This window comes from Bifidobacterium dentium JCM 1195 = DSM 20436 (assembly GCF_001042595.1).
In the GTDB taxonomy this organism is placed as follows: Bacteria; Actinomycetota; Actinomycetes; order Actinomycetales; family Bifidobacteriaceae; genus Bifidobacterium; species Bifidobacterium dentium.
The window spans coordinates 1728224-2189596 of sequence record NZ_AP012326.1; the positions used below are offsets into that span (position 1 = coordinate 1728224).

At 57.5% G+C, this 461373-nt stretch carries 347 protein-coding genes, 2 tRNA genes, 4 rRNA genes, 5 pseudogenes, 1 CRISPR repeat array and 1 riboswitch (1 of these 360 running past the window's edge); of the genes and pseudogenes, 110 read left to right on the plus strand and 248 right to left on the minus strand.

Annotated features, from left to right (window positions below):
* The 6 genes from BBDE_RS07440 to mraZ all read right to left on the minus strand — a co-directional run.
* A protein-coding gene (locus BBDE_RS07440) for a UDP-N-acetylmuramoyl-tripeptide--D-alanyl-D-alanine ligase (RefSeq protein WP_003839434.1) crosses the window boundary here: on the minus strand, positions 1-1450 show its 5' portion. The gene continues 32 nt to the left of window position 1, outside the view; 1450 of the gene's 1482 nt are visible here — the first part of the coding sequence; it begins with the start codon at positions 1448-1450; the stop codon falls past the left edge of the window.
* A gap of 61 nt (positions 1451-1511) precedes the next feature.
* Positions 1512-2390: a hypothetical protein gene (locus BBDE_RS07445; protein WP_003839432.1), complete on the minus strand. Its 879-nt coding sequence runs from the start codon at positions 2388-2390 to the stop codon at positions 1512-1514.
* Between the two features lie 34 nt (positions 2391-2424).
* Positions 2425-4170: a peptidoglycan D,D-transpeptidase FtsI family protein gene (locus BBDE_RS07450; protein WP_204311389.1), complete on the minus strand. Its 1746-nt coding sequence runs from the start codon at positions 4168-4170 to the stop codon at positions 2425-2427.
* Between the two features lie 53 nt (positions 4171-4223).
* Entirely contained in the window at positions 4224-4679 is a 456-nt protein-coding gene (locus BBDE_RS07455) for a hypothetical protein (RefSeq protein WP_003839428.1), read from the minus strand.
* 1 nt (position 4680) lies between these two features.
* Positions 4681-5712: a 16S rRNA (cytosine(1402)-N(4))-methyltransferase RsmH gene (gene rsmH, locus BBDE_RS07460; RefSeq protein WP_003839427.1), complete on the minus strand. Its 1032-nt coding sequence runs from the start codon at positions 5710-5712 to the stop codon at positions 4681-4683.
* On the minus strand, positions 5712-6176 hold the full coding sequence (gene mraZ / locus BBDE_RS07465) for a division/cell wall cluster transcriptional repressor MraZ (RefSeq protein WP_370622782.1): 465 nt from the start codon (positions 6174-6176) through the stop codon (positions 5712-5714). Before mraZ ends, rsmH begins: the two co-directional genes overlap by 1 nt.
* A gap of 306 nt (positions 6177-6482) precedes the next feature.
* Here mraZ and BBDE_RS07470 point away from each other — a divergent pair, with 306 nt between their 5' ends.
* Both BBDE_RS07470 and serA read left to right on the plus strand, forming a co-directional pair.
* Positions 6483-8762, plus strand: a complete 2280-nt coding sequence (locus tag BBDE_RS07470; protein WP_003839424.1) for a HelD family protein — start codon at positions 6483-6485, stop codon at positions 8760-8762.
* A gap of 10 nt (positions 8763-8772) precedes the next feature.
* On the plus strand, positions 8773-9972 hold the full coding sequence (gene serA, locus BBDE_RS07475; RefSeq protein ID WP_003839422.1) for a phosphoglycerate dehydrogenase: 1200 nt from the start codon (positions 8773-8775) through the stop codon (positions 9970-9972).
* A gap of 88 nt (positions 9973-10060) precedes the next feature.
* On the opposite strand, the gene nrdR is transcribed toward serA, so the two are convergent.
* A complete protein-coding gene (nrdR, locus tag BBDE_RS07480; RefSeq protein ID WP_033489071.1) occupies positions 10061-10510 on the minus strand; it encodes a transcriptional regulator NrdR in 450 nt (149 codons plus the stop codon).
* Between the two features lie 43 nt (positions 10511-10553).
* Positions 10554-10952: a LysM peptidoglycan-binding domain-containing protein gene (locus BBDE_RS07485; protein WP_003839417.1), complete on the minus strand. Its 399-nt coding sequence runs from the start codon at positions 10950-10952 to the stop codon at positions 10554-10556.
* A gap of 150 nt (positions 10953-11102) precedes the next feature.
* On the opposite strand from BBDE_RS07485, the gene lexA reads away from it, so the two are divergent.
* Positions 11103-11816: a transcriptional repressor LexA gene (gene lexA / locus BBDE_RS07490; RefSeq protein ID WP_033489047.1), complete on the plus strand. Its 714-nt coding sequence runs from the start codon at positions 11103-11105 to the stop codon at positions 11814-11816.
* 49 nt (positions 11817-11865) lie between these two features.
* Here the strand turns inward: lexA and BBDE_RS07495 are convergent, their stop codons facing one another.
* The 3 genes from BBDE_RS07495 to hflX all read right to left on the minus strand — a co-directional run bounded on the left by BBDE_RS07495 (position 11866) and on the right by hflX (position 15686).
* The gene (locus BBDE_RS07495) at positions 11866-12807 is read right to left on the minus strand and encodes a cation diffusion facilitator family transporter (protein ID WP_033489044.1); all 942 of its coding nucleotides are present in this window, start codon (positions 12805-12807) and stop codon (positions 11866-11868) included.
* A 269-nt stretch (positions 12808-13076) separates the two neighbouring features.
* Entirely contained in the window at positions 13077-14039 is a 963-nt protein-coding gene (locus BBDE_RS07500; protein WP_003839412.1) for an L-lactate dehydrogenase, read from the minus strand.
* Between the two features lie 198 nt (positions 14040-14237).
* Positions 14238-15686: a GTPase HflX gene (gene hflX / locus BBDE_RS07505; protein ID WP_012902333.1), complete on the minus strand. Its 1449-nt coding sequence runs from the start codon at positions 15684-15686 to the stop codon at positions 14238-14240.
* 184 nt (positions 15687-15870) lie between these two features.
* Here hflX and BBDE_RS07510 point away from each other — a divergent pair, with 184 nt between their 5' ends.
* Positions 15871-16494, plus strand: a complete 624-nt coding sequence (locus BBDE_RS07510) for a class I SAM-dependent methyltransferase (protein WP_012902334.1) — start codon at positions 15871-15873, stop codon at positions 16492-16494.
* Entirely contained in the window at positions 16491-20594 is a 4104-nt protein-coding gene (locus BBDE_RS07515) for a DUF3418 domain-containing protein (RefSeq protein WP_003839407.1), read from the plus strand. Before BBDE_RS07510 ends, BBDE_RS07515 begins: the two co-directional genes overlap by 4 nt.
* 53 nt (positions 20595-20647) lie before the next feature.
* Here the strand turns inward: BBDE_RS07515 and BBDE_RS07520 are convergent, their stop codons facing one another.
* Positions 20648-21868: an MFS transporter gene (locus BBDE_RS07520; RefSeq protein WP_003839404.1), complete on the minus strand. Its 1221-nt coding sequence runs from the start codon at positions 21866-21868 to the stop codon at positions 20648-20650.
* Between the two features lie 164 nt (positions 21869-22032).
* Here BBDE_RS07520 and BBDE_RS07525 point away from each other — a divergent pair, with 164 nt between their 5' ends.
* Positions 22033-22947, plus strand: coding sequence for a hemagglutinin (locus BBDE_RS07525; RefSeq protein ID WP_228369688.1), 915 nt, complete (start codon positions 22033-22035; stop codon positions 22945-22947).
* Positions 22948-23067: 120 nt separating this feature from the next.
* On the opposite strand, the gene glnA is transcribed toward BBDE_RS07525, so the two are convergent.
* The 12 genes from glnA to BBDE_RS07585 all read right to left on the minus strand — a co-directional run bounded on the left by glnA (position 23068) and on the right by BBDE_RS07585 (position 37442).
* A complete protein-coding gene (glnA, locus tag BBDE_RS07530) occupies positions 23068-24405 on the minus strand; it encodes a type I glutamate--ammonia ligase (protein WP_003839401.1) in 1338 nt (445 codons plus the stop codon).
* Between the two features lie 58 nt (positions 24406-24463).
* Positions 24464-28408: a type VII secretion protein EccC gene (locus BBDE_RS07535; protein WP_003839399.1), complete on the minus strand. Its 3945-nt coding sequence runs from the start codon at positions 28406-28408 to the stop codon at positions 24464-24466.
* A complete protein-coding gene (locus BBDE_RS07540) occupies positions 28398-29387 on the minus strand; it encodes an FHA domain-containing protein (protein ID WP_228369689.1) in 990 nt (329 codons plus the stop codon). The genes BBDE_RS07535 and BBDE_RS07540 overlap by 11 nt, the downstream gene beginning before the upstream one ends.
* A complete protein-coding gene (locus BBDE_RS07545) occupies positions 29387-30592 on the minus strand; it encodes a hypothetical protein (RefSeq protein ID WP_228369690.1) in 1206 nt (401 codons plus the stop codon). The genes BBDE_RS07540 and BBDE_RS07545 overlap by 1 nt, the downstream gene beginning before the upstream one ends.
* Positions 30579-30995: a hypothetical protein gene (locus BBDE_RS07550; protein ID WP_003839393.1), complete on the minus strand. Its 417-nt coding sequence runs from the start codon at positions 30993-30995 to the stop codon at positions 30579-30581. The genes BBDE_RS07545 and BBDE_RS07550 overlap by 14 nt, the downstream gene beginning before the upstream one ends.
* A gap of 59 nt (positions 30996-31054) precedes the next feature.
* A complete protein-coding gene (locus BBDE_RS07555; protein ID WP_003839391.1) occupies positions 31055-31918 on the minus strand; it encodes a hypothetical protein in 864 nt (287 codons plus the stop codon).
* A gap of 17 nt (positions 31919-31935) precedes the next feature.
* Positions 31936-33054, minus strand: a complete 1119-nt coding sequence (locus BBDE_RS07560; protein WP_003839390.1) for a hypothetical protein — start codon at positions 33052-33054, stop codon at positions 31936-31938.
* Positions 33055-33092: 38 nt separating this feature from the next.
* A complete protein-coding gene (locus BBDE_RS07565) occupies positions 33093-34529 on the minus strand; it encodes a hypothetical protein (protein WP_003839388.1) in 1437 nt (478 codons plus the stop codon).
* Positions 34530-34580: 51 nt separating this feature from the next.
* The gene (locus BBDE_RS07570; RefSeq protein ID WP_003839387.1) at positions 34581-36218 is read right to left on the minus strand and encodes a S8/S53 family peptidase; all 1638 of its coding nucleotides are present in this window, start codon (positions 36216-36218) and stop codon (positions 34581-34583) included.
* A gap of 49 nt (positions 36219-36267) precedes the next feature.
* Positions 36268-36699 carry a hypothetical protein gene (locus BBDE_RS07575; RefSeq protein ID WP_003839385.1) on the minus strand — a complete coding sequence of 144 codons (432 nt, stop codon included), beginning with the start codon at positions 36697-36699 and terminating at the stop codon, positions 36268-36270.
* A gap of 104 nt (positions 36700-36803) precedes the next feature.
* Entirely contained in the window at positions 36804-37091 is a 288-nt protein-coding gene (locus BBDE_RS07580; protein ID WP_003839384.1) for a WXG100 family type VII secretion target, read from the minus strand.
* A 39-nt stretch (positions 37092-37130) separates the two neighbouring features.
* Entirely contained in the window at positions 37131-37442 is a 312-nt protein-coding gene (locus BBDE_RS07585) for a WXG100 family type VII secretion target (protein ID WP_003839382.1), read from the minus strand.
* A gap of 523 nt (positions 37443-37965) precedes the next feature.
* Here BBDE_RS07585 and BBDE_RS07590 point away from each other — a divergent pair.
* Positions 37966-39282, plus strand: coding sequence for an EsaB/YukD family protein (locus BBDE_RS07590; RefSeq protein WP_003839380.1), 1317 nt, complete (start codon positions 37966-37968; stop codon positions 39280-39282).
* A 34-nt stretch (positions 39283-39316) separates the two neighbouring features.
* On the plus strand, positions 39317-41854 hold the full coding sequence (gene eccB / locus BBDE_RS07595) for a type VII secretion protein EccB (protein ID WP_003839378.1): 2538 nt from the start codon (positions 39317-39319) through the stop codon (positions 41852-41854).
* A gap of 17 nt (positions 41855-41871) precedes the next feature.
* Here eccB and priA read toward each other — a convergent pair whose 3' ends face one another.
* The 6 genes from priA to hisD form a co-directional block, all read right to left on the minus strand.
* Positions 41872-42597 carry a bifunctional 1-(5-phosphoribosyl)-5-((5-phosphoribosylamino)methylideneamino)imidazole-4-carboxamide isomerase/phosphoribosylanthranilate isomerase PriA gene (priA, locus tag BBDE_RS07600; protein WP_003839376.1) on the minus strand — a complete coding sequence of 242 codons (726 nt, stop codon included), beginning with the start codon at positions 42595-42597 and terminating at the stop codon, positions 41872-41874.
* Positions 42598-42682: 85 nt separating this feature from the next.
* Positions 42683-43330, minus strand: a complete 648-nt coding sequence (hisH, locus tag BBDE_RS07605) for an imidazole glycerol phosphate synthase subunit HisH (RefSeq protein ID WP_003844594.1) — start codon at positions 43328-43330, stop codon at positions 42683-42685.
* A gap of 41 nt (positions 43331-43371) precedes the next feature.
* On the minus strand, positions 43372-44064 hold the full coding sequence (locus BBDE_RS07610) for a hypothetical protein (protein WP_003839373.1): 693 nt from the start codon (positions 44062-44064) through the stop codon (positions 43372-43374).
* On the minus strand, positions 44064-44663 hold the full coding sequence (gene hisB / locus BBDE_RS07615) for an imidazoleglycerol-phosphate dehydratase HisB (protein WP_003839372.1): 600 nt from the start codon (positions 44661-44663) through the stop codon (positions 44064-44066). Before hisB ends, BBDE_RS07610 begins: the two co-directional genes overlap by 1 nt.
* A 26-nt stretch (positions 44664-44689) precedes the next feature.
* On the minus strand, positions 44690-45865 hold the full coding sequence (locus tag BBDE_RS07620) for a histidinol-phosphate transaminase (RefSeq protein ID WP_003839370.1): 1176 nt from the start codon (positions 45863-45865) through the stop codon (positions 44690-44692).
* Positions 45862-47262 (minus strand): histidinol dehydrogenase, encoded by a 1401-nt coding sequence (gene hisD / locus BBDE_RS07625; RefSeq protein ID WP_033489041.1) that lies wholly within the window; start codon positions 47260-47262, stop codon positions 45862-45864. The genes BBDE_RS07620 and hisD overlap by 4 nt, the downstream gene beginning before the upstream one ends.
* A 216-nt stretch (positions 47263-47478) precedes the next feature.
* Between hisD and BBDE_RS07630 the strand changes: the two genes are divergently transcribed.
* Complete coding sequence (locus BBDE_RS07630) at positions 47479-48879, plus strand: MFS transporter (protein WP_003839367.1); 1401 nt, start codon at positions 47479-47481, stop codon at positions 48877-48879.
* 6 nt (positions 48880-48885) lie between these two features.
* Here BBDE_RS07630 and dnaE read toward each other — a convergent pair whose 3' ends face one another.
* Positions 48886-52473 carry a DNA polymerase III subunit alpha gene (dnaE, locus tag BBDE_RS07635; protein ID WP_003839363.1) on the minus strand — a complete coding sequence of 1196 codons (3588 nt, stop codon included), beginning with the start codon at positions 52471-52473 and terminating at the stop codon, positions 48886-48888.
* A 249-nt stretch (positions 52474-52722) separates the two neighbouring features.
* Here dnaE and BBDE_RS07640 point away from each other — a divergent pair, with 249 nt between their 5' ends.
* The gene (locus tag BBDE_RS07640; RefSeq protein ID WP_012902347.1) at positions 52723-52962 is read left to right on the plus strand and encodes a hypothetical protein; all 240 of its coding nucleotides are present in this window, start codon (positions 52723-52725) and stop codon (positions 52960-52962) included.
* Here BBDE_RS07640 and BBDE_RS07645 read toward each other — a convergent pair.
* The 9 genes from BBDE_RS07645 to BBDE_RS07685 all read right to left on the minus strand — a co-directional run bounded on the left by BBDE_RS07645 (position 52932) and on the right by BBDE_RS07685 (position 62102).
* A complete protein-coding gene (locus tag BBDE_RS07645) occupies positions 52932-53870 on the minus strand; it encodes an RluA family pseudouridine synthase (RefSeq protein ID WP_003839361.1) in 939 nt (312 codons plus the stop codon). The two genes, BBDE_RS07640 and BBDE_RS07645, sit on opposite strands and share 31 nt — an antisense overlap.
* A complete protein-coding gene (locus tag BBDE_RS07650; protein WP_003839360.1) occupies positions 53867-54394 on the minus strand; it encodes a signal peptidase II in 528 nt (175 codons plus the stop codon). Before BBDE_RS07650 ends, BBDE_RS07645 begins: the two co-directional genes overlap by 4 nt.
* Before the next feature lie 21 nt (positions 54395-54415).
* Complete coding sequence (locus BBDE_RS07655; protein ID WP_003839359.1) at positions 54416-55882, minus strand: DivIVA domain-containing protein; 1467 nt, start codon at positions 55880-55882, stop codon at positions 54416-54418.
* Between the two features lie 107 nt (positions 55883-55989).
* Positions 55990-56271 (minus strand): YggT family protein, encoded by a 282-nt coding sequence (locus BBDE_RS07660; protein WP_003839357.1) that lies wholly within the window; start codon positions 56269-56271, stop codon positions 55990-55992.
* A gap of 114 nt (positions 56272-56385) precedes the next feature.
* Entirely contained in the window at positions 56386-56871 is a 486-nt protein-coding gene (locus BBDE_RS07665; protein ID WP_003839355.1) for a cell division protein SepF, read from the minus strand.
* 30 nt (positions 56872-56901) lie between these two features.
* On the minus strand, positions 56902-58146 hold the full coding sequence (ftsZ, locus tag BBDE_RS07670) for a cell division protein FtsZ (protein ID WP_012902351.1): 1245 nt from the start codon (positions 58144-58146) through the stop codon (positions 56902-56904).
* Between the two features lie 148 nt (positions 58147-58294).
* Positions 58295-59524: a tRNA dihydrouridine synthase DusB gene (gene dusB, locus BBDE_RS07675; protein ID WP_003839352.1), complete on the minus strand. Its 1230-nt coding sequence runs from the start codon at positions 59522-59524 to the stop codon at positions 58295-58297.
* A 9-nt stretch (positions 59525-59533) separates the two neighbouring features.
* Positions 59534-61009 carry a glycine--tRNA ligase gene (locus tag BBDE_RS07680; RefSeq protein ID WP_033489039.1) on the minus strand — a complete coding sequence of 492 codons (1476 nt, stop codon included), beginning with the start codon at positions 61007-61009 and terminating at the stop codon, positions 59534-59536.
* 232 nt (positions 61010-61241) lie between these two features.
* On the minus strand, positions 61242-62102 hold the full coding sequence (locus BBDE_RS07685; protein WP_012902354.1) for an aldo/keto reductase: 861 nt from the start codon (positions 62100-62102) through the stop codon (positions 61242-61244).
* A gap of 143 nt (positions 62103-62245) precedes the next feature.
* Here BBDE_RS07685 and BBDE_RS07690 point away from each other — a divergent pair, with 143 nt between their 5' ends.
* The 8 genes from BBDE_RS07690 (at position 62246) to BBDE_RS07725 (ending at position 72265) form a co-directional block, all read left to right on the plus strand.
* Entirely contained in the window at positions 62246-62668 is a 423-nt protein-coding gene (locus BBDE_RS07690; RefSeq protein ID WP_003844602.1) for a MerR family transcriptional regulator, read from the plus strand.
* 59 nt (positions 62669-62727) lie between these two features.
* A riboswitch (TPP riboswitch) is annotated at positions 62728-62840 on the plus strand.
* Complete coding sequence (locus BBDE_RS07695) at positions 62832-63743, plus strand: hydroxyethylthiazole kinase (protein WP_003839345.1); 912 nt, start codon at positions 62832-62834, stop codon at positions 63741-63743. Its footprint overlaps the riboswitch before it by 9 nt.
* Positions 63744-63914: 171 nt before the next feature.
* The gene (gene thiC, locus BBDE_RS07700; protein ID WP_003839342.1) at positions 63915-66482 is read left to right on the plus strand and encodes a phosphomethylpyrimidine synthase ThiC; all 2568 of its coding nucleotides are present in this window, start codon (positions 63915-63917) and stop codon (positions 66480-66482) included.
* An 87-nt stretch (positions 66483-66569) separates the two neighbouring features.
* Positions 66570-67412 carry a bifunctional hydroxymethylpyrimidine kinase/phosphomethylpyrimidine kinase gene (gene thiD, locus BBDE_RS07705; protein ID WP_003839340.1) on the plus strand — a complete coding sequence of 281 codons (843 nt, stop codon included), beginning with the start codon at positions 66570-66572 and terminating at the stop codon, positions 67410-67412.
* 66 nt (positions 67413-67478) lie between these two features.
* Entirely contained in the window at positions 67479-67853 is a 375-nt protein-coding gene (locus BBDE_RS07710) for a thiamine-binding protein (protein WP_003844599.1), read from the plus strand.
* 75 nt (positions 67854-67928) lie between these two features.
* Positions 67929-68972, plus strand: a complete 1044-nt coding sequence (locus BBDE_RS07715; protein ID WP_003839336.1) for a LacI family DNA-binding transcriptional regulator — start codon at positions 67929-67931, stop codon at positions 68970-68972.
* 280 nt (positions 68973-69252) lie between these two features.
* Entirely contained in the window at positions 69253-70578 is a 1326-nt protein-coding gene (locus BBDE_RS07720; RefSeq protein ID WP_003841302.1) for an MFS transporter, read from the plus strand.
* Positions 70579-70708: 130 nt separating this feature from the next.
* Complete coding sequence (locus BBDE_RS07725; RefSeq protein ID WP_003839332.1) at positions 70709-72265, plus strand: glycoside hydrolase family 32 protein; 1557 nt, start codon at positions 70709-70711, stop codon at positions 72263-72265.
* A 36-nt stretch (positions 72266-72301) separates the two neighbouring features.
* Here the strand turns inward: BBDE_RS07725 and BBDE_RS07730 are convergent, their stop codons facing one another.
* Both BBDE_RS07730 and BBDE_RS07735 read right to left on the minus strand, forming a co-directional pair.
* Positions 72302-73390, minus strand: coding sequence for a sensor histidine kinase (locus BBDE_RS07730; RefSeq protein ID WP_228369691.1), 1089 nt, complete (start codon positions 73388-73390; stop codon positions 72302-72304).
* A 161-nt stretch (positions 73391-73551) separates the two neighbouring features.
* Positions 73552-74265: a response regulator transcription factor gene (locus BBDE_RS07735; protein WP_003839328.1), complete on the minus strand. Its 714-nt coding sequence runs from the start codon at positions 74263-74265 to the stop codon at positions 73552-73554.
* A 212-nt stretch (positions 74266-74477) separates the two neighbouring features.
* Between BBDE_RS07735 and BBDE_RS07740 the strand changes: the two genes are divergently transcribed.
* The 4 genes from BBDE_RS07740 to BBDE_RS07755 all read left to right on the plus strand — a co-directional run bounded on the left by BBDE_RS07740 (position 74478) and on the right by BBDE_RS07755 (position 79643).
* Complete coding sequence (locus BBDE_RS07740; protein WP_003839325.1) at positions 74478-75803, plus strand: serpin family protein; 1326 nt, start codon at positions 74478-74480, stop codon at positions 75801-75803.
* Positions 75804-76171: 368 nt separating this feature from the next.
* Positions 76172-76945: an ABC transporter permease gene (locus BBDE_RS07745; RefSeq protein ID WP_100070454.1), complete on the plus strand. Its 774-nt coding sequence runs from the start codon at positions 76172-76174 to the stop codon at positions 76943-76945.
* Between the two features lie 243 nt (positions 76946-77188).
* A complete protein-coding gene (locus BBDE_RS07750; protein ID WP_003839321.1) occupies positions 77189-78265 on the plus strand; it encodes an ABC transporter substrate-binding protein in 1077 nt (358 codons plus the stop codon).
* Between the two features lie 109 nt (positions 78266-78374).
* Entirely contained in the window at positions 78375-79643 is a 1269-nt protein-coding gene (locus tag BBDE_RS07755; protein WP_003839319.1) for a nucleoside hydrolase, read from the plus strand.
* A 145-nt stretch (positions 79644-79788) separates the two neighbouring features.
* Here the strand turns inward: BBDE_RS07755 and BBDE_RS07760 are convergent, their stop codons facing one another.
* The 7 genes from BBDE_RS07760 to BBDE_RS07790 all read right to left on the minus strand — a co-directional run bounded on the left by BBDE_RS07760 (position 79789) and on the right by BBDE_RS07790 (position 88230).
* Entirely contained in the window at positions 79789-80736 is a 948-nt protein-coding gene (locus tag BBDE_RS07760) for a type IV toxin-antitoxin system AbiEi family antitoxin domain-containing protein (protein ID WP_230454348.1), read from the minus strand.
* 252 nt (positions 80737-80988) lie between these two features.
* Positions 80989-81780, minus strand: a complete 792-nt coding sequence (locus tag BBDE_RS07765; RefSeq protein ID WP_003839315.1) for an isoprenyl transferase — start codon at positions 81778-81780, stop codon at positions 80989-80991.
* 5 nt (positions 81781-81785) lie between these two features.
* Entirely contained in the window at positions 81786-82514 is a 729-nt protein-coding gene (recO, locus tag BBDE_RS07770) for a DNA repair protein RecO (RefSeq protein WP_003839314.1), read from the minus strand.
* A 61-nt stretch (positions 82515-82575) separates the two neighbouring features.
* A complete protein-coding gene (locus BBDE_RS07775) occupies positions 82576-84279 on the minus strand; it encodes an alpha/beta hydrolase family protein (protein ID WP_012902361.1) in 1704 nt (567 codons plus the stop codon).
* 26 nt (positions 84280-84305) lie between these two features.
* A complete protein-coding gene (ispG, locus tag BBDE_RS07780; protein WP_003839310.1) occupies positions 84306-85493 on the minus strand; it encodes a flavodoxin-dependent (E)-4-hydroxy-3-methylbut-2-enyl-diphosphate synthase in 1188 nt (395 codons plus the stop codon).
* 66 nt (positions 85494-85559) lie between these two features.
* Positions 85560-86738, minus strand: coding sequence for a 1-deoxy-D-xylulose-5-phosphate reductoisomerase (gene dxr / locus BBDE_RS07785; protein ID WP_003839309.1), 1179 nt, complete (start codon positions 86736-86738; stop codon positions 85560-85562).
* 67 nt (positions 86739-86805) lie between these two features.
* Positions 86806-88230: a DivIVA domain-containing protein gene (locus BBDE_RS07790; protein ID WP_003839308.1), complete on the minus strand. Its 1425-nt coding sequence runs from the start codon at positions 88228-88230 to the stop codon at positions 86806-86808.
* Positions 88231-88417: 187 nt separating this feature from the next.
* On the opposite strand from BBDE_RS07790, the gene BBDE_RS07795 reads away from it, so the two are divergent.
* Positions 88418-88491 (plus strand) — tRNA-Val (locus BBDE_RS07795).
* An 81-nt stretch (positions 88492-88572) separates the two neighbouring features.
* Here the strand turns inward: BBDE_RS07795 and BBDE_RS07800 are convergent.
* Positions 88573-88953 carry a winged helix-turn-helix transcriptional regulator gene (locus BBDE_RS07800; protein WP_003839305.1) on the minus strand — a complete coding sequence of 127 codons (381 nt, stop codon included), beginning with the start codon at positions 88951-88953 and terminating at the stop codon, positions 88573-88575.
* A gap of 188 nt (positions 88954-89141) precedes the next feature.
* On the opposite strand from BBDE_RS07800, the gene BBDE_RS07805 reads away from it, so the two are divergent.
* Positions 89142-89432: a hypothetical protein gene (locus BBDE_RS07805; protein ID WP_003839304.1), complete on the plus strand. Its 291-nt coding sequence runs from the start codon at positions 89142-89144 to the stop codon at positions 89430-89432.
* A 236-nt stretch (positions 89433-89668) separates the two neighbouring features.
* Here BBDE_RS07805 and BBDE_RS07810 read toward each other — a convergent pair whose 3' ends face one another.
* Positions 89669-90094, minus strand: coding sequence for a DUF3052 domain-containing protein (locus tag BBDE_RS07810; protein ID WP_003839303.1), 426 nt, complete (start codon positions 90092-90094; stop codon positions 89669-89671).
* A gap of 100 nt (positions 90095-90194) precedes the next feature.
* Entirely contained in the window at positions 90195-91064 is an 870-nt protein-coding gene (locus BBDE_RS07815) for a YlbL family protein (RefSeq protein ID WP_003839302.1), read from the minus strand.
* Between the two features lie 60 nt (positions 91065-91124).
* On the opposite strand from BBDE_RS07815, the gene BBDE_RS07820 reads away from it, so the two are divergent.
* Positions 91125-92627 (plus strand): zinc-dependent metalloprotease, encoded by a 1503-nt coding sequence (locus BBDE_RS07820; RefSeq protein WP_003844597.1) that lies wholly within the window; start codon positions 91125-91127, stop codon positions 92625-92627.
* Positions 92628-92651: 24 nt separating this feature from the next.
* Here the strand turns inward: BBDE_RS07820 and BBDE_RS07825 are convergent, their stop codons facing one another.
* Complete coding sequence (locus BBDE_RS07825) at positions 92652-94160, minus strand: ATP-dependent helicase (RefSeq protein WP_003839300.1); 1509 nt, start codon at positions 94158-94160, stop codon at positions 92652-92654.
* Between the two features lie 70 nt (positions 94161-94230).
* Between BBDE_RS07825 and BBDE_RS07830 the strand changes: the two genes are divergently transcribed.
* Together BBDE_RS07830 and BBDE_RS07835 are read left to right on the plus strand one after the other, a co-directional pair.
* The gene (locus BBDE_RS07830; protein ID WP_074695984.1) at positions 94231-95805 is read left to right on the plus strand and encodes a phosphotransferase; all 1575 of its coding nucleotides are present in this window, start codon (positions 94231-94233) and stop codon (positions 95803-95805) included.
* A gap of 54 nt (positions 95806-95859) precedes the next feature.
* Positions 95860-96084, plus strand: a complete 225-nt coding sequence (locus BBDE_RS07835) for a DUF3107 domain-containing protein (protein ID WP_003839297.1) — start codon at positions 95860-95862, stop codon at positions 96082-96084.
* A 1-nt stretch (position 96085) separates the two neighbouring features.
* Here the strand turns inward: BBDE_RS07835 and BBDE_RS07840 are convergent, their stop codons facing one another.
* The gene (locus BBDE_RS07840; protein ID WP_003839288.1) at positions 96086-97021 is read right to left on the minus strand and encodes a PHP domain-containing protein; all 936 of its coding nucleotides are present in this window, start codon (positions 97019-97021) and stop codon (positions 96086-96088) included.
* An 84-nt stretch (positions 97022-97105) separates the two neighbouring features.
* Here BBDE_RS07840 and BBDE_RS07845 point away from each other — a divergent pair, with 84 nt between their 5' ends.
* Positions 97106-97735, plus strand: a complete 630-nt coding sequence (locus tag BBDE_RS07845) for a vitamin K epoxide reductase family protein (protein WP_003839287.1) — start codon at positions 97106-97108, stop codon at positions 97733-97735.
* A gap of 2 nt (positions 97736-97737) precedes the next feature.
* Here the strand turns inward: BBDE_RS07845 and dapF are convergent, their stop codons facing one another.
* Complete coding sequence (gene dapF / locus BBDE_RS07850) at positions 97738-98637, minus strand: diaminopimelate epimerase (protein ID WP_003839286.1); 900 nt, start codon at positions 98635-98637, stop codon at positions 97738-97740.
* A 63-nt stretch (positions 98638-98700) separates the two neighbouring features.
* Here dapF and murI point away from each other — a divergent pair, with 63 nt between their 5' ends.
* Positions 98701-99477: a glutamate racemase gene (gene murI, locus BBDE_RS07855; RefSeq protein WP_012902369.1), complete on the plus strand. Its 777-nt coding sequence runs from the start codon at positions 98701-98703 to the stop codon at positions 99475-99477.
* A 58-nt stretch (positions 99478-99535) separates the two neighbouring features.
* Positions 99536-100384: a patatin-like phospholipase family protein gene (locus BBDE_RS07860; RefSeq protein WP_003839284.1), complete on the plus strand. Its 849-nt coding sequence runs from the start codon at positions 99536-99538 to the stop codon at positions 100382-100384.
* A 76-nt stretch (positions 100385-100460) separates the two neighbouring features.
* On the opposite strand, the gene BBDE_RS07865 is transcribed toward BBDE_RS07860, so the two are convergent.
* On the minus strand, positions 100461-101111 hold the full coding sequence (locus BBDE_RS07865) for a DNA-3-methyladenine glycosylase (protein ID WP_012902371.1): 651 nt from the start codon (positions 101109-101111) through the stop codon (positions 100461-100463).
* A gap of 217 nt (positions 101112-101328) precedes the next feature.
* Here BBDE_RS07865 and BBDE_RS07870 point away from each other — a divergent pair, with 217 nt between their 5' ends.
* The gene (locus BBDE_RS07870) at positions 101329-101943 is read left to right on the plus strand and encodes an alpha/beta hydrolase (RefSeq protein ID WP_003839281.1); all 615 of its coding nucleotides are present in this window, start codon (positions 101329-101331) and stop codon (positions 101941-101943) included.
* 185 nt (positions 101944-102128) lie between these two features.
* Here BBDE_RS07870 and BBDE_RS07875 read toward each other — a convergent pair whose 3' ends face one another.
* From BBDE_RS07875 to BBDE_RS07930, 13 genes are all read right to left on the minus strand, one after another.
* The gene (locus tag BBDE_RS07875; protein ID WP_003839280.1) at positions 102129-102332 is read right to left on the minus strand and encodes a helix-turn-helix transcriptional regulator; all 204 of its coding nucleotides are present in this window, start codon (positions 102330-102332) and stop codon (positions 102129-102131) included.
* 19 nt (positions 102333-102351) lie between these two features.
* Positions 102352-102726, minus strand: a complete 375-nt coding sequence (locus BBDE_RS07880; protein WP_003839278.1) for a hypothetical protein — start codon at positions 102724-102726, stop codon at positions 102352-102354.
* Positions 102727-102738: 12 nt separating this feature from the next.
* The gene (locus tag BBDE_RS07885; protein WP_228369692.1) at positions 102739-103155 is read right to left on the minus strand and encodes a helix-turn-helix transcriptional regulator; all 417 of its coding nucleotides are present in this window, start codon (positions 103153-103155) and stop codon (positions 102739-102741) included.
* Positions 103156-103236: 81 nt separating this feature from the next.
* Positions 103237-108547: direct repeats of the CRISPR family, unit length 33 nt; unit sequence ATTTCAATCCACGCTCTCCGTGAGGAGAGCGAC.
* 249 nt (positions 108548-108796) lie between these two features.
* On the minus strand, positions 108797-109087 hold the full coding sequence (cas2, locus tag BBDE_RS07890; protein ID WP_003839268.1) for a CRISPR-associated endonuclease Cas2: 291 nt from the start codon (positions 109085-109087) through the stop codon (positions 108797-108799).
* 6 nt (positions 109088-109093) lie between these two features.
* Positions 109094-110125 (minus strand): type I-C CRISPR-associated endonuclease Cas1c, encoded by a 1032-nt coding sequence (cas1c, locus tag BBDE_RS07895; RefSeq protein ID WP_012902377.1) that lies wholly within the window; start codon positions 110123-110125, stop codon positions 109094-109096.
* A gap of 14 nt (positions 110126-110139) precedes the next feature.
* Positions 110140-110817: a CRISPR-associated protein Cas4 gene (cas4, locus tag BBDE_RS11165; protein WP_003839266.1), complete on the minus strand. Its 678-nt coding sequence runs from the start codon at positions 110815-110817 to the stop codon at positions 110140-110142.
* 35 nt (positions 110818-110852) lie between these two features.
* The gene (cas7c, locus tag BBDE_RS07900) at positions 110853-111698 is read right to left on the minus strand and encodes a type I-C CRISPR-associated protein Cas7/Csd2 (RefSeq protein ID WP_003839264.1); all 846 of its coding nucleotides are present in this window, start codon (positions 111696-111698) and stop codon (positions 110853-110855) included.
* A 33-nt stretch (positions 111699-111731) separates the two neighbouring features.
* Positions 111732-113624 carry a type I-C CRISPR-associated protein Cas8c/Csd1 gene (locus tag BBDE_RS07905; protein WP_003839263.1) on the minus strand — a complete coding sequence of 631 codons (1893 nt, stop codon included), beginning with the start codon at positions 113622-113624 and terminating at the stop codon, positions 111732-111734.
* Positions 113621-114331, minus strand: a complete 711-nt coding sequence (gene cas5c / locus BBDE_RS07910; protein ID WP_003839262.1) for a type I-C CRISPR-associated protein Cas5c — start codon at positions 114329-114331, stop codon at positions 113621-113623. Before cas5c ends, BBDE_RS07905 begins: the two co-directional genes overlap by 4 nt.
* A gap of 15 nt (positions 114332-114346) precedes the next feature.
* Positions 114347-116809, minus strand: coding sequence for a CRISPR-associated helicase/endonuclease Cas3 (locus BBDE_RS07915; protein ID WP_003839261.1), 2463 nt, complete (start codon positions 116807-116809; stop codon positions 114347-114349).
* A gap of 259 nt (positions 116810-117068) precedes the next feature.
* Complete coding sequence (locus BBDE_RS07920) at positions 117069-118241, minus strand: ATP-binding protein (RefSeq protein WP_003839260.1); 1173 nt, start codon at positions 118239-118241, stop codon at positions 117069-117071.
* Positions 118242-118793: 552 nt separating this feature from the next.
* Complete coding sequence (gene ileS / locus BBDE_RS07925; RefSeq protein WP_012902381.1) at positions 118794-122120, minus strand: mupirocin-resistant isoleucine--tRNA ligase; 3327 nt, start codon at positions 122118-122120, stop codon at positions 118794-118796.
* A gap of 383 nt (positions 122121-122503) precedes the next feature.
* Positions 122504-123958 carry a glycoside-pentoside-hexuronide (GPH):cation symporter gene (locus BBDE_RS07930; RefSeq protein WP_012902382.1) on the minus strand — a complete coding sequence of 485 codons (1455 nt, stop codon included), beginning with the start codon at positions 123956-123958 and terminating at the stop codon, positions 122504-122506.
* A gap of 321 nt (positions 123959-124279) precedes the next feature.
* On the opposite strand from BBDE_RS07930, the gene BBDE_RS07935 reads away from it, so the two are divergent.
* The gene (locus BBDE_RS07935; RefSeq protein WP_003839253.1) at positions 124280-127390 is read left to right on the plus strand and encodes a glycoside hydrolase family 2 TIM barrel-domain containing protein; all 3111 of its coding nucleotides are present in this window, start codon (positions 124280-124282) and stop codon (positions 127388-127390) included.
* A 23-nt stretch (positions 127391-127413) separates the two neighbouring features.
* Here the strand turns inward: BBDE_RS07935 and BBDE_RS07940 are convergent, their stop codons facing one another.
* Together BBDE_RS07940 and BBDE_RS07945 are read right to left on the minus strand one after the other, a co-directional pair.
* Entirely contained in the window at positions 127414-128427 is a 1014-nt protein-coding gene (locus BBDE_RS07940; RefSeq protein ID WP_003839251.1) for a LacI family DNA-binding transcriptional regulator, read from the minus strand.
* A gap of 48 nt (positions 128428-128475) precedes the next feature.
* Positions 128476-129711 carry an MFS transporter gene (locus tag BBDE_RS07945; RefSeq protein WP_003839249.1) on the minus strand — a complete coding sequence of 412 codons (1236 nt, stop codon included), beginning with the start codon at positions 129709-129711 and terminating at the stop codon, positions 128476-128478.
* 156 nt (positions 129712-129867) lie between these two features.
* Between BBDE_RS07945 and BBDE_RS07950 the strand changes: the two genes are divergently transcribed.
* Complete coding sequence (locus tag BBDE_RS07950; protein ID WP_003839247.1) at positions 129868-130860, plus strand: AraC family transcriptional regulator; 993 nt, start codon at positions 129868-129870, stop codon at positions 130858-130860.
* A 484-nt stretch (positions 130861-131344) separates the two neighbouring features.
* Here the strand turns inward: BBDE_RS07950 and BBDE_RS07955 are convergent.
* From BBDE_RS07955 to BBDE_RS07975, 5 genes and pseudogenes are all read right to left on the minus strand, one after another.
* A pseudogene (locus tag BBDE_RS07955) lies at positions 131345-133311 on the minus strand (ABC transporter ATP-binding protein).
* Between the two features lie 144 nt (positions 133312-133455).
* Positions 133456-135276 carry an ABC transporter ATP-binding protein gene (locus BBDE_RS07960; protein ID WP_003839240.1) on the minus strand — a complete coding sequence of 607 codons (1821 nt, stop codon included), beginning with the start codon at positions 135274-135276 and terminating at the stop codon, positions 133456-133458.
* On the minus strand, positions 135273-135869 hold the full coding sequence (locus tag BBDE_RS07965) for a MarR family winged helix-turn-helix transcriptional regulator (protein ID WP_228369693.1): 597 nt from the start codon (positions 135867-135869) through the stop codon (positions 135273-135275). Before BBDE_RS07965 ends, BBDE_RS07960 begins: the two co-directional genes overlap by 4 nt.
* Before the next feature lie 235 nt (positions 135870-136104).
* Complete coding sequence (locus tag BBDE_RS07970) at positions 136105-136752, minus strand: sugar O-acetyltransferase (protein WP_080513439.1); 648 nt, start codon at positions 136750-136752, stop codon at positions 136105-136107.
* A 172-nt stretch (positions 136753-136924) separates the two neighbouring features.
* Complete coding sequence (locus BBDE_RS07975) at positions 136925-139171, minus strand: exo-alpha-(1->6)-L-arabinopyranosidase (protein ID WP_003839235.1); 2247 nt, start codon at positions 139169-139171, stop codon at positions 136925-136927.
* A 188-nt stretch (positions 139172-139359) separates the two neighbouring features.
* Here BBDE_RS07975 and BBDE_RS07980 point away from each other — a divergent pair, with 188 nt between their 5' ends.
* Positions 139360-139938: a TetR/AcrR family transcriptional regulator gene (locus BBDE_RS07980; RefSeq protein WP_003839232.1), complete on the plus strand. Its 579-nt coding sequence runs from the start codon at positions 139360-139362 to the stop codon at positions 139936-139938.
* Between the two features lie 308 nt (positions 139939-140246).
* On the opposite strand, the gene BBDE_RS07985 is transcribed toward BBDE_RS07980, so the two are convergent.
* The 4 genes from BBDE_RS07985 to BBDE_RS08000 all read right to left on the minus strand — a co-directional run bounded on the left by BBDE_RS07985 (position 140247) and on the right by BBDE_RS08000 (position 143600).
* Positions 140247-141284 (minus strand): Gfo/Idh/MocA family protein, encoded by a 1038-nt coding sequence (locus BBDE_RS07985; RefSeq protein WP_003839231.1) that lies wholly within the window; start codon positions 141282-141284, stop codon positions 140247-140249.
* A gap of 66 nt (positions 141285-141350) precedes the next feature.
* Positions 141351-141809 (minus strand): MFS transporter, encoded by a 459-nt coding sequence (locus BBDE_RS07990; RefSeq protein WP_159430555.1) that lies wholly within the window; start codon positions 141807-141809, stop codon positions 141351-141353.
* 42 nt (positions 141810-141851) lie between these two features.
* Positions 141852-142613 carry an MFS transporter gene (locus BBDE_RS07995; protein ID WP_003839228.1) on the minus strand — a complete coding sequence of 254 codons (762 nt, stop codon included), beginning with the start codon at positions 142611-142613 and terminating at the stop codon, positions 141852-141854.
* A gap of 111 nt (positions 142614-142724) precedes the next feature.
* A complete protein-coding gene (locus tag BBDE_RS08000) occupies positions 142725-143600 on the minus strand; it encodes an SDR family NAD(P)-dependent oxidoreductase (RefSeq protein ID WP_003839226.1) in 876 nt (291 codons plus the stop codon).
* 101 nt (positions 143601-143701) lie between these two features.
* Between BBDE_RS08000 and BBDE_RS08005 the strand changes: the two genes are divergently transcribed.
* Positions 143702-144583, plus strand: a complete 882-nt coding sequence (locus BBDE_RS08005; protein ID WP_003839224.1) for a MerR family transcriptional regulator — start codon at positions 143702-143704, stop codon at positions 144581-144583.
* A 202-nt stretch (positions 144584-144785) separates the two neighbouring features.
* On the opposite strand, the gene BBDE_RS08010 is transcribed toward BBDE_RS08005, so the two are convergent.
* The 6 genes from BBDE_RS08010 to BBDE_RS08035 form a co-directional block, all read right to left on the minus strand.
* On the minus strand, positions 144786-145235 hold the full coding sequence (locus BBDE_RS08010) for a PH domain-containing protein (RefSeq protein WP_003839222.1): 450 nt from the start codon (positions 145233-145235) through the stop codon (positions 144786-144788).
* A 174-nt stretch (positions 145236-145409) separates the two neighbouring features.
* Complete coding sequence (locus tag BBDE_RS08015) at positions 145410-146864, minus strand: DHA2 family efflux MFS transporter permease subunit (protein ID WP_012902391.1); 1455 nt, start codon at positions 146862-146864, stop codon at positions 145410-145412.
* Between the two features lie 71 nt (positions 146865-146935).
* Positions 146936-147514, minus strand: coding sequence for a MarR family winged helix-turn-helix transcriptional regulator (locus BBDE_RS08020; protein ID WP_003839218.1), 579 nt, complete (start codon positions 147512-147514; stop codon positions 146936-146938).
* Positions 147515-147702: 188 nt separating this feature from the next.
* A complete protein-coding gene (locus BBDE_RS08025) occupies positions 147703-149070 on the minus strand; it encodes an MFS transporter (RefSeq protein ID WP_003839216.1) in 1368 nt (455 codons plus the stop codon).
* Positions 149071-149147: 77 nt separating this feature from the next.
* Positions 149148-150737 (minus strand): DUF5605 domain-containing protein, encoded by a 1590-nt coding sequence (locus tag BBDE_RS08030; protein ID WP_012902393.1) that lies wholly within the window; start codon positions 150735-150737, stop codon positions 149148-149150.
* Between the two features lie 264 nt (positions 150738-151001).
* Positions 151002-151706 (minus strand): TetR/AcrR family transcriptional regulator, encoded by a 705-nt coding sequence (locus BBDE_RS08035; protein ID WP_003839213.1) that lies wholly within the window; start codon positions 151704-151706, stop codon positions 151002-151004.
* 231 nt (positions 151707-151937) lie between these two features.
* Here BBDE_RS08035 and BBDE_RS08040 point away from each other — a divergent pair, with 231 nt between their 5' ends.
* Both BBDE_RS08040 and BBDE_RS08045 read left to right on the plus strand, forming a co-directional pair.
* Positions 151938-153212, plus strand: coding sequence for an MFS transporter (locus BBDE_RS08040; protein WP_003839212.1), 1275 nt, complete (start codon positions 151938-151940; stop codon positions 153210-153212).
* A 204-nt stretch (positions 153213-153416) separates the two neighbouring features.
* Complete coding sequence (locus tag BBDE_RS08045; protein ID WP_003839210.1) at positions 153417-155771, plus strand: glycoside hydrolase family 3 N-terminal domain-containing protein; 2355 nt, start codon at positions 153417-153419, stop codon at positions 155769-155771.
* A gap of 255 nt (positions 155772-156026) precedes the next feature.
* Here the strand turns inward: BBDE_RS08045 and BBDE_RS08050 are convergent, their stop codons facing one another.
* From BBDE_RS08050 to BBDE_RS08060, 3 genes are all read right to left on the minus strand, one after another.
* Entirely contained in the window at positions 156027-156662 is a 636-nt protein-coding gene (locus BBDE_RS08050; protein WP_003839208.1) for a TetR/AcrR family transcriptional regulator, read from the minus strand.
* Positions 156663-156804: 142 nt separating this feature from the next.
* Positions 156805-158202 (minus strand): sensor histidine kinase, encoded by a 1398-nt coding sequence (locus BBDE_RS08055; RefSeq protein WP_003839206.1) that lies wholly within the window; start codon positions 158200-158202, stop codon positions 156805-156807.
* Positions 158199-158909, minus strand: coding sequence for a LytR/AlgR family response regulator transcription factor (locus BBDE_RS08060; RefSeq protein ID WP_003839205.1), 711 nt, complete (start codon positions 158907-158909; stop codon positions 158199-158201). Before BBDE_RS08060 ends, BBDE_RS08055 begins: the two co-directional genes overlap by 4 nt.
* 177 nt (positions 158910-159086) lie before the next feature.
* Between BBDE_RS08060 and BBDE_RS08065 the strand changes: the two genes are divergently transcribed.
* A complete protein-coding gene (locus BBDE_RS08065) occupies positions 159087-162011 on the plus strand; it encodes a glycoside hydrolase family 3 protein (protein WP_012902397.1) in 2925 nt (974 codons plus the stop codon).
* A 91-nt stretch (positions 162012-162102) separates the two neighbouring features.
* Here BBDE_RS08065 and BBDE_RS08070 read toward each other — a convergent pair whose 3' ends face one another.
* The 5 genes from BBDE_RS08070 to BBDE_RS08090 form a co-directional block, all read right to left on the minus strand.
* The gene (locus tag BBDE_RS08070; protein WP_003839200.1) at positions 162103-163749 is read right to left on the minus strand and encodes a glycoside hydrolase family 43 protein; all 1647 of its coding nucleotides are present in this window, start codon (positions 163747-163749) and stop codon (positions 162103-162105) included.
* 29 nt (positions 163750-163778) lie between these two features.
* Complete coding sequence (locus BBDE_RS08075; RefSeq protein WP_003839199.1) at positions 163779-164987, minus strand: glycoside hydrolase family 5 protein; 1209 nt, start codon at positions 164985-164987, stop codon at positions 163779-163781.
* Positions 164988-165102: 115 nt separating this feature from the next.
* Entirely contained in the window at positions 165103-166266 is a 1164-nt protein-coding gene (locus tag BBDE_RS08080) for a glycoside hydrolase family 5 protein (RefSeq protein WP_003839197.1), read from the minus strand.
* A gap of 185 nt (positions 166267-166451) precedes the next feature.
* On the minus strand, positions 166452-167798 hold the full coding sequence (locus tag BBDE_RS08085; protein WP_003839193.1) for a glycoside hydrolase family 30 protein: 1347 nt from the start codon (positions 167796-167798) through the stop codon (positions 166452-166454).
* Positions 167799-168067: 269 nt separating this feature from the next.
* A complete protein-coding gene (locus BBDE_RS08090) occupies positions 168068-169393 on the minus strand; it encodes an MFS transporter (protein WP_003839191.1) in 1326 nt (441 codons plus the stop codon).
* A gap of 326 nt (positions 169394-169719) precedes the next feature.
* Here BBDE_RS08090 and BBDE_RS08095 point away from each other — a divergent pair, with 326 nt between their 5' ends.
* Positions 169720-170346 carry a TetR/AcrR family transcriptional regulator gene (locus tag BBDE_RS08095; protein WP_012902398.1) on the plus strand — a complete coding sequence of 209 codons (627 nt, stop codon included), beginning with the start codon at positions 169720-169722 and terminating at the stop codon, positions 170344-170346.
* A gap of 72 nt (positions 170347-170418) precedes the next feature.
* On the opposite strand, the gene BBDE_RS08100 is transcribed toward BBDE_RS08095, so the two are convergent.
* Together BBDE_RS08100 and BBDE_RS08105 are read right to left on the minus strand one after the other, a co-directional pair.
* The gene (locus tag BBDE_RS08100; protein WP_003839187.1) at positions 170419-172545 is read right to left on the minus strand and encodes a beta-galactosidase; all 2127 of its coding nucleotides are present in this window, start codon (positions 172543-172545) and stop codon (positions 170419-170421) included.
* 204 nt (positions 172546-172749) lie between these two features.
* On the minus strand, positions 172750-173379 hold the full coding sequence (locus BBDE_RS08105; protein WP_033489063.1) for a TetR/AcrR family transcriptional regulator: 630 nt from the start codon (positions 173377-173379) through the stop codon (positions 172750-172752).
* 107 nt (positions 173380-173486) lie between these two features.
* Between BBDE_RS08105 and BBDE_RS08110 the strand changes: the two genes are divergently transcribed.
* Together BBDE_RS08110 and BBDE_RS08115 are read left to right on the plus strand one after the other, a co-directional pair.
* Entirely contained in the window at positions 173487-173654 is a 168-nt protein-coding gene (locus BBDE_RS08110; protein WP_012902400.1) for a 2,5-diketo-D-gluconic acid reductase A, read from the plus strand.
* Positions 173651-173815: a hypothetical protein gene (locus tag BBDE_RS08115; RefSeq protein ID WP_003839181.1), complete on the plus strand. Its 165-nt coding sequence runs from the start codon at positions 173651-173653 to the stop codon at positions 173813-173815. Before BBDE_RS08110 ends, BBDE_RS08115 begins: the two co-directional genes overlap by 4 nt.
* Before the next feature lie 10 nt (positions 173816-173825).
* Here BBDE_RS08115 and BBDE_RS08120 read toward each other — a convergent pair whose 3' ends face one another.
* The gene (locus tag BBDE_RS08120; protein WP_012902401.1) at positions 173826-174842 is read right to left on the minus strand and encodes a LacI family DNA-binding transcriptional regulator; all 1017 of its coding nucleotides are present in this window, start codon (positions 174840-174842) and stop codon (positions 173826-173828) included.
* Positions 174843-175090: 248 nt separating this feature from the next.
* Here BBDE_RS08120 and BBDE_RS08125 point away from each other — a divergent pair, with 248 nt between their 5' ends.
* Positions 175091-175864, plus strand: coding sequence for a glucose 1-dehydrogenase (locus BBDE_RS08125; protein ID WP_003839176.1), 774 nt, complete (start codon positions 175091-175093; stop codon positions 175862-175864).
* A 73-nt stretch (positions 175865-175937) separates the two neighbouring features.
* Positions 175938-176690, plus strand: coding sequence for a gluconate:H+ symporter (locus tag BBDE_RS08130; RefSeq protein WP_003839175.1), 753 nt, complete (start codon positions 175938-175940; stop codon positions 176688-176690).
* A gap of 98 nt (positions 176691-176788) precedes the next feature.
* Here the strand turns inward: BBDE_RS08130 and BBDE_RS08135 are convergent, their stop codons facing one another.
* The 5 genes and pseudogenes from BBDE_RS08135 to nrdD form a co-directional block, all read right to left on the minus strand.
* The gene (locus BBDE_RS08135; RefSeq protein WP_012902403.1) at positions 176789-178060 is read right to left on the minus strand and encodes a glutamate-cysteine ligase family protein; all 1272 of its coding nucleotides are present in this window, start codon (positions 178058-178060) and stop codon (positions 176789-176791) included.
* A 231-nt stretch (positions 178061-178291) separates the two neighbouring features.
* Positions 178292-179623: pseudogene (locus BBDE_RS11705) on the minus strand (activase); the annotation flags it as partial.
* 27 nt (positions 179624-179650) lie between these two features.
* A pseudogene (locus tag BBDE_RS08140) lies at positions 179651-183166 on the minus strand (acyl-CoA dehydratase activase-related protein); the annotation flags it as partial.
* Between the two features lie 207 nt (positions 183167-183373).
* Positions 183374-184087, minus strand: coding sequence for an anaerobic ribonucleoside-triphosphate reductase activating protein (gene nrdG / locus BBDE_RS08145; protein ID WP_003839168.1), 714 nt, complete (start codon positions 184085-184087; stop codon positions 183374-183376).
* Positions 184088-184235: 148 nt separating this feature from the next.
* Positions 184236-186635, minus strand: coding sequence for an anaerobic ribonucleoside-triphosphate reductase (gene nrdD, locus BBDE_RS08150; protein ID WP_003839167.1), 2400 nt, complete (start codon positions 186633-186635; stop codon positions 184236-184238).
* Between the two features lie 338 nt (positions 186636-186973).
* Here nrdD and xseA point away from each other — a divergent pair, with 338 nt between their 5' ends.
* On the plus strand, positions 186974-188293 hold the full coding sequence (xseA, locus tag BBDE_RS08155) for an exodeoxyribonuclease VII large subunit (RefSeq protein WP_012902410.1): 1320 nt from the start codon (positions 186974-186976) through the stop codon (positions 188291-188293).
* Positions 188283-188570: an exodeoxyribonuclease VII small subunit gene (locus tag BBDE_RS08160; RefSeq protein WP_003839164.1), complete on the plus strand. Its 288-nt coding sequence runs from the start codon at positions 188283-188285 to the stop codon at positions 188568-188570. Before xseA ends, BBDE_RS08160 begins: the two co-directional genes overlap by 11 nt.
* A gap of 1 nt (position 188571) precedes the next feature.
* Here the strand turns inward: BBDE_RS08160 and BBDE_RS08165 are convergent, their stop codons facing one another.
* Positions 188572-189660, minus strand: coding sequence for an endonuclease/exonuclease/phosphatase family protein (locus BBDE_RS08165; protein ID WP_033489029.1), 1089 nt, complete (start codon positions 189658-189660; stop codon positions 188572-188574).
* Positions 189661-189824: 164 nt separating this feature from the next.
* Between BBDE_RS08165 and BBDE_RS08170 the strand changes: the two genes are divergently transcribed.
* Positions 189825-189897: transfer RNA gene (locus BBDE_RS08170), tRNA-Arg, on the plus strand.
* Positions 189898-189988: 91 nt separating this feature from the next.
* On the opposite strand, the gene BBDE_RS08175 is transcribed toward BBDE_RS08170, so the two are convergent.
* The 6 genes from BBDE_RS08175 to BBDE_RS08200 form a co-directional block, all read right to left on the minus strand.
* Positions 189989-190930, minus strand: a complete 942-nt coding sequence (locus tag BBDE_RS08175; protein ID WP_003839159.1) for an NmrA family NAD(P)-binding protein — start codon at positions 190928-190930, stop codon at positions 189989-189991.
* A 231-nt stretch (positions 190931-191161) separates the two neighbouring features.
* The gene (gene hypBA2, locus BBDE_RS08180) at positions 191162-196918 is read right to left on the minus strand and encodes a beta-L-arabinobiosidase HypBA2 (protein WP_033489027.1); all 5757 of its coding nucleotides are present in this window, start codon (positions 196916-196918) and stop codon (positions 191162-191164) included.
* A gap of 385 nt (positions 196919-197303) precedes the next feature.
* Positions 197304-199274, minus strand: coding sequence for a glycoside hydrolase family 127 protein (locus BBDE_RS08185; protein ID WP_003839155.1), 1971 nt, complete (start codon positions 199272-199274; stop codon positions 197304-197306).
* Between the two features lie 2 nt (positions 199275-199276).
* Positions 199277-200095, minus strand: coding sequence for a carbohydrate ABC transporter permease (locus BBDE_RS08190; RefSeq protein ID WP_003839153.1), 819 nt, complete (start codon positions 200093-200095; stop codon positions 199277-199279).
* An 18-nt stretch (positions 200096-200113) separates the two neighbouring features.
* Entirely contained in the window at positions 200114-201040 is a 927-nt protein-coding gene (locus tag BBDE_RS08195; protein WP_033489025.1) for a carbohydrate ABC transporter permease, read from the minus strand.
* A 182-nt stretch (positions 201041-201222) separates the two neighbouring features.
* Positions 201223-202539, minus strand: a complete 1317-nt coding sequence (locus tag BBDE_RS08200) for an ABC transporter substrate-binding protein (RefSeq protein ID WP_003839150.1) — start codon at positions 202537-202539, stop codon at positions 201223-201225.
* A gap of 428 nt (positions 202540-202967) precedes the next feature.
* Here BBDE_RS08200 and BBDE_RS08205 point away from each other — a divergent pair, with 428 nt between their 5' ends.
* Complete coding sequence (locus BBDE_RS08205; protein WP_012902415.1) at positions 202968-203984, plus strand: LacI family DNA-binding transcriptional regulator; 1017 nt, start codon at positions 202968-202970, stop codon at positions 203982-203984.
* A gap of 1076 nt (positions 203985-205060) precedes the next feature.
* On the opposite strand, the gene rrf (BBDE_RS08220) is transcribed toward BBDE_RS08205, so the two are convergent.
* Positions 205061-205177: ribosomal RNA gene (gene rrf / locus BBDE_RS08220) — 5S ribosomal RNA — on the minus strand.
* 249 nt (positions 205178-205426) lie between these two features.
* Between rrf (BBDE_RS08220) and BBDE_RS08225 the strand changes: the two genes are divergently transcribed.
* From BBDE_RS08225 to BBDE_RS08235, 3 genes are all read left to right on the plus strand, one after another.
* Entirely contained in the window at positions 205427-205816 is a 390-nt protein-coding gene (locus tag BBDE_RS08225) for a VOC family protein (protein WP_003839143.1), read from the plus strand.
* Between the two features lie 289 nt (positions 205817-206105).
* Positions 206106-207557, plus strand: a complete 1452-nt coding sequence (gene fucP, locus BBDE_RS08230) for an L-fucose:H+ symporter permease (RefSeq protein ID WP_012902417.1) — start codon at positions 206106-206108, stop codon at positions 207555-207557.
* Positions 207558-207715: 158 nt separating this feature from the next.
* On the plus strand, positions 207716-208453 hold the full coding sequence (locus BBDE_RS08235; protein ID WP_003839140.1) for a DUF4391 domain-containing protein: 738 nt from the start codon (positions 207716-207718) through the stop codon (positions 208451-208453).
* A gap of 2 nt (positions 208454-208455) precedes the next feature.
* On the opposite strand, the gene BBDE_RS08240 is transcribed toward BBDE_RS08235, so the two are convergent.
* From BBDE_RS08240 to BBDE_RS08250, 3 genes are all read right to left on the minus strand, one after another.
* A complete protein-coding gene (locus BBDE_RS08240; RefSeq protein ID WP_003839139.1) occupies positions 208456-209427 on the minus strand; it encodes a Ppx/GppA phosphatase family protein in 972 nt (323 codons plus the stop codon).
* 160 nt (positions 209428-209587) lie between these two features.
* The gene (locus BBDE_RS08245; protein ID WP_003839136.1) at positions 209588-210832 is read right to left on the minus strand and encodes an aminotransferase class I/II-fold pyridoxal phosphate-dependent enzyme; all 1245 of its coding nucleotides are present in this window, start codon (positions 210830-210832) and stop codon (positions 209588-209590) included.
* A 76-nt stretch (positions 210833-210908) separates the two neighbouring features.
* Complete coding sequence (locus tag BBDE_RS08250) at positions 210909-211373, minus strand: very short patch repair endonuclease (RefSeq protein WP_003839134.1); 465 nt, start codon at positions 211371-211373, stop codon at positions 210909-210911.
* Positions 211374-211518: 145 nt separating this feature from the next.
* Between BBDE_RS08250 and BBDE_RS08255 the strand changes: the two genes are divergently transcribed.
* The 5 genes from BBDE_RS08255 to BBDE_RS08275 all read left to right on the plus strand — a co-directional run bounded on the left by BBDE_RS08255 (position 211519) and on the right by BBDE_RS08275 (position 218998).
* A complete protein-coding gene (locus BBDE_RS08255; RefSeq protein WP_003839133.1) occupies positions 211519-212523 on the plus strand; it encodes a Gfo/Idh/MocA family protein in 1005 nt (334 codons plus the stop codon).
* A gap of 406 nt (positions 212524-212929) precedes the next feature.
* The gene (locus BBDE_RS08260) at positions 212930-213364 is read left to right on the plus strand and encodes a (deoxy)nucleoside triphosphate pyrophosphohydrolase (protein WP_003839129.1); all 435 of its coding nucleotides are present in this window, start codon (positions 212930-212932) and stop codon (positions 213362-213364) included.
* A gap of 9 nt (positions 213365-213373) precedes the next feature.
* Positions 213374-216526 (plus strand): DEAD/DEAH box helicase, encoded by a 3153-nt coding sequence (locus BBDE_RS08265; protein WP_012902421.1) that lies wholly within the window; start codon positions 213374-213376, stop codon positions 216524-216526.
* Positions 216527-217078: 552 nt separating this feature from the next.
* Positions 217079-217501 (plus strand): hypothetical protein, encoded by a 423-nt coding sequence (locus tag BBDE_RS08270; protein WP_003845014.1) that lies wholly within the window; start codon positions 217079-217081, stop codon positions 217499-217501.
* A 180-nt stretch (positions 217502-217681) separates the two neighbouring features.
* The gene (locus BBDE_RS08275) at positions 217682-218998 is read left to right on the plus strand and encodes a DUF6880 family protein (RefSeq protein ID WP_012902422.1); all 1317 of its coding nucleotides are present in this window, start codon (positions 217682-217684) and stop codon (positions 218996-218998) included.
* On the opposite strand, the gene BBDE_RS08280 is transcribed toward BBDE_RS08275, so the two are convergent.
* The 4 genes from BBDE_RS08280 to BBDE_RS08295 all read right to left on the minus strand — a co-directional run bounded on the left by BBDE_RS08280 (position 218992) and on the right by BBDE_RS08295 (position 221254).
* Positions 218992-219303 carry a hypothetical protein gene (locus tag BBDE_RS08280; RefSeq protein WP_003839118.1) on the minus strand — a complete coding sequence of 104 codons (312 nt, stop codon included), beginning with the start codon at positions 219301-219303 and terminating at the stop codon, positions 218992-218994. The genes BBDE_RS08275 and BBDE_RS08280 overlap by 7 nt on opposite strands.
* A 78-nt stretch (positions 219304-219381) precedes the next feature.
* Positions 219382-219633, minus strand: coding sequence for a glycoside hydrolase family 3 N-terminal domain-containing protein (locus tag BBDE_RS08285; protein ID WP_003839116.1), 252 nt, complete (start codon positions 219631-219633; stop codon positions 219382-219384).
* Positions 219630-220523, minus strand: a complete 894-nt coding sequence (locus tag BBDE_RS08290) for a fibronectin type III-like domain-contianing protein (RefSeq protein WP_003839114.1) — start codon at positions 220521-220523, stop codon at positions 219630-219632. Before BBDE_RS08290 ends, BBDE_RS08285 begins: the two co-directional genes overlap by 4 nt.
* Positions 220502-221254 carry a glycoside hydrolase family 3 C-terminal domain-containing protein gene (locus BBDE_RS08295; protein WP_003839112.1) on the minus strand — a complete coding sequence of 251 codons (753 nt, stop codon included), beginning with the start codon at positions 221252-221254 and terminating at the stop codon, positions 220502-220504. The genes BBDE_RS08290 and BBDE_RS08295 overlap by 22 nt, the downstream gene beginning before the upstream one ends.
* A 379-nt stretch (positions 221255-221633) precedes the next feature.
* Here BBDE_RS08295 and BBDE_RS08300 point away from each other — a divergent pair, with 379 nt between their 5' ends.
* Positions 221634-222098 carry a GyrI-like domain-containing protein gene (locus tag BBDE_RS08300; RefSeq protein WP_003839109.1) on the plus strand — a complete coding sequence of 155 codons (465 nt, stop codon included), beginning with the start codon at positions 221634-221636 and terminating at the stop codon, positions 222096-222098.
* Between the two features lie 789 nt (positions 222099-222887).
* Here the strand turns inward: BBDE_RS08300 and BBDE_RS08305 are convergent.
* A complete protein-coding gene (locus tag BBDE_RS08305; RefSeq protein WP_033489019.1) occupies positions 222888-223871 on the minus strand; it encodes a hypothetical protein in 984 nt (327 codons plus the stop codon).
* Between the two features lie 571 nt (positions 223872-224442).
* Here BBDE_RS08305 and BBDE_RS08310 point away from each other — a divergent pair.
* Positions 224443-224670: a hypothetical protein gene (locus BBDE_RS08310; protein WP_003839105.1), complete on the plus strand. Its 228-nt coding sequence runs from the start codon at positions 224443-224445 to the stop codon at positions 224668-224670.
* 41 nt (positions 224671-224711) lie between these two features.
* Here the strand turns inward: BBDE_RS08310 and BBDE_RS11595 are convergent, their stop codons facing one another.
* The 4 genes from BBDE_RS11595 to BBDE_RS08325 are packed head-to-tail and all read right to left on the minus strand — an operon-like array spanning position 224712 to position 228448.
* Positions 224712-225464 (minus strand): hypothetical protein, encoded by a 753-nt coding sequence (locus tag BBDE_RS11595; RefSeq protein WP_231860719.1) that lies wholly within the window; start codon positions 225462-225464, stop codon positions 224712-224714.
* Positions 225413-226072 carry an ImmA/IrrE family metallo-endopeptidase gene (locus BBDE_RS11600; protein ID WP_228369696.1) on the minus strand — a complete coding sequence of 220 codons (660 nt, stop codon included), beginning with the start codon at positions 226070-226072 and terminating at the stop codon, positions 225413-225415. Before BBDE_RS11600 ends, BBDE_RS11595 begins: the two co-directional genes overlap by 52 nt.
* Positions 226062-227009 (minus strand): hypothetical protein, encoded by a 948-nt coding sequence (locus BBDE_RS08320; RefSeq protein WP_003839103.1) that lies wholly within the window; start codon positions 227007-227009, stop codon positions 226062-226064. The genes BBDE_RS11600 and BBDE_RS08320 overlap by 11 nt, the downstream gene beginning before the upstream one ends.
* Positions 227009-228448 carry a hypothetical protein gene (locus tag BBDE_RS08325; protein ID WP_003839101.1) on the minus strand — a complete coding sequence of 480 codons (1440 nt, stop codon included), beginning with the start codon at positions 228446-228448 and terminating at the stop codon, positions 227009-227011. The genes BBDE_RS08320 and BBDE_RS08325 overlap by 1 nt, the downstream gene beginning before the upstream one ends.
* Before the next feature lie 272 nt (positions 228449-228720).
* Here BBDE_RS08325 and BBDE_RS08330 point away from each other — a divergent pair, with 272 nt between their 5' ends.
* The 3 genes from BBDE_RS08330 (at position 228721) to BBDE_RS11370 (ending at position 232404) form a co-directional block, all read left to right on the plus strand.
* Positions 228721-230058, plus strand: coding sequence for a 3'-5' exonuclease (locus BBDE_RS08330; protein ID WP_003839096.1), 1338 nt, complete (start codon positions 228721-228723; stop codon positions 230056-230058).
* A gap of 166 nt (positions 230059-230224) precedes the next feature.
* Positions 230225-230932: a hypothetical protein gene (locus BBDE_RS08335; RefSeq protein WP_003839092.1), complete on the plus strand. Its 708-nt coding sequence runs from the start codon at positions 230225-230227 to the stop codon at positions 230930-230932.
* A 164-nt stretch (positions 230933-231096) separates the two neighbouring features.
* The gene (locus tag BBDE_RS11370) at positions 231097-232404 is read left to right on the plus strand and encodes a DUF4357 domain-containing protein (RefSeq protein WP_003839091.1); all 1308 of its coding nucleotides are present in this window, start codon (positions 231097-231099) and stop codon (positions 232402-232404) included.
* 239 nt (positions 232405-232643) lie between these two features.
* On the opposite strand, the gene BBDE_RS08345 is transcribed toward BBDE_RS11370, so the two are convergent.
* The 9 genes from BBDE_RS08345 to BBDE_RS08385 all read right to left on the minus strand — a co-directional run bounded on the left by BBDE_RS08345 (position 232644) and on the right by BBDE_RS08385 (position 240587).
* On the minus strand, positions 232644-234176 hold the full coding sequence (locus BBDE_RS08345) for a 5-methylcytosine restriction system specificity protein McrC (RefSeq protein ID WP_003839089.1): 1533 nt from the start codon (positions 234174-234176) through the stop codon (positions 232644-232646).
* Between the two features lie 37 nt (positions 234177-234213).
* Positions 234214-234690 carry a hypothetical protein gene (locus tag BBDE_RS08350; RefSeq protein WP_003839088.1) on the minus strand — a complete coding sequence of 159 codons (477 nt, stop codon included), beginning with the start codon at positions 234688-234690 and terminating at the stop codon, positions 234214-234216.
* Positions 234691-234989: 299 nt separating this feature from the next.
* Positions 234990-236423 (minus strand): zeta toxin family protein, encoded by a 1434-nt coding sequence (locus BBDE_RS08355; RefSeq protein WP_012902433.1) that lies wholly within the window; start codon positions 236421-236423, stop codon positions 234990-234992.
* Between the two features lie 10 nt (positions 236424-236433).
* Entirely contained in the window at positions 236434-237129 is a 696-nt protein-coding gene (locus tag BBDE_RS08360) for a hypothetical protein (RefSeq protein WP_003839085.1), read from the minus strand.
* Complete coding sequence (locus tag BBDE_RS08365) at positions 237126-237773, minus strand: 5' nucleotidase, NT5C type (protein ID WP_033489015.1); 648 nt, start codon at positions 237771-237773, stop codon at positions 237126-237128. Before BBDE_RS08365 ends, BBDE_RS08360 begins: the two co-directional genes overlap by 4 nt.
* Positions 237774-237892: 119 nt before the next feature.
* A complete protein-coding gene (locus BBDE_RS08370) occupies positions 237893-238180 on the minus strand; it encodes a hypothetical protein (protein WP_012902435.1) in 288 nt (95 codons plus the stop codon).
* A 139-nt stretch (positions 238181-238319) separates the two neighbouring features.
* Complete coding sequence (locus tag BBDE_RS08375; protein WP_003839080.1) at positions 238320-238730, minus strand: hypothetical protein; 411 nt, start codon at positions 238728-238730, stop codon at positions 238320-238322.
* Entirely contained in the window at positions 238727-239500 is a 774-nt protein-coding gene (locus BBDE_RS08380) for a hypothetical protein (protein ID WP_003839079.1), read from the minus strand. Before BBDE_RS08380 ends, BBDE_RS08375 begins: the two co-directional genes overlap by 4 nt.
* A 202-nt stretch (positions 239501-239702) precedes the next feature.
* Positions 239703-240587, minus strand: coding sequence for a hypothetical protein (locus BBDE_RS08385; RefSeq protein WP_003839076.1), 885 nt, complete (start codon positions 240585-240587; stop codon positions 239703-239705).
* A gap of 133 nt (positions 240588-240720) precedes the next feature.
* On the opposite strand from BBDE_RS08385, the gene BBDE_RS08390 reads away from it, so the two are divergent.
* Positions 240721-241455: a zinc ribbon domain-containing protein gene (locus BBDE_RS08390; RefSeq protein ID WP_012902436.1), complete on the plus strand. Its 735-nt coding sequence runs from the start codon at positions 240721-240723 to the stop codon at positions 241453-241455.
* A gap of 231 nt (positions 241456-241686) precedes the next feature.
* Positions 241687-242988, plus strand: coding sequence for an ABC transporter ATP-binding protein (locus BBDE_RS08395; protein ID WP_228369697.1), 1302 nt, complete (start codon positions 241687-241689; stop codon positions 242986-242988).
* Between the two features lie 177 nt (positions 242989-243165).
* Here the strand turns inward: BBDE_RS08395 and BBDE_RS08400 are convergent, their stop codons facing one another.
* The 5 genes from BBDE_RS08400 to BBDE_RS08420 all read right to left on the minus strand — a co-directional run bounded on the left by BBDE_RS08400 (position 243166) and on the right by BBDE_RS08420 (position 251766).
* Complete coding sequence (locus tag BBDE_RS08400; protein ID WP_003839073.1) at positions 243166-243960, minus strand: hypothetical protein; 795 nt, start codon at positions 243958-243960, stop codon at positions 243166-243168.
* 338 nt (positions 243961-244298) lie between these two features.
* Positions 244299-244415 (minus strand): 5S ribosomal RNA (rrf, locus tag BBDE_RS08405).
* A 217-nt stretch (positions 244416-244632) separates the two neighbouring features.
* Positions 244633-247710 (minus strand): 23S ribosomal RNA (locus BBDE_RS08410).
* Between the two features lie 445 nt (positions 247711-248155).
* Positions 248156-249686 (minus strand): 16S ribosomal RNA (locus BBDE_RS08415).
* The 16S, 23S and 5S rRNA genes sit together here, the layout of an rRNA operon.
* A 490-nt stretch (positions 249687-250176) precedes the next feature.
* A complete protein-coding gene (locus BBDE_RS08420) occupies positions 250177-251766 on the minus strand; it encodes a 3'-5' exonuclease (RefSeq protein WP_033489778.1) in 1590 nt (529 codons plus the stop codon).
* Positions 251767-252015: 249 nt separating this feature from the next.
* Here BBDE_RS08420 and BBDE_RS08425 point away from each other — a divergent pair, with 249 nt between their 5' ends.
* A complete protein-coding gene (locus tag BBDE_RS08425; RefSeq protein ID WP_003839070.1) occupies positions 252016-253446 on the plus strand; it encodes a glutamate decarboxylase in 1431 nt (476 codons plus the stop codon).
* Between the two features lie 166 nt (positions 253447-253612).
* Positions 253613-255220, plus strand: coding sequence for an APC family permease (locus BBDE_RS08430; RefSeq protein WP_228369698.1), 1608 nt, complete (start codon positions 253613-253615; stop codon positions 255218-255220).
* A gap of 93 nt (positions 255221-255313) precedes the next feature.
* Here the strand turns inward: BBDE_RS08430 and BBDE_RS08435 are convergent, their stop codons facing one another.
* The 6 genes from BBDE_RS08435 to BBDE_RS08460 all read right to left on the minus strand — a co-directional run bounded on the left by BBDE_RS08435 (position 255314) and on the right by BBDE_RS08460 (position 264790).
* A complete protein-coding gene (locus BBDE_RS08435) occupies positions 255314-255970 on the minus strand; it encodes a peptide deformylase (RefSeq protein WP_012902440.1) in 657 nt (218 codons plus the stop codon).
* A gap of 117 nt (positions 255971-256087) precedes the next feature.
* A complete protein-coding gene (gene glmM, locus BBDE_RS08440) occupies positions 256088-257470 on the minus strand; it encodes a phosphoglucosamine mutase (protein WP_012902441.1) in 1383 nt (460 codons plus the stop codon).
* A 153-nt stretch (positions 257471-257623) separates the two neighbouring features.
* Entirely contained in the window at positions 257624-260233 is a 2610-nt protein-coding gene (pepN, locus tag BBDE_RS08445) for an aminopeptidase N (protein ID WP_003839063.1), read from the minus strand.
* Between the two features lie 129 nt (positions 260234-260362).
* On the minus strand, positions 260363-262303 hold the full coding sequence (locus BBDE_RS08450) for a ribonuclease J (protein WP_003839060.1): 1941 nt from the start codon (positions 262301-262303) through the stop codon (positions 260363-260365).
* Between the two features lie 119 nt (positions 262304-262422).
* Positions 262423-263328: a 4-hydroxy-tetrahydrodipicolinate synthase gene (gene dapA, locus BBDE_RS08455; protein WP_003841147.1), complete on the minus strand. Its 906-nt coding sequence runs from the start codon at positions 263326-263328 to the stop codon at positions 262423-262425.
* A gap of 205 nt (positions 263329-263533) precedes the next feature.
* On the minus strand, positions 263534-264790 hold the full coding sequence (locus tag BBDE_RS08460; RefSeq protein WP_003839057.1) for an MFS transporter: 1257 nt from the start codon (positions 264788-264790) through the stop codon (positions 263534-263536).
* A 75-nt stretch (positions 264791-264865) separates the two neighbouring features.
* Here BBDE_RS08460 and BBDE_RS11435 point away from each other — a divergent pair, with 75 nt between their 5' ends.
* Positions 264866-265024, plus strand: coding sequence for a hypothetical protein (locus tag BBDE_RS11435; protein WP_167555760.1), 159 nt, complete (start codon positions 264866-264868; stop codon positions 265022-265024).
* A gap of 35 nt (positions 265025-265059) precedes the next feature.
* On the opposite strand, the gene BBDE_RS08465 is transcribed toward BBDE_RS11435, so the two are convergent.
* Positions 265060-267966 carry a heavy metal translocating P-type ATPase gene (locus BBDE_RS08465; RefSeq protein ID WP_003839053.1) on the minus strand — a complete coding sequence of 969 codons (2907 nt, stop codon included), beginning with the start codon at positions 267964-267966 and terminating at the stop codon, positions 265060-265062.
* A gap of 141 nt (positions 267967-268107) precedes the next feature.
* Between BBDE_RS08465 and BBDE_RS08470 the strand changes: the two genes are divergently transcribed.
* The gene (locus tag BBDE_RS08470; RefSeq protein WP_003839052.1) at positions 268108-268401 is read left to right on the plus strand and encodes a metal-sensitive transcriptional regulator; all 294 of its coding nucleotides are present in this window, start codon (positions 268108-268110) and stop codon (positions 268399-268401) included.
* Between the two features lie 213 nt (positions 268402-268614).
* Here the strand turns inward: BBDE_RS08470 and BBDE_RS08475 are convergent, their stop codons facing one another.
* From BBDE_RS08475 to BBDE_RS08515, 9 genes are all read right to left on the minus strand, one after another.
* Positions 268615-269466: a hypothetical protein gene (locus BBDE_RS08475; RefSeq protein ID WP_230454347.1), complete on the minus strand. Its 852-nt coding sequence runs from the start codon at positions 269464-269466 to the stop codon at positions 268615-268617.
* 607 nt (positions 269467-270073) lie between these two features.
* A complete protein-coding gene (gene dapB / locus BBDE_RS08480) occupies positions 270074-270826 on the minus strand; it encodes a 4-hydroxy-tetrahydrodipicolinate reductase (RefSeq protein ID WP_003839046.1) in 753 nt (250 codons plus the stop codon).
* 211 nt (positions 270827-271037) lie between these two features.
* Positions 271038-272387 (minus strand): MFS transporter, encoded by a 1350-nt coding sequence (locus BBDE_RS08485; RefSeq protein WP_003839044.1) that lies wholly within the window; start codon positions 272385-272387, stop codon positions 271038-271040.
* Positions 272384-273091, minus strand: coding sequence for a GNAT family N-acetyltransferase (locus BBDE_RS08490; RefSeq protein ID WP_003839042.1), 708 nt, complete (start codon positions 273089-273091; stop codon positions 272384-272386). Before BBDE_RS08490 ends, BBDE_RS08485 begins: the two co-directional genes overlap by 4 nt.
* Before the next feature lie 157 nt (positions 273092-273248).
* On the minus strand, positions 273249-277289 hold the full coding sequence (locus tag BBDE_RS08495; RefSeq protein WP_003839040.1) for an ATP-dependent DNA helicase: 4041 nt from the start codon (positions 277287-277289) through the stop codon (positions 273249-273251).
* Complete coding sequence (locus BBDE_RS08500) at positions 277286-281350, minus strand: PD-(D/E)XK nuclease family protein (protein ID WP_003839038.1); 4065 nt, start codon at positions 281348-281350, stop codon at positions 277286-277288. Before BBDE_RS08500 ends, BBDE_RS08495 begins: the two co-directional genes overlap by 4 nt.
* A 162-nt stretch (positions 281351-281512) precedes the next feature.
* A complete protein-coding gene (locus BBDE_RS08505) occupies positions 281513-282907 on the minus strand; it encodes an MATE family efflux transporter (RefSeq protein ID WP_003839036.1) in 1395 nt (464 codons plus the stop codon).
* Positions 282908-282942: 35 nt separating this feature from the next.
* The gene (locus tag BBDE_RS08510) at positions 282943-283317 is read right to left on the minus strand and encodes a HepT-like ribonuclease domain-containing protein (RefSeq protein WP_003839035.1); all 375 of its coding nucleotides are present in this window, start codon (positions 283315-283317) and stop codon (positions 282943-282945) included.
* On the minus strand, positions 283314-283808 hold the full coding sequence (locus BBDE_RS08515; protein WP_003839031.1) for a nucleotidyltransferase domain-containing protein: 495 nt from the start codon (positions 283806-283808) through the stop codon (positions 283314-283316). Before BBDE_RS08515 ends, BBDE_RS08510 begins: the two co-directional genes overlap by 4 nt.
* A 485-nt stretch (positions 283809-284293) precedes the next feature.
* Here BBDE_RS08515 and BBDE_RS08520 point away from each other — a divergent pair, with 485 nt between their 5' ends.
* The 7 genes from BBDE_RS08520 to BBDE_RS08550 are packed head-to-tail and all read left to right on the plus strand — an operon-like array spanning position 284294 to position 298431.
* A complete protein-coding gene (locus BBDE_RS08520; RefSeq protein WP_003839029.1) occupies positions 284294-285706 on the plus strand; it encodes a serine/threonine-protein kinase in 1413 nt (470 codons plus the stop codon).
* Between the two features lie 48 nt (positions 285707-285754).
* The gene (locus BBDE_RS08525) at positions 285755-291856 is read left to right on the plus strand and encodes an Ig-like domain-containing protein (protein ID WP_012902448.1); all 6102 of its coding nucleotides are present in this window, start codon (positions 285755-285757) and stop codon (positions 291854-291856) included.
* A gap of 10 nt (positions 291857-291866) precedes the next feature.
* A complete protein-coding gene (locus tag BBDE_RS08530; protein ID WP_003839026.1) occupies positions 291867-293192 on the plus strand; it encodes an AAA family ATPase in 1326 nt (441 codons plus the stop codon).
* A 13-nt stretch (positions 293193-293205) separates the two neighbouring features.
* Positions 293206-294426, plus strand: a complete 1221-nt coding sequence (locus BBDE_RS08535) for a DUF58 domain-containing protein (RefSeq protein WP_033489779.1) — start codon at positions 293206-293208, stop codon at positions 294424-294426.
* Positions 294423-296813, plus strand: a complete 2391-nt coding sequence (locus BBDE_RS08540; RefSeq protein WP_003839023.1) for a DUF3488 and transglutaminase-like domain-containing protein — start codon at positions 294423-294425, stop codon at positions 296811-296813. The genes BBDE_RS08535 and BBDE_RS08540 overlap by 4 nt, the downstream gene beginning before the upstream one ends.
* A complete protein-coding gene (locus tag BBDE_RS08545; RefSeq protein ID WP_003839022.1) occupies positions 296810-297709 on the plus strand; it encodes a PP2C family protein-serine/threonine phosphatase in 900 nt (299 codons plus the stop codon). The genes BBDE_RS08540 and BBDE_RS08545 overlap by 4 nt, the downstream gene beginning before the upstream one ends.
* The gene (locus BBDE_RS08550) at positions 297706-298431 is read left to right on the plus strand and encodes a variant leucine-rich repeat-containing protein (protein ID WP_003839020.1); all 726 of its coding nucleotides are present in this window, start codon (positions 297706-297708) and stop codon (positions 298429-298431) included. The genes BBDE_RS08545 and BBDE_RS08550 overlap by 4 nt, the downstream gene beginning before the upstream one ends.
* 130 nt (positions 298432-298561) lie before the next feature.
* Here the strand turns inward: BBDE_RS08550 and BBDE_RS08555 are convergent, their stop codons facing one another.
* Positions 298562-299152, minus strand: a complete 591-nt coding sequence (locus tag BBDE_RS08555) for an FHA domain-containing protein (protein WP_033489393.1) — start codon at positions 299150-299152, stop codon at positions 298562-298564.
* 215 nt (positions 299153-299367) lie between these two features.
* On the opposite strand from BBDE_RS08555, the gene BBDE_RS08560 reads away from it, so the two are divergent.
* Positions 299368-300480 carry a hypothetical protein gene (locus tag BBDE_RS08560; protein WP_003839012.1) on the plus strand — a complete coding sequence of 371 codons (1113 nt, stop codon included), beginning with the start codon at positions 299368-299370 and terminating at the stop codon, positions 300478-300480.
* A 108-nt stretch (positions 300481-300588) separates the two neighbouring features.
* On the opposite strand, the gene BBDE_RS08565 is transcribed toward BBDE_RS08560, so the two are convergent.
* From BBDE_RS08565 to BBDE_RS08580, 4 genes are all read right to left on the minus strand, one after another.
* Entirely contained in the window at positions 300589-304602 is a 4014-nt protein-coding gene (locus tag BBDE_RS08565; RefSeq protein ID WP_003839011.1) for a DNA-directed RNA polymerase subunit beta', read from the minus strand.
* 99 nt (positions 304603-304701) lie between these two features.
* Positions 304702-308262 carry a DNA-directed RNA polymerase subunit beta gene (gene rpoB / locus BBDE_RS08570; protein ID WP_012902450.1) on the minus strand — a complete coding sequence of 1187 codons (3561 nt, stop codon included), beginning with the start codon at positions 308260-308262 and terminating at the stop codon, positions 304702-304704.
* A gap of 240 nt (positions 308263-308502) precedes the next feature.
* On the minus strand, positions 308503-309156 hold the full coding sequence (locus BBDE_RS08575) for a hypothetical protein (RefSeq protein ID WP_003839008.1): 654 nt from the start codon (positions 309154-309156) through the stop codon (positions 308503-308505).
* A gap of 79 nt (positions 309157-309235) precedes the next feature.
* A complete protein-coding gene (locus BBDE_RS08580; protein WP_390622460.1) occupies positions 309236-310168 on the minus strand; it encodes an HhH-GPD family protein in 933 nt (310 codons plus the stop codon).
* Positions 310169-310227: 59 nt separating this feature from the next.
* Between BBDE_RS08580 and BBDE_RS08585 the strand changes: the two genes are divergently transcribed.
* On the plus strand, positions 310228-310914 hold the full coding sequence (locus BBDE_RS08585) for a tRNA (cytidine(34)-2'-O)-methyltransferase (RefSeq protein WP_003839003.1): 687 nt from the start codon (positions 310228-310230) through the stop codon (positions 310912-310914).
* 70 nt (positions 310915-310984) lie between these two features.
* Here BBDE_RS08585 and BBDE_RS08590 read toward each other — a convergent pair whose 3' ends face one another.
* The 4 genes from BBDE_RS08590 to BBDE_RS08605 all read right to left on the minus strand — a co-directional run bounded on the left by BBDE_RS08590 (position 310985) and on the right by BBDE_RS08605 (position 315718).
* Positions 310985-312349, minus strand: a complete 1365-nt coding sequence (locus BBDE_RS08590; RefSeq protein ID WP_003839002.1) for a PFL family protein — start codon at positions 312347-312349, stop codon at positions 310985-310987.
* A gap of 22 nt (positions 312350-312371) precedes the next feature.
* The gene (locus BBDE_RS08595; RefSeq protein WP_003839000.1) at positions 312372-312644 is read right to left on the minus strand and encodes an ACT domain-containing protein; all 273 of its coding nucleotides are present in this window, start codon (positions 312642-312644) and stop codon (positions 312372-312374) included.
* Positions 312645-312804: 160 nt separating this feature from the next.
* Positions 312805-314247: a DHA2 family efflux MFS transporter permease subunit gene (locus BBDE_RS08600; protein WP_003838998.1), complete on the minus strand. Its 1443-nt coding sequence runs from the start codon at positions 314245-314247 to the stop codon at positions 312805-312807.
* Positions 314248-314476: 229 nt separating this feature from the next.
* Positions 314477-315718, minus strand: coding sequence for an ROK family protein (locus BBDE_RS08605; protein ID WP_012902453.1), 1242 nt, complete (start codon positions 315716-315718; stop codon positions 314477-314479).
* A 199-nt stretch (positions 315719-315917) separates the two neighbouring features.
* Here BBDE_RS08605 and alsE point away from each other — a divergent pair, with 199 nt between their 5' ends.
* The 3 genes from alsE (at position 315918) to BBDE_RS08620 (ending at position 319121) form a co-directional block, all read left to right on the plus strand.
* On the plus strand, positions 315918-316616 hold the full coding sequence (alsE, locus tag BBDE_RS08610; protein ID WP_012902454.1) for a D-allulose 6-phosphate 3-epimerase: 699 nt from the start codon (positions 315918-315920) through the stop codon (positions 316614-316616).
* A 178-nt stretch (positions 316617-316794) separates the two neighbouring features.
* Complete coding sequence (gene alsK / locus BBDE_RS08615) at positions 316795-317793, plus strand: allose kinase (protein WP_003838991.1); 999 nt, start codon at positions 316795-316797, stop codon at positions 317791-317793.
* Positions 317794-317921: 128 nt separating this feature from the next.
* Complete coding sequence (locus BBDE_RS08620; RefSeq protein WP_012902456.1) at positions 317922-319121, plus strand: MFS transporter; 1200 nt, start codon at positions 317922-317924, stop codon at positions 319119-319121.
* A 278-nt stretch (positions 319122-319399) separates the two neighbouring features.
* Here BBDE_RS08620 and galK read toward each other — a convergent pair whose 3' ends face one another.
* The 4 genes from galK to BBDE_RS08640 form a co-directional block, all read right to left on the minus strand.
* Positions 319400-320650, minus strand: coding sequence for a galactokinase (galK, locus tag BBDE_RS08625; RefSeq protein WP_003838987.1), 1251 nt, complete (start codon positions 320648-320650; stop codon positions 319400-319402).
* 31 nt (positions 320651-320681) lie between these two features.
* Entirely contained in the window at positions 320682-321932 is a 1251-nt protein-coding gene (gene galT, locus BBDE_RS08630; RefSeq protein ID WP_003838986.1) for a galactose-1-phosphate uridylyltransferase, read from the minus strand.
* Positions 321933-321937: 5 nt separating this feature from the next.
* Positions 321938-322741, minus strand: coding sequence for a DeoR/GlpR family DNA-binding transcription regulator (locus tag BBDE_RS08635; protein ID WP_003838985.1), 804 nt, complete (start codon positions 322739-322741; stop codon positions 321938-321940).
* A gap of 419 nt (positions 322742-323160) precedes the next feature.
* Positions 323161-323961, minus strand: coding sequence for a polyprenol monophosphomannose synthase (locus BBDE_RS08640; RefSeq protein WP_012902457.1), 801 nt, complete (start codon positions 323959-323961; stop codon positions 323161-323163).
* Between the two features lie 295 nt (positions 323962-324256).
* Between BBDE_RS08640 and BBDE_RS08650 the strand changes: the two genes are divergently transcribed.
* Positions 324257-325405, plus strand: a complete 1149-nt coding sequence (locus BBDE_RS08650; RefSeq protein WP_003838980.1) for a quinone-dependent dihydroorotate dehydrogenase — start codon at positions 324257-324259, stop codon at positions 325403-325405.
* Between the two features lie 231 nt (positions 325406-325636).
* Here BBDE_RS08650 and BBDE_RS08655 read toward each other — a convergent pair whose 3' ends face one another.
* The 13 genes from BBDE_RS08655 to BBDE_RS08715 all read right to left on the minus strand — a co-directional run bounded on the left by BBDE_RS08655 (position 325637) and on the right by BBDE_RS08715 (position 342080).
* Positions 325637-326767 carry an NADH:flavin oxidoreductase/NADH oxidase gene (locus tag BBDE_RS08655; protein ID WP_003838977.1) on the minus strand — a complete coding sequence of 377 codons (1131 nt, stop codon included), beginning with the start codon at positions 326765-326767 and terminating at the stop codon, positions 325637-325639.
* 181 nt (positions 326768-326948) lie between these two features.
* The gene (locus BBDE_RS08660; RefSeq protein WP_003838974.1) at positions 326949-329237 is read right to left on the minus strand and encodes a transglycosylase domain-containing protein; all 2289 of its coding nucleotides are present in this window, start codon (positions 329235-329237) and stop codon (positions 326949-326951) included.
* A gap of 105 nt (positions 329238-329342) precedes the next feature.
* Positions 329343-330062: a Crp/Fnr family transcriptional regulator gene (locus tag BBDE_RS08665; protein ID WP_012902459.1), complete on the minus strand. Its 720-nt coding sequence runs from the start codon at positions 330060-330062 to the stop codon at positions 329343-329345.
* Between the two features lie 41 nt (positions 330063-330103).
* A complete protein-coding gene (locus BBDE_RS08670) occupies positions 330104-331177 on the minus strand; it encodes a lipoate--protein ligase family protein (RefSeq protein ID WP_003838971.1) in 1074 nt (357 codons plus the stop codon).
* Positions 331177-331914, minus strand: coding sequence for a TM2 domain-containing protein (locus BBDE_RS08675; RefSeq protein ID WP_003838970.1), 738 nt, complete (start codon positions 331912-331914; stop codon positions 331177-331179). Before BBDE_RS08675 ends, BBDE_RS08670 begins: the two co-directional genes overlap by 1 nt.
* Positions 331915-332043: 129 nt before the next feature.
* Positions 332044-333084 (minus strand): 3-isopropylmalate dehydrogenase, encoded by a 1041-nt coding sequence (locus BBDE_RS08680; protein WP_003838967.1) that lies wholly within the window; start codon positions 333082-333084, stop codon positions 332044-332046.
* A gap of 163 nt (positions 333085-333247) precedes the next feature.
* Positions 333248-335854, minus strand: a complete 2607-nt coding sequence (locus tag BBDE_RS08685; protein WP_003838965.1) for a S9 family peptidase — start codon at positions 335852-335854, stop codon at positions 333248-333250.
* Between the two features lie 130 nt (positions 335855-335984).
* Complete coding sequence (locus BBDE_RS08690; protein WP_003838964.1) at positions 335985-337220, minus strand: App1 family protein; 1236 nt, start codon at positions 337218-337220, stop codon at positions 335985-335987.
* A 102-nt stretch (positions 337221-337322) separates the two neighbouring features.
* The gene (gene gcvH / locus BBDE_RS08695; RefSeq protein WP_003838961.1) at positions 337323-337727 is read right to left on the minus strand and encodes a glycine cleavage system protein GcvH; all 405 of its coding nucleotides are present in this window, start codon (positions 337725-337727) and stop codon (positions 337323-337325) included.
* Between the two features lie 4 nt (positions 337728-337731).
* Positions 337732-339303 carry a L,D-transpeptidase gene (locus BBDE_RS08700; RefSeq protein ID WP_003838959.1) on the minus strand — a complete coding sequence of 524 codons (1572 nt, stop codon included), beginning with the start codon at positions 339301-339303 and terminating at the stop codon, positions 337732-337734.
* Positions 339304-339383: 80 nt separating this feature from the next.
* Positions 339384-340475, minus strand: a complete 1092-nt coding sequence (gene nudC, locus BBDE_RS08705; protein WP_012902463.1) for an NAD(+) diphosphatase — start codon at positions 340473-340475, stop codon at positions 339384-339386.
* 112 nt (positions 340476-340587) lie between these two features.
* Positions 340588-341436 carry an alpha/beta fold hydrolase gene (locus BBDE_RS08710; RefSeq protein ID WP_012902464.1) on the minus strand — a complete coding sequence of 283 codons (849 nt, stop codon included), beginning with the start codon at positions 341434-341436 and terminating at the stop codon, positions 340588-340590.
* Positions 341437-341459: 23 nt separating this feature from the next.
* The gene (locus BBDE_RS08715) at positions 341460-342080 is read right to left on the minus strand and encodes an NUDIX hydrolase family protein (RefSeq protein WP_033489406.1); all 621 of its coding nucleotides are present in this window, start codon (positions 342078-342080) and stop codon (positions 341460-341462) included.
* A gap of 126 nt (positions 342081-342206) precedes the next feature.
* On the opposite strand from BBDE_RS08715, the gene trxA reads away from it, so the two are divergent.
* The 3 genes from trxA (at position 342207) to BBDE_RS08730 (ending at position 345945) form a co-directional block, all read left to right on the plus strand.
* Positions 342207-342569 (plus strand): thioredoxin, encoded by a 363-nt coding sequence (gene trxA, locus BBDE_RS08720; protein ID WP_003838951.1) that lies wholly within the window; start codon positions 342207-342209, stop codon positions 342567-342569.
* Positions 342570-342786: 217 nt separating this feature from the next.
* Positions 342787-343797 carry an aggregation-promoting factor C-terminal-like domain-containing protein gene (locus tag BBDE_RS08725; RefSeq protein ID WP_012902466.1) on the plus strand — a complete coding sequence of 337 codons (1011 nt, stop codon included), beginning with the start codon at positions 342787-342789 and terminating at the stop codon, positions 343795-343797.
* Positions 343798-343986: 189 nt separating this feature from the next.
* On the plus strand, positions 343987-345945 hold the full coding sequence (locus BBDE_RS08730) for an arsenate reductase/protein-tyrosine-phosphatase family protein (protein ID WP_003838944.1): 1959 nt from the start codon (positions 343987-343989) through the stop codon (positions 345943-345945).
* 88 nt (positions 345946-346033) lie between these two features.
* Here the strand turns inward: BBDE_RS08730 and BBDE_RS08735 are convergent, their stop codons facing one another.
* Both BBDE_RS08735 and BBDE_RS08740 read right to left on the minus strand, forming a co-directional pair.
* A complete protein-coding gene (locus tag BBDE_RS08735) occupies positions 346034-347926 on the minus strand; it encodes a DUF4012 domain-containing protein (protein WP_228369699.1) in 1893 nt (630 codons plus the stop codon).
* 40 nt (positions 347927-347966) lie between these two features.
* Entirely contained in the window at positions 347967-348656 is a 690-nt protein-coding gene (locus tag BBDE_RS08740) for a hypothetical protein (RefSeq protein ID WP_228369700.1), read from the minus strand.
* Between the two features lie 369 nt (positions 348657-349025).
* On the opposite strand from BBDE_RS08740, the gene BBDE_RS08745 reads away from it, so the two are divergent.
* A complete protein-coding gene (locus BBDE_RS08745) occupies positions 349026-350180 on the plus strand; it encodes a glycosyltransferase (RefSeq protein WP_012902467.1) in 1155 nt (384 codons plus the stop codon).
* A 17-nt stretch (positions 350181-350197) separates the two neighbouring features.
* On the opposite strand, the gene BBDE_RS08750 is transcribed toward BBDE_RS08745, so the two are convergent.
* From BBDE_RS08750 to BBDE_RS08765, 4 genes are read right to left on the minus strand one after another with little or no spacing between them, the layout of a single operon-like run.
* Positions 350198-351667, minus strand: coding sequence for a flippase (locus tag BBDE_RS08750; RefSeq protein WP_012902468.1), 1470 nt, complete (start codon positions 351665-351667; stop codon positions 350198-350200).
* 16 nt (positions 351668-351683) lie between these two features.
* Positions 351684-352676 carry a glycosyltransferase family 2 protein gene (locus BBDE_RS08755; protein ID WP_012902469.1) on the minus strand — a complete coding sequence of 331 codons (993 nt, stop codon included), beginning with the start codon at positions 352674-352676 and terminating at the stop codon, positions 351684-351686.
* Positions 352677-352700: 24 nt separating this feature from the next.
* Positions 352701-353792: an EpsG family protein gene (locus BBDE_RS08760; RefSeq protein WP_003838933.1), complete on the minus strand. Its 1092-nt coding sequence runs from the start codon at positions 353790-353792 to the stop codon at positions 352701-352703.
* A gap of 33 nt (positions 353793-353825) precedes the next feature.
* The gene (locus BBDE_RS08765; RefSeq protein WP_003838931.1) at positions 353826-354857 is read right to left on the minus strand and encodes a glycosyltransferase family 2 protein; all 1032 of its coding nucleotides are present in this window, start codon (positions 354855-354857) and stop codon (positions 353826-353828) included.
* A gap of 189 nt (positions 354858-355046) precedes the next feature.
* On the opposite strand from BBDE_RS08765, the pseudogene BBDE_RS11730 reads away from it, so the two are divergent.
* From BBDE_RS11730 to BBDE_RS08805, 9 genes and pseudogenes are all read left to right on the plus strand, one after another.
* Positions 355047-355280: pseudogene (locus BBDE_RS11730) on the plus strand (glycosyltransferase); the annotation flags it as partial.
* Positions 355281-355340: 60 nt separating this feature from the next.
* A pseudogene (locus tag BBDE_RS11735) lies at positions 355341-355523 on the plus strand (glycosyltransferase); the annotation flags it as partial.
* 96 nt (positions 355524-355619) lie between these two features.
* Positions 355620-356189 (plus strand): serine O-acetyltransferase, encoded by a 570-nt coding sequence (locus tag BBDE_RS08775; RefSeq protein WP_012902470.1) that lies wholly within the window; start codon positions 355620-355622, stop codon positions 356187-356189.
* Complete coding sequence (locus BBDE_RS08780; RefSeq protein WP_003838927.1) at positions 356186-357736, plus strand: hypothetical protein; 1551 nt, start codon at positions 356186-356188, stop codon at positions 357734-357736. The genes BBDE_RS08775 and BBDE_RS08780 overlap by 4 nt, the downstream gene beginning before the upstream one ends.
* Positions 357737-357839: 103 nt before the next feature.
* Positions 357840-359294 (plus strand): hypothetical protein, encoded by a 1455-nt coding sequence (locus BBDE_RS08785; RefSeq protein ID WP_003838926.1) that lies wholly within the window; start codon positions 357840-357842, stop codon positions 359292-359294.
* A gap of 88 nt (positions 359295-359382) precedes the next feature.
* Positions 359383-360783 carry a hypothetical protein gene (locus tag BBDE_RS08790; protein ID WP_003838925.1) on the plus strand — a complete coding sequence of 467 codons (1401 nt, stop codon included), beginning with the start codon at positions 359383-359385 and terminating at the stop codon, positions 360781-360783.
* A 19-nt stretch (positions 360784-360802) separates the two neighbouring features.
* Positions 360803-362332 carry a lipopolysaccharide biosynthesis protein gene (locus tag BBDE_RS08795; RefSeq protein WP_003838924.1) on the plus strand — a complete coding sequence of 510 codons (1530 nt, stop codon included), beginning with the start codon at positions 360803-360805 and terminating at the stop codon, positions 362330-362332.
* An 88-nt stretch (positions 362333-362420) separates the two neighbouring features.
* Positions 362421-363491 (plus strand): acyltransferase family protein, encoded by a 1071-nt coding sequence (locus BBDE_RS08800; protein ID WP_003838923.1) that lies wholly within the window; start codon positions 362421-362423, stop codon positions 363489-363491.
* A 238-nt stretch (positions 363492-363729) separates the two neighbouring features.
* Positions 363730-365442, plus strand: coding sequence for a hypothetical protein (locus tag BBDE_RS08805; protein ID WP_230454345.1), 1713 nt, complete (start codon positions 363730-363732; stop codon positions 365440-365442).
* 15 nt (positions 365443-365457) lie between these two features.
* On the opposite strand, the gene BBDE_RS08810 is transcribed toward BBDE_RS08805, so the two are convergent.
* Positions 365458-366351 carry a glycosyltransferase family 2 protein gene (locus BBDE_RS08810; protein ID WP_003838921.1) on the minus strand — a complete coding sequence of 298 codons (894 nt, stop codon included), beginning with the start codon at positions 366349-366351 and terminating at the stop codon, positions 365458-365460.
* 371 nt (positions 366352-366722) lie between these two features.
* On the opposite strand from BBDE_RS08810, the gene BBDE_RS08815 reads away from it, so the two are divergent.
* A complete protein-coding gene (locus BBDE_RS08815) occupies positions 366723-367781 on the plus strand; it encodes an acyltransferase family protein (protein WP_003838920.1) in 1059 nt (352 codons plus the stop codon).
* Positions 367782-367793: 12 nt separating this feature from the next.
* Here the strand turns inward: BBDE_RS08815 and BBDE_RS08820 are convergent, their stop codons facing one another.
* Together BBDE_RS08820 and BBDE_RS08825 are read right to left on the minus strand one after the other, a co-directional pair.
* Positions 367794-369329: a lipopolysaccharide biosynthesis protein gene (locus tag BBDE_RS08820; protein ID WP_012902473.1), complete on the minus strand. Its 1536-nt coding sequence runs from the start codon at positions 369327-369329 to the stop codon at positions 367794-367796.
* Positions 369330-369351: 22 nt separating this feature from the next.
* Positions 369352-370290 (minus strand): glycosyltransferase family 2 protein, encoded by a 939-nt coding sequence (locus BBDE_RS08825; RefSeq protein ID WP_230454344.1) that lies wholly within the window; start codon positions 370288-370290, stop codon positions 369352-369354.
* 349 nt (positions 370291-370639) lie between these two features.
* Here BBDE_RS08825 and BBDE_RS08830 point away from each other — a divergent pair, with 349 nt between their 5' ends.
* Entirely contained in the window at positions 370640-371623 is a 984-nt protein-coding gene (locus BBDE_RS08830; RefSeq protein WP_003838917.1) for a DUF6625 family protein, read from the plus strand.
* Positions 371624-371678: 55 nt separating this feature from the next.
* Here BBDE_RS08830 and BBDE_RS08835 read toward each other — a convergent pair whose 3' ends face one another.
* Genes BBDE_RS08835 through BBDE_RS11605 form a run of 3 tightly spaced genes read right to left on the minus strand, consistent with a single transcriptional unit; the run spans position 371679 to position 374129 of the window.
* Positions 371679-372557, minus strand: coding sequence for a beta-1,6-N-acetylglucosaminyltransferase (locus BBDE_RS08835; protein ID WP_003838916.1), 879 nt, complete (start codon positions 372555-372557; stop codon positions 371679-371681).
* A gap of 13 nt (positions 372558-372570) precedes the next feature.
* Complete coding sequence (locus BBDE_RS08840) at positions 372571-373533, minus strand: glycosyltransferase family 2 protein (RefSeq protein WP_230454343.1); 963 nt, start codon at positions 373531-373533, stop codon at positions 372571-372573.
* Between the two features lie 32 nt (positions 373534-373565).
* Positions 373566-374129, minus strand: coding sequence for a nitroreductase family protein (locus BBDE_RS11605; protein WP_228369704.1), 564 nt, complete (start codon positions 374127-374129; stop codon positions 373566-373568).
* Here BBDE_RS11605 and BBDE_RS11610 point away from each other — a divergent pair.
* Entirely contained in the window at positions 374100-374546 is a 447-nt protein-coding gene (locus BBDE_RS11610; RefSeq protein WP_228369705.1) for a hypothetical protein, read from the plus strand. The two genes, BBDE_RS11605 and BBDE_RS11610, sit on opposite strands and share 30 nt — an antisense overlap.
* A gap of 46 nt (positions 374547-374592) precedes the next feature.
* Here BBDE_RS11610 and BBDE_RS08850 read toward each other — a convergent pair whose 3' ends face one another.
* From BBDE_RS08850 to rfbB, 20 genes are all read right to left on the minus strand, one after another.
* Positions 374593-375720: a polysaccharide pyruvyl transferase family protein gene (locus BBDE_RS08850; protein ID WP_003838913.1), complete on the minus strand. Its 1128-nt coding sequence runs from the start codon at positions 375718-375720 to the stop codon at positions 374593-374595.
* Positions 375717-376730 (minus strand): glycosyltransferase family 2 protein, encoded by a 1014-nt coding sequence (locus tag BBDE_RS08855; protein ID WP_003838912.1) that lies wholly within the window; start codon positions 376728-376730, stop codon positions 375717-375719. The genes BBDE_RS08850 and BBDE_RS08855 overlap by 4 nt, the downstream gene beginning before the upstream one ends.
* A 7-nt stretch (positions 376731-376737) precedes the next feature.
* Positions 376738-377766 carry a glycosyltransferase family 2 protein gene (locus BBDE_RS08860; protein WP_003838910.1) on the minus strand — a complete coding sequence of 343 codons (1029 nt, stop codon included), beginning with the start codon at positions 377764-377766 and terminating at the stop codon, positions 376738-376740.
* A complete protein-coding gene (locus BBDE_RS08865; protein ID WP_003838908.1) occupies positions 377763-378908 on the minus strand; it encodes a glycosyltransferase in 1146 nt (381 codons plus the stop codon). The genes BBDE_RS08860 and BBDE_RS08865 overlap by 4 nt, the downstream gene beginning before the upstream one ends.
* A 3-nt stretch (positions 378909-378911) precedes the next feature.
* The gene (locus BBDE_RS08870; protein ID WP_003838906.1) at positions 378912-379349 is read right to left on the minus strand and encodes a glycosyltransferase; all 438 of its coding nucleotides are present in this window, start codon (positions 379347-379349) and stop codon (positions 378912-378914) included.
* Positions 379350-379389: 40 nt separating this feature from the next.
* A complete protein-coding gene (locus BBDE_RS08875) occupies positions 379390-380103 on the minus strand; it encodes a glycosyltransferase family protein (RefSeq protein WP_003838905.1) in 714 nt (237 codons plus the stop codon).
* Positions 380096-381085, minus strand: coding sequence for a glycosyltransferase (locus BBDE_RS08880; RefSeq protein ID WP_003838904.1), 990 nt, complete (start codon positions 381083-381085; stop codon positions 380096-380098). The genes BBDE_RS08875 and BBDE_RS08880 overlap by 8 nt, the downstream gene beginning before the upstream one ends.
* A complete protein-coding gene (locus BBDE_RS08885) occupies positions 381082-382065 on the minus strand; it encodes a glycosyltransferase family 2 protein (RefSeq protein ID WP_003838902.1) in 984 nt (327 codons plus the stop codon). The genes BBDE_RS08880 and BBDE_RS08885 overlap by 4 nt, the downstream gene beginning before the upstream one ends.
* Positions 382065-383165: a glycosyltransferase family 4 protein gene (locus BBDE_RS08890; protein WP_012902474.1), complete on the minus strand. Its 1101-nt coding sequence runs from the start codon at positions 383163-383165 to the stop codon at positions 382065-382067. Before BBDE_RS08890 ends, BBDE_RS08885 begins: the two co-directional genes overlap by 1 nt.
* Positions 383165-384361, minus strand: coding sequence for a hypothetical protein (locus BBDE_RS08895; protein WP_003838899.1), 1197 nt, complete (start codon positions 384359-384361; stop codon positions 383165-383167). The genes BBDE_RS08890 and BBDE_RS08895 overlap by 1 nt, the downstream gene beginning before the upstream one ends.
* 14 nt (positions 384362-384375) lie before the next feature.
* Positions 384376-385533, minus strand: coding sequence for a glycosyltransferase family 1 protein (locus BBDE_RS08900; RefSeq protein ID WP_003838898.1), 1158 nt, complete (start codon positions 385531-385533; stop codon positions 384376-384378).
* A complete protein-coding gene (locus BBDE_RS08905; protein WP_003841039.1) occupies positions 385526-386017 on the minus strand; it encodes an acyltransferase in 492 nt (163 codons plus the stop codon). The genes BBDE_RS08900 and BBDE_RS08905 overlap by 8 nt, the downstream gene beginning before the upstream one ends.
* Positions 386018-386065: 48 nt before the next feature.
* Positions 386066-387475 (minus strand): polysaccharide biosynthesis tyrosine autokinase, encoded by a 1410-nt coding sequence (locus BBDE_RS08910; RefSeq protein ID WP_012902475.1) that lies wholly within the window; start codon positions 387473-387475, stop codon positions 386066-386068.
* Between the two features lie 452 nt (positions 387476-387927).
* Complete coding sequence (locus BBDE_RS08915; RefSeq protein ID WP_012902477.1) at positions 387928-388338, minus strand: hypothetical protein; 411 nt, start codon at positions 388336-388338, stop codon at positions 387928-387930.
* Between the two features lie 130 nt (positions 388339-388468).
* On the minus strand, positions 388469-390145 hold the full coding sequence (locus BBDE_RS08920) for a sugar transferase (protein ID WP_003838887.1): 1677 nt from the start codon (positions 390143-390145) through the stop codon (positions 388469-388471).
* A 201-nt stretch (positions 390146-390346) separates the two neighbouring features.
* Complete coding sequence (locus BBDE_RS08925) at positions 390347-391699, minus strand: FIVAR domain-containing protein (RefSeq protein ID WP_003838885.1); 1353 nt, start codon at positions 391697-391699, stop codon at positions 390347-390349.
* Positions 391700-391829: 130 nt separating this feature from the next.
* Positions 391830-393320 (minus strand): polysaccharide biosynthesis tyrosine autokinase, encoded by a 1491-nt coding sequence (locus tag BBDE_RS08930; RefSeq protein ID WP_003838883.1) that lies wholly within the window; start codon positions 393318-393320, stop codon positions 391830-391832.
* Positions 393321-393375: 55 nt separating this feature from the next.
* Positions 393376-394284, minus strand: coding sequence for a glucose-1-phosphate thymidylyltransferase RfbA (gene rfbA, locus BBDE_RS08935; protein WP_003838881.1), 909 nt, complete (start codon positions 394282-394284; stop codon positions 393376-393378).
* Between the two features lie 45 nt (positions 394285-394329).
* Positions 394330-395778, minus strand: coding sequence for a sugar nucleotide-binding protein (locus tag BBDE_RS08940; protein WP_033489397.1), 1449 nt, complete (start codon positions 395776-395778; stop codon positions 394330-394332).
* A gap of 93 nt (positions 395779-395871) precedes the next feature.
* Entirely contained in the window at positions 395872-396894 is a 1023-nt protein-coding gene (gene rfbB, locus BBDE_RS08945) for a dTDP-glucose 4,6-dehydratase (RefSeq protein ID WP_003836804.1), read from the minus strand.
* A gap of 397 nt (positions 396895-397291) precedes the next feature.
* Between rfbB and BBDE_RS08950 the strand changes: the two genes are divergently transcribed.
* The 10 genes from BBDE_RS08950 to BBDE_RS08995 all read left to right on the plus strand — a co-directional run bounded on the left by BBDE_RS08950 (position 397292) and on the right by BBDE_RS08995 (position 410170).
* A complete protein-coding gene (locus tag BBDE_RS08950; RefSeq protein WP_003836803.1) occupies positions 397292-398560 on the plus strand; it encodes a hypothetical protein in 1269 nt (422 codons plus the stop codon).
* Between the two features lie 450 nt (positions 398561-399010).
* A complete protein-coding gene (gene cps2T / locus BBDE_RS08955; protein ID WP_003836799.1) occupies positions 399011-400225 on the plus strand; it encodes a beta 1-4 rhamnosyltransferase Cps2T in 1215 nt (404 codons plus the stop codon).
* A gap of 87 nt (positions 400226-400312) precedes the next feature.
* Positions 400313-401254, plus strand: coding sequence for a glycosyltransferase family 2 protein (locus tag BBDE_RS08960; protein ID WP_003836797.1), 942 nt, complete (start codon positions 400313-400315; stop codon positions 401252-401254).
* Positions 401247-402554 (plus strand): hypothetical protein, encoded by a 1308-nt coding sequence (locus BBDE_RS08965; protein ID WP_003838872.1) that lies wholly within the window; start codon positions 401247-401249, stop codon positions 402552-402554. The genes BBDE_RS08960 and BBDE_RS08965 overlap by 8 nt, the downstream gene beginning before the upstream one ends.
* A gap of 38 nt (positions 402555-402592) precedes the next feature.
* Positions 402593-403780 carry a polysaccharide pyruvyl transferase family protein gene (locus BBDE_RS08970; RefSeq protein ID WP_003838870.1) on the plus strand — a complete coding sequence of 396 codons (1188 nt, stop codon included), beginning with the start codon at positions 402593-402595 and terminating at the stop codon, positions 403778-403780.
* Positions 403781-403792: 12 nt separating this feature from the next.
* On the plus strand, positions 403793-404656 hold the full coding sequence (locus BBDE_RS08975; protein WP_003838868.1) for an SDR family NAD(P)-dependent oxidoreductase: 864 nt from the start codon (positions 403793-403795) through the stop codon (positions 404654-404656).
* A 27-nt stretch (positions 404657-404683) separates the two neighbouring features.
* Positions 404684-406429 (plus strand): thiamine pyrophosphate-binding protein, encoded by a 1746-nt coding sequence (locus tag BBDE_RS08980; protein ID WP_012902481.1) that lies wholly within the window; start codon positions 404684-404686, stop codon positions 406427-406429.
* Positions 406430-406576: 147 nt separating this feature from the next.
* Entirely contained in the window at positions 406577-408019 is a 1443-nt protein-coding gene (locus BBDE_RS08985; RefSeq protein WP_003838864.1) for a lipopolysaccharide biosynthesis protein, read from the plus strand.
* 274 nt (positions 408020-408293) lie between these two features.
* Positions 408294-408872, plus strand: coding sequence for a helix-turn-helix domain-containing protein (locus tag BBDE_RS08990; protein WP_003838862.1), 579 nt, complete (start codon positions 408294-408296; stop codon positions 408870-408872).
* Positions 408869-410170, plus strand: coding sequence for a type II toxin-antitoxin system HipA family toxin (locus BBDE_RS08995; protein WP_003838860.1), 1302 nt, complete (start codon positions 408869-408871; stop codon positions 410168-410170). The genes BBDE_RS08990 and BBDE_RS08995 overlap by 4 nt, the downstream gene beginning before the upstream one ends.
* Before the next feature lie 9 nt (positions 410171-410179).
* On the opposite strand, the gene BBDE_RS09000 is transcribed toward BBDE_RS08995, so the two are convergent.
* From BBDE_RS09000 to rpmB, 9 genes are all read right to left on the minus strand, one after another.
* Positions 410180-411541, minus strand: a complete 1362-nt coding sequence (locus BBDE_RS09000; protein WP_003838857.1) for an ATP-binding protein — start codon at positions 411539-411541, stop codon at positions 410180-410182.
* A gap of 206 nt (positions 411542-411747) precedes the next feature.
* A complete protein-coding gene (locus BBDE_RS09005) occupies positions 411748-412623 on the minus strand; it encodes a class C sortase (RefSeq protein WP_228369708.1) in 876 nt (291 codons plus the stop codon).
* Between the two features lie 115 nt (positions 412624-412738).
* Entirely contained in the window at positions 412739-414184 is a 1446-nt protein-coding gene (locus BBDE_RS09010; RefSeq protein WP_012902483.1) for a SpaH/EbpB family LPXTG-anchored major pilin, read from the minus strand.
* 48 nt (positions 414185-414232) lie between these two features.
* Positions 414233-416608, minus strand: a complete 2376-nt coding sequence (locus BBDE_RS09015) for a Spy0128 family protein (protein ID WP_012902484.1) — start codon at positions 416606-416608, stop codon at positions 414233-414235.
* 978 nt (positions 416609-417586) lie between these two features.
* On the minus strand, positions 417587-419266 hold the full coding sequence (locus tag BBDE_RS09020) for a metal ABC transporter solute-binding protein, Zn/Mn family (protein ID WP_003838847.1): 1680 nt from the start codon (positions 419264-419266) through the stop codon (positions 417587-417589).
* Between the two features lie 54 nt (positions 419267-419320).
* Positions 419321-419620: a 50S ribosomal protein L32 gene (gene rpmF / locus BBDE_RS11740; protein ID WP_428855907.1), complete on the minus strand. Its 300-nt coding sequence runs from the start codon at positions 419618-419620 to the stop codon at positions 419321-419323.
* Positions 419621-419702: 82 nt separating this feature from the next.
* Positions 419703-420008: a 30S ribosomal protein S14 gene (gene rpsN, locus BBDE_RS09030; protein ID WP_003838840.1), complete on the minus strand. Its 306-nt coding sequence runs from the start codon at positions 420006-420008 to the stop codon at positions 419703-419705.
* A 1-nt stretch (position 420009) separates the two neighbouring features.
* Complete coding sequence (gene rpmG / locus BBDE_RS09035) at positions 420010-420177, minus strand: 50S ribosomal protein L33 (protein WP_003840992.1); 168 nt, start codon at positions 420175-420177, stop codon at positions 420010-420012.
* A gap of 18 nt (positions 420178-420195) precedes the next feature.
* Positions 420196-420528 (minus strand): 50S ribosomal protein L28, encoded by a 333-nt coding sequence (gene rpmB, locus BBDE_RS09040; protein ID WP_390622426.1) that lies wholly within the window; start codon positions 420526-420528, stop codon positions 420196-420198.
* Between rpmB and BBDE_RS09045 the strand changes: the two genes are divergently transcribed.
* Complete coding sequence (locus tag BBDE_RS09045) at positions 420504-421337, plus strand: hypothetical protein (RefSeq protein ID WP_012902488.1); 834 nt, start codon at positions 420504-420506, stop codon at positions 421335-421337. The genes rpmB and BBDE_RS09045 overlap by 25 nt on opposite strands.
* Before the next feature lie 9 nt (positions 421338-421346).
* On the opposite strand, the gene BBDE_RS09050 is transcribed toward BBDE_RS09045, so the two are convergent.
* From BBDE_RS09050 to BBDE_RS11445, 9 genes are all read right to left on the minus strand, one after another.
* Positions 421347-422120 (minus strand): hypothetical protein, encoded by a 774-nt coding sequence (locus tag BBDE_RS09050; RefSeq protein WP_003838837.1) that lies wholly within the window; start codon positions 422118-422120, stop codon positions 421347-421349.
* A gap of 41 nt (positions 422121-422161) precedes the next feature.
* Entirely contained in the window at positions 422162-422632 is a 471-nt protein-coding gene (locus BBDE_RS09055) for a hypothetical protein (protein WP_003838834.1), read from the minus strand.
* Positions 422633-422644: 12 nt separating this feature from the next.
* Entirely contained in the window at positions 422645-423040 is a 396-nt protein-coding gene (locus tag BBDE_RS09060) for a hypothetical protein (protein ID WP_003838832.1), read from the minus strand.
* A 287-nt stretch (positions 423041-423327) separates the two neighbouring features.
* Positions 423328-423963, minus strand: coding sequence for an ABC transporter ATP-binding protein (locus BBDE_RS09065; RefSeq protein ID WP_003838828.1), 636 nt, complete (start codon positions 423961-423963; stop codon positions 423328-423330).
* An 11-nt stretch (positions 423964-423974) separates the two neighbouring features.
* Positions 423975-425198 carry an ABC transporter permease gene (locus BBDE_RS09070; protein WP_003838826.1) on the minus strand — a complete coding sequence of 408 codons (1224 nt, stop codon included), beginning with the start codon at positions 425196-425198 and terminating at the stop codon, positions 423975-423977.
* Positions 425195-426565, minus strand: coding sequence for an ABC transporter permease (locus tag BBDE_RS09075; RefSeq protein ID WP_003838825.1), 1371 nt, complete (start codon positions 426563-426565; stop codon positions 425195-425197). The genes BBDE_RS09070 and BBDE_RS09075 overlap by 4 nt, the downstream gene beginning before the upstream one ends.
* A gap of 86 nt (positions 426566-426651) precedes the next feature.
* Positions 426652-426906, minus strand: a complete 255-nt coding sequence (locus BBDE_RS09080; protein WP_003838823.1) for a hypothetical protein — start codon at positions 426904-426906, stop codon at positions 426652-426654.
* Between the two features lie 163 nt (positions 426907-427069).
* A complete protein-coding gene (locus BBDE_RS09085; RefSeq protein WP_003838821.1) occupies positions 427070-427348 on the minus strand; it encodes a hypothetical protein in 279 nt (92 codons plus the stop codon).
* Between the two features lie 585 nt (positions 427349-427933).
* Complete coding sequence (locus BBDE_RS11445; RefSeq protein ID WP_003840978.1) at positions 427934-428107, minus strand: hypothetical protein; 174 nt, start codon at positions 428105-428107, stop codon at positions 427934-427936.
* Between BBDE_RS11445 and BBDE_RS09090 the strand changes: the two genes are divergently transcribed.
* The gene (locus tag BBDE_RS09090) at positions 428106-428591 is read left to right on the plus strand and encodes a hypothetical protein (RefSeq protein ID WP_003838814.1); all 486 of its coding nucleotides are present in this window, start codon (positions 428106-428108) and stop codon (positions 428589-428591) included. The genes BBDE_RS11445 and BBDE_RS09090 overlap by 2 nt on opposite strands.
* A 25-nt stretch (positions 428592-428616) precedes the next feature.
* On the opposite strand, the gene BBDE_RS09095 is transcribed toward BBDE_RS09090, so the two are convergent.
* The gene (locus BBDE_RS09095; RefSeq protein WP_003838813.1) at positions 428617-429204 is read right to left on the minus strand and encodes an arsenate reductase/protein-tyrosine-phosphatase family protein; all 588 of its coding nucleotides are present in this window, start codon (positions 429202-429204) and stop codon (positions 428617-428619) included.
* Positions 429205-429487: 283 nt separating this feature from the next.
* On the opposite strand from BBDE_RS09095, the gene BBDE_RS09100 reads away from it, so the two are divergent.
* Positions 429488-429817, plus strand: a complete 330-nt coding sequence (locus tag BBDE_RS09100; RefSeq protein WP_003838811.1) for a hypothetical protein — start codon at positions 429488-429490, stop codon at positions 429815-429817.
* Between the two features lie 81 nt (positions 429818-429898).
* Here BBDE_RS09100 and BBDE_RS09105 read toward each other — a convergent pair whose 3' ends face one another.
* The 14 genes from BBDE_RS09105 to BBDE_RS09170 all read right to left on the minus strand — a co-directional run bounded on the left by BBDE_RS09105 (position 429899) and on the right by BBDE_RS09170 (position 450308).
* Positions 429899-431458 (minus strand): MDR family MFS transporter, encoded by a 1560-nt coding sequence (locus BBDE_RS09105; protein WP_003838809.1) that lies wholly within the window; start codon positions 431456-431458, stop codon positions 429899-429901.
* Positions 431459-431537: 79 nt separating this feature from the next.
* The gene (locus tag BBDE_RS09110; protein WP_003838807.1) at positions 431538-432764 is read right to left on the minus strand and encodes an Nramp family divalent metal transporter; all 1227 of its coding nucleotides are present in this window, start codon (positions 432762-432764) and stop codon (positions 431538-431540) included.
* 78 nt (positions 432765-432842) lie between these two features.
* On the minus strand, positions 432843-433592 hold the full coding sequence (locus BBDE_RS09115; protein WP_003838805.1) for an HNH endonuclease family protein: 750 nt from the start codon (positions 433590-433592) through the stop codon (positions 432843-432845).
* A 145-nt stretch (positions 433593-433737) separates the two neighbouring features.
* Complete coding sequence (locus BBDE_RS09120; RefSeq protein ID WP_003838801.1) at positions 433738-434601, minus strand: aldo/keto reductase; 864 nt, start codon at positions 434599-434601, stop codon at positions 433738-433740.
* 544 nt (positions 434602-435145) lie between these two features.
* Positions 435146-435553 (minus strand): hypothetical protein, encoded by a 408-nt coding sequence (locus tag BBDE_RS09125; RefSeq protein ID WP_228369709.1) that lies wholly within the window; start codon positions 435551-435553, stop codon positions 435146-435148.
* A 189-nt stretch (positions 435554-435742) separates the two neighbouring features.
* Complete coding sequence (locus BBDE_RS09130) at positions 435743-436198, minus strand: hypothetical protein (RefSeq protein WP_228369710.1); 456 nt, start codon at positions 436196-436198, stop codon at positions 435743-435745.
* A gap of 474 nt (positions 436199-436672) precedes the next feature.
* Positions 436673-437734, minus strand: coding sequence for a LacI family DNA-binding transcriptional regulator (locus BBDE_RS09135; protein ID WP_003838792.1), 1062 nt, complete (start codon positions 437732-437734; stop codon positions 436673-436675).
* Positions 437735-437982: 248 nt separating this feature from the next.
* Positions 437983-440085 carry a beta-galactosidase gene (locus BBDE_RS09140; RefSeq protein WP_012902492.1) on the minus strand — a complete coding sequence of 701 codons (2103 nt, stop codon included), beginning with the start codon at positions 440083-440085 and terminating at the stop codon, positions 437983-437985.
* 140 nt (positions 440086-440225) lie between these two features.
* Complete coding sequence (locus BBDE_RS09145; protein ID WP_003836982.1) at positions 440226-441218, minus strand: carbohydrate ABC transporter permease; 993 nt, start codon at positions 441216-441218, stop codon at positions 440226-440228.
* A gap of 49 nt (positions 441219-441267) precedes the next feature.
* Positions 441268-442203, minus strand: coding sequence for a carbohydrate ABC transporter permease (locus BBDE_RS09150; RefSeq protein ID WP_171843666.1), 936 nt, complete (start codon positions 442201-442203; stop codon positions 441268-441270).
* Between the two features lie 187 nt (positions 442204-442390).
* Positions 442391-443743, minus strand: a complete 1353-nt coding sequence (locus BBDE_RS09155; protein WP_012902494.1) for an ABC transporter substrate-binding protein — start codon at positions 443741-443743, stop codon at positions 442391-442393.
* Positions 443744-444373: 630 nt separating this feature from the next.
* Positions 444374-445078, minus strand: coding sequence for a pyridoxal 5'-phosphate synthase glutaminase subunit PdxT (gene pdxT, locus BBDE_RS09160; RefSeq protein WP_012902496.1), 705 nt, complete (start codon positions 445076-445078; stop codon positions 444374-444376).
* Positions 445079-445230: 152 nt separating this feature from the next.
* The gene (gene pdxS, locus BBDE_RS09165) at positions 445231-446106 is read right to left on the minus strand and encodes a pyridoxal 5'-phosphate synthase lyase subunit PdxS (protein WP_003838780.1); all 876 of its coding nucleotides are present in this window, start codon (positions 446104-446106) and stop codon (positions 445231-445233) included.
* Positions 446107-446393: 287 nt separating this feature from the next.
* On the minus strand, positions 446394-450308 hold the full coding sequence (locus tag BBDE_RS09170; RefSeq protein WP_003838779.1) for an ABC transporter ATP-binding protein/permease: 3915 nt from the start codon (positions 450306-450308) through the stop codon (positions 446394-446396).
* Positions 450309-451042: 734 nt separating this feature from the next.
* On the opposite strand from BBDE_RS09170, the gene BBDE_RS09175 reads away from it, so the two are divergent.
* Positions 451043-452866: an AMP-dependent synthetase/ligase gene (locus BBDE_RS09175; protein WP_012902497.1), complete on the plus strand. Its 1824-nt coding sequence runs from the start codon at positions 451043-451045 to the stop codon at positions 452864-452866.
* A gap of 244 nt (positions 452867-453110) precedes the next feature.
* Here the strand turns inward: BBDE_RS09175 and uriT are convergent, their stop codons facing one another.
* Positions 453111-454544 (minus strand): uridine transporter UriT, encoded by a 1434-nt coding sequence (gene uriT / locus BBDE_RS09180; RefSeq protein ID WP_003838772.1) that lies wholly within the window; start codon positions 454542-454544, stop codon positions 453111-453113.
* A gap of 288 nt (positions 454545-454832) precedes the next feature.
* On the minus strand, positions 454833-455843 hold the full coding sequence (locus BBDE_RS09185) for a LacI family DNA-binding transcriptional regulator (protein ID WP_003838770.1): 1011 nt from the start codon (positions 455841-455843) through the stop codon (positions 454833-454835).
* 118 nt (positions 455844-455961) lie between these two features.
* On the opposite strand from BBDE_RS09185, the gene BBDE_RS09190 reads away from it, so the two are divergent.
* The gene (locus BBDE_RS09190) at positions 455962-456897 is read left to right on the plus strand and encodes a nucleoside hydrolase (protein ID WP_012902498.1); all 936 of its coding nucleotides are present in this window, start codon (positions 455962-455964) and stop codon (positions 456895-456897) included.
* A 448-nt stretch (positions 456898-457345) separates the two neighbouring features.
* On the opposite strand, the gene araA is transcribed toward BBDE_RS09190, so the two are convergent.
* From araA to BBDE_RS09205, 3 genes are all read right to left on the minus strand, one after another.
* Positions 457346-458863: an L-arabinose isomerase gene (gene araA, locus BBDE_RS09195; RefSeq protein WP_003838765.1), complete on the minus strand. Its 1518-nt coding sequence runs from the start codon at positions 458861-458863 to the stop codon at positions 457346-457348.
* An 87-nt stretch (positions 458864-458950) separates the two neighbouring features.
* Positions 458951-459643, minus strand: a complete 693-nt coding sequence (locus BBDE_RS09200) for an L-ribulose-5-phosphate 4-epimerase (protein ID WP_003838764.1) — start codon at positions 459641-459643, stop codon at positions 458951-458953.
* Positions 459644-459682: 39 nt separating this feature from the next.
* Complete coding sequence (locus BBDE_RS09205) at positions 459683-461305, minus strand: xylulokinase (protein ID WP_003838763.1); 1623 nt, start codon at positions 461303-461305, stop codon at positions 459683-459685.
* Positions 461306-461373: the final 68 nt, after the last annotated feature.

Sequence of the window (461373 nt, forward strand, 5' to 3'; positions counted from 1 at the left end):
CCAGAGCGCTCAGCCCCGAGGCGTGAGATCCCTTGAGCAACACCACTGTACCCGCATGCTCGGTCGCCAGCCGGGACACCAGTGCGTCCGCCTGATCGATGTCATGGGCCCAATCCACCGCACAACGCACATCACCGACCTGCTTTCCACCCTGCGCCATGGCTTCGGCCAAGGCGTCAAGCGCATCGTCACCACGGCTGCCGACGGCGATCAGCGCGTTGACGCCGCCCTGCACGGCATATGATCCCACCTGCTCGTGCAACGCACGCTCATCGGGACCGAGCTCAAGCATGGCACCCAGCACCGCAATGCGGAACGGCTGTCGCTCATCGTTGGCATGCCAGCGAATCAGACCATCCAAGCCGGCTTTCATGGAATCAGGATTGGCGTTGAAGGAGTCATCGATCAGCGTAAACCTCGCCTCCGGCTTGACAATGGCGGACACGGCCATGCGGTGCGGGCTGATGCGCTTGACATCCGCCAATCCAGCGGCGATCCTGTCCAGAGGCATACCCAGCCTATGCACCACGGTGGCGGCGGCAAGAGCATTCATCACATTATGCATTCCGCAAATCCCCAGATTGACCTTGGCACACTCGCCCTCGGCATCCCTGAGTTCGAAAGACGGGTGATCAAGCTCATCACAACGTACGTTCTCGGCGGCGACCATGCGATCGGGAGTCCGCCGCTGCGGCAGACCGAACCACAGCACCTCACCCGGAGCGATGCCACTCATGGCCGCGACATGCTCGTCATTGGCATTCAAAACGGTCACGCCGCCCGGCACCAAGCCCTTGACGATTTCGGATTTCGCCTGCGCAATGCGCTCCGCCGAGCCGAATTCCCCCAGATGCGCCACGCCGACCTTCAGCACCACGGCAATGTCCGGAGGCACCAGACTCGTAAGATTGGCAATCTCGCCCACGTGGTTGGCACCCATCTCCGCCACGAGAAAACGCGTGCCCGCATTGACCTTCAACGCAGTCAACGGCAAACCGATCTCATTGTTGAACGAACCGACCGGAGCCACCGTCTCACCCATGGCCGACAGCAACGATGCCATCAGATCCTTAGTGGTGGTCTTGCCCACGGAACCGGTGATGCCGATCACGGTAAACGGCGAACCTATCGCACGACGGCGTTCCAGATTATGCTTAGCCAACTCACCCAGCGCGCGAACCGTATCGTCAACCACAATCTGCGGCACGCCCGCATCGGCCACCTCATGATCGACCAACGCTGCAACGGCCCCCTGTGCACCGACCTTCGACACGAAGTCGTGACCGTCCACGCGCTCGCCGGCGATGGCCACGAACACCGAGCCTTCACGGACCTGACGGGAATCGCTGCATGCGCTGGTCGCCATGGCCCCGTTCGACGAGATCCCCTCCGCTGTCACCAGCCGTCCATGGACGGCCTGCTCGATTTCGGCAAGGCCCATCGGCATCATGGTCGGGTTGCTGTTCACTGGTTCGTCTCCTCTTATTCGTTCCGATTTCGTTCGGTTGTGGTCAGTTCAGGTCCCTTGACACGCGTAGCGCGCTCTTGATGTTCGCTTTACGTACGCCGGCCGCCAGAACCATGGCGATCGACAGCGACAACGCCCTGCCATCGACCTGCTCGTATGCCATCGCGGCCTGCGATGCCAGCAGATCGGACTCCTGCGTACGCGCGGCCACATGCGTCTGCTTGCCGATCGCACCACCGAAGCCCGCCACGTCCCGCGACAGTTGCGCTTCGCTGACTCTGGCATCATCGACACCAAGTACGTCGATGCTGACCGACTGCAACGCCTGCTTACGCAACGTCCGCTCGTCCAACGCGAGAATCACTGCGGCGGCACCGTCTTCGGCGCATACCGCCAAGGTACGCTGCACATCCAAGATGGACAACGGATAGTGCAAATCGAGGAATCGTTCCAGGGATTGCGAGTTGGCGGCGCTGATCACGCCCACGGGGTTGCCGAGCATATGCAGGAAATCGGCGAGATCCTTCACATCGGCCTCGACCGACTCCCTATCGCTGCCTATGATGGCGAATACGGCCAGGACATCGGACGGCGCCCCCGCGATATCACAGGCCAGTTTGCCCAATTGCTGAGCCGTCGGTTCGGCGTAGATCAGGGGAATCTGAAGATCTTGGATCTCACCGCGCATCGCATGCGGCACGATTGCGCCGTATGCCCCCAGTTGCTGCGCCTGCACCAGCTGCCGAACGTCAACATCGGCACCCGGCACGAACAACGCGCCGGGACGTATCGAGTCGATATCGTCCGCAAGCGAGGTCACCGTCACTTCGGAGGCGAATGACGGGTCAAGGTCAAAACCGTATTGGCTGGCAAGATGCCCCAAAGTCATTCGCCGGTTCATGGATTCGCTTACCGCGCTCATTGCTGACGTCTCCCTGCCTTTCTTCGGCCGCCAATCACCAATTCACTGCAATAGCATCAGTGCGCGGACTGGAGGCCGGCACCTCATATTTCTGCATAAGGAATTCACCGATTTCCGCGGTCAGCGGGCCGGCGGTCAGGCCGCCGAAGCTTCCCTGCGGGTCCTTGAGCACCACTGTAATCACGTACCGTGGATTATCGGCGGGAATGATCGCGGAATAATCGCTGATGATCGACGACAACCTGCCGTCGGAACCGGCGACTTCGGCCGTACCCGACTTGGCCGCCATACGATATCCGTCGACCTTCACGAACGAGGAGTAGTGATCGGCCGCGGATTCCATGGCGTTCATCATCTGAGACGCCACTTGTTCGTCAAGCACGCGGGTGGCCTCCCCCTTCGCCTGCTTTTCCTGTGTATGCCCTTCGGCATCCGAAACCGACTTGATGATGCGCTGCGGTTTCTTCACTCCCTTGTTTGCGATCACCGCCACGGCATTCGTGATCTGCATGACGTTCACCGTATAGCCTTGGCCGAACAGCACCGTGTTGCGCGTTCGTTGATCCCATTCGTTCGCCGGATGCAGCACGCCGGACGACTCGCCGGGCAAACCCAGACCGGTATCCTGACCGATGCCGAATTTGCTGATGAACTCGTAGCGCTGCTCATTGCTCATCTTGTCACCGGCCATGACCATGCCCACGTTGGATGATTGTTCGAGAATGCCTGCGAGGGTCCAATGCTCGGCGCCATGCGTAGTGGCATCCTTGTAGGTCTGACCGTCCACCGTGTAGTTGTCGGGAACGGTGAACTTATCGGTCATCTGATGCAACCCGAGCTGCAGCATGCCCGACATGGCGAACACCTTGCCGATCGACCCCGGTTCAAAGGTCTCGCTGACGGCCCTCGACACACCGAGCTTGGCCTGATCACCGCCTGCCTGAACCTCATCGCTGTCGGCAAGCGCCAGGATATCGCCGGTCTCGATGTCCTGAACCATGGCGACTCCCCAAGCGGACTGGTATTTCTCCCGGCCCTCCTTGAGCACCTTTTCGACGTACCACTGCACGTCATGGTCGATGGTGAGGGTGATGTCCGAACCATTGACGGCATCCTGGGATTCGGTCATGGTCCCCGGAATCTCGACACCGCTGTTGCCCCGCTGGTAGACCTGGTAGCCATCCTTGCCGGTGAGCGTCTTGTTTTCCATCTGTTCGATGCCGGCCACACCCTCGCCGTCATCGTTGACCCCACCCAGCAACGCGCCCATCAGGGTGCCGTTGGAATAGATGCGCTCGTTGCTCAGTTCGGCATAGACGATACCGCCCAGATTCAGTTTGCTGATCTTACGCTTGACCGCAGGCGTCACGTCCTTTTTCAATACGGCATACTGGCCGGTTCCCGACAATTGGGCTCCGAGTTCGGTCGCGTCCATGCCGAGCACCGGCGCCAGCAGACGTGCCACGGCGGCTGCACCCGTGGCGCCGACCGGTTTGCCATCGATCTGATGGCAGTTGTCACCGGTCTGTTTCGTGCAGGTGGTCGGTATGAAGGCCTGCGCCTCCTCGGGATTTCCGATAATGGTGTAGCGTTCCACGCTCTGCGCCAGAATCGACCCGTTGGTGTCAAGGATCTTGCCACGCCGAGCCTTCAGCGTCACCGTGATGGTGCGGCTTTGCGCGGCGGCCTGTGCCATGTCCTTGCCGTTGACCAATTGCACATTGGTCAGCTGGATCAGGCATGCGCAGGCCAAAACCGCCAATATGACGCCGATGGCCATGGTCTTCGTCAACAGGTTCCTGTGGAATATCGCGTAGACGCGTCTGACGAACTTCACTGAGCGTCGTCCCCGCTCGCCTTGTATCCGTTGAGATCGATGGTCAATGCCCCTTTCTGCGGCACCATGCCCATCTGCTCCGCCTTGTCCGGCAGGGATGCTTCAAGCTCGTCGAGCTTGGCCTGGTCGTCTTCGACGTCTTGGGAGAGGCGCGTGATGTTCGTTTCAATCTGATTGGCTTCAAAGGAGTTCTGCACCATCTGGGTGCGCAATGTCAATGATCCCAGCAGGCATACCACCAGGAACACCACGGCGACGACCAGATGTAGCAACGGGGTTCTGCGCGTGCGCGTCCAGGTGAGGAGTTGTTCGAAACCGCGCCTGACGCGCGATTCATCCGTACGATTCCCCTTGATGACGTGCAATTCGGGACGGGTGGTGCCCGCGATCTCGCTTTTGTTCCTGCGACCTGCAGGCGCTGCATTCGATGAGATGGTACGTGGTGCCTCCATATCAGCCCCTCCTTCCTTGTCTTGTCATGGTGCGGTAATCGTTACCCCGATCGAAGCGTTTGCGCCATCGATCGGGAATCGGTCTGATCAGTTCCACGGCCCTCAATCGGACGGATGCCGAACGCGGATTCATGGCAATCTCCGTTTCGTCGGCCTTGATGGCCCCTCGGGTCAGTTCCTTAAAGAATGGCTGCATATCGGGAGGAATCACCGGCATATCCGCTGGAACATCGGCCTTAAGCCCTTGGGCCATGAAGGTTTTCACCGTCTTGTCCTCCAACGAGTGGTACGACTCCACCACCAAGCGGCCTCCGACCGCAAGATGGTTGGCGATCTGCGGCAGGGTGCCGGCGAGTTTGTCCAGCTCGCCGTTGACTTCGATACGCAACGCTTGGAACACGCGCTTGGCTGGATTGCCGGCAGGTCGATGGGCCTGCGGCACCACTTCGTCGACAAGCCGATTGAGCTGCCCCGAAGTGGTCAACGGTTCCGTCTCACGTCTGCGCACGATCTCCCGTGCGATCTGCTTGGAAAAGCGCTCCTCGCCGTAGGTGCGGAAGATGCGTACCAGATCGGCGAACGAATATTCGGACAGGACCTGCCTGGCGGTCAGTGGTTGCGTCACGTCCATGCGCATGTCGAGCGGCGCGTCATGGGAATAGGAGAATCCGCGTTCCGTCTCGTCGATCTGCAGGCTGGAAAGGCCCAGATCCATGAACACCGCATCCACCACGTCGATGTTTCGATCTTCAAGCACATGCGCGAACTCGTCGAAGGCGGCATGCACCGGAATGAAACGTTCCGCCAGCCCTTCCTGTTCCATGCGCCTGGTGGCGAGTGCCAACGCCTCGACATCCCGGTCGATGCCGATCAGCCGAGCCTCGGGACTCGCCTTGAGGAACGCCGTGGAATGTCCCGCAAGGCCGAGCGTGCAATCCACTGCGACCGCTCCCGGCTTCGCCAATGCCGGTGCGACCAAATCCACGCATTCGCGTAGCAGTACTGGTTGATGAATCGTCGTCACATCTGTCATCAGAATTCCACCGCCGGTAATACGTCATCGGCAATATCGGAATATCCCTGTTCCTTGTCGGCCAGATATTCCTCCCATGCCTGCCTGTTCCAAATCTCCGCTCGGGTTCCCACGCCGATCACCACGATGTCGCTGCCGAGATTCGCGTAATCGCGAAGCATTTGCGGCACCAGAACGCGGCCCTGTTTGTCCGGATCCTGATCGACGGCGCCGGATAGGAACACACGCAGGTACTCACGCGCGGCCTTGTTGCCCATCGAAGTGCGCTGAATCTGCATGGCGATGCGACGGAATTCCATCTGCGGCAGCAGATAGACGCAGCGTTCCTGCCCTCGTGCCATCACCATGCCCGGACCGAGCTGGCTGCGGAATTTCGCAGGTAACGCCATGCGTCCTTTGGCGTCGATCTTGGGAGTGTAGGTCCCCAGCAACAGCGGAGGCAAATCGGCCATCATGTCGTGCATCGATGCGGAGGCATCGTTCGAGGCGGGCTCGGATTCAGCGTCGTGAACCATGGCCACACCTCCTTTTTTCGACATTGGGTACACTCCACCCACAGCTGATTCACCACTTTACCCCACGAATCACCGCAATTCCCCACCAAAACACAAAAACTACACTCACCCGGATGTCTTTTCCCCGCAATTCGATTCATTCGTCCCCGCCCGAATTCATCAGCCATTCATCGTCATTCGTTTCGGTCCCCACGTTTTCGTAGAAGCCTCGGAGTAGATTTGATTGCCTGAGTTTTTGCACGAAGGGATCACCACATGTCGAGTTATTCCGCCCAGCTGCATGAGGAGCAGCAGGCAGTCAGCCGCGCATACGACCGTCTGGACGCGCTTCGGGCACAGGTCCGCGCCCGTCTGGATACGGTGCGCGCAGCCGGTTCGCATGGCTCTCCGACCCAACGCACCGAGCGGGACTCCTTCGCCACCATGTATGAGGATCGCCTCACCCAGTTGCGCGCCGTCGAGGACCGACTGGTGTTCGGCAGATTGGATAACGCCAAGGGCGAACATCGATATATCGGCCGTTTGGGACTGTCCGACGAACGTCACGAGCCGATCCTGACGGATTGGCGCGCCGAAGCGGCCCGCCCGTTTTACGAAGCGACGCCTTCCAGCCATGGCGACATCGTCATGCGTCGTCACATCACCTTGAATTTCCGTGAGGTGGTCGGTGTGGAGGATGAGGTGCTCGACGTGCATTCCGACCAGGTCGGGCAGGCCTCTTCAGCCGGCACATTGACTGGCGAGGGCGCGTTGCTGGCCTCGCTCAACGCCAAACGAACCGGTAAGATGACCGATATCGTGGCCACCATCCAAGCGGAGCAGGACCGCATCATCCGCGCGGATCTCAATCAGGCCGTGGTGGTGCAGGGCGGCCCGGGCACAGGCAAGACCGCGGTGGCCCTGCACCGGGCCGCCTACCTGCTGTACACGCACAGACGCGCATTGGAACGTTCCGGCGTGCTGGTGATCGGCCCGAGTTCGACATTCCTGCATTACATCGATCAGGTACTCCCCTCGCTGGGCGAGACCGGTGTGGTCAGTCGCACCATCGCCGATCTCATTCCGGGAGTCATCGCCACGGGTCATGACGATCCACGAGCCGCCAAGCTCAAAGGCGAACGTCGCATGGCCAAGGCCATCGCCAACGCCGTGGCCGCACGCGAACGCATTCCGTCCGAACTACCGACGATCCGCATCAACGGATTCACCTGTCCCATGTTGCGCGTCGACTTGGAACAGGCCATCACCGACGCCAAAAGAACTCGCCAACCGCATAACAAGGCCCGCGAATCCTTCGTGCACAGCATGCTCATCGCCATGCGAAACCGTTACGTGGAACAACTCGACTACACCCCCGAGCAGGCGGAGCTCAATGATGTGATGCAGCAGCTTCGTATGAACGATGCGCTCCGAAAAACCCTGAACCTTGCCTGGCTGCCCATGACCGGCACCTGGCTGGTGGACCAGCTATTCGCCAAGCCCGATCAACTGCGGCGCTTCGCACCATGGCTCGAGGAACGCGACATCAGGACGCTGACCCGCCCCAAGGGATCGCCCTTCACGATCAGCGACGTGCCTCTGCTCGATGAAGCCATGGAACTGCTCGGCCCAGACCCCAAGGCCGTGGCCAGGCAAAAGGCACTGGACGCCAAACGCGCCGAAGAAGAGCAGTTCGCCCAAGACACGCTCGCCCAAGCCGGCATCGGATCGGGCATCATCACTTCGCAAATGCTGGTCGACAACATCAACGGCATGGATGCGGAACTCACCGCCCAGCGCGCGGGAGCCGACCGTGAATGGACCTACGGGCATGTCGTCGTCGATGAGGCGCAGGAGCTCACCGCCATGGATTGGCGCATGCTGATCCGCCGCTGTCCATCCCGCTCCTTCACCATCGTGGGAGACGTCGCCCAGACTTCGGCCCTGGGCGGTACCCGTTCCTGGCGACGCATGATGGACCCGCTGTTCGGACCGCATAACTGGTCGCTCAACGAGCTGACCATCAACTACCGCAATCCGAAGGAAGTCTCGCAACTGGCCTGCGACTTCGCCTCGGCGGAAGGACTGTACATCTCCACCGTCAACGCCGTACGCGGCGTTGCGGATTCCGTCAGGCGCCTCACGCTCACCGACGAAAGCCTGCTCGCCGACGCAGTGGCGCATCAGGCCATCGATCTGGTGCGCGCCCATGTCGGCGCGGATGGTACCGGCCGTGTGGCCATCATCGCTCCCGATGCCCTGCTTGCCTCCCTTCGGGCCAGGGTCTACGCGGAACTGCGTCAGACCTTGGCTCCCAAGGAGTTCGAGCGCCTGAGCTCGCAGAGTTCCTGGGATGAACAGGTCACGATATGCTCCACACGGACCGTCAAGGGTCTGGAATATGACGCGGTCATGGTGGTGCAACCCGGCCGTATCGAAGAGGATGCCCCTTCACGCATCGTGGCGGCCTCCGATCTGTATGTCGCCATGACCAGGCCCACGCAACGACTGCTTATAGTGCGGACAAACGACGACGAAAAACTACTCACGCTATAAGGTGGTATCCATGCCTAAAGCATTGCTATTGGAAAACATTCATCCCGACGCCGCGCAATCGCTGCGTGAGCACGGTTTCGAAGTGGAGTGCCTCAAGGGCGCGCTGAGCGAGGATGAGCTCATCGAAGCACTTGAAGGAGTGGATCTGCTTGGTGTCCGTTCCAAGACCAACGTGACGCGCAAGGTCATCGACGCCCGTCCGACGTTGACCGCCGTCGGCTGCTTCTGCATCGGCACCAATCAGGTCGACCTCGGATATGCCGGCAAACGCGGCATCGCCGTATTCAATGCGCCATATTCGAACACCCGCTCAGTGGTGGAACTGGTCATCGGGGACATCATCTGCCTGATGCGTCGCATCCCGGCGCATACCCACCATATGAAGCATGGCATGTGGGACAAATCCGCATCCGGCTCACATGAGGTACGCGGCAAGACGTTGGGCATCATCGGTTATGGCAATATCGGCTCCCAGCTTTCCGTCATCGCCGAGGCTCTCGGTATGCGTGTGGTGTTCTACGACATCGAAGAGAAGCTCGCCATGGGCAATGCCCATCGTTGCGGCACGCTCAATGAACTGCTGGAACAGTCCGACGTGGTCACCTTGCATGTCGATGGGCGCAAGTCGAACATCGGCTTTTTCGGTGACGACCAGTTTGCCCACATGAAGCAGGATGCAATTTTCATCAACCTGTCCCGCGGCTTCGTCGCCGACCTTGACTCGCTGAAACGGCATCTTGATTCCGGGCATCTTTCCGGCGCGGCCGTGGACGTATTCCCCGTCGAGCCCAAGAAGACCGGCGATGCGTTCACCACGCCGTTGGCCGATGAGGACAATATGATTCTGACGCCGCATATTGGCGGATCCACGCTGGAGGCCCAGAAATCGATCGGACACTTCGTGGCGCAACGGCTTGAGGATTATTGGTTCAAGGGTTCGACGATGCTGTCCGTCAACATGCCGCAGATCACACTGTCCGACATCCGCAGCACTTGCCGCATCGCACACCTGCATGCCAACCTTCCCGGTGTGCTCGCCCACGTGAATCGTGTTTTGGGCGAAGACAACATCAACATCGCCGCACAGTCGTTGGGCACCGAAGGCGAGCTTGGCTATGTGGTCACCGATGTGGCGCAGCGTCCGGATCAGAACGCATTGGATGCGCTGGCTGCCATCGAGGGTACGATTCGCATGCGCGTCATCAGTTGACGCCCTCCACCTCGCGCAAACGCATGCAAAAGGGGTTCTTCAACCTATGGTTGAAGAACCCCTTTTGCATGTATGACGCCAGTTCCGCCTATTTCATATCGCCCTTGAGTTCGTCAATGGCATGTTGGAAGTCTTCAAGATTCTCAAAATTTTGGTATACGCTTGCGAAACGCATGTAGGCCACCATATCCAGATCACGCAACGGCTTCAAAATGGCCTTGCCCACCTCATCGGACTTGACTTGTGCAAGTCCTCGTGACCGCAGGTCCTCCTCCACGCGTTGTCCGAGCATTTTCAAGTCGTCTTCATTGATCGGACGGCCCTGGCATGCTTTCCGTACGCCGGAAATTACCTTGTTGCGATCGAATTGTTCGACGTTTCCGGAACGCTTGACCACCAGCAGCATGGTGGTTTCCACCGTCGTGAAACGTTTAGCGCATTTCGGGCATTCGCGCCTGCGGCGAATGGAGTGACCGTCCTCGCTGATGCGGGTATCGACCACCTTCGTATCTGGGTTCTGGCAAAACGGGCAATGCATGGTCTCCACAATAGCCTGAACCATTGAATTAGCCCAAACCCCCTCACGAACTCTGACTCGGAACCAGCAACCGTTGCCCCGCCTGCAGAGATACGGAATCAAGATTATTGAGCCGGACAAGCGTATCGACGGTTTCATTCACGTCGTCGCCCGCTGGAGTGATGCTCGAGGCATAGTCCCACAGCGTATCCCCGGGCTGCACCGTGTACACGACCACGGGAGTCGCACCGGTTGCGGATTCCGCCCGGGCCGGACGAATCACCCCATATAGGCACCACATCAGTCCGGCCAGCAACGCCACGGTAACGATACGGTCCGATAGGAATTTCCACCATTCCCGATGTGACTTCGTTCCCTTATGCGACTTCGCATGGAACACTGTCGAACCATTCGCCGCATGCATCGCCCGAGCCGTCGCCGACGCATCCCGCATACCGTTCATCGCAGCCACTCCTTTCGAACACTTGTTCTATCGAACATGTGTTCTACATTATGGCACATACGTTCGAAAAGCGCAACCACACATCGAACAGATGTTTGATTTTCGCGGCGTTTCGCGATATGCTGGTGATTGGATCGAAAGGAGCACACCGTGAGCACCGTCCCATTCACTCCCAAACAAGGTGAATCGCACCCTGATGCCAATGCGCTCACCGAGCGTCAGCGCAAGGTGCTGGACGCCATCAAAACGCATCTTGCCCAGCGTGGTTTCGCCCCTTCGTTTCGAGAGATCGGCGAGGCCGCAGGTCTGAAAAGTCCATCCTCGGTCAAGCACCAACTGCAGGTATTGGAGGAAAAAGGCTTTATCCGCATGAGCGCCAACAAGGGACGCGCCATCGAAGTCGTCGATCTCGAGGGGCCTGCCTCCGGCAACGGGGTCGCCGAAGTCATTCCGTTCCCCACCGGCGTGGATTCCAGCGAGTCCATCATGGCCTCCCACGATGTGCCACTGGTGGGGCGTATCGCCGCAGGCGTGCCGATTACCGCCGAACAACATATCGACGATGTCATGCGTCTGCCCGAACGGCTGACCGGAACCGGAAATCTGTTCATGTTGGAGGTGCATGGCGACTCCATGATCGACGCCGCGATCTGTGACGGCGATTTTGTGGTGGTGCGTGAGCAGCACACTGCGGAAAACGGTGATATCGTCGCCGCCCTGCTTGATGACGAGGCCACGGTCAAGACTTTCCGCAAAGACCATGGCCACGTGTGGCTTATCCCGCACAATCCGGCCTACTCACCCATTGACGGCACACATGCCGAAATCATGGGCAAAGTCGTCACCGTTCTTCGTAAGATCTGAGTCCATCATCCCCGACCATCCTGATACGGCAGTCGACTCACCCGCCGTATCAGGAGTGCATCTGCGGACGACTTGCGGAACTGTATCCTTCCGGTTCAAGCTGGAAGGTGGTATGGGGTATCGAAACAGGGAAATGTTCCCGCAGGCAGTCCTGAAGCTGTGAAAGGATTCGTGCCGAATCCTCCATGGTGAGGCCTTGCTCCACCACTACATGCGCCATGAGGATTGGCATGCCCGTTGACACGGTGCTGGCATGCAAGTCATGTACGGCGACCACATGGGGAACCTGCTCCAGATGCATGCGCACCTCATCGAGATCCAGCCCCTTCGGGGTCTCCTCCAGCAACACACGTGCCGCGTTGCCTAGGAGTTTAAGCGCACGTGGAATCATCATCAACGCGATGATGCCGCCGGCTACGGCGTCGAAGCCCGTCCACCCGGTGCAGATGAGCACAATGGCCGAAACGATTACGGCCACGGAGCCCAAGGCATCGTTCATCACTTCGAGGAACGCGGCCTTCATGTTCATGTTGTCTTCGCTCTGCGAGGCGAGAATGAAGATGGATCCGACATTCGCCGCCAGGCCGAGAACACCCATGAACAGCAGCAGCCGCACATCCGAAATCTCATCGGCGGCGCCGCCGAACAGTCTCATGCCGGCCTCCACCAACGCATATATGCCGACCAGTAGCAGGATCAACGCGCCAACGGCGGCGGTGAGCACTTCAAGTCGAGCCCATCCCCAGGTTCGTTTGCTGTTAGGCTCCCGTTGCATGAGCATCGCGGTGATCGTGGAGGCCACCAACACCGACATGTCGGTGAGCATATGACCGGCATCCACCAGCAGGGCAAGCGATCCGGTGATGACGGCGCTGACGACTTCCGCCAAGAACACCGTTGCGGTGAGCCCTAGCGACAGCATGAGTCGTTTCTGGTGTTCCTCTCCCCCATTTGCCGTCATTTCATGTACATGCGCATGATCATGTGCCATATGGTGTCATTCCCATCGCTCGGTTCCATCGAGAGACGAACTGAAATCGCTTCTCAATACCATTTTCATTCGTGCTCAAACGCGGAAACCCCAGCCCGAAGGCTGGGGTTTCCTTTGTTTTCAAGTTGCACAATACCTATTTCGCAACTTGATGTCAAGACATACAGAACGCGGTACCATGTGTGCCGGTACGACGCCCGGAACGAAGACATACGAAGGTACGTCAAGTTTCGAGCAGCGCAACTGGCACTCCGTTACCGCGTTTGGTATCAGAAGCCGAACTGGGCGGCGGTTTCCTTCAACGTCTCTGCGGAACGCTTGAGGGCTGCGAGCTCGCGATCGGACACCGGGGTGTTGATGGCGGTGTTGACGCCGGAGCGGTTGAGCAGGGTCGGGACGGACATGCAGACATCGGAGATGCCGTGGAAATCCTCGAGCATGGAAGAGACGGGGAGAATGCGGTTGGAGTCGCGCATGACGGCTTCGATGATGTCGACGCCGGACATGCCGATGGCGTAGTTGGTTGCGCCCTTGCCGTTGATGATCTTGTAGGCGGCGTTCTTGACTTCCTGATGGATTTCTTCGCGCTTGTCAGCGTCGAGCGGATCGTGGCCCGGGAGCGGAGTCCAGTCGCACATCGGAACGCCGCCGATGGTGGCGGAAGCCCACAACGGGACTTCGGAATCACCATGTTCGCCGGCGATGTATGCGTGGACGTTCTTGACGTTGACGCCGGTCTGCTGGGCGATCAGGAAACGCAGACGTGCGGAATCGAGGTTGGTGCCGGAACCGAAGACCTGGTTCTTCGGCAGACCGGAAATCTTCTGGGCGACATGGGTGGCGATGTCGACCGGGTTGGTGATGAGCATGAAGATGGCGTTCGGGGCGACCTTCACGAGACCCGGGATGATGGCCTTGAGGATGTTGATGGTGGCACCGACGAGCTCGAGACGGGACTGGCCCGGCTTCTGGCGCGGACCTGCGGTGATGACGATCATGTCCGCGTCACGGCAGATTTCCGGATCGTCGCCGCCTGCGATGGACACGGTCGGATAGAAGCTGGAGCCGTGCTGCATGTCGAGCACTTCGGCCTCGACACGTTCCTTGGCGATGTCTTCGAGCACGATCTCACGGGCGACACCGCGCTGGGCGGCGGCGAAGGCGAGAGTGGAGCCGACTGCGCCGGCACCGATGATAGCGAGCTTTGTGGGCTTGATTGGTGAATCCACCATGTGCTTACCTCTCTTTGGCAACGAATGTCCCGTTGGTGACGGGCTTCATCTTCAATAACACTTTTACTGTATCCACACAGCATGACGTTTCAGGCTTGTGTAGCACGCCCTGACATGGCTGAAACGTGATTTGCGCCACACTTGATGTGAGCGCTCACAAACATGGCGGGCACTCACCCTGGATACATCGAAAGGCATTCAGGCAATGGCCTGTTCAACTATCCGCGCCGCCAGATGGTCATCGACCTCCGCCCGGAGCATCATGCCGTCGTCGCGATATTCGACGGCAAGCACCTTGCCGTATTCGCGGACGCGTGACACCAGCGATCCGGCGGAATATGGCAGCAACGCCTCCACATGCACGTTCGGGGTCGGCAGCATGGATTCGATTCCGGTGCGCAGTTCGTCCACGCCCTCGCCCGAATATGCGGAAACAACGTACGCGTCGGGCATCAGGGCCTCGATGCGTTCACGAACCGCTTCACCCATAAGATCTGATTTGTTGAACGCCACTATGGTCGGAATGGCTCCCACGCCATCGATATCGGCGAGCACGTCGTTCACCGCATCTATCTGCGAGAACGGGTCGGGATGGGAACCGTCGACCACATGCACGATCAGATCGGCTTCGGCGACCTCCTCCAGCGTGGACTTGAACGCTTCGATCAGTTGCGTGGGCAGACGGCGCACGAATCCGACGGTGTCGACGTATGCGTACAGACGACCGTCCTTCGCACGCGCACGACGCACCGCGGTATCAAGCGTGGCGAACAAGGCGTTCTCCACCAGCTCGGCGGAACCGGTCAGGCGGTTGGTCAGCGATGATTTGCCGGCGTTGGTATAGCCGACCACGGCAACCGTCGGCAGTCCGAAACGTCGTCGGGAGCCACGCTTGACCTCACGTGCGGGGGCCATTTCGGCGATCTGACGACGCAGCTTGGCGATGCGACTGCGGATCACACGACGATCCATCTCGATTTTCGTCTCGCCCGGACCTCGCGAGCCGATGCCCGCATCGGCGCCCGCCGCACGGCCTCCGGCCTGACGGGACAACGATCCGCCCCAACCACGCAGTCGCGGCAGCATGTATTCAAGCTGAGCCAGTTCAACCTGCGCCTTGCCCTCACGGGAGGTGGCATGTTGGGCGAAGATGTCGAGAATCACGGCGGTACGGTCGACCACCTTCACCTTGGTGGCGTCTTCGAGGGCTCGACGTTGGCTTGGCGGCAGATCGTCATCCACCACGATGGTGTCGGCATCCTCCTGCGCCACGATACCCGCCAGTTCGCGTGCCTTACCGGAACCGACATAGGTGGCCGCGTCCGGCTTGATACGATGCTGAAGCAACCCGTCGCACACCACGGCGCCCGCAGTCTCGGCGAGTGCGGCCAGCTCTCGCAATGATTCCTCGGCCGCGGCCTGGGTGGTTTCACGGGAAGACCATACGCCGACGAGCACCACGCGCTCGAGTCGTACCTTACGGTATTCGACTTCGGTGACGTCCTGCTTCTCGCCGAGACCCGCCACATGCTTCAGCGCATTGCGGGATTCACGCTCCTGCCATTGTTCATCGTGGGATTCGTGGAAACGCCCCCCGTCGCCGGTGTCGAGCAGCACTTCCGACTGGTCGGCGAGCACGCCGCCCATGGTGGGCTCGTCCGTTTTCTGCTCGATTTCGATCTCCTGGGTCAATGGCACCTCTCACGGTTAAACTATGATGCCTCCTATTATCATCATTGTGTAGAGACATGAACCGACGGCATTCGCGATAGGGCGGACATGGCCTCGGGACCGCATGTAACGGATGGGAAGTGGCATGACGAATACGAATATGGGCGGACATGGCGGCAAGGCGGAGCAGTACTTCGCTGCGGAACCGACGTCGGAGGACGTACGCAGAAGGCTGCACATCATGCTTCGCGACCATACGGCGGATGTGGAGGTCTCCAACGGCGTGTTTTCCGGCAATCGATTGGATCTTGGCACTTCCGTGCTGTTGAAGAGGGTGCCGGAGCCTGCGCAGGAGGGCACATTCCTTGATTTGGGCTGCGGCTGGGGGCCAATCGCATTGACGATGGCGCTCGAATCGCCGAAGGCCGACGTGTGGGCGCTGGACGTGAACGAACGTGCGTTGGAGTTGACGAAGCGCAATGCCGAGATCAATGGCATCGGCACCATTCATGCAGTTACGGCGGACGAGATTCCGCACGACCTCACCTTCGATCTGATCTGGTCGAATCCACCGATCCGCATTGGCAAGGAGGCCTTGCACGAGCTGCTGATGGCGTGGCTTCCGCGATTGAATACGGGCGGTGCCGCATATCTGGTAGTGCAGAAGAATCTGGGCTCCGATTCGTTGATTCCGTGGCTTGCCACGCAACTTGGCGACGGATATGAAGTGAGCAAGTATGCGAGCGCCAAGGGCTTCCGCGTCATCGAGGTCATGAAGGCATGAAATTCGAATATCCTTCCCAACTGCCGGTTTCCGCGGCACGTGGCGATATTGCCGAAGCCGTCACGTCGAGTCAAGTGGTGATCGTCTCCGGTCAGACGGGTTCCGGTAAGACCACGCAGTTGCCGAAGATCCTGTTGGAATTGGGCCGTGGATCCCATGGACGGCAGATCGTGCATACGCAGCCGCGCAGGTTGGCCGCCCGTACCGTGGCCGAGCGCATCGCCTCCGAAATGGGTGTGCGTTTGGGCGACGAAGTCGGCTATCAGGTGCGGTTCACCGACGAGAGTTCGCCGAAGACGCGTCTTCGCGTGGTGACGGACGGCATTCTGCTGGCGCAGATCCAACGTGATCCGAAGCTGATGCAGTACGACACGATCGTGATCGATGAGGCGCATGAGCGCAGTCTCAACATCGACTTTCTGCTCGGCTATCTGACGGCGTTGCTGCCGAAGCGTCGCGATCTGAAGCTCATCATCACGTCGGCGACGATCGATTCGGTGAAGTTCCAGGAGCATTTCGAGCATGCTCTGCATACGAAGGTACCGGTCATTGAGGTGTCGGGCCGTACCTACCCCGTGCAGATCGTGTACGAGCCGCTTGGCACCGCGCCTGCGCTGATGCGCTCCGTGCCGGGTTTCGAAACCGGCGCGATGCCGGGCGACTCCGATTACGAGGCGTTGTCCGCCGCTCCGGACGCAAAGGATTCGGGCCGCGACGTGAATATCGACATGCCGACCGCCGTGGCATGTGCCTGCGCGGAGCTGGTGATCCATTCCAGCCATGACCGCGGGGCCCGAGATATTCTCGTATTCGCCTCCGGAGAGCGCGATATCCATGAGTTCGAGAACGCGCTCCGCCACCATTACGGTCCACGCGCGGCGGATATGCGCAGGCCCGACGCAATCGAGATCGTACCGCTGTTTGCGCGACTTTCCTCCAAGGAGCAGCACAAAGTATTCGAACCGCACGAGCACCAGCGCATCGTAATCGCCACGAATGTGGCCGAAACGTCGTTGACCGTACCGGGCATCCGCTATGTGGTCGACCCGGGTACGGCCCGCATCTCCCGCTATTCGAAGACGGCGAAGGTGCAGCGGCTGCCGATCGAGCCGATCAGCCAGGCGAGCGCGAACCAGCGTTCGGGTCGTTGCGGTCGTATCGCCGACGGTATCGCAATCCGTCTGTATTCGCGTGAGGATTTCGAGACCCGGCCGGAGTTCACGGAGCCGGAAATCCTACGCACGTCGCTGGGCGCGGTCGTGCTGCACATGCTGTCGGTGGGTGTGGCACGTACCGCACAGGATGTGACGGAGTTCGGTTTCATCGATCCGCCGGATATGAAGGCCGTGTCCGATGGTTTCAACGAACTGACCGAGTTGAAGGCCATCGCCCGCAAGCATGGCGAGGTGGTGCTGACGCATACCGGTCGCCAGCTGGCGCGCATTCCGATTGACGTGCGTTTGGGTCGTATGATCATCGAGGCCGCGAAGTCGACCACGCCGAACACACTGGCCGCAGTGCTGGTGGTGGTCGCGTTCCTGAGTTTGCAGGATCCGCGCGAACGTCCGGATGAGAACCGCGAGGAGGCCGACCGCATCCACAACCGCTATGCGGACGCCTCCAGCGACTTTGTGACCGCGTTGAATCTGTGGGACCGCGTGTTCCAGGCGGATGGCGATCCGAGCAATTCCGCGTTGCGTCGTATCTGCAAAGCCGAGTATCTGAGTTTTCTGCGCATGCGCCAGTGGAAGGATCTGGTCACGCAGCTGCGCGAGATGTGCAAGGAGTTCAGGTTCAAGGTCGGCGAGCCGATTCCGGTATCCCGGCCGGACTTGGGGATCCGCCAGTTGCCGATGAACCAGCAGGCGGCGCATGCGCTGTGCTGTTCGTGGGATGCGCAGGGCATCCACACGTCCATGCTTTCCGGCCTGCTGTCCATGATGGGTATGCAGATCGTACGCGAACCGAAGGCCTCCGATTTTGCCGGACTCAAGGGGACTGCGCGCGCTCGTGCCATGAAGCGTGCGCAGAAGATGGCGAAGAACGACTATCAGGGCGCACGTGGCACACGGTTCGCGCTGTTCCCGGCTTCGGCAGTAGCCAAAAGCACCCCGCCATGGGTGATGAGCACCGAACTAGTGGAGACAAGCCGCCTGTGGGCTCGCTATTCCGCCGAAATCGATCCGGCGTGGGCGGAACCTCTGGCCGGATCGCTGACGCGCACCACATACGCCGACCCGCACTGGTCGGGTTCTCGTGGTTCCGCAGTGGCGAGTGCGAAGGTGCTATTGTACGGTCTGCCGATCGTACAGGACCGTACCGTGCAATGGGGCCGCATCAATCCGTTGGAGGCCCGCGATTTCCTGATTCGTCAGGGTTTGGTGGAGGGCGACATCCAGCAGCGCTTCCCCTACGACGATTTCGTCACGAAGAACCGCGACATCCTCGAAGAGGCCGCCGACGACGCGAGCCGCACCCGTCAGATGGCGCAGACGGTCAGTGACGAGGATCTGTTCGATTTCTACAACGCCATCATTCCCAACACCGTCACGAACGTCGCCGATTTGGCGAAATGGTGGAAGACGAAGCATGACGAACGGCCTGACTTGTTGGATTTCGATCCGGAGAAGGTCGAACGTCTCGCCGATGCCGATTCGGTATCGTTGTCCGACTACCCCGACCATTGGCATACGCTCGGTACGGACGGCTCACCCATCGACCTGCGGTTGAGCTACGTGTACGATCCGCATGATCCGAACGACGGCGTAACCGTGCACATTCCATTGAAGGCGCTCTCTCGACTGACGCCGGAACAGTTTTCGTGGAATGTGCCCGGCTTGCTGGACGAGCTCATCGTCGGCATGATCAAATCACTGCCGAAAACGTTGCGCGTGCAATTCGTGCCCGCCCCGGACACGGCACGTAAGATCCGCGCATGGATCGACGAGCGGTATCCGGATCTGCCCGGCTCCGGAAGCCAGCAGAGGCCGAATCTTCCACCGGGTGACGCGGATGGCGTGGCTGTGTGGCCGGATCTGCCTCACGTGTTCACGCAGGCCGCCATCGACATCGTCGGCGCGCAGATCCACCCGGAAGTGCTCACCGGCGAACTATGGAACAAGCTCACGCCATACCTGCGCATGACCTTCGCCGTGGAACAGCAACTGCCGGCCAATCGCAAGCAGCAGCACGGCAGACGCCACGCACGGGGACCGGTCAAGGTACTCGGCACCGGCAAATCGCTGGTTGAACTGCAACGCACATTTGCCGAACAGGCCGAGGCTTCCGCCCGGCAGATGGTCAAAAGGCAGGCGGAAACGGCAGGGAACCAAGGCAAGCTGGTGCAGAAAGCGAACCTGCTGCACAAAGCGGGCGCCACCACCGAAGCACGCGCCACCATGCTCTGGCAAGGCGCGCTTGACGCACTGCGGCTACCCGGAGAACGCATCTCCTCACGCTGGCTCGGCACGGAAGCGCTCATGCTCGCCTCCGCCCCCTACAAGTCCACGAAGGAACTCACCGAAGACCTGCAGCTGGCCGCCGTCAAGCGCCTGTTGCCGAAGGTCGACGAACTGCCTGATGACGAGGCGTTGGCAAACGCGGTGCTCGATGTACGCGAAGTGTACGAAGACACCGTGTACGCGGTGGCACACGACGTGATCGCCATACTGAAACGCTATGCGGAAGTCGACAAAGCCGTGTCCGGCAAGGCCGACCTGCCCCTGCTGAGCGTACTGCAGTCGATCCGCGAGCACATCGCCACGCTCGTCTTCCCCGGCTTCATCGGCAAGACTCCACCAGAAGCATTGCCGTCCATCGAACGATACCTGCACGCCGACCTGTTGCGCCTCGCCAAGGCGAAAAACGACAAGAACCGCGACGTGCGCTGGGCATGGGAAGCCGACGAAGCTAAACAGCTCGTCGACAAAACCATGGCGAAAGCCCAACGCGAACCGGCCGGTCCACGCCATGAAACGCTCATGAAACAGGCCGAAACCGTACGCTGGATGCTCGAGGAATTCTACGTGTCCCTCTGGGCGCAGGAACTCGGCACCCCAAAGCCGATCAGTCTGCAACGCATCAAGAAGGCGCTCAACTGACCGATTGCCCGGTCTTTGACCGAGACGGGAACGTGAGTTCCGCTCACTCGGCGCTATTTGCCACGCGAGTAGAATTCACGTTCACGTGCGACGAACGGGCGCAGCATTGTGGTGATGGTGATGGCGCACAACAGGAACAGCGCGCCGACGGGGCCGAGCCACATCAGACCGACATGGCCGTTGACCACGCCGCCGACAGCGGAGCCGAGAGCGATGCCGATATTGAACGACATGGAGTTGAGCGACGCGGCAAGGTTCAACGATCCCGGATGCGACTGCGAGGCGACATCCATATACAGCACCTGCGATGCAGAGTTCTGCAAGTACATGAACATGCCGAGTACCACGAGCAGCAGCGCGCCGTACACCGGCACCCAATGTGCCGCGATCAGCGACGCCATGAGCACCGCATGCGCGCAATAGATCGGGCGGATATGCGTCAGCGGTTCCACTCCTCTGCCCCGGTCCGCGAGCTTGCCGCCGTATAGGTTGCTCCACAGGCAGGCTGCGCCGAAAATCACCAGTCCGACACTCAAATACCGTTCCGGCACATGCACCTCGTCGCGCATGATCGGCGTCAGGTACGTGTAGAACACGTAGCTCGCGGCCGCACCGAACACCACATCGAGCACGCCGAGCTGGATGCGCCGGTCGAAGAACAGGCGAAACTGCGGCAGGAAGCCGATCTTCACGATATGGCTGTTGCGCGGCAATACGATGACCATCAGCACGATGAGCACGACAGTGAGCACATTGACCAGATGGAACGCCCAACGCCAGCCGAACACGTTCGCCACCCATGTGCCGACCGGTACCCCCACGACGGATGCGATGGAGAAGCCGGAGAACACCCATGCGATGAATTTCGTGCGATATCGTTCCGTCGTCACATCGGGAGCGTACGTCATGGCAATGGCCACAAGCGTACCGGAGACGAGTGCGATGAGGATTCGCGCGATGACGAGCACGCCATAGTTGGGCGCGAACGCGCACAGCACGTTGCCGAGCAGGAAGACGCCGACCAGCGTCAGATGCGTGGCGAAGCGCGGGAAGCGCGCCGACAAGGCCGAGCCGAGCGGCGTGACCGGTGCGTAGACAAGCGCGAATAACGAAACCAGATTACCTACGGTCACTTCGGATACCTTCAGTCCGGCCGCGATATCCGGCAGGATGCCGACCATGATGAACTCGCTCATGCCCAGCATGAAGCTCAAGGCCACGAGAATCGTCACCGGAAGATTGAAAAATCGGTCCTTCTTCACGTTGTGCGTCATACGTCACTCTCTCGTCAATCGTTCTGCATATCACGAAACGATTGCCAACTTTAGACGGGCCCTGCACCCTTTCCACCCTTTCGACGCATCCGAATTCCACATGCTGACTATGTTCATTCAACTTACGAAATCGACCCTAGGCTGGCGCGCTACAATATGGCACAATGACAAGCACAAAACGTCGCAAACGTAACCCTCGGCGCAGACTCCCCCATCTCAGGTCCTTGCGCAACACCTGGAAAAAGGCTGGCCTCAGGAAACGAGTCGGTATGCTCTGCAGGACGCTGCTTGTCATCATCATCGCAATCGCCTTGGTCGTGGGTCTGGTGCGCTTCGTCAGCTGGCGTGTGGAAGTCGGACAGGCCGAGAAGACGCAGAATCAGCTGCAGGCGCAATACGATTTCAATCCCGGCAACATCATCTCCGACGGGCAGTTCTTCAACGGCAACGCTTTGAGCGAAGCACAGGTCCGATCCTTCATCGAGGAGCAGGGAGCGGCATGTTCGGGCGAACGGTGCCTCAAGACCATGACCTTCGATACCGAATCACAGTCGGCCAACGAATACTGCGAGGCATACGAAGGCGGCAGGAACGAAAGCGCCGCGGCGATCATCTACAAATCAGGCAAGGCCTGCGGGGTAAGCCAGAAAGTGCTGCTCACCGTACTGCAGAAGGAGCAGCATCTGCTCACCGCCACCGACCCGAGCGACTTCCAGTACAAGTCTGCGATGGGCCTGAGTTGCCCGGACGATGCGAACTGCGATCCGGAATATGCGGGATTCTTCAAACAGGTGTACGGCGCAGCCAAGCGATACCAGTACTACGTGCAGCATGAAGACGATTACGGCTACCATGCCGGCGCTCTCAACTACATCCAGTACCATCCGAATGCCGAATGCGGCGGCACGAACGTGTATATCGGAAACAAGGCGACCGCACTGCTGTACATCTACACGCCATATCAGCCGAATACGGCCGCATTGGAGGCAGGGGCCGGAGAAGGCGACGCCTGTTCGTCATATGGCAACCGTAATTTCGCCATCATCTATTCGAGCTGGTTCGGCAATCCGCGCGGCTAGGTCTTCCGAACGGGAGGCGGCGCACGAGGACCGCATGCAAAAGGTCCGTCATCCAAGCAGATCGGATGACGGACCTCCTCGATCAAACGCTTACGGTCGTAAACGCGAGCCGCCCGGCAATCACAGCTTCGGCAGATACTTCTTCAGCTCGTACGGCGTGACCTGCTGACGATATTCCTCCCACTCCTGACGCTTGTTGCGCAGGAAATACTCGAAGGCATGCTCGCCGAGCACTCCGGCCACGAAATCGGACTTCTCCATGATCTTCAACGCCTCGTCAAGTGACTCCGGCAACGGCTGAATGCCCATGGCCTGACGTTCGGCATCGGTGAGCTCCCACACGTCGTCGCTGGTCGGCTCGCCCAACTGCATCTGCTTATCGACGCCGTCAAGGCCTGCGGCCAACAGCACGGAATACGCCAGATACGGATTGGCGACCGGATCGAGCGCACGGAACTCCATACGTGCGGAGTTGCCCTTGCCCGGCTTGTATTGCGGGATGCGAAGCAGAGCGGAACGGTTGTTGTGCCCCCAGCAGATGTAGCTCGGCGCCTCGGCGCCGCCCCACAGTCGCTTGTAGGAGTTGACGTATTGGTCGGTGACCGCGCAGATTTCCGCCGCATGGTACAGGATGCCGGCGGCGAACTGGCGGGCGGTCATGGACATGTTGAATTCCTGACCGGCCTCATAGAACGCGTTGGCGTCGCCTTCGAACAGGCTCAGGTGCGTGTGCATGCCGGAGCCCGGAGCGTCGGAGAACGGTTTCGGCATGAAGCTGGCGTGGATGCCGCGCTCCAGCGAAATCTCCTTGACCACGGTACGGAAGGTCATGATGTTGTCGGCCGTGGTGAGCGCATCCGCATACCGCAGATCGATCTCATTCTGACCGGGACCCGCCTCATGATGCGAGTATTCCACCGAAATGCCCATCTGCTCGAGCATGTTCACGGTGGCACGACGGAAGTCCATGCCTGGACTGCGCGGCACGTGATCGAAATATCCGCCTTCGTCGATCGGCGTCGGCGACTTGGACCAATCGTCCTGCTTCTCGAACAGGTAAAACTCGATTTCCGGATGCACGTAGAAGGTAAAGCCCCGCTCCTTGGCCTTGGCCAAGGCCTGCTTGAGGACATGACGCGGATCCCCCAGCGACGGCTCTCCATCAGGGGTGAGCACGTCACAGAACATGCGCGCGGTACCCTGTGGACCGCCGCGCCATGGAAGAATCTGGAAGGTGGACGGGTCAGGCTTGACGATCATATCGTCTTCGGACACGCGCGTCAGACCTTCCACCGCGGAACCGTCGAATCCGAGCCCCTCCTCGAATGCGGCCTCAAGTTCCGCAGGTGCGATGGCAACGGATTTCAATGTTCCCAGCACATCCGTGAACCACAGGCGAATGAAGCGCACGTCGCGTTCCTCGACGGTGCGCAGCGCAAACTCTTGCTGTTTATCCATAATGCATCATCGTTCCATGCGCATGTTACGAACATCGTTAACACGCGCCGTGCCGCTCCTACTCCTTGATGGCAAGCGTGGCGAGCTGCGCCACAAAAAGCCCTTCGTCACGCGTGACGATCTGCGCACGGCCCGGCACGGCCCTCACCGGCTTGACCCTGCCGATCAGCTGGCCTTCGTTCGGATCGCCCGACAACAGGATGCCGGGCATGCCAAGATCCTGGAACGACTGCAATACCGGATCATACATGGCACGGCTCGCGCCGCCGGTACGCCTGGTCACAATGACATGCAGCCCCAGATCGCCGGCCTGCGCCAGAAGCGGCACCAACGCACGCAACGGATTGCTTCGACTGGTCGCGACCAAATCATAGTCATCCACCAGCACATAGACTTCCGAGCCCGTCCACCACGAACGATTGCGCAATTGCTCGGCGGTCATGTCCGGCCCCGGAATGCGGGTCGACAGGAAATCCGCGAGCTCCGCAAGCTGTTCCGTGGCCATCGTGTCGTTGGTCAGGTATGCTCCCATATGCGAGTCCGGAATCTGGGCGAGGTTGGCGCGCCGATAATCCACCATGAAGATCTTCGCCTTGCCATCCGGGTATCCACGCACGATCTCGTTGATCACCAATCGCAGGAACGTGGACTTGCCGGAGCCGGAATCCCCGAACAGGTAGCAGTGCGGCTCCCTATGCAGATCCAACACCACCGGAGCGAGGGCGTTTTCATTGATGCCGATGACCATCCTGCCATGGGTGAGACTTCCGGAGACGTCCTGCCCCGCCACGGCGTCAGCGAGCGCGGCATACGGCAGATTCGTAGGCAGCAGACGCAGTTTCGGGCCCGGCCTACCCTTCCAGGCCGCATGCACCTTGGCGATCAGATCGGCGATGCCGTCGCCCACCGTAGCGGCGTCGTGCCCACCATCGATACGTGGCAACGCGGCAAGCATGTGCAGTTTCGCCATGCTCAGGCCACGGCCCGGAGTCCCCTTGGGCACGGTGGCGGCGATCTTGCGATCGATCTGGGAATCACCTGGATCCCCGAGGCGCAATTCAAGCTTGGTGCCGAGCAGATCGCCGATATTGGCCCGAATCTCCAACCACCGGTTGGCACTCAGCAACACATGCACGCCGAAGGTCAGACCGCGTGCGACAATCTGTTGCACCTTGGCTTCCAACTCTTCATAATCGTTACGGAACACTCCCCAGCCGTCGATGACCAGAAATACATCGCCATACCCGTCATCGACCTGTCCCGCGGCGCGACGCCGACGATAGGTGTCCATGCCGTCGATGCGCCGTTCCTTGAAGAAGCGTTCGCGGGAGTCGATGATGCCGGAGACTTCGGCAAGCGTACGGCGCACTTTCTCCTCTTCGTTGCCGGAAGCCACGCCACTGATGTGTTCCAGGGCTTCCATGGAAGCGAACGTACCGCCGCCGCAGTCGATGACGTAGAATTGCGTCTCCAGCGGGGAATGCGTCAATGCCAGCGATGCGACGATGGAGCGCAGCATCATGCTCTTGCCGCTGAGGGGTCCGCCCACCACGGCCACATGACCTCCCGCACCGGATAGGTCGAGCGCCATGATTTCGCGTTTCTGTTCGCGAGGCCGATCTTCAAGCGCGCATGGGGCGAGCAACGTGCCGCGGGCCCTCCAGCTCGGGCAGATCAAACCATATTGTTCGGTGACGGTCAGGTCGGGCATGAAGTCGTCGAGGGAATTCGGCGTGATCAGCGGCGGTAGCCACACCACGTGGGCCGGCGTGCCTTTGCCGCGCATCTGTTCGACGGCATATTGGAATGTGGTGGTCTCTCCCGGAAGATCCTTTGGTGCGCCGGAAACGTAGGATGCGCGGAATCGTGTGATGGTGCCGTCCGGGGACTTCAGGTAGCCGATGCCCGGTAGGCTCGGCAGTTCGTAGGCGTCCGGAATGCCCAGCACCGCCCGGGATTCGGAGGCAGAGAACGTTTTGAGACCGATGCGATAGGACAGATGCTCGTCCAGACCGCGTAGCTTGCCTTGTTCAAGACGCTGCGAGGCTATCAGCAGGTGTATGCCGAGTGAGCGGCCCACCGCGCCGATGCGTACAAAGGACTGTACGATGTCCGGCTTGGCTTTGAGCAGTTCGGAGAACTCATCCACCACCACCAGCAAGGATGGCAACGGCTTCAGATCGGTACGCCCGCCATTGACTCTGGCATCTTCGTATTCGGTGATGTTCGCCAGATTGCCGGCATCGCGCAGTAGCTCCTGACGGCGGTTGATCTCGCCGTCCAAGGCGTCTTCCATACGGTCGACCAGCGACGCCTCCCTGCCAAGATTGGTGATGATGGACGAGATGTGCGGCATGCCGTCCATTCCCGCAAAGGTCGCACCGCCTTTGAAATCGATGAGCACGAAATTGAGTTGATCGGGCGAATGGCTCAAGGCCAGGGAGAGTACCAGCGTTCGCAGCACCTCGGATTTGCCCGAACCGGTCGCACCGACCAGCACGCCATGCGGGCCCATGCCGCGCTGACCCATCTCCTTGATGTCGAGATACGCGGTGCTGGTGTCATCGAACAGGCCGATCGGTGCGCGGAGCCGTTCCTTGCCCGTCCGATATGCCCACAATGCGTTCAGATTGATGTTGCGGATGTCGCTGATGCCCAGCAGATCCGGCAGTTCGGAGGATTTCTTTCGTGCATTTGCGGATTGCGCGCCGTTGTCGGAGCGTTCCTGCGATGGCGCATCGCCGAGGCGACGCGCGACGGCGAGGGCCTCACCCACCGTCAGTCCGTCCGGTTCGATTCGTATCGGCTTGATGGTGGTTGAGAAAAGCTCCACCATGTCGGCACCGTGGCTTTCGAGCACGTTCAGGCCTTCTTCGATCACGGCCTGCGAAAAGAGGACTCGTAGCACATCGTCCTCTTCGAGTTCGCCCCATTGACTGGGCATGTCGATGACGGTGACGCCTCCGAGTCCATCCGAGGAGAACAGTCGGGTCTCCTTGGCGAGCGTGTCGCGATCGAAACCGTCGTTGATCACGATCACATGCGGGGATATCTCGTCATCACCGGTGTATCGATTGCGGTTGACCACATCATCCCCAACGAGGCCGTCGACCATGTGGGTGTTGGTGGTCACCATGAACCGGCTCAGGTCGGAAGGTGTCGAAGACGCGCCTTTCCACCCTTCATCGAACTCCTCGTTAAGCGTGTGGGAGTGCGGCAGCAGGCGGATCCAATCCCATCGGCCCGCATGTTCGACGGAAGTCAGCACGAGCACACGCAGATGTTCCGGCGAATGCCATACGGCCGCCTGGCAGACCAGCGTGCGGGCGAGCGCCTCCGTATGCTCGATGTCGCCCAGGAGCTCCACACGTTTGAAGGCACGCATATCTATGGTGTAGGGCATGTTGCGCAGGGATTGATGCGCCAGCATGAATCGATGCGCCGCCGAGGCCGAAACGGGATCAAGCTGCGCCAAGGGCGGCAGTTCGGGCGATTCGAGTTTGAGGCAGAGCGGCACCTCCTGGGTGCCGCAGCGCAGGACCATGAAGTCCTCGTCTGCGGGGATGCGTTCCCAGCGACGTTCCGGTTCTTCCGCGAGCGCCGTCAGGGATTGCGGCGATGGCGCGTTCCAGAGCGCCGCGTTACGCTGTTTGCGGCCTGCGGCGCGTACGGTTTTTCGCAGTCCGGTCAGATAGGTGAGGTATTCCCTGCGTGAAGCGGTCAGGTTGGCCATGCGTTGTGAACGCTGGCGAAAACCATTGACCACCACGAATCCCAATGACGAGACCATGAACATGCCGCCGGTGAGTATGCCGGTCAGTCCTGAATTGGTCATCAGCATCATGACCATGGCGCTGATGGCGCCCAGCAACGGCACAAGCGAAGTGAGCAGCGTGTTGACGCCATCGCTGGGCTCGAGTTCCGGCGGAGGTTGCAGCACGACCCTGCCTTTGGGCGTTTTCGGGCCTTCGAGTCTGCTGGCCTGCGTTTCTTCAGCGCTCACGAGCGTGTTTCCTCCTGCTTGTCGACATGATGATGCTGCATCCCATGTCACCTAGGAAAATGCGGTTTCTGGTGTGGATGGGGAATCGTTGCCGCGCCTTCAACCTGGTTTCCTCGCCGTTTTCGTTGACGACTTTCGTTCCGTTGGTACTGCCTAGATCGGTGATCCACAGATGATCCTCGGTGATTTCAAGTCGTGCATGGCTACGCGATACGGTGCCGGTGTGGTCCGGTACCGCGAGCACGGCGTCTTCCGGTTGCTGTGCTGCTGGCCTGCGGCCGAGAACCAGCGTGGAGGGGATGTCGAGCGATTGTTTGGAACCGTCTTCGAAGAAGATGATGATGTGTGGTGCCGGTGCGACGGGTACCGGCATGGCCGGTACCGCCGGCGCTGCCGGAGCCGGCTTGGGGTGAGGGGGCAAAGCGACCGTAGGCAACGAGGATGGTCTTCTTGCCACCGTCCGTGGTATGGATGGGTTCGACTCATCCGCCATGGCGATCCGTTGACGCGGTGCCCTTGCCTGTACGACGATGGGCTGGCGGATATCGACGCTTGCCAGCGAGGCAAGCCTGTTCGCCCATCCCTGGTTGAGATCGTTCCCGGAGAACAGCGGCGAACACATGACTATCGGGAGCCCTACGAATGCAGCCAGCAGTGAGGCGATCAACATGCAGTATTTGATGAGGATGCGTCCCATTCCGGCGGGAAGCACCCCGGCTGTGGCATCATGCATGCCTTCGACCCGGACCGTTCGCAGCCCGAGCATCATATTGCCCGGGGTTATGCCTCGGGAACCTTCACCCACTGCAAGCACCGCCACCGCTTCAAGCGCAATCATGGCCGTCACCGTGATGTCGTGGCTGATCAGGGCGGCGACACCCGCGCACGCCACCACGAATCCCAAATCAATGAAGGAGGCCTCACATTGTCTGGCCGCGTCGGCCGGGCGAAAACGAGTGATCGGTGTCGAGGCGGTCATCATAACCCCCTTATGAATTCCAAGGCGCCGACGGCGAAGAACGTCGCCGGCGGCGTGCACATCATGGAGGCGAAGCACAGTACGTCGCCGATGCGGGACAATGCGAGCGAATGGAATCCGCCATGCTGGGCGAGCATGCCGAATGCCATGGTCAATCCCAACGCGCCAACGGTCAGCATGCACGCCAACGGCAAGGCTTGCCCCCAATCCGGCAGCGCATGCGGCATATGCATGCACCAGATCAGCAGCACGGTGACACCGCCAAGGCGCATCAGGTATCGTTCGAAGGGACGACCGGACTGACGTGGCTTCAGGGTGAGGAACAGGAACAGCGCGGCACTGAGCGTCAGGAAGCCGATGCGATCATACGGCTGGTCGAACGCACAGGAATCGGCCACTATCGCATATGTCAGCAACATCAGCATCATGCATATCGTGAAACCGGTGGAATACCGTGCCAGAAACGTCTGCATGTCGTCATGTACATCGGCCCGTGTAAGTACGCGGGACTTTTCCGGAATACCGCCGCGTACCGTCCAACGACGAGTCATGTAGGTGCGCCATTCCACCAGATAGCGGTCCGGCACATGCATCACGATATTGGGCAGCATCTGCAGGCAGCAGACCGCCACGGTCAGCACGAAACCGGCCAGCAACCGCACATGCAGCGTATGGATCAGTGCGACGGCGCATATCAGCATCAAGGGCACCGACGACGCAAACGTAGCAACGATTGCCCCTCCGATGGTCGGATCGGCGACAAGGACCATCATCAGCGTCATGTTCACAGCCACGTAGCAGGATGCGAACAGCGCACCGGCCGTCATCGGCTGCGTGCATCGAATCATGAATGAGGCCGCCGCGCCACCGCATACGGCCAGCATCACCGAACACGCGAACGCGCCCAACGACATGGCACGGTCATGGTCACGGATGCCTTTCAGACATAGCCAGTCACACAACGCTACCGCCAGCGTCATTCCGGCGAACAGGACCATCGGCGTATCACGCGCCTGCTCCTGCACGGACGGAGACATCAAGGATGCCGTCAGTGCGACGACCGCGACGAAACCGAACAATGCGGCACTGGCGAGAGCCACACCATCCAGGCTCCGCTGCACTACCGGCCGCGCGCCGCCATGACCGCCCCGCCTGACGGATTCCGCGGATGGTGCGGATGCCGCACCACCATCATGCCTGGGCATTCAGTCGCGATTCCAGATCATGCAGACGCTTCATCTGTTCGTCCAGTTTGACGCGTCCCTGAGCGGCTTCGTTGTCCGGATCATCCACATCCTCAACATAATCGCGCATATAGCCCGCCAGCTTGCCGGCATACCCGCGCACCTCACGCGCCTCCGGGGACTTGTCGATGCCCGAAAGAATGTCGCTCTCACAGGTTTCGCCCATGTCGATGCGCTGCTGCAGCACCTGCCAAGCACGACCGTTGTCGCCTTTGCGACGCCGCTCCTCGATGTTCTTCCTGCGTTCGGCGATCAGTTCGTCGACGCGATGCCTCTCTCGGGCAAGCTCGGATTGCATCGCTTTGCGTCGAGCGGAAATCGCATCCAGACGTTGCATGAAAATTTCAATATCCACGTTTCCCATGGCGCTCCTTCTATATTGTGCAATTACATGGCATGAATATCGGCATTACACGAGCGGCCCTACCATGCGCCGCCGCCACCGCCGCCGCCAAAGCCGCCACCGCCGCCAGCGGTGGCGCTGCCGCCACTGGCACCGCCGCTTCCGGTACCGAACTGGTCCAATGCCGACTGGGATTCGCTCGTCAGATTCACCATGGTGGATGCAACCCCGACGAAATCGGCGATGGCTCCCAACAACGTGGCGATATATTCCGTCACTTTCACGGCAAAGTCAATCGCCACCCCGACATCGACCGCAGCTTGGGCGGTTCCGACGAGCGGTCCCACAACCGGTATGCTGAATTCGGCGGCATCCGCGGCCAGCAGTTCGATAAGCAGTTCGATTCCGTCCATGACCATGTCGAACGTTCCATCGACCTCATCCGCCAGGGCCTCCAGCGCCTGCGCCACTTCGAGGCACGGCTGCGGCCCCTTGCCGGCAGTCTCCGCAAGGCTATTGTTACGAATGACGAACAGATCGGCCGCCTTGCCGGACCAGGACGTCTCATCGACATTGGAGGAGACGTTGCGCACGGCACTTTGCAGCGCACTCAGCGATTCGGCCAACGCCCGCCATTGGTTGGCGGTGGCACGCAGATCATCCCAATCACCGAAGAACGGCTTCTTGATCCACTCATCGACGGGACTGTATCCGAAGATGGCTTTGCATAACGCGTCAACCGCCGTAATGGCAATGCGCGCCTTGGCGAAACCACCATGAATCTTCTCCGTCAGGCCCTTTTCGGCAGCCGATCCCGCCGCCGAAACCTGTTGAGACGATTCCAAAGCCTGCTTTGCGATCGCTCCGGCGGATTCGAAAAGTCCCTTATTGTCGTTTACCCTTTTCGCCCATGAGTATGTTGGCTCCGATGAGGAATCAGTCATGATACGACGCCTCCTTTCTATTTGATCTCACTGCGCTGAGGCAGCTCCACGATGTCGCGGTCCTGATACAGCGATTTCAATTCGTCGGCTGTTCTGCCTAGCGGATCCTTGGCCGCGATGGACCGCCACACCGATTCCTCCGTCTCCTTACGCATGGCCTCACGCGCCATCTCGGAGTCGCCGATGCGCACCGCGGCGTCATAGTCGCCATCATTGTCGAAATCGATGGCCGCATATTTGGAGTCGTCCTTGTCGAATATGCTGATGCGGGCGTCCGCACCCGCATCGGGAGTCATGGAAACATCATCCTTGCCATCGTGGTCGGCATCGATGCTGAAGGAGCCGGATTTCCCCGCGTTGGTCCCGGGAGGCATCGGCACGGATGCGGAGTCCCGTTTGGACAGTTTGATGGAACCGTCCTCCAATACCGTCGCATGGATGTCACCCCCCGTAAGGTTCAGGGAATAATCATCCTTGGCGTCACCATTGGTATCGATGCCGACGGTGTTGATGGTGTCCTTGGTCTTCTGGTCGGTCGGCTGCACGGCATCGGCCGCTCCCGCACCTTGCCGTGTACCGGAACCGGCCCCGTTCGCGGTGGCGATCGGAGCATATGAAGTCCGCGCATCGTCGGTTTCGCTCGTCGAGGTATCCGCTGACGACCCCTGTGCCGGTGTCGAAATGCTGTGCATTCCGGAGGCGCCGGAAGAATCGGCCGAGTCACCGCCACCAACGGTGCCGGTACCGCCTGCACCACCGCCAATGACGTCGCTGTCATGTTGCTTGTTCTCGAGTGCCGTAAGGCGTTCGCCGTGTTCATCAATCTGCTTTTGCAGGTTATCGATCCGGTCCTGGCACTTGCATTCGACCTGCTGACTGTCTTCCGATGCGCCTTGCAACGCCGTGGACAGCTTTTCCGCCATCTGCCCGATATTGCCCAGATACCCTTGCGTCGCAATCTTGCACGCAATATATGGAGGATATAACGCCATCATGAACAAACCAAAGCCGGGGTTGCCGGCTCCGGTCTTCACGAATGCGGATTTCGCCGTAGCAAACCCGTTGGAGGCTTCCTGGTATGCCTGCGCCGTTTTAGCCAGATCGTCAGGATTGTAAAGTATGCATTGTGATGCCATAAGCGGTTTCCCCTTCCTCTCTCTTCCAGTGGTTTCGGTCACTCGCCCGAGCGCTTGCGATGGCCTGCCATCGCTGCGAGCGGCTTGGGAATGAATTCGTCGTCGTCTTCAATCGTCGGTGCGATATACCCCAACGTGTTATGGCGCTTGTCACCTTTGCTCGAAGAGGCACCACGCCCGGCACCCATCATCGCCGGAGTCATGCCACGCGTGGAAGCCGCCTCCGCGGAAGATGCCGACCCGGTTCTCGGCAGACCCGCTGCCATGCCGGTGGCGCCCTTGATCGATGAGGATACGGCGGTTGCCCGCACCGGCTCGTTCGCATAATACGATCCCATGCCAGCAACGCTCAGCGAGGCCAACCCCGCACCGCCGGCGCCGCCGGCACCACCGCTGAGTACACCCATGGACGAACCCGAGCTCGCGAGACGCCCCGCAGCCAAGGTGCTGCCGACTCCCACGCCGGCGCTGGCCGCCATCGCCGTACGCCCCAGGCCACCATGCAGCGAGCCCGCACCGTTCAGACCGTCCATGCCGCCATCGACCGACATGTGGTCCTTGCGGTAGGCCCACCTGCCGGTCGCCGGATCGTACACCAGCCCGTCCGAGCGGGAACCGCTTCCGACTCCATCGAATCCCGGCACATTGGAACGGCCCGTCCCACCCGACATACCGGCGGCGGACAGGCCGGCATTCGAAGCCGTGGCGGAGGCATTGGCGGAATCCGAAACGGCGCCCTTTGCGGCCACGCCTGCGGCAGCGGTACCGCCGCCGACACCCGCACCTGCGGCACCGATGGTGGACAGGCCACCGCCCGATCCCTTGTTGTTCGACCCATTGGTAAGGGGGGAATCCCCGATTGCCTTGTCCTTGGAGCCATCGGTGGAGGGAGCCGGCCAGATCCCATTCACATCAACCGCGTGAAAAGAATCAACCCGAGGCACTCCGCCTCGGACCTTTCCTATCAGTCGCTTGTATTCTTTTTTCGCCTCCTCTTCTCGGTTGCTGGCAAGCATCCGGGAGATCAAATTCGCACCGGCGATCCCCATAACCCCCGTCACGGTGCCAAGTCCCGGCACGATCCAGTCCATCGGCTCGGTGGCGTTCATGATGGCCTGCTCGGATTCCTTGCTCAACTTGTCACCGGGAAGACGAACGTTCTGCGCCTCGCAAATGACATCGTTGAACGTTTCGATACGCTGCCGGATTCGCTTCGCCTGGGTGGTGAAATCGGCATCGCTGATATTTTGGACGATCCGGTCGGAACATGCCAATGCGGTGTCACGAGCGCTGCATTCGAACACGCCATCCTCCTGCAGTACGGTCCCAGCACGCCTCAATGCGTCGGAGGCCTTGTCCATCGCATCGCAGAACCGTGTGATCTCATCCGGGAACTCCCACTGGGTCGTCCGCGCAATCATCGACAGCAGTTCCTCATAGTTGCTTTTGCCCGTTGATTTTTCCTTAAAGGCCATATTCGTCCTTTCCTGAATGCGTTTTCCAGATGTTGTTCAATTACGATTGGCCTACCGTCGTGGCGGCAATGGCGGCTGTTGGGCCGGCGGGCCGGCGGACGGCGGATACCGCACCGGCGGGCCCCCGGACGGATACGCCGGCCCGCCACCCACTGCGGCGGCCGGCCCCTGCGGTGGCCGGCGCCGGCCACGGGCACGACGCCGCGCCACCACGGCCGCCACGATTCCGCCGACCACCACCAGCGCGGCCACGCCGGCCACCGGCACCACCCATCCCGGCAACGCCGACGAACCCGCATCCGCGTCCGCGTCCGCCTGCCTGTCCGCCTGGTCGGCGGTGGCGGTCGCCGACCAGCGCATGCAATCCGAACCGCCGTCCCTGCGACACTGCTCCACCTTCCGCCACGCCCGTGCCTGGCGCCGGTACTCCCGGCCGACCAGTGTGCACGCCGTCGTGCAGGTGACTTTCTCGCCGCTCGGGGAGAACGGGTCGCTCTCCGCGAACGTGGCGTCCGTCCAATCGGGATGCTCCGTGTACATGCCCTTGGTCTCCTCGTGCCGTTCGCTGGCTTTGACCGCCCACTCCAGCAGCGGGTTCACGTCCGGATAGCCCGTCGGGTCGACCGACAGCAGGCGCGGCAGGTCCACCGCGCCGAACCCCGTGCGATGCTCCTCGTCCAGCCGTGCCTCGCCCGAATCGTTACCCTTCGTATTGCGCACCAAGGACTGCAGGATCTGGTTGCCCGTCGCCTCAGGCCACTTCTGCACCGCCAACGTCAGATACCCCGTCAGGTCGGCCGCCGCGGTCGACGTGCCGCCATCGCCGAGGGAGAGCTCGCGCCGGTTGGTGAAGCCGTATACGAGCGTGTCGGCCCCGGGGCTCAGGATCGACACGTTGCCGTCCATGACATCCGATGTGGCCGACACCGTGCCGTCCCGCGCCAGGGAGTTGACGGTCACCGTCCCGGGAAAATAATTGTTGGAGGTCGGCTCGCCCACCAGGTCGTACAGGCCCGCTTCGGTGGAGTTGTCCCTTGCGCTCACCAAGATCACGCCATGGCGCAGCGCATGCAGGGCCGCCCGGTAATAGTCCCAGTCCGCCGCGTCCAGGAACGACATGTTGATGATGCGCGCGCCCGAATCCACCGCGTCGGTGACACTGGATACGAGCTGGTCGACACTGTTCCCGTCGGCATCCACGCAGGCATCGAAGTTCGAGAATCCGCCGAGCGAGCCGGTAATGGCGAAGTTATACGGGTAGGCGATCACCGACGCGTCCGGCGCGATGCCCTGGATGCCGGCGCCGCCGTCATAGCCCTTCCCGTTGCCCACGATCAGGGCGACCATGTGGGTGCCATGGGTCATGTTGAACCCGTCGGCAGTGCCCAGCGTCATGTCCCGCTTCGACATGACCCGGTTCTTGTCGTATACGTCGTGGCACGAGTCGCCATGCGAGAGCGCCAGCCTGTACGTCACGTCCGCGTCCGCCAGGGCCGGATAGTCCCGCACGACCTGGTCGTCGATCACCGCGACCTTCACGCCCTTGCCCGTCAGTCCGGCATCCCACGCGTCGCGCACGCCCATGTCCTCGATGCGCCAGTCGACCGTCCCGTCCGCCGCCGCCGTCCGCGCGCACAATCCCGCGCACAGGCCCGCGCACAGCAGGCAGGACGTCAACGCCGACACCATACCGGGCAACCGCCCCCGACGCCCGAACCGCACCATCACAGCACCACCCCTACTCGGAAGACGACGAACCGGCGGACACCGACCCGCCGTCCGAAGAGGACTCATCCAACGTGATGATTTTCGCCATCCCGGATGCCGAAGCATGTCCGGTGGAATCCGCGGACGGCGCCGCCGCCACCTTGGCTTGGGCGTCATTGATGGCATCCATCTGTGATTCCTCGGTTTTGGTGAAGATGTCCACAGTGGTGCTCAGCCGCTGTGCATACTCCTGCACCGCCTCGTGAAGACGCTCCCTGGATTGCCGGAACGCCAGAGCGGACCGCTTGAGATCCTTCTCAAGCATCTGTTCGAAGAAGTTGGCGTTTCCGCGCGTCGCACCCTTCCATTGGGCATCGGCGTCCCGTACATCCTCTCCCATGTCGTTCAAATCTTTCGCCTGGGTTTGCACCGTTTCAGGCTGCAGGCTGACTTTTTCAACCATCTGTCCCCCTTCTTCCCATCATGTCATCGATTGCATACGAGGCGGTGAGGTCGGGATGCCCCACCCTGTGCGGGGATGTCCCGACCTCACCGAATCCCGATGTTTTAGAAGCGTCCCGCGGAACGGGCGTCGGACTCGACATACTGCTGGGCGATCTGCGAGGTCGCCTGAGAGATCTGCCCCAGAATCTGGTTCATCTCCTGCAATTTGCCGTTCCAATCACGCTGGGCCTGATGGTATGCCTCACGGGCCGCACCATCCCATTGCTCGATCAAGGACTTCACCTGGGTGTCGAGATTGTCGAGTTCTTGAGCGATGCCTTTGGCATCATTGGCGATATCGGCGGAAAGAACATCCACCTGCTCGGGACGAACGGAAAAAGAGCTCACCATTGTTGTTTCTCCTTACAGCTTGTCTATGTTTCTCGTCCTTCAGCCCAGCAGGGACTGCAACTTGGACGTGCGGGATTGGTTGTCTTCCTCGTTCGCGGCCTGATCCTTGGCGGTGCCGCGCAGATTATCGCGCAGATCGTTAAGAATGCGGTTCAGGGCGCTGGCCTTCTCCTGCCAGCTCATCATCAGCGTGTTGAAGGAGTTGGCGGCATCGCCGCTCCAGAATGAGCCAAGTTCAGCCATCTTCGACTCGATATCCTTAATGCGGTTATCGATGCCGAGTCGTGCGTTTTCAACCGCAGCGGCGCCCTTTTCAATGGCGCCTTCCTCTGCTCTGATTTTTTCCGCCATGTTTCGTTTCCCTCCCGTAGAGAACCATTCTTTATTCGCGTCACACTGGATGACAGCAATGCCCCCATCAATGCAACGACTCTTCTCAGAGTAATTTAAGTCTACGGATTTCGCAATTGTATACCCCCGTACTTTCCATAAAAGAAACCCCTTTTATATCAAATATGCCTATCCGAATATAGCTAAATTCTCAATTACAACACAATCTCTTAACCGTACGTCTTCCGCGTTTTTTGTCGTCCCCAAAAAACTTTACATCATTTGCATGATTGATTAAAAGTTTTCGGCAGTATATGCGATATACCCCCGTACTTTCATCAAGAGTCATCCTCGGTGGATTTTTACAGAAGGAGTCTATATTATTTCACATCAGTAGTCATAAATATAGATTTGTCACATACGGAATTTTGCGAGAGAAAAGATAGAAGATATGAATTTCAAAGCGGGTGCAATGCCGTATGATCCCCCTGTCCGTCCACGATCGGCGGCCCCCATTCCCCTACCGCACGTTCCCAGTGCGAACATGCTGCGACTGACGATCGCCTATAACACCCGTACCATTACGCTCACGGTCTCGGACGGACCGATCGTTGCGGATCTTCTTCCGGACATCGCCCGCAGGCTCGGCGTACTGGACCCCTCCATCGTGTATGGCGGATACCGATTGATTACCGCTGACGGGGAACCGCTCTCCCCCTCACGAACTTTCGCGGAACAGCATGTATCCGATCGGAGCGTACTTACGCTGGAGCCCGGCGCGTCAGTCGACACGGACATCGTGTATGACGACGTGGTCGAAGCCGTCGGCGCGAGTGTGCAACGGGTCTACCGTCCTTGGACCAAGGATCACACCACGCTCACCTCATTGCTCATCAGCGTGGGCATGCTCGCCATCAGTGCCGGCTGGCTGGCATTGTTTCCCGTTTCGATATGGAACGCCGCGCTTGGCATCGGCTTTTCCGTAGTACTGATCGCCTTGGCTGCATTGCTGCACGGCAAGACCATGACCGTACAGGCCACCGTCATCGGACTGACCGCAAGCGTTTTCGCCGCGGTGGGAGGCTATCAACTGGCTTCGTACCTCGTACCGGATCAGGCGTTTCACACGTTGCCGCTGGTCGGAGCCAGTGCAGGACTGCTGGTTTCGGGATGCCTGATGGCCGTCGCCGCCCCTAGCACACGACCCTATGGCTTCATTCCGATCATCATCGGCCTGTTGGCGGCCATTCCGGGCATACTTTCCACATTGCTGCCTTCATGGATGGCGAACATCTGGATCATTGCGACGATGTTCGCCGCCTTGGCTGCGAATGCACTGCCTTGGATGTGTCTGTCGTTCGCCCGCATCAGCGTGCAAAGCCCTCATAGCGATGCGGAAATCTTCGCCCTGCCGGAACCGATCGATTACGCCGAGGTCAAACAACGCTACATTACCGGCTCCACCATGCTGTTCATCGGACGGGTGAGCGTCGCCACGATGCTGCTCATCGCCATGCCATTGCTCAACTCTCTCAGTACACCACTCGGGGCGGTGATATGCCTGGTCGCATTCCTCGCCATGCTGCTTGACTCGCGCCAGATTCATACGTTGCGTGAGATGTGCGTTACCGTAAGCGCTGCAGGTCTTGGCATCATATGCACCGGCCTGATGAGCGTGCGCATGCATCCGGAATTCAGCATTCCCCTGACCATGCTGATGCTGTGTTGCGCTTTGGCGACCATCGTGTTCACGCATGTCACACGCAGACGGTCGCTATTCGCCACCCGCATGGCCGATGCAGCGGAAACCCTATGCATCATGATGCTTCCGCCACTCGCCTATCTGGCGATCACCCTGTGATATTCGTCGCTCTTGCCGCATAAAGGATGTTGTCATGGCAGATAAGAAGGATCTTTCCGAAGCGCAAAGCTATTCACGGCGTCGTCTGGTCACCGCATTCACCAGTGGCATTCCGGACGGCGTGGAGCTGATGCCGAAGAAGAACCAGACTCCGGTGATAGTCGGTGTGGGCCTTACCATCATCGCCATGCTCATCAGCATGTTCTACGGCATCATCAGCCCTTCGCTGCCATCCGGTTGGGAGAACAACAAACTCATCGTGGCCAAAGGCTCTGCGGCACGCTATGTCAGCTCCCACGGCACGCTGCATCCCGTCATCAACGCCATCAGCGCACGATTGTTGATCCCCTCATCCGATTTCAAAGTGCTCACCGTTGCCGATGACCAGCTCAAGGGCATTCCCATCGGTTCCACCATAGGCATTCTCGGCGCACCGGACTCATTGCCGGACCGTGACAATCTGATCACCGGATCCATCCGCAGCTGCACTTCCGAGCATGGTCTCGACACGATCGTCAGCAACGCCAATGCGAGAAAACAGACCTCACGCGAGGCCATAGTCGCTTCCGTGGATGGCATCGACTATCTGGTCACCGGATCCCATCGATACCAACTCCCCTCCGAACCGACGTCACGCGACGCCTATCTGAGAGCGCTTGGCATACCGCAGACGGCCGTCATCACCGCCACCACGCAGTGGATCAACCTGTTCGAGCAGGGCGATGCCATGGAACCCATCGCCCTGCACAATGAAGGTGAGATTATCGGCATGCATGGCGTCGATGTGACGGTCGGCGGTGTGGTACAGCAACAGGGGGATGCCAGACAGACCAGATACGTCGTGATGCCGGACGGATCCCTGTCCGCCCTCAGCGATTTCACCTACGGTCTGTACATCATCGGAAAACCGGAACGCCTCACGCAGCCACGTACGCTCAGCGCCACCGATTTCCAGTACTTCTCCAATTCCGCGACATCGGTGATTCCCGACACCTGGCCGGTCGACGCACTCGTTTCGGCGCAAGGCAGGTCATCGGCGTGCGCCGTATATCCGTTGCATTCCTCCGGTAAGGCGACCCCATCGCATGCGCAACTGGCCGTCACCGGCGATTATGGAGCTTCCACAGACGGCAGTCATTCCGATTCCGTAACCATGCGAGACGGAGCGGGAGCATTGGTCCGGGCGGCGATAGGAACCTCTGACAAAGGAACCGTATTCGCCATCGACTCCACGGGTACGGCTTACCCCGTCCCCGAGACCTCCGAGGAAATACTCAAGCGGCTCGGCTATTCCGGCAATGACGTTCGCACCATTCCGCGCGCATGGATCGACGTGTTCCCCCAAGGCGTGCAACTCACCACCGCGGCGGCAGGCTCGGCTCCGACCGTTTCCGCCGAATCGAAAGGCATGTCGGTCGACGCCGCCGTCGCGGACGGGCAGGAGCAGTGCCAGGCGGGTGTCGAGAACTACATCACGCAACGCCCGTGGACCAATGATCTGTTCGATCCTGACACCCTGCATCAACAATCCACCGGCAAAGGCGTAACCGTCGCAGTCATCGATTCGGGTGTGGATGTGGACAATCCTCATCTCAAAGACGCCGTGGTTCCAGGTGTCAGCTACCTTCAGGAAGATCCCACCAACGGCACGACCGACACCTACAGTCACGGCACCGCCGTGGCCGGCATCATCGCCGCCCGCAACGTACAGGGATCCTCGGTGCAAGGACTCGCACCGGAGGCCACCATTCTACCGATCCGGGTATTCGAGAACATCCGTGAGGAAAATGGTCGGCAAACGGGCGCACCATCCATGGAAACGGTCAGTCAGGCCATAATATACGCAGTCGACCATCATGCGCAGATCATCAACATCTCGTTAAGCGACACCCGTGACATTCCGCAGATGAGACAGGCCGTGCAATATGCGGAATCGCATGGGAGCCTCATTGTCGCCAGCGCCGGCAACCGGCTGACTTCCACCAGTACCAAGGACGGTGCACGCTACCCCGCGGCTTACGGCGAGGTCGTCGGCGTCACCGCGCTGAACACCGACTTGAACGTCACTGAGGATTCCGTGCACGGTGATCAGGTGGACGTTGCGGCACCGGGCATGATGACGGCATCGACCATCCCGGGAGGCGTGGATTGCGTGTTCGCTACGGACGCCTCATCCACAAGCTTCGCTACCGCCTATGTGAGCGCCGAAGCGGCACTGATCGCCGCACGATACCCGAGTGAGACACCGGCCCAGTGGAGGCAGCGCATCCTCGTCTCGGCGAATCGTCCTCATTCCGATCAGCGCAACACCACCATCGGATGGGGCATCATGGATCCGCAGAACGCCTTGGCACTGTCCCTATCCGACACTCTGCGCGGTCCACGGCTCAACGGCGAAGCGGCAATGCGGCACGGCGGCACGGCATCGTCGGACAAGCCGCTCATACTGCACAGACGACACGACTCGGACGCCACCATGAAAATCATTGCCGGCGTCACCACCGTGACGGTGCTCTGCATGTGCGCTACTTCCTGGCTGCTCGCGATGCGCAGACGTACAGCCAAGAAGTAGCGTGTTCAGGCCGATGCCTACCGTGCGACTTCGAGCGCTTCCTCAAGGCTGAAGGCACGGGCGTAGAGCGATTTGCCGAGAATCGCGGAATCGACGCCAAGCTCGGCGAGTTCCTTGATATCGCGCAAATCATCGAGTGTGGAAATACCGCCGGATGCGGTGACCTTGGCATCGGTGCGCTCAGCGACCTCACGCAGCAGCTCGATGTTCGGACCGCTCATCATGCCGTCGCGCGCCACATCGGTGACCACGTACCGCGAGCAACCGGCAGCGTCGAGGAACTTCATGGTCTCGAACAGGTCTCCGCCTTCCTTCACCCAACCGCGGGCGGCAAGGGTATGGCCTCGAACGTCAAGGCCGACGGCCACACGATCGCCGTACTTGCCGATCACGGATGCGGTCCAATCCGGATTCTCAAGCGCCGCGGTGCCGATGTTCACGCGGGCCGCGCCGGCTTCGAGGGCCGCGTCAAGCGAGGCGTCATCGCGCACGCCGCCGGACATTTCGATATTGGCCTTATCGCCAAGCTCCCTGACGATGGCGCTCAACTGATCGCGGTTATCGCCCGTGCCGAAGGCCGCGTCGAGGTCGACCAGATGAATCCACTGCGCTCCGGACTCCACCCATGTGCGGGCGGCTTCCAACGGGGAGCCGTAGTCGGTTTCGGAACCGGATTCACCCTGACGCAGGCGCACGGCCTTGCCGTCACGAACATCGACTGCGGGGAGCAACGTCAAAGACATGTCATTACCTCTCTTCTCAAATCAGCGTTCTACAGTCGGCGACGGTAAGGAGAACACGGAAAATCGCCGACGATCGAATGGACAATCAGAATGTCGCGATCCAATTGCGCAACAGTTGTGCACCGGCTTCGGCGGACTTCTCCGGATGGAACTGCGTGGCGAACAGGGGCCCGCGTTCGTAGGCGGCGACGAAACGGCTGCGACCATAGGTGCACCAGGTCACATGTTCCTCGGCACCGCCGAAATCGATCTGGTCGGTCGACATGTCGGCCGGTGCAGCACCCATTGCGGCAAAGGAATGCACGAAGTAGAACCGTTCGTGTTCCACGCCCTTCATCAGTACGGAGCCTTCCGGAGCTTCGACGGTATCCCAACCCATGTGCGGCACCACGTCGGCGTCGAGCAATTCCACGTCTCCCCTGATCAGGCCAAGACCGGGCTCGCCATCACCATGTTCCATACCACGTTCGAACATGATCTGTTCGCCCACGCATACGCCGAGCACGGGATGGCCGGCACGGAGGCGATCTTTGATTACCATATCGCCTCCGACGCTTCTGAGGCCTTCCATGCAGGCCGCGAAGGCACCCACGCCCGGCACCACGAGACCGTCGGCCTCCAGCGCCTGCCGATGGTCGGAGGTGAGCGTCACATCAATGTCAAGATTGGCCAACGCACGCACCATGGAGCGCACGTTGCCGAAACCATAGTCGAAAACCACAACGGAAGTCATGGGCATTCTCCTTCGTTCGATTGGTCCGGTTGTCCGAAAAGCTATTCGATGGCGGCACCGCCGCGTCCGAATCTCGTATGCTCGGCGATGACCTTCATGGCATCGTCACGGTCAAGGTCAGCCGAATCCACAATGGTGAGACCGGAATCCTTGAGACCATCCAGATCGGTGATACCGAGCATGAGGTCTTCCACGAACGATGCGGTGGAGGTGAACAGCACCGGCGGCGCGAAGGTCTGGCCGGATTCGCCCTCCACATACAATGTCGCCTCAAGCTTGTCCGCACGGTTCACCGCGAGGATCACCGGCATACCGGCCACCACCGTGGTGATATCCCTGGCGGCCGCCTCGGGACCGTCGCCATCCAGATTGCGCAGTATGGCGACGGCGCCTTGCTCGGAGCCGACGCATTGCGCGGAGATGTCGGAAATCTGGCAGAAGGCGGCAAGCAGTTGCGGCGAGGTCAGCCGAGTTATGATCACCGCCGTCTTCGCACGATTGCCGAGCAGACCTTGCAGTTCATCCTCGAATTGGAGGGAGGATTGCGCCGCATTCAGCACGTCGGCGGCATCGCTGTCGTCATCGGTCTTTTCCGCTTGCGATTCCCGCTGCTTGGCCGCTTCGGCTTCGTTGAACTCGCGTTCGAATCCCGCCATGGCGGCTTCCAGCTCCTCCTCGCTGAAATGCATGTCATCGGCGTTGAAATCGTCCGGATTCAAATCCTTGTCGCTCATCACAGAGCACCTTTGGTGCTGGGGATGCCGTCCACACGTGGATCCGGTTCGATGGCAAAACGCAACGCACGTGCCAGTGCCTTGAATTCGGCTTCGGCAATATGATGGGGATCACGACCGGCAAGCACCTGCAGATGCAGGCAGATGCCGGCGTGGTTGGCGATGGATTCCATGACGTGGCGCACGAGCGAACCCGTGAAATGGCCTCCGATCATACAATATTCGAAGCCTTCCGGCTCGCCGCTGCACACACAGTACGGTCGGCCGGAGATGTCGACTACCGCCTTGGCCAGCGCCTCATCCAACGGCACGGTGGCATCGGCGAAGCGACGGATGCCACGCTTGTCGCCAAGCGTCTGCCTCAACGCCTCGCCAAATACGATGGCGATGTCTTCCACGGTATGATGCGCGTCGATGTCGGTATCACCGGTCGCCTTGATGGTCAGATCAATCAGCGAATGCTTGCCGAGCGCGGTCATCATATGGTTATAGAACGGCACCGACGTGTCGATGTCGGTTTTGCCGGTGCCGTCGAGATTCAGGCTCAGTTCAACCTTGGATTCGCTGGTCTCACGAACGATGGTTGCGGTACGCGCCATGGTTGCGACTCCTTTATTGGTATGGTTCAGTCCTGTTCCACAATACGCAGCACTTCGACCAACGCTTCGCGGAAACGCGCCATCTCCTCGTCGGTACCCATGCATACGCGCATCCAACCGTCGGGGCCGACCACGCGGATGAGTACGCCACGTTTGAGCAGTTCGTCGAAAACGCGTTCGCGATTGTCGAAATGACCGCCGAAGAGAATGAAGTTGGACTGCGTTGCAGCGGTTTCGAGCGGCCGACCCTTGTAGGTCTGCTCGCGAAGCCATGCGGCGGTGGCATTGCGGATTTCGCGCAGGTGAGCCACACGGCTGAGCTGCTCATCGGTATGGTCGAAGGCCGCCAAGGCCGCCGCCTGGGTTACTGCGGACAGGTGATACGGCATGCGCACGATACGCACGCAGTCGATGATGCCCTTGCTGGCCGCGAGATAGCCGACACGTGCACCCGCGAAGGCGAAGGCCTTGCTCATGGTACGGCTCACGGCGAGGTTTTCGTATTCGTCGATGAGTTCGAGCGCGGTCGGCGTGCCCGGATCGCGGAACTCAACATAGGCCTCATCCACCACGACCACCGGATGCACGCCTTCGGCGGCCCCGACGACCTCTGCGGTCTTGGCCGCCTCGAGAATACGTTTCAGGTCATCCATCGCAAGAGGCGTGCCGGTCGGATTGTTCGGGCTGGTAAGCACGATCATGGCCGGCTTGACGTCATGAATGGCCTCAATGACGTTTTCGGCGTTCAGTGAGAAATCCGCATTGCGGTGTGCGACCTTCCACCGGGTGAAGGTGTCACGCGCATATTCCGGATACATGGAATACGTTGGATCGCAGCCCAGGGCAATGCGTCCCGGACCTCCGAAAGCCTGGAACAGCTGCAGCATGATCTCATTGGACCCGTTGGCGCCCCACAGCTGATCCACGACCAGATCGACGCCGGATTCCTTCTTGAGGTAGTCGCAGAACGCCTGACGCAACGCGATATGCTCGCGATCCGGATAGCGGTTGAGCGTCGGGGCGATCTCCTTGACACGCTGCGCGATGCTTTCGACCACGGCCGGTTCCGGCGCATACGGGTTCTCGTTGACGTTGAGGCATACCGGTACGTCAAGCTGCGGAGCACCATACGGTTCCTCACCGATCAGGTCGTTGCGCAGCGGCAGATATGCCGGAATCGCATTGCTGGAGGTTTCGCTCATCGCAGGCCCGCCCGTTCTTCCTGTTCCGTGATGGTCGCCTTGTCGTACGGATCGTCAATGAAACGGCTGAGCACGCATTCACCGTGCGCCGGCAGATCTTCGGAAACGGCGAAGGCATTCACACGGGCGGCAAGGGTCTTCAGGCCCTGTTCGTCGTATTCGATGACTTCGACCGGCTTCATGAAGGTGTGTACACCGAGGCCGGAGGCGAAACGTGCGGTGCCGGAAGTCGGCAGCACATGGTTGGAGCCGGACATGTAGTCACCCAGCGGCACCGGGGAATACGGGCCGCGGAAGATGGCACCGGCATTGCGGATCTTGGCGATGACGGCATCCGGATCGGCGGTCTGGATTTCGAGGTGCTCGGCCGCGTATGCATTGGCCGCGTCGATGGACTGTTCGATGCCGTCGGTGAGGATGATGCCGGACTGACGACCGCGCAGCGACGTTTCGACACGTTCGGCGTGTTCGGTGCGCGGCACACGGTACTTGAGATTCTCCTGCACCTTGGCGGCGATATCCTCGCTGTCGGTGATGAGCACGGAGCCGGCAAGCTCGTCGTGTTCGGCCTGGCCGATCAGATCGGCGGCAAGCCAGCTCGGATTGGCACCCCCGTCGGCGATGATGGCGATTTCGGTCGGACCTGCGACGGCGTCAATGCCGACGATGCCGGAGACCATACGCTTGGCGGTAGCCACGAAAATGTTGCCCGGACCGGTGATCTTGTCGACCGGATCGCACAGGATCTCACCGTCCTGCGGCTCGGAGCCCTTGGCACCGTAGGCGAACATGGCCACGGCCTGGGCACCGCCGACCGCATAGACTTCATCTACGCCAAGGATGGAGCAGGTGGCGAGAATGGTCTTGTCGGGAAGACCGTCGGCATTGTTGCGGCTCGGCGGGGTCGCGATGGCGAGGGATTCGACGCCTGCGGCCTGTGCCGGCACCACGTTCATGATGACGGAGCTCGGATACACGGCTTTGCCGCCCGGCACATACAGGCCGACGCGCTGCACCGGAATCCAGCGCTCGGACACACGGGCTCCTTCGGCCAGATCGGTGTGGAACGGGGCCGGTACCTGGGAGGCGGATACGGCGCGAGAACGGCGCACGGACTCCTCGATGGCGGCACGCACCTCCGGGTCGAGTTCGTCGACGGCGGCCTTCATGACCTCGACAGGCACGCGCAGGTTCTCGGGGCGAATATGGTCGAACTTCTCCGCGAAATCGCGAAGGGCCGCAGCGCCGCGGGCCTTCACGTCGTCGAGAATCGGCTGCACGAGTTCAGTGGCCTCGTTGGTGCCCATCTCCGCACGCGGCATAGCATCCAGCATTTCGGCTCGGGTCAGCTTCCTACCACGCAGATCAATGATTCGCATATAGTTTTCTTCGCTCATAACGCCCCATCGTAACAACGTCGGGTCACGAGACCTGTCAGAAATCTCACGTTCAGCCGCATTGTGAGACATTCCCGCCCCATGAGCGCGGCCGACCACCCCGGACCCCATGATCATAAGGGTGGTCATGCCACGATGTGTTACGGCGGCGGCGTTACATGGCGATGCTAGTTTGCATAGCAATCAACAGTGATTACGACGGCAAGGAGAACCGCCATGTCCCAAGCGTCACCCGCATCGACGGCACCCGAAAACACCACGGTCACCAAACCGAAGTTCTTCTACGGGTGGTGGATCGTCATCGGCGGTTTCCTGATGATGTGCACCTGCTACACGACATTCGTGAACTGCTCCTCACTGTTCCAGGCGCATATCGTCTCCGATCTGCACATGACCATCGGCCAGTACAACACCGGCACGTCGCTTGCATCACTGATCTCCATCGTGGCGACGCTGTTCATGGGTGCGCTCATCGATAAGCTCGGCGCACGCCAGATCGCCTCCTTCCTAGTGATCCTCTCCGCGTTGCTGCTGTTCGGATATTCCGCCGTCACCTCCGCATGGCAGATCTACGCGCTTGCGGCGATCTCCGGCACGCTGATCACTTCCGGCGTACGTCTGTTCATCTCCGTCGTGGTGACCAACTGGTTCAATCTCAAGCGTGGTCTGGCCGTATCCGCGGCCCTGTGCGGCTCCGGCTTCGGTGGCATGATCCTTTCCCCGATCGCCAGCACCGTCATCGCCAATTACGGATGGCGTACCGCCTATGTCGTACTCGGCATGATCTGCTTGGTCGCGGCACTGCCGATTCCGGTCATCTTCTTCCGCACCAAGCCGAGCGAGAAGGGTCTGCTGCCGCTTGGCGCCGAACTGAGTGACGAGGAGATCAAAGAGGCCGAACGCAGGAGCGGGCACTCACTGTCCGAAGTGAACGTGGCCGTGGGCTGGAAGGTGCTTCGCAAGCATGCCGGATTCTGGTTGCTGGTACTCGGCTTCCTGTTCGTCGGCATCATCAACGGCGCGGTTTCCGTGAACATGGTCTCCAACATGACGTCCGTGAACAACAACGGCACCGAGGTGGTCACCGGTGGCCATAGCGTGGTTTGGGCCGGCTACATCATGTCGCTGTACATGGGTGTGGTGTTGGTCGCCAAGGTCGCACTGGGTTGGATTTTCGACCGTTTCGGCATGGTGGGCGGCGTGCTTGTCGGCTCCGTCTCCTGCCTGCTCGCCTGCCTGTTCCTGTGCTTCCCGTCCACGAATTGGGGGCCGATTCTCGCCGCGGTCTTCTACGGCATCGGCACCTGCACCGCCACGATCGGTCCATCCATCATGATTGCACACGAATACGGCCGCCGTGATGTCGGCAAGCTGACCGGCATTGCGATTTCCGCCACCGCACTTGGCGGCATCGTCGGCGCGATCGTCTCCGGTATCGCCTTCGATGCGGCGCTCTCGTTCACACCGGCATGGGTCATCGGCATCGTCTGCTCGGTATTCATGGGTGTGACGCTGATCGCTTCGGCCGGTATGGCCAAGGGCGTGGTCGCCAAGTGCATCGCCAACGGCGCACCGCACATCGACGCCGAAGGCAACATCCTCGAAGAGGCCCGCTGACCTCATTCAGGCCATGGGCAAGGAGCTGGGACCGAAAAGAATCTTGATCTCGGCGAACAGGGAGGTGTCCCGCTTCACGCGGAAGCGATCGCCGAAGGTCAGCACCTTGGCGTTGCCCTGATCGTCCATGATGGCAAGTCTCACCTCGCAATAGCCGGGATGGTCGTTCAGAATCCGCCCGAGCCGCATCACATGATCACGGTTCAGTGCAACCTGCGGCAGCGTGATCACGAGCGGCCTCTCGTCCTCCGCCTCCAAGGTCGGTACCTGGAATTCCGTGGCACGCAGACTCACGGTTTCGTCGCGCCGCTCGACTTGGCCCCGGATCTGCACTACGGTGTCGACCGCCAGTTCCGGCGCGGCCGCTTCATATACCTTGCCGAAGAACATGCACTGGATGGAGCTTTCCAAATCCTCGATGGTGACGATCGCCCAAGGATTGCCCTTCTTCGATACGCGACGGTCCACATTCGTAATCAGCCCGGCTACCGTGACCTGCTGCCCGTCAGGCATGGTTCCGGCGCGATCGATCAGATGCGCGATCGACATCTCACGCAGACTCGACAACACCGACTGCATGCCGCTCAACGGATGGTCGGACACATACAGGCCCAGCATCTCACGCTCGAAGTTGAGCTTGGTTTTCTTATCCCATTCCTCCACATCCGGCACGCTCACCATGGCGTCTCCCATGCCGTCTTGTTCGGCCGAATCATCCAGATCGGAGAACAGATCGAACTGCCCTTCCGCCTGCTTGCGCTTGATGCCCACCACCGAATTGATGGCAGCCTCATGAATGGTGAACAGCGCACGACGGTTCGGATCGACCGAATCGAAGGCTCCGGCCTTGATCAACGATTCCACCAGACGACGGTTCAAGGCACTCAACGGCACGCGACGCACGAAATCCGGGAAGTTCACATACTTGCCATGACCGCTCTCGCGCTCCTTGATGATGTCATCGACGGCGTTCCTGCCGACATTGCGGATGGCACCGAGACCGAATCGCACGACATCGCCGACCGCCGAATATTCGAATACCGACTCATTCACGTCCGGAGACAGCACCTGAATGCCCATGCGCCGCGCCTCGCCGAGATACAGTGCGGTCTTGTCCTTATTGGTGCTGGCGCCCTGTAGCAGGGCGGCCATGAATTCCACCGGATAGTGCGTCTTCAGATACGCGGTCCAATAGGAGATCAAACCGTATGCGGCGGAATGCGCCTTGTTGAACGCATACCCCGAGAACGGCACCAGAATGTCCCACACGGCCTGGGCCGCCTCCTGCGAGTAGCCATGCTCCTTCATGCCCGCAAAGAACGGGATTTTCTCCTTGGCCAACACTTCCGGCTTCTTCTTGCCCATGGCTCGGCGCAACACATCTGCCTTACCCAAAGAGTAACCCGCCAGAATTCGCGCGGCCGACTGCACCTGCTCCTGGTACACGATCAGACCATAGGTCTCGTCAAGCACCTCCTTGAGCGGTTCGGCCACTTCGGGATGAATCGGCGTGATCTTCTGCAGGCCGTTCTTACGCTTCGCATAGTTGGTATGCGAATCCATATCCATAGGGCCCGGCCGGTACAAGGCGATCAACGCGGAGATATCGTTGAAGTTGCTGGGCTTCAACGTTTTCAGCAGCGAGCGCATGCCGTCGGAATCGAGCTGGAACACGCCAAGGGTGTCGCCTCGCGACAGCAACTCGTACGTGGCCTTGTCATCCAAAGGAATCCTGGTATGGTCGATGCGGTCCTTGCCGTTCGCCTCGATGTTGTTCAGGGTGTCACGAATCACCGTCAAGTTGGAGAGCCCGAGGAAGTCCATCTTGACCAGACCCAGCGTTTCGCACGTGTGATATTCGAGCGTAGTGGTGACGGTACCGTCGGTACGTTCCAATAGCGGCGAGGTGTTGGTAATCGGCTCACTACCCATGATGGTGGCGCAGGCATGCACGCCGGTCTGACGAATCAGACCCTCGATGCCCATCGCCTCATCGGTCACACGCTTGGCATCCGGATCGGAATCGTACAGCTCCCGGAACTCACGCGCTTCGGCATAGCGTTTCGAGGCCGGATCGAAGATATCGTGCAACGGGATGTCCTTGCCGCCCGTCTGCGCCGGTGGCAACGCCTTGGTCACGCGCTCGCCCATGGAAAAGTCGAAGCCCATGATGCGTGCGGAATCCTTCAAGGCCTGCTTGGTTTTGATGGTGCCGTAGATCACGCATTGCGCCACCTTGTCACGACCGTATTTCTCGCCGACATAGTCGAGTACGCGGCCGCGGCCGTCCGGATCGAAATCCACGTCGATATCAGGCAGGGAGACTCGCTCCGGATTGAGGAAGCGTTCGAAAATCAGACCGTGCTGGATCGGGTCGAGTTCGGTGATGCCCATGGCGTATGCCACCATGGCGCCTGCAGCGGAACCACGGCCGGGCCCCACCATCACACCGTGCGTCTTGGCCCAGTTGATGTAGTCGGCCACGACAAGGAAGTAACCGCAGAACTGCATCTGGCATATTACGCCGCATTCGTAGTCGGCCTGCTTGAGCACCTCGATCGGCGGATTGCCGTCATATCGCTTTTCCAGGCCCTCTTCGACTTTCTTCAGGAACAGCGAGGTCTCGTCCCATCCTTCGGGGCAGTCGAATTGAGGCATGAAGGCGCCATCCTCATGATCGTCGAACATCACGTTGCAGCGTTCGGCGATCTCCAGCGTATTGTCGCATGCCTCGGGAAGGTCCTTGAACAGTTCACGCATCTCTTCGGCGGATTTCAGGTAGTAGCCGGTACCGTCGAACTTGAATCGTCCCGGCTCGTCGAGGGTGGAGCCGGAGTTGATGCACAGCATGGCGTCCTGCGCGCCGGCATCCTCCGCACGCACGTAATGGGAATCGTTGGTCGCCAGCAACGGCGCATTGAGCTTTTTGGCGATGTCAAGCAGCCCGTCGGTCACCTGTCTTTCGATATTCAGCCCGTGGTCCATGAATTCGATGTAGAAGTTGTCTCGGCCGAAGATGTCCTGCAGCTCCCCCGCCGCACGTAGTGCCTCATCGAATTGACCGAGCAGCAATCGGGTTTGGATGATGCCCGAAGGGCAACCGGATGAGGCTATAATCCCCTTGGAATACTTGGATAGGATCTCCTTGTCCATGCGCGGGTAACGCATGACACGCCCTTCCAGGTTCGCGTCGGTCGAGGCTTTCATGAGGTTCACGAGGCCTTCGTCGGTCTCCGCCCACATGGTCAGATGCGTGATCAGGCCGCCGCCGGACACGTCGTTGGGGTTGCGTTTGCGATGGTTCGGGTCAAGATCCGGGTTCCAGTTGGTATCCCAGCTCACTCGGGTCGGGTCCTGGCGTGCGGTTTCCGGCGTGACATAGGCTTCGATGCCGATGATTGGCTTGATGCCCGCATTGACTGCGGTGCTCCACATCTCATAGGCGCCATGCATGTTGCCATGATCCGTGATGCCGACGGCCGGCATGTTCAGTTCCTTGGCGCGTTTGACCAGATCCGGTATCTTCGAAGCGCCGTCGAGCAGCGAATAGTGCGTATGGTTATGCAGTTGCACGAAGTTTCCGGAAGTAGCCATGCTCTCCAATCTACCTATGATTCCTGACGGCCGACTACGCCGAGAGCCGCAATTCACCGCATCGAAACAACCGACACGCGTACCTCGTCACCGTGGTCGCCGCACGCGGCCCGTCGCTTGCGACACGCCCGGAGCCTGTGGATAACCCGTTTGGTGCGTCCACAACCCCTGGTTGCGCTGGACATACGCCTTTGCACCCGTTAGCGTCGCAACCAACCGGTATCCGCATCTTGCGAACAAAGGAGTGCCATGACCGCGAAAACCCGCTGTACATTGCGTTTCGTTTCCCTGATCTATCTGATCGTGGCCATGCTGTTGGCCGTGGCGATCGTTGCGGGAATGCTGTATCTGCAGCGAGGCAGCTATGATCCGTTGGACTCGTTGGTCCTGATTGCGGTATGCATGATGGTCGCGACCTGTCCGATCTGTCTGCTGGCCGCAATCGTATTGTTCGTGATTCAGTTCCTCGTCGGATTCGCGTCACGATGACGATTGCGCATCACATCAAGCGCATGCTGCAGGTCGACGGGATAATGCGACCGGACGGTGGTCCACACATGAGTACGCGGATGACGGAATTCGAGCTGCATGGCGTGCAGCCACTGCCGTTCCAATCCGAGTGCCTCGCTCAGCTGCGGATTGGCGCCGTACATGGGATCCCCCACCAACGGATGTCCGATGGATGAGAAATGCACGCGGATCTGGTGCGTACGTCCGGTTTCCAGATTCACGGAGACGAGCGTCGCTTCGCCGAAGCGTTCCATCACGTCCCAATGGGTGATGGCCTCCTTGCCGGCTGGCGTTACGCAGAACCGAAAATCGGAGACCTTCGCGCGGCCGATCGGCGCCTCGATGGTGGCCTTGTCTTCCTTGAGGTTGCCCTGCACCAGCGCATGATAGGTTTTGACGACTTCATGTTCGGCGAACTGTCGACGCATTTCCACATAGGCAAGTTCGGATTTGCATACCAGCATGAGCCCGGAGGTGCCGACGTCAAGCCGGGAGACGATGCCTTGACGGCCTGCCGCGCCGTACGACGTGATGCGTACGCCACGGTCAAGCAGACTGCCGAGTACGGTCGGTCCGGTCCAGCCGACGGAAGCATGCGCGGCCACGCCTACCGGCTTGTCGACCACGACCACGTCATCGTCTTCGTAGACCACGGCCATGTCATGAGCGATCGGTTCCGGCTCGGAACGTTCCTCGACGATATCGAATTCAACGGTCTCCCCCGCCTGCAGGCTCGACGATTTAGCGATGTCACGGCCGAGTACACGAGCCTGGCCGGTCTCGATCAGGTCCGCGGCTTTGGCTCGTGAGATGCCGAGCATCTTGGCCACGGCCACGTCAAAACGCTTTCCGACGAGTGCGTCGGGCGCTGGAACCAACCGGCTCATGCGGCATTCGCCTCGGCGTTCTGCTCGTCAAGCTCCTTCTGACTGAACGGCTCGCCGAGCAGAAGCAACAGCACGGCGGCGATTCCGGCAATCATCAGAAAGATGTCGGCGACATTGCCGACGGACCATCCGTAGTTCAGAAAGTCGACCACCTTGCCGTTAAGGAAGCCTTCGGCATAGACGACGCGATCGATGAGATTGCCCAACGCCCCAGCGAACGCCAAGGCGAATATCACGGTCCATTTCATGGAGATGGTACGCAAGGTCAATACGATCAGCACCGCGCAGGCCACGATGGCCAACAGGGAGATCAACCATGTCATATGGGAACCCATACCGAGCGAGGCACCCGGATTATGCACCAGCGTGAATGAGAGAATCCCGGGAATCACGCGCATGGTCCGCCCATCGGCCAAGGCATGTTGGGCCCATGCCTTGGTGATCTGATCGAGCGCCAGCGCGATAACGGCAACACACGCAAAGACGGCCACGCGGGTGCGCAGCCGTCCTTGTTCATTCGTCATAATGTCAGACACAGCCTAATCTCAGTTGTTCTGATCGACCTGGCTGTAGTTGTTCGTATCGGACACCTGGGACACGAGCTGACCGAGGAACTCGGTAAGACGCGCGCGGTATTCGGTTTCGAACTGCTTAAGGCCCTGAATATTGCCTTCGATGACCTTGGACTGGGATTCAAGGTTGTCACGCACCTGCTGTGCGTAATCGTCGGCGGCGGAACGGGTCTTGGCGTCATAGTCGGCGGCGCGACGCTGCACTTCGGACTCATAGGTGTCGGCCTCGGAGTGCTTCGTGGAGAAGTACTGGTCGGCCTCATTGGTCTTCTGCGCAACGTAGGAGTTGCCCTCGTTCTGCCTGTCGGACAGATACTGATCGCCTTCCTGGGTCTTCTGGGCAACGTAGGCGTCGCCTTCGTTCTTCTTCCGATTCAGGTACGCATTGCCCTCTTCGGTCTTCTCGGCCATATACTGGTCGGCCTCGTTGTGACGATCCTGCATGTAGGTGTCGGCATCCTGACGGGTCTTGGCTGCGTAGGCGTCGGCATCGGAACGGGTGTCTTCGGAATAGGAGTCCGCATTGGCATGCGTGTTCTTGTTGTACTCGTCGGCTTCGGAGCGGGTACGGTTGGAGTAATCGTTGGCCTTGCCGATGAGCTCATCGTACTTGCGCTGGCTCAGCTCGGTAATCTCCTTGGCCTTGGCCTTGCCCTTGTCGACATACTGGTCGTGCAGCTGCATGGCCAGGGTCAGCATGGCGGTGGCGCGCTCCGGCTCGGTGGAGGCTGCGGCCGCGGCGCCGGCGATCTTCTGCAGGCTGCCGGTCTCGGTGCTCGGCTCGACCTTGGAGACCTGGTCGCGCAACTGAGCCTCACGCTGCTTGGATTCCTCAAGCTGCTGGGACAGGTTCTTGATCTGCTCGGCCTGCTGCTGGGCCACGACGACCTGCTGCTGAGCGGAAGCCAGCTGGCGGGACAGGTCTTCGGTACGGGCGCGGAACTCATCACGCTCATGCTGCACGGCGTTGAGCTGCTCGCCAAGATCGGCCTGACCTGCGGCTTCCGCGGCCTGAGCGGTGAGCTGATCCACCTGAGCGGCCAGACGATCCACCTGATCCTTAAGCTGTTCGTTCTGAGCGGACAACGCACGGTTGCTTTCCTCAGCCTCCGTGAGCTTGGCGGCAGCGACCTGTGCGGCCTGTGCGGCCTGATCCCCGGCACCGGCGGCCTGCTCGGAGGCGGACTTCAGCGTCGCATTCTCCTGCTGCAGGGACTGCACTTGGGCATTAAGCTCGGAAATCTTGGAGTTGAGCCCCGCGACATCCGGACCAAGAGACTGCGTGGCCTGACCGACGGCGACCGCCTGCTTGCCCAAGGCCTCAACGGTCTCAGTTACCTGATCGAGGAAATCGTCGACTTCATCAACGTCATAACCTTCCTTGAAACGCACGGTTTGGAAGGTATGCTCCCTAATATCTTTCGGCGTCAACAGAGCCATAAATCTTACACCTCGCTTTGGGCTTGATGCCTCGCTGTGTTGTATCAACTTCCGATGCTATCACGGAACCTGCGGATTCATGCGGAAAAAGGGCGTTTCACCTGATATTAAATGAGGAAATCAATCACGATGAGAATGAAATACAGTACGATAAACGCCACATCGAAGTAGATGGGACCCATCGGAATGGGCCGAATATATTGCCGCAACCAACGCAGCGGCGGCTCCGTCAACTGATAGACGGCGCCGATCAGTGAGGAGATGATGCCGCTGGGGCGCCAAGTCGGTGACAGTACCGACACCCAGTCAAGAATCATGCGCACAAACAGTACGAAAATATACGCGTTAACAAGCAGATGGACAATCTGACCGATCAAAGACAATATCATGCGACCCACCCTAGCAACATCACATGAGAATAGGCTGCATGAATGCGTTGCATGCATTCCGACCGCCTCTCGCCGCCACAAGGCCTGCGGACGGCGAGAGGTGAATGAAGGATGTCAGTCGGCGAAAAGATCGTGGGCGGCGCTCGGAGCCTGCGGCTCCTCCACCTTGATGTTCACCTGGGCCGGGCTCAGCAGGAACACACGCGGAGTGACACGTTCGATGGAACCGCGCACCCCGAACACCACACCTGCCGAAAAGTCTACGATGCGGTAGGCCACGGACTCGGCCACACCGGTCAGGTTCAGCACCACCGGAATGCCGTCACGGATGGCACGGCCAACCAGCTGAGCGTCTTCATAGGACTTCGGATGAATCGTCGTAATACGGCTCACACGACCCCCCTGAAACGGATTGCTTTGCTCACGAGACGAAGCTGCGGAGGCAGAAGACGTGGTGGGTGTCGAAGCCAGGGGTGTCACCGAGTGGTCGGAGTCGAATGAGGTTTCGGTGCCGTCGGCTTCGTCGGTGAAGTCATCGTCATCCTCAGCCACGTCGGACATGCCCAGATAGGACATCGCACTCTTCATGAATCCTGCCATGAATGTTCCTTTCGCCTGTACGCGTCAAGTCTAGCGCAGGAAATCCGGAATATCGAGATCACCCGGATCGTTCGGGGAGACCACTTCATGTTTGGTGGTCTGGTCGAACGACTGAGGGGCACCCGGTTCCGGGGTGGATGGAATATAGCTCGATAGCGGCTGCACCTGCGGTGCCGCCGGAGTTTGCACCGGCTGAGGTTGCACCTGCGGCTGCTGCTGGGGAGTACCTACGCTCAACGCGGAAACCGGCACCGTGGCAGATGCCTGCGGTTGCGGCTTGTCCTCGGCGACGGCCGGCTCTGTCTTTTTGGAGTTGGCGTCGAAGCCCGCCGCGATAACGGTAATGCGCACCTCGTCGCCATAGGCGTCGTCCAGGGACAGACCCCAGATGATCTGGGCTTCCGGATGGATGGCTTTGCGTACCAATTCGGTGGCTGCCGCAGCTTCCTGCAGTTTGATGTCGGTCGGGCCCGCGATGTTGATGAGCGCGCCATGAGCACCCTCGATGCTCTCTTCCAGCAACGGCGAGCTGATGGCGATTTCGGCGGCCTGGGTGGCGCGGTCCTCGCCCCGTGCGGAACCGATGCCGAACAGCGCCGTGCCGGCACCGCGCAGAATGGCGTTGACATCGTTGAAGTCGACATGAATGTAAGAGTTGGCGGTGATCAGATCGGTGATGCCCTGCACACCTGCCAGGAGTGCGGTGTCGGCGGTCTTGAAGGCGTCGACGATGCCGATCGTGCGGTCGGACAGCTCAAGCAGTCGATCGTTGGGAATCACGATCAGCGCATCGACCTCCTTGCGCAGATTCTCGATGCCTAGCGCAGCGGAAGCCGCACGCTGAGGTCCTTCGAAGCTGAACGGTCGAGTCACCACGGCGATGGTCAAGGCACCCTGCTGGTGCGCGGCGCGTGCGACAATCGGGCTGGCGCCGGTACCGGTGCCGCCACCTTCGCCGCAGGTCACGAACACCATGTCGGCGCCCTTGAGCGACTCCTCGATATCGGACTGATGATCCTGGGCGGCCTTGGCGCCCTTCTCCGGGTCGGCTCCTGCGCCGAGGCCACGGCTCGAGGCATCGTTCAAAGAGATCTTGACGTCCGCGTCGGAACGCAGCAGATCCTTTGCATCGGTATTGATCGCGATGAACTCAACGCTCTGCAGACCTTCGGCAATCATGCGATTGACGGCATTACCGCCGGCTCCACCGACACCGACGACCTTGATGTTGGTCTTGTCGTTGAAATTGTCAGTCTGGGCAATCTCGCTCACCATTGTCTCCTGTCACTCACGTTTACGCATAACTCTATCGCAGACGGACTGATATTACGCGCACTTTTCCGGGCGTGTACCGGCGTTTCGCCGACTTTTTTATCTCACCGACGTTTCCCATTCGTTCCAAGGTCCGGACGGAATCCGCCGTTCAGTAGCTCGCATCCATCGGATCGTCCCCGAACAGCGCCTGCCGCTCGGCATGCGTTGTTTCGCGGGATTCCAACCATCCGTAAGGCAGATGGACCTTCTTGGCAAAGCGCACGCGCCCCCTCGGTTTGTCTACCACCCGCTCGGGGAACCGAATGTCAGGATCAAGTTTTCCAATCTCTCGGCGAACATCCTCAAGGTTTTCACATTCCATGAACGCACGACGCGTGGAACCACCCACCGGGAACCCCTTGAGATACCACGCGACATGTTTTCTCAGATCATGAACGGCCATCCGCTCGTCGCCATCATAGAACTCCGTCAGCAACTGGGCGTGACGCTCGATCACCGTACAAACGTCCCCCAAAGCTGGGTCGATGCGTTCGTCGCTGCCGGCGAATGCATTCTTGATATCCGCGAACAGCCATGGACGCCCCTGACAGCCGCGGCCGATGGCAACTCCCGCACAACCGGTCTCGGACACCATGGCCAATGCATCGTTGGCGCCCCAGACATCACCGTTGCCGAATACCGGAATGTCCAATGCCCCGACCAACTCGCCGATACGGCTCCAATCGGAATGCCCACCATAGTATTCGGCGGTGGTGCGCGCATGCAGGGTCACGGCCTTGCAACCTTCCTCCTGCGCGATATGACCGGCCTCGAGGAACGTCTCGTGCTCATGATCGATGCCGACACGGATCTTGGCCGTCACCGGCACATTCGCCGCATCGCAGACCTTGACCACGCGCTGGATGATCTCACGGAACAGATCCGTCTTCCAAGGCAGTGCCGATCCGCCGCCGCGCCGCGTCACCTTGGGTACGGGGCAACCGAAATTGAGATCGACATGATCGGCCATGTTCTCGTCGATAACGATTTTCGCCGCCTGTTCCACGATCGCCGGATTCACGCCGTAGAGCTGCAGCGAACGGATTTTCTCGCCGGGAGCGAAACGGCACAGCCGCAGTGCCTTGGGATTACGGGCCACCAATGCACGCGCGGTGATCATCTCGGCCACATATAGACCGTCCGGACCGTAGCTTTCGCAAATCACACGGAACGGCCAGTTGGTGACTCCCGCCATCGGCGAAAGCACGACCGGAGTGGCGACATGCACGGGCCCCAGATCGACGGGCCTGATAACGGGAGGAACCGACGGCCGTGCCGCGTCGGTACGCGGATCGAGCACGTCGGATTCCTCGTAGGCTGTCACAATGCTATCGGGCATACGAATGCTTTAGTACAGACCACCGGCTTCGGCGATCTTGACGGACTCGGGCCATGCCTCGCCGCCCATCTCGACCGGCACCTGCGGGTAACGGACGTGCTTCTCGCCGATGCGGGCGGCCACGTAATCAGCCACCTTGTCGAGGGCCACACGCTCCTGCTGCATGGTGTCACGTTCACGAATGGTGACGGCCTGATCGTCGAGGGTGTCGAAGTCGACGGTCACGCATAGCGGGGTGCCGATCTCGTCCTCACGGCGGTAACGACGGCCGATGGCACCGGCCTCGTCGTAGTCGATCATCCAGTCGTGCTGACGCAGGTCATCGGCCAGGTTCTGGGCCACGGACTGCAATTCCGGCTTCTTGCTCAACGGCAGTACGGCGGCCTTGACCGGGGCCAGGCGCGGGTCAAGACGGAGCACGGTGCGCTTGTCGACGCCGCCCTTGGTGTTCGGCGCCTCGTCGACATCGTAGGCGTCCACGAGGAAGGCCATGAGGGAACGGGTCAGGCCGGCGGCCGGCTCGATGACGTACGGCACATACTTCTCACCGGTAGCCTGGTTGAAGTAGCTCAGATCCTCACCGGAATGCTTGGCATGGGCGGACAGATCGAAGTCGGTACGGTTGGCCACGCCTTCGAGCTCGCCCCAATCGGAGCCTTGGAAGCCGAACTTGTATTCGATGTCGACGGTGCGCTTCGAATAGTGGGCCAGCTTCTCCTTCGGATGTTCGTAGTGACGCAGGTTCTCCGGCTTGACGCCAAGGTCGATGTACCACTGGGTGCGGGCATCGATCCAGTACTGGTGCCATTCCTCATCAGTGCCCGGAGCCACGAAGAACTCCATTTCCATCTGCTCGAACTCACGGGTGCGGAAGATGAAATTGCCCGGGGTGATCTCGTTACGGAAGGACTTGCCCATGTTGGCGATGCCGAACGGCGGCTTGGAACGCGAGGAAGTCATCACGTTCTTGAAGTCCACGAAGATGCCCTGCGCGGTTTCCGGACGCAGGTAGTGCAGCGAGTTCTCGTCCTCGACCGGGCCGAGATGGGTGCGCAGCATCATGTTGAAGTCACGCGGTTCGGTCCAGTTGCCGCGGGTGCCGCAGTCCGGGCACACGATGTCCTTCAGGCCATTCTCCGGCAGCTTGTCGCCATGCTTTTCGGCATAGGACTCCTCAAGCTTGTCGGCACGATGGCGCTTGTGGCAGTTGAGGCATTCGATCAGCGGGTCGTTGAACACGGACACGTGGCCGGAAGCCACCCACACGGCCGGCGGGAGGATGATGGACGTGTCGACGCCCACCACGTCACCTCGGGTGACGACCATGGAACGCCACCATTCGCGCTTGATATTGTCCTTCAGCGCGACGCCAAGCGGACCGTAATCCCATGCGGAACGGGTTCCGCCGTAGATTTCACCGGCGGGGAACACAAAGCCGCGACGCTTCGCGAGGGATACGACTTCATCGAGTTTGGATACAGCCACAATGCACCTTCTGGTTTGAACGGTTTGGGGTCTTTTTACAAGCGCACAGCCTACCGGCATGCACTGACAGCAGACGGGGCTGTCTAACTGGAATCCGTACCGCAGAATGATCTCCCCCGACCATACGTCACACGCATGAAACCATATGTTGGCGATGCCTTCAATCATATGGTCAATGGCAAGGATTTCGGTTGACCCGAATGCCTTGTTTTCGCAGCATGCTCACCGCGATTCACTCGCGGCCCGCACGCGCTTTGACGTAGCCGACGAAGCGGTCGACCGCCTCGGGGGTGTCGTGATGGAAGAACAGGCTGGTCTTGGTGTCGAGTCCCGCGATGGTCTTCATTTCGTCGTCGGTGAGACAGAAATCAAAGATGTTTAGATTCTCTTCCATACGCTCCTTATGCGTGGACTTGGGTAGGGCGATGATGTCTCGCTGGGTAAGCCAACGTAGGATCACCTGCGCCACGGATTTGCCGTGCGCTTCGCCAATCTTGGCTAGGGTCGGATTGGAGAACATGTTTTGCATGCCCTCTCCGAACGGCGCCCACGCCTCATGCGCCACACCACGCTTAAGCATGTTCTTATGGGCTTCGATCTGCTGGTTAAGCGGGTTGGTCTCGACCTGGTTGACCATCGGGGCGATTTCATTGAAGGCGACCATATCGGCCAATCGATCCGGATAGAAGTTGCTCACGCCGATGGCACGAATCACACCGTCTTTGTAGAGCTTTTCAAGCGCGCGCCATGCGCCGTAGGTGTCGGAGAACGGCTGGTGCAGCAACACAAGATCAAGATAATCGGTACCGAGCTTCTTCAACGACACGTCAATGGATTCGAGGGTATTCTCATAGCCGTAATTGCTGATCCATACCTTGGTGGTCAGGAACAGATTCTTACGGTCGATACCGGAATCTTTGATGCCTTGACCGACTTCCGCTTCGTTGAAGTACGACTGTGCGGTGTCGATGTGACGATATCCGGTTTCGATGGCTTCACGCACGCAGCGAGGAGCGTCCTCTTTGCCGACCTGGAAGACGCCGTAGCCGATCTTCGGAATCTCAACGCCATTGGCAAGTTTCAGATATTCCATTTGATTCCCTTCCATGAGATCACTATTTGCGACCGACGGCTTGCCGGTCGGTGATGCTCCACATTAGAATCCGGTAGTTACTACCGGTCAAACGGCAACACGCCGGTAGAAACTACCGACAGAAACTACCGACAATGGAAACCATGTACACGATGAAGCAAGCATGCGAACTCACCGGCATGAACTATGAAGCGCTGAAATTCTACTGCAATTCCGAACTCGTTCCCGCGGTTGGGCGAGACGGACGCAATCATCGCATCTTCGACGACCAAGCCATTGCATGGATCATCGGTTTGAACTGTTTGAAACGATGCGGCCTCAGTATCAAGGAGATGCAACACTACACCAAACTTTGCCAAGAAGGCGATTCCACTATTGCGCAACGCAAGGAAATACTCGCGCAGAAGAGGGCCGTCCTCGAACAACGACTTACCGAAATCCAAGGAGACATCGACTATATCGACAAAAAGCAGCAGTACTACGACATCTTGCTTGCAGGAGAAACCCCATCCCCCGGAATCCTTGCCGAACTCAGACGCAGGCCGGACAGCGCCCCACGCCAATAACATAGACGTGACGTCTCAAACACGGCACTGTCAAGGGGCGCGTATAGGTTAAAAGCACTTTGTACATGCAGGGGAGCTTTTCGGCGGATGGTCGAAAGCTGAGAAAGGCGGCAAGCCTGACCCTTTGAACCTGTTGGTTAGGACCAACGTAGGGAGCAGCGTCATGAGTGACAACTCATATATCGATACCTCATATAGCAGTGCCTCTATCGATGCACTATGCGGAGATGCACTACGTGAACGGATCGCGCAAGCCGTCAACGATGTGCGTGAGCAAACGCCGCTGGCGCAGTCGTTTACCAATTTCGTCACCATCAACCTCGTAGCCAATGCCCAGCTTGCGGCGGGCGGCACCGCGGCCATGAGCTTCCTGCCGGATGACATCATCGACACCGCCGAAATCGCAGGATCGAACTACATCAATGTGGGCACGCTCCTGCCGTTCTACAAGGAAGCGCTGCCTCAGATCGCCTACGAGCTGCACAAGAACGGCAAGACTTGGGTGCTTGACCCGGTTGCCGCCGGCATCGGCAAGACGCGCACCGCGATTCTCGAATCCTTCCGCATGTATCCGCCGACCATCGTGCGCGGCAACGCCAGTGAAATCATCGCACTCGACGCGATGTGGGGACTCGCCACGTCCGACTCCGTTACTTCCGGCACCCGTCCGGCAGGCGTGGAGGCCGTCGACGAGGTGGACGCCGCGATCGAGGCCGCCCAGCGCATGGCGCGTCACCTGGCGAAGCACTCGCCTTCAGGCAAGGGTGCCGTCGCCGTATCCGGCGCCGTCGATCTGGTGACCGACGGCGAGCATACCTTCCGACTGCCCGGCGGCAGCGCGATGATGACGAAGATCACCGGCGCCGGCTGCTCGTTGGGCGGCGTGACCGCAACGTATCTGGCGGTCTCCGAACCGCTGGTCGCAGCCATTTCCGCATCGTTGCTCTACAATCGCGCATCCGAAATCGCCGAGCAGGAATCCAATGGACCGGGATCCTTCCAGGTCGCACTGCTCGATGCCCTGTGGAATGTGACCGCCGAGCAGGTGGCCGCTTCCGAAATCATCGAGGACTGACGATTCCACCGCACGTCACGCATGCATCGTTCCTTCGATGCCCGGCCATCATGCATGGCAACGTGCGATGGCAGCAAAATCGTGTACGTACGGCGGCATAGACCGGTAGTTCCGACATCACATCATCACAAGACTTCTGGATTACTTACCACAAACAAGGGGGAACCAACAATGAATGATTATCCATACGCGTCGATGCGCGACTGTTTCGACATGAGCGCGTACTTCGTGGTCGGCCCGCAGGACTGCAAGGGCCGTCCCATCACGGACGTGGTCGATGACGCGTTGCGTGGGGGCGCAACCTTCATCCAGCTGCGTGCCAAGAATACGGACGCCAAGGATCTGACGCTCATGGCACAGGACATCGCGCAGATCATCGAAGACAACGGCAAGTCCGATGCCGTGGCCTTCGTGATCGACGACCGTGTGGATGTGGTCTGGCAGGCCCGTAACAAGGGCATCAAGGTCGACGGCGTGCATATCGGGCAGACCGACATGGAACCGCGTGAAGCCCGCGCGCTGCTTGGCGAGGAAGCCATCGTGGGCCTGTCCGCCGAGACCGAAAGCTTGGTGAGGCTTATCAACGAGCTGCCGAATGGCTGCATCGACTATATCGGCGCCGGACCGCTGCATGTCTCCACCACCAAGCCGGAGGCTTCCGTAGGCGGCAATGACGGTTCCGGGAATACGCTCGACGAGGATCAGATCAACACCATCTGCACGGCGAGCGATTTTCCGGTCGTGGTCGGCGGCGGCGTCACGGCCGATGACATGGAGATGCTGGCCCGTTCGAAGGCGGCCGGCTGGTTCGTGGTGTCGGCGATCGCCGGTGCGGACGATCCGGAGGCGGCCACCCGTGAGATGGTGACCCGTTGGAAGGCCGTACGCGGGGAAACGAAGCATGGCTTCGCGCCGCGAGTGCAGTCGGCGGATACGGCAACGACCACCGATACGCAGATGACGGAGAGCAACAACGGGAAGTTCACGAACGCCAAGGAAGCGAAGGCCTCTTCCAAACTGGCCAAGCAGCAGCGCGTAGACATCGCCGCCCGCGGCTCCAAGCAGCGCGACAAGGCGCATGTCCGCAAAACCACGCCAGTACATTTCGAAAACCGATTCGGCTCCTACGACCTTGAAGTGCCATATACCGAAATCAAGTTGTCCGACACTCCAGGCGTAGGCCCGAACGCGCCGTTCAAGGATTACAACACCGAAGGTCCCAAGTGCGACCCGAAGGAAGGACTGGCGCCGCTACGTCTCGACTGGATCCGCGATCGCGGGGACGTCGAGGAGTACGAGGGCCGTCGGCGCAATCTCGAGGATGACGGCAAACGCGCCATCAAACGCGGCAAGGCATCCAAGGAATGGCGTGGCCGCCAGCATAAGCCGCTTAAGGCGAAGGACCATCCGATCACCCAGATGTGGTATGCGCGTCACGACATCATCACACCGGAGATGCGTTATGTTGCCGAACGCGAGCACTGCGACGTGGAGCTGGTACGTTCCGAACTGGCCGCAGGTCGCGCGGTCATGCCGTGCAACATCAACCATCCCGAGGCCGAGCCGATGATCATCGGCTCGAGATTCCTTACCAAGCTCAACGCCAACATGGGCAATTCCGCAGTGACCTCCTCCATCGACGAGGAGGTGGAGAAACTCACATGGGCCACCAAGTGGGGAGCCGACACCGTGATGGATCTTTCCACCGGCAACGACATCCACACCACCCGCGAATGGATCCTCAGGAACTCCCCCGTGCCGATCGGCACGGTCCCGATGTACCAAGCGCTTGAAAAGGTGGAGGACGACGCCTCCAAACTCAGCTGGGAGCTGTTCCGCGACACCGTGATCGAACAGTGCGAGCAGGGCGTGGACTACATGACCATCCACGCCGGCGTGCTGTTGCGGTTCGTGCCGTTGACCGCCAACCGCATGACGGGCATCGTCTCGCGGGGCGGATCGATCATGGCCGAATGGTGTCTGCAACATCATCAGGAAAGCTTCCTGTATACGCATTTCGATGAGCTGTGCGAGATCTTCGCCAAGTACGACGTGGCGTTCTCTCTGGGCGACGGCCTGCGGCCCGGCTCACTGGCGGATGCCAACGACGCGGCGCAGTTCGCGGAGCTCATGACCTTGGGCGAGCTCACCCAGCGAGCATGGGAGCATGACGTGCAGGTGATGATCGAAGGCCCGGGACACATTCCGTTCGACACCGTACGCATGAACATCGAAATGGAGAAGGCGATCTGCAAGGATGCCCCGTTCTATACGTTGGGCCCGCTCACGACCGACACCGCCCCCGGCTACGACCACATCACCTCGGCAATCGGCGGTGTGGAGATCGCCCGCTACGGCACCGCCATGCTGTGCTATGTGACGCCGAAGGAGCACCTCGGCCTGCCGAACAAGGATGATGTCAAACAGGGCGTAATCGCCTATAAGATCGCCTGCCATGCAGCCGACATCGCCAAACACCACCCGCATGCCATCGACCGCGATAACGCGATGAGCAAGGCGCGCTTCGAATTCCGTTGGCTCGACCAGTTCAATCTGAGCTACGATCCGGACACGGCCATCGCCTTCCATGACGACACCCTGCCCGCCGAACCGGCGAAGATGGCGCACTTCTGCTCGATGTGCGGTCCGAAGTTCTGTTCGATGGCCATCTCGCAGAACATCCGCAGGAAGTTCGGCAATGCCGAGGCGCAGGAAAAGCTCGTGGCCGACGCGCAATGAGCCAGAGCAAACGGTCTCCCCGACCATCCCCAGGCCCTTTCACGGCAGCTTCATCCATGGGAATCACAAGATAACAAAGGAGCATTCATGACCAGCACATTGCCACCGGTATTGAGCATCGCAGGATCGGATTCCTCCGGCGGCGCGGGCATTCAGGCCGATCTGAAGACCATGCTCGCCAACGGTGTATTCGGCATGACCGCCATCGCGGCGCTGACCGCGCAGAACACCACCGGCGTGCGCATGGTCACGAATACCCCACCAGACATGCTCGCCGCACAGATCGACGCCGTGTTCGAGGACATTCCACCGCTGGCGGTGAAGATCGGCATGGTCTCCAGCGTCGAGCTGATTGACGTGATCGCCGATCGACTGACCTTCCACAAGGCCACGAACGTCGTACTCGACCCGGTGATGGTGGCCACTTCCGGAGCCAAACTCATCGAGGATGACGCCATCGCGGCGCTGACTTCCCAACTGTTTCCGCTGGCCACGGTGATCACGCCGAACATGCCGGAAACGCAGGCGCTGTGCGATCTGGCCGTCACGCAGGGCGCGCAGCCAATCAACTATGACAATGGCGAAAGCATCTCCACACCCGCCGATATGACGGTGGCAGGGCATCTGCTAGCGGATCATTTCGACTGTGCGGTACTCGTCAAGGGCGGCCATGGCACACAGGATGCCAGTGACGTGCTGGTCGAGCCGAACGGTCGAGTGACCTGGTTCACGGGTCATCGCGTCGATAATCCGAATACGCATGGCACCGGATGCACGCTGTCGTCCGCCATCGCATCGCATCTGGCGCTTGGCGAGGATCTGCCGACCGCCGTCGACCATGCCAAGCTGTATCTGACGGGCGCCTTGGAGGCGCAGCTCGATCTCGGCCATGGCTCCGGCCCGATGGACCACGCGTGGCGGTGGCGCTGACCGTACGGGCTGAACCATCGCATAAGCTGAATCATAATGAAAAGACGAGCCGAAGAAAGGAATACCATGTCCCTTGATCGCAACGCCGAACGGCAGGAGGTGCCGGTCGACCCGGCAACCGGCAAGCCGTATATCAACACCTTGGCCGCCGTCGCCATCTCCCCTGCCGGCGCAAGTCCGGAAAAATCCACCTACGTGTCGCAGGCGGTCGACGTGATTCGCCAATCCGGACTGCCGAACGAGACCAATGCGATGTTCACCAACATCGAAGGCGACATCGACGATGTGCTCAAGGTGATCCGCGATGCCACCATGAAGCTCGCCGGACAGGGCTACCGTACCGACGTGGTGATCAGGCTTGACATCCGTCCCGGATTCGAAGGCCAGATTCACGCCAAGCAGGAACTCGTCGATGAGATTCTTTCCGGCGACCAACAATGATGCGGCACTGACACACCGTCGGTTTTCTCAAGAAATGCAATCCTCCGGAATAAGGGAAGGTATAGTGTTGCCCTTATGACGACGATGAAGGAAATTGCCGAAAAGACCGGTGTGTCCGTATCCACCGTTTCCCTGGTGCTCAATAAACGCGATGTCGGGCGTGTCAAGCCCGACATCGCGCAACGCGTTCGTCAGACCGCCACCGATCTGGGGTATAAGCCCAATCCTCTGGCGCGAAGCCTTCGTACCAGCAAGACCCGCATCCTCGGGTTCATCAGCGAAGAGGTCGCGACCACTCCGTACGCAGGCGGCATCATTCTGGGCGCTCAGGATGCGGCCAGCACCTACGGCTATATGCTGATCACCGTCAGCACCGACGGACAGGCCAGCGAGGAAAGCGAGATCGCCGCACTGAAGCGGTACGGCGTGGACGGCTTCTTCTATTCGAAGATGTCGAACCGCATCGCCACCGTGCCGAAAAGCCTGTCCGATTATCCGGTCGTGCTGGTGGATGCCACCGACGCGAACAACACACTCCCCAGCGTCGAACCGGACGAATTCCAAATCGCCTACGATGCCACCAGTCGTCTGATCGAAGCCGGTTGCGAACGTATCGCCTATGTCGGCTGCTCCGAGAACATGATCGCCCAGGACGGTCGTCTTGCCGGCTACCGCGCCGCATTGGAAGGCACCGACCACGGTTTCGATGCATCGTTGGTATGTAACGTATTGAACAATGGTCCGGCCTTGCGTGCCGTGGATGCATTGTTCAATACGTACAATCCCGATGGATTCTTCTGTTTCAACGATGCACGCGCCTGGTATGTGTACGAGTGCGCCGCCCGCCGTGGTCTGACCGTAGGCAAGGATCTCTCGGTCGTTGGCGTGGATAACCACCGTGTGTTCGCCGAGACTTTGGAACCACAGCTGACCACCGTGGAACTGCCTCATTACGAGATGGGATATTGGGCCGCCTGCAAGCTGATCTCCATGATCGAAGGCAAACCGGTCGACACCACCAAATGGCCGCGAACCACATCTCCCCTGCCACCGCTTGATGCCCCGATTCCCGCGAAGATTCATTGCGCCCTGATCGAAAAGGGCTCTGTGGCCCGCTGACGCCCCGGCGCCCCACCCCGACGCAAGCCATCGACCATACTCACGACACGCCGAAGGGGTGGTATTGGCATACCCCACTTTCGGCTTCATTCCGGCAATTGTGTATATCCTTTGCGATTATTGGCGTCAATCGATTTACGTCAATCGATTGACGTGTTACACTTGAGTCAGTTCGCCACCCGACATGGCAGCTGGGAAGACGAACGGTAAACAATACAACATCAGCAAATAACAGCGGTGTCGCACGGCAGCGGCACCAAGAAGAGAAAAAGAGAAATCAATGGCAAGCTCAACTCGATCTGCATGGAAGAATCCTTCCTATCTGCAGAGCTCCTTTGGCATCTTCATGTTCTTCTGCTCCTGGGGCATCTGGTGGTCCTTCTTCTCCAGGTGGCTTACCGACCCGACCCACGGCTTGGGCATGACCTCCGCCGAGCAGGGCCAGATCTACTCCATCAACTCGCTGGCCACTTTGGTCATCATGTTCGCCTACGGCGCCATTCAGGACCAGCTTGGCATCAAGCGCAAGCTCGTCATCTTCATTTCCGCCGTAGCGGCACTGGTCGGCCCGTTCGTGCAGTTCGTATATGCCCCGATGCTCACCGCCGGCGGCGCAACCCGCTACGCAGGCGTGCTCATCGGCTCCATCGTGCTGTCCGCAGGCTTCATGGCCGGTTGCTCCCTGTTCGAGGCGGTCACCGAACGCTATTCCCGTAAGTTCGGCTTTGAATACGGCCAGTCCCGTGCCTGGGGCTCCTTCGGCTACGCAATCGTGGCGCTGTGCGCAGGCTTCCTGTTCAACATCAACCCGCTGCTCAACTTCTGGGTCGGCTCCATCTGCGGCCTCGGCATGCTGTGCGTCTACGCCTTCTGGGTTCCGTCCGAGCAGAAGGTAGAGCTCAAGAAGGAAGCCGATCCGAACGCCACGCCGACCAACCCGTCCTTCAAGGAGATGATCTCCGTCCTGAAGATGCCGACCCTGTGGGTGCTCATCGTCTTCATGCTGCTGACCAACACCTTCTACACCGTGTTCGACCAGCAGATGTTCCCGAACTACTACGCCTCCCTCTTCTCCACCACTGAAATCGGCAACGCCACCTACGGCACCCTGAACTCCTTCCAGGTGTTCCTCGAGTCCGCCATGATGGGCGTGGTTCCGATCATCATGAAGAAGATCGGCGTTCGCAACTCCCTGCTGCTCGGCGCAACCGTGATGTTCCTGCGCATCGGCCTGTGCGGCGTGTTCCACGACCCGATTTCCGTGTCCATCGTCAAGCTGTTCCACTCCATCGAGGTCCCGCTGTTCTGCCTGCCGGCGTTCCGCTACTTCACCCTGCACTTCGACACCAAGCTGTCGGCGACCCTGTACATGGTGGGCTTCCAGATCGCCTCCCAGGTCGGCCAGGTGATCTTCTCCACCCCGCTTGGCGCACTGCATGACGCCATGGGCGACCGTCCGACCTTCTTCACCATCTCCGCCATCGTGCTCGCAGCACTGGTCTACGGCACCTTCGTCATCAAGAAGGACGACCAGGAGGTCGGCGGCGATCCGTTCTACACCGACAAGCAGCTCAAGGCAATGGAAGCCTCCAAGGCCAACGCCTGAGTCGCAAATCCCGAATCGTAGAACGACCTGAAAACGTGGTGCTCGAAGCGGTTTTCCCCTTTTGCCGCTTCGGGCATCATCACCATAACCAAACACATCAATCACATTCCCTCATGAAAGGCAATCAACGATGACTGGCTTCACCCCGGACGCACCGGTGCTCAACGAATTTACGAACCATGGCGAAGAGCTGGCCAAAGCCGAAGCGGGCGTGGCCGCAATGTTCGCCAAGCGCAACAACCGCTGGTATCCGAAGTTCCACATCGCCTCCGACGGCGGATGGATCAACGATCCGAACGGCCTGTGCTACTACAAGGGTCGCTGGCACGTGTTCTACCAGCTGCACCCATATGGCACCCAGTGGGGCCCCATGCACTGGGGTCACGTCTCCTCCACCGACATGGTCAACTGGAAGCGCGAGCCGGTCATGTTCGCCCCGTCTCTTGAGCAAGAGAAGAACGGCGTGTTCTCCGGTTCCGCGGTGATCGGCGACGACGGCGAGCTCAAGTTCTACTACACCGGCCATCGTTGGGCCAACGGCGTGGACAACACCGGCGGCGACTGGCAGGTGCAGATGCTCGCCGAACCGGATAACGACGAGTTGACCAGCGCTACCAAGCGCGGCATGATCATCGATTGCCCGACCGATCAGGTGGATCACCACTATCGTGATCCGAAGGTGTGGAAGACCGGCGACAAATGGTACATGACCTTTGGCGTCTCCTCCGCCGAGAAGCGTGGCCAGATGTGGCTGTTCTCCTCCGACGACATGGTGCGCTGGACCTATGAGCGCGTGCTGTTCGAGCATCCGGATCCGAACGTGTTCATGCTTGAATGCCCGGACTTCTTCCCGATTCGAGACGCGGAAGGCAACGAGAAGTGGGTCATCGGCTTCTCCGCCATGGGTGCGAAGCCGAGCGGTTTCATGAACCGGAACGTGAACAATGCCGGATACATGATCGGCACGTGGACCCCGGGTGAGGCTTTCCAGCCGGAAACCGAGTTCCGCCTGTGGGACTGGGGTCACAACTACTATGCCCCGCAGTCGTTCAATGACGACAAGCGCCAGATCGTCTACGGCTGGATGAGCCCGTTCGTCGAGCCAATTCCGATGCAGGACGACGGCTGGTGCGGCAACCTGACCCTGCCTCGTGAGATTACGCTGGGTGCCGATGGCGATCTGCACACCGCTCCGGTCGCCGAGATGGAAGGTCTGCGCGAGGACACGTTCGACCATGGCGCGATCTCGCTGGGCGTCAATGGAGAGAAGACCATCTCCGATGACGCCGAGGCCGTCGAAATCGAAATGACCATCGATCTCAACGCCTCCACCGCCGAACGTGCCGGACTGAAGATTCATGCCACCGAGGACGGCGCCTACACGTATGTGGCATTCGACGCTCAGATCGGACGCGTGGTGATCGACCGTCAGGCCGCCGCACAAGGCGACCGCGGCTACCGCGCCGCACCGCTTTCCGATGAGGAGCTGGCCTCCGGTGAGCTCAAGCTGCGTGTGTATGTGGACCGTGGCTGCGTCGAAGTGTACGTGAATGACGGACGCCAGGTCATGAGCTCCTTCAGCTACGCATCCGAAGGACCGCGCGCCATCAAGCTTGTCGCCGAATCCGGCACACTTGAAGTCAAGTCACTTAAGCTTCACCACATGAAGTCCATCGGTCTGGAGTAAATCCCGATCCACACGGATCATAGTCCAGCGAAGAACCTACGCCGGAGGAATGGTAGCGGAAAGCGCCCATTCCTCCGGCGATTTCGTAATCTCCATATGTCCGCCGCGGTCCTCGATCAGACGCCCATACCGCGCCAAGCCGCTGCCATGCACCAAATCAGCATCACGGTTGGCAGGAGTATCGATAAGCGCTATGTGCACGGCGTCGTCTTCGATGCCGACAGTCAGCACATATCCTTCCGAAAGTTCGGCATGTTTGATGATGTTGCCGTACAGCTCCTCCACGAATCCGGCAATCAGATCATCGCAGGCGACTTCGCCTTCGCCGGAGACGATCGTCCTTCCGGAACAGCCCAGTTTGGTAAGCCTACGTTCCATGAGCTCGGAAATATCCTGCAGTTTCGACCGCAATGTCACTCCATTCCGCATCGGTTGCGCCTTCGCCGAGCCGCGAGACCGCGCATCGCCGGAATCTTGAGAGTCCTCGTCCCGTTCGATCAGATCAATGACCCGATGCGTATGGGTCAGCGCATTCGCCGCGACGGACCGCAATTCACGCAGCTCGGCATCATCGGGAACATGCCCTTCGGCGATATCGCCGTCGATGCGCAACACCAGATAGGCCAGATCATTGGACACATGATCGTGGATGCTTCTCGCCGCACGGGCACGCCGCCGCCGCTGTTCCGCACGCATCCGTTCCAATTGCCCGTCATATCGTCGGCGCATGCAATAGCCGCCGAATACGAATCCAATCGGCAGCACGCACACCATAATCATCACCTGCCATGGGAAACCGGATGGCGTTACGATTTCGACATTCGCATCACCGCTGCTTCCGGAATCGCCATAGACATCATCCGTTTCAGCGGACCCTTGTACTGCGGACCGTTCCGGCGACGATGCAGACGTTGCCATGAACGGCATGTCCGCATCATGCATCAGCGGCGCGATGCTTTCGCACATCATCAGCCAGGCGACCATCGCAAGCATCGCACATATGCCGGCGACGACCGCACGCCGGAATGCCATCACCGCCAACGAGACCAACATCAACGCAGTCAGGCCGACCGGCGTCACGCCAGCCACCAGGCATAGGGCGATCCACATCGCAACGGTCGCCATTGCGGCCCTTAGGGGAAAGCGAAGCATCAGCATCGCTACGCATGTGGCGAGAAGCACACAGCAGCCCAGCGGAATCCCGATCTCCCCGATCAGCATATGCCAGATGGCTTCCGCGGCCGAGCCCACGCTAAGTGATATCAGAGCGACCGTCCTCCACTTCATCAGAACTCATGCCTCCGTATGCAGATCGCGATGGCATGCGCCCTCGAGCGTGCGTTCAGTTTCATGGTCGCCCGTCGTTCGAAGGTGGCGACCGTCGCCACGCTTACACCCATTCGCCCCGCGATTTCCTTGGTATTCAGCCCATCCGCATAGAGTCGAAGCGTTTCGCGTTCCTTGTTCGACAGTTTGCCCTGCCTGGCATACTGCTGATCCTCTATGTAGTTGCTGGCATCCTGCAAATCCATGAACCGTACTGCTTCGCCATTGGTCGCCTGCGTCGCTTCGGAAGTCCGCCCGCCTTCGACTCCGTCACATGCTTTGATCGGCATTCGATACGCCTTGCCCTGCGCCGCATCGCAAATGGCGTTCCTGAGATTCGCTATATCCGTTTTCGCGACCAGCGCCTGCATGCCGCTGAAGGCCGCCGCCTCCCGGAAGCTCGATACGGTGTAGGAGGTGACGCCCACGACGCCGACCTGTGAGGTGCGGGCCCGAATCGCGCGGCTGATTTCCGGACCGTCCGCACCCGCCATGGCCATATCGGTGACGAGCACATCCGGACGTTTGGCCGTGCTGACGCAACGACTGATCGCCACCGCACCTATGTCGGTGGTCCAAATCACTTCGAAGCCGGCATCAAGCCGTTCTATCAACGTTTTCATTACCGTAAGCGCATATGGGTCGTTGTCTACGATTCCGATTCGAATGGTCATGGCAGGCCCTTTCCTACGTTTCTATCATTATCCGAAATGCACGATGCCGGGCAAGTTGTCATTGAGGCTCTGACAAAAGATGACCTTCCACGCACGGTTCGATATGCTGAAAGCCAACAGACGGCAATCCGCCATTTCGAAGATGACAGGCGGGTCTCATACCAGGTACGAACACCAGACATATCGGCATATTGTAAAGGAAAGGACAAGCCATGAAGCGCATCGATCTGAGGGGCACGACCATAGTCACACCGAAGTCGGCGCAACGGAACAAGGCCGGCAGACGTGTCATCATCGCGATCATCGCGGCGGTACTTGCCATCGCAATCGTAGTGACGGGGGGATTCTGGTATTTCGCTTGGGACGGACGTTACACGGTGGCCGACCTGTTCAGGCCAAAGGCAGTTGCGGCGAGCGATGCCGCGGTGGAGTCATCACGGTCGTTCGCCTACGAAAGCGCGGTGAAGTTCCTTGCCAAGCAGAAGAACGTCAACTACTCTCCCGCTTCGTTGCAGATGGCGTTGCTGGTCGCCGCGCAGGGAGCGAAAGGCGATACGCTGTCGCAACTGCAACAGGCGCTGGCCAGTGAGAAGCTGAGTGACAGCGATCTTACGTCGATCTACCGGTCGATTATCGGCAAACGCAGCGGCAAGTCACGTTTGGATGCGGCGAACTCGATATGGGCCCGTCGCGATCTTACGCTGAACAAGGACTACACCGATGCCGTACGACGTATCTTCGGGACGCAAGTCAAGCGCGTCAAGGCATTCGACAACGACACCAACAAGGCGATGAGCACATGGATCAGCGACCAGACTCGCGGCATGTTGAAACCCGAAATCGACACTCCCAAGAATAACGGCATGTCGATTCTCAATACGCTCTACGCCGACGGCCGTTGGAGCGACCCGTTCGACAAGGCATCCACCAAGAAGTCCACTTTCCACACGCTACAGGGTTCGACGAGCACCATTGATTTCATGCATAAGACCTTCGAGACCGAACAGCATGCGGATGATGTCGACGCGTACACGAAAGGCGACGGCTGGCAACGCGTGGATCTTACGTTTGACAATGGCGGACGCATGAAGATTCTGCTACCGGACAACAACACACGGTTCAAGGCGTTGCGAGGTGACGCCGCCGCATTACGTAAGGCGTTCTCTGCCAAATCGAATGCGCAGAGCGATACCGAAGTCAATGTAAGCCTGCCGAAGTTCAGCATCGACAGTACGTTCGACAGTGATTCAATGATCAAGGCGATGCAAGAGATGGGCGTCACCGACGCCTTCAACGTGGATAAGGCTGATTTTTCTGGAATGTCGGATGCGCGGATGTTCATCGGAGCGATCGTTCAGGGCACGCGCATCGAAGTGACGGAGGCTGGGGCCAAGGCCGCGGCTTATACGCAAATCGATATGGAATTGGCGATGATGCCCGTCGAAACCGTCGATTTCAATGTAGACCGCCCATTCCTCTACGAATTCGACTCCCCTGACGGTCTGCCGTTGTTCATCGGCGCCGTGACCGAACTGTAAAACAGTCTGATTTCCACGGAAAGCGGCTTATTCATGACGCCCACGTATCATGAATAAGCCGCTTTCCGTGGAAATCCGCCATTTGCTGTTGGAGATAAGTCCCAATCCATCCGAAAACACGATAATGCACTCCGCACCATGGCCTATACTGGTCTGCCGGTAATGAACTTTTCTGACCGGAGGGCGGGCAGGCTCCTCACCTTACTGATTTCCCTCCGCCGGTCGCGTGGGCGCCCACTTTGGCGCAGAAAGCAAGGTGAACGATGGCTCAAACGCGCGTTCAACACATCCCTTCGGCTGGGAACAAGGCCTCCGCGACGGCGCCTGCGACTTCGGATTCCGTCATCATTACGGCACTGCATCGCTTCATGACAATCTGCACAAGACGTGTTCCCACGATTGCCGCAATCGTGTTGCTACTGGTGATCTGGGAGGCTTGGGTACGGCTCGGCCATGTGCCGAGCACGATGATCGCCGCTCCGAGCGAAATCGCACAGGCCACCGTCGAAACCTGGCCGACGCTTTGGCCCGCAACGCAGGTCACGTTATTGGAAGGCACCGTCGGATTCCTGTTCGCCGTAGCATGCGGCATTCTGATTGGCATTCTCCTGTACTGTTCGCGCACGGCGAACGCCGCATTGTTTCCGCTGCTGTCGGCCGCGCAGACCATGCCGCTGATCTCGATCGCCCCGTTGTTTCTGATTTGGTTCGGTTTTGAGATTTCCGGCAAAATCGTGATCGTGACGGTTTTCGGCCTGTTCCCGATCGCGGTGCAGACGATTCGCGGACTCGAGGCAGTGCCGCAATTTTATTCCGATGTCGCGTTAACCTGCGGTGCGACGAAGACGTGGACCCTGTGGCACGTGAAGCTGCGCGTCGCCGCACGGCAGATCTATGGCGGCATCCGCGTCTCCGCAGCCTACATTTTCGCCACCGCCGCGACCGCGGAATATCTGGGCGCACGCAAAGGCCTCGGCATCTGGCTGCAGGCGGCATACAACTCGTTCCGCACACCGCTGATCTTCTCGGCCACACTGGTCATCATCGTAATCACCGGCATGCTCATGTGCCTGGTGAACCTGAGCGAACGCATCCTCCTCGGCCCCGCCGACGCCGACGAGGATCCGGATGCGGAGCAGTGAAACCCTCAGTTCCATCACACGTCACACCAACCCGTATAATGGGTGACGCTGTTAAGCCAATGTGTGGCAAACCGGCCATATTCCACCGCCCGCTGGGTACATCCATAGGGCACATAAGGAATCGTCGGGGGCATTGGACGAGCGGAGGGCTTGGGCCCTTCGTACCGTTTTCTGCCCGAACTCCGCCCGCAGCACATCCCTAGAAAACGGTAGAGAAGCAAGATTCAAGGGAAATCACATCGTATGAAGAACAGCATCTTCAGCAAATTCGCCGGCAAGGCAATCGCACTACTGGGCTCTGCGGCCATGGTTTTCAGCGTCTCCGCATGCGGCCAGAGCAACGACACCTCCGCCCAAACCGATTCGGATGGCCTGACCAAGGTGACGTTCATGCTTTCCTGGGCTCCGGATACCAACCATATCGGCGTGTACGTGGCTAAGAACAAGGGCTATTTCAAGAGCGTCGGCCTTGACGTGGATATCGTGGCCGTAGCGCAGGCCGGCGCCGAGCAGGCCGTCAACAACGGCGTGGCCGACTTCGCGCTGTCGAATCTCACCAATGTGAGCATGTATGCCGTCAAGGGCGCGAAGATCAAGCAGGTCATGCAGGTGCAGCAGAAGCCGAGCGCCATCTGGTGCTCGCTGGTGTCCAACACCGAGATCACGTCCCCGAAGGACTTCGACGGCAAGACCTTCGCCACCTTCGGCTCGAACGAATCCGACGCGGTGATTCGCCGCATGATCCAGACCGACGGCGGCAAGGGCACCTTCGACAAGGTGACCGTCGGCACCTCCACCTTCCAGACCCTGTCCAGCAAGAAGGCGGACTTCGGCGGCTTCTACGCCACTTGGGAGGGCGTGCAGGCCGACATGTACGGCCCGAAACTCAACTGCTTCACCGAACCCGATTACGGCGTGCCCGGCAATGCCGACACCATCGGTGTGATCACCAGCGACAAGACCATATCCTCCAATCCCGATCTGGTGAAGAAGTTCGTCGAGGCCACCAAGAAGGGCTACGAATACGCGTATTCCAATCCGGACGATGCAGCGGAAATCCTTGTGAAGGAGGCTCCTGATGCGAATCTCAAGCCCGCATTCGTCAAGAAGAGCATGAAGACGATCGTGGACGGCCAGTATTGGGGAGATCCGTCCAAAATCAAGGACGGTTCGTTCGTGTTCGGCACGAACGACACCGAAGGTGCGCAGGAGTATTTCGACTTCCTCGCGCAGGAAGACGCCTACACCGATTCGCACGACAAGGTGATTCACGAGGCTCCGCAGGCCGATGATCTCGCCACCGACGAATTCCTGAAGTAGGTAACGACATGCGCTTTCGTGCCGAATATGCGGAACACGCTTGGAACACGCGTGATAACACTGCATGTTCGGCACGTCTTCTACGGCATCGATTCGGTACAGTGAATGCATGACCATACAGTCTGAAGAACCCATGAACGACCGCAAACTGATTCTCGACGTGGACACCGGCATCGACGATGCCTTGGCTTTGGCGTATCTTGCGACTTTCGATGATGTCAACCTGCTCGGCGTAGTTGGCACATACGGCAATGTCGCGATGGGAAAGGCCGTTCGCAATACGCAGTATGTGCTGGAGCGGTTGGGGCTCCGGCACATTCCAGTGATGCGCGGATCGTCGCATCCATCTTGGGCTGCATCATTCATTCCTGACGCCGGCTGTGCGCAGTTCCACGGCACGGACGGATTGGGAGGATTCGGGCCAGACGCTTCCGCACTTGCCGGAATGTCCGATTCTGGCGAAACGGACATTCCGGCCACTTCCGCACCCACCTGCGTGTCCGATTCGGCCGAATCGGACATGTGCAGGCTGATTTCCGTCGGCGGCTATGACGTGCATGACCCGCACGCGAATCCTGCCGCTGACTCGTTTTCACTTACCTTCTCCTCCCCTGGTGCCGCAAACGTCCCTTGCTCCCCTGTCCTGTCGGAAGGCGTGCGTTTCATCATTGACACGGTCCGCCGATATGGCCGTAACGTCACGGTGGTGGCCACCGGCCCACTAACCGATGTCGATATGGCTCTTACCGCAGCACCGGACATCGCCGGCAGACTGCGACTGGTGATGATGGGCGGCACACTCACCCAGGAAGGCAACTGTTGGGATCTGACCGCCGAAACGAACATCATCCAAGATCCCGAAGCAGCGGACCGTGTGTTCCATTCCGGCGCGGATATCACCATGATCGGTTTGGATGTAACGCACCAGTGTCTGCTGGGCGGCATGGCCACTCGACGTTGGAGGGAGACTGCAGACCTGCGGGCGCACGCCAGGCTGGATCCATCGGCATCCTTGGAAGGCGTTGCATGCTCACATCGCTTATCCGACCCAGGCACGCTGCGATTCCTTGCCGATATCGCTGACTTTTCCATCGCCGCCAATCTCAGGGCCGACGCACGCCTCTTTTCCGCAGGCATGCCACTGCATGATCCGCTCGCCGCAGCCGTCGCCGTCGATTCGACGTTGGTCCGCTGCCTTGACCTGCCGATGAAGGTCGAAACGAAAACGGGTGACTTCCACGGTACGCGCGGCCGTACCGTCGGCGATCCGGAGGGTCTGATCAATCCGCAGGCGCCCCGCATCCATGTCGCATTGCATGTCGATGCCGAACGCTTCGTAGATGAATTCGCGAACCGTATCGACGGCATCCGGCGTTAGTCGGGCTGTACCGGCACGGCACTTGGTGGTTCGTTCGGACGAAATTTGGAAGATGGTGGTTTGTTCGGACGAAATCAGCCCGGATTTCGTCCGAACAAACCACCAATTCCGTAGAAACGTCTGAACACACCACCATCAGCCATAATTAGCCGCACGATTCCCGCCTTGGCACACGCGCACTCTCCAATCGCCGCGTCAGGGTTCGAGCATCGTCCAAATCCGTGTAATACATACGAATCATGTCCACGCCTTGCTTGCCCAAACACCGCTGCCGATCGCGCTCTTCATCGACAACCTGCCTAATCGTGCGTCCCGAGGTCATCGACGGATCCACATATTTTCGTACTCCATCAAATTCCCCGGCGATCAGCGTGCCGTCCTCGCGTTTCCACAGGAAATCCACCCTATGCATATGACCGTGACGATTCGAGCAGGGAAACTCAGCCTGAATCCAATGCACAGGAAATCCTAACTCATCCAATACCGCACGGCATTCCGATTCTCCGCCGTTCTCGCTGCCACCATTGCCCTTGGCGATTACGGAGCGAATGCGTTCCCTGCCGCGCAGCATCGGAAGAGCATCCGCATACGCCAGCAACGACTCGATTGTGATTCTTCCCTGACGCAACGCGGAATCAATCGGTGCCAACGCGTAGCGAAACGGCATCATCGCGGCGCAATCGACAAGCGTGCGCTGGATTGACGTCACATGCACGCCGTCAATGACTACGGCATCGGGATCATTGAGAACGTGATACCGCACGTTCGCCTGGCTTTTAGAACGACGGCACCGATCCACTGCGACATGAATCGGATACAGCTGCCGGTATGAGCATTCCAAACCGTGCATGACCGCCGCACTTGCCCCGCAGAACAACCATTGTTCATGCCATTGCCCCAGCGAACGGATGACATGTCGCAACCGTTCATGCTGGTCAAGACGCTCCCAATACTCCTTGACCGCATATAGACCGCGATATACCCGCACAATACTGCCTTGCTTGACACGTCGCGAAACCACCTTGACATCCGTATCCCAGAACGGACGCATGCAACGTCGCTCCTGCTGCGCCTTCGCAATCAGGAGATTCAAAGAACAGTGCGCTTCTTTTTCACCCATTTGCGCAGTCTAAACGACCTGACCATGTCAAGACAAGTTGACGGTGCGGTCGGAAGGGCCGGGCTAAGGCACACGTGTGCGGCTCATTCGGACGAAATCAGGGAATTGGTGGCTCGTTTGGACGAAATCGGCCCTAATTTCGTCCAAACGGGCCACCAATTTCACGGAAACGTCCGATTGAACCGCCAAGAATGCCCGGCAGATTCCAAAACGCTTGGTGAAATCCTACTTCTTAACCCCACCGAACCGGCGGTCACGGTCAACATAGTGGCTGATGGAACGCCACAACACCTCACGGCCGCAGTCGGGGAAGAGCTCCGGCACGAAGTCGAGTTCGGCGTAGGCGGCCTCCCACGGCAGGAAGTTGGAGGTGCGCTGTTCGCCGGAAGTACGGATCACCAGATCGCAATCCGGAATGTCCGGATTGTACAGGTGATCGGCAATCATCTTTTCGGTCACACGGTCGCCGGAAATCCTGCCGTCACGCACCTCACGCGCGATGGCTGCGCAGGCGTCGGCGATTTCGGCACGGCCTCCATAATTCAGGCAGAACACCACATCGATGGTCTTGTTGTTCTTGGTGCGCTCCTGCGCCACCTCAAGTTCGTCGATGACGGACTTCCACAGTTTCGGGCGGCGACCGGACCAGCGCACGCGTACGCCCCACTCGTCCATCTGCGCCACACGACGGTGGATGATGTCACGCGAGAAGCCCATGAGGAAGCGCACCTCCTGAGGCGAGCGCTTCCAGTTCTCAGTGGAGAACGTGTACAGCGACAAGTAGCGTACGCCCGCCTCGATGGCACCGGCAATGGTGTCGAATACCACCGGTTCGGCGGCCTGATGGCCGTCGGTGCGGATCAATCCGCGCTGCTGCGCCCAACGACCGTTGCCGTCCATGATTACGCCCACATGGCGCGGTACCTTGTTCTTCGGGAAATCGGGAATAATCGACGGATCGGAAAAAGGAGCCGCCGGAATGTCAAGCGACTTGTAGTCCACGTTCTCAAAAGCCATACCCGCTAATCTAGCAAGCGCAGCGAACGAATCGGCCGCTCCAGATAGTACTCGCCCCATTTTTCCACCAATTGGCGGGTTTCGGCGGTCAGTGGTGCCGTATCCAACTCTCCCCAATCGCCGTCGACCAGCGCCTGCATCTGGCAGAGTGTGTTCCAAGGAATCAGCGTGGATTCCGGAGTGTGGTCGGCGGAGCACATCACGCCACCGGCTGGAATCGAAAAATACCAGGTCCTTCCGGCATCGATCGGATCTCCGCAGACCACGCAGGCACGCAAGCGCGGAGTCCATCCTGCAAGTGCCAATGCCCGCATCACATAGGAGTCTCCGATCGCATTCGAATCATGCGCATGTTTGGCAAGCGCATTCAACGCACCCAACACCAGCCGGTACTGCATCGTCATACGCTCGTGTTCGCCGGCCACGAGTTTGTCGGCGGTTTCGGCGATCACATTGGCTGCGGCATAGGCGCCATAGTCGGCGCAGATCGGTCCGGCATAGGCGGAAATCGATTCGGCCTGTGAGATCACATCAAGGGAGCGGCCTTCGGCTACCAGCACATCCACACGCATGAACGGTTCCAGACGCCCGCCGAACCGTGATTTGGTACGGCGCACACCTTTGGCAACGGCACGGATCTTGCCGTGGTCGCGCGTCAACAAGGTGATGATGCGATCGGCTTCACCGAGTTTTGCCGTGCGCAGCACGACTCCTTCGTCCTGATACAACGGCATGATGTGCACCTCCTTTCCGGATAATCGCCCTGCGTTGTCTTTTCCGGCCCCAGCGGATATCTCAGTAGATGAACAGTCCCCAGAAGGCGAAGACCAGCAGCACGTCCAGCATGGCGATAGCCGTCAGCCAGAACAATATGCGACCGAATCGTGTGGAGGCAAGCACCGGCTGCCGGCCGGAGACTATTTCCCTGATGGCGCCTTGACGTGGAGGCCATTGCGCAAGACCTCGACTGCCCGCCACTTCGATCAGTCTCATGAACACACGCGACCACGCCCAGACCACGGCCACGCAGACAATCTGGATGACGGGCCAACTCCAATACATCATGCCCGGATCCTCGGCTGGCGCACTGCCCCATGCCAATTTGACCACGCCCATGATCACTTCGCCCAGGCCCGCGAAGAACAATACCAATGTGGCCATGGTGGCGATGGTCAGCGTGACCAGCGCATTGCCGAAACCATGAGCGAACCCTAGGCGGTAACGACGCCGATGTGCGCGCGCCCAAATCTTACGGATCAACACCGCCAGCCATACCACCGCAATCGCCAGCAGCAACAACAGCATGCTGACATGCAATACGACCAGATAGATGGTCAGGCCTCGATTCGCCTTCAACTCGAGCGGTACCGCAATCGACTGGTACAGTTCGGCTCCGGCAACGCGTTCACTGGTCTGTGTCAGACCTTCCGTCGTGCCGACGGCCCAACTGATCACATCATTGACATAATCGTCGGCGAACGGCGTGCCGGTGTTCGCCTCGTCCCCCAGGCGCAACACATGATTGGCGATCGGGTAGCTGCGTACGGTCACGTCCCAGTTGCCGGCCTTGTGCGCCATATCCACGATTTTTTCGGTGCCTTCGACCTGTGCGGTCATCACATCCTTGGTACCGTAGGCCACCAGCGTCGGTATCGAATAGGCCTGCGGCACCAGCGTCTCGATATCGAAATTGGTCAGTCCGAACAGTTCCGGATCGATGTTGAAGACGCGACGCACGATCGACTGGTAGCCGTCATGCGCGCCAACCAGCGCGAAATCCTGCGCGGCGAGAAATCCCAACGAATGTCGTGGCGAGTAGACCATGGGGCTGAGGAGCACCTGAAACGCTACGTCATGATCCTGCTGCAGCAGATATGAGGAGATCCATGTGCTTTCGGAAGTCGCATAAATGCCGACCTTCGTCTCGCTGACATTGTCGAGGGAGCGCAGATATGTGATGACCTGATCGTAGATGGCGACCGATCCCGGATAATCACGAGTCGCATCATTGGTGGACCACACCGGCTTGTCGAGCACGGCTGTGACGAAGCCAGCGGAGGACAGATCGTAGGCGATGTCGCCGAAGGAATTGTCGCAGGTTCCGTACCCGGCTCCGTGCATGAAAACTACGCCGGGCCGATTGCCGCCGGCGCCTTTCGGTTCACGGATGAGCACTTTGATTTTTTGGATTTCCCCAGTGGATGGCTGTTTCGCGTCGATGGTGATGTAGCGTTGACTCACCTCATAGTCGCCCTGTTGGGTGACGGCCTTGCCGGTCGTGTCGTCGAAGGTGATTGCAGTATCGGACGCCAGTGTTTCGATGGTCTGTCCGGTCGGTTCGTAATTCCACGTGGTCGCGGTCAGATTCGAGATGGAAACCAGAACACCCAGCAGAATAATGAAGATGGGCAGGCTTACCATCAACCGTCTGCCGCGCGACCATGCCCGCGCCGGGCGAGCGGTTTGAAGCTGACGTTCCTGATGTGACACGCCGTTCATTCTACCGACTCCGGCTGAGATGACCTTCAGTGCGTAACGGGTACGACCACCGGTCCGGTGGCGTTGACCGGCACCTGACCGTCGCTTTCCATCTGTGCGGCGATATCCTGCGCCTTGGTGAGCAGGGTTTCGACGATCTGGTCTTCCGGCACGGTCTGGATGACTTTGCCTTTGATGAAAATCTGTCCCTTGCCATTGCCTGAGGCCACGCCCAGATCGGCTTCGCGAGCTTCGCCGGGGCCGTTGACGATGCAGCCCATTACGGCCACGCGAATCGGCGCGGTGATATCCTTCAGCCCCTCGGTCACGGCATTGGCGAGCTGTATCACATCGACCTGCGAACGGCCGCAACTCGGGCAGGAAATGATGTCGAATTTGCGTTGCCGCAGTCCCATGTATTCGAGCAGCTTGCAGCCGACCTTCACTTCCTCGACCGGCGGAGCGGACAATGACACACGAATCGTGTCGCCGATACCCTCCGCCAGCAACGCGCCGAACGCGAGACACGACTTGATGGTGCCCTGCCATGCCGGACCTGCCTCGGTGACGCCGAGGTGCAACGGCCAGTCGCCTTTGGAGGCAAGCAGACGGTAGGTTTCGACCATGGTAATCACATCATGGTGTTTTACGGAGATCTTGAAGTCATGGAAGCCGACGTCCTCGAACATGTGGGCTTCTTTCATGGCGGAGGCGACGAGCGCTTCCGGGGTCGGACCGCCGTATTTGGCGTACAGTTCCTTGTCTAGCGATCCTGCGTTCACGCCGATGCGCAGGGAGATGCCCGCATCGGTGGCCGCCTTGCAGATGGAGGGACCGACTTCGTCGAATTTGCGGATATTGCCCGGATTCACACGTACCGCGGCACAGCCGGCATCGATGGCCTGAAACACGTATTTGCTTTGAAAGTGAATGTCGGCGATGATCGGAATCGGCGATTTCCTTACGATTTCCGGCAAAGCGTCGGCATCATCCTGGCTGGGCACGGCCACACGCACGATGTCGCAACCGGCCGCGGTCAGTTCAGCGATCTGCTGCAGGGTCGCGGGAACATCGGCTGTGAGCGTATTGGTCATGGACTGCACGGAGATCGGCGCTCCACCGCCGACAGGCACCGGCCCCACCATGATACGGCGGGATTCGCGGCGCGGGTGCAGCGGACTTTCGCTGATGGCGGCTTCACCGGTCTTGCGGAACGGCTTTTCGATTTCTGGCATCGTCAATAATCCTTGTAAGTCAAAGCATCGTCGGCGGAGCCAACGAAACCACTACTGAGCAAACCACTACTTATTTATCAGTTCGTCGGCACGACGGCGAGCTTCATGTTCGAGTTGGCTCATTTCCTCCACGGATGCGAACAGCGGATTGCCTCGCATTTCACAGTCCATGTCGTCAAGCACCTCTTTGACGGTATCGACGATGCCAAGGTACGGTAGACGATGCTCCAGGAAGGCATGCACAGCCTGTTCGTTGGCCGCGTTCAGTACCGCGGTATGCTTTTCGGACGCCTCAAGGCAGTGGCGTGCAAGGTTTACGGCCGGGAACGCCTCATCATCAAGCGGTTCGAAGGTCCATGTGGCAGCCTTCGTCCAATCACAGGCCGCAGCGACATCGCCAAGTCGTTCCGGAGCGGAGAGTCCCAACGCGATCGGCAGCCTCATGTCCGGCGGCGAAGCCTGCGCAATGGTGGCGCCATCACGGAACTCGACCATCGAATGCACGATGGACTGCGGGTGCACGGTCACCTCGATGCGGCTTGGCGGCACGTCGAACAATCGGCTCGCCTCAATCACTTCCAAGCCCTTGTTCATCAACGTGGACGAGTTGATGGTTACGACCGGCCCCATATGCCAAGTCGGATGGTTCAATGCCTGCTCGGGCGTGATGTCGATCATTTGATTGCGCGTCCAACCGCGGAACGGACCGCCGGATGCGGTTACGACCAGTTTGGACACCTCGCCATGCGTGCCGGAACGCAGCGACTGCCAGATGGCGGAATGTTCGGAATCGACCGGGTTGATCTGCTGCGCACGAACCTGCGCGTCGAACAGCAGGTGACCGCCGGCCACCACGGATTCCTTGTTCGCCAATGCAAGCTGGGAGCCGGATCGCAGCGCCGCAATGGACGGCTCAAGACCAATCGAACCGGTAATGCCGTTGAGTACCACATCGGCACCGGAACCGGCCATATTCACCACGGCTTCGGGTCCGGCGGTCACTTCGACATGTGCAGCTCCCGCCTGTGCCAGAGCATCACGCAACGGTTGCACGGCATGCTCGTCGAACACGGCCACGCTTGAAACGTGAAACTGCGCGGCCTGCCGGGCAAGCAGGTCCACATGCGCACCGCCGGCCGCCAAACCGACCACGTCGAAGCGATCGGGATGGCGTGAGATGACGTCGAGGCCCTGCGTGCCGATAGAACCGGTGGATCCAAGAATTACGACTGTTGAAGTCTGCATAAGCTATGCGTTTTCTCCAGTGTTGATAGATGCGACAATCCGATGATCGACCGACGACAGTTGCCGATCAGTCATCGAATGTCGGGAAGGACAGATCGGGAATGTCGACGTTCAGGCCATGCGAATCACCGGGGAACAGCGGCGAAACCTTCGATTCGTCCTTCTTCTCCTCGGTCTTGCCCGCATCCTCCACAGTAGGGGCCTCAGGCTTCGTGGCGGTTCCGGCGGGCTCAGCCGGTGCCGCCGAAGGTGCGGAAGCGCTCGAAATGTCAATGGACGGAGGAACCGGCGTATGCTGGGCGGCCAACAACGAGGTCATGGAGCTCAGGTCGAGAGCGTCGGTGTTGACCTGTGGCACGCTTGGGACGGACAGATCCGGAACATACGGCGCAGACGAGGTTTCGGCCGGGGACGGCTCGTCGGTCGATTCAGCCATATGGGCCAAAGCGGCCAGCGAGGAATCGGCAGCGGGCTCAGCCGGTTTGTAGGCCGGGGCCGCAGGAGCGAAGCTCGGCGGCATATCAGAAACGGGAGCTTCAGCGTTCGCGTCTTCCTCGGCCTTGTTTTCCACGGAGGCGCGAGTGACGGACGGTTGGAATACTGGAGGCACAGATGGCGGGAACGTCGCCGATGTCTCCGCCTCCGGCGTGCTGACGGGAGAGACGGCCGGAGCCGCGAAAATCTCACGTTCGGCCTTGTTAAGCGCATCGAACGACTCGCCCGGCTTCGAAGCCGTTTCGTCGTCATGTTCCGTCGTCATCGCAGGCTTGGCGAACAGCGGAGCGATCAACTGGGTCTCCTTGGCATCGGAGGAGGCCGACGTCTGCTGCGAGGTCTCAGTGGGCTCGCCCACGAAATCGGCCACGCGGGCGTATGACTCCAGACGGGTCAGCAGCTGCACGCATGAACTCAGGTAATAGTCCACCTGCCGTTCGTCATAACCCCGCTTGCCCTTGCGTTGCGTGAAGATCACGTTGGCGACGGACGTCGAATTCAGATCGACGAGATGCTTGGCATCCTCACGGGAGATCTTTTCGATGTCAAGTTCGGAAGCGGCTTTCGCCATGCTCTGGTCGATGATGCGGTCGACCTGCTTGCGGTCGTAGGACGGCGTCTTCGGCTCCCCCGACTTGAAACGTTCGCCGGCCGCACGCTTGGCATGTTCGTCGAGCTGACGGTATAGCGCCTCGGTCTGGGCCTTCCAGGCCACCCGGCCATGCTGAGAGATCTCCCACGTGGTCTGCTTGTCGGCTACGGCACGTTCCAGACGGGCCAGAGCCGCGTCGACCTGGGCAATCACGTAGCCGCCCTTCACCAGATCGAACGAGACATTCTGAATGTCATGCTGGGTCAGCTGAACGCCTTCGCTCTCATACAGCATGTGCGCACGCTCCAAAAAAGCGTCCACCTGCGCAGGGTCATACCCCCACTTGCGCTTTCCGGTGCGAGCGACTCCAGATGCGTTCCTACCGGCTTCAGGTTCCTGCGCCATTGGCTATCGACCTCCTACAGACAGTATTCAACGTCATCACTTTACGTGATTGATTCGACGCCCATGCGATTTCATGCAAAATGTCGCGGAAACAACACGCGAAACACGTCGGAACATACCTGCGGGGCTCGCGCGACTCGCCCGACACGCGATGCACGACGCACCATACGGTACAGTAGAGCGTTGCGGGCGATTAGCTCAGTTGGTTAGAGCGCCACCTTTACACGGTGGATGTCGGGGGTTCGAATCCCTCATCGCCCACGGTTTCCTGCAATCATCAGCGAATGAGCATTCTTTATTTTGCCCCCGTAGGCACGTATCCCCTTACGGCAAGAGATTGTTCTATTGCCTGTTGTAATCGCATTTCTGGCACTGCGCCATCACATTGTCGCTGCTTTCCCGTTGAAAAATACCAGCCCATTTGCAGATATTCTGAAGAATCGGCACCACTGATTTTCCTCTGTCCGTTAAGGAATATTCCACCCTCGGCGGTATCTCATCGTATTGTTTGCGAGCAACAAGACCATCGTTGATGAGTTCCTTCAATGTGGAGGAAAGCACGGCATCGGTAACATTGAGCATTTCCTTGCGAATGGCGCTGTATCTCAGAACTCCCTTTTCATTCAGCACACAGATCACACGGGATTTCCATTTACCGCCGAACACTTTAAGCCCATATTCCAAAGGGCACCTAATGTCCGCCTCCATCTTCTTCCGGTACATTTCAACGCCTCCCGATTTTTCATCTTCACCATAGCATGATTACTTCGATGGATATAGTTACTATTAAATTTATAAGTAACTTATAAACTTCTTTATATCTTCCATTCGCTGAGTTAGCACGATATGCTCGAATCGCATCCGGAAAGGTGCAATGCAAGCAAAAACGCTGATAATCGGAAGGATTCATAATGAAGGTGCAAGCTTATCTTGAAATCACCATGGTCATCAATCCGGAAAACCGTCCGGCCGCGGCAAAGGTCTACACTGACTATCGTCAGCCGTTCCTTGACACCATCGAAGGTGCCCTGACAAAAGAGCTCCTTATTCGCGACGAGGACGTTCAGGTTATCCACGGTTTCGACAGCATGGAGCATGCAAAGGCATACCTCGAAACCGATTTGTTCAAGAACGATGTTTTCGTCGGGCTCAAGCCGACTTGGGCCGCTGACCCTGATGTGCGCTTCTACGAAGTTGCATAACCATACCTTTTGGCCCCTGTAGAGTTCCGTTGTCGGTGACATAGGCAACGGAACTCTACAGGGGCCAAAATTATTGTAGAAAACGTCCGTAACGGACAAGCCGACCTGTTCCATCAATGAAAAATGGCTTGAATCCTATTGGAGTCAAGCCATGGAGCATCGTGTTCACGGTGCATGCCGCACTTGCGGCAGACGCTCATTCGTCTGACGCACACCGCCCGTGTCGAGCGGAAGTCTTATCTGCCTTTGCCGAAGGCGCGCAGCCGGATACCGTTCCAATCGGAGCTTACGGTCAGCGGCGTCGCAGCATTCATGCCTGCGGTCTTGGCCGCGGACTGCACCGTGCTTGAGCTTGCGGCGCCCGGACGTCCCGGTTTCGGGGTCAACACCCACAACGGGCCATCATCGCCAAGAACCGCATACGCGTCGACGATGGTATCGGACAGCTCATCCTCGTCGTCGCCGTCACGCCACCAGATGATTACGCCATCGACAGCGGAATCATAGTCCTCGTCGACCAGTTCCTCACCGGTCAGTTCCTCGATCTTGGCGCGGATCGAGTCGTCCACATCGTCGTCCCACAGCCATTCCTGTACCAGGTCGCCGGCTTGGAAACCGAATTCTTCAGCGTTATCAGATGCCGTTTGGTTCACGTTCGCCAATATACCAACACAGCTCGAACATATACGTTACGAACGCTGGAATTGCTCACTGTTCGAGATTGCATCCGCACTGATTGCGCCTCTACGATCCGATCACCCGCTACTCGGCCTTGCACCCCGAAAGAGATGAGCCTTTCCCGTCACGGATGGCGATCAATGCCTGATATGCCTCGTCAAGGGTCGAGACCTTCACCACATTGAGTCCGTCGGGAATATGACCTACCACACCGTCGCAATTGGATTCGGGCGCCAGGAACCAGGTGGCCCCGTCACGTTTCGCTCCGAGCATCTTCAGGCGGATGCCACCGATCGCACCGACCTTGCCCTGATCATCCATCGTGCCCGTTCCGGCGATGATGTTGCCACCAGACAGCCGTTCGCCGGAGATCTTGTCAATCAGACCCAACGAATACATCATGCCGGCGGAAGGCCCGCCGATATCATCGACATGCATGGTGACCTTCGCCTGTGAGACGTCATAGCCCTTGTCTTTGAGGAAGTTCAGGGCCGCGGTGGTGGCGGAATCCTGCGAAGAAGTCATTTCCTTTTCGCTGCTGCTCTTGTATTCCTCGGTAGTCTGTCCGACCGGAACCACGGCCTCGCGCGGCATCACCGTGGTATGAGAATCGGCCCAGCCCCACAGCGCCTGCGCATTGGTGACGGGATATCCCGGCACACCTGAGGCGTTGACGGTCACCAGCAACAGCTGACCGGAATCCTTATGGGTCTTGACCCCCGATACGGCGATGACCTGCTTGCCACCGGACTCGCCAAGCACGTTCTGCGTGGGGCCGGGCGTTTCGACCACATAGGCACTGGGCAATACCATCACCAGCACACACAGGACCACGGTGAACATTCCCGTGAGATAGCGCCATGAACGGGCCGCGAAGAAGCCATCCACGCGCTTGCCGATGCGGTTGAGTGTGCTTTTGGCGTGAAGTTGACGTGTTACATGCATATTGGGCATACCTCCCATAGTATGGAAGCATCTGAACTTAAGAAAAACATGCAGAAAGCAGGGAACGGCATGGACGAGAATGCGATCCGCCAGTGGCTTATCGAGTGCTTTGGTCCGATTCAAGGTGAAATGGCTTGGAATCAGCTTTCCAACCTTCCCGATGAGATTCGCGAGCAGCTGCTCAGCCAGGACCCCAGCAAACTGCCGAATCCGGCCGAAGTGCAGTCCCTCATGCAGGCCTTCACCGCCGGAGGTCTCAATACGATGGGTGACATGCAACGCACGGTCGAGGAGGGCCCGATCAATGTGAAGTTGGCGAAATCGCTGGCTTTGCAGCAGGCGAACGACTCCGGTTCCGAAGGCAGCGTCAGTGCCGGCGACGGTGAAATCGCACGCAAGGCGATCAGCGAGGCGAATCTGTGGCTCGACACCGCCTGCGAATTCAATCCGGCTCCCGGCGAAACGCAGGTACTGACCCGTGCAGGCTGGGTCGAAGGCACCATTGACGCTTGGGCGCAGTTTGCCTCGCCCGTGGCCCAGTCCATGAACGATGCCCTGGCCTCCGTAATCGCCGACCGTCTGGGAGGCGCCGTCCAAGGTGAAATCGCCGGCATGTTCGCCGGACCGGTGCCGATTCCGATTCCGGAAGGCATGAAGGATCCGGAGCAGCTGATGAAACTGCTCGGCAACACGTCCTTCGCCATGCAACTCGGGCGCGCCGCCGGAGATCTGTCCCATGAGGTGCGCGGTAGCTTCGACCAAGGCATCGCACTGCTGAAGAATCCTTCCGGCGCGTTGATTGCGCAGAATGTCGTGGAATATGCGAAGTCGCTCGACATCGATGTGAACGAGGTCATGGCATTCCTGGCATTGCAGGAGCTGGCCCATGCCCGCCTGTTCGCCGCCGTGCCGTGGCTGATGCCGCGTTTTGAAGCGTTGATCGGCAAGTATGCGCGCGGCATCGATATCGATCTCGATGCCATGGAGGAGCAACTGCGAGACGCGGGCACCATGGATCCGGAATCGATGGCCGATGCAGTCAATCTCACCAAGGTCGGCATTCCGGACACTCCGGAACAACGGCAGGCGATGGCTTCGTTGGAGACGCTGCTGGCTCTGGTCGAAGGTTGGGTTGACGCCGTGGTCTGGCGCGCCGGCATGGCCCACATTCCGCATATCGAGCAGCTTCGCGAGATGCTTCGCCGTGAACGCGCCATCGGCGGTCCGGCCGAACGCACCTTCGAAAATCTGCTAGGCATGCAGCTACGACCGAAGCGCATGCGCGAAGCGGCGGCACTATGGGAGAGCATCGGAGCACAGGAAGGCCCCGAGGCTCGCGACGCGAAATGGTCCCATCCGGATCTGCTGCCGCAGTTGCCCGGTAACGACGCGTTGACAGGCGCGGCATCGCAGGTCGGCCATCCCGCTGAATCCGCCAACCCGCCCGCAGACAGCGAGGCGGAGAACAACGCTCCGGCCCCGGAGTCCGGCACCATCGACTGGGATGCGGAACTCAGCAAGCTTCTCGACGAGGAGCAGGGCGACGGCGGAGAGCGGGAAGAACAGCAGTAAGGCCTTCCGCCAATTCAGGACACGTCAGCTCAGGAACCGGCTGACCCGACGGCCTCGACCATCGTTGAGGCCGTCTTTGGAGCGTGCATACGACAGATGCAGGGTGTCTTCGGCGCGAGTCACGCCCACGTACAGCAGACGTCGTTCCTCCTCCAGCTGATCGCCGTCCTGCGGCGAACCGTATGGCAGGAGTCCTTCGGAACAGCCGATCAGGAACACATGCTTGAATTCCAGGCCTTTGGAGGCATGGATGGTGGAGATGGTCACACCGTTCATGTCCGAGCCGACACCCAACGCCTCCAACATGGCCAGGCGCGTCTGCGCGTCATCAGCGAGCGCGGAGTTCTGCCATCCGCTATCCCGGCGAATGCGATAGCGCAGATGCTGTTCCTGCAATGCCTTGCAGAGGATCTGTTGCTGTGCGTTGATGCGGGTCAGAATCGCACAGTCGGAAGGAGATACCCCCTGCGAGGCGAGTTTGGCTATGCGCATGGCCACGCCCTGCGCCTCTTCCGTATCGCTGGCGTATACGGTCTGTGTGACCCTCGGGCCTTGTTCCCGACCGGATTGCAGTACAAGATAGTCGTCCCGCTGCGGTGACGCTTTGAGTACTCGATTGGCGTAGTTCACGATCTGCGGTGTGGAACGATAGTCTCTGTTCAGGCTGATATCGGCCGAAAGCGGACCGAATTCACCGGCGAAATCGAGCAGACTGTAGCTGCTGGCCCCAGCAAACGAGTAGATGGTCTGCGCGGGGTCGCCTACCACGCAAATGTTGCGGTTGCCGCTCAGCCATCGTGTCAGCAGGCGATGTTGCAGTGGCGAAACGTCCTGGTATTCGTCGACGGTGAGCCATCCGATGGATGAGCGGATGGCGGCTGATGCTTCGTCATAGCTCTCCAGAACATGGCATGCGATGAGCAGGATGTCGTCGAAGTCGATTTCGCCGCGCGCCGTCTTTTCGGTTTCGTATGCCTGATACACGTCCGTGAACTGATCGGGTTCAAGCCCTGCCGGAGGTTGTCGATGCGTGGCTGCGCATACGCGTTGGTAGTCGTTCGGTGAGACCAGGGAGATCTTGCACCAGTTGATTTCCGCCTGTAGATTGCGTACCGTTTCGTCATCGACCTGCATGGTGGTGACTCTGCGCAGCGAACGCGCCACTAATTCCCTTGGCTGCCTGCTGATGTGCGGAAACGGTCCTTCGCACAGGTCGGGCCATACGCGACGGATTTGATGCAGTGCCGCGGAATGGAACGTTGCGGCCTTGACCGCGCCGTCGACTTCGAGTTGCGACAGTCTGGAACGCATTTCCGCTGCGGCCTTTACGGAGAAGGTCACGGCGAGTGCACGCCGTGGATCCCATTCGCCGGTGGCGCATGCATAGGCGATACGGCGCGTGACGGTACGGGTTTTGCCCGCCCCTGCGCCTGCGATGATGCGTACGGGTCCGTTCACCGTCGTGGCCGCGGTCCGTTGCGCATCGTCCAGCCCTTCAAGAATCGTCTCTGCGGATGCGTCCATATGCACCATTGTGCACCCTCGCATGCCATGGAGGTCATCAACGTCGGCAAGTCGGTGTTGTTTTACGCCTTTACGCCTTATGTGTATTAGTGTTGACCTTGTGACCGAACGAAGCAAACTCATGATGGCCGCCCTGACGAGCGCGGCGATGCCGAATATCGCCGTGGCGGGCGTACGTGGCAGCGAACAGACCAATTCGACCGACGAGGGTTGCGGCATCGATCATGCCGTGGTCCAGGACGCCGCCGGCAAACTGTATGATGTTTTCGCATCCAACACCGTGGCTGGCCGTAAGCGTCTCGCGGGGCGTGTGCGTGCCGCGCAGACGTTGCATCAGGCACGTGAGCTGGCCGGTCTGGGTTTCGATCTCGATCACGTCATCGCGTTTTCCAATGGCGATCTGGAACGTTCCGCCACTGGGGACACCACGGTCATGGTCGCCATGCATCATGTCGGTCAGGCCCGTTCCTTGGATTTGCTGACGCTGGACGATTGTGCCGGCGTAGGCACCGCCTTGGGTGCGATCCATCGGTTGCGGCCCACCTTTCTGCAGGAGGCGAAGTATCCCGCGTTCACGACGGGCCAGATTCGCGCCCAGCTGACCGCTTGGATCAAAAGGCTTCGGCAGGCGGGCCACGTTCCGTCGGAAATCACTACGAGCTGGTCGAACATTCTTGAGACCGACGGCCTGTGGTCGTTTACCACCTGTCCGGTGCATGGCGGTTTCCATGACGGCGATTTCCTGTTTTCCGGATCTTCCATCACTGCGATCACCAACTGGCAGGATATGCAGATGAACGATCCCGCCCGCGACCTGGCTTGGATCTTCGCCAAACTTGATGAGAACCATCGCAATGCGGTGCTGTCTTCGTATGGTCGCATGTTGGGCAATCGTCTGGATGATTTGATCATGCTACGCGCCAATCTGTGGCTGCAGATGGAACAGGTCGGCGATTTCATCTCCGCATTGAACCAGGCCGATAGCGCCAAGATCATGCAGTTCAAGGCGCAGGTCGAACGTCTTGCGCACCAATTGGGCGTCGCTACGGCCAAGACGCGCACGCAGTCGGCCCCACGTCCGCAGGATGACCGCAACGGCGACCGTCCGCCGAGCACCATCACCGTCGGTACGCTGCTGAATGAATCCGAACGTCGTCGTGAGGCGGCGCAACGGTCGCTCATCAATGATGATACCGGCGAAACCGATGTCACCGGCGAACGTCATATCGAAGCGACTTCCGAAGTCGAGGATGATTCCACCGGCGAGTTCGACGTGACCGGCAACCTCGATCAAACCGGCTCCGCACAAATCCAGGCTTCCGGAGATTCCGTCGATGATGCGACCGAGGCTTTTGACGTCACTGGCGGCCAGCATGCCGATGACGGTCCGGCGGTGCCGATCAGCACGTTCATTCCGGAGCATTCCGCGAAGGAATTGCATGATACGATGCCATCTTCCGCCACTATCGTCATCAATGGTCCGGCCGGTGACGGCGACACCAACGAGCAGACGATTCCGCAGGAGCACAGCGATGCCGCCACGATGATCATTCCGCTGTTGCAGCGTGACGAGGCCACCATGCAGCAGGCTCAGGCCAGGATCGACGGTCAGGACGTCTCCGACGCAACCGGCGGGAATACGCAGGTACAATAAATGCCAGCGCCGGGCAATACGGCATGTGCATCATCACTACTCACAAGGAGCATCATGGATATCGAACTGGGCATTCAGAACGTGGCACGCACCGTCACCTTCAGCACCGAGGAAAGCGCCGAAGCCGTGAACACCGCCATCGCCGATGCCGTGGAGCATGGCAGGACCATCAATCTGACCGATGACAAGGGCCGCCGCATCGTAGTGCCGGCCGGATCCCTCGGCTATGCCATCATCGGTTCCGAAACCAAGCATGCCGTAGGTTTCGGCAATCTCTGATTCATGTACGTTTTGGATGCCCGTTGGCGAAATTGCCGGCGGGCATTTTCATGTACGCACCGAACAGCGGCAGCACGCCTCGACGGACGATCTCACGCACGGTGTCCGCATCGGTGAGGTTCTCCCCCAGCTCGTTCGGTTTGCCCTTGCCATGCCAATCCGAGCCGCCGGTCACCAACAGATCATGTGCCGAAGCGATTGCCAGCAACCGTTCACGCTGTTGCGGAGGATTGCCGCGATGCCACACTTCCAGACCATCCAAGCCTTCCGCGATCAGGCTTTCGATCTGTCCGTCGGACAGCAGCCGCCTGTTGCGGCTCAGATCCCCCGCATGGGCGATCACCGTAACGCCGCCGGCGGCCTTCACCGCGGCGACCACATCATGCGTAGTCGGCGAAGGCGTGGGAATGTAGTACTTGCTGGAAGTGCTCACCACGCCGGCGAACGCTTCGGAACGGGTTCGATACACGCCGGCCGCCACCAGCGCATCGGCGATATGCGGCCGGCCGATGGTGGTGCGCATGCCTTCATGCGCCTGAACCTGTACGCTGTGCCACGTAATCGGATAGTCCTCGGCGATATGCTCCACCATGCGCTTGGTGCGCCGTAATCGCGCAGCCCGCGTATTGGCGAACATCTCACGAATCTGCGCATTGTCGGGATCATACTGGAATGCCAGCATGTGTACGGAGATCCGATTGTCGTCGGCGGTGATTTCCGTACCGCGCAGCAACGGCAGTTCCGCCCATGTCGCGGCCCGTTGCGCATCCGACCAGCCGGCGGTGGTGTCGTGATCGGTGATGGCAACACCCTGCAATCCTCGGGATTTCGCCTGTTCAAGCAAGGTGCGCGGCGTTTCCGTACCGTCGGAGAACACGGTATGGCAGTGAATATCCCAGCCGACGACAGGCGGTGCGGCAATACCAACGTGAGTCATATCACCATCGTAAGCTGATTGGCAGCATAACATGGCGCAAACCAGCCGGTTTGTGTCGCAAACGACCGTTACAAGGATTGACGTATGAGCGAAATCGACTACAACAAGCCACGCGGGTGGCGTCATGGTGCCACTTGGACGTATCTGATCATGCTGCTCGCCTCGGCCGTTGCACTGGTCGTATCGTTCGTGCTGTCAGCCGAGACGCTCGAACTGGCTCGTAATCCCGGGCAGAAGCTCAACTGCGATGTGAACGCGGTACTGTCATGCTCGACCGTCGCCGAATCCTGGCAGGCGGAAATCGTAAAGTTCGCAGGATTGAGCTATCCGAACGCATTCTTCGGCATCGCCGCGGAGTCGGTGTTCGTGACGATTGCCGTAATCGGCTTGACACGGATCGCCGTGCCGCGTTGGTTCGCGATCTGCACGTGGCTGGGCGGACTCGCGGCACTCGCCTATTCGTACTGGCTGACCTCACAGTCGTTGTTCGTGATCAACGCACTGTGCCCGTGGTGCTTGATGCTGATGTTTTCCACGACCGTTCAGTTCATGGCGCTCTCGCATGCGACTGCGGTCGTGCAGGAGCTGCCGATGAACCGCGACGGTGTGCGTACATACTACCGTCTCAACATCGATCTGATGATCGACGCCGTTTGGCTGGTCGCCCTCGTCGTCATCATCCTCGTCAAGGACGGCCCGATGCTGTTCGCCTGAGCTTACAGCAATTCCACTTTGCCGACGATCGTGGCGCTGCCCGTAAGCGTCACGTCATCATCGGTCACGTCCACGCGTAGGGTGCCGCCGCGAACCGTGATGGTCCAATGGTCGATGCCGGTTTTGGAACGCAACGTAATCGCCGTGGCACACAGGCCGGTACCGCAGGAGAGCGTTTCGCCGCAACCGCGTTCGTTCACGCGCATGGTGGCCTCCCCTTCGTCGTCGCCTTCGCTCTGCTCGTCGATGCGCACGAATTCCACGTTCTGGTCGGTCGGAATCTCGGGCGAGACCACCGGCTTGGCGACCAGGTCAAGCTCTTCCACGGTCGGTAGCGAGGCGAACGCATCCTCGATCACCGCGACCACATGCGGGTTGCCCATGTCCACGAACGTGCCGCGCGCCGAACCGGCGGTTCCAGGAATCGACACCTCGTACCCGTCGACGTCGCCTCGCTGCCATGAGCCCATTTCGACGCGGAACACGTCCTTGCCGAGTCCTTCCACCTCGCCGAGCGACGTCAGGATCTTCACGCCGGCGCGCGTACCAAGGCGGAACGGTTCGCCACCGGGCCGGTCGGCGAGCCCTTGCCGTTGCGCGAACAAGGTAATCGCACGCGTGCCGTTGCCGCACATTTCGGCCAGGCTGCCGTCCGCATTGCGGTAATCCATGAACCATTCGGCTTGGCCCGCGGCGCAGTCGGCGAGTTGCGCCTCCTTCAGGTCGGACACATCCTGCGGGTGCGCGAGACGAATCAGCCCGTCGCCGCCAATGCCAAAATGACGGTCGCACAGGAACCGAACTTCGTCGGCGGTCGGCTCGTATCGGCCGTCGGGATCCGCATAGACCACGAAATCATTGCCGGTGGCGTGCGCTTTGTAAACAATGCTGGGGATACTCATACCGATTCACTGTACACGCGGTAGGCTATGTGAAGACGTCATGACGGGAAGATGGGAGGAATCATGACTTCGACGGCACCGATCGGCGTGTTCGACTCCGGCTTGGGCGGCATCTCCGTGGCACGTGAGATCCGCAAGGGTATGCCGAACGAGCAGGTGCTGTACTTCGGCGACTCCGCCAACGCCCCGTATGGCACGAAAACACCGAAACAGGTGCGTGATCTGTCGTTCGCCATCGTCGAGCGTTTCGTGCAACAAGGCGCGAAGGCGATTGTAATCGCCTGCAATACCGCCACTTCCGCGGCTGCGGATGCCTTGCGTGACGCGTATGACGTGCCGATCATCGGCATGGAACCGGCATTGAAACTCGCCTGCGAGCGCGGGCAGGGGCAACGGCAGCGCGTAATCGTCGCGGCGACGCCGCTCACCTTGCGCGAACGGAAATTCGCGGTGTTGATGGACCGTTTCAAATCGGATCATACGATTTTCCCGCAGCCTTGCCCCGGTTTGGTGGAAATCGTCGAACAGGGCCGACTCGACGATCATGATCTGGTGATGCGCACATTGCATGATTATTTCGACCGGTATGATCTGTCAACGATTGATTCGGTGGTGCTTGGCTGCACGCATTTCGTGTTTTATCGTGATTATTTCCGCGAGTTGCTGCCGGATTCCGCTGCGATCATCGATGGCAACCAGGGTACCGTCCGTCACCTGAGCGTCGTTCTCGAATCATTGGGCAAACTCGCTCCGGACCAAGCCGTCGGCGGAATCGAACTCGCCAATTCCGACACTTCCGAACGAATTGCCGAATTAGCCGAAGCCCTTCTTCATCGCTGAACGCGAATGTCCCCAATACGCGCGTAAAGTCGTGGGAACGGACGAAAGGACGGCATCCATGACGAACAAGACGGCGATGATTGATGTTGGCGGTGGCTTCCGGGCGATCTTCGGAGCGGGCGTGATGGATCGCATGATGGAGGACGGCATCAGCGTCAACCACTGCTATGGCGTCTCCGCAGGCAGCGCGAACATGGTCTCCTTCATCGCCGGGCAACATGGACGCAACCATAAGTTTTACACGGAGTATGCGTTCCGTAAGGAATATGCCAGCTTCGACAGTTACATCAGAAATCACAATTTCGCCAACCTGGACTATGTGTACAGCACGCTGAGCAATCATGACGGCGAATATCCGGTCGACTATGAAGCCTTCGAGGCGAATCCGACCGGTTTCACCGTCGTCGCCTGCAATGCGGAAGACGGTTCGGCCAAATATTTCGACAAGTCGGATGTCGGCTACGACAATTTCGACATCATGAAGGCCTCTTCCGCCGTGCCGGTCGCCTGCGAACCGTATGTGATCGACGGCATACCGTATTACGATGGCGGCATCGCTGACCCGGTGCCGGTGCAGAAAGCGCTGGACGACGGCTACGACCGTGTGGTCGTGGTCCTCACCCGGCTGAAGGATGTGCTTCGCGAGCAGAAGAAAGACATCGGGCCGGCCAGAATCCTGAAACATATTCATCCGGCTGCGGCCGAACGCCTGCTGAACCGCTACCGGACGTATAACGACGAGGTCGCATTGGCCAAACAGTATGAGAAGGACGGACGTGTGCTCATCCTCGCGCCGGAAAGCCTATACGGACTGAGCACGTTGAGCAAATCGTTCGAAGGACTGGAACGCATGTATCGCGCCGGCTACGCCGCAGCCGAAGCCATTCCTGATTTTCTCAACAGCTGACGGGCGGACGCCGCACTCCCCTGCCACCCTTCGGGCAGGCGACGCTGACTCTCCTTCAGTTTGCAAGTATGTTCCTTCAGCCTGCAAGTAATGTGTTGCGTCTGTTCAACGGACTTTTCGTAACGTAAGGATTGTCCACGATGAAGAATCGGCGCAGCCGCTCTGCCGCCTTGCTGATGCCGATTCTCGGGGACGCTGCGATACGCTCGCCTTCCAGCAGGGCATTGCGTTCCAAATACAATGGAGCCGTGCTCAGGTCATGCCCGTACAGTTTCAGATCGATGCCCATGGCCTGACATAGTTTTGCCGGACCGTTCGTCAAATCGACGTCCTTGCGATTGCCGACGGTTGTGCGGCTGCCACTTCGATTCGCAAACCGCCGTTCCCGCATGATTTCAACGCCCCGCACCGGTTCAACGGCACGAATCAACGCTCCCGCGCCGAAGCCGTCATCCCCCGCACTGACATTGAAACAGCGATGCATGCCATAGGAGATATAGACGTATGCGCGTCCGGAAGGGCCGAACAGCGCCGCATTGCGTTCGCTTCTGCCGTGAAAGGCGTGACTTGCCGGATCGTTCTGATCGTAGGCCTCCGTCTCCACGATGCGGGCGGCCGCGATACCGCCATCATCGAATTCACGGATCAACAGACAGCCAAGCAATCCAATGGCCGCCTCATCGGCCGAACCGGACAATATGTCATTCGGGAAATCCCGTGACGCCATGCACTTCCTCATGCAGCACCGCCTTTCCGCATGTTTTTTCGTACGCTTGTTCATACGTTTTGCATTGCCGTAGAACGGCCTCGCGTGGTGAAACAGCTTTCATGATAGGTCGGGCGCTACGATTACGCCGACCGCATGCGTAACGGTTGGATTGCCATTCGTTGGCCTGCATATAAGCTGATGGTATCAGGAATCTTCAGAATCAAGGGAGACGCATATGCGCATAAGAACGGTGACGAACATCGATTTCGGCAGTGACGACAACCTGCTGTTCCTAGGATTCCACGGTTTCGGCAACGACGAAACCGAAATGATCCGCATCATCGAAGCACTCTACGACGGCTCCGACCATGAACCGAACTACATGTCATTCCGCGGCACATACAGCAGACCGTTCATCGGCAACAATCATTGGTACCCCGACGGCTGCTCCACGGAAGAACGCCGCCGCGAATGCCATGATGTTGGCGACGCCGTCATTGAACTACTGCGCTCGCCCTCGTACGTACGGTTCCGTAAAGTGTTGATCGGGTTTTCGCAAGGCGGCTATCTGTCGTACCGCATGGTGTTGGAACACCCCGATTCGTTTGACGCCGCGATACTGATGAGCCCGTCGTTCAAAGGTGAAGAAGGTTCTGCACCCATTACCGGCCGCACACGGTTCGCATTGTGTTATGGACGTGAGGATCGCACGATTCCCGCCACGGACCAGCACACCGCACGGGCCAAACTCGAGCAGACCGGCAATCTCACGTATTTCGAGTATCCCGGCATGGGCCATGGCATCTGCGATGCCGAAATCGCTGACTTGCGTAAGTGGCTGGGGTTGTGAGGGGGTATGAATGCCGCAAGCCGTGTACTTGTTTACAATCACGGTACATGTTTGGGATTGCCATAACTGGTGACGCCGGAATTAAGTGCAGAAAGAGAGCTTTGGGGAATGGACAGAAAAGGAAGTGGTAGACAAGAATATTTAAAATTATACTTACGCCTTATGTGTTTTATGTCGAAGCTCCGTTACTTATCGTCATCGTCAAGCAGTTTGCGAGGATTAGCCACATGCAAGGCATCACACAGCTTCACAGCCATGGTGAGCGTAAGATTACCCTCCTTACGGGCACCAATCTCAATGGCAGAGATACTCCCGCGCGTAGTACCGACCTTTTCGGCCAGCTGCTGCTGCGTCATGCCGCGCTTCAACCGTAACTCCCTCAAACCCATGACGAAATTCCTTTCAAGATCAGTCGTCGTCCCCGATAGTGCATTCCGGGTCAAGATATTCAACACCATCCACGCCATAGTGGACATTCAGAATCGTAGCCGGGTCATGCAACGCCACGAACCAGTCCACCAGCCGTTCCAACGTCATCGACGCCGCAAACTCGTGGACACGATCATAGAACGAATCCCACACCGATTGCGAATCCTCACCCGCATCCACCAATCGGTCGAACTCGCCGCGCAAACCCTCATCAGGCAGCACGGCCGACGCGAAACGCACGTCATCCAAACCAGCCCAATCGGACGCACACCGGCCAGCCAACTCCTTAACAGGAATAAGCATCGTCCCGCCATGGCGCTCCAACCGTGAAACAATAACAACCTCAGCCTTCATCACAATATCCTTTCAATCAATAAGAAAATCAACAGGGTCACATTGCAACGCCTCCGACAGGCGTCGCGCAGTATCCAAATACATTTGAGACACAGGACGATACCCGGTCTCGAACCAAGAAATATTAGGCTGGGGGATACCCGTCAAGGCTGACAGCATCCGCTGCGTCAAATGCCGTTCCCTACGAATCCTCCTCAACCCGGTCACGCCGGCTGACACGCCGCCACGCCACGCATCCTCATCCGGATACAAGTCCAACACGTTGCAATGCAACGCGTCGGCAATCCGCCGAGCCGTACCCAAATACATGTTGCGAGCCTCGGACGCATTGCACTCCAACGTGCTCAACCGCGTGTAGGCGATACCGGTCAACGCATCCAACTGGAGCAACGTCAACCCGCAACGCTCACGCCGTTCACGCAATCCCATGGCCGCTCCCATCATGTTTTAATCTCACTCTCCGTGAGGAGAGCGACCACCAGGGCCGACGGGGGACCGGGAGCTCGGCGTATTTCAATCCACGCTCTCCGTGAGGAGAGCGACTGCATGAGCGCGTAGCAGCCCTCCAGGCTGTCCTCATTTCAATCCACGCTCTCCGTGAGGAGAGCGACTCGCCGAGAACGACAGCGGACTCTTCGATCGGAAATTTCAATCCACGCTCTCCGTGAGGAAAGCGACAAGAGTGTAGTCGTTGCCGCATGCCACGTCGGTATTTCAATCCACGCTCTCCGTGAGGAGAGCGACATTGCTCCCTGCGGATGTCGGTGTGCGCGTGCATATTTCAAATCCACGCTCTCCGTGAGGAGAGCGACCCTCCATGCACTTTCGCCTTGACTTCACGGCTCATATTTCAATCCACGCTCTCCGTGAGGAGAGCGACTGGGCTATCCTCAACCTCAGGGCAATGGAACATGAATTTCAATCCACGCTCTCCGTGAGGAGAGCGACGTGATGTTCTCCGCTATCTCACGTTCCAAATCGATTTCAATCCACGCTCTCCGTGAGGAGAGCGACGGCGCTGATGCCTCCGCCGATGTCGCCGGACAGATTTCAATCCACGCTCTCCGTGAGGAGAGCGACATGTCTTGCTCCCCGTGCCGTTGACGCCGGTGAGATTTCAATCCACGCTCTCCGTGAGGAGAGCGACGCCGCCTGATGGCGGCGAATACCCGTCCTTGTCATTTCAATCCACGCTCTCCGTGAGGAGAGCGACGCATGTCATCGACTGCGACCTGCGTCATCACGTATTTCAATCCACGCTCTCCGTGAGGAGAGCGACTGATACGCCGCGGATGCCGACGCTTGCCGTGTAATTTCAATCCACGCTCTCCGTGAGGAGAGCGACTTTGCGGGTGATCTTGACCGTCGGCGCGAAAGCATTTCAATCCACGCTCTCCGTGAGGAGAGCGACTTGGTATTATTTCGTCCAGACGTGCGATTACGTATTTCAATCCACGCTCTCCGTGAGGAGAGCGACAGGCCACGAGACGCGCATGCAGGGACTTTGCCATATTTCAATCCACGCTCTCCGTGAGGAGAGCGACCACGCCGACCTGATCACGGAACACTCTCGACGGAATTTCAATCCACGCTCTCCGTGAGGAGAGCGACATAACCGTATGGTGGTTTGCCGACTATTTTGGCTTATTTCAATCCACGCTCTCCGTGAGGAGAGCGACTGGTCTGCTGGTTCGAAAGGTTCGTGCTGGCCAATATTTCAATCCACGCTCTCCGTGAGGAGAGCGACCGGCGACAACGAGCCACTGTCCGGCATCAGTTATTATTTCAATCCACGCTCTCCGTGAGGAGAGCGACGAAATGTATCTCCGTAGTTCGACCTGTCCGGAGATTTCAATCCACGCTCTCCGTGAGGAGAGCGACGACGTGGACTCGACGCAGACGCAAGACCAACCAATTTCAATCCACGCTCTCCGTGAGGAGAGCGACCCAGCTTGTGGACATCAGCGCCCGAGCCGTCCACATTTCAATCCACGCTCTCCGTGAGGAGAGCGACATGTTCGTCTTTTACCTGGGCCGCACCATGCGCATTTCAATCCACGCTCTCCGTGAGGAGAGCGACGGGTACGCACTCTTTCGAGCCGATTTGCGGATAGATTTCAATCCACGCTCTCCGTGAGGAGAGCGACGGTGGCGGCCGCACCGATCGCATTCGCCGCACCCATTTCAATCCACGCTCTCCGTGAGGAGAGCGACTTGTTCCGTCTGCTCATGTTCACACCTTTCATAAATTTCAATCCACGCTCTCCGTGAGGAGAGCGACGGGGATAATATGACCAACGTTCCGCAAATGGTTGATTTCAATCCACGCTCTCCGTGAGGAGAGCGACCGGCATCTGCCTCATCGAATTGACATCCATCCTGATTTCAATCCACGCTCTCCGTGAGGAGAGCGACGGCGAACAGGGTCGCGCTCACCTGTTCGTTGGTATTTCAATCCACGCTCTCCGTGAGGAGAGCGACCCTACGCCGATTTCATGTCGCGTGAGGTCAAGGCATTTCAATCCACGCTCTCCGTGAGGAGAGCGACGCCACCACGCAAGACTCGACAGCCACCGCAAGCAGTATTTCAATCCACGCTCTCCGTGAGGAGAGCGACGGGGAGGCGACCATGGCGTTACGGACGCTCAACATTTCAATCCACGCTCTCCGTGAGGAGAGCGACGTAGCCGAGTACGGTAAGCGTATCACGGTATGAATTTCAATCCACGCTCTCCGTGAGGAGAGCGACACGCGACCACCGACGCCATGGTCAGCCTGTTGAGATTTCAATCCACGCTCTCCGTGAGGAGAGCGACCCGGATCCTGACCCACATGCAAACCGAAATCGAGATTTCAATCCACGCTCTCCGTGAGGAGAGCGACCAACCCACGCGATTCCAGGCATATGGCCAGCAGATTTCAATCCACGCTCTCCGTGAGGAGAGCGACTGGCTGATCAACGACCCCGTAGCCTACGATAAGGTATTTCAATCCACGCTCTCCGTGAGGAGAGCGACCCAATTCGCCGGTCAATCCGATTGACGGCACCAGATTTCAATCCACGCTCTCCGTGAGGAGAGCGACCAACTTCCATATCCCGGGCAGATACCGGCATTTATTTCAATCCACGCTCTCCGTGAGGAGAGCGACTCTACAAGCGCAAGCAGGACTGCAAACGCATGGTATTTCAATCCACGCTCTCCGTGAGGAGAGCGACTAGTAGTAGTAGGAGTAGTAGTAATAAGAAAGAAATTTCAATCCACGCTCTCCGTGAGGAGAGCGACTTGGCGGAGGCTTCCACTTCCGCATCGGTGACGGATTTCAATCCACGCTCTCCGTGAGGAGAGCGACGCAATCATCTTGCACCTTAAACACGTATTTGGTATTTCAATCCACGCTCTCCGTGAGGAGAGCGACCGGCCTCCGCCGATGCTATTCGTTCGCGTGAGGCATTTCAATCCACGCTCTCCGTGAGGAGAGCGACTCGACTGCACATGATGGCGGCGCGTAAGGTTGCATTTCAATCCACGCTCTCCGTGAGGAGAGCGACGAAGCTGGTCCGGTCCACGTCGAATTTCACATCATTTCAATCCACGCTCTCCGTGAGGAGAGCGACGTACAATACTTTTGATTTTTTAGGCTCCAAATCATATTTCAATCCACGCTCTCCGTGAGGAGAGCGACTGTCGTGTTGAGCAGTTTCGGCAATGGGTTTGTATTTCAATCCACGCTCTCCGTGAGGAGAGCGACGGGTGCGACGGCCTATCTGACGGCGTACACGCCATTTCAATCCACGCTCTCCGTGAGGAGAGCGACCCACCGCCGATAAGACTGATGATGACCGCCGACCAATTTCAATCCACGCTCTCCGTGAGGAGAGCGACTTTTATATACGACGCGCCAGTTGCTCGTGGATGTATTTCAATCCACGCTCTCCGTGAGGAGAGCGACTTTTTAAGGCGGTTATATCATGGCCCAGCATGTCATTTCAATCCACGCTCTCCGTGAGGAGAGCGACGGTCGCATACGTCTTGGCAACTTCACTCTTAATGATTTCAATCCACGCTCTCCGTGAGGAGAGCGACATCATCCAACGACGAATGCCAACACAAGGCAATCATTTCAATCCACGCTCTCCGTGAGGAGAGCGACGGGTTACTGTGCATGCAAGCGCAAGCCGTCGCAGTATTTCAATCCACGCTCTCCCTGAGGAGAGCGACGGGAACTGCCCATCGACTGGGCCTACCGGGGTGAATTTCAATCCACGCTCTCCGTGAGGAGAGCGACAAATGGCGTGGGAAGAGCTCGGCTGGGGGCCGGAATTTCAATCCACGCTCTCCGTGAGGAGAGCGACTGACGCGGCCACGGATCCTCATCTCCCAATCGGGATTTCAATCCACGCTCTCCGTGAGGAGAGCGACATGAGCATCTGGCCGTCCGCGTCGCCGAGCTGATTTCAATCCACGCTCTCCGTGAGGAGAGCGACACGGATTAGGGGTGATAGACCCCCTATGCTTGTAATTTCAATCCACGCTCTCCGTGAGGAGAGCGACATTCGAGCGTATTGGCAAAACGCTGGATGACTTGATTTCAATCCACGCTCTCCGTGAGGAGAGCGACCGGACTCGGCATCCCGAACCTGCCATTCAAAGCGATTTCAATCCACGCTCTCCGTGAGGAGAGCGACTGGTGTGGGCATTGACATAATCGCATGTCTGGATATTTCAATCCACGCTCTCCGTGAGGAGAGCGACTGGCGCTGATGCCGCCGCCGATGTCGCCGGACAAATTTCAATCCACGCTCTCCGTGAGGAGAGCGACTCGGTGATCCATTCCACGTGCGAGCTGCCGTCGTTATTTCAATCCACGCTCTCCGTGAGGAGAGCGACCGGCTGATCCACGAATATGCGCGTGCTGCAGAGAATTTCAATCCACGCTCTCCGTGAGGAGAGCGACGGATTCGAAGACTACTACGAGCAGCTCCTCCGAATTTCAATCCACGCTCTCCGTGAGGAGAGCGACCTAACGTGTCCTCCATCACTTACAGGGACTTTATATTTCAATCCACGCTCTCCGTGAGGAGAGCGACGGCAGACTCAGGGCACCCTATCGGCATCGAATGATTTCAATCCACGCTCTCCGTGAGGAGAGCGACCCACGCGCACCGTGGCTCGTACCGCTTCCCCGAATTTCAATCCACGCTCTCCGTGAGGAGAGCGACGCGGCATTTGCCTCATCGAGCTCACCTCAATCCTTATTTCAATCCACGCTCTCCGTGAGGAGAGCGACGGTGCTGTTCCACGTCGGTGCGGCGCAAATAAATATTTCAATCCACGCTCTCCGTGAGGAGAGCGACCCAAACGATTCGGGCATGGTCGCGGTCGAGGACATTTCAATCCACGCTCTCCGTGAGGAGAGCGACACGCTTCATCCGACAGCACGTTCGTCATTTGCAGATTTCAATCCACGCTCTCCGTGAGGAGAGCGACTTCCCGTCATGGTACGGGCGGTGGAAGTGTCATATTTCAATCCACGCTCTCCGTGAGGAGAGCGACTGTATACGGTAGCCATTGTTTAGTCCTTTTCTCATTTCAATCCACGCTCTCCGTGAGGAGAGCGACCTGTCCGCCAGCCGCGGCCGGAGTACGGTTAAGATTTCAATCCACGCTCTCCGTGAGGAGAGCGACTGTAAAACGTTGCATCATCCATCGTGACCTTCTGCATTTCAATCCACGCTCTCCGTGAGGAGAGCGACCGGATATTGGCGTGTCCACATGAACAACGACTTATTTCAATCCACGCTCTCCGTGAGGAGAGCGACTGCACAGATGGACAGCATGTTTCACATTGTGGAACATCTATCCTTCGTACAAGTTCAAGAGTAGCAGGGTTTGAAGTCAAAACCCGTTATTCTAATCACTCTACCAAAAAATAATAACGATTCTTCTCTCTGAAATTATCAAACAGCCAAGGAAAATCGACTTACTTTTCGATTCCAAGTTCCATCCAGGTGCGAAGCTTGCCTTATTCGATGAGAGCTTCCACTTCGCACAACGACAGGCCTCGGCGTCTAAATCATCATCACATCATCTACAGGAAGATGCCGCTGTACACCATAATGTTCAATCTTCTCAGAATATTTTGTCCCTAATTTATATAAGCGCAGGCTATCCTTTTCTTGATCCATGATTTTCATCACTTCATTTACTAAAGTTAGATAATCCGATGAAGTGACCGAGCACTCGAATACGCTATTCTGCACCCGTTGCCCATATTTCATACATGTCTTCGCAACGTTACGCAACCGTCTCTTCCCCGCAGTTGTCTCAGTATTGACATCATATGCCACGACCACCATCATGTCTTATCACTTCCACATAAATGGTGGATAAGCATCTATGTCCCCGCGTAAGAAGCGCGCTAATAAAAGCGCCTGTACATAGGGAACCAGACCCCAAGAAATTTTTTCCTGCAGATACGGATGAACAATTTGTTCGGCTTTCTTTCTTTGCCAAGCACCAAGCACTGCCTTTCTTCCTGTTTCTGAGAGGAACACGCTTCCATTTTCGCGTTCTTCAAAGTCTTTCATCTGTATTGCACCAGTATTGACCAGAGTCAAAGCGAATCTATCAGCTATCACCGGACGGAACTCCTCCACTAAATCTAGGGCAAGTGATGCACGTCCGGGCCGATCGACATGCATAAAACCCACGTAAGGATCCAGTCCCACTCCCTGTAGTGCAGCACAGCAATCATTGGTAAGTACGGAATAAATGAATGACAACAATGCATTCATTCGATCAAGTGGCGGTCTTCTTGTTCTCCCCTCAAAGAAAAAGTTATCTTTATTTCTCAAAATTAAATCATCAAAAGCATAAAAATACTCTTTCGCCGCCATCCCCTCTAGGCCACGCAGTGCATCCATGGAATCGCATTGACGGATTTCTGGTAGCCGTTGTGTCAGTCGATTACTTTGCTGAGAAATCCGTTCCACATTCACTCGCAAAGCATGATCCCGTTTCGTTCGTTCTAGCACCCACTTCGCATTAAAAATCTTGCCAATGATAAATGATTTAGCAACAGGGAGAGCATCCATCTCATTATCTGCTCGACGGAATTGTTCTCTCCTCAACAGAACATTACGATTCTTCTCCCCCATGATTGAACAATAATAATGCCCTCTTGGTGAATAGAAGGACATGCTAACGCCCATCTCTCCACAACGTCCCATAAGTGATGGAGATGCTCCCTTATATGAAAAGCACAGTATTGATTCAATGGAACGAAGCGGTATTTTCGCCAGAATCACATCTTCTTGGTGCACAGCCACATTGTCATTTTCCAGTGCTAAGTATGCATCTTCGGTCATTACGAATAATGTGTTGAGAAGCTGTTTCATCGCAATGCCTCGATTCAGGAATTCATACCGTTAATTTGGAGATCAATATATTTCTGCGCAGACCTAGTTTTTGTTAACTCGGGTAAACACCAATTTCGCAAGGAGCATGCTGAGCATGCCTTTGTAGGTCTCACTTGTGGCGTATGAGCACGAGCAAACAAGTCATGCATCTGTAAAAAATCTTTCTTTACCGTATTCCGCAATTCGTCATTAAGAGGAATCCTCTCCCGCCGTTTTATCCGTTGATAAAACAAAGCACCTTCTTGAATCGTGCACGCAAGCATTTCCTCCAAGCACATCGCCTCGGCACACAGCTGTAACCGATCAGCATCATTTGTCTTAGGTTTTCCATGCTTATATTCAACGGGATACGGGTCCCATAAACCATCCCTTCCGTGCAATTTAATTCCATTTGCAGCCCTATGGAACTCCACAACATCGCAAGCACCAGTGATTCCGAGAGATCTCGAGAATACTCGCAAATCTCGCATAATTAACAAGTCTCCACGACTCTCAGAAGACTCATAATCGTGCACACGAGAATGCTCAAGCTGCCCAGCTGTGGTCAGATAATTTTCCGACCATAGCTGCTCGATATGAATCAGAGCCCACTGCCGCTTGCAAAAAGCAAAATGCTGTAGGCCAGACAAGGCCAGCCAATCTTCTTCCGGATATTCAGCTGGTCTTGTCATGGCAATCTCTCATCTTCTCTAAGCAGTCTTTAGGGTTAACGACCTTCGATGATTTCAAAGTGAAGCCCAGGAATAGCACTCTCGTCAACACTGATTTCGCCGGCAGAATCCACAGAAATAGCACGATGAACTTTAGCAGAGGAATATTGTCCACCCTTGCAGTTGTGTTCGAACCAGACGACGTTAGTTACTTCCATCGAACCTGAAGGCCGCGCTGAACTTTCATCATTCTCAAATAAGGAAATCAATGCTTCCTTAATCTTTCGTGCATCTTCCTCAGAGAAGCCAGTTCTTTCCGCCAGCTGAGGACTGATGCTCCCAAATGTTGTATATACGGCACGCCCAGAAACACGATACTTCATGCCCATAGTATCTGATGATTTCTTACCCGTATCCGTCGTCTCGCTGTTCACAGACTTCGTAATCTGCACATCATCGATGGCTATAGGCAGAGTAGAGAAAGCCGGTTGGATCGACACCGGACCTCGTACACCAAGAGAAACCTCGTCGACATCTTTAGCTTTCTTGAACGCAAAGACCTGTCCGAAAGCCCGAACATCCAACCAGTGTTCACAGACTTTGTGAAAAACAATATCCTTTGTTTTTTGCTCATCTTTCGATAGGGTCTTCAGGTAGGTATTAAAGCGTTCAGACAGAGACTTGGCCCCATCATCAGAACGCTCATCCATCTGTACAAAAATAGATTCTCCAGCATCCTGCAAGCGATTACGAATCTTACGCTTCAAGGCCACATCAGAAACCTCACCAAAGCCATCCGACGTAGTACGGGGGCGATTCCCATTCAACGGATCACCATTAGGATTCGCGTTCTCTGCAGAGAAAACCACTGCGAAATCAATCTTGTTTTTCAAGTTAGTCATGTTTTTCTTCCTTAATCTGTATAGTTTTAATTCTTAGTTCTGCTTATCTGATTCGTCTTTGTGCAGTCGTGTTGGGTTTCTCAAAGAGCGGCGCTGAGAAGAATATCCCAAGAGGAATAGAGGAGACAGTGTCTTATTATCCTCAAAATCACCCTCCTCAAAAAGAGCCATAACATCATCGATTCCGGACTGGAACCATTCAGCTCCATTCATGGTCTTCAAATACGGGATCAATTGTTTCCATAAGGCTCCCCATGTTGAATATGGTTTTGCGATAAAGTTGCTCATCAACTTCACCGCATTTGTAGGACGATCTACTTGCTGTTTCAGTAGCACACCCCGCTCAAAATAATCAGCCAGAGCTAAAAGTCGACCATATAAATAGTCACGATCCTTTCGCTCCAAATTCAATTCCATGGATACCTCCTTACTATCATGATGCCTCTTTGCTTCATCATTGAAATGCTTCTTCCACAGACTGCATGCAATTTCAAAATCACGCTCCCAGACTAAATCGCCTTCGTTATAGCTTATCGGTCTAGTTACTTTATGGAATGCAGCGTTTAAAATCGAAATAGGTAGAGCTCGATCACCGAACATACATTCGATAAGCCTCTTCTTCATGTATTTAGCATATCTTTTGTAGCTCTTGCTACTACGATCTGAAGCATCGTATGTGCAATTGATAATATCGACGAAAGACGGTGCCCCTATATAAGGGGTTCGTTTGAAGGATGTTTTGTCTCCATTTTGATTTCGTTCAAAATAAGTCAAAGGCCACGCTGTATCCGTATGCCATTTTAAAATGTTTTCAAGATACTCGTTTTCTCGTAATTCACGATAGAACGTAACACTTAGTCGTCCGGATGTCGCAGCATCAAGAATGACTATCGCCATCTTGTTTGCATGCTTCTGCAAAAAATCCGGACTGCCATACCCCCGCAGTAACGCACGAAATCTCTTCGCGTAGTTCATATCTGTTGCTATAAGCGCATCTTGCACCACATCATGTTGTTCTGATTCGCTATTCAACAGCATATGGCTAAGAGTCTCAGCGAAATTTAGCTCGGGATTCACTACGTTCTCTTCAGGTTTCTTTACCGCCCAGATGATGATGGCTTGCGTATCCGTAATCGTTGCATGGTTGTTTACAAGCCAACGCAGTGTGGAATGAATCTTTTGAGAAGTCTCCGAGTCAATTCTCAATGCCTCATCCCTATTCCCAAAACGCCCTCTATAAGTGAAATTCGTATTGTCATTTGCCGAGATGAGTTTCGCGTTTCCCGCAGTGCTGACGATGTTCTTAGGATAGTTTGAAGCCTGTGAGTAAAAATCTCTTCCAAAGATATCGGTACCAGCCCAAGCATGCTCTCTCTGCTGGAATTCAATCCATCGATTCCTAATTTCTGGATCATCGGCAACCGGGCGACACGCTTTCCCAGGTATCTCGACCTCGAAACATACACCAATTTTCTCGTCTCTACCGGTCAACTGTATACCGTATTGTATCGCATCTTTGCTAATACTATGCTCAGATACATACCGGTAAATCGCATTTAATTTCTCGTCATCGCCTTTCCATTTTGCAAGTTGGTCCAGATACATACAAGTTCTCTTAGCATCGCAGACTTTATCCACATATTGCAGCTGATCACATAATGGGTGAGGAACAGGTTTACTGGTTCTTCCCATCGATTCCTCGGTACAAGGAATAATCATTGTCCATGCAACTGCTTCCTTTTTTATACTCTCAAGACAGCCATCGGATTTCAGAATCACACGCAACTGGCCAGGCATAGACATATGATCAAGCGGTAATAGGATTTTTTTCGCCTCATCGCCATTGCCGTAGCCTTGATGTCCACGCCCCGAAGCGTTCTGTACTTCATCATACGTCTCAAGTAAGCTGGACCACAGACTCATCATTCATCTCCTTCCAGTATTCTGAAGTTTTCGCCACTCTTAAATGATTTAACCGTTTGATTCTCGCGGATAATCCGGCAATCAAGATTTGCCGAATCGGGACGATCGAATTCAATGACTCCGTTCCTCATTGTCGGAGCCCAGAACCTCGCCACCAAATCATGTTTTGGATTCTCATCCGGATAAGTGAACCCATGGAACATATAACCAAGATTCCATTGTCCGTAATCATCATAAAATCCGATATTTTCGCCGAACGCACAAGGTTCCACATATCCTTGGCATTCTCTGGTTCCAAGAAATACATCCCTGCGTCCACCTTGATTTACTGAACGTTGCGCAATTTGATAATGTTTGTTCTCATCTCGATCATCGGTAAGATCCGGTCTCTGTTCGTTCCACTCAAAATGAGCTAAAACTTGATATCTCACATCTTTGAGATATGTGTAATAGGATAGGTCGTTTCCTCCGCTCATCTTGATTGGACGGATTCCTTTTCCTTCAGTCTGTATTTTATTCATCACGCGAACTGCATCAATGACCCATGTAATTGTAGGCTTCCAGTAGATGCTTTCCGTCATGCCCTTTAATGCCTGATAGGTAGGTACTTGGTAGGAGTATTTTTCACCACCAATCCTAGTCACTGCCTCCGAGAATAGGGCATACGCCCCTGAAACCTCATATTCAATGGAATTTTTATATTTCTTCATAAGAAATGCTCACTTTCAGATGTAGAGTAAAGACATCTCTGTCTCCGTCACAACACCATATTCTTCCTTGTAATAATCTTTGTTCAACATGTAGATACCAAAATCCTCATTTTCCAGAGTAATTGCTCCTCGCTCATCCAGACTGCGGTACTCATTATCAAATAATGACACCGAGTAATCTTGCAACTGTCGAAGCGCCGCAAATTGCTCTCTTAAATTCCCCCTTGAAAGTCGCTCCATGTGCTTCTCTACACGTCCATAAGGTACCACGACATTATGATTCTGATTGGGAATGACACGGAATCGATTCCCAACAGTTTTAAATGCTTGAGCATATACCTTCAAGTATTGCGTCCCCGAGCTATTGACATACTGACCTCTTGCTGCACGATTACAGGAAAGTAAATCGTACGCATATAGGTTCTGCTTTCCTGGAATTGGATAATCCATAATTCCAAATCCATTATCGTTACCGGATTGTATGCCTTCGAAGAACAGCTGGTAATATTCCAACAGCATTTCATTGGAAAGAAGATCTTCGTCAGGATGCTCCCGAACCATTCGCTCGGTAATCTCCTTTCCCATTTTGATATCAGGTAAATAACTCAACCCTTTCTCATCCTTGATTCCAAATACATAAACTTTTTTCGGCGATTTTGACTCGCCATTTCGATTGCAACGACCAGCAGCTTGTAGAATGCTATCGAGGCCTGCCATGGCACGAATAACGCAAGAAAACGAAACATCTACTCCCGCCTCAATAAGCTGTGTACTTATGCAAATTACTGGCTTTCCTTTATCGATACTAGTCAATTGCCGGACGAGTTCAAGCTTATCTGTCCTATGCTGACCACACATTGAAGTACTCAAATGAATAATTTTAAAGTGATTGTCTCCATTCAATGTTTTAAGACACTGATATATTATTCTCGCCTCAGATTTAAGATTAACAATGGCTAAGCAATTGCCGTTTTCCTTTGCCTTCTCATAAATTATTTCAGCTAACTCGTCACAGTTTTTCATTTCTGTTGCAGCAACTACGCATGTACGTCTCAGCTTCTCGAAATATTCTTGAGAATCATCAATAAGATTCGGACAATCCGCCAACAATAGGTTTTTTCTACTGGTCCGTTCAAGCAGCGGTTGCGTAGCCGAACAAAGCACTATAGTCGAGCCCAGAATTTTAGAAAGAAAACTTACTACTTCATTGAAAAGATTGATAGCGTTCGTAGGCAGCGATTGAATTTCATCGAATATGATAATGCTATCCGCCATGTTGTGGAATCTCCGGAGATCGCCACTCTTAGAGGACATTACTGTTTCTAAGAATCTGACCATGGTAGTCACAATGATTTGACTGTCCCAACGTTCGGTAGCAAGTTTTCTTTTTGCATTCTGTTCGTCATCCTCTTCTTGGTCAAATTCGGATTGTGTATTGGTAAATGTATCATCATCCTTTCTTCCACCTGCGGATGAATAGTGTTCGAGTAGTGTTTCAGTATCATCCTCATCCAGCTCGAGAATCTCACGAAAAACCTTCACGGTCTGCGAAGTAATCGACAGGTATGGAATTACATATATGATTCGTCTTTTATTGGTCTCTATTGCATGATGTAAAGCAAAATTAAGTGAGGCCAGTGTCTTACCTCCACCTGTTGGAACAGCTAATCTATAAATTCCAGTACTTCGTTTCCCCTCCAAGCGGCATTGCTCGGAAATTTGATTACGAATCTTATTGATTTCAGAGGTATGATCAAACTTTCTTATATTCTTTTCGAAACGATCGATCAAAGATGACCAATCAATCGATTTGGATCTGTATGTTCTCCGTTCTTCAAAACAAGCAGCATCTAATCTATCTGCATCAATTAATCGAGAGTACACATATTTGGCAAATAACCCAAGATAGAAATAAAAGCTATCTGAATTTGTTATGCCTCCCATATTAAATTTCTGCATGAAATGCTCGACATCCCTGATACTTTTGTCATAATTACCAGCAATATCAAGGTCAAGATACGAGATTCTGTCCTTAACTTCTTGATACGAGAATCTGATTTCATTCTTCCGATCCGTAGCAAGACCGTCAAAAAAAGTCGAGAATCCATCCACATCTAAACAGTCCGGCAACTCACCATGATGTTTAGCAATGGCAAGTTCAAGTATCTCCCTAGTGATCTCTTGTACCGCCTGCTCAGCAGCCGATTTTTCAGAAGATAAGGCACATGCATCATCAACTAAAAAAGCTCCCTGCCATGCATGAATTACAGAACCGCGATGTCCCTTTGCAGATAACAGATATTCCTGAAAATCTTCTGAAGCTTTTCCGAGGTCATGCAACAAAGCAGCAGTGTACGATATCGCAGAGAATTCTTCTTCGAAGTCTCTCGCCAGTTTTCCCGCGCCGTGCAAATGATCACGGAGAGTTTGTACAGCTCCAGTCGCGTCTTTGCGTGCAAGCAATTGTTTCGAGTTCATGCGATGCTCCTTTGATCGGCAATGTACTGAATTGCTATCCTCAGTGTAGCACAGCTTTTGAAGTATCCGCTCATCATACACCGAATCTTTTCTTTGATTCTTGGAATCAGGTATGCTGAATAACGGGTCTTACACCCATAGTCGTTCGCAATGAACGTGGATTGAAATGGTGTCTGATGTGCGGGACCATTAAAGGAGCTTGTTCCACGACCATATCTAACGATCGTGGAACAAGCCTCTAGCCGTCTAGTCGCAGAAGCTAGACATCCATCAATTCAGCTAGATCGCATAGTCGCAGAACACGCCCATGCCGTGTCTCGAACCGTTCCTCGCCTCCATATACCAAAATTCTGTGATTCGTATCGATCTCCATGGCGTCAGCCAGCTTATCGATGTTGGCCCATGCGTGCACGTCGTAGGTACTGGAGGCCTTCACCTCGATTACGTATTGAGGCCTACCACCTTTTTCGACAATAAAATCAATCTCCAAACCCTTATTATCGCGCCAATAGTAAAGTTTAGGCTCACTGCCTCGCATGTAATACTGCTTCACAATCTCCACCGCAACGGCGTTCTCGAACATATTTCCCCACATCTCACCATTGCGCAAATCGTCCGCAGCATCTAAGCCAATCAGATTCGCAGCAAGTCCCGTATCGTAGAAATACATCTTCGGCGCTTTTACCAACTGCTTGCCGTAATTCTTGTAATACGGCAACATACGGAACGCAATGAAGCTCGACTCCAGTACCGACATCCAATCATTGGCAGTCAGTCTGCTGATGCCGCATGCTTCAGCAAAACTCGTCGCATTAAATGACTTTCCGCATTGGTGCGCGGCATAATGCACGAAACGGTCGAAACCCGCAATCTTGCGCACACCTAATTCGTTACGCACATCCCGTTCCACATATGTCGAAAGGTAGTCGCCATAGAAATTGGCGATTCGGATATCTCCGTCATATAAACGCGGATATCCGCCTTTGAAAATCCAATTCGCGGCATCGCAAGTCTCGTTTGATTCCAATAGTTCCGAATACGCAAGAGGCAACAGGTACCGTACCGCCACCCGTCCGGCAAGAGTCTGCGAAATAGTATTCATTAACAGGAAGTTTTGCGAACCCGTCAACACAAACTGCCCGGGTTCGTTCGTTCGGTCAACGGCCTCCTGCAGATAGGAGAACAGTTCCGGCGTTCGCTGCGCTTCGTCGAAGATGATGTGATTCGAATATCTTTTCAGGAAATATCGTGGATCGTCCATGAATTCCCTACGTACATCCGGATTCTCCAACGTCACATACTCATAATCAGGGAAACATGCCCGCACCAACGTGGTCTTGCCACTCTGCCTCGGCCCTGTAAGAGTAAGTACTGGCATCTCTCTGGCAGATTGCAACAGCTCCTGTTCCAGACCTCTTGAAATCATGGACATTCCAACCCCTCCAGTGCACTAGCCTACTATTCTTCGTTTTGTTATTTCACAAATTCTACCATTCCTACTTTACGATTTTTCCTTTTCCTACTTTACAATCTATACCATTCCTATTATGCAATTCCTACTGAGCCGCAACGCATGCCAGACCTCGCCGAACGTTCCCACAACAAAAAAACAGAATCTACAAAAGAAAACCGGAAGGGCGGATACTACGGAAATTAATCCGCAATAGTCCACGTCTTCCGGCAGTGCGACTGCTTCTCATATGTGTGCTTGACTCACATGGATGGTACTGAGAACCATTCGCTCAACGATCTGCTCCCGCATGCATGACCGAACATGCGCACGGAACACAAATCAAGTCGTAGGGCTTAAAGCCAATGCATAACTGTAGCCGCACGTTTGAATAATCACAAATCCAGCCAACAGGCATGCAGATAGACGGCAAATACATACATGGGAAGCCCCTATGCGAAAGGCGGCAAGTCGCGCCCACACGGAACACGGCTCACCGCCTAGATTATGAGGTTATAAACCTCACAGCCCGGCTCAGGCCTTGGCAACCTCAACTGCCAACTCGGAGCCCTCGGCGCCGGCCACAACCTCGAAGGAGGTGGCAAGCGTTTCGGAAGCCACAAGATCCTTGAATTGCTCGACCTTCGCCACGTCACCCGTCGGAACGGTCAGCTTCAACGCAATACGGTCGGAGATCTCCAGATCGGCAGCCTTGCGGGCATCCTGCACGGCACGGATCACGTCGCGAGCATAGCCTTCGGCAATCAGGTCGTCGTTCAACTCGGTGTCGAGAATCACGAAACCACCGGTCGGCAGCGCAGCGGACACGGAGCTGGCGGCCTCTTCGGCGTTCTTCTCCTCCACGCTGTTGATCAGCTCATATTCACCCTCTTCCAGTGCAATCTCACCGTTCGGAGTCTCGCACACCGGCACGCCGGAGGCATCGACATGCCAGGCACCGGACTTGGAAGCCTTGATGGCAAACTGCACGTCCTTGCGCAGACGCTTACCTGCGACTCGGGCGTTCACGCGCAGCTCGTTGATGATCTTCAGGCCGCGGGATTCGGCATCCTCAAGCGTGCACAGCTCGACATCCTTGACGTTGAGCTCGGACTTCAGGATTTCGGCGTAGGCAGCAACGGCATCAGGATCGGAGACGATCACAGTCAGCTTGGAAAGCGGCTGGCGCACGCGAATCTGCTTCGCCTTACGCATGGACAGCGTGCTGGAAACGACCTCGCGTACCTTCTCCATAGCATCGACCAAGGCCGGATCATCCACCAGCACGCGACCAAGTTCGGTCGCCTCGCCAGAAGTCGGATCAGCCAGGAACGGCCAATCGGCCAGATGCACGGACTCGCCGCCGGTCAGGCCACGCCACACGGCTTCGGCCTCCATCGGAGCAAGCGGGGCGATTACGCGCATGAATGCCTCAAGCACGGTGTACAGCGTATTGAACGCGTTCTCGTCCTCGTTCCAGAAGCGGTCGCGATTGTTGCGAATGTACCAGTTGGTGAGCATGTCGATGAAATCGGACACGGCTTCGCAGGCGTCGGAAATCAGGAAGTCATCCAGCGCAGCCTGGGTCTTCTCGATCAGACGTCGGGTGCGGGCCAGCAGGTAACGATCCATTTCCGGCAAGGCGGCAACCTCGTCGGCACGTAGCGAACGAGCGTCGAAACCGGCACCGCCATTAGCCGCGTTGGCATACAGGGTGAAGAAATAGTAGGAGCTCCACACCGGCAGCATCACCTGACGTACGGTATCGCGGATGCCGTCGGCGGTCACGATGAGGTTGCCGCCACGCAGGATCGGCGAACTCATGAGGAACCAACGCATAGCGTCGGAACCGAAGTCGTTGAACACGCCGTTCACATCCGGATAGTTGCGCAGATGCTTCGACATCTTCTGACCGTCGGAACCGAGCACAATGCCGTGGCAGATCACGTTCTTGTATGCCGGCTTGTCGAACAGGGCGGTGGCCATGATGTGCAGCACATAGAACCAGCCACGGGTCTGGCCGATGTATTCCACGATGTAGTCACACGGGAAGTGCTGTTCGAAGGTTTCCTTGTTCTCGAACGGATAGTGGTACTGGGCGAAGCTCATGGAACCGGATTCGAACCAGCAGTCCATTACGTCGGTGATGCGGCGCATGTGGCTCTTGCCGGTCGGATCGTCCGGGTTGACGCGGGTCAGTTCGTCGATATACGGGCGATGCATGTTGACATTGCCTTCATGATCGCGCGGATAATCACCGAAGTCGGCCTTCAGCTCCTCAAGCGAGCCATACACGTCGACGCGCGGATACTTCGGATCGTCGGATACCCACACCGGAATCGGCGAACCCCAGAAACGGTTACGAGAGATGGACCAGTCGCGGGCATTGGCAAGCCACTTGCCGAACTGCCCATCCTTCACGTTGTCCGGAATCCAGTTGATCTGCTGGTTGAGCTCGAGCAGACGGTCCTTGATCTTGGTCACGGACACGAACCAAGAGCTCACCGGCTTGTAGATCAGCGGGGTGGCGCAACGCCAGCAGTGCGGATAGGAGTGCACGTAGCTCTTCTCCTGGAAGAGAATCGCGCGCTGGTCCTCCGGCACACGGGCCAGCGGACCATCGCCTGCACGCAGGTTACGCAGAATCGGCAGATTCGCATCGAACACATACTGACCCTCGTAATCCGGGCACAGCGACGTGAACTTACAGCCCGCGTCAAGCACGTCCACGCTCTTGATGCCCTTGGCATTGAGCGTGTTCATATCGTCCTCGCCGTACGGAGCCTGATGCACGAGGCCCGTACCTTCGACGGTATCGACGTAATCGGCGGTGAAAATCTGATAGCCTTCCGGCCCCGGAACCTGACCCTCGGCGGCATGCTCGTCGCCAGCGAAATACGGGAAGACCGGATAGTAGCGCCAACCCTCCATCTCGGCACCCTTGAGCTCGCGCACGATCTCATAGTTCTCGCCAAGCTCCTTGGCATAGGAGCCGAGCAGCGGCTTGCCCAGATAGAATTTCTTGCCGGCGAACCTGCCTTCGGTCGGACGTACTTCGACATAGTCGATGTCGGCGCCGACCACGATGGCGAAGTTGGTCGGAACGGTCCACGGGGTGGTGGTCCAGAATACGGCGTAGGCGTCTTCCTCGTCGCGCAGCTTCACGGCCACGGACACGGTGGTGTCCTGACGGTCTTGGTACACGTCGGCGTCCATACGCAGCTCGTGTGCGGAAAGCGGCGTCTGATCCTTCGGGCAATACGGCAGCACACGGTAGCCCTGATAGGCCAAGCCCTTGTCATACAGCTGCTTGAAGGCCCACATCACGGATTCCATGTACGGAATGTTCAGGGTCTTGTAGCCATGCTCGAAATCGACCCAGCGCGCCTGACGGTGCACGTAGTCCTTCCACTCATTGGTGTACTTGAGCACGGAGGCACGGCAGGCGTCGTTGAACTTGTCGATGCCGATTTCCTTGATCTGGTCGACGGAGTCGATGCCCAGTTCCTTCTGCGCCTCGAGCTCGGCCGGCAGACCGTGCGTATCCCAGCCGAACACGCGGTTGACCTTGCGGCCCTTCATGGTCTGGTAGCGCGGAATCACATCCTTGGCATAGCCGGTCAGCAGATGGCCATAATGCGGCAGACCATTGGCGAACGGCGGACCGTCGAAGAAAACGAATTCATTCTGGCTGTGATCTCCGGATGGACGACGCTCGACGGACTTGGCGAAGGTATCGTCCTTCTCCCAATAGTCAAGCACGGACTCCTCCAGCTTCGGGAAGCTGGGGTTCGGCGCGACGTTGGCGCTCTGCTCACCGGCAGCAGCCTTCGGATACACATGATTGGTGGTTTCGCTCACCGTATGCTCCTCGTTTGGCAGGTTTCCTGTTCTTCTTAACTACCTACGAGGACGACGACTTACGCACGATTGCCGCACGTCCGCCACCGCGGTACCACCTCGCTTGCCGCCATCCCCTGCATACTGCACAGTGCGATTGCGACCGCTTGCGTTCGGCTGTTCGGGCCGATCCCGCCGGCTCTACTAAGCCTGCGATTGCACTGTACGGACTTACGCCCCCTGCAATCGCCGCCGTTCTTCCGGAAGCTCCCCGCTGATAACGGATCACTGCTATACGTTTCAGCAGTTCAGCCTAGCACGCCGTATGAACGTTGCATACGGAAAGAGCCGCACGGCGTCCACCATGCGGCTCCCTCAACCCACGAATCGCATACCGGTTGCGATCAGGACTCAGACGGCTCCCCCTGCGCGAGCTGCGATTCGAGCTGCCTGACGATGTCATCGTGCATCTTTTCGCTGATCTTCACCTTGAAAAGAAAGACGAGCAGGCTCAGCACGATCACGGCCAGCGGCACATAGAAGGCGCAAATCTGGAAGGTATGGATGTTGGAGGCGGTCATATCGGCGGCAGTGGCGTTGCCGATCATGCCGGCGGCCACGGCCACGAAGCCGACGATGCCGTTGGAGCAGGCACCCGCAATCTTGTCGAGCATCGGGCGCACGGACAGGGTCACGGCCTCGTTGCGCTTGCCGTTCTTCAGCTGGCCGTATTCGATGGAGTCGGTCAGGGACAGGATGGCGGTCATCTGGATGAAGGTCTGCGGCAGGTAGAAGAAGACCAGTCCGACGGTGACCATCGGCAGGCTGGACGAGCCGATGATGAACAGCAGATAGCCTATGATCATGAGCGCCATACCGCCGAGATACAGGTAGCGGCGCGGAATGCGCTTGTTGAGGACCGGGTATGCCGGAGCCATGATCAGACCAGTGATGACCGGGATGACGCCCACGATGGAGTATGCATTGGAATTGTTGAGGATGTACTTGAACAGGTACATGAGCACGCCGGTGGTGGCCACATTGGCGATGGCGTACAGCAGGTAGCTCAGGGCGACCCACAGCAACTGGTCGTTCTGGGCAAGGGCCTTGAACGCGGCGAGCGGGCCGCCGTTCTCCTCGGCGTTGGCACGCAACGTGCTGGAGCTTTCCTTGGTGCCGAACGCCACGGAGCATACGGTCAGGATGCCGAGAATGGCCACGATGATGGCGAAGCAGGTCCAACCACTCTGGCTTTCCGTCCGGTTACCGGTGAACACGAAGCTGAAGTAGGTGACGATCGGGATGACGATGATGGTCAGGCCGTTGTAGCCGATGGAACCGCCGAAAGAGCCGAGTGCGGTATAGGTGGAACGCTCATGGGAGTCGTTCGACAGCGCCGGGATCATGCCCCAGTATGAGATGTCGCGCAACGAGTAGAACACGTCAAGCACGATGAACACCACCACGAACAGCACGATGAACCAAGTGGTGTTGACATTGACCAGACCGAACAGGCCGGTGTACACCACGACGAGCAGCAATGCGGAGACCGTACCTCCGATGAGCTGCCACGGCTTGAAACGGCCCCACTTGGTGTTGGTGTTGTCGATGATGTTGCCCAGCAGCGGATCGATGAAGATCTCCGCGATGCGGATGATCACGACGAGGCTGGTGATGATGCCGATGAGTTTGGTGGCGATGCCTTTGTCGACACCTGCGAACAGCGAGCTGGTCACATACACGATGAAGTATGTGCTCAGGGCGTTGTAGAACGCAGACTGGCCAACGTTGCCGAATGCATATGCCATACGGGATTTCAGGTTTGAGCCCTGCTTATCCACGGTGAGGGTTTCTTCCATCGTTACTTCTCCTTAGAAGTTTCCGTGCAGTCTTCCTTCGACTCATGCATCAGTATATGCCTTAACCCTCGTTAAGTAAAATGTGATACTAATCATTACACTTCGCCGGCGTGTCGCATTTTGTTCGATAATGATAGAAAATGCCACATATCATGTGTGTTCAACGATTGATTCGACCATCAAAGCAAACATGAACACACCACGCCACGCATATGACGTACGTACTTGCGAGTTTTGATAACGAAAGTTACTATTTATCAGTAAAGGATTTTACATCCTTCGCACAGAGCCGTGACACTATAGAAAGAGAGCAGGCAGATCATGTCGCATATCTTTTCCTCAACCGAAGCACAGGAATCGTGGCTGACCGATCCTACCGTTTTCGCGGTCAACCGCCTTCCGGCACATTCCAGCCACCATTGCTACGACCATAAGCCACTCGCCGGTGAGCCGACCGGACTCAAACAACGGCTTGATGGCCAATGGCAGGTCAAGGTCGTCGACATGTCCGAAGCCGGATTCCCCAGCGACTTCGCCCAGACCCAATGCACCGAATCCGGATTCTCATCCATCGAAGTGCCATCGAATCTGGAAACCAAGGGCTTGCTGAAACCGCAATACGTCAACGTGCAATACCCATGGGACGGCCATGAGGATCCTCAGCAGCCGAACATTCCGCAGCACAACCACGTGGCGCTGTACCGCAGGGAATTCACGCCGTCCGCATCCGTGACCCGTGCCATCCGCGAAAACCGTCAGATCACGCTCACCTTCCACGCCGCATCCACCGCCATCTACGTGTGGCTGAACGGTACATTCATCGGCTACGCCGAAGATTCCTTCACACCGAGTGAATTCGACGTGACCGATGCCATTCAGGAAGGCCACAACACCCTTGCCGTCGCATGCTTCGAATTCAGTAGCGCAGCATGGCTCGAAGACCAGGACTTCTGGCGCCTGCACGGACTGTATCGCAGCGTCGAACTCACCGCCATCCCCGCCGCACACGTACGCGATTGGAAAATCGACCCCGATTTCGACGCCACGACCGGCGATGCGACGCTCGCCTTCGTCGCATCCATCAGCAATGCGGACGCTGCTTCCAAGGCCGTCGCAACACTGTACGGAACCGATGGCACCATCGCATGGCAGTCCGAACAACTGCCGGTAAACGAAATGATCACCACGGAAGCCGTAATCGCGAACATCAAGCCGTGGAGTGCGGAAGAGCCGAATCTATACACGCTCGACCTGACGCTGTACGGTGCGGACGGCACAGTGATCGAAGTCAGCCGCGAGCGCATCGGCTTCCGGCATTTCGCCATCGAAAACGGCGTGATGAAGCTCAACGGCAAGCGCATCATGTTCAAGGGCGTGAACCGTCATGAGTTCGACGCCCGCCGTGGCCGCGCGGTGAACGAGGAAGACATGCTGTACGACATCACGTTCTTCAAGCAGCACAACATCAACGCCGTGCGCACCTCACACTATCCGAATCAGGAACGCTGGTACGAGCTGTGCGATGAGTATGGCATCTACATGATCGACGAAACCAATATCGAGACGCATGGTTCATGGACCGCACCGAGCGACCCGGTCACGCCGGACACCAACGTGCCGGGCAGCAAATCCGAATGGCAGGAAGCATGCGTGGACCGCATCGAGTCGATGATGCGCCGCGACTACAATCATCCGGCCGTGGTGATCTGGTCGTTGGGCAACGAATCGTATGCAGGTACGGTGTTCAAGGCGATGAGCGATTTCGCGCACGCCAACGATCCGCTGCGTCCGGTGCATTACGAGGGCGTGTTCTGGAACCGTCAGTTCGATGACATTTCCGACATGGAAAGCCGCATGTATGCCAAGCCGGCGGAAATTGCGGAATATCTCGAAGCCAATCCGAAGAAACCATATATCTCATGCGAATACATGCATGCCATGGGTAACTCCGTCGGTGGCATGCATCTGTACACCGAACTGGAACGTTACGAGCAGTATCAGGGCGGCTTCATCTGGGATTACATCGACCAGGCGCTTTTCCAGCGTCTGCCGGACGGCACCGAACGCCTGACGTATGGTGGCGACTGGGACGATCGTCCGAACGATTACGAATTCTCCGGCGACGGCATCATCTTCGCGGACCGCACTGCCTCCCCCAAGGCGCAGGAAGTCAAGCAATTGTATGCGAACGTGAACATCAAGCCGGATGCGCACGGTGTGACGATTCGCAATGAGAATCTGTTCGTCTCCACCGCCGACTACGTATTCACGGCGCGTATGCTAATCAACGGCGAGGAGCGCTGGCAGGCTGACTATCGCTTCGACGTGGCGGCCGGTGCGAGCGAACGTTTCGACATTGCATTCCCTGCCGCGTCCGATCTGATGGCGAGCCGTTGCGACGAGGAGTTGCCGAATGGTTCGATCGAGGTGACGTACGAGGTCGATCAGCGGCTGGCCGAGGCCACCGCCTGGGCTCCGGCCGGATTCGAGCTGACGTTCGGGCAGCATGTGCAGGTCTTCAACGATGCCGCCGACACCGATGCCGCCGCGATGACCGACGGCCACACGCATGATGTGACGGTCACCGACGGACGCTGGAACGCCGGCGTGAAGGCGGGCGGCCGCGAGGCATTGCTATCCAAGGCACAGGGAGGACTCGTCTCCTTCACCCGCGATGGCCATGAAATGCTTTCGCGCAAGCCGAGCCTGCTGACGTTCCGTCCTCTGACCGACAACGACCGCGGCAATGCCTCCGGCTTCGACCGTGCACAATGGTTCGCTGCCGGCCGTTACGCCAAGACGGTCGGTACCGAAATCGTCCGTGATGGCAATACGATCGTCGGCACGTACACGTATGAACTGGCAATCGCGCAACGCACGAAGGTCACCGCACGCTACGAGCTGTTGGAAGACGGGCGAATCCATCTGACCCTCACCTATCCGGGCGGCATCGAAGCGGCTTCGCTACCGGCGTTCGGCATGGAATGGATGCTGCCGGTCGAGTATTCGAACCTGCGCTTCTACGGTCTGGGACCGGCCGAAACCTATCGTGACCGCCTGCACGGCGCCAAGCTCGGCGTGTTCGAGAGCACTGCCGAAGCAGACAACGCACCGTATCTGGTGCCGCAGGAAACCGGCAATCATGAGGGGCTGCGCTGGATTGAGGTGACCGACCGCCATGGCCACGGCATGCGTGTGAGCCAAGCCGGCGACGAACACTTCGCGGCAAGCCTGCTGCCCTACAGCACGTTGATGCTGGAAGAGGCGACCCATCAGGAGGAGCTGCCAACCCCACGTCACATGTTCCTGCGTCTGCTTGCAGCGCAGATGGGCGTCGGCGGCGACGATTCGTGGGGCGCACCGGTGCATGAGCGGTTCCAGCTACCGGCCGATCGACCGCTCACGCTTGATGTGATGCTGGAGCTGTTCTGATACGGCATCACAACGGCTGAAAGTCACCGTTCCGCCGGCACGAAGCTGTCACGTACGACCAACGAGGTCGACAGATAGGCGTGCTGGCGGATGGTTCGCTTGCCCGCGATGGCATCCGCCAAAGTCAGGATCGCCACGCGGGCAAGCTCGCTCTGGTCGATGGCGAATGTGCTCAAAGGCGGTGACGTAAGCTGGGCAATCATCTGGTTGTTGATGCTGATCACGCTGATGTCGCGCGGCACAAGCACTCCGGAGGCATTGAAGGCCTGCAATACGCCGACCGCAATCACATCGGCGGCGATGATCACCGCGTCCGGCAGCGCACCGTTGTGATCGTGCACGAACCGTTCGCCAAGCCTGCGGCCGTTCTCCACGGTAAACAGGCCATCCGAATAGATCAGACCCTCGGCGTCCAATCCGAAACGCTTGACTTCACGCCGAAAATAGGTGGCGCGATTCTCTTCGTCCAGCTCATAGAAGTTCATTAGGCAGCCTTTGCCGCCAATGAACCCGACACGTTTCATTCCCTTCGCCGCACAAGCCGCAACGGCATCATGCACGGTCTGCTGCAGGTCAGGCTGTACGGAATCAAACAGACCCGGCGCTGGATTCACGTCGATGAACACGCCATACGGCATGGCATCATGCAACCGTTCCAGATCCTCTTCGACGATCCGGTCGGCACCGATCGACATAAAGCCGTCAAATCCGCTACTTTCGGCAATCATATCGTCAAGATCGCGGAACACGGTCAGTTCCATACGCTGCTGCCCAGCATTGCGTTCGAGTGCCGCACGCAGATCAGTGAAATAGGAATCACGCAACGCCTCATTGGATTCCTCGTTGTCAAGCAAGGCCACCTCATGCGGAATCACGATGCGTTTGGTCTGCATGCTGTAGCCAAGTTCCTCGCTGACCTGAATGATCTTGCGACGCGTCTCCTCGCGGACGGATAATGTGGGATCTCCATTCAGCAACCGAGATACCGTAGCTTGCGAGAATCCCGTCCGTCTTGCGATTTCCTTGATGGTCGCCATCGATGTTCCTCATTCGGTGAAGTAAAAGCTTTACCGAATCAGGGTACCTCATCTTCCTATCAGATTGGTAATCAAGTGCACCCTATCGTGCGATCTTATCGCACGCCGTCCGTCATTGACTTTCAACAATACCGTCATCAGTACCGCCAATGCGGCGAACACGGCGCCGACAGGACCGAGCCAACGCAATCCGGCGGCATCGTAGGCCACGCCACCAACTGCGGAACCGAGCGCAATACCGAGGTTGCAGGACGTGGAGTTCAACGACGAGGCAAGCGTGCCGCAGCCGGGATAGCCGGTTTCGGCCACATATGAATACAGCACCTGCGAAGGCGAGTTCTGCAGATAGATCGTAAGACCCAGAACCACCAGCAACACCGATCCAAGCATCGCGTTCGCCGTGGCAAAGGGAAGTAGCAGCATGCACACGAACTGCAATGCGTAGGCCTTGCTCATGCCGACGAGCGGCCAAATGCCGGTGCCACGCGTGGCGAGCTTGCCGCTGTACAGGTTGCTCCACAGGCAACAAGCGCCGAACGCCACGAGCGCGACGCTCACATAGGCCGCCGGCACATGCAATTCGTTGGTAAACATGGGTGTCAGGTAGGTGTACCACACATAGCTCGAGGCGAGGCCGAACACCACAGTGAGCACGCCGAGGATGATTCGACGGTCGGAGAACAGCTTGAATTGGCCGAGAATACCCACCTGCGAAGGCACGGAACGCTTCGGCAACACCACGAACATGACGCCGATCATGACTACCGTCAACACGTCGATGACGACGAAACTGGTACGCCAACCCGCCAACCCCGCAATCCACGTACCCATCGGCATGCCGAACACGGAGGCGATGGAAAATCCGGAGAACACCCATGACATGTATCTCGGCTGGTTTTCACGACTCGTGACGTCCGGTCCGAAGGTGAGCGCCACCGCCACAAGCACTCCCGAAACGGAGGCGGTGACCACGCGAGCAAGCAGCAGCATCGGATAGTTCACGGCAAAGGTGCAGATCACATTGCCGGCAAGAAATACAAGCAACAATGCGATCAGTGCACGGAATCGCTGGAATTTCGAACAGATCGCGGCGCCAATCGGTGTGAGCGGCGCATACACGAACGCGAAGATAGCCACAAGATTACCCACCATGGTCACGGCAATGTTGAGATCGGAGGCAATGTCGGGAAGTACGCCCACGATGATGAATTCGCTGGTACCGAGCAGAAAACTCTGAAAGACCAGAATGGCCACGGGAAGCGTGAACAAGCGGTGCGATGCCATATTCGTATCTCTCCATCAATGTAGAAAATCTTCTTCTTTACATGAAAAGAGTAATATTTATCAGCATTCAGAACACACGATGCGATATCATTGAATCGTTTGTAAATAGCAAAATCGTATTGCATTGAACGGAAAACCCATCGAAAGCGAGAACGGATGAAACAACGTCAACCGTTACAGCCTTTGGCGGTATTCTCGGATCTTTCCGAACGCATCTACTACAATCAGCCTGATCTGCCGCTGTATACACGCAATGATGCGCTCTCCCGCTTCGACTTCCGCATGGCCTGTCACTGGCATCGCGACCTGGAGTTCGTACATGCGCTCACCGGGTCGATGAAATACTTCGTCAACGGCGCGATCGTCGACATTCCGACCGGCGACGGACTGTTCGTCAATTCGAATCGGTTGCATTACGGATTCTCACCGACCCGCGAGGAATGCCATTACCCGGCGGCCGTAGTGAATCCTTCGCTGTTCGAATCATTATGGCGACCGGCGAGCGCCGAACTGGACATGCTGTGCGGGCCTGATGCACCGGATTACATGCTGTTGGATCATACTGATTCACGGCATCGGCGCATTCTGCAACTGATTGACGATACCGTGCGGTTCAACGTGCCGAATGCCGACGAAGCCGCCAATCCGCAGTCCGATACGATTCAGGCGATTGGAACGGCGATCCAATTGTGCGGGGCGGCTTTGGCGTTGGTTCGGGAGAGCATGGCGAAAGCGTCTGGCCATCCGACGACCGGACGACCGGAGCCGGCACAGGACCGACAATCACCATCCTCAAATCATTCGGCATCGCACTCCCCCGCCAATAATCGTGACTTGATGAGTGCGTTGACCATGACCGGCTTCATTCATCAGCATTTCCCGGAACGAATCACATTGGCCGACATCGCGGCGGCGGGTACCATGAGCCGCAGCCAATGCTGCATCGTATTTCGCGAGTATGTGAATCGCACGCCAAATGAATACCTGACCGATTACCGCATCGAGCAGGCCATGCACATGCTTTCCGGCACCGCTTCCGACGTGACCGAAGTGGCCCGTGCCTGCGGTTTTTCGACGCCCAGTTACTTCATCCGCGTATTTCGCAAGCGTGCGGGGCTCACTCCGCAACAGTGGCGGCGAGCGCACTGACGGGCGACCATCAAATACAATATCCCTTTATGCATGCGCAATTCCATAAGTCGAACTGGCCAAAGCCGGATAAACAGCAATCCTTTGCCCCGCAGAGCTTCCGAGGCAAAGGATTCACGAAACCATTCAAGGCCACCGGTCATAAGGGTGGCATCAGCCGGCAAGGTTCCAAGCGGGGTTAGAGGGGCATGCCCGTTATCCAATAGGCGTGCCCTCAAACAGTTCAGCATGGGATGCAGGCTGCGAGAACCAACGTGCCACTCAACAGGCAGAGCCTCAAACCGGTACCGAAAAGGGCCGAATCTGCGAGAACCGAATGGTTACCCAACAGCCACGGCCCCAAATCACCCGGGAAAAGGTCCTAACCTGCGAGAACCAACCCGTTATCCAACAAGCAGAACCTCGCAACCAATAACATAAGCAAGTCCCAAACGCAAAATGGCTGTGACCACACTCGGCGGTCACAGCCATTTCATTGCGGTTCCTACTCCAGTTCCACGGCTCCCGTGTACAGCTGGTAGTACTCGCCCTTGAGCGCAATAAGCTCATCATGCGAGCCGCGCTCGATGATACGACCGTGATCGAGCACCATGATCACATCGGAATTGCGCACGGTGGACAGTCGGTGAGCGATCACGAACACGGTACGCCCCTTCATGAGGTTGTCCATGCCGGCCTGCACCACTTCCTCGGTACGGGTATCGATGGACGAGGTCGCCTCATCGAGAATCATCGCCGGCGGATCGGCCACGGCGGCACGTGCGATGGAGATCAGCTGGCGCTGGCCCTGCGACAGGCCGGAACCATCACCCTCGAGCACGGTCTGGTATCCATTCGGCAACATGCGGATGAAGCCGTCGGCATTGGTCAGGCGTGCGGCTTCGATGCATTCCTCATCGGTGGCGTCGAGTCGTCCGTACCGTATGTTGTCCATCACGGTACCGGTGAACAGATTCACATCCTGCAACACGATGCCGAGGGAACGGCGCAGATCCGGCTTGCGGATGCCCTTGACGGAGATACCGTCGTACAGGATCATGCCTTCCTGAATGTCATAGAAGCGATTGATCAGGTTGGTCACCGTGGTCTTGCCGGCACCGGTCGCGCCGACCAAGGCGACTTTCTGACCGGGTTTCGCAAACCAGGTGATGTCGTGCAGCACCGGCTTGTCGGGGTTATACCCGAAGGTCACGTCGGTAAAGCGCACGTCGCCCTGCAGCAGGGTCAAGCGACCATCCGGCGAGGTGATCGCGTTTTCGCGAGCCTTCATCGCCACTTCCGCGGCGCGCGGACTCAACGCATGTGCGGCCTTGAGCGAACGGGTGCCGTCATCGCCTTCCTCACGCTTCCAAGCCCAGTGACCGGTTTCGTGATCGACTTCGGTCATGGTGCGACCGTCGGAGGCGAGCTCCACGTTGACGAGCGTCACGGAACCGCCATCGTCTTCCGGCTTTTCGTCCATAAGCTGGAAGATGCGGGATGCGCCGGCGAGCGCCATCATCACCATGTTGAACTGCATGGAGACCTGTCCGAGCGGATTGATGAAGGCTCGGGACAGGGTCAGCAATGAAATCAGCGTACCCAAGGTGAGCGTACCGAATCCGGACAGGCCGAAGTTGCCGACGCCCGACAGCGCCATGACCCCACCGAGAACGGCAAGCAGGATATACAGCATGTAGCCCATGTTGCCCACGATCGGCATGGTCACGTTGCCCCATGTGTTCGCTTCGGCGGAGGCTTCGAACAGTCGCTCGTTCTTTTCATCGAAGTCCTTTTGCGTGGCATCCTCATGGTTGAAGACCTTGATGACCTTCTGCCCGTTGACGGATTCCTCCACGAATGCGTTCACGTCGCCGATTTCGATCTGCTGCTTGACGAAGTAGCGCCCGGAACGGGAGACGACCTTGCGCACTACCACGAACAGCAGTGCGGAGAAGACCAGCACGAAGACGGTGACCGGCACGGAGAGCCACAGCATCGATATGAGCGCTGCGATGGCGATGATCGCGGACGAGAACATCTGCGGGAACGACTGGCTGATGGCCTGACGCAACGTGTCCGTATCGTTCGTGTAGCGGCTCATGATGTCGCCGTGTTCGTTGGTGTCGAAATAACGGATCGGCAGGCTCTGCTGATGGGCGAACATGTCGTCGCGAATCTTCTTGAGCACGCCCTGCTCGACGGTGACGATAAGCCACTGCCACAGCCAGCTGCAGAGAATGCCGGCCGCATACAGGCATCCCATAAGCGTCAACGCGCGCAGCAGCGGACCCCAATCAGGATTGTTCGCACCGACCATCGGCAGGATGTAACTGTCGATCAGTGATTGCAGGAACAGCGCGGATCCGGACTGTGCCGCGGCTCCGATCAGAATGCACAGCACCACGATGGCCACGCGCCACTTGTATAGCCGAAGATGCGTTTGGTGGTGCCGGGAGCGGCCTTCTGCATCGGTTTGCCTATGGGACCATTCGGCCCGCCCTGCGACTTTCGTGGTTCGCTTTCCGCGGTTTTCGCCTCGTCGATCGCCTCTTGGCGCTCGTTCATCTCGGTCTCTTCATCGATGATCATTTCAGTCATTGCTCTCTCCTCCTTTCACTGAAGTTCCTCAGGCTGTGCCTGGTTCCTGGTCTGCGATTCATGGATGGAACGGTATTCGTCACAGCTTGCAAGCAGTTCGTCGTGGGTGCCGGCGGCCATGATGTGGCCGGCATCCATGACGAGAATCATGTCGGATTCCTGTACGGAGGCGACGCGCTGCGCGATGATGATCTTCGTGGTGTCGGGAATCTCGTTGTGGAACGCCGCACGAATCAGCTGATCGGTTTTGGTGTCGACCGCGGAAGTGGAATCGTCGAGGATGAGGATCTTCGGCTTCTTCAGCAAGGCGCGGGCGATGCACAGGCGCTGACGCTGGCCGCCGGAGACGTTGGTGCCGCCCTGTTCGATGTATGTATCGTACTTATCGGGGAATTCCTGGATGAATCCGTCGGCCTGCGCCAACTGGCATGCGTGACGGATTTCCTCGTCGGTGGCGTTCGGATTGCCCCAACGCAGGTTTTCGGCGATGGTCCCGGAGAACAGCACGTTCTTCTGCAGCACCATGGCCACCTGGTCGCGCAACACTTCAAGGTCGTAATCGCGCACGTCGACGCCGCCGACCTTGAGCGAGCCTTCGGTCACGTCGTACAGTCGCGGCACGAGCTGCACCAGGCTGGACTTGGCGGAACCGGTGCCGCCGACGATGCCGATGGTCATGCCGGAGCGGATCTTGAGGTTGATGTCGTCCAGTACCGGCTTTTCCGAACTGTCGGAATAGCGGAATGTCACATGATCGAAGTCGATCGAACCGTCGACGACCTCCCTGACCGGATTGTCCGGATTGGTGACGGTGCTTTCCTCATTGAGAATCTGGCAGATTCGTTCGGCGGAAGCCTGCGAGATGATGAACATCACGAAGATCATGGAAAGCATCATCATGGCCATGAGGATCTGCATGGCGTAGGTGACCAATGCGGTCAGGTCGCCGGTGGTCAATCCAAGGGCCGCGTTGTTGCCGGAAGCGACGATCTGCTGTGCGCCCATCCATGCGATGAGCAGCATGGTGCCGTAGATGCAGATCATCATCAGCGGGCTGTTGAAGCTCATGATGCGCTCGGCCTTGGTGAAATCCTTGAAGATCCGCTCGGAAATGCGACCGAACTTGCCTATTTCATGCGATTCGCGGTTGTACGACTTGACTACGCGGATGCCCTGCAGGTTCTCGTCGACCACATTGTTGAGCTCATCATAGGTGTGGAACACACGCTCGAACACCGGGTGCACGATGACGGCCAGACCACACAGGCCGATTGCGAGAATCGGGATGCAGGCGAGGAACACCAAGGAGATCGACGGGCTGATGCGGAACGAGAAAATCCATGCCACGACCACCATGATCGGGGCTCGCACACCCATGCGGATCATCATGCCGTAGGCGTTCTGCAGATTGGTCACATCGGTGGTGAGCCTGGTGATGATCGAACCGGTGGAGAACTTGTCGATGTTCGTGAAGCTGAAGCCCTGAACCTTCTCGAACTGGTCCTTACGCAGGTTCTTCGCAAGGCCCGCGGCGGCGATCGCCGCGAATTTTCCGGCAAGGAAGCCAGATGCCAGGGAGAACATCGAACATACGAACAGGATCACGCCGAATTTGATGATCGCCGGCATGCTGCCGCCGGAAATGCCCTGATCGATCAGCGACGCCATGACCGTCGGAATCAGGATTTCCAGCACGCTTTCCACCGCCACGAATGCAGGCGCCAGCAAGCTGTCCTTTTTGTATTCACGCAGCGATCTGCCCAACGTGCGTATCAGATGCTGTTTTGGCCGTGACTGGTTCTTTGCAACCGAAACCGTTTGCGTTGTTGCGCTCACCCCTCTTCCTTCCCTTCGTTTTCCGCTTGCGATTCATCCGCCCGCACATCACAGATCGCCAGACTGGAGTAACGTTTTTCGTCTCCGATCATGCCGGTCTCCACCAGATTGGATTGCATCACGTCAAGCACGTGCATGAACTGGCGAATGTCGTCATCGTTCAGCCCCTGCAGCAGTATGTTCTCCATGGCGACGGCGTTTTCACGCAACGCTTCGGCGATGTCGCGGGATTTGTCGGTCAAGACTATTTTCTTGAGCCTTGCGTCGCGCCGCACCGATTCACGAACGATCAGTCCTTTTCGTTCCATGAGTCCGAGCACCCTGCTTGACGTCGATCTGGTCACGCCGAAGCGCCGTTCCACATCCTGTGGAAAAATCTCACGTTCCGAATGACGGGCGAGGAAAGCGATGATGTCGATGTTGCCACCGCTCAATCCATCCACTTGCTCGGGACGCGTCGACGCAAGATACCGGTTGATGACGTTGTGCAGAGATCTGATGGCGACGCTCGGCGGCTTGCACACACCTTGGTCCCACGCCTCGGCGAACGCCGGGTTCACCGAAGTCGTTTCATTGTTTCGTTCATCTGTCACGCGCTATATCATAACCCGTTGCACATACAACAGTTGCATATACAACATTCCGCGTGTCGTCGGGTTTTCTCCGACGAGAAGGCACCGGTTCAAGGATTGCCGAAACCGCAAAAACAATCATGGTGCGAACCTCATGACCCCACCCGTAAAACTCGGGATACGTCACATAAGGTTCGCACCATGATCGATTGTGCAGCACCCTTATGGCTTATGGCGATAAGGGCGGCAGACGAAATCACGCCGCGTCACGTGCCTTGATGCGTTCCATGAATCCGGTGCGATCCTCGTCCGTGATTTCGCGCAGCACACGTGCGGGATTGCCGACGGCGATGCAGTTCGCCGGAATATCGTGCGTCACCACGGCTCCGGCGCCGATCACCGCACCGTCGCCGATGGTCACGCCGCCGAGCACGGTCACATGACCGCCCAACCATACGCCGTTGCCGATCACGATCGGCTTGGCCTGGCACGCGCCGTTTTTGCGCTCTTCGAAATCAAGCGCATGATTGGTGGCGAACAGACCGACCATCGGCGCGATCCACACATAGTCGCCGAGCGTAATCGGCGCATTGTCAAGCATCACGCAATCGAAATTGATGTAGGCATGCGAACCGATGGTGATGTTGCGGCCGACCTCACAACGAAAGTTCGGTTCGATGAACACGTCTTCACCAATCGATTTGAACAGCCGTTCCATGATCTCACGACGACGTTCGACATCCTCGTAATCGGTTTTGTTGTATTCGACGAACAGTCTCTTCGCCTCGGCGCGCTTGCGTTCGACGTCCGGATGCGAGTCCTGATATACCTCGCCGGCCACCATCAACTCCCACTCGTGACGACCCGCTTCGCTCATGCCAGCCGTCTCGTCGATCTCGGTCATTGTGCCTCCTTGCATGCACTCGTCGTCTCGCCCATCTTACCGGAGCGAGATGCCCCTTACCGGCAAACATGCCGGCAAATCGTTATGTGAAAGGCCGAGGGCCTGGTCCGCACCGGTTCATTCGCGGACTAGGCTCTCGGCCCAAGTCTGTTTGGGTTCCTTTTCCGTCGCCTTACTCGGTGACCTTGGCGTATTCGTCAAGCATGAAGGCAGTGATCTTCTTACCGCCTTCGCTCATGAGCATCGGCATGGAGTTGATCGGCATGGACCTGAGGAACATGCGCATCATGTCGTTATCGGGCATCTTCGGCAGATTGCCGGCCTCGCCCTCGGCATACACGGATGCGACGATCTTGGAGCCGACCGGATCATCGGACCATTCGCCGAAGGTAGACCATTCGGTAAGCGGTTCGGCCTTGCCATCGCCATCGAGCTCAACCATGCCGGTGCCGGCGATGTCACGACTGGAAGTACCGACCTCAATGGCGTATTCGCCGGATTCGACATGCCAGTCATCGAACTTCTCGGACCAGTAGGCGAAGGCGCGCTCGTCCAGGTCGAAGCTCACTTCGGCAGATTCGCCAGCCTTGAGGAACACCTTCCTGAAACCCTTGAGCTCGTGGATCGGACGTGCCACGGCGGACTTGCCCGGAGCCACGTACACCTGCACGGTTTCGGCGGCGTCAACGTCGGAGGTGTTCTTCACGACCGCGCTTACGGAAGCGGTGTTGGCGCCGGTCTTGGCGACCTTCACGTCGGACACTTCGAAGGTGGCGTAGCTCAGGCCGTAGCCGAACGGGTAGTCGACCGCCTTGTCATAGGTGTCGTAGTAGCGGTAGCCGACGAACACGCCCTCACCATAGTCGACATGGCCTTCCTCGCCCGGCCAGTTGATCATGCTCGGGTCGTCGTTGATGTCCATCGGAACGGTCTGGGCAAGCTTGCCGGACGGGCTGACGTTGCCGAAGATCACGTCGGCGAGCGCCGGACCGCCGGCCTGTCCGAGCAGCCAGGATTCGAGGATGCCCTTGGCGTTATCCGCCCACGGCGCCACGGAGACGACGGAGCCGTTGGAAAGCACGACCACGATGTTCTTGTTTTCGGCGGCGACGGCTTCCAGAAGTTCGACCTGTTTGGCCGGAATGTCGAGGGTTTCACGGTCGAAGCCTTCGGATTCGGCGGCTTCCGGCAGACCCAGGAACATGAGCACTATGTCGGCACCCTTGGCGACTTCGACGGCATCGGCGGCCATTGCGGCATCAGCCGGTTCGAGGTCGAGGGTGAAGCCCGGCGCGAACTTGGCGTCCACGCCACGTGCGGTGAGCGTGTCAAGGAAGCTGGTCATCTTGGTCGGAGTGATATGGGAGGAACCACCGCCCTGATAGCGCGGGGTACGGGCGAATTCGCCGATGACGGCAACCTTTGCATCGGATGCGACCGGCAGGATGGCGTCGTCGTTCTTGAGCAACACCATGGATTCGACGGCGGCTTGGTGGGCTACCTCGTCGTGGGCATCCACGTCGAAGCGGTAGCCTTCGACGCTCATGGCGGCGCGGGTCTTGTTGACCAGGTCGATCATGCCTTGGGCCATCCTGTCGAGCTGCTCAGGCTGGATGCGACCGTCGCGGGCGGCGTAGACGATCTGATCGTCGGTGTAACTCGGCGGCATTTCAAGGTTGAGGCCGGCGTTGAGGGAGGCGACACGGTCATGGTCTGCACCCCAGTCGCTCATGACGATGCCTTCGAAGCCCCATTCGTCACGCAGCACGTCGGTGAGCAGCCAGTGGTTCTGCGCGGAATGCACACCGTTGATACGGTTGTAGGAGCACATGATGGTCCACGGTTGAGCTTCCTTGACGATGTGCTCGAAAGCCGGGAAGTAGATTTCGCGCAGCGCGCGCTGGGAGATGTTGGCGCTGACGCGCAGGCGATCGGTCTCCTGGTTGTTGGCGGCGAAGTGCTTGAGCGAAGTGCCGATGCCCTTGGACTGCACGCCCGCAACGATGCCGATGGCCTCATGGCCGGCCAGATACGGATCTTCGGACCAGTATTCGAAGCAACGGCCGCCGAGCGGGTTGCGCTTGATGTTGACGCCGGGGCCGAGAATCACGGCCACCTTCTCCTGAATGCATTCCTCGGCCATGGCCTCGCCCACTTGGTGGATGAGTTCCGGATTCCAGGAGCTGGACAGGCCCGCGGCCGGCGGGAAGCAGGTTGCCGGCACGGAGTCGTTCAAATCGGTTTCACCGGTGCTGGATGCCAAGGACTTGCGCAAGCCGTGGGGGCCGTCGGTGATCATGTAGCCCGGAATGCCCTTGGCTTCCACGCCCTGCAGATGCCATGCGTCGCCGCCGGAGGTCAGTGACGCCTTCTCCTCGAGAGTCAGGTCGTTGACTTCAGGATAGGTGCTTTCGCTCATACGAACCTCTTTCGTTTGCTCGGCAAGAGTTCAACTCCGAACTCTTTACCAACCGATTGGTAGGTACTTTATCAAAATCGAATACGCGACACGCCAATCATCTTTGGAATTTCAGTTAACCGACCGTAAGGTAATCATAATTTTCCATCCCGATGAGGAACTGTTGTCAGAGCTGCATAGGAGAGAACATGGCCAACGACGAAGTCGACCGCAGAAGCGAAATCCTCAACGCGGCGGTCGAATGCTTCGGCACGCTCGGCTACTACGGAACGTCACTGCAGAAAATAGCCACCATGGTCGGCCTGACCAAAGCGGGCGTACTGCACTATGTCGGCAGCAAAGAAGGCTTGCTGCATGCGGTGCTCGACGAGATGTACGATCGAGAAACCGAAGACATCACCGCCGGCATGGTGCGCAACGAACACCCTCACATCGCCGAAATGTGGCGTAAGACCGTGGCGATCAACGCCAAACGCCCCAAGCTTGTGCACATGTTCTCAACCTTGAGCGCCGAGGCGCTGAACCCCGATCATCCCGCGCACGACTATTTCGCCAACCGCGAGGAGCGTATCGTGGACGTGGCGGAGAACATCCGCTGGCACGTGCCCGAAGGCGTCGACGCCGAACAGGTACTGCGCGCCGGCTTCGCGATGATGGACGGCGTGCAGCTGCGCTGGCTGCGCAAGCCTGGCCAGGATCTCAACGCCATGTGGGTCGAATGCGAGGACGTGCTCTTTCCGCTGCCTCAGTGGGATGGCTACCGCTAGACGCCAAATTCCTCCAGTCACTGGAACAATCAACCTGCTCAGGGACCTCTCAGAGGTACAAAACATCCAGCGACTGGAAGAATTGACCCACTGAGGAGCCTTTCAGAAGGATGAAACTTCCAGACATTGGAAGAAACAGGACGCAGAGAAGCCATTACGAGGTAAGAAACCTCCATCTACTGGAAGAATTAACCCGTTAAGAAGCATCCCAGCAGGGTAAAACCTCCAGTGGGTGGAGGAATCAAGACGCAGAAGCGAAATCACACGACGGCGCGCGGCCCGTCCTGCAGATCACCGAAGACCGGCGTCTACAACGTCACCATGGCACCTTCATCCGCCGCCTTCTTGACGGCGTTGAGCACCTCCAGCGACTTGATGGCGTCTTCCGGCGTGACGATCGGCTCAACCTCACCGCGCAGCACCTTCAGATAGTGCACCAGCTGAAGACGATGCGGCAGTCCCTCCTTCACGCCCTGAATCTCACAGGTGAGCGGCTTCGTCCAGTCACTTACACCATCCCGGTATGTGAAGAGCTGCAATCTCGGCAGAGACAGTGACCCCTTGGTACCCATGATGAAATACGCGTCAGTGTCGAACGGCGCGAAGAACGGGTTCTCTCGTGCGGTCGCTTCCCAATTCCACGGGCTGGCCGCCGCGTCGGAAAGCGTGATCGAGCCAAGCGTGCCGGATTCGAAGCGTACATTGACCACTGCGGAATCCTCCACTTCGAATCCTCGAGCGCTGTTGGCCGCCATGCCTTGAATTTCCACGGGTTCGCCGATCAGATAGCGCATGAGATCAACATCGTGCACCATGTTCACGAGAATCGGGCCGGCGCCTTTCTGCCTGCGCCAGGGAATGTCGTAATACGTATCCGGCTTGTAGATGTTGTAATGCACGGAAACCGTCACGATGCGGCCGAGCACGCCGGATTCGATGATTTCCTTGGCACGCTGCACCTTCGGATTATGCCGGCGATGCTGACCGACCAATACCGGAAGGCCGATTTCGCGGGCCTCCTTCGCGAAGATGCGCGCGTCGTCCAGGTCGTCGCTGATCGGTTTTTCCACCAGTGGCGGCACGCCATGTTCGAGTGCCGCGCGCGCCATGGGCAGGTGCAGGCCGTTCGGCGATGCGATCACCACGCCGTCAAGCGCCACATGATCGAACATGTCATTGTAGTCCGCATACCATTCGACGTCGATGGATTTCGCCAATTCCTCCGATTCGGGCATCGGATCGGCGATCGCCACCAATTTCGCATCAGGATTGTCTTGAATGTAACGGATATGGTCGCGCCCCATAGCGCCTGCGCCGATTACGGCGAGTTTGAGCTGTTGCGTCATAAGTAACTCCTTTGTTGGCGTCGTTTCGCTGTCTGGTTCTTCCTTCGGAATATTCCGCGACTGCGTCTACTTGCGTTTCGGCATCATAGTGCCGGTTTTCCTAACCTTCGTCATCAGCAGCAACACAACGGCAAGGCCGATGAGCGTGATCACGGCCGCAGCATAGAACGCGTTGCGATATCCGACCGTCTCGTCGAACAGGCTGGTGGCGATGCGCGGTCCGATCCATGCGCCCAGCGCGTACCCTAGGAACATGATGCCGTAGTTGATGCTCAGATGCTTTGTTCCGAACGTCTCGCCGGTCAGTGGTGGGTAAATCACCAGCAGAGCGCCGAACGCGAATCCGAGTACGATTACACAGCCGATGAAGAACGGCGCGTTCGTTGCGAACGACATGGCCACCATCGCCAGCACGGTAGCAATCAGCATCACGGCAAGGCACTTGAACGCGCCCAGCTTGTCGTAGAGGGCGCCGAACGCAAGACGGCCCACGAAATTCGATAACGTGTTAATCGACACCACCATCGCTCCGAAGGCGGCGGCCGTCATCGCACCGACCTGGCCGACCTAATACTGGGCGATCGATGACAGCGCACCGACAAGCATGGTGCCGGCGGTCGCCGCGGCCGCGTAGACGAGCAGCAGCACATAGAACCGCGGCGAAGCGAGCATCGCCTTCCAATCAAAGCCGTCGTCTTCGGCATTGTCGGCGGAGGTTGCGGGAGTAGGCGGATTCCAGCCTTTCGGACGGTACCCTTCCGGCACCGGCGAGACGAACAGCGAGCCCAATGTGATGGTGATCCAGAACGTCATGCCGAGAATCTTCAACGCGGTGGAGACGCTGAACGTGCTCGACAGGAAGCTGGCGATCGGAGACAGGGTGGCTGGCCCGATGGCGGCCGCGGCAAGCAGAATGCCGGACGCCTTGCCGCGGATGTCGGGGAACCAGCGCTGTGCGGTGGTGAGCGTCGGGTTGTATACCAGGCCGTTTCCCATGCCGGCGATCACGCCGTGGCAGAGGTACAGCATCGGAATGCTGGTGGCCATGCCGGTCAGGAACCAGCCCAGGCCGAATACCAGTCCGCCGACGATCATGACCTTTCGTGGACCGAATCTGTCGGAAATGCGACCCGAAAAGATGCCGGTGACGGCCATGACCGTCTGGAAGATGGAATACGAGAGGCTCACGTCGGTTTTGCTCCACCCGTTCTGTTCGCTCAACGGTGTCAGAAATACACTGAACAGGGCGATGGATGCCACGAAGAACATGACCACGAACGCGGCCGACAAAATGCCGTAACGGTTATGTTCCTTGGTTGCGGTTGCCATATAAGGCTTTCCTTTCCAGCAATTGCTTTTCGAAACCGCAATTGCGATTGTCCGTGCGAAGCCACGCCCCTTTGCGCGGCTTCGCGTTATACCGAGATTTTCGAGTACCGCTTACAGCAGTCCGCGCTGCTTGAGCGAGTTGATCGCGAACTGGCGACGACCGCCCGGCTTCGGCGTCAGATCCCCCATCATCAGGTGGAAGCCACCGTCCACGTTCACTTCGTCTCCGTTGACGAAATCCGATCGTGGCGACGCCATCCATGCCACCGCATTGGCGATGTCCTGCACTTCACCGATGCGACGGGATGCAATCAGCCGTTCGCGATCCTTGGTGACCTGCGGATCGGCGTAGCATGAGGCCGACATCGGGGTTTTCACAAAACATGGGCATACACAGTTGGACCGAATACCGAACGGCCCCCATTCGGCCGCGATCATCTTGGAGAGCATGCCAAGACCGGCTTTCGCACAGGAATATGCGCCGGAGAACGTTTCCGGAGAGTGCGAGGCGACCGTGGAGATGTGCACGATCCGACCGGACTTGTGCTGCAGCATCACCTTGCCGAATGCCTGTGAAAGGATGAATGCACCGGTCAGGTTGACGTTGATTACATCCTTCCAATCCTGCAAAGGCAGATCCTCGAGCGGAGCGAACCGTAGAATGCCGACGGCGTTGACGAGCACATCGACGGTGCCGAAGTCCGCGACGATCTTGTTACGCAGGATCTCGACATCGGCGGCATCGGAGATGTCGCAACCGTACCCTTTCGCCTCTGCGCCGTAGGTCTGTGCGACTTCGACGGCAAACGTGCGGGTAGCCTCTTCGCTCACATCCACCAACGCCAGTCGGGCGCCGGCTTTGGCGAGTTCACCGCAGATCGCGGTGCCCATGCCGCCAATGGCACCCGTCACCACGCATACGTCGCCTGCCAATCCCAGCCAGTCATACTGTCTTGAAGCCGGATTTTCAATCATCTTTTCATTCATGGGAGCTTCTCCTTTAAATTTTTCCCAGATTCCGCATCTTTGTCGGAATAATCAGCACCGATGGTAGACTTTGCCCCGAGGGTAAGGTCAAGGAGGACGACGTGGACGCGGAGGACGAACTGCTGACGATTGGCGAGGTGGCCAAATTGGATGGCATCACCACCAAAGCGCTGCGTTACTATGACGCGCATGGCATTTTGAAGCCCGCAGCCGTCGACCCGATGACCGGATACCGCTATTACACACCCGACCAGATGCTTGACGTGGATGTGATGCGCATCTTCATCTCTTCCGGCATCCCGCTGGAATCGTTGGAACAATACCGTTTCGAAGATGGGTCATTGGATTGGCGGAGCGTACTGGCAGCCGCACAATCGCAAGTTGACGAACGCATGAGGCAGTTGCGATATTTGCAGACCACGATCAACGATTATGCCGGCGAACTGGTCCGCAAGGCGCACTCCCCCGCTGATGGTGTGGTCCGTTCCGATCTGCTCCCAACGTGGCTGGTCTCAACCGATTGGCCGTTCGACGCTCCGTGCAACATGAAGCAGTATCTGCGCACGATGACGGACCTGCGCAAGGCCATTCGCGAAGCGTCGGCACCGCATCTTTTACGCCGGGGCATACTTATGGATTTGGAACGGCGACAGGCGTTCGCCTTTCATCAGTTCGCCCCTTCGCAGCACATGCTTGACGTATTCCATTCCGGCGATCGTTCACGATTGATATGCGATTACGATTTTCCCGGTAATACGACCGTCATCAACCCGCCCGGAGGCCCTGCAGAAAGCCAGGTGATCGAGCGTGAATCCCTCGTGGAATGCTTCAACGACGGCACTGCGATGGCGTTGAAACTCAACCCGCGGGATTGGCCGCACGTGACCATGACGGAGATTTGGGGCAGCCGCACGCCCGACGGATCGGTACGCATCCGCTTCACCCGCCATCGCTGCACGCCGCTCTACGCCCTACAATCGTAATTATTCAAATTACGATTTAACAAATTACGATTTGCCGCTCGGAAAAGCACTATCTGCTGTTCGCGCTCAACGGTTTCAGCACCGAACTGGAGAGACTGGCACAGGACAATCCGTCAATACGGCTGGTATCCGTTGAACAGCTCTACCAGTAGTAACGCCACCGATTCACGCGGCACGAACACGCAACACCGTGCGCGCCCAGCTACTGTCCGTCGGCGTAGCCATCCATGTCAGGACCGTCAAAACCATCGTCGAAACCCGGAACTTCCGGGCCGGGGCCACTAGGACCACCAATGAATTCACGAGCGGACATGCCGTTTTCCTTGCGGGAGGCATCCACGGCTTCCTGTAGCGCCTGCCGAACTTCGAAGCCATGCACGATGTTCTTCAACACCACGACACCATTGCCGGACGACTGGTCACGCGTGTCAAGAACCAGCGTACTCATGCCGAACAGACGCTGCAGGAACGAACGCTCGACACTGATGTCGACGATACGAAACAGTTTGATCAGATTGAATTTCTCATTCAATATGCCCGTTTTGATGCTCATCTCCTTATCGGTGAGCGTATATACGGTGAAGGTGAACGGAGTACGGCACCAATTACGCTTACGCTGCTTCCACAGCACATTGCCGCTTGCAACTTTCATAGGGGCTCCTTTGTCTCGTACAATAATTGCCACAACACGACGTTTCACGCATATTGTACCGGTTATCAAACGACACAGCCCGCATCATCCACACATGTTCAGCAATCGGCAACATCGCACTCCGTCAATCATGACCCAACGGATCACGATTCCTTGAACGGACCGGAGACGCGATCAACCCACGCGCTTCGAGAAGCGAAACATGAGCAGGGCGAGAATCTCACCGACTACGGCCATGCCAAGGAACACCCACATGCTGGTGGAGAATCCCGCCACGTAGGACGCCGACTGACTCATTCCGGAAGCGGCGTTCGCGCCTGCACATTCGGCGATGAGCGTGGAAGCCACCGCCGTACCGATGGCACCGGCAAGCTGCTGCACGGTGTTCATCACGGCGGATCCATCGGCGTTCATCGAAGCCGGCAACTGGTTCAGCGCATGGGTCTGATCAGGTACGAGCACGAACCCGGAAGCCGCCATGAACAACGCGTAGGCTATCGCCACCGCCCATTCATGCGCACCGCCAAGCATCATCGCAACGTCCATGACCGCCACGCCCACGAAACCGCAGGAGATGAATTTCGGCGGGAAATGCGCTTTCAGCGCACTGCCGATCAGCGGAGCGGAAACCGCGCCGACCACGGCTCCCGGCAGTAGAATCAGGGCGGCGATCATGCTGGTATGTCCAAGACCTCGCTGCAGCAGAATCGGCAACAGGAAGTTGACGCCGAGCACGCCACCGGACGACATGAGCAGAATCACCATGCCAAGCGTAAAGCCAGGGTACGTGAACGTACGCACTTCGATCAGCGGATGTTCCATCCTCAGCTGCACGAAGGCGAACACCGCCAACACCACGACGGCACCGACGAGTACGGCCCAGAATCGCCAATCGCCATTCCATTGCGCGAAGAAGCTGGCCGCGACGATGACCCCGGCCAGACCGAGCGCGATCAGCAGCAACGACGGCGCCGACAGATACCCCTTCTCACCATGACGGATGTCGGGGATGGTTGCGGTACCGAGCAGGAAAGCGATTACAAGGAACGGAATCATGGCGTAGAAAATCCAATGCCAGTCAAGGAATTCCATGACCAAGCCTCCGAACACCGGGCCGATGGCCGGGGCCGCGCAGGTCACGAGGCTGACCAGGCCGAGCATCATGCCTCGCCTGTACAACGGCGCCTTTTCCAGAATGATGTTGGTCAGCAGCGGTAGTGAAACGCCCGTTCCGAGCGCCATGATGAGTCGCGCCGCGAGCAGCATCGGGAAATTCAGCGCAAGAGCTCCGACCAGAGTACCCGCCGAGAACAGTACGATGGCGGTGACGAACAGTGCCTTCGTCGAAAAACGTCGCACCATGAACGGTGAGGTCGGAATCGCCACCGAAAGCAGCAACAGATAGCCGGTGGTAAGCCATTGCACCACGTCAGCGGAAATGGCGAATTCCTCCATCAGTGTCGAATAGGCGATGTTCAGTGATGTTTCGGACAGGATGCCAAGAAACGTCAGGATGGCGAGCGCCACCACCACGACGGTGAGCCGTCCCTCATTCATATATTTGCCGGGCTGCGATTCCTCCCGCATTGTTTCCATCGGTTGCCCCTGCTGTTTTTCGCGTTCCGTCATGATTGGCGATTCCTCTCTCTTCAACATGCGCGACCGCATCGTGTGTCGCACGATTCGGTTGTCCATCTGGTCTATTGCTTCGTCGCCGTATGCGATCGGGACTCGTCACCCGCCATCAGCGTTTCGACGTGCGCCGGCCAGGCATCGGCCACCTGCGTGGTCCACTCCCCTCCCCGATCTGCGCCCATCAGCCGATGCATGGCCTGCAGCGTGGCGACCGTGGTGGCGGCGTCTTGCGGATCGATGCCGGACAGTACGCCGCACAGGTGTTCGTGGAACTGATGCACGTACAGTTCACGGATTTCCTCGGCGGCTTCCGTCAGGCTCAACGTCACCGCACGACCGTCGGTTTCGGATGCGTGCTTGACCACAAGACCTTTGCCGACCAGCTCGTTGACCAGTTTCGTAATGCTCGGTGCGGTCACTCCCAGAAAAGCGCTGATGCCGCTGACCCGTGCGACCGGAGTCGGGGATTCGGCCTGATGATTGAGATTCCAGATGGCGTCGATGACGTGCACATGCCGCGGTTTCATGCTTCTCGGTAGTTCCGGCAACGCTTCGGTGATACGTTTCGCCGTCCAGCATGCGTCGATCAGATCACGCACGTCATCCAAAGACAGTTGCCGTCGGCCACTTCGCGATTCCGTCATGACGCCTCCACATATCGTTACCAATAGTCATTACCAAGAGTAAGTATATGAATGCCCTAGACAACCGGCGGACTTTCCGTATCAGCCGCCAGATCATGTTTCGGAAAACCATAATTTCATCAACGAAACAGGCGTGCACCCATTGGATGCACGCCTGTATTCCACAAAAACCTCAATAGCCTTTTCCGCTACGCACGGCGAGCGGCAAGCTCCCTGCCGATCCGGCCGATGCGCCCGTCAAGATCGTAGAAGAAAAGCAATACGGCCATGACCACGACCATGGCGACCGGCACCCATACGAAGGTGTTGACCATGGCGGACACGGTGACGGCGGACTGCGTGGCTCGCGAACCGTCATAGCCGCTGGCGCCGAGGACCCATGCGATGGCGGCCGAGGAGACGCCCATGGCCACCTTCATGGAGAAGCTGGACGAGCTGAACACGATGCCGTCGGAGCGCACGCCGCTTTGCCATTCGCCGTACTCTACCACGTCGCCGCTCATGGCATTGAGCGCGGCGTTCATCGGGATGATGCCGATCATGCGCACGACGATAGAGACGAAGAACACCCACAGATCGCTCGGATCGATGAACACCAGCAGACTGCCGGCGGCGACGAGCACAAGTCCCGCCATCGAGGAGTTGCGTTTGCCAAACCTGGCCACAAGAGGGCCGGCGAACGGCAGGCCGATGACCATCGGGATGACGGTGGCCAAACCGATTACGGCGGTCAGATTGGAATTGCCGAGCACATACTTGGCGATATAGGCGGCCATGCCGTTGGCGATGCCGTTATAGGTCCACAGCGCGAAATTCAGGCCAAGCGTGAGCCACCAGTACTTGTTGCGCACCAGCGCTTTGAAATGTCCGCCCACGCAGACCTTGCCATCGTTGCCATCCGTGCCGCCGTCAGATTCGAAGGAAGCGACTTCACACGTATTCGCGAAGGTGAACCAGTAGCCGAACGGAATCATGACGGCAATCACGCCGAAGAAGACGCCCCAGCCGATCGACGTTCCCCCGAACGCGTTCACAATCGGCATGGCGAGCACGTAGACGAGCATGGCACCCACATTGGCGATGGTCATGCGGAAGATGTTGAGCTGCGTCTTTTCACCGGAATCGGCGGTCAGCAGCGAGGTGAGCGAGGCATACGAAACGTTCACGGTCGAATAGGCCACGTTGACGATCGCATACACGGCCCACGCATAGATCACGCCGGCCGGAGAGTTGCCGAACGGGTCGAGGAAGAGGAACAGGAACGCAATGCCGTAGGCGATGCCGCCGAACAGCATCCACGGGCGGGCCTTGCCCCAACGGGACTTGGTCTGGTCGACCAGAATGCCGACGGTCAGATCCCAGAAGGCCACCACCAGACGCACGACGAGCAGCATGGAGGCGACCATGGACGGCGAGAGCCTGACCACATCCGTATAGAACATGGTCAGATAGGTGGCCATGGCGATATTGCCGATGGACGTCCAGAAATCGCCCATACCGAAGGCGAATTTCGTCAGGAACGTCAGTTTGCCCTGGGGTTTGATGGTTGCAGACATAGTTCTTCCCTCATGTCGCTTTTGTGAGATAACAGGCAGGCCCCTCCCTCTGATGAGGGAGGCGGCAAAGCATGATGTCAGGCCTTGCGAATGCGCACGGCCATGTATTGACGGCCAAGATCGACGCGCACGGAGTTTTCGTAGGCGTCCGGCAGCGTTTCGACGGTCATGTTCCACGTGTCGATCACGTCGACCACGTAGGCGGATCCGGCCGGCAACGGGATTTCACGATACTTCGGACGGAACCAGCCGAAATAGATCAGCTGGTAATCGTCACCACCGCGCAGCACGGGAACGTCCCAGTACTGTGCGGCCTTCTCGACCGCAGGTGCCACGTTTACGGATCCGTTGATCGGATTGGCAATCGGCCATGCCCGATCGGCGTCGAGATCGCCATCCAACGGCGTCGCGTCGAGCGGAACGTCGTCGAAGATCGAACGCATGAACGCGATGCGCGCCGGGGCGTCGCCGTGCAGTTCGCCGCCATGCGCCCACCAGATCTGCTCGTCTTCGTCGATGAACGTCTCACCGTGGGTCACGTAGCCGCCGCGCATGGCACCTTCCCAGAAGCGACGCATGAGTTCTTCGCCGGTCAGGTTGCCCCAGCCCCAATAGATGTTGCCTTCGTAGCCCGGTTCGTCGCATACGACCGGCTTGCCATAGGCCTTACGCCAGTCGGCGATGCATTCGGTGGTACGGGTCACGTCCACACGCTGGATGGAGCAGTGGGTGCACCACGGTTCGTTGTAGTCGTAGATCGGAATGCAGTTGTGGATGGAGCGCAGGTGGCCGAACGCATCGTTGGCCATAACCACACGTGCGTACTCACGCCAGTCCTCGAGCGACTTCTGAGGCATGAGATCGTATTCGTTGGCCAGCGACCACCACACGTTCTTGTAGGCACCGTAGCGACGGGCCATATAGGCGAGGTACATCTCGTCTTCAACTTTGGTCATCTTGGAAAAGCCCCAGTCCGGCTTGTCATACGGGTGCAACAGGATGATGTCCGCCTCGATACCGAGCTCGTCAAGCTGGGCGATGCGGCAATCGAGGTTCGCGAAGAATTCCTCGTCGAAACAGGTGTGGTCGAAACCGGTTTCACGGGTGCCCGGATAGGCGTAGGCCCATGGGTCGGCGGTGTTGAAGTCGTAGAACTTCGGGAATACGCACATGCGAATCTTGTTGAATGGCGCCTTGGCGAGCGTGGCGACGGTGCGGTCCTGCACGTCGGTCGGCTGGCTCACCCATGCGTAGCAGGTGGTGCCGTAAAGCTGGTACGGAGTGCCATCCTCATAGGTGAAACGGTATTTGAGTTCGCTGCCATAGGCTTCGCGGGCCTTGCCGGAAAGCGCTTCGGTTGCGGTAAGCACACGACCGTGGTTGTCCTGCGTCGCCGGAGTCACGGTGAAGACGCCGGTTTGACCGTCGAGCGCCGGATCGGTGCTCCGGGTCGTGAATGCCCACCGCCCCGCCGACGATGCCATGAAGCGCACGGAGTAGTTGCCGTTGCCGCGATAGAAGCCGCCGACGACAACGATCTGGCCGGTCTCGGCATTGGTGAAGTCGGCGGAAAGCGTCACATCCTGATATGGGTTGCCTTCCGTGGTTCCGGTGAGATTGATTTCGAACAGTCGGTGCTGCTCGACCTGTGTCTTGTATTCCGCCATGATTGCCGCCCTTTGGTTGGTCGGTGCCGCACGACGACGTGCGACGCGTTCGAACGTGTTGACTGGTAGCAATCAACAGCAAACGGATACCGGAACAACAATCCGATTGTTATTGATTACTAACTAGTAACTTACTGGTTGATAACTTACTTGTCAACCCACGACACGCCCACAGCCGCCCCGACCCCGACCGACATTCGGCTTCCTTGACATGCCAGGCAAAACACGAATCATCGACGCTCGCCCACGAATCTTCCGCGGACGTCACCGATACCCATCCCACTGCGGCGACGGGAACAGATACGCCTCATATCTTTTCCACTCCTCCAGATAGTCCACGCCCTCGGGATCGGCCAGCCAACGGCCTTCAAGCCCATACATGGCGGCATTGGCCAACTGATATGCCAGCATGCCGTCCACCCCTTCGGGAACCGCCCAGTCAAACTGCGCGAAATTATCCCACATGCCTTTGGTGCGCTCCACGAAATATCGATGCGCCGGATGTTCGGCCGACATGGCCTCGGTGTTGAGCATTTGGAACAGCCGCACCATTTCAGGTTGCCGCACATTCTGTTCGACCACCGCGCGCAACGCGGACGGGATATGCGGACGCTCACCCGCCCTGTCGCCGCCGGCGCGGAAATGGCCCAGATATTCAGTCTCCGCCCCCGACATGTCATAGTAACGTTCCACCACCAGCACCAGCAGATTGTGCTTGCTTTTCACGCGATGGATCACGGCCGTCTGCGTCACGCCGATTTCCGAAGCGATGTCCTGCAACGACAATCCGTGGTAGCCCTTTTGACCGATCAACCGCACGGCTACGTCGATGATCTGGTTGAGGCGCTCTTCGGCGCTCATCCTTTTCGACACCGCTTTCTTCTTCGGCTTCGGTTCCGCCATCAGCGCGGTGATGGCCGATTTGTCGAGCACATCAAGATCGTCGGCGTCCACCTTGTCAACCGCCATATCGAGCCTCCTGACACATCAGACAATCACTTAAGTTACCAATTAATAATTATGCCGCAAGTCGTATGTGAAAATCACGGAAAACCAATAAGACACACCGCAATCACATCAATGATTTGACATCGAAGTTATCGGTAGCTAACTTATAAGTTATCTGGTAGTAACCAGTAACCGGAACAACGAAGTCATCCCATAACCAACTGCAATAGGCACCAAGGAAGGTGTATACACATGGAATCGCAGATCATCGCCGCCGAGGAGCTCGCTCCCGACACCGGCAAGCCGGTAAGCAAACTCAACCTCGGCCGTTTCGGCGCAGGCTTCATCTTCTTCTGCATCGTCTTCATGATGTCCGGCACCATCGGATCCACCGTACTGCTACCGGCCCGCTTCAATACGCTGGGCATCGGTCAGGGCGAGACGATTCTCGGCACGATGAACTCCATCGGCATCATCTTCGCCCTGATTTCCAACGTCATCTTCGGCGCGCTGTCCGACGCCTCGCATAGCCGCTTCGGCAAGCGTACGCCATGGATCATCGTCGGAGGCCCGATCGCCGGCCTCGGTTTCTACCTGACCTCCATCTCCCCCACACTGCCGACCATCGTCGCCTCCTGGTCGTTGCTGCAGATTGGCCTGAACTGCATGATCGCACCGTGCGTGGCGATTCTGTCCGATCGCGTTCCCCAGAAATACCGTGGTTCCATGTCCGCCTTCTACGGCGCCGGACAGATCGTCGGCCAGTCCATGGGCACCATCATCGGATCCGCATTCATCGACGCGCCGAAGACCGGCTTCATGATCGGCACCATCTGCTGGTGCCTGTGCGGCATCGGCACCGTGCTGCTGCTTCCGCGTGAACTGTCCGCAGCCACCGACACAACCGAAAAGTTCGACATCAAGCAGGTCGCCATGCAGTTCCGCCCGCCGACCAAGGGCGCACGCGACTTCTACCTGGCGCTCATCGGACGGCTGATGCTCATCTTCGGCTACAACATGATCGTCGGCTACCAGCTGTACGTGTGCATGAAGTACATCGGACAGGATGCCAAGGCCGCCGCGGCGACCGTGTCTACCATGGCAGTGATCACCATGATCGTCTCGCTTGTCGTATCCCTGGTTTCCGGTCCAATCTCCGACAGGATCGGCAAGCGCAAGCTGCCGGTGTTCGTCTCCTCCGCCATCATCGCCATCGGCATCGCCGTGCCGTGGGTCCTGAAGTCCCAGTTCTCCATGTTCGCCTATGCGGCGCTCATGGGCCTTGGATACGGCATCTACATGGCCGTGGATCAGGCACTGAACGTCGACGTGCTGCCGAATCCGGACGAAGCCGGCAAGGATCTCGGCATCCTGAACCTCGCCAACACCCTCGGCCAGGTCATCGCACCGATCGTCGTCTCCTCCATCGTGGTCGCCACCGGCGGTTACTTCCTGGTATTCCCCATCGCCATCGCCGCCGTGATGGTCGGTGCAGTGGTGATCCTGTTCATCAAAAAAGTGAAGTAGGTTCACCGACCGCAAGCGGCCCGCACAAGCCGCATAACCGGCAAAGCCCGTTCCCTCCGAGATCCTCCGCTCTCTCCGCTTTCGGAGGGAACGGGCTTTGCCATGCCAACAGGTCCGTCCGTTCGAAAGCCATCCATTACTTCATTTGCAAAACCATCCCTCAACTGCTAAACTACCAATTGGTAATTAAAGGACATCGCTTCAATGAGGAAAGTGAGCAATCCCATGACCGGCAATACCACCGAACTGCCATACAAGAACCCCGAACTTCCCGCCGAAGAACGCATCGCGGACCTGCTCGGCCGCATGACCCTCGAAGAGAAGGTCGGTCAGATGATGCAGCTTGACGCCCGCAGCGGCGATCTGGACGATCTGATCGTCAACAAGCACGTCGGCTCCATCCTGCACACCTCTCCCGCCGACCTGCCCCGCGCGGTCGAAACCGTGAACACCAAGACCCGCCTCGGCATTCCGCTGGTCATCGGTGACGACTGCATCCACGGCTACTCCTTCTGGCCGGGCGCCACCATCTTCCCGGAGCAGCTCGGCATGGCCGTCAGCTGGGATTCCGAAAAGGTACAGGCCGCAGGCCGCGCCACCGCCGAGGAAGTATCCACCACGGGCGTGCACTGGACCTTCTCCCCCGTGCTGTGCATCGGCCGCGACACCCGTTGGGGCCGCGTGGGAGAAACCTTCGGCGAGGATCCGTATCTGATCGGCGAGATGGCCTCCAGCATCGTCAAAGGGTATCAGGGCGGAGCCAAGGCCGGCGAACCGCTCGCCAAGGATGCGATCTTGGCCTGCGCCAAGCATTTTGCAGGTTATTCCGAAACCCAGGGCGGCCGCGACGCCTCCGAAGCGGACCTGAGCCATCGTAAGTTGGAATCCTGGTTCCTGCCGCCGTTCGAACGCGTAGCCAGGGAAGGCTGCGGCACGTTCATGCTCGGCTACGAATCCATCGAAGGCGTGCCGGTCACCTTCAACAAGTGGCTGCTGTCCGACAAACTCCGCGGTGCTTGGAACTATCAGGGCACGCTGATCACCGACTGGGACAACGTCGGCCGTTCCGTCTGGGAGCAGAAAGTCAAGCCGGATTACGTGCATGCGGCCGCCGACGCGGTCAAGGCCGGCAACGATCTGGTCATGACCACCCCGCAGTTCTATGAAGGTGCGCTCGAGGCGGTACGCACCGGCTTGCTCGACGAATCACTGATCGATGCCGCCGTCTCCCGCATTCTCGCACTCAAGTTCCGTCTGGGCCTGTTCGAGGATCCGCGCCTACCGGATCAGGAACGTATCGACGCGGTCATCGGCTCCGACGAGCATCAGCGGCTCAACCTCGAGTTGACTCGCGAATCCGTGGCGCTGCTTAAGAACAACGGATCCCTGCCGTTCGCCGCAGACGATGCGAAACGCATCGCCGTGGTCGGCCCGCTCGCCGACGACGCACAGACCCAGCTGGGTGATTGGGCCGGCAATTCCGGACAGGTCAATTGGATGCCGGACGGCCATCCGCGCCACATGATCACCACCGTGCTCGATGCGTTCAAGCAGCTCGCACCGGCAGGATGCAACGTGGTCCACTCCCGCGGTGCGAATATCGTGGATCTTGTACCCGATCCGGAAGGCGAGTTCTATCCGGATGGTCAGCCGCGACCGAAAATCGGCGTCTCCGCCGCAGTGGACCAGACCATGATCGACGAAGCCATCGAGAATGCACGACAGTCCGATTTGGTTGTCGCCGTGGTCGGCGATGTGGTCCAGCTCATCGGAGAGGGCTGCTCCACCGGCACGCTGGAACTGCTCGGCGGGCAGAACGCACTGCTCGAGGCGCTGTCCAACGTAGCTCGCGAAACCGGCAAGCCATTGGTCGTGGTGCTCATGAGCTCCAAGCCGATGGTGTTGCCGGCCTGTGTGATCGGCACCAATGGCGTGATCGTCGACGAATCCGCCGCCGAAGGTACTTCCGCACTGCTGTGGGCGCCAAGCCCGGGCATGAAGGGCGGCCAGGCCATCGCCGAAATCATTCTCGGCATCACCGAACCGAGCGGACGCCTGCCGATCACCTTCCCACGCCACGCAGGCCAGCTGCCGGTCTACTACAACCAGATTCGCGGCCAGCACGGCAACCGCTACGCCGATCTCACGCAGGATCCGGCATTCGCATTCGGCGAAGGCTTGGGCTATACCACGTTCGAGTACGGCGAACCGGCCATCACCAACGTTCCGGACTCCGGCGCCTTCACCGAATCCGACACCGTGCATGCCGAAATCACGCTCACCAATACCGGCGAACGCAAGGGTATCGAGGTGGTGCAGGCGTACATCGGCGACATCGTCACCTCTTACAGCTGGACCGATCGCGAGCTTAAGTCGTTCAAGCGCGTCGAGCTCGCGCCGGGAGAAAGCAAGACGGTCGCATTCGACATTCCGGTCGCCGACTGCACCATCGTCGACCCCGATGCCAATCGTATCGTCGAGCCGGGTGAATTCGAGCTACTCGTCGGCCATTCCAGCCGTCGCGAGGATCTCAAGCGCACCGTCTTCACGGTCGCCTGACGTCTTTCCTCTTACATAGTGGGTGAATGCACCGCGCTCACCCACATCCTGACGAAAGCACGACTTGCCGAGAACGCCGTTTTCGGCAAGTCGTGTTTTTTCTTTTCCCGACTGCGAACATATATCCGAGGTTAATTCTATTAGGATTGCAGAGCACGATTCACGCAAGGTGCCGCAATACCGAATCGTGCACGACCGACCGGCTCCAGCAGCTTCGACCAGCCCCTGCAGACCCAATCAGCCCGACAGATTCAATCAGCGATACGCATCCCACAGCGGTGAGGGGAACAGCAGATTCTCCATTTCGGACCATTCCGTATACAGATCGACCTCCGGCTCACGCAACCACCACAGCTGAATGCCATCCATGATCTCCATGGTCTTACGGACGATTGGCCGCATGCTCTCATGCCACGAACCCAGCTGCGGCGGGACGAGCCACGGATACCTCGAATAATTTTCCCAAATGCCGTCCATGCGCGACATGAATTCGTCATGCAGCGGATGGCCAGGATTGAGTGATTCGGCCGCCAGTACCGTAAACAACTGCACCATCATGCGACGGCGCGAATTATGCCGGACCAGATAGCGCAAGTAGGCCGGAAACAACGGCGCGGTCGGATCACTGCCGGGCATGCCCGATGCAAAGAAATCCTCCGGAGTGCCGGTACCGTTGTAATACTCGCTATACACCATCGCCAGCATATGATCCTTGTTGCCGACGTATCGCAGCACACCCTGTTTGGAAATGCCGACCTTATCGGCCACATCCTGCACGGAGATGCCGTTGTATCCACGTTCGCTGATCAGCTGCACCGCCGCATCCAGCACTTCCTCACGGCGCTCTTCCGGCGATTTGCGCACGCGCCTCACAACCTCTTCTTCAACCATGATTTCGAGTCTAGCGCCGATGCTGCTTCATTCCCGTTATTTCGCGTCAACCATCATCATAATGAACCGACGTTCCGCAACCGACAAGGAGCGGCCATGAATAACCCCATCATCAACGAGCAGATTCCGCATTCCTAAAAATTCACTTCACCAGCAACGAGACCTGAACCGTGAAAATCGGAGGTATGGCGGTGACGAGAACGTCGCCGCCATAGCGTTTGGCTATCCGTCGTATGCTTTTCAGGCCCAATCCATGCGCGAACGTGTCCGTTTTGGTGGTCTCCGGCAGCCCATCGACCATCGTCAGCTCACCTTCGAAATGATTGTCGACCGATAGTACGATCAGCTTCCCCCGCTGCCGGGCGCTCACCGAAATCACGCGCTTGTCCACATCATCAAAACGCATCACATAATCACAGGCATTATCGAGCGCATTGCCGAGAATCGTATACAGGTCGACCACGTCGATCGCGCTCCAGTCGCAACCAGCCAACGAGCAGGTCATACGGATGTTATTCCGGGCACAGATAAAATTGCGCTCCGTGATGAGCGTATCGAGCGCATCGTTGCCCGTGTTGGCCGTCGCATCATAGACGGTCAACGATTCGCGCACCTCCTTGACCAATTCGCTGCGGCGAGAGCCTTCCATGTATTCCAGTGCGTCAATCTGGTGTTTCAAATCATGCGACTTACGGTTGATGTAGTCGATATTCGCGGAAATCGTATCGAATTGGCGACTCTTCTGTTCGGCGAGTACCTCCAACAGCATGCTTTCCTGCTGCAGTTCGAGCGTGTGGTAGATCGCGTACTGGAACAGGAAGATGAGCACTGCCATCAAACCGGCCATGCCGGTACTGAAATACAGTATGAAGCCGAGCAGACGCTCCCCTTCCGCATCACCGCCGATCAGGCTTCGCAACGTGCCGATGTAGCTCTCGCTAATGCCCATGGAGGCGTTCGTCACCACATACAGCCCCACGAATCCGAGCGCATACAGCAGACACATCGCCCTTCCCGGCGTGTGAGGCATCACATCTCGCACGAACAACGGTGCCAGCCATAAAGCCGCGGCCCCCAAGAACATAACATAGGCGAACAGACTGATTCCCATATAAGCCAGTGGATGATCGGCTTCGAAATCCTTGACGATCACCAGAAACAGCCAATTATGCACGAATGACGTGATGAATCGTTCCACGCACAAACCCATCATCCAGCGTGACATCGCATTCGTCCACGATGTACGGCGGCACAGTTTGATCGCCGCCAATGCCAACAGGAACACCGTGGCAATCCAGATCCGCACGAAATTGGACTGGCTGAGCCAAGACAACGAGACGACCGCCCCCAAACCCACATACAGTGGGTTTGCGATGGCCAACAGCGTCCCGACCGCCATGATTACACTGAGCCACAGGCCGTATCGGGTACGTCGCGTAGCCGAGCCACGGGCGAAAATCCATGTGGCGGCAAGCACCGAGAACACGAATCGGAAGGAATCGAACCAGTCGCAGGCAATATTCCAGTCGGCGGCGGTCATCGTTCCACACTTCCCAGGAATCGCAGATATTCCTGCATCAGCGACGTCTTGTACGTCCGTCCAATCGGCAGGGTCGTTCCGGCGCAGTCAAGTCCAGCGGCACCCAACAGTTTGATGTGCCGCAGATTGACGCAATAGCTCTTGTGGATGCGCGCGAATCCATACGATTGCAGCGTTTTCGACTGCTCATTGATGCTGCCTCGAGCCTTATATACGCCGGATTGCGTATGGAACAGCAGATAATGATCCAGCACTTCAACATAGTGGATCTCCCCTATCGCGAAGGAACGCAATCCGTCGACGGTATCGATCGTCACCACCGTTTCGGCATGCCCCTTGGCCAAACGCAACGCTTTGGTGAACTTCAATTCAAAATCGAAATAGGTCAGCGGTTTGACGATATAGTCCGAAGCCGCCACCTCATAACCGTGAATTGCGCACTGCGCCATATTCGTCACGAACACGATCGTCACGGCATCATCCACCCGGCGTACCCGACGGGCTACCTCCAATCCGTCGGTTCCGGGCATTTCGACGTCCAGAAACAGTATGGCGAAACGTCCACGCCGATAGTCCGCCAGCAAATCGTCACCATTGGAAAAACATTCGACATCGAAGTGCATGCCACGCTCTTCGCCGTAACGCAGGCAATGGCCATTCATCACAACACGCATGGCTGCGTCATCGTCGACGATGGCGATTCGCATGACCACTCCTCTTCAAGTCTCATTCCTTATCTTGATTGTACGCAACCATTGTCGTTCACGACAAAAAAATGACGTTCACGACAATCGAAATCCTTAAAATTTCCCGCGAAATAGGATGAGATTACCACAAGTTTCAAAGATAGCAGCATGTGGGATTTGAATATAAAGGAGAGCACCATGACCCGCAATGGCAAAGCGAAGAGGCCTCTGCCGCTAGCCGCGTCAGTCGCCATGTACGCAATCGCGATCATACTGGCCGCAGCCACGGCGATAGGCAACGTATACGCCAACAAATATTCGGACCTGATTTCCGTCTATTTCAATCAGCCGACCTCCAAGGTCGTATCGGCAAGCAATGAGACCACGGAGCATTTCACATCGGATTACGCCTCCGACGACGAGCGCGAACAGGCACTGGCCGACATGGGCACCACCATTCTTCGAGAGGGTGTGACGTTGCTCAAGAACGAGAACGGTACGTTGCCGCTTGAAGCAACGTCGAAGATCTCCGTATTCGGCCAAGATAGCGTTGACTCGGTATATGGCGGTGGTGGCGCCGGCTCCATCGATACCTCCAAGGCCCAATCGCTGATGGACGCGTTCGAGCAAGCCGGATTCGACGTGAATCCGACCCTGACCGAGTTCTACACCACGGGCGCCGGCAAGGACTACCGCAAGACCTCCACCGACGCCTATGGCAAGGGCACCTTCGCCGTCAATGAGGTACCGGCCTCCGCATACACCGACGATGTGAAGAAGTCGTTCGCCTCCTATAATGATGCGGCGATCGTAGTCATCGGCCGTTCCGGCAGCGAAAGCCAGGATCTGCCGACCGACAAGCTGGCATCCGGCTATACGTACCTGCAACTCGACGATGACGAACGTGCCATGCTGAAGATGGCTTCCGACAACTTCGACAAGGTTGTGGTGCTGCTCAACACCCAGAATCCGATGGAGCTCGCCGACCTGGAAGACGATTCCATCGATGCCGTCATGTGGATCGGTTCGCTCGGACAGACCGGCGCCGGCGGCGTGGCCGAAGCGCTCAATGGCACGGTGAACCCGTCCGGCCACCTGCCCGACACCTACGCCTACGACCTGAAATCCGCCCCGTCCTCCGCGAATTTCGGTTCGTATGCCATCGTCAATGGCACAGACCGTTTCACCTCCTCCTACATGGCATATGCCGAAGGCATCTATGTCGGCTACCGTTATTATGAGACCCGCTACGAGGATGTGGTGCTCGGCAATGAGGCCCGCTCGAATTATGATTACACCAAACAGGTTGCATATCCGTTCGGATACGGCCTGTCCTACACCGATTTCACATGGTCCGATTATTCGATGAAGAAAGCCGATGGCGGCTTCGACATATCCGTGAAAGTCACCAACACCGGCAAGACAGCCGGCAAAGATGTCGTGCAACTGTACATGCAGTCCCCATACACCGACTATGACAAGGCGAACGGCATCGAAAAAGCCTCCGTCGAACTGGTCGGCTATGCCAAGACCGATACGTTGAAGGCCGGAGCGAGCGAAACCGTCACCGTTCACGTCGATCAGGAATCGATGAAAACGTACGATTCCACAGGCGAAGGCACCTACATCATGGACGCGGGCGACTACTACCTGGCCGTCGGCACCGATGCACACAATGCGTTGAACAACATTCTCGCAGCCAAGGGCAAGACCACCGCGGACGGCATGACCGAAAACGGCAACGCCGCCCTGGCCGCCAAACACACCGTGCACTCGCAGGACAACACCACCTACGCCAAATCCGCCGCAACCGATGAAAAGATCTCCAACCAATTCGACGACGTTGACCTGACCACTTATGATAATTCCTTCACATACCTGTCGCGCTCCGATTGGACCGGCAGCTGGCCAGCCACCTATGCCGATGGCAAGTGGACCGCTTCCCAGAAGTTCCTTGATGCGTTGAACATCGACACTGCGCAAAGCGAGCCCGAGCAAAAACCGACCACCGACACCGACAATCCCTCCTATGGCAAACTGAATGCGTCAATGCTTATGGACGCCGACTATGCCGATGAATCCTGGAGTGCATTGATCGGGCAGATGAGCGTCAAAGAACTCGACCAGCTAGTGCGCATCGGCGGCTACGCCACCAAATCCGTAAGTTCCACGCAGCTTCCGGCCACCACCGACAAGGACGGCCCCGCAGGTATCTCCTCCACTTTGGTCGGCGGCGAAAGCGGCATGGGATACCCGAGTGAAATCGTAATCGCGGCAACCTGGAATTCCGATTTGGCCGAATCGTTCGGCAAGGCGATCGGCGAGGATAGCCTCGCCTTGAAGGTGGCCGTCTGGTATGGCCCGGCCTGCAATATTCATCGCAACCCATACGGCGGCCGAGCGTTCGAGTATTTCTCCGAGGATTCATATCTGTCCGGCGCAATGTGCGCCAAAGTAGTCGCCGGAGCCGGCTCCAAGGGCGTGGTGTCCACGGTGAAGCATTTCGCACTCAACGATCAGGAGACCAACCGCATGGGTGGCGCGATATTCGCCAACGAACAGACCATTCGGCAACTGTACCTGAGGCCGTTCGAGATGAGCGTACGCGACGGCGGCGCCACCGCCATGATGGCCTCCATGAACCGAATCGGCTCACGGTGGACCGGCGGACATAAGGGCCTGATGACCAATACGCTTCGTGGAGAATGGGGGTTCAACGGTTTCGTAGTAACCGATCAGGCCTCTTACTCCGTGTTCGCCTACGAAGATCTGCGCGAAGGACTCGAAGCGGGCACCGACCTGTGGCTCAACACCGATGCCGGACTGTGGAAGTTGCCCGATGACGACATGACCGATGGTGTGATCGCCAATATGCAGCGTGCCGCGCATAACATCAGTTATGCGATTTCCCGCTCGAACGCGATGAACGGCTTGTCAGCCAACTCGAAGATCGTCAAAGTGACACCGCTGTGGCGCTGGGGCGTGTATGCGCTCGACGGCGTAGTGACGGTCGGAGCGGTTGCATTGATCGCCATTGCGACCTTGCAGATCCTGCGCCGACGCAAGCGAGACGCAACGGTAGCTGCGGAAACCGGTGAGCCCGCCGCCAATGACGGTGAGTAGTCACGAGTCTGCCCATGCATAACCAATAATCAGCGCGGATGGCCCTGCCCCACAAGGCCATCCGCGCTTCTCATCGATACTCGCCCGAAATTCAGTCGACCGGCTTGGTCTCGTCCGCCTCGTAATCGAAGAAGTCGAAGTCGGCGGTCTTCTCATGCAGCGAAGCGTCGGTGACGGCGATACCGACCATCGTGCCGGTGAATTCGCCATACTTGCAGTATTCATCGGAGAAGGTGGTGGTGTCGAAATCCGGGCCGATCGTAGTCCAGGTCTCGCCGTCATAGCCCCACTCGAACCAGGTGCGGCGGCCTTCGATGCGAAGACGCATGTGAATCGGCTTGTCCTCAACGGCCACGCGGGTGTCGAGCATCTCCGTCTTCTCGCCGTTCTCAAGGCGCACGATGGAGATTGCAGGGCCACCAAGCGTTTCGGAGTAATACTTGCGCAGGAAGACGTTGTTCATGTTGTCGTAGTACACGGTCAGACCGGCGGAATGCTGGTAGACTTCCGGCTCGAACTCCATCTTCGTGGTGACGGTGGCGTATACGCTGGTCAGCTTGCGGGCGATCAGGCTCGTACGGTTGAGCGATGCGAGTGATTCCTCGCCACGGATGCGCAGCCAGCCGGGACGTTCCGTCACGTTGGCGAAGGTCGTCGGCATTTGGCGCGGCGAGTAGTACCAGTTGCCGATCTCATCGCCGTCGAAGTCATCATGCTGCGGGATTTCCGGCATCGGCACATCCGGCAGATTCGGTTCCTCGACCTCCAGCTTGGCCAGATTGGAGCCGTCGGCCATGCGCAGCCAGCCGTCGTCGGTCCACGTCATCTTCTGAATGGCGGTCTCACGACCGAGCGTGCAGCGCAGTTCCGGCACAAACGGACGGCTGGTCAGGTGCACCAGATACGTTTCGCCGTTCGGCAGATCCACGTACGATCCGTGACCGGACTTCTGCAATACGGATTCCGGATTGAAGTAACGCGGCTTCAGATGGTCGTCATCGGCACGTTCGTTGGATTCCTTCGGCTGGGAGGTGACGAGCGGACCCTTCGGATCCGGCTCGTACGGACCCCACACATTGCGGGAGCGGCCCATGGTCACGGCATGGTTGTAGCCGGTGCCGCCTTCGGCGCACATGATGTAGTACCAGCCATCACGCTTGGTCAGATGCGGCGCTTCGATGCAGCCACGGTCTGTTGCGCCTCGCCAGATACGCTTCGGATAGCCGACCACGTGCTCGGTTTCCGGATCGTATTCCACGCAGCAGATCACGCCGGGCTTCTCATAGCCTTCACGGGTTTCCCATTCAAGGCTGACGATGTACTTTCTGCCATCATCGTCATGCAGGATGGATGCGTCGAATCCGGATGAGGTCAGATAGACCGGCTCACTCCACGGACCTTCGATGCTTTTGGATTTGATGAGATAGTTGTTCACGTCGAAATATCGGGCATTCATGGAGTTCATGACGCCATAGATTACGTAGAACATGTCTTCGGCCTCATTGTAGGTGAGGCATGGAGCCCAAATACCCTTGGCGGAGGGCAGCTTGGTGAGGTTCGGTGTGGCGTCGTCGGTAAGCACATGGGTCAGCAATTCCCAGTGCTTCATGTCCTTGGAATGGTAGATCGGGATGCCCGGGAACCATTCGAATGTGGAGACGGCCACGTAGTAATCGTCGCCTTTACGGCAGATGGCCGGGTCGGGATTGAAGCCCTTGAAAATCGGATTGTGCAGCATTGCTTTTCCTTTGTTTTTGGTGTACGGGATTACTTTTGGATCGGGAACCAGTCTTGGGCGATGCACCGGCCGAGATCCCATGCATCCCAGCCAATCCAGCCGGGAGTGTTGACGGTGTCGGTGAGCAGCTTGTAGTTCCAGTAGTAGAAACCGTGGCCCTTGCTCCAGGCGTTGAGCTGGGATTCGGCCACACCTTGGTATAGCGCGCGCTTCTCTTCGGCAGAAAGCGTCTCGGCCTGTGCGCCTTCCTCACCGTTGAGCACACTTTGACCACCATGGGTATCCACGCCGCAACCGACGGAGTTGAACAGGCACCACTCACCCACGATCGTCGGGAAGTATTCGCTCATCTCCTCGATCATCGGCGCATACGTATTCCTCACGAAATCGTCGTAGCCTTCGACTGTCTGCGGGCAACCCATCATTTCGGCGGTCATCAGATACTGGTGGGTGTCGAGAATCACGTTCTCGAATTCCGGTGCCAGCTTGCCGTCATCACCGCGCATGAAGTCCTTCCACTGCCCGATGTCGAAACCGTCGTGGAACACCACGGCCTTATCGGTCGGCAGAGCTCCCCTGTCGGCGTCGCGCAGGCGATGGTAGGCGGTGACATAGAAGTCCTTCAACCAGTCGAACGCAATCGGTCCGGTGCCTGCGGCCAGTTCCGGATCGACCGCCTTGTACCGTTCGGTCACGTTCATCATCGGCCAGGAAGTGGTGGTGTTCGGTTCGTTGATGATTTCAATGCCCATCAGCGCTTCACGGTTGCCGTAACGCTTGGCGAGACGTTCGAGCACGGACAGCACGAATTCCACCTCGTCGGGCAGTTGCGCCCACTTGCACACGCCGGAGATGCCACCATTGTCGAAGCCGTTCTGGCTCATCGGCGCGGTATGCAGGTCGATGAGAATGGTCAGACCATACTTATCGGCCCAGTTGAACGCCTTGTCGAGTTCGTCGACGCAGCCGATGAACGGCGGCCGGTCGCCGAAGATGAAATACGGCACCGGAATGCGCACGGAGTTCAGGCCCCATGATTTGATGGTGGCGAAGTCGCGTTCGTTGACGTATTCGGCGCGATGCGTTGCGATGCGCGCTTCGTAAACGGCTGGATCAAGCTGGGTCGGCAGATAGTATTCGTCATCCGCGGTGGTGCCGTCGAACAACGTCGGGTTCATCCACTTCTCCAGAACCAACCAGTTGCCGAGGTTCACGCCTTTGATGTAGTTCAGATCCATATGCACTCCTTTGTACGGTCTCATAGTAGTTTCTATGTACTTAGTAACTACTTAGTTAAATCATAATATAATTATCCGAGACATGCAACCGGCAGATCGCCACGACGCTCACGGTTCATGAATCGACCGTTCGCTCGCCATCGGCGCCTTCGTCGGTCGATTGAGCCATCCATCCGTTGCGCCATACACACGTCAGATCCCATCCTTCCAAACCGTTGCCACCGCGGGAATCCCCCATCGCATCATTGCCCAACAACCGGTAGCTCCAGTAGATCTGCCCCGCGGACACGTTCCACGCATCCAACTCAAGCCGGGCCACTTCACGGTAGATCGCCTTGCGTTCCACCGCATCGCGCTGCCGTTGCGCGAGAGTATTCATCAGGCACCACTCGCCCACCATAACAGGAACATGCCGTGCGGCCAGCCGAATCATCGCCTTGCCGTATGCGACGAACAACCGGTACAGCCACATCGCAGGCACCGGTACGAATGTCTCCATGGCGATGATGTAGATGTGCGTGTCCAACATGACGTTCGTCATGCCTTCCTTCCCGAACCAGCCTCTCCAAGCGCCCAATCGGAATCCGTCATGGAACACGATCACGCTTTCCGGTTTCAAGATGGCTCGCAAACGCCGATACGCGTCGCGATACAGGTCTTTCAAGAATCTCATGGGCACATGCCCACTGCCCTTGGCCTCCTCCTTGTCCTTGGCATGGCCGGTGGACGGCGCCGTCCAATATACCAGCCAGCTGATCGGCTCGTTCAATACTTCCATGCCATACAATGCCGGCTCATTCCGGTAGCGCTTGGCGAGACGTTCCAGCACCGTCAGCGCATATTCCACGGCCTCCGGGTCCTTGCGCCATGTGCATACGCCTGTGATTCCGCCATTGTCGTAACCGTTTTGCGAGCCCGGCACGGTGTGCAGGTCAAGCAGCACCTGCAATCCGCACCGATCGGCCCAAGCAAAAGCGCGGTCCACATATTCGATGCATCCCGGATGTCCCTCCACATCGTCGAAGACGAAGTACGGAACGGGAATGCGCACCAGATTGTATCCGTGTGAGGCGATGGCGATGAAATCCCGCTCGGTCACATATGTTTCACGATGGCGTCGTAGCAGCGCTTCCAACCTGGACGGTTCCATCGTGCGATGCATCCAGATTTCATCATCCTCGCCGCATTCTTCGAACAGGGCCGGTTTCATCCATTTTTCCAACACCAACCAGTTGCCGAGATTCACGCCATTGATCTTCTCGTCGACTCCCAACGTCATGCAGGCTCCTTTCGCAGCATGTTGACGCCTGCCATGCGGAACCAGTAACCAATTCCGTCAGGCAGGCGCCTTGCAATACAACACCGGCTTCGAGGGCGACGGTGGGAAGAGAAAGGAAAGACCACCGTTCGGCAGACCCTCCAAGCCGCTGTCAGCTCAGTCCATCGACCGAGCCGCCGTCCCCGCTAATCCAACACAAACGTGTTGAACGAACGCGGAGCCAGCGTCACCTTGAATCCACGGTTAGCGGACGAAGGATCGGCAAACTCAAATGGACGCTCCTCATCGAGGGCGTTCTGGACCACGACCACCACCGTGCCGTCCGGATTGCGGAATGCGATGGCCATCGAGTTGAAGTGGCCGGTAGTGCCGAGCACCTTCGCACCCGGCTTGACGTAGTGCGAGAAGTGGCGCATCACGTAATATTCCGGATTGCGGCGCACTTCATGCTTGTCGGCGGTGATGGTGAACAGCGAGTTCTGCCACCATCCCCATGTGGAATCTTGGTCGTCGAGGATCATGTTCCAGTAGGTGTAGGCGGTGGCGCCGTTGCGCAGGTAATGGTTGATCAGGTGGAAGATGTACTCTGCATATTCCCAGCTGTTGTCGCCGGTGCCGCATTCGGATTCCGACTGAATCAGCTCGATTTCCGGCCACGACTCATGCGTACGTGCGATGCAGTTCTGTCCGGCCCACTGGTAGGCGATGCCTTTGATGTACTTGCGCGCATCGTCATCGAAGAGGATGTTGTCGACGAAACGGTTGTAATTGTTGAGCTTCATGCCGTAGCCGCCGCCGGTCCACGCCATGTCTTCCGGGCCGTTGAGCGTGCCCAGCCAGATGTCGGTGTCGATCCCGGCTTCGTCGAACGCGGGACCGAGATAGTCGCGGATGAACACCTTGAGCGCTTCGGAATCCCATAGGGCGCTCGGGAATTTCTGGTCGGCGAACACCTCGTTCTGCACGTGCAGCTGGTTCACGGTGATGCCGTGTTCGGCGTAGGCCTGCACATACTTGACAAAATACTTGGCGTAGGCCTTGAGGTTCTCCGGCGTCTGCACAAGACGGCCGTAGTTGTAGGCCTTCGGGCGCTTCATCCACGTCGGCGGACTCCACGGGCTGGAGAACAGCTGCATATCCGGCTGCCATTCCTGTGCACGATGAATGTACGGAATCAGAGTCTTTTCATCATGCTCGACGGAGAAATGCTCCATCTCGTAATCGCCGTCGGTCTCGTCGTAGCTGTACCAGTGGTCGGCAAAATCGTTGGCACCGACGGGTGCACGATTGAAGGTGAAGTTCATCTCGTCGGGACTGAACAGTTCCTTGATGATCTGGTCGCGCTCCTCTTCGGTGACCGTTTGCAGTGGCAGCCAGCCGAGCTCGTTGAAACAGCCACCGAAGCCACGCAGGGCCTGATACTCATTGCCGTCGAGCTGCAAGTCGGAGGCGGAGGCGGAGTTGGTGGATTCGATTTCGGAAGTTTTGTCGACGAGTCTGTCGTCTTGTGTGGTTGCGGTCCAGGTGGTCATTGGACACTCCTTGATATCGTCGTTGATATTGGAATCTGCGGTTTTCGGCCTAGGTTTCGACCCATTGCATTCGTCATGGCAATGCAATCGCCCAAGCGGGTACGTTTTCCTGCAGAGGAGCCACGGCGATTCGTTCCGGCACGTTCGGACCATGCAAGGCCGAGTCCTTGCGGTCCGGAACGGACCGCCGTAGCTTCCCTGTTCGCAACGCCGTCACGTCACGTTGCTTGTTATGATGTTCCTTCCGTTCCCGTTCAGGGAAGGATGGCCTACTTGACCTTCTTGATGGCCATGATGAAGAAGCAACCGATGATGGCCAGGGCGATGGAGGTCGGGAACGCGAAGTTGTAGCCGAGGTTCACCACGAGGGCGGACATCACGATCGGGCCGCACATCTGGCCGAGGGTGGTAGCCATGTTCAGGATGCCCAGATCCTTGCCGGCCTCTTCCTTGTTCGGCAGCACGTCGACGAGCAGGGCCTGATCGACCGCGGAGTAGACCGCATAGCCAAGGCCGGCGATGCCTGCGAACAGGTACATGCCCATGGACGAGGGGAAGACCCACGGCATGGCGATGCCGATGGCGAACAGCACGGACGCCACGACGACCGGGACCTTACGACGGCCGATGATGTCGGAGACCGGACCCGAAATGAAGGAGCCGACCAGAGACATGACCATCATGATCATGGAAACGACGGACACGGTGACAGCGGATTCGTCGACGGACTGTCCGATGTAGTTCTGGATGATGTACAGCTGATAGACGGCAATCATCTGATAGGAAACGAGCATGCAGAAACGACCAACGAACGCCTTGTAGAAGTCATGCGCGCCATGGAATGCCGGCGGACGGAAGGAGACGAGCACGTCCTTGAGGGAGCCTTCGTCCTTCGGCAGGAAGTCGGCGGACTCCTCCTTCGGCATGATGAGCATGGAGACGACGCCACCGAGGAACATGAGTACGCCTGCGACGGCGAAGCCCGGGATGAGATTCTTGATGAACAGTGCACCGAGCATGGTGCCGATCGGGGAACCGATGGTGGCACCGGCGCCGTAGAAGGCGGACATGGTGCCGCGGATGCCGGATGGCACGCGATCGGACAGGATGGCGACCATCGGGGCGATCATGCAGTTCAGGCCGAACATGCAGGCGCAGTAGAAGATGGTGAGCAGCACGGCATTATGCGTGGTGCCGGTCAGGAACAGGGTGACGCCGCCAAGCACCGCACCGAACAGGATCCACGGAGTACGACGTCCGAACCTCGAGCGGGAACGGTCCGAGAAGTTGCCGAACATCAGATTGGCGATCAGGGATGCGACCGCGGTGAAGGCGTTGACGATACCGATCAACGCATCCGGATTGACGCCTTCGATGGTCTTGTAATGCATCGGTAGGAGCACTGCGGAAACAATGCCAAGACCCGACATCCATAGCACGCCGAAAATGATGAAACCGGCGCCGAATCGGGCGATAGTGACCTTATCGAGCGGCTTGCCCGTTGCCGGCGAGAGCGACGGGTCCTTTTCCGCCGCCGCGATGTTGGCGTAGTATGCCGACAGACGCTCTTCTTTGCTTGCGATTGCTTCACTCATGAAACTCTCTCCTTCGATTCATGCTTCAGTAGTGAAATGTGTGAGCTGCTTTGCTCCGTTTTGCTAACTACCATATGGTAACTAACTTGTTTTTTACCATAAACCACCCGACGGAAAAACGCAAGTCGGCAATGCCCGACCATCGATTTTCCTTAGGGATCGTCGTTGACCATGCCCCGCAGTACATAAGTTATCTATTACTTAGTAACTGCTTAGTTAAATCATATTACAAAGATATCTGACTGTCATTCTCCGGCGTGTCCCAATGATTTTCAACGATTCCCCCTCCCTCTGCTATAACTTAGTAAGTACAAAAAGGAGAAATCATGCGTCGCCGTACGGAAACCACCACCAAGAAACGAATGAGCGCCGAGGATCGTAGGAAAAGCATCCTCGAAACCACCATCTCGTTCATTTCGCAGTTCGGCTTCTGGGGCTTCACCATTCGCGACGTCGCCCAAGCTCAGAACATCACCGAAGCGGGCCTCCTTTACTACTACAACTCCAAGGAACAGCTTCTCGAAGAAACCCTCAAGTACGCCGATCGCATCAATCAGATCGCCATCGCGAAACATTTGGGCGTCGAAGGCGTGACCGGCGAAGTCTTGCAGGACGGCATTGCATACCATTGCGATCTGGGGCTGAAAGCCATTTCCACAGGCACCGTGGAAACCAATGCCGACCGTCTGGAAATGGTCCGCCTGTACACGTTGCTTGAAAGCGAAGCGCTCAGCAAGGACCATCCCGTGCACGAGTATTTCGAACAGCGCGAGACCAATCTGCTCAAGGAATATGCGTTCGCCGCAAAGCGCGACGGGGTCGCCGATCCGGAGCGCACCGCCTTGCAGGTGCTCTCCGCCATGGAAGGCTTGCAGCTGCGATGGCTCAACGGATCTCACGACATCGACTTCGTGGCCGAGTGGAAGGCCCTCATCGATCTGATCATCCCCTGACGAAAGTCATTCCGCCGTCGTTCCGACCGCCCGGCGTCGGTCGACAAATCTCCTGCGCCGGGCGGATTCGTCTCAACCGACGATAACGACCACGTTCCAGCGGCCAATCGTCAGTTCGTCACCGATGGCAACGGCATCGCCCGCTTTCAGCGCAACATCGGCCGTGGCCACCTCGTCGATCTCGCCTTCCGAGGCGATTACGACCGGCGCGACCACCACCTCACCCGGCACCGGACTGGCGATGGTGACGTCGGAGGCGGAATAGTTGAGCAGATACGTCACCGTCTCGCCTTGAGTGTTCGTGCCCTGGCGAACCGCAATCCGACCTGCGAGCGCAGTGCCGGCGCCCGCGACCCCGGCATATTCCACGGCTTCTCGCATGACGGCGCGAATCGATTCGGCATCCAGCAAGGTGGCGATCCACTCGGCGCTGCCTTTGCCGAAGGTGTTGCGGGTCACGGCCGCATAATCCTTCCATGCATAGTGGCCGTAGGTGGCAAGTACTTCGGTGCCGTCAGCCGGGGTCACCAGTTCGATCAGCGAAAGCGCCTGGGTGGATGGAACGCCTTCGAGCGCGCCGGCGAATTCCACGGATACGTGACCGTTCGGGCGGGTGAACTGGTTATAGGTCATGCCGAACACGTCGGTGAGGTTGTGCGGAGCGCGGTCAGCCCACACGCTCACCTCGTCGTCGGAGACGAAGGAACGCATGGTGGAGACCAGATGGCCGCCGTTTTCCACAAACTTACGCAGACGGTCAGTGGTTTTCTGGCCTGTGCAGTACAGGGCCGGGGTCACGATCATCCCGTACCTGGCAAGGCGTTCGGCGTCGGCGTCGGACGGTATGAAGTCGCATTCCACATTGAGTTCGAACAACGCGTCATACACATTGCGCACCACGTCGTTGTACTTGAGGCCGCCACCGAACGGGAAGCCGGATTCGATGAGGAACCAGTCCAGCGCGGACAGCGATTCATTGGAGACCATGATGGCCACCTTATTGCGCTTCTTCAGGTGGACAAGACGCTCCCCCACTTCTGGCTTGGCGATTTCGCGACCAAATACGCCGGCCTCACGGTAGGTCGGGTTCGGTTCCAGGTCGTGGCTCAGCAGGCCTTTCCAGTAGGTTTCGAATGAATTGTGGATGGAATGCCAGTGCCAGTATTCCACCATGTCGGCGCCGGAGGCCAGATGGGAGTATGCCTGCAAGCGCAACTGACCCGGGAACGGAACCCAGCCGTGCTGGCCCTGCGCTTCGGTTTCGAGCACCAGGTAGTTCCGGCCGTCCTTGGTGGAACGGGTCATATCGCCGCCGAATGCGATCTCTTTGCCGGTCAGATCGTCTTCGGTCGGATGGTAGATGTCCACACCGGTGATGTCCACAGCGGTCGAAGCCTTGAAATGGTCGACGGCCGGCTGCACGCCGAAGGAATAACCACGCCATTCGAAATCGAAATTGTGGGTAATGAACTGGTTGTCGTGCGCATATTCGCGCACGATGTCGGCCTGCCACTGCAGGAAGGCGCGCACCTGGTCGCGGCGGAACTTGTCGAACTCACCGCCGAGGGATTCGTTGATGGTCGCGGTCACATCCGGGAAGTCCTCCCAGGAGTCCACACGATTGGACCAGTAGTCGAGGCCAAAGTGATGGTTCATCTCATCGAGGTCGCCATCGAATTTCTCGTACAGGTATTTGACGAACAGACGCTGCATGTCGTCGGAGACCGAATCGTAGTACTTGGTCTCGTTATCCACCTGATAGCCGATGACCGCCGGATGGTCGGCCACGTGGGAGATGAGCCTGCGGATCACGCGCTCACCGTAGAAACGGTAGGTGGCGTTAACGATATTCATGATCTGGCGTGCGCCGTATTTGCCTTCGCCGTTCGGGGTGACGGCGAGCACGCTCGGGTCGAGCTTGACGAGCCAGCCGGGCACGGCGTAGGTCGGCGTACCGACGATGACGTCGATGCCGGCGCGCTGGGCCGCGTCGAGGGCGCGGTCCACATAGGTGAAGTCGAATTTGCCCGGTTGGGGTTCACAGGTGCTCCACGTGGATTCGGCGATGCGAATCACGTTGAGCCCGGCGTCCTTCATCATCCTCATATCCTCATCGATACGATCGATGCCCTTCATCATGAGGTATTCGTCGTAGTAGGCGGCGCCGAAAAGGATATGGTCCACGCTGTTGCGACTCATGGCTCCTCTTTCTATTGTCTTCCTTGACATGCACTTGCATTTATATCTAACGGTTATTAGATATAAAGAAGATATATCTCGACACGGCAATTTGTCAAAAACGGCGAGAAATCAGGCATGTCTTATCTAACATCCATTAGAAAACAATACCTCTCGCAAGCATGCGAGTCCGCACGCATGAGTGCAGATGTCAGGCGACGAAGCCTACCGGTAGTTATCCCACACCGGGGAGGGGAAGATGATCCTCTCGAAGAGCAGCCACTCATCGTACAGGTCGATCGGAGGCTTGCGCATCCATCGCAACTGAATGCCATCCATCGCCTCCAGACACATGCGCACCGTCGGCCGCATATTCCGCCATCCACCGACCTCAGGCGGAATATTCCACTGATATTCGGAATAATGCTCCCACACAAGGTTCGGGCGCTCTTCGAAATAGTCATGCAACGGATGCTCGGGGCTGAATCCTTCGGACTCCAACACCATGTAAAGCTGCAACAGACTCTGTCGCTTCGCGTTGTACCGCACCAGAAACCGCAGATATGCGGGAAAACTCATGCCGTTCGGATCACTGCCGGGCAAGCCCGATTCCATGAAATCCCGCGGCGTTCCATAAGCGTCATAGTTATCGGTGACGAGCATCGACAGCAGGTTCTCCTTATTGCCGATATAGTGCAGCAACCCCGGCTGACTCATACCGATCTCATCGGCGATGTCCTTCAACGACGTGCCATAGAAGCCCTTCTCCCCTATCAGCTTGACCGCCGCCGCAACGATTTCGGCCTTACGCTCCTCAGGAGATTTGCGAACACGTTTCTTCCCCGCACCAGTCATGCATCCCAGTCTACCGACCAGCATCCACCCCACGGCCAACACGGCCCCGTTCGCCGACACACACATCATGGTGTATCGTTTTCCTAACGTCTGTACAAAGGAGCGCTATGACGCAGCCATCAATCCCAGCGGTCCCAAACATGCAACTCAACAATTCCGTCCCCATTCCTCAGATCGGTTTCGGCACCTATCAGATTCCGGCAACCGCTACGCAGCAGGCCATCGAGCAGGCTCTGGAAATCGGCTACCGGCACATCGACACCGAGAACGCATGAGACAGAACCTGGATGTCTTCGGATTCAAGCTGGATCCGGATGAGATGCAGGCCATCAGAGCCCTGCACAATCCTGCCATGCGCATTTCCGGCGACCCCAACACGTTCAGTCAATCCCAGTCCCGGGCCAACCAGCGAGCGCGCGGAAACGTCACGGCCTAGCAAGGCACCATCAGATCGACGGAGCCTCCACGAAGGAGACGGGAAGCACCACACTCCCGTCTCCTTCATATGGAATCCCGTTTTCCTTCGCCCGAATCTGCAACAACAGATCATGCGCGGCGGCGCGCCCCATCTCTCTGGGATCCTGCTCCAGCAAATAGATGCCATCGTGCACATACTGGCTCCAGCGCCAATCATCAAAACTGACCAGACCGACGCCATCCGGGAAACCGACGCCCAAGGCGCGCAACACCGCCAACACATCGAACAGCAACGGCCCCATCAACGACACGATCGCGGTCCTACCGCTCAGATGACCCAACGCGATGGACAGCTTTCGCTCGATCCAGTCGACGTCATTGTCCTTGACATCAATCGCAATCATCAGAATACCGGATTCATCTGCGGCCTTCCGCAACCCCTCCACTCGATGAGCCTGTGCGGAAATCTCGCTTTTCATACGCGAAAGCACCAAGACATTGTCATAGCCAGCATCCACCAGTCGCTTACCTAGCCTCATGCATGAATCCTCGTTATCCGACATCACTCTCGATACGGAATCGGGAAGATTCTCCGGCTCCCTATCCACGACGACCAATGGCGTGCGCGCCGTGATAATGGAAGAATATGCGTTGAAATCGGAGGCATTGGGCTGAATCACCAGCCCATCAACCCTTTGAGACAACAGACGGTTGATTTCGGCACGCTCCTCCTCGAGAGAATTATCGGAATTCATCAGCATGACATCGTATCCAGCCGGACGCAACTCCTCATCGATGCCTTTGAACAGCAATGACGAAAACACATTCGAGATATCAGCGACCACGACACCCACCACATGCGTATTTTGCTGACGCATCCGCCTTGCCGATGCGTTCGGCCTGTAGTCCAGACGATCCACAGTCTCCTGAATGCGAGATTTCGTAGCCGCGCTCATCTTCCCATAGTTTCCGTTAATAAAACGCGACACGGTCGTCACCGACACCTGCGCCTCACGTGCGATATCCGCAATGGTCGCCTTTGCCATAGCAACTCCCTTTCCGTCGGAATAGTCAATCATTGTACCGCCCCTTCTTCATCGAGTCCGTTCCGTCAACGACACGCCCATCCGACATGCTTCAGTCCCCTGTGCCCCAAGGACCTGAGGCCATGTGGATTGACAATCGTCCATATGGTGTTTATCATAGGGGTATCGATACACCTAACACAACAAAGAATGTTGATTACCAGAAGATGTATCGTTAAACTAACCATCACAAAGCCAACGGAGGCATCATGGAAGAGTTCTCACTCAACAGCTTCAATCTGGCGGATAAAGTCGTACTCATCACGGGCGGCGCAAGTGGCTTGGGGCAGTATTACACCCAAGCCGTAAGCAAAGTCGGCGCGGATGTGTTCATCGTCTCCTACGACCGACAAGGGTGGGAGGAGACCCGAGCTGCCGTAGAGACCAATGGACGCAAGGCAGTATTCATGCTGCAGGACATCACGGAGCCAGGTGCGGCCAAAAAGATCGTTCAACAGGCAATGCAGGAATTTGGACGAATCGATGTGCTCATCAACAATGCAGGCATGCAACGCAGACATGAACTCGTGGAATTCCCCGACGAGGATTGGAAAGCCGTCATCGAACTCAATCTCAACGCCCTGTACTACCTTTCCCACGAAGTCGCAAAGATCATGATTGAGCAAAAAAGCGGCAAAATCGTCAATATCGGTTCCATGCAGTCCTATCGGGCGGGCAAGTTCATCTTTCCGTACGCGGCAAGCAAGCATGCAGTCATGGGACTGACCCGAGCCTATGCCGATGCCCTGGCCCCCTACAATGTGCAGGTCAATGGTCTCGCTCCCGGCTACATCAACACTCCTATGACCAAGGCCCTGCAAGAGGATCCAGTACGAAGCGTTGAAATCCGAGAACATATTCCGGCGGGCCACTGGGGAGAGCCGAAGGAACTGATGGGAGCGATGGTGTTCCTGTGCTCCACGGCATCCGATTACGTGACCGGTGTCATGCTCCCCGTCGACGGCGGATACCTGCTTCGCTGACATATCGCCAAATACATGACCTCATACCAAGAAACATAAAGGTACCACCATTGTCGCGGGTCCGCTGTTCAACATGCTCCTGCATCGCGTTCGCCCGGATCTATATCGCACAAACATCGACATCGCAGTACTCGGTGATTTCAAAGAATTCAAGGAGGAAGAGACCCCCAGCTTCGCCATCTCCGTACTGACCGCCATGATGCCGGTCATTCTGATCGCCATCGCAACGATCTGCTCTTTCATTCTGCCGGAAAGCAATCCGGTGAACGAGGCCATCCAAGTCGTCGGGGCACCTGATGCCGCAATGCTGCTTTCCTTGCTTTTCGCAATCTGGTCGATGGGATTCGCCCGCAAAAAGACCGTGTCCGAAATCAGCACGTCGATGACCGAGTCCGTCAAGCAGATAGCGATGATGCTGCTGATTATCGGCGGCGGTGGCGCATTCAAGCAGGTACTTGTCGATGGCGGCATATCTGATTACGTATCCTCGCTGTTCGCCAATCTCAACATGTCTCCGCTGATTGCCGCCTGGCTGGTGGCCGCAGTATTACGAGTCTGCCTTGGCTCCGCGACCGTGGCGTCTCTCACCGCCGCCGGACTGGTCGCTCCCATGCTGGCGATGTCTTCAGTCAATCCGGCATTGATGGTGCTGGCAGTGGGTGCAGGATCGGTCATCGCAGATCATGTCAACGACGCCGGCTTCTGGATGATCAAAGAGTATTTCGGTCTTTCGCTCAAGGAGACGTTCCTGTCTTGGACCACCGCCACTACGGTAATGTCCGTAACCGGACTGGTCTCCATACTGGGCTTGTCACTATTCATCTGACAAGCAACATCCAAGCCTGTGGGGCAGCAACGGCATGCCCCACAGGCTTTTCTTATCAGTAGCCGACCGCAGGCCGATTGAAACCGGCACTCTCGGCCCTATGCCTGAAACACGTTGGGATGCTTCGGATCGCCTGGCTCGTCGGCCAGTACACCCTCCAGTCCCAGGAATTCCTGCCAGAATTCCAGCGAATTGCCATAAGGAGCGGACTGGCGTCCACGTGCCTGCAGATTCGCCTTGGCCTCAAGCACATCCTCCTCGCGAATGCCATCGAAATATGATTCGAGACGTTCACGATTCGTGGAGTCGTAGAACAGCGAGCCAATGATTTCAGTAAGCCGTTGCGCACGTGCGATCGGCAATGAATCCCAATGACGGAATTCAATGAAATTCTTCAGACGAACATCGTTGAAATGCGTGGAGATCACATGATTGATCTCATATGCGTTAAGCTCACGATCCGGATATGCATCGTTCGCGTTCTCGTAGAATGCAGGATGGTGCAAATCGGCTCCAGGTGTGGCCAGTGCCTCCGGCGTATGCGTCAGATCGGCAAACATCAGCGGTGTGGACAGCACATCCACCGCGTAATCCTCCCAACCGAAACGCGGGTCAAACAGTCCGGGAATCACATTGGTGCGTTGGAAATCCAAATAATCCCACATGCGTTGACGCAGCAACGGATAAGGATTTTCCTGCCCTTCGAAATACGGGGTGTTACGGAAAAACCATGCCAGAATCGGACCGATAACCGTTCCCAAACGCAACTTGGCAATCGCATCCCTCTCGGAAACATAGTCGATGCTCACCTGTGTGGAAGCCGAGCATCGCATCATACACGGGCCGAACTGACCGACGCGGCCAAGATAGGCGGTCATGGCCTTATACCGGTCCTTCGGATTGACGGGAATATCGGCATAGCCCGATTTCGGCTGGTAGCCATAGTTCACCAAACGGAAATCCAACTCATCAAGCACCGGATCGACTTCACGTCGGAACGCACCGTACAGTCTGCTCAGTTCCTCGGGTTTATGCAGGATGCCGAGCGAACATTCGAGCTGGCCACCCGGCTCGAGGGAAACGGAAATGCCCTCACGTCCAAGCCCGACAAGACGTCCGTTCTCCCAGTATTCCTTGCTTTCGTCGTAGTATGGACGAATACGGTTCAACAACGCCTCGATACCGTTTTCCTCGTAATAGTTCACGGCGGTATCGTCACTGTTGTGCACCGGCAGGTGTTCGATCTCCACACCGAAGCCACCGGTTCCACGGCCTTGGCAACCGGATTCGAAAAACTTGACCAGGCTTTCCACATGCTTCGGGTTCGGCTCGGTCAGCAGGTGCGCATACGTAATTCTTGGTGCTGTCATGATGGTCATCCTAACGAAAATCGGCATCCGCAACGCAGGAACCGCTATATGGAAAATCGATAACGCTTATACGCCACCTCAATCTGCCGACGCTGAGGGCCCGCCACCGTCGGTAGATTGAGGCTGATCTCAATCTACCGACGCTCAGACCGTCTCACCGTCGGCAGATTGGGACGACTTCCAAACTACCGACGCTCAGACCGTTTCAGCGTCGGCAGATTGAGGAAGGCACTAGGCTGCGGGCTCAGACTGGTGGGCCCTATACGCCTTCTTCGCCGCCGAAATCATCAGCTTGATACGGTTGAGCTGGTTGGCTTCGGAAGCGCCCGGATCATAGTCGATGGATACGATGTTGGCCTCCGGATGCAGACGCCGAATCTTGCCGAACATGCCTCGGCCGGTCACATGGTTCGGCAGACAGGCGAACGGCTGCGCACAAATCACGTTCGGGCATCCCGATTCGATGAGTTCCAGAATCTCGGCGGTCAGCAGCCAGCCTTCGCCGGCCTGTACGCCCACGGAAGTGACCTCACCGGCCTTCTTGACCAGTTCAGGCATCGGCAGGTCCTGGGAGAACTTGCCGTTTGCCAGACCGATTGCCTTGCGCACCGGATTCAAATACAGGTCCAAGCCCTTACGCATCAAGGCATAGCCAAGCTTGCTGCCACCCATGCCGAGATAGTGCTCGTTCCAGTCGGCAATGTACGGACGGGTGGTCATGAACTCCATGATTCCCGGCACCACGGCCTCGCAATCCTGTGATTCAATCACATCGACCACGTGATTGTTGGCATCCGGCTGGTACTTGACCAGAATCTCACCGACTACGCCGACGCGCACCTTGCGCGGCTCGTCTTTCAACGGCAACTTGTCGAAGGACCTGACGATTTCCTTGACAAGCTCCTGATACGGCAGATACCCTTTGCCGATGAACTTGCGTGCCGTCTTGGAGAAACCGTGATGTTCAAGCGTTTCACGCACGATGACATCCCACGTCTCATACAGCTTGTCGGCACTTCCTGCGGTCACTTCGTACGGACGCACCCGATACAGGCATTTCATCAGCAGATCGCCGATGACCAGCGCCTTGACGGCACGATGCAGCAGAGATGGGGTCGCCTTGAAGCCCGGATTGTCTTCGATACCTTGAGTGGAGATGGCAATGACCGGAATCTGCGGATAGCCGGCATCCACCAGCGCCTTGCGGATCAGGCCGAAGTAGTTGGTGGCGCGGCACATGCCGCCGGTCTGCGTGATGGCGAGCGCAGTGGTGTCCGGATCATACTTGCCTTCCAGAATCGCATTCACAAGCTGGCCGATAACCATGATGGCCGGATAGCAGGCATCGTTGTTCACGTACTTCAGGCCGATTTCGACATCATCGCGGCTGGCGTGCTTGAGAATGTCGAATTTATAACCGCCGGAACGGATCACGGATTCCACCAATGAGAAGTGAATCGGGCTCATCTGCGGAGCCACGATGGTGTAGTCCTTCATATCCTTGCCGAATGGAATGCGGTTCGCATATTTCGACATGGTGGCGGAATTATGAGCCGTCTTCTTGCCTTCCCGACTTTCGCCGATGCCATTTTCAGCGGCACGCCTGGATGCGGCCTTCACGGCTTCGGTAAGCTTCGGATTGGCCTTCATCACCGTATCGAGCATGATCTGACGGCCCGGAGTCGGGGCGGCGGAACCGGTCTTGCGGAATCCACCCTGTCCGGCCTGCTTGATGGCCGCGGTTTCGGCGGCCTTGAGCTCAGCCTCAGCGGCCTTGAGCTGTGCCTTGACCTCGTCAAGCTTGGCTTTGGCGTCGGCTACGGCGTCGGCATTGCCGGGTTGATCCTGCTTGGTGGGCATGGATGCGGCAACGGCGCGCTTGTGATTGCGTTCGCGCTCCTCGACGGCGGCCTTGAGCGAACGCAGTCGAATCTTGGCCGCACCCAGATTGGACACCTCGTCGATTTTCAGCATGGTGTACACGTCGGCCTTGTCCGCAAGGATTTCGGACACCTGATCCGTGGTGATGGCGTCAAGACCGCAGCCAAAGGAGTTGAGCTGCACGAGTTCGAGCCCCGGATAGGAGGCCACGAAGTTGGCGGCCGCATACAGTCGGGAATGGTAGGCCCACTGATTGGTGACGCGCAATGGCATCTTGGTCACCTTGCGGTCACCGACATGGCGGAATCCGTTGGCGTTCTTCTTACGCGGATCCTCCTCGCCCTCGGCCAGGAATTCGCTCAGGGCGAGCTTCTGCCCCGGCTGCAGTTCACAAATCGAATCCTCGGAGAGCACCACCATGCCGAGCGCGCAGATAGTTTCCGGAATACCATGATTGACTTCCGGATCGATATGATAGGGCCTGCCCGCAAGCACGATGCCGCGGCAGTTGTGTTCCTTCATGTAGGCGAGCGCCTTCAGGCCCTCCATCTGCACGTCGTGCTTGAACACCTCGTTTTCGGCGTAGGCGGCCTTAACCGCGGTCTCGGCTTCCTCGCGGGTCACGTCAGCCCAGGCGAACTCCTCGACGATACGGTCGATCATAAGTTCGTGGTTGGCCATGTTGAAGTACGGGCGCATGTAGCGCACGCCTTCCTCACGCAGTTCGGGCATGTTCGCACCGATGACCACCGGATAGTTGGCCACGACCGGACAGTTGTAATGGTTGTCGGTGTCCGGAACCAGGTTCTCCTCATATGACACGCACGGGTAGAAGATGGTCTTGATGCCCTTGTTGAGCAGCCATTTGACATGGCCGTGCACCAGTTTGGCCGGATAGCAGATGTTCTCGGAGGCGATCGATTCGATGCCGGTCTCGAACAGCTCGTGCGAGCTACGGCCGGAAATCATTACCTTGAAGCCGAGCGAAGTGAGCAGCGTGAACCAGAACGGATAGTTCTCATACATGTTGAGCACGCGTGGAATGCCGATTTCGCCACGGGTGGCCTTCTTGTCGGTGAGCCTGCGGTAGGCGAAGCAACGCTTGTACTTGTAGTCGTACAGGTTCGGCCTGTCGGAGCGTTGCTTTTTGGAGTCGCCGCCGCGTTCGCAGCGGTTGCCGGTCACATAGCGCGAGCCGTCCTGGAAAGTGGTGATGGTGAGCTTGCAGTGGTTCTGGCATAGCTTACATACGTCACGTTCGGAGGTCATCGACAGGTGGTCGAGGTCCTCGCCGGAGATGATGTTCGATGCAGTGTGCGTCACGCCGTCGATCACGATCTGCTTGATGCCGGTGTTCGCCGCATCGTCAGGTTCGCCATCAAGTCCGTCGGATACATCGGAATAATGCATGCGCGCGGTCAGGGCCGCTCCATACGCACCCATGAGGCCCGCGATGTTCGGTCGGGTGACCTCACGTTCGGTGAGCAGTTCGAAGGCGCGTAGCACGGCATCATTGAGGAACGTACCGCCCTGCACCACCACGGTGTCACCGAGTTCGCCCGAATCACGCAGCTTGATGACCTTATACAAGGCGTTGCGCACCACGGAGTAGCACAAACCGGCCGCGATGTCCTCCATCGAGGCGCCTTCCTTCTGCGCCTGCTTGACGGATGAGTTCATGAAGACGGTGCAACGCGAGCCCAAATCCACCGGATGTGTGGAGTTCAGGGCCGCCTGCGTGAATTCCTGAATGGTCAGGCCCATGGATTGCGCGAAGGTTTGCAGGAACGAGCCACAGCCCGAGGAACAGGCCTCGTTCACGGCGATGGAGTCGATTACGCCGTCCGAAATGGCCAGATACTTCATATCCTGGCCGCCGATGTCGATGACGGCGGTGACGCCCGGGCTCGCCATTTCGGCACCGCGGTAATGGGCCATGGTTTCAACCACGCCTTCGTCAAGGTGCAGGCCAGTGGTGATTAGGCCTTCGCCGTAACCGGTTGCGCAGGAGCGCGCGATCCACGCGTCTTGCGGCAGTTCGTTCTGAATTTTCTTGACGATGTTCACGGCGGCGGTCAGCGGGCTGCCTTCGTTGGTCGCGTATGATGACCATACGATTTCACGGTCATCGTTCACCAGCGTCGCCTTGATGGTGGTCGATCCGGCGTCGATGCCGAGGAAATGAGGACCGATTGCACCTTCCAGCGTACCGATATGCACATGCTCGCGATGATGACGTTCGTTGAACGCCTCACGTTCCGCTTCGGTCGGGAACAGCGGAGGCATGGTCGGCGTGTTCGCAGGCAGATTCTTCAAATCCTCGAGATTCTCGAGAATATCCTCGCAGGTACGTGCCTCGAAATGAACGCCGTCTTCCAGCTGGTCGGGCTCGCCCGCCAACAATGCCGAACCGAAGGCCACATACAGGTGAGCGTCGGTCGGCACGATGAATTCGTCGACCTTGCCTTCAAGGGCGCGGTGGAAGGCTTCGCGTAGTTCAGACATGAAGAAGAGCGGCCCGCCAAGAAAGATCACGGTGCCGTGAATCGGTCGGCCGGAAGCCAGGCCTGCGATGGTCTGTGTGGCCACGGCGGTGAAGATGGAGGCAGCCAGATCGGGCTTCGCCGCGCCATCGTTGATGAGCGGCTGCAAATCGGTTTTGGCGAATACGCCGCATCGCGAAGCAATCGGATAGAGCGTCTCGTAACTTTTGGCCATGTCGTTGAGCCCCGCCGCATCGGTGTCGAGCAGGGTGGCCATCTGGTCGATGAACGCGCCGGTACCGCCGGCGCATGAACCGTTCATGCGCTGTTCCGGAGTCGGCTTCAAGTAGGTGATCTTGGCATCCTCGCCGCCGAGTTCGATGATCACGTCGGCCTGCGGATATTCCTGATCGATGGCGCGGGTCTCGGCGATGACCTCCTGCACGAATGGTACATGGAGATTGTCGGCCAGAGCCAGGCCGCCGGAGCCGGTAATGGCCAGTCGGATCGGCTCATCGCCACGATCCCGAGCCACGAGTTCCTTGTGAATGTCTTCAAGCAGTCCCGCCACTGTGGCGCGTACGTTGGCGTGATGACGACGATAGTCGGAGAAGAGCACGCCATCGAGCGCGTCGGTCTGGTCGAGCACCACGGCCTTCACCGTGGTCGAACCGATGTCAAGACCTACACGCAACGGCTTCGTATCGCGGGATTCGACCGCGGTATCTGCTGCTTCAACCATGTATACCTCTATACCTATTCGTAGTGCCGGTAGGCCTCCCCCGTGTCCCCACAGGTGACCATGGCCCGGTTATCCAAATATGTAATGGTAGTCTGTGGCCACGCCTAAGCGACCATCGTGCCGCATGATTCGCGCGACACAAGGCGTAATTTAGACAATTATTTTAGTCAGCCTGTATAGTTTTCAAGATGGTCAAGGGGACACCCTTCAGGAAGCGTCCCCCTCCCCCGCGGCACGGTCCTTGCCGTAGATTTCCGGAATGACGCGGAGTTGGTCGTGCAGTTTCGGCCAAATGACGATTTCGCCGGATTCCAGTGATTTCGGCACGTCAATGATGCGTTGGTTGGAGCTTCCACGGAACTGCAGCAACGAGTCATGCAGATCCTTGATATAACGACCATCGACAAGAATGTCGACCAACTCAAGTAGCTCTCGCTTGTCGGGACTTTCGCCTTCACGCATGAGCTCCTCCCACGTATAGCCGGTCCAGCACCAGATGTCTTTGGTATGTCCGTACCGTTCGCGGATCTTGCGCGCCAAAGGAATCAGGATGCCGGTGTTGAGCATCGGCTCGCCGCCGAGGAAGGTAATGCCCTGAACGAAGCTTTGCCCGACATCTTCGAGAATCTGCGCTTCCAGTCTGTCATTGTACTCATGCCCGGCCTGAAAATCCCAGATCGAGGAGTTATAGCAGCCTTCGCAGTAGAACGGGCAACCCGAAACATACAATGAGCAGCGAATCCCTTCGCCATCGGTCATGAGAAAACGTTTGTAGTCGGCCACCATGTTGTGACTCATCCGGTTCGTCCATTGGCCGGCTTTGGGGTTATTGGAGCGTTCGGTGGGGATGAACGGCCCACGATCATGTTCGTTCGGCGCGAAATCATGTCGTTTGATCGCCGTGCTGACGCTGCTGATCACATCTGCCTCCTCGATAACACATACCCCTCTCGCAAGGGAGGTGGCATGCGAAGTATGACGAAGGGAGGGACAGTGAAGTCTAGGCTCCCTGATCCCTCCCTACCAAGCTTCGTCGGATGCCCCTCGTCATGAGGGGCATTACATGACTTTACTTGGCCTCTTCGAACCATTCGCGTTCGGAGCCGTCCTGCAGCATGACATGACCGGTCTCACCGCTCATGTGCTTGACGCGATGGGCGATCTCCTCATGGCGACCGTGCACCATCGGGCGTTGCACCGGGTTACCCAAATAGCCGCAGGTGCGCTTGGTCACATTGCACTTGTCCGGGTCGGAGTTGCCGCACTCCGGGCACTTGAAGCCTTCTTCGGTCGGTTCGAAGTCGCCCTGGAAACCACACATGAAGCAGTGGTCGATCGGAGTGTTCGTACCAAGGTAGCCGATGCCGATGTTGTAGGCGTAATCCCATACGGCCTCGAGAGCCTTCGGATTGGCCTGCAGGCACGGGAACTCGCAGTAGTTGATGAAGCCGCCGGAAGCGAGATAGGGGAAGTCCTTCTCGTAATTGAGCTTTTCCATCGGGGTAGGCTGCAGCCACACCGGATAATGGAAGGAATTGGTGTAGAAGTCGTGGTCGGTCACGCCTTCCACCTCGCCGAACTTCTCGCGGTCCATGCGGTTGAAGCGGTCGGTCAGGGATTCGGCCGGCGTGGAGTACACGGAATAGTGATACCCCTCGGCCTTGCACCATTCCTTGCACAATTCGTTCATGCGGCGCACGATCGACAGGGCGAATTCCTTACCCTGCGGGTCCCAGCCGTGGTCGCGCATCCAATTCTTGCCATAGAACACGCTGGTCGCCTCATACAAGCCGATGTATCCGAGGGATACGGTGGCGCGTTCATTGCGGAAGAGCTGGTCGACGCTGTCGCTGGCACCAAGACGACCGAATGCACCGAAGCGGAACAGGGTCGGGGCGTTGACCGGTGCGGCCTGCTTGCATCGCATGATGCGGTACTGCAATGCCTGATGGGCGACGGCCATGCGCTCGTCGAAGATCTTCCAGAAACGTTCCTTGTCGCCGTGGGATTCCAACGCGATGCGCGGAACGTTCACGGTCACGACGCCGAGGTTCATACGGCCGTCTTCGACGTCCTCGCCGGTCTTCGGGTCGATCCATCCCTGCAGGAAGGAACGGCAGCCCATCGGAGCCTTGAAGGATCCGGTGATCTTCACGATGTTCTCGTAGAAGATGACATCCGGGTACATGCGCTTGGTGGCGCATTCGAGCGCGAGCTGCTTCATGTCGTAGTTCGGATCGCCCTCGTCGGCGTTGATGCCATGCTTGACGGAGAACACCAGCTTCGGGAAGATGGCGGTGTGGTGTTCGGAACCGAGGCCGCGGATGCGGTTGAGGAAGATGGCACGCTGTACCTCACGAGAGAACCAGTCGGTGCCCAAACCGAAACCGACGGTCACGAACGGGGTCTGCCCGTTGGACACACGGTTGGAGTTGATCTGGTATTCCATGGTCTGCATGGCGTCATAGATGGCCTTGCGGGTCTGGATCTTCGCCCAGACCTCGCGCAACTGTTCCAGGCGTCCGGCTTCCTTGTGGAACGGCTCGTCCATCGGCAGCGGAGCACGATCGGCCTCGAAGTGCAGGCGCTTCGGCTCGACGTTCTTGGACAATGTGACCTGACGCTCGGCGATTTCGATCGGCAGGTCGTCGGGCATGATCTCGTGGGCCTGCTCCAGGAACTTGGCGTAATCCTTCTTGGCGTATTCGGCCAGATGCTCGTCGGCACGGTTGGCGGTCTGCCCTCCGTACTGGCTGGAGGCCACGTCCTTCATGATCTGGGTGATCTGCGTGGCCGCAATGCTGATGCTGTTCGGCGAACCCATCGGGGCGTTGCCCAAGGTAAAGCCGTTGGCGAGCATATCCCAATAGCTCGGCAGCGAGCAGTTGGATTGTGCGGTGAACGGCGAGTAATCGGCATCATGGAAGTGGATGTCGCCCTTCATATGCGCGTTCGACACGGCATCCGGCAGCATGGAGAAGGCGGATGCCTTGGAGACGGCTCCGGCCAGCAGGTCACGCTGGGTGGAGTACACGTTGGAATCCTTGTTGGCGTTCTCACGCACCAAGGATTCGTCACGATTCACCAGTCGGCTTACGGCCTCGTTGATATCGGTGGCCTTGGCGCGTTCGATATCCTTGTTCAGACGATAGTTGGTGTAGGTGCGGGCCACGTCGTACAGGTGATCCTCGATCAGGCCATGCTCCACAAGATTCTGGATGTCCTCGATTTTGGCCGGACCGTTGTAGCGTTCCTTGATCTCAGCCTCGACCTGGTTGGCGATACCACGGATCATCTGCTCTTCCTGCGGGCCGATCTTCTTGTCGAGATCGGCGAAGGCGGACTTCACCGCGCTGATGATGTTAATCGGATCGAAATCGACCACACGACCATCGCGCTTCTCGACGAGCACTTTCTCCGCAGTGGTTGCGGAGGTCGCGTTCATCGCGCCCAGAACCTGAGTTTCCATTTCTCGTCCTTTCCGAGTCGGGCCTTCCGACTGGTCTCCATGCTTCGCATCGCATGTCCTGTTTATATCGGCTTCAAGTACTCTACGTCATCCCCAGCACTATATCTAGTAGAGGCACGCCGCCATAGGAACTAGATATGGCACTTTTCGGCGCCATTCCGCCATTATCTGATTTGTGTGACAAAGGTAACGATACCGGTTCCGGAGTGTCGTTTGGCATTTGCTCCACAGAGGACTATATACGCGGGGGTAGGCGTGCGCAACCGCGTGCGATCCATACATGGCGAACGCCGTTTTCCGGGCCGTCATTGTCCGCAAGATGGAGGAATCTTGACAACATGACTTGGACTCCGGGATACAACCCCATGGCAACGCAGTCGCAGCCACAGCCGGGCCTCAAACAGCCTGAACAGCTTCCCCGCCTTGCCAGCGAAACCACAGCGGATAATCCTTGGCCGGTAAGTATGCTCAGCGAGAAATTCCATATGGCCGTCGAGCGTTGGCCTTCCGTATGGGTGGCCGGGCAGATCACACAGATCAACACCCGCCGTGCGGGCAGCGCCTATCTCACCCTGCGCGACGATTATCAGGACATCGCGATGGAAGTCAATGGCTTCGGCCAATTCGCGGCGGCCGCCACGCCGTTTGTGCAGGGCGATCGTGTGATCATCCACGGCAAGCCGAATCTGTGGATGAAACGCACGTCGCTTTCGCTCAGAGGTGACGCAATCATCGCAGCCGGCGCAGGCGGCAGTCTGAAGGCGATGATCGACGAGCTGCGCAAAAAGCTCAAAGGCGAAGGCCTGTTTGATATCGACCGCAAAATGCCGCTTCCGGAATTCCCGCATTGCATCGGCCTGATCTGCGCCCCTCAGGCACGTGCGGAAGGCGATGTGATCACCAACGTACGCCTGCGCTGGCCGGTAGCGAATTTCAAGGTGATGCACGTACACGTGCAAGGCGAGCAATGCCCGTCCGACGTGGTCGCCGCCATCCGTGCGATGGATGCCGACCCGGATGTCGACGTAATCATCGTCGCCAGGGGCGGCGGCGCCTTCGAAGATCTCATCGGATTCTCCGACGAAGGTGTGGTGCGAGCCGCCGCGGCGGCACAGACCCCTTTGATCTCGGCCATCGGACATGAGGATGACTGGACCCTGCTCGACCTGGTAGCCGACCTGCGCGCCTCCACCCCCACCGACGCCGCCAAGAAAGTGGTGCCTGACGTCAATGAGCAGACACAACTGATCAACGTGCATCTGCAACGCATGCGCATGCGCATCGACGCGACGATCGCCAACGAGATGCGACTGGTCGAAGGCTACGCGAACAGGCCAAGCCTGACACAGCCGCTGACCATGCTGGAACCGCATCAACGGTTCCTCGATGACGCCCGGAGCCGTATGCGCATCGGACTGACCCGCATTCTCGACGACGCCAGCCTGACCATCGAACGCTCACGCGCATCCCTGACGGCCCTCAGCCCGCAATCCACCCTCAACCGCGGCTATGCGGTAATCCAAAGCGCCGACGGGCATGTGATCGACGACGCGAACAACGTCAAACCCGGGGACGAGCTCACCATGACCCTGAAGCACGGCATGGTCGTCTCCGAAGTCAAAACCGCGACTACAGCAAGGAGTCAACATGACCAGTGAAACCAGCACCCCGGCCTCCAGCCTCACCGACAAGGAACGCGAGGCCATCGAGCAGATGCCTTATGAAGAGGCACGCGACAAACTCATCCAAGCCGTCCAGGCGCTGGAAGCCGGCGGCCTTAACCTCGATCAGTCCATGCGCCAATGGGAAATCGGAGAGGCCCTTGCCAAGCGGGCGCAGAGCCTGCTGGGCGAGGTTCGAGCCAAGCTTGACGCAGCCCAGGCCGAACAGGCCACGGCCGCGAATACCGCAGGAACTCAGGACAACCTGTCCTGAACTAGCTGATCTGCACCGTCGCCAGCAGGGCCTTGTGGTCGGAGCCGTCAATCTTCTCCGACTTCACCTGCCCCGCCAACATGCCGGAGTCGAGCACGATGTGATCGATTCCGGCGAAGGTCGGCACATAATCAATATCCGCAGGCCATGAGAACACGAAACCGCCGGCCGCCTGCCTGGACGCATCGATGAAACGATTCCCAAGAAAATCCCTGAACGGCGTATGGTCGTAGGTGGCATTGAAATCACCCATGAAAATGTACCGGGTATCGGTATTGAATTTCATACGGGCCAGTTCATCCAGGGATCGCCTCCACTGCTGCCAGCGGCTTCGGGTCGGCGAAGTGGTGTGCACGGAAACGAAACGGACGGGCGTGGTGCCGCCGTTGAAGCTCACCGTGCCACCCGGCATGAACGAAGCGCTGGAATCCACATCATCATCCGCAGGGTCGCCAAGCGGGGTCGCCGACCACAAACCGTTGCCGTAGACGCCATCCGAACTGGAAACCTGCGAATATGGCAGATAGTCGGCGATGCCGGCCCTGTTCAACGCATCCACGAAATCATCCGTGGTCTCCTGCAGGGCAAGCACTTCCACATGCTCGCTTTTCACCAAGTCGACTATCTCCTGCGCATCGGCACGTCCTTTATATACGTTGCATGTCATCAGACGGGCATACCCGTCATCCGTGTTCATGGAAGCGCCGGAAACCGCGGCAATCGCGGCGCGAGGCAGTTTCGTCTGATTGTAGAAGAACGGATACTGCCACCATATCTGCAATCCGATTGCTGCGATCGCCATGATTGCGGCAAAGCCACGTCTCGAAATCACGGCAAGAACCAAAGCGACGATGGCAAGAAGGGCGAACCACGGTACCAATGACACGACGACCGGCATATAGGGCCACGCCTGAATCGATTCCGGAAGAATGTGCGTAGCCGTGCCGAGCAGGGACGCAAGCGCGAACACCCAGGCCAGCATGCCGAAGATACAGTTGCGCACATGATGCGACCTACGACCATTCACCAGCCGAATCGGTTGGACCGGTCCGGCTGATCGGGTCGCACGTGATTTCGCTGCCTGAGCCATAGTTCCTCCTTGCGCGCGGCATGATGTCATGGATGCCAGCCGATGACGGCGCGAACACAAGCCGCGCAACGCCCCTACCCTACCGCATCGCGAAAGAAATCTCGCCCGTATTCACCGCCTTTGCACATGCCACGTCCGTAAGGTGTGTAGAATATATCTTCGTTGCCTCAGTAGCTCAGTGGATAGAGCACTTCTCTCCTAAAGAAGGTGTCGTAGGTTCGATTCCTATCTGGGGCACTGTGACGAACACGATTCATTCGGCAATTCCGCATGGCACTTTCAGGTCATACGCATATATCCCAACACCATGAACTTCAAGCGTATAGGATCACGCGTCTTTGGAATGTCTGTCTCCAATCTGGAATTCGTCGACATGCTCGAACATGTACCTGACGCTCAACGGTTCGGCACCGGTCAACTTCTGGAAGTCGTCAGTCTTAATCGCCATCTTGCCTTCGCGAATCGCCTGTGCGAACGTAACCATGCCATCTGAAGAGAATGGAGCTTCGGACCCTTCCTTGAACTCGCCATCAGTGGTGCGAGGAACACCCATGGCGTCAAAGACCCGATAATTCTCCTCGTCCGTGATTGCCTTATATTCCACATGGTTTCCGGTAACCTGATTACCGATTTCACAGAACTTCGAAATGGTCATCAATTCCGGACCGTTGATGTCGAGAACCGCCTTATGCGAATCCTTAGCGACCAAGGCGTACGCCACTGCCTTGGCGCAATCCTTGCGGGAAATGTACGCCATCAGGCCGTCGCCTTGGCTGTTCGTCAGCGGACCACCCATATGCACGTAAGTGAAGTAGTTGGTGATCATGGCTTCCGCATATTGCGAATTGCGCAGGAAAACATAGTCGAGACCAGCTTCCTTGATGAACTTCTCGGTCCAGATATGATCCTTCTTCTCAACGCTCGGATTGGTCGGATCCGCCGCGTTCACCAACGACGTGTAGACGATTTTCTCCACACCGGCGGCTTTTGCCGCATCCACCGCATTACCCTGCGCACGCTGACGTTTGACTCCCACGAACGGCATGGAGATGAGCGCCATCACGCGGCCGCCTTTGAACGCCTTTTCCAGTCCCTCGCGATTGTTGAAGTCCGCGATTCGGGTTTCCACGCCTTTTGCAGCATATTTTTCCAGTGATTGCGGATTATAACCGGTGAAGATCAAATCCTCCGGTTTTGCGATTTCCAACAGATAGTCCGCGGCCTGACCGCCGAGATTTCCGTCAACGCCAGTAAGAATGAGTTTGCCCATACAATCCTCCTTGATTATGTCAATGCAACAAACAAAACCATCGTAAATTCCAGAACCTGAGCATCAGCTGACAAAAGGGGCGAACGCTTCCAAAATCAAAAAGAGACAGCTTTAGACCAATCACCAGCCAATCAACCACCAAATCAGCCACAGCCTTCAGACAAAAAGCAAAGGTGCCAATTCCGGCCGCACAAAGCCGAATCGGCACCTTAGCTAGGGACGAAAGAAATCCTAACGTTCCGTTCCATGGCGACGGTTGACGATCAGCAGAACAATCACCCCGGCAACCACTGCGACCAACAACATCACGGCCAGAACGGCAACATTGGAACCGGTATTGCCAATTGCCTGGCTCTTGCCACTGACCTGGCCCCCGGTGGAGATATCGACCTTCACGGACTTTCCGTCCTTCCTGACCAGTGCGGAGGCAGCCTTCTCCAAATTGGAGGCGGCAGCATCCACATCGGACTGAGACACGGCATCGTCCATGAGCACGGACTTGGCCTTGGCCAGCACGTCGGAGAATGTCTTCCACGACGCTTCCGTGTAGTCGCTGCCCTTAAGCGCATCAGCACGTGCAACCAATGTTTTGAGAGCGGACTCATCCACAACGACCGGCTCCGGATCGCCCTTGGTCTCAAGACCGTTTATGGTGGCCATCAGAGTCTTGGTCGCTTCGTCGATCTCAGATTGCGTGGCATCTTCGTTCCTCAGAACATCCGACGCGATGTGCATGGCTTCCTTGAGGGCCTCCACACTCTTATCGGTGTACCTGCTCGAGTCGATGGCGTCGGCATTGTCGAACGACTGCCGCAAATCGGTCTTGTCTCCGCGCGCCACAAGAGCCTTCTGCCTGTCCTCCAGCTTCGAGACGGCGTTGTCCACGTCATCCTGAGTGGCGTCGACATTGTCGAGGACGGTTTTGGAGGCCTGTAGAATCGCCGCGAATTCACTCCAGGAAGCTGAGGTGAATCGTGATTCCTCCAGTGTTTCGGCAGCCTTGATCGCACTTTCCAGTTTCGTTTTGTCCACCGCGGGAGTGGGCGGATCCGGAGTTTCCTCCTTGACGGCATGCACTCCCCATTCCACGACAGCCGCACCGAAAGTGCCGGCTCCTGTACCACCGTCATACGGTTCCAGAACCAGTCGGAGTGACGCTGTCTTCACGGGGGTGAATATCGCTTCGCTCCAACCCTTGGCTCCATCAGTGGCATGATGAGTCGGATCATTGCGGACCACGGTGTACTTGGCGTTTTCAACATCCTTGTACGTGCCATCTTCGGCCAGATACTGAATCTTCCATTCGGTCGGAATCTCCAGACCACCGAGGGTCTTGTTGGTTTCGGTCATGTTCGCCCAGAACTGCACACGGCTGGAATCGACCAAGGCAGTCTGGTTCCAAGTGTACTGAGCGTACATGCCCGAAGAAGCTTTACCCCAGGTCCCCCATACATAGGCGTTGACATCCTGGTCGTCACCAGTTGGGAAGTTGTCGTCGACGAGCTTGCCGTCGTTGAGCTTGCCCGCAGCCGGGGACCAGCTTGCTTCGGCGCTGACTGTCGTATCAGAGGCTTTACCTTCGATCCAGCCCTCAAGAGGTCCAGGATCGGGTTCCGGGTCAGGACCCGGCTTGGGATCTGGGGTCACGGAATCGGACGGATCGGCAACAACATGCACGGTGATCTTCGCCTCCGAACTGGAGGCCTCAGCCGAACCCCGCACTTCATAATCGCCGATCTTCGTCAAATCGATGGACTTGACGGATTCGTCACGCCAAACCACCTTGCGGTCGTCGAGCATGCCGTTGGGGAAACGCACCGGTACCACGGTAGGTAGGTCAATCGCCTTGGAATTCTGATAAACAGTCTGTTCGAGCGGCTGAGCCGCACCGGAGATCTGGGCCTGCGCGTCGGAACGCACGCCGATAATCGCCTTCGCCCCAGCGAGAGCGCCGGCAACGACACCGGATACCGTGAACCGCGAATCGGAAGCAAGCTGTTCGTCGGTCACTTTGCCCCAAGTGACGGCCAAATTACGACGGGTACCGTCGGTGTAGGCGGCGCTGACCATGGTCGGCAGTGCAAGATCGGATGCCTTGGTACCGGTCTTGACCATACGGTTCACGTCACTCACGCTTACTGGATCGAGAGCATATGCTTCGAATTCACTGACGCCCACATAGGAGCCCTTCGGGAACACTATGCGAAGCTTGCTGGTTTCAACCGTTTCAGCGAACTTCACTTCGTTACCCTGGTTTTCCACGGTGGTGTAGGACTGCCCGTCCGCAAGCTTGACGTCCTTCCAGTTTCCATCGGCATCGGCATACTGCAGCCTCCAGGATTTGACCATCGGGACTCCACCGTGGTCAGTCCAGAAGTACAGTTTCGCCTTCTTGAGCGGTATGGAACCGTCCCATTCAAGTTGTAGCGTTGCGTCTTCGCCGGTGGAATCGCCCCAATTGTTCCAGGTTTCGTTTGGCGTATTGGTATATACAACCTGTCCGTCAATGACCTTCTTGGCATTGTCCTTCGGCTGCCACACATTCGTATAGCTTGCGGTGGCGGAAGATTGGGGAGCCACGTTGACCGTTCCGTCGGACGGAATACCATGCACGGTCACCAGTTTCTCTCCGGTCTTTTCACCGTCAGACGCGGAGAGTCTGAGTACGTAATCGCCTTCCCTATTAAAGGTGACGGTTGTGCTCGTAGCCTGCCCATCGACGAATCTCGCAACACCGTTTTCCGGACCAGAAACCTGTTCCCACTTCGAGATGATCTCGCCATTCGGCAATCCGTCATCCTTCACGGAACCAACGATCTGAGCTCCGGAAGAAGTGCTGCTCGACACGTATGCGTCGACTTCAGGAGTGGCATTGGTCGGTTCTTCGTCCGGTCTGATGCCAGTGTCGTACGCCTGAATTTCCTTAACGCCCACGGCCATTCCCGACTGAGGCGTGAATGTGACGCGGATGGCCTGAGTGTTCACTGGATCGAATTGCACACGGTTATAGTTCGCGCCCGCGTACGTGGGTGTACGCACCTGGTTCGGCAGTACCTGCCATTCTCCGGCTTCATTCTGGAATTCCAGCGTATATACGGATGGTTCACTGTAACCGGAAATCGTCTGGCTGGAAGATGTCTGGTAGAAGTAGAGACGGACATCATCAATGGTTTGCGCGCCGCCCTTGAATTTGACGATGATCGAATCCTTGGCGTTTTCCGTTCCCTTGGTTCCCCAGAACGATTCCATGACGTTCGTGCCATCCACGGCGTTGGCCGCCGGATATCCCTTGGTCTCGTAAGTGGCTTCCACATCTGCATTCTGTGCCACGTTGGCCTGACTCCGGGAAGCCTCGTCAACGTTCTGGCCGGATTGCGCGAAAATCTGGGTGATGCGGCTGGTGGAACCGTAAGAGACTTCGTTGGCGTTCGGCATGGAAGCGGCGACGGCACCACTGATCTTGGCACCGGAATCATCCTTCACTTCAATCGTTCCGCTTGCGGGATCGTAGATGAGATGCGCAAGCCTGTCGGAGGTGAACACCGCACTTCCGTCAAGGTACAGGGTATATCCCTTCGGAACGTCGTACGTTCCGTCGTTGTTCCAGACGATTGACATATCCTTGCCGTGGTAGCTCAGGTTGTTCACCGTAAAATGGTTCCAATCCGGAATCTCGATCGGATTCAGTTCGATCTTGTTGTCTTCACGAGGAACAACGCCGGCGACGTCCTCGATAACGGTCCAGTTGGTGGTGCCGAGCTGGGTGTGGTGTATCCAGGAACGGTACGTGATCTTGCCGCCGTTCTTGGAAGCATCACCGTTCTTTTCCGGAATGGTGCTTCCGGACGAGTTGTTATCCATGTTCCAGAACTCGTTCTGATCAGGGTAACGGTTGTCGCCACCCTGATAGTGGGAGAATGCGACCCAGTACAGCAGCTTCTTGTATGACTCGTTGGTGATGTATCCGTTGTCGGCCGCGTTGTAGTCGCGGATGCCGGCCGAATAGATTTGCAGCAACGGAGTTGCGTTGATAATCGAGAAGTTGTTGGAACCGGGGAAATTCAGTGCCTTCTTATCGGCCTGATTGGCCGTAAAGAACGGGAAGATCGGGAACTCGTCGGCATCCGCGAACAAACGAAGAGCACTGTCGTAGTCGTCGTTTCCGGTAGGCATCAATCCTTCGGAGTACGGATAGTAATTGTTGAGTTCCTTATATTTGGCGAACGATCCGTCGCTGATCCACTTGTGCAGCAGCAGCTTGCTGTCGGAGTCCCAGAGGTTGTCGAGCACATCCTGCTTGATGCTGTCGGCGATTTCCCGCATCTCCTCCGCTTTGCCGGTATCTCCCGCGGCCGAGTACGCCTTGGCTGCGGCATTGGCGTTCGCCCACATGTTGGCCGAACCGTCCGCACGATCCATACGTTGTCCGGAACGTCCGGGCTCGGAGAATGAGACCGCGTCGGCGTCGTTGCCGGTCATCGACCACCAGGACCAGTCAATCAGGCTATTGCCGTTGTCGTTCTGATTGTCGTTGTTGTCCGGCTCGTCCTTCGAATTAAGCAGGCCTTTGACATCCTGTGAACCATAGTCGCCCAGCGCTTCGGCCAGTGAGGATGGTCCGCCATGAACCATGTAGGAGTCCCAGCCCGCCTTGGTGATGTACTGCGTGTAGCTATGGTTCCAGTTGGCCGGATCGCCCGGATTGTCATGATAGTAGTAGTACCCGGATTTGCCTTTCTTGGCGGTCTGGCCGGCAGAAACCCAAGTGCCGTATGAGTATTCGGCGTTACGCAGCCACTTGGTGTCGTTGATGAACATGCCGGACGTCAGCACGATTTGGTTGTTGTATCCGAGAACGCCTTCGATGGACGTCGGATATTGGAAAGTATTACCCGGCATGTTGGCGTCGAGCATGTTGAAGCGGCTCAGCCACCAACGGTAGAAGACGGTTTTGTCGATGTTGTGTTCCGGTGTTTCTACGTACGGTATGTTCTCGTACCACCACTGGTTGTACGTGGTTACGGAATCCTTGTAGGAGGCGGCCGGATCGATCAGGTTGCCGTTGAATCGGGCTTCGTATTCGCCGGTGGAGTCGGGGAGCTCGTTGGCAATCAGCCCCAACTGCAGCTTGGTGGTCCGCTCTTCACCGGCCTTGATGCTTATGGTCGACATGAGTTTGCCGTCTTTGGCGGTGAAGCCATTGCCTGAGAACCTCGGATAGATGGTGGTCAGATCGTTTTTGACGTTTGTTCTGCCGGTCAGTTCGGCGGCTCCATCCTCACCTTCCTGAGCGAATGGTGAAGCCGCAGTCAAAACGATTTCAGCGTCTGTAGCGCTGGACACGGCGAAGTTGGCCACCATCACGTTGTTGTAGGTGATGTACTTGACTTCCGTGATTGTGATGGATTCGTCCGCATTGGAGAAAACCGTGGTGAAATAGCTGGGTGTCTGCTTGCGCTGGTCAACCTGTTCCGACAATGCGATTTTGGCGCCGTTTGCACTCACTCCAACCGTAAATCCGTCGTTGCCGGTTTCGTCCCAGTAGGCCGCATTGCCGACGAATCCCAAGGAGCCGGGCTTATGACTGTACATGTATGCCGCGCGACCACGGCTGAACAGATATTCGTTGCGATCAGCGCCTTCGAACCAGTATTCGCCAGCGTCGTTGCTTCCGGTTCCGACCGGCTCAGAGCTCTTTCTGGTAAGCATTTCATCGATCCAGAAATCATGCGACGTGTCGTTACCGGCACCGTTGGCAACATCTTCATCGAAGACTTGCTTCAAATAGCTGGTTGAGGGGTTATAGGAGACTCCGGCTGATGGAACCGGATCCGCATCTCCTTTGAAACTCGGATACTCCATGTCGGCATTTGGATTGGAAGTAGCACCATTGGCATATGCCGAAACGACGCCACCAGTCAGCAACGTCGCCACCGCAGCTAAGGCGCCCATGGACGCTACTATCCTTTTCTTTCTTCTCGGTTGCATCTTTTCTCCTGTTACAAGCCGTCATTGGCTTACCGTCGATGAAACGCGGCCGTATCCGCGCTTCCTGACTATTGAGGAAATGAGATTGATGTTCAGCAAGTTTAGATTGGAGCACTTGCCAGACAACAGCAAGTATACTTGATGCGAAATTTTTTCACAATTTTTATTTTATGTAGTTTTTCGTTGAGATCACTTGCGAAAATATGAAAAATATTTCTCCTTTTCGATTCACATACGCTATCACGCGATAATGAAAACCGGCCACCCTTGTTACAGGGTGGCCGACCTCCCATTTCCTTCAGCGGTTTGCCTCAGGCTCCAATCTTCGGCATTCCGCTCCTCGCTTTTCATGAAAACCTCACGAAAAACAAGATTCATGATGCCGCTATCGGCGAATCCAAACGGACATCTGCCCCGGCTCACGATTCGCCCATGCGTAGTACGGCACGAGCTTCAAGCTCGACCCCTCCCATTGACGGCACGCCTCCGATTCCGAATACAACGGAGAGCCATCAGCGTCAGAAGCCTCACGAATCGCCGGAATCACAATCGTCTCGACCCCGCCCAACAAATCGGGCTCATACTCGGTCTTGGCGTCAGCACCTCTCGCATCGTCCGTCAAACGATATGTCCACAAATCGCCCTCGTTGTCGACTTGCTCGGCGCAATACACCAGCGGCCCTCTCATGATGGCAACCTTTCCGGCATCACTGCGAACATGGGAATTGGCGCGTATCAGCTTGACCGACATGTCTAAATCAAGCGTTAATCGCAAGGTCTGACCTGCGAAAACATCGAAGTAGACGAATCCGTCTTCAACATTCTTTTCACATGGCTCGCCATCAACGGCGAGCGCGTATGCATTCGCGGACCACGATGGAATGCGCACGCCGAAACGCACAGGTTGTGCACCTTCCGCAAGATTCACTTCGAATTCGACGTGGCCGCTCCATGGCATGTCGGAGCGTTGCACAACGTACAGTCCCGAATCGAAGGTTGCTTCGTTTGCGATGAACTGGTGCGAAAGCACGGTTTTTCCGCCGTCTCGCTCCGTATACATGTACCTGTCCACCGACGCGATGAGACGCGCGATGTTTGCAGGGCAGCATGCGCAGCCGAACCAATCGACCCTGTGGGAGAGCACGTGGTGGCGGTCGGGATTGTCAAGCCCGTCAGGCGTTGATTCCAACGCGTTCACGTAGTAGTACTGCTTTCCGTCGAGACTGATGCCGGCGATGGCCCCGTTGAATAGTTCCCGTTCAAGCACGTCGGCGTATTCGCCCTTTGGTTCGAGAAGCAGCATCTGGCGCGAAAGCATGCTCATGCCCACGGATGCGCACGTTTCTCCGTACATGGTGTCGTTCGGAAGATCGTAATCATAGGTGAACGACTCCCCCACGTGGGTCGAGCCGACTGCGCCGGTAACGTACATGCGCTTGCCGACGATGCTGTTCCACATTCGATGGACCGCGTCAAGAAGACCCCGATCTCCCGTAAGGCGGCCTACATGCGCCATTCCTGTGCACAGATACACAACCCGCACGGCATGCCCGTTGGCATCTTGCTGATTGCGAATCGGTTCCGCGGCCTGAAAATATTCCGGCTTGTAGAAGCCGAGGTCGCGAAAGATGTAGTCGCCATCAACGGATGCCAGCTGTTTCGAATAGAAGTCCGGATCTTCGCCGCGTACGTCGAGCAGGTATCGAGCCAGCTTGAGATAGCGTTCCTCTCCGGTAACGTCATACAGTTTCGCGAGCGCCAGTTCGATTTCCGGATGTCCGTCGACTCCGTGGATTTTGCCGTCCTCCGGTCCGAAGTTCGCATCCAAACAATCGGCCATGCGGCAGGCCACGTCGAGCGCCTGCTGATTGCCGGTCACGTCATGGTATGCGACCGCCGCTTCGATATAGTGGCCCATCACATACATTTCGTGGCTTTGTTGGATGAGGCTGAACCGTTGACGGTTCGCCCATTCTCCGGTTTTGATCTGGTATGGGGTGTCCAGGTAGCCATCCGGCTGTTGCGCACGCGCGATGAGGTCGACCGTACGGTCGCACAGTTCGCGCAGTTGCCCATCCGGATGGTACGACAGCGCGTATGCGGCTTCTTCCAACCATTTGTAGATGTCGGAATCCTGGAAGACCATGCCGTGGAATTCGCCGGTTTCATCGCCCGAGGCGATTCTCAGGTTTTCCACGGCGCGACTTTTGTTGTCGGAAAGCTGGTTGCCGGCCGGGTCATCAGGGACTTCCGTCTCGATTTCGTCGTTCATTACGCCCCATTGGTACGGAATGACGGATTCGACGATTTGCTCGCGGCGCTTTTTCCAGAAAGGTGAGGTGATTGTTACACTCATAATTAGCCCTTCACAGCTCCGGCCATGAAACCCTTGACATAGTACTTCTGCAACGCAAGGAACAAGATGGCGCAGGGGATGAGCAGTATGACGACGCCGGCTTCGGTTGCACCGTAGTCGATGACGCCCATGACCTGCTGGCGCATATTGACGAGCGCCAGCGGCAGCGTGGCCTTGCTCGAGGAAGACAGGTACAGCGGAATCATGAAGTTGTTCCACGCTTCGAGGAATGCCAGCAGACCGACGGTGACCATGGATGGCTTGACGACCGGCACGAGGACTTTCATCAACGCCTGCAGGGAATTGCAGCCGTCCACCAAGGCGGCTTCCTCCATGTCTTTCGCAATGGCGTCGAACGCGTTGCGCATGATGAAGGTGGACATCGGCAGCTGGAACAGGGTGATGACCAGTCCGACGCCGAGCAGAGTGTCGTTCAGTCCGATGTTCTTGTACCAGACCATGAGCGGAATCAGCAGAGACGCATACGGAACCATCAGGATGGAAAGCGTCACCATGAAGCCGAGATTACGGCCCGGATAGTCGAATCGAGAGAAGGAGTAGCCCGCGAGGGTGCAGACCACCACCGAAAACACGACGGCCACCGCCGTCACCATGATCGAATTGAGCAGATACCGAGGCAGACCTTCCTGATATCCGAACAAGGTCAGGTAGTTATTAACGCCCCACCCATCAGACTGGGCGGAACCTGGTTGCGGGCTGAAGGAACAGACCACAACCCATATTAGCGGTGATATGAATACGAGGGCGAGCAACCCCTCAAGCACACGGGCGATGATACGCTTCCACAGCGGAGTAATCATGATGATGTCTCGCTTCTCTTATTTGGTGTTGTCGCGCATGCCACGCAACTGGATGGAATTGATGATCACCAGGGCCGCAAGCACTATCAGGGACAGCGCGGCCGCCATGCCGAGGTCTTTCTTGGAATCGAAAGCGAAGTTGTAGATGAGCTGCACCACGGTCATGGTGGAGTTGTTCGGACCGCCCTTGGTCAGAATAAAGAACTGGTCGAAAGCTAGGATGGAGCCAGTGACACAGTAGACCAGGCACATCACAATGGTCGGCTTCATCAACGGCAAGGTGATGGATCGGAAGATACGCCAAGTACCGGCACCATCCATGCGGGCGGCTTCGTACAAATCACCGGAGATGGATTGCAGACCAATCATCATGAGCAACATGTAATAGCCAGAGAATCGCCAGACGATGACGACGATGGTGGCCCACAGAGCGCTATGACCCGTGGCAAGCACGGAACTGTTAGCGTTCATCAGGCCGAAGAAGCTCATGATTTTCGTTACGGGGCCAACCTGGGGAGAATACAGCGCGTAAAAAAGAAGCGACGCGGACGCCAGACCGGTTGCGGATGGCAACAGGAAGCAGGTACGCAACAAATTGTTCCACTTGGTGCTTTCCTGCACGATCAGCGCCAGACAGAGACCGAGCACAAGCAGGAAGACAGTTACGATCAACGTATATTCAAGAGTAAACAGAATGGAACCGCCGAATAGCTTGTTCCGAAATACCTTGACGAAGTTCTCCGGGAAGTTGACGCCTTGGTTGCCTCCCATGAGAGACCAACGCGAGCATGCCATGATGATTAGCAGAACTATCGGCATGAAGAACAAGATGATGATCATCAGCCAGTCGGGCAGCGCATACAGCCAACCACGGCGGGTTGCTTCCACCCTAGCCGTTGAACGATACGTCCTCGCTGATGCGGTGCCCTTAGCAATAGTGGACATTTTTCTCTCCTTGGAATTTCATTGTCAGGAAGACCTCTTCGAAATCCGCCATAAGAGCCGCAGACCGGACAGTATCCAATGGTGCCGGCGACTCTCATGGCAGACCACAAATGTGGCCTGTTTTCAGTTATCTATGTTCAATCGCTATGGAAGGGAAGGATGTGGGATGAAGTTCGTGACGATCACTGACCGAGGACCTCGGAAACGGCCTGATTGTCAGCCTTGAGATCGCCGTTGCCCCAGACCGCGTTCTGAACCAGCAACTGCCATGGAGAACCAGCCGCATTGAAGGCCTCGTTGAAGGACACGGACTTCGGGGTCTTACCGTGGCCATCGATGATAACGGAGTTGATAGTCCGGACGCGAGGATCGGCATCGTTGTATGCGGTCTTCAGGGTCTGGATATTGGAAGCGGTGTCTCCGTTGTTGGCAAAGACTTCCTTCTGAGCGCCGGAACTCATGAGCCATGCGAGGAAGTTCCAAGCCTGAGCGGCATGTTTGCAATCCTTAGAGATACCCATGGCATCGCCGCCGAGGAAGGTAGAGGTCTTGCCTTCCTTGGTACCAGGAATCGGGGTTACGCCGACTTCAAAGCCGCCATCTTTCTCAGCCTCAAATAGAGCGGTGGATGAGGTGTTCGGATACGGCATGACACCGATCTTGCCGTTGGCGAACGGGGCGGTCCAAGTTGCGCCGGTCTCTTCTTTGGAACCCGCACCGAGTCCGTTGGTAGTGTCGGCGAGTTCTTTATAGGCATCAAGAACGGCTTTCATGGAATCGTTGTCCAAAGTGGCTTCGGTGCCGTCTTCGTTCATGACGCTTTCGCCGTCGGCCCAAACGGACGGGAACAGGTCAAACACGAGCGCGCCACCGGACTGGCCCGCCAGATAGGAGCCGGCAATGCCGTCTTCGTTGAGGGCCGCAACCTTCTTGGCCTGCTCAACGAATTCGGCAATGGTGCTCGGACCCTTTTCCGGATCGAGTCCGGCCTTCTTGTAGAGGTCCTTGTTCCACACCATCACGGAAACGTCTGTGATGAATGGCAGGGTGTATTCCTTGCCATCAACGGTGCCAGCCTCGATATGTCCCTGCTGCAGATCGGCTTTGTTGTCGAGGCCGTCAATCTGCTTGGTAATGTCGGTGAAGATGCCTTCGGAAGCCCAGTACGGAATACGGACCACGTCGCCTGCGAGGATATCCGGAAGGGAGTCGGTCTGGGACGCGCCGCCTACCTTGCCTTCCATATCATCGTTCGGAATGATTTCCAGCTTCACCTGGTTCTTGTGGGACTTATTGTAAGCAGAGACCGCATTCTTGGCCTGACGTTCCAGCGGAGAACGTGTCCACAGCGTAATCTCGGTGCCGTCATCCGTACCCGCCGTAGGAATATCGGCGGTGGATGAGTTTCCACCGCTGGTGCCGCAAGCAGCCATCGGAATAAGCAGCGCGGTTGCGGCAAAACCGGCTACGACTCGGGTGATCTTGTTAAAAGAGAGCATTGTTTACTTCTTTCTCCTATCGCACTCAGCGTCGAGGCAATCGGGCGGCATCTCCGCCATATACTTCCTCCAGTAGTCTTCTCCATCGAGTAAAACTGCGAAAGCCCTTTCATAATACAGTAAATTTTCCTTTTTTCAAAATCATTTCATCAAGCCACCCAGAGTGACTTCGACACGCTAGAACTACTGCTATTCCAGTATTTCTCATTACTCAATAGAGACATCAAAGCACATGAACGCAAGCAAAAATTGAAATGCGAAAACTGTTTCATATTTTTTCGCGGTATTTGATAGAATGGTAAAACGCACTATAAACATAGAGGGAAAACACCAACATCAGTCGGTACAATTCTCTAGAAAAAAACGGCATTCACGACAATGCCGACACATGGCGACGGCCCCTCGACCGCCGGGAAAGGATGGACCCCATGGATAAGGACATCCACTTGACAAGTCGCCTGGAAGACGTAGCCACCCTAGCCAACGTATCACTCGCAACAGCATCGAAAGCACTTCACGGCAAACCCCGAGTCAGCGAGCAAACCAGGCAACGCGTCATCGCAGCCGCCCATCAACTCAACTATTCTCCGAACAAACTGGCGCAATCCTTGGCAAAAGGTCATTCCGGGACCATAGGACTGATTACGTCTGATTTGCAGGGACGTTTCTCCACACCAATCCTTATCGGAGCCGAAAACGAGCTTCGCACCCAATCCACTTCCGTGCTGCTGGCCAACGCCAGAGGGGATGACGCGTTGGAACGCATCCACGTGGAAAAACTGCTTTCCCTCAAAGTGGATGGCCTGCTAATCGTACAGCGTGAAACCAATCCCCGCTCCTCTTTAGGGCACGACTGGGGCGTCCCCTTGGTTTACGTATATGGCCCATCCACAGATACTGATGACTGTTCCGTAACCTGCGACAACGTTGAGGCGGGACGTATGGCCGTCAATCATCTCATTTCCTGCGGCAAACATAAGATCGCAATCATCGGCGGAGACGAAACCTACACCGCAACAGCCGATCGCACCAAAGGCGCGATGGAAGCCTTGGCTGAAGTGAGTCTAGAACCTGCCGGGCCGATTAGATACGGCCGTTGGGACGAGAACTGGGGACGGGCGGCTACACGGCTGCTCCTCGACCAAGACGTCGATTTCGATGCTGTTGTATGCCAGAGCGATCAGCTGGCACGCGGCTGCATCGATGCTTTAAAGGAGGCGAACCTGCGCATTCCGAATGACGTGGCTGTAATCGGGCACGACAACTGGGATGTGCTCGCCACCAGTTCACGTCCGCCGCTCACCAGTATCGATAACGATACGGAACAGATAGGCCGTCGTGCCGCACGATACCTGATGGACGCCATCAATGGCAATCCGCATCATGGCGTCGACTACCTGCCCTGTCGACTCATCCAGCGCGAATCCACCCTGCCGATCGACTAAATGCAACGGCTACGCAGCCGCGCCCAGTTCAATTGCGCGGTGGCACACGGTGTGGTGTAATATCTGACCGCATTGTGCGACCCAACCGCGCGGTGGCGTTCGACTGTATTGCAAACATCCGCCCCCTCAACACCTTTGATCGATAATCCGAACCACATATGTCTTATCAATACGTTTGTTCATAAGTCCAATTAGATTCTCCAACAGTTTGGTCGAACACATCAGACCCTTCCACGGCCACAGGAGTATCATCATGCACAAAATCAACAAGCGATCGGGTTCAATTCGGGGAAGCTCAAAGCCACCAACATCCAGTCACACTGCAAGACGACGCCTCTCACATTCCATCGCCCGAAGTGCGGATTTCTTGGCCCACTTGCGAGATAAGCTCCTACCCGTCTTCACCACGGTGAGGAAACCGCCGTCGACGCGTTCCAAACGCCATTCATACCGCTGAATATGCCGCCGCAACTTCTTCACGGTAATTTGATACGCCATCGTCCTCACCTCCAGATGGTATCTCGTTACAGGCACCACCTACCGCAAGAGACACCAACACAGAGCCGCCCGCTCATCATCCCATGGAGAAGTTCCGTTCAAGCCGCAAGCGAAGGTCTCCACGGGCACAGGAAACTTCTCATACTGTTCTTTGTAACATTTATCACCCCCCGACAATCCCTCTATAAGGAGGGTCTGCATGCACGGCAACACGTCGAAGACCCTATCAATCCGCATAACGCACGACTTAATGGGCAACATTCTTTAAGTTCCCCAACAATCCCCCGGTCATCCGGAATCTCGATGGAATGGTTGGATCCCGAATACGTCAACCCGGTCTGTCAGCAACATCACGCGCAGGTCAGGCTTTACCGCATGCGGATACGACAATGGCGATGGAACGTCGACAGCGACTTGACTGCCACCAACAAATCCAGCCCCCTGTCGCATCACAGAGTCGCATCGCAGGCATCGGCACGATTCATGATTGGCAGGACCTAACTCATCACAGACTGCATTATCATCCGAATAGCAAAAATCCCGAGGAGCCATGCTCAACTCGGGATTATAAAGAGTAAACGCGGCGACGCGCTACTCTCCCACACTCTTCCGAGTGCAGTACCATCGCCGTACTAGGCCTTAGCTTCCGGGTTCGGAATGGAACCGGGCGTTTCACCTAGGCTCTGATCGCCGCAAGAAGAAAGAATACGCGAATCAAGTCTGATTGCCAAATCACGGCGTGTCGCGCACCACGAGACACTCCACAGGCAACAAGCCATGGCAGAATAAAATCCTTCAAGACGACTTCAATCACTCACGTCAATCCTTTGACACGCCGAAATCAGAAAACGTTTTCCGTTGAAAGGAAAAACGTGCTATCGTTCTAGTCAGTTCAACAACAGCCCGTTGAACCGAAAAAATAGTCAGGCAATGGAGGCTTGCATATGAGCGTTCGCGAACACATCACCGGAGTCGGTCACGTCGGTATTCCCACCAATGATCTCGAAGGCACCATCGCGTACTACGAGAAGCTCGGCTTCGAATGTGAAGGCATTTACCCGAACGGCGAAGACCGCTGCACGTTCCTGCATCTGAACAATCTCACACTGGAGGTGTGGACCATGGATCAGCCGGCGAACGCGACCGGCGCGATCAATCATTTCGCACTTGACGTCACCGACATCGACAAGGCGTTCGAGGAAGCCGAGAAGCTGGGGCTGAACTTCGTGGAAGGTTCGGTGCAACATATCGATACATTCCACGAGAACGGCATCCGCTACTTCAACGTGCTCGGCCCGAACCACGAGACCATCGAATTCTGCCAAGTGCTATAAGACATTCCGGCCGCCACGGCGGCCGGAACACATACCACCCATAAACCGACCGATCAATACATAACCATCATCGAAATCCTTCGATGCGCGTCAAACGCAATGCGCATCGATCTCGTTGGCCTAAGCAAACGCGAATTGCGGGTTACGGCGACAAATCCACCGACATGTGGCACGCACGGTACCACACGCAAGGCGGAACAAGCGTATGCAACAACGTAGCCGTAACGTTCAGGGCCAACCCAAGCTTTACCACCGTTACGGTTGCACATCACAGAAGAAGAAGGCAACCATGACACGGCCAATCGATGCACAAACGATCGACGCCACCAGCCCCACCAGCCCCAACGCCTCCGCAGAACCTGCTTCCGACGGCGCACAGCCGAAAAAACAACGTTGGATTGAATTCCCCGACGGCTATCTCAACCGTACGCCGGTGCTGCAGTTCGCCATGACCTCGGTACTGTTCGCCATCTGGGCGATCGCTTCGAGCCTGAACGACATTCTCATCACCCAGTTCAAAGCCGTGTTCTCCTTGAGCGACCTCGCCACCGCCTTCGTGCAAAGCGCGTTCTACGGCGGCTACTTCCTCATCGCCATTCCGGCGTCGCTGTTCATCAAGAAGTTCAGCTACAAACTTGGCATCATCGCGGGCCTGAGCTTCTTCGCGATAGGTTGCTTCATCTTCTTCCCCGCCTCACGCCTGGTCACTTACGAAGTGTTCCTATTCGCCATCTTCGTGGAGGCAATCGGCCTGAGCTTCCTCGAAACCTCCGCCGACACGTATGCCACGCTGATGGGCCCGAAACGACTCGGCACCGTGCGTCTGAACATCGCACAGACCATGAACGCACTTGGCCTGATCACCGGCATCCTGCTCGGCAAATACCTCGTGTTCCAAGACTCCAACCTGCATGCGGCGATGGCGAAGATGGCTCCGGACGAGGCCAAGGCGTATGGCGCCGAACAACTCGCCCGCACACTGGAGCCCTACAAGTATCTGCTGATCGTGCTGGCTGTGCTGATCGTGCTGTTCGCCCTCACCAAGTTCCCGAAGTGCCGTCCGGCCGCCAACCCTCACGCCCCAGCCACCGAGAACAAGGTCAAGCTGAGCGAAACCCTGCGTTATCTGTTCCACAACCATCGCTTCCTTAAGGGCATCGGCGTGCAGTTCATCTACATCGGCGCACAGACCGGCATCTGGTCCTTCACCATCCGCCTTGCGCTCAATCAGGGCGGCAGCTCGATGACCGACCGCAAGGCCGCCGATTTCATGATCTTCAGCTACGTGGTCTTCTTCGTAGGCCGTCTGCTTGCCAGCTATCTGCTCTCCCGCTCCCGTGAGACCCGCGTACTCGCTACGTTCATGGCGCTTGGCTGCGTGTCACTGCTATGCGTCGCGTTCCTGCCGGGCATGGGCGCCGTGTGGGCCGCCGTGGCCGTAAGCCTGTTCCTGGGACCGGGATGGCCGACCATCTACGCCCGCACCCTGTCCACCGTCGAGGACCGCCGCCACACCGAAACCGCCGGCGCGATCATCGTGATGGCACTGGTCGGCGGCGCCGTGCTGCCGACCCTGCAAGGCGCCCTGTCCGATGCGGTCACCATGCAGTTCTCCTTCATCCTGCCGGCCATCGAGTTGCTGATCGTCGCCCTCTACTTCGTCTCCGAATTCAAGCGCGACAAGTACACGCCACAACAACTCGCCGTCATGGCCGCCACTGCGCAGCAAGGGGCCAAGTAAGTCCCACGACCGCAGGCACATTGCGGCATTTGAGCGGCGCGTTCAGGATATCGTCCCGAACGCGCCGCCGCCATCATTCGGCGACGTTCATGAGATAGAGTTACTGGCAACGAACGCCCATATGTCCCGAACGCCATTCGAACGAAAGAAGGCCGGCAATGATGATCGCTTCCTGCGGCTCGGTTACCGCACTCACTCTCGGCTTGCCGAATGCCACCGCCATTCCCGCCGAAAAAGCGAATCTTCCGAAAGGACTGTTCGCCGCGAAAATGCCGATTTCCGCCAAGACGAAGCAACGCTTGGTCAACGACATCGAAGCGATTACGATGATTGCGCTGTTGCGCACCTCGAACACCTCGCTTGCACAGGGCTCACGCATTCCGGAAATACTGGTAATCGGTCTGCGACTGCACGGCAGAAACGCCACGATTCCGTCGGAAATCGTCGAACTGATTGCAGCGCAACGCAAGTCGGGCATCGTATTCGCCTGCGTGCACGACGCCGATTTCGAGGGTACGACGCGGCAGGAATGCGCATTTGCCATCCGTCGCGCACTGCCAGGTCGCGCCGGGCATACGCCGACATTCAATGTGTTTTCTTCGGCATGGGCTCCGGCCGGAGAGGCAATGCTATTAATCGACGACCCGTCAGTCGATTCGGTGGATGCGCTGTGGGAGTCGTTGTGTTCGCAGGTGATCTTCGAATCCTCCGACCCTACGAATCTGGACGCACGCATTGTGCGCCACACTCAGGTCGTGCAGTTGCAGGCCGATATCGACAAGCTCACGCGCGACCATCAGCGCGCCAAAAACCCCGAGCAACGCAATGAGATCTTCGCCAAGCTTCATAAGGCCAAGAAGCAGCTCGAGGCACTGAACGCACCACTGGTGCTCTGAGGTCAGAATCCCAATCTCGTACGTCCGAACTGGTCGAGCCAGCGCAGAATCGCACCTTCACGCAGGGCCCATGGGCAGATTTCGATCTCCTCGACGTCAAGCGCGCGCATGATCTCATCAATCACCAGGCCACCGCCGACAATCTGATATGTGCGCTCCGGCGTGACGCCCGGCAATGCCACACGCTGATCAGGTGAAATCGAGGCAAGGCGAGGCAGCCAATCCTCAAGCTGAGCCCGGGTCATCACCGATGTGTCCACACGACCAGGCTGACGTAGCACGGCACCAGCCAAGCGAGCCAATGAGCGAATCGTCTTGGACGTGCCGACCGCGTGCATCGGATGCTTCGATTTAGGGAACGCCTCGACCATCGGATCGAGGATCCTGCGAATCTGCTTGCGGGCCTTTTCAAGCTCCTGCGCATCGGCGACGCCGTTTTCCGGCAGGAATTCGCGGGTAACGCGGCCGGCGCCAGCAGGTACGCTCAGTGCCACGGTCGGGTCTTCATCGGAACCCATGGCCACTTCGAGCGATCCGCCACCGATGTCCAGAACGAGCAGGCGTCCGGCATCCCATCCATACCAGCGACGAGCGGCAAGGAAGGTAAGCCGTGCCTCATCGACGCCGGACAGCACGGTGACCGGCTGGCCGATAGTCTCCTCGATGCGGCGCAGAATCTTGCCGCCGTTAGGCGCTTCGCGCAATGCGGAGGTGGCAAGCACGAGCAGCTGGGTGATTTCATACTCTTCGGCAAGCTTCATCGCCTTTTGCACGGCCTCGAGCACGGCTTCAACGCCGGCCTTTCTGATAGTGCCATCTTCCTTGAGGTATTGCATCAGGCGGACAGTGCTCTTCACACTCGCCTCCGGCTCGGGCCGGGCTCCCGGGGCCGCATCAACGATAAGCATGTGCACCGTATTCGAACCGATATCGAGCACGCCGAGTCGTGTAGCGTGCGAGCGTAAATTCACCATGCCTCCATAGCATAGCAACTTAAGCGATTAAGTTCATGTGCGACATGCCCTCGCGATTCTTCCACCGCGCAACGGCCTCTCATATGCCAAACGGAAAGCCGTTTGCCCTCCAGCATTCAATCCGAAGCACCGGGCACATACACGACGGAAACCTCATCAATCAGACAAGTACGCTACCGGCACGCAGCCCGGCCACAAAATCGCCGAGACGCTTCAAGCCCTCGCGCAAAGCCTCGCGGGAGGCCGCATACGACAGACGCACATGCGTATCGGCCGTAGCCTCACCGAAGTCACGTCCCGGAGTCAACGCGATATGCGCCTCCTTCAGAGCACGTTCGCAGAACGTCCACGCATCCAGACCCGTATCGGAAATGTTGAAATACGCATAGAACGCACCATTCGGCTCGACCTCCAACGGCAAACCGATTTCAGCCAGACCGTCAACCACGATGCGCCGACGCTCCAGCAGCTCCTGACGGCGTTCCTCACACACAGCCAACGTTTCCGGCGTAAAGCACGCGAGCGCCGCATGCTGGGTGGGCGTATGCGCGCATAGGAAAAAATTGGTGGCAAGGTCATCCATGGCTTCAAGCGCATATTCAGGCACAACCATCCATCCCAAACGCCAGCCGGTCATGCCGAAGAACTTGGAGAAGCTCGAGCAGACAATGGCATCCGGATCGCATGCCAGCACGGATTTCACATCGGAACCGTCAGGTTCACGATCGGCCAGATCCAAGTAGGTCTCGTCGACGATACGCCATGCACCACGTTCACGAGCCAGCTCGCACACGGCCTTCAACGTGTCGAAGGCGATGGTGGTACCGGTCGGATTCGATGGCGAGGTGATCATCACGGCCTTGGTGCGTTCCGACCAGTATTCCCTGCATGATTCCGGCGTCAGATGGAATCGAGTGGCCGCACTGGTCGGCACATCCACGACTTTGCCGCCGAACGCGCGCACCAGTTCACGATTGCACGGATAGGACGGGTCCGCAATCAACACCTCGTCACCCTCATTCACCGTCAGCGCAGCGGACAGCAGCAGTGCCGTGGATCCGCCTGCGGTGATCGCAATACGTTTCGGATCGACGTCGACGTGGTGACGCTCCCTGTAGAAGTCGGAAATCGCCTGACGCAGTTCCGGCAGACCCATCGCGGCGGTGTATGGCAGCGGGCGGCCATCGTACTGTTCACGCATCGCATCGCGCACCGCAGGTGGGGCGCCGAAATCCGGTTCGCCCAGACTCAGCTTGACCACGTCGGTGCCGGCCGCGATCATCTCATCGGCCATTGCGCCGAAAACCATGGCGCGGAACGGATTGGCTATTTGCGCACGGTGCGATATCCGCGGCAACGAGGCAGCGGTAACAACGGTTCGTGCGATATCTTCAGCGTTTCCCATATCTCGGTTCTAACGGCGAGACGCGACAAGCCAACCCTTTTTCGCGGTAGTCGCCCACATAATGCGCAGGAATTCCTCAAACATCGGGACTGCCTGGCCTACCGTCCCCTACGTCATCATCCCCTACGGCATCATCCCCGACGGCATCGTTAACGTCGCCGGCATCGGCCATGATCTCGCGATATAGCCGTTCGAGTCGCTCCTCACGCACCTTCTTGCCGAGCTCGCATTCCCATACGACAATCACCCGCCAACCCATCGCCTCAAGTTCGGCATGCTGCTTGGCGTCGCGATCACGGTTGCGCAGCAGTTTCGCGCTCCAGAACTCCACGTTCGACTTCGGCATGGCATGCTTCGTACAATCTTCATGCATATGCCAGAAGCATCCGTTGACGAACACGACGGTATGGTACTTCGGCAACACCACGTCAGGGTGCCCTGGATAGCGCTTGTCGTTCTTACGGAATCGCAGGCCCTTGGCGAACAGGAAACTACGCACGAGCGTTTCGATCGACGTGTCCTTGCCCCGAATATGCGACATGATGTAGCTTCGGGTGCCACGTTCGTACTTTTCGACTCTTTTTCCCGCCACGGCCCCATTATGGCAAAAGACCCAGGATCATTCGGCGTAATCTGGTGCATAGCAACGCAATCTGGCAAATCAGACGGGTTCAAGGAGGACTCTTATGGCACAAGTGAACGTGGCCATTCTCGGCGCAGGCCGAATTGCGCAGAGCATGGCCGAAACATTGGTGAAGATGGCGGCCGACCCGCGTTACGCGGATCTGGTCTCGCCGTATGCGGTCGCGGCACGCGACGGCAAGCGTGCAGCCACCTTTGCCGCACAGTACGGCTTCCCTGTTTCGTATGGCTCGTATGAGGAGCTTGCCGCCGATCCGAATGTGAATCTGGTCTATATCGCGACCCCGCATAACCTGCATGCCGAACAGGCCATATTGTGCATGAGGGCGGGTAAGGGAGTACTGGTCGAGAAAGCGTTTGGCGCGAATGCAGCCCAGACTCGCGCAATGCTCGATGCATCGCGTGAGACCGGCATGTTGTGCGCCGAGGCAATCTGGACGCGCTATATGCCCTCACGTACAATGATCGATGACATTCTCGCCTCCGGCACCATCGGCGAAGTGACGGCCATCAACGCCAATCTGTGCTACCCCACCACGGCGAAGGCGCGCATCACCGATCCGGCCTTGGCCGGCGGCGCATTATTGGATGTCGGCGTATATCCGATCAACTTCATCGACATGATCATGCACAATGCGCCGATCGCGCGCGTGGAGTCGTCGATGCGAGCGTATGAGACCGGCGTGGATGCCCATAATTCCATGACATTCTATTACGAGAATGGCGTAATGGCCACGGCGCAAAGCTCCATTCTGTGTCATTCGGACCGTATGGGCGCCGTTTGGGGCACGGACGGCTATCTGACCTGCGAGAACATCAACAACGTCGCCTCAATCGACGTGCATGACGGCAATCATCAGATCAAGGCCCATTATGATGTTCCGCCACAGCTAACGGGCTACGAGTACGAGGTTGCAGCCTCCGCACAGGCCATGCTTGATGGTCGCCGCGAATGCGAGGCCATGCCCCACGCCGACACCCTACGCATCATGGAACTCATGGATTCACTACGTGCCGACTGGGGCCTGACGTATCCATTCGAAGCTTAGCAATACCCCCTAAAACACTATCTCGCCGCCGCGTGAGCACTTTGCCTCATATGAGAAGCAACCCGTAAGCAGGCATTGACGAAAAGTGCCGATTTTCCGCGCTTTTCATTTTTCCCAAAACGCAGGCATCGCAACTCTTGCTCACACGGCGGCGAGATAGTGTTTTAGGGGGTATGTGGTCATCACGACAACAGGCGGCTACCGTTTGCCGTTACCTTCAATAGCGGCCATGACAGCCAGAATGCATGTCACCAAATACGCCCGGGCATGCCCCGAATGATTCGGAAGACGCGGCCTCTCCTGGTTTTTTCACTGAATATGATGAGCCGCCGCACATGTCGGTACGCATATTCTTTCCTCCCCGTTGTATCCTGGTCCTGATTTCCTCTGACGAAGATGAGAGAGCATGACCGAAGCAACACCAGCCAAGCAACAACCACGCAACATCATCAACGTTGTAGGCGCAGCCATCGTCCGCAACGGTAAGGTGCTGTGCGCTCAACGTGGCGAAGGCAAGTCGCTGGCCGGTTTCTGGGAATTCCCCGGAGGCAAGATCGAACCGCACGAAACCGCGCGCGAGGCATTGCATCGTGAGATCGAAGAGGAGTTGCTGTGCGAGGTCGAGGTTGCAGATGAAGTGTGCACATCCTCCTACGATTACGACTTCGGCACCGTTGTGCTTACCTCGTTCGTCTGCTATCTGCTGAACGGCACCCCTCGACTGACGGAACACCATGAAATCCGTTGGCTTTCGCCAGATGAGATGCTCACGTTGGATTGGGCGCCCGCCGACCGCGAAGCGGTGCAACTGATCTGTGCGATGGATTTCACAAGAAAGTGACGGCAGACGATGACGGACGATGGCTGGCAGCAGAATTCTTCTCTGATCGAATCGCTTCTTTCGGGTTTCGTGGAAAAGAAAGACGATGTCGATCCACAATACGAGCCGATGCTGATCGCGAACCATGATGGCAGGACCATGGAATATGCGATCAAGGATGAACTTGGCCGCAGTCAGAATTTCGACATGTCCGTTGCCTTCGTCAGTCAGGGCGCCTTGCAGACGCTGAAGCAGAATTTCCTTGATTTTGCCGACAGCAACGACCATCGGTCCGGCAGAATCATCACGTCTACCTTCAACTACTTTAACTCCCCGAAGGCTTTCGCCGAACTACTGAAGCTACAGCAGGAAACAGGCATCCAAGTACGGATCTGGCAGCCCGGTCAGACCGACGAGACCGAAAACACCGCCGATTTCCCATATCATCCAAAGGGTTATGTCTTTCACCATTCGGATGATGACGAACCGCTCTACTCCACATACATCGGCAGCTCCAATCTCACCATCAACGCGCTGAATTCCAATCGTGAATGGAATCTGAGAGTCGCAACCACCGATACCAGCGGCCTGGCCGAACAGCTCACTGCTGAAATCAACTCCCAGATCAGCGAATCGAAGCCACTCACCGACGCATGGCTCAAACTGTATGAGGAGGATTTCAAAAGGTACGCGCCACCGCGCCGACCAAATCGCAGGCAGACACAGGATGCAGGAACCATCACGCCGAATGCCATGCAAGTCGAAGCGTTGATGAATCTTGCACAACTGCGCAAACAGGGCGAAAGCCGAGCAATCATCATTTCCGCGACCGGCACCGGCAAAACATACCTATCCGCATTTGACGTCCGTCAATTCAAGCCAAAACGCATGTTGTACATTGCACAGCAGGAACAAATCCTGAAAAAGGCCAAGGAATCATATCAGAAAGTACTCGGTTGCCCCGCTAAGGAACTCGGCCTGTTTTCCGGCATCAGCAAGGAACACGATCGCAAATACCTGTTCGCGACCGTGCAGACGATGTCCCGCCCGGAAGTGCTTGTGCAGTTCGGCAAAGACGATTTCGATTACATTCTGATCGATGAAGTACACCATGCGGCAGCTGACTCGTACAAACGAATCATCGACTACTTCACCCCGGATTTCATGCTCGGTATGACCGCAACGCCGGAACGTACCGACGGAGCCAATATCTTCGAGCTATTCGGCAACAACGTGGCGTATGAGATCCGTTTGCAGCGGGCGCTTGAAGAGAGCATGCTCTGCCCGTTTCATTATTACGGGGTTCACGAGTACATTCAGGAAGCCCCGAACGGCAGATTGCTCGGCAAGCAGATCAAGGCGAGCGACTGGACTGAGCAGGAACGCAACGATCTGTCTCATTGGCTCGAGGAGCTCACCAGCCCAAGCCGCGTGCACTATATCATCGACAAAATCCAGTTGTACGGCGAAGCCGGCACCGACGTGCAAGGTCTGGTCTTCTGCAGTCGGCGCGAAGAGGCGAAGCGCCTGTCCGCTTTGTTCAATCAGCAGATCAACCAACAGGCGGAACGTCCGTATCACACAAAGGCGATTACCGGCGAACATTCCCAAGCGGAGCGTGATCTTGCCGTTGAACAACTGGAGAATGGCGAGCTGGATTACATTTTCACGGTCGACCTGTTCAATGAAGGTGTGGATATTCCGCATATCAACCAGATTGTGATGCTCCGGCAGACCCAGTCGAGCATCATCTTCACGCAACAGCTTGGACGCGGACTGCGTAAGGCAAGCGGCAAGGATTCGGTTGTCGTCATTGATTTCATCGGCAATTATGCGAATAACTATCTGATTCCGATCGCACTGTATGGCAATACCGGCGATCGCGACGTCGCCCGTAAGAACCTGCAGCGCGAGACGATCGGCATTTCTTCGATCAGTTTCGACAAGATCGCCCGCGAGCGCGTGCTGGCTTCGCTCGATACCGCCGACTTGTCGAATATGCAGTTGCTCAGCCGTCAATACCAGCAGATGCGGTATGAGCTGGGTCGCATTCCGATGCTCATGGATATCGCACGACGTGACGCTTCGCTGGTATACACCATGGCTGCAAAGAATGATGATTACCTATCGTTTGTACGTTCTCGCGAAAAGAGCCTTTCTCGCGGCAGGCATGCGACTGCTTCGTATCTGGAACAACTTGAGCCGACTTCCGAGGTGCACAATGGCATGTTGAAGATGCTGACCGCCACGCAACTTCGTGGATTGCGACCTCACGAGTTGCTGATTTTGGCGGTACTGTGCGGATTGGATTGGAATGCGATTGATCCCGAATGCAGCGAGCGGTCGTCTACAGCGTTTCATTCCGCCAAGACTTTGGATTCGTTGGGCATTGCCGATCTCCAGAAGCTACTGCCCGAGCTTTTTCCTGGCGCCGATAATAGCGAACTGCAGTGGCGGTCCGCATTGGCAACACTTGACTACTCATATTTCATTGCCGCGAACAGCCAGCGTTTTGGGAAGACTCCGTTCATTACCGTCGACAATGGCGAGCGTTGCAGACTCTCTGATGTTTTTGTTGAACAACTGGACAATCCGACATTCAACCTGTTCCTTGAGGACACCGTCAAAGCCGGTCTGTGTAACGCACTGACTCTGGAACGGAACGCGGTGAAGCATCGAATCGTGCAAAATCATGGATTTATCTATGGCGAGAAATACAGCGTCTTCGATGTGATGCGGCTGTGTGGCTGGCAAGCCGAGCAGGTGCCGCAGAACGTCGGCGGCTACAAGCTTGACTCTCTCACCAATACGTTGCCGATCTTCATCAAGTACGAGGCGAGTCAATATGGTGATCGTTTTCTTGACTCCGGTGAAATCGAATGGTTCAGCAAAAACAACCGGTCGTTGAAATCCAACGAATTCCGGTGGCTGCTTGATGGAACCGAACGCCCTCTGACATGGCAGGATCGCCACTTTGTGCCGATCTTCATCCGGCGCAAGGCAGAGGAAAAAGAGACTTCATACTACTTTGTCGGCAATGCGGCGTCATTGCATGATGTACGCGAATCCGTCAATGTCGGTGAGGATGGCAAGGAATCCAAGGTAGTCATCTCCACGCTCAAACTCATGAAGCCCGTCGACCCGGAGCTTTACCGCCACCTTACTGGCAAATCCGCACTGTGACTGTTGGGCTCACGAGCATGGACGGGCCGCAACACCATGGACGCGCGGCCCAAACGTTTTACTCATCCATGTGTTTGAGAAAATGCTCCCGCAGGAATAGCACCGCAGAGTCGACCTCGCCGCGTCTGGTCCGCTGAGCCACATAGCGTCGAACAAGACGTTCGCGAATTCACCTGATATGAGCCTTCATTCACGAGGCCAGCGATACGCCGTATCATCTCAGCCAGACCTGAAATGTTCGTTTGAACAGAAATATAACACATCATCGCAGAAGAAAAAGAACACGCTCAATGTTAACTTTTCTCATATTATTTTATCTGCTATCAATCATTGGAATCACAACGTTTTTCCGCTAATACAGACCACAAAAGGGTGAATTACAGCGTTTTCTTACTTACTGGAGCATGCTATGGTTGTTCTCGGAAGCATTGAGCAACCACTATCACCACACACGCAAACCGAGTTTCAATGTTCATTTTGCAAATAAAAAGAACATTAAAACGCACATATCATTTGTACACAAAAGTACAAATCCACGAAAGGAACATCATCATGGCAGACGAGAAAACCATCATCAATGTGGATCTCAGCATGTTCGGACAGGATGCCGACGCCAAAACCGCCGCAGCCAACAAGGTCGCCAAGGAGCTCGGCATCAGCGACGAGGCCCTCGCTCAGGTCGAGGATTTCAAGCGCGCCCTCACCGCCCATAATGCTTGGGATCTACCGTTCATGGGCTATGTGAACGAAGATGGTTACGGCTATGCCTACGTGCCGGATGCGGCCATCACCATGAATCCGTATTGGGACGCTCACAAGGAATTCATGAACCTGCCGTATGACGTACAGACCGCATTCGCTATCCGCATGCTGTTCACGCATCGTCCTGTCGACCGTTACGGCGCCGACATGTTCCTGCACTATCATCGCGGCTTTGAAGTCAATTTCGTCGGATCAGGCGCCAACAAGTACTGAGATTCGTCGCTCGTTGCGCCAACGCAACGTAACGGCGGAAGAATCTCATCACGGAACGGCTGAGATTGTTTTCACACGGTGTTTCACGCTTGACCTCCCGTGTATTTCCCTAGTGTTGTACCGTCTCATGATGTAGCCTGTACAGTGCATTGCCTGGTCTATTACGGGAAAGGCGGGCGCATGAGCAACGCACACGGCAGAATCAACCGTCGGCAGGAGGTCGATGATCTCATCGATTACGTCAACAATGGTTGGTTGCGAACAGGGGAATTCGATGGTCCGACGTTCCTGTGGAATCATCTGATCCGTGAAGCGTCCCAAAAGGACGCCGAAAATCGCAACAATGTACCTGTGGCGCAGCTTTCCGATGCCGATAACGTAATCAGCATGCCCATGCAATGGTATTTCGATTCCATCGCCGCCATCGTGCCCACCGCCGAACGCACCGACACCGGCGTAGAGATGCCTCGCATGGACATGCCGACCTTTCACCTCGATTCACAGGCCCTTTCCGGCGTGGATGCCGTAGTCGGTAACGCCGTGGTGAGTACGCGCTGGCTTGACGCGGTCGGTAACCTCGCCAAGGCCGTAGAGATGACGGCCCGTTTTGTAGGCAACGTCGCCGACCGTGACAACGAAGGATTCGATTATCTGAAAGATCTCATCCAAAACGTGCGCGTATATATGGATGCCGTGGCCTGCAACGCCGATCCCATGACCGGAGAGCAGTCGCTACGTATGATTACGCAGGTCGCATGCAATGATGACTTCCGACTCAACGCCATGCAAATGGTGGAGCTGCTCTCCTGTGGCCTGTCGTTCGCGCAATGGGACGATACACGCATGTTCGCCTACGATGCATTGAACAAGGCGATGGCCACGATGAGTGAATTCGCTGCTTCCGCAGCAGACACCACCACGGACGCGGAGTCTCACAAAACCAGCGATTCCAATGAACCCACGCCTTTGGCGGAACTTAAGACCGACATAGACCTTTTCCAAATGGATTCCTCGCTTTCCGAGGAGGAGTTGAAGGATCTTGCCATGCTTGATCCGGCGTTGCTGACGGAGAAGGAAATCGCCGAGACTGCGCAGAACCAGTTTGATCATGCCGTACAATTTCTCCGTCATGATCTGATGCGCATCAGCGGCGATGCTGACGAAGCCGATCGCTTCCTGCGGGACAACCACACTTCCGAACCACTCGCCGATGCTTATGCGGCTCGCCTGATTGCCGCGGAACGTTGGCAGGATCTGCTGAATTTCGCGGATCTGGTACAGCGAGACAAGCCGAACCAGTGCACGGTCATGTTCCCTGAAGAGGTTGTGCCCTATGAGTGGGAGACGATTCGCGAAGCAGCATATGAAGCACTTGGACGCCGCGATGAATTGATCGCCATGTATCAGGAACGTCTGGATGACACGTATGACCCGAACACGGCCCTGAACCACATGAAACTCGAAGCTTGGAAGAACACGCCCGGTAGGAATCAGTGATTCCGATAAGGAAAGGCGTGAACGGCATACGGCCGCTCACGCCTTTCCAGGGCAGTTTCGGTTATGGGTTTCAGGCTTCTTCCGGTTGCGCTCTTGGACCGGAGCTTACGTGGCTTGTACAGATCCGGGGTCGCCTTGGCATGCTTTGTACGACGGATCATGACCACGGTCATGCCTATGGCGAGGATTGCGACCGCGGCGTCGGCGGAGTACAGCCAGATCTTCCAGGGAGAGATCCGGTAGCTGATCTTCGTACCGGGAGCGATGCCGTCCGTTGCTCGGCTATTGACAATCGCGTAACTCATGTTCTTTACCGCACGACGCAGTGTGGCGACACCGGTGGCCGAGCTTGTGTCGTGAATCAGCGAAGTGAATGCGGTACCCTATGCCATCCAGCTATCGGTGCCGGAACGCAACGCCTGGTCCACGCTGTTGGAGCCGGCGTTCATCACCATATCGGAGATGAGGAAGCCGTTGAAGCCCCATTCATTACGCAGCAGGTCGGTGTTGAGCGCATAATCCGCGCCGCCCCACGTGGTGCCGAGGTAGTTCACACAGCCCATCACGCTGGTGGCGCCGCGTATCACCTTGGTCTTTGTCTGCTTGGTGTCGGTATCCACATACTTCACAGTCATTCTGGCATTCTTGACGGCCATTCAAGCTGGTCAAGCAGCTGGTCCCACTTCGTATCATTGAAGTCAACGCCACGTAGATCCGACAGCGTCAGTCCGTTATCGGCATTGCTGGTCGGCTTCTCGGTGGTGTAGACTTTGCTGCCGGCAGTATTGCCGAGGGTGGTGTCGGTGTCCAGATCCATCTGCTGTAGGATGAGCCGGCCCTCGTCGTCCGTTTTGGCGTTGAACGCGGCGGAGATATCGGCCATCTCCTCCTTGGTCGGGAATGTGGCGGTGTTGCTCAGCGCACCGTTGGCGCGGGTAAGTTGACTGGTCTTGCTCATATGGTCGGTCATATCCTGGAACAGATTGCTGGCCGCCTTGAACGTATCGCCATTCGCTGGTTCATTGGTCGGATCACCCTGATCGTCCAGTATGGCCTGGCCATCCTTGTCGGACTGCCGTGGATTGTCGTTGTCATACCAGATGGTCTGCGGCACATTCACGGTCACGGACTGGTATTCCTCGTGCGCGGTTTTGTTGATGCTCAGCGCGTAATCGCCCTGTTCCAGCAGATACGCGCCTTTGGTGCCGTCAGAGTTCTCATGTGCATAGCTGTAGGACGCCATATCTTCCTTGGTGACGGTTACCGTGATGTCTTGCGCCGCTCCCGGCTGGATATCATCCGTCTTTTCGAATGCGATGAGATTGACGGTGGACTTCTCGATGCTGTTCTTGGCATCAAAGTCGGTGTACGGAGGGTTGTAGTAGACCTGAACCACGTCTTTGCCGGCCTTGGTACCGTTGTTGGCGGCATGCACCTTTAACGTTACGGAATCCTCGTTCTGCTCAGTGGAGACGATTTCCTGGCTGAAGTCGGTGCCGTAGCTCAGGCCATAGCCGAACGGCATCTGCACGGCGTCGGCATGGTCCGGTTATCCTTACCGTTGACGGTGAAGGTTCCGCCGGTATCATCGACGGTTTCGTAATAACGGTACCCCACATAGATGTTCTCCTCATACTCGATGAAGTTCATTTCGGTGGAATCGCCAACCGGATTCGGATAGCCTCCCTGCAACAGATACAGGTTCTCGTATTCGGCGTTGCCGAAGTTCGACGTGCTGGGGTCTTCCATGATATCGGTCATCCAGTCATCGACGGTCTTGCCGGACGGGTTGACATCCCCGCACAGGATCTCGGACATGGCCTTGAAACCCTGACCTCCCGGCCCGCCGATCCACAGGATGGCATCAGCGGAAACATCGCTGTCGTCGTTCATAAGGTCGCCTATCTCTATGACGTTGGATGAGTCGATGATCACTACGACCTTGTCACAGTTCTCTTTGGCGTATTTGATGGTGTTGCGTTCATCCTGGCTGATGGCCAGCTGATGGGGAGTGCCATCCGCATAGCCCTTGCCCTCGATGACGCTGCCCGGCACATCGGCGGTCACGTCGCCACCTTCGCCATCGGAACGACCGATGAATACAATTCCGGTGGTGCCATTCGCGGAATCCTCAAGGCCACCGTAGATGCTGGAATCGAATTCGATGATTGTATCGGTGGATCTTTCAAAGCCGGTTTTCTCATCCGGCTTCTGGTAGCCATCGGAGTCGAGGCCTCGCGCCGTAGCCTCGTCCATCGCCTTTTCCACGTCCGAATTCACGGTAAAGAATTTGCTCAGGGCACGCTTGGCGGTGTAGATGCGGGAGGATGCCGTATTCGTGGCACGGTAAAGTCGGGTGTTTTCAACGATTAGGCGTGATGGACGTGGCGATTTTCATACCCTACGTATCGCTCATCGCGGAATAATCTGTCCTTTTGCATGCATAATCTGCCCGCCACGACACACCTTCTTCGGTGTTCGCGGGAAACATGCGTGTGATGACGGGTGGAATGCGCATCCACGTTCACCCGGTATGCTGGGTTATGGCAATATGGTGGGCTATGGCAATGTGGCGAAATTTGAAACCCATATGTACGCTCACTTGAGCATGAATCCATAATCTGGAAAGGGTGTTATGAAAATCGCTACGCTTATAAAAACCACCTTTGTCGTCATCGGCAGGGAGGGTTCTACAGAAAATGGTGCCGGCTTTGTTCAGAGGCTATGGGCAGATGCCAATGGACATTTTGACGAAGTGGCGGATTTGACGAAGAAAGATGAAAGTGGAAACCTTGTAGGCATTTGGGGAGCCATGACGGATTTTTCCCGGTCTTTCCGTCCATGGGAGTCCGGTTTCAGCAAAGGGCTGTATCTGGCCGGAGTGGAATGTCAGGACGAGGCACCGGCTCCCGATGGTTGGACAAAGTGGGTGATTCCCGGCTTTGAATATCTTCAGGCAGAATGTGACGAGCCGGATATCTTCCAGAAAATGCTTGCCCTGCTGGAAGAAAAGCAGTTTTCTCTGGCCGGTGCCGTTCAAGACTTCACCGACCCCGGCACAGGCAAAAACTATATGTTGTTTCCCATCCGCAGGTTGTAACGGGAGAAAGAACGGGTAATGCCCGCTTCTTTGCGCAGATTGGTCGGTGACCGGTCGAAGGATGTGTGGGACACGCTGAAACATGGCATCGCGTCTAATGCCCCGGGCCAGATCTTTTCGGGCAATGTCCTCTTGCGAACGGGACGGATCCGGGTCCAATATGTCTTCGGTTTTTCCCAGGAAAGGTAGCGTTTGAGCGAAACCGTCAATGAATTCTTCGGCCTGGACTCCGCTCTTGGGAGGCAGTACACCACGGTCTGAGTATGGTCACACGGAGAATCGCGTTGTCGCCTTTGGCAATCACGGATAGCTTTCATCTCATCCTTCGCCGCAGCCAGCGTCAACGTCGGTCAGAAAATCATTTTCCTGTTTGAATCGTCGATATTGACGAAGTCGAAGAGGGGGAATTATCCAGATTGAAGTAGTCCTTGGCCATACGGTATATGCTGTCCGCGTTCTTTTCGAGGAATCGGTCAGAAGACCGCTGCCGCAACAGCATTACCCCCCCCCCGCTCAGACTCCTAAATTAGGATTCTAGCCATACAGGGGCATTGTCCGGAGAGGTGTTTTATCAGCGTGTCCGTGAGTCCGCCAGTTTAATCCCCGGATGACTTCTCGTCGTCTCGAGAGTTAGCCGCCGCATCCTTTCAGCAATTTCCGGCTATCGCTCGCCGGTGTAATCATTTGCCGGATGCCGTGGACTCTTCCGGAACTACCTGTTCGGTCCGTTGCGCAACTTCCGTCCTCTCCGTTATTCTCGAAAATCTTTCGATCCGCCAGCATAACCGATTACATGGATACGCCGCCGATGGGATTCACGAGGCTTGTATCGTCCTCCTGCTGGATTCTGCCGGTATCGCCCAGCAACTTGAAGGCCTCCCCCATTGCGACTTGTACGTCAATCGCCGCTTGATCTAGGCCGAAGATGCCAGCTGTCTTGCCAAAGAGATCCGTCCGGTTCATTCCGGTTCGGCTGGCCGCAATCCGATGCATCACCAAGGCTATTTCCGGGATACGGATCTGGTCGACGGCGCGTCCACGGACAACACAGTATTCCCGTTCCGAGAAATCTAGGGGAAAGAGAAATCCGGCACGGAAGACGATAGTCTCTGTCATGGAGCGTATGGACCAAAGCAGATACGTGTCAATCATCTCCTCACGGAATCCGTCATCGATCATCGGCTGGGCCAGTTGCTGACGAAGCAGTCCATATTGCAAGGGGAATTCGCCATGGACGATTCTGGTTATGTTCTCGATGACCCAATCCGCGCGGTCCTGCGACGGTTCTCTTCGGGGGATTGACTCAGGATCGATGATGCTGGTGAATAGGAATCTGCAGCCGTCCTCATCGGCGAATGCGGTACCAGATGTTTCGTGAACAGCCGTCTCCGAAGACAGTTCTTCACGTATCGGCTCGATCTTATCTGTGGAATCAGGTTTAGAGGTGCTCATGGAGGGATATTTCGCAGCAAGGTTGCACAGAGGTTCCATATGCTTCGCCGACGTGATGGCAGACTGCAGAATCCGCAGCAAGGCTTGGAAGAACCGGGTCGGATTGTCGTCGTAGTCGACGCAGGAGCAGGTGCTCGTTTCGAAATTCTCCTCGATCAGTTCGTGGTGTAGAAGCAGGGAATGGGCCAAGCCGAGGTTCACATCAAGCAAATGGTTTCCGCAATCTAGTCCATATAGGGATTTCGCCTCGTCGAACAACAGGGTTCGGCATGTGTCCGGATTGTGGTAATACGGGGCGTTCAGAACGGTCATGAACTCCATAACGCTTATTTCGTTCGCCTGTTTGCCGCGGATGACGTTGAAGGGATTTGTGGTGACGGACGAGTTATAGAACCTGTCGTCCGTCTGGATGACTGCCCTTCGCGTATCCGTAAATCGTGCTCGCCATGGTTCCGACCATGCCACCACCCGTCAAGGCGTCGAGTTTCGGAACGTTGATTACGGGACGGGTTTTGGAACACTATTTGCCGGAGCGTCGGAGACGACTTCCCTATTCCAGCCTTTGTTCCGGAAACCTCCGTTTGCGGAACACACGAGGACATGCTCCGCCAGGCATCGTTCCGGTTTTCCTAAGTATTTTATATAACCGTCAGTGCAACACTTAATGATTCGGCACATCATCCCACAAGGGTATCCGTCGTACCATCTTCCCATCTGCGAGACCATATATATGGAGTGCTAGGTATGAGAGACGGATATGAATCCAATTCATGATGTTCGTCGCGCGCCGTCCTATCTTTTCCAATCATTGGATTATCCGGTGGGAATTCCCATGTCAACAGTTCCTAAAACAAGGGCACTGCGGGCACATGTTTGAGATAAGGAGTTCGTCATGGCGGTTTTCATTGGTTTCATCATCGGCTACGTCATCATGTCCGCGATTCTGCACCCATTGCGCGCGCTGTACCTGATTTCGAGGGTCGCTGGCGTCTGCTGCATGTTCTACGGAGTCGGTTCGTTGGCATATCCGGAGACGGGATTCAAATTCCTTATCATTGGAGTGGCATTGTTCTTCATTCCGAAGAAACTCAAGGAATGCAACGAGAGCGAAAACGAATGAACAGGACGCTTTCGGGAAGGGAGCCGTGTGACCGCCTCTATCTAAACGACGGTCAGGAAGGAACCATACCTTGCCAACGCCGATATGAGATGGCTCTTTCTCGTTCGTTTCGGGTCGGCGATAGGCATTTTCTCGCGGATTCGTTGATAGACGGGACGGAACGCGGCGTATGTGTCATATGAGAATATCGTTTCGGACAGTCCATCGGCGAGTCCGTCGCAACCTACCGAGCGTAGGGTGCCTCCAAGATCCGTCAGGAAACGGAGCTGCTCATTGGCGGTCCGTTCCGAAAGAAGCTTTCCCGTCCTCCCGCACGGAGTTGTGGAATTCCATTCGGCGAACGCCGACATCGTCTCATGCTCAATGTCCAGCACGTAGTCGGGCACGGCTGCCTCGCATGCGGAAGCGAATCCGTCGATCCCGTCGAATGGCCTCAATCCGGCACGTATGCTTTCCTCCCTGACCTCCGGTGGATACTCCACGACCATGAAGGCGTATTCTTTCCTCCCGCGGGAGAAGACCACGTCGCCGCGCAGCGGACGTTCCCCACATGACAAGCCGAGGAACATCCTGGTATACGAAGCGAAGCCTTCCCCGTCATCCAGACGTTTCCTTCCACTCCGCGCACGCGCGTACAGCATGTCTTCCGCGGCGGTGAATTCCGAGGAGAAATCCACATCACCGTCGCTCCAAGCACGGCAAGCCACTTTCGGCGGCCGGTCCTCCTCATATGGGTTCTCGATCAGTGACGCGTACCCCAATGACGGGAGCAGCGCGCCAAGACGTCGGACCACCGCCGTCCGCGACACGCGAACCCTGTTCTTCTCGGGCGCGTACGTCCTTCCTTGTTCGAAGATGTCGTAGATGTCGGCGGCCCTAGGGGAACGGTTCCGGGGAGCCATTCCGAGATGAATTTGTCAGGTAGGAGCGCCATCGACGCGAACCGATTGCACGCGTCCTCCTCGAACCTCTTGGCGACGTAGTCGTCCTCAAACGAACCCACCCTGACCATCAGATCGAAATCCGTCTCCTGGAGATAGTGTCCAATCTCGTGAAGCAGCGTGAAGTTACGTCGGGTCGTGTATTCGCCATCGGCCCATGCCACGTATGCCTTGTCCATCTCGATTCCAGGATTGACGAGCGACGGGGAGAAGAATCCCAGAAGGTCCGCGTAGGACGCGTTGTCGTCCATGGTCCGCGCATCCTCTCTGACGGCCTTGAGCCGTCCTTCGTCCCGCGGCGAATAGTACACGATGTCCAGGCATCCGCTCCAATGCCGCCGAAGCTTTCCAGGATCGGACAGGCAGTCCTTTCCGAACGATCCGCTTTTCCTCCGCGCAAGCCTGAGCATCTCCTTGACCTGGACGTCAAGCTCCTGACGATACATGGAATCAGCGATCATCGTCCGTTCTTTCCGTCATGGTTCCGGCCGCCTTCGCCATCATCCCCATGACCGCCTCGTCTCCCGTCCCGTTGGCTCTGGCCGCGAGGGCGAACGCACGGCGGGCGAGCATCCCGCGAGCGGCTCCGTCGGCGTCGAACGATGACATCGAAGGATCCCCGTGACGGTCGATGTACTCATCGGCCACGAAACGCCAACGCGGCTGTTCGGACAGTTCCACGAACGACCTGGGCAGCGCGCCCGTGGTCCGCGGACGGTTCCCGAAACCGGCCTCCTCCATGCGTTTTTCCTGCTCGTCGGTAAGCGTCAACGTTCCGCGCCGGACCGCGAGGCATTGGGCCGGGGCGAGACCGAGCACGGTCCGGAGCGCCTCGAGATAGCCACTTAGGTCCCGGCTGACCGTGAATCCGTCTTCCGAGACGTTGCGCAGCTCGGGCAGCCGGCCGCATCGCGCGTGCCATCGTTCGAACCGGTCCTGAATGTTCAGACGGTCGGAGAGAGTGGCCCCATCCTCGTCGTCCGGATCGAATTTCCCCACGAACGAACGGATCGCGGCGACAGTCTGCCCGTCGAACGAACCGTAGGGGACGGACAGTAGTCTGACGGGTATCGTCGTCTCGAATTGCTTGTACGCGATCAGGGGGAATCCCGTCGGCGAGCCGGTCGGGAGGATGACAAGATCACGTGAATCGTATCCGTTGTCGTAATCGCCGACCGGAATGACTCGGACGAGCCGCCTGTCGTCTTCCGGTATTTCGCATATGAATGCCATCGCATGGGTCTCGCGGTCGTCGACCTCCCACAGCTGGCCTGGGGCCACAGGTCCTTCCAGCCGAAAGGCCACCGCGTCGGGATCCGTCGCATCCCGGCTTTTCTCAGGCTGGTACTGATGCGCGATGCTGTTGATGAGTCTCTTCTCGGTCTTCCTGTCCATCATCACTCGCCTTCCTCTGAATCCCTGAAGAATCGCGCCATCTCCAACGCCGCGGCGCCGACTTCGGAATGTCTGCCCATGGTCACCGGCCGTCTGCTCTCCGCGCTGTCCGAACCTAACGGACGTAACTTCTTGCATTTCTTCAACACGAGTTCGATGATCGGCCGCATCGGAAGGGTGCCATTCGCAACGTCGAAGCAGAATCTGAGATATTTCTCCAGTTCCCGCGACCCTTTACGGCCGACGTTGGGCATCCTTCCACCGGGTTTCTTCTCTCCGACGTATATTGTTAGCGCCTCCCATTTCGACGAAAGCCGGCTATCGGCGGCGATAGCCTTCCATATCCCGCTGCCGTCGCCGGCGACGAGGCTGGACATCTCCGCAGGATTACCGTAGTTTCCCCAACGCGTCATCTTCCTGCGGTATCCGTGGCGTCTTTCCTTGGACGCGTCCCATTTCCCGCCGGAATCCACGACCTGTCTGATCTGTTCGATGAACGGATCGTCCTTCTCGCCGGCCAAGACGCGGATGAACTCGTACCGTTCCCGGCGGGCGGCCGACAACCGTTTCCGTATAAGCTCGCCGAGGCCGGATGTGGCCGAGGCCCGCTCGTTCGCCCTGTAAAGGAAGTCGTTGACCGAGACCTCCAGGAAGCTTTCGAACTCCCAGTTCTTCAGATCCCTGTCGTTCTCGTCCCACAGACGTTCAATGGTGGCGTGGTCCCATGCCTGCTTCGTGGACCAGTAGGCGATGGGGTGCCTCCCCTTTTCGTTGGCACGTTCCTCCTTCGGGACCAGGAACCGGTATATGAAATATCCGACGTACGGGGTCGGAATGAAAAGATCCCGATCCGAATCGTCACGGCTTTCCTCCGGCCGTGGACCGCCATCCATAATCTGGAGGAGCATGTCCATCGCATCCGGCGAAAGCTTTTTGATATCCTCAGTTGTGCGCAGATCGCGCCCCATCTCGAGCGCTTTGGCCAATAATTCCTCCCGATGTCCAGCCCACTTCGAGTCCAGTTCGGCTTTCCTTGAATCCAGCTCCGCTTTCGTCCTCATGATGTCGAACCGGGGAGCGTCCCCTGCCCCGAGAAAGGCGCGGCTCAACTCACGCACGGAATTCGAGCTCGGGGTGGGATCACCCGGTTCATCGAGACGGTATTTCCGGATCAATTCCACATACGAATTTCTCAGGCACACCGCGATGGCGAACCGCAACGCGAACTCGCATGCAGGCCCATCAAGCCATTCGCTCGGATCGTCCTTCTCGAGCATGTTCCGTTTGAGCTCCTTCATACATCGCCTGTCGTCGGACGGATACAGTTCATTCGTCACATCCACACCCTTATACAATCTTTTCCCACCTTTTACGGGTGTGATGAGCACGAATTCTGGCGTGGCAGCCATGCCTCCATCGAACGGAATCTTCCTTGTGTCCATTGGATTCTCCCCTGTTATCCGGTAGCGATCAATTCTAGCCGTGGGACGTCTCCGACACGGTGGCGCCTCCGCAGGAGAGGCATGGCCGCAGGACCATATGGCCGATATCGTCATGTTCGCTTCACCCCTTTTCCTCCCAGTGAGGTTTCCGCCTCATCCACCGGATAAATAACGTGTACCACTCCCACGCGCATCTATCCGGTGGATTGTGGATATCCGATTTGACCGGCAGAAGAATTGCGGATACTTTGTAACCGCGGAAAGGGGCAACGATGAACGGTGCCGACAGGATGATGGACGAATACCTCGGACAGGTCGCGAATACGGACCAGGGCAGGGACGAATACCTCAGACTCGCACGGGAAGCCGCGGACACCATCGGGCAATGGCGTGGACTGGAGGAATCCGTCGGCGGGCCGCTCGCCGGGACCGCCGACCATCTGCTCGCCCGTCTGCGCGATCCGCTGCGGATCTCGATCGAGGGACGACCGCTGGACGGACGCGTCGCAACGCCCGAGGACCTGTACCGCGATGTCTACTCCCGTCTCGTGAAGAACAACGACTACCTGTCCGCGATGAGGAAGGCCTGGCTCGAAAACGACCCATCGGGAATCGTCGGGAACGCATCCGCCATCCGTCTGCTGACATGGCAGTCGCGCGACGCCTACGATGAGTCCGAGTGCCTCGCCGGACTCATCGGATACCAGGCCGCGAAAACGATCCGCCAACAGGTCAGGCCATCCCGATCCCACTCTGCGAGGAAGCCGTCCGGCGTCCCGAAGCCGAAGCCACGGTTCACGAAGACGGAGGCGTCGGATCCGTCCGGCGTGTACAGGGAGATCGCCTGGCTGCAGGACAGGGATCCAGCCGATGTCCGTAAGCAGGTCGGGCGCAGGATCGCCGCCGGCATGGACCAGACCGAATCCATAGTCGCCGAGTACGGCGCCCATCCGGCGGCTGGCACGTTGGTCGGCATCGATCTGGAGACCACCGGAACCAGCCCGAACCAGGACTACATTATCGACGCCGGATGGGAATTGTATGACATGGCCACCGGACGCGCCTCCGACGCGCAACGCCACACCTACGGCCTCTCGAGACAGCGTGAGCTCCGGGGCATCGGCAGGGACATCACCAGCCTGACCGGCATCACCACGGCCGACGTCGCCGGGCATGTCCCATTCCAAGAGGATGCGGACGCGCAGAGGACGATGATGACCGCTCTCGACGGACGGATCATGGTCGCGCACAACGCCAGGTTCGAGCAGTTCTTTCTCATCGGCAACTGCGAGGGATACGCGGAGGCACTGCGCGATGGGCGCATCCGCATCATCGACTCCATGAAGGTGGCGCATCACAGCGAGGACGCACGCGCGCAGGGTTTCAGGCTCGACGACTACGCGCGGCGCAACCACGCGTTGGACGACGACCGGGACATGCAGGTACCGGCCCATGACGGCGGTCTGATCCGGCTCGACCAAGGGGAACGGGAACGCCATCTCGGACTCGAGGACGCGCACATCATGATGCGCGCGATACGCAACCAGCTCGGCGTGCTGCGTTCCCGCTACGAGCGGGGCGAGCGGGTCATGCGCGATGCCGATGAGTGACGTCTCCTCGAAAGGGAACGGCAGTGGCGCGTCCAGGTCATCGAACCGTGCGCGAATTCGAAAGATTCGAAGGCCGATTATCGCGTTCATGCCGGCGGGAATCCCGCATGAACGTTTCCCATGATCCATGCGATTCGCTCTCATTCGTTCCCAACGGGCCTCTTTAATGAAGACAGGCATGCGACGAGGGTATACTTTCCAAATAGACGCGACCGAAAGAAACACGAAGCGCGCGGCGAACAGCGCCGCGTTCGTCGCCGGAGCGACGGTGGTGAACACATTCGAGACCGCACGGCTTAGGCGATTGCAGAAGGAAGGCAACGACCTGCAGCGCAGGACGCAGGAACTGCAGGAGGAAAGCAACAGTCTGCAAGCCAGTGTGCTTAGAGAAAGCCAGGACACGAACGATAAGCTGAATGGCTTGGGCTATAATGTCGAACGATTCCTAAGCATGTACGCATCCGATAGTGTCGACATGAGAAGACAGATGGCCGTAGCGCAGGACGAATTCAAAGAATGTACAAACCTTCTGAGTCGGAATCTCGATCAAAGCAGGGAGAACGCGCAGAGCATCTCAACAACGATTAAGAAGACGATTGAGAATTCCGATGATCGTCGTGACTGGCGAACGTTCAAAGCCTATTGGCTCCAGAAGCCCGAGGGAAAATATTACCGGGCATGGTGCCAAAACTGCCAGAGCACCTTGAATCGGGTATGGAAATACCATAACGCGATGGTTGAGGCCAGGGAGGAGGACAGGAAACGGCTTATCGCAAAGGCGATAGCGGATAGCAACATTCCCAAAAAGCCGAAACTCGCCCCAAAAGAGAGCTTCTTCACGGAAGAGAAGCTGTCCTTGAAGACCCCGTCTTAGAGGAAAGGCCCGTCCCCGAGAAGAAGCCAGTCTGGGATTATTCTCCCGAGCCATGTGTCGGCCCGGAGGTGAAAGAACCTGCTTTCGTCCCCAAGCCAGCACCATACCAATGGCGGAAAAACCGTAGCCATGTTGATTTCTTCCGTTCCGACACAGTATTCAACGTGATATCCGTCTTCGCTCTGATAGGATGCATCGCATCAACGATAGCCACATTCAATCTTTGGGGCTACAGAACAATCCAGCACAAGGGATTTTTCGCCGTATTCGCCAATGTCTCAGAAATATTCAAATGGTGTTTCAGCCTTATCAAATATTTCCTAATCTGTGCCGTCGCATCGATAGCCATCGGGATAGCTGTCACGCTGATCGTCAGGTATTTGGTGCAGCCCATCTGCAATGTCGTGATCAACTTCCTTAACGAACACCAGAAGCCGTCGAAGGCCGATCGTATGAAAATCGAACAGCATGAGACGGAGCTCAAGGATTGGCAGGAATGGTACGACAAGACCTACGAAGTCGAATATAGAAGGTACCAAACCTACAAAAGCAAGAAAGAAGCCGCGGAAAAGGCATGGAAGCAGAAAGACAACGAGGTCCGTTCCTCGCGATTGTCCTGGATTGCCAGCCAAGAAGCCGCAGAAAGGAGACAGCGGCAGAAAAACGCTGCTATCAAAAGGGTCTGGGAACAGGAACAGGAAGATTTGTTAAAAGAATGGAGAAAGGAACAGGAAGAAGCGGAAAGGGCATGGGAAGCGTACGTCCAGAATGAATACAACATACTGAATGACTGCCGTCGGCGTTGCATCAGCGAAGTGGAGAACCACATACCGGCCTACGACTCTTGGTCGATGGATGATTATCGGGGATGGAGCGAGAGGGTAAAGGATATTATCGAAAACGCATACCATAATTATCCCGCGCCCGAAGAGCTTCCGCCATCCGGAATGCTTCGACTGCGTTCCATAGATTTCTTCCCCGAGGATTGCCTGTGCATGCGAAATACCATGGCGTGGATTCTTTTGAATGAGGAAAAATACGCTTCAGCGACTCGAAATCCGCAGCAGCCGGGCAAAATCTCACATCCGAACCTTCTGGAGTCCGGATCCGCCAACGCGGACAAGGAGGCAGGGAAAAGAACATCATCCGGAACAAAAGATGGAACCTTCATCCTGTCCAACAGCATAAAACGCGAAGACGGTCGCAGGATAGAGGCCAGACTCATCGCCGATGGCGACGGTTTCCTCGTGCTCAAGGGAAGTACCATAGCGCTTACCGAAGCCTCGTCATGTCCACAGTCCGTGTCCTCCGTCCGCAAGGATCCACAGTATGTGAAGAACGGCGACGTCATCCGTGACGTGCCGTTCGGCAGCCCCTCCGCCGCGGCCGGGTTCGTTCTCGGTTCCTCCTGCAACGGATGGGAGAAATGGAGGACGAGCGACGGGAAGACCCTCAAGGAAGCGCGAGCCTGATACCGGCCGTTTTCATCCCGTCGATTGGCCAAAAAGACACCCTCAAAAGAATGGACAACGATTCTAAAAAGATGGGCGTAGGGAAATAAGCCCGCTATCAGTATATCTGAGTTGCATGAATCACCCATTTCCTTTTCGATTTGTTTCGTCTCTCCGATGGATGTTGCCGATTAGGAACGTCACGGTAACAGTTCCGAAATGCCATGTCGAGGACGTGGATCCGTTATGTCGTGGATAAATCAGCCTTCATCGTCAACGGGGTGATTGCCGTCTTCCATGATGTAATCGTCGATGTCGGAAAGGAACCTCTTCTCCCTTCGTTTCATCAAAGTGCAGTATTCACTGTATGTTTTCGCCTGTCCCTTGCCGACGACGAGACTGATTTCCTCGACAGTGTGGTTCTCGTCGCCGGCGACGATCAGTTTCCGGTCCTCTTTTTCTTTTTCGGCCTCGTCTTTCGCGGCGTATAAGAAAAGACCTTTGTGGGATCGGAAATAAAGTTTGTAAGCGAGCAGCTGGAACCGGTCGTCCCGGCTGATGTTCTTCCGGGGCTTGTATTTCGCGTCCATCACGATGTTCTCTCTGTCGTCGGCCGTCGGCTTGAGCAGAAAGTCGGGAATAAGCCAATTCTCTGTCTGGTCATCCGTCCCACCGACCTTGAAGATAGGCCATTTAAGGGCGTCCTTCTTGTGCTGATCCAGATTGCGGGGATGCTTTACCTCATAATCCTTGAAATGCCCGGACAACAGGGTGTTCAGATACTCCTCCCAAAGCCAGGAGCAACTGAATAGGAGCCCGTGCACGGCGTCCTCTCCACAACCCGTATCCACGCCTTGCTTGGTGAGGATCTTCAGACATAGCTGCTGCAGGTCGCGGTATTCCGAATAAAACGCGTGCCGGACTGGATGGGTCCTATTCTCGTGGATGATTTTCGCACGCGCATTGGAATCATAATGCTTCCAGGTGGCCTGCCGGATTTCACGCACATACGTATCCGTGTCCCTATTGACGTTTCGCAACAGCTGGGTTCCGAAATTCCCCTGCGCCCGGATGTATTCAATCGTATGTCGGATTAGTTCAGTCACTGGATTGTCCACGTCGAATTCTCGCGTATTGTAGGCGACGGTTCCACGGAAAGGCACGTTGCGGGAGATATGACGCGGTATGTCAATCACGCCGCGTGGACGGGAATCGTTGTACCGCCGGGACATGTACTGCTTGTATATGCCTTTCGACATGGCACGTTCCAGATGAAAGGGAATCATCAGCATCAGCATCTTCTGCCATGCTCCGTCCCGTTCGGTATCGAAGTCAAGACCCAGTATGTTGAAGTTGAGGACCTTGTCCATCATATAGGCCAGAAACCAGTCGTCGCCGAGCGAACAAGGCTTGCCTTGGTCAAAGAATCTGGAAGTAATCGTGACTCGCATCTGGTGTGCGTCATGATCCTTGAATTCCAGAATGCCCGCGATGTTCGACGTGTAAAGCTGCGGTTTCTGCCTTTTGAAGGTCGAATAGCGCAGGATGCTTTCCGTGTTGGCGATGTCTTTGATGTCCGATGCGCTGTTCGGGAAAAGGAAGATGTTCGAATAGCGTTTGTCGAACGTGGGCAGCATCGACAGCGGCTTGGTCAGCATCTGGACATGGTCGAATACGAACCTACCATTCTCCCCCAACCGCTCCCTGTCATGGTCGTAAGATTCCAGCACATTGGCTGGGGAGTTGTCCGTGAGATTGTATTCCTTGCCGACGAGGGAATCTTCTTCGTTCATTTGGTAACTGCCTTACTCGCTTTCCAGTCAAGGGTTCCTATTGCATGAGGCGCGATTCCGAATGCATCCTAGTTGAACGTGGTTCGGTGCCTTTGACTTCGTAGTAGTCCTTGCCCGGGTTGCTCTCCATGTCGCGCAGCTTCCCCAACATCGACCTGAAATCCTTCCGGGCGTTCTCGAAGGTGCTCCCGGAACCGGGAAGGACCTCAGCGTTCTCGTAGCTCTCAGCAAAATCGCCGATCAGGCCCTTTTCGAGGACGTCCCCGAGCATGGTCCTCTCGCCATGCGTGTACCTGTCCGCATCGAGAAGCCTACACAGCCTGCTCTCGGCCGACGTGGACGCGTCGCTGTTACTGTTGACGGCGACCACCGTCCCGTCCGCGTCGATGTACGAGCCATTGGCGAAACCATACATCTTCTTCCTGTACCCGCTGCCGGCCCATTCACTTCCACCGTATTCATCCAGCCTCAGATAATCACGGAACCCGTCCAGGTTGCTCTCGCCTTCCATCATAGTGTTTTCTCCTCCTATCAATCAGTTGCCGGTCTGTCCTCCGTCCGGTTCGAGCCTCTTTTGACCGTCTCCGTTATGGATTCGGAGACAGATGGACTCCGTATGATGGCATTCCGCACAAGTTCGCTAAATCCCCTTTGATGCTAGAACGGAGTATATCACGCTTTGGGGGGGGTGCGGCGGAACATCATCTTGCGTAATAGGAATCCATATTGCCGCGTGATGGCTTGGATGGGGCCATGGCCATTCCCTTATGTTTGTCTTGAGAGAGCTATCCCATATCATTCGTGTCCGTACTTTCACCGCGGGCGTTTCCTGCCCGATGCGAGCCATTCCCCACGGGCCTGGTTCCTAGCGTCGTAGGCCTCCGACCAGTCGAAGCAACGGCACCAGATCAGCGGACTTTCGGCGGGAAACGAGTACAGCGCGCCCTCGTCATCCTCGGGAACGTCGTACAGCTTCCCGCCAAGGAAATAACCCGTATCCGGCTCACTCCAGATGAAGAACCGATCCGAGGGATCCCAACGCTGTCCTTCCCTCGCTTTGGCGACCACTCTGGGATCAGCTCCACGCATGAGCTCCTCGTAATCGTCCATGACGTAGACCGCGTTGTATCCCGCCTTCGGCCGTATGGTCTTGTGGATCCTGTCCAGAAGCATGCGCGCATCATCGTTGTCCGGCGTGAACGCCGACCACGCGCGTTCGAGGAAGTTGATCCGCGCGAGCTGCGCGTCCCGTTCCGCAAAATCGAACCGTGACATCGCATCCCGCCATTCGTCCCAACCGTCCTCCTTCCGGCCGCCGGTGCCGTCGAACAGGACCTCGCCGTCACGGCTAATCACGGTGAACCGGTCGATCAGTGGTGACGTGGCGACGGCGCGGACCGTGGCGGGCAGGTTCGCCACCGCGTTCTCGTGCGCGGACGCGGGCGTCCAGCGCGCCGGCAGCCCGGCGGAACGGTCCCGGTAGTAGCGTTCCAGTATCGCGATGCGCGACAGGACCGGCGGCACGGCCAGCACGACCGCGTGCGTGGACCGTCCGGCGCGTTTCGCGTTCGCGGCCTCGTCGAGCACCGTGGCCGCGTTCCTCCACGTGCCCTCCACGATGGCGGGGATACGGTTCTCGTCCACGTATTCCATGGTCATGCGTATCCACGCGGCCGACGCTTTCGCGGTCCGCTCCGGCATGGCCAACGGATCCTCGTCGCACAGGCGGTTGTAGTCGGGATGGTACTGGCGCAAATCGTCGCCATTCACTGGCAGGAGCGACCCGTCATGCAGGCCCGAGATGCGCACTAGGCGCGTGGCCCGCGTCTTGCCCGCGCCGGGCTGGCCGCCGACGAACACCGTGCACGGATCGTCCGACCTTTCCGCGGCGTCAATGATAGGGCGGATGTCGTCACGCCAGATGCCCTTCACGTCGACCGCGAGGTTCCTGCCGACCGCATGCCATGGCACGGCGAGATGGGCTCGTCCCTCGCGTTTCGAATCGTTCTCCTGTTTCAGGCGGATGAGCGTCTCCCGGTCGGTAGGGTCGACCTTGTCGCGGTCGAACAGCAGCTCGTACCGGTTCATCCTCGCCCAATGCTCCCTGTACCAGTTGCCCTGGGCGGCACCCAGTCGTTGCTGTGCGAGCATCCTGCCGGCGAGCATGGTCGTGGACTCGTAGAACACGTCGTACAGGACGCTGCCGGTCAGCTCCTCCAAACCCCATTCGATTCCGTCGCTCCCCATATGTTCCTCCCTACAGGCCGACATGCCCGTTGCGCGCGACACGACTGCCGTCCTCGTCGTCCTCGTCGTCGAACGTGACGGGCGGGAAGCCTCGCCAGTCGTCGACGAACCGTTCGATGAGTTTCCATTGGCGTCGGCTGACGCCGATGTGCATGTCGGGTCGGACCATCAGCACCGGCGCCGCTGGCCCCTCGGCCCTGACCTCCTCCACGGCGTCGTCGTAGCATTCCTCGTCGTCGATCCACACGATCGGCGACGGGTCGTCCGACTCCCGTTCCACGCGCACGCGCGACAGGACCGTCGACAATTTGCCCGTCAGACGCCGTTCCATGGTGACCGGATCGTACCAGACGGTGTTATGGACGACCGACGGGTCCCAGCCGAGCATCGGGTCCAACACGTCCACGCAATACGGCTGCCAGGTCGACAGCCAGTCCAATTCGACGCGCCCCGACACGGCCAAAGCGTGCATGGCGCTGGCCAGTTCGGTGGACCAGTGGATGCGGAATCGTCCCACCGGGGTGCGCGCCTGCTCGTTGCCGTCCAGGCGGAACGCGCGCGCGTCCGAATACAGCTCCCTGCGCGGGTCGTCGTCCTTCATCCAACCGGTGTGGCCGACGCCTCCGCGCCGCAGCACCTTGTCGTCGGGGAACGCGTTCAACACGCCGTCGAAATCCGTGTATACGACCGGAACGCCCATGATCATTCCCTTCCGTACGCGGGCCAGTGGTCGAACCATTCGAGGAGCCTGTCCACGTTCGCGTCGTCCCAGCCGGTCATGCGCGGCCCGTCGAGGTTCCGGTTGTAGGGCTGGTCGAACACGACGGCGTGCTGGCCGACCGCGCGCAACGTGTCGATGTTGGCGGGCGAGTCGTCGATGTGGACGGTCGCCTGGATGCTGTCCTTCAGGCCGGCGAAGCACAGGCTCATGTAGGGGATGTGCTGCTCGTCGAGCCATCGCGCGGTGTCGGACACGACCATGCGGTGCTGGCCGGACACGAACAGACGGTGCGTGACGATGCGGATGTACACGTGCTCGCCGGCCAGCCGCCGCAACGCGCGGGCCACTCCCGGGATGGGCTTCATCGTGGCGTACAGGTGGTCGGCCTCGGCCGCCTTGTGCGCGGCGAGATAGTCCTCCTTGCCGGTGAAGGGCCAGCCGCTGTTGGCGGTCAGATTGTATTCGTCGCAGGACGGGACCGTGTCCGGGTCCATGCGGCCGTGCGCGACGAGCCAGTCGCGCATCGCGCCCGCGTAGTCCGCGCACACGCCGTCGAGATCCAGATTGAGCACGCGGTATCCGTTCACACCGACCCTCTGGTTCTCGTATTCCCTCGGAATCATCGTCATCGTGTCCTTTCCCTTTTTTCGGAAAATCGTTCCCGGTCCCGTCTTCCATTGTCGTCCCGTGCGCGGCTGGCGGGAGGCCATGACATCGGCTCGGACTCCCCCGGTGCCGTGCGCGGGTCTCATTCGTCGTCCTCCTCGAGGTCGTCCTCGTAGTACCAGGGACGTTCCGTGATCTCGTATCCTTTGGCGAGACGCCCGTCGGTCAGCAGTCCGGCGTAATCCGCGAGACGTAGGGCGTCTTCCTTGGAGTCGACCCATGAGGCGTTCTCCTCGTCGTCCTCCCATGACTGGTAGGCTCCGTCGAGATCGTCGTCCCACAGGAGCGCCCCGTCCGAGGAGCGCATCACCGCGTATTCGACTCCTCCCTGCTCGCGCTCGGTTTTGATGTCCTTGGTGTTCTCGGCCATGATGGTCTTCCTTTCTTGTTCCGTCACGCGTATGGCGTGTTCTTCCATCCGGCACGGTTGCGGATCCGCATGCAGCGGATCGGTGCCTGTCCGGACCCTTCGCTTAACTCCCACCGGATAGTTCCGTCCTCCGCCGCTCTCACCGGTTGCGGATGGGTCCGTAGCCGGTGACGTAGGCGCGGATGGCGAATCGGGTCTCTTCGTCGTCCAAGTCCTTCATGTCGTTGTTCGACCGCATCGAGTCGAGGATGAAATGCAAGTACTGCGCGTAGTGCCTCGGGCAGAAATACCGCTTGTCGCAATTGTCCTGCCTGCCTTGGTGATCGGCGAACATGATGTAGTACTTCGCAGTGCGGTCGCATTCCTCGTACAGGCTGTCGCAGCCCTCGTCGCCGCCTCCGCGGTCGTCCTCGTCTCCGAATGGGATGAATCCGTCGAAGATGTCGTCGAACACGGTGAAGTCCATGGATTCGATGGTCTCCGACGTGATTTTGATATCCGTGGTGGTTTTGGTCTTGGTCTCCACGCGTGGTTTCGTCAGCACGGTCATCGCAGTGTCTCCTTCCTCCCGGCTTTCGCGTACGCGCCGGGATGCTGTCTGAGGTTGATGTTGTTCCCGATGACGTATGCGAGTTCCGCCTCGCATTCGTCGATCTCCCGTTGGATGAGGCGCTCGTCGGCCGGATCGGCGAAGCATTCCGGATGGTTGTGCTGTTGGATGCGTAGGCTCTCCTCGTCCACGACGTACAGCTCGACGCCCATGCCCGACTTCCAGAACCGGTAGATCAGCAGGCTGCGGTACGGCAGGGGGACCACCAGGCCGGAGATCATGTCCCACAGGGCCAGCAGATACGGGTCGCGGTCCGGCGCGTCCGGATCGGCGAGCAGCCCGTCCCTGCTTGCCTCGGCGTGCCTCATCACTCCCCAGTAAGCGCTTTGGTCGGCTTCGTCGACGACGATCCGGCCGTCCGCGTCCCGCCGGTACGACAGGAACAGTTCCGCGGTGGTGTCGTGGTTGATGGGGCAATCGCGGCGCAACGCGAACATGTCGACGGCACGTGCCCGTCGGTTACGTGGCATCCTGCGCTCGTGCCCGTCGACGCTCTTCTCGTACAGGTTCAGCTTCTCCGGCACTCTGCGTTTCCAGGAGATGTCGGGATCATGGAAACGGGCCATGCCAATGACCCGCAGGTCAGCTCCGAGCCAGCCGATGGCGTCCACCTGCTTCTGCACGCGCGCGATGGCGTCCGGAAGTCGGGTGTCGCCTATCTCGATCACGCCGTCGCCGAAACTGTCGTCGTTCGAACTGTCTGCTCGCATGTTTTCCTTCCCGCGCGGGTGTCTGCCCGCGCATTGGCGATCGTTTGGATATTGATAAGAGTCGGGACACGGGTGCGCGCCTCATGCCAAGAGCCGGTCGGCAGGCTTTCCTTCCCGCTTTCTGGAATGGGACGCTTCGGGCGCCCGCGCCGGATACCGTGCCTCATACCGGAGCAGGCCGATGATGGGCCGCGGCCCTCCGTCAGTCGCACGCGTTCCCATCCGACCAACGCCATTGTCGGCTGACCACCTCGTATCCTTCCTTGAGGACCGGCATTCCGTTCCGGTTGTCGGCGACGCCGTCCATTAACGCGAGCCTGATGGCGAGGTCGTACGTGTCCAGCCAGGACGCGTTGTCCTCATCGTCCTCCCACGAGACGTGCCTGCCGTCGAGGTCGTCGTCCCACAGATAGGCCTGGTCGGCGATGCGACGGATCGTGTATTCGATGTTGCTTTCCGCCATGTGTGTTGTTCCTTTCTTCTCACAAGGCTCTTGTTTTCCGTTTTCGAGGCTGCCGTGACGGCCCATGCGTCCCGACGGGCGCTGTTCGCCGCCGTCTTCCGTCGATGCGGCTTCCGACTGTGGTTTCGACGTCGGATGGAACACGTTCTCGCGATCCGTATGGGCCTCATACGCGTTCACGAGCAGCATGCGGCGCGGCAGCGGTCCGTCCATGAGCCAGACACGGACCACCGGGCAGCCCCGATCGGCGAGCGGACGGACCGCGGCCGCAACGTTCCTCTCGTCGGTGACGGACACATTGGGAACGCCGTCGATGGCGACCCATGTGGGCGAAGATGCGTCCGGCAGGCGTCGCGCGCCTTTGCCGCATAATTCCCACTGCGCGAGCAGAAGCGCGGTCGTCCTGTCGCGGGGATCCGTCTCATCACCGTCCTCGGCTGGTCCGACCGCGCCATCGATGAGTCGTTTCCGGATCGCCTCCGACTCGTTCCGTTTGCCGTAGGCGAGCATGTGAGCCGCCCGGCAAACGCGTATGAGATCATCATCACCGCATTCGTCGGGGATGTTCCTGCCGGAATCCCACAGGATGACCGGCCATTTTCCGTCGTGTCCCATGAAGGCCATGTTCCGTTCCTTTCGTGTCGTCCCCATATCACACCGGATAGTTCCAAGCGTCTATCCGGTGGGAAACCGGAACGCCAACGGGATGCGGAAGGTCCGCATGGCCGGTGAAAGAAGCAAAGGAATTGGAGGAAACATGTTCTGCACCAATTGCGGGAAACGACTGATCGAAGGGCAGTATGTCTGCCCGGACTGCGGCACGAGACGTGCCGCCATGGCGGGAAAGACCGCGCACGTCATCCGAATCACGCGTGCGCGGCTGGCCGTGATCATCGCCGCCAGCGTGATCGTCTCGCTTCTGGCGGGATCGCTGATCACATGGGGCGTAGTCCGGGGAACCGGTGCGGGAGGATCCACTGCCATCACAGGCCTAGCGTCCGCCCAGACGCCACCGTCCATCGACGGGACCTGGGTATCCCAAGGCGAACTGGACCGCCCGTTCACGCTGAACAACGGCGTGATCACCACGTCCGATATCGAGGACGAGCCCGGGAAAGGCACCTACACCATCTCGGACAAGCCCGACGACAACGGCTATTACGTCCTCGACCTCAGGTTCGACGAGATGAACGAGTGCACCTCCGACACGGCCGACACCCTCGAATCTTGCAAGGGCAGGAGCTTCGACATCACCCGTTTCGAGATCCGGCCGGACAAGGGGTCGGACGACGGCTACATCAGCTCGTTCGCCCTGCGTCCCGCGCTCTCCAAGAAACAACAGAGGAAGGTCTCGAAAGGCAGATACTACGACAACTGCGCGTGGTCCCTGGGATACATGTGGTACAACGGCGGCAACCTCGGCGACTGCGCCCTCGACCCATCCACGTTCGAACCGGTCAAACCCGACTACTGGACGATGATCCGCCAGTGACGGCCGTCCCCATCCGATGTCGGACGCAAACCCCGAGCTGGACTGTCCGGCATGTCCCCTCAACGGTTCCACGGAAAGCGTGGGGCCATGGGACGAGGAACGAATGACGCCGGACAGGGGGTATCATCGTCTATCCGGTGATATGGAGGTGAAGTCGAACGGCTCAGGCCGCGGATCTTCGCGAATGACGATCACGAGTAATGGGAAAAGAAAGGTGTGAACATCATGCTCATGGTTCTGAGAACGATGTTGTTATATATATGCCCGCCGTTGGGCCTGTGGGAGTTGCTGACGCTGGCGGCGTTCATCGTGGGTGGATTCCTCATCGGAGGCAAGCCCTTCGAAAGCGGGCAGAAATGGTTCGACAACAGGCGGGAACGGTCTTACGCCGGTCTGGTCGGTACGGCTGCCGGCGTCGTCCTCTGGTTCTACGTACACGGCGTCGTCCTCGTCGGCGACATGCAGGACAACTACACGCTGTACATGACCATCAACGGAAGGGACGGTTCCTCCGAGAAGGGATACCGCAGGCCGCTCGCGTCCTTCGGCCGTTCGTTCGCGGAGATAGTGAACCAACAGCAGACCACGGTACCCTGGCAGCTGCGGATCGCCAGGGCCGTCATGATGATCGCGGCCGTCGCGCTTCTCGCGATACTGCTCGTGTTCTACATTCGACTGTACAAAGCCAACAAGGGGAAGCTCGCCGCGTGGAACGCGGACACGTTCGAGAAGCGTTTCCCCGACGTGGCGCGTGGGAACGGCGTCGAATGGGCCACGCCATATGAGAACAATTATCTCGGTTTCAGGCTCGTCGACCACGACACAGCCGGCGCCGACGACCCTTGGTACGCCTCCTTCAGGGAGATCAACCTGCATCAGGCGCGCTATGACGGACTCATCAACGGCGTTCCCGGCGGCGGTCTGGAATCCTCGCCGTTCGATTCCGATGCCATCGCATCAGGCCGTACGGGCGAGGAGACCCTCGCCAGGATCATCGTCGGCAACAAGCTGAACGTCGTATCGTTCTGGTCGCTATACGGCAAGGACGGGAAGGGGAACCCGACCGACAAGGACATCGACTGCGCGCTCGTGGGCGTCGACAAGCAGGGGAAGACGCACGTGTGGTTCGTCGACGCGAAGAACTACAAGGGAGGCTCCGACACCAAATACGTCAACGCCGGCCACGACGACAAGGGACTCAATGTGATCGTCCGCATCAGCAAGTCCCAGCACGCGCTCGTCTCCGGCAAGGACGGCAGGCCCTACCTCTCGACTTCGGAGAACATGGCGGTCCAATCCGGCAACTGGAGCCGCGTGCCAGCCATCGCGAAGGCCGATCGCACATCATACGTGTGCATGGTGCCGACAGGGAAGGACGGCTGCCCGGACGTCGACGGCCTCGTCTGGACCGGTGGCGTCAAGTGCGTCACTCCGAAGCAGCTGGTCGACGAGATCAGGGCATGCGACCTCGACGATCCCTCAAGAATCCCGGCGGATGCGATGAACCTGTTCCGCGGAGCGTTGAAGAACTGACCCGAGAATCCAGACCCCGGGAGCATCCGCATCGGTGCCACGCCATGTGTTCCAGGACCATGCAGGCGGTCCTGGAACCCGCACCCGGTCCCGTTCGCTGGATTCCCGTCAGCCCACGGAATTTCCCCATCCTTTCACAGCCTCTCAGCAAGGGAGCGGGTATCATACGACGGCCGTTCACGACAGCACCCTCTCTATGTCATCTCTCAGTCTTGGATCCTCAAGACCGGCGTCGCCAAGCAGGGACGCCATGTCCAACGCCCAGTTCCTATGGGCGAGGACCCACCGGTCGACGTCCACGATTCCGGTACCGGCCGGATCGAACAGACCGCCGTAACCGATTCTGATACGGGTCAGAATATCCTCGGCGACATCCATGCAATCCGGCGTGGAGCCAAAGGCGACAGCCGTCTGCGCCGACAGGACTAGACTTCCACGCACGCAATGCGCATGGATGACGTACGCGTCCTTTTTCATATCGTCGAGTGGATATCCACCGGGCCAGACACGTCCCACCTGCTCGCAGACGCTGTCACAGGCCTCCAGATATGTGAAGGGCTCACCTCCGTCGAAACCGATGCAGGCCTTTACCAAATCATCGGTGGTAACCGGCATTCCGTCAAGAGCGCCATAGCATGGCACTCCGTCGTCATCGTATTTGATGGCGCCGAGCATGTCCAAGGCAATCGTGAGCCTGACTCGCCAATCCCCAATCGTCTCGTGAACTCCACGTTGGAATATGCACTCGGGAAGATACGGGAATGGCAGTTGGAAAAGAACAGACATCCGCTTGCGTTCACGGATATAGGCCGCAGGCGTAGGCACCGGCAAAAGAGCATCGGGACCTCCGACGACGACCGCCGGATCGGCTTCATCCACGTCAAGCAATTGTTTCGTCGTCTGCGTCAGACGCGCCGCAGCCAATCTCGGGTCAGTGCACCAGTACGGGGAGATGTTCTGTATAAAATCCATATGGACACTATACGACCCACATCATCTTTTGACGGGTACCCCCGAGATTCATCACAAAACCAATCATCGATTGTCTTATTGCGATAAACTTAGTCATTCCAGTGAAACGTCTTCGAACGTATAAGCCGCACTTGTTACGAACCAAAAAATCCGGTTTAACAATCAAATCGCGTTTTGCGGCTATAGGAGCAAATAAGACAAGGGTTCCCGGAGCGGACCCCAGGGGAAAACAAAAAGGACCTCCCGGAAATCCCCGGAGCGGCATGCTCCGCAGGACGATAAAACAAAAATGGGGTTTCCCGGAGCGTCGGCTCCACGGGAAACCCCGACAAGAACGTTTGCGGCGGCGTGTTACTCTCCCACACCCTGCCGGGTGCAGTACCATCACCGTGCCAGGCCTTAGCTTCCGGGTTCGGAAAGGGACCGGGCGTCACACCTGGGCCATGGCCACCGCAAAAACCACCATCAACGGCCCGGACCCCCAAACGGGGACCCCGACCGGCCAAAAGGAAAACCACCCACGCGCCGCCACCGGCGCGTGCCGTGACGGTCCGGGAACCGGACAGCGGACGCGAACACCGTTTCGTGACCACAGGAACAACGCTCCTTGTCGCCAACAATCCCGCAGCAGCAAAGACGCGGACCCACCCCCACACAAGAGGGGAATGGGCTGCTATGTCGCCGTCGCCCGTTAGTACCGGTCGGCTCCACCCCTCGCGGGGCTTCCACCTCCGGCCTATCAAACACGTGTTCCACATGCGGGCTTCAGGACCCCGAAGGGCCCAAGGAATCCTAATCTCGGAGCAGGCTTCCCGCTTAGATGCTTTCAGCGGTTATCCCTCCCGAACGTAGCCAACCGGCCGTGCCGCTGGCGCGACAACCGGCATACCAGAGGTTCGTCCACCCAGGTCCTCTCGTACTATGGGCAGGCCTCCCCAGGATTCCAACGAGCGCAGAGGATAGAGACCAAACTGTCTCACGACGTTCTGAACCCAGCTCGCGTGCCGCTTTAATCGGCGAACAGCCGAACCCTTGGGACCTGCTCCAGCCCCAGGATGCGACGAGCCGACATCGAGGTGCCAAACCATCCCGTCGATATGGACTCTTGGGAATGATCAGCCTGTTATCCCCGGGGTACCTTTTATCCGTTGAGCGATGCCGCGCCCGTGCGCCGGCACCGGATCACTATCTCCGACTTTCGTCCCTGCTCGGACCGCCGTCCTCGCAGTCAAGCCCGCTTGTGCGATTGCACTCGACACCCGATTGCCAACCGGGCTGAGCGGACCTTTGAGCGCCTCCGTTACTCTTTGGGAGGCAACCGCCCCAGTTAAACTACCCGCCAGGCACTGTCCCTGAACGGGATGACCGTTCGAGGTGAGACGTCAAACGAGAACAGAGCGGTATTTCACCTTGCGGCTCCGCGCGGGCTGGCGCCCGCGCCTCGAAGCCTCCCGCCTATGCTACACAATCCGCGACTGACGCCAATACCAAGGTATAGTAAAGGTCCCGGGGTCTTTTCGTCCTTCTGCGCTTAACGAGCATCTTTACTCGTACTGCAATTTCGCCGAGCTCCTGGTCGAGACAGCGGGGAAGTCGTTACGCCATTCGTGCAGGTCGGAACTTACCCGACAAGGAATTTCGCTACCTTAGGATGGTTATAGTTACCACCGCCGTTTACCGGGGCTTGAATTCACCGCTTCACCCCCGAAGGGGCTGACGGATCCTCTTAACCTTCCGGCACCGGGCAGGCGTCAGTGCATATACAGCGGCTTACGCCTTCGCATGCACCTGTGTTTTTGGTAAACAGTCGCTACCCCCTGGTCTGTGCCACCCCCACACGCTCCCGGAGCATGTCCGTTCACCCGCGGGGGTCTCCCTTATGCCGAAGGCACGGGAGCGGTTTGCCGAGTTCCTTGACCAGGATTCGCTCGATCGCCTTGGTATTCTCTACCTGACCACCAGTGTCGGTTTGGGGTACGGGCGGCAACGCGCCTGACGCCGGGGCTTTTCTCGACGGCCTGGACCACCGGATATCGAGCCGAAACGGCTCCCATCATCGCACCTCGCCATACACGCCGCACGGATTTGCCTATGCGACTGGCTGCGTGCTTGACCACGGAAAACCACCTCCGCGGCCGGCTCCCATTCCGTGTCACCCCTGCGCTCACCTACCACGGCTACGCTCCCAACGCCACGCGCCGGACCCCACCCGAAGGAGGGGAACGGCCCGCGACGGAGGTTAGTACTCACCGCCTCGGTCCTGTCGGTTCGCTGCCGGTACGGGAATATCCACCCGTTCATCCATTCGACTACGCCTGTCGGCCTCGCCTTAGGACCCGACTCACCCGGGGACGACGAACGTGGCCCCGGAACCCTTGGTCATCCGGCGGACGGGATCCTCACCCGTCTCTCGCTACTCATGTCTGCATTCTCACTCCCGCAAAGTCCACGGCCGGCTCACGCCGCCGCTTCGCCCCTTGCAGGACGCTCTCCTACCCGGCGCGCATACACGCGCCGCCGCGTCTTCGGTGGTGTGCTTGAGCCCCGCTACATTGTCGGCGCGGGACCACTAGACCAGTGAGCTGTTACGCACTCTTTCAAGGATGGCTGCTTCTGAGCCAACCTCCTGGCTGTCTATGCGGCCCCACATCCTTTCCCACTTAGCACACGCTTGGGGACCTTGGACGACGGTCTGGGCTGTCTCCCTCTCGACGACGGAGCTTATCCCCCGCCGACTCACTGCCGGCATACACATCAACGGTATTCGGAGTTCGGCTGCTGTTGGTACCCCACAAGGGCCCGCAAGCATCCGGTAGCTCTACCCCCGCGATGCAATAAGCCGACGCTGCACCTAAATGCATTTCGGAGAGAACCAGCTATCACGGAATTTGATTGGCCTTTCACCCCTAGCCCCAGGTCATCCCCCCGGTTTTCAACCCAGGTGGGTTCGGTCCTCCACGCGGTCTTACCCGCGCTTCAACCTGCCCAGGGCTAGATCATCCCGCTTCGGGTCCAGGACACGCGACTCTAAAACGCCCTGTTCGGACTCGCCTTCGCTACGGCTGCCCCACGACGGGTTAGCCTCGCCACGCATCACTGACTCGCAGACTCATTTTTCGATAGGCACGCCGTCACCCCGCAAGGAGGCTCCGACGGATCGTAGGCGCACGGTTTCAGGAACTCTTTCACTCCCCTCCCGGGGTGCTTTTCACCTTTCCCTCACGGTACTGGTACGCTATCGGTCAGACAGGTATGCTTAGACTTACACCACGGTCGGTGCGGATTCACGCGGGATTCCACGAGGCCCGCGCTACTTGGGACACGCGATCGGAAGACGGCAAGCGTCCAGGTACGGGGCTGGCACCCTCTGCGGCCAGGCCTTCAAGCCTGTTCCCCTGGCAAGCCGTTTTATGACTCCCGCCCGGTCCGTCGGAACCGGGACACGCGCTCCCTCAACACCGCGCACGCAACCCCCGACGGGTATCACGCGCACGCGGTTTGGTCTGATCCGCTTTCGCTCGCCACTACTCACGGAGTATCCCTTCCTGCAGGTACTGAGATGTTTCACTTCCCTGCGTACCCCCCGCAGAAGCCTGCGGTGCCGGCCCATGACGGCCGGCGGGTTGCCCCATTCGGAAATCCTCGGATCGAAGCCATGCTGGAGGCTCCCCGAGGCTTATCGCATCCTCAAACGTCCTTCGTCGGTACTGTCTGCCAAGGCATCCACCATGCGCCCTTGCGGGCGACACAGCCAACGGCCGTGCCATCCCGCGGCTTTCCTGATAGCAAGATTGCCAGACGACAAATCATCGCACTGTTCAAATGATCACAAAACGATCGATCTCGAAACCAAACTCAAAAAGAAGAGTTTGGCGAAATCGCGATAAGCAAAGGGAAACACCATGTTTCCCTTGCTCGCGTCCACTATCCAGTTCTCAAACCGCCACGCGCCACACGTTCCGCCACGCGTCCAACGGACGCCGGCCACCCCGCATGGGCATCGAACCGCACCACAATCCAAGACTGTGGGGTGGCGGTCCGGGAACCCAAAAGCACACCCATACCACTCCCGGACGGGACAGGCCCGTCCAAGCCAACGATCTCTTCCACACCAGCATCCCCACACGGGCCGTGGAACCGTTCCACGCGCATGGGGCACACACCGGACACGAACCGCGTCCTGAACTCTCCGTAGAAAGGAGGTGATCCAGCCGCACCTTCCGGTACGGCTACCTTGTTACGACTTAGTCCCAATCACGAGCCTCACCTTAGACGGCTCCATCCCACAGAAGGGTTAGGCCACCGGCTTCGGGTGCTGCCCACTTTCATGACTTGACGGGCGGTGTGTACAAGGCCCGGGAACGCATTCACCGCGGCGTTGCTGATCCGCGATTACTAGCGACTCCGCCTTCATGGAGTCGGGTTGCAGACTCCAATCCGAACTGAGACCGGTTTTCAGGGATCCGCTCCATGTCGCCATGTCGCATCCCGCTGTACCGGCCATTGTAGCATGCGTGAAGCCCTGGACGTAAGGGGCATGATGATCTGACGTCATCCCCACCTTCCTCCGAGTTGACCCCGGCGGTCCCCCGTGAGTTCCCACCATGACGTGCTGGCAACACAGGGCGAGGGTTGCGCTCGTTGCGGGACTTAACCCAACATCTCACGACACGAGCTGACGACGACCATGCACCACCTGTGAACCCGCCCCGAAGGGAGGCCGTATCTCTACGGCCGTCGGGAACATGTCAAGCCCAGGTAAGGTTCTTCGCGTTGCATCGAATTAATCCGCATGCTCCGCCGCTTGTGCGGGCCCCCGTCAATTTCTTTGAGTTTTAGCCTTGCGGCCGTACTCCCCAGGCGGGATGCTTAACGCGTTAGCTCCGACACGGAACCCGTGGAACGGGCCCCACATCCAGCATCCACCGTTTACGGCGTGGACTACCAGGGTATCTAATCCTGTTCGCTCCCCACGCTTTCGCTCCTCAGCGTCAGTGACGGCCCAGAGACCTGCCTTCGCCATTGGTGTTCTTCCCGATATCTACACATTCCACCGTTACACCGGGAATTCCAGTCTCCCCTACCGCACTCCAGCCCGCCCGTACCCGGCGCAGACCCACCGTTAAGCGATGGGCTTTCACACCGGACGCGACGAACCGCCTACGAGCCCTTTACGCCCAATAATTCCGGATAACGCTTGCACCCTACGTATTACCGCGGCTGCTGGCACGTAGTTAGCCGGTGCTTATTCGAAGGGTACACTCACCCCGAAGGGCTTGCTCCCGATCAAAAGCGGTTTACAACCCGAAGGCCTCCATCCCGCACGCGGCGTCGCTGCATCAGGCTTGCGCCCATTGTGCAATATTCCCCACTGCTGCCTCCCGTAGGAGTCTGGGCCGTATCTCAGTCCCAATGTGGCCGGTCGCCCTCTCAGGCCGGCTACCCGTCGAAGCCATGGTGGGCCGTTACCCCGCCATCAAGCTGATAGGACGCGACCCCATCCCATACCGATGGAACCTTTCCCGGAAGGACATGCATCCAACCGGAGCATCCGGCATTACCACCCGTTTCCAGGAGCTATTCCGGTGTATGGGGCAGGTCGGTCACGCATTACTCACCCGTTCGCCACTCTCACCCGGAGGCGAACCCCCGGGATCCCGTTCGACTTGCATGTGTTAAGCACGCCGCCAGCGTTCATCCTGAGCCAGAATCGAACCCTCCACGAAAAAACCATGAAGAGAACCGAAAACGACTCTCACAAGAAAATTGACGATCGCCTTATAAGGAAAGGCGCATCGCACGAAAACCCCACCGTCCTTCAAGGCCTCCCGGCCACTCGCCGAAACACGGCGAGCCGACGATGGACTGGCAATCATTGACTATAAAGAAGTAGTACAGATACGCTCTTGAGTTCTCAAACCACCACCGCACCAGCAGACCGCCCCGAACCATGGGAGCCGGGCCGCCGTGCTGAGCAGCAAGAGATAAACATACACGGGAACCCGCGCCCGCGCAACCCCGCAGGCACGGAAGGACCCGGAACCGTTGCAAACACACGCCTCCCCCGGCGTGTCGAAAACCACCTTACATGGCCGATATCATCGTCGTAGTCCTATGAAACAGCAATCGCATTACACGAAATCGAATGTTCATCGGCGTGTCGTCACTGCGGTCGGGCGCTGCCTACGAGGAAAGCCACGCAGGTGGGCGCCCTCTCTACCAGCGACGTCCGCAATGCTTGCCGCCGAGGCCTGATCTGCCGTCCGCTCCCCAAGGACCACGCCCTTCGGCGCGGAGCATCGCGAGATGACGCTTCATCGCAACCAGCATGATATGGGCGTCTTCCAGACCAAGGTGACGTTCCGACTTCGAGGAATCCAAGGCGCCCTGACGTTTAGCGTAAGATTCCAACGTATTGTCGCCATACGGATGCTCATCGTCGGGAATCGAGCCGTCATCCCAACGGCGGCTCATCGGCAACGTATCGATGATCGTAATGTTGCCGGCACGATAGCTTTCCGCATATCCGGCGATATTCAGCATGAAGAACCCATGCTCGAAACGGGCGTTGTGAGCCACATACGGTTGCTGTTCCAAACGCTGGAGCAATCCAATCTGAGCCGCCGGCCACTCGTCGAACAAGCGAGGCCCTCCGGCAAGGTCACGAACGTCGATGCCTGTAAGTCTGAGAATCAGGTCGTTGCCGACAGCGGCGTTCTCGGGTGTGACGCCGAAGGAAAGGCGGGCCTGGCCATAGGCGTCCCCGGTCACATAGGAACTTTGCTCATACCGGTATTCGGCCGGGGCATCCGCGGGACGTGGCGACATCATGTTCATGAATTCGAACCCGACGTCGATGATGTACGTACGGGCCGGATCGGTGCCCGTGGTTTCGATGTCGACACCCATCACGTTGTCGACATCACAACCGGGAAGGTAGGCGTCACGCCAGTCAGGCTTGCGATAATCGGCAAGACGACGGCCCTCCTCCGACCGGCTTGCCTGACCGGCGGCGAACACCGAATCGTCATCGAACAATGTGGAACCGCCGGGACTGGTCACACCGCTCAGGTTCGCACGCGACATGGCATAGCGGCCGGAACGTTCCTGCTCACGTGCAGCCTTGCGGCGAGACGCACGGCCGTTGACGATTTCGGCGGTCCGATCCTGGATATCGTCCAACCGGATGACGGATGCCGAAGTTTCGTCAGATGCCAATCGATCACCGTTCGCGGTATCGGCGACGGATACGGCATCCGCGGCATCCGCAGGTCGTGCATACGGGTGCAGGACCGGTACGGTGACTCGTTCACGGCGTTCTTGCGTAATGGTCCACAAACGCATCTGCGCACCGATCTCACGCAGGATGGCAATCTCGTCACATAGGCGACGATTCGCATACGCGAGCGCGCGCGGCAAACGATAGGAGGCGATCAAACGATCGAAATCCGTCATGAACGTCGTATTGCATTGCGCGAGGATCGATTCAAGCCGGTCACGAATCGCAAGATCGAGTTTCAGCAGATCATGCAGTTGGCGTGCGGACAGCGATGGAGCGGGCCGTCCGGTCACGGCAGTCGTCGCGGAGGATCCCGTCTCGGAGGAACGCCAGTACCGCAACGCCGCAATCGCATCAATATGCTGCGTCGCGGCCGCACCGATACCGCGCTCCATATCAAGTGAAGCGACCCACTGCCAGTCAATCAACTGATTGTCGGCGTTCTTCGGCATCATCGCCGCCCACTGATCGATGTCTTTCTTGGCTTCGGACAGCCAGGAACCGTCCGTCTGCACTGCTTCGTTCATATCTCGAATCGTAGCCGAATGGCAGACGATTTTTTCCACCCGCCACAATACGACCAAGATGCCAAGCACGAATGGATCCCCCGCACCTATCACCCCCCGAATTCGGCGGATGGGCTCGTCATCCAGAGCATAAATTTTGATTTCCCTATAGCGAATAATGGCAAAAACCACAGGAAACAGAAGGTTTGACAGTTTATTTTTACATTATCGGAACGCAAGGAACGTTCCAGATGATGAAAGGAAGTCGCAATGTCGATAATGCATTCCAACATCAATACCATCGCGGCAGGTTATGGTTATTCTGGTGGTGCCGATTCCGACAGCGTGGAAGTCAACCCACTGTTCGCCCGTCCGAAGGAAGCCAAGGCCTTCTCTAAGTTCAAGATTCCGCAGGAAGGAAGCCTACCGGAGACCGCCTATCAGGTGGTGCACGACGACGCCATGCTTGACGGCAACGCACGCCTGAACCTCGCGACCTTCGTAAGCACCTGGATGGACGATTATGCGAACCGCCTGTACATGGAGGCGGCCGACAAGAACATGATCGACAAGGACGAGTACCCGAAGACCGCCGAAGTCGAATCCCGCTGCTGGCATATGCTCGCCGACCTCTGGCATGCGCCGGACCCGATGAATACCATCGGAACCTCCACCATCGGCTCCTCCGAGGCATGCATGCTGGGCGGCCTGGCCTTGAAGCGCCGCTGGAAGGAAGCGCGAGAAAAGGCCGGCCTGCCGGCCGATCGACCGAATCTGGTGATGAGCAGCGCCGTGCAGGTGTGCTGGGAGAAGTTCTGCAACTACTTCGACGTGGAACCGCGTTACGTGCCGATCTCCGAAGAGCACAAAGTGCTTGACGGCTACGACCTCGACAAGTACGTCGACGAGAACACCATCGGCGTGGTGGCCATCATGGGCGTGACCTACACGGGCATGTACGAGCCGGTCAAGAAGATCTCCGACGCGTTGGACCGCATCGAGGAACGCACCGGACTCGATGTGCGCATCCACGTGGATGCCGCTTCGGGCGGTATGATCGCACCGTTCATCCAGCCCGACCTTCAGTGGGACTTCCGCGTCAAGCGCGTGTACTCCATCAGTACCTCCGGACACAAGTACGGTCTGGTCTACCCGGGCCTGGGCTGGGTGGTATGGCGTGAGACCGCCGACCTGCCGGAAAGCCTGATCTTCAAGGTGAGCTATCTGGGCGGCGAAATGCCGACCTTTGCGCTGAACTTCTCCCGCCCCGGCGCTCAGGTGCTGTTGCAGTACTACATGTTCCTGCGTTTGGGATTCGAAGGCTACCGCCGCGTGCAGCAGGCCGCGCACGATGTGGCGAAGTACCTGTCGGGCGAAATCGCCAAGATGGACGACTTCACTCTATGGAACGACGGTTCCGATATTCCGGTGTTCGCTTGGATGCTCAAGGACAAGCCGGATCGCAAGTGGAACCTGTACGATCTGCAGGATCGTCTGCGCATGAAGGGCTGGCTAGTGCCGGCCTATCCGATGCCGGTGGATCTAACGCAGGTGACCGTGCAGCGCATCGTGGTGCGCAACGGATTCAGCCATGATATGGCCGAATCGTTCCTGAAGGATCTGAAGGCCTGTGTGAAGTATCTGGATGGATTGAAGGCGCCGATGCCGAGCGAGGCACGGGTCTCCGGCTTCCATCACTGAGTCTCTACCAATCGCCATCCTCCGTCGCGCCCGCACGCGACACCGCGAAGCCTCATCCGTGGGAGGTGAGGCTTCGCCCACCTTGGCGAATGCCCTCGGCTGGCGAAGGATGGAGAGGAAACCATGTTTGTTCCTACAACGATTATGTTTATGAAAGCTGGCTGCAATGACAGTTCATGCAAAGAAACCGCTTGCCGTGATAGCGCACAATGCGAGCGCGGCGGCACATTCAGGATTCGCGCGTTCCGGAGCGGGCACGGCCGTGAGGCCGGTCGAGAAACCGTCCAAATCGCCTGCCGGTGCAGACAATCATGCACATACGGGCACACATGCACATGCCGGGGCGAGTAGCAAAGCCCTGATGTCGGTCGGTCAGCTGGCCATGCTGACCGTGGTGGCAGTGGCCTCTCTACGTTCTTTGCCGGCCATGGCCGATTATGGTCTGGCATCCATACTGCTGTATCTGATTCCGGCCGTGTTCTTCCTGGTGCCGGCCGCACTGGTCGCCGCCGAACTGGCTACCGGATGGAAAGGCGGTGTGTATGTGTGGGTGCGCGAGGCGTTCGGTAACCGTTTCGGCTTTCTTGCCATCTGGCTGCAGTGGATTCAGAACGTGGTGTGGTATCCAATTCAGATCGCCTTCATCGCGGTGAGCCTTTCGTATGTGTTCGGTGCCGGCAATCTGGGCAATAACGGCGTGTACATTGCCGCAGTGATCATCGTGCTGTATTGGATCAGCACGGTGGTGGCTTTGCGTGGCGGCAATCTCTTCGCCAAGGTCGGCTCGATCTCCGGACTGATCGGTACCCTGTTCCCCGCGCTGCTGCTGATCGTGTTCGGCGCGATCTGGCTGGGCATCGGCGAGCCGATGCACACTTCCATGCACGCCTCCGCTTTGCTGCCGCCGTGGACCGGCATCGCATCGATCGTGCTCATCGTCTCCAACGTGCTGGCTTATGCGGGCATGGAAGTCAACGCCGTGCATGCCAATGACATGAAGAATCCGGGCCATCAGTTCCCGCGCGCCATCGCACTGGCCACCGCGTTGATTCTGCTCGTGTTCATTCTGCCGACTCTGGCCATCGCCTTCGCCGTGCCGCATCGTGAGCTCGGTCTGATCGATGGCATCAATCTGGCGTTCAAGGAGTTCTTCGACCACTTCGGCATGAGCTGGGGCACCCCGATCATTTCGCTGCTGATCGCATTCGGCGCGTTCGCTTCCGTCGTGACATGGATCGCAGGACCCTCTCGCGGCCTTCTGGCCGCCGCCCGCACCGGTTTGATGCCGCCGATGCTGCAGAAGCGCAACGCCCACGGTGTTCAGGAAGGCATTCTGATTCCGCAGGGTGTGATCGTGACCGTGCTGGCGTTGCTGTTCGTGCTGATTCCGAATGGTAATACCGCCTTCGCGACACTGGTCGATATGGCCACCGCACTGTATCTGGTGATGTACATGCTGATGTTCGCCTCCGCGATTCGGCTGCGCAAGATCCATCCCGAAGTCAGGCGCACGTACCGTGTGCCGGCTATTCGTCTGATTGCGGGCGTCGGCTTCATCGCCTCCGCCGCGGCCTTCGTGCTGACGTTCGTGCGTCCGGCCGGATTTACCGGTCTGAGCACCACGGCCTACGCGATTCTGGTGGCCGTGGTTGTGGTGGTGCTTGGCATGCCGCCGCTGATTCTGTATGCGATGCGCAAGTCGAATTGGGATATGCGTTCGGACGCGGAGAAGAACGCGGACGCAAAAGGAATGCTGGTGAATCCGGAAGGATAGTCCCCGTACTACCTTCTTCTTCCAAGAGGAAGAAACTGAACCATGACAGGCGGCTGCTCCCGTTAGAGGCGCAACCGCCTGTTCGCATACCGTTTAAAGATCGAAGCCGAGTTCGGCGGCGGCTTCGGTCGGCACCGGATCCTCACACCAGAAATCCTCAAGATTCTCATTGGTGGTCAGGCTCCGAATCTCCGCCTTGTCGATGTACAGCTCGCCGCTGAGATGATCGGTCTCATGCTGGAAGATGCGTGCCGGCCAACCATGCAGATGCTCCTCATGCCTGTTGCCATCCTCATCCTGCCACCGTGCGGTGATGTCAAGCCAGCGCTTGCGCACAGCCTGATACCCGTCGAAGCTCAGGCAGCCCTCATAGAAGCTGCGGGTCTGCGTACCAATAGGCTCATAGCTGGGATTGATGATCACGTGGAACGGGAATTCCGCCGCCTCGCGCGGATCGCCGTCATCGCCATCACGTACATGATCCTCCACCACGGCCAGGGCCAGGCCCAGGCCAATTTGCGTGGCGGCCAATCCGACGCCCGGGGCTTCAAGCATGGTGACGTGCATGGTGTCGATAAGCTTGTCGAGCGTCTTGCGGCTCAGCTGCCCCTCATAGGCTGCGGTCTGCTGGCGCAGCACCGGTTCGCCGGCCTGCACGATCGGCAACAGTTTGTCCTTGCCGCCGGATTTGATGAGTTTCTCGACCTCGCGGTTGAGCTCGAGATTCACTTTTGCATTACGTCCAAACATGTTTTCTCCGTTGTTCTTGTTCCCGGCACGCTTCCCTCCATCTCCCTGTGCCATGATGTCATGCCGCAGCATGGCATTTCCTTCGTCAGAGATCGTCAGAGGGTGAAACGGGGATCGCTACAATGCGAGCTCGTCGGCCACGACCTTGGCAAGGCGTTCGCACACCTCGTCGGCCTGCTGCTGGGTTTCGGCCTCGGCCATGACGCGCACGAGCGGCTCGGTGCCGGACGGACGCAACAGCACGCGACCGGTATCTCCCAGCATCTTCTCCTCGCGTTCGACGGCTGCCTGCACCTTGGCATTGGTATCGGCGGCCAGCTTGTCGACATTCGGTACATTGATCAGCCGTTGCGGCAGTTGCGGGAAGTCTGCGGCGAGCTCCTTGAGACTCTTGCCGGACTGTACCACCTCATTGCACAGGGTCAGTGCGGTCAAGGTGCCGTCGCCGGTGGTGGCGAATTCGCGATTGATGACATGGCCGGACTGCTCGCCACCAAGCGAATAGTCACCGCGCAGCATCTCTTCAAGCACGTAACGGTCGCCGACGTTGGTCTGTACGGTCTTGATGCCCATGGAACGCAGGGCGAGCTTAAGCCCCAGATTGCTCATCACGGTCACCACCAAGGTGTCGTGATTGAGTTTGCCGGCGTTCTTCTTGGCGCGGGCCAGAATACCCATGATCTGATCGCCGTTGACCATGTTGCCATCCTCATCCACGGCCAGGCAACGGTCGGCATCGCCATCGAAGGCCACACCCATGGCCGCATCGGAAGCCTTGACCATGGCCTGCAGCTGCTCCGGATGGGTGGAACCGGCGTTCTTGTTGATGTTATAGCCATCCGGTGAGGCATTGATCACAATCACATCGGCACCTGCGCGACGCAGGGCTTCGGGAGCGACCACGGACGTGGCGCCATTGGCGCAGTCAGCCACGATCTTCAGGCCCTTAAGCGGCTTCGGCTGGGACTTGTCAGGACCGATCGGGGCGATGGTGGAAACCAGATGGTCGATGTACAGGTTGGTTGCGGTGGCGGTGTCATGGCTCACACGGCCCACAGCGGCACCGGTCGGACGCTCCCAATCCTGACCAAGCACGGCTTCGATCTCGTCTTCCTTGGTGTCGGGCAGCTTGAAACCGCCACGGGCAAAGAATTTGATGCCGTTGTCGGGCATCGGATTGTGCGAGGCGGAGATCACGGCACCCATTTCGACGTTCAGCACGGAAGTCAGATAGGCGACGCCCGGAGTCGGAATGATGCCGGCGTCGATCACATCGAAACCGCCCGCAGACATGCCCGCCGACAGTGCTGCGGCAAGAAAATCGCCGGAAACTCGCGTATCACGGCCAACCAGCGCACGGCGACGGCCTTCGAACTCGCCTCTGTTGCCGTTATTTTCCAGCACACGCACTGCGGCATCGCCCAAATCGAGCGCCAGTTGTGCGGTCAGGTCCCTGTTTGCCAATCCTCGAACGCCGTCGGTTCCGAACATACGTGGCATGAGTCTCAAGTCCTCGCTATCTGAAGTTGCTTTTTCCTTGCACTATCGTACTCACCTCACGCCACCACAGCGCAGATCGTGATGAAACGTTACGGAGCACATACGAAAGAAGGTGGATTCCCAAAGGAAATCCACCTTCTGTCTCGGCTCTCGTCAGAGGGCGGCGTTGAAGTCGCGCACCTTCAGTGTGCGATGGGAGGCCTCCACGTTGCCACGCACAATGCGCTTGAGCGCATTGTCGGCGTGCTCATGGGCGTCAAGCCACGCGTCACCGAGTTCGACCAGCTTGGCGGGGTCGGCATACCCCGGATACAAACCTTCGAGCAGGGCCTCGGCCATGTGGAAGGTCTTGTTCTGCCAGATCCAGTCAGCCACCTCAAAATACTTCTCGGCATACGGCTCGGCCAAGTCGGCACGTGGAGTGGCGGCGAAACCGCCCGCCACGGCCTCGAGCTGCATGTTGGTCAGCCCATTGTTGTTCAGCGCTTCGTTCCAAGCCCATGCCTTGGCCTCTGCGGTACCGGCCACCGCTCGGGCACCAAGGGCGAATTCACGGTTCTCGGTGGTTTCGCGCTTGGCAAGTTCCGCATCGATTTCGGCCTGGCCGATTTCGTTCACGGTGCTCAGAGCGTTGATGATGGTCCAACGGAAGTTATTGTCGATTTCAAGGCCCTCGAGTACCACGGAACCGTCAAGCAAACCCTTGGCATTGGCCGCGAAAGCCTCATCTGCCGGCTCGCCATAGCCAAGATAGGCGGTGATGAGCTGGAACTGCTCGTCGGAACCGGCTTCGGCCGCATTGGCCAGCTTGAACAGTTCGGCTGCCACATGTTCCACGACCGCTGCACGATCGGCCGGAGCGGTGTAATGCCATGCGGTGGTGCTGATCTGGGCCAGCGCATAGCGGAAGGTGGTGGATTCGTGCTCGGTGGCGAGCGCGGCCAGCGAGGTGTCGATGAACTGCTTGGCCGGCAGTTCGCCGTCACGCGTCATATCCCAGAAGGCCAGCCAGATCACGGAACGGGCCAGCGCATCGTCGAAACGATACAGGTTCTCGGCGGCGAATTTCAGGGATTGGTCGTCGAAGCGCAGCTTGGTGTAGGTCAGATCGTCGTCGTTCACGAGAATCAGCGCCGGGCGAGTCTTGCCTGCAGCCGCCTCGACCACGGTGGTCTCGCCATCGACGTCGAGCTCGAACTGATCGGTGCGCACGATCTTGCCGGTTGCCGGATCCTCATTGTAGAAACCGACGGCCAGACGGTGGGCGCGCAGCACCGGATGTTCGGCGGGAGCGGACTGCCTGAGTACAAGCTGCCTGATGGTGCCGTCCTCATTCTCCTGCACTTCGGTGGCGATGGTGTTGATGCCGGATTGTTCCAGCCACTGGGCGCTCCACGCCTTCAGATCACGGCCGGAAGTGAGCTCCAGTTCGGCGAGCAGGTCCGCCAGGGTTGCGTTGGCGTAGGCATGCTTGTTCAGATAGTTATTGATGCCCTGGAAGAACTTGTCGCGGCCTACATAGAACACGAGCTGCTTCAGGACGGAAGCGCCCTTGGCGTAGGTGATGCCGTCGAAGTTCACATAGGTATCGTTGAGGTCGTTGATCGGGGCGACGATCGGATGCGTGGTGCTCAGCTGATCTTGACGCAGCGCCCAGCTTTTCTCACCGGAGCTGAACGTGGCCCAGGCATCCTTCCATTCGGTGGCTTCGGCGGTGGCGAGCGTGGAGGTGAACTCGGCGAAGGATTCGTTGAGCCACAGGTCATTCCACCACTTCATGGTCACATAGTCGCCGAACCACATATGGGCAAGCTCGTGCAGCACGGTCACCACGCGACGTTCGGCGTAAGCATCGGTCACCTTGGATTCGAACACATACTGGTCACGGATGGTGACCATGCCGATGTTCTCCATGGCGCCGGCATTGTATTCCGGCACGTAGATCTGGTCGTACTTGGCGTACGGGTATGGCACGCCCCAGGTCTTGGCATAGAACGCGAAGCCCTTCTTGGTGATGTCGAACAGATAGTCGACGTCCTTGGCGAAGGCATCGGCAAGGGCCTGGCGGCAGTACATGGCCATCGGCACGGTGCGACCGTCTTCGTTGGCGTATTCGGTGTGCCATTCGGCGTACGGGCCGGCGCAGATGGCGGTCAGATAGGAACTCATGGTCGGGGTCGGCTCGAACACCCATCGGCGGGTGGTCTCGGCCTCATGCTCGCCGAGCGTACCTTCCTCCGTCACGATTTCGGTATCGGTCACGGAGGCTGCCGGCATATTGGAGGTGACGATCCAGGACTTGGCTGCAAGCACGGAGAAGTCGAACACGGCCTTGAGGTCAGGCTGGTCGAATACGGCGTAGACACGACGAGCGTCCGGCACTTCGAACTGGGAATAAAGATAGATGTTGCCATCGGAGGGATCAACGCTACGATGCAGACCTTCGCCGGTATTGGAGTACTGGCACAGAGCCTTGACGGTGACCTCGTTATGCGCTTCAAGATTCTTGAGCTCAATGCGGTCGTCGGCGAAGGCGGTCGTCGGATCGAGGGTCTCACCGTTCAGCACGATTTCACTCACTTCGTTGGCGATGAGGTCGAGGAAGCTGTTCGATCCCGGCTTTGCGTCGAAGGTGATGGTGGTTTCGGATCCGAAATCCTTGGCTCCGTGGGTCAGATCAAGGCTGACCGTGTAATGGATCGGTGCCGAAATGGTATCCTTGCGTTCTTCGGCTTCGATACGGGTGAGGTTTGCTCCTGGCATGTCACTCCTTGTTGCTTGGTTGTCTGTACAACGTAGGCGGCGTAACCAGTTGTTCCGGTTACGCCGCCCTAATCGTTCCAATGGTCGTTCAGGCTGGTTTCAGCTTACGCAGACGTTACGCCTTTGGTGTCACTTGGCCGCAGTTACGCCCGCAGCGTCATCGACGTCCTGCGCGATGTCGGCCACGACCGGCACGATCATCGGCTTGCGATGCAGCTGACGGGCCACCCAACTGCCAAGCGTGCGGCGCATGAGCTGCTGCAGCTTGTACGTATCGTGGGTACCGGTCATCATGGCATCCCGCAACTGCTCGACGATCTGGTGACGCACCTTGTCGAATTCGCTTTCATCCTCGGCAACGGCGTTGAGATAGATCTTCGGCCCCGCAATCACATCGGCGGTTTCGGTGTCGACGACCACGAAGCTGGACACGAATCCTTCAGTGCCGAGAATACGACGCTTCTCAAGCTCCTCATCCGTAAGCTCGCCGACGGAATCGCCATCCACATACACGTAGCCGCACGGCACGGAACCGACGACCGCGGCCTGGCCATGGTACAGGTCGACGACGTCGCCATCTTCAGCCAGCACGACGTTCTGCGGATCGACGCCGGTCTTGACGGCGATCATGCCGTTGGCCACCAAGTGACGGTTCTCACCGTGAATCGGCATGGCGCACTTCGGCTTGACGATGTTGTACATGTACAGCAGCTCGCCCTCGTTGCAATGGCCGGAGACGTGCACGGCCGCATTATCGCGGTTGACCACACGCGCACCCAATTGCACGAGCTTGTTGATGACCTTGTAGACCTCGTGCTCGTTGCCCGGGATCAGGGAGCTGGCCAGAATCACCGTGTCGAATTCGTTGATGGTGATATCGCGGTGGTTGCCGTCGGCGATACGGCCCAAGGCGGCCATCGGCTCGCCTTGGGAGCCGGTGCACATGTAGACGAGCTTGTCGTCCTGCACATCATGGGACTGCTTCAGGTCGATGACGGTGTCTTCCGGCAGACGCAAGTAGCCCAAATCGGCTGCGATGGACATGTTGCGCACCATGGAACGGCCGACGAACACAACCTTGCGGCCGTACTTGTGAGCGGCGTCGACGACCTGCTGCACGCGATGCACGTGGCTGGAGAAGCTGGCCACGATGATCTTGCGGGTAGCCTGCGCGAACGCCTGGTCAAGGGCCGGACCGATGGAGGTCTCCGGCTTGACGAAGCCCGGCACCTCGGCGTTGGTGGAGTCCATCATCAGAAGGTCCACGCCCTTTTCGCCGAGCTTGCCGAATTCCACCAGATCGGTGATGCGATGGTCAAGCGGCAGCTGGTCGAGTTTGATATCGCCGGTGTCGATCAGGGAACCGGCCGGAGTCTGCACGAATACGGCCAGAGCGTCCGGGATGGAGTGGGTCACGTTCACGAATTCAAGGTTGTATGGGCCCACCTTGAGCTTGTCGCGGCCCTTGACCTCGACAAGCGTCGGATTGATGTGGTGCTCCTTGCACTTGGCCTCCGCGAAGGCCAGTGTGAGCTTGGAGCCGATCAGTGGAATGTCCGGGCGCAGTTTCAGCAGGTACGGTACGCCACCGATGTGGTCCTCATGACCGTGGGTGAGCACCAGAGCCTCGACCTTGTCGAGACGATCCTTGATGTAGTGGAAGTCAGGCAGGATCAGGTCCACGCCCGGCTGCTCCTCTTCCGGAAACAGCACACCGCAGTCGATGAGCAGCAAGTGGCCATTGTATTCGACCACGTTCATATTGCGACCGATCTCACCCAAACCGCCCAGCGGCACGATGCGCATGGAGCCCTTGCGGTACTTTGGCGGGGCGATCAGCACGGAATCCTGCTGAGGTGCGGTGGCCTGCGGTGCCGGACGGGTGGAACGGCGATTGCCCGCGGAACGGGTGCCAGTGCCTTTGCCGCGGCCGGCGCCGTTGGCATTACGAGTGCGGCCGGAAGACTTGCGCGTGGTTGCGCTCTCCTTCTTCGCCGCGGAATCAGTGCGCTTGACAGCCTTGCTGCCGCGCTTGTGCGTTGTCTTTTTCTTGGTTTCTTCTGTAGCCATTTCCTAGTTGGATTTCTGTTACTAATTGTTCCCGCCTATGCGGGAACGAGGAATGAAGGGCCCGCATCTACTGCGGATTGGAGCGGAGGTAGCAGGCCGTAATCGCAATCATCGTCGTTTTACAGCAGACCGGAGGCGCGCATGCCTGCCTCGGCACGTTTGATTTCAGCCTCACCCGGACCGACATTCGGCAGACGCATGGTGGTGTCGTCAAGAATGCCGCGTACCTTCAGGGAGGCCTTGGCCATGACGGCCTGGAAGCCGTTGCCGTTCATGGATTCGACCAGCGGCGCGAGTTGCACGGCAAGACGCTGCGCCTCGTGGATGTCACCACGGTCGAAGGCGTTGGCGAGGTCACGCATCGGGCCGGCCGCCGCGTGCGCGATCACGGAGATGATGCCGACCGCACCTACGGAAAGGAACGGCAGGAACAGGCCATCATCGCCGGAATACCAGGTCAGGCCGGTTTCCATACGCTTGCGCACGGCTCCCGCGATGTCGCCGGTGGCGTCCTTCACCGCCTTGACATGGTCGAGTTCGGCCAGTCGACGGTAGGTTTCCAGCTGGATGTGCAGACCGGTGCGGCCTGGCACATCGTAGACGATAATCGGCTTGTCCGCCGAATCGTTGACCGCCTTGTAATGACGGAACACACCCTCCTGAGAAGGACGGGAGTAGTATGGCGCGACCACGAGCACCGCATCGGCGCCCGCCTCCTGCGTCTGCTCCACCATGCGCACGGTGTGTGCGGTGTCGTTGGAGCCGGCACCGGAGATGACCGGCACGTCCACGACGTCCTTGACGGCCTGAACCAGCTCGACCTTCTCCTCCATGTGAGTGGTCGGTGATTCGCCGGTGGTGCCGTTGACCACAAGACCATCGGCACCGTCGGCCACGAGCTGCGTCGCAAGCTTGCGCGCGGCCTCGAAATCAACGGAGCCATCGGCCTTCATGGGGGTCACCATGGCCGGGAGAATTCGCCCGAAAGGAGCGGGATCGAGAAGATGCATCGTACCGTCAGTCATACGTTCCACGGTACTTCGCGCCACGGACTCGAAGGGAAGCCGTACGCAACAAGCGTCACATTCCGGAAAAGACGTATTCGGATCCATCGTAGGCAGCGGCAACGTTGACGCCCGCAACACCCCTCTTGGTATCGCACGTGCCAACATCCCCGACATCCTTCCCGGATCGAGGCCTTCCAGCTTGTGTTGCAGACCCTATGAGCGCTTAAGACCCGATCGAACGCGAAACGCCATCTTTGGAAGATTGTCCGGCAATGACGGCAACAACGCATTGGAGGAACGCCATGCACGCGAACAATCCAAGCGAAACCTGACGACCGCCGGTAAGCTGCATCAATACGCCGAATACCAGTGGTCCCAGCGAAGCTATCAGATAACCGAATGATTGCGCGATGCCCGAAAGCACCACGGTTTCGGCACCGCCCTGCCCACGCATGGCGATCAACGCGAGCGCCACGACCAGCGCTGATCCCTGTGCGCAGCCGCCGATGAGCGACCAGACAATCATGGCTTGCGGGAACACCAGCATGCCGAGACCCGCCACCAGCATGGGAATGCTGGAAGTGAGCGCCGCACAAATCTGGTTACCGCGCACATTCATCAGCTTGGGTATCAGCAGACCGGAAAGAATACCAACGCCCTGGAATATGAACAGGTGCACGCCGGCCGTGGAGGCGTCGAAGCCAGCGGATGCGGAAACGCTCGGTATCCAATTGGACATGGTGTAGAAAGTGGATGATTGCAATCCCATGAACACAGTGACGTACCATGTCATCGGACGTCGCAGTACACAACGGAATGTATCGTATCCCGATTCATGGGAGGTGGTTGCTGCATTGGTTCGCGTCACGTTTGGCACAGTGGTTTGCATGATCTGGCGATTATGCAGTATGCGCAACGCCCACAATGCCGCGACCACTAGCGGCGGCACGCTCCAAACGGCAAGTGAGGCACGCCAATCGCACCATACCTGCGCAAGTGGAGCGGAAATCAATCCCGCAGTGGCGGCACCTACGGTGATACAGCCGGAGTAAACGCCTGTAGCCATCGCAATATGACCGGCATAGTCGCGTTTTACGATCACCGGCACCAGCACGTTGCCCACGGCGATTGAGGAAGCGAAAATCACCGTTCCCAACCAGATTCCGACATTGCCACAATACGAGCGAATGAAATTGCCGACCGCAATGCACAGCAGGGCCGACAGAATCGCCATATCCACACCGACACGGCGTTCGATGAACGTAACCAACGGGCTGACCGCGGCAAAGGCAAGCAGCGGTATCGCCGTCAGGACGCCCTGCACGCCTTCGCCCCAGGAAAGGTCGGCACCAATTTGCGTAAGCAACGGACCGACTGCGGCGATGGCCGGCCGTAGATTCAACGACACCACGAAGACCAGTGCCGCCCACAGTCCAGTGGATGGCACATCGTATTCCGCAATGGCATTCTTTGCATTCATGAATTCTCCGCTCCGTTCTTCGCTTCCGGCTTAGCCTATCAGGAGTGGATTCCTTTTGTCGGAATGTCATCGGTGATGCTCAAGTTCGCCGTGATGCTTGCAATGTCCGTTGATATTCTCATGCGGATTGTACTTGCCGATTTCATGTGTTTGGCCGTTCCGAACGTTGCGATGGCGCAGCTCGGAACGGCCAAACACATGATTGTTGAAAACCGCGGAATAGATCCTTCGTGAGCCTGCTCGACCGGGCAAGCCGTTAATCCGGATCGTTAGGCAATGTAGCGGGCGGTATCCTGATCAAACTTGTCGGCGCAGCCCGGATTGCAGAAATAGTAGGTGATGCCCTCATGCTCGCGGGTCGCGGCGGCGGTGGCCGGGTCGATGGTCATGCCGCACACCGGATCCTTCACGGTGGTCGCAGTATCGCCGGAACCAGCGTTGCCGTGGCCGCAGTGGCAGGAATGGCCGCTGCAGGAGCCTTCGTTCTTGGCCTTATGATCACTGAACAGTCCCATGATGTTTCCTTTCTGACTGTGTTTGCTATTGCTCAGATTCGGCTTGCGAACCTGATAGGTCTTGGGTTTGCCCGGGTCGAACAAGCGCAGGCGGCTGGCATTCGACACCACGCATAGCGAGGAGAACGCCATGGCCGCGCCCGCGATCATCGGGCTGAGCATCCGGCCTGTAAACGGATACAGTACGCCCGCGGCCATGGCGATGCCAATGCTGTTATAACCAAGGGCGAACCCGAGATTCTGTGCGATGTTGCGCATGGTGGCGTGCGTCAGGTCGATGGCATGCACGAGGCCTATAAGCGAACCGTTCATCAACGTCACGTCGGCGGATTGAATGGCCACATCGGTGCCGGTGCCGATGGCGAAGCCCACGTCGGCACGGGCCAGCGCCGGAGCGTCGTTGATGCCGTCCCCCACCATCGCGACCGTATAGCCCTGCCCTTGCAGTCGGGCTACCTCGTCGGCCTTGTTCTCCGGATGCACGCCGGTAATCACACGGGTCACGCCAACCTGACCAGCCACGGCCTGCGCAGTGGTCTCGTTGTCGCCGGTCAGCATGACGACTTCGATGCCATGTGACTTCAGCCGTGCGATTGCCTCGGCGGAATCCGGTTTGACGGTGTCGGCAACGGCCACGATTCCCGCAAGTTCGCCGTCGATGGCAGTCAATACCGGCGTCTTGCCGTGGCTCGACAGACGTTGCATATCAGCGATGATGTCGTCAAGATTCTCATCACCGACGCTTGGCATACCGATCTCAAGTCGGTCGATCAAATCGGTATTGCCTACCGCGACGGCGTGCGTTTCGCGCACGTCCGCATTCGGCAGGACCACGGAATCATCACGCTTCGCCGAGGCCGCAAGCCAGCGCGAGCTCACCGTGATGTCGGCGGTGACGCCCTGACCGGCAATCGCATGGAATGCCGTGACTTCACCGATTGGAATGCCGCGTTTTTGCGCTCCCGCGACGATGGCCGCAGCAAGCGGATGCTCCGAATCATGCTCGGCGGCGGCGGTCAGCGACAGCAGCCCTTCCGGATCGTTACGCCATTTGCCGAGCGGCAGCACATCAGTGAGTGATGGCTTGCCCGCAGTGATGGTGCCGGTCTTGTCAAGCACCACGGCATTGATCTTACCGGTCGTTTCCAACGCTTCGGCGGAACGGATGAGCACACCCATCTGCGCGGCCCGACCAGTGGAAACCGTTACGGAAAGCGGGGTCGCCAATCCCAATGCACACGGGCATGCGACGAGCAGCACGGAAACGGCGGCGACCAATGCATGCGTGACGCGCGGTTCCGGGCCGAACGCGAACCACAGCGCGCACGACCAGATGGCGATCAGCACGACAATCGGCACGAAAACGCCTGCGATGCTGTCGGCCATGCGTTGCACCGGAGCCTTCGAACTCTGCGCGGATCTGACGAACGCCATAATCTGCGCAAGCACCGTATCCTTACCGATTTTCGTGGCACGATACCGCAATGCGCCGGACTCATTGATGGTGGCGCCGGTTACATTGTCACCGATTTTTTTGGTGACCGGCATGGATTCGCCGGTAATCATGGATTCGTCGACGCTTGAGGTGCCAGCGGTGACGATGCCATCCACCGGTAGCTTTTCGCCGGGACGAATGGCGATGATATCGCCGACCTGCACATCGTCAACGTCAATCTGCTCTTCCTTGCCGTCGCGTATCACCCGAGCGGTTTTCGGCTGCAGTCCGGCCAAGGCGCGCATCGCCTCACCGGTGCCGACACGGGCCCTCGCTTCAAGCAACTGGCCTACAAGCATCAGGGTGATTACCACGCCGACCGCTTCGAAATACGGTTCGCGTGCGTTTTCGGGCAGAATCCGCGGCGCGAACGTGACCACGCAGGAATACAGGAACGCGAATACCGTGCCGAGACTGACGAGTGCGTTCATTTCCGGCGAACGATGCGCGATTGCCGCGAATCCGCTGCGGAAAATCGGCAGGGCCGCGTACCCGACGATTGGTAGCATGAACATCAATTGCAACCATGCTGGCATGCGGTACAGCATGAGCATGGTGGAGCAGAATACCGGAATCGTGCAGATGGCCGCCACGACAAGACGGACGATCAGCATCCTGATTTCGTGCGACCGCGGCGACCGCGGCGACTGCGCAAGGCGGCATGAGCCTGATTCCCTCACGGCATTGGAAACGGCATCGGAAGATGACGGGGCACGTGACGAGGAAGGTGCCGACGTGACCGGCGGACGGAAAGATTCCGCGGCGTCTTCCTGCGTGGATTCCGCACGATGATGCCTGCCAGGCAGTACCTTCAACGTGCCATGCAGCATGTTCATGCCACACGCGAAAGGGTACTCCCCCGGGGTTTGCGGATGCAATGTCAGCGCGGTCGTGCGGAAGGCCGGCAACGCCAGATCCACTCCGAAGTCGGAGAACACGACATGTGACGAACACTCGCCGTCCTCTTTACGGTCGAACACCAATTTCAGCGGCATCCCGGCTTCGGCTTCGATGATGGCGGGACTGTAGCCGCCCTTGACCTCGATTACGGCCTCCTGAACATCACCGTCGATTTTCGCACGATACGCCTTGCGCGGCGCGAAAAAGAACCATAGCACAACCGCACTCACGAGCAATGCCACAATGATGGCGATTACAGCTTGCATAGTTTCTCACCGATTTCCTGTTTTTGACTTTTCGCTTCAACGAATACCACCACCATATACCCCTATAGGGTATATTTGCAAGAGTGTAGACTTGAGTTTTAGCTTTGAGGTCAAGATTTTAGCGTCAAGAGGAGTACGGCAATGAACGTTACGCAACACGGCTATGCGGATGACCAGAAGAACATCATCGCCCGCCTCAATCGCATCGAAGGTCAGGTGCGCGGCATCAAACAAATGACGGAGGACGGCGAGTACTGCATTGACATCCTCACCCAGATCTCCGCCGCCAACAGTGCATTGAAATCAGTGGCACTGCTGCTGCTCGACGACCATCTCAATCATTGCGTCAAGCAGGCCACGCAGGAAGGCGGCGCCGTTTCCGACGAAAAGCTCACCGAAGTCAGCGCGGCCATCACCAGATTGGTCAAATCGTGATCCTTCACGTCCTACTCAATCCACCGACGCTGACGCCCGCTCACCGTCGGCAGTTTGAGGAACGTTCCAAACTACCGACGCTCACAAACACTCACCGTCGGCAGTTTGAGGATATCGTCGGTAGATTGGGACCCTGCTTAATCTACCGACGTTGACGGGCACTCACCGTCGGCAGTTTGAGGAACGTTCCAAACTACCGACGGTGACGGCCTCTCACCGTCGGTGGATTGAGGAAGAGGATCGGGGAAGGCCCGCCCGCAGCAGCTTGTTCACAAGCGGCACTCGCTCAATCACATCGTCATAGGTGAACCGTACTATCAGCGAGACTCCGGCGCGACGCAACGCTTCCTCACGTTCACGCTCCATCTGCACCACGGTTTGGACGCTCCTACGGCCTGTCATCTGCGGATCGACATACTTCTGCGTACCGTCATACTCGCCTACGGCAATCCGACCGTCCGGCAGTCGCCATGCAAAATCGGCACGGTATCGACGCCCTGTTTCGGGATCGACGAAAATCGTCTGCAATAGCGGAATGGCAAAACCCTCATCAATCATCACTGCACGGCACATCGATTCGCCGCCGTTCTCGCTCGCACCATCGGCATATCGCAGTACGCGCGCCGCCTGCGCATAGCCGATGCGCATAGCCGAACAGCCGGCGGACAAATCGCGACGTCCGATTCCTTGTCTCAGCGCGGAATCCGCAATGGGAAGCCCATATGGAAAATCGTATTGCACCGAGCAATTCAGCACTGTACGTATTTTGTCAAGAACAGGCAGCCCGTCAACCACCTCCACTGACATGCATTGCTCCGGAATATACACACGGCGAACCTTCGCGATTCTGCAGAAGCCGTTGTGATAGGCGCTCGCGATGGAAACGGTGCCGTCGTGCAGTTTCCAGGAATGTTCGAAACCATGAGCCGTCGCGGCGATGTTTCCAACGAACACCCACTTCGGGTGTTGCCTTGCCATCGCCCGCGCCATGTGCATGGAACGTTCGAACGGATCAAGGCCGTTCCAATAGTCGGAGGGAACATACAGGCCGCGGGCGGGACGCAACAGCCCTCCGTCTTCAGCGATCCGCCTGCGTAAGGCGGCATTCTCTGACTCAATAGGCGAAAACGCGCATCGTCGCTCCGCCATAGCCTCTTCGATGAGACGATTAACTCGTGCATGATTCTTCATGAATCGACTGTAACCGGAATCGGCTTTCAAGCGAGGCGTTTTCGGGAAATGTGGATAAGGGTGCGGAAAACCCGCGTGTCAGTAGGGATTCATGGTTGTAGATAACCGTCACCACATCAACCGGCCATGTCGTAAACCGCTTAGCGTCGGCAGATTGGAAGAAATCGCAATCTACCGACGCTGACTGCCTCTCAGCATCGGTAGATTGGGTTGAGATACAATCTGCCGACGCTGAAGGACTGTCAGTATCGGCAGATTGAGGAAGGACCCAAACTACCGACACCTACGAGCGCTCAGTGTCGGTAGTTTGGGGGATGGACTGCGGCTTGGACTTCCGTTGGTGCATGGGCCGAACCGTATGAACTACAGGTCGAACCGTGCGGACTACACATGGGCTACAGGTCGAGCTGTGCGGGCTACAGCCGAACCGTGCGGACTACACATGGGCTACAGCCGAACCACATGGACTACACCGTATGGACTACAGGTCGAGGAAGTGGTCCAGGCCCACGGTAAGGCCGGAATAGTCGCCGGTGGCGATTTTACGGACGGCAAGCAGTACGCCCGGCATGAAGGAGATGCGATCGAAGCTGTCTGCACGGATGGTCAACTGCTCACCGGCATTACCGAAAAGCACCTCCTCATGGGCGTTGAGGCCGCGCAGCCGCACGGCATGCACGTGAATGCCGTCGACGACCTGACCGCGAGAACCACCATCGGTTTCGGTATTGTCCGGAACCTCGCCAAGACCGGCCGCATTACGGGCATCGGCGATGGCATGAGCCGTGTGGATGGCGGTACCGGAAGGGGCATCAACCTTGTTCGGATGATGCAGTTCGATGACTTCGGCGGATTCGAAGTACGGTGCGGCCACCTTGGCGAAGTAGTCGGCCAGCACTGCGGAAATGGCGAAATTCGGGGCGATGAACACACTCTGGTTGTCGCGTGGCGCCTCGGCAAGCGCGGCGCGCACCTGATCAAGTTTCTCGTCGGTCCAGCCGGTGGTGCCGACCACCACATCGACGCCCTGCCTGACAAGTGCGAGCACGTTGTTCAGGGATACGCTCGGTACGGTGAATTCAACCACCACATCGGTGTTCTCCGGAGTGATTCCGCTCAGATCGTCGCCGGCATCGAGCGCGAGGGCGAGCTCGATGTCAGCTGCGCCGTTCACGGCATCGACCACGTGAGAGCCCATGCGGCCCTTGGCCCCGACTACGGAAACCTTGATCATGTTTGCTCCTTACTGTTACAAAGCTGCTGCGGATTCCAAATAATCCCAAGTATGGATTCTACGTATGAATCTAAAGAAACGCTTCGACCCGAACCACGATATCCGGTTCGGACAGGCGCAAGAACCAGTCATTTCGGCGCAGATATGGAAAGGGAACGGGCCGAAACCGGTCCGTTCCCAAGAGACAATCCGCCCGTCAAAGAGCCTACGATCACCCACGTTTGCGGACGATGAACCAGCCGAGCAGGGCGAACGGAATCGAACACAGCACGAAGATCCACGGCATCATCAGACTGGTATTCGGCGTGGCATGGTCAAGCACGATGCCGGTGATCATCGAACCGAACGAAGCGCCCACGGTACCGGCGGTACTCACCCAGGACAATCCTTCGGTCAGCGACTCTTCAGGCACGGTCTCCTTCACCACCAGATTGCCGGAAGCGAACACCGGCGAAATCGTAAGGCCCGTCAGCACCTCGACGAATCCCATCAGCACCAGATTGCCGAGACAGGCGTGAATCACCACGAATCCGATGGTCATCAACGCAAGGAACATGATCATGTGGCGCCAACGTGAACCTTTGAGTTCGCGCGACCCGAAGAACAGCGCACCGATGCAGGAGCCGAGCGCCAGCATGGCGAGCTGCACGCCGAGCACCGAATCGAGATGCAGGGCCTTCATCACGGCCGTCATGGACGTATCGAATGCGGTGAAGCTCATATTGAACACCACGAACACCATCAGCAGCGGAATCACGCCCGCATAGGTGAGCACATTGCGCTTCCTGCGATTATCGGAGGTCTTGAGCTGCCTCATGCTCAGCTTGTCGGAAGCAGTTCCGGCAACAGCCGCATCAGCATCGGTCGTATTGGCGAAACGCACGTCGGCATCGTCCGCATCGGCGGCGGTCACATTCACCATGCGGATGACCGGCGGCTGCGTATCGCGCAATGCAAAGAACATCGTGCCGCCGATTGCGCTGGCGGCAGTCGGTACGAACAGTTGCGAGACCGGATTCACGGAAGCCGCCAGGAATGCGGCGAGAATCGGGCCGAAAATGAACACGATCTCATCGATGGCGGATTCCAGCGCATATGCGGTGTTGAGCATCTCGCTGTTATCGGTGCGCTCCAGCACGTACGCCCAGCGGGTACGCACAAGTGCGCCGAAAGCGAACTGCGTCAGACCCATCACGACGGCCAGTACGAACAGCAACGGAATCGGTACGCGCACCAAAGCGGCGAATGCGAAGGACAACATGGCCACAACCTGCACCGCGAGCACGAATTTGCCAACTTTGCGTTGGCCGAAGCGGTCAAACAGGCGCGCATAGAACGGCGTCACGGCCGCGGTGGCGAATACGTAGGCCGCGCTCATCACGCCAGCGATGGTCCAATTGTCGTACAGATGATTAAGCGCCAGAATGATGCCCAATCCCATCATCGACATCGGCAGTCGAGCCAATGCGCCGGAGGCGCAGAACGCCTTGGTCCCGGGAATGGAGAACAGCACCGCATACGGAGACTTCGCGGATTTCGCGGATTCCATGGCTTTGCTCATAGACCCGCCACCTCCCCGCGGTAGATGAACATGTCGTCGAACAGCGGCTCCGCTCCGTCAACGCTCGAGACTTCGGCATTACGTTCAGCGATGCGTTCCAGACCTTTATGATCGTAGAAACTCACATCGCAGTCGGAATCGGTGTGCAGGTAAAACGCGTCCACGTTCCATGCGGCGAAATGCTCCTGCATACGGCGCCACAGGCCGCCGCCCACGCCTTGGCCACGCACGTCGGGATTGACGACGAACAACTCCAACTCGCCTAGCGTGGTTTCGTTGGCGCGACTGTTCCTCTCCAAAGCCAGTTCCAATGAAAACGCGTTGTTCAGCCTCTCAAGACGTTTCGCGGCCTCTTCGTGAGCAATGATGCCGCGTTCGATGCCCGCCATCTCGTCGGCGACGTCGATTTCGTCAAGCTGCGGCTGTTCGCCGGCGACACGGATGAAGGTGACGCCCGCCAGCGTGCCGTCGACGGTAAAGGCGGCGTTCGCGAACGTGGTCGGCTGCAGATAATGCAGTACGAAATACCGGGAAATCAGCAGGGACGTTTCAGTACCGGCAAGTTCGCCGTCCTGCGGCCATGTGCGGTCGAACAGTTCGACCACGGCATCCAGGTCATTCCAGCCGATCGGACGATAGATAATCGAATTCGGGTTGTTTCCGGCCGATGTGCCGGTGGTGTTGGTTGCGTCGATCGCAGCCATGATGCAATTGCTCCTTAACTTTCGTTGCGTCCGGCACGTGTGCCCGCCCACACATGCTGCACGAGGGTAGCGGCGTTCCTCCACAACGTTGCCTGCAGTGCGTTACCCTGCAGGCAGGCCGTCACAGCGCGTCGCTTCAACGTTCGGCGCATCGGCACTAGTCGTTGTCGGATTGCTGCGGAATTCCGTAGCTCAACTCGGCAAGGATCTCTTGTTCTGTTTTGTCGAGAGCCTTAAGCTCCCGATCGCCCTCTTTGGGCTCACTCAGATAGTAGAGGCAGGCGTCGATAGAATCCAACGGCACGCCTTCCATCGCTGACAGCAGAATGCGATACATGTCGAGCTGTGCGAGTTTTTCGTCGATTTCGTTACGTTTGCGCGGCCTGTGTCCTGTTTTCCAGTCGACGATGGTGTAGGTCTTCGATTGGTCGTTCGGATCGATGCCACCGAAGAACACCGCGTCGAGTTTGCCATTGACGATGGTGCCGAGTTGCGGTACGTCGACGACGAGCTGCCGTTCCGCCCATGCGGGGTTTCGTTCGGCCCACACCGATTGCACAAGACGATGCCGCCAGTCGAGCAGCTTGCGTTCCTGCGACGCATTGCCAGATTCGCCGGATTGTTCGATACGTACGATTTTCGCTTCATCCTGCGCAAGACCGTTGATGAGATCCGCACGGGAGACGGCATTGCCGACGCCTGCATCGGATTCGGCATCGGCCATGACGAACCGTTCCGCCCATGCGTGCAAACGCGTGCCGAGTTGTGCGGACGGCGAAGCGACGCGCGGAATCGGACGGACCAGACCACGCCAGTACTCACTGGAGGAGCGGTCATCCATCACACCGGCGCGAGCCTGCAGGGAGGTGACGTTCTGGCGGCCGCCTGCGAGAATCCTCTCGCCGCGGACACGGACGGCCGCATCGAAATCAGTTGCGCTATCGCCGGTGTCGGGCATGAGATGTTCGTCACCGACCAGCAGGCGTGCGCGCAACAGCAGCGACTCGTCGACAGGCATCGTCATGTCATCGGCCGATTGGTCGCCGTCATGTCCGTCATACGCACCGGATAGGGCCTGCATGGCCGAACGGACCTGATCGGCCGATGCGGCGAACGTTGTGGCCAGCCGATCGCTCAGACCGCACGGCCACGGCAGATTCCGCTGCTCGGCAGCCGGCTCAAGCGGCGCATTCCAAGCGTCGCCGACCACCGCATCCTCATAGTCGCGGGCATGCTCGCCCACGAAGTAGCCGTCCGGCAGGGGCGCACCGATTGAGGCGAGCGTCTCCACGCCGTCAATCATGTCCGCTGCAACAGCGGAATCGGCAAGATTGCCGGGCTCCCGCGCCACCGAAACGATGCCGTTCATCGAATCGCGTACTTCGCTCCAGAAGTTCGAAGGGCCCCTAACTCCCTGCTTCTTGCCTTCGACTAAACGGGAGTCACGGCTCTCTTCGCTATGCACGCTGAAGGTAAGCAGCACCTCATGCCGGGCGCGGGTCAACGCCACATAGGCGAGCCGCCGTTCGTCGGCGTGCAATCGGCGGCCGTATTCCTCGCTTTGCGTCAGATACAGGCCGGTCGGGTCCATGCCTTCCATATCGTCGATCTGCAGGGAACGTAGGGTTCCGAACACCTCATCGTCAATGGTCTCCGCATCGTCCAGGCTGGCGAGCGCCTCGATCGGGTCGCCGCCGACGAGTGCATCATGCGGGAATCGAGGCAGGATGCCGGCGTCCACACGCACGGGAACGGGCACGGCGGCGGGATTCTGCAGCCAGGTCTTGGCGGTTTCGGCATATTCCGGCGGCGTCCATTCGCCGTTGTTCAGTCCATTGAGGTGTTCCTCGTCGACCGTGACGTTCAGCGAATCGCCTTGGCTGGACGGGAACGTGCCGTCGGACATGCCTACCACGGCTACCGCATCCCATTCGAGGCCTTTCGACTGATGCACGGTCATAAGCATCACGTCAACGGGCGTATCGGGTGCGGTGGCATTGTCATCGGATGCGTCGCGCAAAGAATCCACCCATGACACGAATGCGCGCAGACTGGGCGTGCCTTGGGCCGCGATCTCCTGCATGTATGTGTCGGCGAGGCTCATCACGGCGTCAAGCGGCGACTTGGCAAGCGTCACATTGGAGGTGTCGTTCGGGTGTTGCATGTGTTCGGCGAGCAGCATGTCGATGTCGAGGTTCAGCGCGCCGATGGCCGCGCGCACCACTTCCGGCAGCGGATGACCGTACACGTGCTGCACCTGGCGCAGCATGTCGGCGGCGCGAAGCACGGCTGCCGCTCCCCCGGCGCTGAGTTTGCCGTCGATGAGTTTCGACAGGTCGTCGCGCAGCATGAGGTCGATCAGAAAGACGGCGTTGGGCACTTGGTCACGATATTCGCGCACGATGGCGCGGATTTCGGTTTCGGATGGCATCTTGGCCTGCGCTGCGCCGGTAGCGCTCGAATCGTCCGGTTCGTCCGTCTTGCCGGGAATGATGCCGGCCGCGATAAGCGCACGATACCGATGTGCCGTATTCACGTTTTCCGCGATGGCGGCGAGCGCTTGCAAATCCGCCGCTCCGACGCCGAATCGCGGGGTGGCGAGCAGTCGCATCAGCGATCCGCTGTCGGTGTGATCGCAGATTACGTGCAACAGGGCGAAGATATCCTGTACTTCCGGACGTTCCAGCAACGCCGCCTGGCCGACTACCAGCGTGGTCAGTCCGGCCTGTTTCAATGCATCCTCGTATTTCGGCATCGACTGTTTGGAGCGGAACAGCACGGCCACATGCGGGCGATTGTCTTTCACGCCGCCGGCCAGTGCGGCGTCGGATGGCGTGTGTAGCGCGATCGCATGTTTGGCGAAGCGCACGACGGCGTCGATCTCCTGCCCGAAAGTGGCGAAGCCGAGCACGCCAAGCGTGCCTTCGGGCGCGGTATCGATGTTGGATAGGGCCGGTACGTCCACTTCGCGCATCAACGAACTGCTTAGGCGCCGGACGGGCAACCGTAACGGTTTGGTGAGGTTATTGGCCGCTTCGAGCACCATGCGGGAGTTGCGTCGGGTCACGCTCAAGGCAAACGGCTTGTCGGTCTCGCTCATGCCGAAATCGCGTTGCAGCATGCGGAATGCGCCCGGGCTGGCGCCTCGCCATGCATAGATCGATTGGAATGGGTCGCCGACGGCGTTGACTGCCGATCGACGTGCCGAATCGACGTGGAACAGGGATGCCAATAGCGCGGCCTGCGTGGTGGATGTGTCTTGGTATTCGTCGAGCAGCACATGCGAATACCGTTTGCGATAGGTGGCGCCGATTGACGGGAATCGAGTGACCAGCTGGAACGCGGCGATGGTGAAATCGCTGAATTCCGCCATGTTGCGAGCCCGTTTCTCGGCATTGTAGTCGGCTACGAGGTGCAGCAGCAGGTCACGTTGACGCGTCACGTCGGATAACTGGCTGACCTTGTAGACGCATAGGGCGTGGCATTGTTCGCGGTACTGGCGTTTGCGCGCTTCGAAATCCTCGCCGGATTCCTTTTTCTTTCTCTTCAGAGGTTTGGGGGCCTTAATATCGGCGGGAATCTCTTCGTCCTCGAGTGCCTTGGCCACTTGTGCGACGAATGCTTCATCCCAGGCGCGCACACGCTCCACGGCCTCGTCGAAGCTGGTACAGTCGCCGCCGATCATGGCGCCGGAGATGGCATTGGACAGTGCGAACACCCTGCCGGCGATGGTACCGAACGATGCGAGGTCGCCGTCGAATCGCATGATTTCGTCCATATGCTTGTCGAGCACGGCATAAATCAGCTGCATGGCCCCCGCTTCGCTCAGTGGCTGCGTATTCTGGTCGAAGCCGACGAGCAAACCGTATTGGCGCACGATGGTCTGGAAGAATGCGTCGTATGTGGAGATTTCCGGCTTGAGGAACGCGGCGCCGGCCGATCCGGTCCGGCCACCCTGATTGCTCACCACGGCCGCAGACACGCGGGACAGCAGTTCGGAGGCGGCCTTGCGCGTGAAGGTGAGACCCAGGATCCTTTCCGGCGAAACGCCCTGTTCGATCAGGTTGATGATGCGCCTGGTCATGGTGTAGGTTTTGCCGGATCCCGCGCCTGCGACCACCACCACATCGGCGTATGAGGGGGCCTGAACGACGGCCGCCTGTTCAGGACTGTCGGTGAATTTCGGCGTGCCGCTCATGCCACTCTCCTTTCGAAGACGGTGTTCTGTTCGCCGGCACAGGCCGGGCAGACTGATTTGTTTCTGCATGACTTCACGTGTTTCGATGTCGGCCGTGCGGTGATTCTTATGGCTCGACAGGCGGCCGCCGCATAGAAGACGCGAGCGATCATGGTCAACGACCACACCGCCATTGTGGAGCGCAGTTCCAGGAACTGCCGCCAATGCTCGTCGCTGACCGCTTCGGGGCGTTCAGCACCGTCGAGATCGTCGACGAACAGTTTGTCGAACGTGGGGAGGCAGAACCTGGGCACATATTTGCCCGCATTCAGGCTTCCGTTGGCGAACAGCGCCTGCTGGTGATATGCCTCCTCGCCCTGCGTGCCGCGTGGGGCCGGCGCGGTGGAACACATGACGTGGAACAGGGCGCTCTGCCCGATATTCGGCATGAGTGCAATGGCCTGTGCGCCGCGCGGTCCTTCTTCCGGAAACGCCAATCCCAATTGGTAGCATGCAAGTTGCAAATCGCTGAACATGTCTTGGCCGCTGAGCTGTTTACCGGTCTTGTAGTCGATTAGGCGCACCTGTTCGCCGCCGCCGCTCAGCACGCGTCGTTCCAGCCGGTCGATCCGCCCCGACAGACGTATCGTAAGCCATTCGCTCATGCCGGTTTCCGGCCATCCTCCGACAAGCAGCCCCATCAGAGATATGAGCTCTCCGCGCCCGATCGGATCGACGCCCTCGATCGCGTTGTACGCTTCGAGAACGTCATCGAATCCGAAGCGTGCGGCGAACTGCAGTTCCGGCTCCGCCTCCGTAAGCTTGCCGACTTCGAACTTATCGGCATTTTTGGCGGGGTATCCGCTACGGTTCGAGTTGACGAAATACGTGGCGATGTTACGTAGCGCGTCGACGGCCCGCTCGTCCTTACCGAGTGCCTCGTAACGTTCCTTGGGGTCGGGTATGGCGTTCAGATCGCCACGCAACCGTTCGTATTCGGCCATCATCCACTGCGTGATATTCTCGATGTTCTCCTCGTCGTTCAATGCAGTGTGGTTTTGCGGCAGATCAAGTCCCGCTTCGGTGGCCTTCTGCGCCACCTTGTGGATGAGCGAGCCGAAATTCGTGGCCACGCTACCCATGCGCGGGCCCGCGAAGCGGTTCTCGAGCATCCAGCACACCGGGCAGGCCCACAGGCGGTCCACCGCGGATGGCGACAACGTCACCACATCGGAACGATGGGAATCCCGGGATTCCGAATCATCAGTCTCCGACTGCTTCGCGAACGGCCAATATGCTGGATCGGCGGCCGCAATGCCACGCGAAGCCAGCAGCGCCAACGCAGCGGCCGCATCCTTCGCCTTGGACGAGCCGGCCGGTTCGTCCGCCAGCACGCTGCGCGCAGCCGCGACCAAGCCACGCGGATCGGCATCGAGCCCATTGAACTCGCCGGTACCGCCGACCAACGCATAATCGCGCTGTTCCGGATCGGCGTCGCGTTCGCGGTCAAAGCGTTCCGGCAGATAGCCGTACAGAAAATCGGACGGCACATTGTCGTCATTCAATACGGCGCTCAGCACCGCGCGTTCGTCGGCGCGGGTCAACGCCACAAGAAAGCTCTTCTGCTCGGAGGCGAGCACCGCGGCCAACTGCGCATCCTGGCGGCCCGCCGAAGTGACGATGTCGTCGCGCAGTTCGCCATGCAGCATCACATCCGCCAGGCTCTCTCCGCCGAACAAGGTGTTGCGGGGAGCCAGATTCGGCCATTGGCCCTGTTGCAAGGCCGGCAGGAACACAAGGTTCCAATGCCTTCCGGCCGCACCCGCCGGCGTGGTGAGCGTCACGGCCTGGTCGATCGGTGCGGTGTGCGCCAACGAATCGGCTTCGATGGTGAGCGCACGCACCTGTTCGATGAACGCGCCGATGGTATGTGCGGCCAACACGCCACCCGATTCGTCGCCCGATGCGTAGCTGAACAGGCGCATCGCCGCGTCCAAACGGTCGTTCGCCGCACGGCCTGCCGCGGAATTTTCCAACGATACGCGCTGCCAGATCCGTGCCTTGTCGCAGGCAGTCCACGCGCAATCAAGCACGTATTGCGGTTCACGGGAGATGAGCTTACGTTCCGCTTCGATGGTCTTGTCGAGCACTTTCCACAGGCTCGCAAATGCTTTGGATTGCGGGTCGGCGCCCAGTACGGAGGCGATTGCGTCGAGCACGCGGTCCGTATTGCCTTCCAATAGCAGCACATACAGCGCGTCCACACCAAACGGAAGATCGGACGGATCGACCAAGTCCGCGGAATCAAGCCGTTCCTCCGACATCAGACTGTCGTCTACCGCAATCGTCGGTGTGGCCGAATCCGCCGAATCGGACATCCGTGTCAACTGACGTGAGTTGCGCAAATCGACGACGTAATCCTTCCAATCGGCAATCAAACGCGGCAACAACGCCTGCTTCGCTACGTCGGCCCTGTCCGAATCGTCCAATTCACCGGAATCATCCGATTCCAATACCGCGGCAAGCGAGCCGAGCGCATTCATCGCCGATTCGACGGTCGCCAATCGTGTGGGGCGCCCCTCATGCTGTGCATCGCCGCCGACCGTGATCAGCGGCGAATTCATGATCAGCGCTACGCGCGAACGAATATACGCGCCGGCCGTACGAAGCCCCATCTTCGACGCCGCAATCGTCTGCTTCTTCAGTCCGGCCAGTTCGATCAGTGCGAACAGGCCCTGCACGAATGGCTCGTCCTTCAGCGGGCGGGTCACGCTCGAATAGCGCACAGGCACGCCGTCGGCCCGCAGTCGTTCGCCGAACGTACGCACAGTGTCGTTGTCGTGCGCGATCACAGCCATGTCGTTCCAGTCGCGGGAATGTTGCAGATGCTCGGTTTTGATCCTCCAGACCACGTCATCCAGCTCCTCGACGGCGGAGCGGTACATGGCGGTTCCGATGCTGCCGTCATCTGGCGAAATACCGTCTACGGAGACACCCGTCGGCACCGTTTCGATAGGTAGTGAGCCTGGCAGCGCCGGCATCTTGCCCGGACGACTCGGCAGCGCCTCATCCGTCGGTTCGGTACTGGCGATCGACAAACTCACGCGGCTTGCGGCCAGCGTACGATACGCGGGCTTACGTTGTTCCGTTTCCGTGACGTCGATGCGTTCCAGCCGAGCCCCCAATCGCGATTGCGCCGCGTTGAACAGGTATTCCGGATACGATCCGCGGAACGTCTGTACGGATTCGTCCGGATTGCCGACGAGCAGCAGCCGCACGCCGCGCCCGCGCAAAGCTGCGAGCATGTCGAATCCGGCAAGCGTGGCATCTTGGAAATCGTCGACGATCAGTAACTTCGGCAGATCTTCGATCTCGGCCTGCGTCACGGTGGCGGCCGCATCGACCATGAGCTGCGATGCGTCGAGACGGTATTCGCCCGGATAGGCCGCGCGAATCGCCTCATCGTATTCGGCACGCAACGCAAAGGCGAGACGCCATTGGGTACGCATGCGTTCATGCCGCTCGTTGAGCGTGCCATCCTTACTGGCGGCACGTGCAATCAGCCCATCCTCGAGTTCGGGTTTTGCGCCGATCTCATTCATGCGGGCGAGCATGTCACGCAACTGGTTGGCAAAGGCGTCGGTGGAATCGTCGACCACCATGCCCGACCAGTCGGCCACCGCGAAATACGTGCGCAGCAGGTCGCAGACGGCACATTCGTCACCACGATTCGTATGGTCCACATGCGAGGCGAGCACGCGACGGATGATCATGTCCTGTTCGGCGCCGTTGAGCAGCTTCGGCAAAGGCAGACCCGCACGCGAGCGCACGGCCGTCACGATGCGGAAGGCCACAGCCGGCAATGTGGTGACCGGTCGGGCCTGCGAAATCGCGGACAACTCACGAATCACCCGGTCGCCCAAGTCATCGGCGATCTGCCGGCCCGATACCGTCATCACGGCCTGCGTATCGCCATACCGCCTCATCGCGGCGATCAGCGCACGTAACGCAAATTCGGTTTTGCCGCTGCGGGGCGCTCCCGCGACCAACGTCACATCCGCAAGGTCATCCAAATCCATCATGCCTCCCAAGACTACTCGACCGATTGCGTCCTCACTGTGCACCCACCGGACAAATCGTCAGCGTCACAACGCACGATTCGCAATCACTCCACATCCGGCATCGTCACGGCACCGGCCCACAACTGCAGAGCAAGAGCATCATCGAATATGGCGCCACGGACTCTATCGACCAGCCTCGATGCTGGCTGTTTTGCCACGGACGCGCAGACCGTTGAACATGGCCCGGATTCCGATGAACAGGAGCGTGACGGCGGCCCAGAGAGCGGCCATGCGGACGGTATCCGGCACGGCGGAACCGTTGCACAGCACACCGATGCCGGCAAGACACGGCAGATAGACGCATGCGGTAATGATGCAGGTGACGGCGAGGTAACGATAATCGCCCGCACCGATTAGAATGCCGTCAATCGCCCACATCCAACCGGAAAGCGGCAGCGTTGCACCGACGACGACCATGCCGACCGCAATCAGCATCCGCACCGGCTCCGACGCGGAGAACAGCGGAGGCGCGATCATTCCCAGAACAATCAGGCCTACGCCGATCACGATTCCCGCAACAAGCCCTGCCCGGCCGGCCGCCTTGGTCATACGCAAGGCCTGTTGCGGCCGTTTCGCACCGATCTCCACCGCCACAAGGCTCTGCCCGGCAATGCCTATGGCATCCAGCATGTTCAATACGAAATTCCACGTCGAATTCACGACCTGATAGGCGGCAAGCACCAGTACACCCATGCGTGCCGCCAGCATCACCGTGGCCATCAGACACGCACGTAGGGCAAGCGTGCGGACGAACAACATCAGGCCGTCGCCCATACTCGCCTTCATGCTTCGCACGCGCGGCCGCAGTGAAGCGCCCTCCTGATGAGCCCACAGCAACGCCGGTCCGATCAGCACGACCGCCATGAACCATTGCGCGATCAACGTGCCGACACCGGAGCCGAATACGCCCCAGCCGCATCCAAGGATGAGCGTCACATCCAGAATCGTATTCAAGACGGCACCGGCAATGGCCGCCACCAAGGTAATCGTCACCTTCGCCAGACCGCGGAAGATGCCGTTCGCCGCATATACCAGCAGCATGCCCGGCAAGCCGAACACCACCGCACGCAGATAGGCGACCGCATCATCCAATGCGCCGCCATTCGCGCCCATCCACATGCATATCGGGCGCGCGAACACGAACAGCGCCACGGAAACAACGATGCCGATGGCCAGCGCCAACCATAATCCGCTGATGCCGGCCTCCAATCCCTCGCGCCGTTTGCCCGCACCCATCAGTCTCGCCACGCGGGATGTGGTGCCATAGGCCAGAAAGACGCACAGCCCGGCCACGGTAAGCACTATCGTCGAGCCGACCGATAGGCCCGCCAATGCGCTATCGCCGACATGTCCGACGACGGCGGTGTCGATAAGCGCGAACGCCGGTTCGGCGATCAGCTGTCCGAACGTAGGAATCGCCAATGCAAGAATCCGTCGGTTGACCGACCGTTCCGGCGGCGTACCGGTTATCTTCACGGCATCCGAGGCCATGCCGCCCGCCCGTTCATCATTGGCCATGCCAGACTCCCCGCATCATTGTGGGCTCGACCATCTCAGTCCTCTATGGCATCGACGTAGGGACGCAGTCTCGACAGTAGATGCCGGGCGCTTGTCGTGGCGGATTCATACAGCGCATACAATTCGATCTCGTCATATTGATGCACGATGACGTTGCGCAACGCACGCAGCTCACTCCATGGCAGTTCGGGAGTCTCATTGCGGAATTCGTCCGACAGTTTCCGTGCCGACTCCTGCGCCTGCACCATATCCATGGCCACGGAGTTGAACCGCATATAGTCGCCCTCAAGCTCCTGCGCCGAAGCGACGGCGGAAGCGTCGCGATGCGCACGTTCGAGATGCTCCACAAGACGGATCAGATTCGTCTCGTCCCGGAATCGCTGATCTCCATACTTACGCCGAATCATCATGCCACCCTGATCATATCCGGTTGGATATGCGTGTAGAAACGCCTGCTTGCACGGCTGATCTTCGCATTCCTACGCAACGCGTCCAACGACGTCAACGACACCTCCCTGCCAAACGCCCGTTCCAGATCGCCCTTCAATCCCGCCATCCGCATCATGTCGAGACGGACTCCCTGTGCGGTCACATACAGCAGGTCGACATCGGAGTCGGCGTCCGCCTCACCTCGAGCCACGGAACCATACAGATATACCTCCGCCAGCCCGTATTCCCTGGCGATCCGCTCGATGATGAACTTCACCGTGGTGACATCCACCACACTGTCGGACCGCATCAGCTTGCGCAGCGCCTCATCATAGCGTTGCAGAAAATCCTGCGTCGGATTGCCGACATGCTCCGCCCGGGACAACGCCGACTGCGTCGTACCCATCGCCTCCGCTACCGCCTGTTGGCTTAGCCCGCAATCCATGCGTCGCGCCTTAAGTGAATCAATCATCGCCACACCATCAATATAGCATACATGCTATACTGTGATGATGAAGACGAAACCACTGAGGCCAGCTCTCGGTCATGACGGAGACAATCTTCCCCTTTCCACCCTTCTTCGCGGGTGGCGGAGGAGTGAAAACGGGGACTGCACCGCCACCCGGCACAGATGCCGGCGGCATCACGAAATCGTCGGCAGTCGCATCGAGCACCGTCGCATCGGGCATTGCCGACGCCAACGGATGACCGCAATGCATGCGGCATCCGGAATCGCCTTCATGCTTCGCACCACAGTCGAAGCAAGGCACGCAATCCGCCCTCTTATCCATCACGCCGTGCAGCCAACCCTATTATTCCCCTTCGTGACGGCAAAGCGCCGCCGCATGGAGCATACATACGGCCGAATCGGTATCGACAGGGGTCAGTTGGTGAGGCGCACATCCTAGAGTATCGAGCAGAGTGGCCGCACGACGGCCTAGAGCAGAAGGACAAGGCATGGAGGTTCCACAACCGGTTCCGCCGCGGATACCCGGCTACGATTTCGTGCGACAGTTGGGTGCAGGCTCCGAGGCAACGGTGTATCTGTACCAACAGCGCTCCCCTGCCCGCCCGGTCGCCATCAAGGTGAGCAACAAGTCCTTGGATCCGCGAGCGGCCGCGCGCTTTCGCGCCGAGGCCGATTTCATGGCGCAGATCTCCTCACACCCCTACATCCTTTCGATTTTCGAATCCGGCGTGACCGGCAACGGGCTCGGCTACACCGTATTCGAATTCGCACCCGGCGGCAGCTATCGGGACGCTTTGCGCAAGGTCACGCTCAATGCCGACCAGATACTCGATCTCGGCATCAATCTGGCGAGCGCCCTGTTTACCGCACATCGCAAGGGCATCATCCATCGAGACATCAAGACCAGCAACGTGCTCATCAATGCGCAAGGCATGCCGGTACTGTCGGATTTCGGCATCTCCGCCTCGATTTATGACCATCGCACGACCGGCTTCTCGCTGCCGTGGGCCCCGCCGGAGGTGATTTCCGGAGTCGGCGGAGGCAATGAGGCTTCCGATATCTATTCGCTGGGCGCCACGCTGTTCGCCACGATCACCGGCCGTTCGCCGTACGAATACGCCTATCGTGTATCCAACAAGCAGGAGCTGGCCATGACGGTCGTCAGCAAGCCTCTGCCAAAGCTCAACCGCCCCGAGGTGCCGCCGCAGGTGGAGCAGGTGCTGCGCAAGGCGCTCGACAAGAATCCCGATCAGCGGTATTATTCCGCACTCGATTTCGCCCGCGCCATGCAGCGGGTGCAATACGCGCTGTACGGACATGCCACGCCGACCACGGTGGAAGGCGTGCCACAGTATCCGAAGGACCTCCCCTCACGCCAGGACACGCACGGCACGGATGACGCATCCGACTCCGGCCGCACCAAGACATGGGTGAAACCCGTCGTCATCGGTACGCTCGCAGTGTCCGCAATCACCGTGGTCGCACTGGTATTCGCCTTCATTGTGGCCCCTCGCATGGATTCCGTCTCCGATAACGGCCATGCGCGGATCAGCCCCACCACAAAGGGGTACGGCAATGGCGGCACCGGTACCGATGACGATGAGGATGACGACATCGCCACGACGGTCGTGCCTTCCGTGGAGAACCTCGCCGGCCAATACAACGGCGACAAGGTGAATTTCACTTGGGTGAATCCCGATCCGAAGAAGGGCGATTCCTACGCGTGGTCCATTGTCGGCGATTCCGGGACGAGTACGAACGCGCAGGCGGCCACCACGGAAGATACGCAGGTCGAAGTCCCGGCGGGAGACGGCACACAGACCTGCATTCAGGTGAGCCTGATCCGAGCCGATCGGCGGATGTCGCAGAATCCGACGATCGCCTGCGCGGCCAAGCCGTAACGCACCACCGTCACACCGCATTCGCCACGAGAGAACCGGAGAAGACTCATGGACAGATCAGCGCATCCGAGACGGACCGCGACCTCGCAGTCATACGAGAGGTCCCGCAAGATCGGCGCGATGCTGCGCAGGCTGATGCCGTCCGGCAATCGACAGTGGATCACACCGATCATCATGCTGATGCTTCTGTTGGGCATCGTGGCCGGCGCGCTGATCATCAGTTCGGTGACCCAGCAGCACGTGCAGCTTGACGACGGCACCGTGTGGATCACTTCACTGAAGGACCGCAAGGCCGCGCGGTTCAACGTAAAGGTCAAAGACACCGACGCGGGCATCTCCTCATCCGCGGCACGGTTCGACGTAGCCCAGCACAACGGCGACACCGTGATTCTGGAGGGAACGAAGGCCAGCTATATCGCGGCCTCCACCGTCAGCGAGGACGGCGACACCACCATCAAGGCGGATATGCAGACGTTGATCGGCGGGGATACCATCGCCTTCATCAACATGAAGACCGGCAACGTGTGGGCGGGTGCCTCATCCGATGTGAAATCCGTGAACCCGACCACCGCGTCGCCGAAGATGAAGCTCGGGACGGGCGGCAGAATCGCCGTGACCCACGACGGTGCGATCTACGGCTACCGGCAGTCCGACGGTGTGATTCTGAAAATGGACGGACCGCAGGCGACGCCCGGCAAAGTGACGGAAATCGGCGCGAACCAACGATTGCGGGCAGACTCCTTCACCGTGGTGGCAAATACCCCTGTACTCACTTCCGGCAATGCGATCCGCTGGCCGAACGGCAGTGCGGAAGTTTCGATGAGTGGCACGCTCGTCCTCCAGGCACCGCCCACGGACGACAGGCAGAGCGGCTGGGTGGCCGCCGCGGGTCAGCGCGGTCTGGTCACGGTCGATCTGCAGTCCAGGAAGCCGACGCCCGTGGAAATCTCCAATTCCGGCAAGGGCGACGCGGCACAGCCCGTGTCCACCAACGGTTGCGTATCCGCCGCATGGAGCCAAAAGGCGAACAATTATCTGCGCGTGTGCTCGGCGCACGACGGCCATCCGCAATTCACATCCCTGCAGAACGTGAATGCCACCTCCGAACTCGTGTTCCGCGCCAACCATCGTCTGACGGTGCTCAACGACGTGGTCAACGGCAACGTGTGGAATCCACAGGAATCCGCAAAGGTCATCAAGATCCAGTGGAACAAGGTGCAGACGCAGCAGACGAAACAACAGGATCAGAGCACCGACAGCGCCAACAATCAGCATAATTTCAGCAAGACCTGTTCGTCGCAATCCGGTCAGATCAAGGCGCAGGACGATGCGTTCGGCGCACGAGCCGGCTCGTCGCAGATTCTCGACGTGCTACGCAACGATGAACAGACCGACTGTTCGGTGTTGCGCATCACCTCGGCGAGCGCACCGGACGGCGGTGACGTCACCGTCTCGCCCGTATACGACGGTCGGTACCTGCAGCTGAACGCCACTTCCGCAGGAGCGGGCACGGTGATGTTCAGTTACGAGATCGGTGACGGTCGGGGCCAGACGTCGAGCGCCACCGTGACCTTGAACATCACCGACGGGATCGACCATGCGCCTGCCCAGACCGATACGCCACCGGAAATCGACGTGGAGCAGGGCGCCACATATACGGCAAACGCGCTGGGTAGCTTCTCCGACCCGGATGGCGATCCGCTGACACTGGTCGCCGCGGTACCGACCAACACCGATCAGGTGACGGTCTCCACGCGCGCGGACGGCCAGCTGGTGTTCAACGCCGGCGCGATGACATCCGGCAGGGCGAGCGTCGAGGTAACCGTGTCCGACGGCGAGCAGACCGGCACCGGCATGCTGTATTTTTCGGTGAAACCGGCCAATACGCTGGGGGCTGCGATCGATCCGGTGGTCAAGCAGACCACGCCCGATGCACGCACCACGGTATCGCTTCAACAATACGTGCATGGCACTTCCGCCGAACCGGCGCAGTTGACCGCGGTGGAGACGCCGAACGGAGCTTCGACCACCATGAACGCGACGGATATGTCGTTCACGTTCACCGCCGCGAATCCAGGTACCTACTATGTGCCATACACCATTACGCAGGGGTCGATTCCCGCAACCGGTCTGGCTCGTGTGGAAGTGCAAGCCGTGACAGGCGATTCCGCCAAACCGGTGGCAGCCAATGACGTGGCGCTGCTCGGAGCGGACAACACCGCCATCGTGGAGCCGCTGGCCAACGATATCGATCCGATGGGCGGCGTGCTGTCGGTCACCTCCGTGAAGGCCGATGCGGCCAGCGGCATTAAAACCGGCGTGGTGAGCAACAAGCGCGTGTACATCACCGCCCGCCAGGTGCCGACCAAACCGGTGCAGCTCACCTACAGCGTGGCGAACGCGGCCGGAACGTCGACCGGCACCATCGTGCTGCAGCCGCCGGCGCTGACCACCGCGAATTCCGTGCCGAAGGCCGACAACATCGACGCACAGGTACGTACCGACGGCATCGTATCCGTCGATGTGCTCGACCACGTCACCTATTCCGACGGCACCACGGTAAGCCTGCAGGACAATCTGCAGTATGACGGGGGCACGTTCAAGGGACTGGTGTTCGTTTCCGGCGACACCGTACGCTATCAGGCCTCCGACCAGACCGGCACATTCCCCGTGACGTACACCGTCAAGGACAACCTCGGCAACGCCGCCTCCGGAACGATCACCTTCACCGTGCATCAGAAGGATGCTTCCAACAAGAGCGCGCCGACGCCGTCCGACGTGGATGCGCAGGTGGCCGCCGGACGGAAAGTGCGGATTCCGATCACACTGACCGGCATCGACGCCGATGGCGACGACGACCAGCTACTGGGTCTGGGCAACAAGGCGCCGCAGCTGGGCCGCATCACCGAGGTCGGTGCGACCTATCTGGTGTATGAGGCGTATGCGGATTCCTCCGGCACCGACACCTTCTCGTATGCGGTCGAGGATTGGACCGGTCAGCGCGCACAGGCGCAGATCCGTGTCGGCGTCTTCAAGTCGGGCACCGATTCGGGCGTGTACGCGCGTGACGACGAGATCACGCTACGACCGAACACCGCGGCCACCGTGCCGGTTGCGCAGAACGACATCTCCGGCGACAACACGAACCTCACCGTCGAACGCAATGTGGAATCTCAGGGCATCGACGGCGTGAAGGTGAACGACAACATGCTTGCGTTCACCACTCCCAAGCAGGCGGGAACGTATTACGTCATCTACACGGTGAAAGACAAGGCAGGCCTTGCCGACACGGCCACGCTGACGGTGAACGTCGATGATAACGCGGCCATCGCACCGCCATCGGCCTACGATTACCGAGTGCCGTCCTCCGCAACGATCGATAAGAAGTCGGTCGACGTGGATGTGTCGCAATGGATCGCAAACCCGTCCGGCACCGCTGACGAGCTGCAGGTCGGCGTGGACGATTCCGCCGCCGACCATGCGCGGACGAAGGGCGGCAGAACGTCCACCGTAATCACGGTGGATCTGACCGATGAGGCGCGTGCGGTGCCCTACACGGTGACGAACACCACATACAACATCACCTCCACCGCATTCATCCAAGTACCGGCATACGGCGTCTTTCCGCCGACGTTGCGTCCGAAGGCACCGGCATTGAAGGTGAACGCACGTGAGACGATCACCATCAACATCGCCGATTACGTACGTGTCGGCGCCGGCAAGACCGCCTACGTGGACGGCGCCGATTCGGTGAGCGCCACCAAGGCCGACAATGACGACCTGTATGTGAACGATCAGACGCTCAAGTTCACCGCGCCGAAGGATTATGCAGGCCCCGCTTCGATCACGTTCACCGCGGTCGACGGCAAGCATGCCGGAAACGGCAAAGTGAAGATCGTCAATTCGGCGGTGTTGACCCTGCCGATCACCGTGATCGGCCGCGACGTGCCCGCACCTACTTTCTCATCCTCCACGGTGGACGTGGTGGCCGGTGAGGGCTCCACCACCATCGATCTGACCGCCTTGACGCATTCGCCGTCGGGATTGTATGACGACGAAAAGGAATACACGTATGCCGGTGGAGTCTCCTCCGACCAGGTGACCACGAACGTGAGCGCCGACGGCAAGCTGACGGTGAGCGCCGACAAGACGGCCACGCCAGGAACCACGGTGAGCGTGCCGATCACCATCTCGTATTCGAAAGGCACCGTGCAGGCCGGTGTGACCGTGCGCGTGGTGGCCTCCACCAGGCCGATGGCGCGCATCGGCGCGAAGGCCCTGAAGGTCAAGGCTGGGTCAAGCGAACAGGTGAACGTGCTTGGCGACGCCTACAATCCGTTCCCCGACACCGCGCTTACCGTGACGGGATGTCAGGCCGACGGTTCCGCCAAGCTGGCGGTGGACTGCCCCGCCAACGGAATGATAACGATTGCGGCGGCCTCCGATATCGGCGCGAGCACGAACCATGTGATCGTGACCGTGCGCGACGCCACTATGACCAAGGAACGTGAAGTCACTGGAACCATCAGCGTTTCGGTGACGGACAAGCCGGACGCCCCGCTGCTCTCCCCCATCGCCGGCGATGCCCAGGATGGCGCGGTGAATCTGAGCTGGACGGCGGGTTCTTCGAACGGCAGCCCGATCACCGAATACAAGGTCTCGTGGACGGGCGACTCCTCCGGAGAGAAATCGTGCGGCACGGTGACCACATGCCAGGTGACGGGGCTCACCAACGGCAGGAAGTACTCGTTCACCGTCATGGCGCAGAACGAAGTCGGATGGTCCAGTCCATCGAATGCCGTGGACGGGCAACCCGATAAGATACCTTCCGCGCCGCAAGACGTGAGGGCCGAAGCCAACGGCAACATCGTGGCCGTGACATGGTCGGTGCCGAAAGGCAACTTCTCGGAAGTCACCGAATATGAGGTGACCCTGACCGGCGACGGCGTATCCAAGAAGGAGACCACCTCCGCAAACGCCATCAACTTCAACCTCGAGAACAACGCCATCACGGACGGCATGTCCGTCAGTGCGACCGTGCGGGCCAGGAACAGGGTGAACTGGAGCCAGCCGTCCCAGGCCTCGAACGCCACCGCACCGCGGGGAGTTCCCGACAAGCCGACCGTCTCCGCAACGCAGCAAGGCGATCAGATCATCGTCTCCGGCAAGCTTGGCAACATGCGCAATGCCGGCTGTGAAGCCGTGACGTTGAGTTTCGCAGGCAGGGACGCCGGCATGGCATGCGGATCGTCGGACGTTTCCGCGACCTTCGACATCGCCGAAGACTGGTACTACCAAAGCCTCGCGCCGAAAATCACGTTGACCACCAAATACGCCGGAACCGTCACCGCGCAGGGTAACGCCATCACCCCTGACGTCAAGCCCGACAAGCCGGCCGATGTCAGGGTCGTGCCCGATGGCGACCATTGCGTGGCTTCGTGGAACGCCGCCGGCAAGCACCATGACGGCTTCATCGTAAACGTGCCGAAGCAGAACAACATGCCGACCGCAAGCCTCAGCGTCACCTATCCGCTTGAACATTGGGGCAGCTGTGGCACCGTAACCGTGTGGCAGACCTTCAAAGGCCATACCAGCGATCCGGTGAAGGCCAGCAACGGCGAAATCGGCAACAAGGTCCAGGCTGTGATCGCCCTGCCGTCACTGCGTTGGGACGATACAGACGCCAATGTCATCCATGTCGAGGGCGGTGCCGTGAACGCCTACAACCAGTCCGTGACCGTGACCATCGTCCTGTCGGATGAATCCAAGAAGCAGTATCCGTTCGAATGGCATCCGGGCCTTACGACCACGCTGGACGCCTCGGCGCTGCCACAGGGATTCTCGTACTCGTGGCTCGTCAAGGTGGAAGGCACCACCGACAAGGCGGTCAACAGCACGAAGCAGAGTCCCACCCCGCTTAAGGACAGCGACAGGTATCACGCTCCGCCAACCCCTTCGCCCGGCACCAGTCCATCCACATCGACGTCCTTCGACGACGGCACCGACGAATCGCGGGGCGGGTCCAAAGGACATTCGGCATTGACGACGTTGCCGAGGCAGGCGAATCGCGACCATCCCTGGATCAGGGAAATCCGACTGTTCCACGGCCGCCCGCCGATCAATCCATCATTCGCAGGCAATAAGCAGTAGAGGAGATTCCATGAGCAACGCATTCGACGATGCCACCCAGCTGAGCGAGCGCAGCAACGAACCGCACGGAAAGCAAGGCTTCACCATGCCGAAGCTGCCGGAACGCCTCGGGATCGAACATCATGAGTCCACCGACGTGGACGGTACGGTATTGGGCACGCATGGCACGACGGCCCCGGTGACGACGAACGCTCCGACCGTCACACCGACCGCCGCCGCCCCAACCATCACGATCACACCGGACACCGCCGCCCCGACCGAGCGGATGGCATCGTGGCAGGCAACAACCGAACGGCAGCCGGCCGCCTCCGAGCAGGTTCGTCGGCAGCCGGCGGCCGGCACCATGCCGGAAACCCTGAATACCGGCATGGTGCCGGCCGCCGGCGCCGATATCGTCGAATTCCATGACAAGTTCAACGCCTTGGTGGAGAACGTTTCCAAGGTGGTGGTCGGCAAGGACGGCCCGATTCGCCAATGCATCACCGCCATGGTGGTGGGCGGCCATGTGCTGCTCGAAGACAATCCGGGTACCGGCAAGACCCAGTTGGCGCGAGGTCTGGCCAATTCCATCGACATGTCGTTCAAGCGTATCCAGTTCACGCCGGATCTGCTACCGTCCGACGTGGTCGGCGTAACCTACTACGACCAGAAGCGAAGCGAATTCGAATACCGTGAGGGCCCGGTCTTCGCCTCCGTCGTGCTCGCCGACGAGATCAACCGCGCCTCACCGAAAACGCAGTCCGCACTGCTCGAGGTCATGGAGGAGCAGAAGGTCACCGTCGATGGCGTGACCCATGCCGTACCGCAGCCGTTCATGGTGATCGCCACGCAGAATCCGATCGAACAACTCGGCACCTATAAGCTGCCCGAAGCGCAGATGGACCGATTCCTCATCAAGACCACCGTCGGCTACCCAAGCCATGAGGTGAGCGTCGACATTCTGCGTCAGGTCAACGTCACCGACCGCGCTGCCGCCGTGCATCACGTGCTTTCCGGCGACGACGTGCTGCGCATGCGCGCCGTCAGCGAGACCGTACGCCTCGATGACGCCATCATCGAATACATCGTTCGCCTGGTCGAAGCGACCCGGCATAACGAAAGGATCCAAGTGGGCTCCTCCATGCGAGGCGCGCTGGCGCTCACCCGTTGCGCCCGTGTGTGGGCCGCCGCCGACAATCGCGGCTATGTAGTGCCCGACGACGTGAAGGATCTGGCGGTCTCCGTGCTCGCACACCGCATCACGCTCACCGCCGAAGCCACATTCGCCGGTGCCACGGCGGAGCAGATGATCTCGCAGATTCTCGAGGAAGTGCCGGCCCCGACCCTGGGCGCCTGAGGAGACGGTTCCGATGCGAAATTCCCGAACAACGCTACGCAGACGAACCATGATGCGGTTCCTGCGCCGTACCGGACACCGGTTGAAGCGTCTGTTCACCTCATACGTTTCACCGGTGGGATGGATGGTGGCCGTATTGGCCGTAGCCACGTCTGCCGCGTTCGCGATGCTCGGTTGGCATGAACTGCTTGCCATGGCAACGGCATACGCGCTGATGCTGCTTGCCGCGGTAGTGATGTCGTTGGGCAACACGTCATTCTCCGCATCCATCGATGTGTCCAACAGGCGTGTGACCGTAGGCGACACGGTGCAGGTGAGGGTGGCCGTCGACAATCCCGGTAACACACCGACCGCCTCGGCACGCGGCGATCTGCCGATCGGAGACAACCACGAACGGTTCACCATCCCGATGCTCGCGGCCGGGCAGTCGCGCCAGACCGACGTGGAATTCACCGCCATGGCGCGTGCGGTGCTGCCGGTCGGCCCGCTGTCGATCCGCAAGGGCGACCCGTTCGGTCTGGTACGCCACGAAAAACGGCTCGTCGACCAGATCCAGGTATTCATTCACCCGCCGACCGTCATGCTCAATACGTTGAATGCCGGCATCCAACGTGACTTGGAAGGACAGCCAAGCGGCGAAATCGTGGATGACGATCTCGACTTCTACGGTTTGCGGGAATACGAGCCGGGCGACGATGTGCGTAACGTACATTGGCTGAGTTCCGCGAAAACCGTCTCGCTGATGATCCGCCAATACGAGGCCACACGACGCACCGACACCGCCGTAGGCATCAGCGTGAATCCCGATGACTACACCGACGCCCAGGAATTCGAACTGGCCGTGTCAATCCACGCCTCCATCGGCGTGCAGTGCCTGCTGCAGGACCGCCCGCTGACCGCACACGCCGGCGACGATCACACCACGCCCCGCAATGCCACGACGTTCCTGGACTCCTGCAGCGCCATCGAACCGGATCTCGACGACAATCCGAACCTTGCGCAAGGCACACTCGACTACGCCGCCGATGCCTCGTTCTACTACTTCACCGTCGGCCGACTCAAAGACGTAGACGAAATCAAGCATATGGCGCTCGCATTGCCACGCTCAGCGACCTGCGTAGTACTGCAGGCAGCCGTCAGCCAACAACGCGCCATACGAAGATTCCCGAACTTCATCCTGGCCACGGTCGGCGATCTGAACGATCTGCCGATGATCATGGGAGTACTGTCATGACCTTCCCACCGATTCCCGACCAAAGCCATACCTTCACCGGATCGTGGGCCGATTCCACGCATTCGGTGGTCTGGATGACCCGCAGCGGCAAACAGCGGCCGCTGATCAGCGCACACCGCCCGGCAAGCCGGCAGTTCGCCAGTCTTCTGACGACGGCACTGCTCACGCTCGCCACCGCCAGCAACCTCATCGACGTGTATGGCTCACCAGCCGCATGGGCCGTCGCCGCCGTGCCAGCCACCGCCATCGGCTGTCTGGTGGCGCTCGCCGGCACCGTCGAGGCGTTGCGACTATGGTGGCAGGCCCTGTTCATGGCACTGGCGCAACTCGTCATCGGACCCGTTCTCCTGCTGAACGAGACCACCATCGCACACGTCATACCCACCTTGCGTACGTTGACGCAAGGATGGACGTCCATGCTCGGATCGTTCAAGTACGTACTGTCGATCGACCCGCCTACCGGCACCGCCAACGGCAGTCTGCTGGCCGTATGGACGATCTGCCTGTGGTTCGCACTGCTGACCGGCATATTCGCCGTCGCGCAGGACGGCCGTCTCACCATGATCGCCATCCTTCCGGTGATTGCGAACATGGCGATCTGCGCATTGCTCGGCACCGCCAGTGGCTACTATCGTTTCGCCATCGGCACCGCCGTTGCCATCGTGTTGATGATTTGGGTGAGCGCTCGCTGGGGATTGCTGGAGTTGGGCCGTTGGATCAGCTCCGCGATCATCGTGGCGCTTTCGGCTGCACTGGCGATAGGCGCATGTCTGACGATCCCGCAGGACCGAATCATTCTGCGAGACTATTACGACCCGCCGTTAAGCCCGTACGATTACACAAGCCCGTTGAGCGGCATGCGATCCTATATCAAGAATCATAAGGACGATACGTTGCTGACCGTCACCGACCTGCCGGCCGGCTCCACCGTCCGTCTGGCCGTGATGGACCGTTTCGACGGCAATGTGTGGAATCTTTCGGATTCCACGATGGCCGCCGATTCATCGAACTACCATCGTGTCGGCACCACTATCAGGAACAACGTCAAGGGCAGGAAGTTCGCGGCCACGTTCACGGTGAACAGGGGCCTGAGCGACTACTGGCTGCCGATGACCGGCACCGCCTCCGGCGTGACGTTCGAGCATGAGGATGATGCCGACTCGTTCTACTACAACACCGCCACGCATTCGGCCATCTATGCGTCCAAGACGACCGCCGGCCTGACCTACACGGAAACCGGCATCATGCCCGCCGTGCCCACCGACAGCCAGATCAGCAAGGCCAAGGCCTCCTCGGTAAGCCAGCCGCAGGCGCAGCACGTGCCCGACAGCGTGGACAGGCTCGCCACCGCAGTGGCTGGCGGCCGGTCCAAGGGCGGTGAGGCGGCCCTCGCCCTGGCGAACGAGCTCAAGGAATCCGGCTGGTTCTCGCATGGTCTGGCCGGAGACTATCCATCCTCCCCCGGCCACGGCAACTATCGCATCGATCAGCTCCTTGCCGGCACCGCCATGGTGGGCGACAGCGAACAGTATGCCTCCACGATGGCGCTGATGGCCCGCAGTCTGGGTCTGTCCAGCCGTGTGGTGCTCGGATTCCTGCCGAAGAACGAGGAAGGCGACATCAGCGAGGAACGCACCGAACGGCACGGCAAGTCCACCACCACCGAATTCACCGGCAATGACGTGACCGCATGGGTGGAGATCAAGCTCGACGGCTACGGATGGGTGTCGTTCTATCCCACACCGAAGGAGACGAAGGTTCCCGACGAAAACCAGAATCTCACTCCGCCGAACCCGCAGACGCTGGTACGCCAGCCTCCGGTGCCGCTTACCGACCCGCTTCGTGACGACAATCAGGCCAAGGGCAAGTCATCGATCGGCGGCAGCGAGGCCGACGAATCCCCTACCAACCTGTTCTGGCAACGTTTCGAGCGCATCGCCAAAAAGGTGGCCATCTATGGAAGCCCGCTCTGGGCGCTACTCACCATCTGTGCGCTGCTGCTCGGCATCAAGGCGATCGCCTTGGCACGGGCCCGCAGACATGGCGACGCACGTCAGCGCGTAGCCGCGGGATGGCAATCCGTCGCCGCCCTGGCCAGGCAAAGCGGACTCGATGTCGACGGCACCCGTCGCGATCAGGCGCAGGCCATCGGCCGACAGCTTAACGTCGATGCCGTCTCACTGCTCGCATTGGGCAAGGAAGCCGATTACGCGGCGTTTTCGGGCGATACGGTGCAGGAAGAGCATGTGCAACGGTATTGGCGGAACATCGATGTGGTGCGCCGGTCCATACTCGGATCCCTGCCTCCTGCGCGGAGGTGGAGAGCCAGGCTGTCGCTCGCGGACGTATTCCACATCCGACGGCACGGGAAAGGGCGGAGTTCATGAACGCGAACCGTATCGTGACCGGCCTGAACAGCGATATCGGACTGCGTCGCGCCAGCAATCAGGACAATGCCCTGGCCGGGCATGGCATATTCGTCGTATGCGATGGCATGGGCGGCGGCATGGGCGGCGAGCGGGCAAGCGAGGCAGTGGTGCGCCATTGTGCGCAGCTTGGCGCCAAGGCCGCGCGCAACCGGCATGATATCGAAGAGACGCTGAATGCCGCGCAACGTGAGGTGCTGGCATTGGGCGAATCGTTGGGCGGCATCGCCGGCACCACGATTTCCGGTGTGATCATGCCTGCCGATATCGATGACATGACGGCCCATGCAGCCGATGCCAACAGTATCGCCGACGGCAACGATTCCTGCTATATCGTCAACATCGGCGATTCACGCACCTACCATATGTGCGCTGCCGAAGACGGCGGTTGGGATGCGAGCACGTTTACCCGCATCACCCGCGATCATTCGGAGCGCCAGAACGCCATCGATTCCGGGGAGATGCTGCCCGAGGAGGCGTTGCGAAACATCCCGCGCAACATCATCACGCAGTGCATCGGAGCGCCGAACGGCATCGCACCCGATTATTACGCGGCGGATGCCTTCGGACGTTTCATCATCTGCTCGGACGGCCTGCATGCCGAAGTGGACAAGGAACGTTTCGCCGCCATCGCGGCCGCCGACAACGATCCTCAGACCGCCGCCGACGCGTTGGTCAAAGCGGCGCTGCGGGCCGGTGGCAACGACAACGTGACCGTGGTGGTAGTCGACATGATCACACCTTCGCCCATCGGGCGGGAGTGGACGGTCGGCAAACTCGCCGAGCATGAAGACATCGGCGATCTACAAGACGGCACATTACAAACATTACGAACCATTGATGTAAGGAGATCATGATGGTTGATTACGATACCGCGGTCGCGGCGGTGCAGGATCCAAACGCCGATCCCGCATTCCTGGCGAAGATCGCCTATGAGAACCCGGAATTCGGGGCGAATGTCGCAGCGCATCAGCGCGCATACCCCGGGTTGATTCGCTGGCTGGCCCAGTTCGGCGACGACCGTGCACGCCAGATTGTGATCCAGCGCGGCTATGCCGTACCTGAGACCGCAGTGGCGCCACACGAACAGCCGGCACAGGATTCGCCGGCACAGGATTCGCCGGTGCAGGAGCGGCAGTTTGCGCAGGAGCGACAGCCGATTCAGGAACAGCTCGTACGGTCCGCGCAAGAGCAACCTGTAGTGCAGGACAATCAGGCTCAGCCAGTCCATCAGGCTCAGCCGATCCATCAAAACCAGCCGATCACCGACACTTCGACCGAATATCTTGACCCCTACACCAATCCTGCCGATCTGTCCGAGGTGGCGGATTATGCCGAACCTGTGCAGGAGCAGCCGCAACCACAGCCGCAGCAGCCGATTGCACGGAATCCGTATGGCTTCACCGCGCAAATGGCACTGACCACCACCGATCAGATGCAGATCGCACAGATCGCACAGTACGCGCCGGAGCTGCGTGCCTGCATCGCACGCAATCCCAACACCTATCCGGCATTGCTGGAATGGTTGGCGCAGTTGAACGATCCGGCCATCAACGCCGCCTTGCGCACTAGGCAGTGAGGCCGACCATCATTCATGCGCACTCATGCATACGTATCGCCTTGGTCGGTACCGGCGGGAGCAACCATCATGCCTTGCAGTGGTTTTTCGTCCGGTGCCGCCCAAGGCGATACGTTTCGAATGATGTAGGCTAGCGTTCTTCGAAGGAGAAGAACTGATCGCCGATACGTAGCGTGGCCGGCGCCTCGAGCTGCATGGGCCTGCCTTCCACCTTGATCTCTTCGTCGTCTTGGATGAGGTACGTACCGTTCAGCGAACCGTAATCCTCAATCCACAGACTTCCGTCCCGATCGAAGCTGATGGCCGCATGATTGCGGGAAATGGTACGTGTCGGATCCTCCAGCCTGACCGACTTGGCACCTTCCGGCACATCGGCGGACGGCTTGCGCCCCAGCAATGTGCTGATGTCCACGGTCACGTCCTGGCCGGTCATGTCATTGTGCAGCAGATACACGTGATCCGGCTGCTTCATGGTGAACGCGGACGACAGCACCGTGCTGTCCCAATCTTCGATGCTCTGGTCTTCCGAATCGTCCTGCGACGGTTCGGTCTGCATCGTTGCGACCTGCACATCCGCCACGGGCTGCATGCTCAGCGCCGACCCGTCCTGCATCGGCTGCCTTCGTTCGAAAGATTCGGATTGGATTGCACCGGACAGTGCGGTAACGTCATCGTCATACCAGCCAGGTTCCGGCGGCGGTGGGTAAGGTAGAAAGCTCATGTGCTCCATTGTATGTGCAAGAGACCCATAACGATAGCGCAATTCATGTATCGACATGTTCTTCGGAACGACTTCGTTCAGCATGTTACCTGATTTTGCGGCGCTGAAGGGCTATGCTGGAACAATGCTAGTCATTACGGAAATATTTTTGAATATTCGGAAATATGTGACTTTGCATACGAAGAAGCAGAGGATACACAGTAAGGATTTCTCTTATGGATGACCAACTTCCTACCGATGGCACGCAACCGAACAGCGCTCGGACGCCATCCCATGCACAGACTCAACCGCAAACGTCAAGCACGGCGGATCGGCAGCCCCAGCAGCCGGCACAGCCTCAGGCCAACCAGCAACCGATGCCGCCATATCAACAGACGCCTCCGCAGTACCAGCAAACGGCTCCGCAGTATCAGCAGCCGATGCCGGGTCGGCCGGGCGTGCCGGGTCAGCCGGGAACCCCTCTCATGCAGGGGCAACCGTACGGGCAGCCCATGCCGCAGAGCGCCGCGAAGAAGCCGGCGACCGGCCTGATCGTAGGCATCGTAACGGCGGTGATCGCCGTCATCGTCGTTCTTGCCGTAGTGGTGACGATGATTATGTCGAAACGCATCACCGCCGCCGACTACACGGCCGGAGAGAATCAGGTGCTCACCATGCAGAAGCATTATGCGAGCGTGAATGAGAAGCTGCGCGACGCCTATCTGTCCGCATACGGCAGCAGTTCCTTCCAGGACACAGACAAGAAGCGTCTCAAGGACCGTCTCAAGACCCTCCAGAATGACAACGCGAAGTTCGAATCCCTGAAGGTCATGAACGATGAGACCGTCAATAAGGAATATCAGGCGTATAAGAAGAAGACCGCGACATACATCAAGTTCGTCGACGAGATGATCGAATCCGGCGAATCGCTCTCCAAAGCGGCGAAGGCCTGCAACAGCAGCCCCAGCGTCAGCTCTTACGACAACAGCTTCTACACCAAGTACGGTGAGTATGTGTCCGCCTGTAAGGCCGCACTCGACGATGTCTCCAAGTCACCGAACAAGGACATCGCACAGTATGGCAAGGATCTTGGCGATTACGTCGATAAGCTCGGCGATATCATCTCCAGCATGCAGGCCATCGGCGATATCAGCTCGCTGCAGTATGGCACCACGCAGTACCAGCAGTTCCGTGACCTGCTCGACGAGTTCAACAATCTGGAGGCGCCGTACAGCAGCGTGAGCACGTTGAGCCAAGCGTTGCAGGATTCCGCGGAGGAGGCCGACCTGAGTGATTCCCTGCGCTCCCTGTATGACGCTTTGACGGATGGCGCCGATCATGCCCACTGATTGAGCGGCCGCTGCCGCGAGCATCCTCCCCTATGATTAAGGCTGGGCCCCGACCATCTGCATGGTCGGGGCCCAGCCTTAATCAGTTATCGCCGTCGGCGCCACGGATCAGAGGGTGTCTCCCAGATCCATCTGACCGCCGTTATCGTCGAGGAAGTCATCCGGGTTGAAGTCGTCGCCGAGCTTCAAATCACCGAAGTCGATGTTGGAGAAGTCCACATCGGACAGATCGGCGTCGCCGAAGTCGGCACCCGTTTCGTCGCCACCCAGGCCGAAGTTCGGATAGATGGTGTCACGGATGGCCTTGTCGGGCTCGACCACGGCATTGCGATAGCGGGCGAGACCCGTACCGGCCGGGATGAGCTTACCGATGATGACGTTCTCCTTGAGGCCCTTGAGGTCATCGACCTTCTGGCTCAGGGCGGCTTCGGTGAGTACGCGGGTGGTCTCCTGGAAGGAGGCCGCGGACAGCCAGGAGTCGGTGGCCAGCGAAGCCTTGGTGATGCCCATCAGCTCCGGACGGCCGGCGGCCGGCTTGCCACCGTTCTTCACGGCCTCCATGTTGGCGGCCTTGAAGCGTGCCTGGTCCACGAGTTCGCCCGGCAGCAGGTCGGTGTCGCCGGAGTCGATCACGGTGATACGACGCAGCATCTGGTGCACGATGACCTCGATGTGCTTGTCGTGGATATCCACGCCCTGGGAGCGGTACACGGTGTGCACTTCCTCCACGATGTTGACCTGAGCGGCGCGCGGACCGAGGATGCGCAGGATCTTCTTCGGATCCACGGAACCCTCGATGAGCTGGGTGCCGGCTTCGACATGATCGCCGTCCTTGACCAGCATCGGAGCGCGACGGGTCACCGGGTAGACGATCGGCTCGACGGAGTCGTCGTCCGGCTTCAGGGTGACCTGACGACCGCGATCGGTGTCTTCGACCTTCACCACGCCCGGGAACTCGGCGATCGGAGCCTCGCCCTTCGGGGTACGGGCTTCGAAAAGCTCGGTAACACGCGGGAGACCCTGGGTGATATCGGAAGCGGATGCGACGCCGCCGGAGTGGAAGGAACGCAGCGTCAGCTGGGTACCAGGCTCGCCGATGGACTGTGCAGCCACGATGCCGACGGCTTCGCCGACGTCCACCAGCTTGTTGGTGGCCAGGGACCAGCCGTAGCACTTGGCGCACACGCCACGCTTGGATTCGCAGGTCAGCACGGAACGGGCCTTGACCTCTTCCACACCGTGGGCGACAAGGTCGTTGAGCACATCCATGGACAGCGCGTCGCCCGCCTTGTACAGCACGGTTTCGCCGTCGGCAGGATCGATCACATCGGAAGCGAGCAGGCGGGAGTACGGGCCGCCATCAGCGGCCTTGACGAGCACGAGGTTGCCGTTCTCGTCACGCTCGCCGACCTTCATGGGCAGGCCGCGCTTGGTGCCGCAGTCCTCTTCGCGCACGATTACATCCTGAGAGACGTCCACCAGACGACGGGTCAGGTAGCCCGATTCAGCGGTACGCAGTGCGGTATCGGCCAGGCCCTTACGCGCACCGTGCTGGGAGATGAAGTACTCCAGCACGGACAGACCGTCGCGGTAGTTGGACTTCACCGGTCGAGGAATGATCTCGCCCTTCGGGTTCGCCACGAGGCCTCGCATACCTGCGATCTGGTTGATCTGCATCATGTTTCCTCGTGCACCGGACTGCACGATGATGGCCAGGTTGTTCTTGGAGTCGAAGTGTTCCTCGACCGCCTCGGACACCTCGCTGGTGCACTTGGTCCACAGGTCGATGAGTTCCTGACGGCGCTCCTCTTCGGTGAGCATACCGATTTCGTAGTTCTCGTTGACCTTGTCAGCCTCGGCCTCGTACTTTTCGATGTACTCGTCACGCTCGGGCGGCTGGATGACGTCGGAGAACGCGAAGGACACACCGGACCACGGTGCACGGGTGAAGCCCATATCCTTCAGGGCGTCCAGCGTCGCGGCCACCTGGGCGGTCGGATAACGGGTCGCGATGTCGTCGACGATCTTGCTCAGACGCTTCTTCGGAGCCTGATCGTTGACGAACGGGTAATCCAGCGGCAGCGTGCTGTTGAACAGGATACGGCCGTAGGAGGTGGCGAACAGCACGGAACCGTCGTGGAAGCGCTCTTCCTTCACCACGTCCGGGCTGCCCGGTTCCGGGTCGACGACCTTGAGCTCGCTCGGCTCCCAATCCTTCGGCAGCACGAAGTCCTGCGGCAGACGGATGAGCACCTTGGCCTGCATGTCGATCTCGTGCTTGTCAAGGGCCATTTCGGCCTCTTCCAGCGAGGAGAACACACGGCCCTGGCCCTTGGCGCCGTCGATGACGGTGGTCAGGTAATACAGACCGAGGATCATGTCCTGGCTCGGCATGGTCACGGTGTGACCGTCCGCCGGCTTCAGAATGTTGTCGGACGCCATCATCAGCGAGCGGGCTTCGGCCTGAGCTTCGGCGGACAGCGGCAGATGCACTGCCATCTGGTCGCCATCGAAGTCGGCGTTGAATGCGGCGCAGGCGAGCGGCGGCAGATGGATGGCCTTGCCTTCGACCAGAATCGGCTCGAAGGCCTGGATGCCCAGACGGTGCAACGTAGGGGCACGGTTCAGCAGCACCGGATGTTCGGCGATGACCTCTTCGAGCACGCCCCACACCTCGGAATCGCCACGGTCCACCAGACGCTTGGCGCTCTTCATGTTCTGCGCATAGTTGAGGTCCACCAGACGCTTGATGACGAACGGCTTGAACAGCTCGAGGGCCATCGGCTTCGGAAGACCGCACTGATGCATCCTCAGGGACGGGCCGACCACGATCACGGAACGACCGGAGTAGTCCACTCGCTTACCCAGCAGGTTCTGGCGGAAACGGCCCTGCTTGCCCTTGAGCATGTCGCTCAGGGACTTGAGCGGGCGGTTCGAGGCACCGGTCACCGGGCGACCACGACGACCGTTGTCGAACAGGGAGTCAACGGCTTCCTGGAGCATGCGCTTTTCGTTGTTGAGCATGATTTCCGGGGCGCCGAGCTCGATGAGTCGCTTCAGTCGGTTGTTACGGTTGATCACACGGCGGTAGAGGTCGTTGAGATCGGAGGTGGCGAAACGGCCACCGTCGAGCTGCACCATCGGGCGCAGGTCCGGCGGAATGACCGGAATCACATCGAGCACCATGGCCTCCGGCTTGTTGCCGGTGGTCAGGAAGGCGTTGACGACCTTGAGGCGCTTGAGGGCACGGGCCTTGCGCTGACCGGTGCCGGTGTCGATCTCCTCGCGCAGCTGCTTGGCAGCGGCGTCAAGGTCGAAGTCCTGCAGACGCTTCTTGATGGCTTCGGCGCCCATGCAGCCTTCGAAGTAATCGCCGTAGCGATCCTCCATCTCACGCCACAGGTCCACATCGCCTTCCATGTCGCCCGGCTTCAGGTTCTTGAAGCGGTCGAACACGGCGTTCAGACGCTGAATCTGCTCGTCGAAGCGGGTACGGATGGCGGCCATCTCACGCTCGGCGCTGTTGCGCAGCTTGGCGCGTGCGGAGCCCTTGGCTTCACCTTCGGCCTCAAGCTGGGCCAGATCGGCTTCCACCTTCTTGGCGCGATCTTCGATCTCGGCGTTGCGGCGCTTCTCCAGATTGGTGATTTCGGTGTCGAACTCGTCCTGCAGATCGGGCAGATCCTGATGACGCTGTTCCTCATCCACGCCGGTGACCATGTAGGCGGCGAAGTAGATGACCTTCTCCAGATCCTTCGGCGCGATGTCAAGCAGGTAGCCCAGTCGGGACGGCACACCCTTGAAGAACCAGATGTGGGTCACCGGGGCGGCGAGCTCGATATGGCCCATGCGCTCACGGCGCACACGGCTCTTGGTCACTTCCACGCCGCAGCGCTCGCACACGATGCCCTTGAAGCGCACGCGCTTGTACTTGCCGCAGGCGCACTCCCAGTCGCGGGTAGGTCCGAAGATCTGCTCGCCGAACAGACCGTCCTTCTCCGGCTTCAGGGTACGGTAGTTGATGGTCTCGGGCTTCTTGACCTCGCCATAGCTCCAGTTACGGATGTCGTCGGCGGTGGCCAGGCCGATCCTCAGTTTGTCAAATGCGTTGACGTCCAGCACTCTATTGTCCTGTCTATCGTTTCTTTTGATTATTCACGTTTCGTGGGGACCGCCACGCTTCGGCGACGTTTGCCTCCGGGGGCGTGACGGTCCGAGGAATCACTGGAATTCAGGGGCTTCCACTACCTGTTCTTCCTTGGCGGATGCATCAGGGCGAGCACCGATGTTGAAGCCCAGGTCGTCGGAGGCGGAAGACGGGTCGTCGTCCTCGTCCTTCATGTCGATGGCCACGCCTTCGGCGTTGAGCACCTCGACGTTCAGCGACAGGGACTGCATTTCCTTGAGCAGTACCTTGAAGGATTCCGGGATGCCTGCCGGCGGCAGGTTGTCGCCCTTCACGATGGCGCCGTACACGCGCACGCGGCCGTCGACGTCATCGGACTTGGTGGTCATCATCTCGTGCAGCGTGTAGGCGGCACCGTAGGCCTCGAGGGCCCACACTTCCATCTCGCCGAAGCGCTGGCCACCGAACTGCGCCTTACCACCCAGCGGCTGCTGCGTGATCATGGAGTACGGGCCGGTGGAACGGGCGTGGATCTTGTCGTCGACCAGATGGTGCAGCTTCAGCATGTACATGTAGCCCACGGAAATCGGCTTCGGGAACGGTTCGCCGGTACGTCCGTCGAACAGGGTCGCCTTGCCGTCGGGTCCGACCAGCTTGTTGCCGTCACGGTCCGGAAGGGTGCAGGAAAGCAGGCCCTTCAAGGTGTCCTGACGCACGCCGTCGAACACCGGAGTCGCCACCGGAGTGCCCGGAGCGCCCTTTTCGGCGCCCTGCGGCACGAACTTCTTCCAAGCGGCTTCGGCATCCGGGTCAAGGGAGATGTCCCAGCCGGCGTGGGCGATCCAGCCGAGGTGCAGCTCGAGCACCTGGCCAAGGTTCATTCGAGAAGGTACGCCCAGCGGGTTGAGCATGATGTCGACCGGGGTACCGTCGGCCAGGAACGGCATATCCTCTTCCGGCAGGATGCGGGAGATGACGCCCTTGTTGCCGTGGCGGCCGGAGAGCTTGTCGCCCTGGGTGATCTTGCGGTGCTGTGCGATGTAGACGCGAATCATCTGGTTCACGCCGTTCGGCAGCTCGTCGCCGGCCTCCTCGGCGTCCTCGCGGGTGATCTCCTTGACGGCGATCACGGTACCGGTCTCGCCATGAGGCACGCGCAGCGAGGTGTCACGCACTTCGCGGCTCTTCTCGCCGAAGATGGCGCGGAGCAGACGCTCTTCCGGGGTCAGTTCGGTCTCGCCCTTCGGAGTGACCTTGCCGACCAGGATGTCGCCGGCCTCGACCTCGGCGCCGATGCGGATGATGCCGCGCTCGTCAAGGTTGGCCACCGCGTCCTCGCCGACGTTCGGCAGGTCGCGGGTGATCTCTTCGGCACCCAGCTTGGTTTCACGGGCGTCAATCTCGTATTCCTCGATGTGGATGGAGCTCAGGGTGTCATCCTGCACGAGACGCTGGGAGATGATCACTGCGTCCTCGTAGTTGTAGCCGTTCCACGGCATGAAGGCGATGAGCAGGTTCTTGCCCAGGGCCATTTCGCCCTTCTGGGTCGCCGGGCCATCGGCCAGCACGGTACCGGCTTCCACGCGTTCGCCGTCGTGGATCAGCGGCACCTGGTTGTAGCAGGTGGTCTGGTTGGAACGCTGGAACTTGGCCAGCTTGTAGGAGCTGGTGGTGCCGTCGTCGTTCATGGTGCGGATGATGTCGGCGGAAACGTAGGTCACGACGCCGGGCTTCTCGGCCAGGATCACGTCGCCGGAATCCACTGCGGCACGCCATTCGGCGCCGGTGCCCACGAGCGGACGCTCGGACTGGATCAGCGGCACGGCCTGACGCTGCATGTTGGTACCCATCAGCGCTCGGTGGCCCTCATCGTGCTCCAGGAACGGAATCAGGGAGGCACCGACGGACACCATCTGGCGCGGGGACACATCCATGTAGTCGACGGAGCTGACCGGCACATCGACTGCCTCTTCCTCGCCGACTCGGGCAAGGGCCTGGCTCTTGACGAAGTTGCCGTTCTCGTCGAGCTCCTGGTTGGCCTGGGCGATCACGTGCTCGGCATCGCGATCCGCGGTCATGTATTCGACCTCGTCGGTCACATGACCGTTGACGACCTTGCGGTACGGGGTCTCGATGAAGCCGAATGGGTTGATGCGGCCGAAGGTTGCCAGGGAGCCGATAAGACCGATGTTCGGGCCTTCAGGGGATTCGATCGGGCACATGCGGCCGAAGTGGGACGGGTGCACGTCTCGCACTTCCATGGAGGCACGGTCACGGGACAGACCGCCGGGGCCCAGTGCGGACAGACGGCGCTTGTTGGTCACGCCGGCCAGCGGGTTGTTCTGATCCATGAACTGCGACAGCTGGGAGGTGCCGAAGAATTCCTTGATGGTGGCGTTCACCGGGCGGATGTTGATCAGGGACTGCGGGGTGATGGCCTCCGGATCCTGCGTGGTCATGCGTTCGCGCACCACGCGCTCCATACGGCTCAGACCGGTACGCAGCTGGTTCTGGATCAGCTCTCCGACCTGACGGATACGACGGTTGCCGAAGTGGTCGATATCATCGACATCCACACGCAGATCCACGTCCTGACCGTCACGCTTGCCCGGGAACTTGGCCTCGCCCGCATGCAGGGTGACCAGGTACTTGATGGTGGCGATGATGTCTTCGCGGGACAGGCTGCGGTCGTTGACGTCCTTCTCAAGACCGAGCTTGCGGTTGATCTTGTAGCGGCCGACGCGGGCCAGATCGTAGCGCTTGGTGTTGAAGTAGAAGGAGTCCAGCAGATTGCGGCCGGCTTCCGGAGTGGCGGTGTCGGCCGGGCGGATCTTGCGGTACAGATCGGTGAGGGCCGCTTCCTGGGTGTCCACGGTCTCCTTGGCGAGGGCGTCCATGACCAGCGGGTAATCCTTGAACGCGTCCGCGATCTCCTGCTTGGTCATGCCGATGGCCATGAGGAACACGATGGCGGACTGCTTACGCTTGCGGTCCACACGCACGCCGAGCACATCGCGCTTGTCGATCTCGAACTCGAGCCATGCGCCACGGCTCGGGATGATCTTCGCGCCGAAGATCTCCTTGTCGGAGGTACGGTCCTGGCTGCGGTCGAAGTACACGCCGGGGGAACGCACGAGCTGGGATACGATCACTCGCTCGGTACCGCCGATGATGAAGGTGCCGTGCGGGGTCTGTAGCGGGAAATCACCCATGAACACGGTCTGGGACTTGATTTCGCCGGTGTCGCCGTTTTCGAATTCGGCGTTCACGTACAGCGGTGCGGAGTAGGTGTAGTCCTTCTCCTTGCATTCCTGCACGGTGTGACGCGGCTCCTCGAAATACGGATCGGAGAAGGTCAGGCTCATGGTCTGCGCGAAGTTCTCGATCGGGGAGATCTCCTGGAAGACCTCGTCGAGACCGGAGGTATGCGGTACGGTGTTGGTGCCGTTTTCCAGATCCTCCTCGACGCGCTGCTTCCAGCGTTCGCTGCCGATGAGCCAATCAAAGCTGTCGGTCTGTACACCCAGCAGGTAGGGTACATCAATGGGCTCGCGGATGGAGCCGAAGTTCACACGGTCCGACGCCTTATGCAGATCAATGTCATGCTGGTCGGCGCGTGCGATGATGGTGGTGGTGTTCGTCGTAGCCTCAGCCAATGGACGTTCCTTATCGCTCGCTTAATCGTATCGATATGTTTCCCCGGAAGCGCTCTCATTGGCCACCATATGCCTAATACGCGGGCGCTTCTTCCTTGTCAGCATGCCAGCTATATGACATGCATCTTACGCAAAGTCAACAGAATACCATATCTTAAAGATTTTCCGGATTCGTACCCGATGCCGTTTTCCCTCGGATGAGCAAGCCGGCACGAAGCCGCGGAGGGAGAATCGCGCGAACTACTCCACGGTGACCGTGACGGGGTCGGATTTGGCCTTGGCATGGCCGGCAAGGGTCAGCTGCGCCACGTACGTGCCGCGGTCGACGCGAGGCAACGTGGAATCATCCGCGCATTCGGATCCGGTGCGATCGCCCGGCCACGTGATTGTGCCTTGGATTTTGTCGCCCGTGGCGATCAGCCGCAGATCCTGATCAGCCGGGCATACATTGGATTTCCAGATCACGTCATCGCCGGATTTGATCGTCAGCACCACGCCGGAGGTCGACGCGTCGACCAGACAGCCGACCTTGCTGGAACCGTCATACTTGACCGTCGTCGTGAAATCAAGGGTGCCGCCGACACCGAAACTCTGCGACGCCGGCGTCAACGACAGCGACACGTTGGATGCGCCGCAATCCGGCACTCCGCTTTTCTTCTCGTCCTCGGAAGGCGACGGCACCTCTTTTTTGGAGATCGCATAGACGTCGTCGTGGTGAATCTCACGATTGACCGCGACGATGCCCTGCGAGACCGAGTAGATGCAGAATACGACGAAGATTATGGCGATCAGCGCCGCGATGCCGACGACGATGCGGCGACGACGGAACATCGCCTGCTGCTTTTTGCTGCGTTTGCGTTTGACGGTCGTCTTCGCGGAATTCTTCTGTGCCATGATTCCCCAGTCTACCTTGCCGACGTTCGGTTGCTCGGGTTTCCGCCATTGCGGACGGAACCACGTCCGTCCACGAAGGTCAGCACGGCAGCCGCACACTGCCGTCCGGCAACATTTCGATCAGGCCGTCATCGTCAAGCGACGCAATGCATTTGTCGAGCTGGATATGATCGGACCACAGTGCCTCGATGTCCTTGCGATCGATTGCGATTCGCCCATCCGGCAGTCCCCGCAACGCGTTCAGCACCAGCCCGCGCACCTGCCGGTCGGTACCTCGGAACCGTTGATGGGGACGCGTGCGCCGTTCCCCCAATCCAGGACGGCCGTTGGCGAGGAACATGCACTCGGCAGCGACCGGGCACTGTTCGCACAGCGGGCTTTTCGCCGTGCAGATCACCGCGCCCAATTCCATGACGCTTTGATTCCACACCACGGATGGCCGGTCGAATCCACGACATCGTGCGGCGGAATCCTCAGGCAACACCCTGTTCGCCAACGCACGTTCCGCAGGGCTTGCCGCCCCTCCTCTCGACTCGGCGCCGAGGAACACCCGCGAGAGCACACGTCGAATATTGGTATCGATCACGGCGATCCGCTCACCATAGGCGAAGCTCATCACCGCGCTGGCCGTATAGTCGCCGATCCCAGGCAGGGCGACCAACTCGTCGTAGGTACGCGGCAGATCGTCATGGTAATCGTCCGCCACCATTCGCGCGCATTCCTGCAGACGCAAGGCCCTGCGCGGGTAGCCGAGACGACCCCAGGCGGTGATCACATCGGCTTTGGACGCATCCGCGAGCGCGGCCGCATCCGGCCAACGTTCCATCCATGCCTGCCAATACGGCACGACGCGACTCATCTGGGTCTGCTGGCTCATCACTTCGGAGACGAGCACGCCCCACGGCGTGGCCCGTCCGAATCGCCACGGCAGATCGCGGGCGGATTCATGCCACCATTCGGCAAGCGATTCGGCCACCATACCGGCATCTCCGTCATGTCCGTCTTCCGGCATGGAGGGCATGGTTTCGGCTGAAGTGTTCGTGTCGTTCATCGTTTCTATTCTTAGCATTTATGACGAATGAAGAGCGTGCCCTTGAAGCTCAGGGCGCAGAAGCTGCACAGACCGCCACGCGGAACGCGGAGGCCAAGGTCGAGAAGATGTTCGAATACGGCTACCGTAAGTCGAATTACGGTCCGGATGAGTTGGTGACCGACGCGCATGGCAATCCGATTTCCGTGGTCGACGCGATGCTGTCGGCCGAAGACGCGGCCAAGGCCGAAACCTCCACACCGCATCTGTGCTACTACTCCCCTCGTATTCCGGGCAATACCGGTTCCGCGATCCGCCTGTGCGCGGTGACCGGCACGATCCTGCATTTGGTGGAGCCGCTTGGTTTCAATCTTCGTGATACGAAGCTGCGCCGTGCGGGCCTTGACTACCATGACATGGCACATGTGGTGCTGCATCCGGATTTCGACAATCTGGTGCAGTCCATGCCGAATTCGCGCATCATCGCGTTCACCGCGCATGCCACCAAGCTGTACACGGAAATCGAATACAAGCCGACCGATATTCTGCTGTTCGGCCCGGAGCCGGGCGACATTCCCGATCCGATGGATATCATGGCCGGCCCTCACGTGGCCGAACAGGTTCGCCTGCCCATGCGGCCGAGCCTGCGCTCCCTGAATCTGACGAACTGCGCCTCCATCGCCATCTATGAGGCGTGGCGTCAGTTGAATTTTATCGGCGGTAAGTAAAAACTGTATATGAACGCAACAGAGCCCGGCCCTCCGCATAAGGAAGGCCGGGCTCTGTCGTCAGAGAACGTCAGTTCTTGAACGAGTGGATCGGCGCGGGAATTCGGCCGCCGCGGGTCACGAAAGCCTCGCAAGACGTCTGGTTCACCGGGATGATCGGCGCGTAGCCCATCAGTCCGCCGAAGTTGGCCATCTCACCGACGCCCTTGCCTTCGACCGGAATCACGCGCACGGCGGTGGTCTTCTGATTGACCATGCCAATGGCGGCCTCGTCGGCGATGATGCCGGAAATCGTCGAAGCGGTGGTATCACCCGGAATGGCGATCATATCAAGGCCGACCGAGCATACGCAGGTCATGGCTTCGAGCTTCTCGATCTTCAGGCAGCCGTTGGATGCCGCATCGATCATGTTCTTGTCTTCCGAAACCGGAATGAACGCGCCGGACAGTCCGCCAACATAGGAGGACGCCATGATGCCGCCCTTCTTCACCTGATCGTTGAGCATGGCGAGCGCCGCAGTGGTACCCGGAGCGCCGACCTGCTCCAAGCCGATCTTCTCGAGCACTTCACCGACGGAATCGCCCACGGCCGGAGTCGGCGCGAGCGACAGGTCGATGATGCCGAACGGCACGCCGAGTCGACGGGACGCCTCCTGCGCCACCAGCTGGCCGACACGCGTGATCTTGAACGCGGTGCGCTTGATGGTTTCGCACAGGAATTCGAAATCCTTGCCCTTGGCCTCGTCGAGCGCACGGGAGACCACGCCCGGACCGGAAACGCCGACGTTGATCACCGCATCGCCTTCGGTCACGCCATGGAAGCCGCCGGCCATGAACGGATTGTCGTCCGGAGCGTTGCAGAACGCCACGAATTTGACGCAGCCATAGGAATCGTTGTCGGCGGTGGCGTGCGCGATGTCCTTGATGATGTGGCCGAGCAGTTCGACGGAATTCATGTCGATACCGGTTTTGGTGGAGCCCACGTTGACGGACGAGCATACGATGTCGGTTTCGGACAGCGCCTTCGGCAGGGAGCGGATGAGCATCTCCTCGGCCGGGGTCATGGACTTCGACACGAGCGCGGAGTAGCCGCCGATCAGATCGACGCCGACCTTCTTGGCCGCCCGGTCGAGCGCGTGCGCGATCTTCACGAAGTCGTCGGAGCTCTTGCAGGAGCTGGCGCCGACCAGCGAGATCGGGGTGACGGTGATGCGCTTGTTGACGATCGGGATGCCGTAATCGCGTTCGATGGCCTGGCCGGTCGGCACGAGATCCTTGGCATAGGTGGTGATTTTGTTGTAGATGTTGTCGCAGACGGTATCGACGTCATCGGCCGCGCAATCCAGCAGGCTGATGCCCATGGTGATGGTGCGCACGTCGAGCTTCTCCTGCTCGATCATCTGGTTGGTCTCGTGGACCTCCATGATATTCAGCATAGGTGTTTCCTTTTCTCCCCTATCAGACGCGGTGCATCTTGGTGAAGATCTCTTCGCGCTGGCAGCGGATGCGCACGCCGATCTCGTCGCCGAGCTTTTCGAGGTCGTCCACGACCTCGCCGAATTCCTTGTCGGCATTGGAATAGTCGACAATCATCATCATGTTGAAGAAACCGTCGATGATGGTCTGAGAGATATCGAGCACGTTGACCTGATGTTCGGACAGATAGGTGCAGACGCGTGCGATGATGCCGACAGTGTCCTGACCGACGACGGTGATGATTGCCTTGTTCATGGAACTCCCTAAACGTTAGGTACGAATATCCAGCTGCCGCCTCGGCAAATGCCGGACGTGACCCCAAGTATAGAAAAGGCACGTGCCAAAACACGTGCCTTTCAAGCGATCGCCTTACATTGTGAGACGGCTCGTTTCGCCATGCCGGCCTCGTCGGATCCTAGCGCGAGGCATCCTTGCCTTCCTTCAGGAAGAAGGAGAACGCGAGCACGACCACGATCAGCACCAGGCCGAATACATAGCCGTAGCGGGAACCGGCCACGAAGCCCTCCGCCTCGCTTGCGCCGGAACCCATGCCGAGCAGGCAGGTGGCGATGGACGTGCCGATTGCGCCGAACACCTGCTGCATGGTGTTCAGAATCGTGGAACCATCGGCGGCAAGCTCACGCGGCAATCCCTTCAGCGCGGCCGATTGTGCGGACTGCTGCATCAACGGAATGCCAATCATGAACACCACATGCGCAAGAATGAAGAACACCGGCGCCGTAGTCGCGCCAATCGCAAGGAACAGCAGGGAACCGACGATACCGATGACCGCACCTGCGCTCACCAGCGGACGTGCCCCGACACGGTCGTACCAGCGGCCCGTCAGGAACGAGCACACCGCATTGACCACACCACCGGCGAGCATCAGCATGCCGGCTACGGAGGTATTCAGTCCCAGGCCACGCTGCAGCTCCTGTGGAGCAAGGTACATGATCGCCAACGTGCAGGCGAACGAGCAGGTGACCATCAGGGCCGGTGTACGGAACGAAGCGATGCCGAGTGCACGCAGATCCAGCACCGGGTTGGCAATGTGCAGCTGACGGTATGCGTAGCACGCAACGACCAGTACGCCGATCACCAGCAGCGCCACGACCAGCGGTGAGAATCCCATGTCGGCGACGAGGCTCACACCGGCCACCAGGCAACCGAACCCAATCACGGATGCGAGCACCGACAAGGCATCGACCTTCGGACGGGTCGTTTCGATCGGCGTGACGAACGTGGCCGCAGTGCAGACGATGGCGACGACGGCGACGACGGCGAACAGCATGAAGATCGCACGCCAGGAGGAGGCGCCGATGATCAGACCGGCCAAGGTCGGGCCGATCACCGGAGCGAACATGATCACGAGACCCGCCACACCGTTGGCGGCGCCGATTTTCTGCGGAGGGAACACACGCATGATGGCCGCATACATGGTCGGCAACACGATGCCGGTGCCGATGCCTTGGATGATTCGTCCGGCAAGCACCAGCGCGAACGCCGGCGCCACTGCGGAAAGCAAGGAACCGACGAGGAAGCAGGAGAGCGCGACCAGCACGAGGGTCTTCGCCTTGACCCACTTGAGCAGGAAGCCCACGCACGGCAACACGATGCCGATGGCGAGCATGTAGCCGACGACCATCCACTGTGCGATGCCGGTGGTGATGCCGAACGTGTCGCACAGATCCGGCAGCGCGATGTTCATGGACGTTTCGGACAGCATGCCCAAAAACGCGCCGACGTATAGGCCGAGCATCACCCTATGCGGGTGTGCGAAGCGTTCTTTCTCCTGTGATTGCGCATGCACCGCGATTCCTTGCGGACGCATGATGACTTGCGATTGCTGCGTTGCCATGCTTTCGGACAACGTCTTTCCTCTCTCGACGGCAATAGGTGTGATTGGCCCGTGTTGCGGGACGGTCGTTCGATTCGCGAACCGCCCGTTTTCGGGCAACAAAAAACCGCATGGCCAAGCCTGATATTTCGGCTAAGCCATGCGGTTATTCAAACAGCCGTCAAGCTACCATGGATCCCGATTCTTCGTAAGTTCGCCTGGCGTGTCGCCTACGTTTTCCATTGATGCCTCACGCGTTGTACAGGCGTTCCGGCGACAGGGTCTCCTGTGTGGCGAGCACGATGCCGCCTGCCAGACCGGCGAAGCGTCCGAGCGGACTGCGACCGATGCTCAGGTTGCGCGTGGTCAGCGGGCGTGCGGTCCTGTATACGGTGGTGCGGATGGCGGTGAGCAGCTCGTCGCTCGCCTCCACGATGAGCCCGCCGACGATGACATGCCTCGGATTGAGGACGTTGCACAGCGTCGCCACCATGATGCCGATCGCCTCGCCTGCCTCACGCACCGCCTGCTCGGCACCGAGATTGCCGTCGCGCAGCCGTTCGATGAGCTGTTCCACGCTGTCCGGCTCGTCGGCGGTCGGCGAAAGCGCCTGCATGCGCCGTAGCATGGCCGGTACGGATGCCTGTGTTTCCAAGCATCCGGTCTGCCCGCAAGCACATCGTTTCCGATTGCGCGGATCATATGACGTATGCCCGATTTCCCCGGCGGATCCGTCGAATCCGTGGAAGATGCGCCCGTCCTTGACGATGATGCCGCCGCCGATGCCGGTGCCTATCTTCACTTCGATGATCGGCCGCTCGTCTTCGGGCAGCATCGCCGCGTCGCCCAGCGCGCGGATATTGGTGTCGTTCTCCACACCAACCGGGCAGCCAAGCGCGTCCTGCATGTGCCGCACCGCATCGAACGCATCCCAGCCGGGCATGATCGGCGGACGGATCGGCGCATCCTCACGAATGTCGATGCGCGCAGGCAGCGACAATACGGCATGACGCAACGGCAGGTCGGCATTCACCGCCGATGCCATGCGCCACAGCTGTTCGCTCACCCAGGCCAGAAAATCCTCCGGAGTGTAGTCGGCTATCGAAATCACATGCCATTCGTGTGCAAGCAGCCGCATGTTCATGTCGGCGATGCCGAGCATGGTGTGCCGGGCGCCCACGTCGGCCACGGCGATCAGACCAAGCCGATCGTCGATCACCAGTCGTTCCGCAGGGCGTCCACGGTCCACTGCGATCACGCCGGAAGTCGTCAGCACTCCCCTATGCAGCAGCCCGTCCACGCATGACGACACCGTCGATCGGGCCAAACCGGTTTCACGCACCAACTCGGCCTTGCTGTTCGCCTTACCGGAGGAGACCAGCAACGCGACTTCGCTCGGCAGCTCGCTGCCGGTAACGGCCAACGTCCACGGCCGGTCCGGCAGGGCGAAACGCCACTGTTGTTTCGTCGACGATATTGCAGACCGCTTCATCGCAATCCTTTCAAAAATCGTTGAGATTCCAATGTTTTCGACATACGACAGATTAATGTCGAATTACTGCATAAATCTGTCGTTGAACCACATTAATCGAAATCGTATCGTAAGAACCACCTTAAGGAAAACGGCGCAAGCGCAGCAGCTTCCCCGTGTTGGTACCGACGAAGACAGCCATCATAAGAAAGGACCCGATATGGAAACCCCAAAGTTTGCGGTCTCGCTGATGTGCATGGACTTCTCCATCGCCGGCGAGCAGGTGAGCACGCTGAGCCAGCATGCCGATTCCCTTCATCTCGACATCATGGACGGCCATTTCGCTCCGAACCTCTCCCTGAGCCCGGAATGGCTCAAGTGGGTGCTGCCGCATAGCTCCGTACGCAACGAAGCGCATCTGATGACCACCGACCCCGACTATTGGCTGGAGCCGCTCGCCCAGGTCGGCGTGAACGTGATCTCACCCCATGCCGAAACGCTCAACACGCATGCCTTCCGCACCATGAATTCGATCCGCGCACTGGGCTGCGGCACCGGTCTTGTGGTGAACCCGCTGACCACGTTCGAATCGATTCTGCCACTGATCGAACGCGTCGATCTGCTCACGCTGATGACCATCGACGTCGGCTTCGCCGGACAGCCGTTCATCGACGAAATGCTTGCCAAGATCGAGCAGGCGGCCAAGTACAAGTCCGACCACGGTCTGGATTACGAAATCCAGATCGACGGCTCGTGCAGCGAAAAGACGTTCGCCAAACTACGCAACGCCGGCGCGGAAACGTTCATCCTGGGCAATTCCGGCCTGTTCTCGCTCGACCGCGATCTCGACAAGGCCTGGGCCAAGATGCGCGCCAACTACGAACGCACCACCGGCGAGACGCTGCCGGTCGAAGACTGATTCGGTCCGTCGAATCCGTCGCGGCGACTCCTCCCCATCATCACTTGGCGCAGGGCCGTTCCCTCTCCTTCATACCTTTCATCCAAATTCGGAACGGTTCTGCGTCACCCTCAGCCGTAGCGACATCCCGGTACGGCCACATCGATTCCACCAACCCTTCCCTTGCAATGGAGCAACCATGAACAACATCGATACAACTCCGGCAACCGCAACCGCAATCGCCAACAACGAGCCGATCGTCGCCACCGCCGACAGCCCGGTCAATTCCGCCACGTTGAAGACCCCGGTCGTGCTTGGCATCGACATCGGAGGCACCAACCTGCGCGTCGGCCTGGTCGACGCTCTCGGTGCACTCGTCGATTCCCGTCGCGTCAGTTCGCAGGAGGCTCTGAGCGGCAGTGATCCGATGACCAAGCTCGCCGACTATCTCGAAGGCTATCTTGCCGAAATGCTCGACGGCAAATACGAGCTGAAGGCGATTTCCGTCGGCTTCCCGTCCGTCGTCGACGCTACACGCACCGTAGTGTTGCAGACCACGTTCATTCCAGGATTGAACAACGTGAACGTGCCGGAACGACTGAGCCGCTTCGGCGTACCGGTGTTCATCGACCGCGACGTGAACATGATCATCCGGTACGACGCGAAACGCCTGAATCTGCAGAATCTCGAAGGTGTGACCTTCGGCTGCTATGTCGGCACCGGAATCGGCTGCGCGCTGGCGGTGGACGGCAAGATTCTGGCCGGCCTGCACGGCGTGGCCGGGGAACTCGGTCACATCTACGAAGCGACCGGCAGGACCTGCGGCTGCGGGTTGGAAGGCTGCTCCGAAACGGCCGCCTCCGGCAATGCGCTGGTACGTGAGCTCGAAGCGCACCATCCGGGCGCCTCCATCGACGACGCGTTCAGCGAGTATGGCGACGAGCAGTTCATCGACGACTGGCTGGAGCATCTCGCCTGGACCTTCTCGACCGTCATCAATCTGCTTGATCCGGCGAAAATCATCATCGGCGGCGGCGTGACGCAGATGAAAGGCTTCCCCAAGCAGCGACTCGAAGAGAAAATCAAGCGCATGTCCCGCAAGCCGTACCCGGCCGAGGATCTGCCGATCGTCTACACCATCCCCGGCAAATACGACGGCGTAATCGGCGCGGCCCTGTGCGCGCTCGAGCAGATCTGACGGCCTCCCTCTCATCATTCTTCCGGACGGAACCCGTTTCATCCTTTCTTACGGGCTTCGTCCGGGCATAATAATCACAGACGATCACCAACCGACAATATAGAACATTCCTGTTGTAAGGACGCAACATGACCAACGCAACCTCTTCCATGGCCGGCACCTCCGCCACCCGTAGTGGATATGGCCCGCTGATGAAATTCTCCCTGCTTTCCATTTCCCTGCTACTCACCTCGTCGAACGCGATTTCCGGCGTGATGCCGGCGCTCATCAAGCAGTTTCCCGACCAGCCGCGTGCCAACGTCGAACTGTTGAGCACCGTGCCCTCGTTCTCGATGATCATCATGATCATCGCCTCCGGTTTCATCGCCCGTAAAATCGGCGACAAGGCCACCGTGACCGCGGGTCTGGTCATCGCCGCCATCTTCGGTATCATCCCGTTCCTCTTCACCGGCAATTTCTGGGTGATCATGGGTTCACGCATCGGCCTCGGCGTCGGATTCGGCCTGATCAACTCGCTGGCCGTCTCCATGATCGCCAAATTCTTCTCCGGCGACGAAAAGGCCACATTGATGGGGTTCCGTTCCGCCTTCGAATCGCTGGGCCAGTCGCTGATGACGCTCGCCGCGGGATTCCTAGTGCTGCTCAGCTGGAACAGCTCGTTCCTCGTCTACCTGCTGGCCGTGCCGATTCTGATTCTGTTCGTCGCCTTCGTGCCGAAGGAACCGGACGCTCCGGCGGACGCTGCCATGGATTCCGCCGATTCCGATGCCGTCAAGCAGTCGGTGAACGGTCCGATTCTGCTAATCACCGTCTTCCTGATCGCCGCCGTGACCATGTACGTCGGCCTGACCACACGCCTGTCATCGGTAATCGCCGACTCCGGTTTCGGTACCATCCAGCAGGCCTCCACCCTGCTGAGCGTTATGACCATCGGCGGCATGCTGATGGGCTTCGCCTTCGGCTTCATCAATAAGGCCCTGCAAGCACAGACCCTGACCGTCGGCCTCGCGGCGCTTGCCGCAGGTTCGCTGGTAATCTACTTCGCACCGAATTTCGTGGTGCTGTGCGCAGGCGCAATGATTGCCGGAATCTCCTACCCGACCATGATTTCGTATACGTTCAACCAGATTTCCGAGGTCTGCCCGAAGGGTTCGGATACGCTGTGCACGTCGGTGGTGTTGGTCGGCTGCAATCTCGGCGCCTTCACCGCTCCATACACGTTGAAACTAGTCGGTGGTTCCGCCTTGAGCCAGCCGTATCTGGTGTATGGCATCGTGCTGTTGGTCATCGCCGCCGCTTATGCCGCCTATCATCTGATCCGCAAATAGCCGCGGCTGACCGTTCATGCACGATTCCCGAAAACCTGGCTTTTCGGGAATCGTGCGTTTTGCCATCCCCACCAGAAGTACACCCATGGCCTCAAGCCACCTCTAGGGGGTATTTAATTAGGATTCTCATTACGAATCAATGAGATCCCATCTAAGAAATCGCGCACGATTCCCCAAAAAATACATCTCGGGGAATCGTGCGCGACTGTATCTCACCTTTTCACCTAGGGTTGCCCTGATGATGGCATCCATCGGAGCAACCTCATGCGATCATGGCTTCAGATTTCGCGGCTCGCGGCGGCTGCGGCGAATGCCGGCAGGGCACGTGGGGCGTTGAAGCCCTTGGACTCGAATTCATCGGCGATCTTCTGGGCGATCTCATGGCCCTGGCCCTTGTCGACCAACGCGATGATGGAGCCGCCGAAGCCGCCGCCGGTCATGCGGGCGCCGTACGCGCCATTGGCACGGGCCACATCCACGGCGGTATCGAGTTCCGGCACGGTGACCTCGTAATCGTCGCGCAATGAGTCATGAGAGGCGTTAAACAGATCGCCGGCGGTCTTGATGTCGCCCGCGGCGAAGGCGTCCACGAACCGGTCCACACGTCCGATTTCGGTGACGACGTGGCGCACGCGCTTCTTCATGGTCCCGTCTTCCAGCCTGTCAAGCACGTCCGCAAGCGCGGCGGCCGGATCGGCGGAGGCCGCAACGGTTTCGGCGGTAACGCGCAGATTGGCGACGCCGAGAATCTCGGCGGCCTGCTCGCAGGTGGAGCGTCGCTGCGCATACTGGCCATCGTTAAGCTGATGCGGGGCGCGGGTGTCGAGTACGAGTAGTTCCAGACCGTACCTGTCGAGATCGAATTCCTTCGGTTCGACGCTTTCCACGGCCGACAGGCCCGGCTTGCAGTCAAGGCGGATCGCATGGCCGAACGAGCAGCGCATGGAGGCGTTCTGATCGAGACCGCCAGTAGATGCGCCGGCCATGTCGTTCTCGGACTTGATGGCCGCATTGATCAGGGTCACGCGGCCGGCATCGGTGGATCCATAGCCCAGACCGTACACGTCATCGAGCGCCAGTGCGGTGGAGCAAGTCATGGCGGCCGAGGAGCTCAGGCCAGAGCCCAGCGGTACGCAAGACGAGAAGGCGGCGTCAAAGCCCTTCACCGTATCGAAGCCGGCTTCTCGCAATGCCCAGGCCACGCCTACCGGATAGGCGGCCCATCCTTCCACGCCGCCGGCGGTCAGGCCATCGAGGTCCGCTTCGGCGACGGCATCCGGCGCCACGTCGGAAACCACGCGTACCTTCGTGTCTTCGCGCGGCTTCAATGCGATGAAGGTGCGATGCGGCAACGCGATCGGCAGGCACAGGCCCGCGTTATAGTCGGTATGCTCGCCGATCAGGTTCACACGGCCCGGGGCCGCCCATACGCCGGTCGGCTCCTCTCCGTAGACGGCCTTGAACAGATCGACGGCGATCTTCACGCCCTCGTCGTGCGAGAGCGGCTCAATGAATTCAACATCAGTCATTGGTGTGTCCTTATGCTCGTATTGGTTCCGGTCAGCCTTCGATGTCAATCGGGCCGAGCTCGTGGAAGCGCTTGGCGATGAGTTCCGGCGTGGTGTCGGAGACCCAGGCGGCCATGCCGGATTCGGAGCCGGCCAGATACTTGATCTTGTTGGCGGCACGGCGGAAGGAGAAGAACTGCAGGTTCAGGCGGTAGTTCTCGCGACGGGCGTCGTGGATCGGAGCCTGATGCCATGCGGCGATGTACGGCAGGTCCATGCCCTTGCCATCGCCCTTGTCGAAGAACGCATTGCCACGCTTCAAGAGGGTGGAGTACATCACGGCGAGGTCCCAGCGTTCCTGATCGTTGAGCTCGTCGAGGGTGAGCACGTCGCGCACCGGGGCCACATGCACCTCGAGAGGCCAACGTGCGGCGGCCGGCACATAGGCGACCCAGCTGTGGTTGCGCATGACGATGCGCTCCTCGGCTTCGATTTCGGCATTCATGAGATCCTTGAGTAGATTGCCGCCGGTCTTCTCGTGATAGGCCTCGGTATGCTGCAGCTCGGCTTCCATCTTCGGCGCGATGAACGGGTAGCAGTAGACCTGACCATGCGGGTGAGCCAGGGAAACGCCGATCTCCTGCCCGTGGTTTTCAAACGGGAAGATCTGTTCGATGCCGTCGATCTTGGAGATTTCGGCGGTACGGAAGGCCCATGCCTCCACGACGGTGCGCAGACGGGATACCGGCAAATCGGCCGGCAGGCCATCTTCGTCCGGATCGAAGCAGATCACTTCGCAGCGGCCGGCGGCAAGCTTCTTCTCCCACAGCGGGTTGCCGTCGACGTATTCCACGGCCTCGGAACGGCCCGGCACACGCACCATCGAGGGGAAACGGTTCTCGAATACGACCACGTTGTAGTCGGTGTCCGGCACTTCGCCATCCTGGTACGGGTCGCCCGGCTTACGTGCGGCCAGCGGATTGCCCTTGGCGGTGGCACCGGGGCCGGCGGTGATCGGACGGTTCATACGCGCGGTCGCCATCGGAATCCAATCGCCGGTCAGCGGGTCGCGGCGCATCTCCGGAGCGGCGTACGGCACTTCCTCGCCGGCCGCGTTGAGCTGATTGGAGAAACGGTAGGCCAATTGACGCGGATCGTTCAGTTCGCGGGTCTTGGCACCGGAAACGTATTCCGGATCGTCGTCGAGATAGAAGAAGTCACGGCCATCGGCAAGCGTGGTCGGGGTGATACGGATGTGTTCCTTCGCATATTCTCCAGGAGCATAGGTTGCGAATTCACTCATGGTGATTACTCACTTTCCTGCATCTGCTCGGTCTGGTGCGCCAGCACGAGCTCTTTAACCAAATCCCTTGTTTTCCCAACCGAATCGGGATCGAGTCCATCATCGGTAATGACCGTGTCAACCTGGTCGAAGCGTGCAAACAGCGACAACGACGTGCAGCTCCACTTGGTGTGATCGGTCAAAATTATCGTCCGATCGGCAATGTCCATCAATGCCATATCGGTCGCGGCCTCAAGCGAGTTCGGCATGAGGAAGCCGCGTGGAATGGACACGGAATGCGTGCCCAGGAATACGGTGTTGACGCGCAGGGAGGCGACCACCTTGTCGGCGATCGGGCCTACCAGCGAGTTGGAACGGGTGGTCACGCCGCCGGTTACGATGACTTCCACGTCTTTCGATTCCAGCGCCTGCACCAGTTCCGCCACGGGAATGGAGTTGGTCAGGATGGTGATTCCGGAGGATTGCTGCGATTCGAGCAGATGCTGTGCGAACACGTAGGCGGTGGTGCCGCCGCCGATGGCGATCACGTCACCGGGGGCCACGTATTTGACGGCTTCCTGCGCAATGGCGTCCTTGAGACCGATGTCCATCTGCGACTTTACAGAGAACAGCGGCTCACTCAGCAACGTGCTGGTGGTGACCGCACCGCCGTGCACGCGTTTGAGAAGGCCCTTGTCGGCCAGATCGGCGATATCGCGGCGAATGGTCATGGCGGAAACGCCCAATTCCTTGGATAACGCGGTAATACGCACCGCACCACGGGTGCGCAACCGGCTCAGTATCAGATGCTGACGTTGTGACGATATCATTCGAACATTATCGCACACGTTCACTCAAAATAAAAACCGGAATGAGCGTTTCGCGCGTTTTTCACGACGAAACGGTAAGCAAACATGGTCGAATCGCACAAAAACGCACGCGGTATCCTGAGTTTCACACCCACTCCGCCGCACTGGATGCAGGCATATCCGTGTATCCACAGAGTCCCGACACCCGACCGATCGGCAATATTCCACCCCCGCCCGTACGAAACCCACCTTGACGGGAGCAGCTTCCCGGACGGCGCCACGATTCCACCCTCTCGCCCGTACGAAACCCGCTCCTGCACTCGTAACCGTTCCGCCGCCACTCACTCCATCCTGCGTGCACACCAAATCCACGGACCGCACACCCGTGCAGCCAAGCGGCTCTCGCTTCGTATGCGAATCAAATGGCTTGGGGATGCGGATCACTTATGGAACAGTCGCTGCAAGCCCCAGACGGTGACGCGACGCATCGCCTCGATAACGATGGCGTTGCTCATTTTCGATTTGCCTCGCACCCGATCGGGGAACACGATCGGCACCTCCACGATTGTTCCACCCGCGGCCGCCACGCGACGGGTCATGTCAATCTGGAACACGTAGCCGTTCGCTTCAATCGCGTCCAAATCCAGGGAACGCAACATCGATGCGCGGTAGGCTCGGAAACCTGCGGTCATATCGCGCACGCCAATCCCCAGCATCGTCCGCGCATACCATGATCCGCTACGTGAAATGAAATCACGGAAAGGAGACCATCCTTCCGTACGTCCGCCGTCCACACGACGCGAGCCGATCACCAGATCCGGTATGGCACCGGCCGCAATCCCACGATCGCGATCAATCGATTGCCCGTCGCCCGGTTCCGCAACAATGTCATCGCACGGCCCCTCCACCGCGAGCGCTTCCAATAATTTCGGAAGATCCTGAGGCCGGTGCGAGCCGTCCATGTCCATCTCGCAAACCACGTCGAAGCCACGCTCCAGCGCCCACGCAAAGCCGGCCAGATAGGCTGGTCCGAGACCGTTCTTTCCTGCGCGGTGCAGCACGTGGATGCGCGGATCTTCCGCAGCCATGCGATCGGCCTCCTCGCCGGTTCCGTCCGGAGAGCCGTCGTCGACGATTAGGATTTCGACCGACGGTCGGCATGCGAAAATCCCGCCGACGGTCGGATGCAGGTTCTCCAACTCGTTATAGGTGGGCATTACCACGCAGACCCGTTCCGCCATAGCCGCACCTCCTCACGCAACATCCAACTCACCATAGCATTGAACATCGGAAACAACGAGACCTTTCGGCTCACGCCTGAGAGAACCAAACCATTACCCAACAACCAGAGCCCCATAACGCCCAACCGGAGGCCCACACCCGAGAGAACCAACACACTACCCAACAACCACACCCCCCACAAACCGTCCGCCGCCATACATCCAACCCAAAATGACGTCAAGCCCACCGCTCTCAGCCATATTTATCCTGACCTAGGTTGAAGAATCCTCCCCAACGGTGCGAAAATAGTGGACCATGGGATATGTTTCTGAGAATTTTTGGCACGACGCGGTGAACAAGGCCACCACCGATCTTTTCACCTTCGGATACAAGCACGTCATCAAACCGTATTTCGTCTTCAACCACCAACCCGACGTGGCGCATGATCAAATGATCGAATTCTGCAAAGTCACCAAAAACATCCCGCCGCTCATGTGGCTGTGCCGCGAAATGCTCAACTACACCGATCCGGTGCTCGAAACGAACGTGATGGGCATCGACTTCGCCAATCCGTTCGGCCTTTCCGCAGGCCTTGACAAGAACTGCGAAATGCCCGTGCTCATGGATAGCGTCGGTTTCGGCTTCGAAACGGTAGGCTCCACCACCTCGCGCCCTTGCCCCGGCAACGAAAAGCCGTGGTTCCATCGCCTGCCTGAGTACGATTCGATGATGGTGCACGTCGGTCTCGCCAACGATGGTTCGGAGCAGGTGATTCCACGCGCCGAGCACGCCTGGCACGACGCGAAGAGCATGCAGGTGTCGATCTCCATCGCCCGAACGAACGACGATAAGACCGGCGACCTCGACGAAGGCATCGAGGATTACTGCATGTCGATGCGTCGCGCCGCAGGCCGTTCCGCCATGGTGGAGGTGAACATTTCCTGCCCGAACACGAAGGCCGGAGAACCGTTCAACGAAAGCCCTGAAGCGCTTGACAGGCTGTTCACCGAGCTTGACAAGATCGATCGTCCCCAGCCGACACTCGTAAAGTTGCCATTGAACAAAAGCTGGGCCGAGTTCAAGGATCTGCTTGATGTGCTCGCCGAGCATAACGTGCAGGGCCTGTCGATTGCGAACCTGCAGAAGGACCGCACCGGTATGGAAATACCGCGTGATTGGGAGGGAGGCCTGTCCGGCTCCCCTTGCTATGCGGCCAGCAATGCGATGATCAGGCAGACTTACCGTGAATACGGCGAACGTTTCGCCATTGCGGGCATTGGAGGCGTCTTCACGCCACAGCAGGCTTACGAGAAGATCCGTTCCGGATCAAGCCTGGTCATGTTCATCAGCGCCCTGATGTATCGCGGCCCACAGCAGATCACCGTGTTGAAACGCGGCCTTGCCGAACTGCTGAAACGGGACGGCTTCGATCACGTCAGCCAAGCCGTCGGCATCGATGCGTAGATAAACACGTACGTAGGCGAGTACGTGCAATCGCGGGAGGACGGCATGCCCTCATAGCGCTTGTCGGAATTGTTCGGACGAATCCCTGATTCCGACAGGCCTACGGGTTTTGTATGGGGTATGCCGCCATCCCGTTCGCCTGTTCGCACGCCGCCCATCCGTACGATATCCGTTCGTGCGTCCGCCCGCGCGCATTGGCGGTTTATACGTCACCTATACGAGAAGGCGGGATCAGCGGAAGGCTCCGCGCACATACTGCGCCGGATACGGCGCTTCCTCAACCGGCACGCCCAGCTTGTTCGCCGCGCGTAGCGGCCAATATGGATCCCGCAATGCCGCACGTCCGATTTCGATGGCATCCGCCTGCCCGGCTTTCAGCACCTTCTCCGCCTGCTTCGGTTTGGTGATGAGTCCCACCGCCGTCACCGGAACATCGGCACGTGAGCGAATCTGCTCGGAGAACGGCACTTGATAGCCTGGCTTGACCGGAATGGTCACGTCGGGAATGAGACCGCCCGTGGATACATCCACCAGGTCAACCCCATGCTCCTTCAGCACCTTCGCCAAATCGACGCTCTGATCAAGATCCCATCCGCCTGCAGCCCAGTCGGTGGCGGAAATACGCACCAACACCGGCATGTCGTCGGGAATGACGGTACGCACCGCATCCACCACTTCGACCAGCATGCGAATACGGTTCTCGAAGCATCCGCCATATTCGTCCTCACGTTCGTTGATCAGCGGATCAAGGAATTGCGACAGCAGATAGCCGTGGGCCGCGTGGATCTGCACCGCGTCGAAACCGATGGCATACGCACGCCATGCGGCATCGCGGAACTGCGCCACGATCGCATGGATTTCGTCCACGCTCAATGCACGCGGGGTACGCAGCGATCCGTATGCGTTCGCGCTCGGGCATACGGTCTGCCATCCGCCGAATTCCTCCGGCACGCTCTCATCGTCGAATCCTACGGCGAAGCAACCGGTGGAGGCCTTGCGACCCGCATGGTTGAGTTGCACGGCCATGGTCGCACCGGCGGCCTTGGCATCCGCCACGATCCATCGCCATGCTTCCATCTGATCGTCGCTCCACAATCCCAAGTCGCAGGGCGAGATACGTCCTTCCGGCGCCACGGCGGTGGTTTCCACGATGATCATGCCGAAACCGCCCATGGCACGCGATACATAATGCTGGTAGTGGAATGGCGTAGGGAGGCCATCCTGTGCGAATGCCGAATACGTGTCCATCGGCGGCAACCAGATGCGATTACGCATGGTCACTCCGCGCAGGGTCATCGGTTCGAACAGCCGCACCGAACCCTTCTTCTTGCCTTTTTTCTTGGTTTTCTCGCCGTCGCCCATGATTCCGCCTCTCTCGCTCGCACAGCATCACCGTTCGGATTATGATGATTGCCAAAGTCCTGCCGGCAATCCACCCGGCATTACCTGCATTCTAAGCAGAACGCCCGCCGGTTGGGGCTGGCGTTCATGGACTGTTCACTTTCACCAAGCAATATCGCACCAAGCAATATCGGCATGGTGACTATTGTTCCTGCTGATTGGCATCCTGCTGAGCCTGGGCCTGTTGCTCGGTCTGCTGCTGTGACTCAGTCTGCTGCTCAGTCTGTGACTGAGTCTGCGTCGTCTTCTGCTGCAGTGTGGAGGAGGCGCTCTTCGCCGTGATGTACTGTGCCGCGGGTTGTCCGTAATCGTTATCCATCGGAGCGTTGATCGCCGCCAGATAGGTGTTCATGAACTCCTTCCAGGCCGGGGTGGCGATGTACATGCCGTACCAGTTCGAATGGTATACGCCGTTGATGGTCTTGTAGTCGAAGGTGTTGTGAATCGGATCCTGCGCGTCGGCTACGGCCACGAATGCGGCCACCTGATTCGGCACGAAGCCTGCCGTGGTCATCACCGTGTTCTCGTTCGTACCGGTCTTCGCAAAGGTCTTGCGGCCGCCGTCGAGCTGCGTGGTGGCAGCCTCGCCGCCCGAGACCACGACACCTTGGTTCAGGGCGTATGCGGTGGTCTGTGCGATTTCCGAGCTGATTGCCTGATGGCAATTCGCGGATGGCACCTTCACATCGGAGCCGCTGCGATCGGTCACCTTGGTGATGGCGATAGGCGTGCATTCCACGCCGTTGGCGCCAAGCGTGGCGTACACGTTCGCCATGGTGAGCGGCGATGCCTGCACGGTACCGATGGTCATTGGCGGCTGGAACGAATTCGCCGAATAGATGTCGGTGGCGTTCGCGGTCGCGTTATGGTAACCCATCTGCTTGGCGGCGTCCGCGATGGAACACAAGCCGATCGTCGAGGCCATCGAGGCCTGCGTGGTGTTGTGGGATTTGATCAGACCCTGCAACGGGGTTTCCGGTGAGGTGGTGCCGCCGCCGGAGTTCTGTACGCTCCATGCACGACCGGTGAAGTAGTAGTCGTTGCAGCTGAACTTCGACATCGCATAGCTCGTGGAGGTGACCAGCGACTCGTTGATGGAATGGCCTTGTTGCATCCAGGCCACCAAGTTGATCGGCTTCCATGTGGAACCGACGTTGAAGCCCATGCCGCCGCCGTCTTCCTCGTCGACCATGTAGTTCATCGAAGTCTTGGTCTCGTCGTTCTTTGCGTCATCGGTCGCGTCATAGGTGCGGTTGATGCCGAATGCCAATATCTCGCCCGTACCGGGTTTTATGGCCGCTATCATCACTTCGAAGCCGGTCGGATCATCGGCAGGCACGGTGTCGTTCGCCGCCTTCATGGCAGCATCGTTGGCGTTCTGGTCGAGCGTGGTCACGATCTTCAGGCCGCCTTCCTTCAGCAGCTTTTCTCGTGCCTCGCTATCCTTGCCGAAGGCCTTGTTCTTCAGAATCTGATTGACCACGTATGAGCAGAAGAAGCCGGTGTTGTTGGCGGCCGCCTGGCATCCGGAGCTGACATCCTGAATGTTCAGCGTATCCTTCAGGGGCGTGTTGACGGCTTCCTTGTATTCCTTCTCACTGGAGATGAATCCTTGGTCGTACATCAGCTTGAGCACGATGTTGCGCTGATTCTCGGCCTCTTCCTGATTGGCTTCCACGGAAGGGTCGAAGTTCTGAGGATTCTTGGTGATTGCCGCAATGGTCGCCGCCTGCACCACGTTCAGGTCGGCGGCGGATACGTTGAAATAGCGTTTTGCGGCCATTTCGACGCCGCATAGGCTGTTGCGGCCGAACTGCGCGATGTTGAGATAGCCCTGCAGAATTTCCGCCTTGGAATACTTCTTCTCGATCTGCACCGCGATGAGCATCTCTCGCAGCTTACGTGCGATGGTATCTTCGGATGCGTGGTATTCGGCGATCGGATCGTCATCCTCTCGGGCTTGCGTGGCCAGCACGTTCTTCACATACTGCTGGGTCAGGGTCGAACCGCCCTGCTGGTCGCCGCCCTTGAGATACGTCTGCACGAATGCGCGGAGTACGCCCTGTACGTCCACGCCGGAATGGTCGAAGAATCGTTTGTCCTCGCGGGCCACGACCGCCTGCTGCATGGCCTTGGAAATCTTCTTGAGCGGCACCACTTCGCGATTCTGCGTATAGAAATCGGCGAATTCGGTTTTGCCGTCGTTGTAGTAGAAGGTGGAGCGCTGTGGAAGGCTGGTCACATCGAAATCAATGCCCTCCACCGTCAGTGACGGAATCACCGCCTTGGCCACGCTGTTCGCTCCAAGCACGGCAGGCAGGAGGAACACACTGGTCGCCACGCCGCCACCCACGCATAGCGTGATGTAGGCGAGCACCAGTGTAAGCACACGTCGAGCAGTCAAAGTCTTCTTCTTGGGCATGTTGCCCATTCTAAAGTGGCGGGTATACTAATCAACTCCACGCCCATAGCCGTCACGTGTTCATCACATACCGGCTCTAATCTCAAAAAATACTGAAAACAAGCCGAAAGACCGTTACCTTCGTGACCTGCGGATCAGCATGCCCGGCTGATAGATGACGATCGACCGACCTTCACGCGCGATCCACCCACGATTGGCGAAATCCATGAGCGCCTTGTTCACCGTTTCACGCGAGGAGCCGACCAGTTGGGCCATTTCCTCCTGTGTCAGATCATGCGGCACCTTCAGACCCGCCTCCACCGGTTCGCCGAACCGCGAGGCCAGATTCAGCAAGGTCTTCGCCAACCGGCCGGGAACGTCCATGAACACCAGATCGGAGATGCGCTCGTTATTGTCGCGCATACGATGTGCCAGCACCTGCAGCATATCCACGGCCACGCGCGGATGCTCATCGAGCCAGGCGAACAGCGCATCGTGCTCCAACCAGACCACCCGCGTGCCGTTCGTCATCGCCACCGCGGAGGCCGTACGTGGTCCGCCATGCGGGTCGAAGACCGGAATCTCGCCCAGCAGTTCACCGTATGCATGGATGCTCAGCAACTGCACGCGCTTGTCGGAGGATTGTCTGATCAGCTTGACGCGGCCCTCTTCCAGCACATACATGCGGTGGTCGGTATCGCCTTCGCGGAAGATGAAATCGCCTTTGCCGTATTCCGCATGCTGCAGATGCGGCAGTAGCTCCTCGGCCTCGTCTTTGGAGACCTGTTTGAACAGTGCGGTGTGCAGCAGCGTCGTGCTTTCGTCGTAGATCCCGTTCGGCGTAACCACACCCATCGCACCTCCATCTCCGATCGGATCGCCCTCGACCATTCGCGCTATATTGTAACGCGCCTGGCCGCGGCAATCAGATGATTCACCACCACATCACGGCTCATGCCGGTCTGCGAGCGCATCGGATCGACGCGCTTCACCGCTGATTTCACGGCTTTATCCGACATCTTCTCGCGTGACACGTGCAACACGCGCATCATTTTTTCGCCGTCGATGTCATAGGCGAGCGTCACATGATGCAGTATCGCGCCGGGGCCAGTATCGATCGGGGGGAACCTGCGCTGCGCCGCTCCGCCGATCTTGCCGTATTGCGATGCGATGTCGTTCAATCCGGTGAACCGCACGTCCAGACCAAGTTCGCGCAGTGCCGTGACAAGCCAATAGTCACACAGCCTATAGGAGTCCTCGATGCTCACGCCTTTGGCGAAATCCAGCGGCGCGTACAGCGAGTAGGTGATGGTGTTGCCCGGTTCGATGAACATCGCGCCGCCACCGGTGCATCGTCGCACTATCTGGATGCCTTCGGCTTGTGCGGCCTGCTCGTTGACCTCGTCCGGCAATGATTGGAATCGGCCGATCACCACGGCCGGAGCGGCCCATTCCCAGATGCGCAGGGTCGCTTTGCGACTGCCTGCCGCCACTTCGCGGGCCCATTGCAGGTCCGTGTCCATCTGTTCCTGCGGGCTGCATGGTGCATCATGCAGGACCGTTGGCTTGAGACTGCGCCATCTCGCCGCGCATTCCACTGCCGTCAGCTCGCCGAATTCGTCGCCCGTCGAAGTGTGATGCGATGCCCGCGACGATGCGATTCGCGGCAGTGACGTTTGCGATGCCCGCTCTTGGGGAACGGGGTCATCTTGCGTAACGGCCCTGCGAAAGGCCGTTTCAATTCCCTGCATGGTCATGCCGACCAGTGCAACGTCCGGATATTGTTGCGGAATGCCGCGGATCGACCGTCCCGCGACTAACGTCCGTTCGATATCAAGCAGCATCTCATGGGCACGATCCTCATTGCCGTCAATGAAAAAATCGCCGTCGATATGGCAGTACCCATCACGAAGCCGGGCGGTAACCCCCACGAGTTTACCGCCCGGCTGCTTGTATACGCCTCTGCCCATCAATCGCGCAGCTCTACGCCGCGACCGTCGCGGTGCCACGGGGAACCGATGTCGGAGCACAGAATCAGAATGCCTTCGACAAGGCCCCAGATGCTGGCCACTACCGGTCCGATGAGGATGATCCATCCGACCACCGTCAGCAGTAGCTGCACAACGGCCTTGGTGGTGTTGCCGAGATAGAAATTGTGGATGCCCAGACTGCCCAGGAAAATGCCGAGCAGGCCGGCCACGATCTTCTGGCGGGGCACGTATCCCGGAGGCAACGGCTGGCCGTTCGGCTGATAGTACTGCTGTGCATACGGGTTCGGCTGAGTGTAGTTCGGCTGTCCATAGCCCTGCTGCGCGTATGCGTTCTGCTGGGTGTATGCGTTCGGCTGCGTATACCCGTTCTGTTGGGCGTTCGGGTCATAGGCCGACTGGCCCGTCTGCCCGGACTGCGCATAATAGGAGCCGTTCTGTCCGTAAGCCTGGCCGGATTGCTGCCCATAGGAACCGTATGAGCCATACGTTCCATCCGCGGTTTGGCCGTAGCTCTGCTGTGCGGAGGACTGCTGCCCGTAGGAACCATAGTCGGCGGCCGGCTGCGTGTTCGTGGTCTGGCTATGGTCGGCGGCCGGCTGTTCGGCACCGTATTGGCTGTAGCTCGACTGCGAATCGTTTGATGGGGTCGATCCGTCAGCCGAAGCGGAACCATTGATGTGGTCGGGGTTGGTGAAATTAGTGTTGTCGTCGTTCATGGTTCAACAATATCGCATAAATCGTATGGCTACCTTGGCGACTTCCCCGAAAAGCCCCTGAGTCATCCCTGAAAAAATGTTCCCTCCGACGAGTGGCGCCGTCGGAGGGAACATTCGCTATGAGCAGACTTACATACGTGCCAGAATATCGCGGCCGACCTCGTCGGTGGAACGCGTGGTGGAACCCAGCTCCTCGATATCCGCTTCGACTGCGGTGTCGATGCGTGCGGCGGCCTCGTCGAAGCCGAGGTGGCGCAGCAGCATGGCGGCCGACAGGATCGCAGCGGTCGGATTGGCCTTGTTCTGGCCTGCGATGTCCGGAGCGGAACCGTGGATCGGCTCGAACATCGACGGATACTCGTCGGAGGCGTTGATGCAACCGGAGGCGGAATAGCCCACGCCGCCTACCACGGCACCGGCTTCGTCGGTAATGATGTCACCGAACAGGTTGTCGGTCAGAATCACGTCGAAACGGGACGGGTCGGATACCATGAAGATGGTGGTCGCGTCGATGTGCAGATAGTCGTGGGAGACTTCCGGATACTCCTCCGCCACCGTATTGACGATGCGCTGCCACATGTCGCCCGCGTTGACGAGCACGTTCTTCTTGTGCACGAGCGTCACGTGCTTCCTGCGTTTCATGGCCAGCTGGAAGGCGTAGCGCACCACACGTTCCACGCCGTAAGCGGTGTTGATGGACACTTCGGTGGCCACTTCGTTCGGGGTGCCACGGCGGACCGCACCACCGGCACCGCAATACAGGCCTTCGGTGCCCTCACGCACCACCACGAAGTCGATGTCGCCCGGATCGGCGAGAGGCGAGGTCACGCCCTTGTACAGTTTGGAGGGGCGCAGGTTCACATACTGATCAAGATCGAAACGGAGTTTCAGAAGCAGGCCGCGCTCCAGAATGCCGGCCTTGATGCGCGGATCGCCGACGGCACCCAGCAGGATCGCGTCGGTCTTCTTGATGCGCTCCTCTTCCTCTTCCGGAAGGATCGCACCGTCACGCAGGTAGCGTTCCGCTCCCAGATCGAAGCGCTCATACTCGAATTCGGCGACGCCTTCGGCCGCCTTCTCCAGAGCCTTCTGGGCCCACGGGGTTACTTCCTTGCCGATGCCATCGCCCGGAATGACGGCGATGGTGTACTTCTTCGTTGTTTCACTCATAGCACGCGACTCTACTCAGCGATTCATGCTTCGAACCGGAACCGCTCAGCAAGTGGACATCCGCCCGTCACACGGCGAATCATGGCGCGAATCATGGGCGAATCCAAAGATGGTCCAGTTGATCCGGGCGGATATGGGCGGCCTGAGGCCGCCTAGGCTGCGATCAGCTGGTAATGCCCATCACACTCAGGCACCAGGCGTTCTCATATGAGACTTCCTCCCACTGCTTGTAGCGACCGGAAGTGCCGCCGTGGCCCGCTTCCACCTCGATCTTCGCCACGGCGTCCACGCCGGCGCGCTGCAGACGGGCCAGCCATTTCATCGGCTCCACATACAGCACGCGCGTATCGTTCATCGACGTGGTGATGAAGATTCTCGGAAACACCGCCACGCGCGCGTCGTCGGTGGATTCCGGCGCATTCTCATACGGCGTGTATCCCTTCATATACCGGTACACATCCGCATTGTGCAACGGATCGCCCCATTCATCCCATTCGGTGACGGTTAACGGCAACGACGGATCGAGAATCGACGTCAACGCATCCACGAACGGCACGTCCGCCTCTATGCCTGCATAGCATTCCGGCGCCATGTTGGCCACCGCACCCATCAACAGGCCGCCGGCCGAACCGCCATTCGCCACGGTACGCGACGGCGAGGCCAGTCCGGCTCGTTGCAGGGCCCGCGTGGCATCCACGAAATCCTCGAACGAATGCTTCTTGTTCATCAGATGTCCCTGCTCATACCAAGCGCGTCCCATTTCGCCGCCGCCACGGATATGCGGCACGGCATACAGCACGCCTCGGTCGAGCATGCTGATGCGCGACACCGCGAACCCAGGGTCAGAACTGATCTCGTACGCACCATAGCTGGTGATGAACATGGCCGAATCGCAGGTCGGCACGTCGCGCCTCCACACCAGCGACACCGGAATGCGTTCGCCGTCGCGTGCGGTGATCCACACACGGCGTTCCATATAGTCGCGCGGATCGAAATCACCCAATACGGTGGCGCGTTTGAGCAGACGGTCCTCACCGGTGGCCGGGTCGATGTCATGCAGTTCGCCCGGCCGCGTGTAACTGGAGAAGGAATAGCGCACGCGCGGTGCATCGTATGAAGGATTGCCACCCACACCGATCGAGTACAGTCTGCGGGTCTCCCCCGGCATGTCGTCGGCGGTCGCACCGTCGGAAGACGTCATGGCCTTGCGTGAGATGCCGTGTACCGCGGATCCTTTGCCCTGCGCCGCCTGCAAGACGTCGGCATGGCCATGCAGATTGCGCGCGTGGGGTCCTGCGGTATCGTCGGCGCCCATGATGTCGGAGCCAAGACCGCGGTCAAGTGCGGCCCACACTTCGGCCCGCTCCTCATTGACCTCATCCACGGATTCGTCTACGTCCCAATCGTCTTCGAGCGCATGCGGCACGAGCTCGGTGAAACGCCACGGCCGGCCTGCCAGAAAATCTTCGGCTGCGGCCGTCTTGGTCATTACGGCCACGTGTGGCAGACTTTCCGCACGATACTGTAATGCCACGAAATGCCGATGAATCGCGATACCCTCGATGCCGAGGCCGTGCGCGCCCTGCAAAATGGCGGGATTGCATGGATTCGAGTATGCAGTGCCGATCGGTCGGGCGAAGGCGCCAGGTTCGACGGCGTCGCCATGCTCGCAGCCGTATGGCGATCCGGAAGCCACGCACACTCCCTCACCCAAGCGGTAAGGCGGCTCATGCGAACGCATGTCGATGACGTCGATTTCGAAATTCGGATTCAGCGCATTGTGGTACACCACGGCCAGCGGAATATCCTCACCATGCTCGCCGGCGCCTTCGAAGCATGCGAAGCTCACATCATATTCCACATCGGCTTCGCGCGGAATGAACGCCTGGAACTCGCCTTCAGGCGTATCGGTGGGCAGCAGCAACACCTCCGTGGTGGTCTTGGAACCGGTACCGATCACGATGTTGCGCTCGTCGAACGACAGACCGACGCCCACCCAGAAACGCTCATCGGCTTCACGGAACACTTCCACATCGTCGGCGACCGGCGTTCCCACATGGTGGCGCATAATCACATACGGACGCCACGCATCGTCGAGCAGGGTGTAGAAGACCCATTGCGCATCCGGCGTAAAACATGCCCCGGCGATCCCCTCGAACACCTCCGGCAGTTCTTCGCCGGTCTCGAGATCGCGTATACGGAAATCGTAGCGTTCATCGCCACGCGTATCGATGCCATAGAGCAGCCAACGGCCGTCCTTGGAGATATCCATGCCGCCGATGCGGAAGAAATCGTGTCCTTTCGCCTCGGCATTGGTATCGAATACGATTCGTTCACCATCGATCGGCACACCGGCTTCGATATGCGGCGGATCCCAATCATCATCGTCGCGAATCGGCAGGCGGCACTGCACTCCGTATTGCTCGCCCTGCTTGGTACGGGTGAAATACCAGTAGCCGTCCATGCGCGTCGGTACCGACATGTCGGTTTCCTGCACATGCGACTTGAATTCCTCGAACAACGTGGTGCGCAACGTTTTCAAGGGTTCCATACGCGCCGCGCAATACCGGTTCTGCGCGGCCACATATTCCCGTACTTCTGGTGAATCCTTGTCGCGCAGCCATTCGTAGTCGTCCACGAACGTATCGCCATGAAACACGCGCTCCTGAGGTACCCGCTTCGCGCACGGAAATTCCAGCCCACTCTGGTTCCGGCCCAGCCCACTCTGGTTCTGCTCCAATACGCCCTGCGCACCACGATTTTCACTCATGCACGCGATTATACCGGCATGATTCTCCCAAACTACCGACGCTGAGTCGGGTCTAACCGTCGGCAGATTGAGAAACCACCCAAACTACCGACACTGAGGTGGGCCTCAGCGTCGGTAGATTGTGAAGACCTTACTTGTCGAGTTGCTGCTTCAGGTACGGCATCATGGTTTTCATCAGATTGGACCCCGTGGTGCCGGTGAAAACAGGCACATCGGTGACCGGCACCGGCTGCGTGGCCGCAAGTCCCGCCATCGTACCCAGACTTCCTGCGGATTCACGCGGCGAAAGCTGCCGTATGCCTACCGCAAGCACACGCCCCGGGTAGCGTTTGGCGATGGTTGCGTATGTGGTCGGATCCTTCTGACCGTCATCGCCTATGAGAATGAATTTCATATCCGGAAAATCGGCCATCAGCTGTTCCGCATACTCGAGTTTGTGCTGCACGCCGGAAGGAATGAAGGTCTTCGGTCGCGGATCGAGATCGCGCAGCAGAAGCGGTCCTTCCGGGAATCCGTGGTAGGTGATGAAGTGTCGGATCGAACTTTCCACGTTCCATGGCGATGTCGACAGGTAGAAGAACGGTGCATCCGGAAACATGTCGGCGATGCGGTTGAACAGTAGGTTCATGCCCGGCACCGGCACTTTTTTCTTGGGATCAAGCAGCAGCAGATTGTAGGCCGCCTTCATCAGGCTCGGTGCCTGCGTGACCATGATCGTGTCGTCAACGTCGGAGATTACGCCGACTTTTGTGCCGCTTGGTATCGTGAAGAGATTCGCGGCGACCGGTTTGCGGCTACGCACGCGATACGACACGTTGTGGATGCCCGGTTCCAGCGAATGTTCGGCAACCAGATCGAGATAGCCGGCGGAATCGGAAGCGGCAAATTCACTGGAGATGTCACGTGACCTGTCGACGTGGTCGTACACTTCGGATATGCCGACCTGCACCGTTTCCAACGGTACATCGTCGATGGCGATACGCACTTTCGTATGCGGTGACGGAATGGTGAGCATGCCTCGAATGCCGCGGGTCAGCCGTCCGGACTGACGCTTGAACGGACCGAACACGGTACGGCAGATCAGTCGGGAATAGTGCTCGGTACCGTAACCGACATACGGCTCGACGCGCGGATACCAGTTGAGACGGCGCACCAATGCGGTGGAAAAACGCAACCAGATGCCGAATCCGTACGTGATGGCGCGACGGCAGAAACGAATCAGCGGCGGCTTGATTTCGATGCGCTCATGCCGTGAGGCGGCATCGAACGTGGTGACGACCTTACGTGCGGGAATCGGCACGGTAGGCATGTCGTCACTATCACTCGCATCAATCTCGCGTTGGGGCAACGGCTGTGGTTCGTTCATATCCTCACTATAAAAGGCCCGGGAGAACAACCCGTTACCCAAACGCGAAAATCAGGGAACTTTCAGGGTACTTTGAGCCTCGCACAGTCAACTGTTCGGCGGCTATTCGGTGACTATTCTCGCGTATTCCCCGGAACTGAGCAGATCCGGCTCGTCGTCTTCGAGCTCGATCTTGAAGATCCAGCCTTCGCCATACGGGTCGTTCGTGATGATGCTCGGATCATCCGAAACCTCGGCGTTCACGTACCGAATCGTGCCCGCCACCGGGCACACCAGAGGGGTCACGGCCTTAGCGGATTCAAGCTCCGCCACTTCATCGCCCGCCTCGACCTGGGCACCGACCTCAGGCAGATCCACATACACGAGTTCGCCGAGCTGTTCGGTGGCATATTCGGTGATGCCCACCATGGCGGGTTCGACGGAGGCGTCGACCCACACATGCTCGTCGGAGTATTCGAGGTGCTCGGGCACTTCGAGATTCAACTTGTTGTCGTTATCTTCGCTCATGTGCCTAGCGTACCGCACCGGACGGCATGGCGCCTACCACTTGCACCACGGTGCCTTCGGGGCAGTTGTCGTAGATCCACTTGGCATCCGCCTCATACATGTTCACGCAGCCGTGCGAACCGTAGTGCACCGGATCGCCATGCGCAATGCCGTAACCATTCCAGCTTGCCGTGTGGAACCCTTCGCCGCCGTTGAAATAGCCGACCCATTTCACGCCTTTGGAGAGGTAACGCGAACCGTCATCATTCAGGCCCGTCATATCCTGCACGTTGTATTTCAGATAGATGTAGTAGGTGCCCAGATCGGTTTCATGCTTGCCGGCGGTTCCCGTGCACACCGGGAAGGTCCTGACCGCCTGATCGTTCTGATACACGGTGGCGGTCTGAGAGGCACGGTCCACCACGATGCGATACTCCGACTTCTTCTGTACGGTGTCGAATGCGTCCACGTCGCTTTCAACGGGAATCGTCGCGCCTTGGCCACCCTGCAGGGCGTTCACCACCTTCGGGGTAAGGGCGGACACGTTCTTGACCTTCAGCCCATCCACACCTTTGACTATGGTCACCAGCACCGTGCCGTTGCTGTCGACGGCGTCTTCCTGTGAGACTTTGTCTTGGTTGAGCTGGTTCGGCACTTCCTGTTCGAGATAGTTGCCGATTGCCTGTTCGTCATAGGTCAGGGAGATCGTGCCCTTGTCCAGATCGGCATTCGGCTTGATCCAGGAAGCGACGACATCGACCGGCAGTTCGAAGGTCTTGTCCTTGCCGTTGTCGAGTACGATCTTGTTGTTCAATCGGGCGTTCGCTTCGTCGGTGGCCCGCTGTGCCGCGCTCACGCTGACCGGCATATCGACGTTCTTGTAGCTGATGGACGCGGTGCTGTTGCCACCCGGTACGTTGATGGCGTTCCGTACGGCGGTCAGTACCTTGTCGGTTTCAGGGGTGCGTCCCTCCCGGCCTTCCACGGTGGTGAAGGCCTGCTCATCGGAGTCATAGGAGATGGTGGAGGCGACCGCACGCTCATCCTCATCCACGAACTTGTCGGTCACATACGTGGTGAGATCAAGCTCGTTGGTCTGCGCCGCAAGCGGCACCTCGTTTTTGTCGAAAGGATTCACGGCATTGATGGCGGCCAGCACGCCATCGTCATCATGCTTGGCGGCAAGCAGATTGGAGACGGTCTTGTTGATGTTGACCGTCACGCCGAGATCGGTGAGCTTTGCCGTATCGGTGTTGCCATCATTGTCTTTGATGGTGATGGTGGTGCTCTTCACCGCGTCGCTGACGGTATCTTTCAGCTGCTCCCTGGTCTGCCCGGCAACGCTGGACCCGGCGAAGGTCACGCCCGGAGCGGCCTTATCCTGAAAATACCAACGTGCAACGAAGAATCCGGAGACGGCAGCGAGCAACATCACCCCCATCACGATGAGGGTGATGATCAGCGGCCACTTGTTTTTTCTCTTTACTTCCGGCATGGCGATCTCTTCAATAGGAGTGAACACCGCCGGTGCCACCGGAAGCGGTGCGATCGTAGCGGTATCGTCTCCAGCCAGGGCTTGCTCACGCTCGTCAGACATGCTGCTGTTCCTTATATTCTTCCCCTATTCACAACAACCCCCAACTATACGCCGTGCGATGACCAATTTCGGTATCTCGCTCACGGCAGCTCGTGTCCGAGCCATTCCTCAATCATATACCGTGCGATCGTCGCCTTGCCGGGAGCCTCCATACGGCCCGAAATCAACTCGTTCATGTATTCGTCACGGGTCACCCACCGTGCGGAGAGCGTCTCCTCGCCGTCCACTCGTATGTCGGTGGTCGTGGCAAGCCCTTTGAACGCCATCATCAGCGACGCAGGGAACGGCCACGGTTGGGAGCCGAGGTATCGCAGCTCCCCCACTTCGATGCCGACCTCCTCCCTGGCCTCGCGACGGCAGGCGTGCTCCAGATTCTCGCCGGCTTCCACGAATCCCGCGGAAACGGAATACAGCCCGGCATTGCCCCATGCGCTGTTGTGCTGCAGCAACAGACGGTCCTCATGGTCGATGACCGCCGTGATCACAGCCGGTTCCACACGGGGGAACAGTAGTCTCCTGCCATCCGCTTCGTTGGTGCAACGTTGGGCCCAGCCGCCGAGCGCCGGTTCGGTCAGCGCTCCACAGGTCGGGCAGTGGCGCTGACGCGTATGCCACATACCCAGCGAGATGGCGGTGGTCGCCTGACCGGCCTCACGGGCGTTGGCATGCGGTGCGAAGGCGCGCAGATCCACCCAGTCGAAGCGTTCCGCGGCGGATTCGAGCAGCGATGGCTTTCCTGAAACGGCTTCGGTGGCATTGCCTTCGTCGAAGGCGTCGTCGGCACCTTCGTAGGCGCTGTCGGCCACGGGAGTTTCGATGGTATGCACGCGGGTCACGTCGACGGCTACCACATGCTCGTCACGGCAACCGCCATACGAGCCGAGGAAGATGGCGAGCGCCGTCGGATGCGAGCGTAGTTCGGCGGCGACGTAGCCTCCCGGCAGTTGCGCGAGTCGCATGTTCACGTTGGCATAGTCGGCGATGGCGCCTTGCCCGTGCGGTACCGCCACTTTGCCGTCTTTGACGAGGATGACTTTCGTGGCCGGTTCCGGCAGTACGTTCGCGAATAGGTCGGGTTCGCCTCTGCGGCTCACTTCATAGTCGATGTCACCTTGTGCCAATGGCAGGAATGGCAGTGCCTGCGTCAATGCCAAAGGAGAAAACACGCTCATCGCATTCCTTTCCCCGTATGAAATATCTGAATTCCATATAGTATCCGCATCCGGCAACCCACGTCATCCGAAGCGCGCAGCGAGTCGGCGATGGCGTGGTGAGAAACGGATGCTATTGAATTCTACGCACGAGCTGGCGCAATGCTTCGGCCACCGCTTCGGGATGCTCGTATGCGCTGAAGTGTCCGCAATCACTGATTACGGTGAAGTCCACGGTCGTGCCGGTCATCGCATCCGCTACCGGACCCATCACTTCGGGTGGACTTGACGGGTCCTTGTCGCCGCAGATCACCGCGCTTGGTGCGCTTACCTTCGCCAGCACGTCGTTCAGGTCAGGGCGTCCTGCGGCCATGCGTTCGCGCCAGGCGATGCCGGCTGCCGGCTGCTCATTGATCCACAGCGTGAATTGGCGAGCGTATTCGGCGGATTGCTTGATGCTGGAGTCCGTCTCGTTTGCCACGGCGAATCCCATCACCGGATCATGCGTGCCGGTGGCTTCGCATTCGTCGGCGATGGCGATGCGCCTGCCACGCATCGCCGCCGAATCCGCATCGCCTTTTGTGTCACATAGGGCGAGGCCCGCCACCGCTTCGGGATGCAGTCGCTGAATGTCAAGGATCAGATAGCCTCCCATGGAAAGGCCCACCCAGATGGCCTTCTCATGGCCGGCCTCACGAATCATGTCCACGTATGCGTCCGCCATGCGATCAAGGGCATGCGGGAACGTGCCGTCCGCGTCCTTGCCTCCGCTGGCTTCGTCACTCGGAATCGGTCCTTCGCCCGCACCGGGCATGTCCGGTGCCCAGATCGGGAAGCGTGTCATACCGTGCTCGTCGCAGATTCGCGCGAGTGCGGCGGCGCACTGGTCCCACATGCGGTGATCCACCGGAAATCCGTGCACCAACACCACGGGAATCCCCTCCCCTTCGCGATACACGGTGTTCTTCAATTCAATCCCCATGTCATGCTCCAATCCGTCTCGCGTCATCTGCCGGCCCATGCCAGCGCCTGCCTCACAATCGTTCCATATCCATTGCCCATCTGCCCGAGGAACGTGTCAAGCATCGCACCGTTCGGATCGACCCATTCCACATCCAGCGTCTCGTCCTGAGGTCTGCAGTCACCGGCGATCGGCACTACGTAGCACAGTGCAATCGCATGCTGCCGGGCGTCGAAATAATCCGAGATGCCGGGCGTGGGGAAGAATTCCGCCACCGTGAACGGCTGCAGGCTGGACGGCAGCACCGGCAAGGCGATATCTCCCAGATCCTTGGCGACGTTGCGGGCGATCGCCTCACGAATCGACTCATGGTAGAGCACGCGCCCGGCAATCAGCGTCCGTTCGATGCTGCCGTCATCGGAGACACGCAGCAGGGAACCGACCTGCGCGACGCGGCCGAGTTCATCGGTGCGCACCGGCACGATCTGCACGTAGGGAATCGGCATTTCGTTGCGCATGCGGTTGATTTCATCGGAGCCGAGCCATCCGGGAGGATTGCCCGTTCCGCGGATGAAATCCTCCGGTGTGATGTCGTCGAATTCACCGCGCCTGCGTCCGGCATCGAAATCGCCCTCGTCGGGCACCTCATCATTCATCACTGGCATGCCTCCCATTATCGCGCACCTCGCGTAACGTTCAAGCCTTTTTCGTTCCTCCCATAGCGGACACCGGAATGCAAGACGAATGCCGGAGGTTATATACTGCACCACACGCGAATGTAAGGAGCAGCTATGGCAACGCATGCAGTCACCTCTGAGAACTTCAACGAGGTCATCGAGGGCAACGATCTCGTATTCGTGGATTTCTGGGCCACCTGGTGCGGCCCGTGCCGCGCGTTCGGACCGACTTTCGAAAAGGCGAGCGAAGCGAACCCCGACATCTATTTCGCCAAGGTCGATATCGATCAGAATCCTGATCTCGCTCAGGCGGCCAAGGTACAGGCCGTTCCGACGCTGATGGTCGTCAAGAAGCAGCAGATCGTGTTCCAGCAGGCCGGCGCCCTGCGCGCCTCCGATCTGGATGATCTGATCGGACAGGCCAAGGCGTTGGATGTGAACGCCGCAGCTTCCGGCCGCACCGGAGCCGAACAGTAGGCGGAAGTACCCCCACAACGGCAATGCACGCCCGTCGCGATCGACAAGACATGATTGCGACGGGCGTTCGCATGTACCCCCGTGTATCTTCGGCTGCCGATAATCGAGCGCTTAGGGTAAACTGCTCTTTTAGATGCGCGCATTCCGGCGAAGCCTTTGCGGCCGCGTGCAGAACCCGAATTCGTCGAGGCCCATGAAGTCGCTTTATAGGAGCAGAATGGCTAACCACAGCAAGCATGGACGCCCGTTTACCCTGAGCCTGCCGAACAGGTCCCAGTGTGTGAAGATCGTCGCAACGTTCGCGGCGGTGGGGCTGCTGGCTACCGGTGGCATTATTTCACGTAGTTTCTATACGTCATCCACCCAGGCGGAGCCGACCACGCGTGTCACCGCCTATTCCGCCACCGATGCCGAAGCGTCCCGTGGCAACGCCCGTGAGGCTCTCGGCGGTGATACCGCATATGTCACCGTGAAGATCAACGGCAAGTCCCGCGTGGTGCCGGGCACCAATTTCACCAACGTCAAGTCCGTGCTGGAAGCCGGCAACATCACGCTTGAACCGGAAGACACCGTCTCCCCGTCGCTGACCACCAAAGTCGATGAGAAGACCGTAATCACCGTCAGCCGTGCAGGTGCTTCCGTCGAGGTCTCCGACTCGTCGATCGCATTCAATGTCGTGAAGAAGGAGACTTCCTCCCTGCCGAAGGGCCAGGAGAAGGTCGAGACCGAAGGCGAGGAAGGCGTGATGGAATCCACGAACCTCGTAACTCGCTCCGGTGACACCGTCATCTCCTCGAATATGATCAGCTCGTACGTGAAGAAAGCTCCGGTCGACAAGGTGGTTCTCGTCGGTACCGGCTCCACTTCCACGTCATCGTCGTCTTCTTCGTCCAGCAGCACCGCTTCGGTCGGGACCACCGTGCCGGCTGGCGAGATGCAGCAGTGGGCCCATGACTATCTGATTTCCAACGGTTATACCGAGGCCGATTTCACCGCGACCGTGTACATCATCTCGCATGAATCCGGCTGGAGCGTGTCCGCCACGAATCCAAGTTCCGGCGCGTATGGCCTGCCGCAGGCACTGCCCGGCAGCAAGATGGTCAGCGCCGGCGCCGACTGGGCCACCAACTACCAGACCCAGCTCAAGTGGTTCTGGGGTTACTGCGCCTCACGCTACGGCTCCATTCAAGGTGCCTACAGCTATTGGCTCGCCCATAAGTGCTACTGATTTTCACATCAAAGACCGCAAATCCCGCACGCGCAAACGTGCGGGATTTTTTCATACGTCGATCGCAGGTCCGGTCACCTCACCCCAGGCGGCGGAGACGATATCTTGCGAACCGTGCCGAAAATGGCACCCCTTCTCGATATACTTGAGCTGTTTATGCCATTTCTCGAGAGTTAAGGTAATCCGCATATGCGCGTCTTGTTCGTATGCACCGGCAACATCTGTCGCTCCCCCATGGGGGAACTGCTGTTCCGTATGTATACTGCCGGAACGTCCATTGAAGTGGATAGTGCCGGCACGCATAGTCTGATCGGTCACGAGATCGACGATTCAAGCGCCGCATTGCTTACGTCGGCCGGCATCGACTCCTCTGCATTCCGCTCCAAGCAACTGACCCGCCAGATTGCACAGGAATGCGACCTGATACTCTGTTTTGAGGAAGAGCAGCTCCATAATATCGTTGGCATTGCGCCTGCCGCCGTACACTATACGTTCACGCTGCCGGATTTTTCGAATATGTGCGCCTATTGTGCCCAGCAGAACATGATTGAAGGCTTCACGTTGCCGGAGCGCCTGCAGTCGGTAATCGCACAAGCCACGACGATTCGACCGATGCTGCCGCAAGCCGCCACCATCGCCGACCCGTATCGCAAGGATTTTTCCGCTTTTCGCAGGGCCGTGGATGCCACAGATACCGCCATCCGCAATATTATGAAGTCGTTGAGCTTCGGCACGTCCGCTTCCGCGATGGATATGCTACCGTTGACCGCTTCGCTTGCCGATGCCTCGAATCCGCCATATTACCGTGGTGACGTGATGGCCGGAAACTGGTCATGGCCGATCATGCCGTTCGATAACGCCATAGTACCGGTAGGTGTGGCTGAAAAGAGCGACGGCACCGAAACGATCGCCGATTCTTTGAAGACAACAATGATCAGGCCGGATGGCAACGATACTATCGCACTACCGACTGGAGTTCCTTCCGAGGCCGGTCATGCCAGCAATACCGATGCGATGCCGCAAATCACCGAGGATACGTCTATTCGCGACGTGGCGGTGAATGCGGAGTCCCGGAGCCGCAAGCGGCGAATCATCCTGATCGTGTCTGCGGCCGTCGTATTGGCTTTGGCCGCAACCGGCGGCACCGTATTCTGGCATCATACGCAGACCGTGGCCAGACAGAATGCATTCAGTTCCTGCAAGAAGTCGGCGTCCCGTTATGCGAAGGTCAAAAAGCAGTATGATTCCGCGATTCAGAGCGCGAACTTGCTTACCGCGATTCCCGCAAGCGAACTGACCGACGCAAGCACCGTCGACACGTTGAAGTCGGAGCTTACCTCCGCTTATGATTTCATTCCGACCACACAGTGTGTGGCTTCGCTTTCGACCGCGAATCTGACACAGGCCACGGAGCAGAACAGTAAGAACGCCGCCGCCATGGAAAAAACGTTGAAGTCGTTGACGAAGGCCTCCAACGCCGTAACCAAGGCGCATGACGCACAAGCCGCTTCTAGCGTAAGTGCCGCCAAGCAGGCCCTCCAGACTACCATCGAGCAGGCCACGAAGCTGTTGGAATCCAGCAAAGACAACGTGGCCGACGAACAGACCCGAACCGATCTGCAGAAGGCGATAGACGACGCCAACACCCTCCTGCAGAATGATGACGGGACCATCGAGCAACTCACCAAGGCACGTGAGGTGATTGACAAGGCCATACAGGCTGTCACCGATTCCGTGGCGCAACATAACGCCGACAGCCAAGTGTACGAGAAGTCACAGCAGACTACGAACAGTTCGAATAGCAGGCAGCAGACCTACTACAATCCGAGCGAATACAAGACGAACGCTTCAACGGAAACGCACGGCACCAATGGCAACAATAATACAAACTCCAACTCCGGAAACAAGCTGACGCCGACCAGCAAACCGACTGTGTCTCCGACTGCGCCACTGAATCCATCCATCGATCCGACCCAAAATCCCGAGCCCACTCCAGAGCCAACCGTCAATCCCTCACCTACAGTGAATCCCGAACCCACTCCGGAACCTACGACCGATCCCACCGAGGAACCGAATCCAAGCCCGACCGAATCCCCGGATTCAGGTTCGGACGCTCCATCTCTTTCCTCCGTGGACGCGGATAAATAGTTGGAATACGTACCTAAACAAAAGCGAGTGGTGCGACTATCCTGGCGGTAGCCGCACCACTCGTACGTCAGGGGTTGCCCGTACGCAATCACTCTTTGGTCTTATCCTCATAGACGATTTGCGGCGTATAAGGCACTGGCGTCTCGTCAAGTTTCAAATCGGACGCCCCTGCAGCTGTCGTCACATTATACTCCACGACCGCAGTACATCCAGGGTCGATGAGCACGCCGACATTGGTGTAATAGTCACGCCCATCCGACTTGATTTTGCTGAACTGCTCACCTTCCTGTACGCGGGAGGCGGAGTTGTTGCTGACCTTGATGTCGGAGACACTGCCACCAGCCGGAGGCTCGATCACGTAGATGTGCCAAAGCACGCCTGGCTGGGCTTTGCTAATCATGACGGTCGCAAAGGCCCTTTCCTCGTCGGACATGTCACCTTGTGCGATAAGATCTTCAAAGAAACTTGTGGGGAAGGTGGAGGTGATGTATTCCGGAGTGGACTCCACTTCCTCCGGCTTCATCGAGTTGGCGATGGTATAACTCACATGCCATGTGGTGGTGCCATCCTGGTTGATCTTCATTTTGGTCACCACTGCGCTGCGTTTGGCATACCAATCCATCTTCGACCAGCCCATCTCATTGACGAACAGTCCTGTTTCCGGCTGCTTCGGGTCGTTGGATAGCTCTCCATTCCATTCACTCTTGCCGGAATCAACGAAACCGACGTTGTAGATATGGCGCTGCTGGCCCAGTACGGACATGGTTTTAACCAAGGAAAACATGTTTTTGGCGTCAAATGATCCGAATACCTTCTGCATAATCAGCTGGGCGGATTCCTTGAAGAACGCATCCTGCTGATTCTGGTCTGGAATATCGCGGTAGACGGTATTCGACAGGTATTGTGCCGTGTTGTTCCCGTCGAGTTGAACGCCGTTGCTAAGAGTCACTTCGCCGAGTATGCCCAATAAGCTCTGCAACGCATAAGGATCAAGAGACATCACACCTTTAATGGTGTCGTTGGCTCCAAAGGACTGCTGCTTCCACACTCCGGTAGCATACTTGGCTACAATCGGAAAGTTCGGCGACACCGTTGCTATACGAATATCCCCACCATAATCGACGCCGAATTGGGAGATTGCATACATCTGATTGATTTGCTCAGTGCCGTCTATGTCGCCGACAAGCTGGAATTCCGAATCAGAATGGAACTCCCCCACGGAGATTTTGCCATCTTCGACATCCAATGATCCGATAGAGCCGGGAACCCCACCCGCTGCCTGAGCCTCCGCGTTACTCTGCACCATAATCAGGTACTTTCCTTCGCCACCATCCACGAGTTGGGAGAACATGGACACGACTTTTGTCAGTTGATTGCTCTGATTGGCTACTTTGGCAAACAACGTGGTGCCAGTTTCCAACACGTTACGAACCTTGCCGACATGCGATTCGGGGGCATTTTCCAAAGCCTTGGACTGCTTTTGGATTACCGTATTCGCCTGCACGATCGTGTCCGCCATCGATGACAGCGGCTTGACATTCAACGTACCGCCGGAGGCGATATCCTGCTGTTGTAGTTTCTCCAATGCATCGCTGACATTGGGGGCCACATCGTTGGACATGGTGTCCAGAGCCGTCACCGCAGTCCTTACCGCCGAGAAATCATCCCCGAAATAAGGAATCATTGTGCTTATACGCCATACAATGCCGTCCGTCTGAGATCGGGCTGCCTTGGTCTCCTGTTGAAGCTGCGCCATTTTATCGGCCAGAGCAGGCAAGGCGGATGGTATATCGGAGCCGATGGCCGACTGAACAATGGAAACCGCTTGAGTAGCGTGTCGTTTCACTTGCAGCACACTGCCGACCAGTAACGCACAGTAGATGACGATGACGCCAAGAACGGCGGCCACTGCGATGGCAACTTTTTTTGCGGCACCGCCTTTTGCCATCCTCTTTATTCGACTAGTAGCATGATTAGCCATATCATTCCCCTCTCTCTTTGCCCATCACATGGCTATGTGTCTACTCGGAAATAGCTGTCGCACTATATTTGTCGATGGCTTCCTGAAGCTTGTTGAGCTGATTGATGTATACGTTCGGATCAGCGGAAGCGGACGTGGTTGCTGTCTGCTGAGCATCGTTCAGAGCCGCGGACAAATCCTGACGGGCGTTCAAATCGTTGGAACGCACGGTACCGAGCACGCTCTGGCCATCATTGACCCTGTTGGCCAGATCAGCCTTTGCCACGGCAACGTCACGGGCGTTTTTGGAACGTTCCACCGCAGTCTTGGCGCTCAGAATGTTCTCAATTTTGTCCCCCAATTCACGTGTGGCTGCAGTAATCTTTTCATCACTGGCCTGATTGTCCTCAGCCGAGGCTGACGCGTCGCAGCCGGTGTCGATCTTCGTCTTCTCATTGCCCTTGTCAACTGCAGTGCGCAAGTCAGCCACCGTCTGCGGATCCTGCACCTGATTTTCCGCAATCTGCAAATCGTCGGCCGCACCATCAACGGTCTTCTTCAAACGTTCCGTATTGGATTGATAGATATCGACGGACTGTTGGCAGGAGCTCAGCACCTCCTGGTTATCGACATGCTGACGAAAACCAAATGCAAGACCCGTCACCACTACGGCGACTGCAACGATCGCGGCGACACCGACCAGCTCGCGGCGATGTCGGTATACGAATCCCTGCGGCTTCACTTCCGCCACGGAACCCCCGATAACACTAACCGAAAGTCCTCTGGAAGCCCCTTCTCCGGCAAGTCGATCCTCCTCTGTTAAGGGAAAATCATACGTCGTCGTGACCCGTGCTCCGTGAGCCCCACCCGGAGCATGCACATCCGGCCATTCCTTGAACTCATTTCCCGTCATACTCCACTAATCCCTTCTGACGTTTCCGACTGTCCTCCCGCACATTATACGGATGTCCCACCACAAAAAGGGGAGTCCGACAACAACCTTGCGCACACATTTAAAGGTGAATACGAAAACATACTTAGGGGAAAGTATCATACGTGTAACGGGGGATGCGGAAACCACCCTAGCATACAAATTTTGGAGAACATTCAAGGGGAGAGCATGACCGAGGCCAAGAAGAAACTGCTCATCGTGCAAGAGGCCATGGGTGGCTGCGGCCGTAACGTCGTGGATATCGTCACCGGCATCGACCACAGCAGGTTCGACGTGACGGTCGCCTACGGAACCGGCCGACTTGATGATTATTACCGCAAGGCCCTGCCCGAAATGGAAAACCATGCGACGCTCATCCCCATCCCCGAACTGATCCGGGATATTTCCGCACCGAACGATATCAAGGCATGGTTACGCGTGCATGCTCTCATCAAGCAAATCAAGCCCGATATTCTGCACTGCCATAGCTCGAAAGCGGGCGTCATCGGCCGCTCCGCAGTCATTGGAAGCCGTGTGGCGAAAGTATTCTACACACCTCACGCCTACGCGTTCCAGGCTCGGGAATTTTCCAAACCCAAAAAGTTGCTGTTTGTGATGCTCGAACGAATGTTCAGCCACCTATTCACTACCTGTACATTCAACGTCTCTACCGGCGAACGCGATATCGCATTGCAGTATGGGATTGACGATCCGAATAAATTCAAGGTCATCTATAACGGCATTCCCGATATCGCATTGCCGTCGCGCGAGGAGGCGTTGCAGTCGCTGGGATTGTCCGGTTTGCCGCAGGACGCGATTATCGTCGGTTCGACCGTACGCCTGGCGGCACAGAAGGATCCAATGACATTCGCGAGAATCGCCAAGATGGTCGTCGAGCGTGATCCGCGTGCGCATTTTGTTTGCGTAGGCGACGGAGATCTGCAGGATGATGTGGCGAGGTTCGTCGAAGACAACGATCTTGGCGGTAACGTACATTTGCTCGGCTACCGGGATGATGCGGAGCGTGTCGTCACGGCGTTCGACGTGTATCTGTTGACTTCACTGTATGAGGGTCTGCCATATTCGTTGGTTGAGTCATTGCGTGCCGGCGTGCCGATCGTGGCTACGAATGTGACCGGCAGCAACGAAGTGGTGAGGCCCGGTGTGAACGGCTACCTGTTCGAGGTGGGGAATGTGGAGGATGGCGCACGCCAAGTGGAACGCGTCATCGCTGAACGGTCTTGCAATGGCAGGTTCTCTCCTGATGCCGTTCGTAATACGTATCTCGACAAGTTCACGTCGGAACGTATGCTTGACGGCGTGCAGCAAAGCTATCTAGACTGAACGGTGGCCTGTGACGTCTACCCTCGCGTAAGCTTGCTTCGCACCAGTCCGAACACCCAGCACACGGTCTCTTCCCGTAGCAGAAGGCCGGCAGCCAGCCACACCGAACAATATGCGAACATGCCTGCCACCACCTGCACCGCGCATCCCATTGACAGACCGGGAGCGTTATATAGCAACATCGACAGGGTCGCGAACGAGCACGCGTGGCAACCGCCCATACGGCATAGTCGCCCCAAGTTTACTGACTTGCAGAGCACGTCCCAGGAGTAGTGCATTTGCATCGTGCAAATGACGATCTCCGCAACCAGCATGGATATCGCCGCTCCTGTGGCACCGAAACGCGCGTCCAGCAGCAGATTTCCCGCAAGACTGATTGGCACGCCCATCAGATTAGAGGCGGCAAGCCTATTTTCGCGGTCAAGCGGAGTAAGAATGCACAATCCCAAAAACGTACTCATACAGGAAAAGAAGCTTACCAATCCGATGATTCGCACCGCAATGGCGGCATCGAGGTACTTCTCCGTGGATACCCATATGGTCAATGGTTCGGCTTCCATTACCAGATAGCAACATAGTCCGAGACAAAGGTTGCAAATGGCGCCGAAACCTTTGCCGACAAGATCGTGATATTGCCGCATGGAATGTTTCGCATAATATGACAGACGCGGTACCAGCACTCCGACGATTGCGTTGATCACGCTCCAGCACACGCCCTTGAGTTTAGCTGCAAGCTGGTAGAAGCCGACCTGCATATTGTTGGCGGAAAGCATACCCAGCAGGATACTGTCGAAGAACAGGTAGATCGATGAGGCGATTGACTGTATCGCGAACGATGCGAGCGGTTTGACGTGACGCCTGATACGGAGCGGTACCGGCGTGCGTAGGTCAATCATGTTGCCGAGCCGAATCAGATTGAGCACGTTGTTTCCACAGGTTACGAACGCCGTTATCGCGCCATAAATCAGATAGTCGCCGTCGGCCCGCACAAAAATAAGCATGGCGACGAACGAGAGCGTTTTAAACACAACGCTGCGTATGGTGATGTATTCGTACTCCTCCATAGCTTGGAAGAACCATTCCACCCCGTAGGAAAGCAGTAACGTGCTGACGAGGAACATAAGCATCAGTACCGAAAGCCCACGCAGCCTAGGTACGAATACTATGGTCAGCGCGAAGCATCCCAGTACCGTCGACGTACAGCCGGTGATGATGATGAGCAGCTCTTTGACCACGGACGCCAATTGGCGTTCGTCATGGCGCACGCGGGCGCATTCGCGTATGCCGTAGGCTGGTATGCCCACCAAGCAGATCGTCGACAGCCACTGTGAGATGTTCTGGGCGAAGGTGACGTTGCCGTAGCCTTCCACGGAAAGCGTCCTAGTGATGTATGGAATGGTGATGGCCCCAATCACCATGTTGGATGCGGTCAGAATCGTGTTCATCGCTGCATTGAACTTCACGGAATGAGCGAAATGCGTTGGCATCTTGAAACTCCTCGACTCAGCCCAAGACCTTGGCATGGCGACGTTTGAACATGATGAGCACCTTGCGGTACAGGGCAGGTGAAAGACACAGCAGGAGCATTTGCGCGCATTTGGCTTTGGGGATCTCCGGCAGTCTCATGACACGGGGCAGAGCCTTGCGTACGAGCCTGACGGCATGTCGTTCGAAGTCCGCCCATTGCCCGCGTTGTCTTTGCAGAATGATGTTGTTGTAGGTGCCTATCGTTGCGATGAGATGACCGTACAGCATGTAATCGTACGACCGCGGATATTTGGTTCGTACCAGTTCCAGCGCGGTACGGGTCTCGTCGCTTTGCGCGGTGGTGATGCGCAGACGTAGCGTCATCCGCTCGTGCAGATGATAGCAATACTTCGGAGTGGAATCGTAAATCAGCGTCTCGGCCTTATCGATCATACGGAATGTGACGGGGTAGTCCTCGCCACTATGACGATCCACCGGGAAACGTACGTCATCGAATAGTTCACGTCGGTACAGTTTGTCCCATACCGCGACATGGAAGTATCCGGGCAGGTTCACATATTTGAAGGCTTGTTCCGAATTCATGCGGAAACGGCATTCGGTCGCATACGGCACGTATGACTCGCCGTCCTCCCCTACAAGACTGGTACCGATGATGGAGATGTCGGCTTGTTCGCGCAACAGATTACGCAATAGCGTTTCGTACATGTCCTCAGCGATGCTATCGTCCGAGTCCACAAATCCGAGATATTCACCTTGCGAGGCCTCAATTCCGGCATTACGGGCGGCTGATGGCCCACTATTGCGTTGATGGATGACACGGATTCTGGAATCCTGAGTCATCCAACGGTCGCATAATTCCGGACAACGATCCGGTGATCCGTCATCTATCAGAATGATGTCAAGGTTACGGTGGGTTTGTCTCACGATGGATTCCACGCACGCGTCCAAGGACGCCTCGACACCGTGTACCGGGACAATCACGGAGATCAGCGGTTGTTCATCGGCCATACCGTTCCCTTTCGCATCCTTCGCTCAGAAAAATACCTTATAGGGCAGCACACCGAAGTTTCCTCTGATGTAGACCTGTCGGTAACACATGAGGAACGATGCGGCCAGAATCACCAGTTCCACTGCGATCTGCATGCGTTCGCTTAGTGCGGCAAGCAAAGCCGCCAGCAACCAGATGAAAAACATGGTGAAGAAAATGGACATGCGGTTCAAGGTGCCTACGCCAGCGAAAGCGTTGACCATGACCACATAAATCAGTGCTCCCGCCAATAGCAACGGCTCATTGCACTCGGATTGCACCCCTTCACGCACATTGTTCGACTGATTGAGACGCTTCCGCCACACGTAGGCGATATAAACCGACGACAACGCCAGAGTGTATAGCACCCAGAATATCGACGTTCCGGTGTTATTCATCAGCGAGTCATGCTGGTAGTGACGGTATTTGGGAATGAAACCGGCAACCCAGACGATAATGCCTCCACAGTCAAAGAACTGTATCAGGAAAGTTACGACGACAGCCGCTATGGACTGCAGTTCGAAGTGCTCGGATTGCGCCCACCATCTCACGAAAGGGAGAAGCAGTACCACGATGGATGTGATATGGAAGGTCATGGCAAGCAGCACCAAACCCAGCGCGAGCTTCCAGCGTTTCCGTTCGTACAGCATGAACGCAAGCATGCACAAAGCCACTGCGATGTACTGACGGGAGATGTTCAGGGCCGTGAAAAACGTACGCATCCCGAAAATCATCAGGCAGGAGAAGCCCCACCACCGTTCTTCAACGTACTGGTAAATGAATAGGCCAATGGCACTGTATAGCAGGAGACTCTCCAGAACGAATAGTACGGAGTAAGTGGCCCCTGACCAATATATAGCACCATTCAGCAAGCAATAGCCAGCTTCAAAATTGTATTTCAGACATTTGCCCGAGTGTCTAAGCAATCTCGCATACATGGGACTATCCGTACCGACATTGCTAGAACGCAACCCGGAAACGGTCGTCATCATCGTCAGCATCATAACCAGGCCGAAACATCGGAATTGCCGTAGCCTTGGTATCCGCATGAGTAGACATAGCATGCAACAGACCAGCATCAGCACGCCATAAACCATGTCGCCCCCATTCTCGTCATGCCCTTCGTACCCCTAGAATCCAATCCAGCGGTAGTATCCTCGATACAGGCTGCAGAACACAGCGAATATAGGCTCTCCCGCCATCACGCAGCATGTGGCCGCACGATCCTTCAACCGGGCGCCGCTATCGGCTCGGGCCAGAACACAGTATCGTTGGATTTCCTGCCATATGGCTTCCTTATTGCCGTACTCCCGTGCATCCAATGAGGAATACACCGTGCACAGCAGAGCCAAACAGCGCGAAGCGGTTTCCTTGCCGAGTTCAGGATGCCACCGCATCATATCCTCATAAAGCCCATGCGATACACGAATCGCAGACTTCACTTTCTCATCATGAAGCGCACCATAATTCCCCATGATGCCCGAACATCTACGCCTATAGGCATACAGGCTCTCATATACCAGCGCGCTGCCCCGCGCTTCATGCATGATGCGGTAGACGGTTGCCAAATCCTCGTACAACAGGCCTTCCGGAAACACCTTACCGTCGGCTGCAATACTGAGTAGTACGTCTCGTCGACATAGCCTCGCTTGCGCCCCGCAATTAATCCGTTGACGCAGCAATGCTTTCTGAGCGGTCATTTCATCCGCGACTTTCACGTTCTTCCCGACGACTCTCATAGACGGCATTCCGTGGTCTCCATACAATCTGCAGCCACTGCCATCACGAAACGGTCTAAGGTGGGCGAGAGAGGCACAGGGCATGCCGCTCTGCGCGATGGCGGACATGAGCGTGGACAAATAATATCCAGAAACCCAATCATCACTATCCACAAAGGAGATATACTGGCCGCTGGCATGAGTCAAGCCCGTATTGCGAGCCACACTCAAACCAGCATTCTGCTGATGCACGACTTTGAAACGTTCGTCTTTCGCGGCATATTCATCGCAAAGCAGGTCGGAACCATCCGCCGATCCGTCATCAACGAGAATGACTTCGAATGACGGATAGTTCTGTGTTGCCAAGGATTCAAGACATTGACGGAGATAACGTCGAACGTTGTATACGGGAACGATGACGCTGATCAGCTCGTCAAAGGCCATAGCGATCCCCTTTGTTTGATACTATCAAACCCTATCTTTTGCACTCAAACAGCTTTACTTCAGAAGCCAGCAGCCTACATTCCTCCCTTTCCTGAAAGGTTATCGCCGGCCCTGCACAACATCTTTTCTCCCCCCACAACTATATAGTGAAGGTATTGCATGAGGGGCTTGGAATTATCCGAGGGAGATATGACCGATCGAAGAACCAACGAAGAGAATCGCCAACAACCGACCATTTTTCTTGTGATTCCCTGCTATAACGAGGTCGCACAACTTCCCATCACCGCACCGGTATTGCTCGACAAAATCACTGCGATGAAATCCAAGCACTTGATTTCCGATGACAGCCATATACTCCTTGTCGATGATGGCTCGGAAGATGGGATCCGGCAATACATTAGGCGACTCAATGATACTGACTCGTCGCTTTTCCATGGCGTGAAACTAGCCCATAATCGAGGCCATCAGAACGCACTGCTGGCCATCTATGTAATCGTTTCCTGGGCAAGCAACAACGTGGTCTCCGGATGGGGTTCAATCATGTGCTCGCTATGGCTGATAGGTGGATTACTCATGTTGTCCATGGGAATCATCGGCGAATACATAGGGAAAATCTATCTAGCGGCCAAACACCGTCCGCGGTATGTCATCGAGGCCGAGATATGACGCCCGCGCAAAGTCAATCGGATGTATTCCCTCCGACCATTTTTCGTAATCTCCCAACCGAATATAAGAAGGCTCCGATCGTCATAAGGACACGCAGTGATTCAGACAAAACAAGACTTATGCCGCTTCCTATCCGCGGAACGGGGCGCTTACCTGTACGGCGGCCGTATGGATACACTCCTCGCCTATCTCACCGATGATCCAAGAGCTCAGATTTGGCGTTTCCAGAAACGTCTGCGCGTATGTGAATACCGATACAATAACCGGCATAAGACCCCACTTCATTACGTAATGTTTTTATGGGCGCGCAGGAGGAAGAACCGTCTAGGAAGCCGTCTTGGCATAGAGATTTCCGAAAATATCTTCGATGAGGGGCTTCGCCTGTATCATTACGGCAACATTGTCGTTAATGGAGACACACGAATCGGCAAAAACTGCGTGCTGCACGGTGCCAATTGCATAGGGAACGCGGCTAAAGACTTCGCAGCACCTCATTTAGGAGACGATATTGACATTGGCGTCGGAGCATCCATCATCGGCGGCGTGACGATAGCGGATGGAACGATCATCGGGGCGGGAGCCGTCGTCACTCGCTCCATACCGCATAAGAGCACCACTGTGGTCGGCATTCCGGCCAAACCGATACGGAGGGGTGAAAACATATGACTGCCATCAGCTCCCCGCGCACTGCCCAACATCCCAAAAACGCACCATTGCATATCGTGCTTAACGCAGCGGCCGCCATTGTAGCCGTTGTTCTGCTTGACTTGTTCTCACCTGTGCATCGTGCGAATCTGCATCTAATGCCCGACCAGGACTTCTTCCAGCTTGTCGGCAAGGTATGGGCCGAAGGCGGTGTCCCATATCGTGACATATGGGATCAAAAAGGACCCTTCATCTTTTTCGTCAACATGCTCGGATGGAAGCTCACCGGCAACGGGTTCGGCATCGTCATCATTGAATGCGTCTTCCTGCTCATTGCGATGTGGTTCCTCTGGCTGGCCATCGGTACCATCCACGACCATGAACGCCCCTCCAGCAATGACAGGCCCGCTTATTCCCACGCCACCGATGCACTGACGCTATGGATTTGCGTGTTTTGGATCGCAGTATGCTTGCCCGGATCTTGGAATATGACCGAACTGTTCTGCTTGCCGTTCCTAGCTGCGAGCGCATGGCTCGTGATGCGTTCCCTATTCGCCTATCAGGACCATCCCGCGGACCGTGGCGTCTGGCGGATTCCCGGCGCGTGGGTATACGTTCACGGACTGGCGTTCGGTGTATGCTTCATGACCCGCCTGAGCAATGCCGTGGGGGTATGCGTGGGCGTACTGGTGTTGACCGTACTGATGGTAATACGACGGGCTTGGAAGAACCTAGGCACCTGCATTCTGGAGTTTTTAGCTGGCGTAGCAACGTTCTTCGCCCCGTTCGCGGTGTATTTCGCCGCGCATGGTGTGTTCTATGAATTCATGTACGGTACGGTGCTGTATAACCTGCATTATGCCGGTGGGTTGAGCGCTACGTCGGGGCTTCCCGGTATCTCGACGCTTGTCTTGGTGTTCGCGGTTCCCGCTGCAATGCTGCTCGTGGGCATCATTCGTTCAATACGCCGCAAGGCTTTCACATGCGACTCGATTGTCCTCGTGCTCGGCTCGCTGGCATTCTCGGTCCTGTTCTTCCAGATGTTCACCATCCAGACCGGATCCTACCTTCATTACACGGTGATCGACGTGGTCTTCCTTCCTCTGGCACTGGTACCGGCCGCAAATGTTCTGCATAATCAGCTACCACGTATCATGGCGTTGGCATGCGTAGCGTCCTTGTTGCTTGGCTATGCTGGGTTGCGCACCTGTCAGGTCGAGACCTGGCCGGAATTCGACAATACGTGGATCGCCCGATTGGCGAAGCAATCCCAAGGTTCCATAGCGTTCTACAACATGAATGCGTTGGCATACACGCTCAATGATGTGAAACCCGCCTATCCTTACGCGGTTTTCCAGGACTGGCAGGCCGAGTTCAGCGACGATCTGCGAATCAAAATCGCCGACTCCTACGCACAGCCCCGCACCAAGATACTCGTGGTGCAGCAGTACGGCAATCTGACGCCGGTGATCGCGGACTCGTTGAAGACAAGGTACCGGCTTGTCCGCTCCTTTACCGATGATTCCGGCACATACAGCATCTATCAACGTATCGGACACGCAGTCTGAAATGCCTCATTTCGATTCCAAGGAAGTACCAATGTCTGTTTCAATCCCCAAGCAAGAGACCTCAACGGCTGCACCGACGCGATCCCGATCAATCTATGCTCGCATGGTTCCAATAGTAGTGAACTCGCTGTTCGCCGCAGTGCTCATCACGCTTACGGACATCCTCTCTCCCATCTACCCCCGCGTGCTTGAAACGTGGTACTCCGATCAGTACATCTTCGAGCTCACCGGCAAGATGTGGGCCGAGGGCGGCATCCCATACGTGAATTTCTGGGATCAAAAAGGACCTCTGATTTTCCTGTTCAATATGCTTGGATGGAAACTCACGGAATCCTCATTGGGTATCTTCCTGCTCACCATTGTCTGGGCCGCCGTCACCGTGAATATGCTGTATCTGCTTGCTCGGGAATTCACTCCCCAACGGCATGGCACGGCAATGGTGGTAACAATAGCGTGGATATCCGCGGTATGGATCGGCATTCTCTGCGCTCCTTCCTGGAATCTGATCGAGCCCCTCTGTCTGCCGTTCCTCGCCGTTTCCCTGCTGATCGCCGTACGTTGGTTCAAACAGTGCGACAGCGATCACGGGTCCGTGGTGCCGTGGTGGCATCCCTTCGTATACGGATTGTCGTTCAGCGTCTGCCTGTTGTCCCGTCTGACCAACGCGCTATCCGTATGCGTCGGAGTGCTGGTCATCGCCATCATGCTTCTCCGGTGGAAACAGTGGATGGCGCTGCTCAAATGCGCGTTGTCGTTCATCGTCGGCATCGCACTGCCGCTGATACCGTTCTGCGTTTACTTCGCGGCGCATCACGCGTTCTATGATTTCGTATACGGCACGGTGCTGTTCAACATCAGCTACGCGGGCAATTCCGAAAGCCTGCTCTCCTCGCAAATCAACACCATCGTGCTCATACTATGCCTGCCTTGCGCAATGGTGCTCGTATCCTTGGCACACATGCTGCTCGAGCGTCGCTGCAATCCCCTTGACTGGACCATAGCGATATCCGGCATCTTGTTCATCGTACTGTTCTTCAACATCAGCCCATACCAGCATTACGCCGCGGTGGCAGCCATCTTCCTGCCGATTCTTCTGGGTGGTGTATGCCGGTACGCCGATCAACACATCCACATGCACTGGCAGACGCTGGTGGCGTTGGGACTGGTCATGGCCTTGTTGTGCGGGTACCAGGCCAAAGTGGACAATAAGCTCATCTGGTCAGAACCGACGTATGACGAACCAGAATTGGAACAGGTCATCCAAGAGGCCCATGGTGACATAGTCCTCTACAACGTGCTCGTCGGCGCATACCTGCAATACGATCTGAAACCGATGTACCGATTCGCATGGCTCCAGGATTGGGAGGCGTCGTTCAGCGACAGCTATGCGAAACTGCTGCGTGAAGAGTTCGCCACCGCCCGTGCGAAATACATCGTGGTGCAGCCGTATTACACGATGCCGAAGCCTGCCATCGACCGCATCCTTCATGACCGATACAAGCCCGTACGCACCATTACCGTGGAAGGAATGGATACCGTTGTCTATGAACGTCGATAACACCGAATCCAGCAATCCTCATTCTCCGCGGCATCGCAACCTTCATCCGGACCACGTCACGTGTATCGTCTCAGTGGCGCTTATCGTGATGTTCGTCGCATATTCAGCGCTGACTCTGGCAATGATACCGTTGCACGAACCGTGGCGTGACGAGTCGCAGGCATGGCTCATTTCCCGCGACGCTTCACTGGGCGACCTGTTCGGCAGCATACTGCGCGAAGAGGGACACCCGGCACTCTGGTTCCTGATGCTGATGCCGTTCGCCAAAATGGGAGCGCCATACGTCAGCATGCAGATCATCAGCGCCGTGCTCATGATCGCGGCGCTGACAATCCTATACGTGTCCGACATTCCGGTGGCTGTCAAACTGCTTGCCCCCGTCACCTGTCTGTTCGTGTACGAAATCCCCACGATCGCCCGCTCCTACAGCGTGCTGGCTTTGTCATGCGCCTTAATTATTGCGGATTATCCTCATCGGGACAAGCATCCTTACCGGTATGCGCTATGGTTGGCCCTGCTCTTCCAAACCCATGTGTGGGCTTTTGGCTTTACCGGTAGCATGCTCATCGTCTGGCTGTACGACATGGCCCGCAACCGCACTCTGCGCGCAAGGAAAAACTACACCGCCCTACTGTTGCCCGTATTGAGCGCCCTGCTGGCGGCAATCGAGCTTTTCCCCAATGGCAGCAATACTCCGCAGATCACGCCTCTGGCAAACTGGTATCTGTCCAAGGAAGGATTGCTTTGTATCGTATTGTTCATCATAGCTTCCAGCTTTAGCGCAGTATTCGTCTCCCTGTGCACGGTGGCATGGGTGACGGTGGTGATCAACCTCGTCTATTTCGGCGTCAACGCCCAGAAAAACTGTGCTCTGCTCTGGATGCTGGCCGCCGTGGCATTGACATTGATGCTTCATGATGCCCGAAACAAAGCCGCCAACCACAGCCGCTTCCAACGCGTAATAACCATTGGCGTGGCTGTGGCGCTGGCACTTACCCTAGTGCCTAAGACACGCGTCGCATGGCAGGATGCTCTGCAGGACGCCCACACCATCACTTCGATCGGAGCACAATTCGCCCACACGCTTGACGATGACATCGAATCGACAGGAAGCGACGTCATCGTGCCGGTCCGGGATGCCACCTCGGTATATGCGGTAAGCAACTCGCTGCCATATATGAACGCTGATGTCCAAATGTGGAATCCTTTCACCAAGACCCATCTAAGTTATGCCGATCAGCAGTATCGTAACCTCAGCGCCACCGCTGGCAAGCCAAGCCTCCACACCAGTGATTTACCTAGAAACACCGATACAGGCAAAATGCTTTTCGTGGATTGCACCGGTGCCGATGGCACCGGCCAGCCGGATATACTCAGTCACAATCCTCGATACCATAAAATCAGCCGGACTAGCAGCCAGTCGGCGTATAACGACAGGCTGAACCCGGATGTCACCGGCATCAGCTGCAGCGTATACCGACATAACTGATTTCCCCGCAACAATTCATATGAACAAGAACAAGCAATTCATCATCAACCTCGCTGCCTCATTGGTGAACTTTGCCGTCAATATGGGCATCGGCTTCGTCATCACACCGTTCATCGTCGGCAGAGTGGGAGCCGAAGCGTACGGCTTTGCAGGATTGGCCAACACAATGGTGGGGTATGCGACGCTGTTCACCATAGCCTTGAATTCCGTCGCGGGACGGTTCATCACCGTAGCCTATCATCAGGGAGACAAACGCAAGGCCGACACATATTTCTCCTCAACCCTTGCCGCAAACCTTGTTATGACTCTAATATTGACGGTGGTGGCTGTTCCGCTCATCGTCAATCTCGAGTATGTCATCCACATCTCACCCCGCCTGGTGACCGATGTCAAATGGCTGTTCGGCTTCGTCTACCTCAATTTCGTCGTTGCCACGATGTCTTCCGTACTGTCCGTGGCGACATTCATTAAGAACAGGCTGCACCTGTCCAGTTTGGCCAATATCGCGTTTTCCATGGTCAGAATCATTGCCATGGTGGTGTGTTTTGCGCTATTCCCAACCTACGTGATGTTTGTCGGTCTAGCCACTTGTCTTGCACAAATCGTTCTGGCAGCATTGAACTACCTGTTCACCGTTCGTCTTACTCCCGAGCTACGCATTGACCGGAAGGCCATCTCACTTCGCGCCGCATGGACAATGCTGGCCAGCGGCATCTGGAACACCGTAATCAAATTGCAACAGATTCTGCAAAATGGCCTCAGCCTGCTCATCGCGAATCTCGCCATCAGCCCATTGCATATGGGCTACTTGTCCGTCGCTCAAGTCGTCCCCAACGCCTTGGTGAATCTCATAGGCACCATTTCCGGCTTGTTCTCTCCCGAACAGACCAAGCTCTATTCTCAGAAGCACCATGATGCGCTCCTGAGCGAGCTCAAGGCAGGAATGCGTATCACAGGATTATTCACAAACATCATCGTAGTGACATTATTGGTCAATGGTTCGGCATTCATCGCCCTATGGCAGCCCGGACAGAATACTCGCATGATCTACCTGCTGATGATGCTGACCATGAGCGGTTTCTTCTTCACCGGCATAGCGAGCACACTGCAAGCGGTTCCCCTGCTGGTGAACAGATTACGTAATTACTCACTCAGCTGGTTGGCATGCGGCGTTCTCTCGCTTTCCGCGACGTTAGTCTGCGTCAAATTCTCCAATTGGGGCATCTATGCGGTCGCGGCCATCCCGCAATTCGTCGATATACTCGCGAACGTCACTTTCGTGCCCGTATACGCGGCCCTCTGCCTTCGACTGCCATGGTCGAGGTTCTATTGCGTATATGCGCAATATCTTGTCTCCACCATACTGGCGGCCACCCTCGGCGCACTCGCTAACATATTGCTGAGCATTCCGCAAACCAATTGGATCGGGCTGCTGGCGTCATGCGCGATAACCGCATTGCTGACACTCGCATCAGACCTGCTTCTGCTGCTTGGGGAACGGGAAAGAACGATGATTCTGCGCAAACTGACGCGACGAAACAGACCCTGACATCACTTGCCCACCACAACACATGGGACCTGAATAAGGTCATCGACAATCCGCAAACCTGCTTAGCGTCTGGAAGGACTCACCGCTCATGTGGTTATTTTCCATACTGGTACTGATTTTTGCGATTATGCTGGTTTCCGGCATACATGCGCGGGGACATGAACATGACGCATTCATGTCCAAAGCGCAGACCACATCGCTCCGCGGCCTGGCGATCCTCATCGTGGTCATTCACCACCTGGGCCAACGTCTTGATTCAGCATTGCCATTGACGCCCTATCTCATGAACTTCTTCATAGGCTATCTGGCCGTGGGATTATTCTTCTTCCTTTCCGGATACGGCAACATGCTGTCAATATCCCATATGCAACGATCGTTCGCAGGGAAAATGGCATGGATCGTCAAACGCATCATCGGCCTGCTGCTGATCTTCTATGTCGCGGAAGCCATGGCGTTGATCTGTGAGTTGTTGAGTCATCAACCCATCATCCCCAGTCTATGGGGACTCATCACGTTCTCCCTGCCTGGCTGGGATACGTGGTACATCAAAATACAGTTATTGCTCTACGTACTGCTTTTCATTGCCTGGCTACCGGACAAACTGACCGCAAACGCCCGCCTAGCATTGCTTACCGTTCTAGTGGTCATAGCCATTGTCGTTATGAAGCAATGCGGCTTATCCGAATATTGGTGGAACACTTTGCTGTGCTTCCCCGCCGGTGCGTTTTTCGCCCAATACCGGCAGGCGGCCGAACGTCTGCTGCAACGCTACTGGGCATGGGCGGGTTGCGCGTTCACCGTACTCTTTATGCCCGCGTTCCTGCTGAATTATCGAGGTCAGGTCCTCGCCGGCATCCCCGCGGCATTGCTTTTCTGCTGTGCCGTAGTTTCCTTGAATTTCAAGCTCTGTATTTCAAGCAAACCCTTGATATGGCTGGGCACCATATCCTTTGAGATATTCCTCACCCACACCTTCCTGCTGAAGACACTAGTGCTGGTCAATGTCTGGTCCCTGCCAAGGACCCATGCGATGCTGCCTCTGCTGATCGGCACGTTAATCCTGTCGCCAATCAACAAAGCCATCACCGACCGCATCAAAGCACTCATGCCGATATTCAGCAGCAATGCCGCTTCAAGAAAGAAGAATCATGAAGAATAAACAGCGGATTCAGCGCAACGTCCCATCAGAAATTGCCGCGCATCGCGTATCCTGCTACGTGGCCGCGGCGCTCCTCCTCATATGGTGCGTGCTGCTGATCATTCCTCCGACTCGCTCGTTCGCCGTTCAGCTGCTTGGAATATGCGGCTTCTGCGGAGTTTGCATCGGCACGCTACGGCTTACATCGCTTTGGCCGGCAATACGGTTCCTTCGCGCCAAAAGCGTTGCAGCGATTGCTGTGGCATCCATCGCGGCGGTCGTGTTTTACGCTTGGTATTTCTCGCTGTACCATTATTACCCCACATGGGATCGAATCAATTATTGGTCCATGACTGTCCGTTTCAACGCGGAGACTTCCACATCCCTCGTACACACGATAAAAGACGTCTATTGGTCCATCAACAATTCAGATTACAACGACCTGCTCTGCTGGGTCGCAGCACTGCCTACGCGCCTTGCCCCACAATGGACGACGACCTTCTTCGTCCTTACGATATTGTTCCTGTTGCCGGCAAGCTTCATCATCACCACGTTTGTATACATGCATGCGGCGACATCCACGCAGTGTCAGACGATGGTCCTCGTCACCATCTATGCCGCCATCCTCTGTCTTCCCGCATTCGTCCGTCCCGTTCTCATCGGATATGATGACGTCGTCGTCCTATTGTTATTCGTCATCGTATTGGCCGGCGTGTTCGATTCCCACATTCTTCATTCGACGCCGCTCCGTATCGCGCTTGGCATCGGTTTGGCGGGAACGTTCCTGCTCCGCCGTTGGTTCATTTATGCCTGTCTGGGACTGACCGTCGCCGCAATCGTATATTGGGGATGCAAAATCGCGCTCACCACCGCGAACTGCCGACGTACCCTGTTCTCCGCGCTGATCCGCGCCATGCTGACCATAGGCGTCACAACGGTAGTTTGTCTGGTTCCGTTCCCCGGATTCCTTCGGAAATCACTGTTCGGCAACCAATCCGTCGCATATCAGGCATGGACGATATTCACCTCCTACCAGGCCAAATTCATCAATATTGGTCAGACCGTCGGATGGCTATGGCTGGCGATCGCTGTTGCGGGATTGGCGTTCACCGCATTCACAGGCTTCCGGCACCATGAATCGCATCTGCTCCAACTGACGTCGTTGCAAGGCGCCATGTTGGTTGGCGCCGCTGTCGGGGCTTTGCTGTTCTGGCAAATTCAGGATTTCAGCCCGCAGCATTGGTATATCGTCTGTGTGTTCATCATCGTCTCCTACTGTCTGCCGCTTGTCTCCTGGCTTAACGTCATCCAAGGAACCGTGGCCGGTCGCGTGGCGTCCGCTGGCGTTGTGCTGGTTTCCCTTATCGGGCTTTGCCATGGCATTGGAGCGTTCACGTTCCCGGAGCCTGTGGATCGAGCATTGTCGTACGTCACCGGCACAACCATCACCACTCCCACCAGGAGCAATGATCTTGCCGAGAAGCGGCAGTTGGTCTCCTATCTCCGGCAGCAGACCAAAGGCAAGCGACTGGTGTATTTCGCCGCCGCCAGCGACGATCTCAACTCAACGTTGCCGTTTTCGACATGCCTGCCGGAATGCATCGTGTCCCCGTTCCCCGTGGCCAATGCCGATGTCGATTCCTACAGCGGTTTCAACATGCAATTCTTCGACGCGCAATATGTCGTAGTCTCGCAACCCGTGTCATTGCATATGAATCCGAATAACGAGCAGCTTGTCACAACGTTGAATAAGACCGTACAGAACTCCAATAGCGTTGTGGGCAAGCACTACACCAAGATGAAGGCATTCACATTCGATCATGGGGTGACGGCAATCGTGTATGCCCGCACTTCCGAATATTCCCGTGCCGATATACAGCAGATAGCGAAAATCATCGGCAATCTGAATTCGCCTTCCCAATCGCTGTTCAGACAGCAATTCCGTGAGTATCTTGCGTCCAAGGAACACTAAGGCATCACCCTTGGGTCATAGATGCTTGGCTTTCTTCAATATCCATTCCGTAAGGAACGGAGCAAACCGTAGGCCAAAGAACTGCATGCGCCGTTTGGAGGACAGGAATAACCCGGCGGAAAGCGGCACGCGTCTCAACTGTCCGAAGATCTCGCCAAGCCTAGCATGGATTTTCCGATCCGACCAGTCCAGCCCGGATGCGAAATCGAGATCTTCGATGAACTTGCTGAAGGTCAAGGCCGCACATTGCCGGTAGTTTTTGCTTACGCAATACTCCAGCCTCCGCACCAAGGCCTCCAAACGGTCAAGATTCCTGATGCTGAAACCACTGTGCGTAATGCTACTGTCCGTGGATACATAGTGGTATAGCTCGTCCGGCAATACATTGATGCTCTTGCATCGGTCCACCACCTGGTGCAGCACATATTCGTCCTCATGGATGCAGCCGACCGGGAAGCGTAGCTGGTTCCAAATCGAAGCCGCATACAGTTTGTTCCAAGCGACCACCAGCCGCCAGTCCAGCAAGGCGCGGCGCAGATATTCCTCAGAAGACACAGCGATCCGTTCGTCCGTAATCGGTTCGTTTCCCTGCCACGCCTTTCCATTGGAATCCTCACAGATGATGGAGCACATGGACATGTCGGCATCGGAGACGCCGGCATACAGCCTGTTCACATAATCCGGTTCCACGTAATCGTCGCTGTCCACGAACGCGACGAAATCGCCACGCATGGCGTCCAAGCCGGCGTTCCTGGCATCGGACAAACCGCCATTGGGTTTGTGAATCACCCGGATACGATCATCCTGCCCGGCCCATGCGTCGCACAGCCGCGGGCAGTCATCCGGGGAACCATCGTCGACAAGAATTATTTCAAGATGCCGATAGGTTTGTCCTACTAAGCTGTGCATGCAACGGCCCAATGATCGTTCCACGCTATACACGGGAACAATAACACTGACCAACGGTTGTTCACTCACATTCCCACCTGCTCATTTCCACACACCTGCTTAATGGCCGCCAACTATCTAAGAAAAGCATAGGCTTTACCGACCAATCGACACGGGCGAATTCCGATATGGACTGGTCCGGCCCCCTTTATCGCCGATGAGGATGTCCTGACCTGCGGACGACTCGTCTCTTCCAAAAAAGAAACCGCTTTGGCATGGATGAATGGTATCATCCGTGCCGACAACATCAATGCCAAGCAGCAGAAGAAGAGGCTCGTCTCGTGCAAGAGATTTCTTATACACTAACGGACAAAGACAAAGGATAACATATCATGCAATCTTCTCGGCGCATCGCATGGGTGGACTATGCCAAAGGCATCGCCATTATCGGCGTCTTCATATTGCACAGCAACGCCCCTGAAGGCGTCATCCACGTGGTGGATGCATTCTGCATGCCTTTGTTCTTTCTGCTTTCCGGCTTTGTTTTTTCAATCCGCAGGTATTCCTCGTTCCGGTCTTTCCTGTGGAACAAGCTACGGACGCTGATTTTCCCGGGAATATTCTTCGCAGTCATACCGTTCGCCATAGAACGCGTCATCGGAATGTTTTCCGGCAGAGTATGGACGGCAAAGGCCTATGCTGAATGGGTTCTGGGCATTGTCATCAATCTTCGCGGGCATGAGGGTTTTGGAAGCATTCCATGGTTCCTTGCCTGCCTGTTCGTGGTCGAAATCGGCGGATATATCCTGTTGCGCTTGTCCAAACGCGTTTCCCTCCCCGAATGGGCATTCGTCGGAATAGGCGTCGCAAGCATGCTCATCGGTTACCTGTACAGCTCATTCATCCATATCGTCCTGCCATGGGGAGTAGATATCGCCCTGTCGATGTTCGGTTTCTTCGTTTTCGGATGTGTGTTGCGTAGTCATCGGGAAACGATGGAACATGTAATGCGTCCTTTCACCGCCGTCATCGCGGTGGTGCTACTGATGGCGGCAACCATATTGAACGCGTGGCAGCCGGTCAACGTGTACATGAACACGTACGGCAACATCGGCTGCTACCTAGTCGGGGCATTCGCCGGCATATGGGCTATACTCGCAATATGCATTGTCTTGGGACGTATCCCCGCTGACAGGTTCCTCTTTCCGGCAATCATCTATTGCGGACGCAATACTCTAGTGTTTTACTGCGTGAACGCACCCATCTATGGTAGCTTAATTCCGTCCATTTTGGGATGGGTCGGACTCGATACCGATGGTGGCTCTGTAACGAATCAACTGCTGTGCATGCTGGGAGCAATCGCCATCAATCTAATCATCTGTTCCGCCGTAGCGGAAATCATGAATCGTTGGATGCCCGAAGTGTTGGGCAAAACGCGCACTTGTCATTAATTCTTTCTTGCACTAAGCAATATGAAGTTTTCTCTTCACCATACCAATCAATAGAGAACGCTCCTTCCTCCCTAACAACAGGAACGTATCCAAGCATAACGTGACCAAAGCATACAGACAGCATGTCAAAATCAGTGAGACCCAATTATCTGCAATCAGACCGAATACACATCTAATTCCCCAGCAGACTGCGGCCGCTACCGAAGTGGAAGCAAAATAACGTATGTAAATTGGATAGAACTCGAATTTCCGGACATGCAAGCACTTGGACGCGTATATGGGCACGAATGTTACATTGGCCAGAAACTCAAACATAGGGGGAATCGCTGCCACAAGGAACACACCCCATCTCGGTAAAATCTCAATGGAAGTGATCAGCATAACCATAGATACTGCACTGTAAACGAGCCATCCAATGGAGTACTTTTTCAAACGGTTAACAATCAATGGCAGGTTCTGCAATGTCACGGCAACACCAGAGGCCAGTAATCCGAGCATAGTCATTGTGAGCAGCTCGTACAATAAAGTCGTATCCTGCCCATGTTGCCACAGACTCATGAAATCATTTCCCACAACCAGAAGAACCACAAAGATGATGTTCGTGAAAAAACCGGATACTTTCATACCAGACTTGATGTCATCAACCAATTCTTTGTACTTGCCCTGCGCATAATATTTCGTCTGTTCGGGATAGAATAGACTCGCCACAGTGATTGTCAGGCTGCTAATCTGGTTCGGAATAGTCTGCGCGACGGAAAGCATGCCCATGAGGTATGGGCTAACCATGAGGTTCGCCACCAACAATTGTAGACCGAACATCATGATCTGCTGTAGCCTAGTAACGACATTCCAAATTCCAGCCGCAAGCATCTCGCGGACACTCGTCCATGACACTGAATCCCAATGAAAAGATATATCAGGAAGCAACACATGTGTATAAACACGATTCATCGTCGTCAACACCGTAGATGCCAAGCACACGGCTAAACCCACATAGCAGACTTTCGGAGGCAGTATGCCGAAGAGTATAACCATAACTGCCACACGTACAAAGGAAAAGACCAGATTGGCGATGCTGTTCAGATAAAGTTTGTTCTTCACGAATGTAGCCACAGAGTATACCGTGGATATCGTCGTAATGACAAACTGCAGAAATATGAAAATGAACAGCATCTTCACATCGCCTACAAGGTGAGGGGAGATATTCACCAGTTTGTCAAGAAACACTACCACTGGAATCGCAATTATCGTAAGTATGAGAACCATGACGGTATTGGCGGCGAGAGTGGACGAATAATACCGGTTCGCCTTAGGCTCATCCCCTTCATGGTACGCAACCGTAATGAAACGCCCTGCCACCGAGGTAAGTGCAACAGTAAGAAGCTGCGCATAACCCACAAACGTATTGGCCAATCCAACGAATCCATATGCTTCCGCACCAATATTATGCACGATATATGGAGTGAGGAACAAACCGATGCCAATGGAAACCGCGAAATTCACCAAGCTCGCAGCCATGTTTACGAACAGTTGTTTTTTATCTCCCACAATTCTGCCTATTACTCATCAATCATCCGATTCTATTCAGCAATACTTTACACTTTTCGACTACTCGTCGACGCCAATATATCGCTTTCACTGTCCATTCCGGATTCACACAAAGCAATACAATATGCTTCCATATCTCATCAGGAATCGCATCACGAACGGCATCCGCCAAATCATGCAACCCAACTACTCGAGATACTACTGCGTTCCTATTCTCCGGATCTCGCCAATCCAATTGAGCACTGAGAGCCAAATCGTCCAGAATCATCTGAATTAACGGAACAATAAGCCAGCCCCCTTCACCATGTTCGACAAATGCATCCAGCCGTTGCAGCCACGCATCAATCCGGTCAAGGTAACGAACGTTATACCGTGCATGCATGATGCTTCCCTGATGCTGTACATAATGGTAAAGCTCATCGGCCATGACAACGACCCGATCGCATTGGTACATGATTTCGTGGAAGACGAACTCATCCTCATGAAGCCGCCCCTTCGGGAAACGCAGTCCTTCCCAAAGGGAGCGGTGATACAACTTACTCCATGCCGTCACGGCATTCGGATCAACGTAGGTCAGCCCCAAACACTGACGACCTGACATCACACGCTCCCGCGGGCGCGCCTTTCTGGATTTTCGCAGAGCATTGCCGCTCTCATCCTCACGAACCACATCGCATACGGATAATGTGGAAGAATGCCTGCTGAGCGCGTCAAACATCCCCTCAATAAACCTCGGATCAACATAATCATCGCTGTCAACAAATGCAATATACTCACCAAGACACACATCCAATCCGGCGTTCCTCGCATCCGACAACCCACCATTCACCTTATGGATAACCGAGATGCGGTCATCTTTGTCTGCCCAGGAATCACACTTCACCGATGACCCATCCGTCGAGCCATCATCCACAAGAAGAATTTCAATCCTCGAATAAGTTTGAGCAATGATGCTTTCCACACACCGATCAAGGAACCCCCCGACGTTATAGACAGGGACAATAACACTTATCAGGGGCTGATTCTGCCGCACTCCCAATATCACCTCGAATTATTCAACTCACTCCACGGAATTGCAGGCTTCATTTCATCAATCCAAGGACCCAGAAATTAACCAATCTTTCTCATGTTCATTGTAAAGCAACCGGTATGACTTATCAGCCATGATTATTGCGTAGTGCTCCACATCTCACCTAAAATATCTCCGACATGAAGTTCAGTACAATATCAAGTTAGACAAGGATGGACTGCGATTATCTCGGGAAAAACGTCCGCACCAACCTACCCTGACATAACCAAAGGAAAACATTATGAGTAAATGCACATTTATCATTCCTTACTATGGGCATTTTCCAAATTATTTTCAGTTGTTTTTAAATTCTTGCAAAAATAATCCGAATTTTGAGTGGCTAATTTTCACGGACGACCATACCAATTACGATTGGCCGGCGAACGTCCACGTTCATTACGAGACATTCGCCGACATGCAAGCACGTGTCCGTAATGCCTTCCCCTTCCACCCGGAACTGAGGGCTCCATATAAATTGTGCGATCTCAAACCAATGTACGGATATCTCTTCAGCGACTATCTGAAAAACACGGGTTTCTGGGGATACTGCGACTGCGATCTCATCTTCGGCGACCTTGATACGTACATCACCGACTCCATGCTTGAGAACCATGACAAAATATTCTTGATGGGACATTGCTCTTTGGTACGCAACACCGAAGAAATCACCACAAGATTCATGCAGCCATTGAACGGTAGACTTCTATACCAAGACGTGCTTCAATCAGATCGGATCTTCACCTTTGACGAAAGTTATCTGCCGACGAATGTCAACAGAATCTTCGAACAAAGCGGAGCCCGAATTTTCAAAGAGGACTATTCAGCGAACACCAGAGCCCGTTCCACGCACTTCCAACTGACCCGATATCAGGACGACCTACATTCCTATATGACCGAGGCACCAATGCGAGCCGTGTTTACTTGGGAACATGGGCATCTCTACCGATACAGCAAACCGCTGAACGCATTCACCCGTCAGGAACTCATGTATATACATCTTCAGCGCCGTCATATGACCGTCGCGGATCAGAGCCTCAACACAGCCGATTCCTTCAAAATCATCCCGGGCTCCTTCGAAAAGCTCGAAGTCGAAACCGTGACTGAAGAGAATTTCGAAACCATCCGTTGGAACAGTAAGAAAAACGACGCACGGCACCGCAGGGATATCTTCAAAGGCGATGTCAAATTCTGGTCGAAGCGAATCATCGGCAAGCTGAAGAAGTAAGAACAAACGAATGGGTATGCGAGGAATCAGCGCCTCGCATACCCGTTCAACACGTTCAGTTAGCTTCAAAACGACGAATCAGGTTCCCAGATATTTTTGAATCGATTTTTCTGGCGAACAGGCATCCAGACTCAAGAACCTTTTCATAATCACTCTCGTCCAGATACGCGGGCAAACTGCCATTGCGCCTGTGCCAATCAGAGTAGCGCAGATTATTTGGGGCAATATCGTCCTTAAAATGCGACACACCCAGAATCGTCTGGAAAACAAATTCTTCAGGTACCTGCAACCGGTACACGTCATGCATGAACTTTGGATTATTCTGAATATAATCAAGCACATATCGCATCGGTTTTTCCGGCATGGACATCCATACCAGCCCCTGCGCTATATCATGAATACCACCGATATTATCGTTCAATAGTCCAAACGTACGCTGCACCCAATTGTCCGCATTTCTTACGGCATGCACGATCTTGTTCCAGTAATTGAATCGCCATAGATGATTCTTGTATTGGAAAAATTTCTTCTGATGATTCTCCATATGAGACAGGTCACGATAATCCATATAGATTTTCGTATTTCCTGTAAAGAAATCCTTAATATATTGATTGCCATACACGGGATAATCCTGTCCCGAAATCAAATGCAGATAGCCGTCATCCGCCGTCCACTCGCATGCCTCGCGCACGAGATCAATCAAGGCCAGCAAATGCTTATAGCTTCCCCAAGTAATGTCATATACGGACACGGCATGGACTCCAGGCAATTCCTCCAACTGCTTCACATCACCCTCACCCAGCGCAGTCGACGACTTATCGATGTGAACGAACACGTTGAAATCGGCACGCAGCCGATTCACTAAGCGATAGAGATTATCTGGATCTTTGTATGCGGTCACGACAAATGAATGGCTTCTGGTTTCGGTAATCATATCGTACGCCCCCTCACTTGGATTTTTCCCCGAATGCCGATACCGAGGCAACATAAACAGTGGGAACATGCGCCATCATCCATATTTTCACTTTATGGGAGATGGCCAGCGTTCCATCCTTATAAACCTTCTTCGCGGCATAGGCCAGTTTTTCCCGCCAAACGGCAAGCACTTCCGCGCCCATATGCTTTGAAGCCAAGTCATAGACAATGTCGTATCTGCCTTGCATGGCGAAGAACGCGAGCGCATTTCGGTCAGCATATCCGCTTTCGGAAAGGTACTTGCAGCATTTGTCGGCAATGATGGCACGATCAAAACTATGTTCGTTCAAACTGGCGGTCGTAATGGAGTTCTTGCGGATCCGGTAACGGTACAGCGCCTTTGGATTGAAGTAGATTCCCTTCATCGTGCGGTACACGTGGGCGAGCACGTAATAGTCCTCATTGTTCAGACCTTCGGGGAACCGAATGCCATCCTCTCGGAAGAAGCGCGCGTCGAACAGCTTGTTCCATACCGCGCTGGCCATACGATCCCGATGGTAGAGGAAGGAACGCAACGCTTGGTCAGACGTGAAGACACGCGCCGGCAGATGCCCGTCGATATGTTCAGTGTCGCCATCTTCAAAGTTCTTCTCCGTGCCGCACATCACCACGTCAACTTCATGTTGTTCCTGCATCCACTGCCACATGGTACGCAGCATGTTTGGGTCGATCCAGTCGTCGCTGTCCACGAAAGCGATACAATCTCCCCTCGCCTGGTCAAGTCCGGCATTACGCGCGGAAGACAATCCTCCGTTCGCTTTATGAATGACGCTGATGCGATTATCTTTCGCCGCCCACATATCACATTTGCCCGGGCAAGCATCGCGGGAGCCATCATCGACGAGGATGATTTCCAAGTTGCGATAGCTTTGCTCGACAATGCTCTTGACACATTGATCAAGATACCGTTCCACGTTGTAGACGGGAACGATCACGCTGATCAGTAGCTCATCGGGAACCTCATTACTCATGCGTGCACCGTCACAATGCTTTCGGCGTCAAAACGCTTGGACATACAGGTTTCAACCTCCGGGAGGAAATGCCCGACCGCAATGTACATCACCAGGAATTCGCTATCCGGCAGATTCAGCAACTTGCGGGTGGCCTCATCTCGCTTCATCGGCAGCATGGTGTTCAAAGGGCATGCGGCAAGCTGCTGCTCCTCAAGCGCAAGCAGCAGAGACATTCCGAACAGTCCACCATCCGTATATCCCTCATTGCGCTCATCCTGATTCATGAAGGCCTGATTGTCTGCGGTGAGCAGAATAAGTGCCGGCGGCATCTTATATCCACGGAATCCGCCCTGCAGTGGCATCAGCTTGGCAATCAAATCGGCATTGGTAATGATGTGCACACGCGTGGGTTGACGATTGCATACCGATGGGGTGCGCATGGCGATGGCCACGGCTTGCTCGATGTCTTCGGCGCCGACCGGCTCGTCGCTGAATTCGCGTACGGAATGGCGTGCTTGGGACAGCTGGCTGTACGTAAGCTCCGCATTATGCGTTTTATCGGCGGCTTTGATGGTCAACACACCTCCGACATGCCCCTGCGCCTGGCCTATCTCATTCCACAGGTCATCCGAAAAGAGGCAGCGCATGTAAGCAAGATCATAACCATTGCGTTCATGACGCGTACGATATTCGTGCAGCGCGCAAATCGCGGATTGGAAGATCTCATTGTTCGCATATTGCGTGTCAACGTTGCACAGAGCCGCCAACAAAGGAGCGAATTGAGCAAGTACGCCTTTGCCGAATCCGAAACGAAAGTCCCGATGGCTCAATCCTTTTTCAATCTGATGGGTGAAAAAGATGATTCGGGTTTCCAGATGTGCTTTCCTCATGGATCCACGCTTGGCGTAGTTTCGTCTGAAACGCCTCATCTGGTGAATGGTTTCGCTGCGCAATTTCAAGGAGGATTGCACTCCGCGCACCCACGCAATCAGTGACTCGGGGACAATGCTTTTCAGCTTCTCTCTCATGTTTCCGGTCCTTCTAGTCCTTCAGTGCATCACGCAGGTATGCTCTGGAGCGTTCGACTTCACGTCCCAGTTTTTCATTGGTAGAACGATAATCAATGGTCGAATCATCCCAGGGCTCGCCTTCAATGAGCTGCCTGCTGCCCAATCCACACAGCTTGAGCAACGAGCTCATACGATCGTCCATGTTGACTTTGCCGTTGTGCTTGCCGCGTACCACATAGAACTGCTTCTCGAATTTGATGGAGAACGCCGTGCCGTGGAAGGATGCGGACAACACGTAGTCGGCGTTCTTGATCAAGCTGAGATAATGGTTTGGCGCAGCCACTTCAAGCAGATGGAAACCATATTTCTTCAGTCCATAGGACTTATTGCCAGTGAACATCACATATACCGGCAGCCCCTTGCTCTGTGCAAACGCCTGGACCGCCTTGGCCGCGGAATCATTGAGTTCGATGGAGTCAATGGCGTAGTAGAAGATGTACGGCTCATGCACCAAAGGTGCGTCGGTGATGGGATCATACGCATTGGCATCAATCAGCAACGTCGGATCGAGTACCTGTTCCACATGCTGCGGCACCAACGGCTGCAGATATTCCTGCGCGGTCAGCTCACGCACCGCGATGGACTGGTAGCCGGACAACAGTTTGGCATAATGCTCGGCAAGAGCCTTGTCTTCCTTTTTGTCGAGGATATGGCCGCCCATGCTAGAAGCGTAGGAAATCTTACGTCCTTGATGCACGAAGCTCAACAGGTAGGCGTCGGAGTAATCCCAGGCGTCCGTGTTCCAGATTTGATCACTGCCTGACACGAAAACATCGTACTTGCCATTGAGTTCCTCCAACTGTTCGACGGTCTCATAGAACTTCGGAGTAAGGCCCAACGCCTTATGCTGCAAATTCACAAAGTCATCGTGACGTTGCTGAATCAGCTTGTGGTGGAAGAAGGCATACGCGTTCTTGGCAATGTCCTTCGGACCGGACACCTTCTTATACACGTCATACAGATACTGCTGGCGCGGCGTGGAAAAATCGATGACGTCGCATTCATGGCCGAGCTGCTCAATGGCTTTCTGCGTGGCAAACGCCTGCAAGAACGAACCATTGTTATGGGCTGCATGGTAGGTAATCAGTGCAATCTTCATCGCGCATCTCCCTTCACAGCGCTTTTGTTGTCGTATAACTTGCGTTGCCAAAACAAAAATGGGCAGATTCTTGTTCCTAGGTAGTTGACCCGATCCTTAACAGATAGGTATCGCATGGTACTCCAGGGAAGCGTGCGGAACAATCGAAACAGTACTTCCAATCTCTTATGCACTTGTTCATCCGACCAGTCCAACTGCCGTGCCCGATATATCGAATCCTTAAGCTGACTAAAGAACCCTGGAACCAAATCAACAGCGCCTTCGTCTAACAGAAAATGCACTTTGCCTATTAATGCCTCGATAATATCAAGAGAACGCAAAGTATACTTGGAATGCACAATACTGCCATCACGTTCAATGTAATGGTACAGACGTTCCGGCAGCAGCACCGCGGCACGGGCACGGCCAAAAATCCTGTACGTTACAAACTCATCCTCATGTATTTTTCCCAGAGGATATCGAATGCCGTCCCATAGCGAGCGGCGGTAGAGCTTATTCCACGCCACTACGTTATCCATGCCGTTCTCGTCTCCACGCTGCCTCATGCAATCCAAACCCGAACATGTTCGTCGAATATCCGTAACCGGGGCATATTCTTCACGCCGAACCGGAGCCGTCTGGGCAACGGCATGGCCATCAATATCTTCATGAAACACCGAGCACATGGCAAGATCGACTTGAACGTCCCCCATAGCATCAGCCATGATGGCGATATAACCCGGCTCCACATAATCATCACCATCCACGAAAGCGATGAACTCACCGACGGCCACATCCAATCCGGCATTCCGAGCTGAAGAGAGGCCTCCATTGGGTTTGTGAATCACACGAACGCGAGAATCCCTTTCGACCCATGCATCACACATCACCGGACACTGATCCTTACCACCGTCATCCACCAGAATGATTTCCAGATTGCGATACGTCTGATTCACCACACTACGAACGCAACGATCAAGATACGGCTCCACCCCATATATAGGAATGATCACACTCACCAAATCCGACACGTGTCGCTCACCTCCAATACAGTTTCCACAAGAACGGCATATTTACAACGAACGCGACTTTGGTACGTCGGTCTACAGCCACGCGTCTGATTTCCCGCAAGTACACACCTCGATACGGTGACGAAGCCGCACAACGGACAAAGCGCAATAGCTCCGTTTCGTCAACGCTCCCTGCTGCTTTGCCGGCATCATAGACCGCCCATAACGTGTCGTTTGCCATACGCAGATATAGACCACGTCTATTCGCATCACTGATCGGCATGTCCCGATAAAACGCCAAATGCTTGCCATGGGAATATTCCAAATCGTGTGTCTTTCCCGAACGAAATCCACGAACCAAACTGTCCGCATGCTGTAGATACAGATACGAACATTGCGGAGAGAAAACCACACGAATACCACGAGCGAGAAGTTCCAAAACAAATACCGTATCCTCGCCAAACGCAGCATCACGAGCAAATCGTAAGTCTCCGATGGTCGCACGCCGATACAGTTTTCCCCAGCATTGATAGAGCAACTCATCATTATCAAAAGCGCATAACCGATTCGCCACATCTTTTTCATGGCGTTGGCGAGTGTCGATTACTTCTTCCTGACGCACAGTCCTGCTCCCCTGGCTGACAGTGCCGCCATCGGCAAGCTCTTCGACAACGTCGTATCCGCACACCACCATATCCGCAGAATGCTCGTGCGCACATCTCAAAGCCCCCATGACCGCATCTACACGCAACTGATCATCGCTATCGACGAACAATACATACTCGCCGGTAGCAGTGTCCAAACCAGCGTTACGTGCTTCGGACACTCCTTTACAGGTTTGATGAATCACACGAATACGCTGATCACGCTCCGCGGCCGCATCACAGAGTTCCGACGATCCGTCCGTAGACCCATCATCAACCAGTATGATGTCAAGCTTCGGGTAGATCTGCGAGCGCAAGCTATCCACACAAGCATCGAGGTAATTCTTCGCGTTCCGCACCGGCACGATAATGCTTACTGAGGGTAAGGGAGATATCTCAATATTTCCAGTCATGATCTACCTCCTTTTCTTATGTAGAATTCCTGTAGTCGGGCGGCTACATCAGACATTTCGTATCCTGCGGACCGCACCTCGGCAGTTCGATTCTTCCGTTCAGGCGCATTCCTGAGCATGTCGTTAAGTCGCTCCGCCCAAATCTCTGGTCCGTTTTCCAATCGTTCGAAATGCATAAGATCACACACCCGAACCGCTTCCGGCACTACACCGGCGGAACCAAGGCAAGGCAAACCGGCGCATTGCGCTTCGATATACACGATGCCCAGTCCTTCGGCCACCGACGGAAGCACGAAAGCATCCATGGCCTGGTAGAGTTCTGCGACGTCGGCACGCTGCCCAAGCAAATGCACACAGTCTTCCAAATTCATCTCGACGACGCTACGTTCGATCTCCTCCCGCAATAAACCATCGCCCACTAGAATCAACACAGATTCCGGATGAATGACATGGTAGCGCTCGAACATACGCATCAGGAACATCGGGTTCTTCTGCGGTCGCAATCCACCGCAGAATCCGATGACTGAAGTGTGTTCGGCGATTCCCAACTCACTGCGGAGCCTTTTCCTGACTGCGATGTTATAGGCGAATCGCGCGCTGTCTATGCCATTGCGAATCCAGGTGTAGGGCTTATCAGGAAACATAAAATTCGCCGCCAAATCCGAACAAGCGAAATAATGGGTGGGGTATCGGTCAATATCTTTGGCAATGGCCCTGCCTCGCATGTCCCACAGCAACGCCCGTAGCGGGTTTTCATGATGCTGGTATTCCTCAATGTTATGGGAATGCAGAACGCGTAATCCGATACCTGCGCGCTGCGCATACTTCAATGGCAACGCATAGGGAAAGTTCGCATGCATGTGGACCCCCACGATTTCCGGATGCTGTCGGAAGAACTTCGGCAGACACGTACGTGAACGGATCAGGGAATCTCGCTGTGGAACGAGTTCCCGATATATGGTTCCCCCCATGTCTCGAATCTCATCTTCGAAATGCAGTGGACCGTCATGATGGTCCTGCAGAAAATCGAACTGCACCTTGGTCCGATCCATATGACGGTACACGTTCATGATGAAGGTCTCGATTCCACCCAGACTGGTGGTCATTCCCCATTGGAGGATATGAATAGGCTGTGATTCCATGTTTCATCCCCTCTTCGCACCATCGATCAGCGACAGCAAATGCCGCACCTGATCGTCATAATCAAACCGCTCACCGCGAAGATTGGAGCTTAAAGCATCGCGCAAAGCCTTATCGTCAAGCAGACGGCCAATACCCTCAGCCAATGCGGTCTCATCGGGATGAACCAGGATTCCATCGTGCCCGTCGGTGATCTGTTCATGAGAGCTTGGTATGTCGGATGCGATAACCGGCTTGGCCAGAATCCTCGCTTCCTGCAGCGCAAGGCTGTACCCCTCATATCGCGACGGCTGCACGTAGATGTCGGCCGCGCCGATGTATGGGTATGGATTATCGACACGTCCCTTCAGCATGAAGTATTGCTCAAGTCCGTAGTCACGAATCATCGTTTCCAGTTCGGCCCGCTGGTCTCCTTCACCAAGCACAAGCCAGAGGAAACCCATTCCTCGTTGGCGCAACCGAGCTGCGGCTTTCACCGCTATGTCAAATACCCTTTTGGGGGAGTAACCTTCCCAGTGTGACGATTTTGTTCGCATGTTGGGTGAAATCGTCAAGTAGTGGCTGAGACGCTTTGCGCCTGATATCATCCACGTCCAGCACGTTATACAGCACTTCGGCCTTGGCTGCGTACGCGGGAGCCAGTTCATCGAATCTACGTTTCACCGATGCCGAAACGCAGAACACCTTGTCATATCCGCTCAGGTACGGCATGGCCAATGGCAACCATTCCATACGCTCGTCATGCATCCATGTTGCACGGAAGTCGGCATCCAAGCGGGTTCCGATAGTGGTGGTCAGTGATCCGTAGCCTCGAAAATCGAGCACGGCATCGAAATGTTCCTTCGGTAAATCGACGACATGGGAGATTGCGTAGTCATATACCAGATTGCGCTTTCCGTTGCTGCAGAGAGTCAGAAGCTTGCGTCCGAATCGATACAGAACGCGTTGCATCGCACTGCAGTCGGAGAAATCGTTAAGACCGATGGCATAAGCGAAATTCGAGGTGAAACTGCAGTGTCGAACTGTAACCTGGTCAGGGATCATCTTCAGCAGGGGACCTTTGCGTTCAGCCGTCAACAATGTTACGGAGGCTCGACCGTAATCCAACGCACGCAACAGACGGACCAGAGCGATTTCCATGCCGCCGTCGCCGAGACCGCACAAAACAACAATGCGTGTACGAGATGCATCAAGCATAATGTTTCCCCTTCTCATGATTCCAGATAGGGTAAAACAATGAAGGGCAAAAGACTCCGCCAAGAATACGCATCCAATAACGAGACGGCCGCAGTCGCTTCAACGCGTGCCACCAGTATTTGCGCAGAATCGCCAGATATTCGTCACGATGCGTCGCATCGTCATTAGCGTAAGTACGTAACAGAAGTTCCTCCGCCAGAATGGCATATGACGCCAGTACCGAAGACTTCGACTCCCTTGGAACAATAGACACCATGCGTTTGTGCGCTTCCAAACATGTTGCCACTGATTCCAGATCCAACTTATGAGAAGCGGAATTGGGATTATTCCGGTAATTGTACAAACAACGGTCGGTGCCCACCGTCACCGTTGACAACAACGCGTACTCCACGCTGAACAGCAGATCCTCACACATGGTGATTTTCGAATCAAACCGAAGATTTTGCCGCTCTATCAGCTCACGTGAGAAAAATTTGTTCCACGCATACCCCTTCACTCCGGAGTATGCGAGAATGACGTCCAATGCGTCTTTTCGTGAGAGCACACCGGAAGAGATTCGATAGTCAGACGTTTTTTCACAAACGGTGTAGGGGGTATCTTCGTCCAGTACGCTCCGATAATTGAAAATAGCCATCTGCGCATGCTCACTTTGAACCAACCCGAGCAATCCTTCGATGGCCTCTCTTTCGAGCCAGTCATCCGAATCCACAAATTCCAGCCAGTCTCCTTCTGCCGCATCAAGACCGGCATTCCTCGCCGTGGAAACACCACCATTGGCTTGGTGAATCACCATGACGCGGGAGTCCTTGTCGGCCCACGCATCGCATAAGTCGGCACTACCGTCGGTGGAACCATCATCTACCAGAATTACTTGAATGTTGGCATATGTCTGCCGTAACAGGCTGTTGACGCAGACATTCAGATAGTTACCAGTGTTATATACAGGCACGATAATGCTGACCAAAGGAGTGCCCGTATTCATGAACGATCTCCAACCACTCGCTGCAGCATATGGTACGCCCTAGGAGCCAAGGACAACAGCGTAAGTCTAACTTTTCTTGAGACTGGGACTGTTCCGTCGTGCAATGTCGGCCAGAGGTAACGTCTCATGTCACGCGCAATCCGCCGATATATCTCATGCGGGGTATCACTCTGAAAGATGTTGAACAGTACATCGGCACGACTCTGCAAGCGAAAGTAATTCAGAGCACTCTGGTTATGGTAGCCATGCCGGGCTAGGTAGTCACAGCATAGATCGGCAATCTGGATTTCATCACATGAATGGTCATTAAACGAGTTCATATGCACGATGGAGCCTTGCCGGATGCGGTAATGATACAGCGGTTCCATCCGCACGAAGATCTTATTCATCTGCAAGAAAACTTGCGCAAGCACATAATAGTCCTCACTATTCAATCCTTCATGGAAGCGAACACCATGCTCACTTTTGAAAAAACGAGCATCGAACATTTTGCCCCATACCGGCCCGGCCAACGACAGATGATATAGGAACTGAATCATGGCCTCTTCACTGGTCATGATTCCTTCGGGTGTGCATCTTGCATCGGTGACTATACTGCCATCCTCTAAATCGTGCATGCATGAGCACATCACTATATCCGCGCCGCTTTGCTCGTGCCAATGCAGCAGTTCGGATACATAGTTCGACTCCACATAGTCATCGCTATCCACGAATGTGACCATGTCGCCAGCGATGACGTCCAGTCCGGCATTCCTTGCCGATGCCAGACCACCGTTCTTTTTATGTACCACACGAATGCGGGAATCACGCGCCGCCCACTCGTCACACATCTGGGGACAGTCATCCGGTGAGCCATCGTCCACTAAAACAATGTCCAATCGTTCGTGATCCTGTCCCACAACACTTCGTATGCAACGGTCAAGATAGGATTCCACTCCGTACACGGGAATTACCACAGATACCACTGTCTGGCTCGTCATCAGTCAGCCCTCGTTCCACTCGAATCAAATGAACGCAACAGCCATCGCCAGCCATCAAAAATCGTCGCCATATCATATCGTTCGGCATTACTGCCGCTCATAGATGAATATTCGACACGCTTGGCCCTGTCATCAATCAGTGTGTTGATGGTTGCAGCCATGGTGTCAATGTCCCCCAACGGCACGACCGCACCGTTGACTCCATCTTCAATGACTTCCGATGGGCCTGTTGGACAATCGAAACTTATCAGCGGCAGACGATGCGCCTTGGCCTCAAGCAGTACCATCGGCAATCCTTCAAAACGGGATGTCATCACGAACATGGCAGACCGTCGGTAATATGAGTCCATGTCGTCAACCCGTCCCTCAAGAACCAGCTGGTTATCCAAGCTCGCATCGTGAATCATTTGCTCTAGGACGGGCCTATCCTCGCCTTCTCCGAGAACCATCCACTGCCAATCTGGATGATTCGGCAAAACCTTGCTCGCAACCTTGACCAGCAAATCGAAGCCTTTCTGGTAGGTCAGCCGTCCGGAGCTGAGGATCAGGCGGGAGTCAGCATCATAGGAAACCTCGGTAGGGGTTCCCATAGGATTCGCAATCGCCATGATCGGACATTTCAGCTTGAGGTTGCCTTCATAAAGCTTTCTGTCGGTTTCGGTCAATGTCACGATGGCATCCGCACGTCGTGCCGCCCAACGGCGGGTCAGCTTACGGTAAGGCACTCCGGGATTCTGTAGGTAATTGAAGTGTTCCCATGACACCACCTTCACGCCGGTACTATGCTTGACCGGTAATGAGTACATATCCAAGATACCGTCAATGTCAATCAACACATCGATATGCTGGTTATCAACAATGTTCCGCAATCGTCTGCAGGTATCGAAATAGTGTTGCATGCCATGCGTGACTGTCGGATACAGCTCAAATCGACGGATACTCGGATCAATCGAGAAAAACGGACTATCGTGCTCCTCGAACAAGCTAACGAACGAAATCTCGTAATCGGTCCGTGCCAAAAGCTCGTTGGCAATCATGATGGACACGTTTTCCGTGCCACCTGATCGGGTGATGTCGCCGGAGAAAAACCCAATATGCATCAGGCCTCCATCTTTCCAGCCACATTCGCATGTCTGCCAATGCGTCCCTTAATCTTACTGATGTCCTGTCTCCATTGGGACAAGCGCTGATTCTGGGAAAATACCAGCAATTGCAACACTGGGAAGGTAGCCGCCTCATGACGAACCCACGAGCCAAAATCCGGTTCGAATAACACGGACGCAAGCACATAGCCTAGGAAAATCGAAATGGCCAGAAATTGCGTCTCATCTTCAATCTCGTCAAGTTTGCCGAACAGATGCACCAGATATACGGTCACAGCGACCTGGAAACAGAAGAACGGTATATATTGTATGCCTTTTACTGCCAGTTCAAATGGAATCATCATGCGAATCGCATTAATCAGATAATTCAGCAGGAACAATGGCAGATTCGAGGAATTGTCTCCACCAACCCAGTTCTTGATGATGGTGACGCTGTCGACGTCATCTTCTCGACCGTTCAGGCTGTAGTCGCGGATGCCCATGATCTGCTCATACTCGTCGTGCATGGCCACACTAGTCACCACCATCATCACGCACACCAGCGCATACATCGTCACCGTCGTGATGATGATCTTGACCGCAGGAGGAAACTTATGATTCTTGCGGAACATCGTCAAAATGCAGTAAATGGCAAGCACAAGCGCGGCAATCAGCACATAGTAGGAACGGAATACCTTGCTCTCGAAATACAGGATTACCGTTGCAAAAGCAATCTTCATGGTAGAACTTTCAATCGGCATCAGTAACACCAGATAGACCGCCATGAAGAACAGGAATTGAATAACATCCTTACCGATGCTGAACACGTAAATATTCAATAGGCCGATGCAGGCCAGCAAAAAGATGGCTTGCACCATGTCGGGTTCGGGAAGCCTGAGCACCATGAAAAACACGATTACGGTCAGCAACATTCCTAGGAACCAACTCCACTGGCTGATGGAGGTGAAACCAAAGATGTTGATGGCCTTGAAGAAGTTCGCCGCGACAATATAGCTACCGGACCAAGCCTTTACTCTCATATCTTCATTGACCATGCCGACGATGCGGTTATTATCGTAGAAGTATTTTGCCGGAAGCATCATGGTCAGCAGCTTGGCTGCCAGCATCACAACGAAAGTGAGAACCAGAACAGCATTCTTGTTACGGCTCTCCCACCAGCTGCCTTTGTTCCCAAGTCCAAGCTCATTGCTCATGAATCGTAATCACCTCAAACACGTGTGGATTCGGCCAACGCGTCCACATAGAACCTTTGCAACCATTCCGCGTTGGCCTTGATGTCGAACCCCGCCTTGGTCACCTTGCCCGCGCCTTCCGTGCGATTGGTTCCGGCGTATTCGGCATACTGGTCCAGAATCCGTTTGGCCCATTCCGCAGGAGTGGCATTCAACCCGATAATCTGCACATTCCCCGTCACATCGCACTGTTCGGGCACACGATCGGAAATAGTGCACGGCAAGCCGGACGCCTGTGCCTCGATCATGGTCACCGGCAAGCCCTCATACAGGCTTGGCAAGATAAAGGAATCCATACCTTGCAACAGTCGGTTTACATCGCCGCGCACGCCAAGGAACCCCACGGCATCAGACAAGCCGAAATCGTCAACCTTGGCTTTAATTTGGTTTTTCAATGCGTCGTTCAGCTCTCCGCCGCCTACGAGCCACAGCACACTGTTCGGATGACGCTTATGCACCTCTGCGAAGATGTCAATCAGAAATGTATGGTTCTTTTGCGGGAAGAAACGCCCTACATGGCCGAGCACGAAAGTACCCGAATCGGTGACGCCAAACTCCTCACGCACCTGCGTTGCGATGGCAGCATCGTATCGGTAGGCCGACGTGTCGATGGCGTTACGTTGCTGAATCACCCTGTCACGGTTCTTCTCACCGTACAGCCAGTCTCCCGCTTCGGTTCCGCATGCAAACATGTGCGTCACATACTTCGGCAGACGCATACGGAAGTATTCTCGGAAAATGGATTTCAGATTGAAACCGACCGGGCGATTATGCGCATGTGCGATACGTACCGGAATGCCTTTTTCAGCCGCGATCCGTAACGGGAAGTAGCTACGTTCCTCAAGATTCGAATGAATGATCCGATATTCCGTGTGCTGCTCGAGGAAGTTGCGGAATTCACGCTTGTACCGTCCGAAATACTGCGGGTACATTGGGCACATGCGGTAGATGCGTCCGCCAAGCGCCTCGATTTCATCCTCGTATGCCGCACGGTAATCGCGGTTCACCAGAAAATCGTAGGTGACTTTGCTACGGTCGAAATGGCGCAGATAATTCATCATCATAGTTTCGGCGCCGCCACGATCCATCACCGTGTCAAGCACCAGCACCCGAAGCGGAGCATGCTCAGTCATGGCGGACCTCTTCTTTGAGCAGCTGCTGTTCCAAGCGGACCACGGTATTGGAAGGAATGTTCTCGGCTATCACGCATCCGGCGCCAATCACGCAGTTGTCTCCGATGGTGGCGCCTTTGAGAATCGTCACATTGCTGCCGATCCAGCAATGCTCGCCGATTACCACCGACGCCGTGGAATAGCCTTGGCCTTTGATGGCTTCCTTCTCGTCGGCAAAACGATGATTGTGATCGTACACACGTACGTTCTCCCCGAAAATCGTTTCGCTGCCGATCCTAACCTCCTTGATGGCATGCACCGCGCAATCGTTGTTGAAGAAAACATTGTCTCCGATGGTAATGGTGCCACCCATCTCGGCAGTCAACTGCAACCCCTTGCGGAAATGCAACGATTTGCCCCAGTGGACAGATTTGCCGTAGATAACCTTATAGAGAGACTTCAGCAGCACTCCGGTAAACCGGTACCACAGCTTCACCACTACCATCGGAGTCCCCTTACTATGCAGACATGAACCAGTTACGTAAGCCGTTGCTTACTTCTTGGAGCGAGCGGCACGTGACTTGGACTTCTTCCTAGAGGAGGAGCCGTCTTCGTGGTCTTCGTAGTAGTAATAGCTGGAACGGCCGGCGTTGTTCACAGAGACCATATTCAACACCACACCACGAATAGCGGTCTTGGACATGCGGAATTCCTTCACCACTTCACGCAATGCCTTCTTCTGTGCAACGCCCTGCCCCACGACCAACAGCAGTACACCACCCTGTTCCGCAAATACGGCTGCATCGTTGGCCACGGTCATAGGAGCAGTATCGATGATTACGTAGTCATAACGTTCAGCGGCCTGATCAATGAGCTGGCGCATGACATCAGACCCCAAAATAATGCCAGACGGTGTCTTCTGTTCTTCGGCAGGCAACACATGCAGGAAGGATTTCCAATATGGCTGGATGGCTTCTTTGGCGGAAACTTCGCCGGCCAGCAACGAAACCAGACCGACGCCACTGTTCATGCCCAAGGCCGGAGCCACGGAGGGATGACGCACATCAGCATCAATAAGCAGCACACTCTTGCCTTTTTCAGCGAACGAGACAGCCATGTTCACCGACACCGTCGTCTTACCCTCACGGGGGTTGGCGGAGGTAACGATGATAACGTTCGGCTGCTTCAAATCTTTCGGAGTGACAAAAGAGATGTTTGTAGTCAGACGACGGATTTCCTCTGCCGCACGTCCACGAGGCTTGGCAATAACAGCAGGAACGCCATCGGACACCGTGTGTGTTCTTGGCACGGAAGCGAGCATCGGATCACGAACGATGGACTGCACATCGGCAACATCATTAATGCCTTTATCGAACATCTCACGGATGACAGCACCCAACATCGCGATGATGGCACCCGCAACAATACCGATGGCAAGGTTCGCTTTCACGTTCGGAGAAGAAGCGGAGGTAGGTTCCACCGGGGCTTGGATAACAGCGAAGGAGACGTTAGTGCTGACGCCAGCCATCGCATCAGCTTGTTTTTTCAGCTGCTTCACCAGCTCATCGACAATACGCACGGTTTGTTTCGGATCGGAATCCGTAGCATAGATATAGATAATGGACGAAGCGTCGTTAGACACTGCCGAAACGTTGGGGCGCAAAGCTGATGGCGTGGTGTGGAGTCCCAGATTGTCTATGGTGGCTTGCAATACTTCATCGGACTGTACAAGATTCGGGTACAGGCTGGTCGGAGACGTCCCATTCGAATACTGCTGGTTCGAAGTAGCCGTATCTCCGCTGGACAATGCGGAACTATACTGTGCCAGTATCTCGGTGCTCGCCGTATACACCGGCGTGGTCGTGAATGTTTTTCCCGCGACAACGCCCACCACCGCGCAGAACAGCACAATTTCCACGATCCAGTGCTTCTTGATGGCTCTCAGCACGTCCGATATAGTCATGTTCCCTCTCATTCTCACACTGAAGCGGGCACTCCACCCCACTTGCCGAGAAACGCTCAGTCTTTCGTAGGCTATCTTACCGGCCACTCTGACAAGAACAGACCCCTATTTAAAAATCGGATAAACCCCCTCTCATACCAATTCAGCATGCACCCTTACGACCGAGTGCTGCACCGACGGTACCGAACGGCAGTGCCATGTTGCCCAGCACGGACCAGTTCCACACGTAACTCATATCCAACGCCTCGGACTCCGTAGTACTCAGATCGGAACGGCCAGACACCTGCCATGGACCGGTCATGAGAGATGACAGCAGAATTGCGATGGAAGAGATAACTAGGTTTAAACACGCGTTTAGCAATGGAGCCTTACCTGGACACGGTTCAATCCGGTAAGGCTCCATCACCAAAAAACGCCTCGTCTGTCAGATGATCAGACAGCGGAATCGAGCATCAGGCTTCTTCCGATTCGGACTTCTTGCGGCCGCGCTTCTTCATCACACCCGCTTTGGCGTCAGCCACGGAGAACATCGCCACACGCTCTTCCGGATAGAAGGTTCCCTGCATGGACTGGAACGTCACCTGTCCGTCCTGAGGCTCATCAAGCTTGAAATACTTCAACACGGAGTCGAGAACCATGACATCCTTGATGTTCACGGAGGCGGTCTGCTTGCCTTCCGGCTTGCTGAACTTCACGGCATTGGCATCGGACTGCTTGCATGGTTTGACGGCAAACTGCTTGGTCTTGTCGTTGATCAGCACCTTGACATACGCCGGATATCCGAGTGCGATCGCGGTCGCCTTGTTGAAACGCACCACATCCTTGGTAACCAACATGGAGAGCTTGCCACGCGGCGCAGTCATATTAACTTCCTCAAAACCCTGTAATACCGACATGCTTTACTCCTATTCGAAAACAGTTTTAAACAAATTTATTAATAAGTGTACTGCTTAATAACGGTAATTCAAATTCGAATAGGATTATTTTTTGAATTTAATATGATCCCGTTCCACGGAATACCACTAAAACTGTTTTCGCAAGAATGGCCAAATCGCCAGTAATGGACCAATTTTCGATATAGGAAACATCCAAATATTCACTTTGCTCCTGGGAAAGATCGGAGCGTCCGGAAACCTGCCACGGTCCGGTGATGCCGGGCTTGACCAACAGTCGCGCCGAATATAATGACCCGTACCGCGCCACTTCCTCAGGCAGTGCTGGGCGCGGCCCTACCAGCGACATGTCACCTTTCAAGACGTTGAAGAATTGCGGGAATTCATCCAGTGAGGTCTTTCGAATAAAATGACCGATTTTGGTAATGCGCGGATCGTCTTTCATCTTGAAAATAAAACGATCGGACTGGCCACTTTCCTCTGCGAGTTTCTTCTTCAACTCCTCGGCATTGGTAACCATGGAACGGAACTTATACATTTTGAATGGGCGGCCATGCAATCCGATACGCGTCTGTGAGAAGAACACCGGACCACCATCATCCAATTTGATGGCAATGGCCACACCCAACAGCAACGGAGAGAATACGATCAGCGCAAGCGCCGAGCAAACGATATCAAGTACGCGTTTGACCGCATACGCGGAGTTGGTGTATTGCGGCAGACTGGCCAGCAGCACGGGCTGTTCCGTGGTGTTACGCAGGTACAGGCGATGGCCGCTGATGTCGGCCAACGATACGGACAACGCCAATTCCATGCCCAAGGATTCGATGGCCAGGGACATGCCATGCAGCATTTCGGAATCGCGCGACAACACATCGGCTATGTACACCTCCTGAGCACCAAGGCTTTCGCAAGTGCGCGGAAATGCCGAATTGAACGGGATTACCTTGAGTTTGTCGGCACCGGGAATGTTGGGATCCGGTACGAATGAGGTGACCACGTAGGCGTCGGGTTCATGCAGATCCGCTTCGATCGGGCAGACTGCGATCGGTTCATAGCCCCAATTGGAATAGTCGGCCATGGTGCGCAGGGCGGTATTGATGCCGACGGATGATCCGACCAGCACGGTCTTGTATTTGCACCGTCCGTTCCGACGGTTGCGATGCAGGCTCATACGCATCTGCCAACGTTCAATCACCGCCAGAAAGAACGCGATGACCGGTGCTGTGATCAGTGCGGTACGGGGCAGGTCGAGATTGAGTGTGAACGACAGGCTGCAGTACAACAGGACGGTGAGCAGCGAAGCATTGATGATCTTCGCATACAGTTCATAACCATCCGCCATGAGATGTCGATGGTACGTGCCGGCAAGTGCCAGGCACAGCACCCAAATCAAGCTGAAGCAGAACAGGAACAGCCCGAACGGCATGGATCGTACGATGGTGACGTATGCTTCACCGTTGACCAGCAGGCTGATCAGCAGCGACAGCAGCATCACCGCGATGTCGAGGACGACCATGCAACTTACGAAAGCATATCGCCATCGTGGGCGCCGATCCGCGTTGCGTGCCCTCCGACTCCGCATACCACCCTTGTCTCCGGTCGGGAACGGCGTATTGGAGAAGGTCATTGGTTCGAAAGACGTGGAAGGTTGGCCGGAATATGCCTGATTCTGAGTTTTTGCATATGTCTGACGGTTCGTATGCGAGGAAATCATATGAATCTCCTGCGTACGGGCATGCTCGTCGAATTCGATTGCCTCACCCTGCATGGGCATACGGTCCTCTTCTCTTCGCCTCATTCATCGAACGGCTGATATCACAGTATCACATAGGTCCCCTGAAATCGGGTGCCTCAACGGTATACGGGTGCATCATCTAAGGAAACACAACAATCCTGCAAGAAAAATACCCCCCTGAAGTCGGTGGTGTGCGACTATGTATCGAGCAAAAAGGGAGGCAGTCGGAATTCATTCACCTTAATCCGAAGTGTCGGATTCAGAGGTGTCGTTGGACGTACCTGAGCTCGATGGTGTGGTGGGGCTTGGAGACGGATCCACAGGAGTCGTCGACGAACTACCGTCATCCTTCGGTGTTTCGGTGGCACTTTGCGAAGGCGATTCGGATTCGGTGGAGGCCGACGGTTCAGGTACGGTTGTGGTGGCGCCACGTCTGTAGGTGTTCGTGTTGCCGTTCGTATTGGTGTTGGCCTGGTTTTGCGCGTCAATGGAGGCGTTCACACTGTCGGAAGCGGAGGTTATGCCGCTGACGGCGTCCTGCATGGCCTTAGTGTCCGTGCTGTTGCCGTCAATCAGCGCCTGTGCGGTGTCGATGGCGTTTTCCAGCGCCACGCGTGTGGAATTGTCGGCCACCTTGTACAGGCTGCCATCCAGTAGCTTCTGCGCGGCATCGATGGCGTCCTGCAGATTCTTACGTGCTTGATCGATGGCGTCCTGCTTCGTTTTGGCCGCCTTGCTGTCAGCCACGGCCGTGGTCGCCGAAGTCAGCGCTTTGGTGGTCTCCTTGATGCCACTGATCTGTTTGCTCATTGAGCGGGCATGCTGACGTAGCACTGAATCGGACTGTGATGCTTCGCATCCGCCTATGGTCTTCACGTTTTGCGCTTTAATGATCGCATCGTTGAGCTTCGTCAACGTCTGCGCGTCCATCACTTGATTGGCGGTGGTGCTCTGCAATGCGGTCGCCTTCTTCAGTGCAGCGGCCATACTTGTATTGGCGGAATCGTACTTGTTTTTGGCTCGTTCGCATGTCGTGACGGCAGCGCGACGTTCCTGTGAGGTCTGACGATTATGCCATGTCAGAATCAGACCGATAATCACCGCCACCGTAATGATCGCCGCAATTACTCCTATGATGATCTTTTTGGCATTCGATGGCTGTTTAGGCAGGATTGGAACGAGTTTCAGCGGATCATGTTCAGGGTCGTTGGAAATGTCTTCGATGGAGCCAGCCGTCTTGGCTGCGGCATCTGCAGCGTTGTCGGAGGACGGCACATCGAACGCCAGCGGAATGGATGAATCCGCCAACGGCATGGTTTCAGCGACATCCGTGACCTTGGTAGTCACAACCGGAGTTTCGACGGCAGGTGCCGTGACGGTCGTCACAGGTGCGGCGTTCTCGGTCTCCGCGTCAAGTTCGGCTTTGCCCATGGAAGAGATGACCCGTCCACTCTCGGAAAGCGGCTCCTCAGTGGCGAATTCCGACTCGGAGAAGCTCAGCGGCGGAATATCCCAGAACGTATCGACGATATCACGGGAGCGGCTGGCCAACGCACCTTCAACAGGCTTGGAGTCATGCTCGTCGTTACCCATACATCCTCAATTCCGTATGCATCTGCCGATACCGGCTCTTAAGTCACTAGTTTATATTCCGTTGCTCACAATATGCCAGAACGCATATGAAAGGGCTCCCGCCAATCGACGGGAGCCGCAACAACGGCAATCAGTGCCTCTTGCCCTTATGGGTACTGCGAGGCGCCCCGTCTTCGTAATAGTAGTAATAATTCGAATGCGAGTGGACCTTCTTCGGGTCGGCGAAGTTGAAGATGAAGCCGAGCACCGGCACTTCAGCAGTATGAAGCGTATCGGCGACCTCCTGCAACTCCTTCTTCTCGCACACACCACGACCGGTGACGAGCACCAAGCCTTTGGCCCAACGACCGAATACGGCACCATCGTTGGATACGCTCAGCGGGGCGGTATCGATAACCACATAGTCATACTGGGTGAGTGCCTGCTCCACCATAAGCTTCATGGTTTCGGAACCCAGCAACACACCAGCATTGGCCGGGCGCTTACCCGCAGGCAGAATGTGCAAGCTCTGCTTCCAATAGTTCTGCACCACATCCTTCGGGGTCATCTGGCCGGAAAGCACGTGCGCCAGTCCGGCAGTGCCTTCGAGTCCAAGATGATGGGCCACGGATGGGTGACGTAGATCGGCGTCGATGAGCAGCACCTTCGCGCCATCTTCGGCCAGAGCGGCCGCAGTGTTGATGGCAGTGGTGGTCTTGCCTTCGGACGGCGACGTGGAGGTGATGACGATCAGTTGCCCGACGCCACTGGTCTTGTCGGTCTGCAGGAATTCGATATTCGTGTGGATGCGGCGGAATTCCTCGGCAATGGCACCGTTCGGCTGCGATACGATGACCGGACGCTTTTCGGTAAGAGATTCATCCTGCGGCACGGAGCCCAATGCGGACGAACCAACCACGCCACGCACGTCGGAAGCATCCTCGACCTTGGTGTTCAGCAAATCCTTGATCAGTGCGGCGAATACACCCACGATAATGCCCAAAACCACACCGACGGCAAGATACAGCGCGGTCTTCGGCGAACTCTTCGAGGTCGGCGTCTGGGCCTTCTGCACGATGGACATCTTCACCGGCGACTTGTCGGAGGTGGAGTACAAATCGTTCTGGATGACGTCCTGCAGGGATTCGGCCACCGCGTTGGCGATGTCGGCGGCCTGCTTCGGATCGCCGTCCACTGCTGAGATATTTACGAACGCCGTATTGGTGGGGTTGGTGACGGTCAGTTGACCGGCCAGTTCCGCAACGGTCTCATCAAGACCGAGCTCGTTGATAACGGGCTTGAGCACCTTTTCGGTGGTGGCCAGCGTCGGATATGAAGTGATCTGATTGGAAATATAGCTGCCGCCGGTGCTCTGTTGGCTGATGTCGGCGCCTTCCTGCGAGGCGTTATAGGTAGCCATGGTCTGAGCCGTCGCCGTGTATTTCGGCGGAGCCAGGAAGGTGTAGATGCTCACACCAGCGACTACCACCACGAATGCGATAATCGCAGTGACGATATGCTTACGAATGATTGTCAGCAGACCCATAAGGGTGATGCCGTTATCCGTCTCTTCAGATGCCCCTTGCGGCACGACAACCTGCTGAGCGTTAGTGTTCTCTGCAGAAATCACTGGATTCTCCATCTCATGTGTGCAAATCAAAAGCCTATTTTAGAATGTCCCCTCACAGGGGGTGAAGTCACCGCTTGTCGGTGTTGGGCACGAGCATGATCTCACCGTCGGCAATACCCTGCAAGTGCTGGCCGTACGGGCTTTTACCGTACCGTTCGGCAGATTCCACAAGCTGCCCACGACTAATCCACCCGTTCTCGTAGGCAATCTCCTCGACAATGGCGATTGGCAGGCCCTGCGCATGCTGCACGGTACGCACGAACTCACCCGCCTCGAACAGCGAATCCATCGTGCCCGTATCCAGCCACGCATACCCGCGGCCCAGCGTACGCACGTTCAACGCGCCCGCATCGAGATACATGCGGTTGAGGTCTGTAATCTCCAGTTCGCCACGCGGACTCGGCTTGACCTGCTTGGCGAAATCGACCACACGTTCGTCGTAGAAGTACAGGCCCGTCACCGCGTAATGCGATTTCGGCCTGGCCGGCTTCTCTTCGATCGAGATGGCCTTCTTGTTCTCGTCAAACTCAACTACGCCGTAACGTTCCGGATCGTCCACATAATAGCCGAATACACTTGCGCCCTCGCCGGACTCCGCCTTGCGTACCGCACCGCGCAGCGTGGCGCCCAAACCGTTGCCGTAGAAGATGTTGTCTCCCAGTACCAGCGCGCACGGTTCTCCGTCGATGAACTCTTCACCCAGCAGGAATGCCTGCGCCAGGCCATCCGGGCTGGGTTGCACCTTGTAGGAAAAGTTCACGCCATAATGCGAACCGTCGCCCAGCAGCTTTTCGAAGTTCGGCAGATCCTTCGGCGTGGAGATAATCAGGATGTCACGGATCCCGGCCATCATCAGCACGCTGAGCGGGTAGTAGATCATCGGCTTGTCATACACCGGCAGCAACTGCTTCGACGTGACCGTGGTCAACGGGTATAGACGGGTTCCGGATCCGCCCGCCAGAATGATGCCCTTCATTGACTTCTCCTTACCTATGGCGTCCCTTCGACGAAGGAGACGGGTTCAGTTCTTCAGTTCCTTGGTGACATATGCCTTCAGGGATTCTTCCCAATCCGGCACGTTCAGACCGGTCCGTTCAATCTTCGCGAGGTTCAGCGCCGAATTGGTCGGGCGCGGACTGACCGGGTTCTTCGCATTCGCGAAATACTGGTCGGTCGAAATCGGCTTGACCTTGTCGCCGTTGCCATTCGTTTCATCGAACACCGCCTTGGCAATGTCCGCCCAGGACTTCACCGCACCGGAACCGGTCAGGTTATACGTGCCATATTCGGCGTTCGTATCCAGCAGGTGGAAAATCGCCTCGGCCATATCTGTGGTGAAGGTGAGCCGGCCGTACTGATCGTCCACCACGGTCACCTCATTGAGCTGGTCGTTCGGGTCGGCCACGCGATCGGAGAGCATCATCATGGTCTTCACGAAGTTATGGCCTTCACCGATCACCCACGAGCTGCGTACGATATAGTGGCGAGGCACGTTCGCCACGGCGATGTCGCCGGCGGCCTTGGTCTGCCCGTACACACCCAACGGCGCGAACGCCTCGGTCTCGCTGTGCTCCTTCTCGACGCCGTCGAACACGTAGTCCGAGCTTACGTGCACGAGCGTGATGTTGTGTTCCTTGGCGATTCCGGCCAGCAGGGCCGGTCCTTGCGCGTTCGCCTTCCATGCGATGGGTCGGCCTTCGTCGGTTTCGGCCTTGTCCACGGCCGTGTAGGCACCGGCATTGATGATCGTACCGTACAGGCTCCAATCGAACTGGTCGTATTGGGTCGGGTCGGAGAAGTCGAACGTGTCGATGTCGTTGAATTCAAAGCCTTGCAGACCGTGGGTCTCCACGTAGTCGCGGATTGCGTGGCCGAGCTGGCCGTTGCAACCGGTCACCATCGTGCGACGCGGCGCCATGGGCTTGGCGTCCTTAAGCATTGGATGATGCAGGTCGGCTTCGCTTCGTTCGGATTCCTCAAGTGGGATCGGCCACGGAATGTTCAGTTCCGGGTCGGCGAGGTTCACGAAAGTGTAGGTCTTCTTCTGTTCCAGGCTCCAGTGCGCGTTCACCAGATACGTATACGCGGTGCCGTCTTCAAGGGCCTGAAAGCTGTTGCCTACGCCACGCGGCACGTAGATCGCCTTCGACGGATCCAATCGGGTCGTATACACCTGACCGAAGCTTTCGCCTGGGCGTAGGTCCACCCACGCACCGAAGATCTCGCCCGTCGCGATGGAGATGTACTTGTCCCACGGTTCGGCGTGGATGCCTCGCGTCACGCCCTTCTTCGCGTTGAAGCTAATGTTGTTCTGCACCGGTCCGAAATCCGGCAGGCCCAGTTCCAGCATCTTCGCTCGCTGCCAGTTCTCCTTGAACCAACCGCGATTGTCTCCATGCACAGGCAGATCAAACACCAGCAGGCCCGGAATGTTCGTCTCCGTGACCTTCAGTTCCTTCTCAAAATCCATATTTCCCATCTCTCCATCAGACCATTCGAATGCGGATACGACGGATTGGGCGATGAGGGACTCGAACCCCCGACACCCAATCCTTGCCAAGCCTCACTGACCTTGGGCCTTGTAGCGCGCTTCGGTCGCGGCCTTGGTCTTCTCCCACCACTGGCGGTTTTCGGTGTACCAATCGATCGTCTGTTTGAGTCCCGATTCAAAATCCGTGTGGGTCGGGGTCCAACCCAACTCCGTCTGCAGCTTCGTCGAATCGATCGCATAACGACGGTCGTGGCCCGGGCGGTCCTTCACCCAATCGAACGCATCCTCACTCTGCCCCATCATCTTCAGGATCATGCGCAACACGGTGATGTTGTTCTTTTCGCCGTTCGCACCGATCAGATACGTTTCGCCAATACGGCCCTTGGTCAGAATCGTCCACACGCCGGAGGAATGGTCTTCGGTGTGGATCCAGTCGCGCACGTTCTCACCCTTGCCGTACAGCTTCGGGCGAATGCCTTCCAAAATGTTCGTAATCTGACGCGGAATGAACTTCTCAACATGCTGGTATGGACCATAGTTGTTCGAGCAGTTCGAAATGGTCGTGCGCAGTCCGTACGTGCGAGTCCATGCACGCACCAGCAGGTCGGATGCCGCCTTCGTCGACGAATACGGCGAACTCGGATGGTATGGGGTGGACTCGGTGAACTTCGCCGGATCATCCAGCGCCAGATCGCCGTACACCTCGTCGGTGCTCACGTGATGGTAGCGGATGCCATACTTACGTACTGCTTCGAGCAGACGGAACGTGCCCTCCACATTGGTGTGCAGGAACGGCTCGGGATCGGCGATGGAGTTGTCGTTGTGCGATTCCGCCGCATAATGCACGATTGCGTCGTGCCCCGGCACGATGCGATCCAGCAGATCCGCATCGCAGATATCTCCTACGACCAGCTCCACGCGGTCTTCCGGAAGTCCGGCGATGTTCTCAGGATTGCCTGCATACGTCAGCTTGTCCAATACGGTGACATGCACATCCGGATGATTATTGACCACGTAATGTACGAAGTTCGATCCGATGAAGCCGCAGCCACCGGTCACGATGATGTTCCTAGGGGTAAAGGTCTCTTCTGTCATGCCCCCGATTTTACAGCGTCCTATTCCCACACCACCCTACCGTACTTTTTTCAACAACGTGATATTTCGCGCAAACCATCAAAAGCGATATTTCATTCCACCCAAACGTATTCTCATAAGAGAAATAGCCAGATAATGATACGAAATGAAGTTCTCACCCTAATCTAAATTGCTCCATCACCACTCCACTCTCAAAAACGTTTATTTTCCTGAAAAAAATAGAAATATAAACCCCCGTAATTATCCCCCGTCAACCATCTTTTGATATACTTAATTCAAGTACAGCGCTGTGCTTGCCTTTTCATTCTCTCGCTTTTGCGAGCACATTACCATCAATTCGACGCACGAATTTGATTCATGAATTCATATTTTCGTGCGCCATACAGAAAGAATAATCATGCAACAATTAATCGCCAATAATCGTATGTTTTTCATGTTCATGATGCTGTGTTGCACCCTTGCGCTGTTTCCTGGCCATACGGCTGCCGCATGGGCCGACGCTCCTCCATCAGCCGTGGCACAGGTCGGCGGCAACACATATGCCAGCCTGCAGGCGGCAATCCAACATGTCGGCAACGGCGACTCGACCATCACATTGCTTACGGACGTCACCGAAAGCATCGATTTCACGCTTCCCGATGATGCCGATACCGCAATTCTGAATCTCGACGGGCATACGCTTGCGGCAAGCGGTGGCCCCGCAATCAGCATTCCCGCCGATACCACGCTAACCATAACCGGCTCCGGCACCGTCGCCGGAGGCACCGAGTCGGCCATACTGTGCTGGGGCACGCTGATCGTCGAGAACGGTACGTTCACGTCCAGCCATACACTGATGCAATTCGGCGAAGACAGCGAAGGTACGGCGGAAGCTTACTTGGAGCACGGCACGTTCAGTGCGCCCACGATTGTCGAACGCGTCGGTGCTGCCGATTATCTCGGATACGTACAAATCGGCGGCGGCATGTTTCACGGAACGTTTCCCGCAGGATTGGATACGCTGGAGATACTGCACGGATCGTTTTCCGACGTATCGAACCTAACCTCATATCTGCAACTTGCCACTGGTCTGGCTCAGGCAGAGAACGGCATGTACGAAACCACTGCATTGCGAATCATCAGCGATATTCCGCAACTCGAGCTGACCGCGAGCGCGGATACGCCCGAGTTCACCGCCTCCAGCTTGCTTGAACAGACCGGTACGAGATTGAATGCACTGGCTGATTACCGACTTGATGTCGATGAGGTTCAGCTTGCGGCGCTTAATAAGCAGATCGGCTTGGCTGCGCAAGCGGTGCAAGGCGGTACCGCATTCGCCGGAGCGAATCAGGATGTCGACATCACCGCAGCACGCATCACCTCCGAAAAGATGCAGTCGCGCACCGCAACGGAAGACCATATCGCCGCCAAGGTGAATGTGATTATCAAGCCGGTTGAAGTACCAGCTCAACCTGAGGAACCCAAGGAGCCAACGACTCCCCCAGCCGAACCCAGTGAAACCCCTAGGGAGACGCCCGCAGCTCCATCTCAACAATCCATCAGCCGCAGCATGCCGAAAACCGGCATCGTCACGCTCCCGATGATCTTTGCGGCCGCGCTTCTTTTGTCCGCAACCGCAATCGTCGCTGTCATCCGAGCTCCCATTTCCCGCCGAAAGCTGAGATGATACAGCCGAACGGCCGGTCAGCAGTATGCATTATGCATACGCCGCCGGCCGTCGGCGCTTCCCAACTACGCATGAGAGGTGGAGGCGCCGGCGTTACCATCGAATTCCACAAGGCATGTCCTCATCGGACACACCCCATTTTAGGAAAAATTCCGGTAAAAAAGCCAACATAACGGCCGTTATCGGCTAATTTTCACTTTATCTAAAAGACTGATGAAAAAAATTCTACAAACTGTAGTTTTTGCCGAAAATCATTGTGTTTAGAGATGTTCGATGGAATCATTCGTTGTAGTCTCGTCCGGGAAAACCGGAACCAGATTCACCCGTCTATAGGGGAAACCATAATGGACATAGTTTACTGAGAGAAGTGCAGTCAGGTCTGGATAGCCTTTGGAGACAAGGGGTTTGGCGCTTTTCTGAGTATGAAGCAGAGGTCGAAAGGGTTACTGTATGCCGAGCAGCGCCGATAACGGCCGCTATGTAGAGACATCAGACGGCGTTCAACATGTGTTCGTTGTGGGATCAAAGGGCATCCCGGGTAACTATGGAGGATACGAGACCTTTGTGGATCGGCTGACCGAATACCATCAAAGCGTCCCCCTGCTGAAGTATCACGTGGCCTGCAAGGCCAAGGACTCCAAGACCTTCGAATACCACAACGCCGACTGCTTCAACGTGAAGGTACCTGATATTGGCCCGGCGCAAGCCATCTATTATGACGTGGCCGCACTGCAGCATTGCGTCAACTACATCCGCGCGAATCGCATCCCGCATCCGATTGTTTATGTTCTCGCATGCCGCATCGGACCGTTCGCAGCCCACTTCCATCGCGTGATCCGCAAGCTCGGTGGCAAGCTGTACATCAACCCGGACGGCCACGAGTGGATGCGCGCCAAGTGGAGCGCACCGGTACGCAGGTATTGGAAGATCTCCGAACAACTCATGGCCAAGCACTGCGACCTGCTGATCTGTGACAGCAAGAACATCGAGAAGTACATCCACGACGAGTACGGCAAGTACAATCCGAAAACCACGTTCATCGCATACGGCGCCGAGACCCGCAAGAGCTCACTGGCGGACGATGACCCGAAACTGCTTGGCTGGTATACGGAGAAAGGCCTCAGCCCGAAGGGCTACTACCTGGTGGTCGGACGTTTCGTGCCGGAAAACAACTACGAGACCATGATCCGCGAGTTCATGCAAAGCGGGTCCGAGCGCGACTTCGCGCTCATCACCAATGTGAGCGACAGGTTCCTGGAGGAGCTCAAGGAGAAGACCCGTTTCGACCGGGATCCGCGCATCAAGTTCGTGGGCACCGTATACGACCAGGAACTCCTCATGAAGATCCGCGAGAACGCGTACGCATACTTCCACGGCCATGAGGTCGGCGGCACCAACCCGAGCCTGCTCGAGGCGCTCGGCTCCACGGACCTGAACCTGCTGTTGAACGTCGGCTTCAACCGCGAGGTTGCCGAGGATTCCGCCCTCTATTGGAGCAAGCAGCTGGGCGATCTGGCCGGGCTGATCGACCGCGCCGACCGCATGAGCGCTGCGGAGATCACCGAGCTGGGCAGACTCTCCACGCAACGCATCCGGAACGCCTACAGCTGGCAACACATCGCAGACGAATACGAACAGGTATTCGTCAATGGCATGGAGGAATAACAATTTGAGACAAATCCGCTATTGATTGACGCACTTCCATGCTTGATAAACAAATAGTTATCTTCCGAACTAGTGAACAGGTATTATATGTCTAGCGTTGCCATAATGTTGGCTACTTACAATGGTGCCAAATATCTCGAAGAACAAATCGAATCGATTGTTTCTCAAACATTCGAAGACTGGACCCTCTATATTCGAGATGACAATTCAATCGATGCTACAGCAAGCATCATTAAACGTTATACAGAAAAGTACCCAGATAGAATCGTCAATATCGATGATAAAAAATTAAGAGGAGGTAGCTCAAAAGCAAATTTTGCTTCGATTCAAAAATGGGTCACCATACACAATCCTCATCGCTACTATATGTTTTCCGACCAAGATGACTACTGGAAGCCCGAGAAAATAGAGCTTACTCTCGCAACAATGCAAAAGACGGAAGCGATTTTTGACGGACCAATTCTAGTTCATACAGATCTAGAGGTTGTAGATGAAAATCTAAAGACTCTTGGCGACTCTTTTTTTGCCTATAGAGCATTGAACCCTGATGTCACAGATTTACCACATCTCCTCGTACAAAATAACGTTACTGGATGTACGATGTGTTGGAATTCCAAGCTCAATGAGTTGCTTGATCTTGCTGATCCTGCGGTCGCGATGCACGATTGGTGGATTACTCTTGTCGCAGCTACTCTAGGAAAAATCGTCCACGTCTCAGAAACAACGATTAAGTATCGTCAGCACGGAGACAATGTTGTAGGCGCCACCAAAGTCAATACCCTAGGTTTTATTTTGAAGAGACTTTCCGGCAGTGCTCACGTACGACAAACCCTGAAAATGGCGCATTCCCAAGCCGCTGCTTTTAGAAGAAAATACCAAGAAGCACTCTCACAAGTTCAAATTAAAACCTTGGATAAATTCATCGCTTTACCTTCGATGCATAAGGTATCTCGCGTCAGCAGGGTAATTGAAGGAAGATTCCTCAAACAGGGAATAATCCAAATAATCGGCGAGCTGATATATGTCTAGTCGTATACACACTAAGCAAATTCAGAAGGTTTTTATCTATAATGATAAGATATTATTCCTACTTGGACTACTTTCAAGTTTTGTAATCCTGCAGGTCGGCGGAATATCTATTTTTCTTTTAATGACCTACGGCTTGCTTGCATGCGGATTCATTACCGGAATAGTCAGGATTGACACTAGGTCCAATTTCCTACCATTTTTGGCTGTTGCGACGATTTCCGCCATCATATCGTTATTTTTAGGATTATCTGACGGATATATTCTAAACAATATTAAAGGATTAATCAATTATTATGCAATTTTTGTACTGGCAACCTCTATCACATCTGGTAGATCGGACGGTTCTTACATCCACTCTTTACTGGATGGGTTGAAATGGTCTTGCAGGATACAAGTCTTATGGATAATTATTCAAACTTTTTCCTGGAATTTCTTAAAGATCGATATTAACAAGTTAATCTTTGTTGATATATTCAAAATTGTCGAAAAAGCATCTCAATTTAAGGGTACGGGGTATGTACCCACAGGCCTTTGCTGGAATGCAGGAGGAATCGCGCCTATCATATTTCTAGGTTTTTTCTTAGAAGATAAATTAATCACAAAGCTCGCAGTTGTTATCGGCGCAGTTCTAACGCAAAGTGCAACTCTGACCATCGGAATAACATTGTGCGTCACATTCATGATGCTACAGTATGCCCGTAATTTGGAATCATTAATCAATAAACGTAAAAAGATAACTTCAATTCTATTCGGACTTTTACTGTTCTTAGCATTTGTCGTCTTCTTATATCAGTCGTCAGCATTTATAAGTCAGCAGGTCAACAGACTCTGGGATGTATTCTCATATCGCATATCAGGTTTATTGAATGAGACATCCTCACTGGACTCGAGTACTTCTGCCCATCTAGGCTACTTCACCAATCTTTCCAAGGTTCTACTTTTCGGTTCCATTATTACTTTTCTCTTCGGATACGGTATTAACACGTCAGGATTCCCTTACTCCGCAGTCACTGGACAGTACTCTGGCCAAATTTGGATTGTAGAGTGTGATTTCGTTAACATACTCTTAAATTTCGGAGCAATAGGATTGATTCTCTTTTATCTATGGTTCATCAAAGGAATCGATAATCTCAGAATAAACAATTCAAAAATCACGGTTGCTTTTATCATTATAGCCTTGATGGGGGCCACATATAACCTGCAATATATATGGTTGGTCTTCGTTGAGCTCTTACTCTTCTCTCACAAATTCTCAACAACAAATAACGCTCTACAAAAACATATGAGCAACAACACCTAATTATATACGACGAAATTAACGCAAAAAGGAGTTACCGAATGAATAAAAACGTTATCCGTATCGTTCTATGCGGTTTGAGCTTCAGTTCCCCTAATCTTGGATGCAGCGCTCTGGCATATGCTTTCCGTGAACTGCTACTGGAGATGTTTGAGGGTAGCGGAACACAACTCAAACTCGCCGTTCTATCGAATGTTGATTGTGCTGACTATGTTGCCGTCAAAAAAAGCTGGGTAACCGAAGAAGTAATCAGATACTCATTCAAAAATCTAGCCTCAATGAAACTAGCAAGACAAAAGATCGCGCACAGTGATGTGGTCATTGATTTCACGGAAGGAGACAGCTTCTCGGACATCTACGGGCTCAAGAGATTCGCTCTAACCTCATTCTTCAAGGTCGTGGCCATCAGAAAAACAGGATGCCTTGTCTTGGGTCCACAAACATACGGCCCATTCAACAGTGGGCTGGTCAAAAGGATCGCCCGATGGCTCATAGTATCGGCGGATAGAGTTTATGCGCGCGATAAGAAATCCGCAAGATTGGTCAAAGACATGACCGGCACGGACGTAATTACCACGACAGATGTGGCTTTTGCCCTGCCAAAAGATCAAATGCAGCTTAAGGACCATGGCCCGCGCTTCGGCCTAAATGTATCGGGATTGCTTTGGACTGGCGGATATACGGAGTCCAACCAATTCGGTCTGACGGTTAACTACCGTGAGTACATCAAGCAGATCATTCCCGAAATCACCAAGCGGGGCTATACCGTTCACCTCATCCCGCACGTGGTGGGCAGCCTGTATCCGGAGTGCGACTCCCCCATATGCAAAGAACTGTCAGAACAGTATGAGCATTGCATCCTAGCACCGGACTTCAAATCACCGATGCAGGCAAAAGGCTATATCTCCAACATGGACGTTTTTTCCGGTGCAAGAATGCATGCCACAGTCGGTGCATTCTCTTCCGGAGTGGCGACCCTGCCCTTCTCGTACAGTCCAAAATTCGAGGGGCTGTATGAGTCAATCGGATATCCTTTCTCAATCAATGGCAGAAAGCTGTCCACAGAAGAAGCCATCAAGGTGACGCTGCAATATCTCGACAACCCCTCGGAATTGCGCGAGGCACAACGTTTCGCTCTCGACAAGGCGAAACAGAATCTTGACGCGTTCTCCACCGACCTCAAAACCTGGCTGGATCACTCCGTATTAGCCGCCGACTCAGGGCGTTAGATTGGGAATCGCATGATCAAACAAGTCGGTAAAGCCGCCCTACGATTGTCACGCGCCTGCTCTGCGTTTGTCCAAACGCTTAAAGCAGGCGGAGTCAACACCATCGCGCTCAATCAAATCCAAAATCATGATGCCTTATCGGGAAAACGCATTGTCATCACCGGAGGAGGATCAGGCATCGGATTCGCCATTGCGAAGCAGTGCGTCGAATCAGGTGCGACAGTTCTCATCACAGGCCGGAACGAGAAGAAACTCAAGACGGCCGCAGCGAAGTTGGATGAAAAACGGATGCGCTATCTCGTATGGGACATAGCCGACTCCTCACAAGCCGACGCCAAAGTCGCGCAGTGCGTCGATCTGCTCGATGGACATGTTGACGCAGTCATCAATAATGCCGGCATGCAACCGCATGAGTTCTTTCCGAACGTAAGTGTCGATGAATGGAATCGGATATACGAGACCAACAGCCGCGGTACGTTCTTCGTCTCTCAGGCTTTTTGCAAACATTGGATGGAACACCCTTCACATTCCTACCGTCATCTCGTCAATATCTCTTCACAGGGAGGATTCGTCGGCGCCATCTACCCTTATCGCATGTCCAAATGGGACATACGCGGCCTGACGGTAGGACTCGGTCTTCAGATGGCCCCTTATGGCGTGCTTGTGAATGGCGTTGCGCCAGGCGTGGTGAAAACCGCAATGCAAGGCTTTGCCATGAAGCAGGGCGATAACGGCTACTGTAATCAGAACCCGCTCGGGCGGGTGGCGCTTCCCGAAGAGATTGCGCAATTCGTTGTATTCATGTTGAGCGGCGCCTGCAATTTTATGGTGGGGCAAACCGTTGTGCTTGACGGCGGCTATTCGCTGAAAAACTGATTCTTTTAGGAACAATTGGAGAACGCTATGCCAAATAACATGGAAAACATCAGCATCGTAACACGTCTACTGAAAGCAAACGGAATCAACCACGTGGTCATCAGTCCCGGAGGAACCAACATCGCCTTCATCAAGGCCTTGCAGAACGATCCGTTCTTCACCTGTCATTCCGTTGTCGATGAACGGAGTGCAGCATACTTTGCCATTGGCATCTATCTTCAGACCGGCATCCCGGTCGCCTTGTGCTGCACCAGCGCCCAAGCAACGCGAAATTATGTTCCGGGGCTCACCGAAGCCTACTACAAACGCGTTCCGCTGTTTGTCATCTCCATGCAAAAACATCCTCGTTTCACCTATCAGGAATACATGCAGGCACCCGATCAAGGGTCATTGCCCGCCGACAGCGTCAAGAAATCATTTACGCTACCGTATATTTCTGATGTCAACGATGTCTATCACAGCATTCGAATGGCTAATCAGGCCATCCAAGAGCTTACTCACAATGGGTTTGGACCGGTTCAATTGTGTGTTCCGTGGCTTGACTTTCCCTTAGGAAACGAGGAGCCGATCCTGCGATGCGTGCAAAGGCACGGAACGGAAGACCGCTGGAATCTGCCGCTGAAGGGGAAAAAAGTGATGGTCGTCATTGGCGAGCATCGTCCTTTCAACGCACGCACACACAAGCTCATCAACGATTTCTGCGAGCGCTGGGGAGCAGTCGTATACGCGAATCTGTTGTCGAACTTCCATTCTCCATACTGTGTCGCCACGAACATGCTGATGTCTTCGCTGAGCATGGAGACATTCGGCCAAATGGCGCCGGATATCATGATTACCATTGGTGGCCAGACCGGCGACTACCCGTTGTACAGAATGATTTCAAAACCGGAGTTCGCCTCCATTGAGCATTGGCGTATCGCCGAAGATGGCAACGTCGTTGACACATACGACAAGCTTACCGAGGTGTTCCAGTGTTCCGAAGATTTCTTCTTCGAAAGGGCATGCTCTGTCGAGGATGATCAGGCTCGTAACGACGATGCGTATATCGATCAGTGGCGTGGTCTGCTTTCGAACGTTACGACTCGTGTTCAGGTGCCATTTTCGAATGCCGCCATCGCGCAATACATGTCATCGCGTATTCCTGTACAAAGCACCATCCAGCTTTCGATCCTCAATAGCCTGCGCGTATGGGAACTTTTTACGTTCGATGATTCCATAACGTTTTTCTCGAATGTGGGAGCATTTGGCATCGATGGCGGCATGTCCACGCTTATCGGCCAGAGCTTTGCAACGGAGGATCTGTGCATTATGGTCACCGGCGATTTGGCATTCCTGTATGACATCAACTCTCTGTCGATCAGGGGCGTGAAACCCAATGTCAGAATACTGTTGATCAACAATAATGGCGGATTCGAGTTCAAATTAGGCGTTGGCCATGACGAGGATGTGGATCGTTACATCGCAGCCGGCGGACATTTCAAGACCGCCTCAGGTTGGGCTAGCGACTGTGGATTCACCTATATGAGCGCTTCATCGATGGATGAATTCGAACAACTGAGCGAAGCGTTCCTCGCAGATTCCTCCAAACCCGTTGTTTTGGAGGTGTTCGTGTCTGACGACAATGAGAACGAAGCATATCAGAGATTGATTGAGGCGAATCAGATGCTTTCTTTTTCTGAATCGGTAAAGAAGCGTATGAAGCAATCAATCAAACGAGTGATCGGTGCCGGGAACGCACGTCAGGCCGCTTCGTTATTCACCGGACGGAAATAAGGCATTGAACGAGTAACTCGCAATGTCGGATGATCGTGACGCATGACCAAGAAGCGAAGCATGCATGCCTTCGAGTGTTCTGACGCAATACGTCGACGAATGTTATTGGCTTAATTGACGTTTTATCTGAAATGGCAAGGCTTTAGGATGGGCAAGTACAGACGGCTGGTTCTCAATACCGTTTTATTCGCGATCAATGCCGTGGCGACAAAACTGATTACTTTTTTCCTGGTTCCCCTATACACCTACTACATGAGTGCCGGGGAATACGGTCTTACCGACATGTCCCTCACGGTCATCAACCTTGCAATGCCTCTTGCGACATTCTCCATCGCGGAGGCAGCGGTTCGTTTTATTGTGGGTGACCAAGATAAAAAGGATGAATATGTTGCGATATCGATTTCGATAACGCTTCTCTCCGTAGTGCTGGTAACGCTTTTCTCTCCGATTCTTGACTTGGATGCTTTTGGCGGCCTCGGTAATTACACAGCATGGTTCATCCTTGCCTATGCGACCAGCGCGATTATGAATCTTTGCGGCGAAGTCGCCCGAGGCATGGGTGAGGTGAAACTCATTCCAATATGTGCCGGGGTTTCCTCTGTCACCACGCTTGTTCTTGCTTGTATTTCCATCGGGCAACTGGGGATGGGCATCACCGGATACTTTATTTCGGTATCAGTCGGCCCAATGCTTGCAATCATGCTCTACATGAGTTTTGGAGGGCTGGCAAAGGCCTTCCTGAGCGGAGCCAGGCGTATGACGAAACTCGCCGTGAACGATTCATGGAAGATCATTCGTCCTATGCTCATCTATGCGCTCCCGTTGATTCCCAACAATCTCTTTTGGTGGTTGAGCTCGGGCATCAATCGACTGTTCATTACCGGAATGCTGGGCATTGCAGCATCGGGCATGTTCGCTGCCGCTTCTAAAATTCCTGGTCTTCTCAACACTGCCTACATGGTGTTTCAGCAAGCATGGCAATTATCCGCATATCAAGAATCCGGCAGCAAAGGACTTGGAAAATTCTTCTCTTCAGTATTCTGCGCCCTGCAAGCCGCACTTACCGTGATGTGCGCGTTGCTATCGCTTTTCGCGCCTTTCATAGCATCCATCATGCTGCAGGGAGAAACCTATGCTGCATGGCCGATGATCAGCATCCTACTGATTTCCAATCTCTTCAGTGTGTTCGCGTCGTTCTATGGAACGGTCTATTCGACCACAATGCACACCTCCTTTGTCATGAAAACCACGATGTTCGGGGCAATTGCGTGCGTAGTTCTAACTCCTCTCCTCATTCCCGTATTAGGAACAACGGGAGCGTGCATCGCCTCTGCCTTAGGGCAGATGCTGGTGTTCATGATGCGAGTCGTTGATGCCGGACGATATATCCGGATTACAGTTGGATGGCGCTATCTGGCACCCACTCTCGCGCTGCTCGTCTTTCAGGCATCGGCAATATCTTGGCAGATTACCGGCTGGAATATCGTTTCTTGCGTATGTACGGTATTGGTAACAGCAATTCAGATAACCCACGTTGCCACTAGCCTTCCTCAAATCAGAGCGATCCGCGGGAATAAGACGCGGGCATAATTTCGGCAGCACCCGCCTCTCGATCTTCGTCGACACTGTATCCGACATCTCAGTGCCGGGTGCAGCCCTGATCCGACCATAACCGGAACACGTTTGAACACGTCATCCATCGACGAATCAGTCCGGCTCTCGCAAACAACAAGCAACGAACTATCGAATGTTTGGATAATCAAACAAAAAACGATATGTTCGATTATCCAAACATCAAATATATGATAATGTTTGATTATTCAAACAACAATATGGATGTACGGAAAATCGAACAGGACGGAAGATGACCGATTTTCAAACGGAGATCAGCTCTCTCACACAGCTCTCCACGTCACTGCAGGATGCGCGAATCGCCAACAACATGACGCAGACCGAGCTCGCAACAGCCACAGGAATCCCCCGTCCTTGGATCAACCAGCTGGAACACGGGCATATCGCCAACCCCAGCTTCACCAGAATCCTGAAAATCATGGCCGCCCTCAAAATGAGCATATCCGTAAACTATGTCGTCACCGACACCCCACAAGACGGCCCAAGACAGGACGTCAAACAACCTGCACCAACCGAAACCAGTCCATCAGGCCAAACCTACGCGCAGGTTGCAAAAGGCCTTTCGAGCTCCGTCGAGACACTTCCCATGACCCAATTGAAGGAAGCCCTGGCGAAATTCAACAGTTCCTTACAGCCACATTTCACTGAAGAACTTAGCAAAACGATGCAGAACGTCCTCGCATTTTATGACCGTGACTTCTTCGACACCTACAGTGTCATGCTAGACAGATCAAAACAGGTCACCCAGCAAGCCAAAGATCTTGAGAGAAGCACCCACAACGACTTGGATGACGGAGAAACGCGACAATGACCGACAAAACACTTATCGTGCTACTTGAAGGACAAAGAATCGGCGTTTTACAGGAAAACGCTGCCGGGAAACATTCCTTCATTTACGACAAACATGCACCGGGGCAGCTTTCTCTATCCCTGCCAAGAAGATCGGAACCATGGACCGGCAGTCCGGTCGAAGCCTATATAGACGGCGTTCTACCCGATAATCCAGAAATGCGCAGGACAATTGGCCGGCTTCACGGAGTCAACGGCAACAATCCTTTCGCTCTGCTCACCGTAATCGGTCTGGATTGCGCCGGTGGAGCACAATTTGTACTACCAGAGCAACTTGAATCAGTTGAGAATAGCGAATATTCACTCACCCCGATCTCGGAAGAGGAAAGCGAGAAACGTCTCAAAGCCATCACAGATACACATCAAGCTTCTTGGCAGGTCTCAGACGAACATTGGTCTCTGAACGGTGCACAAGACAAAATCGCACTTCATCATATCGATGAAATTTGGTATGCGGCAAAGGGAGCCGCACCGACGACACATATCATCAAGCCGGGCATACATACCTTGCATGAGCAGGCGTTCAATGAATACATCTGTTTAAAGACCTTAAATGAAATGGGAATCCCTGTTGCGCAAACTTCGTTTAAAACGTTTGGCAGCACTCCGGCACTCGTGAGTGCGCGCTGGGACCGTAGGGTCGTGGACCGCAACGGCCGCTCTGTCGTCGCTCGAATCCATCAGGAAGATTTTTGCCAAGCGACGGCGCATCCAACCGCAAACAAGTACCAATCCGAGGGAGGTCCTTCCGCTCAAGATATCATTCAGTGCATGCGGGCCAACGGCCTCGATGAAACAGAAATAAAGTTGTTCTACATGGCGCTTGTCATTAATTTCCTCATTGCGGGAACCGACGCCCATGCGAAGAATTACGCATTGCTTGAGCCGGTTGGCGAAAAACCGACATTTGCGCCACTCTACGACATAGCATCCATGTTCGCTTATCAAACTCAGCGCAAACAGCGCAAACTGGCCATGAGTATTGGTGGTGAATACAACTACGAAAGAATCGAGCTCAAACATTGGGAAAAGCTCACTACCCCGTTTGGAGCGGATGATTGGGAATTCTGCCGTTCCGCACTTAAAGCACTCAGCCAGACCCTGCCATTCGCTTTTATAGTAACGGCGCAAAACTGCTTACAAGAAATATCATCTTTTGACCCATCCCCAGAGACAAAGTCAAATAGAGGAATGCTGATACGGCACATAGCAAACGGAATCATTGGTCAATGCCAACGAGTCGAAGCTTGGTTCGAATAAAGTATTCGCCTATTGCCGTAAGGCGCTGAGATCCAAATCGAAGATCATCGATTCCGGCCGACGCTCCGGTTCGAGGAACATGCTCATATATAGCGGAAGGTAGGTAATCCGACCATCCTGCCGAACGTTGCCTTTGCACAGCACATATGCTTTGTTCAACGCCCAATCATCAACCGCAAGCACATTATCCAGCGCTTTGTGCTTTGTCCAATCATTGCCTGACTTCACTTCGACAGGCAACACGATTCTGCCACTCTGCACCATGAAATCGACCTCGCCAAGACGATTCGTATTGAAATAATACAGGTCGAAACCATGCGCACGTAGCTCCTGGGCCACGACATTCTCCGTGATTGCACCCATATTCACGTCAAGGTTTCCCTGCAGTAAATCATATTGGATGCCGCCCATGGATGCCGTACATAGCAGACCGGTATCACTGAGAAACAGTTTGAACAGGCTGTGATTGCCGTTGCCTTCCAATGGCGGAACCGGCTCCTTGACGTTGTAACAGGGCAAGGCCACACCAGCATCCGCCAACCATAGGAAGCTACTGGCATAACGATTCTGCCGAGCATTTTTAGAAAGATCCGCAAGCACGAATCGACGATTCTTGTCATCGAGTTGGGAAGGAATGGCATCAAAAATCGACCGAATCTTCGTTCTGTCCTTATCATCCGCATATTTGGCGATGTCAAGACGATACAAGGCCAACAGGTCGGACTGCAAGGCGATTACCTGCGCGATATCGTGAGTATCCACATACCTTTGAACCACGTCAGGCATGCCACCCACTACAACATACGCCTGGAACAGGCGCATCATGGTGTCATGCACCGAATCGCTGACGGGTTCGTTCCCGTTGAAGCGGTCTCGAAGCATATCAATGGTCGATTCCTGCACACCATTGGCCAAGCAGAATTCTTCGAAGTCCAATGGATACATGCGCAGTTGCTCTTCAAATCCTACCGGGTAAGAAGCCACTTGCTTATTCTTCACGCCCAACAAAGAGCCCGTTTCCACATAGTCAAAACGACCGTCCTCCACTAGGAACTTGATGGCGGTACGCGCCGATGGGCACTCTTGGATTTCATCCAACAGAATCAATGTATGCCCTGGCTCCAGTTGGGTCTGCAGATACGCAGTGAGGTTGGAGATAACGGCATCCGCACTCAGAGATCCGTCGAACACCGATGCGGCTCTGGGATCTTCCAGAAAATTCAACTCGGCAAAACGCCTGTAGTGATGTTTAGCGAACTCACGAACCAACGTCGTCTTACCGATCTGCCTGGCACCGGTAATCATCAACGCTTTCCGCGCATCGGTCCGCTTCCAGTGCTCCAGACGTTCCCACGCCTTGCGTTTCAGCATCACTCCACCTCGCAAAACTTGACTACCGTAACGGAATCCGTGTCAACCAGTATATCAACTGCCACGTTTTCCGTAACGTTTTACATGGCTTTCGGGTGGCTTTCCGTAACGTTTTACACGGTTTTTAGGTGGCATACCGCCACGTTTTACAAGAATGGCTGCCGTCGAGTCGCTTGCATCTAGCCTTTCGACCGTCGCGCCCGGGTTCAGGTACGCTTCCGGCGCTTGCGAATCCAGCCGACCAGGCACGCAACCACGAGAATACCGATGGCGGCCAACGCCCCGGCAATCGCATAGACCCAAAGATGACGCGGCAACTCGGCAGGCGGCGTCACGGAACGTACGGATGGTCTTTCGGAGGCATTCCATCCCGCGGGCACCGTGGTGCGTTCGGCATGGACGAGCAGACGATGGGTGTTCACACCGTAGGGCGTACAGGTCACGAGCGTCACCAGATCGCGGCCCTCCTCCGTAGTGAGGCTATCCACCTCACTCGGCAGCACGACTTCGGTGGAATAGACCTTATAGGCATGATCCTCCCCCAAAACGCGGATGATGAACCAATCACCCTTCTTGAGTTCGTCAAGCCGATCGAACAGTCGCGCCGTAGGAAGCCCCGTATGCCCGGCCAGAACACTATGGGTGGAGTCACCTCCGATGGGTACCGAAGTGTTCACCACATGTCCCACTCCATGCGAAAGCGGCTCCTCTGTGGTGTAGTGGTAGATGGGCAGGTCAACGCTGATGGAAGGAATGATCAGCTCCGCCATGACTCCATCACCGGCGACGTTGAGCACACTCTCGTACTCGTCGTTGCCAGGGGAAGCATCATCTTGGTCGAAAGGGTCGACCACTCGCGAACTACCGTCGCGCAAATGGGCGTTGTATGCTTCCGCCTTCGCCTTTTCCGCGGAGAGATCCGCGGGTTTCAAGGCAGCGACCGTCTGCTGCTGAGTATTGCTCACAGCATCCTGCGCACGCTGATTAAGCCAGTCACTGACGAATGGGTAGCTTATCAGCGCAAGCCCCGCTAGCAGAATCAGACTGGCGGCGGCAAGTCGCAGACGGCGCCTTCGTCTCAAGCGTTTTTTGGTACCGGACACGGCAAAAGCAGGGGAACCCGAAGGTCCCCCTGCTTTCACGGCGTGCCTTGCATGTTGTGCAGACGACAAGGTCTTCAGCCCGCCTGAGTGCTTCTTAGAGCTCTTGCTTGCGAGAGCGCAGGAAGAAGACGATACCCACTGCCAGCAGGGCCACACCGCCGGCGGTCAGGGCAAAGGTGCCCGCCGCACCGGTGATCGGGAGAGCCGGCTGCTTCGGATCGACGACGTTCACCGACGAAACCAGGTAGTTGTTTTCGACAACGGCGGTGGCCGGGTTGTCCTGGGTGCAGGACGCCTCGTTCAGCGTGAACGTCTGGTCGGCGACCTTGCTGAAGCCTGCCGGCACCACGGTCTCGGTAACGGTGTAGGTGCCTTCGCCGAGATCCTCGAAGTACACATAGCCGTTCTCGTCGGAGGTGGAGGTCAGCGTAGTGGTGGAACCATCCTTGTTGGTGACCTTCAGCTCGAAGACGGCACCCTTCAGGGCGTTGCCATCAGAATCGGTCTTCTTGAACACGAAACCGTAGGTCTTGACCTTGGTCTTGCTGTCCGGAGTGACGGTCGTGGAGGTGTACGGGTTCGGGTTGAAGGTAACGGTGGCGGTGTTGCCGGTCACGTCATTGGCATCGTGAGAGAAGGCAGCCGAGGTGAGCTTGGCGTTGTAGGTGACCGTGATAGCCTCACCCGGGTGAGCCAGCACGTAAGCCTTGGCGAACTTGATGGTGTAGCCGTTGGTAGCCGCAGTGATGGTGTAGTCAGTACCGGAAACGGCAGCCACACCATTGATCTTGATGGACGTGGTGTCGATTTCAAGACCGGCGGTCGGCTGATCGTTGATTTCGAAGGTGGCATCCTTGGAGTCGGCCGGGTAGTTCGGAACGACGGTTTCCACCTTGAACGGGACCATATCGCCCACGCTGTACTTGTCGGTGGACTCCTTGTATTCGGAGCCGACACCCTTCTTGATGGTCACATCGGTCTTCTTGACGTCGATGGTCTGGGCCGGGTGAGCATCATAGGTTCCGGAGGCATTGGCCACCGGGCTCGCGTCGACGACCATGTTCTGGTAGACGCGGGTCTGGCCGCTCGTGCTCGTCACGCGCACAAGGTAGTAGCCGCTACCAAGCGTAAGCGTGGCCGAGGTGCCGGAAGCGGTGGCGCTGGCCGCCGCAGTCGTACCGGCGTCAGCGAACGCCTTCGCGATGGCGCTGGCGGCATTCTGCATGTCGCTACCCTGATGGAATGAATTGCCATCGGAAGCAACAACCTTGATCTTATCGATCGAGTCATAGGCAGACGGCAGATTGGCGGCCATCGTGTAGGTAAGGTTGTTCGACGCATCGATATCGGCATCGGCGATGAGGAAGGCCTCCACCGTGTCACCGTCAATCAGATTGTTGATCGTTACCGTGCTATCGGCCACATCGGTCGGGCTCGTCGGGGTAGCGTGCGCCGCGACCGGAGTGAGCACGAACGCCATGGCGATCGCTGCGAGCAAGCCTACCAGCATGCTCATCTTCTGCTTGAGAACGGTTCCCATATCCTTTTCTCCTTTTCTCATCGGGGATGGGAAGATTACATTGATTGCTCAGACCCGGCTGTGCAGTCCTGAGCCTGACCGCCGACGAAGCATGACCGCACCGCCGCCTCCGATGGCCAGAAGGCTTCCGAGGAAGAGCAGTATGGCTGTCGCACCCGAGCCTGCCGTATGGGGCAAGTTGGGAATGGATTCGTCAGCGATAGTAATGGCGGCCACCCCGTCTTTGAGGGGCAGCGCAGCGGTTGTTCCGCCGCTGTCTTTGGTACTCACCGTTCCATCATGTGCAACGGAAATCAGATGAGCCGCAGTATCAAGGTTGTAGCCAGCCGGGGCCTTGGTCTCTTTGAGCCAGTAGTCGGTACCCGGCATAAGGCCGTAGTAGTGGGCCTCTCCGTTGCCATCGGTCGTAACGACGGCGCCCGGAATGGCTGCAGTGAGATTGGCGTCGGAATACACGGTAGCGGGCTGGTCATTATCGTCGTAGACACCGTTGCCGTTATCCTTGTAGAGCGTAAATTCCGCACCGGGAAGCAGGCTACCGTCAGTCGACTTCTTGATGACAGTCAGCGGAATCTTGCGCGTGTTCTTGAATACCGGGGCGTTGTCGCCATACGACGGAGTGAGTTTCAGCTTTCCTTCGCCGGCATCCTCCACCGTGACGGTGACGGTCTCGACGTGGGTATCGTACACAACGCCCGGGGTGTTCTCCGCCTGTTCCTCAATGGTGTAGGTGAAGGTCTTACCGACATCACTCAGGGTGTACTTGATCTCCTTGAAGGTGACGTTGCCAGAGGCGTCGTTCTTCTGCGTGTCGAGCTCGGTTCCGTCCTGATCCTTCAATGTGAAGGTGAACTGGCCATCCTGCAAGGTGCCACCTTCAAGGTGCTTAATGGCCTTGAGCTGAATCGAGCCCTTGGCTTCGTAAGGTACGAACACGTGCACGGTGTTGGTGACCTTGGCGTTGTTGTTGATCGCCACGGAAGCTTGGTTGGGTACCTTCCAATAAGAAATCCCATTGATGGTCTCACGTTCATACGAATTCAAGTCAGCTGTAGTAGAAACCGGCACCTTGATATGGAATACATGCTCGTCTTCGGCATATCCATGCCCGGTATTCTTCGCCGTAGCCGTGATGGTCTGACCGGAGATGGCAATGGTCCAGTTGTCCGTGACGTCAACGTAGTTCCCCGATACCTTCTTCAATACCTTCACCGTGGCGTGCGATGCATCCAAGGCATTATCCAAGGTATCGGTCATGACGATGGAAGACGCCTTGTTGGTGTCAGCCACATAGGGGAACTTTTCGGTGACATCGAAATCAGCGACATCACCACGATTATGAATCTGACGTTCCGGTGACTTTACCGGGGCTGGCCATTCAGGATAGACGGTGACCGAGGAATCGTACCCCATTCCGGTATCGCATCCTTCTCCAGACCACTCAGTAACGAAACTGGGTCCTGCTTTTGCCACGACGGTGGAGATGTCATCCGGTACTTTTGAATCATCCTTTTTACTGGATTTGAACCATGTGGTCCCGCCCTCTTCAGAAACCTTAAGCGTGGTGTTGTTTCCAATCAGCGCAGACTTGTATCCGCTGACCAGTCCTACGCCCTCTCTTCCTGGATGGGTGAAGTCGGCGATTCGGGGGAAAGCATTGGCGCCGTGATGAATAGGCTGGTCGATATCCCAATACGTGACATTGAACTCATTGTCAGATTCGATCGGAGTATCGGTCCCGTCTTTGACCAGCGTGGTCGTGAAGCGCGATTTGATGCCAACATCAAATTCAGAGCTTCCATATCCGGTAAGTGACACAGGATAGCTGTTGGCAACCGCAGCAGCTGCAGGACCAAAGCGGTCTCCCAAATGGAATGGGCAGACAAAAGCGGGTTCCTTAAGGCCAACGGAGTCGAGCTGCCATGCATGCACTGAGTTAAACTCAACGATGGAGCTGATCCTCTCACCGGAGGTGGTGTACCCGATATTGTTGAAGCGCATCTTGAAGCCGCTCCACGTAGAGCCCGAAAGTGTCACTTTGCCGTTATCCGGAGCCCGGTACACCATGTACACACCGCTGTAATACGTATGTATCCAGCGCATTTTCCAGCCGTTTTCCAAATCCACAGGATTACCGTCCTGGTTGGCGGGATCAGCAGGCGTCAGATCGGACACATTGTGCCACGATCCGTTAGCGTAATACTGAGCGGCGCTTTTCCAGTCGATGTTCTTATCGATGTAGACCGTGCCACCAACCGAATTCAGCAAATTATTCGTAGTGGTATACGGCGTGCCGGCATGCGCCGGAGCAGTCGTAAACAAGCAGGAACCCAGCGCCACGATAAGGCTGATGAGTACAACAATGATGTGCTTGGATATTTGGAAGGGTATTCGACTACCGAGGTGACGCTCGCCTGCGTTCATCGCTTCTCTCCTTGCATAAAAAAAGCAGTCATTCATACCCCCCCCCCCCCCCGCAAAAATCGGAGAGGGAGGAGGTACGACTGACTGCCAGTCACACCCGCAATTCTGTTTCTCTACATAACGAGAAGTTGAATTATTTTCTCTATGTAAGAAATATACCCATAAGATTTTCAGCTCCCCCTCTGCATAATTACAGCATTGACATCTTATTTGCCGTATAAACCGTCATTCAAGAGTGATTCCCGACGGAAAATCGAAGCACCGTCAAGGGTGTAGCTAGGGGTATGGCACGGCTTGTCGTTTTAGCTCTCAGCGCAACATACTGGCCATTCAAACGCGAGAATACGGAAAATTTATCGCTAGGCACAGTACCCACAAGGTCATGATGCATAAGGTTTAGGGGCCCCCACGAAATCACCGGCATCTTCGCCGGCAGAACACCCTCCAACTGCGTGCACTATCCGAAAATAGAGGCGTATTGCTCAATCGTGCACGGCAATGCCATCCTCAGCACTAGTGCGGCAGTCACGACTTATTGGAAAATGGCCATCTGAACATCATTAAGAAGGTATGAGAGGCACAACAAACATCGTCTTGAAAACACGAATCGGAAAAACGTTGGTCAATCCGGATTGTGCGCGAAAGAAGGCATTCCTACGAAGCGGCATATCAACAAAAGTGACTACAGCCGAGCTTGACGAGAAACTCCCCGAGAGATGCAGGGCATCATCACGAATACCCTTAATGGACGAATCCAGGATTCGGTTTATCGAGCAAAAGGCGCCACCGACGAAGCCCGCAAACGTAAGTCCTAAAAACAGCGGGCATCAAGCCTCCCTGCTTCACGAGAAACGGAAGCAAGGAGATTTGATCCCTGAATGCATGACGCAATGCCGCGCGATGCGTTGGCTCCCGTCATGGTTCACGGGAGCCAACACATCGCGCGGCATGGACCCCAAACCGATCAGCTAACCGGCATCAGTGGGCCAGCATTTCCTCGACGATCTGGTCCTTGTTCAGGCTGGACGGATAATACGTCGGCCAGTTATCCATCTCCTTGAGGGTCTCCTCCTGCGAATCGCCTGCGAAGATGTGGAAATGCGCGGCCTTGCCCGGGGCGATGCCATGGTCGGAGAACTGCACGACCTTGGGGGCGCCGTCAGGCACGTCACCGACTGCGGAGAACAGGTAGCGCACGCCACGATTGCCCTTCTTGTAGTCGAGGATCTTGTATCCGTCGTACTTGTAGGTGGCGGTGGTGTCCTTGCCATTTCGGGTGAAGGTGATCTGGTCGCCCTTGATGGTGATGCGCTCCACATCGGTCTTGTAGCCTGCGTCATAGTACTTCGTATACTCTTCGGCGCTCATGGTGCCCTTCTTGGCCTTGGCTTCCATGACCTTCTTGAGGCTGCCGTCCTTCAGATACGGGTAGACGGATTGCCACTCCCCCTCATAGTCGGCCATCGAACGATTGGCGACATCCTGGGTGAGGAACCAGCCGTTAGTGGTGTCGTTGGCCAGGGCCTGCTTGGCGATGGTCGTAAGCCAGCCCAGCAACGTGTCCTGGTTCTCGGGCAGCTGTTCGGTGGCGGAAATGATCGTCTTGTTGCTGCTCTTGGCGGCATCGTTGAGTTTTTCGGCGAAACCGTCCATCTCCTGCGGGTTGACGACCAGCAGATCCACGTCGGATCCGGAAACGATATCGAGGGTGGATTTGAGATCGGCGGCGGAAGGCTCACCTTCGCTGTTCATGGCATTCGTATAGGATTCCGGCGTCTTGTCGGTGGCGCCAAGATAGTCGAGCAGGTAGCTGATGATCGATTCGGTGGCCACATACGAGCGCTTCACGCCGGCGGCACGAGCCTTGTTGACCATGGCGACGAATTCGGCATAGTCCGCATTCCAGGCATTCGAATGACGCTGTGCGGTGGCCGCGGTATCGGTGCCTTCACCGGCCTTAGCGGTGTAAGCGTCCGTAATGGCGGTCGCGGCTTTGAGTACGGCTTCGGGGCTGAACCACAGGTGAGGGTTCGTGGAACCGTGATGATGGTGGTGGCCGGACTCGCCATCGCCGTCCTCATGCTCATGCTCATGCTCCTCGGTGGCGGTGATACCCATGAGATCACCCACATTGACGATGGTCTGCTTGCTCTTGTCGAGCTGCGCCTTCTCGGCCCAACCGTCGTAGCCGGCTCCGTTGATCACCACGATGTCGGCCTTGGACAGCTTGGCCAGATCGGCTGGCGTAGGCTCATAATCATGCGGCTCCACGGAGGTGGAATTAATCAGGGATGTGACCTGCGCGCATTTGCCGCCAAGCTCCTGGGCGAGCGCACCCCACTGGTTGACGGAGGCGACCACGGTGAACGTGGTGCTGCACGAATCGTTGGCGTCGCTGACCGTGGAGGTCGAACCGTGAGATGCAGCGGAGGCGTTCCTGTCGTTTTTTGCATTGAGGAACGCGAATCCGCCGACGACGAGTCCGGAAACCAAGGCGCCCACGATGAACGCTACGATGATGGCGATGATACCCTTCCTGCCGATGGCATCCGTGCTCGCTTTCGTCACGGCCATGGTATCGGACGAATCTCCGGACGGTTCGGATGCCGTATTCTCCGGATTTTTGCTTTCGGGCTGGCTGAGATTGTTCTCGGTCATGCTCTTCTCTTTCTATCTATTCCTTATATATAGGTGACAATCTGTGTGACGTCTTCAATCGACATGCATGTATCCGCGACGTGCCGCGGCCGCAAGGTTCGAGGGCACCTGGACCGTGCGCCCGTCGGGCGTGGTGACGGTGGCCAATTGCGGCGCTTCGGTTTTCCAATGCGCGCGTCTGGAACGTGTGCGGGAGCGGGATGTCCTGTTTTTCGGTGTCGCCATCAGCCTTGCCTGCCCTTCCACCGCGGATTCTTCTTGTTGATGACGTAGAGGTGACCGCGGCGTCGCACGATCATCGATCCTTTCTTGCGAGCCAATGAGCGTATCGAAGCCCTGACTTTCATCGGTCATTCCTTTCCATAGGTGTCGTTTGCTGTGTTTTGCTGGCGTTCGCTTGCCGTATGTTCGCCGGCGAATCGTCCGAAGAGTCCGGTCACCAGCTGGATTTGACGACTCCGGGCAGCTCGCCCGCATGTGCCTTGTTGCGCAGATTGATCCGCGACAGGCCGAATGCTCGGATGAACGCCCGAGGACGTCCGTCGATCGCGTCGCGATTGCGCAGTCTGACGGGGCTTGCATCGCGTGGAAGCGCATGCAATCGACGCATCGCCTCCGCCCGCTCCTCTTCACTCAGCCGCATATCGACGGAATCCTTCTTGTATCGTGCGCGGCGTTCCGCGTATTTCGCCACGCTGGCTTCACGCTGGCGTTGTTTTGCGATGTTGCCGGTCTTCGCCACGTCAGCGGACCTCCCGGAACATCACGCGTTTCCTGATTACGGGATCGAATTTCATGAGCTCGAGTCGGTCGGGATTGTTACGACGGTTTTTGGTGGTGGTGTAGGTGGATCCGGTGCCTGCCGTGGATCGCAGGGTGATAACCGGTCTGATTTCCGTGGTCTTTGCCATACGGTTGTTGTCCTCTTTCTATTTGAGATGGCCGATCTCACCGGATTCGATGAGTCGCGCCGCCACTGCTTCGATGCCCTGCCTGTCGATGGTTTTCATGCCTTTCGGCGTGAGCGTCAGGGTGACCGTGCGTCCAAGCGACGGTACGTAATAACGCTTCCTTTGCAGGTTCGGGCTGAAGGTGCGGCGGGTTTTTCTATGTGAATGCGACACCGCGTTGCCGACGTGGGCGCGCGTGCCGAGAACTTGACAATGTTTGGACATGCCGGTAACTATATCATAATGATAATCATTATCAATAAAAGGATTGTGGAAAGAGCCTGAATATGCAGCATCCAGTATTGCCATCATTGGGAAACGCCGAAACGGACAAGGAGGCGATCTCCGTAGTATTGCTGACCGGCGTACACCGATTGGCGTTGGACGCCACATCATTCTCGTTGGCGGACTCATGCCCGTCGGTCTGCTGCGTGACATACGACTTCGCCACCGACGACACCGCCGAAACGGGCTTCAGCATGACCCGCACCATCCGCCGACCGGGCGGTCTGGGTCAGTTAAGCGAAGGCGACTGCACGACCTTCCCCATGGAAGCCTGCTGCCCGACCTGTTCGGTCAAACGGGATCTTGTCGCCGCCCTCGGCCATCTATGCAACCGGGCCGACATGTTCCTCATCACCCTGCCGATCGGCATCGAAGGAGCACCGGTCGCGCAATATCTGCTGGAATGTTCACTGCTGGGCGGCACCGCGCGCCCCGTGGATGCGGCGACGATCGCCTCCGTGACCGACCCCGAAGGCTTCGCCTCCAGACTATGCGACGACGAACAGCTGCTATTGGCAGGAACGGATGAACACGACGGCGTATTCGATCCGCGATGCGTGGGCACGGTCCAGGCCAGACTGATCAGCGAAGCCGAGCATGTGCTGCTGCTTCCCACAGCGCGCCCCGACCATCCCGACACGAAAGCCGTCGCACCGGAACGGAACCACGAACGACCGTCAAGATCTCATGATCTGGTAGCCGCCCTGGCCTCGCCCGAAACGGTCATCCATCCGAATGCGCATGCCGTCAGCCTGCATACGTTGCTGGAAACAACACCCGCGGCAACGATCCCCGAAAGCGCCGATGCATGCGGCCGCGGTAACGGACTCGTCTAGTCCATCACATCATTCCATCGCATCATCGGAATCGTCTTCACCGTTCCCTATGACGTGCCCCTTCTCATCCCACGGGCATGAGTAGATGACACAGGGCGTCGACGGGGGACGGTTGACGAAAGTATAGATCAGCTCCAGTTGACGACGTGAAATGCCGATGCGGGCATCCGGTGAGATCAACAATAGCGGCGACGCCAATTGCGTATGGATGAGCGCAGTAATGGTGCGATTATTGATCGCACCATCATCCACCCAGATGATCGCGTGGGCGTCATATCCCCGTTCGACACGTTCACGCTGCTTGATGATCTCGTTCATGATCAGGTCGAGCTTCTGCATGACCCTGCCTTCATGGGTGTTGGGATCATGCCAGAACACGCTGGATACCACGGAATCGTCCCACCCCAAGCGATCGCCGAGCATCTCCGTATACGGCTGCCAAGTGGACAGCCAACGCAGATCCAGCATTCCACCCCTCGCCAAGGCATACAGTTTGCCGGCCAGTTCATCGGACCAATGCAGTTCATGGAAACCGCGCCGCCCGAAATCTATGACCGCCGTCTTGTCCAGCGGGAACGCCCTTTTCGCCGAATACAGGTCCGTACGGTACCCGTCCGGATCGGGAACCAACTCCACATGCCCGACATCGGAATAATTGACGATTCCGGTGTTGGGGAACGCGTTCAGAACGCCATCAAAATCCAGATACATCACCGGCTTGTTCGCACGGCTCATCTCCGTCTCACGATTCGCACCATGGACTATCTTGACCATCTTCCTCATGACTACTCCTCTCGTTGCGTTTCCTTGGCGAATGCCATCGTTCAGCTTCCGGAATCGGCCTGTCTCCAGATCTGTTCATCCTTGATGAGCTGGGTGCCGTAACGCATCTTGAGCTGGGATACCAGATCGTCGATATGCCGCTGCGCTTCGATGATCTCGGCACTGTACTTCTGCATTCTCGCCTGATTGAAGGCGATGCCGGTCTCCTCCGGCATCTCACCGACCACATGAGGCTTCTCACCGGACAGCGCATATGCCGCCGCCTCATCCATCAGTTTCCGGTCGCCGCTCCACCTGCTGATGCAACGCTCGATGCGCTTCGCACCGATCAATTCAAGCGGCATCCCCACACTGGAGAAAATCTGATAGGGGCGCAATCCGCGCATGTACCAGTACATGCAGTAGACCTGGAATTCATGGGCGTAGGTGATCCGTTTGCTTGTCACATGGGCGATCGCCGGCAGCGATTCGAGGTAGCAGACCTCTTCCAGCGTGAATTCGACGTTGGTCATACCCCATCATTCCTAACGTAGATGAGCGATCATCTTGCGGATACGCTCCTGCAACGTGATGATCGTTCTATTGAGCTCCTGTATTTCGGACAGACTCGAAAGGATGATCTCATCACGCATGGCGGGCTTTCGTCCCTCTTCATCGAGCTGTCGGACCTCGGCCATGAGCTGGGGGTTGCTCTTCCACCTGCTGATGCACCGTTCGATGCGCTTCGGCCCGATCAAGCGCGAAGGAAGTCCCGCATTGGAAAAGATGACGCTCGGTCGTGTGCCATGCACGTATTGGTACATGCAGTACACCTGAAACGCATGCGAGTAGGTGATACGGCTCGTGGTCGCATGTTCCACAACCGCCAGGGACTCGAGTTCCTCGATCTCCTGATCCGTAAACTTCTTATTGTTCCGCATATGGTATTCCCCGTATCCGTTCTTGCATCGGCATATGCCGACCTTGAGTTCTTCCGCACGGTCTTGCGTCGTCGCAGACCTTCAGATGCTTGCATTCCTTTCGATAATTTGCCTCACTATACTCTGTTCGGGCAGGAAATCCGCAGAACGGGGAAGCCTCTCCCCCTATAAGCAAACCGGTACTCCTCAATCCCCTTACGTACCCTTGAAACGAGTGGACGCCAAATACGACACACCACCCATCATGCTGAGAGCATAACGGGTGGCTGCCATGATATTTCGGGGGCTTACGATCGGGTCAGCTTTTTACGCTTCAGATTCAGCACGATATCGGCGGCATCGGCTACACGCTCGGAATGCGTGACCACGATGACGCACTTGCCCAACTGGTGCGCGGCATCACGCAACAGCGTGATCACATCACCCGTCGTCTTCGGGTCCAGGCTACCGGTCGGCTCATCGGCCAGAATCACGGAACCCGGGGAGACCAAGGCGCGGCCGACCGCGACACGTTGACGCTGACCACCCGATAGGTGCATGATGTTGCGCTTCGCTTCCTCACGGGTGAGACCCAGATCCTCAAGGATCTTCAGATCGGCCTTGGGATTGACCAAACGTAGGTTCTCCACCGGCGTGAGATAGTCGATCAGATTGTGGTCCTGGAATACCAAGGACACATGCTCACGGCGATGCTTCGAATACCCCGTCTCGGCGATGTTCCCGCCTTCGAAACGGACCACGCCCTTCGACGGGGAATCCAACCCTGCCAACAACGACAACAGGGTGGACTTGCCCGCGCCGGACGGTCCGGTTATCGCATACATCTTACCGGCCTCGAAATCCGCGCTGACATCCGACAGAACGCGTATCTTGGCCGCGCCGTACATGTAATCGACATGATCCAACTGTAGACAAACCGACATGATTGTTACTCCTAACTCATGGAGGAAAGAATGGACTTGGGAGAACGTGCCAGCACCGAGGCGAGCGACACCACCAAGGCGACCGCAATGACCCCGCAGCCAAGCAGCAATATGAGCGATGTCTGAGCAGGCGGCAAAGCATCCACCTGCAACGACGAGAGGGAGGCATCATCCGCATTGGCCAGCAGCATGGACGACACGAACCCCGATAGCAAAGCGCCGGTACCAAGCGAGCACAAGGCCGCAACCAACGCCATCAGGCAGGTTTCGATCACGAACTGCCCGACGATCCGGGCCTTGCCGATGCCGATGGCCAGAAAGACACCTATCTCATGGATGCGGGAACGCACCCAGAAGACCAGCACCATGCCCAGCACCAGAACGCCGACCAGGCAGACGACCGCCAGGATCAGACGTACCAGATTACGCACCGTATTCACAGCCTGCAGTACGCCGGAGAAACGGGACGAATTATCCGTGACGTCATATTTCGTCCCGGCCAGCTCCTTGGCCTTCCGTATCGTGTCAGGCAGGCTTTGCGCGCTGGCCGACAGGCACCGTACCGTATCGATCCGCGGTTCACCGGTCAGTTTGGAAGCCACGTTCATCCCCGCATACAGCAGATTCTCCGAGGAATCCGACGGCATGGGACTTTGCGACTGCGTTTTGCCGGAAAATATTCCGGATACGCGTACGGTGGAGTCATGATCGCCTTGTTTCAACGTGAACGTCGAGCCGACCGACAATCCGTTCCGCTGCGCGAAATCCCGATGCACCAGTACACCATCGCCATCACCGGAGATGTGCTTTCCCTGTTCGAGCCGGTACAGTCCACTCTGGAATTCCGTGGACAACGAGGAATCCGTGGACCCCAATACGCTGACCTGTGCGGCCACGCCAACGTCCAGACGAGGCCCCTGTTGGGGAACGACAGGCTGGGCGCCGTCCAGTTCCGCAAAGGTCTTGGTCTCATATGCGGCCTTTTTCACGCCATCGAGATGAGCGAATCGGTCGGCCTCCTTCGTGCTGATGGGATCTTCGCGCGCCTCGACCGCAAAACCGATGCCCATGCTCCCGCCGATGCGATCGGCCACATCCTGCAAGGCCGCCGAGACTCCGGCCTGCGCCACCAGACCGGTGAAGACCAACAGCATCAACAGGCCGATGAGTCCGCTACGGATCGGCTTGCGCACGATGGCCAGCACGGCACGGCTCCACACATTCACACTCGTCATCGCTGCATCCCCAGCAGATCACGCGGCGACTTGTACAGCATCGGCATGCAGGAGACGAGCACGCACACCAACACCACGCCCAAGAGCCCGAGGGAGACGGGAAGGATGGCGCCCGCATCGACCGATACCGCAAGCGTACTCAACGAGCGAGTCGCCATATTGGATTCGAGATTGCCGCCGGCCTGCCCCATGCTGCTCAGTTCGCGGGCGGCGGAGGCATTGACCGAACGAAGCGTGGACGAACCGAGCCATTGCGCCACCCCTCGCGCACACAGCCAGCCAAGCGCCAGGGACGGTATGCCGACCAAAATCATCTCGCTGACATATTGGGCGACCATGGAGGGCTTGCCCACGCCGATGGATACCAGCACGCCCATTTCCCGGCGGCGGTCATTCATCCACAGCAGCAGCACCAGGCACAGTACGAGGGCCGCGAAGATGAGCACGCCGATCAGGGTGCCGCGCATCATGGAGCGCACGCCCTGAGCCGCACTCAGCATGCCGGCCGTGTACTGGTCGTTGCGGGTGATCTGATAGTTCTTCCAATCCACCGGCAGCTTCTTCGCGTCGTTCATGGTCTTTTCCACATCAACGCCTTTGGCGAGGGTGAAGGTGGCGTCCTGGTAGATCTCCTTATCGGGCTTGTACTGGTACAACTCACGCGTGGTATTCAGATCCGTGTATACGGTGTTGGAGGTCAGCTCGGCCCTGGTGGCCACCTTCCTGTTGCTGTCGCCCTTGAAAATGCCCGCAATCGTGGTGGTGACGCTTGCCGTGGAGCCGGATTCGTTGTCGGCATCATACGGATTGGCCCTGAGGGTGAGCGTATCGCCCACCTTGAGGTTATTGGCTTTGGCGAGATCCTCGTGAATCATCGACATGTGCTTGTCGGAAGCCTTCAGATGGCGTCCCTGCGCAATGCTGAGCGCATGCGAGGCGAAGGCATTGAGCTTGGCCGAATCATTCGTACCCTCAAGATTCACGGCATTGCCGAATCGCTGCTCCTTCGTCTTGTCGTAATCGTCACCTTCAGGCAGCTTCATCGCATCGGCATCCGTCAGATCGGCGGTGACGTTCTGACGGACGACATACGAAGCGATTCCAGGCAGTTTCGCGATGCGCTGTACGTCGGCCGGTTTCACCGTGCCGGCTCCGCGCGGCGTTCCCGAATTGTTCTGAGGATTGTTGGCCAGCACAAAACCGACGACCGCCTGCTTTTCGATTTGCTCGGCTTCATGCTTTGCCGCTTGCGATACGGCAATCGTGGCAAGCATGCTTGCGGACACTATGGTCAGGATGACCAGCAGAACCAAGGTCCGTATTCGTTTTCTGAGTACATAGCGTCCCGCTCGTGAGATGAACGTCATGATTTCCTTTCCTATGAGAAAACAAGAAGAGGGCCTTCACACAAGCATTCTGAAGGCCCTCTCACATGAATGGAGGCGGATAGGCGTTACTTGCCACCGCGTCGACGCATGAACAGCGAGACACCTCCCGCAATCGCCGCCACGACCACCAACGACACCAGCACAACACCCGGTATGACCAGACTCGAACCCGTCGCCGCCATGACCTCCCGCATCGACGTCGTTCCGCCTGAATCGGCAACGGTCGCACCGGGCAGTTCAGCGGCCTGGGCCGCGGTTTGGGCGAATCCCACGAATAGGCATAGGCCAAACGACAGGACCGCACTCATCCATTTCGTCATTCTTCGCATTGTGCCGAGGTCTTTCCTATGAGATCTTTTTGCTCAATGGTCGGCTATCGCTCAACCGACCGATTATCCTCATGGTAAAAGTCCACGGAATCCCGTCCCCTTCGCTATTCGGCGACGGTATCATGCCATTTCGTTATCGGCGCATGCATCATCATTATTTTTCGGGTGCGTCTAGGGTATGTTTCGGCCCGTCGTTCACCTTCCGTCCGACCGAATCGATCATGGCGCGACACCGTTCGCTCAACAGCACCGACATGGCGATGAGGAACAGGCACAACGCCAGCACGACATCTTCGACCACTCTCCACACCCCGGTCGCCAAATGCCATCTCGTAGCGTCCAGATAAATCACGAAAACGATGAGAATGTACAGACGGACACACAACTGACGAACGGGAAGCCGTTCCTCATCATGCTGACGATCAGACACCATCCCCCGCTTTCCTTCGACGCCGGCCAGCCCTTTGAAACGCCATGATACCGCCGAACGTGACCATCACCGGCAGTCGGGGGGCATCCATCATCATGGACAAGCCGTCATGCCATCCTTCATCCACCCTATTTCAGCGGAAAACGCCAATCGGGACAACGATTATCCGAAGGTACGTCATAGGGGGACTCCAACGAAGACGCCGCACAGACGCGTAACATGATTCTTGCTTGCGAAAGCAAGTAACGGAGCATAGGGGCTATTGGCCTGTTCGGATTTTATCTTTCTCTCTGTCCGCGCAGGCCATATCCTTTCCGAAACTGCCGGGGTTCCACGCCTCTCCCCTCTTATCCTTCGTGGAACCCCGGCAGTTTCCTTTCCTCAGCATCGTCATGGCATGCAGCGACGAAGCCGGTCATCCCCGACGACGTGCCGTCCATGGCACACAGGTTGCCGAAGGCCCGTCGACAGACAACGCTTCACGCCGCGCACCTCCTGTACCCTCCCCGATGGATAGGGTACGTATAGGGGGATTATGCGGCTTGTCAACTCCTTGCAGACGCCGGCATCGAGCCATAGCATGCCTTATTATGTGGGGTGCTGATGCGGCCTGCGCAAGAGGATAAGGATTTCAATGGACTTGAGTAGGGCATGTATGGCAATATTCTCTGCTGCATTTTTTACGCCACTGGTTTTTTCTCCGATTGCCGCATGGGCATCCGCAGCCCCGATAGACACCGTTCCTCCCACCATGTCCGGCATGAACAGATTCCTCAGGCAGGGAGGCAAGAACAAGCTGGTCTTCGATGCCGTCTCGGCCAAACGGGCCGGATATTCGGACCGTGACCTGAAAATCGTATCCTCCCAGATCAGGCTGATGAACATGCTGCTGAGCGAGGGGCAGGCCATACTTCACCCGGACGGCTCCCTATCGTTGCGGTATTACGCATCCGAAGGTTCTTCACGAACCCTCGCGCGGGGAATCAACAGAATGGTGATCCAATGGTATGGCGTCTTCGAATACTGGTTGGACAGCGACAAGGCGCGTGATCTCATCTCGGAAATGAAAATGGGACGATTGCTGCCCGATATCATTCCCGGATGGCTCGGCCCGACGATCGACATCGACTCGACATCGTTGCTTCGGGGCGCGCGAGCGGCGGTCAAACCCGATCGAGGCGTGATCGTGTATGCGAGAGCCATGCGGGCCGGTGAACTGAATTCCATCTGGTTCACCTCCCAATGATGCCGGACCGGGTCTGAAGGTGTCTTCAGGCGACGATCTGCGAGCGAATGGGAGCCGGCTCCACGGCGTAATGCTTGCGCATGCTTTTCAGCATCGTACGAATGGCTCCGTTGGTCTGGTTCGCAGCCGTACGGAACTTGTCGAAAGTACGACCGTGCGGATCGTCGATATCGTGCGGAGCCGGCAACATCGGTCGAATCATCGAAGAGGACCTGATCACCGACTGCAGACGCTCCTGAATGGTCAGACCTTTGATCATGCCGTTACGGGCGCAGTATTCGCACATGTTCGCGAAATCGCTTAACAGGAACGTATACCGTACGGCGGCCGGCGCCAAGGCCACAATGTCCTTGCGCTGGCTCTTTTCAAAACACAGGATCAGGTCGGCCTCGTCCGCCATCTGACGTGTGAGGCGACGGGAGCGGAATCCGCTGGACTCGATGCCCACGCTATCCATCAGACGCGCGCTGGATGGATCGATCTGATGCATCGGCAGACCGCGGGTGCCGGCACTGGAGACACGTACCGTGGTACCGGTCAGATATTTCGTCAGCAACAGCTCACCCATAGGCGAACGGCAGATGTTGCCCGTACAGACGAACATGATATGCATACGCTGACCTCTTGCAGTGCGTGTTTCGGTTCCTTATGCCGGCTCCAGGGCCGCCATACCCTATAAATGGATATTTTAGCGCAGTCCCTGCCTTCGCCGAACCGCCATCGTGAGGGCTCGGGACGGAAGGCTTCCACCATCACCGTCAAATCACTATATGGACATATCTTGCAGTGCGAAACGGTTCGGCAATGTGGTTTCGATACACTGCCACGCACTACGTAACAAGCCGTGACCGCCTACGACAGACGGGGCGTACGGCAGGGGTTCCACGAAAGGACACATGATGAGCGAAGAAGACAAGCTCAACAAAAAAGTGGCCGAAGCCGTTGAAGTGGCAGCGAACGAGGCCGCAAAGCGCGAAATCGACGAACTGACCGAATTCGAGCACGCGGTCGACGAGATGCTGGCCTCCGGCTATCTGGATGATACGCTGCGCGTAATCGACACGGAAGGCGTGGCACAGGTGCTTCCGGTACTGGATTCCGAACCGATCTCGCATCTGGTCGAAGGCGTGGAGGCCGTCGGCGGGCGTGCGAACGTGTTCGTTCATACCAGCCAGGGCGTTGTGGCGCTGAGCGTGTTGGAGTACAAGCCGAACGACGAGGAGTGACGGCCGTACGAGAGTCGGGCTTGCCGGCTCCCGTACGGCTTTGGCCACGGTTACGGCCACGACCAAAGAGGCCCTCAGACTTTAATGTGAGATGCGGGCCAAGGCGCGCTGAACGGCTTCGCGTGTGGTGCCGGCGCCGCGTCCACGCACGCCGAAGAACACCATCAGCACCATGATGAAGCAAATGCCGGCACTGATGCGCAGAGCCCACTGAATGCCGAACACATTGGCGACAGCATACGTGCCTTTCGCACCTCCGATGGCGGCCCAACGCAACGACGTAAACGTTTCCATCAGAATCACCAGTACCGGAGCACCGACCGCACCGGCAATCTGACGCACGGTATTCGTCACGGCCGAACCGGCACTCACCTCCTGCGGCCGCAGACAATTAAGCGACCACGTAGTAATCGGCATGAGCACGAATCCCATGCCGATCTGACGCACGAACTGCCAGATCGACACCCACCAAATCCAAGACGTCATGGAAATCAAACTCATCATGACCGTACCGAAACACAATGTGATCGTGCCGATCAGAGCAACCGGCCGGGCACCGAATCTATCGAGCGCCTTGCCTCCGAAAAACTGCGAAATGCACTGCCCGAGAGCGCCGGGCAACATCACCAGACCGCTGATCGTGGCGGAATAGCCGCGGCAATTTTGAATATAGAGCGGCATAATCACCATAATCGAACTGAATGCGAAGAACGACAGGGCCGCAGTAACCGTACCGACCATGAAACTGCGGTTCCTGAGCACACCCAGATTGAGCAGCGGCGGCTGAACCGTCCGACGACCATCTTCAGGCCGGGCGGCAGCATACCGGCGAGCGCCATGAATCTGGCGGGCGACGAACCAGATGATGCCGATGATGCCGATCAGCATCGGCAGCCAGACCATGGGATGCGTATATGCGTACGATTCGATGTTCGTGAAGCCGAACATCAGCCCGCCGAAACCGAAGATCGACAGTCCGACGGAGAAGAAATCGGCCTTGGCGGAAGGGTCGTGCACGCCGAAGTTACGTAGTCCGAAGAATGCCAGAAACAGTGAAATCACGCCGATGATCGTCAGAGTGAAGAAGATCGAGCGCCAACCGTTCAAATCGGTCTGCACACCGCCCAAGGTAGGGCCGATGGCCGGGGCGACGCTCATGGCCATGCCCACGGTGCCCATGGCCATGCCGCGGTGGGACAACGGGTAGATCGAAAAGACGGTAATCTGCAGCACCGGCCACATCACACCGGTGCCGACCGCCTCCAACAGGCGGCCGATCAGCACCAATGCAAAGGTGGAGCCCAGCCAGGCGAACACGGATCCGGCAGTGAAGACGATCATCGAAGCGAGCACGATCTGACGGGTCGAAAAACGGCGGGTCAAATATGCCGTAAGCGGAACCATCACGCCCATGACGAGCTGGAAAATCGACGTCAGCCACTGTCCGGTCGTGACGGAAATGCCGAAATCGGTCACAATGGTCGGCAGAGCGGCGCTCAATTGCAGCTGCGTGAAGTTGCCGACGAAAGTGATGAACGTCAGAATCGCGATGGAAACGAATGCCGCATGCGTCAGATGGCCGTTGGCATAAGCCTCTTCACGTGCGAGCGCCTGCGATGTTCCCTTCATACCATTGTTCATGCATCACCTCTGCCACGTCATAAATGACTCCAGAATTCTATGCCTACGGTCGGGCATTGCGCCCCCGGCCAAAGCTGGTTCAGACCTTGCCAAGGAGCGTGAGGAAGATAAGGAGAACGTTGAGTGCGACGATCAGCGCAGCGACGGCGATGTTGAGCGCATGCTTGAACGGACCGTCCGCATATTCGCCCATAAGATCCCTGTCGTGCGTGTAGCGCATGAGCGGAATGATTGCGAACGGGATGCCGATCGACAGCACCACCTGCCCGACGATCAGCGCTTCGGTCGGATTGCCGGCAAACCACAGCACAATCAGCGCCGGCACCAGCGTAACGATTCGGCAGGCCCACATCGGTGCCTTGATCCGCAGCAATCCGTGCATGATCTCGGAACCCGCGTACGTGCCGACGGACGTGGAACTCAGACTGGAGGCCAGCAATCCTATGGAGAAAATCGTGCCGACGACCGGCCCCAACACACTCGCAATCGCATGCTGCGCACCTTCGATCGTGTCCGTGCCGGTCATGCCGTACAACGAATTCGCAGCCAGAACCAACAACGACAGATTCACGGAACCGGCCAACAGCAGCGCCCAAAACACATCGATCTTACTGCCGTGCAACAGTTGACGGACGGTCGGCTTGCGCTGACCGGGCGCATAATGGTCGTTCACCAGCGTGGAATGCAAGTAGATGGCATGCGGCATGACGGTGGCACCCAGCATGGAAGTGGCCATCAACACCGTTGCGGAACCTTTGAAACGTGGAATCAGACCGGCCGCCACCGCCTTCGGATCCGGCGGCGCTATGAACAGTCCCGCGATGAAGCCGAACGTAATCACCAGCAGCAATGCGATGATGAGTTTCTCGAACATGCGATGCGTGGCACCTTTCTGGAAAATCAGCAGAATCGTGGAAACCACGCCGATAATGCACCCGCCGAGAAACAGCGGCAGGCCGAACAGCAGATTGAGGGCGATGGCACCGCCGATCACCTCGGCCAAATCGGTGGCGATGGCGATGACCTCGGCCTGCATGAAGAACATGAACCGACCGCCGTCGCCCATGCGCTCGCCAAGGATTTCCGGCAGGCTTTTGCCGGTGACGATGCCCAGCTTGGCGGATTGGTATTGGATCAGTACGCTCATGCAGTTGGCGATTACGAGCACCCAGACCAGCAGATAGCCATATCGTGCGCCGGAAGTGATGTTGGCGGCCACATTACCCGGATCCACATAGGCTACGGCCGCCACGAAAGCCGGCCCGAGAATGCCCGCCAATGCGTGTCCGTGACGTTCCTTGCCCATGGCCTTTCCGTGCCCTTCCCTGTGACTGGCGATTAACGAGCAACGTTATAGCGCGATTATGTTACCTCGGCCTGTATTTCAGCTTTCCGGAATGGATTGTGCGGGGCAACCGTGGAGCACCGACAACATGGCCCGCTTCTCCTTGGTAGTCACGGTCAGACCGTACTTGTCTTTCACGCCGATCTGACGCGCGACGTAATCGCAACGGTAGTCGCCGTTCGTGGGCAGCCAATAGGCGGCCGACGCGGAACCCTTCTCCTGATTGGCCGGACCATCGACCGCCAGCAGATTGTACATGTCGTTGCCGTATTCGTAACGTTTGGCCCTGCTCCATTCGCGCGCGCCGGATTGCCACGCATTCTCAAGCGCCACCACATGGTCGATCTGCACGGCGCTGGACGTATCGCGCCCACGCCGGAAATGAATGGTCTTACCCGTGTACGGGTCGTTGAGCGTACCGGATTGCACTTTGCAGCCGCCGGCACTCTGGTACCGCACGTCCGTCAGATCACGGGCCAGCACATCCTCACGTACGTCGCAACCATTGCCATCCGCGTCCGTCTGACGATAGCCGAACGCGGTACGATCATAACCGGCCTTGCTGGGGTTATCGTCGACCGTAAGCCGTTCCAGCGTTTCCGCAGCGGTGCCGGTCGCCGTATATTCACCGGTGATCTCACCGACGGTCGGACTGGTTTTCGGCAGAATCAGGCCAATGGTGATGCCGACCACCGCGGCGATCACCAGTAGGCACAGTATGCGTTCGACCGGTCCTTCCGCGTTGAAACGCTTCTTGCGAAAGTGCGTGGCATTACGTCGTCGTGGCATGGGAATCCTTAATCATAGGCGCATGGGTCATGGGCCATAGGCAGAATCTCATCGGTAAGCAAGCCGTTTTATGGGCGGCCGACCGTCGAATCTTCGGTACAATCGAATCTTCGGTACATTGCATCGAACTGCAGACGATTGCGAATCAGGCGTAAGTGAACGTCAGCGGATCGTGACCGGCACGGGTCGGACCATCAAGCGCATCGATGACCGCATGCTCCTCCTGGGTCAGCGCAAAACCGAACAGGTCAAGGTTCTCCCGCTGACGTTGCGCATGCACCGACTTGGGGATGATAATGGTGCCATTTTCGATGTGCCAGCGCAGAATCACCTGTGCAGGACTTACATGATGAGCTTCCGCGATACGTTCGATCGCACCGTTTCCGGCGTTCAGATCGGCACCGCGCGCCATTGGCGAATACGCTTCGACCGCAATGCCATGCTCCTTGCAGTATGCGACGACCTCCCGCTGCTGCCAAGTGGGATGCAGTTCGATCTGGTTGACTGCCGGGTATTCGCCGGTCTCATCATGAAGTCGGTCAAGATGCTCCGGAAGGAAGTTGCACACGCCAAGCGTCTTCACGCGGCCTTCCGCGCGGAACTCGACGAAGGCCTTCCACGTTTCGCCGCTGCGCCAGTCGAACGGAGTCGGCCAATGCAGCATATACATGTCGACATACTCGAGTTGCAACAGACCGAGCTGACGGTCGAAGGCCTTGCGTGCGGAATCATAGCCCTGCTCGGAATCACGCAGTTTGGTGGTGACCCAGATTGTTTCGCGCTTGCTGCCGGTATCGTAGCCGGTGTTCGCGAGCGCACGGCCCACGCCAGCCTCGTTGTTGTATCCGGCGGCGCCGTCGATATGGCGGTATCCGGCCGCAATGGCGCTTTCGACGACCGGCGTCACGCCTTCATCATCGATGCGTAGCACGCCGAGGCCGACCTGTGGAATCTTATTGCCATCGCTCAGCGTGATCGTCGGAACGTGCCGTTCCTGTGGTTCCGTCATTGTGGTTCCTTCCGTTCTTTGTGGTTCGGTTCTGGTCCGTTCTGGCCTTGTCTGGTCCGGTTCGGTTCCGTTCTGGTTCTGTCCGGTCCGGTTCCCGTGGCATTTCCCAGATTAGCCCCGTGCGCCGCCCGACTCATCCGGACCGCATGCCCGGTCCCGGGCCCCTCCGCCAGGCACGCTGCCGCCCCGGGTCCCGTGCGCCGCGCACGACCCGCGGCAGGGGCCCTTTCCCCGGATCGTGCGCGGCCGCCCGCCCCCTCGGACCGCCATCCGGGGCGCATCCCGCCGGCCGGGCGTCCCGCACCGGACCGTACGGGGGTGTCTGCCGGTCCCGTCCGGACGCACGATTCCCCGGGGACGGCCGGACGGCGGGTCGTGCACGGCTCCCGAGTTCCGGTCTCCTTCCGCCGCGCACGGAGGGATCCCGCCGAATCCGTCGGATCCGCTGGATCCGCTGGCGGCCCGCCAGCCACACACCACAACCCGCGGAACACCATATGCCGGCACACACATTTATGGAACGTCACCGAATCCGCCGTCTCCATCAACGCCTTTTCGCACGCCGACGCGGCCGAACCATCTTTCGCCGCCGACGCGCAAGCTCGCTCCACGGTATCGGCGTATTCACGACGATCGGTCGTCCATCAATATTCGACAATGCATGTGCCACATTCATGGCGAACGCCGCACGATGCAATTCATCCGAAAGATCCAACTGCGTAATCACCAGAACCACCCAACCGGCGGAAGTAAGGCGCATGCGCTTGTTCTGGTCACGCATCCATTGCCGTCTGTCCGTGCGATGATGGTCGCCGTCATATTCCAAGCCAAGTTTGCGAGACGGATCTGCCAGATCGAGCGTTGTCATGGCACCGTTGCCGAACAGTACATCCGAGACAGTGTAATTGACCCTCATTGGTGGCAAACCGTACCGTTCCAGCACCAATCGCATCTCGGTCTCTTTAGGTGAATCCGATCCTTGCCGCACCAGCGAAAGCGCGTCCATACACTTGCTACGGTACGGAATTTGGGCTGTGGATACAAACTTCCGCAACTCGTCCAACGTCAATCGACGGTGTCGGATCATCGATTCCGCGAGTATGGTCAACTCTCCGACATCCAATGGGCCCGCCATCAACGCCTATGTCGGCGCGGGTGCCAGCACTCGCACCCCGTCAATCATCAGCACATGTTTGCCATTCAGCCCTTTCCACACATGCATGCGAACATGCTTACGCGCTCTGCGATCGTTGCGATTGTTCAGCACAACATGTACCAACGAATTATCCGACACGGTGTTGGTCGAATCATTCCACTTTTCGGTGGATGCATAATCTTCTGCATAGCCATAATCAGAAGACGGAGATTCAGGGTATCCGTAGGCAGCCCCTCCTGCAATCTCGGCATGATCAGTCCGCGCGGTTCGTGAGCGTCGATAGCCACTGCCGGAAGGTTGCTCAATACCCCATATTGCGAGTGCCGTCTCGTGACTGACGGGATGCTGCACCCCAATGGCCTTGCAGTCACGTAGCGCTTGCCGCTGCATCTGCGAAAGCGCGATTCGTTGCATCGGTTTGTATGTTTCGTTGCCGTTCATGTTTCGACGCTATGGCAAGGAATGGTACGCCGTCCAGCCGATTCGAGGGTTGTGGTCGAAGGACGCATATTCAGCGTGTCGCTGTGGATAAGTCGATGCCGCCTCTTCTGACTGTGCATAAGTATGTGAATTATTGGGATTTGATGTTGCTTGAAATTCCCCTTATTTTTCTGACGGACTGATACGCGATGTCGTCGAACTGTTGGATTGACGGACGTGTCTTTGGTTGTGGTGTGTGTAGCTGGCAGGTCGGACAGAACCAGAACGGAACCGAAACGGACCAGACAAGGCCAGACCGGACCAGAACAGACCAAACTAGGACAAATCAAGCAAGGCCGGACCCAACCTAACCAAACCAAACCACAGAAACCGAACCAAACTGGATCGAACAACACCGGACCAGGCCTAGGCCAGATCGAACCACACCGGCCCAGACGGAACCACAAAGAACGGAAGTCTTTCGATCACCAACCCTTATGCTCGGGTGGTGGCGCGTGAAATAACACGCGACTGGGTGGTGATCAGTTCCGGCTCAAGATGACGCCCGTTGATGCGGTCGATAATGCGACTGACTGCAGTGGGGGCGGTCCAATCAAGGCAGGAATCCATGGTGGTGAGCGGTGGCTGGAAATAAGCGGCTTCTTCGATATTGTCAAAACCGATCACCTGCACCTGATCGGGCACGCTGATACCGTTGGCCGCCAAAGTGAACAAGGCACCCAACGCCAGCTGATCATTGAAAGCGACAACGCCATCAAACGGCACACCGGAGTCGATGAGCCACTGCGTCACACGGGCACCGGAGCCGATGGTCCAGTCGTGGCCGGTGTTGCCGAGCAGACGCGAGTCAAAGGCAACGCCGCGCGCATCGCATGCCTCAAGTACGCCGCGCATACGCAACTGAGCATTGCCCTCCACCGCATCGTGCAAACCATCCAGATCCTCAGGCGCGGTTCTGGCACCTACCACGGCAATTCGAATCGCACCGCGGTCGAATAGGTATTCCGTCGCCTGCCTGGCTTCCTGCACATCGTCGGGAGTCACATGATCGGCCTTACCATGCGTGTCCCGCGCACCGACACAGACAAGCGGATAGTCAACATCAAGATCCTCCGGAGACAGATCCTCCACTTCGGAAATGGACAGAATCATGCCATCCGACACAGTGGTGTTGAAGCCTTCGAGCAGTGCACGAGCGCCACTGGCAGAGCCTTCCGCATAAGTGGTGACGTAAACGGAGTAGTCGTGCAGTCGCGCCGCGTCAATCACGCGATTGGCTAATTCGGCCAGGTATGGCGCGGTGAGGCTTGGCACGGCGAGCGTGATGAACCCCGTATTGCCACGATTGAGATTACGGGCGGCCACGTTCACACGATAGCCAAGCCGATCGATAACCCCTTGCACTTTCTCTCGCGTGCTTTCGGTCATGCGGCCGCTGTTGTTGATCACGTTGGAGGCGGTTTTCAGCGAAACGCCGGCTTCTTCGGCCACATCGCGCAGTGTGATGCGCTTCTTGTCCTGCTTCGTTTCGCTCATATCAGGGCTCCTTGCCTGCCTTTTGGCCTATATGTGGCAGATGTATCGGTTCTTCCGCAGTTTTCTGGCTTATGTATAGCAGGTATTCAACGAAAACCGAGATATTACCGTTGCCATGATAAGGCTCGGATTCCGAGATTCACGATTCACCTGCCATATATAGGACGGATAAAGACGAAAGAAACCGGTAATCCGCCACATGTAAGCGAGATGCCCTCGAATCATGCCGGCGTGCCGACTGATTTCGATTATCGTCTGGTAATCAGCATGCCATTGCGATGAATGACGTAGGAACCCGGCCCTTCCGGACCAGCCTCGCTGTGGAATTGGCAGATCGGTTCGCCTTCGATGCCACGCAATGTAACCTCCTGCTTGCCGCGGGGCATGTAGAAGTCGAAGGTCGCATCAGCGGATTTACGCACGGTATGCAGTACGTCGCCGTATCGGGGATCGTCTTCGCCACCTGAAGTAGTGAGATTGGCGCGGACGAACCTGGTCAGATCGGCCACGTTCAGGTCGCAGCCCACAAAATAGGCGGCGCCGGCACCGTACGGGTTACGGGTGATGGCGGCGGTGCCGTCCAATTCCCATTCGTCCGCGGACTTTCCCGAATAGGTGGCGAGCACTTCGGTGTCAGGGCCTTCCACGTTCACATCGTTCTGCCACAGGCGGGTCACGGCACCGTCCATGCCGCCTCCCAATTCGATTTCACATGGCTCGCCTTCCGCTTCGCATCCGAGAATGTTGAACTCTTCGCCACGGATGCCAAGCATCTTGCGGAGCAAACCATTACCGGCACCCGGATATCCGCCGAGCCAAGTGTGGAAATGCTCGTCGATCAGGCCGGTCGCATAGCCGATCACCACCTGACCGCCGGCGGCCGTGAAGTCGGCAAGCCGTTGCGTATCGGCGGCGCTCAGCATCAGCACGCTCGGCAGCACCACCACGGAATATGCGCTCCAATCGTACTTGAGCGGTACTACGTCGGCCCGCTGCCCTGCGTCCAGAAACGCGCGATACCAGTCACGCACGTCATGCCAATGGCTGAGTTTCATGCTCGGCAGGGTTTCACTGCGCGTGGCCCATTCGGATTCGGCACTGAACAGAATCGCCGTATCGGAACGTTCGAGCGTGCTTCCCTGCATGCCTGCGGCGCTCAAATCCTTGAGCACCGACCCGAGTTCGCACACCTGACGGAACACCCTGGTGTCTTCACCGGCGTGTGGCAGCATGGCGGAGTGGAAGGCCTCCGATCCGAATGCGGAAGCCCGCCATTGGAAAAAGTTGATGGCGTCGGCGCCCATGGCCACGTGCGCAAGGGAGTCGCGCACGATTTCACCCTTACGCTTGCGGATATTGAGCGGCTTCCACTGTACCGCCGAAGTGGAGTGTTCCATCACATACCAAGGCTTGCCGAGCGCCAACGAATCCATGAGCGCATCGGAACAGGCGAGTTCGTCGAGATGCGATTCGCCTTCATGGAAGTAATGATCGTTGGAGACGAAATCCACTTCTTCAGCCCAATCGGCATAGTCCATGCAGCACTGGTCGGTGGAGACCATGAAGTTCGTGGTGAATGGCTTGTCGGGGCAGATTTCGGCGATGGCGTCACGCTCGGCCTTGTAGAAGTCGAGCAGCATATCGTTGCCGAATCGCTCGAAATCCAGTTTCTGTCCGGGATTGACCATGCTGTCGGTGCCCATGAAGCGCGGAATGAGCACTTCGTCGAAGCCGTTCATCTCCTGCCCCCAGAAGGTGGTGCCCCAAGCCGCGTTGAGCGCGTCGACGGTGCCGTATTTGCGCTCACACCACTTGCGGAAGGCGGCCAGGGCGTTGTCGGAGTAGTCTTCGCGGTTGTTCCAGCCATATTCGTTGCCCATGTGCCAAGCCGTCACATATGGATTGTCGCCGTAGCGTTCGGCGAGTTTACGACACATGGTAAGCGCATATGTTTTGAATACCGGGCTGGTCGGGCTCCACGACTGACGCGAGCCGGCGTTGACCTGATGACCGTATTTGTCTCGCGGAAGGACCTCCGGATGGCTTTCGTACAGCCAAAGCGGAGCGGTGGCGGTGGCGGAAGCAAGATCGACCGCGATGCCCGCTTTGCCGAGCTTGTCGATGATGCGGTCGAGCCAGCCGAAGTTCCAGCGGTCCTCGGTGGGCTGGATGCGATCCCAGCTAAAAATCGCCAGGGCCACGGTGTTGACACCGGCCTGCTTCATCAGGCGGATGTCGTCGTCCCAGATTTCCTCAGACCATTGGTCGGGATTGTAGTCGCCACCGAACGCTATGCCACCGCCATTGCGAGTCAGCAGTCTCGGCCAAGAAAAGGTTCTTCTTGTCGTCATTTAAGCCTCCTGAAAAATGCGTTTGCCGCTTTCCGATTCTTTGATATCCCATATGATACAACGGTGTAGCAACGCTTTCTAAATCGATATTTCGCACAGCATGGCGGGCCACGTCTCCGCCAGGCGCGGCCCGCCCCAGCTCATTCCTTGACGGCGCCGGCGGACAGGCCGGACTGCCAATACCTCTGCAAACACAGGAACGCGATCACCAACGGCACGATCGTGACCAACGAACCCGTGATCACCAGGTTCTGGATCGCCTGCCCACCCGCCGTGGAGGCCTGGTCCTTCCACTGGTTCAACCCGATCGTGAGCGGATACCAATCCGAATCCTTGAGCATGATCAACGGCAGGAAATAGTTGTTCCACGTCGCCACGATCGCGAACAGGGCCGTGGTCACGATGCCCGGCGCCAGCAAGGGCAGCGACACCTGGAAGAACGTACGGAACTCGCCCGCCCCGTCCACGCGCGCCGCCTCGAGCAGCTCGGTCGGCACGGCCTGGTCCGAGAAGATCCACATCAGGTACAGGCCGAACGTGGACACCAGGCTCGGGATGACCATGGCCCACGGCGTGTTCGTCAGGTTCAGCTTGGCGAACAGCAGGAACTGCGGCACCGCCAACGCGATGCCCGGCACGCTGATCGCGCCGATGACCACCACGAACACGGCCCTGCGCCCCGGGAAACGGAACTTCGCCAGACCGTAGCCGCCCATGATCGCCAGCAGCGTGGCCCCTCCCGCGCCGGCCACCACGTACAGGACGGTGTTGAGGAACCAGCGTCCGAAGATCCCGCCGTCATAGGTGAACACGGTGACGACGTTGTCCCACAGGGCGAACGTCTTGCCGAACCCCAGACCGAAGGTCGACGTGAAGTCCGCCTGCGTCTTGGTCGCGTTGACCAGCAGATAGAAGAACGGGAACAGGCAGTAGACGGCGAAGACCGCGCATACCAGGGTCAGCAGGGCGCTGCGCCTGGGGTTCGCGACGTTCGCGAACCCCGACCTCGCGGCCCTCGCCCGCTCCGCCCTCTCGTCCCTGGCCACACGCCTGCGGCGTTCCCTCTCCGCCTTCCAGGCGGCCTTCTCCCGCCCCTTCGGACCCGCCGCGGCGGCGCTGCTTGCATTGCTCATCTTGATGCTCCTTGAATCCTCATGCCCGTGAGGCGACGCGCCCGCGCGCCTACCTCATCTGCTCTTTCATGCTCCTGAGCTGCACCGCGTACGCGATCGCCATCGTGATCACCGCCATCGTGATCGCCAGGGCGGCCGCGTAGTTGCTCTGGTTGCCCGCGAAGCTCAGGTTGTACGCGTACATGTTCGGCGTGTAGTACGTGCCGATCGCGTTGCCCGGCACCATGTTCTGCATGATGCTCGGCTCGTTGAACAGCTGGAACGAGCCGATGATCGAGAAGATCACCGTGATCGCCAGGCTGCCGCGCAGCTCGGGCAGCTTGATGGACCTGACGATCTGCCATTCGCTCGCGCCGTCGATCGACGCGGCCTCGTACAGCGAATGCGGGATCGTGGACAGCGAACTGTAGAAGATCAGCATGTTGTAGCCCGTGAACTCCCAGGTTACGATGTTGCCGATCGAGGCGAGCAGCACGCCCGGGGCCAGCACGTCCAGATGCGTGCCGAAGAAGCCGTTGAACGAGCCCACCAGCCCGTACTTCGCGCCGTACATGAACCCCCAGATCAGCGTGGAGACCACGGCCGGCACCGCGTACGGCAGGAACGTGGAGATACGGAAGAACCTGGTGCCGTGCAATTTCATGGAATCCAGGGCCAACGCCATCGCCGCGGCCAGGAACAGCATGACCGGCACCTGCACCACCGTGAACAGCGCCACCCGGCCCACCGCGCTCCAGAACTGCCGGTCGTGCAGCAGACGGACGTAATTGTCGAATCCCACGAACCGCGTGCCCCCGATCATCCTGTTCTGGAAGAAACTGATGTACACCGCGTACATGATCGGGATGACGAACACGAACACGAACACCAACGCGAACGGCCACATGAACTTCCAACCACGCCAATCCGCATGATGCCTATTGACGCGGACCTGGTCGGGAGGTGTATGCAACTGCGTCGGAACGTTTGCTGTTGCTTGGGTCATGATTGCTTCTTTCTGTTGCGCTGCAACTGCTGACGCCAACCGCTTCGTCGGCCGTTCAATCGCAGATGGTTGCGATTCGGGCATACGGAAGGCGAGGATCCGCACGGGACGTCTCCCCGCCTTGCCTTACCCTGTGCTTGGTTATGCGGTTGGAAGTATGGACGGTCGGCAGATACCGGACCGGAACTCAACCCTTATTGGTGACGGTGTAGCCCTGCTGGGTGCCATGTTCCGCGAGCGCCTTGCCGTAATTGGCGAAGGCTTCCTTCAAGGTGATCTCCTTGTTGTACGCCTTGGAAATCTGATCGCCGAAAGATGACTGCGCAAACGGATTGTACGGTAGGTAGGAGAACTCGGAGACCTTACGCTGGGCGGCTTCGGAAAGCACCTCGTTCACATTCTGGCCGCCGAAGTAATCGTTGACCTTCTTGTTGGCCTCGGTGGTCGGGTCGGTGAAGTCCTCGGAGGTGAGAATGCTCTTGAGGCTCGGGAAAGTACCGGTGTCGGCCATGGTCTTGGCGCCCTCGCCGTGGGTCAGGTATTCCACGAACTTGTAGGCGGCGGCCTGCTGCTTGGACTGGGAGACGACGGCGAGCGCAGAGCCACCATCCTCGGCGGAGGCCTCTTCGTCTTCCTCCCACTGCGGCAGCTGGGCCACGCGCCAGTTGCCGGCCTGGTCAGGAGCGCCGTTCATAAGATTGATCGGCATCCAGCCTCCGATGGTCAGCGAGGCGATGGTGCCGTCGTTGAGCTCTCGGTTCCAGTCGTCGGACCAGTTGGCGGTCTTGGTGTCGATAAGGTCTTCGTCGATGAGCTTCTGCTGGAATTCGATGTACTTCTTCATGCCGGAATCCTTGGTCATGTCAATGGTGAGGTTTTCGCCGTCGACCTTCCAAGGCTGGGCGCCGGCCTGCCAGGCTTGCGCGGTGAAGGGCTGGTATTCCATGCTGGAGCCGGAATTGTTGGTCATGTAGGAGCCGATGGCCCTGACCTTCTTGGCCGCCTCGTAGTAGTCGTCCCAGGTCTTGATTTGAGTGCCATCGACACCGGCCTTCTTGAATACCGCATCGTTATAGAAGAACATTTCCGGACCGGAATCGATTGGCAGCGCGTACGGCTTGCCGCCGTACTGCAGCTTGTTCCATGGACCGGCGGAGAAATCGTCGGCGAGCTTATCGGCATCGAATTGGCTCAGATCCGCCAAATCTCCGGTTACCGCGAATTGCGTGACGGTCGGGTCCTCGAGCATGACCACGTCGGGTGCGCCCTTCCCCGCCGCGATGGCATTGCTCAGTGCGGTCTGCGTGTCAGATGCGGTGCCGGTGTTGTTGAACTTCACGGTAATGCCGGGATTTGCCTTCTGGAAGTCTTTGATGAGGTCGCTCATGGTATGGCCGGTATCCCAGCCCCAGAACACGAGTTCCGCCTTGTCGGCGTCACCGGCGTTGCCATTGCTGGCGTTTGCATTGCCGCAAGCGGCCAGACCGGTGAGGGTCATCACCGCGGTCAGAGCCGCAAGAACCTTCTGAGAGTTACGCATGTTTCCTCCTTCGAGAGTCAGCATCAGACCGTCTTCGTCCGATACGATCAGGAGCCTCATCCCACTCTGCCGCCCGTTTTGATATACCGCTGTACCAATGATGATGACAGTCGGTACGCCCTCTTACGGACAGCCTTGGGGTCGCTTCTGTTTGACTCTGTTTCCTTCCTGATACAACTGTGTATCATTGACTCTTATGATACACAGCTGTATCAACATGTCAAATCCAGTCGAACATCCCCTTTCCGATATCCGTTCGTCAATCGATTGACTCTTGATTTTCCAGGCGTTTCGCATTCACTTCGCGACAGACGACTTTCCTGCAGTCGTATCCTCAGGCATCTGACCGACAGAAGATTTCAGCTCCACCCTGAGCAAACTCTCATACTTAGAAATCATCAATCAAGGGAAACATCGTTCCAACGCGGCGCGTCCGACAGCGCACGATCCCCTAAAAAACCGGTTCGCCGGCAGAGCGTGCACCAGGGATAAGTCCGAAGTCAAATATTAGGGGGCATCAATCCGAAGTTTCCCCCTCCATCTGAAATCAACCCCGGCAATCCTCCGTATGCAGGCCCTCACCCCGATCGAGCAGCCGAACGTGAAGGCCCAAGCATACGGTCGGTTTCGCTACAAACTCAGGAAAAGCTCGTGAATGCGGGTATCGTCGGTAAGCTCGGGATGGAAGGCCATGGCGAGCATGTTGCCTTGACGCAGGCCGACCACATTGCCGTTCACCTCGGTCTCGACCGTCGCCGCCGAACCGACTTCGGCCACGAACGGCCCACGGATGAACACCAGCGGAACATCCTTGAGTATGACATCGGACGAGACGCCTTGGGGAACATGCTCGCCCGGTGCGACCACGACGGCGTTTTCGCCGGGAGCGGAGCCAAAGTCGGCAGTGGCGGCAAAGGAACCGAGCTGACGCCCATAAGCGTTACGGCGCACGATGGCGTCAAGCGCACCGAAGTAGACGTTCGGATCATTATCCAGCCGTCGCGCCAGCAGAATCATGCCGGCGCAGGTGCCGAACACCGGCTTGCCCGCGGCGATATGCGCCGCAATCGGGTCAAACAGCCCGGTCGACCGCAAAAGCTTGCCCTGCGTGGTGCTTTCACCACCCGGCAGGATCACACGGTCGATGGAGTCATCGAAATCCTCGACGGCACGCAGCAGCTTCCACGGGGCGCCAAGACGGTCCAGCATGGCGGCATGCTCGGCGAATGCACCCTGCACTGCGAGAATGCCGGTCACGCCGTGACGGGCGGATTCGGCACCTGCGGCCACATCGGCCGACTCTTCCTTTGCGATATACTCAACGGCTACAACCATCGGATCTCCTTATGCGACGGCAAGCGGGAGCCGAGAATCCTACGATTCCCGGCTCGCCGCGTTTGTTCAGCATGATGGGCGCACCCATCCGGAACGACGAGGCCGGCATGCGCCCCGTCAGAACGACATGTCAAAACGATATGGGCGAGAAATCACTCACCCCTGGCGGCCATGATGGTCTCGATCTCGTCCTCATTGATGCCGACCATGGCCTCGCCGAGATTCTCGGACAGGCGCGCAAGCAGGTCGGCGTCCTGCCAGTTGGCGGTGGCCTGCACGATGGCGGCGGCGCGCTTGGCCGGGTCGCCGGACTTGAAGATGCCGGAGCCCACGAACACACCTTCCGCGCCAAGCTCCATCATGAGGGCCGCGTCAGCCGGGGTCGCGACACCGCCTGCGGCGAAGTTGACGACCGGCAGGCGGCCGTTGTCATGCACATACTTGGCCAGGTCATACGGCACGGCCAGCTGCTTGGCCGCCTCGTACATCTCGTCGTCGCGCAGGGAGACGAGCTCGCGAATCTGCTTGTTCATGGTGCGCATATGGCGTACGGCCTGGATGACGTCGCCCGTGCCCGGTTCGCCCTTGGTACGGATCATGGATGCACCCTCGGCGATACGTCGCAACGCTTCACCCAGATTCTTCGCACCGCACACGAATGGCACGTCGAACTGATTCTTATCGATGTGATACACGTCATCGGCCGGGCTGAGCACTTCGGATTCGTCGATATAGTCGATTTCGATGGCCTGCAGAATGCGCGCCTCGGCGATGTGGCCGATGCGCACCTTGGCCATGACCGGAATGGACACGGCTTCCTGAATGCCTTTGATCATGGCCGGATCGCTCATGCGGGAGACGCCACCGGCGGCGCGGATGTCAGCCGGGATGCGCTCGAGCGCCATCACCGCGCACGCGCCGGCATCCTGCGCGATCCTCGCCTGCTCCGGAGTGGTGACGTCCATGATCACGCCGCCCTTGAGCATCTGCGCCAGATTCTTATTCAGTTCATTTCTGTTGTTGGCCATCGCCAGCCTTTCGTCGGTAGTCTTACTCACGATACAGATACTAACGATTTGTAATTAACAAATTACATAAACTGAATATCACAGTGGTTCAAAAAGTTGGTTTCACTAAATTTTTGACCTCATTTTCACCATCTCGCCATTCCCTGCGATTTCGATTCAGGTGACAATCATACGATTTCGCCCGATTTTCTTGCCTCACCCGCCGATCACGCTTTCGAATCGTCGGTTACGCACGATATCAGAAAAACGAATAATCAACGGTTGCCATACGACCACATTGCGGACGCCTACATGTGCACGATCGCATCGGCGATACGCATGGTGGAATCACGATGCGAAACGAGTACGACCATGCTCCCCTGCTCCGCAAGACCGTTGATCGACTGCAGGATCACCGATTCGTTATAGGCGTCGAGACGGCTGGTCGGCTCGTCGAACAACACCAGATCGGCATGACGAAGGAACATGCGTGCGAGTCCGATACGCTGACGCTCCCCCTCAGACAGCCGGCCACCAAGCTCGCCGACCGGAGTGTCAAGACCTTGCGGAAGCGAATCGACCAATTCGAGTGCGGAGGCCCTGTCAAGCGCGTCGCGAAGCACGCGGTCAAGACCCGCGCCGTCTTGTGGTCCGGAGTCAGCGACGGCACCTGTGCCGGATTCGGATTCGGCATTCGCGCGGTCGGCATCGGGACTGACGGACGGCTTGCCGGTGGCGGAATCGTCTCCGCACACTCCCTGAGGCAATGCGATCATCAGATTCTCACGAATCGTGCCATCGAACAGATACGTCTCCTGACTCATCATGGTCTGCACCCGCCGACGCCAGCCGGCATCGACCCGAGGCAGCGGCATTCCAGACAATTCGACCACGCCGAACCGCGGATCCCAGTAGCGCATGAGCAACTTGAGCAACGTGGACTTGCCTCGACCGGACGGGCCTTGAACGCCAAGAATTCCATGCTCCGGCACGTCAAGCGAAACGTGTGAAAGAACGGGAGCCGAGGAATCCGCCGGCCCATATCCGAACGTTACGTCACGTACAGTCATGCCATGGTATTCCGGACGCGCGGATCCGGTCTCGACCACGGCAGGAGCTTCGTCCATCAACGAGAACAGGCGGCGCGCCGAAGCGAAAGTCTGCGTCAGGTTCGCAGGCAGCGCGCTCAACGCAAGCGTCGGACCAAACGAACTGGCAACCAGCATGAACGCGGCGACAAGCTGCGGTACGGTCAGTCGCACGACAATCGGCATGACGGCATCTGGGCCGGCATACGCCGCGAAATTCGGCATGACCATCGCCAGGAAAACGGCCAACACGGTGAACAACATCACCAGCACCGCACCAAGTCCTGCAAAATCGCCATTGCGCGCACTCAAACGAGCACGATGCGACCACAGGGAACGAGTGCGGGCAACGATACCGGCAAGCCGCGATTCGCCCTGACCAAAACGGATGATCTCGTCGAGACCACGCATGTCATCAAGCATCTCATCATCAAGTGCGGCGGATTCCCCGCGAATCCCGGAACCCAGGCCGCGCACTGCGAGCGCGAACAGCTTCGGCAGCACGACACCGACCATGAGATGAGCCACAATCAGCAGGATGGCGAAGATCGGGCTCAGCGCAAGCAATGCGATGGCATAGATGACGGTGGTCGCAACGGCGATTACGACCGGCGAAATGGTGTGAGCGAAGAAAATCTCAAGCAATTCCACGTCGGTGGTGACCAGCGCGATCAAGTCGCCCTTGCCTTTGCCTGCGAGCTTGGCGGGCGCAAGGCGACGCAATGCGGAGAACGCCTTGGCGCGAAACAGCGCAAGCAGGCGGAAAGCCACATTATGGTTCATGTACTGTTCGGCGTAGCGCATACCGCCACGGATCAGCGCGCAGACGATCATGGCCGCGATCGCAGCGGTCAGATTCATATGCCAGATTGGCAGATTGATCGCAGCGAATGCCGCGACCACGCCGAAAACCGGTAGGAAAGTGGCCGCGAGATGGCCAAGTGTGCCGCAGGTGCAAGCGATGATCATGCATTTGCGCAGAGGGCCGACCTCATGCAGAAGTCGCCTCACAAGCCGCCAATCGGACATGGCACCATTGGTGGAAGGTACCTGGACTTGCGGCTCGTGACTTGCGAGGTCAGGGTTCGCCTCCGCAGTTTCGTTCGTGTCGGATTCGGCGGAATCGGACATCCGGAGCCCCTGAGCGGACATTCCATAACCCGCCTCCTTTCGCTTTCCGACTCGTTCCACACTGTCCTGAGCACGAAACAGCTTGGCATACACGCCGTCGGCCGCCATGAGCTCGGCGTGCGTGCCGGTTTCCACGGTTCTGCCGTTTTCGAACACCGCCACTTGATCCGCATCGACCGCATTAGCCATGCGATGCGTGACCATGATGACGGTCCTGCCACTGCCGGCAAGTTCACGAATCGTCTGCAGGATCAAGGTCTCGCTTTCCATGTCGACGCTACTGGTCGCCTCATCGAACACATAGACGGCACTACCGCGCAGGAGCGCCCGAGCGATGGCGATGCGCTGACGTTGACCGCCCGATAGGTTCGCCGCACCTTGGTCGATGCGTAGATCGAGACCCCGTGGATCGGCCCGTACGAATTCCGCGATTCGCGCCGCATCAAGGGCGCTCCACAGGTCGCCGTCGGTGGCGTCGGGGCGTGCCATCAGCAGATTCTCGCGCAACGTTCCGGCAAACAGGTGACTGTTGGCTCCGACCAGGGTGACGTTGCCTGTCAATGATTCGCAGGTCAAGTCGCGCAATTCGCATATGGACCCGTCATCTCCGCCAGATGGGTTCGAGATCGCCAAAGGCGAAACAGACAAAGCGATGGAGCCCTCATACCCGACTAGAGAGCCGGCGAGAAGCTTGGCCGCAGTGGATTTGCCGGAACCGGAAGGGCCTACGATCACGGTTAGATTGCCGGGGGTTGCGGTGAGGGAGGCACCTTGAAGGGCACCACCTTTGGCCGTGCCGCGCGCGGCGTTTTCCGATTGCGGAGGATTGGACGGTGAGGCGTAGCGGAAGGCGACGTCTCGGAAGTCGACGGTGACACCATTGCCATAGACGGGTAGACTGACCGTGCCGCGGGTCGGCTCGGGCGCGTCCAACAAAGCGAAAATACGTTTTGTGGACGTCATGCCGTTCATGGCGACGTGGAAGAAGGAACCCAACTGTCGCAACGGAATGAAGAAGTCGGCGGACAGCAGGATCACAATCAGCACTCCGGCGAGCGGCAACGATCCCAAGTCGGCGAAACGGAAAAAGTTCGGCAGCCAATCGTATGTGCCGGCCGGATACCGTCCGCCAACCATGTATTGCCAGATCGCGACGATGATGCCGGCTGCCGATCCACCATAGGCGACCACGTCCATCGCGGTAAGCGAACGTAGCTGAATCTGCAGTACATTCATGGTCATCACGCGGAATTGCTCGGCCTTTTCGTCCATCTCCTGCGCAGCGCTGGCGTCGGCGTCGAAGGTCTTCAATGTTTCCAGCCCCTGCAGATTATCAAGGAATGCGGAGCCCATGTCAGTGTACTTGCCCCAATATTGTTTGAATACGCGGGCGGCACGCATCGCCACCAGTCCCACGATCAACACAATGAGCGGCGCGCAGATGAGCAACGTCGCAGCGGTCGGCACATTGATCGGTGCCACAACAAGGAACAACGTAATCGGCGCCAACACGGCATAGAACAACTGGGGCAGGAACAGTTCGAAGAAACTTTGAATCTGCTCGACGCCCTCGCCGGCGGACTGCACCACGTCGGCGGTGCCCACACGTTGCGAATACGAGGGGCCGAGTGCAAGCATCTTATTGAACAGTTTTTCACGCAATGCAAGTTTGACCCGTTCGGCAGCCTCGGTGCCGAAGTGGGCTGCGGAACGCAGCATGAGGAAACGGACCACCATGGCGAAGACGATGACGATCGCATAGGCCGCAATCGCCCCTCCCGGCAGTCCAGCGGCAAACGTCGAAGTACCCACATGGGCGGCGAAGCCACTGAGCTGACCATTGAGTACGGTGATTTCCGTGCCGAGCAGCAGGTACTCAAGCATGTGCGCTAACGTGAAAACAAAGACGACGTTCGCGAGCAGGCCTATCCACTGGCATAGCACTTTCGCCGCCACCAACCGACCGACGCCGGGAGCCATGGAGAACAGTCGTCTATCGAACATCGCGCCTCTTTCATAAGCCTCACGCCGCAAACGCGGCATACGCAAATCCACATCTCAGGCTACAGACCACGTGCCGAATGCACAATGACTTCTTCTTAGAGCCAGTCACCGCCAGCACGCATACCCCCCTAATTCGCTATCTCGCCGCCGTGCGAGCACTCTACGAAACTCTCCATAGTTCATGAATTTGGGAATGGCTATTTTTCAGCGCCATCACATTGGCGCAATGCCGAAAGACGAGACGGAGTGCTCGCACGGCGGCGAGATAGCAAGTTAGGAGGTAGTGGCAGGAATCCCGCACGGCCTCAAGAGAGGCTGGATGTTCGCCATTGAGCAGGCAGCCTTGACGCAAGGGGTAATTGCGTCAATCGTGAGTGTACACGGATAACACGGTGATATTCAACAACATTTCAGCAGATTCTGATGCATTCCGTTCAGACGACACCCCCTTGCTGACGGGTCCAATCCCATTCAGATTTACGTCGGCGCCATGTCAATCCTTTTTCAGAACGATTGTCACGCGATTGCAACACCGTGTTTGACGATTTCAATTCATTTGTCAGTTCATACAAAGTGAATCGAAGTGTTCTTGTCGCTTCTCACAATGCAGACTCATATCGTTACCACGTATGATGTGCAAGGCGTTTCAAGGGGTAAACCTCCCTTGTGCAGAGGATTACGCGGCAGTACCGCACCGCTACGCGGCCGATTCCCGCGAGAAAAGAGAACACTTCATGCTCACCGAGTACACGACTCCAGGCACATCCGCTGAGGTACGCGACGACGAATCCATCTACTCCCTGCTCACGGAGCGCATTGAGCGCACCGGCGAAGACACGATAATCGCCGCCCGCAAAATCGGCCCAGGCCGATGGGCGAATGTAACCACAGGAGAATTCCGCCAGGCCGTGGTCGCCGCCGCGAAAGGCCTGATCGCCTTTGGAGTCAAACAGGGTGACGCGGTGACCATCTTCTCCACCACCCGTTACGAATGGGGCGTGCTCGATTTTGCGCTTGCCGCCATCGGCGCCGTCAGTGTACCGATCTACGATACCGATTCCGCAGCACAGGCCGAGCGCATTCTCAACGATTCCGAAGTGAAACTGGCCATCGCGGACAATCGCGAACGATTCGACCGTCTTGATTCAGTCATCGACCACTGCCCTTCGTTGAAGCACATTCTCATGCTTGATTCCAATGCCATGGGCGCGCTGGAAGGCATGGGCGTGGCCGTATCCGATGAAGAGCTTTCCGCGCGCATGGGTGCGGTGAAGGCCGACGATCTGGCGACCATCGTATACACGTCCGGTTCCACCGGAGCTCCGAAGGGCGCGGAACTCTCTCATCGCAATTTCGTTGCGATCACGCGTGCCGCAAGCATGGCCCTGCATGAGATGATCACTGACGACCATCCGCGCCTGCTGCTGTTCCTGCCGTTGGCACACTGTTTCGCACGTTTCATCCAATATTGTTCGATCGCCTCCGATGACGGCGTCGTCGGCTATCTGCCGGATACCAAGACGCTGCTTCCGGACGTACGTTCTTTCGAACCGACCTATCTTCTGGGCGTGCCACGCGTGTTCGAGAAGGTCTACAACGCCGCTTCCCGCAAGGCCGGCACCGGCTGGAAGGGTCGCCTGTTCTTCAAAGCCGCCGAAGCCGCACGCGATTGGTCGCGCATGGAGCAGGCCGGCGAGAAGCCGACCATGAAGCAGACTGCGCAGCACCTGTCGTATGAGGCCTCCGTGTACCGCACCGTCCGTGGCGCTTTGGGACCGAGGATTCGTTATGTCGCCTGCGGCGGCGCTCCGCTGGACGCATCGTTGGCGCATTTCTTTGCCGGCATCGGCCTGCCGATGATTCAGGGTTACGGCATGACGGAAACCGCGGCACCGTTCGCCGCAACCCGCGTCACCGACAATGTGATCGGCACCGTCGGCCAGCCGGCACCGGGTTCGTCCGTGCGCATTTCCACGGACGGCGAGTTGCAGGTGAAGGGCCCGAACGTCTTTCTGGGCTACCACAATCTACCCGATAAGACCGCTGAAGTGTTCACTGAGGACGGATGGCTATGCACCGGAGATCTTGCCTCGATTGACGATGAGGGGCGCATCACGATCACCGGCCGCAAGAAGGACATCATCATTACGGCCGGAGGTAAGAACGTCTCCCCCATTCCAATGGAACAGGAGATTGCGAAGTGCCCGATTGTGGAGCATGCGGTGGTCGTCGGCGACAATCGTCCGTTCATCGGAGCGTTGGTTACGTTGGATCCGGAGGGGCTGGCGGCGTGGTTGCCGACCGTCGGTCTGTCGGCGGATACGCCGCTGGATCGCGTAGCCACCACCGCTGCCGTGCATGATGAAATTCAGCAGTATGTGGATAAGGCGAACGCCACGGTGTCACGTGCTGAATCCGTGCGCAAATTCGTAGTTCTGGACACGCAATTCACGCAGGGAAACAAGTGCCTGACGCCGTCGCTGAAGGTGGTGCGCCCGGCGGTGAACCGCATCTTCGCCGATGTGATCGACCAGCAGCTTTACAACGGCAAGCGCTGAAGCCTGCGTTCACCAGCCGCACATACTTAGGCGTCGGTGGATTGGGAATCCGCTCAATCCACCGACGCCTAAGTATGTCTAAGCGTCGGTGGTTTGCGACACTTGCCCAATCTGCCGACGCTCAGCACATTTCAACGTTGGTGGTTTGAACATAAACATCACCCAAACCACCAACTCCTTTCGTCCTCTGAGCTACCGAGTCGCAATCGGCCCAAACCTTCATCAACCTAGGATGACGGCTGCATCAGTCGTTCAAAGTTTCCGGCCGGGGAATCAGGAACGAGCATCCGAGGGCGAGCAGCAGCACTACCGCACCTCCAATCATACTGGCGACATATCCGGCGGAAGTACCGTTCGATTGGGAGAATGCGTCCATGACGCCATACAGCACTGTGTAGCTTATGCCTGCGCCAAGGTTGAATGCGCCCGCATTGAAGCCGGTCAAATAACCAGTGTTGTCCTTTGGCGAAAGCACCACCCCAAGTCCATTTAGCATAATATTGACGGTACCGGCGTAGCTGATACCAAGCAACAGAGAGAGACCAAGCAGTCCAGCCACGGTCGGTGTGTGCACAACGAAGGTGCCAATTGCAGCGGCGGCTACACTGATGCCGAGTCCGCAACGCAACACTTTCAGATAACCGAACTTGGTGGCCAGAATACCGGCGATTGGACCAAATATTAGACCGATGATGGCGTATGGCGTTAGCGTAAAGAACGATGAGATGCTCGCGGAGACACCCGCACCGCATTCACTATCCTGGGCGATAGCCGGCACCACGCCATTCATAATGGCGAACACACCGGTTAAAGACAGCAGGGTGGTAAGCAGCAGACCCCAAGTACGGCGCTGCTTGAGATAGTGCACGGGAGATAGCGGATGGCTACTCTTTCTTTCAACGGCCCAGAATGTCACAAATGCAGCCAAGGCAATCGCTAGCAAAATACCAACGAACATCCAATTGACTTCCGCGATATGTTGCATGGAATTGACTGCAGTCAGCGCCGTTCCAACAGCGACAACCAGGAAGATCACACCCAGCCAATCCATCCTCTCGTTCTGAGATCCTTCCGCGACACTTTCGTCTGCGAAAATGCCGACCAGGATGGTGGAGGCGATGCCAATCACAGCCATGGTCCAGAAAATCGGACGGTAGCCCCACGTTCCTGCAATCCAACCACCGGCAATAGCGTCAACGCCTGCGATACCGCCATTCACGGATGTGATGACGGCCATCAACTTGGTGTATTGCTTTTCGTCGGGCACGCGGACATGCAACATGATGATGCATAGCGTCACAATCGGTCCAGCAGCACCTTGTAGCAAACGACCGACAAGCAGTACGGTGACGTTCGGGGCAAGCGCGGAGACCGTGCAGCCGGCGACGGTGAACAGTAGCATACCCATAAGCACCTTTTTGCGCCCCATCAGGTCGGCCAAGCGCGGCAGAAACAGTGAGAATAATGCCGCTGAGGTAAAGAAAACTGTCTGTGACAAGCCGATTTGGGTGGCCGTCGTGTTCAGCTCGTTCTGCATAGTCACCAAAGCTGGAGATAACATGGAGGCGTTGAGCTGAAAAGCGAACGTGGCCGTCAAAAATGCGACCATCAGAAACGCAATTGATGTACCGCCCTTCCGCAACGGCATGGAAACTTCAGGCTGCATTGTCCTGCTCATTTTCAAACTTCTTTCCTGTGATGATGCTTGGCATCGTGAAACTCCTTTGTTTTGCCCGAGAAAATATCGCTGGATCAGGCAAATCCACGACTTTGTCAACGCGATACTTTAAAGATAAATCGATTTGGCAAAGATGTCAAAGACGAGAGGATGACTCTAGCCTACAGAGACGGCTCTGTTATGAGATTCCCTTGAAAACTGCCCATTGTTGACATCACCAAAAAACGACACGCCGAACACATACCTGCCCATATATCCTCGGAAAAGAGTCAGTGAAATCCGAATAACCTATCGCAACGGAGCAGTGCTGGAACGGACAATAAGCTGCGGAGTATAGGTCTTCACCTCACGCTTACGATTTGGATGATCGATGCGATCCATCAACATTTTGGCCGCATCGGCGCCCATTTGACGCGTCGGCTGACCCATGGTAGTCAACTCCGGATTCATCAACCCCGCGAACAACACGTCGTCATAACCAATCACGGAACGATCGTCAGGCACCCTGTACCCCATTTCCGCCGCCACTTTGCACACCGCGAGCGCCGTAAGGTCGTTGGCAGCCACCACCGCAGTAAAATCTCCCCAATTCATCATTCGTGCGAGGTTAAGCGCCGTTTCATAGGTGTAGTCGCCCTCGCGCACAATACTCGAATTGTACTTGGCACCATTCTCTTCAAGCGCCTGACGATATCCTTCGAAACGACTGCGCGCCCCTTCGAGAAACAGCGGGCCAGTGATGCATGCAATGTGTCTATGTCCGAGACGAATCAAGTATTCCGTAGCTGTTCTACCTCCGAACAAATGATTGCCGGCAACCACGTCACCACTGTCGGCGCTCGTGAAATCAAGCAACACATGAGGCATACTTCGTTCCTTCAGGATATCGACACACACCGCATCTCGGCTTTTATCGCTGGTAGTTCTAGCCAAAATCACGCCTTCGACGTTCTTCTGGTACATCAGCTCAATGTACCCGCTTTCGCGATCAGGCTGATTGTCGGAATCGTTGAGTATAAGACTCCAACCGGCTTCATGACAGGCGCGCTCAACCCCCTTGGCGAACGTCGCATAGAAATCGTTACTGATATCGGGAACAATTAACGCCATGGTGTTGTTGCTGCCCTTACGCAGGTCGCTAGCAGCCTGATTACGCACGTAATGCATGTCCTCGGCAGCTCTAAGCACCTTCTGTCGCGTTTCCTCCGAGACTCTAAACGGTTTGCCATTCAGAATCAACGAAACCGTAGGCACCGAGGTTCCCGTCGCCTCGGCGATGTCTTTCATGGTCACTCGCATCACATGCACCTCCCTCAATATTGTACGTGCCGTTCCGGCGTGTCGTTGTTTGACATGAATTTTGCTAAATGTTTAATATGTATTTGCCAAATCGATTTATCAACAAAGGAGTTATATCATGGCAAAGCAGAAGATCATTCTCGATTGTGATCCGGGGCATGATGATGCCGTCGCCATCATGATGGCCGGCAAACACCCAAACATTGATTTGCTTGGTATCACCACCGTTCGCGGTAACCAAACCTTGGAGAAGACCACCCGCAACGCTTTGAACGTCTGCCAGTATCTCGACCTTGATGTGCCGGTATATCAGGGTATGAGCCGTCCGATGGTCATCGAGCCGCGTCAGGGCGAAGAACGCGTGCATGGCAAGTCTGGCCTTGACGGCCCACAGTTTGATGAACTAACCAAGCCTCTCGAAAAGAAACATGCATTACAGTATCTGATTGAGACGCTGATGGCCTCCGACGGCGACATCACACTGGTGCCTACAGGTCCGCTAACCAACATCGCCATGGCCATGCGTATCGAACCACGCATCTGCGAGAAGATTCAACAGATCGTACTCATGGGTGGCAGTTATCAACATGGCAATGTCACCCCATCCGCCGAATTCAACATCTGGGCCGATGCGGAAGCGGCGCACGTAGTGTTCTCCAGTGGGGTGAAGGTGACCATGATGGGACTTGACGTGACCCGCAAAGTGCTGTGCACCCCGGAAATCGTTAAGCGAATGAGCGTACACACGAACAATGCGGGCAGGTTGTTCTGCGATCTGATGACCTTCTTCGGTCAAGCCCAGAAGCGTACCTACGGATGGGAGGGAGGCCCTCTACATGATCCGACCACTGTGGCTTATCTAATCGACCCATCCATCGTGACCGTCAAGAACATGCATACCGATATCGAAATCCGCAGTGAGCAAAGCTACGGCCGCACCAACTGCGACTACTTCCTACTTACCGACAAGCCTAAGAATACCAACGTCGCTATCGACATCGACGTGGAAAAGTTCTGGAATCTCGTGGAGCACTGCATCTCACTGTATGACTAATCCCTTGAAAACAATCACGATGTATGGGGGTGGTCGTAATGAGCGTTCCGAACATACGGATTTGCGATTCCTATGTAATCGCCATTGCATGGCACACATACATTACCGGCCTTGGCTATACCGCCAAGCTACAACGATGGGGAAATAAGTGGCGCGTAATCACCATTGACTAACCTCATCACATTACGAAATCCAAGATTCCTCATGTATCTGAGGTCGATCAGCCACCACAGGAATGGAATCCGAACATTATTCCGGGTTCTATGCTACCGGTCGACCATAATCACCTGAGCGTCGGTGGTTTGCGACACTTGCCCAATCTGCCGACGCTCAGCGCCTCTCAGTGTCGGTAGATTGAGGCACCTCCCAGTCTGCCGACGCCTAGAGCGCCGTAAGCGTCGGCAGGTTGGGCATGGCCCCGGACTGCCGACGCTTACGGCACATCGACTCAGTGACGATTGTTGAGACGGTGGTACATCTCGCTGATCTCGAGGTCACGCTCGAATTCGCGGGCGGTGGTGTTCTCGTCAATGGTGGCGAGCTCGACGCCGGCAATGCGGGCGAAGTCCTCCCAAGCCTCACGACCGACGGAAGTGGTCATGCAGGTGTGGTGCGAAGCACCGGAGCGCAGCCAGCACTCGGCGGAGGTCTTCAGGTTCGGACGCGGAACCCATAGGGCACGGGCGCACGGCAGCTCCTTGAGGGAACCGTCCGGCTCGACGATGTCGACCACGTTCATGGTCAGGCGGAAGCGTTCGCGCACATCAGACATGGACACGACCACGGCATCCTTCTTCGGGGCGCCGGTGAAGACCAGACGCACCGGATCGGCCTTGCCGCCGATGCCGAGCGGATGAATCTCCAGTTTCGGCTTGGCGATGGTGCCAATGGACGGAGAGGTTTCAAGCATGTGGGAGCCCATGATCTTCTCACGGCCCGGCACGAAGTTGTAGGAGTAGTCCTCCATGAGGGACGCGCCACCGTCAAGGCCATACCCCATCACGGCGCCGATACGCACGAGCACGGCGGTCTTCCAATCGCCCTCGGCGGAGAAGCCGAAACCGTACTCGGATGGGAAGCGCTGCGGGCCAACGCCCGGCAGCTGCGGCAGGGAGCCGAGGTCCTCGAAGTTGTCGACGCCGGCGGTGCAGCCGTTGGCACGCATCATGTTGACCATGGCGGCCTCTTCCTTGGCCGCGATGAACAGGGAGTCGTACTTGGCGTCAAGCAGTTCCGGATCGACGTCGTACTTGGCCTTGTAATCTTCGATAATCTCCTTGACCTGATCGTCCTTGACGGCGTCGTAGGCGGCGCACAGTTCGTTGACGGCCCAAGTGTTGATGGAGGCGCCGAACACGCGCTCGGCTTCGGTCTTGTCGCCTTCGGTGACAGCCACGTTACGCATGTTGTCGCCCCAGCGCATGACCTTCATGTTGTTGGAGGCATCCCAGCCGGCACAGGCGCGGGTCCAGGTGGCGATCTGCTCGGCGACTTCCGGATCGGTGTAGTGGCCGACGACGATCTTACGATTGATGCCCAGACGGGTCAGGATGTAACCGAACTCGCGGTCGCCGTGGGCGGCCTGGTTCAGGTTCATGAAGTCCATGTCGATGGTTTCCCACGGAATCTCGAAGTGATGCTGGGTGTTGAGCTGCAGCAGCGGCTTGGTGAGCACTTCGAGGCCGCGAATCCACATCTTGGCCGGAGAGAAGGTGTGGCACCAGGTGATCACGCCGATGACGTTCGGATTTGCGGAAGCTTCGACCATGAAGGCCTTGACGCCGTCGGAGGACTTCAGGGTGGGCTTCAGCACGATCTTGACCGGAATCTTGCCGGTGGCGTTGAGCGCGTCGACGATTTCGCCGGACTGTTCGGCCACCTGGCGCAGGGCTTCTTCGCCATAAAGATCCTGGGAGCCGACGCCGAACCAGACTTCCTTGCCTTCGAACGGGTTTTCCATTGTCATGTTGTTTCCTTTACTTCGTTGTTGTTGCGATCGTTGATTGTGCTTTGTCGATTATGTTGCGCTGCCATCTCTGGCGAAGGAACGTCGTCAGTGCTGTCCGTAAACGTTCTGGTAGCGGTCGTTCAGCTTGTCGATGTCCTCCTGCGGAATCGGAATGATATCGCCCAGCTGCTTGGCCGCCCACATGGTGTGAGCCACCTCCTCGGTCATGGCGGCGGCCTTGACGGCACCTTCCGCATCCTTGCCGATGGTGAACGGGCCATGATTCTGCATGAGCACGGCCGGAGACTTCGGATACTTCTTCAGGGTCTCCACCACGCCCTCGCCAATGGCCTCGGAACCGATCAGTCGGAACGGTCCGACCGGTACCGGCCCGCCGAACTCGTCACCCATCATGGTCAGGCCGCACGGAATGTTCTGGCCGGTCGCCGCCCATGCGGTCGCGTAGGTGGAGTGGGTGTGCACCACGCCGTACACGTCGGGCATGTGGCGGTAGATGTAGGCATGGGAAGCGGTGTCGGAGCTCGGCGACTCGGAGCCGTCGACCACGTTGCCGTCAAGGTCGCACACGACCATGCTCGACGGAGTCAGGTACTCGTAGCGCAGGCCGGACGGTTTGATGACCATCAGGTCGGCGGTGTGCAGACGCTGGGACACGTTGCCGGCCGTCCATACGACCAGATTCCACTTGATCAACTGCTCGTGCAGGGTTGCGACGACTTCGCGCACCTGCTTGACTTCGGCGCGGACCTCGGGGCCGTAATCAGCCAGAGTTGCCATGATGTTTTTCCTTTCGTCAGGTCTTGATTTGATTTACGATTACTTGGTTTCCAGAGGGATGCTTGCGATTGCGGCGTGCTCCATCGGCAGTCCCTTGCGGAAGCGGTCGAAGAATTCCTCGAAACCGGCCACGTCGTCGGCGTCTGGCTCTTCCGTGGTGGAGACCACGTCTGAGAAGACGCGCGAATCGAGGTATTCGTCAAGCGGCTGGTCGGCATGCCACAGGTAGTCGGCGAGCACGGCCATACCCCACGCTCCGCCTTCAGCGGCGGTGGCCATGACCTTGATCGGAGTGTCGAACGCGGCTGCGAGGATTTTCTGCGCGACCTTCGGCGTGGTGAAGATGCCACCATGCCCGACGAGTGAATCGACTGCGACGCCTTCGTCCTTGGTCATGACGTCCATGCCGATCTTCACCGGCGAGAATGCGCCGAACAGTTGGGCCCGCATGAAATTGCCAAGGCTCATCCGAGCTTCCGGACCGCGGGCGAACAACGGCCGGCCTTCCGACAGGCCGGCCAGGAATTCGCCGGAGCGGAACGGATAGTTGATGAGTCCTCCGCAATTGGAGTCGACGTCATCCGCGATCGCGGAACGGAAGAGCGTGCCATACAGCGTGCCGGCGTCGACCGGCTGTCCGATGGCAGCCGCGAACTGGCCGAACAGGCCGACCCATGCATTGAGATCGGAGGTGAAGTTGTTGGCGTGGCTCATACCGGCCAAATCACCGGCCGGAGTGGTGACGAGATCCACTTCCGGATGCAGTCGTGCCAGCTTGTGTTCGAGCACCACCATGGCGAAGATCGAAGTGCCGGCGGAAACGTTGCCGGTGCGCACGCGCACGGAATTGGTGGCCACCATTCCGGTGCCGGCGTCACCTTCAGGCGGGGCGAGGGTGATGCCCGGCTGGAGGGTGCCGGTCGGGTCGAGCAGCTTGGCGCCTTCGGCGGTGAGTTCGCCTGCCGGAGCACCGGCCACCAGCGGTTCGGGAAGTAGATCTTCAAGCTTCCATGGCTGGGCCGCGACTTCCGGCAGCGCATCGAACTTGTCGATGAACGCGGTTTCGTAGGTGTGAGTGGTCGGGTCGATGGGGAACATGCCGGAGGCATCTCCCACGCCGAGCACCTTCCTGCCGGTGAGCTTCCAGTGCACATAGCCAGCGAGCGTGGTGAAATAAGCCACCTTGCCGACGTGCTCCTCCTTGTTGAGCACGGACTGGTAGAGGTGGGCGATGGACCAGCGTTCCGGAATGTTGTATTGGAAGAGTTCCGAGAGCTTCTCATGAGCTTCGGATGTGTTGGTGTTCTGCCAGGTGCGGAATGGGACGAGCAGCTCGCCGTTCTCGTCAAAGGCGAGGTAGCCGTGCATCATGGCGGAGAAGCCGATGTGCCCCACATGGGTCAGTTTCTCGCCGTAAGCGGTTTCCACGTCGCCGGCCATCTTGGCGTATGCGGTCTGCAGGCCCGTCCAGATCTCCTCCTGGGTGTAGCTCCACAGGCCGTCTTCCAGATGGCTGGCCCAGCCGTAATCGCCGGCGGCGATGGTGTGGTATTCGTCATCGATAAGTACCGCCTTGATTCGGGTAGATCCGAATTCGATGCCCAAGCTCGTCTTGCCTGCGCGGATTTTCTCGGCGGTCAACGCAACCGGCTCTTGCGACATAGTTCCAAACTCCTTGCGTCCGAGCGCCTCGTAACCACTCTGTCAACCGAATGTTAGCGCTCACTGTT

Bases quoted from the DNA above. Each gene is read 5' to 3' on its own strand.
- dapF (WP_003839286.1), bottom strand. From the start codon at position 98,637: ATGAGTATCCCCAGCATTGTTTACAAAGCGCACGCCACCGGCAATGAT.
- BBDE_RS08530 (WP_003839026.1), top strand. From the start codon at position 291,867: ATGAGCAACGCATTCGACGATGCCACCCAGCTGAGCGAGCGCAGCAAC.
- BBDE_RS09015 (WP_012902484.1), bottom strand. From the start codon at position 416,608: ATGAACGCAGGCGAGCGTCACCTCGGTAGTCGAATACCCTTCCAAATA.
- BBDE_RS07730 (WP_228369691.1), bottom strand. From the start codon at position 73,390: ATGGCGACCGTTGCGATGTGGATCGCCCTATGCCTGGTGGCTGGCGTG.
- BBDE_RS08015 (WP_012902391.1), bottom strand. From the start codon at position 146,864: ATGACGGAACGCGAAAAACAGCAGGGGCAACCGATGGAAACAATGCGG.
- BBDE_RS08735 (WP_228369699.1), bottom strand. From the start codon at position 347,926: ATGGCTAATCATGCTACTAGTCGAATAAAGAGGATGGCAAAAGGCGGT.
- BBDE_RS07565 (WP_003839388.1), bottom strand. From the start codon at position 34,529: ATGGCCTTTAAGGAAAAATCAACGGGCAAAAGCAACTATGAGGAACTG.
- cas5c (WP_003839262.1), bottom strand. From the start codon at position 114,331: ATGAAGAAATATAAAAATTCCATTGAATATGAGGTTTCAGGGGCGTAT.
- BBDE_RS07690 (WP_003844602.1), top strand. From the start codon at position 62,246: ATGTACACGATGAAGCAAGCATGCGAACTCACCGGCATGAACTATGAA.
- cps2T (WP_003836799.1), top strand. From the start codon at position 399,011: ATGCCGAGCAGCGCCGATAACGGCCGCTATGTAGAGACATCAGACGGC.
- BBDE_RS08225 (WP_003839143.1), top strand. From the start codon at position 205,427: ATGAGCGTTCGCGAACACATCACCGGAGTCGGTCACGTCGGTATTCCC.
- BBDE_RS08065 (WP_012902397.1), top strand. From the start codon at position 159,087: ATGACCCGCAATGGCAAAGCGAAGAGGCCTCTGCCGCTAGCCGCGTCA.
- BBDE_RS08025 (WP_003839216.1), bottom strand. From the start codon at position 149,070: ATGTCTGCAACCATCAAACCCCAGGGCAAACTGACGTTCCTGACGAAA.
- hisB (WP_003839372.1), bottom strand. From the start codon at position 44,663: ATGGCGCGTACCGCAACCATCGTTCGTGAGACCAGCGAATCCAAGGTT.
- BBDE_RS08640 (WP_012902457.1), bottom strand. From the start codon at position 323,961: ATGGCGGAACGGGTCTGCGTGGTAATGCCCACCTATAACGAGTTGGAG.
- thiD (WP_003839340.1), top strand. From the start codon at position 66,570: ATGACCAGCACATTGCCACCGGTATTGAGCATCGCAGGATCGGATTCC.
- pdxT (WP_012902496.1), bottom strand. From the start codon at position 445,078: ATGGTTGTAGCCGTTGAGTATATCGCAAAGGAAGAGTCGGCCGATGTG.
- eccB (WP_003839378.1), top strand. From the start codon at position 39,317: ATGGCAGATAAGAAGGATCTTTCCGAAGCGCAAAGCTATTCACGGCGT.
- BBDE_RS08515 (WP_003839031.1), bottom strand. From the start codon at position 283,808: ATGATTGATTCACTTAAGGCGCGACGCATGGATTGCGGGCTAAGCCAA.
- BBDE_RS08745 (WP_012902467.1), top strand. From the start codon at position 349,026: ATGACCGAGGCCAAGAAGAAACTGCTCATCGTGCAAGAGGCCATGGGT.
- BBDE_RS07540 (WP_228369689.1), bottom strand. From the start codon at position 29,387: ATGACCGCCTCGACACCGATCACTCGTTTTCGCCCGGCCGACGCGGCC.
- BBDE_RS08265 (WP_012902421.1), top strand. From the start codon at position 213,374: ATGACGGACGATGGCTGGCAGCAGAATTCTTCTCTGATCGAATCGCTT.
- cas4 (WP_003839266.1), bottom strand. From the start codon at position 110,817: ATGACAAGACCAGCTGAATATCCGGAAGAAGATTGGCTGGCCTTGTCT.
- BBDE_RS08540 (WP_003839023.1), top strand. From the start codon at position 294,423: ATGACCTTCCCACCGATTCCCGACCAAAGCCATACCTTCACCGGATCG.
- BBDE_RS08975 (WP_003838868.1), top strand. From the start codon at position 403,793: ATGATCAAACAAGTCGGTAAAGCCGCCCTACGATTGTCACGCGCCTGC.
- BBDE_RS08375 (WP_003839080.1), bottom strand. From the start codon at position 238,730: ATGACCGTGCTGACGAAACCACGCGTGGAGACCAAGACCAAAACCACC.
- BBDE_RS08730 (WP_003838944.1), top strand. From the start codon at position 343,987: ATGCGCGTCTTGTTCGTATGCACCGGCAACATCTGTCGCTCCCCCATG.
- dapA (WP_003841147.1), bottom strand. From the start codon at position 263,328: ATGACTGACGGTACGATGCATCTTCTCGATCCCGCTCCTTTCGGGCGA.
- BBDE_RS08345 (WP_003839089.1), bottom strand. From the start codon at position 234,176: ATGAACGAAGAAGATTCCCTCGTCGGCAAGGAATACAATCTCACGGAC.
- BBDE_RS08330 (WP_003839096.1), top strand. From the start codon at position 228,721: ATGAACGGTGCCGACAGGATGATGGACGAATACCTCGGACAGGTCGCG.
- BBDE_RS07990 (WP_159430555.1), bottom strand. From the start codon at position 141,809: ATGGTGGTGTCGATTAACACGTTATCGAATTTCGTGGGCCGTCTTGCG.
- BBDE_RS07970 (WP_080513439.1), bottom strand. From the start codon at position 136,752: ATGACCGAGATCGACGAGACGGCTGGCATGAGCGAAGCGGGTCGTCAC.
- BBDE_RS08510 (WP_003839035.1), bottom strand. From the start codon at position 283,317: ATGATGATTCGGCGTAAGTATGGAGATCAGCGATTCCGGGACGAGACG.
- BBDE_RS08785 (WP_003838926.1), top strand. From the start codon at position 357,840: ATGGTTCCAATAGTAGTGAACTCGCTGTTCGCCGCAGTGCTCATCACG.
- dapB (WP_003839046.1), bottom strand. From the start codon at position 270,826: ATGATCAAGGTTTCCGTAGTCGGGGCCAAGGGCCGCATGGGCTCTCAC.
- BBDE_RS07665 (WP_003839355.1), bottom strand. From the start codon at position 56,871: ATGGCAGGATTCATGAAGAGTGCGATGTCCTATCTGGGCATGTCCGAC.
- BBDE_RS07755 (WP_003839319.1), top strand. From the start codon at position 78,375: ATGACCATACAGTCTGAAGAACCCATGAACGACCGCAAACTGATTCTC.
- BBDE_RS08550 (WP_003839020.1), top strand. From the start codon at position 297,706: ATGATGGTTGATTACGATACCGCGGTCGCGGCGGTGCAGGATCCAAAC.
- BBDE_RS08110 (WP_012902400.1), top strand. From the start codon at position 173,487: ATGACGCAGCCATCAATCCCAGCGGTCCCAAACATGCAACTCAACAAT.
- BBDE_RS08655 (WP_003838977.1), bottom strand. From the start codon at position 326,767: ATGGGCGACGGCGAGAAAACCAAGAAAAAAGGCAAGAAGAAGGGTTCG.
- BBDE_RS09060 (WP_003838832.1), bottom strand. From the start codon at position 423,040: ATGCGGAACAATAAGAAGTTTACGGATCAGGAGATCGAGGAACTCGAG.
- BBDE_RS08925 (WP_003838885.1), bottom strand. From the start codon at position 391,699: ATGGGTAACGACGAGCATGACTCCAAGCCTGTTGAAGGTGCGTTGGCC.
- BBDE_RS07715 (WP_003839336.1), top strand. From the start codon at position 67,929: ATGACGACGATGAAGGAAATTGCCGAAAAGACCGGTGTGTCCGTATCC.
- pepN (WP_003839063.1), bottom strand. From the start codon at position 260,233: ATGCCAGGAGCAAACCTCACCCGTATCGAAGCCGAAGAACGCAAGGAT.
- BBDE_RS08810 (WP_003838921.1), bottom strand. From the start codon at position 366,351: ATGCACAGCTTAGTAGGACAAACCTATCGGCATCTTGAAATAATTCTT.
- BBDE_RS08280 (WP_003839118.1), bottom strand. From the start codon at position 219,303: ATGAGTTACGCGATTGTCAATAGCCGAGCAACGGACGGCATCGCTCCC.
- BBDE_RS07935 (WP_003839253.1), top strand. From the start codon at position 124,280: ATGTCGCATATCTTTTCCTCAACCGAAGCACAGGAATCGTGGCTGACC.
- BBDE_RS07875 (WP_003839280.1), bottom strand. From the start codon at position 102,332: ATGGGTTTGAGGGAGTTACGGTTGAAGCGCGGCATGACGCAGCAGCAG.
- BBDE_RS08980 (WP_012902481.1), top strand. From the start codon at position 404,684: ATGCCAAATAACATGGAAAACATCAGCATCGTAACACGTCTACTGAAA.
- BBDE_RS11600 (WP_228369696.1), bottom strand. From the start codon at position 226,072: ATGATCGCTGATTCCATGTATCGTCAGGAGCTTGACGTCCAGGTCAAG.
- BBDE_RS07815 (WP_003839302.1), bottom strand. From the start codon at position 91,064: ATGCCCAATATGCATGTAACACGTCAACTTCACGCCAAAAGCACACTC.
- hisD (WP_033489041.1), bottom strand. From the start codon at position 47,262: ATGAGCGAAGAAAACTATATGCGAATCATTGATCTGCGTGGTAGGAAG.
- BBDE_RS08060 (WP_003839205.1), bottom strand. From the start codon at position 158,909: ATGCGAATCGCCATCGTCGACGATGACGCAGCCATGCGTGTTGTGATG.
- BBDE_RS09170 (WP_003838779.1), bottom strand. From the start codon at position 450,308: ATGTTCGATAGACGACTGTTCTCCATGGCTCCCGGCGTCGGTCGGTTG.
- dusB (WP_003839352.1), bottom strand. From the start codon at position 59,524: ATGCCCGATAGCATTGTGACAGCCTACGAGGAATCCGACGTGCTCGAT.
- thiC (WP_003839342.1), top strand. From the start codon at position 63,915: ATGAATGATTATCCATACGCGTCGATGCGCGACTGTTTCGACATGAGC.
- BBDE_RS08135 (WP_012902403.1), bottom strand. From the start codon at position 178,060: ATGACAGCACCAAGAATTACGTATGCGCACCTGCTGACCGAGCCGAAC.
- BBDE_RS08240 (WP_003839139.1), bottom strand. From the start codon at position 209,427: ATGGTGAATTTACGCTCGCACGCTACACGACTCGGCGTGCTCGATATC.
- BBDE_RS08995 (WP_003838860.1), top strand. From the start codon at position 408,869: ATGACCGACAAAACACTTATCGTGCTACTTGAAGGACAAAGAATCGGC.
- rfbB (WP_003836804.1), bottom strand. From the start codon at position 396,894: ATGACAGAAGAGACCTTTACCCCTAGGAACATCATCGTGACCGGTGGC.
- BBDE_RS07470 (WP_003839424.1), top strand. From the start codon at position 6,483: ATGTCGAGTTATTCCGCCCAGCTGCATGAGGAGCAGCAGGCAGTCAGC.
- BBDE_RS09045 (WP_012902488.1), top strand. From the start codon at position 420,504: ATGCAGCATCCAGTATTGCCATCATTGGGAAACGCCGAAACGGACAAG.
- BBDE_RS08185 (WP_003839155.1), bottom strand. From the start codon at position 199,274: ATGAGTGTAACAATCACCTCACCTTTCTGGAAAAAGCGCCGCGAGCAA.
- BBDE_RS09155 (WP_012902494.1), bottom strand. From the start codon at position 443,743: ATGCGTAACTCTCAGAAGGTTCTTGCGGCTCTGACCGCGGTGATGACC.
- BBDE_RS09140 (WP_012902492.1), bottom strand. From the start codon at position 440,085: ATGACGACAAGAAGAACCTTTTCTTGGCCGAGACTGCTGACTCGCAAT.
- BBDE_RS07720 (WP_003841302.1), top strand. From the start codon at position 69,253: ATGGCAAGCTCAACTCGATCTGCATGGAAGAATCCTTCCTATCTGCAG.
- BBDE_RS07570 (WP_003839387.1), bottom strand. From the start codon at position 36,218: ATGGTGTCGGCGTTGACGTCCTGCCTGCTGTGCGCGGGCCTGTGCGCG.
- hypBA2 (WP_033489027.1), bottom strand. From the start codon at position 196,918: ATGCAACCGAGAAGAAAGAAAAGGATAGTAGCGTCCATGGGCGCCTTA.
- BBDE_RS08890 (WP_012902474.1), bottom strand. From the start codon at position 383,165: ATGCATATTGGGTTTTTCTCCGGCGACATCACCCGATCAGGTGGCACG.
- trxA (WP_003838951.1), top strand. From the start codon at position 342,207: ATGGCAACGCATGCAGTCACCTCTGAGAACTTCAACGAGGTCATCGAG.
- BBDE_RS08360 (WP_003839085.1), bottom strand. From the start codon at position 237,129: ATGATCATGGGCGTTCCGGTCGTATACACGGATTTCGACGGCGTGTTG.
- BBDE_RS08195 (WP_033489025.1), bottom strand. From the start codon at position 201,040: ATGTCCACTATTGCTAAGGGCACCGCATCAGCGAGGACGTATCGTTCA.
- BBDE_RS07510 (WP_012902334.1), top strand. From the start codon at position 15,871: ATGGGCGGACATGGCGGCAAGGCGGAGCAGTACTTCGCTGCGGAACCG.
- BBDE_RS08020 (WP_003839218.1), bottom strand. From the start codon at position 147,514: ATGACGGAATCGCGAAGTGGCCGACGGCAACTGTCTTTGGATGACGTG.
- BBDE_RS08325 (WP_003839101.1), bottom strand. From the start codon at position 228,448: ATGGACACAAGGAAGATTCCGTTCGATGGAGGCATGGCTGCCACGCCA.
- BBDE_RS08100 (WP_003839187.1), bottom strand. From the start codon at position 172,545: ATGAGTCGCAACAGCGTGGACCATATCCTTTTCGGCGCCGCCTACTAC.
- BBDE_RS08035 (WP_003839213.1), bottom strand. From the start codon at position 151,706: ATGGCGGTTGACAAGGTGGACGCCGACGATCTTGATGTGCTCGACAAA.
- BBDE_RS07525 (WP_228369688.1), top strand. From the start codon at position 22,033: ATGACAAGCACAAAACGTCGCAAACGTAACCCTCGGCGCAGACTCCCC.
- mraZ (WP_370622782.1), bottom strand. From the start codon at position 6,176: ATGCACGACATGATGGCCGATTTGCCTCCGCTGTTGCTGGGGACCTAC.
- BBDE_RS07835 (WP_003839297.1), top strand. From the start codon at position 95,860: ATGGATATCGAACTGGGCATTCAGAACGTGGCACGCACCGTCACCTTC.
- BBDE_RS07655 (WP_003839359.1), bottom strand. From the start codon at position 55,882: ATGGCTCTGTTGACGCCGAAAGATATTAGGGAGCATACCTTCCAAACC.
- BBDE_RS08070 (WP_003839200.1), bottom strand. From the start codon at position 163,749: ATGCTGCACAATCCGATTTTCAAGGGCTTCAATCCCGACCCGGCCATC.
- BBDE_RS07555 (WP_003839391.1), bottom strand. From the start codon at position 31,918: ATGACTGATTCCTCATCGGAGCCAACATACTCATGGGCGAAAAGGGTA.
- BBDE_RS11610 (WP_228369705.1), top strand. From the start codon at position 374,100: ATGCGTTTTATCGGCGGCTTTGATGGTCAACACACCTCCGACATGCCC.
- BBDE_RS08760 (WP_003838933.1), bottom strand. From the start codon at position 353,792: ATGGTTTATGGCGTGCTGATGCTGGTCTGTTGCATGCTATGTCTACTC.
- BBDE_RS08275 (WP_012902422.1), top strand. From the start codon at position 217,682: ATGAGCAACGCACACGGCAGAATCAACCGTCGGCAGGAGGTCGATGAT.
- BBDE_RS08260 (WP_003839129.1), top strand. From the start codon at position 212,930: ATGACCGAAGCAACACCAGCCAAGCAACAACCACGCAACATCATCAAC.
- BBDE_RS08710 (WP_012902464.1), bottom strand. From the start codon at position 341,436: ATGGGGATTGAATTGAAGAACACCGTGTATCGCGAAGGGGAGGGGATT.
- BBDE_RS08725 (WP_012902466.1), top strand. From the start codon at position 342,787: ATGGCTAACCACAGCAAGCATGGACGCCCGTTTACCCTGAGCCTGCCG.
- BBDE_RS09145 (WP_003836982.1), bottom strand. From the start codon at position 441,218: ATGAGCAATGCAAGCAGCGCCGCCGCGGCGGGTCCGAAGGGGCGGGAG.
- BBDE_RS09205 (WP_003838763.1), bottom strand. From the start codon at position 461,305: ATGTCGCAAGAGCCGGTTGCGTTGACCGCCGAGAAAATCCGCGCAGGC.
- cas1c (WP_012902377.1), bottom strand. From the start codon at position 110,125: ATGAAACAGCTTCTCAACACATTATTCGTAATGACCGAAGATGCATAC.
- priA (WP_003839376.1), bottom strand. From the start codon at position 42,597: ATGTCTTTGACGTTGCTCCCCGCAGTCGATGTTCGTGACGGCAAGGCC.
- BBDE_RS08880 (WP_003838904.1), bottom strand. From the start codon at position 381,085: ATGAATACGGGCACTCCTTTGGTCAGCATTATCGTGCCTGTATATAAC.
- BBDE_RS08300 (WP_003839109.1), top strand. From the start codon at position 221,634: ATGAAAATCGCTACGCTTATAAAAACCACCTTTGTCGTCATCGGCAGG.
- araA (WP_003838765.1), bottom strand. From the start codon at position 458,863: ATGACAATGGAAAACCCGTTCGAAGGCAAGGAAGTCTGGTTCGGCGTC.
- BBDE_RS08575 (WP_003839008.1), bottom strand. From the start codon at position 309,156: ATGGCACAGAAGAATTCCGCGAAGACGACCGTCAAACGCAAACGCAGC.
- xseA (WP_012902410.1), top strand. From the start codon at position 186,974: ATGACTTGGACTCCGGGATACAACCCCATGGCAACGCAGTCGCAGCCA.
- BBDE_RS08585 (WP_003839003.1), top strand. From the start codon at position 310,228: ATGACGAATGAAGAGCGTGCCCTTGAAGCTCAGGGCGCAGAAGCTGCA.
- BBDE_RS08120 (WP_012902401.1), bottom strand. From the start codon at position 174,842: ATGGCAAAGGCGACCATTGCGGATATCGCACGTGAGGCGCAGGTGTCG.
- BBDE_RS07455 (WP_003839428.1), bottom strand. From the start codon at position 4,679: ATGGAGGCACCACGTACCATCTCATCGAATGCAGCGCCTGCAGGTCGC.
- BBDE_RS08030 (WP_012902393.1), bottom strand. From the start codon at position 150,737: ATGGCGGAATACAAGACACAGGTCGAGCAGCACCGACTGTTCGAAATC.
- glnA (WP_003839401.1), bottom strand. From the start codon at position 24,405: ATGGATAAACAGCAAGAGTTTGCGCTGCGCACCGTCGAGGAACGCGAC.
- BBDE_RS08750 (WP_012902468.1), bottom strand. From the start codon at position 351,667: ATGCCAACGCATTTCGCTCATTCCGTGAAGTTCAATGCAGCGATGAAC.
- BBDE_RS07750 (WP_003839321.1), top strand. From the start codon at position 77,189: ATGAAGAACAGCATCTTCAGCAAATTCGCCGGCAAGGCAATCGCACTA.
- cas2 (WP_003839268.1), bottom strand. From the start codon at position 109,087: ATGATGGTGGTCGTGGCATATGATGTCAATACTGAGACAACTGCGGGG.
- BBDE_RS09175 (WP_012902497.1), top strand. From the start codon at position 451,043: ATGCTCACCGAGTACACGACTCCAGGCACATCCGCTGAGGTACGCGAC.
- BBDE_RS08620 (WP_012902456.1), top strand. From the start codon at position 317,922: ATGACCAACGCAACCTCTTCCATGGCCGGCACCTCCGCCACCCGTAGT.
- BBDE_RS07820 (WP_003844597.1), top strand. From the start codon at position 91,125: ATGGACGAGAATGCGATCCGCCAGTGGCTTATCGAGTGCTTTGGTCCG.
- BBDE_RS08660 (WP_003838974.1), bottom strand. From the start codon at position 329,237: ATGGGCAACATGCCCAAGAAGAAGACTTTGACTGCTCGACGTGTGCTT.
- BBDE_RS09000 (WP_003838857.1), bottom strand. From the start codon at position 411,541: ATGCTGAAACGCAAGGCGTGGGAACGTCTGGAGCACTGGAAGCGGACC.
- BBDE_RS07915 (WP_003839261.1), bottom strand. From the start codon at position 116,809: ATGAACTCGAAACAATTGCTTGCACGCAAAGACGCGACTGGAGCTGTA.
- BBDE_RS07995 (WP_003839228.1), bottom strand. From the start codon at position 142,613: ATGGCAACCGCAACCAAGGAACATAACCGTTACGGCATTTTGTCGGCC.
- rpmF (WP_428855907.1), bottom strand. From the start codon at position 419,620: ATGACCGATGAAAGTCAGGGCTTCGATACGCTCATTGGCTCGCAAGAA.
- BBDE_RS08370 (WP_012902435.1), bottom strand. From the start codon at position 238,180: ATGGCCGAGAACACCAAGGACATCAAAACCGAGCGCGAGCAGGGAGGA.
- BBDE_RS08505 (WP_003839036.1), bottom strand. From the start codon at position 282,907: ATGGCCAATGATGAACGGGCGGGCGGCATGGCCTCGGATGCCGTGAAG.
- BBDE_RS07975 (WP_003839235.1), bottom strand. From the start codon at position 139,171: ATGAGCGAAAGCACCTATCCTGAAGTCAACGACCTGACTCTCGAGGAG.
- BBDE_RS07640 (WP_012902347.1), top strand. From the start codon at position 52,723: ATGACCGCGAAAACCCGCTGTACATTGCGTTTCGTTTCCCTGATCTAT.
- BBDE_RS08080 (WP_003839197.1), bottom strand. From the start codon at position 166,266: ATGACGTTGGGAGTCGACGAGAAGATCAATGGCGTGAATCTCGGCAAC.
- BBDE_RS07590 (WP_003839380.1), top strand. From the start codon at position 37,966: ATGCTGCGACTGACGATCGCCTATAACACCCGTACCATTACGCTCACG.
- BBDE_RS08875 (WP_003838905.1), bottom strand. From the start codon at position 380,103: ATGCTTGATGCATCTCGTACACGCATTGTTGTTTTGTGCGGTCTCGGC.
- BBDE_RS08990 (WP_003838862.1), top strand. From the start codon at position 408,294: ATGACCGATTTTCAAACGGAGATCAGCTCTCTCACACAGCTCTCCACG.
- galK (WP_003838987.1), bottom strand. From the start codon at position 320,650: ATGACTGATGTTGAATTCATTGAGCCGCTCTCGCACGACGAGGGCGTG.
- rpmB (WP_390622426.1), bottom strand. From the start codon at position 420,528: ATGATGGCAATACTGGATGCTGCATATTCAGGCTCTTTCCACAATCCT.
- BBDE_RS07805 (WP_003839304.1), top strand. From the start codon at position 89,142: ATGAAGGTGCAAGCTTATCTTGAAATCACCATGGTCATCAATCCGGAA.
- BBDE_RS07885 (WP_228369692.1), bottom strand. From the start codon at position 103,155: ATGGGATTGCGTGAACGGCGTGAGCGTTGCGGGTTGACGTTGCTCCAG.
- BBDE_RS08310 (WP_003839105.1), top strand. From the start codon at position 224,443: ATGGCGGTTTTCATTGGTTTCATCATCGGCTACGTCATCATGTCCGCG.
- BBDE_RS09130 (WP_228369710.1), bottom strand. From the start codon at position 436,198: ATGAACGGCAACGAAACATACAAACCGATGCAACGAATCGCGCTTTCG.
- BBDE_RS09090 (WP_003838814.1), top strand. From the start codon at position 428,106: ATGAACAGATTCCTCAGGCAGGGAGGCAAGAACAAGCTGGTCTTCGAT.
- BBDE_RS08830 (WP_003838917.1), top strand. From the start codon at position 370,640: ATGAGTAAATGCACATTTATCATTCCTTACTATGGGCATTTTCCAAAT.
- BBDE_RS08525 (WP_012902448.1), top strand. From the start codon at position 285,755: ATGGACAGATCAGCGCATCCGAGACGGACCGCGACCTCGCAGTCATAC.
- BBDE_RS07645 (WP_003839361.1), bottom strand. From the start codon at position 53,870: ATGAGCCGGTTGGTTCCAGCGCCCGACGCACTCGTCGGAAAGCGTTTT.
- BBDE_RS09125 (WP_228369709.1), bottom strand. From the start codon at position 435,553: ATGCGATTGGTGCTGGAACGGTACGGTTTGCCACCAATGAGGGTCAAT.
- BBDE_RS07945 (WP_003839249.1), bottom strand. From the start codon at position 129,711: ATGGCATCGCACCGCTTGTTCACGCTTCCCGTGGCCATTCTGGTCTTT.
- BBDE_RS08075 (WP_003839199.1), bottom strand. From the start codon at position 164,987: ATGGATCTGAACTACATCAAAGGCGTGAACCTCGGCAACTGGTTGGTT.
- BBDE_RS08295 (WP_003839112.1), bottom strand. From the start codon at position 221,254: ATGGACGAGGCTACGGCGCGAGGCCTCGACTCCGATGGCTACCAGAAG.
- BBDE_RS07660 (WP_003839357.1), bottom strand. From the start codon at position 56,271: ATGATATTGTCTTTGATCGGTCAGATTGTCCATCTGCTTGTTAACGCG.
- BBDE_RS08985 (WP_003838864.1), top strand. From the start codon at position 406,577: ATGGGCAAGTACAGACGGCTGGTTCTCAATACCGTTTTATTCGCGATC.
- BBDE_RS08590 (WP_003839002.1), bottom strand. From the start codon at position 312,349: ATGCTGAATATCATGGAGGTCCACGAGACCAACCAGATGATCGAGCAG.
- nudC (WP_012902463.1), bottom strand. From the start codon at position 340,475: ATGAGCGTGTTTTCTCCTTTGGCATTGACGCAGGCACTGCCATTCCTG.
- BBDE_RS08400 (WP_003839073.1), bottom strand. From the start codon at position 243,960: ATGGATTTTATACAGAACATCTCCCCGTACTGGTGCACTGACCCGAGA.
- BBDE_RS07515 (WP_003839407.1), top strand. From the start codon at position 16,491: ATGAAATTCGAATATCCTTCCCAACTGCCGGTTTCCGCGGCACGTGGC.
- BBDE_RS07740 (WP_003839325.1), top strand. From the start codon at position 74,478: ATGAAGCGCATCGATCTGAGGGGCACGACCATAGTCACACCGAAGTCG.
- BBDE_RS08780 (WP_003838927.1), top strand. From the start codon at position 356,186: ATGACTGCCATCAGCTCCCCGCGCACTGCCCAACATCCCAAAAACGCA.
- BBDE_RS08915 (WP_012902477.1), bottom strand. From the start codon at position 388,338: ATGACTGCGCCGCGTGGCAAGCTCTCCATGTTGGTTACCAAGGATGTG.
- BBDE_RS08520 (WP_003839029.1), top strand. From the start codon at position 284,294: ATGGAGGTTCCACAACCGGTTCCGCCGCGGATACCCGGCTACGATTTC.
- BBDE_RS08255 (WP_003839133.1), top strand. From the start codon at position 211,519: ATGGCACAAGTGAACGTGGCCATTCTCGGCGCAGGCCGAATTGCGCAG.
- BBDE_RS08305 (WP_033489019.1), bottom strand. From the start codon at position 223,871: ATGGAGTTCATGACCGTTCTGAACGCCCCGTATTACCACAATCCGGAC.
- BBDE_RS07790 (WP_003839308.1), bottom strand. From the start codon at position 88,230: ATGGCGCAGGAACCTGAAGCCGGTAGGAACGCATCTGGAGTCGCTCGC.
- BBDE_RS08790 (WP_003838925.1), top strand. From the start codon at position 359,383: ATGTTCGTCGCATATTCAGCGCTGACTCTGGCAATGATACCGTTGCAC.
- BBDE_RS08490 (WP_003839042.1), bottom strand. From the start codon at position 273,091: ATGGCTGCGATCGACGCAACCAACACCACCGGCACATCGGCCGGAAAC.
- BBDE_RS08450 (WP_003839060.1), bottom strand. From the start codon at position 262,303: ATGGCTACAGAAGAAACCAAGAAAAAGACAACGCACAAGCGCGGCAGC.
- BBDE_RS08290 (WP_003839114.1), bottom strand. From the start codon at position 220,523: ATGCCGTTCGGCTATGGCCTGAGCTACGGCACCGACTTCAGCCAGGAA.
- BBDE_RS08865 (WP_003838908.1), bottom strand. From the start codon at position 378,908: ATGGAATCACAGCCTATTCATATCCTCCAATGGGGAATGACCACCAGT.
- BBDE_RS08895 (WP_003838899.1), bottom strand. From the start codon at position 384,361: ATGAGCAATGAGCTTGGACTTGGGAACAAAGGCAGCTGGTGGGAGAGC.
- BBDE_RS07840 (WP_003839288.1), bottom strand. From the start codon at position 97,021: ATGACTCACGTTGGTATTGCCGCACCGCCTGTCGTCGGCTGGGATATT.
- BBDE_RS08605 (WP_012902453.1), bottom strand. From the start codon at position 315,718: ATGAAGCGGTCTGCAATATCGTCGACGAAACAACAGTGGCGTTTCGCC.
- BBDE_RS08545 (WP_003839022.1), top strand. From the start codon at position 296,810: ATGAACGCGAACCGTATCGTGACCGGCCTGAACAGCGATATCGGACTG.
- BBDE_RS08940 (WP_033489397.1), bottom strand. From the start codon at position 395,778: ATGGATTTTGAGAAGGAACTGAAGGTCACGGAGACGAACATTCCGGGC.
- BBDE_RS08650 (WP_003838980.1), top strand. From the start codon at position 324,257: ATGGGATATGTTTCTGAGAATTTTTGGCACGACGCGGTGAACAAGGCC.
- BBDE_RS07870 (WP_003839281.1), top strand. From the start codon at position 101,329: ATGCGCATAAGAACGGTGACGAACATCGATTTCGGCAGTGACGACAAC.
- BBDE_RS07620 (WP_003839370.1), bottom strand. From the start codon at position 45,865: ATGAGCGAAACCTCCAGCAATGCGATTCCGGCATATCTGCCGCTGCGC.
- BBDE_RS09115 (WP_003838805.1), bottom strand. From the start codon at position 433,592: ATGCCACGACGACGTAATGCCACGCACTTTCGCAAGAAGCGTTTCAAC.
- uriT (WP_003838772.1), bottom strand. From the start codon at position 454,544: ATGAGCAGGACAATGCAGCCTGAAGTTTCCATGCCGTTGCGGAAGGGC.
- BBDE_RS07940 (WP_003839251.1), bottom strand. From the start codon at position 128,427: ATGGCGACCATCAAGGAAATCGCAAGACGGACGGGATTCTCGCAAGCT.
- BBDE_RS07865 (WP_012902371.1), bottom strand. From the start codon at position 101,111: ATGGCGTCACGGGATTTCCCGAATGACATATTGTCCGGTTCGGCCGAT.
- BBDE_RS08960 (WP_003836797.1), top strand. From the start codon at position 400,313: ATGTCTAGCGTTGCCATAATGTTGGCTACTTACAATGGTGCCAAATAT.
- BBDE_RS08600 (WP_003838998.1), bottom strand. From the start codon at position 314,247: ATGGCAACGCAGCAATCGCAAGTCATCATGCGTCCGCAAGGAATCGCG.
- BBDE_RS09105 (WP_003838809.1), bottom strand. From the start codon at position 431,458: ATGAACAATGGTATGAAGGGAACATCGCAGGCGCTCGCACGTGAAGAG.
- BBDE_RS08460 (WP_003839057.1), bottom strand. From the start codon at position 264,790: ATGAATGCAAAGAATGCCATTGCGGAATACGATGTGCCATCCACTGGA.
- BBDE_RS08395 (WP_228369697.1), top strand. From the start codon at position 241,687: ATGGTTCTGAGAACGATGTTGTTATATATATGCCCGCCGTTGGGCCTG.
- BBDE_RS09080 (WP_003838823.1), bottom strand. From the start codon at position 426,906: ATGACGAAATGGATGAGTGCGGTCCTGTCGTTTGGCCTATGCCTATTC.
- rpmG (WP_003840992.1), bottom strand. From the start codon at position 420,177: ATGGCAAAGACCACGGAAATCAGACCGGTTATCACCCTGCGATCCACG.
- dxr (WP_003839309.1), bottom strand. From the start codon at position 86,738: ATGCAGACTTCAACAGTCGTAATTCTTGGATCCACCGGTTCTATCGGC.
- BBDE_RS09200 (WP_003838764.1), bottom strand. From the start codon at position 459,643: ATGGCAACTCTGGCTGATTACGGCCCCGAGGTCCGCGCCGAAGTCAAG.
- BBDE_RS08580 (WP_390622460.1), bottom strand. From the start codon at position 310,168: ATGCCGGAAGACGGACATGACGGAGATGCCGGTATGGTGGCCGAATCG.
- BBDE_RS08900 (WP_003838898.1), bottom strand. From the start codon at position 385,533: ATGACTGAGCATGCTCCGCTTCGGGTGCTGGTGCTTGACACGGTGATG.
- BBDE_RS09120 (WP_003838801.1), bottom strand. From the start codon at position 434,601: ATGACGGAACCACAGGAACGGCACGTTCCGACGATCACGCTGAGCGAT.
- nrdR (WP_033489071.1), bottom strand. From the start codon at position 10,510: ATGCATTGCCCGTTTTGCCAGAACCCAGATACGAAGGTGGTCGATACC.
- BBDE_RS08465 (WP_003839053.1), bottom strand. From the start codon at position 267,966: ATGCAAGCTGTAATCGCCATCATTGTGGCATTGCTCGTGAGTGCGGTT.
- BBDE_RS09075 (WP_003838825.1), bottom strand. From the start codon at position 426,565: ATGACGTTCATCTCACGAGCGGGACGCTATGTACTCAGAAAACGAATA.
- nrdD (WP_003839167.1), bottom strand. From the start codon at position 186,635: ATGGAAACTCAGGTTCTGGGCGCGATGAACGCGACCTCCGCAACCACT.
- BBDE_RS07980 (WP_003839232.1), top strand. From the start codon at position 139,360: ATGGCCAACGACGAAGTCGACCGCAGAAGCGAAATCCTCAACGCGGCG.
- BBDE_RS08835 (WP_003838916.1), bottom strand. From the start codon at position 372,557: ATGATTACCGAAACCAGAAGCCATTCATTTGTCGTGACCGCATACAAA.
- hisH (WP_003844594.1), bottom strand. From the start codon at position 43,330: ATGACTTCCGTTGTGGTTTTCGACTATGGTTTCGGCAACGTGCGCTCC.
- BBDE_RS08885 (WP_003838902.1), bottom strand. From the start codon at position 382,065: ATGACGAGCCAGACAGTGGTATCTGTGGTAATTCCCGTGTACGGAGTG.
- BBDE_RS08045 (WP_003839210.1), top strand. From the start codon at position 153,417: ATGAGGAAAGTGAGCAATCCCATGACCGGCAATACCACCGAACTGCCA.
- BBDE_RS09135 (WP_003838792.1), bottom strand. From the start codon at position 437,734: ATGAGCGAAACGAAGCAGGACAAGAAGCGCATCACACTGCGCGATGTG.
- BBDE_RS08765 (WP_003838931.1), bottom strand. From the start codon at position 354,857: ATGGCCTTTGACGAGCTGATCAGCGTCATCGTTCCCGTATACAACGTT.
- BBDE_RS08130 (WP_003839175.1), top strand. From the start codon at position 175,938: ATGCTCCTGCATCGCGTTCGCCCGGATCTATATCGCACAAACATCGAC.
- BBDE_RS07950 (WP_003839247.1), top strand. From the start codon at position 129,868: ATGAAACAACGTCAACCGTTACAGCCTTTGGCGGTATTCTCGGATCTT.
- BBDE_RS07905 (WP_003839263.1), bottom strand. From the start codon at position 113,624: ATGATGAGTCTGTGGTCCAGCTTACTTGAGACGTATGATGAAGTACAG.
- BBDE_RS08555 (WP_033489393.1), bottom strand. From the start codon at position 299,152: ATGAGCTTTCTACCTTACCCACCGCCGCCGGAACCTGGCTGGTATGAC.
- BBDE_RS08500 (WP_003839038.1), bottom strand. From the start codon at position 281,350: ATGATGGATTTGGATGACCTTGCGGATGTGACGTTGGTCGCGGGAGCG.
- BBDE_RS08200 (WP_003839150.1), bottom strand. From the start codon at position 202,539: ATGCTCTCTTTTAACAAGATCACCCGAGTCGTAGCCGGTTTTGCCGCA.
- BBDE_RS07495 (WP_033489044.1), bottom strand. From the start codon at position 12,807: ATGGCACATGATCATGCGCATGTACATGAAATGACGGCAAATGGGGGA.
- BBDE_RS09065 (WP_003838828.1), bottom strand. From the start codon at position 423,963: ATGTCGGTTTGTCTACAGTTGGATCATGTCGATTACATGTACGGCGCG.
- gcvH (WP_003838961.1), bottom strand. From the start codon at position 337,727: ATGAGCGAAGATAACGACAACAAGTTGAATCTCGAAGTGCCCGAGCAC.
- BBDE_RS08235 (WP_003839140.1), top strand. From the start codon at position 207,716: ATGATGATCGCTTCCTGCGGCTCGGTTACCGCACTCACTCTCGGCTTG.
- BBDE_RS08105 (WP_033489063.1), bottom strand. From the start codon at position 173,379: ATGACTGGTGCGGGGAAGAAACGTGTTCGCAAATCTCCTGAGGAGCGT.
- BBDE_RS07450 (WP_204311389.1), bottom strand. From the start codon at position 4,170: ATGGCCATCGGCGTCATATTGGCGGTTTTGGCCTGCGCATGCCTGATC.
- BBDE_RS08270 (WP_003845014.1), top strand. From the start codon at position 217,079: ATGGCAGACGAGAAAACCATCATCAATGTGGATCTCAGCATGTTCGGA.
- alsE (WP_012902454.1), top strand. From the start codon at position 315,918: ATGGAAACCCCAAAGTTTGCGGTCTCGCTGATGTGCATGGACTTCTCC.
- BBDE_RS08050 (WP_003839208.1), bottom strand. From the start codon at position 156,662: ATGGTTGAAGAAGAGGTTGTGAGGCGCGTGCGCAAATCGCCGGAAGAG.
- BBDE_RS09085 (WP_003838821.1), bottom strand. From the start codon at position 427,348: ATGGTGTCTGATCGTCAGCATGATGAGGAACGGCTTCCCGTTCGTCAG.
- cas7c (WP_003839264.1), bottom strand. From the start codon at position 111,698: ATGACTAACTTGAAAAACAAGATTGATTTCGCAGTGGTTTTCTCTGCA.
- BBDE_RS07685 (WP_012902354.1), bottom strand. From the start codon at position 62,102: ATGGAATATCTGAAACTTGCCAATGGCGTTGAGATTCCGAAGATCGGC.
- murI (WP_012902369.1), top strand. From the start codon at position 98,701: ATGACTTCGACGGCACCGATCGGCGTGTTCGACTCCGGCTTGGGCGGC.
- BBDE_RS07725 (WP_003839332.1), top strand. From the start codon at position 70,709: ATGACTGGCTTCACCCCGGACGCACCGGTGCTCAACGAATTTACGAAC.
- BBDE_RS08860 (WP_003838910.1), bottom strand. From the start codon at position 377,766: ATGACTGGAAATATTGAGATATCTCCCTTACCCTCAGTAAGCATTATC.
- BBDE_RS08850 (WP_003838913.1), bottom strand. From the start codon at position 375,720: ATGAAGATTGCACTGATTACCTACCATGCAGCCCATAACAATGGTTCG.
- BBDE_RS07825 (WP_003839300.1), bottom strand. From the start codon at position 94,160: ATGGTGCATATGGACGCATCCGCAGAGACGATTCTTGAAGGGCTGGAC.
- BBDE_RS08285 (WP_003839116.1), bottom strand. From the start codon at position 219,633: ATGACTGTGAAGTATGTGGATACCGACACCAAGCAGACAAAGACCAAG.
- BBDE_RS07745 (WP_100070454.1), top strand. From the start codon at position 76,172: ATGACAATCTGCACAAGACGTGTTCCCACGATTGCCGCAATCGTGTTG.
- BBDE_RS09100 (WP_003838811.1), top strand. From the start codon at position 429,488: ATGATGAGCGAAGAAGACAAGCTCAACAAAAAAGTGGCCGAAGCCGTT.
- BBDE_RS07485 (WP_003839417.1), bottom strand. From the start codon at position 10,952: ATGAACGGTATGCGGGATGCGTCGGCGACGGCTCGGGCGATGCATGCG.
- BBDE_RS07695 (WP_003839345.1), top strand. From the start codon at position 62,832: ATGAGTGACAACTCATATATCGATACCTCATATAGCAGTGCCTCTATC.
- BBDE_RS08125 (WP_003839176.1), top strand. From the start codon at position 175,091: ATGGAAGAGTTCTCACTCAACAGCTTCAATCTGGCGGATAAAGTCGTA.
- BBDE_RS09055 (WP_003838834.1), bottom strand. From the start codon at position 422,632: ATGACCAACGTCGAATTCACGCTGGAAGAGGTCTGCTACCTCGAATCG.
- BBDE_RS11435 (WP_167555760.1), top strand. From the start codon at position 264,866: ATGCTCAAGTTCGCCGTGATGCTTGCAATGTCCGTTGATATTCTCATG.
- BBDE_RS07560 (WP_003839390.1), bottom strand. From the start codon at position 33,054: ATGGCATCACAATGCATACTTTACAATCCTGACGATCTGGCTAAAACG.
- BBDE_RS07765 (WP_003839315.1), bottom strand. From the start codon at position 81,780: ATGGCTTTTGAGAACGTGGACTACAAGTCGCTTGACATTCCGGCGGCT.
- BBDE_RS07775 (WP_012902361.1), bottom strand. From the start codon at position 84,279: ATGAACGGCGTGTCACATCAGGAACGTCAGCTTCAAACCGCTCGCCCG.
- BBDE_RS08385 (WP_003839076.1), bottom strand. From the start codon at position 240,587: ATGGCCTTCATGGGACACGACGGAAAATGGCCGGTCATCCTGTGGGAT.
- BBDE_RS08205 (WP_012902415.1), top strand. From the start codon at position 202,968: ATGGATAAGGACATCCACTTGACAAGTCGCCTGGAAGACGTAGCCACC.
- BBDE_RS07545 (WP_228369690.1), bottom strand. From the start codon at position 30,592: ATGCCCAGGCATGATGGTGGTGCGGCATCCGCACCATCCGCGGAATCC.
- alsK (WP_003838991.1), top strand. From the start codon at position 316,795: ATGAACAACATCGATACAACTCCGGCAACCGCAACCGCAATCGCCAAC.
- BBDE_RS09010 (WP_012902483.1), bottom strand. From the start codon at position 414,184: ATGGGAACCGTTCTCAAGCAGAAGATGAGCATGCTGGTAGGCTTGCTC.
- BBDE_RS07830 (WP_074695984.1), top strand. From the start codon at position 94,231: ATGTGTATTAGTGTTGACCTTGTGACCGAACGAAGCAAACTCATGATG.
- serA (WP_003839422.1), top strand. From the start codon at position 8,773: ATGCCTAAAGCATTGCTATTGGAAAACATTCATCCCGACGCCGCGCAA.
- BBDE_RS08365 (WP_033489015.1), bottom strand. From the start codon at position 237,773: ATGACGATGATTCCGAGGGAATACGAGAACCAGAGGGTCGGTGTGAAC.
- BBDE_RS08090 (WP_003839191.1), bottom strand. From the start codon at position 169,393: ATGAGTGAAGCAATCGCAAGCAAAGAAGAGCGTCTGTCGGCATACTAC.
- BBDE_RS07920 (WP_003839260.1), bottom strand. From the start codon at position 118,241: ATGTCCATGATTTCAAGAGGTCTGGAACAGGAGCTGTTGCAATCTGCC.
- BBDE_RS08085 (WP_003839193.1), bottom strand. From the start codon at position 167,798: ATGACCACCTGGACCGCAACCACACAAGACGACAGACTCGTCGACAAA.
- BBDE_RS08115 (WP_003839181.1), top strand. From the start codon at position 173,651: ATGAGACAGAACCTGGATGTCTTCGGATTCAAGCTGGATCCGGATGAG.
- BBDE_RS08905 (WP_003841039.1), bottom strand. From the start codon at position 386,017: ATGGTAGTGGTGAAGCTGTGGTACCGGTTTACCGGAGTGCTGCTGAAG.
- BBDE_RS08870 (WP_003838906.1), bottom strand. From the start codon at position 379,349: ATGGGTTTCCTCTGGCTTGTGCTTGGTGAAGGAGACCAGCGGGCCGAA.
- rsmH (WP_003839427.1), bottom strand. From the start codon at position 5,712: ATGACAGATGTGACGACGATTCATCAACCAGTACTGCTACGCGAATGC.
- BBDE_RS08690 (WP_003838964.1), bottom strand. From the start codon at position 337,220: ATGAACGAACCACAGCCGTTGCCCCAACGCGAGATTGATGCGAGTGAT.
- BBDE_RS08965 (WP_003838872.1), top strand. From the start codon at position 401,247: ATGTCTAGTCGTATACACACTAAGCAAATTCAGAAGGTTTTTATCTAT.
- BBDE_RS07985 (WP_003839231.1), bottom strand. From the start codon at position 141,284: ATGACGCAACAGCTCAAACTCGCCGTAATCGGCGCAGGCGCTATGGGG.
- BBDE_RS08470 (WP_003839052.1), top strand. From the start codon at position 268,108: ATGAACGTTACGCAACACGGCTATGCGGATGACCAGAAGAACATCATC.
- recO (WP_003839314.1), bottom strand. From the start codon at position 82,514: ATGCCGTTGTATCAGGACGAAGGAGTCGTGCTGCGCACGGCAAAACTC.
- BBDE_RS08245 (WP_003839136.1), bottom strand. From the start codon at position 210,832: ATGGGAAACGCTGAAGATATCGCACGAACCGTTGTTACCGCTGCCTCG.
- BBDE_RS08970 (WP_003838870.1), top strand. From the start codon at position 402,593: ATGAATAAAAACGTTATCCGTATCGTTCTATGCGGTTTGAGCTTCAGT.
- BBDE_RS08685 (WP_003838965.1), bottom strand. From the start codon at position 335,854: ATGAGTGAAAATCGTGGTGCGCAGGGCGTATTGGAGCAGAACCAGAGT.
- BBDE_RS07630 (WP_003839367.1), top strand. From the start codon at position 47,479: ATGTCCCAAGCGTCACCCGCATCGACGGCACCCGAAAACACCACGGTC.
- fucP (WP_012902417.1), top strand. From the start codon at position 206,106: ATGACACGGCCAATCGATGCACAAACGATCGACGCCACCAGCCCCACC.
- BBDE_RS08795 (WP_003838924.1), top strand. From the start codon at position 360,803: ATGAACAAGAACAAGCAATTCATCATCAACCTCGCTGCCTCATTGGTG.
- BBDE_RS09070 (WP_003838826.1), bottom strand. From the start codon at position 425,198: ATGACGAGTGTGAATGTGTGGAGCCGTGCCGTGCTGGCCATCGTGCGC.
- hflX (WP_012902333.1), bottom strand. From the start codon at position 15,686: ATGGGCGGCGTGCTCGCCGACCAGTCGGAAGTGCTGCTCGACACCGGC.
- BBDE_RS07860 (WP_003839284.1), top strand. From the start codon at position 99,536: ATGACGAACAAGACGGCGATGATTGATGTTGGCGGTGGCTTCCGGGCG.
- BBDE_RS07880 (WP_003839278.1), bottom strand. From the start codon at position 102,726: ATGAAGGCTGAGGTTGTTATTGTTTCACGGTTGGAGCGCCATGGCGGG.
- BBDE_RS08670 (WP_003838971.1), bottom strand. From the start codon at position 331,177: ATGGGCAGAGGCGTATACAAGCAGCCGGGCGGTAAACTCGTGGGGGTT.
- BBDE_RS08350 (WP_003839088.1), bottom strand. From the start codon at position 234,690: ATGATGGAAGGCGAGAGCAACCTGGACGGGTTCCGTGATTATCTGAGG.
- BBDE_RS08010 (WP_003839222.1), bottom strand. From the start codon at position 145,235: ATGAAAGTTGCAAGCGGCAATGTGCTGTGGAAGCAGCGTAAGCGTAAT.
- BBDE_RS07710 (WP_003844599.1), top strand. From the start codon at position 67,479: ATGTCCCTTGATCGCAACGCCGAACGGCAGGAGGTGCCGGTCGACCCG.
- BBDE_RS08425 (WP_003839070.1), top strand. From the start codon at position 252,016: ATGTCGATAATGCATTCCAACATCAATACCATCGCGGCAGGTTATGGT.
- BBDE_RS07930 (WP_012902382.1), bottom strand. From the start codon at position 123,958: ATGGAAGAAACCCTCACCGTGGATAAGCAGGGCTCAAACCTGAAATCC.
- BBDE_RS07735 (WP_003839328.1), bottom strand. From the start codon at position 74,265: ATGACCATTCGAATCGGAATCGTAGACAACGACCCATATGCGCTTACG.
- BBDE_RS07520 (WP_003839404.1), bottom strand. From the start codon at position 21,868: ATGACGCACAACGTGAAGAAGGACCGATTTTTCAATCTTCCGGTGACG.
- BBDE_RS08320 (WP_003839103.1), bottom strand. From the start codon at position 227,009: ATGATGGACAGGAAGACCGAGAAGAGACTCATCAACAGCATCGCGCAT.
- BBDE_RS09185 (WP_003838770.1), bottom strand. From the start codon at position 455,843: ATGCGAGTGACCATGAAAGACATCGCCGAGGCGACGGGAACCTCGGTG.
- BBDE_RS08680 (WP_003838967.1), bottom strand. From the start codon at position 333,084: ATGAGTGAAACAACGAAGAAGTACACCATCGCCGTCATTCCGGGCGAT.
- BBDE_RS08160 (WP_003839164.1), top strand. From the start codon at position 188,283: ATGACCAGTGAAACCAGCACCCCGGCCTCCAGCCTCACCGACAAGGAA.
- ispG (WP_003839310.1), bottom strand. From the start codon at position 85,493: ATGCCAGAAATCGAAAAGCCGTTCCGCAAGACCGGTGAAGCCGCCATC.
- BBDE_RS08815 (WP_003838920.1), top strand. From the start codon at position 366,723: ATGCAATCTTCTCGGCGCATCGCATGGGTGGACTATGCCAAAGGCATC.
- BBDE_RS08435 (WP_012902440.1), bottom strand. From the start codon at position 255,970: ATGTTTGGACGTAATGCAAAAGTGAATCTCGAGCTCAACCGCGAGGTC.
- BBDE_RS08595 (WP_003839000.1), bottom strand. From the start codon at position 312,644: ATGAACAAGGCAATCATCACCGTCGTCGGTCAGGACACTGTCGGCATC.
- BBDE_RS08355 (WP_012902433.1), bottom strand. From the start codon at position 236,423: ATGGGGAGCGACGGAATCGAATGGGGTTTGGAGGAGCTGACCGGCAGC.
- BBDE_RS08420 (WP_033489778.1), bottom strand. From the start codon at position 251,766: ATGAACGAAGCAGTGCAGACGGACGGTTCCTGGCTGTCCGAAGCCAAG.
- BBDE_RS08910 (WP_012902475.1), bottom strand. From the start codon at position 387,475: ATGACTATATCGGACGTGCTGAGAGCCATCAAGAAGCACTGGATCGTG.
- BBDE_RS07445 (WP_003839432.1), bottom strand. From the start codon at position 2,390: ATGAGCGCGGTAAGCGAATCCATGAACCGGCGAATGACTTTGGGGCAT.
- BBDE_RS08485 (WP_003839044.1), bottom strand. From the start codon at position 272,387: ATGAGCAAAGCCATGGAATCCGCGAAATCCGCGAAGTCTCCGTATGCG.
- BBDE_RS08715 (WP_033489406.1), bottom strand. From the start codon at position 342,080: ATGCCAGTGATGAATGATGAGGTGCCCGACGAGGGCGATTTCGATGCC.
- BBDE_RS08335 (WP_003839092.1), top strand. From the start codon at position 230,225: ATGAAGACAGGCATGCGACGAGGGTATACTTTCCAAATAGACGCGACC.
- BBDE_RS08700 (WP_003838959.1), bottom strand. From the start codon at position 339,303: ATGTCTGACGAGCGTGAGCAAGCCCTGGCTGGAGACGATACCGCTACG.
- BBDE_RS07610 (WP_003839373.1), bottom strand. From the start codon at position 44,064: ATGAGCGACAAGGATTTGAATCCGGACGATTTCAACGCCGATGACATG.
- glmM (WP_012902441.1), bottom strand. From the start codon at position 257,470: ATGCCACGTATGTTCGGAACCGACGGCGTTCGAGGATTGGCAAACAGG.
- BBDE_RS08000 (WP_003839226.1), bottom strand. From the start codon at position 143,600: ATGAATGAAAAGATGATTGAAAATCCGGCTTCAAGACAGTATGACTGG.
- ftsZ (WP_012902351.1), bottom strand. From the start codon at position 58,146: ATGGTGAGCGAGATTGCCCAGACTGACAATTTCAACGACAAGACCAAC.
- BBDE_RS07800 (WP_003839305.1), bottom strand. From the start codon at position 88,953: ATGTACCGGAAGAAGATGGAGGCGGACATTAGGTGCCCTTTGGAATAT.
- BBDE_RS08920 (WP_003838887.1), bottom strand. From the start codon at position 390,145: ATGCCCATGCAGGGTGAGGCAATCGAATTCGACGAGCATGCCCGTACG.
- pdxS (WP_003838780.1), bottom strand. From the start codon at position 446,106: ATGGCCAACAACAGAAATGAACTGAATAAGAATCTGGCGCAGATGCTC.
- BBDE_RS08755 (WP_012902469.1), bottom strand. From the start codon at position 352,676: ATGGCCGATGAACAACCGCTGATCTCCGTGATTGTCCCGGTACACGGT.
- BBDE_RS08665 (WP_012902459.1), bottom strand. From the start codon at position 330,062: ATGGGTGTGGTTACGCCGAACGGGATCTACGACGAAAGCACGACGCTG.
- BBDE_RS07580 (WP_003839384.1), bottom strand. From the start codon at position 37,091: ATGGTGAGCTCTTTTTCCGTTCGTCCCGAGCAGGTGGATGTTCTTTCC.
- BBDE_RS08675 (WP_003838970.1), bottom strand. From the start codon at position 331,914: ATGAACGACGACAACACTAATTTCACCAACCCCGACCACATCAATGGT.
- BBDE_RS08495 (WP_003839040.1), bottom strand. From the start codon at position 277,289: ATGAGCGGCACGCCGAAATTCACCGACAGTCCTGAACAGGCGGCCGTC.
- BBDE_RS09095 (WP_003838813.1), bottom strand. From the start codon at position 429,204: ATGCATATCATGTTCGTCTGTACGGGCAACATCTGCCGTTCGCCTATG.
- BBDE_RS09050 (WP_003838837.1), bottom strand. From the start codon at position 422,120: ATGAGGAAGATGGTCAAGATAGTCCATGGTGCGAATCGTGAGACGGAG.
- BBDE_RS08930 (WP_003838883.1), bottom strand. From the start codon at position 393,320: ATGGAGAATCCAGTGATTTCTGCAGAGAACACTAACGCTCAGCAGGTT.
- BBDE_RS07500 (WP_003839412.1), bottom strand. From the start codon at position 14,039: ATGGTGGATTCACCAATCAAGCCCACAAAGCTCGCTATCATCGGTGCC.
- BBDE_RS08380 (WP_003839079.1), bottom strand. From the start codon at position 239,500: ATGCGAGCAGACAGTTCGAACGACGACAGTTTCGGCGACGGCGTGATC.
- BBDE_RS09110 (WP_003838807.1), bottom strand. From the start codon at position 432,764: ATGGGCAAGGAACGTCACGGACACGCATTGGCGGGCATTCTCGGGCCG.
- BBDE_RS08250 (WP_003839134.1), bottom strand. From the start codon at position 211,373: ATGTCGCATATTCGGGGCAAGGACACGTCGATCGAAACGCTCGTGCGT.
- BBDE_RS09190 (WP_012902498.1), top strand. From the start codon at position 455,962: ATGGCAAAGCAGAAGATCATTCTCGATTGTGATCCGGGGCATGATGAT.
- BBDE_RS08635 (WP_003838985.1), bottom strand. From the start codon at position 322,741: ATGATATCGTCACAACGTCAGCATCTGATACTGAGCCGGTTGCGCACC.
- BBDE_RS09150 (WP_171843666.1), bottom strand. From the start codon at position 442,203: ATGACCCAAGCAACAGCAAACGTTCCGACGCAGTTGCATACACCTCCC.
- dnaE (WP_003839363.1), bottom strand. From the start codon at position 52,473: ATGGCTACTTCCGGAAACTTCGTGCAACTGCATAACCATACGCACTAT.
- BBDE_RS07550 (WP_003839393.1), bottom strand. From the start codon at position 30,995: ATGGGAAACGTGGATATTGAAATTTTCATGCAACGTCTGGATGCGATT.
- BBDE_RS07650 (WP_003839360.1), bottom strand. From the start codon at position 54,394: ATGACGAATGAACAAGGACGGCTGCGCACCCGCGTGGCCGTCTTTGCG.
- BBDE_RS07585 (WP_003839382.1), bottom strand. From the start codon at position 37,442: ATGGCGGAAAAAATCAGAGCAGAGGAAGGCGCCATTGAAAAGGGCGCC.
- BBDE_RS08560 (WP_003839012.1), top strand. From the start codon at position 299,368: ATGGATGACCAACTTCCTACCGATGGCACGCAACCGAACAGCGCTCGG.
- BBDE_RS08165 (WP_033489029.1), bottom strand. From the start codon at position 189,660: ATGGCTCAGGCAGCGAAATCACGTGCGACCCGATCAGCCGGACCGGTC.
- BBDE_RS07575 (WP_003839385.1), bottom strand. From the start codon at position 36,699: ATGGTTGAAAAAGTCAGCCTGCAGCCTGAAACGGTGCAAACCCAGGCG.
- BBDE_RS08950 (WP_003836803.1), top strand. From the start codon at position 397,292: ATGCAACAATTAATCGCCAATAATCGTATGTTTTTCATGTTCATGATG.
- BBDE_RS11445 (WP_003840978.1), bottom strand. From the start codon at position 428,107: ATGCCGGACATGGTGGGAGGAACGGTGTCTATCGGGGCTGCGGATGCC.
- BBDE_RS08175 (WP_003839159.1), bottom strand. From the start codon at position 190,930: ATGGGCAAACTCATTCTTACTGGCGTTGACGGAAATCTCGGCGGTCAG.
- BBDE_RS08095 (WP_012902398.1), top strand. From the start codon at position 169,720: ATGCGTCGCCGTACGGAAACCACCACCAAGAAACGAATGAGCGCCGAG.
- rfbA (WP_003838881.1), bottom strand. From the start codon at position 394,284: ATGAAGGGCATCATTCTGGCGGGCGGATCCGGAACCCGTCTATACCCG.
- galT (WP_003838986.1), bottom strand. From the start codon at position 321,932: ATGAGTGAATTCGCAACCTATGCTCCTGGAGAATATGCGAAGGAACAC.
- BBDE_RS08390 (WP_012902436.1), top strand. From the start codon at position 240,721: ATGTTCTGCACCAATTGCGGGAAACGACTGATCGAAGGGCAGTATGTC.
- BBDE_RS08040 (WP_003839212.1), top strand. From the start codon at position 151,938: ATGGAATCGCAGATCATCGCCGCCGAGGAGCTCGCTCCCGACACCGGC.
- BBDE_RS09020 (WP_003838847.1), bottom strand. From the start codon at position 419,266: ATGACCGAGAACAATCTCAGCCAGCCCGAAAGCAAAAATCCGGAGAAT.
- BBDE_RS08800 (WP_003838923.1), top strand. From the start codon at position 362,421: ATGTGGTTATTTTCCATACTGGTACTGATTTTTGCGATTATGCTGGTT.
- BBDE_RS07845 (WP_003839287.1), top strand. From the start codon at position 97,106: ATGAGCGAAATCGACTACAACAAGCCACGCGGGTGGCGTCATGGTGCC.
- BBDE_RS08535 (WP_033489779.1), top strand. From the start codon at position 293,206: ATGCGAAATTCCCGAACAACGCTACGCAGACGAACCATGATGCGGTTC.
- BBDE_RS08190 (WP_003839153.1), bottom strand. From the start codon at position 200,095: ATGATTACTCCGCTGTGGAAGCGTATCATCGCCCGTGTGCTTGAGGGG.
- BBDE_RS08430 (WP_228369698.1), top strand. From the start codon at position 253,613: ATGACAGTTCATGCAAAGAAACCGCTTGCCGTGATAGCGCACAATGCG.
- BBDE_RS08055 (WP_003839206.1), bottom strand. From the start codon at position 158,202: ATGACCGCCGCCGACTGGAATATTGCCTGCGACTGGTTCGATTCCTTC.